Origin of the sequence: Natronorubrum bangense, from assembly GCF_004799645.1 — an archaeon.
GTDB lineage: Archaea > Halobacteriota > Halobacteria > Halobacteriales > Natrialbaceae > Natronorubrum > Natronorubrum bangense.
On record NZ_CP031305.1, the window covers coordinates 1,855,914 to 2,305,086 of the forward strand.

The window sequence follows — 449,173 nt, forward strand, 5'->3', positions numbered from 1 at the left end:
TCGTTCGGTTGGCAATCCTCATCGGAGTGGGAGTGGTCGTGCCACTGCTGATCAACGAGTCGAGAACGAAACTGCAGCCTGTAGCCGATCAGCAGTGACCCGACGGCCGTGCCGGACGCTGTTCATACGGACTGCTGTAGTCAATTACCGCCGATCACCAGAGACGGGCCGGTGATCGGCGGTAACTCGTACAGCAGACCGTATCAATCGTCGTCCATCGGCGCCGTCACGGGTTCGACGCGCTCGCCGCGTGGCCCCTCGAGATCCACTTTCGGCAACAGATCACGCAGATAGCGACCAGTGTGGGAGTCCTCGAGGCGGGCGATCTCCTCGGGTGTGCCGGTGGCGACGATTTCGCCGCCGTTCTCGCCGCCCTCGGGGCCGAGGTCGATGACGTGGTCGGCGTTTTTCACGAGATCGAGTTCGTGTTCGATGACGACGATGGTGTTGCCGTTGTCGGTCAACCGGTGGAGGACGTCGATCAGCTTGCGCTCGTCCTCGCTGTGAAGTCCCGTCGTCGGCTCGTCGAGTAAGTAGAGCGTCTCACCCGAATCTTTCTTCCCGAGTTCTTCGGCGAGTTTGATCCGCTGGGCCTCACCGCCGGAGAGGGTTGTCGAGGGCTGTCCAAGCGTCATATAGCCCAGCCCGACGTCTTTCAACAGTTGGAGTCGGCGACGGATCTGACTCGAGGACTCGAAAAAGTCGTAGGCCTCTTCGACTTCCATATCGAGGACGTCCGCGATGGTCTTCCCCTTGTAGGTGACGTCGAGTGTGGCGTCGTTGTAGCGTGCGCCGTCACACTCCTCACAGGGGACGTACACGTCCGAGAGGAAGTTCATCTCGATCTTGACGGTTCCCTGCCCGCCACACTCCTCACAGCGGCCCCCTTTGACGTTAAAGGAGAACCGCCCCTTCTCGTAGCCGCGCTGTTTCGCGAGTTTGGTCGAGGCGAACAGCTCCCGGATGTAGTCGAAGACGTTCGTGTACGTCGCCGGGTTCGACCGTGGCGTGCGGCCGATCGGCGACTGATCGATCAGGCGGACGGTTTCGATCTCCTCGAGTCCCTTGAGGGCGTCGTGGTCGCCCGGAATCACGCTCGTGTTGTTGTTCATTTTGCGGGCGAGGCCTTTGTAGAGTACCTCGTGCATCAGCGTCGATTTTCCGGAGCCCGAGACGCCCGTGATCGCGGTGAAGTTGCCAAGCGGGATGTCGACGTCGACGTCGCCCAGGTTGTGCTGGCGCGCCCCGCGAATCGTCAGCGCCCCGTCGGGATCGCGGCGCTCGTCGGGGACGGGGATCTGCCGGCGGCCGGAGAGATAGTCGCCGGTGACGGAGTCCTCGCAGGCTTTGAGCTCCTCGACGGAGCCGTTGACGACGACCTCGCCGCCGCGTTTGCCGGGACCAGGCCCCATGTCGACGACTTGGTCGGCACGACGCATCGTCTCCTCGTCGTGTTCGACGACGAGCAGGGTGTTGCCCAAATCACGCAGTTCCGCCAGCGTATCAAGCAGCCGGTCATTGTCTCGCTGGTGGAGCCCGATCGAGGGCTCGTCGAGCACGTAGAGGACGCCGACGAGTCCGGAACCGATCTGTGTTGCCAGCCGAATGCGCTGACTCTCGCCGCCCGACAGGGTGGAGGCCTCTCGGTCGAGCGTGAGATACTCGAGGCCGACCTCACACATGAAGCTGAGTCGTGAGCGAATCTCCTTTAATATCTCCTCGGCGATCACCTTCTCGCGCTCGGTGAGGTCGGCTTCCATCGACTCGAAGTGCGCTAAGGCGTCGCCGATACTCATCGCGTTGATCTCGGTGATCGAGGTGTCGTCGACGAGCACGGCCCGGCTCGCGGGCTTCAACCGCGTGCCATCACAGGCCGGACACTCCGTGACCGACATGTAGTCCTCGATGTGTTCGCGAGTCGAGTCGGAGTCGGTCTCGAGATACCGCCGCTCTAAGTTCGGGATAACGCCCTCGAAGCGCTTTTGTTTTCGCCGGGTGCCGTTTTTCGTCTGTCGCTTGAAGACGACTTCGTCGTTCGTGCCGTAGAGAAACGCTTGCTGGATGTCCGCGTCGATCTCCTCGAAGGGTGTCGACAGCGGGATGTCGAAATGCGCTGCGACGGAATCCAGCCGGGTCTGGTAGTACGACCGGTTGTAGCTCCAGGGTTCGAAGACGTGTTTCAGCGGCTTGGAAGCGTCCTGGATGACGAGGTCCTCGTCGACCTCTTTAGTCTCGCCTAACCCCTCACACTCGGGACAGGCTCCGTGGGGCGAATTAAACGAAAACGAGCGCGTCTCGATCTCGGGGACGTCGATCCCACAGTGGGTACACGCCAGATCCTTCGAAAACTCGACGACGAAGCGGTCGTCGTCGTTGGTTTTGTCGCCCAGCGCGCCCGTCTGGCGGGCTTCCTCGCCCAGATCTGCGGCGACCTCTTCGGAGGCATCTGGAAGGATGACCTTCAAGACGCCTTCGGCCTCTTCGAGGGCCGTCTCGACGCTGTCGATGATCCGCGGGCGGTCCTCGACGCTGACTTTCACGCGGTCGACGATGACGTCGATCGTGTGATCGAAGTTCTCGTCCAAGTCGGGTTTCTCGAGCGTGAGGTCGTGTTCCTCGCCGTCGACTTCGACGCGGGCGTACCCCTCCGAGACCAGTTCGTCGAACAGATCCTCGAACGCCCCCTTCTGGTCGCGAACGACGGGGGCGGCGAGTTTGGCCTTGGTTCCCTCGGGGAGCTCGAGGATGCGTTCGACCATGTTCTGGGCCGACTGCTCGCCGACCTCACGGCCACAGTCCGGGCAGTGGGGAGTGCCGACGCGAGCGTAGAGGAGCCGGAGATAGTCGTGGAGTTCCGTCACCGTTCCCACCGTCGATCGGGGGTTGTTCGCGGCGTTTTTCTGGTCGATCGAGATCGCTGGCGAGAGCCCTTCGACGGTCTCGACCTGCGGTTTGTCCATCTGCCCGAGGAAGTTGCGGGCGTAGGCGGAGAGACTCTCGATGTAGCGGCGCTGGCCTTCGGCGTAGATCGTCTCGAACGCCAGCGAGGACTTGCCCGAGCCCGAGAGGCCGGTAACGACGGTAAACTCCTCACGGGGGATCGTCACGTCGAGGTCCTTGAGGTTGTGTTCCTCTGCACCCCGAACCGTGATGTACTCCTTGCTCATGGTTCGGTATCGGCTGGTGGCTGCGTTGGTTCGCGACTCACGGCTCGGTTCATTGTGGATGTATCAGTGGCTGAACGAACTTAACGAGTCTGAAAGGCGAACCGCACGGTATCTGGTAGCACTTCGTTGGTGGCGCTCCAGAGATGCGACACGGCGTGTCGACCGGTCCAAAGTGTCTTCGGCCGGAAGCTCCAAGGGGTGGTCATGAGCGACGACACTGGACCCGGGCTCTCGGTCGACGAATTCGTCGACTACTGTCAGACCCAGGCCGGACTCCTCTCCGGGCGCGTCGAGACGATGCGTGCCGAAGCCAACGACTTGCTCTCCGAGATCGACGCAGAGATGACCGAACTCCGGAGCCGGCTCGAGGACCACACGAAGGCGGTCGAGGGCACCGATGGCCCATCGACGCCACCCGGCCCCGATAACAGCTTCGACGTCGACGCACTCGAGGCTCTCGAGCGTGAGGTCAAAGAAAAACAGCTGCTCGTCGAGGCCAAACAGACGCGGATGGAGCTCTTTCAGGAGCTGGCAGCGGGCTACACCGACCTCGCTGCGGAGTTACAGTCGTCGGTCGATGACGGCGATGCGGCGTTAGAACGGGTGGTCCATTTCGAGGCGGACAACGACGCACCGGCGTACTTTGCGGATCGACAGACGATGGTCGAAGCGGTCACCGAGTCCCGTTCGTCGGCCGATGACGAGTAACTGGTGTTCCCCTCATCGCCTGCTGCGGACGTGATACAGCAACAAGCGTTATTACGCCGTCCTGATTTGCATAGTGCATCCAACATGTCTCTACGCCACACGGTGCAGTCATCTCCGAGCGTCGATACGCGTGGGTTCGAGTCCGTCTCTGGTATTGGCCCCAACCCGATGGCCACCGCTGATGAACTGCATTTCGATCGATGACGGGCCAGATCTGCTGTCTCGTTTCTGAACCGTCCGTTCAACGGGCGCTCGTCGAGTCGCTCACTGAACGACTCACCGATCGCTCGATCACTGCCGTCTCGTCTCCTGCTCAACTGTGCTCGAGGCTCGAGGCGGCGCCGATCGACGGTGTCGTGGTCGGTCACGACGAGTCGGACCTGGATGCCGTTGCCGTTCTCGAGCGGCTTCGTGATCGATACCCAGCCGTTCCCGTCGTCGTCTTCCCTCGAGATGGCTCGGAAGCACTCGCGAGTGCTGTTCTGGGTGCCGGTGGCACCGACTACGTTCGTCGTGTCGACGGCTACGAGACACTTGCTGCGCGCCTCGAGCGGGCAGTCGGTGGCACAGCCACGCACGCGGCTCCCGACTGTTGTGCAGTCCTCGATTCACTCGATGATGCTGTCATCATTTACGAGCCGTCCGATTGTGCGGTTGTCGACGTCAACGAGCGGGTGTGTGACCTTGTCGGCTGTCGACCCCAGGCTGCCTGTCGCTGTTCGCTCGACACACTGCGTACTGGTGGTGTCGACGACGAGACAGTGCAGTCGATTGTGGACCGCACACTCGAGGACGGCACCCAACAGGTCGAATGGCAGTGCCAGACGGCCGATGGCGAACAGTTCTGGGCCGAAATCACGTTCAAACGCGTTCCTCGCGACGGCTCTCCGCTCGTGATTGCACTCTGCAATGACATCTCAGCGCGCAAGCGTCGGCTGCACAGGCTTCGGAGTTTCCAGAACGCAGTCGACCAAGCGGGTCACTCGATCTATATCACGGCGCCCGATGGAACGATTCAGTATGTCAATCCCGCATTCGAGGAGACAACCGGCTACAGCGCTGATGAAGCGATCGGGGCAACGCCCCGACTGCTCAGGTCGGGCGTCCACGAGCAGGCGTTCTATCAAGATCTGTGGAGAACGATTTTGGCTGGTGATGTCTGGGACGACCAGATCGTCAACCGTCGAAAGAACGGGACGGAGTACACTGCCAACCAGACGATCGCCCCGATCACCGACGAGGATGGGGATATCGTCAACTTCGTTGCCGTCAACGCCGATATCTCCGACCAGAAGCGTCGAGAAGCCCAGCTTCGGCAGCTTCACTACGCTGTCCGTGAGTGGATCGAAGCGACGACGCGTGAAGATGTCGCGACACGGACGATCTCTCATCTCGAGGAGTTGCTCGAACACGAACTCACCGCAATCTTCCTGTACGACCCTGCGAGCGCCCAGCTCCGCCCCGCGGCCGTGTCGGCGGCTGCAGATGAGCTGTTCGAGACGCATCCCCGATTCGACGAAGATGAGGGGATCGCCTGGCACGTCTTCGAAACCGGATCGGAAGCGATCTACGACGATGTGCGCCGGGCAGCCGACGCCTACAACCCCGAGACGCCGATCCGGAGCGAGATCGTTCTGCCACTCGGCGACCACGGCGTGTTGTTCGTCGCCTCCCAGACGGTGGCTGCGTTCGACGAAACCGACCACACGGTACTTCGAATCGTCGCCTCGAGTCTCGAGGCGACCTTCGACCGGATCTGTCGCGAACAGACACTCGAGCAGCAGAGAGACCGTTTCGAGAAGTTCGCCCACGTCGTCTCGCATGACCTGCGAAATCCGCTGACCGTTGCGATGGGTGAACTCGAGCGGGCCAGAGAAACCACCAACGACGAGGCCTTCGACCACGTCGTGCAGGCCCACGAACGCATCGCAAACATTATCGACGATCTGCTTCTGCTCGCCCGTGAAGGTCGAGCGATCGACGACCGACAGCCAGTCTCACTCGCCGACGTTGCGTCGAACGCCTGGGATACCGTCGACGCAGCCGGTGTGTCGCTCGAACTCGCGTGTGATCGACGCGTGCTGGCCGACCCAGGGCGGCTCCAGCAGCTGTTCGAGAACCTGTTTCGGAACAGTGTCGAGCATGGCTTGATACGCCCGGACTCACACACTCGACAGGACGCTGTCGAGTGCGACTCGACACACAGTCGGCCACCGGCAGACGACACGGCGTTGACCATCCGTGTCGGCTTCATGGACGATGGCTTCTACGTGGCCGATACCGGCGTCGGCATCCCCGACGCTGAGCGTGAGCGAATTCTCGAGACGGGGTATACGACGGCCGACGACGGGACCGGACTCGGGCTCTCGATCGTCCAGACGATCGTCGACTCCCACGGCTGGTCACTCGAGATCACCGATAGCGAGACGGGTGGGGCACGCTTCGAGATTCATTCGGACGTCGTCGACTGACGCCGCCCCGCCAAGAGTCACTCTTCGGCAGGTGCGCGAACCGTCACCACTGGCGTCGTCGCCGTCCGCAACACGCGCTCTGTGACACTGCCGAGGAGGAGCCGGTCAAGCCCGCTGCGACCGTGTGTCCCCATGACGACCAGATCCGCATCTTCGTCGTCGGTATACTCCCTGATCTGGCGCTGTGTCGAGCCGTGTTGTACCGCTCCCACTGCGTCGACACCCATCTCTTCGGCCTGCTGTACGCCGTCGTCGACGACCTGCCGGGCGTACTGTTCGAGTCGCTCGAGTCTGAGATCGTTGCCGTCATCGATCCCGACGGGAGCGACGTCGACGACCGAGAGACAGTGAACGGTCGCGTCGTGGTGTCTTGCAATCTCGAGCGCCTGCTCGAGGGCGGCGTCGGCGTGTCTGCTGCCGTCGACCGGGACGACGAGCGTCTCGAGTGGATATCGCCGCCTGACCTCGGCTGCACCCCGGACGACGAGGACAGGAACGGCCGCATCACGGACGACCGCTTCGGTCACGCTGCCAAGCAGGAGTCGACCAACGCCCCGCCGTCCTCGTGTCCCCATGACGATCGCGTCGACGTCGTGAGTTGCGGCGTACTCGAGGATCGCCTCCTGTGGCTCGCCGGTATGGACTTCGTCGATGACGGGCGCGCCGGTGTCACCCGCCCAGTCGCGGCCCTCCGCAATCGGCTCGCTGGCGTCGGCTGGATCGGCATCCGGATCGATCACATGTAAGATGTGGACAGTCAGGTTCTCTCTGGCAGCGATCTCTCCGGCGTACTCGAGGGCGGCGTTCGCTGGGCCGCTTCCGTCGGTCGGAACGAGGATCCGTTCGAACATACCGTATCGTTGCCACAGAGTCACTTACCCCTTCCCCACCGTTCCCAGTGAACGGGGAGTGCAGGTGACCGCTTTTCAAGCAGCGAGTGCCCGCCGTCGGTGACGGCGTTCATATGGCCTTTGCTTGTGCACACATCGAAACTCGACGAGTTCCGTCGATGTCGATGGGACGCGTCTTCACTCGGGTAGTGAGAGTGCCTCGAGCAGCGTTTCGATGTCCGCTCGAGTGTTGTACGCGTGGACCGATGCTCGGACCGCGTCGTGGCCAGGCAGCGTGCGGACGACGATGTTCTGCTCGGCGAGTCGCTCGACAGTCGTCTCCGGCTCGTCGACGCCGATCGTGACGAGCCCCGATTCGTACGCACGTGGACTCAGCAACTGCCCCTCGGGAACGCCGTCTTTGAGCTGATCTGTGAGCAGTTCGATCCGACTCGTGATCTGCTCGAGACCGACCTCCTCGAAGACCTCGATCGACTCGATCAGGCCGGCGTGGGCGACGGGACTCGCTGTTCCGACCTCGAACCGACGGGCACCGCTCTCATACCGATACGTTGGGGCGTTTGCGTCGACGACGCTCCGGTAGCCGATCGCCGCGGGAACGAGCGCCTGCTCGTCTTCGAGTCCCGGTCGAACGTAGAGAAAGCCAGAGCCGAACGGGCCGACCAGCCACTTGTGACCCGAGCCGACGACGAAGTCCGCCCCCCACTGCTCGACGTCGATCGGGACCTGCCCGGGCGCCTGGACGGCATCGACGAGGACGTGCGCGCCCGAATCGTGGGCGATATCGACGACGTCTGCGATCGGGAGCCGAGTGCCGTGGGTCCAGGTGAGTGAGCTGATACAGCACAGCGTTGCTCCACTCATCGCTGTTTTGACGTCCTCGAGATCGAGTCGGCCGGCCTCGGTCTCGAGGAGCCGCACCTCGACGCCGTACTCGCGTTCGAGACGCTGCCACGGGAGGATTCCTGAGGAGTGCTCGAGGTCGGTTCGGACGACGACGTCGGTTTCGTCCCAGTCGAACGCCGTGGCGACGCGGTTGATCCCGTCGGTCGTACTCTCCGTGAGGGCGATTGCCGTCGACTCGACGTCGAGCAGGCCGGCGACGGCCGCTCGCGCGTCGTCGTAGACGTCGAACGCCGCGGGATACATCCCCTCGGCCGTCGGCGACTCGTACTCGTGGTCCTCGAGGCTCGCTTCGGCTGCCTCGACGACACGACGTGGACTCGGACCGCCAGCTCCCCAGTTCAGATAGGTGCCTGTCTCGAGTGCGGGGATCGTCTCACGCAGTTCCGTAGGCGTCATCACCTGCTCGTTTGCGTTCCGTCGTGTTATACTGTCGGCTGCCACGGTGGTCGCGCTGTGGCAATGCAGTCGTTGCATTCGACTTCCGTTCAGTTCCCGTTGGTCGGCAATTTGGGAATGGTGTTTTATTTGTTGCAGTTGTCAGTCGCTGCTAGCAATGTTCGTCTTCGCGCCGTCGATCACGTTCGATGCAAGCGATCCCGAAACGACGGTTGCAATCGGCCAGTTGGTCGCGTATCTCGCGATTGGTCTGGCTGCGATTGTCCTCCTCTATTACACCTCCGTCTACGTCCGCGACGTCCTCGCGGCCGACGTCAGCGAGGCACAGTGGTACCTGTTCGTCGGGATCGGGGCGGCGATCGTCTACGCTGTCGCCGGGATTGGAACGCTGTTGCTCGAGGCCGACTGGCTCTCCCTGTTCGTGGAGGGTGCAGTGTTGTTTTTCATCCTCTTTCTTGCGCTGGCGATTCGGGCGATGTATCACGCCGAACGGACGGGGCGCGGCCGCTCACAGCTCCTTCCTGCGTGGGCCGATTACGCTGTTATCGCGATCTTCATTGCGGCATGGTGGGGAACCTTCCTCATCGGTGCCGACTGGACGCGTCCGGTCGTCGCGGCTGGCTGGATACTCACCTCCGCGTGGGCGGTTTTCTACGGCGTCCAGACGGTCCGTGTCCATGAGGGGACGACGCTTGCAGCGCTCACTCGACACCTGCTGCCGGCAATCCTCTGTGTTGCCGGTGTCGTCTTCATCGATATCGTGACGGGCGCTCTCGCCGGCTACGACGCCCTCGCTGACGCCGTCTGGATCGTTGGGACGACGCTCGTCGCCGCGTTCCTCTTCGACACCGCCGTCGCCATCCGACAGCAGGGCGGTGAACTCGAGCGACTGTACGACTGGACGACCTGGCGCGAGCAATCGTTGGACTGAGACGGGTTGCTGTCACTGTCTCCCGGAGCGACTGCACGCTGGTTCGCGGTCGCTCCGGAACCGACGGACAGCAGACCGTCTGAGACTCGAGTCTGAGACACCAGTTCGACCGTTTCTCTGGAGTGTTTTTGTGATAGATACAGGAAAAGATGGCAAGAATACTAGCCGATAGTGGTTGTTTTCTCGGCAGAGAACACCAATTCACGTTATCTGCAGGAGTATGTTTCCGCTATCTCGGCTGTTTTGACAAATGGCACCATCTATCATGTAGATGGCTGACGAGACACACAGTCGTCGGGGATACCTGAAATACGCCGGTGCCATCAGTGGGATTGCACTTTCGGGATGTCTCGACGCCGATGCGTCGGATGACGAGTCAAACGGGAACAACGACGACGACGACGCCGGTACGTCGGATGAGTCGGACGACCACGAAGTCATCGCTGGACCGGACGGCGACTGGGAGTTCGATCCCGAGGAACTCACGATTACCGTCGGTGAGACTGTGACCTGGTACTTCGACAGCCCGGGACACAACGTCACGTCCCATCCGGACGCGGACAACGATTGTGAAAACCCGGAGGGAGCAGAGCCGTTCACCTCCTACGACGGGGATAACCACAATGCGGTCATCGAGGAGGGGGAAGAGTTCGAGCATACGTTCGAGGTACCTGGGGAGTACGTGTACGTTTGCACACCACACACCCCACAGATGCGTGGCGAAATATACGTCGAAGAGTGACAATGTCATCAGAACACACAACCGAACGAAAACGGGACGTACAGGCCGACGAATCAACGGACGACGACCGCCGCCGCCGGTTTCTCGATCGGCGACGGTTTATGTTGGCGACTGGGACCGCGGCGACTGTTGCACTTGCCGGCTGTGCCGGTGAGGAGGAAGCCGATGACGACGGCGAGACCGACGATGACGATGACGACAACGGCGAACCCGAACCCGGTGATCGGGAGTACTTAGAGGAGAAGTTCCCCGGCTTGCTGGTTCATTCGGCGGATCCGGAGAACGCGGAGGCTGCCCAACGAGAAACGTACACCGAGTACATCACACAATCCGAGGAACACTACATCCGAAACCACTATCTCGCCCCCCGGATCGAGGAAGACGAGTGGGAAATCTCGCTTGGTGGGATGATCGACGAGGAGGCCGATCTCACGATGGCAGAACTCCGCGAGGAGTTCTCGACGGAGACGGTCACCCACGTCATGCAGTGTTCGGGTAACGGGCGATCGTTTTTCGACCCGGAAATCGGCGGCAATCCGTGGATATACGGCGCGGTCGGCAACGCCGAGTGGACCGGCGCGCCGATGAGCGAGATTATGGAGGAGTACGGTGCCGACACGAGCGACGGGATGTGGGTAATGTTCGCCGGCGACGACCATCCTGAGGGCGAAGACGTATTCGCCAGGTCGATCCCGATGCAGAAGGTCATGGAAGACTGCATCCTCGCCTACGAGATGAACGGCGAGCAGATGACCGCCGAACACGGCCACCCTGTCCGCGTCGTCGTCCCCGGCTGGTACGGCAACAACAACGTCAAGTGGCTCTCGGAGATCGAAGTGATGGAGCGGATGATGATGGGTGACGACGAGGAACTCTTCCACGAGGACTACGAGACCGACGACTACGAGCAGTACCTCCACTGGCAACAGAACTCCTACCGTATCCTCGCCGAGGGCCAGGAGTCGATCCGCGTCGAGTCCATCGACGAGTTCGATACGCGAGAACAGATGGATATGGAAGACCGCGGCGAGATGGAGGTTCCGCCGTACATCTACGACCAGAACGTAAAGTCGCTAATCGGCTACCCCGGCATCGACGACACGGTCGAGCCACGGGAGGAAGACGGCATGATAGAGGTCATCGGCGTCGCCTGGGCCGGTGACGACGAGGTCGCCGAGGTCGAGGTCTCCGCCGATGGCGGCGAGACTTGGGAGAACGCGGAGTTCTTCGGCGAGGACAACGGCCCCTACGCCTGGCGACAGTTCCGCTACATGTGGGACCCCGAAGAGGAAGGTGAGTACACCCTCTACTCACGAGCAACCGACGAACTCGGCCGCTCCCAGCCACGGACCATCTCCGACATCGAGGACGGACAGATCACGGTCGAAGACGACACGTTCCCTTACGAGATGGGTGGCTACTGTCTCAACACCTACGAAGAACACGGCGTCGATGTGACCGTCGAAATGTAATCACTCCGAACGACGCGTCCCGTACTTTTTCTCCCAGGTTTTCGCGCTGTCATCGCCCGGCTCACCGTATACGTCGAGCAGTCTGACCTCGACCTCGAGTCGTTCACCTGCCAGTTCGTGGTTGAAATCGAGCACCACGCGGTCGTCGTCGACGGCCGTCACCCAGCCGGTCCGGTTGTCCTCGGTCGTCACGAGGCTTCCTTCCTCGGGCACCTCGCCGACCAGCTCCGCGACGGCGTCGGACTCGAGCTCGTGGACCTCACGCTCGTCGTACGTACCGAAGGCCCGTTCGGGGTCGGCGACCTCGGTCCGTGTCTCACCCGGCTCGAGGTCCTGAACGACGTCCTCGAGGACGGGGGCGACGCCACCGTCCCCGACACGGAACTCGAGCGGTTTGTAATCACGGTGGTTGTGGTAGATCCCTTCTTCCCGTGCGATGTCGACGTCTGTTGTGTCGACGATCGCTCCTGAATCGGGGCCGTCGACCAGCCGGGCGGTGTAATGAACGACCGCGATCTGCCCTTCTTTTGCCATGTGTAGACGTGTGTCATAGCCAAGTAAAAAATCACCGTCGACTACCCGGTCGTGTCGTCGGTGGTATCACTCCAGCACAGCGTCGAGGGCGTCCATCGCTCGCTCGACCGTCTCGAGGTCGGCGTTGTACCCCATATGGCCGATCCGAAGGATGTCGTCGGCCATGTCGCCCAGCCCGGTCGCCAGCACGACATCCTCCTCGTCGGCAACTTGCTGTTGAACTCGTTTCGCCTCGCCCGGCAGCCAAAACGCCGTCACGGTCGGCGACCGCCGCTCGGGGTCGGGATAGCATTCGAGGCCGAGTTCGGTGCCGCGCTCGCGACAGCGTTTTGCAGCCGTTTCGTGGCGCGCGTAGACGTCCTCGAGCCCTTCCTCGAGGAGCAAGTCGAGCGCGACGTCGAGTGCGGCGACGTTTGCACTCAGATGCGTATATGGGAACCCCTCGGAGACGTCTCGCCACGGCAGGAAGTTCGTATAGAGCGACGACGGTTCGCGGGCGTCCATCGCGTCCCACGCGCGGTCGCTGATCGCCGCCGTCGTCAGCCCCGGCGGCGCGCTGAAACACTTCTGGGAGGCCCCGAGACAGACGTCGATTCGGTCGCTTGGCACCGGCGTCCCGCCAAGCGAGGAGACGGCGTCGACGACGCTCAACACGTCGTGGTCGTCGAGCAAGTCAAGCACTGGCTCGAGGTCGTTGAGCGTCCCCGTTGGTGTCTCGCAGTGGACCATCGTCGCCAGCGTGTACGGCTCGCCATCGGCGGCGGCCGCCTCGAGCGCCGCTGCGATGGCCTCGAGGTCGTAGGGCTCGTCGTATGGGACAGAGACGAGGTCGGCGTCGCCGTCGTAGGATTCGACGAAGTCGGCGAAGCCGTCGCCGTAGAGGCCGTTGGAAATACAGAGCACGCGGTCGCCGGGCGCGACCAGCGAGGCGATCGCCGCCTCGAGGCCGAGGATGCCTTCGCCGCCGGGGACGACGACGTCGTGGGACGTGTCATAGATCGTCTCGAGTTTCGCACAGACGTCGGCGTAGCGCTCCGCGAACGCGGCCTCGATATCCGGATTCGGTTGTGGGTCAGCCATCGCTTCCCTGACCGCTGGTGGCACCGCCGTTGGTCCTGGCGTGACGTTCATACTCAGTCATGCGACCCGCTCTCATTAGCGAGTTGCGGTCGGCGTTCTGGCGTCGGTTTTGCCGGCTCAGATCGTTCCCTGAAGGACGATTTCGCTGCCCACCGACTCGAGCATCGACTCCGTGACGACGTAGTCTTCCTCGTCCTCGCCTTCGATTCCCAGCGACGCGAACACGTGCTCTGCGATCGAGGGATTCGGATCGACGGCAGCGCGTCCATTGTCGACTTTCGCGACGATGCCGAGTTCTTTCCCCGCTGCATCGACGACCGTCTTGCCGACGTCGTCGTCGGTCAATGTTGCGTTCATGCCCCATCCGTTCACAACCACGCCGATACCTGTTCGGCCGGCACGAGACGGCCGCGGGTCGCTCACGTCGGGTGTCGCCGGTTTCGAGCCTGATATCGGCAGGGTGCTGTCGGTGTGCCCCCGACCTATTTGATGCTGGTTGGTGAGGATACAACCGAAGCACTGCTTCGTGACAGCCATGACCCACACGATCGAAATCAGCGACGACCTGAAGGATCGAATCGACGACCACTGTGAGGAAGACGAAACCTACGAAGAGTTCCTCGAGGAACTCGTCTCGATCTACGAGACCGAAGGCGCGTTCCTCCAGGAAGGCTACTCCGAGTGACGGCAGTCGATGGTACTCGAGTATCCGTACTTTCTGATTAATTTCAAGACGGCCACGGAGACGGTCGGCGAGGACGGGCTTGCGTTCGCCCGGACGGTCGAGCGTGTCCGAGACGACACGGGGCGCCAGTTCGCTGTTGCCCCACAGCTTACCGATCTCCGACTCGTCGCCGAGCGAACGGCGCTCCCTGTGGTCGCTCAGGCTGCGACGCTCGCTGAGAACGCCGTGATGGGAGCGACGACGTACGAGACGGTCGCAGCGGCCGGCGCTGACGCCGTCTTCATCAACCATCCACAGAACGAGGCCACCTTCGCCGACGTGGCCCGCGCAGTCGATCGCTGTGCCGACCGCGGCCTCGAGTCGATCGTCTGTGTCAACAGCCTCGAGCAAGGTCGGGCCGCCCTGACGTTTGATCCCGACTGTCTGCTCTTCGAACGACCCGACGACATCGCCAGCGAGTCAGGGATGGTCCGAACACACCCGGAGCGAATCGAGGCGTTCGTCGACATGGTCGCAACCGAGAACCCGCAGACGAGGGTGTTCGTTGGGGGCGGGATCCGGACGGCTGCAGACGTTGAGCAGGCCTTCGCGTGCGGTGTGGATGCGACGGGGGCTGCCTCGGCGGCACTCGAGGCCACGGATCGAGCGGCGTGGCTTCGATCAGTTGCGGGTAGCGTTCCACACACAGCTGCGTCGAGTGACTGATCACCGAGACCGGGAGTGAAGTGGCTCCCCGCCTAACGGTCAGATATGGAACTGCTGATCGCGCTCGACGACTCGGAACCGGGGTGGAACGCCCTCGAGTACGTCCTCGAGAACCATCCCGACGATGCCGTCACCGTGGTCCACGTTATCGATCTGAGCCGGAGCGAGTACGGTGAGCTCGCCCATCTCGGCTCGGAGACGATGCGTGAGCGCCGTCGAGAGCGTGCAGACGAACTGTTCGATGCCGCCCGCGAACGCGCGGCTGAACGCGGCTGTGAGATCGAAACGGAGCTTCTGGTCGGCCAGCCTGCGGCGTCGATCGTCGACTACGCTGTTGAGTCTGCGGTCGATCGCATTGTCGTCGGCAGTCACGGCCGGGATGGCATCTCGCGGGTGCTCCTCGGCAGCGTCGCAGAACGGATCGCCCGCCGGGCGCCGACGCCCGTCACGATCGTTCGATAGTCTCGTCCATGTGGGTTGATGACACGGTATGGCGACCGTTTCACTCGTCCGTGTCAACCTATTATGGTTAATATTAAATATAAAATATGTGTTTGGAAGCCGTTATTCCGTCGCGACTGAATAAACTAATGTGGCTCCGAAATAGTCTCGACGTTATGAACAACCGCTACGATGTGGTCATCGCTGGTGCCGGGCCGGCCGGCGGCCAGTGTGCACGCGACCTCGCTGCCCGGGGCTACGACGTCGTGGTCCTCGAGACCGAGTCCGAAGACGAGTTCCCGCGCCAGAGCAACAAATCGACCGCTGGCACCTTCCCCTCCATGATGTCGTCGTTCGGGATTCCGGACGATGTCGTGATGCAGTACACCGATAGCGTCGTCCTCGAGTCCCCGACGAACCACTACGTTCGCGAACAGCCTGGTGCCGTCCTCGAGTTCGCCGACTTCAAACGGTTCCTCGTCGAAGACAGCCGCGCCGATGGCGCGGAGTATCGCTTCGACGCGCGCGTCACCGCACCGATCATGGAAAACGGTGAGATCATCGGCGTCAGATACAACGGCGACGAGGAGGTCTACGGCGAGATCATCATCGACGCGACGGGGCCGGCCGCACCACTCGCGAAGAAACTCGGCGTTGTCGACCTCAAACGCGAGAACCACGCGATCGGTATCGAGTACGAGTTCGAGGGAATCGATATCGACCGTCCCGGCTTTGCGGACCTCCACGACGCGATGATGCTTCGACTGGACCATGAGATCGCTCCCGGCGGCTACTCGTGGATCTTCCACACCGGCGAGGATACCGCCAAGGTCGGCCTCTGTTACATCCAGAACGGTAGTCACGAGCAGTATGCACGCGACGACTTCTCGATCGACGACTACCTCACCCACTGGCTCGACACCGACCCGCGGTTCCGGGACGCCGAGCGACTCGAGGGGAAACAACACCGCGGCTCTGCACACATCCAGCCGCCAGGGAAACTCCACACCGACCGGTTCATGGCGATCGGCGACACCGTCCCGACGGTCGACCCGCTGTGGGGCGAAGGGATCAACAAGTGCATGCAGTCCGGCCGCATGGCCGCCGCCGCCGCCGACACCTGTCTCAAACACGGCGACCTCGAGCCAACCGCCGAGAACCTCGAGGTGTACGATACCCTCTGGCGTCGTGACGTTGCACCGAATCACCGAAAGCGGCTGCTGATGACCCAACTGCTCTATCTCGCGCCGAACGAGCGATACGACCAGCTTATGGCCGACCTCCGTCGGCTCGACGACGACACACTCACGAAAGCAAACCGCGGTAACATCCCTGCCATCGCGAAGCTGCTCGAGCCACGCGACATCCCAATGCTCGCGACGTTCGCAAAAGAACGGCTCAGTCTCGGCAGTTTCCTGTAACCGTTTCAACTTTTGCAGGCGGTGTCCCCGTCTTCAAAGAGCATCACAGCCCACGTGAGCGGACAAGAAACGCAGTAGGGCGGGGTAGTTGACTCCCTGTCGTCGCAGACACCCAAACGGTTAATGACCATCTACTATGAGAACTGACACGATGTCACCCCGCTCGCGACGCCACACTGCTGCTGGCGCTGCCCTCTCGAGACGAGCGGTGCTTGCCGCTGGAGTCGCGCTCGTCTCCGCAACGGCTGGCTGTACTCGTTTCTTCGACGACGAGGACACCGACACAACCGACGACCTCGTCGCCCACGCACCCGCTGATTCGACCGTCCTCACGCACCTCGATACGAGTGCAATCGCGGCCGCCGACGACGCCCAGCAGGTGCTCGACGACCTCGCAACCGTCGATCCGGACCACGTCGACGGTGTGACGGCGTCCATCGAAGCCCAAACCGGACTCGGTCCGCTCGCGGCAGCCGAGGTGTTGGTGTTCGCCGTGGCTGACGCCGAGTCCGACACCACTGCCATCCTCGAGAGTGACTGGACCGAAGCCCACGTCGTCGAATCGCTCGAGGAGACGACGGGCCACGAGTACGAACGCGTGACCGACGAGGACGAGCCAGCCCGCTACGAGCCAGCACAGACGCCGGCCGAGGACTCGAGCGAGGCGGCCCTCGAACCGTCGGCGCTCGGCGTCTGCGGCGACGGACGGTTCATCGTCGGCGACGTGGACGCTGTTCGGGCCTCACTCGCGATTCACTCCGACGACGCGGCTGCTGTCTCTGGGCCGATTCGTGACGCATACGACGACGCTCGTGGCGCACAGATAGCCGTCGCTTCGGAGTCGTCCGGCTCGCCCATTCCTGCGGAGTATGCGTCACTGGTCGGGCTAAACACCGACATCTTTGACGAAGTCGAGGCCGTCGGCCGAAGCTACACTGCCGTTGAAGCGGGCGTCGCACTCGAGGTTCGGTTCCACGTCGGCGACGAACGCGATGCCACGGAACTCGAGACGGTTCTCAACGGTGCACTGCCGGTGCTCGGTGAGCTCGACGCTGAACTCGAGGCGGCTCGCGAGGACGTTATGATCTCACGGGACGAGACTGTGGTCGAAGTGGTCTACGAGGGCGACGCCAACGCTGTCTTTGCGTTGCTTGATGAGGTGTAACATCGCATGGATCTCCTCGCGTTGCTCCGCAAGGAGTCGATCACGGTCCGGCGAAATCTGGGGTTGATCCTCGTCTTGCTCGTCGTGCTTCCGGGCGGAATCGTCGCTGGAACCGCCGTCTTCGAGCAGACGATCCCGCGTGACGTTCCGGTTGGTGTCGTCGCCGAAGGGGACGCGACCGACGACGATGTCGCGATCGCCGAGGCCGGACTGGTCGCGTTTGCGACGCCACTCGAGTACGATTCCTCGGCTGATGCACGCGAGGCGCTCCAGCGTGAGGAGGTGTATCTGGTGGTTTCCGTCCCGAGTGACGTCATGGTCGAGGGTAACGAGGCGAACGTGACGATCGTCTCCGATCATGCGTTCGTCCCGTTCGAAGAGCCGGTCAACGAGAGTATCGGCCTCGCAGAGTCCGAGTTCGATCAGGCCGTCCCAGCCGACGTCTCCGTCGACCACGAACGCGTCGGCGAGCCACGGAGCCTCTCTGAGTTTCTCGTGCCGACCGGCCTGTTCGCGTTCGTCACTCTCTATGCACTGGTGTATCTACCGTATCAGGTTCGCTCCGAGCGACTGGTGCTCGATCGCTTACAGACCGAATCCCGACTCGAGACGGTCGTCGCGAGCAAACTCCTTTTCTATGGCGGGGCACTCATCGTCCCAGCGGCGGTCGTCGCCGTCGTAACGACGTGGCTCGGCTACGACGTGGCTGTTCTCTCACCGGCGACGCTCGCCGTCCTCGGGCTGACGTTCTGGTATCTCGCAGCCATCGGGCTGGCCGTCCTCTTTGTACTCGGCCTCCGCCAGTCGGCGCTGTTCGTCAATCTCGGGCTCGCACTCGCCGTCTTCGGGCTCTCGAGTCTCGTCTATCCGGTCGGCTTCTTCTCGACGAGCCAGCGGACGATCGCACGCGCGCTCCCGACACATTACTCTGCAGTCACGACCCGGAGTACGATGCTGCGGGACACATCGGCCTCGCTGTACGCTGACTATCTGCTGTGGCTCGTCGCGACGGCGCTCGTCTCGCTCGTCGTCCTGAAACTCGCTCTGGTGGTCTATCAACGGAGACGCTAACGCATGACTGACAGTGATCCGCCCTCCGACGACCGCACCGAACGTTCGTCCGGCCACGACCGAGCGAAAGCCACCGACACTGACGGGCTCACGCTCGTCGACGTCACGAAACGCTACGGGGAGACGACCGCACTCGAGGGGCTCTCGCTTACGTTCTGTCCGGGCACGTTCCACGGCCTGATCGGACCCAATGGCTCCGGGAAGACGACGCTGTTCGCGCTGCTTGCGGGACTCACCCGTCCCTCGAGTGGCCGGATCGAACGCGACAGCGCTGCGACTGTCGGCTACAGCTTTCAGGAGCCGCGATTTTATCCCGCGCTGACCGTCCGCGAAAACCTCGAGATCTTCCGTGGCTTCGCTGCTGAGCCGCCGCCGAAGACATGGCTCGAAACACTGCTCGAGGAGCTGCGGCTCGAGCCCGCTGCCGACCGACGTGCCGCGGAGCTGTCGGGTGGGTTTCGCAAGAAACTCGACCTCGCGCTTGCGCTGGTCAAGCGCCCACAGTTTCTGTTGCTCGATGAGCCACTGGCCGACGTCGACGACTACTCCCGACGGCGCATCCGGTCGTTTCTCGAGACCTACCAGACGGATGATCGAACGGTCGTCGTTTCGACACACAACGTCGCTGCGTTTGCCGATCGTCTCGATCGGCTTACGGTCATCGTCGATGGCGACCTCCGGTTCGATGGGCCACCGAAAGACGATGTCGTTGCCCAGTATCGAACGGTGCTCGAAGCGACGGAGTGAGACGGTGCTGTCCCGGGTGTCTGGCGTGACCGCGTCTCATCCTGTGGGCGCGTCGACACTGACTGCGCAGCGTTCGATGGAGACGCACTATCATTCGGCAGGAATTTGACGGCTCTCGCTGTATCTGGCTGTACGATGTTCGAGACGATCCTGATCCCGACCGACGGCAGCGAACACGCCGAGAGTGCCGCCGAAACCGCTATCGAGCTCGCAACTGTCCACAACGCGGCGGTGCACGTCGTCTGTGTCGCCGACACCGGCCCACTAGGAGAGCTCCGACTCCCGGGCGACGCCGCGAGTGCCGAAGACGCGATGCGCGGTCAGGCCCAGGCGTACGTCGACACGATCGTCGAACGAGCCGAGGCAGCCGATCTCGAGGTGACGGGGACCGTCCTCGAGGGGCCACCGGAGCACGAACTGCTCGAGTACGCTGACGATGTCGGCGTCGATCTCATCGTCATGGCGACCCGCGGCCGGGGCGGTGTCCAGCGGATGGCGATGGGGAGTGTCACCGACCACATCGTTCGATTCGGCGACATCCCCGTTTTCGTGGCGAACTCCGGGACTGAGTCGGACTAAGCTGTAGCCATCCGAGGGAAGTTCCCCGGGATCGTCCGACGATATCCGATTTCGTGACTGAGCAAAGCAAAGGGGGAGCGACGCTGGGTGTTAGCGCTCAGCCTGTCCCGCCCCTTCGCGAGGGTGACTGGTGACGTTGGTGCCCGACTGCAAGCGAGTCCGTCGCCATCGACTCGTCGCGACCGGCGGTTTCGACCACCGCCAAGACTCAGATCGTCACCTGGCCGTTCACTGCTTGACGATCTCGTTGATCGCCTCCGTTCGGCGGCCGATCGACCAGCCAAGCAGCGCGAGGCCGACGTAGATCCCGATCGCGGGCACGACGTACGCCTCGAGGATTGCTTCGGGCGTAAAGCCGAACGAATCGAGTGCAGCCCCGAGCAACAGCGAGACGAGAAAGAGCGCAATACCGATATCTGCGGTCCGCATGCTTGGCAGCTCTCGAGGACTCGATTGAAGCCGTCCAGCCACGTAAAAGACGAGCGTATACGTGACCCAGCCGGCGACGAGCGCCAGCCCAGTCATGAACACATCATCGGGGAAATACTGCGGGATAAACGAGAGATGGATCACTACTGTGACGAGCAGCGCACTGCCGAGAAGAACGAACAACAAGGGTCGTCGATCTGTACTCATTAGCTTGACTGACTGTCTCCGCATCCATTACTATTGTGTCATCATCCGGTCTCGAGGCGCAGTCGCGTCGCCGTCACTCGAGGACGGTACCGTACTCGTCGATCTCTCCGTTGACGATTCGCGTCGAGGAGATGCGTTCGCCGTCGTCGGCGAGGACGTACGGCGCGACGATCCCTGACAGCGGCTCGAACCCACGCTCGCGCCGGCGGTCGTTGATGACCTCGAGTTCGGGTGCTGTCTCGGGTGAGACGACCAGCGCGTCGATTGCAGGATCTTCGGTCGCGATGGCGTGTTCGCTGGTCAGTGTCCGGATCTCGACGTTACGGTCCCACTCGTCGAGGGCGGCGATCTCGTCGGTTACCGCTTGCACACGCTCGTCGAAGGACGGAATCGGACGTGGCTCGTCGCGTGTTTCGGCGGCGAGTTCGTCGCTCGTCAGCGCGACGACGACGCCGTCCTCGCCGAAGCGCAGCGCGTGCTCGAAGAGGGTTCGATGCCCGTCGTGGATCGGCCCGAACGTGCCGGCGACTGCGACGTGCATACGGCACCCGACACCGAGCAGGCGTATAGTTGTGTCATGCGCTTTCGAGTGCTGTGACACTGTCATCGATGGCCGGTCTCAGCGCAAGTAACGGGATATATGAGTGTCGGGTGTCATCCAGCAGTATAGCGTTTTGATGACCCTCGGAACCGAACTGGCGCTCGTCTTCGTTGTCGGCCTCATCACCGGGCTCGCCACGGGGCTGGGCGTCGCTCCGTTCTTCGTTGTCCAGAGAATCAGCGACCGCTGGCTCGTCGTGCTGTGGGGGCTTGCCGTCGGCATTTTGCTCTCGGCGTCCCTGTTCGGGTTGCTCGGTGAGGCGCTCGCCGAGGGCGCGCCCGTCCACGTCCTGTTCGGCGTGCTCGCCGGCGTTGGGTTCGTTTTTCTTGCCGACCGCGTCGTTGCGGGGTACGAGTTCTCCCCGCGGACGGTTTCGTCGGTCGACTCGAGAACGGTCATTTTGACCGTTGGCGTGTTGACGATCCATAGCATTCCGGAAGGGATCGCCGTCGGCGTCGCGTTCGTCGATCTGGGAACCGACGCCAGCGTCGAAATTGCCGGCCTGGCACTGCCCGCGCTGGCGGTGTTCATGGGGATTGCGATCTCGATACTGAACGTCCCGGAAGGGCTTGCGATCGCGATTCCGTTGATCGCCTACGGGATGGACCGATGGAAAGTCCTCGGCTGGGCGGTCTTCTCCGGACTCCCACAGCCGATCGGCGCAGTGCTCGCCTACACTTTCGTCAGTACATTCGAGGGGCTGTTAGCACTCAGCTTCGGGTTCGCCGCTGGTGCCCTCTTCTATCTCGTCGTCACCGAGTTCCTCCCCGCCGGACTCGACGCGGGCGACGCACTCCCAAAACGGGGTCGGACCGAACTCGTCTCGGGTATCTGCGTCGGGTTCGCTGCGACGCTGGCGATCATCGTTGCCGTCGAGAATATTGGAACGGTCTAAACGGACTCATCCAACCCGCTCACTCGAGCAGGTCAGCCGTCGTCATCACTGTCGCGAACTCGCCCTCGAGGTGGACCAGCGCGGTTCGGTGGACCGTCTCCGCGTCGAAGTGGTCGCCGTCGTAGCTCCGGTCGAACGTCGCTGTCGCGTCGGCGACGACGGCGACGTCGAAGCCGAGATTCTCCCCCATTCGGGTGCTCGTCGAGACGCAGTGGTCAGTCGTCAGCCCCACGATAACGAGCGTCTCGTGTCCCTCGTCTCGGAGCCACTCCTCGAGATCTGTCCCGATGAATGCACTGTTGACCGATTTTGCCATCGTCGGCTCCTCCTCGAGCGGTGCCGTCTCCGGTTTGAACGCGAACCCGTCCTCGTCGCCCCGAAGCGGCGAGTCGGGCTCGGTCGAGTCGTGACGGACGTGGACGACTGGTCGCCCCGTCTCCCGCCAGCGCTCGAGCAGTCGCGCGGCGTTCGCTTCGGCGTCGGGATTGTTCCGTGTTCCCCATGTCGGGTCGTCGAACCCCGTCTGGAAGTCGATCAATACGAGCACGGCGTCCTCGAAGCGGTCGGCGTCGTGCTCGTTTTCGACGTCGGTCATGGCAGCCGAGCGGCGGGTTTCGGGTGCTCTCGCGTGACCGTCATCGGACACGCCGACGGTGCCTGTTCCTCGTCTGCTGACAACATATACTGGTGCCACTCGCGGTCGCCCTCAACGCCCCAATCGCCGATATCGGCGTGTGGACAGACGCCGTCGTACTCCTCGATCCGATCCTGGATAACGTCGCGAGCGTTCTGGCCGGCGTCGGTGTCAGCTGTCACACCGAGGTTCTCGAACAGCGCCCGCGGCTGGAACGTGATCTCGAGGCCGATCGGACAGTAGCGGCTCTTTCGCCGGTCGTAAAACGGTGCTCGACAGGTGGGGAACATCGGCTCGCCGCCGAGACTAAACTCCCAGTGTGGGTCGTCGGGATCGGTCGGGATCTCCTCTGGCCACGGCTCTGGGTCGTGCAGGTGCAGCGTCTGGAGGATGTGCCACAGCGCCTCGTGGTACTCTTGCTCCGAGAGCGGTGTTTCGGGCGGCTTGAAGAACGTGACGAGCGACGCCCGCTCGGAGTGGTCCTGATAGACCTCGAGATACTCGAGGATTCGATCCCGCAGCGTCAACAGCGCGTCGGCGTCGCTCATCGAGGGGACAGCGGTGTAGAGCGGCTCACCCTGCTGGACCGACTCGACGCCGAAGTAACACGGGAACGGGCTCTCGTTTCGTTCGCCGAGCAATCCCTCCTGAAACGACGCCCAGTGATCGGCGACCCACTCCGGGGTTTCCCCATCGCGGACCCGCTGGTCGAGCGTCTCCTGATCCATCAGTGATTGGACTCCCGGCTCGTTCATGCTGTGACTCTTAGCGCTCGCAGGAATGTATGTTTAGGTTTGTCTCCCTAGTTGGCTCACCGAACATATCCGGATGATCGCCGGAAATCTACACTCGTTCAACAGCGGCTCCGAGTCGGACAACGCCACCCTCGAGAATCCGCGCGCGAAGTCCACCACGATGGACGAGCGCCTCACGAACGCCTTCTCGCTCGAGATGGCCCTCGAGATACGAACACGGCTCGCAGAGTTCGGTTCCCTCACAGAGGAGGTCGCCGACCCGGAACTGCTCGCCGACGAGGTGGTTCAGCGCGACTCCCTCGGTCGTGAGATTCCGACGATGGATGCCGTCCTCGAGGTCGAGGTCGTAGTCGCACTCGACCGCCTCGAGCGTCTCGCATTCGATCAGCGTGCAGTCGCTGCCCGCCCGGTCGGCGAAGGTCCCCTCGGTGTCGAAGTAGCGGTCACCCTCGAGACCGCGGCCAGCGACTGCACGCACTGACTCGCGAGGTTCCATCGGCGCGCCCTGTTCGGCGGCGACGTGGATCGCGCGGATCGTTCCAGTCGTCATCGGTTGGAGCGACGGCCGCGAGCATGGTATATCGATCGTTCCTCGCGAGACCGCTCGCGTAGCTTACCGCCAGCGACGATTTCTCGAGGAGGTGATATCGACGCCGCGGCTGTAGTAACAGATCGGGGAGTCCGTGGGTGGCTCGAACCCGTTGGCCTCGAACAGCGTGTTCGCCTCGATCGTCACCGACGCCCCTCGGAGCGTCCACGGCTCGTGGTCGATATTGGCGTAGCGGATCGATCCGTCGCGCCCCGTCGTATAGTAGCGATAGCGTTCGGTGAGAAACGCCGCGAGCGAGTCAGGCTCGGGAACGAACGGCTCGCCGACTGGCTCGTACGTCCCGGAAAACGTCGCGGGGAACGCACCCGGATGGCGACGCTCACTTTCGAACGCGATCGCGCCGTCGGCTGCGGTCATGTCGATGTCGGCGGCGTAGTACGGCAGGTGATGAAAGAGACGCGCGCCGACGACGCCGAGAACGCCCTCGGCGTCGAGACTGAAGAAGTAGATGCCGGGCTCGCCGTCGCACGTGACGTACGTTCGGAGGTTGAGTTCGGGCAACTCGAACCCAACACCGCCGGGAACCCCGCGCGGACGAACGTCGACGTTCAGGTACGGAACGACCGAGAGCCACGCTCGACCGTCGTACGTATCGACTGTGAGGCCGTCGGGAAGTCGTGTCGCGACGACGTCGGGCTCGACGGGCCAGTTGGCAAACAACAGGTGCCGCCACCCCATCGCGATCGGAAGTACCATACACAACGTTGGTCGCACCGAGGTTTCAACCCGCTGCCAAACGAGTCATGCCAACTCAAACCGTCTCGGGTAACCAGCCGCCGTCGACTTCGATGTTTTCGCCGCTGATGTACCCACTATCCGGATCGAGGAAAAAATACAGCGGGGCGATCAGATCCTCGAAGCTCGCAGGTCGACCTCGAGGAAGGTCAGCGGGGAACTCGTCGGAGTTTTCGACGACGTACGGTGAGATGGCGTTGACTGTGATCCCGTCGTCTTGCGTGTCGGCCGCGAGCATCCGCGTAAACATCAACACGCCTGCTTTCGCGACGAAATAGGGGAAGTTCTTCGGGCTGACCAGTCCCTGCTCGCTCGAGGCGTAGCCGATGTTGACGATCCGGCCGTACGACTGCTCGCGCATCGCCGGCAGTGCGCGCTTCGAACAGAGATAGGTGCCGTTGAGGTTGGTCTCGAGCACTCGAGTCCACGTGTCGAACTCGAGGTCGGCCCAGTGGCTGGGTGCGAAATCGCCGACGTTGTTCACGAGCACGTCGATCGACCCCAGTTCGGCTTCGACGGCCGCAAAGAGCTCATCGACGCTTTCGGGATCGGTGACGTCTCCCTGAACCGTCATCGAGTCGTTCGCGCCGCGTGCTGTTGCTTCCGCGGCCACCTCGCTGGCTGCATCTGCGCTCGAGTGATAGTGAACGGCCGTCTTCGCCCCGCAGTCGGCCGTCGAAAGCAGGAGTTCGCGGCCGACGCCTTTTGCACTGCCCGTCACGAGCACCGTCCGTCCCTCGAGGTCGGGTCCGTCCATACAGCACCATCGCCGACTGGGTGGAAAAGCACTCGGGACCGGACCTCGAGGCGGCGACCTCGCTATCAGACACTGGCTTGACAGGACGTCCAGAATTTAAATAGGATCGTCGGGATAGTCGTTCTGTGACACTAGATACCGTTTTCCTTGCTGTGGGCCCCGGTGACGCTGATCGACTCGACGAACTGGCTGCAGCCGTCGTCGAGGTCGCCAAACCGGCCGACGCGACCGTCTCGCTTGCACATGTTTTTACAGACGACGAGTACGACGAGGTGGTCTCACGGCTCGACTTCGCCGCCGGGGACGACGAGATCGACCCCAACGAGGTCGCACGACGACATTCGACGATCCACGATCTCACCGCAGTGTTCGACGAGCACGACATCGACTACGATGTGAGCGGGGCGATCGGCGAACACGGGCCGACGATCGTCGACCTCGCCACCAGCGTCGACGCGGACCGAGTCGTCGTTGGCGGCCGACGGCGCTCGCCGACCGGAAAGGCGGTCTTCGGCTCGACGGCACAGGAAGTCCTCCTGTCGGCACCGTGTCCAGTGACGTTCGTCAGAAACGATGAGTGATACGGTCTGCTGTACCGATGTACCGCCGATCGCCCGCGATGGAGTCGGTGATCGGCGGTACGTGACGACAACAGTCCGTATGAGTCGACGCTCGGTCGGTCCTTCGTTTCGACCCGTGTTCGGGACACTCGCATATAGCCGTCGCCGGCGATCGCCGGAATACTGTGCCGACAAGAATACTTAAGCAGGTGGCACTACCACTGTGCTGACATGGCGATCGATACGATACTGCTTGCAGTCGGGCCGATGGATACCGTCCGCGCCGAGGAACTCGCCGACACCGTCCTCGAGATCGCAGAACCACTCGATGCGAAGGTCGTGATCGGCCACGCCTTCACGGAAGACGAGTACGAAGACATCCACGACGACCTCGGCTTCGACGCTCGTGTCGACGACGTCGACCCCGACGAAGTCGCCGCCAAACGCTCACCGGTCGGCGACCTCGAGGAAATCTTCGCCGATGCCGGCGTCGAGTACGAGGTCCGGGGCGCACTTGGCGAGGTCAGCAGCAAGGTCGTCGACATGGCGATCGATGTCGATGCCGACCGAATGGTCGTCGGCGGCCGACGGCGCTCGCCCGCAGAAAAGGCCGTCCTCGGCTCCGTCTCACAGGAGATCATCCTGCAGGCACCGTGTCCGGTCACGTACTTCCGTGATCTCGACGTGATGGAGTAGGCAGCCTGTATCAGCCGACACCGACGCTTTTCCCATTCGATCAGGTCGACGATGCTGGAACACTATGGCTTGCTGGCCCGTTCTTTCCACGCTCGTTCTTGCCGACGTTCTCGGACGTGGCGCTCTCCGTCAGCCAGTTCACGCCGTACCCGTCGCTCGACTGCCCTCGATTCCGCCAGCAACGTCTCCTGATAGTTCTCGAGGACGTCGTACGACCAGCGATGCTCGTCGACGACGCCGTGGGGGAGGAGTTCGTCTCGGATCGTGTCGGCGAGTTCGTCGTGGCCAGTGGCTCTGAGCAGTATTTCTGCCTCGCGAAGATGGTCCATTCCGTGGCCCGTCGCGTGGTGGAACTCGAGGAGGCTTCCGTGCGCGCGCTGGATCCACTCGAGGCCGAGTTCGACCTCGTGGAGCGCGTTGCACTCCGTCTCACTGAGTGATGCCACTGGCTCTGTCTCCGTCTCGGTCGGTGGGTCGTCGGTGGTCATACGTATGACCATGTCACAAACTACCATACGTGTACCGCTGTCCGACGCGTGACCGTCGACTCGAGTAAACAGAACGCCAGATCTATTGGAACGGTTACTCGTTGTCGAGTACGATCTGTGTAGTTAAGTACGGTGACGGTCGTCTTTAGGATAAGATGGACTACTACGCGGGCGTCGATCTCGGCGCGACGAACGTTCGGGCCGCCGTCGCGACGGACGATGGAACGACGGTCGGCATAGACCGTCGGCCCACACCACGCGGTCCAACGGGGATTGACGTCACAGAGGGCGTACTTCGCACGGTTCGGAGTGCCTGTAGTGATGCTGGGATCGCTCCTCAGTCGATCGTCGCTGCTGGAATCGGTTCGATCGGCCCGTTCGACCTCGCGGAGGGGACGGTGATCGATCCCGCAAACCTACCGGATTCGATCGATCGCATCCCGCTGACGGGGCCGGTCGAAAAACTGATCGACAGCGACGAGGTCCACCTGCACAACGACACCACTGCGGGCGTTATCGGCGAGCGGTTTCACGCCGACCGCAACCCTGATGACATGGTCTACATCACCATCTCCTCGGGGATCGGTGCCGGCGTCTGCTGTGACGGCGATATCATGGGTGGCTGGGACGGCAATGCGGGCGAGGTCGGTCACTACGTCGTCGATCCACGTGAGCGCCTGACCTGTGGCTGTGGCCACGACGGTCACTGGGAAGCCTACTGCTCGGGTAACGGGATTCCGAACTACACTCGTCTGCTCGCCGAGGACGACCCGACGATCACGACCGACCTCCCGCTCGAGGAGCCCGACTTTACGGCCAAAGACGTCTTCGACTTTGCCGGTGAGGACGAACTGGCCGACTACGTGATCGAGCAACTCGCCCACTGGAACGCGATCGGTGTGACGAACGTGATCCACTCGTTCGCACCGATCGTGATCTCCTTTGGCGGGGCCGTTGCCCTGCACAACGAGGAACTGGTCGTCGACGCCATCCGCGACCGCGTCTCGGAGATGGTGATGACCAACATGCCCGAGATTCGCGTCACCGATCTCGGCGATGACGTCGTTCTCGAGGGCGCACTCGCCAGCGCTCTGACCGGTGGGACGGGCGATCGACGTCGACTGTAAGACGAGCCACGCGACGGTTTCTCGGGCTGTGTCGGCACCTGGTGCTGACCACGTTTTATTTGACTGCCCGGACGTTGGGTTCTGTATGCAGCGGAGAGCGTTCCTTCGAACGGGCGGCGCCGTCGGCACCGCCGTGGCCCTCCCGCAGTCAGTCGTCGCGTCGACAGCAGCCAGCGCGTCGACTGCACTCGAGTCCAGTCCGGACGGCGACCCACTCGGCCGTGTCGAGGTCGACGGTGCTGCCGAAGCCGTCGTCGGCGACGACGGCGAGACGGCGTATCTCGCCGCTACCACCGGCTTCGTCACCGTCGACATCAGCGACCCTGCAGACCCCACCGTGCTCGCCGAGCGACTCGACCTCGAGGTCGATGGCACTCGAATGACCGAGATCCTCGATGTGAAAGTCGACGGCGATCGACTCGCTGTCGTCGGCCCGGCGAACAGAACGTCTGCAGACGTCTTCCACGGCTTCGTGATCTACGACGTGAGCGACCCCGCTGATCCAGTCACCGTCAGCGATCCCTACGAAACCGGCTCTCACATCCACAACTGCTTTCTCGAGGACGACCTGCTCTATGTCGTCGAAAACGACACCGATGCCCACTCGCTCGTTATTTTCGACATCGACGACGAGCCGACGGAGATCGGTCGCTGGTCGCTGCTCGACCACGAACCCGAGTGGGAGGCCATCTACTGGCTCGCTCGCTATCTCCACGACGTGTACGTTCACGAGGATGTCGCTGCCCTCGCACACTGGAACGCCGGCACTTATTTGCTCGACGTGAGCGACCCGACCGACCCGGAGCTGCTCTCGCGGGTCCGAGACACCGATCTCGAGACACAACGAGCACTCGAGAACGAGGATGCACAGATGGGGCTGCCGGGCAACGACCACTACTCGGCGATAGACGACAGTGGTGACCTTCTCGCGGTCGGTCGAGAAGCCTGGGAGACGGGTGGTGACGCCCCGGACGGACCGGGCGGGATCGATCTCTACGACATCAGTACCCCGAGCGAGCCAGCCTTCCGGGCAACGATTGACGCACCCGCAGCTGACGACGCATCCTACTACGGGGGGATGTGGACGACAGCGCACAACTTCGAGTTGCGCGACGGGCGACTCTACTCCTCGTGGTATCAAGGCGGTGTCAAAGTCCACGACGTCAGCGACCCCGCTGCACCCGACGAACGCGCCCACTGGCATGACGTCGACAAGGCAGGGTTCTGGACTGCCCGTGTCGCCGACCCCGGCGAAACGTTCGTTGCGAGCAGCACACCGTTGATCCCCAATGCGGACACCGAGGGGGCGCTGTACACCTTCAGGAACGATCTGTCCGAGGCGAGCGCGGACGCTTCCGACCCGATTCCCGGCCTCTCCGGTCCCACAGCCGCTGTTGGACTCGCAAGCGGGGCCATCGCCCTCGAGTGGCTGCGCCGACGCCGCGGTGTCGACGAGCGCTGACGGTCTGGTATCTCTCTGAAACGTTCAGTAACAACCGTGATGGACGATAGCAGACGTCAAAACCTTATTGATCGCTCGAGTTCCTAGTTCCAGTAATGACGGATTCCAACGCTGTCTCTGACGCCGACACCGAGGCACCACTCAAAGAGCGTGTCGAGCGCTGGCTCAGCCGCGAGATGCCGATCATCCAGATGCACGGTGGGACGAGTGCCGTTCGTGCGGCTGACCCGGAGACCGGTGAAGTGATCATCGAACTCGGCGGTGGCTGCAAGGGGTGTTCGGTGAGTGATATCACGACGAGCAACATCGAGGCCGAACTGCTCACGTGGCCCGAGATCGACGACATCACGGTCCGCGTCCCCGACGCTCGCGAGAGTCTCGGTGGCCCCGACCAAGCCGAGTCGATCATGGGTATCGACCGAACCGAAGGCGGGCGCGGCGACTGGGGTTCGTCGAACCCGGGAAAAGACCACCTCTAAGGACCACTGTTTCGTTGCGGCGTCTCGACTCCCATGACAGCGAGTTACGTGTGCCACGGTAACGAAGATGGCCTGTTTTGGGAAGTCCTATATCCTTTTACGCTCCCACTACAGAGTCATATATCATGATGACGCGTGGACGCCTGAACGCAGGAGGTGGCGGCAGTGAGTGACGACCCCGTCGACGAAGACGAGACGGAGACAGATGGCGGCGTTCGCGCCTACACTGTCCGTCTCGAGCTTGTCGATGAACCCGGTGAGCTCCTTCGCGCGCTCTCGCCGATCGCCGACAACGGTGGCAATCTTCTGAGTATCCACCACGAGCGCGGGAACATTACCCCTCGAGGGCATATCCCCGTCGAGGTCGACCTCGAATGTCCGCCGGACCGATTCGATGGCATCGTTGACGCGCTTCGCGACGCCGGTGTCAACGTCATTCAGGCCGGTGCCGAACACTACGGCGAGGAGATCAGCGTCGTCCTCGTCGGCAATCTCGTCGAGCGCGACCTCTCGAACACGCTTTCGCGGATCGAAGACGAGGCCAACGCCGTCGTTCGCGACCTCTCGCTTGCTGCACCCGACGGCACGGAAGCCGTCTCGAGTGCCCGAGTCCGGCTTGCAATCGACTCCGGTCGCTCCGATGCAGCACTCGAAGCGATCCGTTCGATCGGCTCGGAGAAGGAACTCACTGTCGTCGAACCACTCCTTGGAGGTGATGCCGCATGAAACTCGCAATTCTCGGTGCCGGAGACGTCGGCCGCTCGGTTGCTGACCTCGCCGGCGAGTACGGACACGAAGTCGTTGCGCTCGCTGACTCGACCACCGCTACAGTCGACGACGACGGGATCGATGTCGCCGGCGCACTCGAGCGAAAAGCCGGCGACGAGGCGCTCGGCTCGAGCGAGCCCGACGACGTCTTTGACGCCGACTACGACGTCCTCGTCGAGGCGACGCCGACCACACTGGACGACGCCGAACCCGGTTTCTCGCACGTCAAACGCGCCCTCGAGGCCGACCGCCACGTCGTGTTGGCCAACAAAGGCCCCGTCGCAGAACGCTACGAAGAACTGCGCGCACTCGAGGCCGACAGCGCGGGCTCGATCCGCTTTGAGGCCACCGTCGGCGGCGCGATTCCGGTGTTGTCGACCATCGAAGACTCGACGCCACAAGCCGTCACCGCGGCCCGTGGCGTTCTGAACGGGACTGCGAACTTCATCCTGACGCGGATGGCCGCCGAAGGCCTCGACTACGAACACGTCCTCGCGGAAGCCCAGGACCTCGGTGTGGCTGAGGCCGACCCGACGTTCGACGTCGACGGCACCGACGCCGCGCTCAAGTTCGTCATCCTCGCGAACGTCCTTGCCGACGGCGGCTTCTCGCTCGAGGACGCCACGGTAGAGGGCATCCAGTCGATTCCTGGCAGCGCGCTCGACCTCGCCGCCGAAGACGGCCGCACGATCCGCCTCATCGGCGAAGCGACCCGCGACGGCGTCCGCGTCGGGCCGCGACTCGTCCCCGAAAACGGCCCGCTTGCCGTCACCGGCACGCGAAACATCGTCCAGATCGAGACGCGAAACGCCGGCTCGCTGCACTCGAGTGGTCGCGGCGCTGGCGGCCCGGAGACGGCGACGGCAGTGCTTTCCGACGTCGGTCGACTCCCACCGCTGTAGTCTTCGGTCGACACACTCCGTCCGTTCACTTTTCACTCGAAATTTGACGTTCTCGGAACGCCGCGCGCGAGCGGTGGATCCAGTATAGTAACAACTGAACTGATTGACACACTGTACTATCTGACAGAGCTATAGTAACAACTGAACCGATGGACACACGCATCGCATAGCCGTCGTGCGATGCGGTGTGCAGTGACGTTCAGTAGCTACTATATTCAACGCTCGATCGCGCTACTGCGGCCGTCACCTTCGGGGACGGCCGCGAATTCGGTACCGACGTTTCACTGACTGCTGTCCCACAGTACAACAGACGGTCGTTCGCCGTGAGGACTCCCGATTTGGCGTTTCGTTTCCGCCGGTTGAACGTCCTGTACCGTGTGAATACTAGACAAACCGCAAGAAGGCGTCGGGGTCGACAGAATACGCTTTCGAAATGGTTTTAACCGCAACGAGCAAAATAGACCGATATAAGCGCCTTTGCGCGTGAGCTACAACAATGAGCGAACAACACCAGAACCTGGCCGTCATCGGCCACGTTGACCACGGGAAGAGTACGCTCGTGGGACGCCTCCTCTACGAGACGGGGAGCGTACCAGAGCACGTCATCGAACAGCACCGCGAAGAAGCAGAAGAGAAAGGCAAGGGCGGATTCGAGTTCGCCTACGTCATGGACAACCTCGCAGAAGAGCGAGAGCGTGGTGTCACCATCGACATCGCCCACCAGGAGTTCACCACCGACGAGTACGACTTTACTATCGTCGACTGTCCTGGCCACCGCGACTTCGTGAAGAACATGATCACGGGCGCATCCCAGGCGGACAACGCCGTCCTCGTCGTCGCCGCTGACGACGGTGTCGCGCCCCAGACCCAGGAGCACGTCTTCCTGGCTCGCACCCTCGGTATCGACGAACTCATCATCGGCGTCAACAAGATGGACGTTGTCGACTACAAGGAGTCGACCTACGACGACGTCGTCGAAGAGGTTACGCAGCTGCTCAAGCAGGTCCAGTTCAACACCGAGGACGCCTCGTTCATCCCGATCTCGGCGTTCGAAGGCGACAACATCGCCGAGGCCTCCGACAACACGCCGTGGTACGACGGCGAGACCCTGCTCGAGGCACTCAACAGCCTGCCAGCACCACAGCCACCAACGGACGCACCGCTCCGACTCCCGATTCAGGACGTCTACACGATCTCCGGCATCGGTACCGTCCCAGTCGGACGTATCGAGACCGGTATCATGAACATCGGCGACAACGTCTCCTTCCAGCCATCGGACGTCGGTGGCGAAGTCAAGACGATCGAGATGCACCACGAAGAGGTGCCAAAAGCCGAGCCCGGTGACAACGTTGGATTCAACGTCCGCGGCATCGGTAAGGACGACATCCGCCGTGGTGACGTCTGTGGTCCAGCCGACGACCCACCAAGCGTCGCCGAGACGTTCCAGGCGCAGATCGTCGTCATGCAGCACCCATCCGTGATCACGGCCGGCTACACGCCAGTCTTCCACGCCCACACGGCTCAGGTCGCCTGTACGATCGAATCCATCGACAAGAAAATGGACCCCGCAAGCGGCGAGGTCGCCGAGGAGAACCCAGACTTCATCCAGTCGGGTGACGCTGCTGTGGTCACCATCCGACCACAAAAGCCCCTCAGCATCGAGCCATCGAGCGAGATCCCAGAACTCGGGAGCTTCGCCATCCGCGACATGGGTCAGACCATCGCGGCCGGGAAGGTTCTCGAGGTCCACGACAAATAAATGCAGCAGGCACGCGTTCGACTCGCGGGCACGAGTCCAGACGACTTAGACGACATCTGCGACGACGTCCGCGAGATTGCGAACAACACCGGCGTCAACCTGAGCGGTCCGATCCCGCTGCCGACGAAGACCCTCGAGGTGCCGACCCGGAAGTCGCCTGACGGCGAGGGTACCGCCACGTGGGAGCACTGGGAGATGCGCGTCCACAAGCGCCTGATCGATCTGGACGCCGACGAACGCGCACTCCGCCAGCTCATGCGCATTCAGGTGCCAAACGACGTCTCCATCGAGATCGTCCTCGAAGACTAACGGCCGATCGCGACCGGAATCCGTTTTTCACCGTTTTCTTACTCTGGTCACGAGCACCTGCGCTCGAGTGACGGTCGCGCTTGGTGCAATCCGGCAGAGGGGCTTTTGTTCTTCGCTGCCCACTAGCTGCCATGGTGGATCGATCGCGGTCGCGGTCGGGACGCAGACGCCGATCCGGGACAGACACAGTTGACTCGAGCAGTCCGATCTTCGATCTGCTGGTCGTCTTCGCCCTCGTGTTCGTGGTCCAACAGTTCACGGCGCTGCTCGGACTCGGCGTGATGGCCGGGCTGTTCGTCCTCGCACCGCCGTTGACCACCAATCCGTGGACAGTCGTCACGAGCGTCTACGCCCACGGCGGCGTTGGGCACCTACTCTCGAACAGCCTCGCGCTGGTCGTCTTCGGCTGGCCAGTCGCTCGAGCGACGACGAGACTGCGATTTCACGCGTTCTTTCTCGTGACGGGCGCGATCGCCGGCGTCTCACAGATCCTCCTGACGAACGCCGCAGCGTCGGCACCGCTGATCAGCGTCGCGGGAACCCAAGGCGTCCTCGGTGCCAGCGGCGCCGTCTTCGCACTGCTTGGCTATCTCATCGCCTCGAACCGGCTCTCGAGTAGCCTGCGCTCCGTTGTCGACATCCCACGATGGCTGGTCATCATCATCGTCATTGGCCTCGCAACTGCCGTCACGCTGGCAACTGCAGCTCCCGGTGTCGCGTTGCTCGCTCACTTTACGGGCTTTCTCCTCGGTCTGCTCGCTGGCCGTGTGCGCCTGTTGTCCGTCGGCTCACGTCGCGCCGCGATGTGACAGACTGCGTCGCCACCGGGCTCACACGTCGGCTGCGAAACACAAGCTACAAGTAGAATCCCTGGGTATGAATGCTCGAGGGCTCGTAGATCAGTGGTAGATCGCTTCCTTCGCAAGGAAGAGGCCCTGGGTTCAAATCCCAGCGAGTCCATCAGAATTTTGTATCGTTTCGAGTTACGTCGATAGTCGAATTCGTGGCGACTGACACTACAGTATGCAGCAGCGGTTCGACCCTCCCTCAAAATCGAGTGGTTGCCGGTACGGGATTCGCCCCCGCGTTGGCTGGCGATGTTCGTGGAGGGAACCGGGAGTGGTCATGGTCGGCGTGACGATTTCGCGTTGGTCGTCGGCCACCGTTCTATGACCACCCCAAAGCGGTCGCTGCCGACACCGCCAGTCGGCCAAAAATACTATACCTGAACTGACATTCCATGAAAATGGGCTGGGACGGTAGGTGGTGGTTCGTTTCCAGCCCGATATCGGATTTGATAACTACGTTCTTTAATCACACGATATCCGGTACCAAACACCGGCTTTCGAACGGCTGCTCGAGTCTACTGTGGCGTTGCCTGCTCGAGTCACAACCGTCGTCATCTCGCCAGTCAAACGCGCTCGAGCAGTTCTGGTTCGTCTCGGTGCCGTGCGTCCAAGCCGTTACCGCGCTGGCTTGCTCGCAAGCCACGAGTGGAGCCGTTCGACGAGAGCTGCAGCCACGGTCTCGGCAATTCGGTCGGGCGTCTCGGTGAGGTCCCAGACCACGTCGCCGGTCTGGGTGACCGTCACCCACCTGACGTAGTCTCCGCGGTCCAACTCGAGCAAGACGTCCTCAAGCGCTGCCTCGTCGAGTTGATAGTCGATCGTCGCTTCAATGCGGGCGGCGAGCTGGCTGGTCGTCGCGAGTACGCGATCGTCATCGGACTCGAGTGAGGGGCCAGCGGAGATCGTTGGGGAGGGTGGCTGCTTCGTCACGGTTGCTCGAGCGGTTGTGCGCCGGTCCGGATGACAGTTCGCCTTCAGAGGGCCGCCAACTATATGACTCCGAATCGTTAGGGCTTGTCGTTTCGTCTAGACTCCTATGCCGACCGTTTACGCCGCACTTCGGGATCGCCTGCTCGTCTGTACGAACGCCGACCGTCGCCCCAATGTGTGGACCACTGCCACTCGACTCGAGGGTCACACACTCGAGTGTATCGCTGTGTCGCCTGCCCGACCGGAGCGGGTGTTCGTCGGGACGTTCGAGGGTGGCCTGTTCCGGTCCCAGACGGGCGGCGAGTCGTTCGAGCGCCTCGAGACGGGGTTTGTCAGCGACGCCGTACTGTCGCTCGCCATCAGCCCACACGATCCGGACGTCCTCTATGCCGGAACGGAGCCGAGTCGCGTCTATCGCTCGACAGACGGTGGAGATACCTGGACGCAGCTCACGGGGCTGACTGCCCTCTCCTCTGCCGACGAGTGGTACTTTCCGCCGCGGCCCCACACCCATCACGTTCGCTGGCTCGAGGTCGATCCGTTCGATCCCGAGCGGCTGTACGTCGGCATCGAGGCGGGTGCATTCGTCCTGAGCACTGATGGCGGCGAGACGTGGCAGGAACGACCGGCCGGCTCCCGTCGGGACAACCACACGCTGGCGACCCACGCCGGACGGGAAGGGCGGGTCTACACTGCTGCTGGCGACGGCTACGCTGTAAGTGACGACGGTGGCAAGACGTGGTCACGTCCACAGGACGGGCTCGCACACACCTACTGCTGGGGGCTGGCCGTCGATCCCGCCGATCCGGACGCGGTCATCGTCTCGAGTGCGAGCGGCGCTCGGAGCGCGCACACAGCCGAGACGGCCGAGTCATACGTCTATCGGCGGACCGATGAGGTGCCCTGGGAGCGACTCGACGACCACGGGCTGCCGACGGGCGACGGCGTCGTTCGCGCCGTCTTCGAGACGACGGACGAGGACGGCGTCGTCTACGCGCTGAGCAACCGAGGTCTGTTCGTCACCGACGATTTCGGCGACGAATGGGGTCGCGTCGGGATCGACTGGGACGAGGAACTCAAGAGCCAGACACCTCGTGGGATCGTGGTCCTTCCGTCGTGACACGATCGAACGAATCACTCGAGTAACGATTACGTCAGTTGTCGACGCTCGAGTGCTCGAGCAGGACGACGATCGCGACGGCGTGGACTGGTGCCAGGAGGGCGGTCGTCGCGACCGTCCCGCCGGGAAGACTCGCGAGCGCCCACCCGGCGAGGCCGACGACGAGGATCACGCCGAAGACCGTCCAGCCGTGGCCACGCGTTCGGCGGACGCTCTCCAGCAGCGCTCGCTTCGGACTGCGGCCCGCGACGAGCAAGCCCGGAACGGCAAAGAGCCGGACGGTGACGGCGAGATACAACATCAGCAGCGGCAGTCCCCACAGCCCCATTCCCTGGAGCGCGTCGATCGATCCGAGCCCCCGCTGGACGAGGTCGAACACGATAACGAACCCGAAGACGGAGCCCACGGTCGCGAGCCGTACGTCCCGATCCATCGCGCGGGCCATCGTGACGACTCCCGCGAAGACGACCGCCACCAGGGGAAGCAGATACAGTGTGAGCCCCCAGGCGAGATACTCCGGGTGGAGGCCGACCAGCGACTCGAGCGGCGTCGCCGTCTGTGCCACGCCGGTCGGATAGCCGGCGTACTCGAGGTCGATCGAGAGGCCGTTCTCCCAGGGAATTTCCCGCTCGAGGGTCGGGATCGGATCGCGTCGCCGGAGCGCGTCGGCGACGGCGAGGACGAACCCCGCGATAGCGAACGGAACGAGCAGGGACGGGTTTCGACGGAGCCGGTCGACGGCCGCCGAGAGGACGTGCGCCACGGACGACTCTCGACGGTTGGCCCCGTCGTTTCGGTTGCGCGCCACTGTCAGCTCGCCTCCTCGAGTGCCAGCAGTCCCTCGTCGGTGAGGACGTAGAGCGTGCCGTCGTCGACGATCGGCTGCGTGAAGTACGTCGCCCCTTCGTAGGTCCACCGTCGGTCGCCCGTCTCGGCGTCGATCGCGACCAGTTCGGAGATCTGGTAGCCGAGGTAGACGACGCCGTCGGCGACGATCGGGTCCATGTCGGGACGGTAGTCGGCAGTCCACTCTCGCTCGCCGCTCTCGAGGTCGATCGCGTGCAGCGACTCCGCGCCATCGGTGACGAACACCGTCCCGTCGGCGACGGCGGCGCTGCCGTCGGTGCCGTTCCCGTCGTGAGTGTACTCCCACAGCACGCTCCCGTCGGCCGGATCGAGCAGCGTGACCCCTTCTCGGTCGGGGACGACGAGTCCCGCATCGGTCGCTGTCGGCGGCCCGAAATTGCGGTATCTCAGGGGGCTCTCCGTGTGTGGTTCGGGCCTGCTGCTCCAGCGAGTGTCGCCCGTCTCGGCGTCGAACGCGACGACGTCGCCGGGACGACTCGAGACAAAGACGGTCCCGTCGCGGACCGCCGGTCGGTTCGAACCGCTCGATCGTTCGTCGCCGACCGTTCGCTCCCACTGGACGCGGCCACTGCTTCCGTCCACGGCGACGACGCGATCGGTGTCGGGAACGATCGCGTACACCGCACCATCCGCAGCGACGGGTGACGGTTCCTGTGGGGACGAACTGGACCAGCGCTGGGTCTCCCGGCCGTGGCTGTACCAGCGCTCGGCGCCAACCGATCGTCCGAAAACCTCGTAGCCGCCGTCCGCGCTTAGTCCGAGCAGTCCCTCCCGGCCACTGACGGCGAGCGTGTCGCTTCGGTAGGCGCTCGCCGTGGCTCGAGCCGGAGTCGACCAGTACTGGCCGTCTCGCGTGAACCGAATCTCGCCGGTGTCGCGATCGAACGCGACGAGCGACTGCTGGCCGACCGCGTACAGCGTCTCCCCGACGAGAATCGGTGCCGTCAGCCCGTGCATGCTCCAGTCCGTATCTCGCTGCCACGCGACCTCGACGCCGTCTTTCGGCCCCCTCCCGTCGGGGTTGTACCCGGTTCCCGCGGGGTCGTACCGCGCCATTGGCCACTCGATTTCGGAGACACTCGAGACCGATATCGGTCCATCAAGGAACCGGGCGCCGCCAGCGAGGCCCGCGAGGGCGAAACCGCCACCGGCGAGTACATGTCGTCTGGAGGGCATCACCGAAGGGGTTCGCCCACAGAACATGTAAACACTCTCATTCGTTCGGGCTGAATTCAACGGCGGCCGTCCGCTTTGGTGTACTCACCTGAGCGGCGTTCTCGCCGGCCGACGGAGAGACCGACTCGAGTGCCCGTGCAATCGGGTGCATGCTTCGAAATCCTTTTAGGCGCTACACGGGCATAGTAGAGTAACTGAGTGATATCATGGACGTCGACATCATCTCCGAATCGGAGAACCCCATGTTGCATCGAACAGACGTTACCTTCGAACTGACCCACGAGGACGCCACGCCCTCTCGTCTGCAGGTTCGAGACAGTCTCGCGGCCAAACTGAACAAAGACGCCGACGAGGTCGTCGTCCGCAAACTCGACACCAAGTTCGGGATGCGCAAGACCGTTGGCGAGGCCAAAGTCTACGACACGGCCGACGACGCCCGCGAGGTCGAGCAGGACCACATGCTCGAGCGAAACAAGATCGGCGCTGAAGAGGCTGAGGCGGAAGCCGAAGCGGAGGAAGCATAACATGTCCCGACACGAACTCTACAACGACGACGGCACCACCGACCGAGAAATGTGTCCCCGCTGTGGCGACGTTTTCCTTGCTGACCACGGCGACCGCACCCACTGTGGCAAGTGCGGCTACACCGAGTGGGCATAACGGTACTGACCAGTTCCACTACTCGCCGCGCGTTCGTGTCGAGACGTAGATACCACACGTGAGTTCTGACACCCGAATCCTTGGAATCGAAGGCACTGCCTGGGCAGCCAGCGCAGCAGTGTACGATTCTACGACCGACGACGTCGCCATCGAGAGCGACGCTTACGAACCCGAAAGCGGCGGCATTCATCCTCGCGAGGCCGCCGAACACATGCACGAGGCGATCCCGCGAGTCGTCGAAGCGGCCCTCGAGCACGCTCGAGAAACCCACGATGGGCCGACGACGGAGCCACCCGTCGACGCGGTTGCGTTCTCGCAGGGCCCTGGTCTCGGCCCCTGTCTCCGTATCGTCGGGACGGCCGCACGGGCGCTGAGTCAGACGCTCGAGGTCCCGCTCGTTGGCGTCAATCACATGGTCGCCCACCTCGAGATCGGCCGCCACACCTCTGGTTTCGACTCGCCGGTCTGTCTGAACGCAAGCGGTGCCAACGCCCATCTCCTCGCGTATCGAAACGGCCGATATCGCGTGCTCGGGGAGACGATGGATACCGGCGTCGGCAACGCGATCGACAAGTTCACCCGCCACGTTGGCTGGTCACATCCCGGCGGCCCGAAAGTCGAAGCGGCCGCCGAAGACGGCGAGTACGTCGATCTCCCCTACGTCGTCAAAGGGATGGACTTCTCGTTTTCGGGGATCATGAGCGCCGCCAAACAGCGCTACGATGACGGGACTCCTGTTGAAGACATCTGCTTTTCGCTCCAGGAGAACATCTTCGGAATGCTCACCGAGGTCGCAGAACGTGCGCTCTCGCTGACTGGCAGCGACGAACTCGTCCTCGGCGGCGGTGTCGGACAGAACGCCCGGCTGCGCGAGATGCTTGCGGCGATGTGTGACCAGCGCGGGGCCAGCTTTCACGCCCCAGCTGCTCGGTTTTTGGGTGACAACGCGGGCATGATCGCCGTGCTCGGCGCAAAGATGTACGACGCTGGTGACACCCTCGAGCTTGCAGAGTCGCGCGTGAATCCGAACTACCGGCCTGATCAGGTGGCCGTCACGTGGCGTGGGAGGTCCGAGCGAAGCGAGGACCTCGAAATCGGATGCGAGACAGGAACGGTGCAGGGCGCTGAAGCCCTCGTCGACCTCGAGCCCGACGCCGGCCGCGTCACGAAGCGCCGCGTGTCGAAGACCTACCGCCACCCCGAACTCGACGACCGCCTCCGCCGTGAGCGCACGACTCTCGAGGCCCGACTGACGAGTCTTGCTCGTCGTGCGGGTGTTCCGACTCCCGTCCTCACCGACGTTGACCCAATCGACGCACGACTCGAGTTCGAGTACGTCGGCGAGGCCGATCTCCGCGATGGGCTGTCCGTCGAGCGGGTTCGCGACGTCGGCTGTCATCTCGCACGACTCCACCGAGCCGGGTTCGTCCACGGCGATCCGACGACGCGGAACGTCAGAGTCGGGCGGACGAAACGGCCGTCTCGAGATGGCGACTGCGAACGAACGTTCCTCATCGACTTCGGGCTCGGCTACCACACAGATCACATCGAAGACTATGCCATGGATCTGCACGTCTTCGATCAGAGTCTCGTCGGCACTGCCACCGATCCCACACCGCTCCGAGAGGCCGTTCGGGAGGGGTATCGCGAGGTCGGCGAACACCGTGTCCTCGAGCGTCTCGAGGACGTGGAGGGGCGTGGTCGGTACGTGACCGACTGAGACCGTCGGCTCCGGTGTGTCCACAAACGGTCTTCGGGTGTGCCATGAGACAGCGACGAGCGACGGTCAGGCTGCGCTGACGGAGACGAGCACCCAATACTCATATCACGGGAGACCGTACTGTCGCTCATGGCAGACAAGCCGACTTCCGGAGAGATTCTCGGGATACCGTACAACTTCGAACGACCGAACTTCAGCAACATCCTCTCCGCACACTGGCAACCCGGCGAAGGGATGCTCGTGGAGAAACCGTTCGGTGTTGGCTACACCCTGAACCTCGCCAACTGGCGCTCGTGGGTTGTCGTACTCGTCGCCGGCGCACTCCTGTGGCAGCAAGAACAGGGCTCCGCCGAGGAGTCTCAGGACGCCGACGACGAACCCGTCGAAGTCATCGTCGACGACGACAGCAACTAACGTTTTTATTGGGTCACGGCGACCCATCCTCGGGTGCGTTCGTGTAGACTGTGAGCCGCTGCGAGCGATCCCTCGAGCGTTCGAACCGATCAACCGACGCCTATTTTCCGTCTGGGACCCCCGCCTCGTACATGGCCATTCGATTCGTCACTGGAAACGAGGGAAAAGTCCGTGAGGCACGCGAGTATCTCTCGGGAATCGAACCAGTCGAACAGATCGAGTACGATTACACCGAGATTCAAAGCGACTCTCTTTCGGAGATCGCCGCCCATGGCGCTCGCGAAGCCTTCCGTGAATCCGGCTCTGAGCAGCCAGTGCTCGTCGACGACGCGGGGCTGTTCGTCGACGCGCTGGGTGGGTTTCCGGGGCCGTACTCGGCGTACGTCGAAGACACCGTCGGCGTCGAGCGCCTTTGGCGACTCGCACGCGATGAGGACAACCGTCGTGCACGCTTCAAAACGGTGCTCGCGTACGTGGATGCAACCGGCACCGAGACGTTCGAGGGCTCGGTCGCCGGGACGCTCGTTGCCCCGCGTGGCGAAGGTGGCTTCGGCTACGATCCGATCTTCGAGTACAACGGACAGACGATGGCCGAGATGAGTACCGAGGAGAAAAACGCGATCTCGCACCGTGGCCGCGCGCTCGCCGAATTTGCGGAGTGGTTCGCCGACCACGAGGCGTAGTCTCAGCGATCGACTCGCGTCTTATTCTCGCGGATCGCAGTCTGGGCCCGGATACGTGCCGCCTTCGACGGCCTCGTACAGACTTTCGGGATCGAACAGCCGCGCGAACGCATCCGGCGGGCGAACGCTGACGGCGACATAAGACTGCAAGGAAAGCCCGGCCTGTGCCGATCCCAGTCCGTCGTCGTACGACAGGAGGTGTGCTGCACCACCGCGATAGGCCGATGCGAGCGCCGGATGATCGCCTTCAGGATGGTCGACGGCGACGCGGTCGGCCTCGAGTCGCACCCGATGGTCGGCTGCGAGTTCCGGATCGGCAAGGGTCGTGACGAGCCGTTCCGTTTGCTCGAGCAAGGGATCGCTTGCGACCAGTTCGACCCACGAGTGACGGCGGACGTGATCGAGCGCTTCGCGGGCGTCACCGTCGACGAGCAGATCAGCAGCGAGGACGTCTGCGTCCGCAACGACACGTGCGGGGTTGGGCTGGTCAGGCATCGGTCGCCGCCTCCGAACCCGAGCAGTCATCGTTCGTCGTCCGGATCTCCTCGAGGTCGACGTCGTACGTGTTGGCGCGTTCGAAGAGGGATTCCCAGGACACTGTCATCGCTGGCTCTTCGATGCCCGGGGAGAAAAGCAGCGTGTCTCCCACGCTGTGTGGCGTTCGTTTCGTCCTGTGTTCGCCACCCAGCGCTCACCGACTCGTCTCCGACCGGGAGCTGAGCCAGCAGGCGACGGTCCCGAGGACGAAGGCAACGCCGACGTTGACCGCCAGTCCGACGACGCCAACGCCGATGACGATGACGAGCGCTCGAGACCCGGCGATTGGGGCGATGGCGGCTCGAGCAAGCTCGAGGGCGACGACGACGAGCAAGACACCGAGCAGGGAGAGCGGAAACGCAGCGAGGAGTGCGCCGGTGGCGACCAATGCGAGTGCGAGATAGCCCATGCCGAGGATGACGTTCGCGCCCCCGGTTCGGGCACCGAAGGCGTACTTGCCCGCGAGCCCGCCGCTGCCGTGACACATCGGGACGCCACCGATCGGGATCGCTGCGAGACAGGTTACGCCCATGCTCGTCGAGAGCGTGTCGGACGACACGTCTCGATCGTAGAGATCGCCACAGAGCAGGGCAGTTGCGATCGCTGCGTTCCCGACGGTCATGCCGAGCTGAGCCACGGTTCCCTCGAGGGCTGCGCCGGACAGCGTCGGTGTCCCTGCGGGAAAGAGTGTGGGATCGGGGAGTCGAGGTGTCGGCATCCCCGTCGTCGCGACGGCAACGACGCCGCCGAGACCGAGGACGAGCAACACGCTCGACTGTCGGTAGCCAACGACCGCAAGCAGGCCGACGACGGCGAGTCCGACGGCTGCAACCGGGAGGTTTCCAGTCGAGAGCCCGACCGCTGCCTCGAGCAAGAGCAAGGCGACGGCAAACTGGACACCTCGGATCGCGGGCTCGCCGACGACCGTCTGGAGGCGGCCGACGAGGCCGAGGTTCCCCACAGTCAGGAGGACACCGCCTGCGAGCAATCCGGCAGCGGCGAGTTCAGGATAGGAGAGCGAGCCAACGATCGCCAGCCCGATTAGGGCCTTCATCGGTTCGACAGAAAGCGGCATTCCGTAGTACACCCCCCAGACGATCTGGAAGACACCGAACCCGAGTAGAACGTGGGGGACGGAGACAGTCGTCGTCGCTGCGAGAGCAACTAACAGGGGGAGTACTGTAACCGAATCACCTAGCGCACCCGTGAGTTCGCTTGTAGAGATCTCGAGCCCAGAATCGGTCTCCGAGCGGAACGAGTGCGCCATCGGTGGCCGATATGCTCGGCGACCACTTCACTCTTCGCTGTAACCGATAACAATTACATTCTCGAGGTGGTCGTAGTGGATTCGGTTGCTTCGAGTCGCTCGAAAAAACGTCATTCAGCGCCGGTGAGGCGGTGTAGCCCGCCTCTATCTCGATGCTGGCTCTGCGTCGCCGATCGAATCCGGCACCGGAGTGGCTGTCGAGACTGCCTCAGGGTCGACGTCGTCGGCGGCTCTCGCCTCGGGCAGTTCGTAGCCGCTCTCGGTATCATAGCGCTCGAGATGCGCGTTCAACTCGCCGGCGTGTTCGGTGAGGACAGTCGCGCTGTGGGCGACGTGTGAGAGCGCATCGGCCTGTGCGGACGCACGGCGGGCCGCTCTGGCTGATGTCGTCGCGGTTTCGTTGCTCGTCTCGGCAGCGGTTTCGACCAGCACAACGACCTCTTCGGTCGCGGCCGCCTGCTGTTGAGTCGCTGCAGAGATCTCCTGGACGCCGTTGTTCGTCTGCTCGGCGAGGGTGGCGATCTCCTCGAGTGCGCTTGCGGCGTTTTCGACGTCGTCGGTGCTCTCGTCGATCCGCTCGCGGCTGGTTCGGACCTCTTCGGCCGCTGACATCGCTCGTCCTCTGAGCGTCTCGAGGCGTTCCTCGACCGATTTGACCGAGTCGTAGACCTCTTCGGAGAGGTTCTGGATTTCGTCGGCGACGGCACTGAATCCCTGCTCGCCGCTGTCGACGGATCGTGAGGCTTCGATGTTGGCGTTTAACGCCAGCATGTTCGTCTGCTCGGCGATATTACTGATCGAATCGACGAGATCGTCGATCTGCTCTGCTTCAGCTTCCAGTCGCTCGATTTCCTCGAGCGTCCGTTTGGTCTCCGCATCGATCACGTCCATCCCGTTGATCGCGTCGCTTGCGGCTTGACTTCCCTCTTGGCCGGCTCGTGCGGTTCGGTCTGCCGTATCAGCGACTTCTGAGGCCGTCGCGGCGATCTCTTCGATCGTCGTCGAGAACGACTCCATCTCCGCGGCGACGGTCCGAAGCTGTTCGTGTTGCTCCTCGTTGTCTTCGACGACCTCGGTCAGCGCCTCGCTCGTGCGGTCGCCCTCTGCGCGGACCGTCTCCATACTCGTGTTCAGTTCGTGACTGTAGGTGACGACCTCACCGGAGAACGACTTCAGCGTCGCGAACGTCTCCTCGATCTCGGCGATCATCTCGTTCGAGTTGCCCGCCAGTTCGTCGACCACATCGTGGCTTCCGGGGTGATCGAACCGCTGAGTGAGATTCCCGTCGGCGACCGACCGTGTCGTCTCCGCGTGTGTTTCGACCATCTCCTCGAGGTTCGTCAGCGACTGATCCGTTTGTTCGCTCGCTGCTAGCTGGTCCCGAATCGACGCGAGTGATGCCTCGAGAGCGCCGCTGTCACCGTCGCCGTCGGTCTGAAACGAGACGTCGTACGTCCCGTCCTCGAGCGTGGCCGTCCGGTCGGCGACGTCGGCGATCGTCTCGCGAAGCTCATCGCGCTCGCGCGGTGCGGTTCGGGCATCCGAGACTGCAGCGATGAGCATGGCCGTTGTGCCGGTGGCAACGACGCCGACGACTCCAACGCCGAGTAGCTCCGGCGTCAGATCGCCGAGGGCGACGGCGGCGAGGGCGACGGCGGCGACGCCGACGAGCATGATCGTGATGGCAAAGCCAAACGGCCGGTTCGACTGCAGCGCGTTCGGAAGCGCTGATGTGGAGTCAGTCATCGTTGCCACCAACTGGTGTGTCAGCCGTCGATTCGAACTCGAACTCGGCCGTCGTATCGGCCTCGAGCGCGGCCGTGTCGGTCGTCCGTCGAATCTCGAACCGACAGGCGTCGTCACCGTCGTGCATACACGTCTGTTCTTCGTAAACCAGGTTCTCGTCGAAGTGGTCTGCGACGCCCTCTATCGCGCCGCGAGCGATGTCACACAGCTTTCGGTCCGAGTCGTACGTGATCTTCACCCGGTTTTCGTCGATCCGTTCCGACCGAATCCGAGGTGTCGTCAGCGTCGTCAGATCCCGTGTTCGCAACGACGTGTGAAACTGCTGGATGTTCGCGATGAGTTCCAGTCCATCCCACTCGTCGTCGATGTGGAGATCGTAGGTCTCGAGCAGCGGCGGGACGACCCACTTTCCGTACTGAGCTAGAATCGTCCGCGGGCTCTGGTCGGTGAGTTCCCCAGCCGTGTGCACGAGTTCGTAGACGTCGCGGTCCGGATAGACCGTTACCGGAACGTAGACTTTCTCCTCGAGGTCGGCCTCTCGCTGAATCGACAGCCAGGCGTCCTCGCCGTAGGTGTCGACGACGAACGATTGCAGTGTTTTCAGAATTATGCCGTGCATTCAGCCTCCTCTCTGTTGGCTTCCCAGTCATTCACTGAAACTGATCTATCAATCATTATGATATCTGCCGGCTATTTCTGTCACTACATCTTAGCTGTTTTCCCCCTGACCCGTTGACAGCGACCTCACCGACCGGCTGTCGACTCGAGGGCGGCGTCGAGAATCGACTCGAGCGTTGCTCGCTCCTCGGCCGGAAGCGCCTGCAGTGGACGACGCGGCTCGCCGACTTCCTGGCCGCGCAGTTCGAGGGCGGCTTTGACGCCAGCAACGCCGTAGGTCCCCGTTACGGCACGGTTGAGTTCGACAAGGGCCGTATTCTGCGCTCGAGCTGCGTCGAGTCGACTCTCCTCGTGGGCGCGGTAGATCGCACTCGCCCGTTCGGGAGCGACGTTTGCCAGTGCGAGCACGCCACCGTCGGCGCCGACTGCGAGCCCCGCCGCATACGTACTTCCGCTGCCGACGAGCACCGAAAACGCCTCGTCGTCGGTCAGCGTGACGAGCCGCTGGACTGACTCGAGGCTCCCACTCGAGTCTTTGATCCCTGCGATGTTGTCGTGTGTGGCCAGCGAGCCAGCGGTCTGTGGCGAGAGCGTGTGATCGGTGAACTTCGGCACGCTGTATAGCACGATCGGGATCGGCGACTCGTCGGCGAGATCACGATAGTACGACTCGAGGGCCGCGTCGTCCGATCCGTAGTACGATGGTGTGACGACGAGTGCTGCATCTGCACCCGCCTCGGCAGCGCGTTCGGTCGTGTCGAGGGTTGGCTCGTACCCCTCATGACCCGTCCCCGCGAGAACGGGGAGATCGGTCGTCTCGGCGACGGTCTCGATGACGTGTACGCGTTCGTCGGCCGTCAGCAGCGGTGCTTCGCCAGTCGAGCCACAGGGGACCAGGAAATCGACCCCGTTCGTCTCGAGCCAGTCGGCAATCGTCGCGAGTCGGTTGTGGTCGATTGCTCCAGCATCGTCAAACGGGGTCACCAGTGGAACGCCAGTGCCGTGCATGAGTGAAACCCTCACAGTGGTTCCTAAAGGATACTTCGGTTCATCGCCTGACGGCGATCCGATCGAGTGCGACCAGCCAGTCGGTCTGTCTCGCAGATCACCATCGCTAAGATCACCCGGCTAAATCTCTCGAGCGTGAGCGACCTCGGCAAAATCGATCGTTCGTTTTTCGACCGCCACGTCGCGCCGAATCTCGGCGCAGCGCGCAGTGACGTTGCAATCGGCCCACAGCACGGCGTCGATTTCGGCGTCATCGATATCGGCGGACAGGCACTGGTGACCGCGACCGATCCCGTCTCGATCCTGCCGGCACTTGGCTTCGAGCGGGCAGCCCGGTTTGCGCTCGATCTCATTCTCGCGGATGTGGCCGTCAGCGGGATTGCGCCGTCGCATCTCTCGATCTGTTTCACGCTCCCCGAAACGATGGCCGACGACGAGTTCGCAACGGTCTGGGAGACGATCCACGCGGAGTGTGCCGATCTCGGTGTCGCCGTCGTCACGGGCCACACCGCACGGTATTCGGACCCCTCTCATCCGTGGGTCGGCGCAGCGACCGCGATGGGCGTCGGCAACCACGACGCAATCGTCCGCCCTGATGGTGCACGTGAAGACAACCGGCTGCTCTTGACCACCGGCCCCGCCGTGGAGTCCGTTGGGCTCTTGAGCACCCTCTTTGGCGACCAACTCGAGCTCCCTGACGACGTCGTCGCCGACGCACAGGCCCGACTCGAGGAGGTCTACTGCGTTCGTGATGCGCTCACTGCGGCCGCGGCTGGTCCCGTCAGGGCGATGCACGACGTGACTGAGGGTGGCCTCGCTGGCGCACTCAACGAGATGGCCGCCGGCGCGGACGCTCGATTCACGATCGACCGTGACGCCGTCCCCATGCGCCCCGGCGTGCAGGCGGTGTGTGACGCTCTCGAGATCGACCCGTGGGCGGCGACCAGCAGCGGTTCGCTGTTGCTCGCTGTCGATTCCGACGGTGTCGACGCTGTATGCGCAGCGCTCGAGGACCGCGACACCGTCGTCGCCGAGATCGGGCGCGTCGAGTCCGGTTCGGGCGTGGTCGTCGACGGCGAGGCACTCGAGCATCCGGACGTCGATCCGTCGTGGGACGCCTACGCCGAACTGGCCGACGCGGCCGACGAGTGACGCCGACTCCGGCTCCGTCGACGGCTACTCGCTGGCTTTCCACTCCTCGATGAGCTCGGATGCGGTCGTGCGGTCGGCGTTGTAGACCCGCGCTAAGTAGTCGAGACCGTCCTCGTACTCGTCTTCCGTGAACGCGTCCGTGCAATCCTCAGGGACGACGATCTCGTAGCCGTTGAAAAACCCAGTCGCGGACGTGTGGCGGACACACATGTTCGTATGGAGGCCGGTTATCACGAGCCGATCGACGCCGAGACTGCGGAGATGCTGGTCGAGCCCCGTCTCGAAGAACGCGTCGTAAAAACGCTTCTCGAAGACGTGGTCGTCGGCGTCGGGCTCGAGGTCGTCAATCACCGCGGCTCCCTCCGTCCCGCGCATCGCGTGTTCGCCCCAGACCTCGAGTTCGAAGTCCTCCGGTCGATGCGCGTCGTTGGCGTAGACGACCGGCACGCTGTGTTCGCGCGCCGCTGGCAGCAACTCCTCGCGGAGCGTCGGAATGATGTTCTCGGCGCGGTCGGCGGCGATCTCGCCGGTCACGAAGTCGTTTAGCATGTCCAGGACAATGACAACATCTCCCATGATATCCGTTTGCTCGAGCGAACGATATCGCTTTGGGGTACAACACAGTTTCCCGGACTGTCACGGCTGTCTGCAACGACCGTAAGCGACAGCGCGACCGACGCCGACCGACCGACCATCACCGCTTAGTATAACCGCGGAATACTCTCTTACATGAGAACGCCCGCACCCGACAGCCGACCCGTGGCGCTGACGATCGCCGGCAGCGACTCCGGTGGCGGCGCGGGGATTCAGGCCGACCTCGCGACGATGGCTGCCCACGACGTCTTCGGGACGTCCGCGATCACCGCCGTTACTGCTCAGCACACCCGCGGCGTCGAGTCCTCGCACGTCCTTCCGATAGCGGAAGTCGAGGCCCAACTCGAGGCTGTCACGGACGATTTCGACGTCGGCGCGGCGAAGACGGGGATGCTCGCGACGACTGAGATCGTCGAAACGGTCGCCGACCACGCCACAGCGTTCGAGTTCCCGCTGGTCGTCGACCCCGTGATGGTTGCGACCACTGGTGACCGGCTGCTCGAGCCCGAAGCCGAACACGCCTACGAGACTCTACTCGGAGAAGCGACGCTTGCGACGCCAAACACTGACGAAGCCGCGGTTCTGACCGGGATCGATGTCACCGACGAGGCGACGGCTCGCGAGGCGGGTGAGACGATCCTCGAGACGGGCGTCGATGCGGTGTTGCTCAAGGGTGGGCACGTCCCCGGCGAGACGGTTCGTGACCTGCTCGTCACCGACGATGGGACCCGCGCGTTCGAGCATCCGCGGATCGACACCGATGCAACCCACGGCTCCGGCTGTACGCTCGCCGCCGCCATTGCGGCCCGGTTAGCGAAGGGCGACCCGCTCGAGGTCGCCGTCGAGGGGGCGACCGACTTTCTCGCTCGTGCGGTGCGCTACTACGCCGACGTCGGAGAAGGCCCCGGCGCGGTCAATCACACGGTCGAGTTGCGAAACGCCGCTCACCGAGAGCCCACGGCCGAAGCGGTGCAGTCGGTCGTCGACCGACTCGTCGCCGCCGACGTCTCCGCGCTCGTTCCCGAAGTCGGGATGAACGTCGTCGGCGCGACGCCCTATGCCGAGTCCGTCGCCGAGACGGCGGCCGTCGAGGGCCGTATCACGCGGACGCTGTCGGGCAGCCAGCCCAACCGTGGGGTTCGATTCGGAGCTTCGAGCCACGTCGCCCGATTTCTCCTGTCGGCCCGTGAGTTCGTTCCCGACCTCCGGTTCGCAGTCAACTGCCGGTTCGGCCCGGACGTCGAGGACGCACTCGAGGCCCTTGGGTGGCCGGTCGCAGAGTACGACCGAGATGCGGAGCCGACAGACGTCAAAACTGCCGAGGGGAGCACGATGGGCTGGGGCGCACGCCAGGTTTTCGAGGGCCGGACGGAGCCACCGGTTGCCATCATCGACCGCGGCGACGTCGGGAAGGAAGCGATGACAAAACTCGTTGCGAGCGATCCCGAGACGCTCGCTGAGCGTGTGCTGGCGCTTGACGACGAGGTGACCGAATGACCGCAACCGAGACCGGAGCTGGAACCGCGACCGACCTCGACGTCGGCGTTATCCTCCCCCAGTACGGCACCGCCTTCGAGACGGTTCGGGAGACAGCCCTCGAGGCCGAAACGCTCGGCTACGACGCCGTCTGGCTCGAGGACCACTTCCAGTCGTGGATCGGAGACCCGCGCCGAAACACCTACGAGTGCTGGACGACGCTCAGTGCGGTCGCCGAGGCCACCGACCGCATCCGAGTCGGGACGCTCGTCACGAGCCAGTCGTATCGCCAGCCAGCGCTGCTGGCGAAGATGGCCGTGACGGTCGATCATATAAGCGACGGCCGACTCGAACTCGGTCTTGGCGCGGGCTGGTACGAAGCCGAGTACGACCGCTTTGGCTACGAGTTCCGGGAGCCGCCGGCCAAACGACTCCGCCGACTCGCCGAGACGGTCGAAATCCTGCAGGGACTGTGGACGAACGACACCTACAGCCACGAGGGACGACATCTCGAGGTCGACCTCGAGGACGCCTTCTGTGAGCCCCAGCCCGTCCAGGAGCCCCATCCACCGATCTGGATCGGCGGTGGCGGCGAGCAGTTCACGCTCCGATATACGGCTGCGCTGGCCGACGGCTGGAACTACGGGACGCTCGAGCCCGAGGGATTCGCCGAGAAACTCGACGTGCTCCGCGAGCACTGCGAAAGCGAGGCGCGCTACGACGAGATTCGCAAATCAGCCGAGCTGTTCGTCTTCGTCGGCGAGACGACCGCCGAGGCCGAAAAAAAGCGCGAGCAGTTCCAACGAGAGGTTCTCCCCGACGAACCCAGCGAGCCACGCGAGTTCTTCCTCGCGGGCTACCTCGAGACGGCTCCCACGGGGACCCCCGAGGAGGTTCGCGAGCGACTCGACGCCTACGCGGCCGTCGGTATCGAGACCGTCATGCTCGCGATGCCGAACGCGGCCGACGACGCCGACGACAGTCTGGCGCTGCTGGCCGACGAACTGCTTGCGTGAGGTTGGCCGCAGGTCGTTTTGCGTCGGGATGCCGGAACGGGAAGGCTCATTTTTGTGGCACACAGTGCCATGACGCATGGTCGAGAATCCGTTCGAGGCGGAGATCCGTGTCGGCGAAGTGCTGGAAGCGCAGGCGTTTCCAGAGGCGAATAAACCCAAGATGACCAAGCTCTGGATCGACCTCGGCGAGGACCACGGCGAGGTCCAGTCGGCGGGACAGCTGGACCACCACTACGAGCCCGCGGACCTCGAGGGCAGACAGGTGCTCTGTGCGACGACGCTCGGCTCGGTCCGGATCGCCGGCTTCAAATCCGAGGTGTTGACAGTCGGCGTCCCCGACGAGGAAGGGTATCCGGTTCTGGTCGAACCGGAGACGGACGTGCCACTCGGTGGGGTCCTGTTCTGATCGCCGACGATGGCGGCGACCCGTTTCCACCTGCCAGTAGTCAACAGTAACAATATAGGCCCGGCGTGAATCACGGCAAGTATGGGTGATACGTCGCCGTCGGCTGACGGGACCAACATCGAAGGCGAGTCGCCACAGGTCGAGCCGACGATCGAAACGGACGAGGCGACGATCACTGACGACGCCGAACTCGAGCGAACGATCGGGCTCACTGGCGGGCTCGCGATCGGGATCGGGACGATGATCGGTGCGGGTATCTTCGTCTTCCCCGGGCTTGCGGCGGGCAACGCCGGCCCGGCTGCGGCAGCGTCGTTTGCGATCGGAGCCGTCGTCGCGTTGCTCGTCGCGTTACCGGCGTCCGAACTCGCGACGGCGATGCCCAAAAGCGGCGGCGGCTACTACTTCATCTCGCGCGGGCTGGGCACGCTCGCCGGGGCCGTTGTCGGCCTCTCGCTGTGGTTCGGGCTGGTCTTTGCGACGGCGTTTTATCTGGTCGGATTCGGTTTCTACGCCGTCGACACGCTCGCCGAACTCGGAATTGCGGTCGGGAATGAGCTCGTGATCCCGATCGCGGTGCTGTTCGGTGCGGGCTTTACCGTGTTGAACGTCACCGGAACCGAGAACGCGGCGAAACTCCAGAACGGGATCGTCGCCCTGTTGCTCTCGATTCTGGTTGTCTTCCTCGGCTACGGCGGCCTCGATGCGGCGGGAATCGTCGGCGACCCATCCGCGCCCGAGCAGTTCGCGCCGTTCGGGACGATGCCCATCCTGACGACGGCCGCGCTCGTGTTCACGTCGTATCTCGGCTTCGCACAGGTGGCGACCGTCGCCGGCGAGATGAAAGACCCTGGACGGAACCTCCCGCTGGCGATGGTCGGCTCGGTGATCATCGTCGGCGTGCTCTACGTGGTGACGATCTTCGTCGCGACGAGCGCGCTCGGGAGCGAACGCCTCGCGGAACTCGGCGAGACGGCGATGGTCGAAGTCGGCCGCCACTATCTCGGCGCGGCCGGCGCGTTCGCGATCGTCTTCGGTGGCCTGCTCGCGACGATGTCGAGCGCCAATGCATCGGTACTGAGCACGTCCCGCTCGATCTACGCCGTCTCGAGAGACGCCCTGCTCCCACAGCGGGCGAGTCGAATCAACCTTCGATACGGCACGCCCCACGTCGCACTGGGGATGGCTGGCGGGCCGATTCTCGTGCTGACCGCGACCGGGCAGGTGGAACTGCTCGCCGAAGTCGCCTCGTTCCTCCATCTCATCATGTACGGGCTCATCTGTGTCGCGCTGATCGCGCTGCGTCGCAACGAGCCCGACTGGTACGACCCCGACTTTCGGGTGCCGGGCTATCCCATCGTCCCGGCGCTCGGGGCACTCGCCAGCTTCGCCCTGATCGGGTTCATGCAGCCCGCCTCACAGCTCATCGGCCTCGCGATCATGCTCGTCACCGCCGGGTGGTATTTCTACTACGCCCGAGACGTGACGCTCAAGGGGAAACTCTAATGACACGCATACTCGTTCCACTGGCGATCCTCGAGGGTGAATCGGTCTCGGCCGGGCTCACGACGTTGCTCGAGCCGATGAACGTCACCGTACTGGGCTATCACATCCTGCCGGAACAGACGCCGCCGGATCAGGCGCGGCACCAGTACGAGGAGCGAGCCACCGACGCCCTCGAGGACCTCGCAGCCGAGTTCGGGGCCGACGAGGGCACCGCCGACTATCGCCTCGTCTTCACACACGATCGAAAGCAGACGTTCGATCGGATCGCCGCGGAGACGGCGTCGGACGTCTACGCCATCCCGGGTGCGACTGGCCCGGTCGAGAACCTCCTCGTAGCGCTGACCGGCGACGTCGCCGTCGAACGGATCGTCTCGTTCGTCACCGAACTGGTTGGCGGCCGCGATATCGGTGTCACGCTCTTTCTCGCAACCGACGACGAACACGCCGGTCGGGAGGCTCTCGAGGCGGCCGCCGTGACTCTCTTCGACGAGGGACTCCACGTTCGGACCGAACTCGCGGTCGACGAACCACCACTCGAGGCACTCGTCGACGCCGCCACCGGCCACGACGCGATCGTCATGGGCGAACAGGCCCCGTCGCTTCGCTCGCTCATCTTCGGCGAGGAGACCGAACGCGTCGCCGCCGAGTCGATCGGCCCGGTGCTCGTCGTCCGAAATATCGAGGATGCTGACGAGTCGGTCGAAGCCGCCGAGCGCCCGTCTCCGTCCGACGTCACCGACGACTCCTGACTGACGTCGCAGACATCCCTGCGCTGTCGGTCATCATGAGTCACCGGGACGGTGGCTCGAGCGCGCTCATGGCTCGTTGTCAGGGCTCTCCGTTTCGTCGGCTGTCGCCCCATCTCTGCCCGCGTCGTCGTCGATCGGGAGCTCAGTATCGTCGACCGTGAGCTCGGTGTTGTCGGCCTCGAGATACTCACCACGAATCACCAGCACTGGATTGACCGTCCCCTTGGCAAGCGTTTTGGCCCGATCTCTGAAAATGAACCGGCGAATCGATGGCCGACTCTCGCCGACGACGAGCAGATCGTGATCGCGTGTGGCATCGAGAATCGCCGTCGTCGGTGAGCCGTCGACCATGAGCGAGCTGTCGATCCGGTCGCGGTCGACGCCGGTGTCGGCCAGCGCGTCAACGGCGGCATCGAGGAGTTCGGTGCCACGCTCACGATCCGTCTCGTCGGCGACGACGTGGAAGAACGTCACCGTGAGCTCGGTGCCAGCAAGCAGCGTCTCGAGATGCATCGCAATGTGGTCGAGGTTGACCTCGCCGCGGATCGCGACGAGTACCGACTCGAGCACGGGCGCGGGATTGAGCAGCAAGACCGCATCACACGACGCTTCGACCGCGATGCGTTCGAACGTCTGCAGGCGATCGTGGGTAAAGACGAGTCGGGAGGTGACGTCGAGACAGCCGGCGTCTTCGAACGCGGTGTGGAGTTTCTCGAGTCCGGCTCGAGCGCGCGCGCCGTACTGGTCACGGGCATGATCCGTCCCAGTCTGGTCGGGCAGTTCGCGATACCCGAGCAAGACGATCGGGACCGATGCGAACGCATCGATGACTGTCGTGGGAACGGATTCGCCACCGAGGACATCAACCGGGATGAGCACGCGATGGTCGCGGGGAGCAGCCATTATCGGATACGATTCTCTAGGACAGCGAGCGTAATAGTCCTCTGTAGCGATGTTGATGACTGTCATCGTGGCCGATCACACGGATCCCGCAGGGTTTTAGCGATGGAAGGACAGTCACCGGGTATGACAGAGGCGACGGGGATCGTCGGGGAGTTCTTTTCGATCAAAGAGTCCACCGACGCCGACCTGCTGGCGATGCAGTGTGGTGACTTCTACGAGTTCTTTGGCGAGGACGCCGAGACCGTCAGCGACGAACTCGATCTCAAGGTATCTCAGAAGTCTTCCCATGGCTCGTCGTACCCGATGGCCGGCGTTCCACTCGCCGATCTCACGCCGTATCTCAAGGCGCTGGTCGAACGCGGCTACCGCGTCGCCGTCGCCGACCAGTACGAAACTGACTCCGGCCACGCACGCGAGATCGTCCGCGTCGTCACGCCCGGAACGCTCCTCGAGACGACCGACGCCGACGCACAGTATCTCGCTGCAGTAGTCGACGGCAGTGGCTCGGACGCCTACGGGCTCGCCGTTGCCGACGTGACCACCGGCCGGTTTCTCGTCACGGAGGCCGACGACGCCGACGACGCGCTGACGGAACTGTACCGATTCGACCCTGTCGAGGTGTTGCCCGGCCCGGAGACGCGAACCGACGACGACCTGCTGGGGCTGATTCGCGAGCGTATCGACGCGGCGCTGACACTCCACGAGACGGAGAGCTTCGCCCCGAAACGCGCGACTCACACCGTCCGCGAGCAGTTTGGCCGGGAGACAGTCGATCGCCTCTCGGTCGGCGAGCCAACGCTTTCAGCCGCCGGAGCGATTCTCGACTACGTCGAGGAGACCGGCACGGGTGTCCTCGCCTCCATGACTCGCATTCAGGCCCATCACGGCGACGACCACGTCACCCTCGATGCGACGACCCAGCGCAACCTCGAGTTGACCGAAACGATGCAAGGCGACAGCGACGGCTCGCTGTTCGAGACGGTCGACCACACCGAAACCAGCGCCGGCGGCCGCCGCCTGAAAGAGTGGCTGCAGCGACCTCGCCGTTCGCTTTCGGTCCTCGAGCGACGCCAGGAGAGCGTCGCGGCACTGGCGTCGGCTCCCCTCGCCCGCGACCAGATTCAGGACGTACTAAGCGAGGCGTACGATCTGGCCCGGTTGGCGTCGAAAGCGACCCACGGCAGCGCGGATGCGCGGGATTTCCTCTCGGTCCGGGACACGCTCGCCGTTCTCCCTGCGCTTGCAGACGCCATCGACTCGAGTCCCGACCTCGCGGCCTCGCCGCTCGCCGAAATCGTTGATCGACCCGACCGCGATGTCGCGCGGGAGTTACAGGAGTCACTCGCGACCGCAATCGCCGAGGAGCCACCGTCGACGGTGACACAGGGCGGGCTGTTCCAGTACGGGTACGACGAGGAACTCGACGAGCTCATCGAGCGCCACGAAGCGGTCATCGAGTGGCTCGAGACGCTTGCAGACCGCGAAAAACAAGCCCACGGCCTCTCTCACGTCACGGTCGACCGCAACAAGACCGACGGCTACTACATCCAGGTCGGCAAGTCCGCCGCCGACGGCGTCCCCGACCACTACGAGCAGATCAAGACGCTGAAAAACTCGAAACGGTTCACAACCGACGAACTCGAGGACAAAGAACGCGAGATCCTGCGCCTCGAGGAACGACGCGGCGACCTCGAGTACGAACTCTTCGAGGACCTCCGTGAGGAGGTCGCCGCCCACGCCGAACTGCTGCAAGACGTCGGCCGAACGCTTGCGACCGTCGACGCGCTCGCGAGTCTGGCGACCCACGCGGCCGAAAACCGGTGGGTCCAGCCCGACCTCCACGGTGGGGAGCGACTCGAGATCGAGCAGGGCCGCCATCCGGTCGTCGAGCAGACGACTGAGTTCGTCCCGAACGACGTCCGCTTAGACGAGGAGCGGGGTTTTCTGGTCGTCACCGGCCCCAACATGTCCGGGAAGTCGACGTACATGCGCCAGGTGGCCTGTATCGTCCTGCTCGCACAGGTCGGGAGTTTCGTCCCCGCCAAGGACGCCGAGATCGGCCTCGTTGACGGCATCTTCACCCGCGTGGGCGCACTCGACGAACTCGCACAGGGTCGCTCGACGTTCATGGTCGAGATGAGCGAACTCTCGAACATCCTCCACACGGCGACCGAGGAGTCACTGGTCATTCTGGACGAGGTTGGCCGTGGCACCGCGACCTACGACGGCATCTCGATCGCGTGGGCCGCGACGGAGTATCTGCACAACGAAGTGCAGGCGAAGACACTGTTCGCGACTCACTACCACGAACTGACCGGCCTCGCCGAGAACCTGCCCCGCGTCGCCAACGTCCACATCGCCGCGGACGAACGCGACGGCGACGTCACCTTCCTTCGCACCGTTCGGGACGGCCCAACCGACCGCTCGTATGGGATTCACGTCGCCGACCTCGCCGGCGTGCCCGAACCCGTCGTCGACCGCTCGAGGGACGTTCTGGAACGACTGCGCGAGGAGAAAGCCATCGAAGCGAAAGGTGGGACCTCGAGCGAGCCCGTCCAGGCGGTGTTCGACGTCTCGAGCGGCCAGTTCCGCGGCCCAGCCAACACTGATGGCGGCGAGTCAGACCAGGACGGCGAGTCGATCGATCCCGAGATGAAGGCCGTGCTCGAGGATCTCGAGAGAATCGACGTGAACACGACGCCGCCAGTCGAGTTGATCGCGAAAGTCCAGGAGTGGCAAGCGCAGTTAGAGGAGTAACGCAGCCAGTCGCCCGTTTCCGTTTTCAATCCGAGACTCGAGTGACTACACCAGCGGTGTCTGTGACTCGAGCCTGCGGACTACTAATGTAAAAATACTGGCTGATGCTAAAATATATACTTTGGAATACACGATTGAGGCGAATTATTTCTCTGAGGGAAAAACCGAGTGAAATGCCTCAAGAACGGTTGAGATATCTATCCGGGCCGAACAGGTCCTCGAGTTCTGAATACATCTCATTCAGAGATCTATCGATGATATCGGATCTTTTTCGCGCTTTAGAGCGGTTTCTAGGGGGTAGCCCAGATAGATGGTGAAACAATCATAAAACCAATGTATATGTCCAACATACATATATTATATATTATATACTCGTTCCTCGACTGCACTTCACTCTGTACTCCCGGACGATGTGCACTCGAGAGAGGGAGCCGTCTCGAGTGTCACTATGGATGGCGCTGGATGTCGACCGCCGGGAACCGCTCCGCCCAGTCGGCACCCGTCGTCCGCGCGACCTCGTGAAGTCGCTCGAGTTCGGAGACTGCGTCGTCGTGTTCGTCGACGCGCAGGTCGTACTCGAGTCGCGGCTCGTCCGGATCGAACACCGACAGCGCTGCACTCTGTGCGTGGTCACGGCGTTTGTCGCCACCTGCGTCCTCGCCAGCCCGGAGCGCGACGAGAAGACGCTCGTCGAGTGGCCGATCGGCGCTGGTTTCGAAGGCGTCGGCGACCGCCTCGAGGACGCCCTCGTCGACGAGCATGTTGCCCGCGACGGTGTACCCCTCGCCCTCGCGGTCGCCGGCCCACCCCTCACACGCGTCGCCCGTCACCGCGACGGTCGTCCCCGTGTGGTCGACGCCGTGAACCTGCCGAAGCGACGCGTCCGGGTCGTCCTCGAGTAGCGCGGTGACGACGTCGTCGATCGAGTCGCCGTCGGCGAGTCGGCGCGTCGTCCGAACGCCGATGGGGGTGTTCGTCATCGCCTGCGTACAGACCGCGCCGTGACGGCAGACGAACGGGGCCGTCGAACCGACGCCGATCGCTTTCGTCGCAACGGCGGCCCCGTGGCGGCCGTCGACCGTCGCACAGAGCGAGAACGTCACGGCTGTTTGACCTCTGTGTCCGACTGCTGGTGGGTGAGTGGCTCTGACATTTCGGCTTCGGAGAGGTGACAGGCGATCGTGTGGTCGTCGTCCCCGTCGACCGGCTTCGCGCGCGGTTCGTCTCGTTCACACTCTCCGCCGATTTTCTTCGGACAGCGGGTGTGGAACGGACAGCCCGACGGTGGATCCATCGGACTGGGAACCGTCCCCTCGAGGAGAATCCGCTTCGTCTCTCGGTTCGGATTCGCGTGGGGGACGGCCGAGAGCAGACTCTCCGTGTACGGATGGTACGGCGGCTCGAACACCTGCTCGACGGAGCCGAACTCGGCGATCTTGCCGAGATACATGACGGCTACGCGGTCACAGATGTGCTGGACGACGCTGATGTTGTGTGAGATAAACAGATACGAGAGGTCGAACTCGTCCTGGATGTCGTCGAGCAGGTTGAGGATCTGGGCCTGCACGCTCACGTCCAGCGCCGAGACGGGTTCGTCACAGACGATGAGATCCGGCTCGACGGCGAGGGCGTTCGCGATGGCGATTCGCTGTTGTTGCCCGCCTGAGAACTGGTGGGGATACTTGTCGATATCGCTCGCCGCCAGCCCGACGCGCTCGAGTAGCTCCTCGATCCGTTCGCGTTTTTCGTTCCCGGTTGCGATGTTGTGCTTTTCCATCCCGCGGCCGATGATCTGGCCGACAGTTTTGCGTGGGTTGAGCGAACTCTTCGGGTCCTGGAAGATGATCTGCATCTCCTGGCGGAGACTGCGGATCTCGGACTTGCCGAGTTCGTGGAGCGGATGGCCGTCGAAGTACACCTCGCCGTCGGTCGGCTCGAGCAGCTGCATGACCGTTCTGGCGACGGTCGACTTGCCACAGCCACTCTCGCCGACGAGTCCGACCGTCTCGCCGCGGTTGATCGTGAAGCTCACGCCGTCGACTGCCTTGACGTATCGGCGCTCGAGTGTCAGCCCGCCGCCGTCGGTTCGGGCAAGCGAGAGGTTGCCGAACAGCCCGTCTCCTGCCGAGAAGTACTTTTTGAGGTTGGCGACCTCGAGTAGCGGCTCCGTCGTTTGCTTTCGGTGGCGACGTTCGCCGTCCGTCTCAGTGCCGGGGTCAGAGAGGTCGAGTTCAGCCGTCCGGAAACACGCCGCGTGCGAACCCGCCGGGGCATCCGGTACGGCATCGAGTGTCGGATCGCCGCCGGAGTGACAGTCATCAGTCGCGTGTGGACAGCGGTCGGCGAAGTTACAGCCATTCGGCAGCGACTGCAGGTTGGGCATCGACCCGCCAAGAGCGTAGAGGCGGTTCCGATCCGCGCCAACTTCCGGGATCGCGTCGATGAGCGTCCGAGTGTAGGGGTGTCTCGGCCGGTCGAAGATGGCCTCGACTCTGCCCGTTTCGATGAGATTTCCGGCGTACATGACCCCGACGCGGTCGCAGGTCTGGGCGACGACACCGAGGTTGTGCGTGATCATCAGGATCGAGACGTTGCGCGTCTCGCGGAGGTCGTTGAGTAACTCGAGGATCTTCGCCTGCGTCGTCACGTCGAGTGCCGTCGTCGGCTCGTCAGCGATGATGAGATCCGGCTCACAGGCGAGGCCGATCGCGATGAGCACACGCTGGCGCATCCCACCGGAGAACTCGTGTGGATACTCGTCGATGCGCGATTCGGGATCCGGAATCTCGACCTCTGCCATCGCCTCGATCGCGATCTCGCGAGCCTCGCTTTCGCTGACGTCCTGATGCAGCTTGATCGTCTCGGTGATCTGCTGACCGACCGTGAGCACGGGGTTGAGCGACGTCATCGGGTCCTGTGGGATCAACGCTATCTTGTTCCCACGGACGCTTTGCATCTCTTTTTCGGAGTGCTCGAGGAGGTCCTCGCCGTCGAAGATGACCGAACCCGAGGCAATCTCGCCCGGGTAGTCGATAAGGCGCATGATCGACTTCGCGGTCACGCTCTTTCCGGCGCCGGACTCGCCGACGATCCCCATCACCTCTCCTCGGTCGAGGGTGAACGAGACGTCGTTGACTGCAGTGATGGTGCCGTTTTCGGTTTTGAACTGTGTGCGAAGCGATTCGACTGCGAGCAGTGGGTCGGTCGTAGCGTTGGTGGTCATTCGATGATCTCCCCCTTCGGGTCGAGGACGTCACGGAGGCCGTCGCCGAGTAAGTTGAAGCCAATCACCGCGGTTGCGATAGCGAGTGCAGGGAAGAAGACGAGCCACGGGGCATCGCCCATGAACGCCCATCCCTGATTGATCATCAGCCCCCACGACGCCGTCGGTGGCTGGACGCCGAGGCCAAGGAACGAGAGACTCGCTTCCAGCAACATCGTGAACGCGATGTTGATCGACCCCTGGACGAGCAACGGTCCGACGCAGTTGGGCAACACCTCTCTGAAGATGATGTAGGTGTCACTCTCACCGCGGGCGACGGCTGCTTCGACGAACGATTCGTTGCGAACGGAGAGTGCGGCACTCCGTGCGACCCTGGCGATAAACGGCGTGTAGACGAACGCCAGCGCGAGGATCAGGTTGGTGAGATTCGGCTCCATCACGGCGACGATCGTCAGCGCGAGCAGGATCGGCGGGAACGACATCATCGCGTCCATCGCCCGCATCAGCCCCTCGTCGACCAGTCCCTGGTAATAGCCAGCGACGATGCCGATCGTCGTCCCGAAGATCATCGCGATGCTGATCGACGTGAAGCCGACCAACACAGAGATTCGTGCCCCCGCAAGGACGCGACTGAAGATGTCACGACCGAGATTGTCGGTCCCCATCAGATGCTCCATCGACGGGGCCTGTTCTCGGTTCTGGACGTTCGTGGCCTCGGGATCGTGCGGGACGAACGAGAACGGCTGTATCGTCACGTCGATGAGCGGAACGACGATCTTCTGTGCAAAGATGGCCACGAAAAAGAGCATGACAATTATGCCAAGCCCGATCACTGCCTTCTGGTTGTTGCGGAACTGGCGGATGAACCGCCCGTAGTGGGCCTTGCGTTCGTCCGTCAGCTGGAACCGGTTCGTCGACATTATTCGGACCCTCCGTAGCGGATGCGTGGATCAACGTACGCATAGAACGCGTCCGCGATGAAGTTCGAGAGCATGTATATGAGCGCGATGATGATGATACATCCCTGCAACAGCGGGATGTCACGGTTCTCGATCGCCGTCAGCGTTAGTTGCCCGATACCCGGCCAGGAGAACACTTCCTCGAGGACGACGACGCCGCCGAAGGCGTAGCTGAACTGAAACGCGACAACCGTGATCACGGGGATTGCGGCGTTTTTCAGCGCGTGGCGCAGGACGACCGCGCGTTCGTTCAGCCCCTTGGAGCGGGCGAACTCGACGTAGTCCTCGCTCAGTTCGTCGATCATACTCGAGCGCGTCATTCGCATAATGTAGGCCGTCAGCGCGACCCCCATCGCACTGGCGGGCAAAATGAGATGATGGATCGCCGCGATCGGGTCCACCATCGGTGAGACGTACCCGCGGGTCGGGAACCCACCGAGTGTGAGTGCGAACACGTAGATGAACACGAGCCCCCACAGGAAGATCGGCAGCGAGAGGCCGATGAACGCGAGCATCGATGCCGTGAGGTCTGACGGCGTGTTCTTTCTCACTGCAGCGATGATTCCGAGCGGGATCGAGAGGGTCACCGAAATGATCGTCGCGGAGACAGCAAGCAGCAGCGACCGTGGCAACCGCAGTGCGATCAGGTCGACAACGGGAACGTTGTATCGGAGCGACATCCCCAGATTACCGCTGAACAGCCCAGCGACCCACTCGACGTACTGAACATACAGTGGTTGGTCGAGTCCAAGCTGTGCCTCGAGCTGTGCGATCGATGCCTCGGTCGCGTTCGGTCCGAGAATCAACAGCGCCACGTTGCCCGGCAAAATCTTGGTGAGGCCGAACGTGATGAGCGTCACCAAGAACAACGTGATGAGCATGAAGCCGAACCGCTTGAGCAGGTAATTAACGAACGCCATTTATATACATAACGAGGATGGGAGTGTGTGTTTCATGTCTCGGTGATCGTGTGCGGGTGTTCCAGCTGATACCTACTCGAACTGAACTTCTTCGAATCTGAACGTCGATCCGTCGGGCGACATGATCTCGCCCGTAACGTCTGTGTCACGAGCCATCAGCGTCGGCATCCAGTACAGCAGGATGTGGCCCGACCGACGCTCTTTGAGGAGTTCGGCGGCCTCGTGGTAGATGGGTGCTCGTTCGTCGATGTCGTAGCTCAGTCGTGCGCTGTCGATGAGGTCGTTGTACTCCTCGTCTTCCCAACCGGTGAAGAAAAACGCCCCTTCGGAGTGGAGCGGGCGGTGGAACCCGGCGTCGGGGAACCAGAGACCGAGATACGAACTGGTCGTCGCCTGGAAATCCTGATCCGTGTAGACGTCGCTGAGCCAGTTGCTCCACGTGATCATCTGGATGTCGAGGTCGATGCCGACCTCCGACGCCTGGGATTCGATCACCTGTGCGGCAGTGACCTGATCGTTGTACTGTTGGGGGATCTTGAACGACGCTTCGAAGCCGTCCGGGTAGCCTGCCGCTTCCAGATGTTCCTGGGCCTTCTCGAGGTCTCGCGGTCGTGGCTCGAGGGTGGGATGTTCCCACTCACTGTCCGGTGCGGCGGGACTCGCGGCGACCTGTCCTTGTCCGTACAACGCGGCCTCCATGACCTCTTCCTTGTCGATTGCGTACTCGAGGGCGAGTCGGGCGTCACGGCTGTCGAACGGCTCTTCGGTGCAGTTGACACCGAGGTAGACGAGCGATTTCGGGAATCGTTCGATGAAATCGACGTCAGGGTCGTCCTCGAGGCTCTCGGCGTGACGCGGCGGCACGTCGTTGATGAAATCAAGCTCGCCGGAGCGGAACGTATTAAGCCGGTTGTCGTCGTCCGGGACCTCGTTTTTGATGATCTTGTCGAGATACGGGAGGGCGTCGTCCCAGTAGTCGTCGTATTTCACCATGACGAACTCGGAGTCAATCTCCATACTTTCGAACTGGAACGGGCCGGTCCCGATCGGCTCGCTGAACGCGCCCTGCTGTTGTTCGGCCTGTTCTGCGGGAAGGATATGCATGTGCGACGTCGCCATTCGCGACAGCAACGGCGCGAACGGCTCGGTCAGCACCATCTCGAACGTGTAGTCGTCCGGCGCGTCCATCGACTCGACTCGAGACATGTAGTCGGCGGCGAGTCCCTCGCGCTCGTCGATGCGCTCGAAGGAAGCCAGCACGTCCTCGGACGTAAACTCCGATCCGTCGTGGAACGACACGCCCTCGCGAAGCGAGAACGAAACCTCCGTGTTGTCCTCGGAGAACTCCCAGGATTCTGCGAGCAGCGGCTCGAGTTCGTAGTCCCAGTTGACCCTGACAAGTCCCTGGGTGATGTTCTCGAGAACGCGAGCGGTTGCTGCGGCGCTTTCGAAGTGCGGATCGAGACTCTGGACCGGGACGCTGCCTCCCCACAGCAGTTCACCACTTCTTTCGATGTCGTCGACGTCGCCCGCACAGCCTGCGAGCGCGATGGGAACGCCTGCTGCAGCGGCTTTCATGAAAAGACGGCGGCTCGGACCGTCTACGGACTGTTCATCGGCTGGGTTGTCAGTATCTCCCATGTACTCTTGCAGCGTTGCAAATACTGATACATAAACTTTGCCCTTATTGGTGTTAAAGGGTCGTTACCCTCCCTTCCGTAATATCACTGATTTGGACAGTGCCACAGTGTTGACTGGGTCGCCACTGACGGTCTTGACTGATTACCGGTCGACGAACATGGGGTTACTCACCTCGAGCAGTCACTCTCCTCGTTGTCCGTTCGAGAACCACCTGAATACTGTCTGCAGTACGGTGTTTCCGATGGAACGGTCACCGTCGTGTCGCCCCGGGTGTCGGCTCCAGCCAGCAGTCTCGGATTACGACTCGGCGAGGCGCGCGAGTCCCTCCGCGAGAACAGTGGTTGCCCCAGCGCAGTCCGACCACTCGGTCCACTCCCGTGGATTATGGGAGATCCCGTCACGCGACGGTGCAAACAGCAGTCCCGCGTCGGTGACTCGAGCAACGTTCATCGTATCGTGGGCTGCCCCTGAGTGCATGAGCAACGTGTTGAGTCCCGTTGCAGTGCCGGCGTCGACTAACGTCTCACGACAGCGATCCGCCATGGGTTCCGGCGGCACGTCGTACGGCCGCGAAACGGTCGTCTCGACAGCTCGCTCCCGTTCGACTCGCTGTGCACTGTCCTCGAGTGCGTCGACGAGCATCGAGATCGAGTCCGCCGACACGTCGCGGATGTCGATTCCAAGTCGGACCTGTCCTGGGATGACGTTCGTCGCGTTCGGCTCCACGACCGCCTTTCCGACTGTTCCCACCGCAGACGGAGACTCGTCGTCGACGAGCTGCTTTGCGGCTTCCTCGACGTCCAGAACGACTTCACTCGCTGCAGCGAGGGCGTCCGCACGTCCGGGCATCGGCGTCGATCCCGCGTGGTCGGCTTCGCCGTTGACCTCGAGATAGCAGTGGGTAATTCCCGTGACGTTCGTGACGATGCCTGCAGTTGCGTTCTCCTCCTCCAGGCGCGTCCCCTGTTCGGGATGCAACTCGAGCCAGGCGTCCCACTCGGCAGCGTCGATCCGTCCTTCGCCGCGAAAGCCGATTTCGTCGAGTGCGTCCGCTAACGTCGTTCCGTCGTCGGCTTCGAACGCCAGCGCGTCGTCGACCGACCGCTGGCCGGTGGCGACGGACGAGCCGAGCAGTCCGTTGCCGAACCGTTGGCCTTCCTCTTCAGTGAAACAGACGACGTCTATCGGCCGTTCGGGCGTCCGATCGGACTCCTGTATCGCACGGACCGCCTCGAGGCCGCCGTAGACACCGAGCGGGCCATCGAAGATCCCACCGACCGGGACCGAGTCCAAGTGGCTGCCGGTCGCGACCGGCGCGGTGGACGGATCGACACCCTCTGGCACCCACCGGCCAACGATGTTTCCGACCGCGTCGATCCGAACGTCGAGCCCCGCCTGCTCGAGTCGATCGACGAATCGCTCTCGAGCACGCCGGTTCGCGTCCGTCCCGGTGAGCGTCGTTCGTCCGTGGCCGTCCACGTCGGATAGTGCGCCAAACTGCGCGTTAGCTTCGATATCTCGCCGAAGCCTCCCCTCAGAGACATGCATTCCGATGCGTGATCGGAAGTCCGCTTTGTTAAGTGTTTACGTTCTTCGCAGCGGACCCGACGTCGACAGCGACACCGATAGTAGCCACTGACCGTCAGTGCGCATCCGATCGCACGACGGCTATGCGATTGGTGTGCAAACGTTTCAGTTGTTATTACAACTGGAACACCAGGACAAATCGCAATTTGCGCGACTGCGCGGTCACCGACCGATGGGTTTCCGAAATGTGAACACTTTTCGCATGCACTCGAGCGGTCGGGATCAGACCAACTGACACGAGTTGCACGCATCGCACAGCCGTCATGCGGTGTGGCGTGCAGTGACGGTGGTGACTCGCTTCCGACGTCGGATCACCGCGTGTTCGGCGTCGCCTTCGAGCACTTGCGGCACGTCGTTCTCGAGGTGCCACGCTAGCGACGTGCGTTCCCGAAATGCGAACAGCTATTCTGCTCGCGGCCTACGTGTGCGTATGCGTGAGACAAACGACGAAGGGCCGAGGCAGCTCGAAACGGTCGCTCGAGCGTGCGATGTCATCGACGCACTCGAGGAACTCGACGGCGCTGGCGTGACGGAACTGGCCGACTCGCTCGACATCTCGAAGAGTTCGGCGTACTCGTATCTCTCGACGCTGCGGACGAAGCGACTCGTCGTGAAAGACGACGACGACACGTACCGACTCAGCCTCGAGTTTCTGTATCTCGGGAAGACGATTCGGCACCGACACGTGCTGTTCGAACACGGCAAACAGCAGATCGACCGACTGGCCGAGGAAACTGGAGAGTACGTCCACCTCATGTGCGAACAACACGGCCTCGAGCGGAATATCTACAAGGTCGCAGGTGAGAACGCCGTCGGCGACGCCTACCACACGACCAAAGAGCGAAAAGCCGATTTCCTCCATTTTACCTCGACTGGCAAAGCCGTCCTCGCCTATCTCCCGGACGCTCGAGTCGAAGCGATCATCGACGAGTACGGCCTCGTTCGAAAGACCGAGAACACGATCACCGACCGCGATGCCCTCTTCAAGGAGATCCAGACCATCAGAGAGCGCGGCTACGCGGTGAACGACGAAGAGGAGGTGGCGGGAATCCGGGCCGTCGGGGCACCGATCCGTGACACGAACGGGGCGATTCTCGGTGCGATCAGCGTCTCCGGGCCGACGAGTCGACTCAATGATGACCGATACCACGAAACGCTCCCGAAGAAGGTCATGGAGAGTGCGAACGTCACTGAAGCGAGCATCAACATGTCCAACGCGAGTCAGTCGCTCTGAAATCGGCGTTCACACACGTGCTTTTACAAGAATATTATTGTAAAGCAGAGCCCATTTCTCGCGCCATTACACGACCGATTCACAACTCGTTCTCATTTCGAAAACGCACTGCAGGGGCGTCCACACCAGGTCTCTTTCCATCGGGGCAAGCAGTTGCTGGCTCGAAACCGAACTGATCCCGAACGAGTTACTCGAGGAACTACGTGGCTGGTCCAATGGGTGTCGCGGGGCGGCTGGGACGTCACTAGCTGCTGTCGATATCTATCAGCACTGTTTGTATATATCTAAATAGACATCTTGGCATTCCTGTTCCTCTTCAGAAATTAGGCGAAAACTGTAATTTAGGTTGGGAAGATAGGTGACTAAAAGATAAAAAATTAATTAACACAGAGGATAAGGACTTACGCTTGCATTATTCTGCTATCCAGAAAAATACTGATCGGATCGTCGAACTCAGTTTCGAATCCTCGGTTGAGATTCAATTTTGATTGTTTAACCATCTTAGACCCCTCAAAGCAACGATCATTCGTTCCCAATCATTTCCCCTAACCAGTAATCTGTTCACCACTTCCGAAACATGATATGTGTGTCTGAGTAAGACTATGAAAAGCTGTCGGGAAAGTACTATTTCTGTTTCGTCGGGTGGTCGTTGTGATCCGACGGACCGGTGGCGACGGCTGAACCGAGCCACTGGCGAGCTTTTGGTGTCTGGGCGCGTATACGGCGTATGCGAACTCGAGTTACCGCAGCCGTGTCGGTTCTCGTTGGTCTCCTTGCCGCCTGGGTCGGCTGGGGGCTCTACGTAATCAGGACAACTGAACGGGTGCCGTTCGAGACGCTCGAGCGCGACGGTGCGTTCGAACGGCGGCGCTATCCAGCCACGATTCTGGTCGAGACGACGGCGCCGGACCAGCGAACGGCGTTCCGACGACTCTTTGACTATCTTTCGGGTGCAAACGCAACCGACGACGAACTCGAGATGACTGCCCCCGTCGCGACGGTCGATGAGACGCGTTCGATTCCTGCCCCAGCTCAGCCGAGCAACGGTGAGTCCGTGCCGATGACCGCACCCGTTCGCACTGCCCGCTCTAGTGAGGGTGTGACGATGGCGTTCTATCTCCCGTCGACTGTCTCGCTCGAGGCGGCACCCATGCCAACCGATCCGACCGTTCACCTCCTCGCCGAACCGTCACGGACGGCCGCCGTGTGGCGGTTCTCCTGGTACGCGACGGACCGTCGCATCGAGCGCGCGCGACAGGCGCTGGCTGCCCACCTCGAGGAGCGCGGTCTCGAGGCGCGTGACGAGCCGACGGTGTTGCAGTACAACGACCCCTGGACACCGCCGTTTCTGCGCCGCAACGAGGTCGCCGTGACGGTCGAGTACTGACGGACGAACGGTCGGGCCACACGTCGGTCGGCCCCTACTGTTGACGACTGTTTCTTCTCATGCGGAAATTATTGAACGCCGTTCAATACTCGGCGTTTTTACTTTCCACCGGTAATATTATAATCTGATAGACGAGTGATAGCATAATGCACGAACCAGACTACAGCGTGGCGGGCGAGACTGCGATCGTCACGGGTGCAAGCCAAGGAATTGGTCGGGCGATCGCGGAGACACTCGCTGCGGGCGGTGCGAACGTAGCGATCTGCTCGCGATCGATGGATCGCATCGGCCCGGTTGCCGACGAGATCAACGATGCCGAGGTCGCAGGTGAGGCCCTCGCCGTCGAGTGTAACGTTCGCGAGCGCGAGCAGGTCCAGCAGTTGGTCGACGAGACCGTCGAGACGTTCGGCGACGTCGACATCCTCGTCACCAACGCCGGCGGCGAGTTCGTCGCCAACTTCGAGGACATCTCAGCGAACGGCTGGGAGACGATTCTCGATCTCAACCTCACCAGCACCGTCCACTGCGCCCAACTCGCTGGCGAGGTCATGCGCGAAGGCGACGGCGGCGTCATCATCACGCTCTCGAGTGTCAACGGCCAGCATGCAGCACCCGGCGAGAGCCACTACGGGGCTGCGAAGGCCGCGATTATCCGCCTAACCGAGACGCTGGCCGTCGAGTGGGCCGACGACGGCATCCGCGTCAACTGCGTCGCGCCCGGTCTGATCCAGACCCCCGGCGTTGCCGAGACGCTCGGTGTTGACAGCGAATCCATGCCCCCACGCGAGAAGACCGACCGCCGGATCGGCCACGCTGAAGAGATCGCCGACGTCGTCCAGTTCCTCTCGAGTCCCGCCGCCTCTTTCATGACCGGCGAGACGGTAACCGTCAAAGGGGTCCCGCTTGCCGGCAACTCGATGACACAGGACCTGGGCCTCGAGTAACAGGGTCATCGCCTCCACTGACGATCCACGGCACTGCTGTGGCCCGCGTCGGATTGTGGTGTTCGACGAATCCGGGCCGTGTGATCCGGGTAAACCGGATCGAACTGCGACACGGTCGGTTACGCCGCGCTGACGACCGGCTCCATCTCGTGAGCGAGCCGCATCAGATTCGGGTGAGCGCTTGGCTCCGGCGGCCAGGATGTCTGCGAAGCAGCAACTGCGCTCTCGAGACGCCGTGCTCGAACTTCGTCTCACCTCGTACGCTGCATCGAGATCGAACGAACAGCGATGGGAACACAACCGCGCAGAAACGAACCGTCGCTGAGAGTGTCATCCGGTCTGCTGTCCGTCAGTTCCGGCGCGACCGGGAGCCATCCTGCGGTTGCGCCGGTCAATCGGTTCGGCAGACCGTCTCACTCCACGATCCGTCGTGGATCGACGTGTCGAGAATCGGATTCGTACCACTCGTAGACCGATTCTGCCCACTCGCGGACGTCGGGTGCGGCAGTAACGATCAACGCTTGGACCGTTCCGCTGCCTTGCTCGTAGCAGCTGATGATGACGCGCTCATCGAGCAGACCGATTCCGTACGCGGGTAAGTCCTCATGCGTGAGTACCGTGAAGTTGTCCTGTTGCAGCATCGCGACGCTGCGCTCCGGGTACGTCGAAAGAAAGTATGTATGGCAGGGTGTTCGGTCGATCAACGTGATGTCTACGCCGTCGTCGATCAGTTGACCCAGAACCGAAAAGCAAGGTTCCATCAGGGCAACCTCGGGGCGGAGAAATCGCAACGTGGTCGTCTGCTGGAGCAGTGATTTGAATCGATTCACCGGACAGTACGGAGAATCGGGCTCGGCGACGGTCACGCTCATCTTCGACCACGTCTCGATCGGGAACTCGCTGATCTCATCAGGGAGCCAGTGCCAGACGTCACGCAGCTTCCGCTCCGTTTTGACCCGCTCGAGCAGGTCCTCCGTCCCGGATGCGACCACCTCTCCGAGTCGGGTTGCAACGTACTGGTGTCCGTCTTTGCGGATCCAGACCCGGTCATCGAACTCGTCCAACGTCCGTCGCATCGTCGACGAGGACACCCCGGTCAACTCACAGAGTTCAGCGCGACTCTGCGGCCGCTCTGTCAGCGCGATGAGTGCCGGAATGCGGTGTTCTGACCGTGTGAGGTACCCGACGTCACCAATCGGCGAATCGGTGGGTGTATGTGCAGCGCTATCGAGGCTCATAGGATAGATACGCAAAGAAGCGAGAAAACTATTCGCACCTCTCATGTGGCCGCTTAGTAACTTCTGTGACACTATCTGGAGAACTGTTCAGACGGTGGCTTCAGTACCGGCGATCGTTCCAAAGATTCCTCCCACGACTGAAATCGCGGGCTTCCGCCGTGCATCTCTGTGAGAAGACACGTGAGCAAACCGGCTGTCCTCCTAACACACTGCAGCCGATCCGACTCGAAGCAGTTGCTGTCTCCTCGTGTCACGGCGAGCAGGTACGTTTTTGCAGTCGCCGCGAAACCACCATGGTATGGAACTTCAACACGCACTCTCCGGTATCACCTGCCCGGTCGTCACGCCGTTCGACGACGCTGGCGCGATCGACGACGACGCGTTCGTCGACGTCCTCGAGTATCTCCTCGAGGGTGGCATCGACGGACTCTTTCCCTGCGGCACGACGGGTGAGTTCGCCAGCCTCACACGCGAGGAGCGCCGACACGTCCACGACCTCGCGGCCGAACACGCCGGCGGCGAGGTGCCGGTGCTCGCCGGTGCGGCCGCGACGAGCGTCGCCGAAGCGGTCACCTACACCGAAGACGCGGCCGACGTCGGTGCCGACGCCGCAGTCGTCACGCCACCGTACTTCCACACGGCGAACGATCCCGCCGGGAACCAGCAGTTCCTCGAGCAGGTCGCAGACCGGTCCCCGCTCCCTCTGGTGCTCTACAACATCCCGGTCTGTACGGGCGGGCGGATGGAGCCCGAGACGCTCGCGGCCGTCGCGACCCACGACAATATCGTCGGTCTGAAGGACTCGAGTGGCGACCTCGAGTACTTTCTGTCGGTCATGCGCCAGACGCCCGACGACTTCTGCATGCTGCAGGGGTACGACGCGCTGCTCGTTCCCGCACTCCGGATGGGCGCTGACGGCGGACTCAACGCCCTCTCGAACGTCGCGCCCGAGGCGTACGGCGATCTGTACGAGACGTTCGACGAGCGCTGTGGGGAGGCGTTACAGGACGCCATCGCGCCGCTGTTCGATGCCTGTGCTAGCTATGGTTTCGCGCCGGCGACGAAGGCTGCCCTCGAACATCGTGGCGTGATCCCCACCGATGCCCTCCGGCCGCCGCTCGTCGAAGTCCCCGAAGACAATCGCCCGGCGATCGCCAGCGCTGTCGATGGGCTGCTCGAGTCGGGACCGTGACTGCCATCGCACGCACTGGTCACCAATCCACAGTTTAACTTCGCTTGAACGCAAGCCACAACGCATGCACCGAACGATCGGAACCGATGGGCGGCCGCTGACTGCCGCCCCGAATCGACTGCAAGAGCGTAGCACCTGCTTCCGATCCGACGTTCACGAGCAGCCCGAGCTATGACCGGCGACCAGTCACTCGAGACCGACATCCACCAGCTTGATGACGACACCGTCGCCCGGATCGCCGCCGGCGAGGTCGTCGAACGCCCCGCCAGCGCAGTCAAAGAACTCGTCGAGAACAGCCTCGACGCCGACGCCTCGAGCGTCGACGTCACCGTCGAGGAGGGCGGCACCGAACTGATTCGTGTCGCGGACGACGGCGCGGGCATGAGTGAGGCTGATCTCCGAGCTGCCGTCCGCCAGCACACGACGAGCAAGATCGAGGGCCTCGAGGATCTCTCTTCGGGCGTCGCGACCCTCGGCTTTCGTGGGGAGGCGCTGCACACCATCGGCTCCGTCTCGCGGCTGACGATCGAATCCCGGCCCCAAAACGCCGACGGCGCGGGCACGAAACTGGTCTACGAAGGCGGTGAGGTGACGAGCATCGAGCCGGCAGGCTGTCCCGCGGGCACCATCGTCGAGGTCGACGATCTCTTTTACAATACGCCCGCTCGCCGGAAGTTCCTCAAGACGACGGCGACCGAGTTCGCCCACGTCAACCGCGTGGTCACTCGGTATGCGCTTGCGAACCCCGAGGTGGCCGTCTCCCTGACCCACGACGACCGCGAGGTGTTTGCGACGACGGGACAAGGCGACCTGCAGGCCGCCGTGCTGTCGGTCTACGGCCGCGAGGTCGCGTCGGCGATGATTCCCGTCGACGCCGACGAACTGCCACCCGGCCCCCTCGAGTCCGTCTCCGGGCTTGTCTCTCACCCCGAAACCAATCGCTCGAGTCGGGAGTATCTCGCCACCTACGTCAACGGCCGCGCCGTCACCGCCGATGCGGTTCGCGAGGGAATTATGGGTGCCTACGGCACTCAACTGGGCGGCGATCGCTACCCCTTCGTCACCCTCTTTCTCGAGGTGCCCGGCGACGCCGTCGACGTCAACGTCCACCCGCGAAAGCGGGAGGTTCGATTCGACGACGACGACGCCGTCCGCCGACAGGTCGACGCCGCCGTCGAGTCGGCGCTGCTCGAGCACGGTCTCCTTCGCTCGCGGGCCCCACGTGGTCGGTCTGCTCCCGGTGAAGCGCGCCTCGAGCCTGGGACTGTTCGAGACGGTACGGAGCCGTCAGCCGACGAGGCTGCCACACAGGAGACGTTCGCGGGTACGGACGACGCGGCCGCTGACGCCCCTTCGGAGACGACAGCTGACACCGCCTCGGCTGGCACCGACTCGAGCGAGACCTCGGCAGACTCCGATTCGGGCGACACGGCAGCGGTTGCGGAGTCGGATGGGACGACAGCGACAGCAGACACGAGCGAGGCGACGGCATCGACACCGTCCTCGAGTCGCCCATCTCGCGGCGACGAATCGACCTCCGGAACGCCCGACAGCCAGCCGACGATCGATACCAGTCGTGACGAACCGACGGCGTCCGCAGCCAGTTCGGTACGCGACGCGACTCGCTCGAGCGACGACTGCTTCTCGTCCGAAGGCGACCCGAACGCGACTCGTGAGCCGGATCGCAAGTTCGATGCTGGCACCGAACAGCAGACACTCACTGGCGATGTCGCGGCCGGCGACGAAACCGCGTTCGACTCGCTGCCGTCGCTGCGCGTGTTGGGGCAGTACACCGACACCTACCTCGTCTGTGAGACGGCCGACGGGCTCGTTCTAATCGACCAGCACGCCGCCGACGAGCGGGTGAACTACGAACGCCTCCAGCAGGCGTTTGCCGACGACCCCGCTGCACAGGCGCTGGCCTCGCCGGTCGACCTCGAGTTGACTGCCGTCGAAGCCGAGGCGTTCGAGAGCTACCGGGAGGCGCTCTCTCGGCTGGGGTTTTATGCTGATCGGGTCGACGACCGAACGGTCGCCGTGACGACGGTGCCCGCGGTGCTCGAGGAGACACTCGAGCCCGAACAGCTCAGAGACGTCCTCGCGTCGTTCGTCGAGGGCGACCGCGAGACGGGTGCCGAGACGGTCGACGCGCTGGCCGACGAGTTCCTCGGTGATCTGGCCTGTTACCCGTCGATAACCGGAAACACGTCACTGACCGAAGGGTCGGTCGTTGACCTCCTTGAGGCGTTAGACGGCTGTGAGAACCCTTACTCGTGTCCACACGGCCGACCAGTGCTCGTCCAGTTCGATCAGACGGAGATCGAAGACCGGTTCGAACGGGATTATCCGGGCCATCAGAGCTGATTCGACAGACACCGACTGTAGGCCTGCTGACGTTTGTGCGTTTTTGTCGGCTAATTCAAGCTGTTCGCTTAATCCCATCTCGACCGGAGTGGCTGTCATGAACGTCCCAACCGACCGGCTCTTGCTGATGCTCGTCGCTGCGACTGGGTTCGCCGTCGTCGCTGGCGGGTGGGCAGCAGCTCTCGTCCACGCCGAGGCAACCGGACTGGAAGAGCTCGTCCTCCGAGTGATCATCGGGGCTGTCTTCTTTGCCGTGCTGCTTGGCTTCTGGACCCTGCTTTCCAGTACGGACGAACAAACGGCGTGAGTCGTACTGACCACTCAGACGGCCGTCGATGTGACGCGCCGATTCGAACTGTTCGAGAGTGCCCCCGTTCGAACGGGACACACTCTCCCCCACGTCCTCGTCTCCAGGACCATCAGCGCTGTTCGTGGCGATAGAGCCAGATCGCACAGAGAAACGCAATCGCGCCAGCGGCTGTCGCAATAGCAAACGCGAGCTGGTAGCCGATTTCGGTGTAGACTCGGGTGCCGCCGACGAGGTCTCCGGCCCAGTAGTCATCGAGTGCCCACCCCATCGCTGTCGGAAGAGTCGCTGCCCCGAAAAAGCTCGCGCCGTTGATCGTTCCCGTCGAGAGCCCGCTTGCATTGGCTGGGTGGCGGTCCTTGACGGTCGCATACGCAAGCAGGAACGATCCCATCAACAGGCCACTGAGAAAGTACACGAGACCAACGACCGGCAGCGGTGGGTCGCCAAAGACGGCGATGATGCCCAGACTGCCCGTAAACAGGCCCCCACCGACGACGATCAACTCAACCCGCCGTTCGAGTCGATCGGAGAGCCAGCCGATCGCCGGCGGGCCGATCATGATGCCGACGCTGCCAAACAGGGTGAACACGGAGGCGTACGTGACCGAGACGTCGTATATCTGGACGATGTAGGGGACCCCCCAGAGTCCGAACAGGGTGAGGTTCACGCCGGTAACACAAAACAGCATGACGCTGACGACCCAGACCAACGGATCTCGAAGGATGTCCGAAAGCGACGTCTTGAGCTGTGCGTTCGTCAGTGTCGACTGTCCCGGAACCCCCTCGAGCGGGTCGAAGCCGGCTTGTGTCGGCGTGTCGCGTACGAGCGCGAAGACGACGACAGTAAACAGCAGGCCGACCACGCCAAAGCCACCGATCGCCGTTCGCCAGCCTGCGCTGTCGACGAGTATCGCAAGCGGTGTGGTCGCGAGGACACCACCAAACCCGGAGAACGCGAAGGTGAGACCGTTCATCGTTGCGAACTCGTCGGCGCGATACCAGTTCGCACAGAACCGAAGAATGCAAACGAAGATCACGCTGCCGCCGAGGCCGACGAGGCCGCGGGCCACGATGGCGGTGAGATAGCTGTCGGCGAACGCAAACCAGACCACGCCGACGTTCATCACCGCCACACCGGCCGTCGCCGTTCGTCGTGGTCCGATTCGGTCGGCGAGGATCCCCGTCGGGATCTGCATGATGGCGTACACCCAGAAAAAGATCGCGTGCAGTGTCCCCAGTTGTGCGCCCGTCGTCTCGAACGCGCCCATGAGTTCCTCGGCGAGGACTGCCGAGGAGAGCCGATTCATATTGACGAGCAGAAAGACGACGCCGAGCGTCGCCCAGAGGAGCCACCGCCGTCTGAGTGGATCCGCCCACAGTCGCATTCGGTGACAGTCTCCGCTGACGGAGTGAAAAACTTGGCCAAGCGGCACGCTGGGAACCGACGCCGCCGTGGAACCAGCCACACCACCAACGGTAGGGCACTCGAGACCGTATCGGCTGCTATGACTGCCGTACGCGAACTCGACGGGTCGGAGGCGGGCGGACAGTTCGTCCGGACCGCGCTGACCCTGTCGGTACTGGAAAACGAACCCGTTCGAATCGAGCACATCCGCGGGAACCGACCGAATCCCGGCCTCGCTCACCAGCACTTGGCCGTCCTCGAGACGATGGCCGAACTCTGTGACGCCGAGGTTTCGGGGGCGGAACTCGGCGCGGAGACAGTCACGTTCGATCCTGCTCTCGAGGCGACTGCGGGAGCGACGGGCTGGAACGGGCAGGATCGTGGCCAGCTCCCGGGTGGGGAGTACGCCGTCGATATTGGCACCGCCGGCAGCATGACGCTGTTGTTCGATACTCTCCTGCCGCTCACGTCGGTGCTCGACTCACAGCTTTCGGTGACCGTCACTGGCGGGACGGACGTCAAATGGTCGCCCCCACTCGACTATTTCCGCCACGTCAAACTCCCGTTGCTCCGACGGGTTGGGCTCACCGCCGCCTGCGATGTCGATCGGCGTGGATTCTACCCCGATGGCGGCGGCCGGGCGACGCTGCATCTCGCCCCCTCGAGCCTCGGATCGATCGACCTCGTGGAACGGGGACCGCTCGAGGACGCCCGACTGTATTCGGTCGAATCGGCCTCGCTCGCCGACCGCGACGTCGCTCACAGACAGGCCGAGGGCGCACTCGAGCGCCTCGCACTCGAGGAGCGTGGCCTCGAATGCAGTGAACGCCGCGAGGCGACCGTGACGAGTCCCTCTCCGGGCTCTGCGATCGTCCTTCGGCTCGATCATGGGACAGGGATTGCGGGGTTTTCAGCGCTCGGCGAACGGGGCACGCCGGCCGAACGCGTCGGCGAAGACGCCGCAAACGCCGCGAACCGATTCCTCGAGGCGGCGGACGAGCCAGCGTCGCCGGTCGACCGCCATCTGGCTGATCAGTTACTCGTCTTTCTCGCCCTCGAGGGTGGCCAACTGCGCGTGCCCGCAGTCTCGGACCACGTCGCCACGAGCTGTGCGCTCCTCGAGGCGTTTGGCGCAGTGGTCGACGTCGATGACACGCCGAACGAGACAGCGCTGGTGACGGTCGAATCGACGGTCGACGCGTAGGCGGGCGCTCGAGGCGTCTGCTGACGCGCCAGCTCCTCGCAGACACTCTAGGAAACCAACATAACGTCATAACTTATACGATAGCCGTTCGTTGGTCCGAGTATGACCGACGCACATCGCATCGACCGATACGTTCGGAGGGCCGAGCCGTGAGCGATCTCGTCACCTTCGGGGAGACGATGCTTCGCCTGTCGCCGCCGGACAACGAGCGCCTCGAGACCACGGTCGAGTTCGAGGTCCGCGCAGCGGGTGCAGAGAGCAACGTTGCGATCGCCGCGGATCGACTCGGCGCGACGGCGACCTGGCTCTCGAAAGTGCCGGAGACGCCGCTTGGCCGACGCGCCGTCGGCGAGCTCCGCCAGTACGGAATCGAGACTGACGTCGTCTGGAGCCACCGCGGCCGACAGGGAACGTACTACCTCGAGCGGGGGGGCAAGCCCCGCGGGACGAACGTCGTCTACGACCGGGAGAACGCCGCGATCACGACTGCAGAAGCTCGCGAGTTCGATATCGACCGGATACAGGACGCCCGCGTCTTCTTTACGACCGGCATCACGCCTGCGCTCTCCTCGACGCTCCGAGAGACGACGATGAACATGCTCAAAGCGGCCAAACAGGGCGGGACGACGACCGCGTTCGACTTCAACTACCGGCGCAAGCTCTGGTCGCCCGAGGAGGCCGAGCAGACGATGACGAAGCTGTTCCCGGGAATCGACGTCCTCGTGATCGCTGCCCGCGACGCCCAGAACGTCCTCGGATTCGAGGGTGACCCGCGCCAGCTCGCCCACAAACTCGGCTCCCAGCATAACTTTACGACCGTCGTCGTCACCTGCGGCGCAGACGGCGCTGTCGGCTGGCATGACGGAGTCGTCCACGAACAGGACGTCTACGAAACCGAGACCGTTTCACAGATCGGTACCGGCGACGCCTTTACCGGCGCGTTCATCGCCCGCCGACTCCACGGCGAGGACATCCCGACTGCCCTCGAGTACGCCGCGGCGACGGCGGCACTCAAACGGACGATCCCCGGCGACGTCGCGCTGGTTACCAAAGACGAAGTTGACGCAGTCATCGCCGAGGGCGGGACGGCGGTTTCCCGCTGACGACCGCAGGCAGGGTGCCCGACCGACTCGTTTTCGTCGCTCGGCGTCCAAAAGCGCTGTTCTCGTCGCTTCGACGGACGCATAGACAGCGCGAGTGTGGTACGGACTTTAGATTGATTTGTGAGATATGATCGGCAGTACAGTTTGGAACCAGAATAAACATATTTTGTAGAGTTGTAGACTAGTTTATGGATATCTCGAAACAAGTGCTAATTGAAAATCTCTTAGCGTCGCTGCGTTGGTTAGCAAATATCGCGTACTTGCTACTGACACTCGTTATCGCAGGATGGCTTGCAAACGCGGCTGGCACTATCTTTGGTGGAGGATATCTTGGAACAGCCGTTGGGTTTGTTGTGTTCGGTGGTGCGTTTCTTGGAATGATGCTGGTATATTACCTACTCTTTCTTAACGAGTGACTGATGCTTTTACAAGTCGATTGAATGTTTGGTTCGTAGATTAACGTGGGAAACAAGCGATGCTGCTGTGCTGCATCTATGCTCTGTATCGGTCACAGCGATTTCATCACATCTGTGACCTGCTCCGTTGGGAAGTGTGTGAACCCATGCTAATTTCTAGCAGTTACCGCCCTCGACTCGAGCGAACTGTCGACTCCGCCACCGGCGTATTGCTGGCTCCATCACCGGGACGTGACTGTCAGGCTGTGAGGCTGGTGAACAACGTTATACTAGCCGATGGGGTGTATGCGGACGGATCATGGGGACTGTCACCACCACACAGCTCCGGTCGATGTACGAGGATATGGTAACGGCGCGATACTACGAGGAGCGCCTGCAAGAGGAGTATATGGAGGGGAAGACCCCCGGATTTGACATCAGCGCCGGACCGATTCCAGGCGAACTCCACCTCGCGGCGGGCCACGAGGCAGCCGCGGCCGGCGTCTGTGCACATCTGACCGACGAGGATACCGTCACGGCACCGCACCGACCACACCACATCGCCATCGCGAAAGGCGTCGACCTGAAACGGATGACCGCAGAGATTTTCGGCCGCGAGACGGGGCTTAGCGCCGGCAAAGGCGGGCATATGCACCTCTTTGACCCCGACGTCAACTTCGCCTGCAGCGGCATCATCGCACAGGGCTGTCCGCCCGCCGTCGGCGCGGCGCTGGCCGCCATGAAGCGCAACGAATCCAGCGTCGCAGTCGCCTATCTCGGCGAAGGCGCGATCAGTCAGGGAGCCTTCCTCGAGTCGCTCAACCTCGCGAGCCTGCACGACCTCCCGGTAATCTTCGTCGTCGAGGACAACGACTGGGCGATCAGCATGCCCAAAGGGCGGATCAGCGTCCCACAGGACGGCTCAAAACGCGCTGCCGGATTCGACATGCCGGGGGTTCGGATCGACCACGACGACGCGACCGCGGTCTACGAGGCCGCCGCCGAAGCGGTCGGGCGCGCTCGAGACGGCAACGGGCCGACGCTCATGTCCGTACAGGTCCACCGCCGGATGGGTCATTTCATGGGCGATCCGGAGACGTATCGACCGGAGGCGGACCAACAGCGCCATCAAGAACGAGATTCCATCGAGCGACTGGCGGCCGACCTCGAGGCCGCCGGCGTCGACGAAGACGAACGGGAGACGATCCGCGAGGACGCCCACGCACGCGTCGACGATGCGATCGAATGGGCCAAAGATCAGCCCGAACCGGAGCCCGGGGCCGCCCTCGAGGACGTGTTCTCGAACCCGCCGTCGGGTGTAACGGACGAGGACCCGACGCCCGAGTTCGCCGGCAACGGAGGTGCGGACCGATGAGCGACGACGAGGGGCGACAGGCGACGATGAGCACGGCGATGGTCGAGGCCATCGCGACCGAGATGCGAGACAACGACGAGGTGTTCTACATGGGCGAGGACGTCGCCGACTACGGCGGCATCTTCGACTCGACGGACGGCCTCCTCTCCGAGTTCGGCCACGATCGGATCATGGACGTCCCGATCAGCGAGACGGCGTACATCGGCGCGGCGGTCGGGGCCGCACAGGAGGGGATGCGGCCGATTGCCGAGTTGATGTTCGTCGACTTCTTCGGCGTCTGTATGGACCAGCTCTACAACCAGATGGCCAAAAACACCTACATGAGCGGGGCGAACGTGAGCGTCCCGATGGTCCTGACGACGGCCGTCGGCGGCACGTACAGCGACGCAGCCCAACACTCCCAGACGCTGTACGGCACCTTCGCCCACTTGCCGGGAATGAAAGTCGTCGTCCCCTCGACGGCCTACGACGCCAAGGGGCTGATGCACAACGCCATCCGAGACGACGACCCGGTTGTCTACATGTTCCACAAGCGCCTGATGGGGATCGGCTGGATGCCGGCCCCCGACGGCCCGAAAACCGCCGTTCCCGAGGAGCCGTACACCATCCCGTTCGGACAGGCCGACGTCAAGCGCGAGGGGGCCGACGTCACCGTCGTCACGCTCGGCTTGCACGTCCATCGCGCGCTCGAGGCCGCAGCGAAACTCACCGACGACGGCATCGACGTCGAGGTGATCGACCTCCGGACGCTCGTGCCACTGGACGAGACAACGGTCCTCGAGTCTGTCCGAAAGACCGGGCGACTCGTCGTCGTCGACGAAGACTACCGCTCGTTCGGTCTCACCGGAGAGGTTATTTCTCGTGTCGTCGAGGCCGAGCCGAACGCCCTTGAGGCGGTCGAACGGCTCGCTGTCCCGGACGTCCCACTGCCGTACGCGCGCCCGCTCGAGAACAGAGTGATCCCTGACAGCGACGACATCGAAGACGCGATTCGGAATACCCAGTCATGAGCGACGATGGATCGCGCGTGGCGCTCGATTCGGCCGACTTCTGGCCTGCCGACGCGGACCAAGAGGAGGGGCTCGTCCTCGAGTGGTACGTCAGCGAGGGCAGTCAGGTCGCTGAGGGCGACCTGCTCTGTGAGTTTCAGGTCGAGAAGATCGATGTCGAGGTCGCTGCCCCGACGAGCGGGAGCGTCGACGAGATCGTCCTCGAGAAAGACGCGGAACTCGAGCGCGGCGACACGCTTGCCTACCTCACGCTCGATTCGGCCGCTACAGGCTGATTTCGCGGGCGTCGTCTCTCGTTTTCCGCAGCCAAAACCGGATGTGTGTTCGGACGTTTGGACGGTTTTGTCAGAATCTACTTTATAAGCCACTCGAATGTCCCGGGTACGATGACCCGAACTGTAGCTGTCTTCCTTGCAGTGCTCGTCACGACGGTGACCCTCTCGATCGCCGCCGCTGGCGGGGCTGTGGGCGCGTCACAGCCCGCCGAACCGATGGCGACGACGGATGCACAGGCCGACGGATACGCTGGCACCCACGTCGAATTCGACACCTCGAGCAACGCCGTCGTCGACTACCGCGTCGGCGGCCAGCCGGTGTTCGAGAACGTCACCGTCGAATCCCAGAGTGCCCATCACAGCCAGACCGGGATCGGTGCTGACGTCGGTCTCTCGGCCGTAACGAACCTCTCCGGAATCGGTCTCGAGATCGCAGCTCAGACCGAGACGCGGGCTGAGATCGCCACCGAGGGATCGGCGTCGCTGTCGGCCCACGACACCGACCGCGGTATCCTGACGGTCAACGCCGGCGAAGACGCCCAGTACGTCCAGCTGAACCTCTCCGAGGAGAGTACCGCCGAAGGCAGCGATGAGGGCGACCGCGTCCACGTCGAGAGCGGCGACCGAACCGGCGTCCTCCTCGTGGCCGGCGACGGCGCAGTTGCCGTCACTGACAACGGCGACGTCGCAGCCGACCTCGAGAGCGAGTCGACGCTGGTCTTTCGCTCGTACGACGACGGCGAGCGCAACGACAACGCCGTCGAACAGGAACGGCTGATTGCCAACGGAACGGCGACCGCCGAAGTCTACGCCGACGACCGTGACGGCGACCGCGTTGCAGACGTCGCAACCTACGGACAGGACGTCGCCGTCGAGACCCATGACGAGGCCGACGATCGCCTTGAGATGGCCGTCGAACGCGCCCAGCACGAGGGGACGGTCGTCATCGTCAGCGTCTCAGAGGCCGCACTCGAGGCCGTTGGCAGTGCCGACGACCTCGCGGTGACCGTCGACGGCGAGGCTGCCGTCGAAGCCGATTCGTACAGCGACCTCGAGGGCGGGATCGGCGAGGAGCCGCGCTACATGGTGACCCACTCGAGCGAGGCATCCGCAGCTGCCGACGTACTCGTCGCAGTGGACCACTTCTCGGAGCGCGAGGTGGCGATCCAGGGCGACACCGAGGACGGTGCTGACAGCAGCGAAAGCGACAGTGTGCCCGGCTTCGGCATTGCCGTCGCAATCGGTGCGCTGCTCGCCGCCGTCGGCGCACGCGTCCGGTAAGCTATCGTAGCCATTGGAAGTCAGTGCGTACCTGATCGCACGACAGCTGTGCGATCAGTGTGCAAACAGTTTCAGCTGTTACTATACTGCCGAGTTCCGACCGCGACTGCCGAAAGTCCGGAATCGATGCTTTTCACGCTATCTCGTTAATAACTGTGTCAGCATACGTCTAGAAACCGTTATTATTGTGGGACGCCTAACTGTTCTCCGATTATCTATGAGATCCTTTGACGAGATGAACCGCATGTTCCGTGAGATGGACCGCACCTTCGATCAGCTCCGATCGGCCTGGCTGTCCGAGTTTGCAACCCCTGGCCTCGAACCTGCCCTCGAGAGCGGGGCCGAACGCGAAATGATGCCTTCGATGTACGCTGGGGAGACGACGGCAACCCTCGAAGACGAGGGCGACCGCTACGTCTATGTGATGGACCTGCCGGGGTTCGAGAAGGACGACATCGACCTCACGTTCCACGACGGACTGCTGTCGATTCGCGCCCAGACCGACGTCGAGAAGGGCTCTGACGCGTATTGATCCGTCCGCTCGCGTCGGATCAGTCGTCAGGTCCCCGTCCCGAACGCGGTCGTCACCGACGAGATCACCGCCAGCTACCACAACGGCGTTCTCGAGGTACACTTGCCGATCGTTGACGACGACCGTGACGACCACGGCCACCACATCGACATCGAGTGAGTCGGCTGCGAGATTCGACCTGGCCGGTCTCTCTTCTGCAGCCGCCATCTGTAATGACGGTACAACTCGAAGCCAACATCGTACAACAGTCTTGGGTTTTGTTTCAAACGTATCAGTTACAGCTACTGAACCCTCACCACATCCAATGCGATCTCCGGGCTTGAGGAGACGCTTGACTGACCCTCTCTGGCACAATGACACCGTGCCGTATAGAAACTCAACGGCCGGCCACGCACTTTTCCCTCCCGAGGTGATACTGCTGTCTGTGACTCGAGTGGTCCGGCAGGCAACCACTGACGATATCTGGGCCGTCCACGCGACCGCGCGCCAGAGTTGGCACGCCGCGTACGACGACCTCCTCGGTGCCGACCGCGTCGACGACATCGTCGACGAGTGGTACGCGATCGGCGACCTCGAGTCGTCGATCAGCGACGCGAGCGGCCGCGCTGACATCGCGTTTCTCGTCGCCGAGGGCGCTGACGCTGCCGGCGACGGGTTCGCGGACGACTGCTATGGATTTGCACAGGTCGTCCCGTGGCCGGAAGACACTACGGTGGGGTATCTGACTCGACTCTACGTCCGACCGGACGTGTGGGGCGAGGGCGTTGGTACAGCGTTACTCGAGCGTCTCGAGGCGGATCTCGACGACACGTTCGAGCGACTGCGACTGGCTGTCCTCGTCGACAACGAGCGGGGGATTTCGTTCTACGAAGCTGCGGGGTTCGAACACGTCGCGACGCGAGAGACGGATCTGGCCGACGGCCTCGAGGAACGCGTCTACGAGAAGTCGCTCTGAACTCGCCCATAGAACGGCGCAGCGACTCGGAGCAGTTCGGGCAGTTCGGCGATGAGCCACACACTGGCTCGAAATTCGATCGGGGACGATCGAGCCGATGGGCAGCGCCGCTGCTTACAGCGTTTTCTCCGCTTTGTCGTCGTCGACGACTTCGATCCCGCGGTTGTTGACTGCCATCGGATCGAGGCCGACCTCCTGCAGGAAGTTCTTGTACTCGCGTTCGCACTGCTCGGCGTCTTTCTGTTTGTCGCTGGCCCGATCACAGAGTTCGATGAGGTTCTCCGGGACGTCGTTCTGGTAGACGATCCAGTGGTTGATCAGGTCGCTAAGCCGGCGAATCGGGCTCGTGAAGTGGCCGTAGATCTCGAAATTCAGCGCGTGGTGGCCGCCGAACGGATCGTTCATGTACTTCGCGCGGGGCATCACTTTCATCACCGCCCACTGGATCTTGTCGAGTTGGCGACCGGGAGCGTCCTCGAGTGTCGCGTTGACGGCCTTTCGCGGGTCGTCCCACGTGTCGCCGGGGATGGAGACACCGTCTAAGTCCTGGATCTCTCGAAGCGCTTCGGACCACTCGTCGGGGCTTGGCTGTGGGTGGACCCGGTACATCGCCTCGACGCCACGGTTCCACATCAGTTCGTGCGTGACGGCCTTGTTGGCCTTGAGCATACACTCCTCGATGATCGTGTGGGCGCGGTCTCGAGCGGGATTCAAGACGAGCGACCCGTCCTCTTTGCGCTGTTCGTGCATCCGGTCGGCGACCTCATGCACCAGTTTGTTCTCCTCGTGCAGCGGCGCGTCGGGATCTTCGAGGCGATTCTCGGCCTGGGAGTAGGTGAGTCGCTCGTCGGATTCGATGACCGACTTGTAGATGTCGATGGTCTCGTAGGAGAGATGCTCCTTGTCGAGGTGCATCTCGACTGTGTGAGCCAGTCGGTCCTCGTTGGGAACCAGTGAACAGACCGTCTCGGCCAGCACGGGCGGGAGCATGTGGATCGTATAGCCCGGCAGATAGACTGTGTTTCCGCGCTCGACGGCTTCGTCCCACATCGCCGTCTCGGGGTTGACGTAGTGGGTCACGTCGGCGATGTGGACCCAGAGCACGTACTCGTCCTCGCGTTCTTCGATCGAGAGCGCGTCGTCGAAGTCCTGTGCGTCGATCGGGTCCGTCGTCCACGTCGTCAGGTCCCGCAGGTCTTTGCGTTCGTCGAGTTCCTCTTGAATCTCCGCCTCGACGCCCTCGGTTCGCGCCTCGGCTTCCTCGAGGACGGCCGCGGGAAACTCACCACGAATCTCGAGTTTCTCGAACAGTTCTTCGCGTTTGTTCTCCAGATGTCGTGCGAGGTCCTCGCTGATCTCGACAGGGCCCTGCCCTTCGGCCGTACCGGCTTCGGCCTGTGCGTCGTCACTCATACGGAGGGGTACGAACGAAAGCGTAAAAGTCGTGTCGGGACGGCCGGCACAGTCATCTGCCGGTCGCGACGCCTCGAAACCGACACACGGTCGACGGGGTCAGGACTCCTCTTCAAGCGTTCCGTACCGTTCCTCGACGGTCTCGAGATAGCTCGAGAGAAAGCGTTCCCGTGTCGCTTCGCCCGCTTCGAGTTCGACCAGCAATCCCTCGAGTTCGTCCCGCGGGTAGTGACAGAGGCCGTCGTAACAGGATTTACAGAGATGTTCGAACGACTTGTCGTCGCGGTCCCAGCGGTCGCCGTGTTTGTCGTACTCGCGCGCCTTCGACCGGGACACCTGCTCGCCGCAGGCGAGACATGTAACCGTCTCAGTGTGGGTCCGGGAGAGCCACATGTCTTCACCGACTCTGTGCTATTACTTAGCAATTCTCACACGTCTTCGCCGAGACGACTGTCCGGGCGACCGATCAGTCGTCGGACTGGGGTGTTTCCAGTACACCGGCTTTCGGCAGGACAGTGAGCCGGTGCGTCGGTCTCTCGTTCGTCGCGTGAATCGGTCTCGTCACCTGGTGTCGGTCTCGTCGCGTGAATCGGCTGTGATCGCGGCCGACTGCACGCTATTCGCCGTCTCCACCGTCGGGAACGGATGGTCGTTCGCGTTTGCTGTCGAGGTCTGTGTCAGCGTCGGGCACCTCGAGCGGCCCGTCCGGATCGATCACCGTTCGCGCGGGAATCGGCTCTTTCGGCGGCGGACGACGCGCGATCAGTCGCTGGAAGCGCGTGAGATCTCGAGGCTTGTCGGTATCGATCTCCTCGTACTCGACGACGATCCGATCCCCCTCGGCGAAGATTCGGACGTAGTTCAGCTGGAACGAAGGCACGTAGACGCCCGGCAGCCGCGAGAACCGCGTCTCGACGTGTTGGAGTTTCTTCAGCCAGGTGCCCGTGTTGACGACGACCCGGTCGCCCCACTTCGCCAGCGACGCGCGGTGGGTGTGACCGTAGACGTAGACGCAGACGTCGCGGTTCGCCTCGAGCGTTTCCTGGGCCGCGTTCAGGAACGGCTCGTCGCCCTGTCCGACGCGAATCCCCGAAAGTGCGACGCCGAAGCGCTCGAGCGTGTGCCTGAGATCGTGTCTGAAGAACCACAGCGGGACCGCGAGCAACAGGAGGACGGCGATGATCACGAGGTTGATCGTGACGATGATCTCGAGGACGATATCGGCGATGCCGAGCGCGTGGACAACGAGATTGTCGGTGAACAGTCGTGCCGGGAGGATCCCCGCGACCTCGAGAACGGTCCCGAAGAGGTAGACGAGCGTGATGTTGAAGAATAACAGCAGCGGGACGATGATCGCCCGCAGGTACGGACTCATCTCCCGGTAAAAGTAGTTCGAGAGGAGCCAGCGCGGGATCTCCTCCATCGGGGCCACCGACTGGATGTCGCGCAGCCAGTCGCCGCTGGCTCGTCCCGAGTAGCGGCCAGCCGTATCGACGATCCGCTGGACGACGAAGTAGCCGACCGGGAGCGCGTCGGGGTTGCCCCAGTCGGGCAGCCGGTTGTTCGCGTCGTGTTGCTGGCCGTGTTCGATCCAGATCTCCCCGTCGCCGACTTCGCGGGTGATCGCGATTTCGGGCTCGAGCGCGACGTTGAACTCTGCGAGTCGATCGACGTGTGCAGGGTAGCAGGCGAGATCGTAGTCGTGGTTGCCCGGAATAAGCGTGATATCGATCTCCGCACCGGTCGCGCGGAGTTGCTCGAACACTCGCGGATGATCCGCGATCACGCGCTCGAGTTTCGCCGGTCCCGTCACTTCGGCGTACTCCCACAATCCGAAGGCGTCGCCGTTGATAATCAGTTCGACGTCGCCGCCGCGCTCTTCGAGATCCGCGAGAAAGTCGAGGAGTTCGACCTCGAAATCGAGCGTCGTGAGCTGCTCGTCGCCGCCCATGTGGAGGTCGCTGATAAAGACGTACTCGGTGGCCATCAGTTCTGCTCTGGCGAGCTACCAGCCCCGGAATCATAGTGGTTTGCCCGTTCCCGACGATCGGCGGGAGTCGGTTGCTCACCGGGATCAGTCCAGTTCTCGCTCGCTCCGATTCCGTCTCTTCTTCTCCTCGTCCGAGTCGTCGATTTCTCGTTGATAGTACCGGTTCCAGACCATCTGAGCCGGCGCGATCAGTATCGGGATGAAGTACGCCACGGAGAGGCTTACGGTGGCGACGACAACCGAGAGGGCGAAGACGGCCGGCGAGATCAGCCCTCGAATCGTGATCAGACGCGCGGCTCCGTCGCTGATCTCGTCGGCCGTAAAGTCGGCTCGAGCCGCATAGGTCCAGACTGCGGTGATGAGCACGCCGACGAAGACGAAGTTGATCGAGTACAGCGTCCAGGCGAACTGCGTTCCGTAGGTTCCCAGCAGCTCCGTCGGATAGGGGAGAAACGATATCGAGAGCAAGAATAGCAGATTCAGCCACAGCAGAATCCGATCGTGGGCCTCGATGTACCGAAAGTGGTTGTGGTGGATGTTCCAGTAGAGTCCGACGACGACGAAACTCAGGAGGTAGCTGACGAGCAGCGTCTCCTGGTCGGCCACCGCCGCCGGCAGCTCCGAGGCGGAGACGTCCGGCACCTCGAACTGCAACACCAGCAGCGTGAGCACGATGGCGAACACGCCGTCGCTCAGCCCCTCCATTCGGTCCGTCTCCGGACCGCCGAGCGTCCGTACCATACGTGGGTGTCTACTCGAGGCGACGAATACGCTGCCCCGGTTCGCTCGCAGTGAGGGTTCGCCGACGGTCAACGGCTGGTTGTTGGTCGACGGTCCACTCGAGATCACTTCGGACCCTCGCTCGACTTGACGCAGAATCTAATCTATTAAATGCACACGGGCGGAAGGGCGAGTATGCAGGTTAAGTCCCGACACCACCTCCGGAGTGACGCCGTCTCGGACGTAGAGACCACGCTCGAGGAGCAACTTGGCGTCTCACCTGACGGTGATGCCTACGAGCGTGTCGAATTCGAGAACACCGACTGGGAAGTCATCCTTATCGACGGCGAGCCACAGGTCGCCTACTTCGACGATGAGCCGTTCCTGACGGTTCGCGGGGCCAACGTCTACGAGCCCGAAAAGCAGCTGGTGACGGTCGATTCCGGCGCGATCTCGTTCGTCAGCGACGGCGCGGACGTGATGCGGCCGGGGATCACGGCGGCCACCGATGACATCTCGCCCGACGATCTGGTCGTCATCGCCGAGGAAACCCACGGCAAGGTACTTGCCGTCGGCCGCGCCCGCGTCGAGGGGTCGGATATGGTCGGCGACGAGGGCAAAGTCGTCGAGTCGCTTCACCACGTCGGCGACGATCTCTACGAGTTCGCCGGGTAGTCACCCGTCGGCTTCCGCGAGCAAATCCGCCTCGAGGGCGTCGTCGACGGCGAAGTCATCCGCGATGTACTCGAGGCCGTGTTCGCCGAGGTCGGTGTTGACGAGACTCTGCGTCGCGACGGCGGCGTGTTCGCTGCCGAACGGACAGCGTTGTCACTTTCCTCCCGATCCGCTCAGGTCGTTCGTTCCAGCGATCAGTATCGGGACACAAGACATTGTCTGACGTAAGAACTATACTGACGGCGGCGGTGGGTTACGCCAATGGGATTTATGAGCAAAATTCTCGGCGGCAGTCAGTCGCGGACAGCCGAGGATTACGTCGAACTGAATCTCGACGACGTATCGGCGAGTTCGGCTGACGCGGCGATGCAGGTCCATATCGCCGAGGTCAGCGGTCAAGCCGATGCTATCGACATCAAAGACGCAGTCTACGACGGCGACATCGTTATCGCCGACATCACGCGACTGCGAACCGAGGACAGCACCGTCGAACACATCATCGACGAACTCAGACAGGTTGCCCACGAGGTCGACGGCGATATCGTCCGGAAAGGCGATGATCAGATGATCATTACGCCGACTGGCGTCCGAATCAGCCGTGAAAAGCTAGGCCAACGGGCCTGACCCGACACTCAGTCGACCAAATGCGCTGGTTGGTCACTGTACTGTCACCCGGTCTGCGTTCCTCGAGTTTGAGGACAGTCTCCTCGTGTCTGGCCGGTGTGTTTTCACCGGCCGGGAATTCCAACGTCGGCTTATTATAAACGAGGACATAGCACCTCATATGAGTGGTTTTCGAGCGACAGTCGTCGTCGACGACCCGATGGACTGTCCGATTGCAGACGCCTCTTCGACCACCGACGAGCCGATCACATCTGTCACGCGCTCGAGCACGTCGACGGGCGAGACCGTTGTGGAAGAGTTTGGTGTTGCTGATGGGTCGTCGCCGGAGGCGATCGACGCAGGCACCGAGGCCGAGTTGACGCCGATCCAGACGAACGAGCGCGAAGACATCTATCGGTTCGAACGCGATGCTGGCGCTGGGTGTGCGTGTGAAATCGTCGAGCAGACCGGAACACCGATCTCCGCCGTTCGCGCACAGAACGGCTCGCTGCTGTTGACGTTTCGGACGCTCGAGCTCGATGTGGTCTCCGACATCGTCGGCGACCTCCGAACCCAGTTCGACGGCGTCCTCGTCGAGGATCTCACGCAGGACCACGATGACGAGTCGACAGATCCTGTCATCGTCGACCGGGAACTGTTGACGACGCGCCAGCGCGAGATCCTCGAAACGGCCCACGAACTGGGCTATTTCGAGTATCCAAAAGGGGCAAACGCGACAGACGTTGCTGAGGAACTCGACATCGCTCGCTCGACGTTTACTGAGCATTTGGCTGCTGCACAGACCAAGCTGTTGAATGCCCTCCTCGAAAAATAATGTAAAATAATACACCCCGGAGATCAAACAGTGGACGCATGTCGACTTCACGGCCGGTGCTTCCTGTTCAGTTTTCGAATCAACGCAACGAAACGGCGACATCGCACGTGTTCGGGCGTGACAGCGAACAAACGACAATACTTTTCCATCGGGGTGCGAAATGCCGAGTATGGTTGACGATCTCAAGAAGGGATTGGAGGGAGTCCTTGTTGCAGAGTCCGGACTCAGCTCGATCGACGGCAGCGAAGGTCGGCTGATCTATCGCGGCTATACGATCGAAGATCTCGCCCGTGGCGCAAGCTACGAGGAAGTCGTCTATCTCCTCTGGCATGGCCACCTGCCAAACGAGGACGAACTCGAGGCGTTCACTGAAGCGCTCAACGAGGAACGCGACGTCAGCGATGCCGTTCTCACGACGATGGAACAGCTCGCGGAAGCTGACGAGCAGCCGATGGCCGCACTCCGGACTGCGGTTTCGATGTTCTCGGCTTCCGAACCCGAGCGCGATGCAGATCCCGAAGACCTCGAGGCGTCACTCCGAAAGGGGCGACGCATCACCGCCAAGATCCCGACCGCACTTGCGGCGTTCGAGCGCTACCGGCTCGGCGAAGAGCCGCTCGACCCACACCCTGAGCTGGGGCTTGCAGCGAACTTCTTGTACATGCTGACTGGCGAGGAACCGAGCGATGTCCACGCCGAAACGTTCGACCAGGCGCTGATCTTGCACGCAGACCACGGCTTGAACGCTTCGACGTTTACGTCGATGGTGATCGGCTCGACGATGGCCGACATCTACAGCGCCGTCTCTGGCGGTGTCAGCGCGCTTTCGGGCCCACTCCACGGCGGCGCAAATCAGGACGTTATGGAGGTCTTAAAAGAGATCGACGAAAGCGACCTCGATCACCGTGCGTGGGTCGAACAGGCGACCGAAGAGGGACGACGTATCCCCGGCTTTGGCCACCGCGTCTACGACGTCAAAGACCCACGGGCAAAGATCCTTCAGGAACGCAGCAAGGAACTCGCCGAGAACGGTGAGGACAAGTGGTACAACTACACCACGACGATCGAACAGTACCTCACGGAGGAGAAAGGGCTGGGTGAGAAAGGAATCGCCCCGAACGTCGACTTTTATTCGGGCTCGGTCTACTACCAGCTTGGCATCCCGATCGATATGTACACTCCAATCTTCGCGATGAGCCGCGCTGGCGGTTGGGTCGGCCACGTCCTCGAGTACCAGGAGGATAACCGGCTCATTCGCCCGCGCGCACGATACACTGGTCCCCAGGACAAGGAGTTCGTCCCGCTCGAAGAGCGATAACGACAGGTCCCGACTGAGCCCTCTTTTTGTCTGCTGTCTTCATCATCGACTTCCCGTTCGTTGTGCGTGTCTCGCTTGGCCAACCGTCCCACTGCTAAGCTGATACTGCTGGACAACACGATTCACGCACCGATCACACGCGAACGGTCGTCGCCGAAGACGACGACCCCTGAGACGTGGTCGGATGGTTACTGACTGTTGTCTGGCAGTGTAACCAGCACGAGCAAGGCAGTGGAGTCCGAACAGTTTCGTATGCGTGTCTTCGTCTATGGAACGCTGACCGATCCCGACCAGACCGCAACACTGCTCGAGGATGGTCCCGGCGAGTACGAGTTCGGTAGTACGGCCGTCCTCGAGGGCGTTCATCGCGTCGATGGACACTATCCAACGCTCGCACCGGGTGGGAGCGTCGAGGGACGACTGCTGGTCGTTGACGAGACAGCGCTCGAGCGACTCGATCAGTACGAAGGTGTCGATCGCGGGTTGTACACGCGGGTTGCCGTGTCCCAGATCGATCAGCAGCCGGTCTGGACCTACGTCGGCGACCCGGAGCGACTCGGTGTTGATCTCGACGCGCCGTGGCCCGACGGTCCGTCGTTCCGTGCGTCCGTTCGATCGTATCTCGACCGAACGGAGACTGCGATACGAACTACCGAATGACGGTCGTCTGCCACATGTCTGACAGCCTCGTTTCGGCCGCTCTGTATTGCGATTTCACTTTCACCGCGGAGCCATGAGCTTTATATGCCACGCGGTCCGTTCTACACTCGCACGTCACACGCCGTGCATTCCTGTATTCCCTGTCGTGTTGCCGATCTGGCAGCACATTCCTGTTGGGGGACTTGGTCTGCGGGCTGGGACGACTGGCTAACCAGTCCCCGACAGTCTTACAATACCTGCCGAGTAGTCGACCGTATGCTCGAACTTGCCGACATTCTCGAGGCGCACGAGCGGGTCCGAGAGACCTCTCGACATACACCGCTCGAACACGCCCACACGTATTCCGCGATGACTGGGGCTGACGTCCACTTGAAACTGGAGAACTTCCAGCGAACGGGTGCGTTCAAGATTCGCGGCGCAACGAACCGGATTGCAACACTCTCAGCGGAGCAAAAGGACGCGGGCGTTGTCACCGCGAGTGCGGGGAACCACGCCCAGGGTGTCGCGCTCGCAGCCACGCGCTCCGGTGTCGATTCGAAGATCGTGATGCCCGAACACGCACCGATTTCGAAGGTCAAAGCGACGAGAAACTACGGGGCCGAAGTCGTCCTCTCTGGCCGAGACTACAACGAAGCCGCCGAGCGCGCTCACGAGATCGAACGTGAGGAAGACCGAACCTATGTCCACGCCTTCGACGACGAAGATATCATGGCTGGGCAGGGAACGATCGGCCTCGAGATCCTCGAAGACTGTCCCGACGTCGAGACCGTCGTCGTCCCCATCGGTGGCGGCGGCCTCATCAGCGGAATCGCAACCGCAATCAAAGAGCAAAAACCCGACACGCGCGTCATCGGTGTCCAGGCTGAGGGTGCCTCGAGTGCTGCAACCTCCCTCGAGAAGGGCGAACGCGTCTCGCTCGAGGGTGTCGACACCATCGCGGATGGGATCGCCACCCGGAGCGTCGGCGAGCAGACGTTCCCCTACATCCAGCGGTACGTCGACGAGGTCGTCACCGTCTCGGATTCCGAGATCGCCGTCGCACTGGTCTATCTCCTCGAGCGTTCGAAGACCCTCGTCGAGGGAGCTGGTGCGGTGCCGCTTGCGGCGGTCCTCTTCGAGCAGTTCGACTACGCTGACGACGAGACGATCGTTGCAGCGCTCTGTGGCGGCAACATCGATCTCAACACGCTGACGAACGTCATCGTCCGTGGCCTCGTCGAGACCGGGCGGTATCTCAAGATCCGGACGGTGTTGAAAGATCGCCCTGGCGCGCTCGAGGACTTGCTCGACATCTTCACCGCCCATCAGGCAAACATCTACGCGATCCACCACGACCGGACCTCCCGTGACGTCGAGATGAGCGACACCGAAGTCGAGATCGAACTCGAGATGCGCGGTCCCGATCACGTCGATGCCTTTCTTTCTGATCTCCGTGGCGCCGGCTACGAAGTCGATATCCTCGCATAGCGTTTCGCCTCGTTTTAAGGCCGATCAGCCCGAGAACTGGGATATGAAACGGATCATTCAGACCGACGACGCCCCCGCTGCGGTCGGTGCCTACAGTCAGGCGACAACTGACGACTCGCTGGTGTTCACCGCTGGCCAGATCCCACTGACGGCCGACGGTGAACTGCTCGACGACGAACCGATCGAGGCCCAGACCGAACAGGCGCTTTACAACCTCGATGCCGTCCTCGATGAAGCCGGGGCGACGCCGGAAGACGTCCTCAAGGTCACCGTCTTCCTCGACGACATCGACGACTTCGACGCGATGAACGAAACCTATGCCGACTACTTTGACGACGAACCACCGGCCCGAAGCGCCATCGAAGTCGCTGCCCTCCCCAAAGGCGTCGGCATCGAAATCGAGGCCATTGCCTCGCTCGAGTAACGGATGTCAACGACTGTCGCCGGGCTCTCTCGACGGACGCTCTCCGCACTGTTGTGGGGCGCTGTCGGGTTCATGGCCTTTCTCGTGCTCGTCCAAGGCTACGCGCTGGTCGTCGAGCCACTCGTCTCGATCGGTCAGGGCGTCGCCGTTGCCGGTCTCGTCGGCGGTATGACGGCGGGTAGTGCGTACGTCCTCGAGCACCGGCTCGCCGTGTGGTCGGCCCGCCGGGCGATGGATGAAACCGCGTCACACGGCGGCGACGATAAAAGTAAGAGTTAAACGACCGACGTGGTTATGAACAGATAGGCCAGGATGGCCGAACGGTAAGGCGCACGCCTGGAAAGCGTGTTCCCTTTCGGGATTCTGGGTTCAAATCCCAGTCCTGGCGTTTTTGCCACTTTCAACCTAATTAGCAGTGTGTTTGTATGCTCAACCGCTAAGACAAGTTGCTGAGACGGTTACGGATTCGGCCGCGAAAAATGATGCTGTGAATGAGCGGTCCCGTGGAGGCGAGACGGTTATCGCTCGATTTCGGCCGGCGAGTCGGTCGTAATCCAGCAGTTGGGGTCGTCCGGATCTCGAAGCTCTAGCTTGCCGCTTTGACACACCACCAGTTCGTACTGATCCGTCATTGTGACCCCATCGAGTGCTCCGGTGGGATCGGATATCGTAACAGGGCGCTTACGCTCGAGTTTTCCGAGAGTATGGACCCCATACTATCCGGCAGAGACCGTCCGCTCGAGTGTGAAGCGGGCCCTGTGGCGAGCGATCACTGGGCTGAGATCGAGCGGACAACGGTTTATCCGGAGACCACTGATGGTTCAGTATGTGTGGTCGCTACACGCTAATGGTCAAGCCGGCGGATCTCGAGGCGCGTTTCGACAGCCGATTCGAAGCTCCGGAGACTGTCGCGCTGCCTCGATACAACATGGCGCCGGGACAGCAGCTGCCGGTGATCACGGGCGACGACCCCGGGACGATTCGGCAACTCGAGTGGGGGCTGGTGCCGTCGTGGGCCGACGACGACAGCGGTGGACTCATCAACGCACGGGCGGAGACGATCGACGAGAAACCGAGCTTTCGAGACGCATACGCCCAGCGCAGGTGTCTGGTGCTGGCGGACGGCTTCTATGAATGGGTCGAAACCGATGGGCGGAAACAGCCCTACAGGGTCGCGTTCGAAGACGACCGTCCGTTCGCGATGGCGGGGTTGTGGGAGCGCTGGGAGTCCGACGCCGAGACGACCCAGACTGGCCTCGAGGCGTTCGGTGGCGGGATTGCGACGACCGACGCTGATGACGGCCCGCTCGAGACGTTTACGATCGTTACCACGGAACCGAACGACCTCGTCTCGGAGCTCCACCATCGGATGGCAGCGATTCTCGAGCCTGAACACGAACGCGAGTGGCTGACGGCCGACGAGCCACGGACGCTACTCGAGCCACATCCCGCCGATGAGATGCGTGCATATCCCGTCTCACGGGCGGTCAACGATCCGTCGACGGATGTGCCCTCGCTGGTCGACCCGGTTGAGCGGTGACCACAATTCCAGCCACTCTTAAATATGGCGGATTATCTCATTCTATCATCTCTGTAGATGGCTGTTAACACACATCACAGTTAGTACGACGCCGGGCCGCAGTACGGTGGTTTCGGTGGTGTCTGATCGGAACATGCACTCTGTCGCGAATGCCAGATAACACAATCTTTATGTAGAAGGACAATCAATGAATCAGCTGACTATGAGCCAGCGAATGCAGCAGGGACAGCCGATGATCGTGATGAGCGAGGATTCCCAGCGCGTCAAGGACAAGGACGCGCAGGATTACAACATCAGTGCGGCCCGTGCAGTCGCCGAAGCTGTACGGTCGACACTGGGTCCGAAAGGCATGGACAAGATGCTCGTCGACTCGATGGGATCGGTAACGATCACCAACGACGGCGTCACCATCCTCCAGGAGATGGACATCGACAACCCAACGGCCGAGATGATCATCGAAGTCGCCGAAACCCAGGAGGACGAAGCTGGGGACGGCACCACGACCGCCGTCGCGATTGCCGGCGAACTTCTCAAAAACGCCGAGGATCTTCTCGAGCAGGATATCCACCCAACGGCGATCATCAAGGGCTTCCACATGGCAAGCGAGCAGGCCCGTGAGGAGATCGACGACATCGCAAGCGACATCGACACCGACGACGAGGAACTCATCCGCAAGACGGCTGAGACGTCGATGACCGGCAAGGGAACTGAAGTCAACAAGGAACACCTCGCCCAGCTCATCGTCGACGCTGTTGGGCAGGTTACTGTCGAAGACGCAGACGGCAACAACGTCGTCGACCTCGAGTATCTCAACATCGAGACCCAGACTGGCCGCGCCGTCGGCGAGTCTGATCTGCTCGTGGGCGGCATCGTGGACAAAGACCCTGTCCACGACAACATGCCGACCGAAGCCGAGGACGCTGACATTCTGCTGCTGAACGAGGCAATCGAGGTCGAAGAGACTGACGTCGACACCGAAGTCTCCGTTACCGACCCTGACCAGCTCCAGAAGTTCCTCGACCGCGAGGAGAAACAGCTCCGTGACAAAGTCGACACGATCGCTGACCTCGACGCTGACGTCGTCTTCTGTCAGAAAGGCATCGACGATCTCGCCCAGCACTACCTCGCCAAAGAAGGCATCCTCGCCGTCCGCCGTGCCAAGAAGTCCGACCTCGAGTTCCTCTCGGAAGTCGTCGGCGCGTCGATCGTCTCCGACCTCGAGAGTGCAACCGAGGACGACCTCGGCTTCGGTGACGTTACCCGCGACGACGAGGACGAACTGTTCTACGTCGAAGGCGACGACGCTCACGGCGTTACGCTCCTGCTTCGCGGTTCGACCGAGCACGTCGTCGACGAACTCGAGCGCGGTGTCAACGACGCACTCGACGTCGTCGCACAGACCGTCTCCGACGGCCGCGTGCTGGCCGGCGGCGGCGCAATCGAAGTCGAACTCGCCTCGCGCCTTCGCGACTACGCTGACTCCGTCTCCGGGCGCGAGCAGCTCGCCGTCGAGGCCTTCGCCGACTCGCTCGAGCTCGTCCCACGCGTGCTCGCAGAGAACGCTGGACTCGACTCCATCGACACGCTCGTCGACCTGCGTGCAGCCCACGACGACGGCGAGGTCCAGGCTGGACTGAACGTGTTCTCGGGCGACGTCGAGAACACCTTCGACGCCGGTGTCGTCGAACCAGCCCACGCCAAAGAGCAGGCTGTCACGTCTGCGTCCGAAGCCGCGAACCTCGTCCTCAAAATCGACGACATCATTTCTGCTGGTGACCTGTCGACCGACAAGGGCGAAGAGCAAGAAGGCGGCGCACCCGGCGGCATGGGCGGCATGGGCGGCGGCATGGGCGGCATGATGTAAGTTCGGCTAACGCCTACTACATCCACCCCACGCTGTTGTTCCACCGTGTACCGTCGACGATCATCACGACGTTTTTTGCGGACCGACCTCGAGCGCCGAGTCGTGGCTCAACTGGAGTGAGTCCGCCGGCGTTCCGCATACCTTCGACGTGCTGACTGACACGAATCCTGACAGGCAAACGAACTATGGGGCCGGCTGGTGGAGGACGACTATGGCATATCGAACAACCATCGGTTGGTCACTGTTTTCCTCCGGTGTCGTCACACTCGGCTTGAAACTACTGCCCGGCGATTCGCTGTGGTGGGGGCTGCTGTTGCTCGTCCTCGGCGTGTTAGTGTTGTATCTCAGATAGCTCTCGAGGCGATGACGGCTGTCTGTTGGCTGGTAGTGATGGTCGAGAAGACGGTCAGTACGTTCAGCTGAACGGTCGGCTCAGGTGTCGTCGATGTCGAGTTCGAACTGCTCGTTCTCGGAGACAGCGTTGAGAACGACGCTCGTGTTCGAGGCTTTGATGTCGGGGTCGGTCAGCAGCTGTTTGATCTGGTCGTTCATCCCATCGGTGTCTTTGAACTTGCCGATGGCGATGACGTCGTAGTCACCAGTAACCTCGTAGACGCTGATCATCTGGCGGTGGTCGCGCAACGTATCAGTGATGTCGGGCAGCGCGTTCCCTTCGACCTGGAGCTGGATGACAGCAGTGACGTCGTAGCCGACAGCGTCGTAATTTACCCGCGGTGTGTAGCCCTCGATTACGCCCTCTTCCTCGAGGTCAGAGAGATGATTCGAAACGGTCGTCACAGAGACGTCAAGCTCCTCGGCGAGGCTGCGAAGACTCGCCCGGCCATCGCCCAGAAGTGCATTCACTAATTTTGCATCGAGATTTTCGTACGTCATCACATCCAACCTCTCACTGTAGCCTTTAGAACTTTACGAATATACAGTTTCAAGCGGTGGAGAGAAGATTTGCTTGGAGCAGTAGGGTTTTAGTAGCGGAGTTACTTGGATAGCACGACGAGAAAGATGACAAGCGGAAACATCACTGAGACCGAGCAGGCCGTACTCGACGAGATTGACGAGAAAGATATCGACTTCCTTCGACTGCAGTTTACGGATATTTTGGGGACGGTCAAGAACGTCTCGGTGCCGGCCCGACAGGCCGAGAAAGCGTTTACCGACGGAATTTACTTCGATGGCTCTTCGATCGAGGGTTTTGTACGTATCCAAGAATCGGACATGCGACTCGTGCCCGATCCAGACACGTTTGCCGTGCTTCCGTGGCGAAACCGTGATGACGGTTGCTCTGCCCGGATGATCTGTGACGTCTACAACACCTCCACGGGCGACCCCTTCGAGGGCGACCCACGGTATGTGCTTAAGCAGGCACTCGACCGCGCCCACGAGATGGGGTATACGGTCAACGCGGCCCCCGAACCCGAGTTCTTCCTGTTCGAGGAAGACGAAGAGGGTCGTGCAACGACGAAAACGAACGACGCTGGCGGCTACTTCGACCTCGCACCGAAAGACCTCGCAAGCGACGTGCGCCGTGACATTATCTACGGCCTCGAGAACATGGGCTTCGAAGTCGAGGCCAGCCACCACGAGGTCGCTGAGGGCCAACACGAGATCAACTTCGAGTACGACGATGCGTTGACGACGGCTGACAACGTCGGCACGTTCCGCACCGTCGTCCGTGCGATCGCAGCCCAGCACGATTACCACGCGACGTTCATGCCGAAACCGATCCCGGAGATCAACGGCTCGGGGATGCACACCCATATTTCGCTGTTTACCGAGGACGGCGAGAACGCCTTCCACGACGGCGACGACGAGTTCGACCTGAGCGCCACTGCCAAGTCGTTCCTCGCGGGCATTCTCGAACACGCCCCCGCGATCACCGCAGTTGCGAATCCAACGGTCAACAGCTACAAACGCCTCGTGCCAGGGTATGAAGCACCCGTCTACGTCGCCTGGTCCGACCGCAACCGCTCGGCGCTGATCCGTAAACCGGCCGCTCGCGTGCCTGCGGCCTCGCGTATCGAACTTCGCTCGCCCGACCCCTCGTGTAACCCCTACCTCGCCATCGCCGTCATGATCCACGCCGGTCTCGACGGCATCGAACAGGATCTCGAGGCACCGGACCCAGTCCGGGACAACATCTACGAGTTCGACGAAGCCAAACGCGACGAACACGGCATCGAGACGCTGCCATCGAACCTCGGCGAAGCCGTCGACGCCCTCGAGGAAGACGACGCAATCTCCGGCGCGCTCGGCGACCACATCACCTCGAAGTTCGTCGAAGCCAAACGCCAGGAGTTCGAGGAGTACCTCATCGACGTCTCCGATTGGGAACTCGATCGCTACCTCGAGACGTTCTGATCTGGTCGCTACCGCTGTCTACCCCGTTTTTGGCCGTGTTTTGATTCGGTTGCTGACTAAACTCGAGACTGTCACCAGCACTTATATGACGACCTCACGAGCGACTGGTCGTCATCTCTGACTGTGACGGTGTGACAGCCGTTTGGCCGACCAGCCGTGGGAGTCCAACGACGAGTACTCCGCCCGCGAATCCGATAGCCAGCCAGACGAGTGTCGTGTCGACGACGAGGAAGACGAGCGCGACAGCTGCGAGTGCACTCAGTCCCAGGGCTGCCTGAACGCCGATTCGAACCGTCACCGGCCACGGCTCTCGAGGCGGCCGTGCGTACTGCCAGACGAGAACGCCCCAACACAGCCACCAAACAACGCTGCTGTGTCTGGCTGGCCGCTGGCGCGGATAGCCAAGAGTGCAAGCCCGCTTCCAGCAGCGAACGTCACGCTAGCTCCAGCGTGATCGCGGTGGCTCTCGGCTACGGTTCGAATCGGCAGTAGCACGGCCAGATAGCAGACACCGACTATCACGCCAGCGATCACGTCGATCGGATAATGAACGCCAACGCCGACTCGGGAAACCGAGACGAGCGTAATCAGTATCGCAGCACCAGCCAGTCGCCACTGCCGGCTGGTTTCTGGCTCCCTGCGTGACGCTAGGCTCCCGTCGAACTCGAGGCCGACCATCGTCCAGATGATCGTCGCGGCAATTGCGTGGCCACTGGGGAAACTGGTTGTTCCGACCGAACGGCTGGTGCATACAGCAGTGCAACGGCCGTTGGGAGTGACTCAGGGGCAATTGCTGGACCCACACTGGCCTCGGCGCTTCGAAGACTCCCTCGAGGCCGATTATAAGCGCGTAGCCGTTCATGATGATCCCCAGCCATGAGCCAAACCGGTAGCGGTCATGGAACCAGTACGCCAGGACGACGGCCGGCGCGACGAACCAGACGCTTCCGAGGTAAGAGAGGATCGCAAAGCAAAACGCCATCCACTCCGGAAACGCATCTCTCACGAGTCCGACCTGTCGACTCGAACCATGCCGATCCTATCATTTTCGAGAACTGTTTGTATATCTGACGGCAGTACGATTTTCCGAGACGTTACTGTGGGCGTGTCCCCGCGGCTCCGGTGTGTGGTCCACAATCGTGATCTGTCGTCTCGAGGGAGAAGCCGTCGGGGTCGCCCTCGAGCGTATAGTACCGTTCCCAGGCAGGTGCGAGGCTCACGACGCGGGTGCCGTCGATCTCGGTCTCGCGGTGGCGGTGATGGTGTCCGACCAGACAGAGCGCCGGCGACAGCGTCTCGAGCAGGCCGTCGATGTGTTCACAGCCTGGATCGTAGCCGTACGACAGCAGGCCGGTCGGCGCCTCGTGGGTGACCAGGATGTCCACGTCGGACAGCGTGGCCGCCCGTTCGACGTCTTCGTGGGTGAAATGGCGACGACGGTCCCCCTCGAGTTCAGTTCGCGTACAGTCGTACTTCGTCGGCGCGTAGTTCCCCGAGAGACCAGCGACGCGCCAGCCGTCGACGGTCGCGGCTGTACTCGCAAGCAGGGTGGCGGTCACGCGCGTCGGTGGCTCCTCGCCCGCCCGAAGCGCTTCGATCACGTCGAGATCCTCGTTGTTGCCCGCGATGAACCACGTCGGCGCTGGCGGGTCGTACAGTTCCAGGTCGCCGGCCTGAACGACGTACTCGGGCTCGAGCGCTCGATAAATCGCGAGCAGCGTCTCGCGGCGCGCTGTATCAGACGCGTGGGCGTCACCGAGGACGAGCATATCGGTCTAAACGAATCCGACGGGGAAAGCATCGATGCCATCGAAGGCCGACCGCCTTTGCTCGAGCGACGCACATGCTCGGATGAGGGTCACAGAAGCCGTAACGAACGCTTATTAGCTGCGGCGTGGCCCCCACTCCCATGGTGGATAGTCGACACTACGCGTTCGAAGGAACGACGCCGACGATCGACGACAACGCATCGGTCAGCCGGGAGGCGACGCTCGTCGGCGACGTCCACGTCGGGGCCGACGCGAGCGTCTGGCCTGGGGTCGTCCTCCGTGGAGATATCGGTCCCGTCCGCATTGGGCAACAGGCACATATCGGTGACAACGCAACGATTCACGCCTCGACGCTCGCAGACCGCGTCATGGTTGGCCACGGGGCAGTGCTCAACGAGGCGACCATCGACGAACAGTCGCTGGTCGGGTTCAACACGACGGTCAATACGGGTGCAACGATCGGCTCGAACACCGTCGTCGCCGCCGGAACGGTGATCCCCGACGAGTACGACATCCCGCCCGAGTCGTTCGTTCGCGGCGTCCCCGCTGAAATCACGCCGCTCGAGGAGACGACAATCGACCCCGAGGAGATCTTCGAGATGTTCTCCTCGGGTGAGTACACGGATCTCGCGGAACGACACGAAGAACTGTTCGAATGACGTCTTCCGAGGGGCGTCTCACTCGCTGACTCGAATGCCATGACCCTCGCCGGCGTCGATTCGAATCGGGTCGTCCTGCCAGTCGATCTCGAGTCGGTTCCGTGAGAGGTACGGGGCGAGCATGGACGCGGAGACGAGTCCACAGTAGGCCCCCTCGTCGACGACTGGCAAGTGTTTGACGCCATCCGCTTGCATCAGTTCGGCGGCAGCGATGAGCGACTCGCCCGGTGAGATCGTCGTGACTGGCGACGACATGACCGTCTCAACCGGATGGGGCTCGAGCGTTTCGGCCACGAACGCAACGACGTCCGACTCAGTGAGGATGCCGACCACAGTCTCGTCCTCGAGGACGACCAGCGTCGACACTTCGGGTGCACGAAGCCGCACCGCGGCCTCGGTAATGGGCGTCTCCGGCGCAATCGTCGGTGCAGCATGCCTCAGCACGCGTTTGACTGGAATCTCTATCATTGCTTGGACAACGGTACCATGAACCAGTATATATTCGCTGTGGGTATATCCTCGGTATCCACTAGAATAGTGGTGAACCGTGCACTGTTAGACTAATACCTGCACGTATATCCACTATTGCTCGAAACATCGCTGAAAAGTGTACTCGAGAGCTGGCGACGAGTATCCTCAGCTCCCTGTCGCTTCGCCGCCGCGATACCGTGTCGCTGTGGAATGAAGGGGGCCACCACAGTCCGGACAGTTCGCTCGATACGAGACGGGATGGACTTCCGTTGCACAGTCACGACACTCGTAGCGACTTTCGTATCGCTTCATTTATCGCTCACCTGTCTACTGCAATGATTTCATTCCTAATAACTATTTTCCTGGACGAACATCCAGTTCGGGTCTGGAGGCTCGGCGGTGGGACTCACGACTGAGAACCAGTGTGCGGTCGGTTTCATCCCGATTGAAACGGGTTCCAACCGACGTTGAACCTCGGATGGTTGGGCGTGTGCTGGCGGTTAGTGGCTCCTGTCGGGTTCGTCGCGCCGGACAGCGCCAGACTCGAGGAACGCCTCGATTTCCTCGTCATCGTATCCTGCGTCGGCGAGATAGTCGTGGGTGTGTTCGCCCTGTGCCGGAACGGTTTCGTCGGTCTCCTCTGGGACGTCGCTACCGCAGGCAGGAAATCCCAGCCGTGGCGGTACGTCGTCGGGGTGGACGACAAGCTCTCGAGCTTGAAACTGAGGATGGTCGACCATCTCTGCGGGCGTGTAGACGCCGGCAAACGCCGCATCGACGTCCTCGAGCACCGTCTCCCACTCCGTCCGTGTTCGCTCGCGAAACAGCGCTCGGAGTTCGTCCTCGAGCGCCTCGAGCACAGCCGGATCCTGCGAGCCGTGTTTGTCGACGAGGTCGTCCCGGTCGACTGCGCCACAGAACGCTTGCCAGAACTTCGGCTCGAGCGCACCGAACGTGATCCACTTGCCGTCGGCGGTCTCGTAGCTGTCGTACCACGGCACGCCACCGGTCAGCGGCGTCGCTCCCGGTCGCGGCTCGGCAGGATCGCCGGTCAATGACTGGTAGGCAACCGACTGGGAGAACGACGCGACGACGTCTGCCATCGCCACGTCGATGTACTCGCCGCCGGTGTTGCCAAGCTCGCGCGAGAGCAGTGCGCCGACGATGGCAAACGCAGCGAACAGCCCGCCAGCCATATCGCCGATCTGGTAGCCAGGAACCTGTGGTTTTTCGTCAGGTGAATCGCGGGTCATATCGACCAGTCCGGCCAGCGAAACGTAGTTGAGGTCGTGGCCGGCCCGATCCGCCCAGGGGCCGTTCTGTCCGTAGCCGGTGAGCGAGCAGTAGATCAGGTCGTCGTTGTACTCGGTGAGCGTTTCGTAATCGATTCCCAGCCGGTCGACCACACCCGGTCGGAAACTCTCGAGGACGACGTCGGCGTCTTCGACGAGCCGATAAAAGGCTGCCTGCCCATCTTCGTCTTTCAGATCGATCGCGACGCTGTGTTTCCCCCGATTGACCATCTCGAAGATTGCACCGATATCGCGAGTCGTCAGCGGCTCCATCGCTCGAGCGTAGTCACCGCCGCCGGTGTCTTCTACCTTGATGACCTCGGCGCCCGAGTCCGCGAGTAGCTGTGTCGCATAGGGGCCGGGCAACAGTCGCGAGAGATCGAGCACGCGAACGCCATCGAGTTGCATACCGGACTCATCCCTGTACCGATACTTTACCTTACGGGCCTGCCATCGAAATCGGCGGCGACTCGAGGACGATGCCGGCAGTGTTGCAGCCGGTGCCCCGGAAAATCAGGACCGCTGCGGTGCCGAGCCGATCTCGAAGCATTCCTCGTAGAGGCTGTCGGCGAGCGCATCGAGATTTGCTTCTGCCTCGCTTGCATCCATCGTGTCGCCAACGCCTTGCCACTCGACTGAGAGCTTAGCAATCGGAACCAGAGCGATCCCGCCGACTGTAATCTCTCCGCCGGACGTGTGAACCGTCCACTCCGTTCGCATCCCGTCGGCCGACCGCGTGACGTCGTCGATCTCTCCACCGGCCGCAATCCACCGTTCCACGAGGCCGTCGGTGATCCGGCGCAGTTTTCGCTCGCCGAGTACGTGGACGACGACGCCACCACCCACGAGCACGACGAACGCCGCGACCGCGACCGGAAGCCCGCCGTAGGGGACATTCACCGACGCTGCCAGCCCTGCCGTGATGACGACGAGACCGAGTAGTCGGACGTCGATCGCGCTGGGTATCGTCCCGCTCCAGCCGGACTCCTGTGTCGCCTGCTCGAGTTGCATCGTATGCGAACGCAGCGGCGATGTGGGGATAGTCGCTGCCCTGTCCTATTGCGTCCGTTATATCGGACCTGTCAAACTCATTCGTAATCGAGTAATTCGTCGTCGCCGTGGGTGTCCCGGAGGGATTCGAGGGCAGCTCGCTGTTCCTCGAGTCGCGGTGTTGGCTCGTCGTACGTGTAGTCGAACATCGCCAGCGGATCACGTTCGCCGGCTTCGGCACGGTCGATCAGTGCGGCGAGGGCCTCGTCGACTTCGGTTTCGATCGCGTCGATGCGCTCGGCGTCGAGAACCCCGTTGTTCCGCAGGTAAGCCTCGAACCGGTCGATCGGATCCTTTGTGCGCCAGCGTTCGACCTCCTCGTCGTCCCGGTAGACCGATGGATCGTCGGCCGTCGTGTGTGCCCCGTAGCGATACTGGACCGCCTCGATCAGCGTCGGTCGCAGCTGTCCGTCGCGTGGCTCGAGCGCCCGCTGTCGGGCTGCGTTCGTGACGACGTAGCTCGCAAGGGGGTCCATGCCGTCGACCTGAATGCCGTCAAAACCGTAGGCGTGGGCTTTCTGGGCGATGGTCGCGCTCGCGGTCTGGTCCTCGCGCGGGATCGAGATGGCCCACTGGTTGTTGTTACAGAAGAAGACTGTCGGCGTATCGAAGACACCCGCGAAGTTCATCGCTTCGTGGAAATCGCCTTCTGAGGTGGAGCCGTCGCCGAAATGTACGAGACAGAGCCGTTCGTCACCCTTCAGCTTCGCGGCCCACGACCAGCCGACGGCGTGGGGGAGGTGGCCACCGATCGAGATGTTCAGCGGGAAGACGTTGATCTCAGCCAGCGCGGCGTTGCCCTCCTCGTGGCCCATCCAGTAGTGCAGGTACTCCCAGGGCATCCCCCGCGCCGCGACTGCGCCGTGTTCTCGGTACTGAAACGACAACAGGTCGTCCTCGGCGAGTGCGTACGTCGACCCGATCTGGCTGCCCTCCTGACCCGCAAGCGACGCGTACGTCCCGACTCGACCCTGCCGCTGGAGGCTGATCATCCGTTCGTCGAACCGCCGGGAAAACCGCATATCGCGGTACATCGCTCGCAGCGTCTCGGCCTCGAGGTCCGGCTCGAGGGCGGGTGCGACGACGGTCCCGTCGGTGTCGAGGATCTGCAGTCGATCGTCGGTTTCTCGATCGAAGACAGCGTCCTCGAGGACGTCTTGTGACATGGATGCACTGTCGAACGCTCGATACATATACTGATCGCCGCTTCGAGCGTGCCCAATGGTCAGACGGCGACGTGCCGAAAAATGCTATGTGCTGGCCCAACAATCCTCACGCATGACATGGACGGTGATGCCGACGTTCGACGAGTACGCCCACGCCAGGGAGACGTTTCAGTGGGAGCTTCCCGAGTCGTTCAACCCTGCCGTCGACTTCCTGCGGAAACACGACGACACGAGTCGCACGGCGCTTCGATACGAACAGCCCGACGGCGGCCTCGAGACCTACTCCTTCGACGATCTCGATGCGCGCTCCGACCGGCTTGCGGCCGCCCTCGCCGACCTCGGCGTCGAGGCGGGCGACCGTGTCGGCGTCGTCGTCCCCCAGAAACCACAGAACCCACTGACCCACCTCGCGAACTGGAAGCTGGGTGCCGTCTCCGTTCCGCTCACTGTACTGTTCGGCCGCGACGCACTGCAGTACCGACTCGCTGACAGCGAGGCTGTGGCCGTCGTCGTCGATCCGAGTGTTCGCGAGACGATCGATGAGATCCGCGATGAGTGTCCCGCCCTCGAGCACGTAATCGAACTCGGCGATGGCTCGTCGGTCGACGGCGACGCCCACGCCTTTGAGGACCTGCTCGTGGCCCACGAGCCCGGTATCGACGTCTACGACGCGACGCCGGAGACGCCGACGGCGATCATGTATACGAGCGGCTCGACGGGCCCGCCGAAAGGCGTCCGTCACAGCCACGCGCTCTGGCTCGGCCGGGCCGCCGCGGCGTACAACTACTTCGATCAGGGCCTCGAGGCGGGTGAGACGACGGTGTGGACACCTGCAGACTGGGCCTGGGGAGCCGCCCTCGGCGGGACGCTCTTTGCGGCGTGGCACCACGGCTGTACCGTCGTCGGCTGGCCCCGAGACGGGTTCGACCCCGAGGCGGCCTACGACCTCATGGAACGCCACGGCGTGACCGAGGCGTTTATGCCGCCGACGGCGCTTCGGATGCTGATGGCCGTCGACGACCCCGAGGGGCAGTTCGATCTCGCCCTCGAGACGTTTGCCTCGGCCGGCGAACCGCTCACCTCGGAGGTCGTCGACTGGGTCGACGAGACGTTTGGCGACGTCGCGATCAACGAGTTCTACGGCCAGACCGAACTCAACCTCGTCGTCGGCAACTCCTCGAGTTGGTTCGATACCCGCCCGGGGAGTATGGGGAAACCGTTCCCCGGCTACGAACTGGCGGTGCTCGACCCCGAGACGCACGAGGAACTCGCAGCCGGCGAGACGGGCGAACTGGCGGTCAAGCCGGGTGATCGCCGCGTGTTCTTCGACGAGTACTGGAACCTGCCCGAGAAGACGGCCAACAAACAGACTGAATCGGGCTGGTTCCTCACCGGCGACCTCGTCAAACGCGACGTTGAGGGGTACCTGTGGTTCGTCTCCCGGACCGACGACGTAATCCTCACAAGCGGCTACCGCGTCGGGCCGATGGAAGTCGAGGAGGCGATTCTTCACCATCCCGACGCTGAACAGGCGGGCGTCATCGGCGTCCCCGACGAAACTCACGGCGAGGCGATCAAAGCCTATGTTCAGCCAGCAAGTGACGATTACAACCCCGACGAGTTCCGCGAGGAGATCCGCGACCTCGTCCGGGACCGACTCGCCGAGTACGAGTATCCACGGCGGATCGAATTCATCGACGAACTGCCGACGACGACCACCGGCAAGATCCAGCGCCGGTCGCTGCGCGATCGTGACGGACTCGACGAGTAACAGGTCGTCCCGGAGCGGCCCGTCTCGAGTCGCAACGGCGTGTTTACGCTCTCGAACTGACAGCCGGAGTCGGTTTTATTAGTGTGGTATGTGATGACTTTACCATGCATCGCGTCTTAGTCCCCGTCGACACGAACGAGGATCGAGCGATCGCCCAGGCCAGATACGTCACTTCACTGCCAGACGCGTCCGAGTCGGTCGAGGCGTATCTCCTGTTCATTTTCACCGATGATAGCGAGGACCTGCCCAAGGATTTCAAACAGTTCAAATCGGCATCGCGAATCGGTTCTGTCCGGCGAGCACAAGAACACCTCGAGGACCACGACATCGACGTCACCGTCCTCGAGGGCAGCGGTGACGTCGAGGAAGGCGACATCTTAGCGCGGGCCGACGAGTACGATGTCGATGCGATCGTCCTCGGTGGGCGGAAACGCTCACCGGTCGGGAAGGCGGTGTTCGGCAGCGTCACCCAGTCCGTGATCTTGAACACTGATCTCCCGGTCGTCGTGACCGGCGGCAGCGGCGACTGATCGGGTCTCGAGCGCTTCTGGAGCGATCTCTCGGTGTACGCACGTGACAGCTACACGCACAGTTCATCCGCTCGTCCGTCGTCTCCTGTTCGACGGTTGTGGTTGCTCAGTGATTGATGCGGTGCGTGTTGCGGGACGACTGCAACCGGCTGTGCAGCGCTGTAGTCTGGTCGAAGCCGTCTGCCAGCCGAGTAACGCACAACACTGTCGAGTTGCTGTGCGCTCAGTGTCCGTCCTCGTCGAGATTTATCGCGATATTTTTGGTCTGGAGGTACGAATCGAGCGCCTCGAGGCCTTTCTCGCGACCGATTCCGCTCTGTTTCATCCCACCGAACGGCGTTTCGACCGAGCCGCCGAACCACTCGTTTACGTAGACGCCGCCGGCGTCGATCTCGCGAGCCACGCCGAGCGCTTGCGTGATATCTCGAGAGAACACGCCACCTGTCAGTCCGAACTCGACGCCGTTGGCGATCTCGAGCGCCTCCGTGCGATCCGCGAACGGAATCACCGCAAGCACTGGCCCGAAAATCTCCTCTTGAGCGATCCGCATCTCGGGTTCGACGTCCGAGAAAACTGTCGGCGGGACGAAATGGCCGTCGCCGTCGAGCGGTTCGCCGCCAGTTTCGAGTGTCGCTCCTTCCTCGAGCCCGGTCTCGATGTAGTCGACGACCGTCTCGAAGTGCTCGGCGTGGTTGAGCGGTCCCATATCCGGATCGTCCGTACCCGGACCGAGGTCGTACGACACAGCGTGGTCGACGAGTAACTCGATGAACTCGTCGTAGATCGATTCGTGAACGAGCGCCCGATCGGCCGCAGAACAGATCTGACCGGCGTTCGTAAAGATGCCCGTCGCGATCCAGAACGCCGCCTCGTCCAGATCCGCGTCGGGCATGACGATCGCCGGGTTCTTCCCGCCGAGCTCGAGTGTGACAGGGGTAATCGTCTCCGCTGCGGCTTTCATCACGGCCTGGCCCGTCGGCACGCTGCCGGTGAACGTGAGTTGGTCGACACCGTCGTGTGACGTCAGTGCGACACCGGGCTCTGTCCCGCCGGTGACGACGTTTACGACGCCGTCAGGAACGCCGGTGTCTCGACAGAGCGCCGCCAGATGAAGCGCCGACAGCGGTGTCGTCGGGGCCGGTTTCACCACGACCGTGTTTCCGGCCGCCAGAGCAGGTGCAACTCCTCGAGCAGTGATGCTCAATGGGAAGTTCCACGGAATGATCTGGCCGCTGACGCCGTAGGGCTCTCGAACGGTCATATCGAGCGTCTCGTCACCGCGTGGAATGCTCTTGCCCTCGAGTTTGTCGGCTGCGCCGGCGTAGTACTCGAAGTATCGGGCCGCGTCTTCCACGTCGCTTTGGGCCTGCGTCAGCGGTTTCCCCTGATCACGGCTTTCGATTTGCGCGAGGTCGTCGGCGTTAGCTCGGATCTGTGTCGCGATATCCTGAAGGATCTGTCCTCGTTCGACGGGTGTCTTCGAACGCCACGCCGACACTGCCTCGCGAGCCGCGCCGACCGCTCGGTCGACGTCAGCCGTGGTTGCTTGGGCGAACTTCGCGATAGGCTCGCCGGTTGCGGGATCGTTCGTCACGAGAGCGTTGTCTGTCGATGCGGGTACCGATTCACCGTCGATGTGGAGCTGGTAGTGGTCGTTGAGATTCATGATCATACGTGCGCTGGCAGTGGCACAGCGGAATACGCTGGGTTCGCTTGCACCACCCCTCTAATCGGGCCAAAGGAACTGTGACAGATAGCGTTATTGGTTACTTGCCCAACAAATAAACCCCTAGTAGTTTCATTTCGACCATCAGTGACCAATAACGAACCCAATGGCGGTTACACGACGATGCGAGATCGACACCCCATATTCGATGTTATCGGCGTGACATACCGAGCATCTCGGCTGCGACCGTCCTCGGTGGTCAGTCGCGAATCTCCGCCGGTACCGAGAAACGTAAGACACGTTCGACGGCGTTGATACCCGCTTCCGGTTTACAGAGCCTTATCAGCTAGCCGGTGAATGCGAACGTATGACAGTGTCCCAACCGGATCTCTCCGGACAGACGGCGTTTATTACGGGAACGACACGCGGCATCGGCAAATCGATCGCGCTTGCGCTGGCCGAGCAGGGCTGTAACATCGTCTCGACCGGCAAGACGAGCGAAGAAGACGACGACTACGCGGATAGCGACCTCGAGGGCTCGATCGAGCAGACGGCTCGCGAAGCCAGGGATCACGGTGTCGAGGCGTTGGCGCTCAAACTCGACGTTCGCGACGAGGCAGCCGTCGAGGCCGCAGCAGAGCGTGCAATCGAGGAGTTCGGCACGGTCAACATCGTCATCAACAACGCGAGTGCGATCCAGCTTGCGACCGTCGAGGAGCTACCACCCAAGCGGTTCGATCTGCTGACTGACGTGAACGTGCGAGGGACGTATCTCACCTCGAGGGCCTTCGCCGACCACCTGCGCGAGGTCGACAACGCGTGGCTGCTGACGAACGCGCCGCCAGTTGGGATCGACCGCTCGCCGGGTTCGGGACCGTACGCGTGGTCGAAACTCGGGATGACGTTCATCACGCTGTCGCTTGCGAGTGAACTCGGTGGCGACGACGTCGGCTGTAACGCCTTCTGGCCTGTGACCGCGATCGATACGCGTGCCACGCGGTACTTCGGGATGGGAACCGAAGACGACTGGCGCACCCCCGAGATCGTCAGCGACACCGTCCTCGAGATCCTCAGCCGTGACCCATCCGAGTTCACCGGCAACAGCGTCTACGACGAGGAACTCCTCCGAGAGGCTGGCGTTGACGACTTCTCGACGTACAACCTGACGGAGGGCGATCCGGCCCCAACCTCGGCACAGCTGTTCGATCCCGACTACCGTCGGTCGGAATAGTTCGTTCTCGTTATCTCTACAGCTCGAGCTGCTGTGGCGTCACGAATTAGCTGCCAACGGAGCAAAACCGTCGAAACGCCTATTGAGGGGCGAGATAATATCACAGACGATACTGATGTACGACCGGATACTCGTGCCGACGGACGGAAGCGACCCAGCCACCGCCGCAATCGAGGAGGCAATCGAACTCGCCACACAGAACGACGCAGAACTCCACGCGCTGTACGTCGTCGAGCCCATTCCGCTCGGCGGCTTCTCGGCCGGTGCAGAACCAGCGTCGGCCGAGTGGGGTGACGTCGTCGAAAGACAGCGAGACGAAGGAAACGCTGCGACCGCCGAGATCGCCGAACTGGCACGCGAACACGACCTCGAAGTCGTCGAAGCGATCGAACACGGCAAGCCCAACGTCCAGATCCTCGAGTACGCCGACGAGCACGACATCGATGCGATCGTGATGGGAACCCACGGCCGATCCGGTGCGGATCGCCTAGTTCTCGGCAGCGTCACCGAAAAGGTCGTTCGAAAGAGCGACGTGCCCGTCCTCACTGTGCGGATGGGGTGATGGAACCGGCTGACCACGGTCCGGTGTCGCCGCTGGCAGTGGCTTCGGGGCTGACGATGTGAGCCGGTGCGGTCGGCTCGCTCGAGCTCCCCTCGGTCTCCTCGATCACGTACCGTTGGCCCAGCATGGGGTCGAGCAGGCTATCGACCTCGCCGCGGTCGTCCCGGAGGATGGGTGCGTCGTCGTCACCGGAATCGGCCATGTGGTTGTCGATCGCGCCCGACAGGTCGACGCCCAGCTCGCGATCGGCATTTCGTTCGGCGAGATCGGCCTCGCTGAACCCGCTCTCGTCGTTCGTGGCGACGATCTGAATGTTCTGGATGGCACTCGAGTCTGAGGTCCGGAAGCTGTAGGTGTCCGGGAAGACCTCGTTCATTGTCCGCTGTTGGGCGTGATAGAACTCTGCGGCGGGGCCGCTCGGTGACGCGATGACGTTGGCGTGGAACACGCCGTCGTCAGCCAGTCGATCACTGACGAGGGTCATGAACTCGATGGTCGTCAGGTGGAACGGGACCTGATCTTGCTTGTAGGCGTCGAGAACGATGACGTCGTACGTTTCGTCAGTGTGCTGGAGGAACTGCCGGCCATCGTCCGCGTGGGCGGTCATCGTCTCGCTTTCCTCGAGGCCGAAGTATGCCTCGGCCGCGGCGGTAACGTCGGGATCGATCTCGACGACATCGACGGTGACGTCGTAGCGCTCCTCGAAATCCTGCGGGCCGGTGTACCCGCCGCCACCGATGAACAGCACGCGGTCGACGTCGTCGATATCGTCGGTCATGAGCATCGGCAAGTGGAAGTATTCTGTGTACTCGAAGACGTGGCGATCGGGCTCGCTGAGGTCGATTGCGCTGTGGCGAGCGCCATCGAGGTACATCGTCCGAATCTCGCCGTCGTCGACGATCTCAAGTTGCTGGTGGGCTGTCTGGGTCTGGTGGACGACGTCGCCGCGGTGGTCGTAGGCGACCGGCCCGACACCGGTTGCGGCGACGAGTAAGAGGACGACGACAGCGCTTGCGATGAGTGGCTTTCGCGAGACCGAAGGCAGGGTCAAAATAACGGCCGTCCCGACGAGGAGGACACCAAAGAGGAGGCCGATGGTATCGATGCTCATCGCTGGGATGAAGACGAATGTGGTCGCGGCCGAGCCGAGGATGCTCCCGATCGTCCCGAGGGCGTAGACGTGGCCGGACGCCTCGCCAGTTCCCGTTTTCTGTGAGAGTTCGGCGGCGTAGGGGCTGATGAAGCCGAGCAGATACGTCGGGGGACCGAACAGGATGATCGCAGCCGGGAGCGCGGCGTATCGCGGCGGCAACGCCAGTGTCGACGTCTGTATCAGAAGCAGCTCACTCGCGTAGATCACGATCGCGACGTACACTGCTGTCGCGAGCAACAGCCACGACATCTCCCGATTCGTCGCACCGCGTGCACGTTTGCCACCCTGCCAGTAGCCCAGGCTCAACGCCGCGAGCACGACTGTCAGAATGCCCCCAACGGTGTAGATGTGGCTGCCGAACTGTGGCGCGATGATCCGCACCGCAAGAATTTCGAGGCCCATACTGATGACCCCGGCGACGAAAACCGCGAGTTCGGGCTTTGTCGGCCGATACGTCGCGGCGGTCCGCAACTCCATTAGCTGGGGTGAATAGATCCGTCCGTGAGTAGTTGTCGGCTCGTTGCAGGACTTTGCGTCCGACCGTGGGTAGCACTGACTCGCCCACAGCCGCCGTCACTACCGCGTCATTACGTGCGTGAGCACGAACAACGTGACCGCCACGGCTGCAACGGTTGGCAGTCCGTACTCGAGGGCCCCGATGAGCGACCCACCCCAGACGATCATCACGGCAAACAGTAGCGAAAGGATCGCGTTCAGTATGACCAGTACGCGTGGGTCGCCGCGGGAGGACTCGAGGCCCTCCTGTAAGCCCTCTCGGTCAGTGTCGGGGTCAGCCATGCCGGGATACGGGACCGTTGCTCACTTAGCCGTTTCCCTGTGTGTATCGCCTATCCGAGCCGCCAGCATCGGCAGGCGGCGACACCGGCATTTATGCCAACTCCCCCGAACGTGGTCGATATGCAGGAGGTAACGGTGTCTCGAGTCGTCGATGCGTCGCCCGTCGTCGTCTCGCGCTGGCTCGACCCACCGACGATCGTCGAAGCGGAGGGAAGTTTCACTGTCGAGACGATTGACGACCAGGCCGACGCCACCATCGTCGTCGCCAGCGGGCCCGGGATGCAGCTGCCGCTGCGTTTCGAAGAGCGTGACGGTGGAGTCTACTACACACAGGAGGGCGAACAGGGACCGTTCTCCCACATGGAGACGTGGATCGACATCGAGGACGTGGCCGACGGCACGCAGGTCACGTTTCGGTCGTCAGTCTCGCTTGCGGCACCGCTGCCCTTCGGCGACCGGATCGCCGCCTGGAAACGGAAAGGCGAACTCACGCGCGCACTCGAGACGCTCGAGGCTGCACTCGGGTAACGAATCGTCGGTGGGCGCTGGTTCTCAGGGCTCCCGAAGCACCACGTCCACGTCCTCGTCGTTCGGAAACGGGTTCTCGAGGGCGGCCGCCTGGTCCCACTCTTCGTCCGTAACCAGACAGTCCTCGAGTGCCGACCGCAGCGCCGTCTCCTGGGTGTCGGTGCCGATGAAGACCAGTTCCGTCTGCCGGTCGCCGTGCTCGTCGTGCCAGTCGAGGTCGGGTCGGTTGGACCGGTACAGATCCTGTTTTATTTCGGGGAGTGCGGCGATCCACGGTCCTCTGACGCTCGCTCGAATCGACGGGCCAGCCTGGGAGACGTCCACTTTGACGTCTCGACCGGCGAGCCACGTGATGCCTTTCGATCGGATGATACTCGAGGGGAGGTCCTCGAGAAACGCCGCAAACCGCTCGGGATGAAACGGCCGGCGCGCACGGAACACGAACGAGTCGACGCCGTAGCGCTCGTCAGGATGGCGGTGGTCGTGTTCGTGGTGGTCGTCGTCGTGACTGTGATGATCGTGGTCGTGCTCGTCATCATCATGGTCGTGGTCGTGCTCGTCGGCCAGCGCGTGCTGCCAGCCAGCTAACTCGCCCATTCGGCCGGCGTCGAACAGGTCGACCCCGAGGAGACGATCGGGATCGACTGCGCTGAATTCCGTTCGGATCGTCTCGGCCTCAGGCTGGAGTGCCTTGACGAGTGTCTCTGCCTCCTCGAGTTCCGACGGCTCACAGAGATCTGTCTTGTTGAGAACAACGAGGTTTGCGACCTCGAGTTGCTCGATCAGCAGATCTGCGAGTGGGCGTGTCTCGTCGTCGCCGTCTGTCCCCTCGCCGCGGCGTTCGGGGACGCCCTCGCCAGCGAACGTATCGAGAAAGAGCCGTGTGTCGAGGACGGTCACGAGCGCGTCGATCTCGTAGCTGGCCGCGACCCGTGAAGCGGTCGTAAACAGCCGTGCGACCGGTTCGGGCTCGGAGATCCCCGAGGACTCGACGAGCAAATGATCGAACGATCGTTCACGAGCCAGTCGGACGACCGCGGTCTCGAGGTCGTCCTGGAGTTCACAGCAGATACAGCCGTTCGACAGTTCGGCGACGCCGCCAGCGTCGAGATCCGAGCCGTCGGCGACCAGGTCAGCGTCGACGTTGACCGATCCCATATCGTTGACCAGCACGGCGAGGTCACGGCCGCCGGCGTTTTCGAGGAGGTGATTGAGCAGCGTCGTTTTGCCCGCACCGAGGCTCCCAGAGAGAACGGTGACGGGGATCTCGTTTGAGTGCATACCGAGTGGTTGTGACTCGAGCGCAAAGAAGCGTCGTCTCACTGCTTCGACACCGTGTGTCACGCGGCAGCGACTTCGGTCTACGTGGTGACTGGTGAGTGGACTGTCAGTATCCGATGCTGTTATTAGCCCGCAGTTTCGACTGCTACCCACGGGAGCATTGGCATCGCAAGACACACCACCAACTCCCGTTTTCACGACATCGTGACGGTGCCGAGTCGTGACGCCGTGTGCCCGTGTGGCAACGGCTACTGTGGTGGGAGCCGGTAGGCATGTTACCGTTTGCGGTCGACACTGGTAACTGTTCGGCAGACACCCGTCTGACGAGCGGCCCGGACGCGACATACTTTTGTCTCCGGGCCCGAGCATGACCGACGATGACACTCGCCGATCGGATCGAATCCTTCCGCGCCACGCTCGAGGAGTGGCTTCGCGGACTCTATCATGGGATGTTCACGCATCCAGCGTACGAGAAGATCGAGGCCGAAGCCGAGGACACAGAGGACGCGTTCATGCTCGCGTGTTTCCCCGACGCCTTTGGCATTCCAAGCCCAGTCTCGTACTATACGGCTGAACTCCTGCCCTATCTCGAGGACGAATACCAGTCCTGGGAGCGTCGAATGTGGGATCGACAGTCCGTCATCGAGCGCAAGGGCCACCAGTATCATTTCTAATCGATGGCACAGTTCACCTTTTTCGGCGGCAAAGGCGGTGTCGGCAAGACGACCGTTTCGAGCGCCTATGCGCTCGAGTGTGCCAATGCAGGTCTCGAGACACTCGTCGTTTCGACGGACCCAGCACACAGCACGGCCGACGTCTTCGACCAGGAGTTCGGCGACGAGCCCCGATCTGTCGAGGGATACGACGGGCTCTCGGCGATGGAGATCGATCCCGAACAGGAGGTTCAGGACCACCTGCAGGATCTCAGACGGCAGTTGAACTCCCAACTCAGCGCGGCGATGGTCAACGAAGTCGACATCCAACTCGAGATGGCCCACCAGACTCCCGGCGCCTACGAGGCCGCGCTGTTCGATCGGTTCGTCGACGTGATGCGAAACGCCGACCCCTACGATCGGGTCGTCTTCGACACCTCACCGACCGGCTCGACGCTGCGACTGCTCGCCCTGCCGGACCTCCTCGAGCGCTGGATAGAGCGGCTGATGGACAAACGCGAGCGCAGCATCGATCTCTTCGAGAAGGCCGCGATCGGCAAGCAAGAGCCTCGGCGCGTGATGGAGGGCGATCCGATCCTCGCGCGCCTACAAGGGCGCAAGGAACGCTTCGAGTACGCCGGCGAGGTGTTGCGTGACCAGTCTGCTTTCTATCTCGTCTTGAATCCCGACGAACTTTCGATCAGGGAGACAGGGCGCTCGCTCGAGACGCTGTCCGACGCCGAGTTACCCGTTCGCGGACTCGTCGTCAACCGTCTGACGCCCGAACCGGAACCTCACGAGGAGGGCCGCGGTGCGACCTACCTCCGGGATCGGATCACGACCGAACGCGACCGACTCGAGTACATCGAGACTGCGTTCGACACGCCGGTGGTCGCGACGATCGAGACACGCGTCGAGGAAGTCCGTGGGAGTATTCTCGAAGACGTCGCGGGCGACCTCGAGATTTCTGTCGGCGACGAGCCGCGGGCGAGTTGAGCCGGGACCTCAATCATCTTACGGAACTGCCATTCCGACAACTTTCCATCCCGAAATTGCTGCACTTTTACACGTATGGCCATTTTAACGCGAGTTAAGAGTATGAATATAAAGCAGCGGAACGTCAATGAATTATATTTATATTCCTCCCGTTCGTCGCACGTCTAGAGACACAATACCATGGCAGGTGTAATTTGGATCGTGGCACTGGTGCTGGTGACGTTTACCACCGCGTACATCGTGTACGGGCGGTACCTCTCGCAGTTCGTGGGGCTCGACGACAGTCGAGAGACGCCAGCACACAAGTACCAAGATGGACAGGAGTACGTACCGGCGAAGAAGCCGGTCTTACTGGGGCATCATTACTCAAGTATCGCAGGCGGCGCGCCTGTTGTCGGACCGATCACAGCCGCATTGGTCTGGGGCTGGGTGCCGGCTGTGCTGTGGGTTGCAATCGGGAACCCGCTGCTCGGTGCGGTCCACGACTTCATCTCGCTGTCGAGCAGTCTTCGACACGAGGGGAAGTCGATCGGCTACATCATTGGTGAGTACGTCGGTGAACGCGGCAAGAACATGCTACTGTGGTTTGCGTTCTTGCTGACGATCCTCGTTGTGGCGGTGTTCGCACTCGTCATCGCGGTCGTGTTCGACGCGTTCCCATCGGCGGCAACCGCGAGCCTCCTGTATGTCACACTCGCGTTCGTGTTCGGCATCTGGCTCTACCAGCTGGGACTGCCGTTCTCGGTGGGGACGGTCGTCTTCGTCGCCGGTGTGTTCGGCTCGGTCTGGGTCGGTATTCAGTACCCGCTCGCGATCGTCCCCGGCGATTACGCCGCTGGAACGACCGTGTTGCTCGATTCGACGTCGTTCTTCCCGGAACTGCTCGGGAGTGCCAACATCGGTGCGTGGGTGCTCGTAATGCTCGTTTACGGCGCTGCGGCCAGCGTCCTGCCGGTCTGGATGCTGTTGCAGCCACGTGACTACCTTTCGTCGTTCCTTCTGTACGCAGGGGTCGGTGGGAGCCTGCTTGCGGTCATCGTCGGCACGTACATTACCGGAATGGGGGGCGACGCCATCCATCCCGAAACCGGTGCAGAACTGAGCTTCGAGATCACGACTGGGGCCTGGTACGGCTTCCTCGGACAGGGTGGCCCACTCGCCGATTCTCTCCCGCTCATGCCCTTGCTCCCGCTGTTGTTCCTTACCATCGCGTGTGGGACCATCAGCGGCTTCCACTCGCTGGTGTCCTCGGGGACGACAGCCAAGCAGCTGAACAAGGAGACGGACGCTAAACTCATCGGCTACGGTGGGATGCTCGCAGAGGGACTGCTGGCTGCAGTCGCCCTCTGTGCGGTGACGATCGTCGCGATCCCGGCCGCCACCGAAGGAATCGGGCTCGCACTGCCGAACTTTGCGACCGGCGGTGGCGCAATCCTCACCGCCCTCGGAATCCCCTTCGAGTACGCCGTGCCGTTCATGGCGCTCGTGCTCGCGAGTTTCCTGCTGACGAGCATGGACACGGCCGTCCGACTGGGCCGGTACATGTTAGAGGAGATCATCGGGACGCCGGAGACGCCAGTCGAGTCGTATGCGGCAAACCGGTACGTCAACACGACGGCTATCGCCGTCCTCGCGTTCTTCCTGCTCGGTAGCGGTCGGTGGGAGGACCTGTGGACGCTGTTCGGCGGCGCAAATCAGCTGCTGGCGTCGCTGGCGCTGCTGACCGGGACCATCTGGCTCGCAAACTGGGACAAGTCCAAACAGCTGGTCTCTACCGGTGGCCCGATGATTTTGATGGCGTTCATCACTGTCATTGGTCTCACCTGGACCGCACTCTATACGATCCTTGGCGGGCGGCTGCTCGGCATCACCGCCGAAGCGGAGACATCGCTGCTCGGTCAGTCTTCGGCCGTCGTCCAGATCGTTATCATCGCAACCCTCATTTGGCTGGCGCTGTCGCTGCTCAAGATCGGCTACGACAACATGACAGCAGCTGGTGACACAGACAGCGGACTCGCCGCTGACGTCAGTACTGACGACGACTAATCACGACTTCGGGTCGCGATCCTCGACCGCATCGACGCCGTTTTTTGACGACTTCAACCGACTCGAGACATGCAGCTGTCTCGCGATGCAGACAAGGGAGTACCGTACTGTCGGTGTCGGTTGTATAACAACAACTGAACCGATGTGCACACTGATCGAACGATAACTGTGCGATCAGGTGTGTATCGACGTTCAGTGGCTACTACAGCTGCAGTCGCCGCGAGAGCAGCCCGAGCAACCCTGGCTCGTCCTTCTCGATCGGATCCCAGAGCCGGAACGCGGTCGCAACGTCAGCGTTGTCGCTCGCGATCAGCTCTTTGCTGTCGGGAGCGACGACGGCCAGATTGATCTCGTAATGGCCGTGATAGCCGTACTTCAGCAGCGTTCGCCCATCGAATCCGGCGATGCGTTCAGCGATCGATTCCGGGATCGAAGGTGCAACCGCGACGAACGTAAACTCCGTACAGAAGTGTTCTTCGTCGGGTTCGATCCACTCATCAGCCAGCCGCTCGCCGAGTTCGACGAACCGATCGAGCGTTCGATCGTCGACGCGGTCGACCTGTCTGACAAAGAGGTGTTCGGTCGACTCGTGTTCCGCCAGCGAGAGTGCCGGATGGAGGAAATGTTTCTTGCTCACCAGCGCCATCTTTCCATACAGCGTGAACTGCTCTCCCTCGACGGCGAAATCCTTCTCGAGGTCGTAGTTGTGCATGAGCCGGTCGCTCACCCGGTCGACGTACTCGTCGTCCCAGTCGGGAACCTCCTCGAGGTGCTCGTCCATCCGCCGGTCGGCCGCCGTCTCGCGTGACTCCGTGGCGGACTCGTCGTCGTCCATGTGTGGTGATGCCACGTCGCGAGTAAAAGTCCGTCGCCACTGCGGTCGCAGTCGGCTGTGCCAGCAGTTAAGCAATGGGAGTCCGTACACTGAGACGAACACACATGCCAAAGGAACGTGAGGCGTGCGGTCGCTGTTCGATGTCGGTCGCCGTCGACGTCGCGAACAGCGACCGAGACGCCGACGAACGCAACGACCGCGATCCGTACGGCGACGCGCGGATCGAAGTCGACGAAAAGCAGCTTCGAACCCTCTCGCCGAGCGCCTGGCTCGAGGGGCTCTCGAGTCGACTCGACGACCTTGCGAATCGACTGATCTGGCGGCGATAAGGAGGCGTTCGGTCCGATTCTGCGTGTCGCCGGTCAGTTCGTCGTGATAATCTCGATCACGTCGCGGGGTTCGACCTCGTAATCCTTGCCGAGTTGTCGGTTGCTCCGGCAGTCGATGGCGTGGAGGAAGCCATCGCCGATATCAGAGTGGAGGCTGTACGCGAAGTCCTCTGCGGTCGACCCGTCCGGGATCAGATAACAGTCAGGCAAGACCTCGCCGCGTTCGTTCCCGAGGCCGTTCGCGCCGCCGGGGAACACCGGGACGACGCCTAAGACGTCGAAGAGCGCGGTCTCGAGTGCTGGCTGGACGCCCGTCGAGCCAAACTCGGAGAGAAACTCCCGGATCTGTTCTAAGCCCTCTTCCTGTTCACCGGAGACGTCGCCCGTAATCTCGAAGTCGCCGTCGCCGGGACGGTAGTCGACGACGCCGGCTTTGTCGGCGGATTTGAGCGCGCGCTCGGCGTGGGCGCTACAGGGAACGATCGTCAGGTGCTCGTACTCTGGGTCCGACGTGATCTCCTCGTAGTTCGCCTGGGATTGTGGCTTGTCCATCTTGTTCGCTGCGATCACCATCGGCTTGGTCTCCTTGCGGATCTCGCGCGCCAACTCGAGTTTGTCATCGTCGTCCCACTCCTCGGGCTCGAAGCCGACGTCGACGCGGCGGATGAGGCGTTTGATCTCGTCTTCGTTCGTCTTGAACGCGCTCATCTGCTCTGCGAGTTCCTCCTCGATGGCGTCGTCTTCGGTGGTGTAACCCGACTCGTATCGGTTGATCCCTTTTTCGAGGACCCCGAGATACCACTGGTCGAGTTCCTCCTCCAAGAAGTCGATGTCTCTTCGGGGATCGTGTCCCTCGGTAGATTCGCCCTCGAGGTCGGTCTCCCCGGAGAAGTCGACGACGTGAATCAGGACATCGGTTTCGTTTAGATCGGTCAGGAACTGGTTGCCGAGGCCTTTCCCCTCGTGTGCGCCGGGGATCAGCCCCGCAACGTCGACGAGTTTCGTCGGAACGAAGCGGGTGTCTCCGTCGAGGTAGCCCACGCTCGGGGTCGACGTTTCGTCGAACTCGGGTGCGGCGTCCTCGACGCGGACGTAGGCCTCGCCCACGCTCGGGTCGATCGTCGTGAAGGGATAGGCCCCTTCGGGCACGTCGTTCATCGTCGCCGCGTTGAAAAAGGAGGACTTGCCGACAGAGGGTTTGCCGACGAGTCCGATCCGGTGGCTCGTACTCATTATCAATCCCTGGAACGGCCGGGCTAAACGGGTTTTGTTCCGTCGCTGGGGTGATATGAGTACACCTGCCATGAGTCCCCTCGAAGTACTCGGACGGTCTCCTAGAAGCCATTTCCACCCCATCTGCGACCGTCTTTCAGTTGTACCGAGAAACAGAGACAACGATCCGTGTCAGATCATCGACAGCGTCGTACCGTAAACGAGCAGATCACACGGGCACGTCGTTATCGTCGCCGTCGTAGAATCGCTTGCGATTCTGCGGCCCGTCAGATCGGCGCTCTGACGACGGCATTGAAAAGGAGGACTTGCCGACAGCGGGTTTGCCGACGAGTCCGATCAGGTGGCTCGTACTCATTGTCCGTCCCTAGAACGGCCGGGCGAAACGGGTTTTATTCCGTCTCGAGGTTGGTATGAGTGGACCTGCCATGAGAACCCAGGAAATACCCGTACAGTCTCCTAGAAGTCATTTCTACCGCATCTGCGACCATCCGTCGGCCGCACCGAGTGGTACACGTTGCGGGTCCGTCATGCGATGAGGGGGCAGAATGCGTGTAACTCTCTCACAGGACTGTGCTCGTGGTACCGCGACCCTCGCAAGTCTTATCCGTGTATCGGGTGTACATTTGTTTGTAATGGCGAAAGGTAACGTTGATTTCTTCAACGACACAGGCGGCTACGGTTTCATTTCGACGGACGACGCGGACGATGACGTTTTCTTCCACATGGAAGACGTTGGCGGTCCGGACCTCGAGGAAGGCACAGACATCGAATTCGACATCGAACAGGCCCCCAAGGGTCCCCGCGCGACGAACGTCACCCGCGAGTAATATCGGCATCTCCGTCGCCTGACGGCGACTTTGTATGACGACATTTTCCAGACAACTACGCTCCATAGTCACGACGCTCACACCATTGCACGGCCGTGTGCACTCACGTGGACTGTGACTGTCAGTGGCGACTACTGATACGGACTCCTGTCGTCATGTCCCACCGATCACCGACCCTGCCGCTGGTGATCGACGGTCACTCGGTACAGCAGACCGTGTGTGTCCCTCGAGTCGCTCCGGTATCCCTATCAGGGATCGGTACTGACGAGACGCTATGAAGATCGGTGCACACGTTTCGATCTCCGGTTCGCGCGTCTCCTCTGATGACGAAACACCGCCGTACGACGACGTTCGGAACGCGGTTCATCGCCAACTCGCGTTCGGCGGCAACTGCGGACAGATCTTTACTACCTCACCGCAGGTCTGGGCCCAACCCGAGATCAGCGACGAGGCTGCCGAGGGCTTCCGAGCGGAGTCAGACGAACACCTCGAGGGGCCGTGGGTGATTCACTCCTCGTATCTGGTCAACCTCTGTACGCCAAAAGACGACCTCCGCCGGAAGTCCAAAGAAAGCATGCAGGCCGAACTCGATGCCGCCGAGCGGCTCGACGTCCCTTACGTCAACGTCCACCTCGGTGCGCACACGGGCGCTGGCGTCGAGGGCGGCCTCGACAACGCGGCGAGTCTGATCGACGAACTCGAGGTGCCCGACGGGGTCGAGATTCTGATCGAATCCGACGCAGGTAGCGGAACGAAACTCGGCGGCGAGTTCGCTCATCTCGCGGGGATCATCGACCGCACCGACACCGACATCGGCATCTGTATCGACACGGCCCACACGCTGGTCGCGGGTAACGACCTCACGACGCCCGAGGCCGTCGACGAGACCGTCTCCCGCTTCGACGACGAAGTCGGCCTCGAGTACCTGAAATATCTCCACCTCAACGACTCGAAACACGACGTCGGCACGCACAAAGACGAACACGCCCACGTCGGCGAGGGCTACATCGGCGAGGACGGCATGCAAGCGATCGTAAACCACCCCGACCTGCGCGAACTGCCGTTCGCACTCGAGACGCCGACTGAAGACGGCCGCGGCTTCGCGTGGAACATCCAGAAAGTGCGGGAACTGCGCGAGTAACCTTCGCTCGGCGCGACCGTCTTTTTTCGACTGTCCTAACGGGAAGCTATAGGACAACTCGCCGATGAATACGCGTATGGACACAGCTGAAACGACGTCCACGCTCGGGATCGTCCTCGGCGCGGTCCTCGTCGTCGTCGGCATCGCCGCCTACGTGGTCTCGGACTTTGCGAGTATTACTGCACTCATCCCGGCCGTTTTCGGCGTCATCATCGCTGGGTTCGGTGTCGTGGGTCGCCAGACAGAGCGACGCCGCCTTGCCGTCATCGGGATCGGCGTACTCGCCCTGCTTGGCGTCGTCGGCTCTGTCCGTGGGATTTCCGACGTGATCGCGCTGTTGACCGGCGGGGCCGTCGACTCGACTGTCGCCGCGGTCGCACAGGGGTCGATGATCCTGGTCGGCCTTATCCTGCTTTTCGCCGTGGGCCGAGAGCTGGGTCGGAACTAAGAATCGACCCGCTTTTACTCGAGACGGCCGAACGACATCTCGTGCGCGAGTTCTCCGAAGACTATCTTCAGCGGACCCGCCAGGGGATGTGGGACGACTCTCGGGAGGCGCTTGCCCCGCTCGCCCTCGAGTCCCACGAGCGAATTCTCGACGTCGGCTGTGGCACCGGCGAGTTGAGCCGCGTGCTCGAGGCCGAATCGTCGGCCGACGTGATCGGCTGTGATGCCGATCCGGACCTGCTCGTGGCGGCCCGCGACCACGTCCCGGTCGTCGCCGGCGACGCGCTTCGACTCCCGTTTCCCGACGATACGTTCGACCTCGTGGTCTGTCAGGCGCTGTTGATCAATCTTCCCGATCCGGTGGCCGCCCTCAGAGAGTTCGCCCGCGTCTCGAGCGACCGCGTCGCCGCCATCGAACCCGACAACGCTGCCGTCGAGATCGACTCGAGCGTCGACGCCGAGAGACAGCTCGAACGACGGGCGCGACAGGCCTATCTCGAGGGCGTCCCGACGGATGTCGCCCTCGGGGCTGATGCTCGCGAGGCGTTCGAGGCGGCCGGCCTCGAGGGCTGTGAGACACGCCGGTACGACCACGTCAGGACTGTCGAACCGCCCTACAGCGAGGGGGCGCTGCTTGCGGCCCGGCGCAAGGCAACTGGGGCGGGATTGGCCGACGACCGCGAGACGCTGCTCGCCGGCCCACTGACTGAGGCGGCGTACGACGACCTCCGTGGCTCGTGGCGACAGATGGGACGGGACGTCATCGCCCAGATGGAAACACGGGAGTACCGCCGCGAGGAAGCCGTGCCGTTTTTCGTCACTGCTGGCCGAGTTGTCTGACAGCGCTGTCTGACACTCGACTCACTCGTGTTCCTGACTGTCTTGCTGGCCCAGCAGCGAGACGACAATACCTGCGAATCCGAGCACGACGATCACGATGCCGGTGAGTAAGTCGACCACGCCGAACAGGGCAAGCACTGACCCCGTCATCACGAGCGCGAGATTGGCGAGCATCGCGGCACGGGGCGAACGGAGCTGCTGTAGAACCGACGAGACGCTCATACGAGGACACTCGTTGGGATCGCAAAATCCGTTGTCATCGCACTCGAGCACCACTGCGGTCGCGTCGATGAGCCCTTACTCCGAGTGAGTACTCGGGTACACCGTGTTCTCGGTGAGGGTTTTGACCCCCCGACGGAAGCGCTCGGAGGTCGCGTTTGGCGAGATATCGAACTGCTCGCCGAGTTCGGCGAGCGAACACGAGCGCGGAATGTCGAGATAGCCGGCGTCGACGGCGGCGATGAGCGTCTCGCGCTGTTGGTCGGTCAGCCCGAACTGGCTGTCGCCGTCGCCAGTCCGTTCCTCGTAGAGTCGCTGTAACTCGAGGCTGACATCGTTCTCAACGAAAAAGCGGTGAAACCGCTCGAGTGCGCCCTCGGTGGGAAACACGGCACGAAAGTGCCAGCCCTCGTGCGTTGCCGTAACTGTTCGCAGGAGACTCCCATCCTCGATCAGGATCGGATACACACTCTTCGCTCGGCCGTCGGGTGTCAACTCGAGGTGATAGAGCCGCCGGTCGTCGAACTCGACGACCCGCGTGGGCGGTTTGACGGTCGGATCGTCCTCGAGGGCCGTGTCGAACGTGTCATACGACTCGCCTTCGACCCAGACGAGCATTCGATGGTCGCCGTCCTCGGTGAGATCCGACTGCTCCCATGTGACTGTCGCGTCCGGTACAGCCGACAACGTGTTGCGGAGGATCGGGTAGTCGATCCAGAACGTACTGAGTAGCATCTGAAACGGTCTGTATTCTCGCCCCCGCTGGATGGGGACTGGTTCCCTATTCTGCCTTATTGATGATAAAGGACGTGAGTATTTCCGCATCGTTTCTATCCGATGGCACGACCACTAGTCAGAGAATGACCGACAGGAACGTGGTGGGGGCGTCGGATAACACCTGCACAGCGATCTCGTTCGATCTCCTGAGCGACCCTTGCCGCCAATCTATCTTTCAGTACGTACTGCAGACACGAACGGACAGTGTCTCGTTCACGGAACTCGCCACCAACGTTGGTCCTCGGCCCGCGTCGTCGGCCGAGACCGATGCTGAGTCGCAGGCGCTCGAGTTGGAGCTTCGTCACGTACATCTACCGATGTTGGACGATGCAGGGCTGCTCGAGTATGAGCCCAGCACCGACCGGATCCGTCTCGATCAGTCCGCGTTTACCGACTGTCTCGAGGACGTCCACTCGACAGTGACGGCCCTGCAAAACGCCTCGCTCGAGCAGTCCCCACCGCGTTAGACGACGTCACCGCGGACCGTTACCCCGTCTTGTTGTTCGCGCCAGGCGTGGAGTTCCTGTGCTGCCGCTGTGGCCGCTTCGCCCTCGAGGCCGAGCATCTCGAGGGCAGCCGACAGCGTCGGCAACGCCAACTCGCTCTCGCGGAGTTTTCGGAACGCCTCCTCGCTTCGGGTGCCGTCGGCCCACAGACAGACGCCGCGCGGGTCGAGTAACTGCGTGTAGTCCTCGCGCAGTGTCGCGCCACGCAGCCGCTGGGTGACGTTGTCCTCGAATGAGGCGTTACAGACCTCGAGATGGATTGGTTCGTCGTCCTCGAGCAAGTGAGCCGCGAGACATTTTTCGGGTGCGGCATGCCCGTTGGCGTTCGCCCGGAGATAGTGGGGGTAGTTGGCGGCCCAGTCCGCCCGAACGGATTGCCCGACGCCGTCGACGTCGTACGCCTCGCTTGCGTCGGTCTCTCCGGGGGTGGGCTCGCTGTCGTCTCGCACGAGGATGTCTTTGGTCAGGTAGATATCCAGCCGGTCGACGGGATCGACGCCGAGTGCGACGTCGCCGAACGCCCAGATCTCCCGCACCGGGACGGGCATTCGGTCCTCTTCGACGGTGTCGACCAACTCCTCGAGCCGATCGACTGCATCACGGCGATCAAAGCCACTCATTGGCGGATGTGGGGTCTCGAGTCGCAAAACGGTTTCTTCGGGCCATGCCCACAGCCACGGCCTGTTTACTCATCTCGGCCGTTCGCGATGTAGACTGTCTTTCGAACGGTTGCGTGGACTGTTCCATCGCTGTCGACGAGGTCGACGGTGTAGTGACGGTCGATCGACTCCGTTCCCTCGGTTTCGAGTTCGGCCTGGATCGCCTCGAGTTCCGCGTCGGAGAGTCGAAAGTTTGCGTACAGCGTCTCTCGACCGGGCTTTTTGAACCGTACCTCGGCCTCCTTGTCCCAGACGACGTACTCGTCACCGAGCGTTTTCAGCAGCATCATCATGTAAAACGGATCGACAGCTGCGTAGATGCTGCCGCCGAAGATGGTGCCAACGTAGTTTCGCGTTCGCCACGACAGCGGTAGCTTGATGTGGACTTCCTGCCAGTCGGGCGCGACGTACGTTACGCGGCCGCCAGTCCCACGATAGGCCGGAAACAGATTGAACCCCAGCCGGTAGAGCCGAGCTCTAAGGGCGTCGAACATGGGTTCGATTCGTGTGGCCGCTCGGAAAGCTATTTGTGAACGGGTGACCCGATCCTCGCCGTTTTTCCGCCGCCCTTGGACGAGTTGCTGGCCACGGCGAGTTTGTGTCAGGAGAGCACCTTTTTTATCCGTTCCGGGCGAACGAAAACCTATGAGACACCGAATCTTCGGCGAGGACGGCGACGAGGAACTCGTGTTCGTCATGGGCTGGGGCAACCGCTGGACCCACGAGAACGTCAGTTGGCTCATCGGAAAGCTGACTGATGCCGGCTACCGTGTGCATGCGTTCGAACTCCCGACGAATATCGAGGACTTCAAAGCCGACTGGCTCGAGCCAATCGCCGAATACGTCGTCGACCTCGAGTCCTACCAGCTGCTGGGACACAGCGCGGGTGCTCTCATTGCTCAGGCGCTAGACGGCGCGGACAACCACGTCTATCTGAGTCCGTGGTGGGGATACAGCGAGGCGTATCCGGAACCACTGTTGGATGTGGTATCGAAACTGCCAACGACGTTCCCGTGTTTGCCGATCGGCGAAATGGATCGCGCGGCACTCGGCGAGAAGGCAACGGACCACCAGATCGCGACGACACCGCGATGGGTGTCGCCGGCGTTCGTCAGCGAAACCCGCCGAGCCCAAGCCGAGTTGCTGACGATCGACCACGACGCGGTCGTCTTCTGTTCACTGCGCGATCCCGTCGTCAGTCTGGCTCCGATCGGTGAGCGGGTGCCTGCTGAACACGTCGTCCTCTACGACGGCGGTCACGAGCTGTTCTCCTCCGTGAGCCGCGACCACCATATCGACACGCTGCTTGCTGCCCTCGAGAACGGTGCCGACGCCGTCGAGGAAGACAAGACGAGTGGAGAAGAGCCCGTTCCGGCCTGACAATCCCGCTGAACCGACGAAGAGACGAAACGGACATACGCGTTCGTCGGTAAGCTGACCACAATGGATTGTAACCGGTGTCCCGAGGAGGCAGTCATGCACGCCGCCTACTCCGGGGCGCATCTCTGTGCGGACCACTTCCGCGAGTCGGTCGAAAAACGGGTGCGCCGCCGCGTGCGTCGGGACGATCTCGTCCCACACGACGTGACGCCCGAAAACCCACAGACGTGGGTGATCGGCCTCTCTGGGGGCAAAGACAGCGTTGTCCTCACGCAGATTCTCCATGATACCTTCGCCAAAGATCCCCGTATCGAGCTTATCGGACTGACGATCCACGAGGGTATCGAGGGCTACCGAGACAAGAGCCTCGAGGCCTGTCTCGACCTCACCGACGACCTTGGCATCCGCCACGAAGTCGTCAGCTACGAGGAGGAGTTCGGCGTCCGGATGGACGACGTCGTCGAGGACGACCCCGAAAACATGGCCGCCTGTGCCTACTGTGGCGTTTTCCGCCGGGACCTCCTCTCGACGTACGCCGAGGAACTCGAGGCCGACCTCCTGCTGACGGGCCACAATCTGGATGACGAGGCCCAGTCAGCGCTGATGAACTTCCTCGAGGGCGACGTCGAACAGATGGCGAAACACTTCGACGCCAGCCTCGGGCCACTCTCCGAACGCGACGAACAGGATGAGTTCGTCCCGCGTGCGAAACCCCTGCGAGATATCCCCGAAAAAGAGGTTGCCCTCTATGCCCACCTCAACGACCTCCCCGCCCACATCACGGAGTGTCCTCACTCGAGTGAGGCCTACCGTGGTGAGATCCAACAGCTCCTCTACGGGCTCGAAGAGAACCATCCCGGGACGCGTCACTCGATTCTCTCGGGCTACGAAGAACTCGCCAGCATCCTGTCCGACGAGTTCAGTGGCGACGACGGCGCCGACTTACAGGCGTGTGCCGAGTGTGGCTCGACGACGACCCGTGATATTTGTCGGAAGTGTTCGCTGCTCGAGTCGCTCGTCTAATTCGGGATGTGAGTGGCCGTCTTACTGTGGTCTCTCGAGTACGTTTCGTGCTCGATCGAGATCCGCGGGTGTGTTGATGTTCAGGTGCCAGCCCTCGAGTTCGACGCCGACGTATCGCCTCCCGCCGGCGAGTAGTGACTCGAGGGCGTCGGTCAGTTCGTACTCGCCAGTGTCGCTTCGTTCGACTGTCTGACAGGCTCGAAACAGTGCGCGAGCGTCGTGGGTCTGGACGCCGGCAGCGATGACGCCTGACTCGGCATCGGTCGTTGACTCGAGCGACCGAACCGTTCCGTCGTTGTCGAGCACGCAGCGGGCCGCCGTCTCGGCCTCGTTTCTCGCGACACGATCGAGCAAGAGCGTGCCGTCAACGTCCGGTTCGTGATGGCGGTCGATCAGTCTCGAGAGCGTGCAGTCGCTGTCAAAGACGTTGTCGCCGTTAACGGTCACCACGTCGTCGGGAACGACATCGCGGTGCGTGTCGGACAACGCTGTGGGATCGGTCACGCCGTAGCCATCCTCGAACGCCGTACAGACCGCGTGGGCAAGCCCCTGCTGATCGTTCTGGACGGCATACCGCACTGGGACGTCGTCGACCGCGGTCCCGATGGCATCAGTGATCTCATCCGCACGGTAGCCGACCACGATGACGATTGCCTCGACGCCAGCGTCGACGACTGTGTTGAGTGTTCGCTCGAGCAACGGGTTGCCACCGATCTCGAGGAGTGGCTTCGGTGTCGCGTCCGTATACGGCCGTAAACGGGTGCCACGGCCGGCTGCAAAGACGAGTGCGTGCATGCGTGTGAGGGGAGATCGACTATCGGAGCGTACGAGCCATACGGAGGGCATGCTCAAAAACCGTCGTCTCGACGACGAGCCACACAGTGTGATTGAGTGACCGCTGACCGTTGTCAGACAGCGATGGCTCTGAAATCGACTGCTGTACCTCTCCGTATCTGTCGATAAAAAACGAGAACGGCAGAAACGAGCCGTCTCGGTAGCGACACGACATGCCGCGTGCGGCGGGTGGTGTGTCAAGTGCCGCGTACGGCAGGTGGTGTGTCAAGTGCCGCGTACGGCGGGTGGTGTGTCAGGTGCCGCGTACGGCGGGTGGTGTGTCAGGTGCCGCGTGCGGCGGATGGTGTGTCAGGTGCCGCGTACGGCGGGTGGTGTGTCAAGTACCGTGTGCCGATTACCGGATCACGTCGACGCCGTTCTGTTTCTCGAGTTCCTCACGGCCGCCGTCACTGTGGGCGCCGACGTTGGAGCCGCCGTCCTCGATGTGATTGCTCGCGTCGAAGTCGGTGTTTCGCACGCCTTCGATACTCTGGCGAGACTTGTCGGCTTGTTTCTGGGTGGTTGGGCCGAGCACCTGTGCGCTCTGGACGCCAGTCATGATCGCCATGACTCGAACCTTGCCTTTGTAGTTGTCCTGGATACGCGCGCCCCAGATGACGTTCGCCGAGGCCTCGAGGCGCTCGGTGATGTTGTCGGCGATGCCCTCTGCCTCTTTGAGGGTGAGATCCGGGCCGCCGGTGATGTGGACGAGCCCGCCCGAAGCACCGCGGTAGTCGACGTCCAACAGTGGGTGGTTCATCGCGTCTTTGACGACCTCGTCGGTTTTGTTCTTGTCCTGGGTTTCACCGACCAGCATGACGGCGACGCCACCCTGGTTCATGATGGTGGACATGTCCGCGTAGTCCAGGTTGATCAGCGAAGGCTGGGTAATCGTCTCCGAGATGCCTTTCACCGTTTCGGCGATGATCTGGTCCATCACCGAGAACGCCTTGCCGATCGGGAGGTTCGGGACGTAGTCGAGCAGCCGGTTGTTGTCGAGCACGATGATCGAGTCGGCCTGGTCGCGCAGTTTCTCGAGGCCTTCTTCGGCTTTCACCGTGCGGGCGCGTTCGACGTTGAACGGTGTCGAGACCATTCCGACGACGATTGCACCTTGCTCCTTTGCGATTTCGGAGACGACGGGGGCGGCACCGGTCCCGGTCCCGCCACCCATGCCTGCGGTCACGAACACGAGGTCTGCGTCTCCGAGGACCTCTTTGACCGTTCCCTGAGCCATCTCGGTCGCACGTTCTCCCATCGAGGGATCGCCGCCAGCGCCGAGCCCGTTCGTGAGCGACTTGCCGACCAGAATCTTCGTGTCGGCCTCGATCATCTTCAGATGCTGTTTGTCCGTGTTGATCGCCACGGTATCGGCACCGTCGACGCCGATGTTATACAGCCGGTTGATCGTGTTGTTACCCGCACCGCCACAGCCAACGATGACGATCCGTGGATCGCCGAACTCATCGTCGTCCATGTCGGCGTCCATCTCTCGGGACTCCTGCTCCGCGTTTTCGAGTGCGTCTTGAACGATATCCTGCATCGTTACACCTTGGCCCACGTTCGTTTGCCGGACTGTTCGGTCGGCCCGTCCTGTTGTTCGTTGATCATTTCACGGACGGCCGACCGGATCGCCTCGCTCCGGTTCGGAAACTCGCCCGAGTCGACTAACTGTTCGACCTCCTCGATCTGCTGTTTCGGAATTCGCAGTGTCACACGCTCCATGGTTGTATTCCCTGTAGGGTAAGACGGCGGCGCGCCCCTGTCAGACGCGGCGTGTCTTACACCGTAACCGCCCGACATCGGGCGTTTTTCGGCGTTTGCCGACCGTTGTAAGACAACCGTCTTACGCGACTAAGTGGAATACTGTCATAGGCAATAAAACTTTCGCCGGATACGACTTTCTGTGTCTTACACCAGTCGTTATGAGTGACTGTCTCGGCTCAACACATCTGCAGCTGGCGTCCGACGGCCACAGCTGGGACAGAACGACCAGTCGGAACGGATTTCATCACCACACTCGCAGAATAGCCGTCTCGAGGTCTTCTCGCCACAGTTTGGACAGTACACGTGGTCGTCGTCGACGTGTTCGCCACACTGCTCACAGTGTGTCTGTGGCCCGTTGTCGTTCGACTGTTGGCCACGGGGCTGCTCGCGATCGGCCGTGTCATACATCTCGCGATCGTGTGGCCGTGCGCGAGCATCCGCGGCTGTGTGATCACCGACTCGAGTCGATCGATCCAGAGTCGACTCGAGTTCGTGGAGTCGATCCGCGAGCAGTTCGTCGACGCGATCCCGAACGAGTTCGTCGAGTGTCTCCGGCCGTGTGGATTCGGTTCGTCGCTCACGCTCCCTTCCTCGAGTTGGGCCGTTGCTGGCGAGATACGCGCGCAGCGCCTCCCGCATCGCTTCGCTTTTCGAAATCTCGAGGGTCTCGAGTTGCTCGACGAGGGCATCGTCGGCGCGGAACGTGATCTTGCTCATCTGCGGGTTATCATCTCTGTTGACACTCCACCTATATCAATCATTCTTCCATTTCGGCTGACGGCAGCGTCTTTTTCCGTCGAAAATAACAACTCTTATGTTATCCAGAGCGGCTACGTTGAAGTGCAACCGCCCTTAGCTCAGACTGGTAGAGCAGTCGACTGTAGATCGACTTGCCCCCCGTTCAAATCGGGGAGGGCGGACTTTTTGTGATTCCAACCGACGAGCGAAGCGAGTCGCCGGAATCTCAAAAAGAAGATCGTGACCCTATTTGAACACGAGAGCCGCACGCCCGGGAGCGCAGCGAAGCGAGCACCCCGGAACGTCTCACTCCGTTCAAAGTGGGGAGAGCGGACTGTTACTGGGAACAGTGTGAGCAGTCGATCGTCCAACAGACACGCTTCCTGCGGGTTATTTTCGTTCGATGTCTGAACCTGTCCGACTGCTTGCGATCGAGTTTCCACTGCCGTCTGTCCGACAGCCTCGGGCGGCTCGAGCGGCCGGCTGAGGCGAACGTTTTTCTCGTCCCGGTTCGACCCACCCGGTATGAGCGATTTCGACCTCGACCTCCGTGCGGTCGAGGAACACATCGACGAGGAACTCGAGATCGAAGGCAGTGTGATCCTCGGCGTCTTGGATGGAACGACGCCGGCAGCAGAGTGGCTCGAGGCGATCTCGAAGGGGAACCTGCTCGTCCTCAACGTCGAGGGCGACGTCAACGACTTAGCGTCGGGCTTTGCCCGCGATGTCAAGGAGTCGGGTGGCAGTCTGATCCACTTCCGGGGCTTTCTGCTCGTGGCTCCGCCGGGCGTCGACGTCAGTACTGAGCGCCTGTGAACGTCAGGAAGTGCCCGTCAGGGTCGCGAACGACGACCGATTCATCCGTCTCTCGTTCGACGGCACAGACGCGATCCGAGATGGCCTCGAGCGCCGCCCTCGGATCCTCGGTCTCGAACCCGAGGTCGACGTGGACACCGCCACGAGCGTCGGCGATCCCTAGCTGTGGCTCCCAGAGTTCCAGCGCCATCGGGCCGTTCATGCGTACGCGTTCGCGGTCGCCACCCACATCACCCGTCTCGAACCCGAGGTCGGCGTAGAACGACGCCGCACGCTCGAGTGATTCGACCTCGAGGACGACCTCGAAGATGCCGTCGATGCCCGGACCCGAAACGTCCTGTTGGCCGAGTTCGACGCAGTTACCGTCGGGATCGTACAGATACAGTGAGCTGACGGGGCCGAACTGGGCCTCCTCCAGATCGTACTCCTCGCTCAGCCGGTCCCACCAGTCGTCGTACTCCGTGCGGGGAATCGAGAACGCGTAGTGGGTGTGGAGGCCACCACGGGGAAACCTGTCGGGACGGCGGAGGACTAGATCGGTTTCGCCCGCCTCACACACGAGTTCGTCGTCCTCCTGTGTCGCCACAGAGAGGTCCAGCGTCTCCTCGTAAAACGTACGCGCTCGCTCGAGAGACTTGACTTCGAGAGCGAGCCAGGACAGCCCAGTGAGCATGCTTGTTCGTACGCCCGGGAGGTGCATAGATGCTCTGGCGGGGCCAGTCGGCACCCTGCTCCTGTTGGCTACACGTTTATACACCGCGCGTTCATACTACTGATAGATGACATTCCGTGTCGACGAGCGTGCGACGGATTTCCGCGAGATCGACCGCTTCGACGGCGGTGTCGGCTGGATTTCCCACCCCGACGAACGGATGCAGCGGGCGAGCCACGCCCTCGAGATCGATGGCAAGGTCTGGGTTATCGATCCTGTCGACGCCGACGGGATCGACGACCTGTTCGCCGAGTTCGGCGAAGTGACTGGTGTCGTCGTCTTACTCGATCGTCACAAGCGCGACGCTGCAGCGATTGCGAATCGCCACGACGTGCCGGTCTTTCTCCCCGACTTCTTCGAGGGCGTCTCCGAGGAGCTCGATGCGCCCGTTGCTCGCTTTTCGCGGACGCTTTCGGATACTGGCCTCGAGGCCCAGACGGTCGTCAACAATCGCTTCTGGCAGGAAGTTGCACTCTACAACCCGGCCGACGGGACCCTGCTGGTCCCCGAATCGGTCGGGAGGGCGGCGTACTTTCTCGCCGGCAGCGAACGCCTCGGAGTCCATCCGATGCGACGGGCCATCCCACCGCGGGCGGAACTGGGCCGGTTCACACCCGAGCGGGTGCTCGTCGGCCACGGCCACGGTGTCATGACCGACGCTGCGACGGCCCTCGAGGACGCGCTTGCAAACTCGCGCCGGCGCATGCCACTGCTGTATGCGGGAATGGCTCGCCAGCTCTTTCCCATCTAGGCTGTCTTACGACGATGGTTCCGCACCGTCAGCTCGTCTTCCGGGGGCGCTCGTGTGGCATACATATAATTACGAGCCGCGCCTAAGACGATCACTATGATCTACATCACGCGAGCCCTCGCCGACGTCCTGCTCGATCTGGCCAGTGACGCCGACCCGGACCGTGTGACGACCGGTGTCTCGGTCACGCCCGCGGGCGAGCTCGAGGGAGCCGACATTCCGACCGAGACGCCGGTGTTTACGGACTTTTACCTTCCGGATCCTGGCAACGCCGTCAACGCCGTCTTCGGTGTTGATCTCTCGACACCAGCACGGCAGACACAGGGCCAGTTCGTCTCACACCCCGTCCGAGAACTCGAGGTCACGAGGCGCGACGATCTCGCTGAAGTGATCTTTGTCGCTGTCCCACCGTGGGACCTCGACGAGCGGTCGTTCGCTGCTTTCGACCGCCGCGGCAAGCGCCAGCAACTCGAAATAATCGACGCGAGCCCACCAGAGCAGTCGCTCTCGGACTGACACACACGCTCCGTTCGGTCGAGAAAAATGAACGACTGGAAGACGGTACCGACCGAGACAGGAACTCGGTGATGGCTCAACCCCTGCGTGCCGACGGCCAGTGATCATCGTCGAGTATCCGATCGATGATGCTCCCACGGTTCGACTCTTTCCGGTCTTGTTCGTCGTCCGATGGTGATGGAAAATCCGGAACGTGTGGCATGCATTCCGACCTCCAGCGGAAACTAGACGCCTCGAGACAGAAAGTAATCGGGCTTGAGGGTTCAGTGTCGCAATCGATCGGCTGTAGACAAGTCACTCGCGAGGCTGTCGCGGCCCCTCAAGGTACACATCGCTTTTCAGAGACCAGCAGTGGCACGAGACCCCAATGAGAGACGCTGTCCCGACGTTACTCGAGATAGCCGAGGCCACGAAGCTGTTCGGTGATCTCTTCGAACTCGGCTTCCGTGAGTTTGCCTTGCTTCTGGTGTTGGATGACGATACTGCGAAGCAGGAACCGAGTGAGGTCGCTCGTGCTCTGGAAGCTGGTGCCTTCGATCGTGTCCTCGACGCGGTCGGCGAGATCTTTCGGGATCGAAACCGTCGTGTACTCTGTCATACGCCATACTCCGTCGCCGGCGCCAAAGGCGTGTCGACCGCGTGGGCTCCGCGACAGTCTTCGTAGCGGTTTTGCTATCGGACATCCTACCGGTCGGTATGGGAGTCCGGCCACCCTCGAACGGAGACGACGACGAACCCGAGAGCGTCGAGTTCGGTATCGCCGCTATCGACGCACACCTCAGAACAGCAGATCTCTCGTTTCCGGCAACGAAAGACGATGTCGCCGCCGAACTCGGCCACGAGCAGATCCCCTACGACGTCCACGGAAACGACGTCGCGCTGGGGGCGATGCTCGAGGAAGTCGAGACGTCGGAGTTTCGTTCTCGCCAGGAACTGCTCAACGCCCTCCACGAGCCGTTCGAGGAGTACCGACGGGAGCATTCCGGCGGTGTCTTTCAGCAGGTTCGATCGATGCTTCCGTTCTGACGTTATTTTTCGTCGTCTCGCTCCCGATCCGCGAGCGTAATCTGCTCGAGACGGCGTCGCTGCTCACGATGAAGCGTGACGAGCATGTCCGAGAGCACGCCGAACATGAGCAACTGGACGCCGAGCAGGATAGCCGCCGCGGCCGCCATCGCCATAATTTCGTGTCCTTGTCCGTGCTGGACCCACTGCCAGAGGACGTATGACGCGATGATCCCACCGGAGACGATGCCGCCGACGCCGAGACTACCGAAATAAAACAGCGGGTTGTTCGTTTTCGCGAGTGAGTACAACGCGAGGATGATCGTTCCACCGTCTTTGAGCGGATGGAGATTCGTCTCCGATGCCTCCGGTCTGGCGCTGTAACTGATCGGAACGACCGTCGTGTCGATCCCGTGTTTGACACACTCGACGGCGAGTTCGGTTTCGATGGTAAAGCCGTCCGAATCGAGCGAGAGTCGCTCGAACGAATCAACGGTAAACGCCCGGTATCCCGAGAGGATGTCGTCGTAGTCGGCCCCGTGAATGAACCGGAACGATTTGTTGATCGCCCGGTTTCCGAACCCGTTCAACGCCTTCATCGCATCGTCGTCCATATCGGCAAACCGGTTGCCGATCACGTGCTCGTATCCGCGCGAGAGGGGCTCGAGCATCCGATCTGCGTCGGCCGGATCGTAGGTCCCGTCGCCGTCGACCATCAACACGTAGGGGACATCGACGTACTCGAGGGCTTCGCGGACGGCCTGTCCTTTGCCGTCACCGGACTGGACCAGAACGTGTGCGCCGCGCTCGCGGGCGATCTCGCGCGTGTCGTCCTCGGAGTCGCCGTCGACGACGAACACGTTCGTGTAGCCTTCGGCGTGAAAGCCGTCGATGACGTCGCCGATCGTGGCCGCTTCGTCGAGCGTCGGGATGAGGATACAGACATCCTCGGAAGCGATCTCGCGCGTCTCATGACTCATGGAGAGGACCTCCCCATTGCCGATCGACAGCCTCGAGTCCGCACGAGCCGCGTCATTGTCCATCGGCAGGGACTCGCCGCTGTGACTGCAAAAACGTACTGATCGACCAGTGGCTAATTTGTATTACCGCCGATCGCTCGTTCGGGGCTACCAGGTCAGGCCCTCGTAGACGTCGAGTTCGGCCTCGTCGACGTCGATCCGGCGGCCGTCGACGACCACGCGCTGGGCCATCCCGTCGAACGTGAGGTCGTCGAACTCGGGCCAGTCTGTCGCAACGACCGCGCCGTCGGCGTCTGCGAGTGCGTTGGCGGCCGACTCGGCGTACTCGATATCGGGGTACATCGGTCGGACGTTCTCCATCGCAACCGGGTCGTAGGCGACGACGGCTGCGCCGCGATCCTGTAGATACTCGATCACGTCGAGCGCGCGTGACTTGCGGATGTCGTCAGTTCCGGGTTTGAACGACAGGCCGAGCACCGTAATCCGTGCATCCTCGAGGTCGACGTGGGCCGCGAGCGAGTCGACGAGCCGGCGCGGCTGACCGTCGTTGACCGCAACGACGGCATCGAGCAGGGCTGGATCGTACCCCTGTTCGCGGGCCCCGGCCCGCAGCGCGTCGACATCTTTCGGGAAACAGGAGCCACCCCAGCCCAGCCCCGAGCGCATGAACCGCTCGGAGAGACGGTCGTCGAGGCCGACCGCCTCGAGCACCTCGTAGGCGTCCGCGCCGTACTCCTTTGCGATGTTGCCGAGTTCGTTGACCAGCGAGATCTTCGAGGCGAGGAAGGCGTTGTTGGCGTACTTGATGAGTTCAGCCTCGCGGATGTCGGTCTCGACGAGGGCTGTCTCCTCGCGTGAGAGGATCGGCGCGTACAGCTCGCGAAGCGTCGCGGCGGCGTCGTCGCTCGTCGCGCCGACGACGACCTTATCGGGCTCGAGGAAGTCCGTTACGGCCGTCCCCATCCGCAGGAACTCGGGGTTCATCGCGAGCTCGAGGCCATCACCGACGCGTGTGCCGGACTCGGACTCGAGAATGGTGCCGACGACGTCCTCCGTCGTGCCGGGGAGGACAGTACTCTTGACGACGACGAGGTGGTCATCGTCCTTTGGCTCGAGCGCGCGACCGAGGGATTCGGAGCCGGCACGCATGATCGCGAGGTCGAGACTGCCGTCGTCGGCCTGCGGCGTAGGGAGACAGAGAAAGGTAATGTCGGTGTCCCGAACCGCCGCGTAGTCGGTGGTCGCCCGCAGATTCGTGCCCGCGTGCTCGGCGATGCGCTCTGCGAGGCCCGACTCGTGGATCGGGGCCTCGCCGGCGTTGATCGTGTCGACGATCTCCTGATCGATCTCGATGTTGACGACCTCGTGGCCGAGATCCGCCAGACAGGCCGCGACCGTGGTGCCGACGTAGCCGCTGCCGACGATAGAGACGTGCATGCTCTCTCCGACGAAGGGGATGTGTTAGTCGTTTTTGACTTCGATTCGCACGGATCGAGTGCTGGCCCGATCCACACCGCTTATTTCGGTTCGGCCCGCCCGTTCGAGCAATGACGAATCAGGCACTCATCGATGCCCTACGCGAGGCGGATGCCGTCCAGTTCGGCGAGTTCGAACTCTCTCACGGCGGCACCAGCGAGTACTACGTCGACAAGTACCTCTTCGAGACCGATCCCGGCTGTCTCGAGGCCATCGCCGACGCCTTCGCCGAGCGCGTCACGCCGGAGGACAAACTCGGCGGCGTCGCCCTCGGTGGCGTCCCGCTTGCGGCCGCAACGAGTGTCGCAGCTGGGGTTCCCTACGTTATCGCGCGCAAGCAGCGCAAGGAGTACGGCACCGCGAACTTAGTCGAGGGCCGTCTCGAGGAGGGCGAGGAAGTGGTCGTCCTCGAGGATATCGTGACGACGGGAACGAGTCTCGTCGACGCCATCGAAGCCCTCAGAGATGCCGGGGCAACTGTCGACCGCGCGCTGGTCGTCGTCGATCGACAGGAAGGCGGCCGCGAAAACGTCGAGGCCGCGGACGTCGAGATGGAAGCGCTCGTCACCGCCGAGGAGCTGCTGGCCGATCGGGACTGACGCCGAGCGCTCGGCTCACGTTGCGCTGTGTCTCGTCCGTTCTGCCCTGTCTCGAGTCACCAACCAGGGACTCACTGGCTGTGCTTGTATCGCCGATATCCGACGACAGCCAGGCCCAGGGCGAGCACCCCACCGATCGCAAGCGCGCTGCCGACGACCCACTGGCCCCGAAAGCCGATCAACATCACGCCGAGGCTGGCGCTAAAGAGGCCGGCGTGGACGAGCACCGCGACGATGATGAACGCAAGCAGTGTCGATCGCGACCCCTCGCTGAACGCTTCCTCGAGGTCGTCACCACTGTTACCGTCTCCGCCGCCGAACGGGTCGTCCGCAAACGGGTCCTCGAGTGGATCTCCCGCAAACGGATCCTCGAGCGGGTCGTCTCCGAACGGGTCGTCGAACTGATCGTCGTCCGGTGGCGGATCAAAGCCCACGACCTGCTGTAGCCGATTCGGAGCCAAAACGGTTCGGTCGACGACGCCCCATCACAATGTTTTTATCCCGCTCGAGACTACCCGTATCCACGATGGTAGGTGTCCGCTTTACAGGGGCTTTCGCCCGTTTCTAACCTACACCTACCGCTCGCTGTGTCGACACGGTTCCACAGACGAGCGGCCAGAGCGGACGTCCAATCGGACTTCTTACCGAAGTTCACAACCAAGCCATAGTAACATCCATGTCAGAATCAGATCCACAATCACAGGAGCAACTCGTGGTCGTACTGCCAGACGGATCCGAACTCGAGGTCGACGCGGGGTCGACGGTCGAAGACTGTGCCTACGAAATCGGTCCCGGCCTCGGCCGAGACACGGTCGCCGGCAAACTCGACGGTGAACTCGTCGCCAAAGAAGCACCCGTCTACGACGGTGTCGACCTCGAGATCGTCACCGACCAGTCCGAGGAGTACCTTCGTGTGATGCGCCACTCCGCCTCGCACTGTCTCGCCCAGGCCGTCGAACGCCACTACGACGATGTCGATCTCGCGATTGGCCCGCCGACGGACGACGGCTTCTACTACGACTTCGATAACCTCGACATCGACGAGGAAGACCTCGCTGCCCTCGAGGACGAAATCGAGGCCATCATCGAAGACGACTACGAGATCGAACGCGAGGACGTTTCGATCGAGGAGGCCGAAGACCGCCTCGCCGACGAGCAGTACAAACTCGAGTTACTCGAGGAGTTCGCCGACGAGAACGAGGAGGTCTCGTTCTACAAACAGGGCGAGTGGGAGGACCTCTGTGCCGGCCCACACGTCGATTCGACGGGCGAAATCGGTGCTGTCGAACTGCTCGAGATCGCCGGTGCCTACTGGCGCGGCGACGAGGAAAATACGATGCAGACGCGGATCTACGGCACCGCCTTCGAGGACGAAAGCGACCTCGAAGCCTATCTCGAGCGCCAGCAGGAAGCCAAAAAGCGCGACCACCGGAAGATCGGCAACGAGATGAACCTGTTCTCGATTCAGGACGTCACCGGCCCCGGACTGCCGCTGTATCATCCGCCGGGGAAGACGGTGCTGAAGGAACTCGAGGACTTCGTCGAGGACCTCAACAAAGATGCCGGCTACGACTACGTCGAAACGCCACACGTCTTCAAGACGGATCTCTGGCACCGCTCGGGTCACTACGAGAACTACGCCGACGACATGTTCATCTTCGACGTTGGCGACGACGAGTTCGGCCTGAAGCCGATGAACTGCCCCGGTCACGCCGCTATCTTCCAGGACCAGTCTTGGAGCTACCGTGACCTCCCGATCCGCTACGCCGAGAACGGGAAGGTCTACCGCAAAGAACAGCGCGGCGAACTGTCGGGCCTCTCGCGAGTCTGGGCGTTTACCATCGACGACGGCCACCTGTTCATCCGGCCCGACCAGATCGAACGCGAGGTCGAGGAGATCATGGACATGATCACGGACGTCTTAGAGACGTTCGACCTCGAGTACGAGATGGCGCTGGCCACCCGGCCCGAGAAATCGGTCGGCAGCGACGAGATCTGGGAACACGCAGAAGAACAACTCGAGAACGTCCTCGAGAAGCGCAACCTCGACTACGAGTTAGAGGAGGGCGACGGCGCGTTCTACGGCCCGAAGATCGACTTCGCGTTCGAGGATGCGATCGGGCGCTCGTGGGACGGCCCGACGGTCCAGCTGGACTTCAACATGCCCGACCGGTTCGATCTGTCTTACGTGGGCGAGGACAACGAAGAACACGAGCCGGTGATGATCCACCGCGCGCTGTATGGCAGCTACGAGCGGTTCTTTATGATGCTCATCGAGCACTACGAGGGTCGATTCCCACTGTGGCTCGCGCCCGAGCAGGTCCGCGTGCTGCCGATCTCGGATAACAATCTCGGCTACGCCCATCAGGTCGCAAACGAGTTCGACGAGTTCCGCGTCGAGGTCGACGACCGCGACTCGACGCTCGAGCGCAAGATCCGTGCGGCCCACGACGACCGCGTGCCCTACCAGATCATCGTCGGCGACAACGAGCAAGCCGACGGCAACATCTCGGTCCGTGACCGCTTCGAGGATCAGGAGTACGACGTCGAAATCGACGAGTTCAAGGCCCATCTCGAGGCCGAACGCGACGAGCAGCGGACGGAGCCGGATTTCCTGCAGGACTGACGCCGGTCAGTCAACGCAGCAGCATTGTTTTTCACCGGACGCGAGAACTGCCCAGCCCGTCACGGGTTACTCCGTGAGAGCGGGTTCCGCCCGATTGCCGACGACTGCACGAATCGTTCGCAGGCCGACGAACCGCGGGACGCGCTCGGCGTATCGTTCGTACGGTTTGCCGTACTGTTCTCGTAGCCACGGTTCCTCGGCGAAAGGCAGCGTCAGCCACCAGCCGACGTACATCGCACAGAGGACGGCCGTCAGTGTCGAGTTTGCGAGCAGCGCGAAGCCGACTGACGCAACGATGTAGCCGACGTACTGTGGATTGCGCGAGTACCGATACCAGCCGTCGGTGCGCAACTCGCCGGTCAAACCTGTCGTCTCTTCGACGCCGAGGTCGCGTCCCGCCGCGATCGCCACGACGAAGCCGACGACAAACAGGATCGATCCCACAGCGAGCGTCGGCAGCCGTGGGAGTCCGAGACTGTTCCAGTCGAGGACAGCGATGACGAGCAATGCAATGCTGAACAGCTGTGAGAGTGACCACTGAATGTAAAACGCCCAGTTTCGTTCGCCCGGCGGCCAGTAGTTCGCCACGCCGAGCGCACTGACAGCGACCCCCACGAACGTGATGAGGAGACTGCCCACGGCGATTGCGAACGCGATCGTGGTCAGTGACTCGAGCATGGCACCACCTTCCGCTGACTGCACCAGTCGTCCGACTCGAGTAGCGTCATAGCTCCGTATTCGGTCGCGTTCGAACTGGGCGTTTCCACGGACACACTAGCCGATTTATATTCTCGTGGCAGTTGAGTAGTGGACAACCGGATGAAGTACCTCGACGTTCGCCTCTCACAACCCGACTGGATGCTTCACCCGATGCAGCGATTTATCCGAGAGGGAGACGCCGTCCACTACGAGGAACTCCGCGCATGGAACCTTGCTGCCCGCGAGGATGCCCTCGAGTACGAGCTGTTCTACGTCGAAGCCAAGCGCGAGCCCTACGTGGAACGACTCGAGGCTGTCGAGTCGGTTCGGTGGTACGATCTCACGCCGATCGACAGTGACTCGTTTTACGTCTCCATCTGTCAGGAAACGCGCGAGGAAGACGTCCGCTGGCGCGAGGCATTTGCTGCCCTGAACCTCGTCGTCGTTCCGCCCGTCGTCTACGATTCCGAGGCTGCGTTCTACATGACTGTCGTCGGGAGCAGTGATGACCTGCAGGCGATGCTTGATGGACTCCCGGACAGCATCGACGTGACCGTTCGGGCGATCGGCGACTACGACCGCCGGCACGCACCGATCACCGGCGAGCTGACGGACCGACAACTCGAGGCCGTCGAAGCCGCGGTCGACGTCGGCTACTTCGAGGTTCCCCGTGACGCCGGGGTCGACGCCGTTGCCGACGCGTTGGACTGTGCCTCGAGTACGGCATCGATGCTCCTGCAGAAAGCGCAGGCTCGGGTGATGCGACGGCTCGTCCGGCGCTATGGTCGTGAAAAGCCGATCGACAACGATCGCGAACCGTAGCTGCCCCGTTGAGGTGTCACATTCGTGCTGATCTTGTGTGTCTTTCGAATCGAAATACCCATGGTTGCGGAATCGTGCATACCTGTATGAACAGAGCAGAGAAGGCAGCCCTGCAGTTGCGGGCCGTCGACGTGTTGCGGATGTTAAAGGAAACCCGAACGTATGACGAACTCGCCGAGACGACGGCGCTTCCGGCAGGCGACCTCAACCGGTACGTTAACGGACACGTTCTCCCGGGTACCGAGCGCGCACGAAACGTCGTTGAAGAACTCGGTCGGGACGCACTGGCCGAGGAACTCACTGCACGGATTCGGGTTGACGACGACGGCTACATCGACAACTCTGCGACCGTCTTCGACCAGCCGTTTCTCGACCTCGTTGCTCCCGTCGTCGCGAACGGGTTCGACTTCGACCGCCCTGACGTCGTCCTCACTGCTGCGACGGATGGGATCACGCTCGCTGCCTCGCTTGCGAGTTACTACGGGACGCGGTGTGCGTACGCCAAAAAACGCAAGGAAACCGCCGTCGAGGAGTTTATCGAGGCGCGTGAACGGCTCCAGTCGGGGATCGAACTCACCTACTATCTCCCCGAGTCGGCCATCGACGAAGGCGATTCGGTACTCGTCGTCGACGACCTCATCCGTTCGGGTGAGACACAGGAACTCCTGCTCGATATCGTCGGAACTGCCAACGCCGACGTTGCCGGGGTCTTTGCACTCATTGCGGCCGGCGACGACGGCATCCAGCGGGCTCGAAACCACACCGACGCACCAGTTGGTTCACTGACAACTGTCTGACTGTAAGACGGCGACACGGCTCTCTAGTTCTGTTGAATCCTTTTCAATTCACTGTTCTACACCGCCCCGACAGTCTCGCATGGAAAATCATGTGAATCACTACCACATTATTAATCATTAGGTTTATGGTGTTCCCCCCTGTTGGTGGTAGTACGAACATGACGAAGACAGTCATCCTCGGCGTGATCGGTTCCGACGCACACGTCGTCGGGATTACCATCCTGGAACAGGCGTTTGAGGCAGCCGGCTTCGACGTTATCAACCTTGGAGTCCAGAGCTCCCAGGAAGAGTTCGTCGACGCCGCAACGGCTCACGACGCCGAGGCTGTACTCGTTTCCTCCCTCTACGGTCACGCAAAACAGGACTGTGAGGGCTTCCACCAGAAAGTCGCCGACGCTGGCCTCGAGGACGTCACGACCTACATCGGCGGCAACCTCGCCGTCGGACAGGACGACTTCGAGGAAACCCGGAAATTCTTCCGACAAATGGGCTTTGATCGAGTCTTCGACTCCGAAACGGACCCCGAGGACGCCATCGAGGCGCTCCGGGCCGATCTGGACATGCGCTCCTCGGAGTCCGAACAGGAGAGCCACACCGTCTCGGCCTAAGCTGCGACTCGAGCACTCGTTTTCATATCCAGACGCGGCCCCACGCCGTCGTTTTGCAGTCGGTCAGTCGGTTCGCGTCGCTTCGATTTCGTCGAACAGCGCCTCGACACGCGTTTTCACGTCGTTGCGGATCTCGTGGACCGTCTCTTTCTCCTGTCCGTGTGGGTCCGGCAGATCCCAGTCGCGGACGTCGGTGTCGGCCTCGAGATCGAGTGTCGAACAGCCCATCGTCACAACGTAGTCACAGGACTCGAGAGTCTCCGTGGCGATTTCCTGTGGCTTGCGATCGGCGAGATCGATTTCGACGTCGGCCATCGCCTCACGGACGACGTCGTGGACGGCATCGGCAGGATGTGTCCCACCGGAGTGGATCACTACGTCGTCGGTGAGCCCGCGCGTCTCGCGTTCGCGTTCGGCGTAGGCAGTTGCTATCTGGCTTCGACCAGCGTTCTGGACGCAGACGAACGCAACGTGTGTCTTGGCATCGGTCATACCCGTCACTAGGACGGGACCGTTCCTAATCGTTCATATGTGGTCCACTGTGAGAAATATACACACGGGTAGCGCTCAAAAGCAACTGTCGACCGGCGCGTGATCACCGAACGATCGTCACCGGGACCGGAGAGCGACGGGCCACCTTCTCGGCGACACTCCCGAGAAGAAGGCGGCTTGCGCCTGTGCGACCGTGGCTGCCGATCGCGATGTGGTCGACGTCGTGTTCCTCGGCGTAGTTGACAATCGAGCGTGAAATCCCGCCGACCATGTGGTCCGTTTCGATCTCGACGCCGAAGTCAGCGGCCTGCTTGCGCGCTTCCTCGAGGCGATTTTCGGCCCAATTCTCGTGGTTTTTTTGGATCTGCTCGTAGTTCGTCATCGCGCTGCCTTCGATACCCGTCGCGCCGTAGAAGTCGCCGGGATCGATGACATGAAGCGCCGTGATTGTTGCCTCTGGGTACTGCGTACAGGCAAACTCGAGTGCATCCATCGATTGCTCTGAGTCGTCGACTGGAACAAGGACGTGATCTACCATGTGTGTCTGTGTACTGGTGCCGGCAATATAAGCGTCCGCCAGCCTGCAACACTCGTCGGCTCGCGTGATCGGTCATGCCACGAGGCCCGACCGAGCGCAGGTGCTCCACACTCGAGTCAACAGCACAAACCGCAAAAACTGTCGGCCGCTGTTACTTCGCGCGGCCCTGACCGCCGTTGTTGGACGGTCGGACCTTCTCGGCACCTTTGCCGCGGTTGTTGAGACCACGGTTGGCCTTGCCAGCGTTGGTCAGGCCACGGAAGGCGCGGTTCTGGTGAGCGCTGTCGCAGATCCAGTTCAGGTCGTCGTCGTTCTGGATGGCGGGGTGGTTCGGATCAACGAGGATCACTTCGAACCACTTCTGCGAGCCATCTTCACCGACCCAGTAGCTGTTGAGCACGCGCAGGTTGGGGTACTTGCGGGAGACGCGCTCCTCACCGATGCGCTGGATGTTCTTGCGCCGTCCGATACGGTTGACACCCTGGCGCTTCGTTCGGCGACCGGCGGTAAAGCGCTCTTTTCGGGCGGTCCCTTTGCGGACCGACACGCGGGTCATGACGATGCCCTGTTTGGCTTTGTAGCCGAGTTCGCGTGCCTTGTCGAGACGGGTTGGTCGCTCGATCCGCTCGATTGCGCCCTGCTTGCGCCATTCCTGTTTTCGCTGCCACTGCAACTCCCCGAGCTTACCGTCGTCGGGGTCTTTCCATGCGTCCTTGATGTGGGAGTAGAAGCTTTTTGCCATTGTATGTTCCCGCGGGCGTTTCCTGGTTCAATCCTGACCGGGGCCATGCCCCGCGGATCACATCCCGACCTGTAGCACAATGCTGCACAGGTGCCCGCTGACGCCCGCGACCCAGCGAGTCTACGACAGTCTATCCAACTCTCGAGTATAAGGGCTTCGAACTCCGGAAGTGGCTGTCCCGATGCCCACTCTGCGCCAGCATCGCGCGTCTGGGTCGCCTCTCTCGAGTCGGTGGGCCCGTCCTGCTCCCAACGACTGTTGCTCCGCCTTGCGGCTATTTTATATCGCTATATGAGGTTTACTGAAAACAATTCTGCCGGAGTATGCTCCCCCCAAAAAAATGGCTATGACTGCCCTCGAAACGGTGTTCAAGCCGTTTTGTCGGGATTCAATTGCTCACACACAGCTGACAGCCCTCGCAGCCGATCACACCAACACTCACAACGCAGGCGTTCGCCATCGAAGCCGCTACGACCCAACTCCCGCTGAAAAGCGCACGTTTGTTACGAGACGAACTCGGCTATGCTGTCGAACGACTCCTCTTCGATCGAGACCGCCACATCGTCACTGTCGATATCGTCCGGAACGTGCTGTGGATACTTTCGGCGGAAGTACCCCAGGGTGTTCGTCAGGTCGCGCCGGAGGAACTCGGTCGCGTTCTCGTGATCAGTCGGAATCGCCTGTGGCCAGTCGAAAATCTTCACGCCGTCCTCGCTGACGAAGACATTGTACTCGCTCATGTCCGCGTGGACGTACCCGGTCTCGTAGGCGAGTGCAATCTCCTCGAGCAACAGATCGAGGACGCCGAGGACCTGGTCGTCCGTGAGTCTCGTCTGTGAGAGTTCGACGCCGTCCATCTTCTCCATGACGATGACGTGGCGGTTCTGGCCGATCGGCCGCGGAACCGAGACGTCCGGATACAGCGCTTCGAGGATGTCGTACTCCCGTTCGGCGGCTTTTCGAGCGGTGTACATCCAGGAGACGTGCTCGTTGTCCGACGTGTAATCGCGTTCTTTGTGGACCTCTCGGAAGTTGGTATACCCCTCGCGGTGGTACTTCAGCGCGAGTGGTTTGTAGGAGCGAACCTCGTAGACGTCACTCTCCTTGCCGACGCCCAGCGGCGAGCCGAACTCGCTGATCGTGTCCTGCTCGACGAGTGCTCGCAACGCGAGAATATCGTACCCCTCGAACTGGAGGGTGTACCCCTCGTACTGGATTGTTTTCTTTTCGACTAACCCGCGCTTGAGACAGCGCTCGAGTCGGTAGTCGACCTCCTCTTCGGTCAAGCCGGAGAACTTCGGGAGCTTCTCCCGCTGGACCCACTCCGAAAAGCGCATCCCCTGTTCGACCCCCGAAAGGAGATAGAAGTCCTCGGCCTCGAGTTCCGGAAGTAATCCGGCGACGTTCCGCACCATACCCCGGATAGCTGGTGGATACGTAAAAACGTCGTGACCCCGCTGCTGGTCGGTCTGGTTGTACACCCCTTCTCGAGCGTCTCCTCCTTTCGCCCAGGCCTACTGTTGCCAGCGTCGTGTATCGGTACTCGCGCGGCGGCACTGCCCTGATATGAATTGCATGCTGCGATATCAAACATCGATAGCTGTCGAACGGATGGCTCTCTGTTGGGCGACCACTGAACTCAAGTATGTGACGCTGGTGTCGTGTCTGTTATAGTAGCCACTGAACATCACTGCACGACCGTATCGCACGACTGCTGTGGGATGCGTGTGTACATCGGTTCAGTTGTTACTATAGGAACGTCACCACTTACACAGTAGACGGAACCCGCGTCACTCCACGTCAGACCACAGTGGTCCTACGTCGGTGTGGCATTCGGGAGTTGCTACGCAGCGGTCGTCTGCGCGGTTAATCGGCCATCGAGTGACTGGACTACAGTACTGTGTTCTACTCCGAGAACGCAGCGACGGTCGCGATAAAAAAACGGATGTAGTTACCTATGACGACGATTCAACGGCCGGCCAAGCGGCCGTTCTGACTCGTTCGGGTGCGGCGTTATCCCTGGCCGACCATGCCCTCTTCTTCGTCCCACTCCTCCTCGCGGAGTTCGTATTTCTGGATCTTGCCCGTCGCCGTCTTGGGCAGTTCGTCGACGAACTCGACGCGGTGGACGACCTTGTAGCCGGCGAGTTTCTCACGGGTAAACGCCGTCAGTTCGTCCGGAGAGATCGGTGGGTTCTCGGGGTCGTCGTTCGACGGCACGACGAACGCCTTCGGCGTCTCGCCCCATTTTTCGCTCGGGGATGGGATGACGGCCACGTCCGAAACTGCGTCGTGGTCGAACAGCGTGTCCTCGAGTTCGATGCTCGAGATGTTCTCCCCGCCGGAGATGATGATGTCCTTCTCGCGGTCTTGGATGGCGATCATGCCGTCGTCGTTGACAACGGCCAGGTCGCCGGTGTGGAACCATCCCTCACGTTTGTCGTTGAACGCTTCGTCGGTCTCCTCGGGTTTCTCCCAGTAGCCTTCCATGACCTGATTGCCACGGACGAGGATCTCGCCGATGGTTTCGTCGTCCCACGGCACTTCGTTGCCCTCGTCGTCGACGACTTCGACTTGGGTCGCCAGCGGGGCGATCCCCTGACGCTTTTTGAGCGCGAAGCGGCGCTCGCTGTCCTCGTCGATGAGGCGTCGAGTCGCGGAGGTGCCGATGAGCGGCCCAGTTTCGGTCGCCCCGTAGAGCTGGCGGAAGTGCCAGCCGAACTCCTCTTCGACGGTTTCGATGATGCTTTCCGGCGGTGCCGCGCCAGCTGCGGTGACCCGCATTGGGTTGTCGCCCGTTAGTTCGACGTCGTTCTCCTCGCGGTACTCCTCGAGCAGGCTGAGCACCGTCGGCGCACAACAGAGGAACGAAACGTCTTCGGTGGCGATGTCGGTGAAGATCTGGCCGGCGTCGACGCCGCGGGTACAGACGTGTTTCGCGCCCATGCCGGTGATGGCGTAGATGTGGCCCCAGCCGTTGACGTGGAACATCGGGAGTGTCCAGAGGTAGACGTCGTCGTCGGTGATCTCGTGGTGGATCGTGACGAGCTGGGCGTGCAGCGACTCGGTGCGGTGTGTTCGCATGACGCCTTTCGGGTCGCCGGTCGTTCCTGAAGTGTAGTTGATCGTGATAACGTCGTCCTCGCTCATCTCCGGGCGCTCGTAGTCGGGTTCAGCGTCCTCGATGAGTGCGTCGAAGTCCTCCCAGTCGCCCTCGACGGCGTCGGCGTCGTTCGTAATGAACGTCTCGGTGGGGACCTCGTCACGAATCGCTTCGATCTTTTCGGCGTACTCGTAGTCGGCGACCACGGCCGTGACGCCGGCGTCGTTGAGCATGTACTCGTAGTCCTCGGGCGTCAGCCGGTAGTTCAGCGGCGCGTGGATCGCACCGAGTTGCATGATCCCGTACGCCGACTCGAGGTGGTAGTGCGTGTTGGGGTCGAGGACCGCCACACGATCACCTTTCTCGATGCCGCGCTCTTGCAACACTGCAGACAGTCGGTCGGCCCGGTCGCCGAACTCGTCGTACGTGAACCGTTCGCCTGTCGTCGCAACGATCGCTTCTTCGTCGCCGTAGTACTTGCGCGCCCGGTCGAGGAAATCGGTTACTAAGAGCGGGACTTCCATGTGGCTCAGCTTTGAACATTGTTTATAATATTCTTTATGGATCTATAATCGACATCGAGACTAGATGAAGTGGCGGCTGGCGAAGATGTTCGCCTCGATCGGTCCAACTCGCGAAACCAGTGGGGGAGCCATCTGAAACACGGAGACGGTAGCTACTTGACATGACCGCCTATCAACCAAGTGCTCCCGTGTCCCACCGACCGTGACGGCTCGTGCTCGAGCCCTGATTCGGCGGCGTGAATCCGCTCACTCGCCGTCGACTTTCGGATTTCATACCTATGTCTGACGCGGGCCTCGAGAGCCGACTTCGAGGCCTTACCGCGTTCTGTTTCTGGCATAGATCGACCGCCGCGAGCATGGGGTGTTCTCACCGGGCATGCGTTCCCGTCGCAACCTCTAACTCGACAGCCAGCGATCGGACGAGTATGACTGACCTCGCCGACCGTTCGTGGCGATTGCTTCGGGACGAGCCCCGTGATGGGGCGACACAGATGGCCCTCGAGGAAGTCGCTGCAGCGACAGCACTCGAGGACGATCTGCGGACAGTCAGGGTCTACTCATGGGAGCCGAGTACGCTCTCGCTTGGGTACCGACAGGACGCCGACACGGTCGACTGGGCGTACTGTGAGCAGGCGGGGATCGACGTCACTCGCCGGCAAACCGGCGGCGGCGGGATCTATCACGACCGATACGCCGACATCTCGTACACCATCGTTGCCCCTGCTGACGAGGTGCCCGGCGACCTGATGGACTGCTACGAACTGTTCTGTGAGCCGGTGCTCGAGGGACTCGAACGCATGGGTGTCGACGCCGACTTCGCCGCCGTCGAGCAGTCGTCGATCTACTACCCCTCGTGTTATCTACGGGATATCAACCCGGCCCACGACGTCGTCGCGCCCGCAACTGCGGGCGCAGACGCACGGAAGATCAGCGGCAACGCCCAGTACCGACAGCGCGACGTCGTCATCCAGCACGGCTCGATCAGCTACGCCCTCGAGCCCACTCGTCACGTCGGCGTCTTCGAGACGGACCTCGAACCAGCCGTGTTCACCGACCGAGTGACGAGCATTCAGGATGAGGTGGGGATCGACCGCGAAGCGGCTGTCGATACCCTTGCGACGGCGCTCGGGGAGTGGTGTGACGCGGACGAGGGCGACTGGTGCGACGACGAACTCGAGACCGCCGCCGACCTCGCCGCTCGGAAGTTCGGGGCCGACGCCTGGATTCGGAACCGCGAGGTGCTCGAGGCGAACGAGCAGTAGTCCGAACGGGTGTGCTATATTTCACCGCTGGCTGGCTGTGTCAGGACTCGACACTCAGCGGGCCGTTTTCGACTCGACGGAGGACCGATCGGTTGTCAGGCGAGCCATCGGAGCGCCTGGTTCAGCTGAGGATCGCTTTCCAACTCCAGCCACCGAGGATGAGCACGACGAGCGCGAGGAAGATCAACGCGCCCCACTGCTGGCCCTCTGTCTCCGCGATCGGGGCGAAGACGTTGATGAGGCCGGTCCATTGCATCAACGCGAGCGCGAGCAGCACCAGCGACAGTATCGAGACGACAGCGATTCCGAGCCAGTTGCGGGCCATCCATTGCCCTTCCGCTTCGGCCTCGTCTCTGGAGGTCGTGGGCGTTTCCGTCGGCTCTCGATCCGGTTCGGACATACCCTCTTCTAGGACGGTCTCTTGGGAAACGGTTCCACCTGCAGCCTCCGGGTTCGACACTGGCGCGGTTCAGAAACCGACTGCGAGGCGTTAGCCGAGCACGCTGTCGCGTCGACGCCGCAACGTTCCGCGGACGAACGGCGTCGCTGGAAAGATACCGAACTCGAGGCGTTCGATCTCGTCGACTGCGAAGGCGTCGTGACCGACGAATCGCGGAACCGTCTCGCGGGTGAGTTGGCAGCCACCGGCGACACGCTCCCAAAGCGGGTTGAGCAGCTGCTGGCCGGTTCCCTGCCAGCCGTCGGCATGAACGTGCTCGAAAAAGCGGAACTCGCCGCCCGGTTTCAACACCCGTGCAACCTCATCGATGGCGGCGTCGGGGTCCTGAATCGTACAGAAGACGACGCTGGCGAGTACGACGTCGAAACTGTCGTCGGGGTAGGGCAACGATTCGGCGCGTGCATCCTGGAGGGTGACATCGAGACCGAGGTCGCGAGCGGTGCGTGCCGCCCGTGTTCGCATGTGTGGATCCGGCTCAATGGCGTGATACTCGATCGCTGACGTATCGATGTCGGCGACGAACGGAAACATATCCCCGGTGCCACAGCCCAGCTCGAGTACGCGCCCCGAGAGATCCGCGACGAGGTAGCTCCGATGGGGTGCAAGCAGGAACGCCTGTGGGAGCCAGTCGTAGAGCGTCGCAAAAACAGGATGGGCGATTTCGTGGTCTCGAGTCGATGGTTCGGACATCCGTCTCGAGAGAAGAGCGAGAACCCGGTAATCGTTTCCCTGCCAGCGAGTCAACGATGCCGTCGATTACTCGATCGGTGTCTGCCGGTTTCGCATGTCGGCACCACATTTCGGGCAGCGCTCCGGTGCTGTTGCACGGACGACGGTACCACAGCTAAAACACTCGTAGGTCGACTCTTCTTTTGGGTTGAGTTGAACGTCTTTCATGGGTGGGTGTGGTTTCGATTTAACAATAATAGGGATATTAGGATATGAGTGTTCGTCAGATAGCTAGCGTCGGTGATCTGAAGGGGTTCACTATTCAACCCTTGATGTAGTGTTTGCCGGGAGCCCGATCTCCTCGAAGAGGATAGTAAACAACGTTCGCTGCACAGTTCGGATGTGGCGATAGAATGCAGCCGGTGAGATACCGAGCGTGTCTGCGATCTCGGCTCCCGAGCGATCCCGCGGGGATTCGAAGTAGCCGCCGTAGTACGCCAGCTGGACGACCTCGAGTTGGCGGTCGGTGAGTCGCTCGAGCAACTCGGCCCGGCGGTCGCTGGCGGCCGTTCGATCGACGCTGCGTTTTGCGTGTAGTTCGACATCCGAGAAGGCATGCGAGACGACGTCGATGCTTGCGTTCGCATCGACAGTCTGTGGAACATCGACGACGATCCGTGTCTGCTCAGGCGTCGCCTCGACGCTGTGTAACACGACCCCGTGGTCTGCAAGCTGTAGCGCCAGAAACGGTGCTGAGAGTTCGAGCAGGATGGTCCCGGTCTCGGTACTGGGTTCGGTCCCGCTGATCACCTGTGCGCGTTCGACAGCGACGAGTTCGTCCGCGGCGTCGGCAACGACGTCCGGGGACGCGTTTGTGACCGTCGCGAACACTGCAGCGCCGTCCTCGTGGAGACGGACACCGCCGTCGAACGAAAGCACACAGTCGGTCGCCTGTGCGAGTCTAGAAAACACGAAGCCGTCGTCGAAGACGTCAAACTCGAGGCGCGTCCGGGAGTCGGTCAACAGCGCCTGTTTGCGTTCGGCAGCGGCGATCGCGGAGGCGATCGTCTCACCGAGTTCGGCGAGGACGGTCCGTGTCACCTCGTCGAACGCGTCGGGCTGGTCGGCGTAGACGGTCAACACGCCGTAGGTGAACTGGTCGTAGGCAAGCGGCACGCTGGTGATCGACTGATACTCTCGAGCGAGCGCCTCGGAACGCCAGGGCTCGTCGTGGAGCCGATCGACGACGTTCGAGACGACGGTCACGTCGCGAGTCGTTGCCGTGAGGACTGCTGGCTCGCGTCCCTCCGCAAGCGACAGCGAGACGCTGTCGAGGTAGTCCTGTCCGCGCCCCGTCCCGCCGTGTGCGTTCACGGCGAGTCGATCGTCCGTCACGTCCGAGCTCCCGATCCAGGCGAACGAAAACCGGTCGGCAGACGTGAGCCGCTCGCAGACGGCAGCCTCGATCTCCGCTCGAGTTTCCGCCCGGACGAGTGCAGCGTCGAGTTCACGGATAATCTCGTTAACTCGATTGAGTCGGGTGAGTTCCCGGTTTCGCTGTTTGAGTTCACGGTCGCGTTCACGAAGCGTCCGTTCCCGTTCGACCCGATCGAGCGCCGCGGCTGCGGTCGTCGCGACGAGATCGGTCAGCTCTCGAGCGACGTCGTCGAACGCGTCGACGACCGGCGAGCCGACGACGAAGACACCGTGATCGCCCAGTGGGACGAACCCGCCACTCCTGAGATCGGTCGTCGGATCCGAGAGCGTATCCGCATCGTGGATGTCCGCGAAAAAGCGGGACTGGCCCTCGACAAAGACGCCACCCGCGATGCTGTCGGTGGTGGCCCGCCGCTGTGAGAGCGGCCCGTGGAGCCGTTTTAGCCCCGACGAGACAGCAGCTGGCCGAAGCACGTTGTCGTCGGTGTCGAACAGGTAGGCCCCACTCGCCTCGAGATCGAGGATCTCGGGGGCATCTTCGACGATAATGTCTGCTATCTCGCGGTCGGTTTCGGCGTAGAGCAGCTTTCGCGTGGTTCGGTGAAGTGCGGTCAGTGCCTCCTCTCGGTGTTTGCGTGTCGTTACGTCCCGGCAGCTATAGAGGAGCGTGCCATCCTGAATCGAGACTTCGCGCACGTTGACCAACAACGTGCGTTCGCGGCCCGCCCTGTCGGTCGCCGTACACTCGATGTTGGTCAACACGCCGTCGGCCTCGAGAGCTGCCCGATCGAAGAGGTCCGGACCAAGGAGTTCGTCGATCGTCCCCATCTCGTGGATCTCGTCGTCGGTGTAGCCGAAAATGAAGTGGACGTTCGGACAGACGTAGGTAAACTCGCCCGCATCGTTCGTGATGAGGACGGTGTCGGTCATGTTGTTGAGCGTCACCCGATGCAGCTCCTCTGATTCGCGCAACTCCTGTTCGAGACGGACTCGCTCGGTGACGTCAGTCGCCCGTGCAAGTAGCGAGACGACTGTCTCCGAGTCATCGTACACCGGTCGAATCGTCACCTCGAGCGTCCGCGGGTCAGCGGCGTCGCCAGCCTCGTCGGCGACCTGTGCCTGTGTCACCTCCCTGTGGACGATCTCGCCCGCCGCGGCCCGCTCGAGTGCTGCCTCGAGCACCGTCTGCCCTGCCTCGGCACACCGCCACCACGGGAGGTCAGCAAACGACTGCCCGCGGACGGCCGTCTCAGTCGTGTCGATCGCCTCGAGGGCGACCTCGTTCGCTCGACGAACGTCTCCATCAGGCGTCAACACCCATGAATACGTTTTCGGGTCGTCGAACAGTGCACTGAACTGGCGCGACTGTGCGCGCCGTTCCCGTCGCTCTTGTCCTGCCTCGAGTGCGCGCTCGAGCGCTGCTGTCAGCTCTGTGGCGCGTCGATCTTCGGGGACGTACTCCGTCACGCCCGCTGTGATCGCTGCACTCGCAAGCGTTTCGTCGCCATCACTGGGTGCGAACACGACCGGACAGTCCGGCTCACGCTCGCGAACTCGCTCGAGGAGGTCCAGACCGCTTGCGTCCGGAAGCCGGTGGGGTGTCAGGATGCAGTCGACTGGCCGCTCTGTGAGCGTCTCGAGCGCCGCGGCTGCAGTCGACGCCGTGAGCAGTTCGGCGTCGCATTCGCTCTCGGCGACACTCGAGAGCAGGTCTCCATCGTCGGCAACGACGAGGAGGTGGGTGTCGTCGACGGTCCGTACAGAAGCCATTCATACCCAATACCGTTCGAAACTGATAGAATCCATCGCTTTTCGCCGCCGTAGACCGACCGCCGATCTGAACAGCGCACGGAATCCAGCACACGCCGCGTTCGTCGATCACCCATTCGTTAGGCGTATTTCGACCAGTGGTCCCCCAACGGTATCCAGTCATCGTCGGGATCGACGTGTCCCGCGAGGACGGCGTTGAGCACGGCACCGAGCAGGAGACAGAGCCCACCGAAGTAAACCCATGTTAGAACCAACAGCACGGCACCGGCGATGTCGAACAGTGCGACGCTCTCTGAGGTCGCGACGTAGAGCCGAAAGCCGACGGCGAGGACGGTCCAGGAAAGCGCAGCGAACACTGTCCCCGGGAGCACCTCGCCGACCGAGACGTCTGGCTGGGGAAAGAGGTAGTACATCGGGAGGAAGACGGCCATCAACAGGCCGACGAGCAACACGGCACTGGCTGCTGTCATCCAGACCCCACCGACGAGAACCGAGAGACTGATGCCGACGACGCCGACCAGCATGACACCGACCGCGACCGTCGCCGTTACGAGGACGACGTTCAGGGCTGTGACCAGCGTGACCGTCGCGGCCGTGGTCACGTACGATTGGTTCTTTCGTGAGCCGTAGACGTCGGTAAACGCGCTGTTGACTGCCTGAAACAGGCGCACTGCACTCCACAGCAGAATGGCGACTGCGAGGACCGCCGCCCGCGTCCGGTCGACGCCGGTCCCGACCGCTCCCTCGAGCCCGTCGTCAGTCACCATCCCTTCGAGGCCCGCCGCCGTCTCGAGGGCGCTCACCAGCGGCTCGAGCGAGTCGACGAGCGTGACGGCGACAAGCGCGAGGACGACCAGCGGGACGAGGGTGTTGAACGCGTGATAAGCCAGACCTGCAGAGGTGACGCTAATTTGGCGCTCGCGAGCAACTGCAGCGACGTCACGAACGATCGAGCGGGGACTCGAGTCGGCCATATCCCAATCTCGACGACGATCCGGAAATCGCTTGGGCCGGCAGACGGATGATGGTGTGGCATCGACTTGCGCAGTGCAGGCGTGGCGGTGTCATCGATCAACGACATGTGGTCGACGACACCGCTTTTCTGTCTGCTGGAATCGTCTTCGGTGTCCGTTCCGACCTCGCCGACGATGGGCGCTTGAGCAGTCGACTGGGTCGGCCTGGATGATCACCATAGCAGTTTCCCGTCGTCGCTCTTCGGTGGTTGACCGTTCAGTAGAGGGGCTGGTGGCGAGACAGTCGGTCGAGAAGGAGCGTGCCTGCAGTCGCGACTCTCTCGTTCACTGGTTCAGTCTATCCTTCGTCGAAGTCGAGGGCCACCGAGTTGATGCAGTAGCGTTTTCCGGTGGGATTGGGCCCATCATCGAAGACGTGACCGAGGTGGCCGTCGCAGTTTGCACACAGGACCTCGGTCCGGCGCATGCCGTTGCTGGTGTCGAGTCGCGTCTCGATGCGATCGCCGTCGGTGTCGTAGAAACTGGGCCAGCCACAGCCCGACTCGAACTTGGTCTCAGAGTCGAACAGGACAGCACCACAGCCGGCACAGACGTAGCTTCCGTCGGCTTTGTGGTCGACGAACTCGCCGCTAAATGGCGGCTCAGTCCCGGCTTCGCGAAGAATGCGGTACTCCTCTTCGCTCAGTTCGGCTCGCCACTCGCTGTCGCTCAAGGGTTGATCAGCGTCGGAACCGTGTTCGTCCGTTTCGTGTGCCATGCAGATGAGTAGTACCGAGAGGCCCAAGAGTCTGTCTGCCTATGCCACAGTCATCGACTCGTGATCACGTCCGTACTGCCACATTCTGGACACTGTGTCATTCGCCCCAGTTTCGGAACCTCGATCCGTCGCCACGCGTCGTCACCGCCGGGGGCTTCGAAACCACAGTTGCGACATCGTGACTTCCCGAGGCTGACTGATTCGGTTACCATGCGTCCGAGTATGCCATTCTATGGCATAGGTGTTGTTCACGTCGTGCTTGACACTCACCTCGAGTGATCGGTTCGTTGTTGCGACGAGTCGCTGTCACTGGTCAGACTCTCCCCCACCACAGTGGTGGTCTGACACGTATCAATCAGAACGAGACGATGGCGACTGGAGGTGAGCGCTGCTATAGCTTGTTGTTTGGTCGTCCAGCCGGTCGATGATCACTTCGTTGGGTTGTTGTTCGTCGTCGATGGGCACCGATGGATCCGTCTCCTCATCGACGAGTGCATCGATCCGATCGCCGACATCGATCGTGGTCTCGCCGTCGCGGCAGGGGGCGACATGGAGGAGTTCATCGTCGCCGCTGAACTCGGCCAGGGCAACCGTCGGCAGTCGCCATACGTCGTACTGTTCGTCCGTGATCGAACACTCGATGTGCGTCTCTCGAAAGAACGGCTCGAGCGACCGACTGGTTTGGGCAGCCCACGACTCGAACGCCTCGAGTCGCGTTTCGATCCGCTGGAGCTGTGGAATCCGTGTCGTGTCCGCCGTCTGCCCGACGACTTTTCCCCAGACGCCGACCTCGACCGACTCGATCGGCGCGCTCGCCTCGAGGTCATCAAGCCGCTCGAGCGCCTGCTCCTGTGTCGGACCCGCGCTCATCGGTGTAAACGACCGAATCCAGAGCTCAACCGTTTTCGGGGTGGTGTGGTGTGACACGCTGATCTCTTTTGAGGGTGTCTACGGATGTGTACAAAAGTGTTGGTCGAGTCATCATTTCTCCTGACCTATCGTCTCGAGACAGCTGTAGCCAGTCCGTGCGTTTCGGACGGGGATCGCGGCGGAACCTGCGCAGCAATCACGGATCTCCGCGCTGTCTATTGGCGGTCACGGCTCGACTCATACGGTCTGCTGTACCGATGTACCGACGTGATCGAGATCGTCCGTCGATCGCGCCGAAACTGACGTCTCGCAGATCGGATCAACCGTTGCGATATGGTTCAAAGACGGGTGAAGATGTTCGAAGAGGCCGTCGACGAACTCGAGCCAAGCGAACTGGCGGCCACCTCGGATCACCCGGTTTCGTTATGTGGCTCAAGCGCGAATCGCCTGCCAATGGAACACCGGCACGAACTCGCTGAAGCGACTCTCGAGACGCTGCCGATCACCGTTGCTGTCATCGATACGGATGGCGAGATCCTGCTGACCAATCAGGCGTGGCGCGAGTTCGGTTCGGACGGGAACCGGACGGACCACCTCGGCGTCGACTATATTGCGACTGCCGCAATCGACGACGACGACCATGCCAGATGCGCCATCGATGGTCTCGAGGCGGTCATCGACGGTGAGCAGGAGACGTTCTCCATGGAGTACCCCTGTCACACACCCGAACAGAAGCAGTGGTTCCTGATGCGAGCCAACCGGTTTACGATCGACGGCGACGTCCGAATCTCGATCGTCCATCTCGAGATTACCGACCGCAAACTGGCGGAACTCGCCGTCGAGGAGACCACCGCCGAACTCCGCGAGGAACATCAGGCGCTCGAGCACGTCCTCGAGCGCGTCGATGGCCTGCTTCGGGATGTCACTGACGCCGTCGTCGGTGCACAGACACGCGACGAGATCGAACAGCAGGTGTGTGCGCGTCTCACCGAAACCGAGCCCTACGTTCTCGCCTGGATCGGTCGAGCAGACGTGACGAACAATCGACTCTCGCCACGCGAGTGGGCACGCAGCGGTGAAATTCCACTCGAGGACGGCGACCTCGTGCTTCGCTCGGACGCCAGCCATCCAGCCGTTCAGGCACTCGAGACGGGCGAGCCACAGGTGCTTCAGGACCTTGAGACGTTTTCGGAGGCGGACCACTGGTGGCCGACAGGGGCCGGCACGGCGTTTCAGTCGGTCGCTGCACTTCCGTTGACCTACGGCGATGTCACGTACGGCGTGCTCGTTCTCTTCGCCTCGAGGCCGCATGCCTTCGCCGAACGGGAGCGGCTCGTTCTCGAATCGCTCGCGGGGACGATCGCAACCGGCATGAACGCGATCGAGGCGCGACATATGCTTGCGAGCGATACTGTCGTCGAGGTCGAGGTCGAGATCGAAGATCCGTCGCTGTTCGTGACGGCACTCGCGACTGAACTCGAGGCGACGATTACCTACCGAGGACTGACCTACGACAAGGACGGAACACCGATTGCGTTTTTCCACGCCGATCGCACTGTCGACACCCCTCCCGCGGCGGGGCCGATCGAGGGCGTAACTGACGTGCGGATTCTGTCGGCGTACGACGAGGGAGCACTCCTCGAAGTTGCCGTTCGCGACAGCGTCGTGACGGCACTGTCCGAACACGGGGCATCACTCCGGCGATTCGACGCCAGTGCCTCGGAGGGACATACGACGCACCCGACAGCGACCGGCGAAGCGTGTGCCGATCTCACTATTGACTTCCCGAACGGCCAGTCTGCACGCTCGGCGTACGACCTGCTCGAGCAGCGCTACGACACTGTCGAACTGATTCGCTACCACGAGACTGGCCACCCGACTGAAACGCCACAGAACATGGCAGCACGGCTGGAGTCGTCGCTTACCGATCGCCAACTGACGGCGCTTCGGAAGGCCTACTACGCCGATTACTTCGAGTGGCCACGCAACGTTTCGGGCGAAGAACTCGCCCGGTCGATGGATATCTCTCGCTCGACGTTTCACCAGCACCTCCGGACTGCCCAGCAAAAGCTCCTCGACGAGCTGTTTGAGGGGGATCGGCCCGAATCACAGTAGCGTTCGAAAAGCGACCCTGAGGCTGCGCAGCGATCTCTGCCCTCTTATCGAGTGCATGATATTCGGGTTCATGTTCCGTTGACTGAACCTGCCATACGAATATATTGCTGAGTAACAACTGCAGTTTTGAATTAATTCACCTGACAGGAACAGTCATACACCCCACTAGTGAGGGTGAGGTATTTTATACGTATCTGTCGTATCATCGTCATCCCTCCGCAGCTAGCGGGTATGAGACTGAGAATGCAACAGGAACATATTGATAAAGGCAAGGCGATCCAGAAGCAGACCGGTAAAACGTTCTACCTCGCAACCAGATTCCTTCCGAAACGGGTCCGCCACGCCACGCACGTCCTCTATGCGTTCTTCCGGATCGCTGATGAGGTCGTCGACGATGCAGCTGGCGTCCCACCCGACGAACAGCGGGCCGAACTCGAGGCGCTTCGCGAACAGGCCCTCGGCAACACCGACCCTGATGGTCCCGTCCTCGAGGCGTTTACCGAACTCCGTCGGGAGTACGACATCGCTGATGCCGAAATCGAGACGTTTATCGATGCGATGCAGTCGGATATCGACACCGACCGCTATGAGACGTACGACGACCTCGAGACGTATATGCGCGGTTCAGCCGCTGCTGTCGGCGTGATGATGACCGCGATTATGGACCCCAAGGATCGGGAGACGGCGCTTCCACACGCCGTCAAACTCGGCGAGGCGTTCCAGATGACGAACTTCCTGCGAGACGTTCGTGAGGACATCATCGAACGCAACCGGATCTATCTGCCACAGAAAACGCTTCATGCACATGGCGTCTCACCCGAACAGATCGAACGCCTCAAGCACTCGGAGTCGTTCGCGTCGGTGATGGCCACGGAGCTCAAGCGAACGGAAGAGCTCTATCGGGAAGGCGTTGCTGGCATTCGGTATCTGCCCGAGGACTGTCAGCTTCCCGTGTTGCTTGCGGCTGTCCTCTATGCGGAACATCACACTGTCATCCGTAATCTGGAGTACGACGTTCTCAGTCACGAGCCGGAGCTGTCGTCGGCCCGAAAGCTCTGGTGTCTCGCCAAGACTCGATGGCACTGGCACTGGAACCGCGATCCTGAAGCCGTCTTCCAGCGTGTCTCGGCCGTTCCCGCACTCGAGACGGATCGAAGCGGACCCGGACACGGCGGTCGCGTGCCGACGCGATAAGCCAGCGTCCGACCCGCAGTACCGTGAGCTCCGTCTCAGGCTGCGAGACCCACCGTCGCGCGGCATCAACCGGCGACCGACAGAGATCGGTGAGTGTGTGGTCCGCCGAACCAGCACCGTTCACTCTCGAAGCACGGCTCGATAGATGCGAGTGGAACCCCTTGCCAAGGCTCACTCCGAGATATCCGTTTCAGTCTGGGCTTCGGTTTCGGCGACCACGAACTTCGCCAGTTTCTGTTTCGTATGCACCGTGACGAGATGGTCTTCTAAGTTCCGATCACGCGACGGCACGTCGTGACAGATCGGACACACGATACTGTCTCTAGTTGCCATATGACATTCTCTGTGTCGAGGAACAAAAGCGTAGAGCACGCATGTTCGGCCTGCGATATCCTCGTCACCGGTTGGCGGCGCTCTCGTGGCGTTCAGGATTCGCGACCGCTGAGTCCACTCGAGGGGAGCGCCTGCCGGATCAGGTCGCGATCGTAGCGGTCGGTTTGGAACAGGCCGAGACAGAACAGCCCGGCGACGCCGGCGGCCAGCCAGTTGCTATAGAGGACGTTGATCGCGCCCCAGAGCAAGACGAAGCTCACCAGATCGTCGAGAATGAACTCACACTCGCGAACGCGCTCGAGCAACGACTCACGATCGAAAGCGAGATCGACGAGAACGACGGCGACGGTGCCCGAAATGACCCAGCCAACGTAGTTCGACACCGGGACGCCGTAGTAGACGCCGGCAGGGTTGAACTCCCAGAAACCGATCGCAACGGCCGCCGGATCGAGGACGAGATCGATCGCGACGACGGCGACGATCGCACTGAGCACTCTGATGAGTGGGTTTTCGCTCCACTCGCCGAGGACCAACAGCGTGAGCAGGTAGGCGTTCAGTACCAGCGGGATAAAAAACAGCGGGAGCGCCAGTGGCACGTCGCCAAACAGCATCGGCCCCAGTTGGATCGTGTACTCGAAGGCGCCGTAGGGCCAGTCAGTCCGTACGCCGACGATCTCGATCGCATACGTGTACGCCGTCAGCAGGCCGAGCAAGCCGAGTGCCCACCAGCCGATCTTCGGGAGCAAGCCGACGACTAACGGCGAGCGCATCACCATCGTCCCGAAGAGAATCAACAGCGGATTGTACGCGAGCGGCTCGGGAAGGAGCCCTTCGGCGCTTGCAACCAGTGTGACCGCGCCAATAACCGGAAAGACGACGGCGATAGTAAAGCGATTCTCGCGGATGATCGCCTCGAGACGGCGCTGGACGGTCGTCCGTGTTGTGTCGGTCCGTAACTGTGAGTCGTGATTAGCCATGGAGTAGCCTCCAGAGTCCACCCATCGTCAACGCTGCACCGACGACTGTGTTGATCGCCGGGAACCACCAGTACGCTCTGTCTACGGCGACGCTCGAGGAAACGAGCAGCCCGATCAGTCCAGGGTAGACGAGCATGAGCGCGCCGAGTCGGGGATCGAGCAGGCCGAATGCGAGCGCACTCGCGAGCCAGACGAGTCCACAGTAGGCGTAGGTTCGTGATTCGCCTAAAACCGTCGCGGTCGTTTCGATCCCCGTCTTGCGGTCGGGTTCGATGTCAGGAATCGCCGAAAACGTGTGCATCCCCATCGCCCATAGCCAGCCGCCGACGACGGCGAGTGTGGGTGGCTGTGTTCCCGCGACGGCGGCGTAGGCCGCGGCTCCTGGCATGATATACAGGCCGTTCGAGACCGAATCAAGCAGCGGCGTGGTCTTGAATCGGATCGGTGGGGCGCTGTAGGCTGCACCGAGGACGAGAAAACCGACGAGCCAGGGCCACGCCGCTGTGGGGATGAACGGAACCAGCGCCAGCGGGAGCAGCGCACAGACCGCTACCGCGAACGGCACGACCTGCTGGCCGCGATAGCGAGCCTCTTTCGTCTCCTTTTTCGGGTTCGCGGTGTCGACCTCGCGATCGTAGATGTCGTTGATCCCATAGAGGAAGACGTTCCCTGGAACGAGGAAGTACGCGAACAGCACGACCGCGGCCGGCGCGAACAGTTCGCTGGTGGTGTTGGCAGCGTACGCGACACCCACGAGTACCGGCCCCGCCAGATAGAGCCAGAATCGGGGCCGCGACAGCGTCAACAGATACGAGAGCTGTGTGATGAACCCGTCGTCGCTCGAGGCCGTCGACCCCGTTATCATAGCTGTCCTCCGATCACTGTCCTGCTGGCTGGCCGTAGTCTTCGAGGACGCTTTCGGCAGTCAGGTCGCCACTGATGAGGCACATTGGCATTCCGATGCCGGGTGTCGTGTCGCCACCGACGAAGTAGAGACCGTCGACCTCCTTAGAGCGGTGTGGCGGCCGGAACAGCGACGTCTGCCGAAGTGTGTGGGCCAGTCCGAGCGCCGTGCCGTCGTAGCTGTTGTACCGACTGGCGAAGTCCTCGACACAGAACTGTTCCTCGAAGACGATCCGCTCGCGCAGGTCGGTCCCGGTGTTGGTGGCGATATCCTCGAGAATCAACTCGCGGTACTCGTCTCGGATCTCGGGGGTGTCCTCGAGGCCGGGGGCGATCGGCACGAGGACGAACAGGGCGCTGTGGCCGTCGGGGGCGACGGTGTCGTCGGTTTCGGAGGGGACACACAGGTAGTAGGCGGGCTCGTCGGGCCAGGCTGGGTCCTCGAAAATTTGCTCGAAGTGATCCTCCCAGTTGGTCGGGAGGACGAGCGTGTGATGGGCCAGTTCGTCGACGTCGCCTTCGACGCCGAGATAGAGCAAGAACGCAGAGGGCGCGTACGTGCGTGAGTCCCAGTAGTCGGCGTCGTGGCCGCGCGACTCGGGTGGCAGAAGCTCCTGTTCGGTGTGGGCGTAGTCGCCGTTGCTGACGACCAGGTCCGGCCGCAGCGGGCCCTGTGGCGTGTCGACGAGAAACGCCCCCTCTCGGCCTTTGATCGCCGTCGCCGGCCGGTCGGTGTCGTAGGTAACTCCCAGCTCGCGTCCAAGGTCGACGAGCGCATCGATGACTGCCCCGATTCCGCCCTCGGGGTACCAGACGCCGAGGTTGAAATCGACGTGGCTCATCAGATTGTACAACGCTGGCGTGTTCGTCGGCGAGCCACCGAGGAACACCAGCGTGTACTGCATGATCTGCTGGAGCTTCGGGTGATCGAAGTAGTTCTCGACGTGGCCCTGCATCGACCCCAGCAACGAAAGGCCGCGGGCTTGTCTGGCCACATCCAGCGTGAGGTAGTCACGCAACTGCGTCCGATCCTCGTAGACGAAGTGTTTCATGCCGACCTCGTAGTTCTCGCGGGATTTCTCGAGGTAGCGCTCTAACGCATCACCTGCACCCGATTCGTACTCCTCGAAGACGCGTTTGGTGCGCTCGAGATCCGGCGTGATGTCGACCTTGTCGCCGTGTGCTCGCGGGCTCTGCCCGCTCGCATCGTTCGCGGAGCTTTGCTCCGCGCTATCTTTGAAAAAGAGCCGATAATGTGGGTCGAGATGCGTCAGCTCGTAGTAATCCGACGGCGTTCGGTCGAAGTCGGCGAAAAACCGCTCGAAGACGTCGGGCATCAGATACCACGACGGCCCCATATCGAATCGGAACCCGTCTTTCTCGAGGCGGCTCGCTCTGCCGCCTAGCTGTTCGTTCTTTTCGATGACGTGGACGTCGGCGCCTGCGTCAGCGAGATAACACGCTGTCGAGAGGCCTCCAACACCAGCCCCGATCACGACGACGGACTCACCGGCCAGCGATTTCATAGTGTACATGAATGTCGACGGACGCATAAACATACAGCATACCCACGTAGGGGCGGTCGAAAGAACCAGACGAGACCGTCATAGACGGTTTCGACGCCGAGCCGTGCCAGAAGTCCTGTCGAACAGCCAGCCAGTTCCCCACCAGTGGCGACGATTCCCCGGACTGTCACTGTAACAATCGGCGGTCTCGTTCACACTGTGAGGTGCTAGGTTCCTGTACTCTCCGGTCGTACTCTCTCCATGGACGAGTTGACAGTCGTTATCACTGGTGGCACCCGTGGAATCGGTCGCGCCGTTGCCGAAGCGTTCGCTGAGGGCGGTGCGACGGTCGTCGTTGGCGCTCGAGACGGCGATGCGGTCGCGGAAACCGTCGACACACTCGAGGCTGCGGGGGGCGTTGCAGCTGGCGTTCGAACCGACGTCCGCGACGAACTGGATCTCGAGCGACTGGTCGAGACCGCGTCTCGAGCCGGCGAGACTGGCGGCATCGACGTCGTCGTCGCCGCAGCAGGCGTCTATCACGGTCAGCCGAGTGCGACGCCGATTGATGACGACTCCTATGCGGCCGTTGACGACCACTGGCAGATCAACGGACGTGGCGTGTTCGCGACGATTCGGGAGTCACTCCCGCATCTCAACGACGGTGCGCGTGTGCTCGTGCCGACGGGATCGATCGCTCGCGAGACGAAACCGGGCTACGGCTCGTATGCGATCTCGAAGGCGACTGCGGAGGCTGTCGCTCGAGGGTTCGCGGCCGATACCGACTACACCGTCGGCTGTCTGGATCCGGGACAGATTGCGACGGAGCTGTCAGGTGGGGTGGGGCGCGATCCGGCGTCGATCGCGGAGATGTTCGTCTGGGCGGCGACGGAAGCCGATCCCGAGACGATCGATGGGGCTGTCGTCGGGTTACGGGAATGGAAACAGGCAACACGCTGAAAAGCCGTACGCTCGGCTGCTGGCTGGAGTATTGAAAACGCCGTCGCTCGTCTGTCGGTGGTCGTCTGCAGTAAAATCTCGTTTAGTTGCCGAAACCGAGGTTCAATCGATGTGGCCTTCACGACGCAGTTGATCTGCGTCTTGGCTAGTGTAGCGCCACTCAATGGTGGCCTTTTCGTCTTGCCAATCCCAGGGCTCGGCGACGACGATGTCGTCTTGCTCGATCCAGGTGCGGTATTTCATGCGTCCTGGGATGCGGCCGAGTCGTTCCTCGCCATCTTCACAACGGAGCTGAACGTGGTTGCCTCCAAGGTGTTCGGTTACGACGGCGAATACTTCATCGCTGTTGGGCATACGGAGGTTCCGTCGCCCGGATTCTTCTGTCACATGCTCACTACGAGGGGAAGACATTTAAACCATTGGAGACGTGTGGTAACGTTCAACTCAGTATCCGCCCGCTCGGCACAGTTCAGCGAGCAGGTGTCTCACTCGAGCCCTACAGTTCCCGGTCCGAATCGGGGTTTTCGAGCTCCCAGAGCACCTCGGGCAGGAACGCCTCGAGGTTGTCGATAACGACTCGGTCGCTCACGTTCAGCCCCTCACAGTGGTCGTGGGCTGAGTCTCGAATATCGACGTGGAGGTCGCCGTCCTCGAGCCAGACGCCGAGTGGGAAGACCGAACAGCGCGTGGGTTTCCAGTCTTCCTCGAGATGGAGGGTACAGAGGCCGTCTTCGCGCAAAAATGCACAGGCACAGCCGTCCTCGGCGACGTGGTCGTCGCGGGCTTTTCGTTCGCGGGTGACGAACTTCTCGCCGCGAAACTCGGTCGTCGTCTCGGCGAGATTCGCCCGCTGGGCGAGCTCGAGTAAGTCCTGGTCGTAGAGCAACACCCCGTGCTGGCAACACCAGGTGCAGTCTTCGACACACTCGAAGGTAAGCTCGGGATCGAACTCGACGACGACTTCGCGGTCGGGGTAGACCTCGACGCGTCGCGTAGCGTCAGCGCTCACATTGACGCGGATGGGCCAGAACGGCAAGTGCCTTTCTTCTCGAGCCGTCGATTGCGGAGATGTCTGCTCGTCCGAGCAGCCACAGACTCACCGAAGCAGGGATGCTGCGTTCCGATAGCGGATATCTGCCCACGCATCTGTGGGAAGGTCGAATCGATCGAACAGCGTGACCTGTGGCGTCTCTTGATCTGGATGGAGGTAGTCTGTGCCAAAGAGTAGCTGGCCGTGATGGTCCTCGAGAAAGTCCTGTGCGTACGCCTCGTCACGCGTGAGGGCGTTCCAGCCCGAAATGCCCGAAATGTCGCCGTAGATGTTGTCGTATGTGTCGAGCAGTTCGGGGACCTGTCCACCGGGCTCGATCGGCCCTGACGGATACTCGCCACGGTCGTCCCAGCTGACATCTGCGGAGATGTGGGCCCACCACGCGTGGGCATGAGCGATGAAATCGACCGCCGGATAGGAGGCCAGCATCTCCTCGAGTCGGGGAAGGCCGACCTCATCCAGCATCGCTTTCTCGTCAGTGTGAAAGAGGATCGGCAGCCCGTGGTCGGCACACAGTTCGTACAGCGTCTCGAGTCGTGAATCGTCGATCGGCAACCCGACTTTCAGTTCACCGAAGCCACGGGCTCCCTGATCGATGTAGCGCTCGAGCAGGTCCGTGACGGCTCCGAAGTCGTCCTCGTAGACCAGCGTCCGTGGATCGACCGTACAGAAGGGGATCAGTCGGTCTGGATACGACGCAACCTGCTCGAGTATCCACCAGCTCGGTGCCTGAACGGGGTAGCTCTCGGGCGAGTCGAGCGCCAGAACGACGGCGCGGTCGATGCCGTGCGTGTCCATCCACGAGACCAGTTCGTCGGCGTCCAGTGGCTCCCTGTCGAGCGTCTCGTCGGGGATCAGATGCGTATGGATGTCGATCAATGGCTGGTCGGCGACTCTCTCCTGGGTCGGTTCGACTCGAGGCTGTGGCTCGGCGTTGGGCGTCGTTCCGGTAGTCACAGTCCGCCCGGAGCCAACGAAGCCGACAGCGCCGGTGAGGCCGACGCCACCATGCTGGAGTATCCGCCGCCGCGTCGTGGTGTTCTCGGATGACTCTCGTCCGCCCGCTCGAATGCGCGTCACGAGCGAGTCTCCCACGACGCCAGTAAAAACGATAGCGGGGACTCATCACGATTGCGACAGGTTTGTGACGGTCTGGGTTTGAATAGATCGAGCGCGAATGTCACACAGTGGTCTCGATGCCGCACAACGCACTCATCACCGGCCCACCACGCAGCGGCAAGACGACTGCCCTCGAGCGCACTGTCTCGCGTCTTCGGACAGCCGGCTACTCGGTTGGCGGCCTCTCAGCTCCAGACCGCCGTAAGGACGGCGAGCGTGTCGGCTTCGAGCTCGTCGACATCGCGAGCGGTGATCGCGAGGTGATGGCCGACGTCGCATATACTGCTGGCCCTCGCGTCGGCACCTACCGCGTCGACGTCTCGGCCATCGATCGCCTCACGCGGACGGCGCTGCCAGCAGCGCTCAGGTCGGCGGACTGTATCGTTATCGACGAAATTGCCCCGATGCAACTCGAGAGCGAGCGCTTCGTTCGGGAGACGAAACGCGCCCTCGAGTCGCCGACGCCGGTACTCGCAGCGATCAAAGACGGCGAGACGGACGGCGGTATCGGCGATGTCAAACACCGGACGGATACGGAGCTGTTTAGGGTCGAGCCGGCCACGCGAGATGCGCTTCCCGAAACGCTGGCCGCGTGGGTTCGGTCCGTCACACAGCCCTGAGAGCGTATCTGACTTCCGCCGAGACTCGAGGCGATCGGTCTCTCTACTCCTCGAGGACGAGATACGTCCGTCCACCGCGGTGCTCGAGTGAGACGACATCGGTATCGACGTTCGACTCGACGAACTCGTCGATGCCGGCGGTGTGGATATCGGTGACGTCGATTCGACGGCGCCGGGACTCGGACGCAACTGTAGCGGGTCCCTCGTGTCCGTCCGTCAACTCACTGCGGTCGTCAGTACGGTCGACGATCAGTGCCATACTGTTCAGTGAGTCGGACAGTACGTCAATTCGATCCAGCCGGAGTGAAAGTGAAAGTGCGGGACAGCATCGATGACTCGAGCACAGCCGCTGTGAGCGGTTCGATTAGCCGATCTGTTTGAGTTCGACCAGATGCGGCCCGTCGTCGGTGTCGATCGTGGTCGCCTCGAGGATCGATTCGCGCGCTCGAGCCTGCCACTCCTCGACAGCGTCGGCGTGGCGTTTGCGAATCTCGTCGCTTGCCGCAGACATGGCATCCTCGAGCGTCGCCTCGAGACGGGGGTAGTCCTCGAGGACGTCGCTCTCGATGACGGATGCCGGCGGGATGTGGATAGCGCCCGTCAGCTCGGTATCATCGCGCTGGTAGACGTGGATCCGGGCGCGCATCCGGCCGTGAAACGGCGGCGTCACCCGGAGCACAGCTTCGCCCGGGTTCTCCTGGGTGTAGGCGTAGGCGCTGGCAGCGTCCCCCGGCGAGAGTGCAAGCGAACGGATCGTCGTCGGATCGTCGTCCTCGGCCATTGTTCGACCGTTGGACTCGAGGTGGGTTAACGTTTCGAGCCAGGGGTCGGAATCAGTCGTAACAGTCTACGGCTTTGGCCCGCTCAGTCCTCGAAGGCGGGCTGAAAGACGGTCGCCCGAATCTCAGTCGAGACGCCGTAGGGGGCGTCGGAAACGGCGTCGGGGAGTTCGGAGTTACAGCCCTCATAATGTGCCCGAAGGGTGGCACGCAGCGCCTCACGAACACAGGCTCGAGTCGCCGCGCCGACGTCGGTGCCACTACCCGAGAAAGACACCTGCTCGCCTGTCGGGTCATGGCCGGTGATGATCGCGTCCGTCGTCGTGCCCGGATAGCCGGTTTCGGCGAGCAGCGTCGCGGCTTTCGCCTCCGCGGCGACGGCGACGAGGTTCGCCAGCGCACCGGGGGCGAGCGCCTTCGTCGTCCCGACGATGATGTTGACCGTTCCGTGGCCTGGGCGCTGCTCATCACCGGCCGAGACAGGCTGCTCACCCTCCTCGTCGGGGTCCATCGGTAACGCGGCCGGGTTCGAGATGCCGGCCGTCGCGTAGGCCGTCACGGAGCCACACCGGGCACCGCAGGCATCGCGCTGTTTGGCCCCGGTCAGCAGCGCCGGGCCAACGTCGGTCTGGCCCTGCTCGTGTTCGGACGCCTCGGCGAAGCCGGCTTGCTCGAGCCGTTCCGCGATGTACGTGTCGAGGTCCGTTCGATTCCAGCCGTCCGGCACTGTGACGTTGTAGACCGCGTCTGCCGTCCGTCGGCCGCCGTTCCACCCCGTCGAAAGCCACTCGGTTCCGGGTCGGGAGACGCGGAGAACCCCCGCCCGCCGAACCGCGTCGTAGGCTGGCTCGCGCCTGGTCATTCGTTTGGTGTCGCGCCGTCCGCTTCGCTTTGTTCGTCGGCCTCGAGCACGTCCAGTGCCGCGAGCAGCCGATCGTTCGCCGCCCGATCCTTGACCGCGACGCGGATGTGTGACTCGAGGCCACGAAACGTCGTCGCGTCGCGAATGGCGACGCCGTCCGCGCGGGCCGACGCGATCACGTCGTCGACGGCGCGGTCGCCGACGTTACAGAGCAGGTAGGGAGCCTCAGAGGCAACGACATCGAAGCGTCGCTCGAGCGCCTCGTGCATTCGGGCTCGCTCGCGGGCGACCCGCTCGCGAGTCTCGCGGACGAACGCGTCCTGGCGTAGACAGTAGGCACCGACGCTGGCGGCGGGCGTGCCCAGCGACCACGCCCGACGAGCCGTCTCGAGGGTGTCGCGCTGTTCACCGCTCGCGACGGCGAAGCCCGCCCGTAGCCCCGGGAGCCCGAACAGCTTGGTGAGCGAGCGGGCGACGATCACGTGGTCGGACTCGAGGCCGGCCGCCGACGGACGGTCGGTAAAGCCGAGAAACGCCTCGTCGACCAGCAGCGTCGTCTCGTGCTCGCCACAGCGGGCCGCAAACGCAGCCAGTTCGTCCGCGTCGGCCACCTCGCCGGTCGGGTTGTTCGGCGTACAGACGACCGCCAGCGCAGTTGACTCGAGGATGTCGCCCTCGGTCTCGAGGATCTCGTCGTGGGGGACGAACTGCGGCGATGCACCCTGTAGCCCGACCTCGCGGGCGTACTCGCCGAAACTCGGATACGGAACCAGCGCGTCGTCGCCGGACTCGAGCGTGATCGCCATCGCCAATCGAATCGCGGCCAGCCCCCCGGGTGTCGGGATCACTCGCTCCGGCGCACAGCCGACGAACTCGGCTGCCGCGGCCCGGAAGTCGGGATAGTCGTCGTCGGGGTAGCGACGCGCCCCCTCGAGCGCGCGCTCATAGACCGCCGCGACGCCGTCGGGCGTGTACGGGTTGGTGTTCGCCGAGAAATCGAGCACGTCGGGATCGGTGTCGCCGCCGTGAGGGACACGCTCGCCCGTCCGGACCGACTCAGGGTTCACGCTCGGCCTCCGGCTCCGAGTCGGCGTCGTCGATGCCGAGTCGGGCACACACCGTCTCGAAGCGATCCAGAACCTCGTCGAATCGGTCGTCGGGAACGAGCGCGATCGCACCGCCCATCGCGACGCCCTCCTTTGCTTCGCCGGCACAGTAGCGTTTCATCGAGACGTGGTTGCGAGTGTCGAAGCCGGGATCGGTGACGGTCAGCTCACAGTCCAGTCGCGCGCAGGTCTCGCCGAGTCGGTCGCCCTGTTCGTCCGCGACGAAGGAGGTCGTCGCGATCGACAGCGGCGCGTCGACGTCGGCGTGGCGAAGGAGCGCCGCGACGGCGACCATCTGGGTCCCGCCGGCGAGTGTGACGTCGATTCCCGCCTCGAGCGCGCCAGCGGCGATTCCCGTGACGGTCGCCTGCACTGGGTCGCCGACGGCTCGGATCGCCTCGACCGGCTCGCCCTCGAAGCTGCCGGGCGCGGCGTCGCTCGCCTCGAGTGCCGCGTCGACGACCTCACGTTTGCGCTCGATCGGGTTTTCCGGCAGTGACGAGGAGACGCCGGCCGGTTCGCCGAGGGCGGTGAGCACGCCGAGTGCGGTCGTCGTCCCGCCGGGGACCGTTTCGCCGATCATGAGTTCGTCGTCGGGCAGACTCGAGCCGTACGTGTGCGCGCGGTCGAAAATCGCCGCGGCGTCGGGGACGGCCGCGGGCTCACGGATGTCGTCGCCGGGTTCGACGCCGAGATCGACGGTGGGCGCGGCCGTCGGCTGGGCGAGGCCAGCGTCGACGACGGAGAGGTCGAAGTCGACCACCTCGCGGACGGCCCGCGTCACCGCGGCTGGCGTCGGACAGCCGTTCGGGCTGACCGGCGTCACCGGGGCGACCGTCGGCTCGCCGTATGCAAGGATCTCGACGTCTGCGGAGGGTGTGTGTTCCATCAGCTCCGGGGCGGCTCCGGCAGCGCTGATGCCGTCGATCAGCCCCGTCTCGGTCGTGCCGGCAGGGAGGATGACGCGCATCGTTACTGGTCCTCCGCAGCCAGTCGATCGGCTGCGATACGGGCATCTTCGCGTCGGTTCACATTGATCGCGAGTCGTGGATCGTAGCTTACGTGTGTCATGGATTCAGGTTCGTCCGCATCGCCGACAACGTTGACCCCGGTCGGCGCGAGGTGATCATCCGGCTCGAGTGTCGAGTCGATACTGACGTCAAGCCGGCGCTTGAGAGCGACAGGCACACAGACGGTCCGCGAGGCGTCACTCTCGCCATGGACCGCGAGCACCCGGTCGACCGTCGCCCCCGAAAGCAGCGGGAGATCGGCTGCGACGGTCAGAATCGGCGGCTCGAGCGCAGGGCGCTCGAGCAGCGCCATGAGGTCTGCCACGTAGCCGTCGCCGTTGGTTTCAACCGTCCTCACGCCATTAGCGCGCTCGAGATGGGTCTGCGTCGTCGGCGCGTTCGACGAGACGGCGGCGTAACGGGTGTCGATGCGACTCGCCTCGAGGGCCGAGAGCACGCGATCGACCATCGCCACCCCGTCGATCGGATGCAACGGCTTCTCGTGGGGGCTCTCGAGGCGGCTGCCTTCGCCGCCACACATCACAACAGCGTCCATGCGATCACCCCCGCGTGGACGCCCCCGATGCGACCGATTTCGTTTGCCGCACCGAAGATGTCGCCGTTGAGCCCGCCGAGGTGCCGGCTCGCCCAGTACCACGGGAGGCCGATGCCGGCGACGGCCCCGGCGAGTGCGACCGCACTGGCTGGGTGTGGCCACGTTAACGCGACCGCAGGGAGGGCGACGACGGCCGGGACGACAAACGAGGCTGGGCTCGAGGCTGTGGTGAACTGTCGTCCCATCCCCTCGTGGCTCGCGTGGCCGAAACAACTCATCGCGGCCAGGCCGAGTTTCGTCCCGACTTCGGCGGCGACTGCGATAGCGACTGCCGCGAGCACGGGTAGACCAGCCAGTGCGAGCCCGGCCAGTCCGAGTGCGGCGACGACGACCGAGACGGCGAGCAGTGCGCCAACGCCGGTCGTCGTGTCCTTGAGGACCTCACGGCGGCGTTCGACGTCGCCGTGGACGACGAGCGCGTCGCCCAGATCCGCCACGCCGTCGAGGTGGTGGATGCCGACGACGGCGTAGGTCGCGAGCAGGTAGCCAACGGCGACTGTCGCCGCCGGGAGCACGTCGGCTGCGAACAACGGCACCGCAGCCAGCACCCCGGCGACGTAGCCGACAACCGGAAACGCCGCCGGCCGCGAGCGAAACGCGTCCCAGTCGCCGTCTTTGTAGCCGACGGGAAGCCGGGTGAGAAAGCCGAGCGCGCCACGCACCGCGGCGAGGTGGTGGCGCATCATCGAGCGATCACCTCGAGCGATCCCGCCAATGCTGTCAGTACGGCCGCGAGCACGACGGCGAGAAGCGCCGCGACAACGGCGGCTCGGCCGACGACGATGATGGCGCGCTCGCCGTCGGCCCCCGTCGGTAGTTCGGCACCGGTGTTGAGATCGTAGACGCCCGGCTTCGTGAGTCGAACCGAGAGCACGCAGGCGAGCGTCGCCATGGGCCACCCCGAGTTGGGTGAGGGTGGATCGCGCGCCCACTCGCGCGCACGGAAGACCGCACGCGGATCCGCACCAGCGAGTGCGATCGCGATTGCGGTCACTCGAGCCGGGAGCCACATCACCAGATCGTCGAGATATGCGCTCCCGGTACCGTGGGGTTTCGACGGATAGCCGAGCATCGAATCCAGCGTGTTGACGCCTTTGATCCACGCCGCGGCGGCCGCGGCGGCCGGCAGCGAGAACGGTGCGAGCAGAGTAAACGGGAGCAACGTCGCGACCAGCCCGTCGGCGAGGTTCTCGCCGGCGCTCTCGACCGCCCCGCTGCGAATCTCTGCGGCCGACAGCGTCGACGTATCGCGGCCAACGAGTCCCCGAATCTCCGTGCGAGCCGTCTCGAGGTCGTCACACTCGGTCGCCGACACGACTGCCTCGGTCAACTCGAGCAGCGAGCGAAGGCTGGTCGTCACGAACAACACGAGCCCGGCAACGGCACCACTGACGACCGGCGAGACGGCACTCGTCGCCAGCACGAGCCCGCCTGCGACGACTGCAGGGACGAGCGGGACGACGAGGGCGATCGCGAACCCCACCAGTCGCTGGCCGCGCTCGCTTGTGGCCCACTCGCGGTCCAGCGGGGCGATAAGCTGGCCCAGCCACGCCACCGGGTGAGCGGCGTTCGGTGGCTCGCCAACGAGCAGGTCGAGCGTGAGCGCCAGTCCGATGACGATGATCGTCGTCAGCAACACTGTTGTCTCCCCCACTGCGTCGGGCCGCCGATATCGCGCGTCTCACCGGTGCCCGTCTGCACGGTCATGGTGTCCGTTCGCGGTCGGCCAGCCTGGCCGGAATCGACTCGAGTGGATGCTCTGTGAGCAACAGTGCCGTCCCGCCGACGGCTTCGATACCGCCGTCGGTCCGCGGGTCGTCGCCGACGTGGACGAGGTCGGCTGGTTCGATATCGAGTTCGGCCGCGGTGAGTTCAAAAATCTGGGGGGCGGGTTTACGCCAGCCACAGCCGACGCTCGTGACGATGGCGTCGAAATCGTCGCGGTCGAACGTCGACCGGACGAGCGTCCGCCCCACCAGTTCGGGCACGCTACAGTTCGAACAGATCGCGACGGGTCCGTGCTCGCGGGCGGCCGCGACTGCCTCGACGGCACCGGGTCTGGTGTCGACCTCGGGATCGAACGCCGAGACGACCGCCCGGCGGGCCGCGTTTCGCTCGTAGCTAACGTCGCGACTCGAGAGCGCGCGCGAGACGTGTGCCGGCAGCGGTACCTCAGCGCCCTCGGGGGCGTCGATGTGGACCTCGGTGTAGGCGTCGTCCCAGTCCTCGGGAACGTCGACGTCCCGCTTTTCGAGTTCCGTCGCGACGGCGGCGGCCGGATCGTTCGGTTTATCGGCGGTCACGAGCGTGTCAAAGAGGTCAAACGAGACTCCCACGTTCGCGTAACTAGTGCAAGTTGACTTTAGCGTATCGAGGCTGGGTTGGAGTCACACGGGCGAGAATCGTCGGCGCTATCGTAACAACTGAACCGATTTGCACACATCGCACAGCAGTCGTGCGATGCGGTGTGCAGTGGCGTTCAGTGGCTACGATAGCTGTAGACGACTCGCCGATCGCGGGGCTCGAGCTGTGCCGGCTTCGAAAAGCGGAACGAGAGAAAAAACGGAACTGAGAGAGACTGCTTTGCAGTTCGCTCAGGCGAGTCGAGCGAACGCGAGGTTACCGGAGATGTTCTTGATGTAGATTTCGACGACGTCGCCCTCGTCGGCGCCGGGGACGAAGATCGTGTAGTTGCCTTTCTCAGCGACACCGTCGCCTTTGCGGCCGGTGCCGGTGATCTCGACCGTGTAGGTCTTGCCCTCTTCGACGGCGTCGGCTTGCTGTTGTCGCTGGCTGCTCGCCGAGCGTTTGGTGACCGGGCGGAACGCACCACAGGCGTCACAGCGCAGCATCGGCGTGCGGTCTTCGCGCACGAGACGGGTGTCCGGCAGGCCACACTCCGTACAGAGGACGTACTCGTCGACGTAGGCGTCGACAGCCGCGTTGAAGTCCTTCTCAGAGAACGTCCCGTTGTATCGGCCACGGCCGTCCTCGAGTTTGCCGCTGGTCCCCATCTCGCGCTGGATGAATCGGTGCAGGTGTTCGTCTTCGCGCGAGAGCACGTCGGCGATATCGTCGAGGTTCGTAAACCGCGTGAAGGCACCGTCTTTCTGGGTCTGTGCGTCAGGGATCTTCAGTCGCTGTTCGTCGCCGCCGATGTCCGGTACGTCTTCCATCGCTCGGTCGAGACTCGAGTCGTAATCCATACGCGAGAACAGCGGCCGCTGACGTAAATCGGTTCTGCTATGACAGTCGGGGACGGCGCGGTGGCGGGCCGACTGTCGATGACACGTCGCTACAGCGAGTCGCTCCCGCGATCGCTGATCGAATCCTGGTTCTTCTCATCGAGACTGGCGAGATCGCGCTCCGGGTTCGTCTCGGTCGGCGCTCCGGCCTGGCCAGTGAGCTCGCCGTACACTGCCTCGCGGACCGCCTCGGCGCTGTCGAACTGTTCGCCGGCCAACCGATCGAAGACGCTGCCAAGCGACTCCGTCTCGTTCGGCAGGTCGATCGGCTCGTTGGCGTACTCAGCAGCGAGTTCCTCGCTCGTAACCGGGTACTCGAGGTCGCCCAGATGGTACTCGGCGTCCTCGAGGATCGACTCGGTTGTCTCGGCCCGCTGGGATTGCCGTCGTTCGGCGCGGTCCTGTGCGCGGTCGCGGCTGGGGTCAGTCTCGCTCATGGCCGGCGCTACCGTTGGGCCACCGAAAAGCGGCTGGCTGGCGATTGCGAGCCGTCAGTCCTGTGGGAACTGTTTTTTGAAGCCGCGGAACTCGGTGTGGTGGGCCTCCTCGTCGGCCAGAATCGTCACGGCGACGTCTTCGGTGACTGGGTCGTTCGCCTCGGCGGCGGCCTCGTGGAGCGATCGATACAGTTCGATCGCGTTGTCTTCGGCCTCGAGCACGCCGTCGATGACCGACTGGACGTCCGTCGTGTCTTCGGGAGGCTGAAGGCTGTGCTGGCTGGCCTCGAACGCCGCCGAGCCTGGCGGCGACTCGTCGAGTTGCTTCAGTCGCTCACCGAGCATTCGGGCGTGGTCGAGTTCCTCCTGAACGTCTTCCTCGAGACTCGTTTTGACTTCCTCGGCGTGGACGCCATCGAGGACGATTGCGTTCGTCTGATAGTTCATTATCGTCTCGTGTTCGCTGATGTAGGCCTCCGTCAGGAGGTCGGTGATCTCGTCTGTCGTCATGCCGAGACGCGCTACCACGGCGATTCCTAAAACGGTATCATGTGGCTCGGATGACAGTCACGCCGATCGTGAGTGACACTCCTTCGGGCGGCAATACCAGCCCTCTTGACGCTTGCGGCCCAATCGACTGCGTATGCGCGACCTCGACGACACTGACCTCGAGATCCTCGAATTACTGCTCGAGGACGCCCGCCGGCCGTACAGAGAAATCGCAGATCACGTCGGCCTGACGCCGCCTGCCGTCTCGGATCGAATCGCACGCCTCGAAGAACAGGGGATCATTCAGGGGTTTACGATCGACGTCGACCGGGAACGACTCCGAGGAGACGTGCCCGTACTGGTCGAACTCGAGGCGAAACCGGGCGCTGTCGACGACGTCTACGCTGCCGCAGCCGAGCTGCCGGGTGTCGACACCATTGCCGAGGGGATGGACGGGCGCGTGATCGTCCACGCGACGCTTCCTGACGCAACTGCTCGCTCGTGGCTCGAGTCCGAACTCGACCTCGAGACACTGACTGGCTACGACGTGACGCTACTCGCGCGCTCGGACCGGGCCGTCGGACTCTCCGCAGAGGGATTCTCCCTCGAGTGTGTGGTTTGTGACAAACAGATCACTGGCGATGGCGTCACACGGACGGTCGGCGGCGAGGTAAAGACGTTCTGTTGTTCCTCCTGTGAGGCTCGCTACGTCGACGAGTACGAGGCCCGCCAGGAAGCGCTCGAGTAGCGAGACGCCGCTGGCGGTCCGGACTGACGTGTGAAACGACGGCTCGGACTCGGAAAAGTAGACGAGTGGACGATTCAGTAGCAAATAATCGACCGCTTAGCGAAGCAGCGTGTCAGGAAACAGCTTGATCTGACCAAACGTCCATCGACGAGCGCGCGCCAGCGTGTGGGGTGGTTCGTGACGGGTGATCACGCGCTGTTTCGGAGAATATGGGCGCTGCTGGCGAGTGGATCCGACTCGAGACAGATATGATAATAGGACGTGGGGTCATGTAATAGGCCGTTGATGTCTTGCGTTTTCCTCCGTTTGGTCCGGGCTGATTACACCCTGTCATATCAGCCAGCGGCCACCACAGCGTCAGTTTTATATATGTCGTCCCACCTGGGATTCAGATACAATGTCTTCACAAGACAACCCGTCCTCTGACACCAGTCAGGGGGGTCGAGTTCTTCCAGGGCACGTTAGATTCCACTGACGAAATAGAGTCAGCACGTGTCTTTGATACCACCCTCCGGGATGGTGAACAGTCTCCCGGAACTTCGTTCTCCTACGACGACAAACGGCAGATCGCCTCCGTTCTGGACGACATGGGGACACATGTCATCGAAGCAGGGTTCCCTGTCAACTCCGACGCGGAGTTCGAAGCCGTTCGTGATATCGCTTCCTCGACGCAGTCGACGACCTGCGGGTTAGCCCGTGTCGTCGATGCGGACATCGAGGCCGCACTGGATTCGGGCGTCGAGATGGTGCACACGTTCGTCAGCACCAGCGACGTCCAGATCGAGGATTCGATGCACACCACACGGGACGAAGTCGTACAGCGCGCAGTCGACGCAGTCGAGCGTGTCACCGAGACGGGAACGACGTGTATGTTCTCGCCGATGGACGCGACACGGACCGACGAGCAGTTCCTGCTGGACGTGATCGAGGCGGTCACGGACGCAGGCGTCGACTGGATCAACATTCCCGACACCACTGGCGTCGCGACGCCGACCCGGTTCAAGGCCATGATCGAGAAGGTCTGTGCCCACACCGACGCGCGAATCGACGTCCACACACACGACGACTTCGGGCTGGCCACCGCAAACGCGCTGGCTGGCATCGAAGCGGGAGCAGATCAGGCACAGGTCTCCGTCAACTCCATCGGCGAGCGGGCCGGTAACGCCGCCTACGAGGAGTTCGTGATGGCCGTCGAGTCGCTCTACCAGACCGATACGGGGATCGACACGACTCGCATCACCGAGCTCTCGGAGATCGTCGAAGAGAAAAGCGGCATGGGGACACCGGGCAACAAGCCGATCGTCGGCGACAACGCCTTCTCCCACGAGAGCGGGATCCACGCCGCTGGCGTCATCGAAAACTCCGATACGTTCGAACCCGGCGTTATGACGCCGGAGATGGTCGGTGCAAAGCGCCGACTGGTTATGGGCAAACACACCGGGACCCACTCGGTCCGTGAACGCCTGCACGAACGCGGATTCGATCCGACCAGCGAGCAAGTCAAAGCAGTCACTCGTCGCGTCAAAGACTACGGCGCAGAGAAACGACGGGTCACCGTCGACGACTTAGAGCGCTTCGCCAAGGAGGCTGGCGTCGAACGCCAGCAAGAGGAGGAGGTGCGCGTCTAAGGGATGGCTGCTCCGTTTGCCACCGTCCGCGAGCCCCTGCTGTGGCGCTCGAGCGGATCGAGCCGTAGAACTCGCAAGGATTATGTCCCTCGAGGAACCTACGTAATCGGTAATGACGGTTCGCACCCGGCTGTCGGTCCGTTCGCAGATGGACGACAGCAGTGCGCTCGCTTCGATTCGTATTGTAGGGGCGTCCTCGCCCCACCTCTAGTCCACCGTAGCTCCGATTCCGAACTCGTCGCACCGTTTTCACAGCGCCATGCAATCCAGCAGATGACAGCACACTATACACTCAGCGACAACCGAATGGATCGCCGCACTGCGGCGGGAGGCAACCGATGAGCGAACGCGCAGCAGAGGTTCCGCCAACTGATGCAGACGAACAGGACGACGACCAGATCTCCGACAGCGCAACGCCGGACGCCGCTACTGGCGACACCGAGTCGGCCACGGAGACGACTCCGAGGCCGGTCACCAACGGTGCCCAGTCGGTCGTCCGCGCCCTCGAGAACGCCGGCGTCGAGTACGCCTTCGGCGTGCAGGGCGGGGCGATCATGCCCGTCTACGACGCGCTGTACGACTCCGAGATCTACCACGTGACGATGGCCCACGAACAGGCGGCGGCCCACGCGGCCGACGCCTACGGCATCGTCTCGGGCGAGCCGGGCATCTGTCTGGCTACGTCCGGCCCTGGTGCGACGAACCTCGTGACAGGGATCGCCGACGCCGACATGGACTCGGACCCCCTGGTCGCCCTGACGGGCCAGGTGCCGACGGAGTTCGTCGGCAACGACGCCTTCCAGGAAACCGATACGACCGGCGTTACGAAGCCGGTCACGAAGGACAACACGTTCTCGAGCGACCCGGATCGGGTCGGCACCGACGTCAGCGAGGCGTTCGCACTCGCCCGCGAAGGACGACCCGGCCCGACGCTGGTCGACCTGCCCAAAGACGTCACCAACGGCGAAACCGACACCGAACCCGACGAGCCGAAAACGCCCGACACCTACCACGTCCAAGAGCGGGCCGACGCCGAGATCGTCGCTGCCGCGGCCGAGCGACTCGAGAACGCGGCTCGCCCCGTCATGCTCCTTGGCGGCGGCGTCATCAAAGGCGAGGCCAGCGAGGCCTGTCGTGAGTTCGCGATCGAACACGACATTCCGGTCGTCACCACGATGCCCGGCATCGGGGCGTTCCCCGAAGATCACGAACTCTCGATGGAGATGGCTGGCATGCACGGCACCGGGTTTGCCAACATGGCGATCACCCACTGTGATACGATGTTGGCGATCGGGACACGATTCGACGACCGCCTGACCGGCGGCATCGAGACGTTCGCGCCCGACGCGGAGATCATCCACATCGACATCGATCCCGCCGAGATCAGCAAAAACATCTACGCTGACTATCCGCTGATCGGCGACGCCGAGACGGTCGTCGACCAGCTCTCGGCTGCCGTCGAACGCTCGCCGGAAGCCAAGAAGTGGCGCGCCCAGTGCCAGCAGTGGAAATCCGACTACTCGATGGCCTACGACGCCCCCGAAGACGAGCCGGTCCAGCCGGAGTTCGTCGTCGAGGCCTTAGACGAGGCGACGGCCGACGACACCATCGTCACGACCGGCGTTGGCCAACACCAGATGTGGGCCTGCCAGTACTGGACCTACACCGAGCCCCGAACGTGGGTCTCGAGTCACGGCCTCGGGACGATGGGCTACGGCCTGCCTGCAGCGATCGGCGCGCGACTCGCGGCCGACGACGAACAGGATGTCGTCTGCATCGACGGCGACGGCTCGTTCCTGATGACGCTCCAGGAGCTGTCGGTCGCGGTTCGCGAGAACCTCGATATCACCGTCGCGGTGCTCAACAACGAGTACATCGGGATGGTCCGGCAGTGGCAGGACGCCTTCTTCGAGGGACGTCACTCCGCGTCGGACTACCACTGGATGCCCGAGTTCGACAAGCTCGCCGAAGCCTTCGGCGCAGCCGGCTTCCGTATCGACGACTACGATGACGTCGCAGAGACGATCGAGGCGGCAATCGACTACGACGGCCCCTCGGTGATCGACGTCCACATCGACCCCGAAGCGAACGTCTACCCGATGGTGCCAAGTGGCGGCGACAACGGACAGTTCGCACTCACGGAGGATCAACTATGAAACGCGGATTAGAAGGCCCACCACCGGAAGAGCGACCGACACCCGCTGGTCGGCGCAACAAGCAAGGCATTCGTATCGATCCCGAAGTCGAGGCGAGACACGACCCTCGCCGAACGGTCATCTCGGCGCTGGTCAAACACGAACCCGGCGTGCTCTCTGACGTCTCGGGGCTGTTCTCGAGACGGCAGTTCAACATCGAGAGCCTGACCGTCGGCCCGACCGAAGACGAGGAGCGTGCCCGAATCACGGTCGTCGTCGAAGAGCCCGACCCCGGTATCGACCAGATCAAAAAGCAGCTGCGAAAGCTGGTGCCGGTGATCTCGGTGCGCGAACTCGAGCCCGACGCGATGCGCCGAGAGCTTGCGCTCGTGAAAGTCGCAGCCGACCGACCCGACCAGGTCGCTGCTGTCGCAGAGATGTACGGCGGCAAGACCGTCGACTCGTGTCCGGAGACGGCGACGATCGAAATCACGGGTGCACGCCAGAAAATCGAGGCTGCGGTCGAGACGTTCAGTCAGTTCGGCATTCGGGAGATCTCCCGGACTGGACTGACGGCACTCGCCCGTGGGACCGACGAAACAGCCGCACCCGCATCAGCGGGTGCCGCCGACGAGATGAATCGACAGGAAAAACACCCCCACGCCCAAACTGCAGACGATGACTGACGAATTCACCACCGACATCTACTACGATGACGACGCAGACGAATCGATGCTTGACGACGAGACCGTAGCCGTCCTCGGCTACGGGAGCCAGGGCCACGCCCACGCGCTGAACCTCCACGAGAGCGGGGTCGACGTGGTCGTCGGTCTGCGCGAGAGTTCGTCGTCGCGCTCGGCCGCTGAAGCCGACGGACTGACCGTGACGACGCCTGCCGACGCCGTCTCGCAGGCCTCCTACGTCTCCGTACTCGTTCCCGACACCGTCCAGGCGACGGTCTACGAGAACGACATCGCACCCAACCTCGAGGCCGGCGACACGCTGCAGTTCGCCCACGGGCTGAACATCCACTACAACCAGATTCAGCCGCCAGAAGGCGTCGACGTGACGATGGTCGCCCCGAAAAGTCCGGGCCACCTCGTCCGCCGGAACTACGAGAACGACGAGGGAACGCCCGGTCTGCTGGCAGTCTATCAGGACACGACCGGCGACGCGACGGAGCGAGCGCTCGCATACGCGAAGGCAATCGGCTGTGCCCGCGCCGGCGTCATCGAGACGACGTTCCAGGAAGAAGTCGAATCCGACCTCTTCGGCGAGCAGGCCGTCCTCTGTGGCGGCGTGACCGCCCTGGTCAAACACGGCTACGAGGCGCTGGTCGATGCGGGCTACTCGCCCGAAATCGCGTACTTCGAGTGTCTCAACGAACTCAAACTGATCGTCGACCTGATGTACGAAGGCGGCAACATGGAGATGTGGAACTCCGTCTCCGACACCGCCGAGTACGGCGGTCTCACCCGTGGCGACCGCATCGTCGACGACCACGTTCGTGAGAACATGGACGAGGTCCTCGAGGAGATTCAAAACGGCGAGTTCACGCGCGAGTGGATCCTCGAGAACCAGGCCGGTCGACCAAGCTACAGCCAGCTCCGACAGGCCGAACAGGAACACGAGATCGAAGACGTCGGCGCCCGACTGCGCGACCTGTTCGCCTGGGCCGACGAAGAGAGCGACTCCGAAGCAGAGTCCGCCGAAGTGGCGGCAGACGACTAAGCACACACGACAATGAGCGAAAACGACACACCCGAGACAATGGCCGACGTTGGCCACACCAACCCCTACACCGGGGAGACGGCTGGTCGACTGTTCAGCCGCGGGCCAACCGTCGCGACAGACGGCGGTGAGCCACGTAAACCGACTGCGACGGATCGGAACGGGCGCACCGAGAGCCGAACGATGAAAGACGTCGATCACACGCCGCCCAAGCAGGCGGCCGACGCAAACCGTGTCTTCGAACGCGGGAGCGAACACGAAGACGAAGACACCGTAGAGGACGCAGAATGAGTGAGGGAACACTGTACGACAAGGTCTGGGATCGACACAAAGTCACCACGCTGCCGACTGGACAGGATCAGCTGTTCATCGGGCTTCACCTCATCCACGAGGTCACGAGCCCGCAGGCGTTCGGGATGCTCCGCGAGCGCGACCTCGAGGTCGCTTATCCGAAGCTGACTCATGCGACGGTCGACCACATCGTGCCGACGGCCGACCAGTCCCGTCCGTACGAGGAAGATGCCGCCGAAGAGATGATGGCCGAACTCGAGGAGAACGTCCGCGAGGCGGGCATCGACTTTTCGGACCCGACATCGGGCGATCAGGGGATCGTCCACGTCATCGGTCCGGAGCAGGGGCTCACCCAACCCGGCAAGACGATCGTCTGTGGGGACTCCCACACCTCGACACACGGCGCGTTCGGCGCGCTCGCGTTTGGGATCGGAACCAGCCAGATTCGTGACGTGCTCGCGACGGGCACCGTCGCGATGGAGAAACAGAAGGTCCGCAAAATCCAGGTCGACGGCGAACTCGGCGAGGGTGTCGAAGCGAAAGACATCATCCTCGAGATTATCCGCCGACTCGGTACCGAAGGCGGCGTCGGCTACGTTTACGAGTACGCCGGCGAGGCCATCGAGAACCTCGGCATGGAGGGTCGGATGTCGATCTGTAACATGTCGATCGAAGGCGGTGCTCGCGCGGGCTACGTCAACCCCGACGAGACCACCTACGAGTGGCTCGAGGAGACCGACTACTTCCAGGACAATCCCGAGAAGTTCGACGAACTCAAACCGTACTGGGAGTCGATCCGATCGGACGAGGACGCCGAGTACGACGACATCGTCACCATCGACGCAAGCGACCTCGAGCCAGTCGTCACGTGGGGAACCACGCCCGGTCAGGGCGTCGGCGTCACCGAGCCGATCCCGACACCCGAGGACCTGCCCGAGGAGAAACAGGACACGGCCCGACGCGCTCAGGAACACATGCGTGTCGAGCCCGGCGAGACGATGGAAGGCTACGACATCGACGTCGCCTTCCTCGGCTCCTGTACGAACGCTCGCCTGCCCGACCTGCGCCGTGCCGCCGAGATCATCGAGGGCCGACAGGTCGACGATGACGTCCGTGCGTTGGTCGTCCCCGGCAGCCAGCGTGTCCAGCACACCGCCGAAGAGGAGGGCCTGAAAGACACTTTCGAGGAAGCCGGCTTCGAGTGGCGCAACGCCGGCTGTTCGATGTGTCTCGGCATGAACGAAGACCAACTCGAGGGCGACGAGGCCTCTGCTTCCTCCTCGAACCGGAACTTCGTCGGCCGACAGGGCAGCAAGGACGGACGCACCGTCCTGATGAACCCGCAGATGGTCGCCGCGGCGGCGGTCACCGGGGAAGTAACTGACGTGCGCGAACTGAAGGAGGTGACCACCGCATGACTGGCACTGACGACGTCGAGATTCCGGAAGTCGACTACGTCTCCGGCTCGGGCATTCCGATCCGTGGCAACGACATCGACACCGACCAGATCATTCCCGCGCGATTCATGAAGGTCGTCACCTTCGACGGGTTGGGCGAGTTCGCCTTCTTCGACCTGCGATTCGATGACGACGACAACCAGAAAGACCATCCGATGAACGAGGATCGGTTCCAGGGTTCGTCGGTGATGGTCGTCAACAGCAACTTCGGCTGTGGCTCCTCGCGCGAACACGCCCCGCAGGCGCTGATGCGCTGGGGCATCGACGCGATCATCGGCGAGAGCTTCGCCGAGATTTTCGCGGGCAACTGTCTCGCCCTCGGCATCCCGACCGTGACGGCCGACAGCGAGACGATCCAAGAACTGCAGGCGTGGGTTGACGAGAACCCCGACAAAGAGATCGACATCGACGTCGAGGCTGAGACAGTCACCTACGGTGATCAGACGATCGACGTCACCGTCGACGACGCTCAGCGCAAAGCCCTCGTCGAGGGCGTCTGGGACACGACGGCGCTGATGAAGTCCAACGCCGGCGAAGTGACGAAGTTGGCCCAGGAACTGCCGTACGTCGACGACGCCGCGATTCCCGAAGCAGAGTAGGCGTCAATCGTAGCTTCGACCATCGATTGCCGTTTTACCCGTCGCGCTCGAGACGATCAATCATCAATATCACCACTAGAGATACGCTTCCGGGGAGTTCCTGAACTGTTTGCGTGAGTGCTCGCTCTCGAAATAGTAGATCGACTCGTCGTAGACTGTACAGAAGTCCGTGTCCTTGACCGTGAGTTCGGCCCCTGTCACCGGGTCGTGGACAGTTCGATCTCCAGGCGCGCCTTTTTTCCCTCGGACAAGAAGGACACCAAAGCCAACTGCGATGAGCAGGAACAGACCGTTCAGGATCGTCACTGGCTCAAAGCCGAAGATAGTGATACCGTCTCGTGCGTCCGTTACGGTCGGATCCGGAACGAGTCCGACCGCTGTGAACAGATAGTATACGATGAACCCGGTCATCGCCATCGAGACAAAGAGGATGATCGACAATCGGGTGCCGATTTTCTTTCCGAAGATTTTGCGATAGATCCGGATCAGTTGCGGCACGATCAGGTCCGCATAAAGGAACGCGATGACGCCTGCGAAGGCAAAGCCCGAACTCCACAGCACGGCAGCTAAGGGGACGTTCCCGATCGATCCGACGAACGTGGCCAGGGAAATTAGTGGACCGAGTACGCTGTTGTACGCAATCTGGGTGACGCCGACGCCGCCACCCTCAAACAAGAGCGTCCAGAACGTCTGTGGAACGGCAGCCGCGACAAGTCCCGCCAAGAGAAAGCCGATCGCGAGCTCCTTCCAGAGCATCTTGAGGTCCTTCAGTGTTTGATTTGCCGCCTCGACCCAGCCGTTCCACGACGTGATCTTCTCCTTCCATGATGTCGTGTGAACGTCCGGATTCTGCTCGAACAGGTCCTTGCAGCCCTCCGAACAGAAGTAGACAGTTTCGTTCTTGTGAGTGTCCGGAATGCCGTTTTCCCTGTTGAGACGCATCTTGCACACTGGATCAGTAACGACTGGCTCTTCGTTTTCGATGAGGCGTTCTCTGACCTGTCGTGCTTCGTCGTACGGGATCATACTATGGACGAAGACGAGAGCAATCAGGATGAAAATCGGTGCGCCGACCGCTTGCGCGAGGGCAAACTCCCACCCAATGAGCGCCCAGATGACGAACGTGAGCCCAATCACGAAGTTCGTCGAGGCGATCAAAAACGCCACAGTGGGGAGCAGATGGGCCCCTTTCTTGAACAGTGTCTTTGTCGCTGCGATGTCTCCGAACGAGCAGGACGTCGATGCTGCGCCGAACCCCATCGCATAGAGAATGGATTTCGGACTTGCATCGCCCATGTAGTGGACCATTCCCTCCTTGGAGACGAACGCTTGAATCGCCCCGGAGAGCATAAAGCCCAGTAAGAGCGCCCAGAGTGCCTGCCACAAGAAGTCTCCAGCGAGCAGGAGTCCATCGCCGACCGTTCGTAGAAGTGACCAGAACATTCGTTACCTCCGTGAAATAGTATTCATTCGTCGAAACCGGTTTCAAGCCGGTGTCGCCGCTTTTCGTATTCTTCTTGTGTCAACTCTCCACGAGCGTATGCCCGTCTGAGTTCCTCGACAGCGGTGTCGTCGTGGCTCCCCAGCAATCGATAGCCACCGTAGCCGAGCAGGAACAGAAAGAGGAGTGGGAGCAGTGCCATCCACAGCCAGGCACCTATTCCCATCCCGGTTCCCCACGCTCCAGTGTGCATTCCACCCATCATCGGCACTGTGACACCCATCATCACGAGTGGTACTGCGACCAGAGCGAAGAGTACGATGAGGACCGTTCGAGCGATTGTGTCGGATTCGGTCATACGCCTACCTATGTTCGACTGCCTTTCCTGCCTTTCCGTTAATTTTCGAAAGTTTAGGACCCCTGTAATCTCCAACTCTAAACCGAGACAGACAACCTCAACGCTGATTTCGGATAGATCGGGCTCTAATCCGCTCACACGATCGACTAGCGACGATAGCCGACAGTCCCAGTATCGAAACCGCCAGCGCTTTCGGAGATTCAACCCTAGTATATCGTATGTCCCGTGTCCTCGATGTGTCGCTTTTCCTGGTCCTCGCCGTGCTGTGGGGACTCTCGTTTCCAGCGATTTCGGTCGGCCTCGAGTATCTCCCGCCGTTGCTGTTTGCGGCTTTCCGGTACGATATCGCAGCTGTCTTGCTGTTGGCGGCGGCCGTCGTGCTGACCGACGACTGGCGACCCACCGGGCGGAACAACCTCGTTGCGATCGCGGGCGGTGGACTCTTTCTCGTCGCCGGCAACGGCCTGTTGTTCATCGGGCAGCAGACCGTCCCCAGCGGCGTCGCCGCCATCTTGCAGGGGTTGGTTCCGATCATTACGGCCCTGTGGGCGATCCTGTTGCTCGGCGAGCGCCTTTCGGCGGTCGGTGCCGTCGGCGCTGCGATCGGCTTTCTCGGCATCGGCCTCGTCGTCCAGCCGGATCCGGCCAACCTGCTTGCAGGTGACACCGTTGCACGACTGCTTGTCATCGGCCAGGTCGTCAGCGTCGCCCTCGGCGGCGTGGTCGTCCAGCGGGCCGCACCGACGATTGAACGAGTCCCGCTCGTCGGCTGGTCGATGCTCGTGGGGGGACTCGTCTTACACGCCGGCAGCCTGCTGCTCGGTGAGCTCCCCACCACCGACGCGGTCGCTCCGATGGCGCTCGTCATGCTGGTCTACCTCGGCGTCTTCTCGACGGCGATTGCCTTTTTCATCTACTTCCGGATCCTCGAGCAACACGGCGCGTTCGAGGCGGCGCTCGTCGCCTACGTGGTCCCGATCGTCGCGACGGTTGCAGGCGTGTTCCTGCTCGACGAGTCGATCGGTGCGCTGACGATCGCCGGCTTCGGGCTCGTCGCCCTCGGGTTCGTGTTGCTCAAACGGCGCGCGATCGCCGAGGCAGTGGGGATCACGTCCAGCGTTAGCAGCCCCTGAAACCGTCGTGGCCGCCATCTCGGCGGGATTGCCCCGCGATACGGTTTCGCATCTGTCGCCGTCGAAAGGGAGAAAACACTTATAGTACTGTTGACAACCCTGGGCCACTTCGATTTCAGCCCCCATGACAGGCCCTCCCACTGATCGAACACCGACCCAGCGGCGACGCTCGAGAGGGTTCGAGTCGTTCCGAGCGGCCCTCGAGTCGCGTCTCGGCATCGACCAGCGAGCCCTCGGTGCGTTCCGGATCGCACTTGGCGTGCTCTTGCTCGCCGATCTCGCACTCCTCCGGTTGCCGGGGCTGGACACGTTCTACACCGACGCGGGCGTCTTTCCGCGGTCGACGCTTCTGGAGGCGTATCCGATGGTCGGACGGGTATCGATCCACGCGTTGTCCGGGGCGGCATGGTTCCAGGCGGTGTTGTTCGCGCTCGCCGGTGGATTCGCACTCCTCCTGCTCGTTGGCTATCGAACCCGCCTCGCGGCGCTTGGCTCACTCGTCCTCTTCGCGTCGCTGCACGCCCGAAATCCACATCTGGTTAACGGCGGTGACACGATCCTGCTTAGCTTCCTGCTCTTTGGTCTGTTCCTCCCGCTCGAGGCCCGGTGGTCGCTCGAGGCCCGTCGCCAGCCCGACCCTCACGGTCGTCGCGTGTGCTCGATCGCAACGGCGGCGATCCTGATCCACTTCGTGGCCATCTACGTGACGAACGCGGTGCTCAAGTTTCAGAGCGGGCCGTGGATGAACGGCACGGCGGTCCAGCAGATCTTTCAGTTGAATCAGTATCTCACGCTGCTCGGACCGGCGCTGTCGGCGTACCCGACGGTGCTCGCCGCGACCAACTGGCTCTGGACGGCCGTGTTGACCGCCGGCGCGTTGTTGCTCGTCGCCACCGGATGGCGTCGCATCGCGCTCGTGGCGGCGTTCGTCGCGACACACCTCGGGATGGCGGCGACGATGCGGCTGGGTGTGTTCCCGTTCATCATGACCGCCGGCCTACTGTTGTTCCTCCCGCCGGGCGTCTGGGATCGGCTCGAGCGGCTCCTCGTTGCGTTCGACCTCGAAAACCGGCTCGGCGCTCGCTCGGCGGGAGACGGTGACGACGCGCCCGCGAACACGGTGGAAGACGACGCGCCGTCTCGCCCCGGGCGCGGTCGTCGACTCGTTGTCTCCGGGCTCGTCGCATGTCTGCTGCTCTCGAGTCTGCTCTGGCAGGCAGCCGGGATCGGCGTCGTCGACACGCCAGCAGTGGAGGGTGAACTCGACGAGGCGGGCTGGACGTTTTTCGCACCGACCCCACCATCGGCGCACAGCTGGTACGCCATCGAGGGGACCCTCGAGTCCGGCGAGACGGTCGACATCGCCAACGCACACCACGACCGGCCGCCGACTGCCGCGGAAACGTATCCGAGCACGCTCTGGAAACGCTACGGGATGGAGCTGCGCTACGCCGACCAGACGCAGTACGAATCGGCGGCCGCATCCCTCTGTGAACGGACGGACCGCGAGGTCGACTCGCTGACTATTTCGCTTGTCGAACAGCCCGTCGATCCTGATGGCCCGGTCGGCGAGCCGACAGTCTACGAGCGACTCGAGTACGACTGTTGAGCGTCGCCCGTATCGATACCCTCTTTTCTCACCCACAGAGAGATGCAGACATGACTCACGAAATCGCCGTCATCCCTGGCGACGGAATCGGACAGGAAGTCACACCAGCCGCGATCGAGGTCCTCGAGGCGCTCGACATCGACTTCGAGTTCGTCGAAGCCGACGCTGGCGACGCGGTCAAAGAAGCAACCGGCGAGGCGCTGCCCGAGGAGACCTACGAGCTGGCGGCCTCGGCCGACGCGACGCTGTTCGGTGCGGCCGGCGAGACGGCGGCCGACGTCATTCTGCCGCTCCGAGATGCAGTCGGCTCGTTCGTCAACATCCGCCCCGCGAAGGCGTATCCCGGCATCGACGCCGTCCGTCCCGAGACGGATCTGGTCTTCCTGCGAGAGAACACGGAAGGCGTCTACTCGGGCCACGAAGACCGCCTGACCGACGACGTCTCTACGCTGACCCGCGTCGTCACCGAGTCCGCATCGAGAGAGCTCGCCGAGTTCGCCTGTGACTACGTCGACACCGACGACCACGACGGCTTCACGATCGTCCACAAGGCAAACGTCATGCGCGAGACCGACGGCCTGTTCCGCGACACCGTCGCCGAGGTCGCCGACGAACACGGCGTCGAAACCGACGAAGTGCTGATGGACGCCTTCGCGACGCACGTCTGTCTCGACCCCGAGCAGTTCGACGTCGTCGTCTGTCCGAATCTCGCGGGCGACGTCCTCTCGGACCTCGCAGCCGGTCTCGTCGGCGGGCTCGGCCTCCTGCCAAGCGCCAACGTCGGCACCGAGCGCGCGCTGTTCGAACCCGTCCACGGCACCGCACCCGACATCGCTGGTGAAGGCGTCGCGAACCCGGCTGCGGCGATCATCTCCGCCGCGATGATGGTCGAATACCTCGGCTACGAGGAGGAGGCAGCGGCCATCAACGACGCCGTCGAGGCCACGCTCGAGGAAGGCCCACGAACGGCGGATCTGGGCGGCGACGCCTCGACGGACGACGTGACGGACGCAATCGTCGACCGACTGTAACGCAGCGTCGCCACGTTCTGATCGTCGCCGCAGTCGTTTTCGAACGGTCCTGCTGTTTTGACCGTCAGCCGGCTTACAGTTATAACGGGCCACGTGGTAGCGCCTGCCCATGACTCGAGACGACACCCTCGCCGGCGTCAGCTCACGTATCGTCGACACCGACAGACTCGAGACACATGTCCTCGAGTCGGGTGGCCAAAGCGAGTCGGCCGAAACAGATGGCACCGTCGTACTCCTCCATGGCAACGTCTCCTCCTCGCGGTTTTTCGAGGATCTCATGGCCAATCTGCCAGCCCGGTACCAGGCGATTGTGCCCGACTTGCGAGGGTACGGCGATTCGGAGCGAAAGCCAGTCGATGCGACGAACGGGCTCGGCGATTTCGCGGGCGATCTTCAGGCGCTGCTCGCCGACCTCGAACTCGAGGAGCCACTGACGCTCGTTGGCTGGTCGAACGGCGGCGGGGTCGCGATGCGGTATACGATCGATAATCCCGACGCGGTCGACTCGCTCGTCCTCATCAACCCGCTCTCGCCGTACGGCTTCGGCGGGACGAAAGACCTCGAGGGAACGCCCTGTTTCGACGACTACGCTGGCTCCGGCGGCGGCCTCGGCAACGACGAGTTCGTCGCCGGCCTCGCAGACCGCGACCGCAGCGAGGGTGGGGAGTCGTCTCCGCGGAAAATACTGCGGACGTTCTACGTTAATCCGACCCACAATTTCGACCCGGAGCGAGAGGAATCGTATCTGACCGGCATGCTCGATACGGCCACTGGCGACGAGCACTACCCGGGTGATGCGACACCGAGCGAGAACTGGCCTGGCGTTGCACCGGGCGAGCACGGCGTCAACAACGCCATCTCGCCGAAGTACTGCTCGCTCGAGGCGATCACCGAGATCGACCCCGACCAGAAACCACCCATCACCTGGATCCGCGGCGCGTCAGATCAGATCGTCTCCAACGAGTCGCTGTTCGACGCCGGCACGCTCGGAAAGATGGGTGCGATGCCGGACTGGCCCGGGACGGACGTCTTCCCGCCCCAGCCGATGGTCGGCCAGACTCGGGCTGTCCTCGAGTCGTACGCTGACGCCGGCGGTGAGTTCGAGGAGATCGTCTTCGCAAACACCGGCCACACGCCACATATCGAGGTGCCCGGCGAGTTTCTGGACCGACTCGAGCGCGTCCTCGAGGAGTGACGAGGACTCGGCGTCGCAGACGGGTTCCTGACTGTCGACTGCAGTGCAGCCGCAACTATCCCGCGGTTGTCCCGAAAATCGGGATCGAAGCCGGTCTCAGGCCTCGGTGACCTCGAGCGACCAGTCGCCGTCGGCTTCGATATTGAGCCAGACGGTCCCGCCCGCGCGGTACGACCGCGAGTTGTCGACCGCGCCGGTCTGGTTGACGATCGATTCGCTGCTCCCGTCGGCACCGTAGCCGTCGACGACAAACGCACCGTCGCCGTCGTGGGTGAGTTCGAGTCTGAGATCGCCGTCGGACCAGATCGGGCCGACGTAGCCCGATCCAGTGCCAGTGACGTCTACCGGTGGCTCGTCGAGGTCGGTTGCGTGAATCGCTGGCTGGAAGAGATCGATCGACCATGGCCCGTCCGCGGCGACCTCGAGTCGATACGTTCCGCTTTCGACTGCGGCGATCGACTCGCCAGCGGTGATCCCGGAGGTGGTCACCAGCGAGTCGTCGCGACCGTTGCCCGTCGCGATCAGGTCAACGCTGAACTCGCCGTCGCTGTTGTGGGAGAAACTCGCGCTGAGAACGCCGTCGTCGAGGTTGATCGTCAGCGACTCGGACGATTCCGATCCCTCGAACGCGTAGGATTGGCCTGCCTCGAGAATCGTCCCCTCTGGCCGACCGTCGCTGAACGTCTCGTCACCGTCGTCGTCGCTTTCGAACGTGCCGTCGACGAGATCCGACGGTGTGATGACATCGAGCCCGCGGTGCTCGAGATGATTGAGCAGGTGTTCGAAATCGTCGAGCGACATCCGGTTCTCGTCCGGGCCCACGTCCTCCTCGTCGACGATCCGTGGAATTCGCAGGACGGTGAGCAGCTGATACTGATCAGCGAGATTGATGTGGCGACGCACGCCGTTGTGAAGCGCAGGTCCCCAAATCAGCGGAATCGTGTCCATCCCGGTCGGTGGTACGCCGGACGTACAGGAGCCAAAGAGGAACGCCGAGTCGTGGACATCTCTGATGAGTTCGTTGGTCGTCGCGTCCATCCGATCCTCGGGGATGAACAGGTGGCGTGCGCCGTCTTCGAAGCCGTGGTCCTCGAGTGCGTCCCGATTCGTCTCGAGGACATCTCGTTGCCGGCTTTCGGGCATCTCCGGCAGGGCCATCGAGACTCGAGGATACGAGCAGATGTCCCAGCCACGATCCTGCAGCTCGTTGAGTTGGGTCTGTCCCATCCGGCCCTGGTCGCCGATTCGGTCGGGGCTGATGGCGGCTGCCGCCGTCCAGCCGCGTTCTTCGAGCATCTCCGCGGCGATGTCGTAATGGGAGTCGTGGCCGCCGTAAAACGCCAGGATCGCTTTGCCGTTGTCGGCTCCCTTGGTCCGGCGGAGATCGTCGACGAGCAGTCTGGTGGTCTCGTCTTCCGGCCCCACTGCGACGATGTTGATACGGGTCACGTTCGACAGGTCCGGCTCGCCTTCCGGTTTGTGCTCGTAGCCACAGTCGAGGCGGAACCAGCCGTCGAACTCGTCAGGGATCGTTCGGACGGTGTTGAGCCGTGCGTCTCGGTCCGGCGCGAGGAATTCGACGACGATCCGGTCTGTGGCTTCTGGCTTGACCGCGAGTGACGTATCCCACTCGCGGAGGTCGAGCCCGTCGGGGAAGCGGAGGTTGATACTGGCTTCGCGGTCCTCGCTCTCGATGACGGCTGCCTGCGTGCCGACCCGCGCTTCGTCTGGCGCAGCTGAGAGTTCGGTTTCCCAGGCGTTCCACTCCTCGAGGGTTTCGAAGTCGGAAAGCGACTCGCCCTCGTCGATCGCAGGCCAGCGACTCTGGCCGCTTGCACCTCCAGCGCCGCTCCCATCGTCATCGTCCTGCGAGGTGACTCCATCCGTCACGGAGTCCGCCTCCGGGAGCATATCCGTACAGCCTGCCAGCGCAGCTGACGTCACTCCGGCCGTGGTCAACAGCCACCGTCGAGAGCGTCCATCGCTCGAGTTGCGTTCGTTGTTCATCTGTTGTTACCAGAGTCGTACCAGCCGGTGTACTTGTTAATAGAGCTGTTAAATGATTCCACGGGCACTCCTCCCTCAGTTCCGGTGTGCCCGCGACCGCCCGACAGGTGTCCCGGGCTATCGGAATCGCAGACCGTACCAACGCCGGTCGAAGCCGGATTCGGCTCCGTCTGAGGCCGTTTACCGACTTGTTAAGAACCGTTTCAGGCCGTCTCAAGTGGTTTCAGACGATGGCCGACTCCGTTTGGTTCCACACTGATCGTACAGCCATTGTGCGGTGGGGTGTGCAGTGACGGCCAGTGGCTACGACAATCCGCTTACACGATGTCGAGGTCGTCGCGATCGACACCGGCGAGTTCGACCAGCGCATCTGCCTCGAGCAGGTGACAGTCCCCAGGAACGACGAGCAGATGCAGCGGGTCGCCGAACTCGCGCTCGGCAAGGGCGGCCATCGTGTCGGCTTCGACGAGTGGGTCCGGGCTGCCTGCGCGGGCGACGACGACGCCGACGAGGTCGGGGTACTCCTCGGCGAGCAGTGCCGCACCCACGTCGGCGGTCATGTACTCCTCGACCGTCTCGTCGCCCTCGAGACGGTTCGTCGCGGCTTCGTTGTCGACTTTGATGTCGAGATAGACGCCGGTGTGCAGGCCGTCTTCGCGGTTGTCGTCGATCGTTCTCGTTACGCTCGCCGGAAGTCCGTCAGCGCCGTGCGCATAGGGGAACGGCAGCGTCGTCGCCTTTCCGAAGCGATAGTTCTGGAGGCCGGTCAGCGCGCTCGTGGCCGTCTGGGCCGTCACGCCGTGGATCACCCGCGTCTCGATACCCCGGTCGTGAGCGCGCAAGCGAAGGTCGACATGGGTCGTCGAGATCATCGTATCGCCCGCGGTGAGGAAGGCGACGTCCTCGTCTTCGGCGGCGGCGAGGATGTCGTCGGGGTGTTGTTCGACGCCTGCGCGGTCGCGAACCTCGATGTCGACGCCGTGGTGGGACTCGAGATCGTCGACGGTCGTGCCGATCAGTTTGCTGGTGTAGAACTCGGCGTAGGCGCGATCGGCGTTGCGAAGCGCCTCCTGGCCCTCGACGGTGATCGATCGTTCGTCGTAGAGTCCGAGACCGATGAAGGTGAGCATGACGGGCCTAGCGCCAGCGCGTGCTATAACGTTTCGAGTTGGGGCTCCGCCCCGGCCTCCGTCCGATCCGAAGCGCCCTCCGGAACGATAAATCGCCGTCCCTCGTGGTGAAACACCGAGACGTCGACTCCGTAGACGGTTCGGATCGTCTCCGGGGTCAGTACCGTCGGTGGGCCGACGACGTGGATCTCGCCGTCGTGAAGCAACGCGATACGATCACAGTATCGTGAGGCGAGATTGAGGTCGTGTAAGGCCGCGACGACCGCCACGTCTCGCTGTCGAACGTGCGTGGTGACGAGTTCCATCACGTCGAGTTGATGTTTGAGGTCGAGTGCGCTTGTCGGCTCGTCCAGTACCATCACCGACGGATCGCCGACCAGCGCGCGCCCGAAACGCACCTTCTGCTGTTGACCGCCGCTGAGGTCGCCCAGCCGGCGGGTGGCGAACTGCTCGAGGTCGAGTCGTGCTAAGACCTCGGCAACCGCCTCGCGGTCGGCTGCACTCGGCGACCATCCCCCGTGCGGGCGTCGTCCCTGCAGGACCGTCTCGAAAACCGTCGCCGGGAACGCGCCGTCGTCGTGTTGGGGCACGTAGCTGGCGACTCGAGCGAGTTCCTGTGGACCGAACGCCTCGATGTCTCGCCCGTCAATCTCGATCCGCCCACCGTCGGGCTCGTGGATCCGGTGAATGGATTTGAGCAAGGTACTCTTCCCCGAGCCGTTGGGGCCGAGCAGGCCGACGATCTCGCCCGCCTCGACCGTCAGATCGACGCCCTCGAGAACCGACACGTCGCCGTAGCTGAACGAGAGATCGGTGATCTCGAGTGTCATCACCAGTACTCCCTCCCTTTGACGGTCAGATACAAGAACAGCGGCGCACCGAGAAACGAGGTGACGATCCCGACTGGCAAGACGACGGGCGAGATGATCGTCCGGGCGAACACATCGGCGGCGACGAGCAGTGCCGCCCCAACGACGGCGGATGCGGGGAGCAAGAATCGTTCGGTTCCGCCGATCGTCATCCGGACGAGATGGGGGGCGACGAGGCCGACGAAGCCGATGATGCCGACGAAGGAGATCATCACCGCCGTCAGAAGCGAGGCGATGGCCATTCCACGGATGCGCAGCGACGAGACGTCGACGCCGAGGCTCTGTGCGGTTTCGGTTCCGGCGTCGAGGACGTCGTAGTTCCAGCCGTTGCGGACGAAGTAGCCCAGCCCGAAGAGGAACACCACGAGCATGAGCCCGATCTCGTCCCAGCTCGCCCGGCTCACGTCGCCAAAGGTCCAGTAAACGATCTCGGCGACCTGCGCGTCGGTCGCGAAGTACTGGATCGTCGCCAGCCCGGCGCTGAACAGCGAGCCGATCGCGACACCCGTGAGAATCAGCGTTTCGGGGGTCGCCTCCCGGTAGGTGACCAACAGGAGGATCGCCACAGTCGCTGTCATCGCGCCGACAAACGCACCGATCGTCTGCATCGAGAGCATGACGATCCCGCCCTCGAGGCCGGCCGTGCCGACGGCGATCGTGATCGCCGCGCCGAAGGCTGCTGCATGCGAGATGCCGAGGGTGTAGGGCGCACCGAGTGGGTTCCGAAGCACCGACTGCATCGCCGCACCCGCGACCGCGAGGCCACCACCGGCGATCGTCGCTGCGAGCACACGCGGGATCCGAACGTGCCAGACCGCCAACTGCTGTGTCTCGGGGCCGCGCTGGGCGAGTGCAGTCACCACGTCTACGACTGGATAGGTGACGGAGCCGACCGCGACACCGGCGATCCATAGGACCGCGAGCAGCGCTGTCGTCCCGGCGAGAAAGGCGATCTTCCGGCGCGTCGCCTCGCAGTGGGCCTGAAAACTCGAGTGTGCAGCCGGCTCAGAAGAGCGGTCGGTAGACATCGGGGAACTGTGCATTCAGGTGACCGCTGTATATTCGCTCGCCGAACAGTGCCTCGAAGACGTCGTCGACCTGACTCTCGAGGTCGACGTCCGCAAAGCGATCGGGGTAGGCGGTCTTCCCGACGAAGTAGGCGTTGGCGATCATCGGTCCGAAATTACGCATATCGCGGTAGACCTGCAAGACGGGGTACACCTCGCCTTCTTTGACGGCCGTGAGTGCCTCGAACTCCGGATTCTCGTCGACTTCCTCGCGAACCCGGTCGACGCTTGCAACGTCGATGAAGATCCGCTCGGGATCGGCCTCGAGGAGCTGCTCGTGGCTGAGATCGACGGAGTTCTGGTGGCTCTCGACGTCTTCGATGGCGTTCTCGACGTTAGGATAGTGAAACATCGTCGTGTCGCCACGGGTCGTCGACAGCCCGTGTGCGCCCCGGAAGCGAAACGCCGCGGCGTAGCCTTCCGCGCGCTCGTCGGCGGGGATGTCTCCGGTACGCTCGTCGAAGTCGGTGATGGTGTCCTCGAGGAACGTCTCGAGCGCATCGGCGCGGTCTTCGTTCCTGAGTGTCTCGCCGATCGTCTTCCAGGTCTGATAAAGGACCTTGCGACCGTCCCCAGTCAGGATGTTCTCCGTGTCGACGAGCACGACCGGCGTGTTCGTTTGTTCTGCCAGTTCGTCGGCACGCGAGGAATCCCCGTTGAGAAAGATCACGTCGGGTTCGACCTCGAGGATCTGTTCGGCGTCGCCGTCGCGGTCTGCACCGCGGTCGCCGAAGGTTGGAAGCTCGCCCAGTTCGGGATTGGCCACGAGATAGGGGAGTTCGTTCAGCGAGGACTCACGGACGCTTCCGATACCGACCACGCGATCAGTCGCGTCCATGAACGCGAGCTGTCTGAGCGTTCCGGCCCCGATACCGAGAATGCGCTCGGGGTCGTCCGGGACATCGACGGTCCGGCCGGCCGTGTCCGTCACGGTTCGATCACCTGCCGTCTCGCTGGCAGGCAGCAGACTCGCACATCCCGCAAGTCCCGCGAGAGCCGTTGTCCCGAGTCCGGCCAGGACGGATCGGCGTCGCGGCCGCCGGTGTCCATCCCTCTCGACTGCGTTCGTTGTGTCTCGAGGCACGCCTGCCTGTGAGTCATCCGTCATTATCTACCCCGAAAAATGCAATTAGTAAAAACATTTTGTATTAGTCCAACCAGGCTTGGATAACGCCTTCGGCTCTCGACAGTATCCGTTTCAGATCGTGTCGCCTCCTGTCGACGTCGGGGTCGTCGAGTACGGCCTGTCCCCGGACAGTGTCGTCGTGTTCGTGTCCTAATTAGACTCTACTAACTATGTTATTCCACACCACAACTTTATTAACAATTGGTGGCATAGTTGTTATCTGATGGACCTCAGTCCGATCGCAGAGGAGTATCTGAAAGCGATCTCTACCCTCGAGACTGAGCATGCCCGCCCGATCCGAACTGTCGAAATCGCCGACGAGGTTGGGGTTACGTCCGCCTCTGTCTCGAGTATGATCGACACACTCGATGAACGAGGACTCCTCGAGTACACACCGTACAAGGGCGTCGAACTGACCGATGACGGCGAGGAGATCGTCACGACGCTCGTGCGAAAACATCGACTGCTAGAAACGTTTCTGACGGAACAGCTCGAGTATCGGTTGACCGACGTTCACGAGGAAGTCGACCGACTCGAACACCACATCAGCGACGAGTTCGCCCAGCGCCTAGCGACGTTTCTCGACGATCCCACGATAGACTCCCACGGTGATCCGATTCCGGACACTGCGCTGACTGTCAGCGAGGAATCGACATACACCCCACTGACCGAATACGAAGTCGGTGAGACCGTTGTCGTTGCTCAAGTCCCCGGCCGTGATGTTGCCATCCGAGAACACCTGTTCGAAAACGGTATCGACCCCGGAACGACGCTGACGATCGACGATGTGTTACCCGTCGATCTCATCACGGTCGTTCCCGATTCCGTGGCTGCTCCCGTCTCGTTACCGACACACGTTGCACGACGTATCGGCGCTCGAGTCCCGGATCAGTAGCCAGCAACTGATTTAGCCATATCTAATCTATAGTTTAGCCTCACAAAATATAAATAGCGGTACACTAAACCGAGATGTAATGACGAACCAATCCAAGGAAAACGGTTCACGAGTCGTCTCGCGCCGAAGATTCACCGCCCTCAGTGCCGGTGCACTCACCGCCGGGTTGGCCGGCTGTTTCGGGGATGACCCGCAGGACGACGGAGGCGACAGTGATGCGGAGTTTACCGTCTTCGCGTCGATGCCCGCCGTCTGGGACTTCGTTCGACAGACTGCAGGCGACCACATGGAGGCGATCGACCTCGTCCCGATCGGTGAGCACGGCCACGACTGGACGCCCGAACCCGGGACGGTCGAGGAACTCGACGAGGCCGACGGCTTCGTCTATCTCCGTGACTTCGCGACCTGGCAGGACAACGCCGCAGATCAGCTCTCAGAACGCGACGACGTCGTCGTGATCGAGGCCTCGGAAGGGATCGAGTTCTTCGACAGTCCCGCGGAGGATAACGACGAACACTGGTGGATGGACCCAGTCGAGTGCCAGGAAGGCGTCGAGAATATCGCCGACGGCCTCGCCAAGATCGACCCCGACAACGCCGACGACTACGAGGCGAACGCCGCGGCGTTCAACGACGAACTCGAGGCACTCAACGAGGACATCCACGACATCGTCGACCGGGCGGAACTCGAGGACATCGTCGTCGCCACTCACGACTCCTTCCAGTGGTGGTACAGTCGGTACGATATCAATATTCACTCGCCGGTGGGGACCTCGCCCGACGACGCCGCTTCGGCGGCCGACGTCGAGAGGGTCGAAGAACTGATCGACGATATCGGTATCGAGCACGTCCTCTACGACGTCGGCGAACCCGCCCCGCTCGCGGAGTCGCTCGCCAACGAGGTCGACGCGGAGATCCTGCCGCTCTCGCCGGTCGAAACCCAGATGGACGGCAGTCCGGCGATCGACCCCACCGTCGAGATGGAACCCGACTGGGGGTACATCGACCACTTCCGAGAGCTGAACCTGCCGACACTCGAGACGGCGCTCTGGGCGGAGTAGAATTAGCCCAATCAAAAGGTTTGGGTAGGTGGAGCAAATAAACTATTGTAACTAATCAACGTACTATGACTCGCGCAATAACTGTCGAAAACGTCCACTTCGCCTACGACGAGCAGCCGGTGTTGAGAGACGTCTCACTGTCGGTCGACGAAGGGGAGTTCCTGGGATTGATCGGGCCGAACGGCTCGGGCAAGACGACGCTGCTGAAGATCATGCTCGGCCTGCAGACGCCCGACACCGGCCGCGTCGAACTGTTCGGGACGCCGTCGACGGCGTTCTCGGAGGGGACTCGGCTTGGATACGTCTCACAGCAATCGACCGAGGCCGAGACGATGATGCCCGTCACTGTCCGGGAAGTCGTGACGATGGGACGATATCCACACGCCGGACTCCGGCGACTGAGCGACGAGGACCGTGAGATCATCGACGACGCACTCGAGGAAGTCGAGATCACTGACCTCGCCGACCGACGGATCAACCGCTTGTCGGGTGGCCAGCGACAGCGGGCCTACATCGCCCGGGCGCTCGCCTCCGAGGCGGACCTGCTGGCACTCGACGAGCCCACCGTCGGCGTCGACGCGGGGTCGGTCGAGCAGTTCTACGACCTGCTCGAGGACCTCAACGACGACGGCATCACGATCGTCCTCATCGAACACGACATCGGCGTCGTTACCGAACACGCCGACATGATCGCTTGTCTCGACGGGGAACTGTACGAACACAGTCCAACCGAACAGTTCCTCGAGAGCGACGCGCTGGACCGGGCATTCAGCTCGACTCGAGCGGTCGGAACGACGGCGAGTGCCAGCGGGGATTGAGATGGCCGTTGGAACGAACACCTCGAGACGACAGCTCTCCGCGCTTGCCCTTGGTATCCCGCTCGTCTTGCTCGCACTCGCCGGCTTCATCATCTGGGTGTTCCCACACCTCTTCGATCGGTTCTGGGGGACGGCGTGTTCGGCGACCGACACGTGGCTGGTCTGTAGTGGCTTCCTCCAGCGGGGGTTCACTGCCGGCGTCCTCATCGGGATCACCGCACCGATCGTCGGAACCTACCTCGTCAACCGGCAGATGGCACTGATCGGCGAGGCGCTTGCACACACGGCCTTCGGCGGTGTCGCGATCGGACTGTTCATCGGCGCGGCCGTGCCGAGTCTGAACTACCCGCTCCTGTTTGCCCTCGTGGCTGCAGCAATCTCCGCACTCGGGATGCAGTACATCGCCGTCAAGACCGACGGCTACGCCGACATCCCGATTGCGATCATGCTCACCGGTGGGTTCGCGGTCGGTATCGCCGTGATCTCCTACGGCGTCGTCTTCAGCGCGACCGTCGAGAGCTACCTGTTCGGGGACATCCTGTTCGTTCCCTTCGAGAACGTCCAGCTCATGGTCGCACTCACGATGCTCGTCCTCGGGACCGTCGCGCTCACGCACAAACAGCTCCTGCTGATCACCTTCGACCGCGAGGCTGCACGGCTCGCACGGATCAATGTCTGGTTCTACGATACGTTGTTGATCGTGCTGACGGCGCTGGTCGTCGTCGCGGCGATGCAGATCCTCGGGGCGATCCTCGTCGCTGGGATGCTCGTCATCCCCGTCGCAGCGTCGATGCAGCTCACCACGAGCTTCAACCGTGGGCTCATCCTCTCTGTACTACTCGGACAGGTCGCGGTCTTCGGTGGGATCTTCCTCTCGTACTACTGGAACGTCGCGACCGGCGCGATGATCATCATCGTCGCGATCGCCGTCTATATCTGGTCTGTGATCGGCGATCCACTCTGGTGATTCGGATTCTGTCGCCACTGTTCCGGCACACCAAAGAATTATTTAGGCTATCCTAAAACATTTGATCTGATTGACAATACTTATTCCGGGCGAGAACACACGTATGGACATGCAACAGCCCTCGAGTCCCGAGCAGGTCGACGACGAGGTTGGGACGGCGATGGATCGATCGGGGCCTCGCAGGGAGGCTGTCGAAGACGAGGAGGCGGCTCCGGACCGGTCGACGCTCCGCCGGGAGGGGGTGTTCGTTGTCCTCACCTTCGTCGGGATGATCGGCGGGCTTCTCGCCAGCTGGTTCGGCGGGCCGTCGTGGCTCGTCTGGACGTGTTACGCTGGGGCGTACATCTTCGGCGGCTGGTACGGCCTCAAAGAGAGCATCGAGGCGATCCAGGAGCCTGCCGTCGAGATCGACCTGCTGATGATCATCGCAGCACTCGGGGCGCTCACCATCGGCGCCCCCTTCGAGGGAGCGATGCTGCTCTTTCTGTTCTCGCTGTCGAACGTGTTACAACACTACGCCATCGGGCGCTCGAGGGACGCGATCCGGTCGCTCATGCAGATGCGCCCGGAGTCCGCACAGCTCCTCCGTGATGGAGAGGAAGTGACGGTCCCCATCGAGGACGTCGAGATCGGTGAGGTGTTCGTCGTCCGTCCTGGCGACCGACTTCCACTGGACGGCGTCGTCGAGGCCGGCGAGACCACGGTCGATCAGTCCTCGCTGACTGGCGAGTCCGTCCCCGTCCCGAAAGCACCCGGTGACGAGGTGTTTGGCGGCACGATCAACGAGACCGGAAGCCTCGAGGTCCGGGTGACCCGCGAGGCCGAAGAATCAGCCATCTCGAAGCTCATCCACATGGTCGAGGAGGCCCGAAGCGAGAAGGCACCGACCCAGCGGCTTATCGACCGGTTAGAACAGCCATACGTGCTCGGCGTCTTCGCGATGACGGCGGTGGCGATCGCGATTCCGCTGGGGCTCGGCCACGAGTTCGATCCCACGTTCTACCGTGCGATGACGCTCATGGTTGCCGCCTCGCCGTGTGCCGTGATCCTCTCGACGCCAGCGGCGGTGCTCTCGGCCATCACTGCCGGTGCGCGCCAGGGCGTTCTTTTCAAGGGCGGCGAACACGTCGAGCGGACAGCGACCGTCGACGCCATCGCCTTCGACAAGACCGGGACGCTCACCGAGGGCAACACCCGGCTGACCGACGTGACCGTTCGGGAGGGGGCGAGCCTCGAGAGCGACAATGATCGCCTGCTCGCACTTGCCGCGGCGGTCCAGTCCCGATCGGAACACCACCTGGCCGAGGCGACCGTCGAGGCGGCCAAGGAACGCGAACTCGAGACACCCACCGCGAGCGGCTTCGAGGCCGTCGTCGGCAAAGGGGTCCACGCGACGGTCGACGGGCGGACGATCCACATCGGGAACCCCCGCTACTTCGAGACGGTGACCGAGGGGGCAACGATCGTTGGACGTGAGGACGGTCTCGAGGCCGTCCGATCACTCGAAAACGACGGGAAGACGAGCGTGCTTGTCGCCCGCGAGGATGGGGACGGCCTTGAGGTCCTGGGCTGGCTCGCGTTCACCGACACGATCCGGGAGAACGCAGCCGAGACGATCGAACGCCTGCGCGAACTCGGTGTCGAACGGATCGTCATGCTGACCGGCGACAACGAGCGTGTGGCCCAGTCGATCGCGGACGAACTCGGGATCGACGAGGTGTACGCGGAGTTGCTGCCCGAACAGAAAGTCGACCGGATCGAACGGCTTCAAGAGCGCCACGAAGCGGTGGCGATGGTCGGCGACGGCGTCAACGACGCCCCGGCGCTCGCGACGGCCGACATCAGCGTCGGAATGGGTGGGGCTGGCACCGACGTCGCGCTCGAGACCGCCGAGGTCGTGCTCATGTCCGACGAACTCAGTCGCCTTCCGTACGCACTCGCGCTCAGCCGTGAGACTCGCAAAACGCTCTTCGTGAATCTCGCCATCGCGTTTGGTGCGATCGCGATCATGATCGGGGCCATTCTCATAGCGGGGATTCCGCTCCCACTTGCGGTGATCGGCCACGAGGGTTCGACCGTGCTCGTCTGCCTGATCGGGCTGCGGCTGATCGGATTTCAGGGGCCGTGATCAAGCACGCGTCGCTCACTACTGGCGTATCCACGATACGCTGTTGGTCGTGCTGATGGCGCTGGTCGGTGCTGTGGCTTTGCATTTGGTCTGTGATCGACGACACGATCTGGGAACACCATCTCCTCGATCGCTGCGAACGAAACTTCGCGATCCTGTCGCCAACGCCCGGCCTCGAGTCACTTGGCGGGGAGTCAGTGGATTCGCCCCTGACCCGATGGCCAGCCGCACTCGGTCGGCTCGATCACATGCAGATATCCTTAGCCTAGTCTAATCTTTATATTAGAATAAGCAAATTTAAGTACAAGCCCCGAATACCATCGACTGCGCTTCGGAACGACCGAAGTGCGCTGTCAGATCGTCCTCCGGATTCGCCGGCAACGAACGGCTCCGGATGAGCTCCTGCAACGAAATGCGAGCGCCAGTGGTCAGTCACCCGCTCGTGATAACCCAACCGAGCACAGCAGATCACACACTCGGGTCATCTCTATTATCGGACACAGAAGCCCGTACAGACGGCGATCAGAACGAAATATGAGACGTCGAGTCGGGACCATCGTCCTCGTCGACACCGCCCTCATGAACGAACGTCAGTTCGTCATCGGTGAGATATACGGTACCGTCGCCGCTGACAGTAATGTCGATCGAGGGGAGCGTCGTCCCGGCAGCGTCGCCGTTGTCACAGTCGCCAGAACACGCGTTGAACATCGATCCATGTCGAGGGCAGATGAGTTGGCCGTCGCGAATCGCCACGCCGCGGCCCGTATCGAATCGCTGTGCTTCGTGCGTACAGCGGTTGACCCACGCTGCGACGCCGTCGTCAGCCACAGGTCGACTGCTCGTCGAGCGCTGCTCGGCGCTGTCGTCACAGGGAACGAGAATGAACTCCTCTTGTTCGCCGTACTGATTTCGCACCGTGAACAGCCACGACCCCTCTTCGTGGACCGTCTTTACGGTCGTGAGTTCCTGCATAGGATCGCTAGCAGTGCCAGTCTAAAAACCGTTTATCGTAACAACTGCAACTATGTACATACTGATCGCATAGCCGTCGTGCGATCAGATGTGCAGTGACTTGCAGTGGCTACTATACCGGCACGGTGCCTCGAGGCCGTTCCCACGGCCACCGCGAAGCGTCACCGTTACGGCAGGCGACCGGTTTTTCAGGGTATGGAAGTGCCGTGTGTCCGCGTGTCGCTCGAGGAGGGAGAGCAGACGCGTCGCGAACTGGCGGACGCGGACCTGATCGACGACGAGTACGAACTGACTGTCGAGGATGGGCGCCTCTACGTGCCGGTCACCGACCCCGGCGCAGTTCCGGACACGCTCGAGGTGGTCTCGATGGCCGTCCCCGAGCGCGACACGCAGACGACGCCCGCCGATGTGCTCGGCTTCGACCCCTCTTACGAGCGACTCGGCAAGACCGTCCTGCTCGACGAGGACGACGACGTGCGCGCCCGCAAAATCGCCGACGCCGTCCTCGAGTCGGATCTGCCCGTTGACACGGTGTTGAACAAGCAATCGAAAGTCAAAGGCGAGACGCGCGTTCGCGACTGGGACCTGCTCGCGGGCGAGGATACCGAGGTCGTCCACCGCGAGTACGGCTGTGAGTTCGCGCTGGATCTCGCCGACGTCTACTTCTCGCCGCGACTCGCGACCGAGCGCCACCGGGTCGCCGAGCAAGTAAGCGAGGGCGAGCGCGCCGTCGACATGTTCGCTGGCGTCGGCCCGTTCGTGATCCCGTTCGCAAAACGCGGTGCGGAGTGTGTCGGCGTCGACGTCAACGCGGACGCGATCGAGTACCTCCGCGAGAACGCCCGACGAAACGGCGTCGAAGATCAGGTGACGGCGATCTGTGCGGACGTTCGCGAGGTCACCGCCGAGTACGAGGGCTGGGCCGACCGCCTCGTGATGAACCTCCCCCACAGCGCCGATGAGTTTCTCGAGACCGCCGTTGCCCTCGCGGGTGACGACTGCGTGCTCCACTACTACGACATCCAGCACGAGGATGACCCCTTTGGCCCCGGTGAGCGCGCAATCCGCGACGCTGCTGAACCCGAGTACGAGGTCAGCGTCGAAACCCGGCACACAGTCCGTTCGTATGCGCCACACGAGCTCAACGTCTGTCTGGACGTTCGACTCGAGCGAGACGACGGCCACGATAGTTAATCGCACAACCGAGCCGATTCGCAATCCTTATGACTGGTATCGGTCCTATCAATGAATGCAATCGCGCCGGTGTAGCTCAGACTGGCAGAGCGAATCCTTCGTAAGGATTAGGTCGAGGGTTCAAATCCCTCCACCGGCTTATTTTGCCGCGAACAAATCCGTGAGCGGCAAATACGCTCTGGAGGATTTGAACTACGGAACGAGGGAGCGAAGCGACCGAAGTTCAGGTGGTTCACAATCCCTCCACCGGCTTGCTTTTTGCGACGAACAGTACGTGAGGAGCGACGTAACTCTCCACGACTGTTCATCGCTCGAGGGTATCAATTCGGACGTGTATTTGCCCCAAGTCGCTACTCTCGTCCGCTCAACGGTCCGTGTAACAGCTCTCCAGACACTCTCACACACTCGTTTTGGCGTATGGCCTTCGTACCGAACCATGCCGGCGAGCAGCTCAGACACCGCTGTGTCGAACGCCGAGCGCTCGAGGCCGACGCCTCGAACGAACACTGTCTGTCAGCCAACAGTATACAACCCTGCCGAACACAGGAGTTGGTATGACGGATACTTTCGTCGTCGTTGGTGGCGATGCAGCTGGTATGTCTGCGGCGAGCAAGGCGAAACGAGACGACCCCGACCTCGAGGTCGTCGTCTTCGAGAAAGGCGAGTGGGTCTCGTATGGGGCCTGCGGGCTGCCCTATTACGTCAAAGGCGAGATTCAGTCGCTCGAGGCGCTGGTCTCGGTCACGCCCGAGGAGTTTCGGGACGAACGCGACATCGACCTCCGAACGGGTCACGAAGTGGTCGCGATCGATCCCGACGAGCGGACGGTCACCGCCGAATCGGCGTCGGGGACGGTCGTCCAATCGTATGATCACCTGCTGATCGCCACCGGAGCCGAAGCGGTCGTGCCGGAGATCGACGGCACCGACCGGGAGGGGGTCTACACCCTCGGCTCGATGAGCGACGGGAAGGAACTCCGCGAGTACGTCGCTCGAGCGCGTGGCGGGGAGTCGTTCCAGCAGCCTGATCGCGGCCCGGCCTGCCGGTTCCTCGAGGATTGTGCCGGCCCGGTCGGTGTCGTCGGCGGTGGCTACATCGGCATCGAGATGGCTGAAGCGCTGGCGGCGAACGGCTTCGAGGTGAACCTGTTCCAGCGCGGCGACCGCCTGTTGAAAGGCTTTAGCGAGGAGACGAGCAAGCACGTTGCCGACCACCTCCGCGACGAAGACGTCGCCGTCCATCTCAACGCGTCGGTCGAGGAACTCGCCGGTGGGGAGGCGGTCGAAGCGGTCGTCACGGACGACGATCGGATCGCCGTCGAGATGGTGTTGCTCGGCACAGGGGTTCGACCGCGGACGGCTCTCGCCGAAGCCGCCGGCATCGACATCGGTGAGACGGGCGCAATCGCGACCGACGCCTATCGTGAGACGAGCGCGTCGGACGTCTACGCGGCGGGCGACTGTGCCGAAGCCACACACGCCGTGACGGGTGAGTCGGTGCACGTGCCGCTGGCGCTGACGGCCAACCGCCACGGCCGAGCGGTCGGCCAAACTGTCAGCGGTCAGCCGACAGAAGGCGGTGACGTTGCCGGCACGGCGGCGATCAAGGCGTTTGACGCCGAGGCAGCCCGAACCGGGATTCTCGACCACGACGAGGCACGAGCAGCCGGGTTCGATCCCGTCACCGAGACGGTAACAGCGAAATCACGCGCGGGCTACTATCCCGAGGGTGGCGACGTCACGATCACGCTGACCGCTGATCGTGACTCCGGGCGTATCCTCGGCGGGAGTCTCGTCAGCGAGTACGGCGAGGGGGCCGTCCACCGCAGCCACGCCATCGTCGGCGCACTCATGGAGGAAACAACCGTTTTCGAACTCGAGAACTACGACCTCGCGTACGCCCCGCCGTTCAACACGACGTGGGATCCAGTGCTCGTCGCCACAAAGGTGCTCGGCGGCAAACTCCGCTGACCGACGGATCCGGTGCGCTCAGAGAACTGTCGAGAGCGCGAGCGCGCCGGCCGCGACGAAGGCGAGGTAATCGAGCCGCGAGAGCGACAGCGCCGGCAGCGTGGGGTTCCAGGCGAAACAGCGTGCTTGCATGGCGAGTGCGAGCCGGTCCGCGCGGTCAAACGCCCGCGAGAGGCCAAGGATCCCGATCGTACTGGCACGGTCGACGGCGCTACGTTCGTCCCCGAGCCGAGCCGCCATCGCGTCGCGGATCATCCGGAGATCGGCCTGCAACACGGGGAGAAACCGGAAGACGAGCGCGACGCCGATCCCGAGCAGTTGGCCGGGTTTGCCGGGGATCGTCCGCTGGATCGCGGCCCGCGAGGCACGAACCGGGGTCGAGCGGATGTACGCCGCGCTGACCAGCAGGATGAGGAGGACCCGGTAGCTCGCGCGTGCGGAGGTGGCTCCGTCCTCGAGGTCGATCCACGGCGAACCGAGCGTGAACGCGGCGATCGCTGGCGCGAGCGCGAGAAAGACGAGCGCGAACCGGTAGGCGTACAGCGCCTCGAGCACCGGCACGCGCGCGGCCACCAGAATCAGCGCGGCGACGACGGTGAGCGCGAGCAGTGCCCGGGAGCCGGTGTGGGCCAGCGCGGTCGCCGCGAACCCGATCTGAACCGCCAGTTTCGAACGGGGATCGAGGCGGTGGGCGAGCGTGTCGTCGGGGACGTACGTGAGCATGGTCAGGCGTCGGGCACCCGCACTTCGAGCCCCGAGAGCGCCCTGCGTGCGCGAGCAGGTGGTTCGTCGACGGCGATACGGCCGTCGCGCATGGCGACAACGCGGTCGGCCAGCGTGAGGACGTCCCGGAGATCGTGGGTCGCGAGCAAGACGCCGGTGCCGTCGGCTGACAGCGACTCGAGGCGCTCGAGAACGGACCGTTTGGCGGGGTCATCGAGCCCCGTGAAGGGTTCGTCGAGCACGAGGTGGGTCGGGTCCATCGCGAGCGCGCCCGCGATAGCGACTCTGGACTGTTCGCCGCCGGAGAGCGCGTCGATGCGCTCGTCCTCGCGGCCCGATAGGTTGACCGCTTCGAGCGCGTTCTCGACCCGGCGGTCGATCTCGGTGCGCTCGAGTCCGAGGTTCTCCGGGCCGAACGCGATGTCGGCGCCGACCGTCGCCGCGACGAACTGGTCGCGGGGGTGCTGGAACACCATCCCAACGCTCGAGCGAGCGGCGACGAGGTTCTCCGAGACGGGCGTTCCGTCGACCAGTACCTCGCCCGAGTCGGGGGTCAACAGCCCGTTGCAGTGGCGCAGCAGGGTCGTCTTCCCGCTGCCGTTGGCGCCCGCAAAGAGGACGAACTCACCGTCGTCGATCGTCAGCGAGACGTCCTCGAGGACGGGAACGTCGTCGAACGCGTAGGAGACAGAGCGAAACTCGATCATGGGGAGACGATCGCGAAACGTCGTCGGCTCACGACTGGACCGGTTCGATGCGACCGCTTGTAACGATCGCGATCGCCGCGGCCATCTTCAGTAGTTCGGCTGGAATAAACGGAAGCGCGAAGACGGCGATCGCCTCCCAGGGCTCGAGGGCCAGCAGCCAGGCCGCGTACCCCGCCCCCATGGTATAGATGAGGAGCGTCCCCGCGACGAGCGCCCCGACAACGATCGGCAGCGGAACCGACGCGGGATCGCGGAGGTCGGTGCCCCGATGGACGAGGAGGCCGATCAACCCGGCGGCGAGGGGGTACGACCAGAGGAACCCGCCGGTCTGTCCGAGCAGCGGTCCGAGTCCAGCTTCCCAGCCGGAGAAGACCGGCGCGCCGACCGCCCCGGCGGCGAGATACAGTGTTATCGACGCGGTCCCCCAGACCGGCCCGAGCACGAGGCCAGCGAGGAAGACGAACAGTACCTGCAGGGTGATCGGCGCCGGCGAGAGTGGATACGGGATCTGGATCGCACCTAGCACGCCGATCAACGCCGCGAGCACCGCTGCGCGGGCGAACTGCCGAACGACGTCCCCGTCGACGAGGTCGACCGCGTTCTGTTGTGTTGCCATACGCTTTCACTCTCGTAAACCTAGTTCAACACTTCGGTTTCCGAGACGAGGACTGTGAATTCGTTCTTTCGTGAGACGGTCGCTGTCTTCTTCCCTGCCACCAGCACGAAATAGCTCACTTCTTATCACTCTCCCGAGTATTCGAGTCGGGGCGCCTTCCGGTTGGCTGTTGCGACGGCGGTCGCTGTGAACAGCCGCTCGATTTCCTGACATCCACCCCACTTCTGGAGGTGGGGCGCTCCGCTCGCCTCTCGGCCCTATTTGCGACTCTCGAGGGTGATAATACGCGATTGTGTTCGATTGGCGACTGAAACGACCGCGGGGCTTATGCACTTGTTCAGTCCGGTGATGGGAAACTGATGCAATCAGTGAGCATGCGGGTACAACGGCAACGGGATCGCAGCGGGGGCCAAAGACGACAGTCGCCTGTCGAGGCGACGACGGCTGCTGTGGGGCGACGAGCAGCGAGCTATGGGGACCGTGAGCGATGACCAGATGGGGTGTCGTCGCTGTGGCGTTCGTCGCCGTGTTGATGGTGACGAGCGTGATGGCGTTGCCGGTGCTCGGCGGCAGCAGCGGCCTGGTTGATGAGGGCGAGACTGCAACCAGTGTGAACGGCGAGGAAACGTCTGCCGAGAGTCAACACGCCTCGATCGGTGTTGCAAGCGACGCCGGCGATGTCAGCGATCTCGAGCTGGTGTCGATGGCGCCACCGACGGAGCTTGATGGTGCTACCAGCGGCGCACAGCCATCGCTGTCGGCCCAACAGGATGATGCTGTCGAGGACGGCGTCGACGAGGGAATCGAGCTCGCACAGTCTCAGGGTGTCGAGGTGAGCCAGGAGCAGCGTGAGGCAGCGCTCGAGGGTGCCCGCGAATCAGTCGCCCAACACCAGCAAGCCGACGTCGAGCAGGTCCAGGAGGCGACGACCGGGGCAGTTCACGGCTCGCTCATGCAGGCCCAGCAGGTCGAAGCCGAGCAGGTCCAGTTTGCCGTCAGCGGGGCGACCGACGGCGCACTCGCCCAGTATCAGACGGTTTCGGCGAGTCAGATGCAGAGTGCGGCGTGGGGTGGCGCACACGGCGCGGTCGCCCAGGAACAGCGCGTGACCGTCGAGCAGATTCAGGTCGCCGCTCGCGGGGCCGCTGCCGGGGCGGCGAGCGAGGCCGGTGACAAAGACATCACCCACGCACCAGCGATCCAAGAAGCCGCACAGGGTGCGGCCTACGGCGTCCTCGAGCAGTACCAGCAGATCACGGTCGAACAGCGCCAGCAAGTCACCTTAGAACACGTCCAGCACGCGGCAGCGGGCGCATCCGCAGGGGCGCTCGAGGGGAGCAGCGAGCTCGTCCTCGAGCAAGAACAGCGCATCGAGATCGAACAGTACCAGCGGGCGACGATCAAGCAGATTCAGAAGGCCGCAACTGGGGCTGCAAAGGGCGCGCTCGTCCAGCAACAGACGGTGACGGTCGAGCAGACGCAGGCGGCCGCACGCGGTGCGAGCAAGGGGTCGTTGATACAGGTCCAGTCGATCAGTATCGAACAGGTCCAGCGGATCTCGATCACACAGATTCAGGAGGCCTCCTTCGGTGCGGCCAAGGGGTCGATAACACAGAGTCAGGAGGCGACTATCGAGCAGATTCAGGCCGCGGCTGACGGGGCTGCTGGTGGCGTGCTCGTCCAACAACAGGAGGTCTCGATCACACAGATCCAATACGCTGCCGTCGGTGCGTCACAGGGAGCGATTGAGTCGGCGATCCAGCAACAGGTCGTCGACGTCGAACAGATTCAGGCCGCTTCGTTCGGTGCTGGCGAGGGGGCCGTGATACAGCGCCAGGTCATCGACGTCACGCAGGTGCAGGTGCTCGCAGCCGGCAGCGCAAGCGGTGTGCTGGTCCAGCACCAGGATGCGACCGTCGAACAGCTTCAGTTCGCCGCCAGCGCCGCCTGTCAGGAGACCGCTCGAGCAGTGCAGTATCAGCGAATTAGCATCACACAGTTGCAGGTTCTGACACAGGAGTCGGCGGCAGACGCGACCGCATACGCCGTTCAGGAGGAGATCGACGACGACGTCGAACTCAGTCAGTTCCTCGAGGTCGAACTCACCCAGCGCGTCGAAGCGATCGACGAACTCGAGGGTGAGGCGACGATCACGTTCGCCGATCAGGAGCGTGACGACGACAGCGTCGTCGTCGATAGCGTCGACCTCTCGGAAGGCGGCTTCGTGGCGATCTACGGCGGCGATTCCGTCGCCGACCCTGCTGGCGTGCTTGGCTCGTCGGACTACCTCGAACCCGGCGCCCACGACGACGTCGAGATCGAACTCGAGACGCCGATCGAAGACGACCAGCCACTCGTCGCGGTGGTCCACCACGATACGACCGGTGACGAGACGTTCCAGTACGCCGAGAGCGATGGCGCGGACGACGAGCCGTACGTCACCCCAACCGGGGCCCCGGTCCTCGATACGGCGCTCGTGACCGTCAGCGAGCCTGCCGAGCCCGAGGCCACCCTCTCGGTGAGCGACCAGGAGGGTGATGGCGAGACGCTCGTCATCGACGAGGCGAGCGCAGACGTCGAGTACACCATCACAGCCACTGCCGACGAAACCGCGGCTGAGAGCGACACGTTCGAAGCTGAGGAGACGGTTACCGAGCTGGAACTCGACCTCGAGCCACCGCTCGAGGCGGCTACAACTGTCGATGTCGCCGTCGTCGGACCGGATGGTGAGGAACTCGCGACCGACTCGCTCGAGTACACGCTCGTAGACGAACCCGAGCCGGAGCCGGAAGCGACGCTCGAGGTAAGCGATCAGACGGGTGATGGTGAGACGCTGACCGTCGCGGAAGCGAACGCATCGGTCGAGTACGTCCTCACCGTCACCGACGAGGACGGCGAGCAGCTCGCCGAAAGTGAGCCGTTCCCGGCCGACGAGACTGTCGAGGCCGAGACACTCGATCTCGAGCCCCCACTCGAGGACGATGCGACGCTCGAGGTGGCCGTCGTCGACGAGGACGGTGAGCAGCTCGTGGTCGATTCGCTCGAGTACACGGTCGATCCCGAACCGGAGCTGTTCGACGTCGAGTTCGTCACCTGCCAGCAGGCCGATGTGACAGGATCGTTCGAAGACGGTGACACGATCATCGTCGCCACCGGCTTCTACGAGTCGGGTGGCTTCGGCAACACAATGGGCGAGTACGCGATCACGGTTGGCGACGACATCGCCGCGCCGTTCGAAGGGACGATCATCTACGAGACTGGCGACGAGTTCACCGTCGCCGAAACCGACGCCGGGGCGACCGTCACCGTTCCCGAGGGTGACTTCGGCGCTGCGATCACCGGCTTTGCCTCGCCCGATGCGACGCCGGGCGAGATCGATTATCCGAACCCTGACGCCAGCGAGTGCATCGAGCAGGTCCGTCCCGAACTCCCCGAACTCAGCGTCGAAGAGACGACACTGACCGAGGACGCGATCGAGGTCACCTTCGGCTACGAGAATCCGAACGACGCGGCCCTGTTCGTCGACAGCGAGTTCACCGAGGGGACAACCGAGGACGACCCAGTCGACGAACTCGAGCCCGGAACGAACACGTTTACCGTCGAGTGGACGCCCGAGACCGACGACGAACGGCTCGTCTGGGCAGTCGACATGAGCAGATACGACTACGACGCGGACGCAGTCGAACCCGCTGAAACGGCGACGGCTGGCGAGATTGATCCGACCGATCCAGCCGAATTCGACGTCTCTATTACGGGCACGAACACGCCCGTCGAACAGGGCGTCGCGCTCACTGTCGATGCTGACATCGAAAACGTCGGTGGCGAGACGGGAACGCAGGATATCGAACTGGTTGTCGGTGAGACCGTCGTCGATACGACATCGATCTCGCTCGAGGAAGGTGCATCCTCGCCCCTGACGCTGACCGCGGACACTGATGCCCTCGAGCCCGGCGACTACCCTGTTATCGTCTCGAGTGAGGACGACACTGCCGAGACGATGGTGACGATAGAGCCGATTGACGACCCGCTCGAAGAAGCGCCGTTTGACGAACCACCGGAGGATGAACCGGCAGATGATCCGTTCGAGGAGTCGCCGGAGGATGAACCGGCAGATGATCCGTTCGAAGAGTCGCCGGAGGACGAACCAGCAGATGATCCGTTCGAAGAGTCGCCGGAGGACGAACCAGCAGATGATCCGTTCGAGGAACTAGTCGATTCAGCGCCACAGTCTCTCGATGAGCCAGACAGTCCGGAACCATCGGCTGACCAGACAGCACCCCCCATCGCGTCGGCTGCTGTTGCACTCGCTGTCGGTGCCTGAGCGCTCCGTTACATTCTTTGTCGCTGTGTTTGCCACTCACGACGCTATCAGTCTGCCGGAAAATCGCTCGAGTCGAACTGTGGCTCGCTGCCGTCTCATACGGTCTGCTGTACCGATCACCGATCCCGTCTCTGGTGATCAGCGGTCACTGCCGACAGCAGTCCGTATCAGTGCTGGTGGCCGGTCGCTTCGCCGTAGGTCACGCCGAAGCGTTCCTCGAACAGGTCCATAACGCGGGCTTCCTGGGCCTCGAGTTCTTCGTCTGCTCCCTGCCCGTGGTGGACGATGTGGTGAGCACGGCTGGCGAACGAAAGCAGCGTAATATCGCCGATCGTTTCGGCGTCGGTCTGGTCGCCCTCTGCAACGAGGTCGATGAGTCCGGACGGCAGTGTCACTTCGTCAGTCGTCTCATCGTCAGTGCTGATCGAGATTGTCGTGGTGTCGACTTCGTCGCTCATACTCATACGGTCGGGCAGCGCACCTATAGGTGCTGTGGCTTCGAGTACAGCCTACGTGTCGGCGGCGACAGATTTTCGAACCGACTCCCATCGCCCTTCTGACTCGAGATGAGACTGTAACTCGTCGGCGTACTCCTGTGTGAGTCGTTCGGCGGCCTGCAGTTTGTCGGCATGATCGTCGTCGTCACCGCCGTCCAGTCCGAGCGCCCCTTTAATCGAGGCGAACAGTCCACCACTCGAGGAGCCACCCTGCTTGCCGGCTCCCTGTCCACCCATCGCCCCCATTCCGGTCGGCATATTCTCGAGTTCGGGGATGATCTGTTCGACGCTGTCGGTGTTGGCGACGATCCGCGCGCGGTCGGGATCGTCGGGATGTTCGATCTCGAACTCCGTCGCAGTCATGATGAGACTCCACTGCTGGTTGGAAAACTCCGAATCCGCGATCCGTGCGGAGAACGCCTGGTCGACGGTCATTCGCGCCCCGACGATCCGATCCGTCCACGGGTTGTCGCTCATGGCATTCGATTAGACTGGTAGCTGTATCAGGGTTTTCATCGGTTCTGTCACACCGAAACGGTGGCGCTCCTGCCGACCGCGAGCGGAGTGTCAGTCGAGTCGCTCGGACGTTTCTGCGTGTTTCGTCGACAGTTCGACGTATCGATCAGCCGTCGCCCCAAGGTGGGGATCGTCGATCTCGGTTTTCACCTCGGCAGGCGCCCCGGCGACGAGCGTCGATGGCGGAATCTCGGTGCCTTCGGTGACGACGCTGCCGGCCGCGACGACCGCGCCCTCGCCGACGTGACACCCGTCGAGGACCACCGCGTTCATGCCGACGAGCGCGCGCTCGGCGACGGTCGCGTCGTGGACGATCGCGCTGTGGCCGACCGTCGAGTACGGCTCGAGGACGGCGTCCTCGTGGAGCACAGCGTTATCCTGGACGTTTGCCCCTTCCCCGACGACGATCTGGCCATGATCGCCTCGAAGTGTCGTGTTCGGCCAGACGCTGGCATCTGCCTCGATGACGACGTCGCCGATCACGACTGCCGCCTCGTCGACGTAAGCCGAGTCAGCAACCTGCGGTTCTCTCCCATCGAACGAACGTAACATGCCTGCACCTGTCTCGAGGACCATCTTGAAGATGCCCATTCATTTGCGAGTGATCGCCACACACGGAAGCTGGGCTGACGGCTGCGAGGACACGAGTACGGCCTCAAAAAACCGATGCGCTGCAGTGGCGCTGGATGCCGACGACGATCCAGCCGCCTCAGAAGGCGTCGCCCGTGATGCTCGCCTCTGCGTGAAGCTCTCCTTTCAGTGCGTCGTGGACCTTACAGAGTTCGAAGGCGCGCTCGAGTACCTGCTCACCGGTGTCGTCGTCGACGTCCGCCTCGACGTGGATCTCGAACGAGATCGAGTCGAGTTTGTCGTCGTCGTTGAGTTCGCCAGTCATGTCGATCTCGATCTTCCCGAGGTCGTCGACGCCGCGCTGTTGGCCGCCGACTCGTAGCGCCGGGACGTAACAGGAGCCATACGCCGCCAGCAGGGCCTCGAGCGTGTCGGGTGCCTCCTCCCCGTTTGCGTCGATAGTCGTCTCGAACTCGCGGATCTCGTTCGTCGCACTGAACCCCTCTTCGGAGATGGTGGTGACGTCTTTCGTCATTGCACTGGAGACGTCCACACCAGGTGGTGTAAACGTTACTGGTGGTGATATCAGCCAGGGGACAGGCGACCGAACCGAAAAATCGTCGTCGGTGGCGGGCAGCACTCCCGGGGACTATATCTCGAACGGTTCGTCGGCCGCAGCGATCACGACGTCGGCGTCGCTGCCTGTCGCTTTGACCTCACGCTCGAACTCCTCGGGATCCTGTTCGATCGGCGGGAACGTATCGTAGTGCTGGGGCAGCGCGTAGTCGACGTCGAGCCAGTCGACGGCGACGGCGGCCTGCCACGGCCCCATCGTGAAGTGGTCGCCGATCGGCACGGCAGCAACGTCGGGCTCGAGATACGGACCGACGACCTCGCGCATCTCGGTCATCAGGGAGGTGTCGCCAGCGTTGTAGAACGCCGTCGACTCCTCGTCGCTGACCTGCGTTGGCTTGGTGTCCGAAATAACGAACCCGGCTGGCATCCCGCCACTGGCGTCGTTTTCGGTCATGATCCCGTTCGTGTGGTCGGCACGAACCATGGTGACGAACGCGTCGCCACACTCGACGGTGCCGCCGAGGTTCATCCCCATTCCGCCGACGGCGTCTTCGAAGCCAAACTCCTCCTCGCAGTAAGAGACGAGTTCCGGCGTCGCGACCAGCGTTGCGTCCGAAAACTCGCCCGCATCGGCGATGTGGTCGGCATGGCCGTGTGTCAACAGCACGTAGTCCGGCGTGTCGATATCGGCCGGCTCGAGGTCGGTCTTCGGGTTATCGAAGAACGGATCGATCAACAGCTCTGTCTCTCCGACGGTGACGTGCCACGTCGAGTGGCCGTGCCAGGTGAGCTCCATAGCATGCGACCCGTTGGGTCGAATGGAACTTAAAAGTAGTCGCGGACGACGGCATACGGCTCGGTCTAGCCCCGTTGTCGATGCGCGTCGTTTTTTATCTGGGGTCCGTACTGGGGGTATGCTCACACTGTCGCTCGAGGAGTTCATGGTGGAGTTGAACGAGGGATCGATCAAGAACGTCGGCCCGACGAACAAGTCGGCGACGGTCAAACTGTTCGACGTCGAATCCGCCGAAGCCCGCGAGTTCGGCGACAAGCGCGTCAAACTCGTCTTCGAAGACGAAGACGGCAGCGAGATTCAGGTGTCGCTGTTCCCTGACGACGTTCGGAAGATTGTCGACGACATCGAGGCCCTCGAGGACGAGTCGCCAGTGTTCGAGTAGGGACGTGTGTGCCGTCCGTTAGGCGGTTTCTTCGTTCGATCACCCGAACTGAAAATCGATCGCGTTCGGCGGTAACGTGTCGAGCGCATTTCGACAACCGTTTTAGGGCGAAACTGCTTGGTTCGAGTAGATGGGTAACTGTATCATCTGTGGCACACCCGTTGACGGCGAGATCTGCGAGAGTCACGAAGAGGATGTCGTATTCGACTTTCACGGCAACGCTCCCTCGCAGCTCTCCCCCGGTCGCTACTACCGGGGTACCGTCGACGGCTATGCTGACTTCGGCGTTTTCGTCGATATCGGCGACCACGTTACCGGACTGTTGCATCGAAGCGAACTTGAACAGCGACTCGAGAGTCTCGACTGGGAACCCGGAGACGACGTCTTCGTTCAGGTTCTCGACGTTCGGGACAACGACAATGTCGACCTCGGCTGGTCGATCCGCCAGCGCGAACGCGAGTTCCGCGGTAAACTGATCGACACTGGCGACACCGAAAAACGACCCGAAGACGTCGACAGCGGCGCTGATGAGGCGGCATCGAGCGACGACGAGAGCGAGACCGACAGCGCTGCCGACGACGCCACAACATCGAGCGCGTCTGAGAGCGAAAGCGACGGTGCTGGCGCACCGAGCGCGTCCGAGACCGTTGCCGCCGGCAGCGGCTCCGTCGCGACCGAAAGCGCCGTTGCATCGACACCTTCGACCGACGACGGTGCCGACGCCGAGTCCGAACCAGCACTGAACCGAACGACAGTCGACTCGATCGACTCGCAGGTCGGAAGCGTCGTCCGCCTCGAGGGCGAGATCACTGGCGTTCGCCAGACCAGTGGCCCAACCGTCTTCGAACTCCGCGACGAGACTGCGACCGTCGAATGCGCTGCGTTCGAAGAGGCTGGCGTTCGTGCCTACCCCGCCGTCGAGATCGAGGACGTCGTCGCCCTCGAGGGCGAGGTCGAACGCCACCACGGCGACCTGCAGGTCGAAACCGAGACCCTCGAAATTCTCGAGGATGACGCTCGTGAGACCGTCAAGGACCGGCTCGAAAGCGCAATCGAACGTGAGGCCCGACCGGCTGACGCCGACCTGCTGGCCGATCACGAGGCCGTGACGGCTGTCGAAGATGGAATCGCAGACGCAGCGACCGCGATCCGCCGTGCCGTAATGGAGGCACGACCTGTCGTCGTCCGCCACAGCGCGACTGCCGACGGCTACGTCGCCGGTGCAGCCATCGAACGCGCCGTGCTCCCGCTGATCCGCGAGAAACACACCCGCGAGGATGCGGAGTACCACTACTTCGAACGACGTCCCCTGGACGGTCGCGTCTACGATATGGACGATGCCACCAACGACGTCACCTCGATGCTCGAGGCACGCGACCGCCACGGCGAGCAGCTGCCACTGGTCGTTCTCGTCGACGCTGGCTCGACGGTCGAGTCCGTCGACAGCTACGACCTGCTCTCGCTGTACGACGCCGAGACGGTCGTCATCGACGACAGCCGCGCCGACGACGAGGTTGCCGACGCCGTCTCGGTCGCCGTCGCCCCGTCGCTCGACGGCGTCGACGTCTCGGATCTGACCTCGACGGCACTCGCGGCGAACGTCGCTGCCCACGTCAACGACGACGTCCGCGCCGACCTCGAGCACCTCCCTGCAGTCAGCTACTGGGAGGACACCCCCGAGGACTACACTGACCTCGCGTCCGAGGCCGGCTACGACGAGACAGCTCTCTCCGAGCGCCGTGAAGCCGTTGCGCTCGAGGCCTACTACCAGTCGTACAAGGACAAACGCGAGCTCATCATCGATCTGCTGTTCGATGGCAGCGAGGCGGCGACGTCTCGAGACGGTGACCTTGCGGCGCACGTCTCCGAACAGTTCCGTGCGAAACTCGAGACCGAACTCGAGACGGCACGAGAAAACCTCGAAACCGAGGATGTAGACGGTGTGACGGTCGCGCTGCTGGACACTGATGCGTTCATGCACCGCTATAACTTCCCGACGACGACGCTCCTGCTTGACGCACTCCACCGTCGCCAGCGCGACGAGGGGCCGTTCGTGACGCTCGGGCTCGGCGACGACGAACTTCACGTGCGTGCGACCGAGTCGGTGGACGTCCGCGAACTCGGCGACACGATTGCCGACGCAGCATCGAACGCTGGCGTCTCCGTCGTTGGCGGTCAGGACGGCCATATCGAGTTCCTACCGGGCGAACGCGACGCCGTTCGCACGGCTGCACTCGAGGCACTCGGCGAACTGCTCGCGTAATCGGCCACACTGTCTTCGTCCCACTGCTGTCAACCGTGAGAAACTTCTTTGTCAGTTCGGAACGCAGACTCCCGTATGGGTGCCGATCCGGGCCGACAGCTCCGTGAAAACATCACCGGCGTGACAGCGATGATCGTAACCGGGGTGTGGCTGTCGCTCATGTTCAGCCCGTGGGGCGGGCAGCTGTGGCTCCCGCTGATGCTCATCGGCTACCTCGTCGTCGTGCCACTGGTCGCCTTACTGTTTGGCGACGAACAGGCGCAGGCAGAATGGTGGGACGGGATGTGGGTCGAATCAACCGACACGAGTGCGGAGCAGTCGACGGATCGAACCGCCGACTCGACGCAGAACGTACGGGGTCGGCAGGACGCCCTCGAGACGCTTCGGGATCGCTATGCGGCAGGCGAGTTAACCGACGAGCAGTTCGAACGCAAGCTCGAGCGACTACTCGGGACTGAAACGATCGAGGACGCCGAGCAGTGGCGACGTGAGAGTCAGAACGCAGTAGACGGCCGCGACCACCTCGAGTACGACACCTGAGCCGACTCGAGTTCACGCCGTCGGCAAGATCACTCCCTCACAGCGACTCAGTGCCGTCTCCTATTTGCCGGACGAGGTCGGCTCCGAGCCGGCGTCGATCGTCTCCTCGACGAGATTCGCAATCGTGGTTTCGAGTTCTTTCGTTACCGTTCCGGCCGCCAGTCGGTCGAGCACGAACGACCAAACCGAGTCGAATGAGTACCGAGCGACCGCCGAGACGCGGGTTTCGTCTCCGCTCTCGACGATGAGCTTTGAATACCGCTGTTCGAACATCCCCGCGCCGTCGACGAACGTGTACTCGTATCCGTTCTCGAGTTCGGTGAAGACGACGGTTAGCTCGTTGTCCTCGAGGGAGGCGGTGACCTCCGTTCCAGCAGCGGTCCGCTCAGCGGTGTGGATATCATAGATCTCCGCGTACTCGAGAATCGACTGCGGCGATAGCTGCTCTCGAAGCGCTCGAGCAGATGGCTGGACGACGGACGTGACCTCGACCTCGTGCATCGTTCGAACAGAGGAGCCGATTCGAAAAAATCGTATGCATTGTTCCTCCCGGCATGTATTTCGCTCGTGTGGGCCGGTCGGGTCGTGCCCGAACCGACGTTCCGCTGGTCGAGTGCCGTCTGTGTCCGCATCAAACTGGCCCGTTCGAACCGAGCGGTTGTGAGTCCGACACGCTTATTCGCGACGCGCGACGAAACACGTGTAGTGAGCACCGAGACGCCCGATCCCACCGAAACCGACGCGTTCGAGCAGGTCTGTGAGATGATCGTCGAGCGAATTCTCGCGGGCGAGATCGAGCGCGACGAACTCGAGAAGGCCAAACTCGAGGCCTGTTCGGAGCACTCGGCGCCGAAGGTGCCGAAAAACTCCGAACTGCTCGATCATGCCCCTAACGAGCACCGCGAGGAGTTGCAGGAAGTTCTCCGGCGCAAACCCGTCCGCACCGCTTCAGGCGTCTCGCCGGTTGCGATCATGACGTCGCCTGAGCGCTGTCCTCACGGGAAGTGTCTGTACTGTCCCGGCGGCCCCGACTCGGAGTTTTCCTCCTCCCAGAGCTATACCGGCGAAGAACCCGCTGCGGCCCGCGGCGTCCAGAACGATTACGACCCCTATGGGCAGGTGACGCTGCGACTCGAGCAACTGCGCGAGATCGGCCATCCTGTCGACAAGGTCGAACTCATTCTGATGGGTGGAACGATGACCGCCCGCAGCCATGACTACCAGGAGTGGTTCGTCAAGCGGGCGCTGGAGGCGATGAACGACTACGACGTCGAGAAAGAACCCGAACCGGCAGAAGGCGTCAGCTTCGCACAGGATCCCGAGGAGTACGAGTGGAAGTACGTCGAGGACGTCATCGAACAAAACGAAACGGCCGACATCCGAAACATCGGGACGACGTTCGAAACCAAACCCGACTGGTGTGACCCCGAACAGATCGACCGGATGCTCGAACTCGGCGGCACGAAAGTCGAGGTCGGCGTCCAGACCACGTTCGAGCGAATCAACCGGGAGATGCACCGCGGTCACGGCGTCGCCGAATCGATCGAGGCCAACCAGCGCCTGCGGGATTCGGCGTTCAAAGTCGGTTTCCACATGATGCCCGGCCAGCCCGGAATGAGCAAGGAAATGTGTCTCGAGGACTTCCGGCGGATCTTCGAACAGGAGGAGTGGAAGCCCGATTATCTGAAGATCTATCCGACGCTGATCGTTCGTGGGACGGCGACCTACGACTGGTGGCACAAAGGCGAGTACGACCCACTCGGAAACGAGGAGGCCGCCGAACTGGTCGCCGAAATTAAGGATATGATCCCGCGATACACCCGGCTTCAGCGGGTCCAGCGAGACATTCCAGCAGACTTCATCGACGCCGGCGTCTGGAAATCCAACCTCCGCCAGCTCGCACGCCAGCGCATGGACGAACACGGCTGGGAGTGTGACTGTATCCGCTGTCGCGAAGCCGGCATGAACGACGCCGAACCCGACGAAATCGAACTCGACGTCATGAGTTACGACGCCTGTGGCGGTACGGAACAGTTCATCTCGTTCGAGGACTTCGAGCAGGACCTGTTGGTCGGCTTCTGTCGGCTGCGGTTCCCGAACGATCCGGTGCGTCCGGAACTCGAGAACACGGCGCTCATCCGAGAGCTTCACGTCTACGGCTCGGAAGTCGCCGTCGGCGGGACTGGTGAGACAGACCAACACCAGCATCAGGGCTACGGCCAGCGCCTGATGAACCGGGCCGAAGAACTCGCCGCCGACGCGGGCTACGACAAAGTCAGCGTTATCTCCGGTATCGGTGCTCGAGAGTATTACCGGGAGAAACTTGGCTATCACCAGGACGGCCCCTACGTCAGCAAGCGACTCTGAGGACGCCGGTCGAACTGGCGTGCTTCGATCACTCCCCTTCCTCGAGTGACAGCTCTCGAGAGTGGGTAACGATTGCCTGTTGCACAGCGCTAATATAACTACATTCTCCCAGAAAATTTATACGGCGTTGGGGATAACGTTTCACCTGCCGACGATCGTCGGCACCGTTGTCATCTCCCCACCCGGACAACGGCCACTGAGTTGCCTCTCAGCGCGCCGTGAACTCCCCAGCTCGTTCATCCCCCACCGAACGAGCACCCCCGCGGCGTGTTTTTACGATCGCACGACCTCGAGAGCGACGCGTCTGTGCGTTGTCAGTCGACGTCGTCTCGAGCACGACACCGCTTCGCCGTGTCGGTGTCGTCCCCGCTCGAGCAACAACCAGGTTGTATTCGTTACGTATACTATCGTGTCTGACCTCTATTGAGACGAGATGACATTCAGCGACAGCTTGCTCGAGGACGGCGCACACATCTGGGATGCACAGAAAAACCACCCGTTCGTCCGTGAACTCGCGGCAGGGACGCTCGATGAGCGGGCGTTCAAACACTGGGTGAAACAGGATTATCGGTATCTGCTCGATTACGCGCGACTGTTCTCGATTGCGGGGTCAAAAGCCCGCGACGAGGACACGATGACTCACCTGCTGGGGGTCGCTCACGAGGTCCTCGACCACGAGATGGATCTCCACCGGGAGTTCGCCGCCGACTACGGCATCTCGCGTACGGATCTCGAGTCGGTCGAGAAAGCGCCGACCTGTGTCGCCTACACGAACTTCCTCGTGCGGACGGCCTATGACGGTTCGATCGCCGAGATCGCGGCCGCGCTGTTTCCGTGCATGCAGGGGTATCTCGACGTGGCCGAGCACATGGCCGATCTCGCCGATGGCGAGCATCAGTACATGCCCTTTATCGAAATGTACACCAGCGAGGAGTTCCGCGAGGCCACCGCGTGGTGTCGCGAGTTCGTTGACGACTGCGGCGAGCGGTTCCCGGGCGAACACGACGCCATGCGCGAGGCGTTTCTTACGAGCGCCAAACTCGAGTACCGGTTCTGGGAGATGGCATATTCGCTCGAGGGGTGGGAGCTGAAGCGAGAACTGTAGCCGGCTGCGAACCCGTTCATACGGTCTGCTGTACCGATCTCCAGAGACGGGATCGGTGATCGGCGGTCACTGACGACAGCAGTCCGTCTCAGTCGATCGTGACCTCGAGTTCGAGCACACCCAGATACTCGGGTGCGCCGCCGGCGGTCGTCCGGAACTCCGTGGGCGTCGCGCCGACGTAGTCGTAGAACTCGGACTGGCTCTGTGGGACGACCGGCGTGCCGTCGTCGCGTTTGAGATAGGCGGGTGCGTCCGTCCGCTGGATTCGCTCGAGGCGTTCCTCCCAGTCACTGCCCGAGTAGAGGAAGACGCCGAACGAAAAGCGGCCGGCAGCGAGGGCGTCGTGTTTCGACTCGAACATCGTCGCCTCTTCGGTTTTGTACTCCTCGTCGCTAACCCACGCGAGCGCCGCCACGTCGTCGGCCTGGAGCAGGTACAGATCCCAGCCGAGCTGGGCGTCGAACACCGCCCAGGTGTTCCGGGGACCGATCGTATCGACTTCGACGCTGAACGCGGGTCGGCCACGTGCACCGGACGGTTCGTGGACGAAGGTGGCGTCGTAGCCGGGGGCGCGGATGCCACGGTCGTGGTAGACGATCCCGTCGACGTCGATGTCGACCTCGAGTTGGTCGACGATCGATCGCACGGAGAACGCGCCCTCGTCCTCGAGGTGGCCGACAAACGTGGGAAAGCGAGAGACGTGCTTCCAGGGGCGGTCATCGGGCTGGCTCATGGCTGCCACCCTCGATCAGACTGCTGGCGTTGCTGGGCGTGTCGGCTGGGCCGCACTCGGCCGGCGTCGACAGTGTCGCTCATACACGCAGCAAGGAAGGCGGCGGGGATTAGGCTTTCCGACTGCAGGTCCGCGCTGACCCAGCCACGCCGGAGCGACACGTCTTTTTGACAGCGCCGGGCAGGTGTACGTATGGATCCAAAGCGCGAGCTTACGAGCGTCGACCTCGCTGCCCTCGTCGGGGAACTCGGGGCCTACGAGGGCGCAAAGCTCGACAAGGCGTATCTCTACGGCGACGATCTCGTCCGACTCAAGATGCGAGATTTCGACCGCGGCCGCATCGAACTCATCCTCGAGGTCGGCGAGGTCAAACGCGCCCACACGGTCGCCCCCGAGCGGGTACCCGACGCCCCCGGGCGACCGCCGCAGTTCGCGATGATGCTCCGGAACCGACTCTCGGGGGCTGACTTCGCCGGCGTCGAGCAGTACGAGTTCGACCGCATCCTCGAGTTCGTCTTTGAACGCGAGGACGGGACGACCCGACTCATCGTCGAACTGTTCGGCCAGGGGAACGTCGCTGTCACCGACGGCGAGTACGAAGTGATCGACTGTCTCGAGACGGTGCGACTCAAGTCCCGAACCGTCGTGCCGGGCTCGCGCTATGAGTTTCCCGACAGCCGACTCAACCCGCTGACAGTGTCTCGGGAGGCGTTCGACCTCGAGATGGAAGATTCGGATACGGACGTCGTCCGAACGCTTGCAACGCAGCTTAATTTCGGCGGGCTCTATGCCGAGGAGATCTGTACCCGCGCCGGTATCGAGAAAGGGATGGATATCGCCGACGCCGACGAGGACGACTACGATCGCCTCTACGAGGCCATCGAACGTCTCGCCCTCGACCTTCGGAACGCGAACTTCGAGCCGCGACTGTATCTCGAGGACGGCGAAGACGGCGACGATGACGACGAGAGTGCCCGCGTCGTCGACGCGACACCGTTCCCACTCGAGGAACACGCTGAGCTGGCGGCCGAGCCCTACGACTCGTTTTTGGCCGCGCTGGACGACTACTTCTTCCGGCTGGAACTCGACGACGAGGAGGAGCCAGACCCAACGACCCAGAAGCCCGACTTCGGCGAGGAGATTGCCAAATACGAGCGAATCATTGACCAACAGCAGGGCGCGATCGAGGGGTTCGAACAGCAGGCCGACGAACTTCGGGAGCAAGCCGAGTTGCTGTACGCCGAGTACGGCCTCGTCGACGACATTCTCTCGACGATTCAGGACGCTCGCGCGCAGGACCGTCCCTGGGACGAGATCGAAGCACGCTTCGAAGAGGGTGCCGAGCGCGGGATCGAAGCCGCCGAGGCGGTCGTCGGCATCGATAGCAGTGAAGGGATCGTGACGGTCGACATCGACGGCGACCGGATCGACCTCGTCGCTCACGACGGTGTCGAGCAGAACGCCGACCGGCTCTACACCGAGGCAAAACGCGTCGCAGAAAAGAAAGCGGGCGCGCTGGCGGCCATCGAGGACACTCGTGAGGATCTCGAGGACGCAAAGCGTCGCCGCGACGAGTGGGACGCCGACGACGAGGGCGACGAGGAAGCGGACGATGAGGAAGCCGAAGAGAAAAACTGGCTCGAGATGCCGTCGATCCCGATCCGCGAGAACGAGCCGTGGTTCGATCGCTTCCGCTGGTTCCACACCAGCGATGGTTATCTCGTGATCGGTGGGCGCAACGCTGACCAGAACGAGGACCTCGTCAAGAAGTATCTCGAGCCCGGCGATAAGGTCCTGCACACGCAGGCCCACGGCGGCCCGGTCACCGTGTTGAAGGCGACGGACCCGAGCGAAGCCTCATCCTCGGACATCGAGTTGCCTGACTCGAGCATCGAGGAGGCTGCCCAGTTTGCCGTCTCCTACTCGTCGGTCTGGAAGGACGGCCGCTATGCGGGTGACGTCTACGCCGTCGACTCCGATCAGGTGACGAAGACGCCCGAAAGCGGCGAGTATCTCGAGAAAGGCGGCTTCGCGATTCGCGGCGACCGTACCTACCACCGCGATACACCGGTCGGCGTCGCGGTCGGCATCCAGTGTGAGCCCTACACCCGCGTCATCGGCGGCCCGCCGTCGGCGATCGAGGGACAGGCAGAGACGACGATCGAACTCGAGCCGGGGCGCTACGCCCAGGCGGACACGGCGAAGCGACTGTATCGTCGCTTCCGCGAGCAGTTCGCTGACGAGTCGTTCGTTCGCAAAATCGCCAGTCCCGATCGAATTCAACACTTCATGCCGCCGGGCGGCAGCCGGATCGCCGAGGAGTGACTGGTCGGAGCGGGCCAGCAACTCGGGGTGGAAGCAGTTATCGAACCGACCGAAGAGCAACTATGGAGTGGACGAAAGTAGCGATCGAATCGGCGTGAGGCACACATGGCCAGCGACCGTTTGTGACACGGCGCCGCCCGAGACAGTCGGCTGGCTGATTGATATCCAAGACGAGAGCAGAACTGCTGTCGAACCGCGTCTCGAGGGAGCGATTTTTGTTCCGGGAACGCCACCAAGACACCTCTAGGCGGTGTTATCCGAATTAGGCGGGAAAACCCACGACTTCAGTCGTGGGATGAATCGCCGCACGGTTCTCAAACGTTGAAAGCGTAAAGTACGAGTGCCCAAACTACGTATCAGCGATTGTCGTTGCGATGATAGCCCATCGCGATTAACTGTCCGAAAACTGGCAGTTGACTTGGTGTTTGCCTCATCAAAAAGTAAGCCTTCGGACAATCCAACCGACGTTAAACAATCAGATACCTCCGAGTCCTGTATAGGATAGGAGTAACGGGGACGTGGCACTCCCATCGGCGTGTCGGGTCGTAAACGTAAGTTCCTAAACCAGCGCAACGGGCGTGGGAAGCCCACGACGTTAGTCGTGGGAGGATGTCACACTGTGTCTAGTGTTTTTTGTTGACAAGCGATGGCAAGAACGGTACTGAAGCCAATGAGTGAGACATCAACTGACACGGAGATTCCTCTTCACCTGTCCGACGCCACCCTCGATCGATTCGATGGGGACGATGTCGTCTGCCTGGTCGACGGAGAGCATTATCCGCCGGTAACGACGGCAACGCTTGACTCCCTCGAATCGAACGGTGTGACCGTCTCTGGACTCGTCTTTCTGGGCGGAACCGAAAAGATCGAGAATCCGACGGCGGAGTTAGCAACGACCGGAACCACAGACGCCGCCCAGATCTACACCGGGCAGGCCGCGGACGGGGATGTTCTCGACGCGATCGAACGGGCGATCCTCGAACAGGACCCGTCGATCGTCGTCGACCTGTCGGATGAACCGGTCGTGACCTACGAGGATCGATTCGAGATCGCGTCGACGACGATCGCGCTCGCATCGCGTCGCCAGCGGCGACGTCGGTTCGGTGGATCGGTGACGGCGAACCGATCGACACTGGAACCACCCTCTCGCTGAGCGACGTGTCGAGTACGTACGTTCGCGCCGAAGCTTCCGGTCCGGGTGGCGCGGTGAGTTGCACACAGCCGCTGTTTCTCTCCTGAGGCGGTCTACTGTAGTGAAACCGTTGATCGCTTTCAGTCGATAGAGTCCGCGTTTGCCTCCTGCTTGTCGACCCACCGCTGCTGGGATTCGTCGTAGGAAGCCCCAAGGGCGATCAGGAAGCCGATGATAGCCGTGACGACGGCGATTGCACCGACGGCGACGATGGCAATTGGGAGCACCGACCCGGGGAGAACCTGGGCCGAGGTCAACAGCGAGACTGCCGTCACGACGGCGATGAGTGCGAGCAAGCGACCGAAGCGGCCGGTATCGAGGTCGCTCGCTTTTGTCTCGGTTTTTGTTTCAGGGTCGCCAGTGGCGCCGATCTCGGAGTCCGTGTCACTGGTGCTGTCCAGCAGTTCGTTCAGGATCCCGTCGTACTCGTCGTCGCTCGAGACGTTACCCAGCGAGTGAATTGAGTGAGCGACCCACAGCCCCGCGGTGAAGTTGAGCAGGGCAACGAACGAGATGAGCCCGACCTGTCCGCCGACGACCAGCGCTGCAAGCACCGCGTTGGCAAAGGCAAGGACCATGACCGCGTGGACGGCGAGTGAGCGAGTTCCGAAGTCCTCGAAGAACTGGACGTGTGCGAGTTTCATACTCTGTAGTGGCTTCGAGCGTGCATACACTGTGCCCCTAACTATGACACACCGTACCAAACGTGACTGTGGTGCGAGTCGATACGAACGCCGATCGAAACCGAGACGGCCCGCCGCCGGGACCCACTCGAGTCGCTCGAGGGATCGCAGCCCACTTACCGATTCCGCGCAAAGCCACGGCCATGCAGATCAAAGACCGGGAGCACGTCGAGGGCGGGCGCGAACGGGTGACCGTCGTCCCCGAGAGCGTCGACGACCTCTGGCACTTGCAGTACGTCTTAGAGCCCGGCGACCGCGTCGCGGGCGATACGACCCGGCGGATTCAGCGCAACGATGACCAGATGCGTGATACGGGCGGCGAGCGCGAACACATGTGGGTCGCCATCGCCGTCGACGACATCGAGTTCCACAAGTTCGCGAATCGGCTCCGGGTTGGCGGCGAGATCGTCGCCTGCTCGCGAGAGGACCAACTGGGCTTTCATCACACCCTGAACGTCGAGGAACGCGACGAACTCTCGATCGAGAAACGGTTCAAACCGGACCAGGAGGCCCGCCTCGAGGAAGCCGAAGAAGCGACTGAAAACCCCGACGTCGCCATTGCGACCGTCGAGGAGGGACAGGCCCACGTCCATACGGTCGCCCAGTACGGCACCGAAGAGCGGGCGACGATCACCGGTACGACTGGGAAAGGCGAGTACGCTCGCGGCCGCTCGGAGCTGTTCGCCGAACTCGGCAAAGTCCTCAGGCGACAGGACGCGGACGCGATCATCCTCGCCGGGCCAGGCTTTACCAAACAGGACGCCTACAAGTATTTCGAGCAGAACGAGCCCGAGATCACCGAGCAGATCACGATGGTCGATACGGCCAGCGTCGGCGACCGCGGCGTCCACGAGGTGCTCAAACGCGGCGCCGTCGCCGACGTCCAACAGGAGACTCGCATCGAGAGCGAGGCCGAGTACATCGACGAACTCACGAAGCGAATTGCCGAGGGTGCGAAAGCCGCCTACGGTCCCGAGGAGGTCAAGCAGGCCGCCGAGTTCGGCGCGATCGAACGGCTGCTCATCCTCGACGACCGACTCCGAAAAGAGCGCGGCCCGGACGGCGAGTGGGTGATCGACGTCGACGACATCGTTCGCACAGCGGAACAGAAAGGCGGCGAGGTAACGGTCTTCTCGAGCGAGTTTCCCCCGGGACAACAGCTGTCGAACCTCGGCGGCATCGCGGCGTTGTTGCGCTATCGGCTCGAGTGAGTTCGCCGACGACGCTTTTTCGATCAGTTGATGTCGGGCTGTACTTCGTCGCTCGCCTGGATCAGCTGGATCAAGACGGACGCAAACAGCGAGTCGGAACTCCAGATCGCCGTCTCACTGTGGTCGTCACCGACGACGCTCAACAGGAGGCTGTCGTCGTCGACGATGACGATCCGGCCCGAGCGCTGGTCGTCGTCGCGATGGGCTGGTGGAACCGCGGTCTCGACGCCCTCGAGCGCACCGAGTTGTGCCCGAACCTCATCAGTGCGGCTAATCACGAGCACTGAGACGCCGGCTGCGGCCTGTTCCTCGAGCGTCCGTTTGATCGGCTCCGTGACGAGCGCTGGCAGCCGCGTTCCGAAGACGATCGTCTCCTCGGCCTGTGAGAGCAGATCAACGACGCGGTCGTCGACACGGTCGCGGCTCCGAACCGTCCAGATGTCTTCCTGTGTCTCCTCGGTCGCCGACTCTTGTTTGACCGTGTCAACGTACTCGAAGGCCCGTTCGCGTTCGCGTTCGAACCGTTCCTCGAGCGTGGCCTGTGCTTCTTCGATGCTCACCGGCCGGTAGCGGATCGGATTCGACTGCTGGATCTCGAGCAGGCCGCGGTTCTCTAAGCTCTCGGCGACGCTGTAGACCTGCGATCGGGGAACGTCGGTGACGCTGGCGACGTCGCGTGCCGTGCCGGAGCCGAGTCGGTGGAGGGCGATGAACACCTTGGCTTCGTAGCTGGTGAGCCCGAGCCGTTCGAACGCGTCGAGGGCGTCGCTTTCATCAGTCACTACTCATCGCCTCGTGAGTCGTCTCCTGTCGCATTTGGTTCGGTTTCGGTGCCACCGTCACTTGCCGTTGGCGTTTGGGTGGTCGCTCCCGACATCGCAAAGGAGACGTCCGGACCGAAGTATCGCGTCCAGAACACCAGCAGCGTCGGTAGGACGACGACGCTCGCGAGGAACGCATACGTGATCGTCAGCCCGGTGATGATCCCGAACTGCCGGAGGACAGGGAGGATGGCGAAGGCAAGGGTACCGAAGCCACCGACGGTGGTTGCGGCACTGCCAAGCAGTGCGCCGCCGGTTCCGGTCACAGTCGTCTGCATCGCCGACCAGACGTTGCCCTGGCGCTCGAGTTCGAGCGTGTAGCGGGCGCTGATGTGGATACTGTAGGCAACACCGAGCCCGATCGTGAGGCTAGTGATCATCCCGGTCAACACGTTAAACGGCATCCCGATGAGATGCATCGTCCCCAGAATCCAGCTGACCGAGAAGGCGACCGGCAACAGCGTCACGGCCCCAAGTGTCGCACTGTTTCCGGTCAGCCAGTAGGCTGCTGTCAGGAACCCGAAGACGGCGACGAGCGTGATCAGCAGGCTCTGGAGCACCGTATCAAGCAGATCTTGCTCGACGATGTAGTTGACGAGTGGGTCGCCGGTTGCAATCGCGTTCAGTTCTCCGGGGCCGGCATCGAGATTACGTTGATCGCCGGTGCCGCTGGCGTCGATTGTTCCGGCAATGGCGCGCATATCGTCGGTCGTCTGACCGAAGCCGACGTCACCGCGGGTGGCGATGATCAACCGCGCTGACTCGTACTCGCCGTCGTCGGTTCGGTAGAGCACGCTGCTGGCTGCATCCTCGTTGGCCTCGAACAGTTCGTCGTACAGTGCGTCGACGTTCTGGTCGGGGACACCGTCGTCGTCCGTATCGGCAGCGTGGAACGACTCGTTGAACGACTCGTTTTGGGCTGCTGTCTCCTCCATCACCGAGAGTGGCCCTCGGATATCTGCCTCACCGTTTGCGAGCGTGTAGACGGAGTCGGTCGCTGCCGCCTCGTCCTGTGCGTCAGCGACCTGTTGTAAGCTCCCGTCGTCGGCTATGTCTCCCTCGATGAGTATCTGGGCTTGCGTATCATCACGCTGGAAGTTCTCGTTGACGAACTCGAGATCAGCTTTGGCCTGATACTCGCCCGGAGCCATCCCTGCTGGGAGGTTCTCGGTCCAGGCGGGCGGGCTCTCGGCGAGGAAATCCTCCTCGTCGAAGCTGGTGTCGACCTCGCTCGCGCCGTAGACGCCGCCAGCAGTGAGCAACAGTGCCACGACCAGGATGACAAGCGGGATTTTTCGGGCTGCGGTCGATCCAAGCGTGAGGGCGCTCGTAAATCGGCCCTCACCGGTCCCGAACGCGCGCTTGTGTCGGTTCCAGCCGCGTGCCTCGAGTGCCGAATCGATCTCGACTTTCAGCGCGGGAATGAGCGCGCCGAAGATGATCAGGGCTGCGATAATGCCGACGGAGCTGACGATCCCGAACTCCCGAATGGGACCGATCGGGCTGACGAGGTTCGCGAGGAACCCGATCGCAGTCGTCGCCGTCACCCAAATGAGGGCGACACCGACGCCCGCGAGTGCGATCGTCATCGATCCGCGGACGGTACTGTCTACACCATCCGTCTCACGTTGCTCACGGGTCGCGTCGCTTCCCGCTCGCTCATCCGAGATCCGTTGGGTCTCGCGTTGCTCTCGATGTCGCATAAAAACGTGTATCGCGTAGTCGATCGAGAGCCCGATCAGTAACACCGGCACCGCGATCATCATCTGGTTGAAGGCGATTCCGGCCCATCCCATGAAGCCGAACGTCCAGACGAGCACGGCAAGGATACCGACGACCCCCAGCGCGATGTCGAGCGGATCGCGGTAGGCGACCGACAGTGCGATGACGACGAACAACAGCGCGAGCGGGCCAACAATCGCGAGACTGTCGCCCATCGATCGATCGATCTCGTCGTTGATGATGCCAAAGCCGAAAACCAGATACTCCTGTTCGTTCTGGTTTGCGAGTTCACGAAGGTCGAGTTGAGCGTCGAGTGCCGGACCGGAGCCACCCTCCATCCCCATCATCTCGCCGCCCGTCTGCTGGGAGACCAGCGTCATGCGAGCGTCGGCCTCGGTCGTGCCAGGCTCATACGACGTCGGCATGAAGCCAAGTGCTGCCCCGCTGCCATCACCGTCTTCAGAGAGCGTCTGTGTGAGTGCGTCCTCGAATTCCTCCTCATCGAGGTCCTCGAGCGCCTCGATCTGTGCCTCGAGCGACGGTCGCTCGTCGCCACCTTCCTCGAGTGCCTGTTGGTCTTCCTGAAGCTGTTCGGAGTCCGCTTCGAGCTGGTCGTACTCGTCTTCGAGAACGCCGAACGTCGCGCCGGCATAGACGTCCTCGAGGCTCTCGGTTAGCGCCTCGTAGTCGTCAGCGACCTCGGGATTCGTCGCCGGATCGTCATACTGTTGTTCGAGTGCCCAGCGGTCAGCCTCGATCTCTCGAGCCTGGTCGCCGAACTCGGTGTACTCTGCGGTCTGCTCATCGTCGAGTTCGGCTTCCTCGGCGGCCTGTGTGAGTGTCGCCTCGATGTCGGCTTCCGTGTCTGCGGCAGCTGCCTCGTCGCCTGCTGCAAGTTCGGCCTGATACTGCCGCTCGAGTTCGACCGTCTCGTTGAGTCCATCCTCGAGCGTGCCGCGTCTGGTCTCGAGGTCGGCCTCACGCTGCTCGAGTTCGGCACTTTGCGCTTCGATTTCGGCAACCTGCTCGTTGGTGATTGCCGTGATCGCGACGAGGTTTTCGACGCCGGTTATCGAATCGTTCTCGACGAGCGTCGCGTTGATCGACTCGTTCGCGTGAATCTCTTCTTGGAACTCAAGTGAACTGACCAACGACTCCTGTGTCAGGACGTCATCGCCTCTCGCGATCAGTTGTACTGATGTCGTGTTTTCATCGCCTTCAGCGGCGAAGCGCTCGTCGATATCCTCGAGCGCTTCGGCCTCCGGTGAGTCAGTCTCGAACTGCTCGAGTGAGGACTCGTCGTCGACCATCGACACACCTGCACCCACGAGTGCTGTCGTCAACAGGAGGGCAAGAATAACGACTCGAGAGTGACGGGTTACGACGTCTGCGAGACGATTCGGGACGCTCATCCATCTATCGCCTCGAAATAGGCCGATTGGAGTTGTGGGACCATTCTGTTGTTATGATCCTACAAACTACTGCTATATACTTCGTTCGGATATCACTGTTAGGCATGGGTGGCGTTGGCTTTGAACACAGGTGATAGGGTCGTCAACTCAGGAGTGAGGATCGGCGAAAAAGAAGTTCATCGGCGACACTGAGACGGACTGCTGTCGTCACTGACCGCCGCTCACCGACCTCGTCTCTGGTGATCGGGACAGCAGCCCGTCTGACTGCTCACTGCCCGCTGTTGACGGATTCGTCGCTGGTATCACTCGACCGAGATCGTTTTCAGATCCTCGGCGAAGCGGACATCGCCGTCGTAGTGGGTGCCGATCGACTCGAGCATCTCGTCGTGACGGCCCTCGGTGTGTGGATACAGATGCGTCAGGTAAACCCGTCCGATCTCTCGGCCGGCAAGTGCCGTGCCGAGCGTTTCCGGTGTCGGGTGGTTCGAGACGTCGACGTCGTCGGGGAACGAACAGTCGTGTGCCAGGATTGCCGAGCCTTCGGCGAAGTTTGCCAGTCCGGCAAACGCCTCGGTGTCGCCGCTGAAGGTGAACAGATCGCCAAACCGGTAGGCCAGACACGGCAGCGAATGGCGCGTTTCGTAGGCCGAGACGTCGAAGCCAGCGACGGAGAACTCGCCAGCGACGACCTCCCGAACCTGCAGATCGAGTTTATCCTGCATGTACTCGTGAACGTCGAGCAGGTCGTCGACCAGCGCTTTCGTTCCCTGCGGACCGACGATCTCGAGGTGCTCTTCGCCGGCGAGCCAGCGGGCTTTCATCAGCGGCAGCAAGTCGGCGACGTGATCGAGGTGATGGTGGGTCAACAACACCGTCGAGATCCGCTCGTAGCCGACGCCGGATTGCTGGAGTCGGTGCAAGACGCCCGAGCCACAGTCGACGAGCAGAGTTCGACCGTTCTCCTGAACGAGCACTCCCGTCTGGAAGCGCTCACCAGTCGGCATTGCGCTCCCGGTTCCGAGAAAGGTGACACGCATATCGAACCCTTCGAACGGCCTGCCCGATAAGGGTAGCCTCTTGGAGGTCGCGTCGCTTCCGACCACTGGTCTACTCGAGTGCGTTGGTCCTGACTTATCCCACGCCCGATCGGTCTCCTATCGCCCCGGAATCGGCGAGGGGTTTTCCATGCTGGACGCCCTCCATTCTTGTAGAACAGTGCCATCGCTCGAGTACTACGACAAACTCCTGCTCGCTATCGCCGGGAGCCTCGCGTTCGGGGTGGCGATCGGTGTTGCCACATCCGTCGCGTTCGAAGTTGGACTTGCCAGCGGGGCGGTATTTGCGACGCTGTTCGTCTACGATGCGATGTTTCGCAACCCGCCGCTCCCGACGGCGGGTGCCAGAGCCGCCGTCCTCGTCTGGCATGTGTTCGTCATCGTTGCGATCGCGACAGCGATCCTCTGACCGACGACGCACGGTTTACTTTCACTCCGGTGGGCAAACCCTCTTACATACCCATCCCCCAGACGACGACAATGGACGGGAGTGTGCGCCCATCGGTGCTGGATTCCGACGCCGAGTTGCCGTTCGATCCCGACGCGGTTACGATCGAGGACGGTGACGTTTTCGAGTTGCTCGAGCCCGCAGTCCAGGAGTGGTGGCTCGAGGCCTTCGGCGAGTACGTTCCCGAGAATAGCGGCTTTTTTACGCCACCACAGCGAGGTGCGATCCCGAAGATCCACGAGAGAACGAATACGCTGATCTGTGCACCCACTGGTTCGGGAAAGACGCTGAGTGCGTTCTGTGCGATTATCAACGAACTCTACAAACGCGATCGGGAACACAACGACACCGAGACGCAGCCGCCTGTTCGGGAGACGGCAGCCGATTCTGGTCTCGAGAACTCCGTCTACTGTCTCTACATCTCACCGCTGAAGTCACTCGCCAACGACATTCACCGCAACCTCGAGGTCCCCCTCGAGGGGATCGAAGACATCGTCGCGAGCCGAGACGACAACCGGGAGATGGGCGAGATCCGCCACGCGATTCGCCACGGCGATACGTCCTCGAGCGACCGTCAGCAGATGCTCGAGGAGACACCCCACATCCTCAACACGACACCCGAAACGCTCGCGATTTTGCTGAACTCGCCGAAGTTCCGCGAGAAGCTACGCACCGTCGAGTACGTCATCGTCGACGAGATTCATTCGTTAGCGGACGGCAAACGCGGCACCCACCTGTCGGTTAGCCTCGAGCGACTCGAGGCGATGACCGAGGGCGACATCACGCGAATCGGCTGTTCGGCGACGATCGACCCGCTCTCGCAGGTAGCCGAGTTTTTGGTCGGGCAGGAGACGCCGGGCGGTGACTCTCGTCCGTACGAGATCGTCGACGCCCGCTTTGCCCGCGAGTTCGACATCGAACTCGAGTGTCCGACCGACGATCTGATCAACACCTCCCGCGAGGTCGTCCAGGAGCGGTTTTATCGCCAACTCCACGAGCATATTCAGGCCCACACGAACACACTCGTCTTTACCAACACGCGCTCGGGTGCCGAACGGGTCTTACACACCCTCCGCGAGCGCTTCGACGCCTACGACGAGGGAAACTCCGGCTGTCATCACGGCAGCCTCTCGAAAGACGTGCGCCAAGATATCGAGACGCGGCTGAAAGACGGCGATATCGACGTCGTCACCACCTCGACCAGCCTCGAGTTAGGGATCGACATGCCCCACGTCGACATGGTGATCCAGGTCGGTTCGCCGAAAAGCGTCGCCGCGTTGCTCCAGCGAGTCGGCCGCGCGGGTCATCGCGTCGGCCAGACCGTCACCGGCCGGGTGATCGCCCTGGATCGGGACGAACTGCTCGAGTGTGCGGTCATGCTCAAAAAAGCCGACGACGGGTTCGTCGACTCGGTGTCGATCCCTCAAAACGCCCAGGACGTCGCCGCCCAGCACGTCTACGGGATGGCGATCGCCGAGATCCGCCCGGAGGCCGACCTGAAGGCGATTTTGAAGCGGGCCTACCCCTACCGGGACTACGCCGAGACGGAGTACGAGTCGCTCATGCGATATCTCACCGCCGAGTACGCCGGCCTCGAGGATCGAAACGTCTACGCGAAGATCTGGCGCGACGAGAACGACCCACCCGACGGCGAGCACCACCACGAGGCGTTCCCCGTCGGCGAGCCCCTGATCGGCAAACGCGGCCGGCTGGCACGGGTCATCTACATGACTAACATTGGGACGATCCCGGACTCGTTCACCTGCGATGTCTATACGCGCGCCAGCGACGAGTGGGTCGGCCAACTGGACGAGAACTACCTCGATACGCTCGAGAAGGGCGACGTGTTCGTCCTTGGCGGCGATCACTTCGAGTATCGCTACCGGCGGGGCTCGAAAGTGTACGTCGACCGCACGAGCGCCCGCCCGACTGTCCCCTCGTGGTACTCCGAACGGCTACCGCTGTCGGTCGATCTCGGCCGAGAGATCCTCACGTTCCAGGCTGCCCTGCTCGACCACTACGAGACTGGCGGACCACCCCGCGTTCGGGCCTGGCTGCGAGAGTTCCCGCTGGACGACGACAGCGTGCGCGCGATCGCCCGACTGTTCGACCACCAACTCCAGTACGCCGGCCTCGAGAGCGTAAGCACCCACGACCGACTCGCGATCGAAGTCGTCCGCGACCGCGAGGAGTACGAACGCCACTACTACGTCCACTCGGCGTACGGCCGCAAAGTCAACGACGGCCTCTCGCGGCTGTTTGCCTACCACTGCGCCCAGCAGGCGACCACCAACGTCCGTGTCGCCGTCGCTGACAACGGCTTCGTCCTCTCGATGCCGTTGAATCGCAAGGTCGATCTCGAGGGACTCATCGACGACCTCGAGGCCGACGACGTCCGCGAGGACCTCCGACAGGCGATCTCGGGCACGGACCTCCTCCAGCGATACTTCCGGATCAACGCGACGCGAGCGCTGATGATCCTCAAACGCTACAAAGGCTACGAGAAATCGGCGAGCGAACAGCAAGTCTCGAGCGAGATGTTACTCGGCTTTGCGGAGGACCTCGAGAACTTCGCCGTTATCGAGGAAACGTATCGAGAGGTGCTCGAAGACAAACTCAACGTCGACAAAATCGAGGCGGTCGTCGGCGACATCGAGACCGGCGACCTCGAGGTTTCTCGAACCCTGCTCGATTCGCCGACGCCGCGGGCGTTCGGGCTGGCGACGCTGTCGGCCAGCGACGTCGTCCTTGCCGAAGACGAAAGCGCCGCGTTGCAGGCGTTTCACGAACACGTCCTCGAGGAGATCGGCGATGAGTCGCTGCAGGGACTACAGGCCAGCTCAGACGACAACTGAGACGATACCGTCAGGACAGCGCTTCCACAACTCATAGATACCATTCAATATAATTCCGCAGCAGTGGCTCGAAATCCATAGCTCGCACATATAGTTGGATGACCTGCAGCATTCTGGTGTGCGCTGGCGGTGAGCCAGCCGCTGTCGCGGTCAGCAGGGACCGACTGACTGAACTCGCGGATTGAACAGATACACATCACTGAACCACAGAACGGTAGACAACTATGACTGATAACGAACAACCAAACTGGGATTTCAAGGACCGTGATATTGCTATCCTCTGTGAACTCTCGAGTGACCCACAGCTGTCTTCGCGGGAACTGACGAACGTCCTCGAGTCGAAGTACGATATCGACGTCTCACACGTGACGGTCAGCGAGTCGATTCGACGGATGCGCGATGAGGGTGTGTTCCGGGAGGCCATTATTCCAAACGAGGAGTATTACACGTTCGCGCTGTTCGAGTTCAAGTTCAACACACAACAGTTCGAAGACAACTGGCGAGACGCAATGGAGCATATCAAAAACGACAAACATACGTTGTTTTTCTTCCTCTCGGATGGCGAGTACCAGTGGAAAACGGTCATGATGTTTCGCAGTCGCGAGCAGATTTCGAAGTGGATCCACAACTGCTACAAAGAACACGGCGGCGTGATCGCAAACATCCGGAACTCGTCCGTTCACAACGTGTTGAAGTTCCAGACGGATCCACAGATCTACAAGGACCTCCGGGACGAACAGTGATCAACCGGGGGTCGTCTCTCATGACGTTTCGGCAGCGTCCTCGTTTTTATCAGCGAACCACCCATACTGGCGAGTGAAACGACCAATGGTACCACAGCCACGCCTCGACGCCGAGACGACAATGTCTCGAGTTGTCACACGGAGTTCGGAGGATCGAAAGCGATGACAGACCGAGACGTCCACCTGCCGGTCGCCGCCCAGCCGACCGTCGACTCGATCGTCGACTACACCCAGCGGGCCGAAGCCGGCGGCTACGACTGCGCGTGGCTCCCCGAGACGTGGGGCCGCGACGCCGTCACCGTCCTGACGGCGATGGCCGAACGCACCGACGAAATTGCGATCGGCTCGAGCATCCTCAACACCTACTCACGGTCGCCAGCGCTGTTGGGCCAGACGGCAGCAACGCTACAGGAGGTCTCCGGCGGCCGGTTCCGACTTGGACTCGGCCCGAGCGGCCCCGCCGTCATCGAGAACTGGCACGGTCTCGAGTACGGCAACCCGCTCAAGCGCACCCGCGAGACCGTCGACATCGTTCGGCAGGTGCTCTCGGGCGAGGCCGTCGACTACGACGGCGACGAGTTCGACCTCGCGGGCTTTCGGCTGCGCTGTGCGCCACCGGAGCCGACCCCGCCGATCGAAGTGACCGGCATGGGGCCGAAGGCCGTCGAACTCGCCGGCCGTTTTGCCGACGGCTGGCACGGGATCATGCTCACCCCCGACGGCGTCCGCGACCGCCTCGAGAACATCGAACGCGGGGCCGAACTGGGCGAGCGCAACCCCGAGGACGTTCGAGTGACGACCGGCGTGACCTGCTGTGTGCTGGACGATACGGCCCGCGCCCGCGAACTCGCGCGCCAGCACGTCGCCTTCTACGTTGGCGGCATGGGAACGTTCTACCGCGATGCACTCGAGCGACAGGGCTACGACGAGGCCGTAGCGATTCATGACGCCTGGCAGGCAGGCGACCGCGAGCGCGCACTCGAGCTCCTTGGAGACGACCTCCTCTCTGATCTCTGTGCCGTGGGCGACCCCGAATCGGCTCGTGAGAGCCTCGAGCGCTACGAGGCCGTCGACGGGATCGACGCGATCGCCGTCAGTTTCCCACGTGGCGCGACGGAAGCCGAGGTTCGACAGACGATGGATGCAGTGGCACCGGGAGCCGACTGAGCACCGGCGGTCGAACGACGTCGGCCGCGGTGTGTTTTTCGACCGTGCGCTCGAGTCGACCCCGACAGCTACAAACCCCCAATCCCCTCAGTTCGTGGTATGCCCGGCAAGGTGAGCCCGGACGACTTGCTCGACCACGTCTTCGGCCGGACGGGAACGGCTGCCGACGACGAGACAGTACTACAGGGACCCGCAGACGGCGAGGACGCCGCCGGAATCGCAGTCCCCGGAAGCGACGAGACGCTCGTCGTCAGCTCCGATCCAATCTCGCTTGCGGCCTCGCAGGTCGGCACGCTCGCCGTCCGCGTCGCCTGCAATGACGTCGCTGCCTCGGGTGCCGACCCGCGCTGGCTGACGGCCGTCATCATGCTCCCCGACGAGGACGCGCCACTCGAGGCGATCACGCGCGACCTCGACGCGGCCGCTCGAGATATCGGCGCGTCGATCGTCGGCGGCCACACGGAGTACGTCGACCAACTCGAGCGCCCGCTGCTCTCGCTGACGGCGATGGGGATGGCCGAGTCGTTCGTCCCGACACACGGTGCTGAACCCGGTGACAGCGTCATCCTGACGAAAGCCGCCGGCCTCGAGGGAACCGCCATCCTCGCGTCCGACTTCGGCGATGACCTCGGTGTCGACGACGCCACCTGCGAGCGCGCTGCGGGGTTTGTCGACGAGATCAGTATCGTCGCCGACGGCCGCGCGATCCGGGAGTATGCCACGGCGATGCACGACCCCACTGAGGGCGGCGTCGCCGCCGGCGCGCTCGAGATTGCCCGCGCCTCCGACGTTCGACTCGAGATCGATCGCGACGCGGTGCCGATTCGCGAGGAGACCCAGCAGCTCTGCGAGGCGGCCGACGTCGATCCGTTGCGGATTTTCGGCTCCGGGGCGTTGCTCGCGACCGTGCCAAGCGAGGCCGTCGATGACTGTCTCGAGTCGCTCGCCGAGGCAGGCCTCGAAGGGGCCGAAATCGGCACGGTCCAAGCGGGTGCGTTCGAACTGATCCTCGACGGCGAGTCGATAACCGACCCGATTGAGGACGACCTCTACCCCCTCTGGGAGGCGGCCGACGCCGAGGACTGACCGTCGGGACTGCTGGCTGCCAGCACTGCGTCGATGACCGTCTCGATGAGGACCGGGTCGGGCGCGACGACGACGTCCGCCCCGAGACGAACGAGCGAGCCGCTCGAGTCGGCTGTAGCAACGGCCACGATTTTGGCGTCGGTGTGCGACTGGGTGGCAGCGATGGCGTCGCCGGCGTCGGTTCCAGCAGCCGAAACGAGCACTGCGCGACACCGCTCGAGTCCCGCTCGCTCGAGCGTGTCGCTGTCCGTCACCTCGCCGACGAACCTACTGACGTCGTCAGGCAGGCTCGAAACCGCGTCTTCGTTCGTGAGGACCGTGACCGACGCGTGTTTCCCAAGCCTCTCGATTACGGGCACGAGCGTCGCGTCGCCGTCGAGGACGGCGACCTGTGGCGTCTCTCCGTCCTCGGTGTCGCCGGCACCACTGGTGTCGGTCGTCGTCATCGCGCGCCGGCCGGTTCGCTCGAGGTGGGCCTCGAGTGCGGGCTGGAACAGGCTGCCGGCGGCCGCGGCGATGGTCGCGGGCCCAAGGATCGCCAGCGAGATGGCGAACAGGCGTCCCGAATCGGTGGCTGCGTGGATGTCGCCGTAGCCGACTGTACTCGCGGTGACGACAGTGAAGTAGACCGCGTCGACGACGCCGTCAACGCCGTCGAACTCTCCGCGGAGCGCGTACGCACCGGCAGTGCCGTAACAGAACACGCCGACGAGCGCCAGCAGCGCGCCGATCTGCGTTGCAGTGAGATGACTCGAGCGACCGAACCGCCCGCTCGTGGCCACGAGAACGACGAGACCGCCGACAGAGAGGACAACGAGCGGCACCGAGAGCAGCCGGTACTGGACGATACCGTGAGCCGCTGACAGCCCGATGAGGGCGACAGCGGCGGCGAACGCGATTCGGTACCCCCGTCGCATTCCCCACGCGGTGACGAGCAGGGCGAAGCCAATGATGGTGCCGCTGAACTCCGTGACCGACTGCAGCGTCCCGAGGACGCCGGCCGCCTCGATAGCGGGGTCCGTGAGGATCGCCGCGACGCCAGTCACGATGGACGTCAGCGCGATCGCGACGACGACCCAGACCACGACCCGAACGCCGGGCCGACGCGGGTGAAGCGAGTCGAGCATAGCGAGTCCTCACCGCCGACAGCGGTAAATCCCCGGCCGTCTTCCACGTTCCGAGACCGGACCCTGCGCGAATTCGCCTGCACGAGTGTTTTCCTCACGATGGTGGTTGTCGCGGTATGGCGACAATCGCGTACGAGACACCCGACGGCACCGCCGAGGAAGGGGTCGACGCCGAGCATATCACGGACTCGGGGAAGGTACAGGGCGTTCGAATCAGACTCGAGAACGCGGGCTTCGTCCACGTACCGTACACTCGGCTGTACTGGATTCGAATGAGCGAGGACGAAGGGAGCGTCGACTACTCCTCGGCGTAACGACTCGAGCGACGATCGACCACCGCCGAACCGACGTGGCCGACGACCGCGGGAACGACGACGATCCACGCGACGAGGGCAGCGTAGAGTGCGCCGAGCGAGAGTGTGGCGCTGACGACCGATTCGGCAAGTTGGAGTGCCACGACGCCGCCGCCACCGACAGCGGCGAGGGCGACGCCCTCGAGTCTCGAGCGCAGGGCTGGTAGCCCGTTGATTCGACCGGCAGTCAGCAGGCCGCCGAGCGCCCCGCCAACGGCAAGGATAGTGTCCTCGCGGCCGCCAGTGATGACGAGGGCGGGCACCGCGAGGACGATCGCGATCGCGAATCCGACTGCCGGCACACCGCGAGTGAGTCGGTTCATCGCGACGACGAAGCCGATCCCCAACAGTGCGCCGACGATCACATCACCGAGGTAGTGGACCCCGAGGACGACTCTCGAGAGCGAGATGGCGATGACGAGCGCCCCGACGCCGGCGACGGCCCACGTCTCTCGAGATCGGTTGGATACCGAGAGCAGACCGCCATAGACGACCGTCGCCGCGAACGCGTGACCGCTCGGGAAGCCGTAGCCCTCGCGTTCACTCTCGAGGGCGACCAGCATGGCGTCTTCCGGCGGGCGCGGGAGTGCGAGCGCTGTTTTCAACGCGAGCATCACCGCGAGGCCGGCGATCGCGTAGCTGATCACGAGCGCGCTCTGCCGGCGATCGCCCCACCAGAACAACAGCGCGAGGATCCCCATCAGCGCCGTGACGCCGCCGAGTTCGGTGATCGCGATCACGAACTCCGCATACTCCGCCGACACCGCCTCGCGAACGAGTTCACTCTCCGCTTCGAGTCTCATCACGGGTACTGACTGTCAGGCAAATCTATATAAGCGTATCCCGTCGCCGTCGCGTCGGGCCGGCTCTCGAATCGACGCCGACCGCCGTCGATCCGGACCCGCGGCCGACACGAGCGAACGCGAGAAACTCACTCGATCTTCGCCGTAGTCATGACGGTGGCAGTCTCGCCGTCGTCGTAGATCACCGTCAGTTCCGCTCCGGTTGGCACGTCCTCCATCGTGGCTGTCTCGCCTGCGGTTACCGTCTCGACGCCGAACGGGTTTTCGTGTCGGTCGCCGTCGACCTCGACGACGACGGCGTCGCCCTCGAGGTGGTCACCGCCCGTGTGGGTGAGTTCGACGGTCGCCTCGTCGTCCAGCCGTTCGATATCGAACGCGACCTGTGGAACACTCTCCGTTTCGGTATCGGTGCCCCGTCGGTGAATGCCGACAAGCGTCGCCGTCCCTGCCTCGAGTGCATCCTGGCCGCCGTCGACGACGACGAGGCCGTCGGCGTCGGCACTCGTCTCGAGGTGGAACACGCCGGCTTGCAGGTCGTCGAACGACGCTTGACGCTCGTCAGCGGGGGTGTTGTCCACGAGCTCGACGAGCGTCCAGTCGGCATGATCGACGAACGGCCCGTTCGCAAAGACGTGATACGTCACGCTGTCGCTGTCCACGACTGGGGCGATGTAGGCCGTCGGGACGTCACTGTCGAGATCACGGCTGACACGGAGTTCGTCGGCCGTCGCGTCCGCACCCTCGAACTGTGCAGCGAGGACGAACGCCGACTCGGAACCCGAATACTCGATCTCTTGCCCGTCGTCCGTGACGCGCACGTCGTCGTCGACGAACGCGGGATACTCCACAGTTGCGTCGGCCGTCACTGCGTTGGCGAGTGCATTCGAGTCGTCGCCGTCGGTGTCGTCTTCGCTCGACTCGTCGGGTTCGACGGATGACTCGTCCAGACAGCCGGCACCTGCTGTGGCGATGACGCCCACAGCGACGGCGAGCAGTCGTCGTCTCGATGATTCTGTCATTGTGACGGCTTTCGAAGCAAGCTATAAACCTGTTGCCAACTCGTCGAAGGAACAAACACTCCTGTGTCGGGCTACGTCCGCGCCCACTCGAGCATCCGTGCATAGACCGGGTCAGACGACAGCGCTGCCGGATCGCCGACGAGCACGAGCGCGCGTTTCGGTCGGGTCAGCGCGACGTTGATCCGTCGGTAATCCTCGAAGATGGGTCCCTCGAGCGTTCCCGTCGCAGTAAAAGAGATAATGATGACCTCCTGACTCGAGCCCTGAAAGCGGTCGACCGTATCGACGGTGACGTCGTCGGGCACGTGTCTCGAGAGTTCGGAGACCTGCGCCCGGAAGGGAGCGATAACGCCGATTTCGGATCGCTCGAGGCCTGCCGCCTCATACTGCTCGATCAGGTCGGCGATCCGCGCTGCCTCCTCACTGTCGGTGTACTGCCCGCCGTCGCCCTCGACGTCGACGAACGTGACTGGGTCCTGCAGTGCTGGGGGGAGTGCATCCCTGGCAACGCCCTCGAGATCGTTCAAGGTTCGTCCGGCGACCTCGGGTTCGGCGGGTCGGAGCTCGCCGTCGTAGAACTCCCTCGAGGCGAAGGCCTGAATGCGCTGGTTCATCCGGTACTGGCGGTCGAGCATGACCCCAGCCTCGGGATGGCAATCGATGAGGCGTTCGAACAGCGACTCCGTGAGGTCGTTTTCGGCGCGGACGACTGGCGGCAGCTGTTCGTGATCGCCGACGAGGACGAATCGCTCGGCGAGATTGATCGCCGCGCAGGTGCCTGGCTCCGTGAGCTGGGCGGCCTCGTCGACCAGTGCGACGTCGAACGCCTGCTCTTTCATCACTCGAGAGCCACAGGTCGCCGTCGTCGCGGCGACGACCTGTGCGTTCTGGAGTTCGGCGACGCGGTCTTCCGGGTCCCCCGAGCGCTCGAGGCGATACGGCTCCATATCCTCGCGGATGCCGCTTTCGGAGCCGACGCGGACGACGGAGACGCCTTCGCCGTCTCCAGATCGTTGCGTCTGCGACCCAACGCCGTCTTCGAGTTGCTCGAGCAAGGCCTCGAGAGCGTTGTCGACGGCTCGGTTCGTAAACGCAGAGAGCAGGACGCGCTCACCGCGTTCGACCATCGCGCGAATGGCACGGGCAATGGTGTAGGTCTTCCCGGTGCCCGGCGGACCGTGAATCAGGGCACAGTCTCTCGCGCCGACGGCTTTCGTTACGGCCTCGTTCTGGGCGGCGTTGTTGTCGATGAACGTCTCGTCGACGCCGCCGGTTTCACCGGCTCTGTTTCGGTGCGTCTCCGACGCACCGCTCTCCTCGAACTCGGGCGTGGCTCGCCCGAACAGGATATCCTTGCGACGCTCGTCGCCTTTGAGCAACGCGTCGTGCATCGCGACCAGCAGCCGGTCGGTCGTCAGTTCGGAGGGGTAGACGTCGAGCCGCGTGACCTCGACCGGCTCGTCGGCCGTCAGGACGACCACATCGTCCAACCGTTCGATGGTTGCGAGTTCCGAACTCCCCCGGACTGGATGGCCGTCGCTCGCCAAGACGAAGTCGCCTTCCCGTATCTTCGAGTTCGCGCTGCTCGTCCGGCGGGCGCGAAGCTCCCAGCGACCGCCCTCGAGTGGGCGTTTCTCGATAAACTCGAGGTCGATCAGCGCCCGGTCGTCGTCGGCTCGTTCCTGGGCATCCTGTTCCCAGAGTTTGGCGTACTCGCGGTGGACTTCGCGGCGTTCTTCTTCGATCGCCCGGTAAAAGCGCTGGAAGTAGTCGCGTTCCTCCTCGGGTAGCGGCGTCGCGATCTGGCCGGCTTTCGACTCCTGATCGAGTCGGCCCGAGACGACCATGCAGGTGTCCTGTTCGAAACAGTACTCACACTTGGCCGACCCCTCGTAGCCGGTCGGGATGTCGCCGGCGATCTCCATCGCCGCGAGTTCGTTGCGCTGGCGGACGACGAACTTCAACAGCCCATCGCCCATCGTGAACTCCTTTGCCGGGGTGAGATCGCCCGTTTCCTCGTTGCGATCCAGCGCCGAGTTTTTCGTGTAGAGCAGCGTCCCGAGGTCGACGTCGCCGCCGTGTTCTTCGAGCAAGAGCGCATAACAGGCCGCCTGCACCTTGTCTTTGAACCGCGGCTCTTTTTTCAGGTTTTTGCCCGTCTTGAGTTCGACCGGCGCGCCGCGTCGGATGGCGTCGGCCCGCCCGCGAATGCCGAACGTCTCGCTGATGAGCAACTGCTCGGAGCGCCAGCTGTCTTCTTCGGTTAACCGACCCTGCTCGAGCCACCCTTCGATCGCTGTGGCGTTCTCCCGAACCTCCTCGGCGACAGCCTCGGACGTCTCGCCGAGCAAGCCGAGTTCGAGGCCGCGTTCGTCGACGCGGGCGGCGATCGATTCCTCGAGGTCGCGGCCACGAAGCAGGTCGCCAAAGACTTCGTGGACCAGGGTCCCTTTGACGACGGGATAGTTCAGCGGCACACCCGACAGTTTGTTCAGATAGTAGAGTCGGGGACACTCCACCCAGTTGCGGATCGCCGTCACGTTCACCAGAAAACTCGGCTCGACGACGACGTAGGAGTCGCCCGTCGTCGCATACTGGGTCTCGCCCTGATACTCTTCTTTTTTGGCGTTGGTAACGAGCACCTCCATTCCCGGCTCGAGATAGTCAGCCGACTCAGCCCACTTGTTCCAGAGGGTTACCGTCGTGGTCTCGTGGCCAGCTGCGAGGTCCGTCTCCGTGTCGTCTCGAGGACGCGCCACCGTTTGTGACGCTGTGCCGTTATCGCCGTCGCCTGCCATCCGCAACGGCACTTCAGCGAGGTCGCTCTCGCCGTAGCTCGTCGACACCGTCCGCACCTCAACCTCATCCGCGACGGTTCCGCGTACGTACACGACTGTTTGTCACGGACGAGTCCTCAAAAACGCTATCGGTCGTCCGTCCACGCGCCGTCCACCTGTTAGTTGCTCCCCGAGCCGAACCGTCTCGTCACCGCCCCCTCGAGTTCGGTCCTGACCTGTCGGAGGATCGGGCGCGGGTCGTCCAGATGGCCGTAATCGAACTGCGGCGTCGTAACACACGAGCCGATAATCTCGGCCGCCCGCCCCGGCAGCGGAGGCCGTTCGACGAACGGAGAGTCCTCGCGAATGACACTTACCAGATGCTCGAGTTCGCCGTACAGGTAGTGGGTGCCGACGCCGACGTCGTAGCCGGGTTCGATCAGGTCGGACCGACCGGTGGCCGCCAGCCAGTACCAGGCCGGGAAGTCCGCACCGGCGCGAGTCGCACACGCGAGCGACTGCCACATCCGCGGGTTGATCTCGATGATCGAGAACTCGCCGGTTTTCGTGTCTCGGACGTACTCGATACAGGCGAGGCCGTGCCACTCGAGTTCGTCAAGGATCGCCCGGCCGGCGTCCTCGAGTTCCGGAATGTCGACCGACTCCCGGAAGACGCCCCCGCTGCCGGTGTAGGAGTCGCCGCGAAGCTGGCGGTGCTGGAACGTGCCGAGCGCTTCTCCGTGGTCGTACAGCGCCCCGAAGAGGTACTCCTCGCCCTCGACGTACTCCTGGACGATCGGTTCGTGGCCCATCTCCGCCTGGAGCGTGTCGACGTCCGGCGTCTCGCCCGCCGGTACGTGTTCGACCGACTTGGCGATCGTCGAGTCCTCGAACGTGAACTCCTCGAGGTACGTATCGGTGAGCAGGTTGTACCGGGACTTGACGACTCTGTCGCCGCTCCAGTCGTCGACGTCGCCGAGCAGTTGGGTGTCCGGGATCGCCACATCGGCCTGCTTTGCAGCCTCCGCGAGTTGCTTTCGGTCGTGAACCGATTGCAGCGTCTCGAGATTCGGGACGACGACGTCGACGTGGCGCTCGAACTCGTCGGCGTACTTCGCGAGGACGTACGGGTCGTGTGGCCGGTGGGGGACGATCGTCCGAACGTCCGGCCGGGCGGCCAGGCCCAACAGCGCGTCCCTGTACGCCGGGAGATCGCTCGGCGGTGAGACCAGCACCGACTCGTCGCAGTACCGGGAAGCGGTGACGCTCAGAGACTCGTCGTCGACCGCGGCGATCGTATGGACGTCGCGGTGACCGAGCGATCTGACGGTCGCGTACCCGTGTGGATATCGCGATGCGGTGACGACGACGGCGTCGCGGTTGTCAGTCAAGATCGATCACCGTCGGTTGGAGACACCGCTCGAACGGACCGGGCGTGTGATCGTGTCGCATCGTCGAATCGTCCTCGAGTACACACGCCGTCGCGGGCATCGTCAGGACTGTCAACAGCGTATAAAGCTCGCCGACACGGTCTTCGCCGCGACAGTGGGTCCGGTACAACTCGCGTATCGCGTCGGCGTCCGGACCGGGGAGCGCGTCGGCGAGACCGCCCTTCGCCTCGAGGATGTCGGTCGCGAACCCGAACGAGCGAAGCAGTTCTGCGTCGTCAAGCCACGGGCCGTCGGTCAGATACGGCTCCGGCGGCGACCGGGGCGAGACGTACTTCTGCCAGCACTCCATCGCGTGTTCGCCGGCGTACGCGGCCGGGAACGACCGCGAGAGCGAAACGCCGGTGCTCGCGTGTGGGATCGCCACCAACTCGGGGGACAGTCGCTCGACGGCCCGGTTGACGAGGTTCCGTCGGAGCCGGTACCGGATCGGCATCGACAACGAAAGGTCGACGAGTCGGTCGTCGAGAAACGGCGTTCGATACGGAAGGGTCTGCCGGAGGGCGGTGTGAAATCGCATGTCGTCGTCGTTCGACAACGGATACAGATCGCCGTAGTAGACGACTTCCTCGAGCGAGTCGTAGGTGACGCCGTGATGGACGATCCGATCGCCCTCGCGGTAGATGTTCTCCTCGAGCACCGTCCGGAGGTCGGTCGGGGTTTCGAGATCGTCGTGGGCCCGCTCGAGCAGGAGATCGATGTAGTCGTCGACCGTCTCGACCGACCGCTCGACCGGCAGCGTCACCGATCCCAGCGGGCCGAGCGACGTCGTCGGGGACGGGATTCCGAACCCGTCGAACAGCGAGTCGGCGTACAGCCCCGACAGGAGTCCGTCGATCCGGTCCGTGAGTTCGTCTTCGAAACCGGTCGTGTACGGCTGCGTGAACCAGCCGTTGAACGAGCCCGCCCACCGGTTGCGCTCGAGCGCGTTGATCCGGTACTGTGGCCCCCGCTCGAGCAGTTCGAACTCGGCGTCAGCTGTAAGCGCGACCCGTTCCGCGATGCGGGCCTCGCGGTTCATCCAATCGTTCATATGAAACGCTGTCGCGTCCTCGAGGCCAGCCAGTACGAGCCTGGAGTCGCTGCCCCCGGAGAGCAACACGCCGTAGTCGCGACCGTCTCGCGTCCACTCCTCGACGACCGTCCGGAACCGACGCGTGAACTCGTCGACAAACCACTCGAACGACTCATCGCGCGGGCAGTATCGCGGCCGCCAGTACTGGTCGGTCGTCAGGTCGCCCTCGGCGAGCGAAAGCGTCGTGATCGTCCCCGGCTCGAGTTTCTCGATTTTCTCGAACGGCGTCGTCACCCCGAACGTTCGGCGAAAGGCGAGATACTCGTGGAGGTACGCCGGGGAGAAGGCAGTGTCAACTGCCGGATGAAACGGGAGCGCCTGGACGTTCGTCGAAAAGACGAGCGTCTCGTCATCTGGCCGCGTCCAGTAGACCGGTACCGTGCCGAGTCGATCGGTACACAACGAGAGTCGGTCGCGTTCCGCGTCGTACAAGAGCAGCGTGAAGTTCCCGTTGAGTTCGCCGACGAAGTCGATCCCTTCGCGTTCGTACCGCGACAGGCAGTACTGTGCGGGATCGACACCGGTGGGACGAGGCTCGTACTGTCCGGGTCGCGTTCCGTCGCTCGAGTCGGCTCCGTACACGTCGCCGATCACCCAGCAGCAGATCGATCCATTGCTGGCCGCGTGGGGACTGTTCGAGGCCCGGTGTACCCGTGGCGCTGCCGCGATCGCCACGCCGTCGGTTGCGTACTGTACGCTGGCGTCGGACGGAAGCCAGTCGTCGAGTATGCCCGCAGCCGAGCCGCCGGTGTGGACCACCCCGTGTGTGTATCGCATCTCTCATCACCTCTCCGCCGAGTCGAGCAGCGCTTGCTGATCGACGGTCGACGAAAGTACGCGAGCCTGCATCATAGCCGACGGAAGTACGCGAGCCTGCATCATAGCCGACGAAGGGGTCGCTGCGGTATTTATTATATCTATGATAGAATCAATGCATTCCGTGAGTTCAGTCGCAGTAACTGAGATTGGCCTCCATCACGAATCCGTAACCCGCTGAACGGCCGTCCGAGACCCGGTATTTCGGCCGACCGACACGACTGATCGAGCGATCGTCCGCCGGGAGCATCGCCTTCACACTACGGCACGACGGGAACTCTTTCACGTGGTAAAACCGTTAGAAACAGTTCATGATCGATTCGTCGGGTGTCGAGCTCCGTCCGATCGTCAGACGTCGGGACGATCGACGCGTGGTACGACCGGTCGGTCCGTATCAGTCACCGTCCTCAATCGTCTCACCCTCGAGATACCGTCTCCCGCGGTCCGTAATCTCGTACTTGCCACGGTCGACCCGCTCGACGAGTCCGTGCTCGGCTAACTCGTTTAAGCGGCGGTTGACTGCTCCCCGACTCCGATCGATGTTTCGGGCGATCAGCGACGGCGTGAGAACCAGTCCTGCGGTCTCGAGCGTTCGAAGGATGTGTCCGTCCATCGGCGTCATCCACTCCGGTGGCGACCGAACCGCGCTCGGATCGGCACAGAGAAAGACCGACCACTCCGTCCGCCGGAGACGGTTGTGCATCGGATCGTAGAGCCCGTATGCGACGAGCAGCGCAGCCACCCCGTGGACGAAGTGAATCGCCGGGCGATACGTCAGCTGCACGAGCGGATCGCCGATGACGAAGAGAAACAGTCCGACGAACGAGACGGCTATCGATGGCCGGGTGCGAAGCTGGACCCGGTTCCGATACAGGAGGATGCAGAGGACAAGGCTGGCCAGTACCCCGACGAATAGATCGTACGCCACAAGCATTGAGTGGTCAGTCACGACTCTCCCCCGAAGTCGTGAAGCGTCAGGAAGAGCAGCGACACGAGGACGAGGACGCTCGTGTTGACCCCGCTCTTGAGAAGCCGTACGAGCGGAACGTCACAGCCGACGAGCAAGACGAGGCCGTTCTGGACAGTAAACAGTGACATCACCACCAGGAGCGCAAAAACGAGCGTTCCGATCGGCGTACGACGGAAGACGGACCACAGAAGCAACGAGAGGAGCGTCGCACTCGTCCCCGTAATAACTGCAAAGAGGACCGAGGCCTCATAGACGAGACAATCGCTCATTAGCCGACTATCGATTACTCCTTCTCATTACTCTTGCTCTGTTGACCGCCGTCTTTCGCGGACTCGAGACCGGATCAGCGGCCGAATCCGCTCAAGCGACGCGTCGTAAGCCCGGATTACTCGCGTCGGACCTCGTCTCGAGGTGGAACAGCCGCCGACGTTTTTGCCCGAATGAAACGGATCACCGCCCGTTATGAGTGACTCGAGCAGGGACGACCGTGATCGGGAACCAACGAGCGGGGCCGGTGACGTCGGCGACGAGGAACGGGTGTAAGCGGTTCGAGCCCGCCTAGCGGGCCGGACCGAACTCCGGCTCGAGTTCGTCCTCAAGCCGTCGGATCCGGTGTTCGGCGGCGTGATGGCGCATCGCCACGACGGCAAACGCGACCATGACGACGGCGAACGCACTCGAGACCGCAAACGAGACGCCGTTGAGATAGCTATTTCCGAGCTGTCCGACGGCAAGTGCAAGCGGACCGAGTGCGAGCAGGCTGCTTTTGACGGGCGTTGCGCGAAACAGTTCGACGAGCGAGAGTGACTGGCGGACAGACATGGACAAGCGTCAGTTACTCGTTCTGTCGGGGGAGTCGGGGTAGCCTTTTTGCTTCGACCCGATCGGGTGCGGTTGCCTGTCTCGAATCGCCTGGCAGGGTCGTTCGTCGCGACCGATACGTTCATTCTGCCTGCCTCACAACCACCACGTATGCGGATTCGCGAGTGGAAAGACATACTCGAGGACGTCACTGAGCGGGACGTCGAGCCGGAGGATTGGCGTGCTGTCGCCGGTGATCGGTCCGGCGGCGTCGGCGAAGACATGTACCTCGCGCATCCAGCGGCCGGGGTCTTCTTCCTGAAGACCTACGCAAAGAACCCGTTCGAGGTGCGCGGTGTCGGCACGCGGGTTGCTCGCAGTCTCGATGACGAAATCGGCTCGTTTCTCCCCCAGCAGGACGAGGGCGGGCGCTTTGCCGTGCAGTCGCCACCCGAAGATGAGGATCAGGCCGAAACCGTCGGCAAGCGACTCGAGACCGTCCTCGAGACCCATGCGGACGCGCCGACGCGTCCACAGGATCTGTTCGACGACGTCATGGAAGCTCTCGAGAGCCCCGCGTTCGGTCCGATGGCTTACGACCAGTACGACCGGCCCGACGAACTCGAAGGGCTTTCCGAACAGTTCGAGGAAGCTGACGACCTGCTGAACGCGGAACTCGATGACCTGATCGAGACCGATGAGGTCGATCGTGGGTTCATGTGAGCGACAGTGGCTGCAGCGTTCGGCCTGCGTTTGCGACCGGTGTGTCTTTGCAGGCGGATACCGACTGGTGATGATATGAGCGACCGTGCAGAAACCGTCGTCCGTGACTACTACGACGCACTCCGGTCCGGTGAGCCGCTGTCACCATACTTTTTCGAGGACGAATCGACTGTCAAATTCGGGATCAGTGAGTCCCTGTACGGATTCGAGGCTGTCAGCGAGGCGTTACGAGAACAGACGGTGACGACTGAGGAATGGACCCTCGAGAGCGAGCACCTGGTCGTCACGGAACGCAACGGCAGTGCTACGTTCGCCGACGAGGTGACGATGGCCTGGACGGACACCGAAGACAATGATCGACGGCGCTTCGAGACGCGCTGGAGCGGCACGCTCGTCGAGACAGCAAAAAGCGAGGCAGCCGTCGACGCACACGAGTGGCTGTTCGCGACGATGCATGTCAGCGCGGCCCATGAGCTATGAGACGTGGGCCTGGGCGCGACCCCGGAACAACGTCGTCCGGAAGTGAGATAACGAGGTCATCGACCTGGCTCGAGGCCGGGTTCGTCTTGCTTGTCGGTCTTTCGGGTGGGATGATGGCACTCCAGGGTGGGGCATCACTGGCCGTGATCGGGCTGATGATGATCGGTGGACTCATCGCTGGCGGCGCGTTGCTCTGGTATCTTCGCTGGATTGTCGACTAGTAGCTCACACATTGACTGCTGTGCCGGCTCAAACGGTGCCGGTCGCCAGATACGCTCAGCGATCGACACGCCGGAGCCATAGCTCGGGCTCGTCGAGTTCGTCGTGTGTTGGGAGATATGCTGGCCCCTCCCAGACGAGACTCGCCGTCTCGAGGTCGCGTGCGCTAACGACGTCTTCGAAGAAGTTCTTCCCGCGTTTGTACTGTCGTTCTTTGAGGCCGAGACCGAGCAGCCGTCGGAACAGTTGCTGGAGCGGTCCGCGACCCTGTCTGCGTTCGTCGAGTTTTCGACGCAGGTCGGCGTACTCGTCGTCGAAGGCGTGGTCCATGAGTAGTTCGGCGTACCCCTCGACGACGGTCATCGCTGCATCGAGTTCGCGGAACGATGCCCGGTTGAACGAGCCGTCTGAGAGCGCTGCGATGCCGTCTTCCATTCGAGTCTCGAGGTGGTCGGACAACCAGGGTGCAGCGCCGAACTCGGCGGCGTGGGTTACCTCGTGGAAGGCGATCCAGCGCCGGAACCGGTCGGCGTCGACGTCGAGTTTCTCGGCGGCGTTTAAGATGTTCGGCCGAACGAAGTACAGCGCGTGATCGTCGGCGGGCGTCTCGGCGAGCAAGAGCGGATCGTACTGCCCCAGCACGTTTCGACCGAGAAACGCGAGCAGAACAGTCATCGTACCCGTATTGACCGTTCGGGCAACACCGGGGAACGTACCGGTCTGGACCTGACTCTCGAGGGTGCCCATGACGCGTTCGAACGTCGCGATGTTGGCGTCGATCCAGTGGTGACGATTCTGAATCTCGATAGTGTCGGGGACGTCGAACTCGGCACCCGAAACCGTTCGAATGGCGTCTCGCGCCTCCCGGACGTCACGCGCGTAGGCCTCGCGCTCGGCGGCTGGGACGTCGAGCGACCCCGGCTCGGTCGCTGCTTTCGCAGCGTCGGCAGCCGACTGCCAGTCGATCATATTGTCACCGGACGCCCCGGCAACGGCCTGGGCGCTACGATAGAGATTCACGAATACGAATACGGGAAGCAGGCGCAAAAGCGTTCGGTCAGGTTAGTTGACGATGACGTCGGGCTCTTCTTCTGTCTCGAGGTCTGGCTCGTCCTCGCCGCCACGGAACTTCTTGACAGCGGCGGCGATGCCGACGAGGACGACGAGTGCGACGATGGCACCCACGGCTTTTCCGCCGGAGCTGTCGTCAGTTGTGGCAGCTTCGTCCTCGTCAGTTTCGGCCTCGAGGTCGGATGACTCCTCGCCGTCGCCGAACGGAAGCGGCTCGTCGAGCGTTCGTGGTCCAAACTGGGTGTCGCCGTCAAGATGCAACTCGATGAAGGTAAACTTCTTTTCTCCCATAACCGGATGTCCCACGAGTGTCCACTTAGCCGTTGGGTTCGGGTTCTGAGAGCGAGAGGCACACAGCAGTTCCAGTCACAGCCACAGCCGTCTCGTCGCTCCACACTGTATAGCCGCTGAACGTCACTGCACACCAGATTGCACGATGGCTGTGCGATCAGTGTCTCACTCGGTTCAGTTGTTACGATAAATTGACTCCGTTGGGACGGTAATTCCAACCATCACAGTCGGTACCAGATGGATACAGGACCGGTACGATTAAGTGTCCATCACCTGCGCTCTTTCGTATGAGTGGACGACCGCTGGATGTCCTCGAGGCGTCGCTTGGTGAACGTGTGTCGGTACGGCTCAAGAGTGGCGACGAGTACGTCGGCGACCTCGCTGGCTACGATCAGCACATGAACCTCGTGCTCGAGGACGTCACAATCCCCGTCGGGGACGAAGTCGAATCAGAGTCGCCGGCCGAAGACACAACCATTATACGCGGCGATAACGTCGTTTCGATCACTCCATGACTGGCGCAGGAACCCCGAGCCAAGGAAAGAAGAACAAGACGACACACACCAAATGTCGTCGCTGCGGAGAGAAGTCCTACCACACCAAGAAGAAAGTCTGCTCGTCGTGTGGCTTCGGTAAATCGGCCAAACGACGCAGCTACGAGTGGCAGTCGAAAACCGGCGACAACTGATTCCTGAGACTGCGGTTTTCGCTTCTGCTTTCTTCATTTCGAGTCCCAACTGCAGCTGTCACTGATCGTGCCGACAGTCTGTGCGACAACGTGAAACCGCCGATGGACAGTCATTTGTCTTGGGGCACGAACACGTGCGTATGGAGACGACGGACGCCTTTGTCGGTCTCGAGTGTGTCGACTGTGCGGCGACCTACGACGCTGCGGACGAACCACACCAGTGTCCCGCCTGCGGCGGGATGCTCGATCCGAGCTACGACTACGATGCGATCGACCTCGACCGCGAGACCCTCGAGTCGCGACCGTTCGACTCGCAGTGGCGCTACGCGGAACTGCTCCCGTTCACGCGAGAGTCGGCAGTGACGAGCGACGAGGGGGCAACGGCGCTAGTCGACTGCCCGAATCTGGCCGACGAGCTGGGCGTCGAGCGTCTGCTAATCAAAGACGACGGCCGGAACCCGACGGGGTCGACGGCGGATCGCGGCCAGTCGCTGGCGCTGACGGCGGCCAGTCAGCACGGCGCGACTGACGTCGTCCTCGCCTCGACGGGCAACAGCGGCCAGTCCGCGGCCGCTTACGCAGGCCGGGCGGGCCTCGAGTCACACACCTACGTCCCGTCGCGCTCGAGTTTCACGAACAAGGCGATGGTCAACGTCCACGGCGGCGAGATGAACGTCGTTGGTGGGCGTTTCGATGACGCTGTCGGGGCCTACGAGGAGGGGCTGGCCGAACACGACAACTGGTACTCGGTCCAGTCGTTCGTCACGCCGTATCGTCACGAGGGCGCGAAGACGACCCTGTACGAAATCATCGAGGGACTCGAGTGGTCGGTGCCCGACATCGTCGCCTACCCGACGGGTGTCGGTGTCGGTCTTGTCGGCGCGTACAAGGCTGCGACGGAGCTGCAGGAGCTCGGACTGATCGACGAGTCGCCAGCGCTGTACGCCACGCAGGCCGAGGGCTGTGCGCCGATCGTCGACGCCTTCGAGAACGATCGCGACGTTCACGAGCCGGTCGAGACGCCCGATACCATCTGTGGCGAACTCGAGATCGCGGACCCGCCGGCGGGTCGACGGGTGCTCGAGGCGCTTTCCGAGACGGATGGCGGCGCCGTCGCGACTGAGGACCGGGATATTCTCGAGGCGGCGGTGCAGGTCGCCCAGCATACCGGCCTCGAGATGGCCCCGAGCGCGGCGGCGGCCGCAAGCGGTGTGTGGGAACTCGCCGAGCGCGACGCGTTCGACGGCGATGAGACCGTTGTCATCGTCAACACGGCCTCGGGGAACAAGGAAGGTGACGTGTTGCGCAGTCACCTGATGAGCCAGGGCATATAACGGATTCCGCCCCGAACACGGTCGTATCGTCGCTCACACTGTTGTTGCGTGTTCGAACGTGGACTCGAGAGCCGATTAGCGAGGACTGAACCGGTTGGTCCGATCGTCACCGTCAGTTCGTTCGTCGTCGATGCTCTCGGTGACGTCGTCGTAGATGTCGATGTGGTGGATCGCACTCGGCGAGAGCAGTCGGTCGCCCTCGAGTTCGATCCAGCCGTTCGCGTGGACGACGATCGGGCCGGCATACAGCTCCTCGTCTGCGTCGGCTCCGTCGTAGATGACGACATCACGATACGCCTGCGTGAGCGGGTTCATATCGTCTGTAACGATCGAGTCTCGCGAGAACGGCGGCGGGAACATTGACATCCAGAACGAACATTCGCTGGCCGATAACTGTTTTGTTGCTGACACGGCGTTCGTGTCGTCAGTCGTCGTCGGCCTTCTCGGCTTTTCGGTCGTCGATGCGTCCGGCTTTCGCCTCATCGACGACATCGATCGAGACGCCGGCCTCCATACCGCGGTTTCGGTTTGCGTCACCGAATCCGGCGCTTAGCACGCGGGTCAGGGCGTCTTCGACGTCCTCGTCGAGTTCGGTGATGCGGTCGGATTCGACTTCGATGACAAAGCCGGTCGTGATGTTCGGTGACGTCGGCAAGAACAACACTTCACGGCCGTCATCAGTCGTTTTACCGGTTTTGAACGCCGTCATCCGGAGCCCGTTCCAGGTCTCGAGTTTGACGGGTTTCTGGAGCGATTCCTGTTCGCCGAAGGCCGTTTCGGCGGCCATCTTCGAGGCGTTGTAGACGACCCGCATGACGGGGACGCGGTTTGCGATGTTGTCGACGAGCCGTTCGACGAGGCCGCCGACGGTCGTCCGCATGAGATAGCCGACGGAAAACGTGAGGATAACGAAGACGGTCAGTGCGACCACGACGCGGAGGAACTGTGCAAGTTGCTCGCGAGTTTGCTGGGCCTGCTCGTTATCGCCAGGGATGAGCGACTCGAGAGCTTCGGCCTCGAGAATCAGCCCGGGCGTCATCCCGGCGATGAGTCCATAGAGCCAGTAGATGACGTAGAGAGTGACGAGAATTGGGCCGAGGACGATCAGCCCACTTGCGAAATCTCGCTTCCACGAAGCCATGTACAGAAACTCTCACTAGGGGCTAATGAGCCCTTCCCTTCAGCGCCCGACGATCGCTCGGAGGGCGAACCAGAGATTTGCTTTCCGTTCGGTTATCCGGCGATAGAAGTACGATTTCCAGCGGTCGCCGTAGGGGACGTACTGGGAGACGGGGAACTCCTCGGCGAGGTCGAACTGAGCGGATTCACGGACCCCCATGAGCATTTGAATCTCGAAGTCGGTGCCGTACTCGTCGTGGAGTTCGATCGCGTGGTCGATCCTCGTAGTGTTCGCCGAGTAGATTGACGATCGCCCTGACGTTTTGGCCATTGAGCTGTCGGACGTGATCGAGTGCCTGGGGATTCCCCGGCGACAAAGCGGTTCGCGATCGGCGGGATCATACCGACCTGTTCGCCAGCCAGTCCTAAGGGAGTTTGTACGTCACTCGAGGTGATACGTTCGTCCGGGACTGATTTCGACCCGTGTCGTCGTCCAGCTCGAGCACACACCAATATTCGAAATCTGTGTATGGTCTGCATGGATACTGTGGACAAAATATTAATACCTGTTTCACCTGGGGTGATGTATGACCGCAGGACCACCGATCGAAGAGCTGCATTACGAGGACGCACCGGATGTCGACAACGTTCCTGGCCCGAACACCCGCGCGCTACTCGAGAAACAGGAAAACATCGACAGCAGCGCGGTCGCCTATCCCGGCGACATTCCGATCGCGTTCGAGGAGGGGAAAGGCGCGACGGTTCGTGACGCCGACGGCAACACGTACATCGACCTCTTCGCAGGGATCGGCGTGCTCAACGTCGGTCACTCGAACCCCTATGTGCTCGAGGCGGTCCACGAGCAGGCCGACAAGTTCGTCCACACGGTCGACTTCCCGACGGAAGCGCGCCTCGAACTCATCGAGAAACTCGACGAGATCGCGCCGGCGGGTCTGCAGGGGAACAACCGGGTCGTCTTCGGCGGTCCGACGGGGAGCGACGCGATCGAGGCCTCGATCAAACTCGCCAAATACAACACGGGCGGCGACGGTCTCATCGCCTTCCGCGGGGCCTACCACGGCGCGACGACCGGCGCGATGAGCGTCACTTCGAACAAGAAGTTCAAGGGCCACTACACGCCGCTGCTTTCTGACGTCGTCCACGCGCCGTACCCACATCCGTTCCGACAGGACAAGACGCCTCAGGAGGCCGTCGACCACGCACTCGAGGAAGTCAAAGCGATCGTCGAGGACCCATACGGCGGCCTCGCAAACCCGGCCGGAATCTTCGTCGAGCCGATCCAGGGCGAAGGCGGCATCGTCACCCCGCCAAAAGGGTTCTTGCAGGGACTGCGCGACATCGCCGATGAGAACGATATCGTGCTCGTCTTCGACGAGATCCAGAGCGGGCTCGGCCGCACTGGCGAGTGGTGGGCCAGCGACTGGGAAGGTGTCACACCGGACGTGATGACCTCCGCGAAGGCGCTGGGCGGCGTTGGCTTCCCGCTGTCGGCGACGATGTATCACGAGGACCTCGACACCTGGGGCTCGGGCGATCACGCTGGCACCTACCGTGGCCACGTCGTCGGCATGCGCGCCGGCACCCGTGCCATCGAGTATATTCAGGAACACGACCTGCTCGCTCACGCCCGCGAGCTGGGTGAGTACATTCAGGGCCGACTGCGCGAGGCCGCCGACGAGACGGACCGTCTCGCAGACATCCGCGGCAAGGGCCTGTTCATCGGAGCCGAGTTCGTCGACGAAGACGGCGCTCCGGACGGCGACGTCGTCGACGCCATCCAGCAGTACTGTTTCGAACGCGGTGTCCTGATCTGGACGGCCGGTCGCCACGGCAACGTCCTACGATTCCTGCCACCGCTCGTGCTCACGCACGACCTGGCAGAGACGGCGCTGGACGTCGTCGTGGAGGCAATCGAGCACGTGACCGAAGACGTGAAACAGACTGCCTGAGCCGGTCGCTCGAGTCAGTATGTCCGACCCCACCCCCATCGAAACCGACGGCGCGCCGAGCAACGACAACCCCTACTCACAGGGCGTCCGCGCCGGCGACACTCTGTACGTCTCTGGCTACGGACCCGTCGATCCCGACACCGGCGAGGCTGTCGACGGCGAGATCGAAGCCCAGACCGAGCGAGTGCTCGAGAACATCGCCGCTGTCGTCTCCGAGGCCGGCGGCGACGGCCTCGCGGACGTCGTCAAGGTGACGGTCTATCTGACGGATCTCGAGGACTACGAACGGGTCAACGAGGCCTACGGCGCGCAGTTCGGCGACGAACCGCCGGCCCGCGTCTGCGTCGAGGTCTCGCGACTCCCCGAGGACGTCCGCGTCGAGATGGACGCGACGGCGTACCTCGGCTGAGGCGGCTTGCTGTACCCAACTCTCGGCGGTTTCACTGTTCGCGGTCGTGCCGGAGCGACGACAAGCAGCCCGTTCGACTTTTTTCGAGTTGTCGTCGCGCTGTCCGTGGCCGTGCGGGATGCGAGTATTGAGCACGATTAAGTAGTTCTGCTCTCTAGCAGTGCCAAGCATGGCCTACGACACCCCCACCCGACTGCGCGAGCTGCGACGGGCGTTCCACCGCCATCCCGAACCCGGCTGGCGGGAGTTCCAGACGACGGCCCGCGTCGTCCGCGAACTCGAGGCGATCGGCGTCGACGAGATCGCCGTCGGCCGCGAGGCGCTGGCGACTGATGAACGCATGGCTGTCCCCTCCGACGCTGACCTCGAGCCGTGGCTCGAGCGGGCCCGCGATGCGGGGGTTCGCGAGGACATCCTCGAGCGGACGGCAGACGGCCACACTGGCGTTGTGGCGGTCCTCGAACAGGGTTCGGGACCGACGGTTGGCTTGCGCGTCGATCTCGATGCGATCTCGATGGCTGAGTCAACTGCAGACGACCATCGGCCGGCCGCCGAAGGGTTTCGCTCGGTACACGACGGCTACATGCACGCCTGTGGCCACGATGGCCACATCGCGATGGGGCTGGGAACGCTCAAGGCAGTCAAAGCGAGCGAGTTCGAGGGGACACTGAAGGTCTTCTTCCAGCCCGCCGAGGAGATCTCCGGCGGCGGGAAGGCGATGGCCGCCGGCGGCTATCTCGACGACGTCGACTACCTGCTCGCGGTCCACGTCGGCCTCGACCATCCAACCGGCGAGATCGTCGCCGGTGTCGAAAAACCACTGGCGATGGCGCACCTGACGGCGACGTTCGAGGGGGCAAGCGCCCACGCCGGCAAAGCGCCGAATCAAGGCGCGAACGCGATGCAGGCGGCGGCAGCCGCGATCCAGAACGCCTATGCGATCCCCCGCCACGCCGACGGGATGACCCGCGTCAACGTCGGCCAGATCGAAGGCGGCACCGCGAGTAACGTCATCGCCGAGGAGGTCTCGATCGAGGCCGAGGTCCGCGGGGAGACGACGGCGCTGATGGAGTACACTCGGACAGAACTCGAGCGCGTGCTGTACGCCGCCGCCGAGATGCACGACTGTGACGTGACGCCGCGCGTGCTCGGCGAGTCGCCTCGCGTCGACAGCCATCCGGCGCTGCGCTCGCTCGTCGGCGACGTCGCCTGGGAGGTGCCAGGCGTCGACTCCGTCGTCCCGACGACTGATCTCGGCGTGAGCGAGGACGTCACCTATCTGATGGAGCGTGTGCAGGCGAACAACGGGCTCGCATCGTACGTGCTCGTGGGAACGGATCATCCGACGAACCACCACACGCCGACGTTCGACATCGACGAGGACAGCCTCGAAATCGGAGTTTCGGTGCTTGCAAACACTGCGATCGAACTCTCGCGGCGGCGACCATGAGAGTGATCTGTCGCCAAACACGTTCGAGTACTATCATGTCTGGCGGATCAGAACCATTAATTCCCGCGCTCTCTGTGTATGCACCATGAGCCAGGACGACGTGCCGGAGTCGCTGCGAACGGCGGCGGACTCGGATCGGCCGCGCGGAATTCTAACGCCCTCCGACCGTGACTTCCTGCTTGGCCGAAAGACGGATTACACGGACCACTCGAAAAAACAGAAGCGAAACCGAATCCGGCGACGGGTTCGCAACGCGGTGCTCGATTTCAGTATCCTCTTCGAGTATCTCGAAGAACGCGACCGACAGACGGTCTTTGATCCCGACGACGAGGACCGGGACGCCTACACGCAGGGGATTACGGATATGCTCGCCTTTCTCCATCTCGGGACGATGGGCTACTACACCCCGTTCAAAGACATGCTTTCGGAAGGCGTCGGCAAAGCCGAACAGCAACTCGCCGGCTCGAACTACCGGATGGTCAACGTCGAGTTCAACGTCGAACCGGTGGGCCAGATCGACGTCGACGAGGTCATCAACAAACTCGAAAACGAGGAGTTCGCCCAGTTGACCGACGAGGAACTCCGTGCATTCGTCCGGCTGTTGACGATGTCGGAGGGGTTCTCACCCGACGCGGCCCGCGAGAACATCCAGGACCGCGTTGACGAATTCAGCCAGCGGCTTACCGAAAGCGCCGAGACACGCGAACAGAAACTCGAGGATCTGACGAACTGAGCCACGTCGACCGACGACTAACGGCGATGCATCCGCCGTTAGTCCACCGTCGCCAGTGACGAGCGAGCCGTCCGTGTTCACGATCGGCCTCGAGGCTGTCGGGTCGCCGTTGGATGGCACCGTTCGGGGCAAACCCTGCTATCGGAGTGGGATGTCTTCTATTGTCATTAGCAGTATACAGTATGTGACTCTGGAGACTCGCGCTTCTTTCCAAAGGAACAGCGCCACTCGCAGTGCTGGTTCCAAGTAGTTGTTTATTCGCGCCAGAAGTAGCTGATACTATTCTACGCTCGTATCTAGGTGTACAATCGACATATTTTGTATATCGTTAAGACAGTCAGCTACAAATCCGTCCAATAAACGCAATCTGTGTATGCCAGTTACAGAAAGGAAATATTTATACGAGATACTGACAATTGGTTCGGTATGCCATTGCAGCTCATGGCGAGTGGTAGATGGAGGCACGGATTGGGGACCAAACGAGCGGCCCAGCACTCGAGGGAGGTGAGAACATGAGTGACTCCGAGATGGGGATGATCGAACGGTTTACCGACGAGCTCGACCCGGTCGTCTTCGTGTTCGGTGCGTTGCTCACACTCGGGGTGATCGGCGCATTCTTCTTCGATCGGGACGCCGTCTCGAGCGGGATCGCGACCGTGCACGCGGAGATGCTCAGCTACCTGAGCTGGGCGTTGCTGGTGATCGTCTTTCTGATCGTCCTCTTCTTGCTGTTCCTGATCGTCGGCCCGTGGGGGAAGATCAAGCTCGGTGATTCGGATCCAGAGTACAGCTTCCTGTCGTTTTTCGCGATGTTGTACTCGGCCGGATTCGCCGCCGGTGTCGTCTTCTGGGGACCGACCGAGGCGCTGTTCTATTACGACAGTCCGTCACCGCTGTTCGGCGTCGAAGGTGGAACGGGTGAGTCAATCTCGATCGCCGTCCAGCAGACGCTGTTCCACTGGGCGCTCCCCCAGCTTGCGGTGTTTACCATCATGGGGATCGCGATCGGCTACTTCGCGTACAACTACGAGTCGGTGCCGCTGCGTGTGTCCTCGGCGCTGACGCCGATCATCGGCAAGGAGAACCTCGATGGGCCGGTCGCGAAAGTGGTCGACATCGTCGCCGTCTTCGCGACAATCGGCGGTGTTGCGACGTCGCTTGGCTTCATCGGGAGCCAGTTCGTCTCCGGACTCGACTACCAGTGGGGGATCAGCATGGGCGACACCGGGATCTTGCTCATCGTGACGACCATGACGATCCTGTTTACCATCTCGATGGTGCTCGGGGTCGACAAGGGGATTCGCCGGCTGTCAAACTTCAACATGGGGCTGTTCGTCGCACTCATGCTCGCGACGTTCATCCTCGGTCCGACGATGTTCCTGGTGTTGCTCGGCTCGCAGGCGATCGGTGGAATGATCAGTGACTTCGTGTCGATGAGTCTCTACACCGGTGCCGGCACCGAGGGCGGACTCGCGTGGATGGAGACGTGGACCGTCTTCTACTGGGCGTGGGCACTCTCGTGGTCCCCGTTCGCCGGCCTGTTCATTGCGCGGATCGCCAAAGGCCGCACCGTCCGTGAGGTCGCATTTACGGGTATCGTGGCGACCTCTGCGGCGACGATTCCGTGGTTCACGTTCGTCGGCGGCACTGCCGTCTTCTTCCAGCACGAGGGGATCGCCGACTTCGGGCAGGTGATGGCGTTCGAGGTCGGGCCGGAAGTGTCGGGCTTCATCCTGTTCGATGCGTTCCCGCTCGGGTCAGTGTTCATGATCGCGTTCCTCGTGCTCGTGACGACCTTCTTCATCACGTCGGCTGACTCCTCGACGCTCGCCGTCTCGATGATGACCACCGGCGGCAAAGCACAGCCTTCGACGATCAACCGCGTCTTTTGGGGGATCGTGCTCGGGCTGACCGCAGCAATCCTCATGATCCTCGGCGGTGAAGGTGGTGCCGACGCACTCCAGCAGGCAGTCGTCATCACCGGCGCACCGTTCGCGTTCGTCTGCCTTCTCGCGATGTTCTCGCTGATCAAGAACTTCAGCGCCACCCAAGGACAAGTGTTGCTCCAGGACGAAACCGTGCTCATCGGCTCAGCATCTGACAAGTCCGAGGACGAACCCGCTGCAAGCGCCGAACCGACCGACGACTAAACCTCGCCGCCAGTTCGTTCTTTTCTCGATTCGACTGGCAGTCTCTGTGCGATTTCTACGACCATCCGCGAACCCATAACAAGATTTAATGATGACGTACACATAATCTGTGTATGGACAGGGACACAGCGCAACCGGACGTGGACGCCTTCCCCGGACCCAACGGCCGCGAATGGGTCGAATTCCACGGCAAGAACGCGGCACCGAGCGAGTACTCACACGAATTCGTCTGGGACATCACCCGCGAGGCAGACGGCCCGTTCGTCACCGACGTCGACGGGAACGTCCTTCTCGACTTTACGTGTCATATCGGCGCGGCGCCACTTGGCTACAACAACGAGAAACTCACCGATAAGCTTCGTGAGTTCGATCTCGTCGAACCGATGAAGATCGCCGGTCAGGACATGTACTTCGGTGCCGGCCCGAGTCCCGAGGAGTCGGACGTGCCGGGATCGAGTCACCTGATGGACAAGCTCACGGACGTCTCGAGCCAGTACGGGATGGATACCGTCTTCCTCTCGAACTCCGGGGCCGAGGCGATGGAGAACGCGATGAAGATTACGAACGACTACCGCGCGCCCGCAAAGTACGGCGTCGCGTTCTCGGGGAGCTTCCACGGCCGGACGTTCGGCACGCTCTCGATTACGAAGTCCAAGGAGGTTTACACCCGCCACTACCCCGAAATTAGCGGGATCGAGACGATTCCGTTCTGTGCAGACCGGGGCTGTTCGGCCGACACCTGTGACTGTGGGTTCTTTACCGGCGCGGGCTCACAGCTTCGCAACTCGCTTGCGCCCGAAGGCGGTCACATCAACCCCGACGAAATCGCTTTCCTCACCCTCGAGCCGATTCAGGGCGTCGGCGGCTACCGTTTCCCGAGCACCGAATTCATGCAGGAGGTCGCGGACGTCACCGACGAGTACGACATCCCGCTGGTCGTCGACGAGATTCAGTCGGGCGTCGGCCGCACCGGCGAGATCTGGGCCGCAGATCACTACCCGATCGAACCCGACGTCATCGCCAGCGCGAAAGCCCTGCGCGTCGGCGCGACGATCTCGCGCTCGGAGATCTTCCCCAGCGAGAAGAACCGACTGGGCTCGACCTTCGGCGGCGGCGATCTGCTCGGTTCGATGATGGGGACGTTCACCCTCGAGGCCATCGACGAGTACGACCTGCTCGACAACGCCACCAAACGCGGCGCACAGGCCAAAGAGTTGCTGCGTGATGATGTCCCCGACTACGTCGAGGACGTCCGCGGCAAGGGCTTGATGCTCGCCGTCGAGTTCGACACGCCCGAGCGACGAAGCGCCGTCGTCGCCGAATCGCTCGAGCGCGGCCTGCTCACCCTCGGCTGTGGCAAGAAGACGATCCGTCTGCTCCCGCCGCTTGACTCGAGCGAACGCGAGATCGAACTCGGGATCAGTATCTTCCTCGAGGCGATCGACGCCGTTGGCGCGAGTGCAAAAGCGGCATAACTGCGACCCAGCGCTGGCGGACGTCTGACTCACTGTCACCTATCGAGGCACATGCTCTTCGTGACTGTGACACTGTTGGCTGTGACGGACTGAGCGACTTGGACCGACAGCTCAGCCGTACGTTCGCTCGAGATACGCGATGATATCCTCGCTCTCGACCATCCCTGAGACATCGTGCTCGGGGTCGACGAGCACCGGGACGCCTGATTGGCCACTCACGGCTTTGACGTCCGAACGTCGAAAGCGAAACAGAGAGACGTTGTGACACTCGTATTCTACCTCGAGTTCGTCGAGTTTTCGTTCGACGTTTCGACAGTACGGGCACCCACGGAGTCTGTAGAGTTCGATCATCGAGATTGTACTGGTGGCGACGTAGGCGGCGGAAACTATAGTAGCTACTGACTGTCAGTGCAGAGCCGATCGCACGACGACTCCGGGTCGGTGTGGAACGCTTCACTCGAGTGAGTGCTCGACCACCGACACGCCCTCGATGTCAGCTAGCGCCTCGAGCACCCCACGAAGATGTTCGGGGCCGCTGCCCTCGAGGCCGACAGTCACGGGGGTTCGATTCGGATGATCACCCGCGGCTCGACGCGCGCGCTCGAGGACGTCGAGTTCCGCCCCCCGTGACTCCACGGCGTCGACCACGCCACCGACGGCCGTCGGCCACCCCGAAACGGCCAGTCGGGCGTCGACGTAGCGCTCGAGATCGTGAAGGCCGGTGCGGGTCAGTTCGGCGTGTTCGGTGAGGTTGACGTTGCCACCCGAAATGACGACGCCGACGTGGTCGCCCTCGAGGTCGATGTCATCCGAAAGCGCAGCAGCCAGCGGCGCCGCGCCGGCGCTCTCGGCGACGGTCTTCGCCCGCTCGGCCAGCAGCGTCACGGCAGTCGCAATCTCCGTATCCCCGACGCTTACCACGTCGTCGACGACCTTGCGGGCGTTCGCAAACGTGGTCTCGAGCAGCCGCGTATCCGCGATCCCCTCCGCGACGGTGTCGACGGTCTCGAGTTCGTGAATTTCGTCGCCCTCGAGCGATGGCTTCGCGTGGGCAGCGCCGTCGGGCTGGACCCCGATCACGCGAATATCCGGGTCGTGTGCCTGCAACACTGTCCCGATCCCCGAAATGAGGCCACCGCCGCCGATGGCGACGAGGACGGTGTCGAGGTCGGGATACTGCTCGAGTAACTCGAGGCCGACTGTCCCCTGTCCGGCGATGATCGCTTCGTCGTCGAAAGGGTGGACGAACGTCTCGCCAGTTTCGGCAGCGCGCTCTACGGCGTACTCGTAGGAGCGTTCGTAGATCTCGCCCTCGACAACGACTTCGGCTCCGTAGCCGCGGGTGGCCTCGATTTTTGCCGCGGGCGTGACCTCGGGCACGACGATGGTCGTCTCGATATCGAGCAGCTGGCCGGCCAGCGCCACGCCCTGGGCGTGGTTGCCCGCACTCGAGGCGATGACGCCCGCCTCACGTTCCTCGGTGGTGAGTTGAGCCATCCGATTGTACGCGCCGCGGATCTTGAACGAGCCCGTCCGCTGGACGTTCTCGAGTTTGAGACCAACGGAGTCGGCCCCGCTCAGTTCGGCGAACGTCCGCGAGGTGTCCAGTGGCGTGCGATGGACGACGTCGGCGATACGCTCGCGGGCGGTCTCGATGTCGTCGACGCTGACGAGCGGGGCGCTCATCTCTTCGACCTCGTTCATCTCTCACTCTCGTTCCGTGCCACAGGATGCTGGTGCTCGAGTGTCCGAATCGTCTCGACTAAGACGTCGACGCCGTGGGCGAGGCTGTCCTCGTCGACGTCGAACGTCGGCGTGTGGTGGCTCGTCGGATGGTCGGTGCCGACGATCAGGTACGTCGCCAGCCCGCCATCTCGCTGGACGCGCTCCATCAGGAAGGTTGCGTCTTCGCTCGCGCCGAAGTCGGCGGCGGGCAGCACGCGGTCGATGCCGTCGACGCCGGTTGCGACCTCGCTGACGAGCGACTGCAGTTCGGGGTCGCTGTCGGCTCGTGGCGACTCGCTGACGACCTCGACGTCGGCCCGACAGCCGTGCATTCTGGCCGCGGACCTGACCGTTCGCTCGAGTCGATCCTTCATGTACTCCATTAGCTCAGTCGTCTCGCCGCGGGCTTCGGCCTCCATGTGGGCGCGTTCGGCGATGACGTTGCTCGCAGAGCCTGCTTCCGCGTAGCCGATGTTGACGCGAGTCATCCCGTCGGCGTGGCGGGGGATGCCGTAGGCGTTCTCGATCGCCGTCCCCATCGCGTGCATCGCGTTGTCGCCCTCGTTTGGAGCCTTGCCCGCGTGGGCGGAGGTCCCCTCGATCGTCGCGTCGACGTGACACATCGCCAGCGGCTTTTCGATTCCGGCGACCACTTCGCCGGTTGGATGGTCGAGGCCGACGTGGATCGCGAGCAGGTAGTCCAGCCCCTCGGCGAACTCGCTTTTGGCCATCGGACAGCCACCGCCGCTGGTCTCTTCTGCGGGTTGGAAGAAGACGACCAGTCGCCCCGAAAAGTCGCTCGCCTTGATCGCCTCGAGGACGGCCAGTCCCCACGTCATGTGGGCGTCGTGGCCGCAGGCGTGCATCGTCCCGTCGATCTCCGAGCGAAATCCTTCGGCTGCGGGGTCGTGATCGTCGTCGTCCGACTCCTCGATGAACAGCCCGTCGATGTCGACCCGCAGCCCGATTGCCGGCCCTTCGCCGCGATCGAGCACGGCGACTGCGCCGGTGTTGCCACCAGTCATTCGCTCGAGCAGGGCCTCGTCAGCACCGCGCTCGCGGGCGCGTTCGAGCCATGGCTCGAGGTCCGCGTCGGGGACGGCCATCCGGTCGGCGGGGTCGTAGGCGTCCGGGCCGACGGCGAGTTCGTCGACGCCGATGGCGCGGATCTCTTCGACGAGTCGGGCTGTCGTGGCGAACTCTCGCCACGCCGGCTCGGGGTGGCGGTGCAGGCTCCGTCGGAGCGTCACGAGGCGGTCTTGGATCGGTTCGTTCATGCGAGTCACTAACGCGCCCCACTGACTTAATTATACACAATCTGTGTGTACGGGAGATACACAAAAAGGATAAGAGAGACGGTGACAATCGTACTGTATAGTTGCGTTTCAGCGGTACTACACCGTTGTCGCGCGCACATCCACCACTATGAGCACGAACCCAGATATCGTCGTTCTGAGAGAAGGCACCGAAGGACTGTCGATGGAGTCGTACGCCGACACCCTGCGTGAACGGCTGCCCGACCACACCGTCGCACTCGCACGGACGCCCAAAGAAGAGCGCGAACTCGTCCCGAAAGCACGGATCGTGACCGGCATCACCATCGAAGAGGACCTTCTCGAGTCCGCCGACCGACTCGAACTGTTTGCCTGTACGTTCGCCGGAACCGACCACGTCCCGATGGACGCGCTGGCCGACCACGGTGTCGCCGTGACGAACGCGGGCGGTATCCACGCCCCCGGCATCGCCGAGCAGTCGATCGCGAACATGCTCGTCTTCGCGCGAAATCTCCACGAAGGGTGGCGACGCAAGCGAAACGGCGAGTGGCGTCACTTCCAGTCACAGGAGTTCACCGACAGCACCGTCACGGTCGTCGGCCTCGGCTCGATCGGCCAGGAGATCGTCAAGCGCCTCGAAGGGTTCGACGTCGAGACGATCGGCATTCGCTACACGCCATCGAAAGGCGGCCCGACCGACGAAGTGCTCGGTTTCGAGGATGAAGACATCCACGAGGCCTTCTCTCGCAGCGAGTACGTCGTCCTCGCCTGTCCACTCAACGACCTGACCCGCAACCTCGTCGACGCGGACGCGCTGGCGACGCTCCCGCCAAACGCCGTGATCGTCAACGCCGCCCGCGGTGGCATCATCGACACCGACGCGCTCGTCTCGGCGCTGCAGTTCAACGGCATCCGCGGGGCCGCCCTCGACGTCACCGATCCCGAACCGCTGCCCAACGACCATGAGCTCTGGGACCTCGAGAACTGTCTCATCACACCTCACACGGGCGGCCACACGCCGAAACACTGGGATCGACTCGCCGACATCGTTGCCACCAACGTCGACGCGCTCGAGGGCGACGGTGACCTCGCAAACGTCGTCTATCAGCCGAACTCGAGCTGAGTTCAATGGCAGCTGACAACTCGCGTTCGACGACTGACCACAGCGACCAGACGTCGACGCCGGACGAGACCGAGCTCGGACCGCCGTCGGATCCGCGAGCGGGTGACCCTGCAGCGGACCCGCGAGCCGACTACGACTACGTCGGTGGCGACATCGACCGTCCCGACCTCGTCTCGGCACTGCGCGAGCGAATCGACGGCGAGGTCCGCTTCGACGAGTACAGCCGCCGGCTGTACGCCACCGACGCGAGCGCCTACGAGATGACGCCCGTCGGCGTCGTCCTGCCGGAGTCGACGGCGGATATCGCGAGCGTCGTCACCTACTGCGCCGAGAACGGGATTCCGGTGCTCCCGCGGGGTGGCGGGACCAGTCTCGCCGGACAGGCGGTCAACGAAGCCGTCGTCCTCGACCTCTCGGCGCACATGGGCGAGGTCTGCAATGTCACCCCCGACGAGCGACGGGCGACGGTGCAGGCCGGTGCGGTGCTCGCCGATCTCAACGACGAACTCGAACCCTACGGCCTGAAGTTCGCCCCGGACCCTGCCGCCGGGAATCGAAGCACGATCGGCGGCGCGATCGGCAACAACTCGACGGGGGCCCACTCGCTGCAGTACGGCAAGACCGACGCCTACGTCGAGGCCTGCGAGGTCGTCCTCGCCGACGGCTCCGTCGAACGCTTCGGCGAGGTGACGGTCGCCGAACTGCGCGAGCGGGCCGATCCAGACGGGACTCTGCTCGAGCGAATCCACGAGGCCCTGCGCCGCGTCATCGACGAGGAAGCCGACGCGATTCGGGAGGTCTTCCCACAACTGAAACGCAACGTCTCGGGCTACAACCTCGATCGGCTGGTCGCGGAAGCCTACGGCGAGCCGGAGGCGTTCGACGAAAACACCGAGGGATCCGTCGAGATCGACGGCGAGCCCGACCCCGACGCGACGGTCAACCTCGCCCGTGTCTTCGCCGGCAGCGAGGGGACTCTTGGTGTCGTGACGGCAGCGACCGTTTCGCTCGAGCCCGTTCCCGAGACGACGTCGGTCGCGCTGTTAACTTACCGCGAGCAACTCCCCGCGATGGCCGACGTCGACACCATCGTCCGGAACCACGACCCGGCAGCGATCGAGGCGATCGACGACGTCTTGCTCGACCTCGCCCGCGACACCGAGGAGTTCGCCAACTTGGTTGACCGACTCCCTGCGGGCACTGAAACCGCGCTGCTCGTCGAGTTCTACGCCGACAGCGACGACGATGGCCGTGAGCAGGTCGACGACCTACTGGCGGATCGACTCCCCGACGCGGACATCCCCGATCCGACGGCTGATGGGGGTGCGAACGTGGCGACGGACGCCGCGAGCGAGGCCGACACTGACCCCACCCGCGCGTTCGACGCCCTCGAGGCCCACGACCCGGAAGGGATTGCCGAACTCTGGAAGCTTCGCAAGAGCGCCGCGCCGATCTTGCTCTCGCGGACCTCCGACGCAAAACATATCTCCTTCATCGAGGATACGGCCGTGCCGACGGAGAACCTCGCGGAGTACGTGGCGGACTTTCAACAGGTGCTCGAGGAGAACAACACCTTCGCAAGTTTCTACGCGCACGCAGGACCGGGCTGTATGCATATGCGGCCGCTGGTCGACACCAAGAGCCCGGCTGGCCTCAATCAGTTCGAGGCGATTTCCGACGCCGTCACCGACCTCGTCGTCGAGTACGGCGGCAGCGTCTCGGGCGAACACGGCGACGGCCGCGCCCGGACCCAGTGGAACCGCAAACTGTACGGCGAGGACGTCTGGAAGCTCTTCCGGGAGCTGAAGACGGCGTTCGATCCCGACTGGCTGCTCAACCCGGGTAACGTCTGTGGCGACCACGATATGACCGAGCACTTGCGATTCTCCCCCGACTACGAGTTCGAGGCCGGCTTCGAGCCCGCCCTCGAGTGGGACGTCGACAACGGGATGCAGGGGATGGTCGAACTCTGTCACGGCTGTGGCGGCTGTCGCGGCGACCAGGAGACGACCGGCGGCGTGATGTGTCCGACCTACCGGGCCGTCGAAGAGGAGAGTCTCAGCACCCGCGGCCGGGCGAACATGCTCCGGGCGGCGATGAACGGCGAACTCGAGGCCGACGCGACTGACGAGGAGTTCTTAGCGGAGGTGATGGACCTCTGTATCGGCTGCAAGGGCTGTGCGCGGGACTGTCCCAGCGAGGTCGATATGGCCAAGCTCAAAGCCGAAGTCGAACACGCGAATCACCAGGAAAACGGCTCGAGTCTCCGTGCGAAGCTGTTCGCGAACATCGACCGACTGAACGCCGTTGGCTCCGCGCTCGCCCCGGTTTCGAACTGGGCGACGTCGCTGCCCGGCGCTGGAACCGTTGCCGAGAAGACGGTCGGCATCGCTCGCGAGCGCGACCTGCCGACGTTCGCGAGCCAGAGCTTCGAGGACTGGTTCGAGAGCCGCGGGCCGCGGATCTCACTCGAGGAGGCCGACCGAAAGGTCATGCTCGTCCCCGATACGTACACCAACTACAACCATCCGCGAGCGGGGAAAGCAGCCGTACAGGTTCTCGAGACGGCGGGTGTCCACGTCCGGATTCCCGAGAACGTCGGGTCGACTGGCCGGCCAGCCCACTCGAAAGGCTTTCTCGACATCTCGCGCGAGCGAGCGCGGACGAACGTCGACGCGCTGGCTCCTGCCGTCGAAGACGGCTGGGAGGTTGTCCTCGTCGAGCCCTCCGACGCGGTGATGTTCCAGTCCGACTACCTTGATCTGCTCACCGGCCGTGACGTCGAACGCGTCGCCGTGAACACCTACGGCGTCATGGAGTATCTCGAGCGGTTCGATCTCGCAACGAAGCTGCCGACCGCAGCGCCCGGCGAGCGGCTGACCTACCACGGTCACTGCCACCAGAAGGCGACGAAAAAGGACGGCCACGCGGCGACGGTGCTCGAGACGGTTGGCTACGAGGTCGACGCGCTGGATTCGGGCTGTTGTGGGATGGCCGGGTCGTTCGGCTACGAGGCCGAACACTACTCGCTCAGTCGGAAGATCGGCGAGATCCTGTTCGACCAGGTCGACGGCAGCGACGGCGAGACCGTCGTCGCGCCGGGGGCTTCCTGTCGCACACAGCTCTCGGCGTACGACGGCTGTAACGATCCACCGCATCCGATCGAGAAAGTATCCGAGGCGCTGTCGGCGACGTAACGGCCCGATTTTCCGATCTCGTTGTGACTCGAGGATCTCGTCGTGAAATCGGGATACGCGAACGAAACCGAGTTGTGGCCGGCTACGGCCAGAGCCCGCGCGTCGCCTTCGCCTCGGCGATTCGGGAGAGCGCCACGACGTAGGCGGCGTCGCGCCAGGTGAGGTCTTTTGCTTCGACCTCCGCACGGACGTCGTTCCAGGCCTCGAGCATGTGTTCTTCGAGTTCTGCGTTAACGCGCTCGAGACTCCACTGGCGGCGATTGATATCCTGAAGCCACTCGAAGTAGCTCACCGTCACCCCGCCGGCGTTGGCGAGGATGTCCGGAATTACCTGTACGTCGCGCTCTGCCAAGATCGAGTCGGCGGCGAACGTCGTCGGTCCGTTTGCCCCCTCGACGACGATGTCGGCCGCGATGGCGTCTGCGTTGTCCGCGGTGATGACGTTGCCGACGGCGGCCGGGATCAACACGTCGACGTCGAGTTCGAGGACGTCCTCGTTGGTGATCGTTTCAGGGGCGTCCTGCTCGAGGACGGCTTCGGGCTCTTCCTCGTGGGTCGGAACGTCATGCGTCGAGAGACCGTCGGGATCGTAGATCGCGCCGTTGACGTCGCTGACGGCGACGATCGTCGCGCCCCAGTCCTCGAGCAGGCGGGCGGCGTTGGCGCCGACGCTGCCAAACCCTTGCACGGCGACGGTGGTGTCCGAGAGGTCGCGGCCGTTGTAGTCGACCGCCTCTCGTGTGACGATCGCGGTCGACCGACCGGGAGCTTCCTCGCGGCCGTAGGAGCCGCCGATGACGGGTGGTTTGCCGGTGACGATCCCGGGGACGGTCTCACCCTGTTGCATCGAGTAGGCGTCCATGAACCAGGCCATGGTCTGTGCGTCGGTCCCCATGTCAGGTGCGGGGACGTCTTTCGTCGGACCGACCACGTCGCGCAGTTCCTCGGCGAACCGACGCGTGAGCCGTTCGGTCTCGTCGCTGCTCAACGATTTTGGATCGATAGCGACACCGCCTTTTCCGCCGCCGAAGGGGAGATCCATCACGGCGCACTTCCAGGTCATCCACATCGACAGCCCGGTACACTCCTCGGCAGTTACCTCGGGGTGGTATCGGAGTCCGCCCTTGTATGGGCCCCGAACGTCGTCGTGTTGGGCGCGATAGCCGGTGTAGACCTCGACGCTCCCGTCATCGCGCTCGAGCGGGACCGAGACCTGCTGGACCTTGGTCGGGTGTTTCAGTCGCTCGATCACGCCCGGATCGACGTCGATGTGGGCCGCCGCTCGCTCGAGTTGGCGGCGAGCGGTGACGAGCGCCGAGTCGAGTTCGTCGTCCGTCTCGTGGGTGGGTGGTGTCGTCGTCATCGGTTCCCTTAGGTCGTAAACAGCTCTCGTGGAAACTCAGCCAGCGTCTCAGCGCCGTCGCTGGTGACCCGGAACGTCTCGCTGATCTCCATGCCGACTTCCTCCGTCCAGATGCCGGGGATCATGTGGAACGTCATGTTCTCCTCGAGGACCGTCTCGTCGCCCGGACGGATGCTTGCGGTGTGTTCGCCCCAGTCCGGCGGGTAGCCAAGCCCCATCGAGTAGCCGATCCGATCCTCTTTCTCGAGGCCGTACTGGGCGATCGTCTCGCGCCAGGCCTTCTCGACGGCCTCGCAGGTCACGCCCGGTTCGACGACGTCGAGGGCCGCCTCGATCCCTTCGACGACGATCTCGGCGGTTTCCTCGAGTTCTTCCGGTGGATCGCCCACGAACGTCGTCCGGGCCAGCGGCGAGTGATACCGGTGGCGACAGCCCGAGAGTTCGATGATAACCGGATCGCCGTCTTCGAACGGACGGTCGGTCCACGTGAGGTGTGGCGTGTCGGTGTGGTCGCCCGAGGGCATCAGCGGGACGATCGAGGGGTAGTCGCCACCGTACGCTTCGGTGCCCATGATCAGCGCCTCGTAGATCGCCGCCGCGGCCTCGTACTCCGGGACGCCTTCCTCGATCGCGTCGAGGCCCGCCTGCATGGCCTTTTCCGAAATGCGGGCGGCCTCGCGCATGTACTCGATTTCTTGCTCCGATTTCTTGATTCGTACCCAGCCGACCAGCAGCGTCGCGTCTTCGAACTCGGCGTCGGGCAGGTTCTGCTGCAGGCGCGTGTAGGACTTCGCGGTGAAGTAGGCCGCATCCATCTCGAGGCCGATCCGGCCGTCCGCGACATCGAGGTCCTCGAGCACGCCCGCGATGTAGTCCATCGGATGGAGATCGTGTGGCGAGTGGACGTGGTCGTCACTGTAAGAGAGAATGTTCGACTCGGACAGATACGCTGTCGCCCGCGCGCCGCCGCCGTCCATCTCGCGGCCGACCCAGACCGGTTCCTCGTGGTCTGGCGTGACGATGACCGCCTGATGAACGTAAAACGACCAGCCGTCATAGCCGGTGAGGTAGTTCATATTGGCCGGGTCGGAGACGACGATCGCGTCGAGGTCTTCCTCGCGCAACCGTTCTTTCGTCCGCTCGACCCGCCGTTCGTACTCGGCTTCGTCGAAAATATTTCGTGACACGGTAACAGGGCCTCTACGAGGGAGGTCGACCAGCAGCGCTAAAAGTTTTTCGTGTATGTCTATTACAGATACTGTGTACGATTGGGCGACGGACCGGCGCCGTGAGTCGTTCGTGGATCGTTCTCGTAGTCGCCTGCGAACCACCGCCGATTAAGACACGGCGGTTCGTTCGGCCGGATATGGCAATCCTCGAGACAATCGTGATCGCGTTCTGGGCGATGTTGCCCGCCTACGTGCCGAACAACGCCGCGGTGTTGGCCGGCGGCGGTCGACCGATCGACGGCGGCCGGACGTGGGGCGACAAGCGAGTGCTTGGCGACGGCAAAACGTGGCGCGGCACTGCCGCCGGGATCACCGCTGGTCTCGCGTTGGCTGGTCTCCTGTCGGTCGTCGCGGCCGATGTCAGTGCAGCCACCGGGATCGATGTCCCCGAGTTCACGCCGCTTGCAGCGCTCGGGCTGGCTGCCGGGGCCATGCTCGGCGACATCCTCGCCTCGTTTCTAAAACGCCGGTCGGGCCGCCAGCGCGGCGCGATGTTCCCCGGCCTCGACCAGCTCGATTTCGTCGTCGTCTCTTTGCCGCTGACGGCGCTGCTCGCGAGTGAGTGGTTCTTCGACGTGTTCACGTGGGAGGTCATCGCCGTCGTCGTGATCGTAACGCCGATCCTCCACGTCACGACGAACATAATTGCGTACAAACTCGGCCTGAAAAACGAACCCTGGTAGCTGGCTTTCGTCGGCGGCCTCGAGTCGTCGTTCAATCGTGAACTCGGCAGCGATGGACGTGACTCGAGCCGGCTACTGTTCGGGCGCTGCTTCCTGCTCCTTTTGAATCCGCGCTTCTGCGGTCTCTCGATCCTCGGGGTAGCCGACGTCGATGCGCCAGCCATCCATTCGGATCGCGTCGATCGTTCGCCCGGACTGGATCAACAGATCGATCGCGTCGGGCAGTTCGTACTCCCCGCGGTCGCTGGGCTGGACGAGGTGGCAGGCGTGGAAAATGGCAGGCGTAAAGGTGTAGAAGCCGGTCATGACGAGATTGGACGGCGGCTCGTCCGGTTTCTCGACCACTTCGACGATCTCGCCGTACTCGTTGGTGTCGAGGACGCCGTAGCGAGAGGCCTCGTCGTAGGGCACTTCCTCGACGAGGAACGCGGCGTCTGCGCGATCTTCCTGCTGACGGTTGATCACGTCGCCGAGGTTCCCCCGGAAGACGTTGTCACCGAGCATGAGCACGAACTCGTCGTCGATGTGTGGCTCGGCCTGGAGGATCGCGTGGGCGAGCCCCAACTGCTCGCGTTGGTGGGCGTAGGTGATCGGCACACCCTCGTACTCGTCGCCGTAGCGTTCGATGATCTTCTCTTTCATGTAGCCGACGACCACGACGAGTTCGGTGACGCCGATCTCGAGGAGATTGTCGAAAACGTCCTCGATGAGTGGCTTCCCGTCGACCTCGACGAGGACCTTCGGCTTGTCTTCGGTGAGCGGCCGGAGGCGAGTGCCCTTGCCCGCGGCCAGGACGACTGCTTGCATATCTCGAGTTATCGAGAGCAAGACACTATATACTTTGTGAGCGATAGGTCCGTCCATTATGAACGTCGTTGGAGACACACCGCATCGATCGGTCGTCGACGGCGTATCCGCGACCGACAGCCATCCACGCGACGTGACGAGACAACACGCCGGTTTCAACGGACTGGGTTGGGGAGGTCCCGAGAGACGACCGCGTCTGCTCGAGCCCCTCGGCTTCAACCGTCCAGTTCGTCGTAGACACGCTTGCGGGCCGTAACGTCTTCCTCGGCGAACGATCGAAGGAGTTCACGTAAATCCTCGGCGGACGCCGACTCGAGGGCGTCCTCGAGCGATCGGTCGTCACCGATCGGCTTGACGTCGCCACTGGCCAGCACGGCCGCGACGATGTGCTTGCAGAGGTTCGCGTCGTCGGGACAGTCACACCACCCTTCGACGTAGCTGCCGTTCGAGAGCGTGACTTGGACGTCGTACGGGCGGCTTCCCTGGACCGTCGCCTGGAGATGGTCGTCGACGCGTTCGATATCGGTCACGGCTCCCTGTTCGTAGTAGCGCTCGCCGCGATCGTATCGGCCGGGGTCCGTGATCGACCGAAGCGTGCCCGTGTCGACCGCTGTGGACGGCTGTCGTGTTTTGAGACGCGGGAACGCCTCGACAACCGGCTCACGTCCCGGGATGGTGGGCTCTGCTGACCGACGATGGATGTACCCCTGCTGGGGCCACCCGAGCGGGAACCAGTATGCGGGGTCGCTCACGACGTCCCAGCAATCGGTGATCACGCCCTCGTGGTCCGCCGGGAGAACGCCCTCGAGAGTTACGGTCCGGGGCGTCGTGGCGACCTCGAGTCGAACGTCCGTCTCGTGGGACTCGTCGTCGGCAACCCGATCGGCGTAGTCGGCACGGATGGCCTCGAGTGCAGCGAGTCCTTCCGCCGAGAACCCGTGGCCAGTGCGCTCGAGTTCGAAGACGACGTCGGCGTAGGTGTGTTTCTCGCGGTAGTTGATGAGCGGGCGGTTGCTGCCGATCAGGTCGGTGGGATCGTACGCCGTCCCGGGAAGCGTCGTGCCGAAGACGATCGGCGTAACCGGTTCGTCGGGCGTCTCGGGGAGGCGATCGGTGTCGGGTGTGTGCTCTGGCTCGCCCAGTCGTGTTTCGAACAGTCGTCCACAGGCCGGACACACCGTCGCCCCGAGGTCGTCGCTGTGCCACGTCGTCCGTTCGTGTGCGCGACACCAGTCACAGCCCCGGCGCGTCTCGTGTTCTGTCCGTTTCCAGCCGGCGTCACGAACCGTCGTCACCCGCTTGCAGTCGGCAATGACCGCTGACCGGCGTTTCTGGTGGGATTCCAGTCTCGTGCGACAGGAGGCACAGAGGTCCGAATCGCTCTCCTCGATCGTCCTCGGGAGGACGAGACGCTGGTCGTGGGTGTGACCTCGAGCGGCGGCGAATTTGTCGATCGATGCATCCGAACGGACATCCTCGAGTGTCGGCGGTGGGTCGTAGGCGACGATATCGGTGGCCGTGGCGGTTTCGTCGGGCGAGGTGTCGTCGTCGAACTCCCGGCCGTACCGACAGCCGTCGGGACCGACGACGTGCCACTTCCCGGAGCCGGTGCGAGCGAACGTTGGCACAGTTGGCGGGAGAACGGTGCGGTGACGGATAGTGGTTTCCAACCGTGGCCAACTTATTTTGGACTGCAGTGAGGCTATCTCAGACAGACACTGCGGATCGCCGACGACCTCGAGAACACAGACACAGATGAAAGCATATCCATCGATTCCACGCGTCGAAACCGCTCCCGACCGACTCTTCGACTCGGGCCACCTGTGGCTCCTCGAGAAAATCGACGGGGCACTCCTCCGTTTCCAGCTCCAGCCGTCGGGGCTGATTCGCTTTGGCGATCGAAGCCGCGTCTACGACGATCCCGACGATATCCCAGCGCCCTACCAACACGCCGTCCGCCACGTTCGGGAGACCCTCGAGCGTGACGCGCTCCGCAGCGCCGTCGACGACGTGGAAGACGTCGTCTTCTTCGGCGAGGCTACCCACCACCACACGATCGAGTACGACTGGGAGCGCACGCCGTCGTTTCTGGGCTTCGACGTCTGGTCGGCCAAGGCAGGGGCGTTCCGTCCGCCAGACGCCGTCGAGGGGATCTTCGAGGGGATCGGCCTCGAGCCCGTAAACGCCGTCGAACAGGAACTCCATACGCGGGATTTCGATCCGGACTCGTACACGATTCCACAGTCTGCGTGGTACGACGGACCTGCTGTAGGCGTCGTCATCCGGAACAAACGGGGCGACCGTGCGAAGCTGCTCCACCCCGACTTCCAAGACGTTGATACGACGGTTTCAGTCGATTCGTCAGCCGAGGAGCTGGCAGCGGAGTACGCCACGCGACGGCGATTCGAGACCATCGTGGGGATGCTCGAGGATCGTGGTCAGTCGGTGACCTTTGAGACACTGTATGAACGTGTCCTCGAGGACATCGCTCGTGAGACGCACAACCAGCTGTATGGCGAAGCGAGGGCATTCGAGATGGGGACGTTTCGCTCCGAAATCGGTGCGTTGACGCGGGCGTTTCTCGAGGAGTGGCGAGACGGCGAGTAGTGATAGCCGTGGAACGCCCACCGCACAGATCTGGCACGTTACTGTGCGAAGGGGACATCAAACGGGAGATTTCTCGAGACCGTGGTTCGGAACGTCCTCGAGAGAACGAACAACGCGACGAAGTAGACCGCTGCGCCGATGCCAATGATGACCACGGTCGTCGCGTGTCCAACGACCGAATCCTCCATCGGCGGTCCGAGGACCACCATCGCATATATTACGACTCCCATGAGGAGTGCGGCGAGACACTGATACGCGACGTCCTGAAGCGGGAGGTCGAACTCGAGGAACTCACAGGTCGCGTAATAGGCGTACACGAGCGTCACCGCTGCAGCGAGTGCCGTCGCGACCGCCGCGCCGATCCACCCGTACTGCCAGATGAGGACGACGTTGAGAACCACGTTCACAGCGACGAACACCGCGTTGATCCGGAACGCGATCTCTGGTCTGTCGATCCCGTTGATCGTGTTGACCAGCTGTTTCTGGTAGCCGTAGATCGTCCGGGCGGCAATCAGGATCAGGAGAACACTCGAGCCGGCGACGAATTCCGGGCCGTAGATGAGCAAGATGCGCTCGCCGACGAGTGCGGCCCCGACCAGTCCGGGGATCATGAACAGGCCGTTGTACCGGATCGCGTCGGTGACGAGGGTCGACACCTGCGATGGATCTTCCTGTGCGGAAATCTTGCTGATCTCGGGAAACAGCGTCGTGCTGATGCCCTTGCTGAAGATCGTCAGAACGGCGGCGATACTCCAGGCGACTGAGTAGACGCCCACGAGCGCCTGGGAGACAAAAAAGCCGAGGACGGTGACGTCGATCCAGCTAAAGGACATCTTCTTTAAGTTACCGAGCCAGGCGTACTTCGCATACTCGAAGAGACTCTTCGCGTGTCGAAGCGTCGGACGGACGAGCGCCACGGAGACGAAAAACAGGCTCACCAGCGCGATTGCGACCGAGGCGAAGGCGTACGCCGCGAGCAGGCCCCCGACACCGAAGCCGACAGTGATCACGCCGATCTGAAGAGCGCTTCGCATCGTGACGTTCACTGGATCGAGGACGGCGTAGACGTGCACGAGGTGCTGGCCCTTGAGCGCCGCCGACGTGAACGCCCGAAACAGCTCGGCGGCGAGCAAGATGAGAAGAATCGAGAGAATCGGGGCTCCGATATAGGACTCGAGTGGTCCGCGGAGTGCGATGGCCGCGACGGCGGCGATCGCAAAGATGCCCGCCATCATCGCGAGTCCGGTCACGAGGTAGGCGTCCGGCTCATCTCCCTCGCTCACCCGTTTGGTAATCGCCGAGGAGACTCCGATCTTGCCACCGATCTTGAGCCAGGCGAGGACGGCGAGCGCGAGCGCGTAGATGCCGTAGCCTTCCGCCCCGAGCATCCGGGCGATGTAGAACGTCGCGACGAAACCCGCGATAGAGGAGCCGAACTTCGAAAAGAAGTAGACGACCGACGTCTGCCCCAGTTTCATCGACTTGCGGTCATCGGCGGAACTACTTCAAATCACGTAAATCCGGATGGTCGGGGATCGGCTCGTCGCCTTCACAGAGTTTCTCGCGGTACTCCGTCCACTCTTTGTGGCGTATGAGAAAAACAACTGGAATTTCATTTAAGTCGAGTAATTTAGCGACAGTCAGTCGATGGATTCCATCGACGTGAAGAAGTTCGCCATTACGCCCAACATCGACCGTCACTTCATCTAATGTGTCTAAAAATAATCCATCGTTCATATCACCTGGTTCTTCCAGCAGTTCCCCCTGTGATAAATACCCCTCTTGTCGGATTCGATCGTAAACTTCGTCCAATCTCCTATAAATAGCAAGGAGATCATCGCGGTCTTTATACTTATAATCATCATGAGAACCACATTCAATGCCTTCTAATTTTTGTCGAATCGAGTCTATTTCTTCCCACCGAACACCATCTATAAAGTGTTTTTCGGCTGCATGATAAAACTCCGAATCCTCTATTAGCTTTCCTTCTTTGTCCCAGTCACCATCTCGAACCTTCCCAAACAGTATACGACGATTCAGATGTTCTGGCCAGGGTCGGCCAGTTCGCCGTCGAATATCGTCTGGATCGACATATTCGATTTTAAATGGATCTGGTGGACACTGGTATTTCAGTACATCGTTAGAAGATCGCCACCGAAAGTATCGAGGGGCGGTTTTCCAGTATATGGGTGGGGACTGGCGTAACATTTCGATGAACAATTTCTCAATCGAGCCAACTACGATATGTTTGAGTCCGCCCTGCGAGTATTCATATTGAATTTGGTGAAGAAGGTTCCGCATAGAGGTATGTGCTCATAGTGTTTCAATGAGGTTTGAGTTTTGTGTTTCTCAACAACTCATACAGACCTTTATAATTCATCTACGATGTAATGATTGACCGCACTCGAGACGGCGACCCGCTCCTTGTCGACGGTAAACACCGCCTGTTCATCGCGAAGGTGTGTGACGTCGAGAAAATCCCGGTGCTCGAGATCGTTCGACACGAGGAGTACGTCAACGAACCTCGAGACGGCTGACGTCCACCACTCGAGAACGTCCCGGAATCCCACAAGTTCGATCCCCTCACCTTCGAGTGCAGTGCACGCCGAACGGGTCACGAACGGTCGACGACAGTCGACGCCGTCCGGAAGTCGTCACTCGAGTTGAACCCCTGGTGGCCGACACAGCGGGCAGTGCCGTCGGACGTGCGGCCCGCTCGAAGGGGGGCTGGCCCTCGTCGCGTCTCGTCGATCGGATGGCGCGGTCTCGAGGAGTACAACCGACGTCGCTGAACGGGGCGGCGGGCCGGAGTGCTCCGAGGGGTTTATGCAGCCGACACGTCGTAGTCCAAATACGACGAATGTCCAACTCCGCACCGGATTCCGACGGGGAGACGATCACGACCTACGAGTTGCTGGAACGAAGTGCGGAATCAGCGCTCGAACTCCAGCGCGAGGACGGGTCGTTTCCGCCGGGGCGGAACTACACCTACGACGAGCCGGAAACACCGGTACGGACGACGTCGCACTGGACAATGACGCTCTCCGAAGTGTATGACATCACGGGCAAAGAGAAGTTCCAGGAGGCGGCCGACGCGGCCGTGGATTATTTGCTCGGCGACGAAATCCGACCGCACGGGTACACGTACTACTGTCGGGATGCATCCGGGAAAGACCACTGCAATGGGCTAGTCGGTCAGGCATACCCGATCAGAGCGCTCGCCCACGCGGGACTGATATTGGAGCGACAAGATGCAATCGGCATAGCGGAAGAGGTGTTCACGATCCATCCGTTTGACGAAGAACTCGGGCTCTGGGAACGGGTGGAGATCGATGGGAAAAAGCTCTCGTTCGACAGGACGTTGAACCACCAGATTCTGTTTGCGGCCGGTAGTAGCAAACTGGCTTCAGAGTCGAATATCGTCGCCGATCGGATCACAACATTTCTCGATCGTCTGCCATCGAATATGGAGCTACATTCGGATGGCCTGATAAAACATTACGCCCGCCCATCTCCGATCGATGCGGTCAAAGCCGTTATTCGTCGCCCGAGACACTGGCCATTGCTACTGAATGAGATGGTGTTTCACTATTATTCGAGATCTGCCGAACGACGGAAGAAAGAAATCGGTTATCAGCCCGTAAATCTCAAAGGGCTTGCTCAATTACGGATGCAGTTCCCGGAACACGGGGTCTGGTCGAACAATAAAATACGAACCGCTCTCGAGGCTTTTGACGTGGACGAGTGTAGCGATATCGACTACGGTAGTATCACTCCCGGCATGAGTTTCGCGCTGGCAGAGTATGCTTTCTCTGCCGATACAGGTCGAATAGCACCCCTGATAGAAATGGATCTCAAGGGTCAGTTAGATCACACGACCTACCTCCTTACTTCGGACACTGTGAGTGATTTCGACCAGTCGTCCACTATTTCGATTCTGGTAGAGTTGCCAGATCACGATGTGTGCGTCGGATCGTAATCAGATGTTGGTAGAACCGTGTCCTGATGGTTATTTCATTGGCGGGATTTATGTGGGCTTGACCGTAAGCAGTCGGACACGACCATCCTGTAGAGTGTGTCTTCGTGACTGATATATGGAAGATAATATCGACGTCTCGGTTGTGATCCCGGTCTACAACGATACTGAAGGGATTCGAACGACTATCCACTCGCTTGTGGCTCAATCGGCACGGACCTACGACCTCTTCCCTGTCGATAACGACTCGACGGACGGTACGGGTGACGTTATCGCCGAAATCGCTGACGGGCACCCGGAACTCGTTCACCCGTGTGAGGAGACGGCCATTCAGTCCTCCTACGCGGCTCGCAACACGGGCATCGAACACGCCTCTGGCGACATCCTCCTTTTTTTCGACGCGGACATGTGGGCTCCCGAAACCTGGATTGAAGACATGGTCACAGCCCTCGAGTCCAACGACTACGACTATCTCGGCTGTAACGTCGAAGTCGTCGCCGACGACCGGCCCAACTTCTGGGAGCGCTACGAACAGTCGTTTTCGTTCCCCGTCGAAACCTACCTCGAGGACAAACACTTCGCCCCGACCTGTGCGCTCGCGGTCAGACGCGAGGTCTTCGAGGAGGTCGGCCTCTTCGACGAACGCCTCGAGTCCGGCGGTGACAAGGAGTTCGGCCAGCGCGTCCATCGGGCAGGGTTCGAACAGGGCTACGCCGGGGATGTGACTGCGTATCATCCGGCACGGGACTCCTGGGATGCCCTCCGCTCGAAAGCACTCCGGATCGGACGGGGACATACACAGAAGCGTCGCTACCACCCGGAACTCGGCGAACCACATCCGCTGCACCCGATTAATTACCTCCCACCGAGTCCGTTTCGTCTTCGGCGTCGCTTCTCGGGCCAGGACGTCTCGCTCGCGTCGCTCGTCGGGTTCTACTTGCTCGAGTACGTCTTGAAACTCACCCAGAGCTACGGAACGCTTCGAGAAACGCTCGCACAACGACGATCGAAACGCGAGGAACCCTCACGATGATCTCAATCGTCATCCCCGTCTACAACGACCCCGATGGCATCCAGACCACCCTCGAGTCTCTCCTCCCCCAAACAGCCAACCACGAAATAGTCGTCGTCGACAACGACTCCACAGACCGAACCCCGGAGATCGTCCACTCCTACGAAAACGACCACGACCACCTCACCCTCGTCCACGAACGCGAGATCCAGTCCTCCTATGCGGCCCGCAACACCGGCATCCGAAACACCAACAGCGACCTCCTCGCGTTCGTCGACGCCGACATGACCGTCCCCGAAGACTGGCTCGAGTCCGCCCTCCACACCTTCCAAACCACAGACGCCGACTACATGGGCTGTAACGTCGAGCTTACCCACCCCGAGAACCCACCCCTCCCGGCCCGCTACGATCATCACACGGGCTTTCCCGTCGGAGGGTACCTCGAGCACCAACAGTTCGCCCCGACCTGCTGTCTCTTCACCCGACGAACTGTCTTCGAGGACGTGGGCTTGTTCGATCACCGCCTCGAGTCCGGCGGCGACAAGGAGTTCGGCAACCGGGTCCACGAAGCGGGGTATGACCTCCAGTTCGCCGAGGACGTGATGATGTACCACCCAACCAGAAATAGCCTCCGCGCACACGTGAAAAAGGATCGCCGCGTCGGCCGCGGGCTCTGTCAGCTCCAACGCTTTCACCCCGACCGCTACGGCACGCCCGGCGTCCCGCCCCGGCCCAGCGGGATCAAACGCCCCGGGCGGGATCTCCCCACGAAGGATCGACTCGCCTTCGGCGCGCTCTCGAGACTGCTCACCGCCGTCCGCGGGATGGGCTACTACGAGGAGTATCTCACTGGCGACGAGAACGCGACCCTCGAGGGTGTGCCGCGACTCGAGGCGTGAGCGATCGCTCGAGGACACATTACACCGTCCGGAAAGAAAACCAGACAGTCAGTTACCCGCCGTAGCGTCACGGTCGGCGATTAACTCCGAGCGATCGACGTCGAGCAATCCGTAGAGATAGCCAAACCCGACTGCCGCGGTAAAGATGAAAATCGTCACGAGCTGTTTTGCCTTCGCACTCGAGGGCTCACGAACCAACTCGCCGACCCGATCTGGAACGAACTCGAGCATGAGCTGTCCCAGGTATTCGTTTTTGTCCCCAGAGGCCTCGGGTAACAGAATGTCCATGATCCGTTTGGAGTAGCCCTGCCAGAACGACCGAAACACCAGCCACCGGAAGTCCCCACGGTAGTCGAACAGTTTGTGGTGAACCACGGCGTCGGTGTTGTAGATCACACCCTTGCCATACTTGTTGGCCATTCGAATACACACTGGCGCTTCGTGAGCCTGGATGTGGCGATCCCCTTTCCGGCCCGTATTCTCGTCGTAGCCGCCGACGTTCAAGAACACGTCCCGGCGAAAGGAGATGTTCGAGCCGTACGTGTTCCGCAGTTCCTCCATGTGCTCGCCCATTCCGCGTTCGTCACAGCCGACCAGCCAGTAGAACTCCTCGGGGAAGAAATCCGGCTTCTCGGTCACCCAGTCGGGTTTTGCGTGGCCGCCGACAGCAATCGCGTCGGTCTCGTCGTAGACGCGTGCTAGTTCCTCGATCCAGTCGGGTTCGGCGACGGCATCGTCGTCGATAAACGCCACGACGTCGCCAGTCGCGATCTCGGCGCCTCGAGTCCGACTGTAGGAAATCCCCTGATTCTCGTCGTTGCAGTGGAGTACAACGTCCTCGAGGCCACCGTAGTCTTCGCAGACGCGATCGAAGACGGCGTCGTTCCCGTCAACGACGATGACGACCTCGAGTGGGTCGTACGTCTGGTCGAGGACGCTGTCGACACACTCCGAGAAGACGTCGTAGCGTTCCATCGCGTAGGTACAGATGACGACAGAGACCTTCATCGAGAATCGGTTGCTGTGAGCGGCGAATAAGTGTTTTCCTTCAGGTGAGTTACAGTCGTGGTGGAGTGTCCACCGGCGATCCCTGTTTGAGTCACGACAATGGGGTAGAGATGTCAAAGAGCGACAGAGAGATGACAAGGCTTATTCTTGGCTTGTGTCTGGTGGGACCTAATGAGTACGGACACTGAACACGTCGAAGACGAGGGCGCTGAAACAGCGCCGTCGTTGCTCGAGACGTGGGCTGACTGGTATCACATCCCCGTGATCGGGGCCGTGATGCTGTTTATGTTCTGGGTACGGACCCAGGCGTATGGAAGATTCGTTACCGAGGATGGCACGCCCGCACTGGGTGGTGTTGACTCGTGGTATCACTGGCGGACAGTCGAGTGGACCGCCGAGAACTACCCGAACACGATGCCGTATGAGATCTGGACTGGATTCCCGACTGGTAACTACGTCGGTCAGTTCGGGACGCTGTTCGACCAGATCATCGTCACTATCGCGATGATCGTGGGGCTCGGCGATCCATCCACGAGCACGCTCTATACCGTCGCGTTGCTCACTGTTCCAGCGATGGCGGCACTCGTTGCGATTCCGGTGTTCTATATCGGCCGACGCCTTGGCGGCACTGTCGGCGGGCTTGTCTCGGTCGTTATCCTCGCACTCGTGCCGGGGTCGTTCCTCGCTCGGTCGACTGTCGGCCAACTCCAACACCACGTCGCCGAGGTGCTGTTCATGGCAATCGCCGTCCTCTCGATGATGGTCGCCTTGCGAGTCGCCGAACGCGAACAGCCGATCTACGAACTCGTTGTTGACAAGGATTGGGAGACGCTTCGGGAGCCAGCGCTCTATAGTGTCCTGGCAGGTGTTGCACTCGCACTGTATGTTTGGGTCTGGCCACCTGCCGTCGTCCTGATTGGGATCTTTGGTGTGTTCTTCATCGTCGCACTGTGTATCGACTATCTTCGTGGCGTCTCTCCAGACCATCTCGCGTTTGTTGGTGCGACAAGCTTTGCTGTCACGGCTGCAATCACACTTCTTCTGGTCGAAGAACCCGGTTTCAGTGTCACAAGCTTCGGCTATCTACAGCCAGCGTTGGCGATTCTCGGCGTCGGCGGATTCGTTTCAATGGCATGGCTCGCACGGCAGTGGAACAACCGCGGTATCGATAGACGGTACTATCCTGCAGCCGTAGCGGGCATGGTCGCTGTCGCACTCGGTATACTGGCGCTCGTGCTGCCGGAGCTGTTTGATCGTATTGTGAGTGAGGCAACGGGCCGAATCATGCCACTCGATCCGGCTGACCATCGGACGACGATCTCGGAAGCCCAACAACCCGAAAACTTCACCAGTCACGTCTTCGACGAGTTCGGGGCGGCCTTTTATACGATGCTTGCGGGCCTTGCCCTGCTCATCGCTCGGCCGTTCCTCGGCCGTGAATACCGCGCTGAGTACACGCTGATCATCGTCTGGTCGCTGTTCCTGATCAGCATGGCTGCGACACAGCTTCGGTTTGCGTACTATCTCGTGCTAGCCGTTGCGGTCGTCAACGCCGTCTTCGTCGCGGATATCGTTCGCATCTTCGACCTCGATATTCGAGGTGGTGTCGACTCGCTTCGCCAGGTCGAGACCTACCAGATCATCGTCTTGGTGCTGGTCGTGATGCTCCTGTTTGCACCACTACTGCCACCGATCGCGGCCGACACTGATACCGCGTGGGACCGTGGCGAACGCGTCGGCCCACACCAGGAAGCGATGGTTTGGGAGGAATCGAACCACTGGCTTGCAGACAACACGCCCGAACCGGGTGACTGGGGTGGCGCGGATAACGCCAGCGACCTCGAGTACTACGGCACCTACGACTACCCCGAGGGCGCGGACTACGACTACCCTGAGGGTGCCTACGGCGTGATGTCGTGGTGGGACTACGGCCACCTGATAACGACACAGGCTGAGCGCATCCCACACTCGAACCCGTTCCAGCAGAATGCCCGCTCGTCGTCGGCGTTCCTGACCGCTGAATCCGAAGAACGCGGCGAACTGATCCTCGATGCGATCGCTGCAGGCGAAGATCCGCGTGGCACTGATGTCCACTCGAGTGAGGACCTCGAGGCAATGGCCGAGGGTGCGACTCACGAGGAGATGCGGTACGTGATGATCGATCACGCGATGGCTGGCGGGAAGTTCCCCGCGATTACCCAGTGGACGGGGCCGGAGTACACCGACTACATGACGCCGGAAGACTACCAGCCTGGACAGCCACTCCATTCGGATGAGATCGCAGAGACGTTCGGCGAGGTGCCGTATCACAACACGATGCTCTCGCAGTTGTACTTCGACGACGCGGACGGCATGGAACACTACCGTGTCGTCCACGAAAACGAAGGTGCTGGAACGGCCCTATTCGCCAGTTACGCGCAGGTGTTCGCGGAAGAGGCGTTCCCAGAGCAGACCGTCCAGCAGTTAGAAGCGTGGGGGTACGAGGACGGCGACGTGCTCTACGTTCAGGACGGCGAACTCGCCCCACCTGGTGAGGGACAGCTCGCAGTTCAGGTGAATCAGCGAACGAGCCAGGACGAGCTGTTACAGCTCGATCAAGGTCCGACCACGGAGCTCTTCGGTGTCAATGACGCTGCCGCAGTCAAAACGTTCGAACGCGTCGATGGTGCGACACTCTCTGGGACCGTCGACGACGAAGACGGCCTCCTCGAGGAAGAGTCGACGATCACCGCCACGGTCGACCTCGAGACGAACGCCGAGCGAACGTTCACCTACACGCAGGAAGTCGAGCTCGCTGCCGACGGCTCCTTCGAACTGGTCGTTCCGTACGCAACGGACGACGAACTCGGCGTCGAGGACGGCTACACGAACAGCAGCGTCGAAGCAGTTGGTGACTACACGCTAACCGTCGGCGAGCCCGGCGAAGAGGGCTATGAAGCACAGACTGCTGTCCCCGAAACGGCAGTGATTCAGGGTGAACTGATCGACGAGATCGAGTTCGAGCAGACTGAACTCGAGGACCAGGACGACGCTGACGATGCGGACGGTATCGAAGACGTAGACGACGGTGACATCGAGGAAGGGGCCCCTGAAACCGAACCCGATGACGAACTCGGCGACGACGCAGGTGTCGCTGGCGCACTCGCTCCGGCGGCGACGCAGGTGGCCGGCTAACGACACTTCGTTTTTATTGGCTGTCTCGGAACTGGGCTTTCGTGATCGTGTCTCGAGATGCCATCGGATCGACACGGACACTGTGTGACAGTCGGCTAACAACAGTTGCTGATCGGCACACTGGGCGTTGTTCAGCGCTGTCCAAGAGTAAGAAAGCTTTTCCCGTCGTCCGGAATACCCCCGGGCAATGCGGGAGTTTCTCGCCGTCTATCTGAAAGGATTCTCGATGGGGGCAGCCGACGTCGTCCCCGGAGTATCGGGTGCGACGATCGCGTTGATCGTTGGGATCTACGATCGGCTGATTCGGGCGATTACGGCGATCGACCCACGATCGTTTCGGCCGGCCCTGCGTCCCCACGACCCCGAGGCACGAACACAGCTCCGGACGGAACTCGAGCGAATGGACATTCCGTTCCTGATAACGCTTGGACTGGGGATCTCGACGGCGATCGTGGTCCTTTCGCGGGTGATGCATGGAGCAGCGACGACGTATCCCGTGCCGACCTACGGCTTTTTCTTTGGGCTGATCGCGGCATCAGCAGTCGTTCTCTACGGCGAGGTCGAGACGTGGACGGCGGGACGGGTCGCGGTCTCGCTGGTCGCGATCGTGATTGCGTTCTTTATCACGGGTGTGACTGTGGGTGGGGCCTCACACAGCGCACTGATGGTGTTCGTTGCCGGTGCAGTCGCGATCTGTGCGATGGTCTTGCCGGGCGTTTCAGGGGCGTTTTTCCTCCTTATTCTCGGCCAGTACGAGTATATGACTGGCGTGTTGAGCGCATTCGTCGATGGCCTGATCGGGCTGTTCAACGGTGATGCGCTCGCACCCGTACTCGAGGCGGGCTCGGTCGTCGCCGTCTTCGGCGTCGGCGCAGTTATCGGGCTGTTCACGATGGCCCACGCAGTGGGCTACGCCCTGGAACGCTACCGGGCTGCGACGCTTGCTTTTCTGGTGAGTCTCATGGTCGGTGCGCTCAGACTGCCGTTTGTAGAAGTGACGACCAATCTCGGTAGCGCACCCGCTGGCACACCGACTGTTGCCGTCGTCGCGGGCCTCGTCGGCGCGGCTGCCGTCTTGCTCGTCGACCGATATACCGACGATCTCGAGTACTGATCTGCTTGGCGGTCTTTGGAGCGATAGTAACAACTGAAACGTATAGAGACCGTCTCAGTCGGTCGTGTTCTCGTCGTCGTTCGTGGTCGGTCCCAGTGCCTGGAAGACGATCGTCGGAAACCGCGGGACGACGGCACTGGGTCGCCGACCGCTTCCGTTTGCGGGCAGTGGGACGCGTTCGATGATCCCCCGATCTGCGAGTTCGTAGAGAAAGCGTTTGACCGTGCCAGCAGTCAGCGAGGAGCGGCTGGCGATCTCCGTGGCGACCTCGCGGATCGGTCTGTCAGCCGACTCGACAGCGACGAGATCAGCGAGCACCCGCTGGCGCGTCTCGGAGAGTGAGAGTACTCGATCGAGATGGACGCCGTCTTCGGGAACGCCAGCCCATGCCGTCTCGAGGTGGTGTGATTCGAGTCTGTCGCTTCCGTCGGTGGTCGCGAGCATGCTGGCACCGAACAGCGTCGCCAGCGCGTCGTGTGCATTGCCGTCTGCCCACCTCGCGATGGTGCGAATCGACTCGTGATCCAGCGCTCCGGCTGCCAGCCCAGTCGAAGCGCGGTCAGTGACGACATCAACGAGTTCGTGGTTGCGGTAGGCCGGAACCGAAATGGTCGGGTGCTCGTCGCTCCAGTTGTCAGGGACGGTCTGGCCGACGGCGACGGTCGAGACACTTTCGGCAACCGGCTCGAGCAGGTCGTGGGTGCGGTCGTATGCGAGGGATTCGGGCTCATCGTGGTGATCGAGGGCGATCACTGCCCGGTGGTCCGGCCGTCCGAGTCGGTTACAGAGTCGGTCTCGAAGATCATCAGTGCCGACGCCGCTTTTCGGGACGGGTTCCTGAGAGAGAACCGACAGGACCTCCTGATAAAAAGCGAAGGCGCTCTCGACGCGGCGGCCATCGACGTAGACGAACCACGTCACTGGGCCGGTGCTGCCGGCACGGGTTGTCGTCCCGATCGTCCGCGTCGGTTCACTGAGTCGGTCGTTTAACGCGCCGAACAGGGCAGTGATGATCGCTGACGTTCCCGATCCGGGTGGGCCGACCACGGACACCGGTGGCGGCAACTCGCCGTCGAACACCGGTTCGAAAGCGTCGAGCAACTGCTCTAAGACCGGTCCACGACCCACTGGATCCGGTCGATGGACGACTGGACTGAGGTGATCGCGGTCGACGACGACCGACCGGCCCTGTCGTGCTGATAATCGTCGCGCGATTCGCTCTTGTAACTCCATCTATCTGGTCTCCTGACCCCGGCGCTGATCTGCGTCGTGAGCAGTCCCCACGAGTGCCGCTGCGATAATTTCGAGGGTGTGTTTGATCTCGTAGCCGGTGCCGTGTTCCATCTGCATCGAGCAGGTTGGACACTCCGTCAGGCCCGTTTCGGCTGGCGCGTCGTCCATGTGCTCGAACATCTCCTCGCCGATCTTCATCGACGTCTCGTAGTTCTCCTCTTTCCAGCCGTACGTGCCGGAGATTCCAGAACAGGAATCGCCGACGTCGTGGGCGTCGATGCCGTCTATTGCCCCTAGCACTTCGATCGTCTGTCCATCGAGTCCCTGGTTACGTGAATGACACGGTGCGTGATAGGCAAACGACTCGTCCTCGAGCGACGTGCCCTCGAGTTCACCCTCGAGGTCCTCGTGGACGCGGAGATATTCGACGGCATCCCAGGTGTTCGCGGCGACGTCGTCGGTCCCCTCGAAGTCGAACAGTTCGGGGTACTCCTGTCGGATCGACATCGAACAGGAGCTACAGGAGGCGATGATGTCGGCTCCGTCTTCGAGTGCGGCCGCGAGTTCGCTGACGTTGGTCTCGGCGGCTCGACGGGCGTCCTCGAGCATCCCGTTTGCGAACATCGGCGTGCCTGAACAGGATTGTTCGGGGACCATGACCTCGTAGCCGAAGTGTTCGTAGACGCGGACGAGCGCCTTCGCGACCTCGGGGGTGTTGTAGTTCGAGTAACAGCCGTGGAAGTAGGCGATGCGCTTGTCCTCGCTCTCTGCATCACCTCGCTGTGCTCGCGCTTCCTGTGCTCGCTGTTTCGAGGTCGCGTTGCCACCTCGCTTCGTCCACCACTTCCGGAACGTCTCGGTCGCGAACTCGGGGAACTCCCGCTCGCTCGTGACCCCCAGCGTCTTCTCGCCCAGCCACTGGGTGACCGACAGCCCCATCACGAAGTTCGCCGTCCGTGGGAAGGCCGCGGCCAGCGGCGCGAGTCGCCGGTAGTTCGCGAGGATTCGGTTGCGGATGTACTCTCGAGAGAGTTTGTTCATGTGCTCGTCGACGTACTCGCCTCGAGCCGTGTTGTGCATCTGCGAGAGCGGTACCTCGGAGGGACAAGCGCTATCACAGCGCATGCAGTTCGAACACTTCATCACGGAGTCGTCGATGTCGTGGTCGTCCTGTCGTTTGAGCCGCCACTGCTCTGGCCCCTGGAACTTCGGGCCGGGGAACTCGTCGTCGACCTCGGCGACAGGACAGTTCGTATCGCAGGTCGAACACTTATAACAGTTGTCGGCTCCCGGTCGGAGGTCCATCTCCTCGGCCTCGGGGAAGACCTGAATCGGTTCGAACTCGTCGTCGGTCGATGCGTCGCCGTCGGTTGAGTAGTCGCCCGGTGCACCGTCGTCGGTCGGGTGTTCTGCGTCGCTCATGAAATTACCTGTTTCGGCCGCTCGCACTCGAGTTATCGCTCGATTCGGTCGCTCGCACACTGTGTCTCGAGTCAGTCATTCGCCGCCCTCCTCGCCGGCCCGTGTCCCGGCGACGTAGCCCGTCGCGAGCGAGACGCCGCCGCCAGATTTCTCCGCCGCGAAGTCATACCCGCTCAGAACCGCGCCAGCCGCGCGCAGGTTCGAAAACTCCGGCTCGTCGTCGGCAGTCAACGGCCGCAACTCGCGGTCGACGCGCAGGCCAAAGCGCGCGTAGGGCTGGTCGCCGAACACGTCGTCGACGAACCAGTCGTAGCGGTCGGCGGCGTGGGGAACGTGACAATCAAAGAGCGGTTCGTACACCCGCTCGCGTTCCGAACGGACGCCCTTGCCGACGAGCCCGCCCGTCGCGAGGACGTACTGGTCGGCGCGGTGGGGGAGTTTCGAGCCGGTGCGGTCGACGACGACGTGGTCGATTCGGTCGCCGTCCGTGTCAGCCTCGTACTCGACCACCGGCACGCCCGAGGTTACCCGCACGCCCGCATCCTCGAGTGCATCGTAGAGCAGGTCCTCGAGTCGCAGTCCCGGCAGGCTGGGCGGCCCCATCGGGACTTCGAAGACGTCGACGCCAAGGGCGGCTGCGAGGTCGGCCCGCACCTCGGCGGCGTGGTCGTCGCCCAGAATCGCGGGAAAGCCGACTCGAGACTCGCTCTCGAGGTGGGGCTCGACAGCCGCGGCGAGCGCCTCGCGCGCGCCGGTTTCGCCCGCATCCGTAGAGATGGATTCGTTCTGATCGAGCAGGTGGGCATACCGCGTCACCTTCGCGTCGTCGCGGACGATGCCGGGGAACGATAGCGTGACGCCGCGAGCCGCGAACGGGACGCCGGCGGCCTCGAGGTGGGCCGCAGCCAGTGGGGCCTCGAAATCCGGGAGGGTCTCGAAGCCGACTAGCAGCGTGTCCCGGTCGTCGCTCGCCAGCCCAGCGGCCGTCGAGGCCGGGTAGCGGGCGGTCGGTTTGACCGTGCCGCCGTGGGTCGGGACGAGTGCGTTCACGTCCGTATGTGCGCCGGCGTACGCCTCGCCCACGACGTCGTCGAAAAACGCGAGGGCGTCGCGGACGGCCTCGACCCCAACGCGCTCGTAGGGGTGGCCGTCGGGGAGGTCCGAGAGGGCGTCGAAGGGGTCGACGAGCGGCCCGTCGCCTTCGGGGGTGTAGCCGAGGACGTCGACCAGCCCGCTGGCGTGGCGCAGCGTGCTCTGTTTGTGCGTTACCAGCCGTACCTGCACGTTCTGCTCCGCCGCGGCGAGTGCCGCCGTCGCGCCGGCGAGGCCGCCACCGATCACGAGGACGTCGTCTTCGATCGCCATCTCAGTTCCCCCCGTCGGCGCGCGGTTCGGCCGTCTGGTTACCGCCGTCGAACGCCGCGTACTCGAGGTCGGCCGACTCGCTTGCGGGGTCGCGGTCGCGGTTCATCGTCGTCGCGTGCAGAGCGTAGTTGAGCATCGCTTGGGAGAGCTGTTCGCCCCACAGCGCGTGGCGTTCGCCCTTCCAGCGCTCCTGAAACAGTTCGTCGAGCGCCGTTCGGACGGTCTCCTCGTCGTACTCGGGGTGGAGTTCGTTCGCCATGTTCTGACAGCAGAAGCCGCCTTGGCAGTTGCCCATCGAGGCACGGGTACGGATGCGAACCGCGTTCAGGTCCGTTCCCGACTGTGAGATTCCGTCCTGAATTTCCGCGCGCGTAACGCCCTCACACTGGCAGATCACCGGATTCGCGGCGTCGGTCTCGAGCACCTCGCTTGCGCGACTGCCGAGGCGTTGTTTGCTCCGGCGAGCGACCGGCGAGCGCAGCCCGAAGTCGTCCATGCCGGCCTCGAGGGTCTCGATGTCCTCGCTGCCGGGGAGTGGTTCGTCGGCAGTGGCACACGAGGCTCGCACGCCGAGTTTGTCACAGACGTGATCGACGATCTCTTCGGCCATCGCCCGGTACGTCGTCAGCTTCCCGCCGACGATGCTGGACATCCCCGAGACGCCGTCGCGCTCGGCGTGATCGAGCAAAAAGAACTCTCGCGTGATGTCCGTCGGATCCGTGGTCCCGGTCCCTGGCGGCTCGTACAGCGGGCGAACACCCCAGAACGAGCGGATCGTCCGCGCTTCCGAGAGGATCGGGACGAGTTCCGAGAGAGTGTCGATCATCTGGTCGACTTCCCACTGCTCTTCGGGGTAGTCGTCCGGGTCCGAGACTTCCTCGTCGGTGGTGCCGAGGATCGCCGTCGTCTCATGGGGGACGATAATGTCGGCGTCGCCTTTCGGCCGACAGCGGTTGATGACGGTGTCGACCTGCCGGACGTTCATGATCGTCATGACGCCCTTCGAGGGGCGGACCTCGATCTCGAGGTCGGCCATGTCCCCAATTTGGCCGGCCCACGCGCCCGTCGCGTTGACCACGTAGTCGGCCGTGATCTCCTCGGTCGTGCCGGCGACGGTATGGTTTCGTTTGCCCGGCCCTGAGGTGTGGCGCACGTTCACGCCGTAGATGTCGTCGCCGTCACGCAGGAGGTCGATCACTTCCGCGTGGGTCTCGATGCGTGCGCCGTGGGTTTCGGCGTCGACCGCGTTCGCGACGCAGAGTCGAAACGGATCGACCGCGGCGTCGGGAACTTCGATCGCGCGTTTGACGTCGGTCGCGAGGTAGGGTTCGACCTCGCGTGCTTCCCGTCCCGAGAGAACACGCGCGGGAATGTTACACTCCCGACAGCCCTCGAGTTTCTCCTGGAAGTACGCGTCCGAGTCCTCGGGTCGCTGGACGAACAGGCCGCCGGTCTCTTCGACGCAGTGGCCGGCGATCTCCCGGAGGATTTCGTTTTCCTCGATACACTCTATCGCGCTCGCCTGATCGGAGACGGCGTAGCGGCCCCCGCTGTGTAAGAGCCCGTGCATACGGCCAGTTGTCCCCTCCGTCAGATTGCCTCGTTCGACGAGTGTCACCTCGAGGCCGCGCATCGCCAGATCTCGAGCGATGCCACAGCCGGTGGATCCCCCGCCGAGAACGAGGACGTCAGTGTGGGTTGTCATCCCTTGGTTCGTACCTAGATCCCCCTACTCTTTATTTTATCGACGCTCCATCAACGCCCATAACAACTGAACGTGTGTGGGAGTGTCACTCATTATCTGACCACATTTCGGCCCCTGTTTCGGGTGAAACGACGATTTTCGGGCGAACCACTCGACTGTTTTTGGAGAGGTAGCCGTAATATTGTTAGACCAATATAATGGGGCTATTACACTTACAGGAACATTTATAATGATCGTCGAATTTGTTTACCAGTAGCACGCAACCGTCGATAAAGACGTCGCGTGAGCAGTACGATACGGGTGACTACTAGTGACAGAACATACCTACGTCGGTGCAGTAGATCAGGGGACGACTGGGACACGATTCATCGTATTCGATCACGGCGGGCAAGTCGTCGCGAACGCATACGAGAAACACGAACAGGTGTATCCGGAACCCGGCTGGGTCGAACACGACCCGATGGAGATCTGGGCGAACACCAAACGCGTCATCACGCAGGCGCTCGGGCAGGCGGGCGTCGCTCCCGACCAGCTCGAGGCGATCGGCGTGACCAACCAGCGCGAGACGACGCTGCTGTGGGACGCCGACTCCGGTCGGCCGGTCCACAACGCGATCGTCTGGCAGGACCGGCGCACGACCGACCGTGTTGAACAACTCGAAGACGATGAGATGGTCGACACCATCCGCGAGAAGACCGGCCTCGAGGCCGACGCCTACTTCTCGGCGACCAAAGCGGAGTGGCTGCTCGACAACGCCGATCCGATCAAACTCGAGCGGTCGCGACCGGACGACATTCGTGATCGGGCGGAGAAAGGCGAGGTGCTGTTCGGGACGATCGACACCTGGCTGATCTACAACCTCACGGGCAACCACATCACCGAGGTGACGAACGCCTCGCGAACGATGCTCTACAACATCCACGACCTCGAATGGGACGATGAACTCCTCGCGGAGTTCTCGATCCCCGAGGCGATGTTGCCTGAAGTGCGCCCCTCGAGCGACGAGGCGACCTACGGCACGACTGACCCAGAAGGCTTCCTCGAGGCCGAGGTGCCCGTCGCGGGTGCGCTCGGCGACCAGCAGGCGGCCCTGTTCGGCCAGACCTGTTTCGACGCCGGCGACGCGAAGAACACCTACGGGACGGGCTCGTTCTTCCTGATGAACACGGGTAACGAGGCTGTCGAGAGCGACCACGGGCTGTTGACGACGATCGGCTTCCAGCGCTCGGGTGCGGACGTCCAGTACGCACTCGAGGGGTCGATCTTCATCACTGGCGCGGCGATCGAGTGGCTTGAGGACATGTCGTTGATCGACAACCCCTCTCAGACGGCCGAACTCGCCCGCAGCGTCGATACGACCGACGGCGTCTATGTCGTCCCCGCATTTACGGGCCTGGGTGCACCTCATTGGGATCAGCGCGCACGCGGGACCATCGTTGGGATGACCCGCGGCACGCGGAAAGAACACGTCGTTCGAGCAACCCTCGAGTCGATTGCGTTCCAGACTCGTGACGTCGCGGAGGCGATGGAGGCCGACTCGGGCATCGAGATGACGAGCCTGAAAGTCGACGGCGGCGCGGTCAAGAACAACTTCCTCTGTCAGCTCCAGTCGGACATCATCGACTCGGAGATCGTCCGCCCGGTCGTCGACGAGACGACAGCGCTGGGGTCGGCGTACGCAGCCGGGCTCGCCGTCGGCTACTGGGACGACGTCGACAGTCTGCGCGACAACTGGCAGATCGATCGCGAGTTCGAGCCACAGATGGGGAGAGAGACGGCCGACAAGCGATACGACCGCTGGAGCGACGCCGTCGAGCGGTCACTGAACTGGGCGACGGAGGAGTGATCGATGTTTCAGGCACTCCTGCAGCTCCCGGTTATTGGGCTGGAGGTCGAGCAGTTTCTGCTCCTGTTGATCGCCGCCCTCGCCGGTGGAGCGTTCGGCGCGGCGATCGGTGCGTTGCCCGCGTTCATCTTTACGGGCTTTGTCGTCTTCCTCGGTGAAGGCGTCGCGATCCTCCAGCGAGAACTCGGCACACTCGAGGCCGTCGAGACCGGTGGCCTCGCCACCGACATCACCGGCGTGATCGGCTTTGGCATGGTGACTGGTCCGCACGTCGCGTTCGCCGGCGGTGTCGCCGCGACGGCCTACGCCGGCCGGAAGTACCCCGAGATGGAGCCTGCGGGCTGGGACTACCACTTCGGGAAGAACATCCTCTACGCGTTCGGGACCAAACCCGACATCCTCGCCGTCGGTGCGGTCTTCGGCGCGGTCGGGATGCTCATCACCCAGGTCATGAACGGCGTCGGCTTCCCGACGGACAACATCGCGCTGTCGGTCGTGGCGACGGCCTTCCTCGCGCGGCTCGTGTTCGACTACCCAATCGTTGGCAAAGTGTCGGGGTCGAACATCCTCGATATGTCGCCGTTCGAGAACGGTGAGAAACGTATCGCAACCGACGGCGGCACCGAGACCAGCCGACTGGCGACCGAACCGTGGCTGCCCCACCAGTACAAGTGGTCCGGCGTCATCGCTATCGGCCTCGTCGGTGGTGTCCTCGGCGGCTACATCTGGCTCGAGACGGGTAGCATCTTCCTGGGCTATGCGATCTCCGCGATCAGCCTGCTGTTTCTCAACCTCGGCGTTGAGAAGATCCCCGTCACTCACCACATCACGCTGCTCGGCGCAGTGGGGGCGATCCTCGCGATGCCCGTCATCGGGAGCGAACCCGTCGCGTTACTCGCCGCCGGTGCGTTCGGCGCGATCAGTGGCCTGCTCGCAGAGGTGACCCAGCGGATGTTCTACTCCCACTCCGGGACCCACGTCGACCCGCCGGCGATGGCGATCGCGATCTTCATGTTCGCACTCGGTATCCTCTACCTGCTCGGACTGCTGCCCAACGCGGGCTACCTCGCGCTCTAAGCGGTCTGGGGGGTTTTCTCTCGAGGACGTACTCGCCACGGTCTCCGGCGATCCGTTTTGTAGCACTCCCGAACGAACCGCATGTGATGAGACGCATCGAGTGTCGACCACAATCGACCGACAGTCACCGGTCCGGTGGTGAAACCGTATACGAGTCGGCGTCTTCTTGCTGCCCGAAAAACGCCTCTAATGCTTTCAACACTCCGAAATAGACCGCGTACGCTGTGAGGGCGACATAAATCATGGGGACGACAATAATTTCAATCATATCTGGAATGGTATTCGCAAAAACAAGTGTGTTCTGCTCGCTGGCATTCGATGGAGTGAGCGACAGTCGCGGTTGCTGTCCAGCGCTCTTGCACTCTCGAACCGACTCTTTTAGGTCTCCAAGCCCTCGAGTGACGGCTATGACTGCCGATCCACCGCTCGTGCTCGATATCGACGGCACGCTGACCCGGCCCGACGGGTGGGGCATCGACCCGCGCGTCTTCGACCCGATCCGCGACTGGGAGGCCCCCGTCGTCATCGCGACCGGGAAGGCGTTTCCCTACCCCGTCGCCCTCTGTCATTTCACCGGCATTCCGGAACTCGTCGTCGCCGAAAACGGGGGCGTCGTCTACACCGGCAACGACGTCTTCTTCACAGCCGACCGTGAGGCCGCCCAAGCCGTCACCGAGGAGTATCGCGCCGCCGGCTACACGCTCGGCTGGGGTGAGGAAGACACTGTTAATCGCTGGCGGGAGACCGAGATCGCCGTCAACTTAGAGCAACCGATCGAGCCGTTGCGCGAGATCGCCGCCAAACACGGCCTCGAGGTGATCGACACGGGCTACGCCTACCACGTCAAGGATACGAATCCGACCAAAGGCGACGGCCTCGAGACGATCGCCGAGCACGTCTCGATCGACCTCGAGGCGGCCGTCGCCGTCGGCGACTCGATCAACGACGTCTCGTCGTTCGACACCGTCGGCCGGAGCTTCGCCGTCGGGAACGCCGACGAAATGGCCACAGCAGCCGCTGATGAGGTGCTCGAGGAGATCCACGCGGATGGGACGCTGGCGGTGCTCGAGCGTGTCCGGGGCTCGGTCTGAAACGCAGAACGCTTTTGCGGTGGCTCACTAACCACTGTGTATGGTCGTTGACTCCCTCGTCGCTGTTTTCGGACTCGTGGCGACGGGTGCGCTCTTCGGTGTGATCTACTGGGACGCCATCCGTGTCGACGTCTCGCGGCCGCTGCTGTGGGCCGCGCTTGCCGCAGGGACGTTCGCGGTCGGGGTCGGACTGTATCTGTTCGTCCCGACAGCCCCGATGACAGGCATTCTCTTGACCGCCAACACGGGGCTGGTCCTGTACGGCTTCGAGCGCGAAGTGTCGACCGAGGACGACGAGCCCGCCGAACCGGGTGAACTCCCACACAACTCCGGCAAGTAACGCAGACGGGCTGTTGCCGTTCGTGCCAGTGCATCTGCGATCGGCCTGCGGGGACAGCAAAACGCGGGGCAACAGCTCGCATCAACCCACACCACACGGTTTTTGTCTGCGCCCACCCAATCGAGGGCAACATGAGCAATTCCGCCGAGACAGGCGTTGATACCGGATCCGACGCCGAACAGAACGAGGGCGACGGCGACGGCGGTGCGATGCAGGTCTCGAGTCCAGATTATCACAGCGAGAACCACACGGCTGCCCAGACCTGTGGCTGGACGGCCAACGCCCTGCGCGGCGAGGGGAAATGTTACAAGAACATCTACTACGGGATCGAGTCCCATCGCTGTATCCAGATGACGCCCGTCGTGCGGTGTAACGAGCGCTGTGTCTTCTGCTGGCGCGACCATCAGGGCCACTCGTATGAGATGGACGACGTCGAGTGGGACGACCCCGAAGCCGTCGTCGACGCCTCGCTCAAACTCCAGAAACGACTCCTCTCCGGCTTCGGTGGCAACGAGGAGGTCCCACGCGAGGTGTTCGACCAGGCGATGGAGCCTCGCCACGTCGCCATCTCGCTCGACGGCGAACCGTCGCTGTATCCCTATCTGCCCGAACTCATCGAAGCCTTCCACGACCGCGATATCACCACATTCCTCGTCTCGAACGGGACCCGACCCGAGGTGCTTCGAGAGTGTGATCCCACACAGCTGTATGTCAGTGTCGACGCTCCCGAACGCCACACCTTCGACCAAGTCGTCGGCGCGATGGAAGACGACGCCTGGGAAAAGCTACTCGAGACGATGGACGTCCTTGCGGACAAAGACGAGACCCGCACCGTGTTGCGGACGACACTCGTCAAAGGCGAAAACATGCACCACCCCGACTGGTACGCCGGCTTCTTCCAGCAGGCCGATCCGGACTTCATCGAGATGAAAGCCTACATGCACGTAGGTCACTCACAGGGTCGACTGGACCGCTCGGCGATGCCCGACCACGAGGAAGTCGTCGAATTCACCGAGCAAGTCCAGGAGTATATGCCCGAGTTTACGGAGTGCAAAGGGGTGCCCGCCTCCCGTGTGGCGCTTCTCTCGAAGACAAAAGACACGTGGGTTCCAAAGTTGAAAAAAGACAGCGAGTTCTGGGCGCGCGATTCAGTGACCGGTAACTGACATCAAAAAGCGGAGTCACACCACTTGCAGGTGTTCTTCTTGAAGTTCTTCGTCGGTGACCTCTTTCCCGTGGACATCCTTCATGTGGTCTCTGGCCAGTTCGATCGCCTCTGTTTCGTTTTCCGATTGAATAATGAACCGGCAATCAGCGTCTGCCGACTCACAATCGAGTTTGTGTGCTTTCGCCATGTGTAATCAGTCTGTTTCTCCGCGTCCCAGACACTGATTTGTCCCTAGGTGATGGTCTCTGTTACCAAGCACCAGTATATCTACGACAGTATATTACTTAGTCCTTTTTGTGAAATTATGTGTAACCCAACCGAACCGTCCATCGACTGATCCAGTCGTCTCGCCATCGACACCGTGATTCGGCGTTCAGCGATGGACAAACGACACGAGTCAGGGTAGTAACGGTTGAAACAGCCGAGACACCGATCACACGGGAGTCCTGCCGATGGGTGTGTTCATCGGTTCAGTCGCCACGATAGACGTCAGGGAACTTAACTGAACGAACCCTTTAGCTCTCCTAGCCGCAACCGTCCCGTAAATGACCCTGCGATCGTTCATCGAGGACACTGGCCCCCCAACGGCGACGATCGCCGTCGTCGGCGACGACCAGCCCGGCCCGCTCGAGGCGATGCTCGACGAGACGTTCGAGACACAGCCGATCACCGTCGAGACGGCGGCCACCGACACGTTCGAACTCACTGACGATCTCGAGCTCGAGGCCGGTGACGGTGACGTCGCTGTGCTCCTCGAGGACGGCGTCCTCGTGGCTATCTCGTCAATGGCCGACCTCTATGAGTCGCTTCTCGCGATCAACTCTGATCTGTTCGTGACCGGCACACGCGGGCTCGGCGAGATCGAGTTTCCGGACGTGCTCGCGAATCTCGACGAGACCCGGCTCCGGCTACGTGGCTATCCGCTCGCCCACAAGGAGAAGCTGCTGTTGATCATCGTCTCCCGGCGCATCGAACAGTTGGCCTGGAACGGTAGCAGTGGCACGCTACGCAGTGCGTTCCAGCACCTCTCTCGGATCACCGACGAGATCGGCACCCACGAGGTGTACACGGAACTGGCGGCGAGCGACGTCGACGTGCACGTCTACGGCGTCGACGATGCGACGGTCGATCTCGACGTCACCGTCCACAGCGGGACGGAACAGCGGTATCGAAACGCCTGGTTCGTCGTCTATCGCCCTGACGACCCTGCCGACAGCGACGGATCTGCCCTGGTCTGTCTCGAGGACGAGCCACGCGTCTGGGACGGGTTCTGGACCGACGACCCAGAGCGTGTCGTCGCGATCGACGAGGCCATCGCACGCGAATTCTGATACTGCTGGCCGTCCTGTGTCCCAGCGAAATCACACCACAGGGTCGCGGTTGTGCCGGAACTGACAGACCACCGGCCGTTTGAGACGACGCCGTGACCGATGGCTTTTTGCATTAACTCTCCAACGAACTGGTACTGCGGATAAACGCTCGAGAACTCTATCACAGTTTCGTTACGCATGCCACATTCGGTATGCTTTTGAGCGATCCCCCCAAACTCACTGGTATGCCAGTGTCAGCTGAGTCCGCTGTTGGGCACGACGAACTCGCCGTGCTCAAACTGCTCGCACTCGAGGGCGGACTCGAGGGCGACGTCAAGATCTCCTGTTCTCACCTCGCAGATCGTCTCGATGCATCGAACCAGACCGCTTCACGACGCCTCCAACGGCTCGAGAGTGCGACACTGCTCGAGCGCGATACGGTCAGCGACGGCCAGTGGGTGGCGATCACCGACGACGGCGAACGAGCGCTCCACGCCGAGTACGAGGACTACCGTCGCATTTTCGAGACGGAGTCGGAGATCGAACTCGATGGCACGATCACCAGCGGTATGGGAGAGGGACGGCACTACATCTCACTACCGGGGTACAAACGCCAGTTCGAGCAGCGACTCGGCTACGAGCCGTTTCCCGGCACGCTGAACGTCGACCTGCGCGACGACAGCGTCCGTCGACGAAGCGCCATCAGCGCACTCGAGCCAGTGCCGATCGACGGCTGGGAAGACGAGGAACGAACGTACGGGCCGGCAGTCTGTTACCCGGCGACGATCGAGACAGTCGACGGTGACCGTTACGAGACTGCCCATATTATTGCTCCCGAGCGGACCCACCACGATGAGGACCAACTCGAGGTCATCGCGCCGGACAAACTCCGCACGCAACTCGAACTCGAGGACGATGATCACGTCGTCGTCTACGTGGGTGATCGCCAATGACTGGCCACCATGCCGGTCCGCGGTCGAACGCAAACGCAGACAGCGCCACCACGGCGACAGACACGATCGAGACGGCCCTCGAGGCGCTACAGGCGGGTGAACCCGTGCTCGTCCACGATGCGGCCGACCGGGAGGGAGAGACGGATCTGATCTATCACGCTGACGCCGTCACGCCCGATGCGGTTGCCCGACTGCGAAACGACGCAGGTGGACTGGTCTGTGTTGCACTCGGCCACGAGGTCGCCGAGGCGTTCGAGCTCCCGTTCTACAGCGAGGCGATCGATCATCCCGCAACGGGTGACCACGAACTCGGCTACGACGAGCGCTCGTCGTTCTCGCTGACGGTCAATCACCGCGACACGTACACCGGGATCACGGACGTCGATCGGTCGACGACGATTCAGGCACTCGGGAAAGCTGCGGCCCACCCTTCAAAAACGGTGTTCGCCGAGGAGTTTCGCGTCCCCGGCCACGTCCACCTGCTGAAAGCCGCCCCCGACCTTCTCGCACAGCGAGAGGGACACACCGAACTCGGGGTGGCACTCGCCGACGCCGCCGACCTCTCGTCTGCCGTCGTCGTCTGTGAGATGTTAGACGACGAAACCGGTGAGGCACTGACGCCTGCAGACGCCCGCGGCTACGCCGCCCGCCACGAGTTCCCGTATCTTGAGGGGCGAGACATCCTCGAGCGACTGCAGTAGCCGCCGTCAGACGGTCTGCTGTCCGTCAGTTCCGGCGCGACCACGACCGTTCTGTGGTTGTGCCGGTCAACCGGTACAGCAGACCGTATCAGTCGCCGTTCGAGTCCGACAAGACGGCACCGGAGTCGGTGTCGCCCTCTGCGTTTTGTCCTGAGAACGGCCCGCTGCGATAGACCGCATACAGGATGAGCACGGCAATCGTGAAGTCGACGCCGTGTTCGACGAGATGATGGACTGTCATCGGCACGACGCCGAAAACGGTCCCGAGACCGACGAGCGATCGCCCGACGAGCAGTCCGAGAACGATCGTGATCAGCAGATATCGAGTCGATCGCCGTCGCAAATAGGCCACGATCCCACAGCAAAAGAGGATCGTCGTCCCGATAACGGCGAGGATAATGATGCCGAGGAGCACTGGGGCCAGTTGTGGGTCCAGCCACGCGATCTCGAAGGGGCTCGTGTGATCCATCTCCGCTACCGTCTTTCGGAGCGAGAGTTACCTATGTGCTTCGGTCGATCGGTCCGGAACCGTCGTGGCTGGGCGGGGCTGACGGCATCTCTCTCCTGATACTCAATGCGGGTCATATGACCCGTTCTCACTCGTCGGGAACGATCAGAACCCGTTATGGGGCCAGCATTATTAGCGACAACTATCAGCGGGCTCCCGATCATAGGGGCATAAACACGGATCAACAATCGATTCCCATGAGCGATACTCGACAACAAATCAGGGCGCACGTCCAGGCGAACGCTGGTATCCACTTCAACGAACTCGTCCGGTCCTCGGAGTTCGCACCGGGACAGATTCAGTATCACATCCGTCGGCTGATCGACGCTGACGACCTCGTTCGCGAGGAACGTTATGGCCAGACCCACTACTACACACCACAGTACGACGAGTGGGAACGGGGTGCACTGGCGCTGTTCCGTCGCGAAACGGCTCGAGAGATCGTCGTCTACCTGATCGAGCACGACCCGAGCCGACCCGCCGCAGTCGCGGATGAACTCGGGATCGCCCGAAGCACACTCGAGTATCACCTCGATCATCTGGTCGAGTGTGAGATCGTAAATAAACGCTACGACGAGCGCAACAGAGTCACGCTCTCGCTTGCCGACCCCGAACGGACCGCGCCGTTGCTCTCGGAGGTCACCCCAACGGTGCCCGACCGGCTGGTCGATCGGTTCACCCGACTCGTCGATGGACTCCTCGAGAGCGGCCACGACGCACGATAACTGTACTCGAGTGGCTCGTGACGGACGAACCGTTTTGATTCGAGAGACTGATAAGCTGTCTTGGAAACACGTTCCTCGAGAGCGATCTCCGTTCGTCAATCGAACCAGAATCAAGATGGGAAAGGCATAATTATTGCCGGTATGGACCAACCCGTCAAACGACGGCGTGTTGTACAGGCAATAACTGGTGGAATCGCGGTCAGTCTGGCGGGTTGTCTCGGTGACGACGATGACGACGGTGGCGATACCACCGACCGGAACGGTGACAGCGGCGATGGCAGCGAGGGACTCGCCTACGCGTTCGCGCCGAACACGATCTCGATTATCGATCCGGCTGAGGGGGCGGTCGTCGACGAGATCACCGATGGGATCGACGACAACGACTGGGGCGATCCGCAGATCACGGCAGATTACAGCGAGATCTACGTGATCGAAGGCTCGCTCGATCAGGTGCTCGCGATCGACACCGAGTCCCGCGAGGTCGTCGCGGAAGTCGATATTGGCCCCGATGCAACCCACATGTACCATCCAAACGACGACGAGATCTGGGCCCACTCCGACGGGGAAGGGGCGTTTTATGTCATTGAGACGAGTTCACACGAGGTCACCGAGATCGTTGATTCGGGCCTCGAGGGAGAGGGCCACGGCAAACTGCTCTACCACGACGACCTCGGCTCGACGGGCTATGCGACGAACGTCAACGATCCGGGCGCGCCAGTCATCGATCTGGACAGCTACGAGCGATCGGACTTCCTCGAGTTCGGCGACGACGGCGGCACACACTACAAAGCCTACAGCCCACAGACCGGACTCGCCTACTTCGAGTACGGCGACGAGACCGTCGTCGTCGACACCGACACCAACGAGATTGTCGACGAACTCGCGTTCGCGGGCGGCATGTATCTCACGCCCGACGAGGAACTGCTCGGTGTGCTCGACGGCGATGAGATTCGCTTTCTCGATGCGACGAGCGACGACAGTACGGAACTCGACTCAGTCACGGTTGAGGGCGGTCCCGACGCGCTGCGGTACTACGACGACGGCGACACGATGTATGGCTTCACTGCCAACACGATGAACGACGAGGCGGCAGCCATCGACCTCGACTCGTTCGATGTCGTCGACACGCTCGCCGTCGGCGACATCGAACGACCCGAGGACGCCCATCACCTCCACCGAACCGGCGTTGCTGGCGACGAGTACTTCCTCACCCCCGCCGACGCCGACGGGTTCGTCGCCGTCGTCGATATGTCCACGCAGGAAGTGGTCGACCACGTCGACGTCGAGGACGGTGTCGATACGATCCAGTACGTCGGTGACTCGGGCACTGGCTACACCGGCACCATCCGATAACCGATGCATTCGACCGAATCGTCCGATCGTCGTCGTCCATTTCGGATCGTGACTGTGGCCGCCGTGGTCCTCATCGCCATCGTGCTGGCTGCAAGCGTCGCAACGCCCGTTGTCGCCCACGCCTATCTGAGCGACGCCGATCCGGCAAACGGCGAGCAGGTCGAAACGCTCCCTGAAGACGTCACGCTCTTTTTCTCGGGTGATGGCGTTCAGGTCGCCGATGTCACCGTCACCGGACCCGATGGCGAAGACGTCAGCGGCGACGCGACGATCGATCCGGACGACACGCAGATCGTTCGGACGCCCCTCGAGGCCCCAACTGAGAGCGACGACGTTGACGGGATGTACACCGTCGAGTGGGAGGTGTTCGCCGACGACGGCCATACGACATCCGGCACGTTCTTCTTCAGCGTCGGCGACGGCCCGCTTGATCGTGACGCCGTCCTCGAGGCCTACGACGACGAAGACGACGCGGACGAGTCGGTTCCGCCGGTCGAAACCGCCGCGAAGGGGCTGTTGCTGGTCGCTCTCGTCGCCCTCATCGGCGGGCCGTTGACGGCTGCGATTGCGGTCTACCCGGCTGCCGGTCGCGTCGGTGCGTCGGCACAGTCGGTCGATCGGCGTCTCACGCGGCTGCTCGCCGGGGCGGGTGTCCTGCTGCTCGGGTCGGTGGTCGCGCTCGGTCTCGTTCAGGCGCGATCAGTCGGGCCGCTCGTTCCCGGAACGCTCCTCGAGTTTGCTGGGTTGCCCCTTGGCCAAGCATGGCTGGGACAGCTCGCGTTCGCCGCCGCGGTCGTGGCCGTCCTCGGGGCAGCCGTCGCTGGCTCGTTCTCGCGTCGTGGCTGGCTCGCCGGGACGGTCGTCGGCGCAGTCGGCGTTGCCGGGACTGTAAGCTGGACGAGCCACTCGGCGACAGCGATCGGCCGCCTGCAGGGGTTCGCCGTCGATCTGGCACACATTGCCGGGGCGGGCCTGTGGGTCGGCGGCCTCGTCGTTCTCGCACTCGTCGTGCCGCCGCTGCTTCGCGATACGCTCCCCGCTGATCGCACGGCCCTCGTCGTCGACACGATCCGTCGCTATTCGGTGCTCGCCCTCGCCGGCGTGACACTCGCCGGTGCGACCGGACTCATCCTTGCGGCGTGGCACGTCCCGACGCTCGAGGCCCTCGGCGAGACCGTCTACGGCACTGCCCTCTCCGCGAAAACGCTGTTGGTCCTGCTGGCGCTCGGACTGGGTGGGTTCACCCGGTTCATCCTCCTTCGCCGCCTCGAGTCCCCCACGGATGCCGGTCGAACCGGATTCGGTGGCCGACTGTTCGGGAGCAGTTCCGAGTCTGGGGTCCGCGAGGACGGCGGCCAGCCGGGACGGGAGACGATCACCACGTTCAGGCGCGCAATCATCCTCGAGGTCGGCGTTCTCGTCGTCGTGCTCTTGCTTTCGGGACTGTTGACCTCGGCACCGACGGCAGCCGTCGCCGGGGACGACACGCTTGGTTCGGCGACGATCGAACGGGAGGGGGATGTCGATCTCGCGCTGACGGTGACCCCCGTCGAAGGCGACGACGGAGACGACCGATTCCTCGTTGGGGCAGGTGAGCCGGTCGTCTTCGAGCTCGCGTTCCTCGACGATCACGGAGAGTCGGTCGCCTCCGACCGCACTGTCAGGCTCTCGGCAGCTGGCCCGGACGACACGTTCGATGTCGACCTCGAGGAAACCGACGACGGGACCTACGCGACCGTCCAGACGCTTCCAGCCGACGGCGACTGGGAGCTTCGCGTCACTGGCTCGCCCGATGGCGAGTTCGTCAGCGAGTGGTTCGACGCCCACGCGAGTCCGGCGTCGGATGCACACGAGCACGATCACGACGAACACGATCACGACGGCGGGCCGGACGAATCGCCATCGCCGTTCGTCACGCTTCTCCAGTTTGGCGCCGTCGTTGTCGGCGTCGTCGGTACCGTCGCCGTCGCACTCGAGGCGACACGGGATCGCGACCGTAGCGAGTAGCGCATCGATTTGATCGAGGGCGGTCTACGGGGATGTGTCCGTGACGGCGATCGCCCGTGCCAAACACCGGTCTCGTCCCGCAAATCACGAATACTTACTACAGTGGGTTTCCTCACAGTCGAGCATGGGATTTGACGAGATGGATGTCGACACGATCTGGATGGACGGCGAGTTCGTCGACTGGGACGAGGCGCAGGTCCACGTGCTCACACACGGCCTTCATTACGGCACCGGCGTCTTCGAGGGTGCACGCTGTTATGACACCGAAGAAGGGCCGGCGATCTTCCGCTGGGAAGAACACTTAGAGCGGCTGTTCCAGTCTGCAAAGCCCTATGAGATGGAGATCGATCACACCAAGGAGGAACTCACCGAGGCGACGAAAACACTCATTCAGCGTCAGGAGCTCCCCTCCTGTTACATTCGACCGATCGCCTTCTACGGCTACAACTCGCTCGGCGTCAGCCCGAAAGACTGCCCGACCCGCACCGCCGTCGCTGTGTGGCCGTGGGGAGCCTACCTCGGCGAAGAAGCACTCGAGGACGGAATCGACGTGATGATTTCCTCGTGGCGCAAACATGCCTCGAGCCAGATTCCGACGAACGCGAAGACGACGGGCCTGTACGTCAACAGCATGCTCGCTGGCGAGGAAGCCCGACGGAACGGCTACGCCGAAGCAATCGTGTTGAACAAGGAGGGCAACGTCGCAGAAGGCCCCGGTGAGAATATCTTCCTGGTTCGTGACGACGAGATTTACACGCCCGGCCTCTCGGAGTCGATTCTCGACGGCATCACCCGCGACAGCGTGATCAAGATCGCCGAGGATCTCGGCTACACCGTCCACGACGATGTCTCGATCTCCCGTGGCGAACTCAACACGGCCGACGAGCTGTTCTTCACCGGCTCTGCGGCCGAAGTGACCCCCATCCGGAAAGTCGACAACGTCACCATCGGCAACGGCTCCCGTGGTCCCGTCACCGAGGACATCCAGTCGCGGTTCTTCGATATCGTCGAGCGCAAAACGGACGCATACGACGAGTGGTTCGAGTACGTCTAAGCTGACGGTCGAGCGCAGTCGACGGAACCGCTCGACGGCCGAGAGCGCGGCCCTCGAGCCCGTTTCTCGAGAGGGGGCCGATTCGTAGCGTTTTTGCCGGTTGTCGGGAAACGGAGCGGTATGACTACCGCTTGCCCCTGGGACGACTGGAACCACATTCTCAAAATCGATCCCGACAAGGAGCTTCCCGAGGGCGTCACCTACGGCGACCTCTGTGCGACCGGCACCGACGCGATCGAGGTCGGCGGCACCATGGGCATCACCGAGGAAAACATGGAAGCCGTCGTCGAGGCCTGTGCCGAACACGACGTGCCGCTCTATCAGGAGCCGTCGAATCCCGAGGTCGTCATCGATAACCGGGCGCTCGAGGGCTATCTCATTCCGACCGTCTTCAACGCCGGGTCGCCGTTCTGGATCACGGGCGCACACAAAGAGTGGGTCCGACTCGATGGCGACATGGACTGGGATCGAACGTGGACGGAGGCGTACATCGTGATGAATCCTGAGGCGGACGTCGCGACGTACACCGAAGCTGACTGTGATCTCGACGCCGAGGACGTCGCTGCCTACGCAGAGGTCGCCGAACGGATGTTCGGCCAAGAGATCGTCTACCTCGAGTACTCCGGCATGCTGGGCGACGAAGCCATCGTCCAGGCCGCAAGCGAGGCGACCGAGGAGTCGACGCTGTTCTACGGCGGCGGCATCCACGACTACGACTCAGCCGCGAAGATGGCCACACACGCGGACGTCATCGTCGTCGGCGACCTCGCCCACGACGAAGGTGTCGAGGCCGTCCGCGAGACGGTCGAGGCGGCACGCGACGCCTGAGACGGGCACACGCGATCGCCGGCTGTTTATCTCTCTTTTCGAAGCAGACCTGTTTCACGCCTCGAGGACGTCACGAAGCCGTGGCAACACAGTCGTCACGTCCTCACGGTAGACGATATCAGCAGCCGAGTCGACCGGTGTCGACTCGAGGTTGATGATCCCCACAGTCGTCTCTGGCGACGCGGCGAGTCGGGGCAGCGACGCGGCGGGTTCGACCACCAGCGAGGAGCCAATCGCGAGGAAGACGTCGCTCTCGCGGGCGAGTGCTCGAGCGCGCTGGATGACCGCCCCCGGAAGCTGTTCGCCGAAGAGGACGACATCGGGTTTGTAGACGCCGCCACAGTCACAGGTCGGTGGAAGGTCGCCGTCGGCAGCGCGTTCGAAAACCGGATCGCCGTCGATACGACGCCCGCAGTCGGTACAGCGCACGCGTCGAGCGTTGCCGTGCAGTTCGAGCAGTGTCGTCTCACTCGAGTCGCTCGCAACCGAGTCGGCGGCATCCGCATGAAGACCGTCCGTGTTCTGGGTCAGAATCGCCTCGAGGTGTCCGTCCGTTCCCATCGCAGCCAGCGCCTCGTGGGCTGCGTTGGGTTCGAACTCGCCGTCGAACATCGCTCGCTGCAACTCGAGGCGGTCCGCCCAGAACCCCGCTGGGTCGCGCTGAAAGCGCCCGTAGGTGAACTGGCCCTCATCGAAGTGCTCCCAGACGCCGTCGTCGCCGCGGAAGGTTGGGACGCCGGAGGGTGCAGAGATGCCTGCGCCGGTGAACGCAACCACAGTGTCTGCACGCCGGATGTCGGCGGCGAGTCGCTCAAGATCGTCCATACCAGTCGCTTATCGGTGGCGGATAAAAACGAGTCTGGTGCCAGCCAGCACAGGGGTGGACAGCTGATCGGCTCGAGTCGAGCCGGCTCGTTCGGGTCAGCGATCCTGAGACTGGATCGACGCAGCGTAGGCGCTCGCGAACGCCGATTCGATGCGCTGGAGGTGTTCGGCGACGGTTCCCGTCGCGCAGTCGAGTTGGTCGGCGAGATCGCGCTGTGTCGTCTCCCGTGGCACCTCGTAGTAGCCCTCCGCGAGCGCCAGTTCGAAGACCGCTCGCTGGCGCTCGGTAAGCGTCGCAAACTGCCGATCTGCCTGCGGGCGGTAGCTGCCGAGTCGATGGAGTTCGAGGCTGACGCCGTCGGGCAGATCCGTGGCCGCCTGTTCGATCGCCCAGTTCGTCCCGACCACTGTCAACTCGAGCCCGCGGTCGGTCTCGGTTTCGACGGCCGTGATCGGCCAGTCGATGACGATTTCGCGGTCGTCGAGGATCGAGAGGAGGTCACCGACGAGGCCGACGGTGCGCCACTGGACGTAGGCGACGCCCCGGTCGTCATCGCCGACGAGATCATATTCGATCGCCTCGGGCGCGTCCTCGAGCAGTGTCCGCGCCCGCTCGAGGTCGCCACGCAGATCGAGGAGTTCGACGTACCGGCCGTCACCAATAGGGTTGACGTAGCGGATCGACTCGAGGGAAACCGCGTCGTCGGGACCGAAAATATCCGCGATCGGATTGACGTGGCCGCCGTCCCACGAGAGCGTCACCGTTGCGGCTCTCATGTCGATACCTGGCGTCGCGCGTGCATCGGTGGGGTTCGTGCCCGTTCGCTTGAGTGTGCGTGCATGTCGGGAGACCGGGGCGGGTTATAATTAAGCGTGCCGAGGATGCTCGGCCGTAGAGATAGGTGGCTCGCGTCCGTCGAAACGAGTAGCAATGAGCAGCGACACCCCCGCGATCCGTGACGAGCAGCCGCCCGGTCCCAGTGGACTGCCGATCGTCGGCAACCAACTCGCCTTCCTCCGCGATCCGTACGATTTCATGACGACGACAGCCCAGGAGTACGGCGATATCGCCCAATGGGAGGAACCGGGTGGCCCCGTCTACCAGCTCAATCATCCCGACTACATCGAGCAGGTGCTCGTCCAGAACAACCAGAACTACATCAAAGGCGAGCGGTTCCAGACCATTCTCGGACCGGTCACGGGCAACGGCATCCTCAACAGCGAGGGCGCAGTCTGGCGGCGAAATCGCCACCTCATCCAGCCCGCGTTCCACCCCAACCGAATCCAGGAGTACGCCTCGATGATGACCGAGTTCACCGAGGCGGGGCTCGAGGAGTGGGACGACGGTCAGACCCGGCTGTTCCACGAGGACATGATGGAGATTACACTGAAAATCGTCGCCCGGGCGCTGTTCGGCGTCGACATCGACGACGCCGTTGACACGGTCGGTGACGCGCTCGAGGAGTTCATGCTGGCGAGTGAGAGCCTCTCGCATCTGGTCCTCCCGCCGACGGTTCCGACGCCGTCCCGACGCCGAATCCAGCGCGCACGCGAGGAGCTCGACGCCGTCGTCTACCGATTGATCGAAGAGCGGCGGGCGAACCCCACAGAGCAGGGCGTCATCTCGAAACTCCTCGAGATGAGCGACGAGGAGGGGGCCACGCTCTCGGACGAACAGATCAGAGACGAGGTCGTGACGCTGTTGCTCGCCGGCCACGAGACGACGGCGCTCTCGCTGACGTTTACCGCGTATCTCCTCGCGACGAACCCCGCCGCCGAGCAGCGACTCGTCGAGGAACTCGACGAGGTACTCGACGGTGAGACGCCGACGATGGCGGATCTCTCTGAACTCACATATACGGAACAGGTCGTCAAAGAGTCGATGCGCCTCTATCCGCCGGTGCCGGGAATCGTCCGCGAACCGGTCAAGCCGGACATCATCGACGGCTACGAGATTCAGCCGGGATCGACGGTTCGGATGCACCAGTGGGTGGTCCACCGCGACCCGCGCTGGTACGACGACCCGCTCGCGTTCCGGCCCGCGCGCTGGACCGACGAGATGGAGTCCGATCTCCCGAAACTCGCCTACTTCCCGTTCGCGGCGGGGCCGCGCCGATGTATCGGCGACCGGTTTGCGATGCTCGAGGCACGGCTCATGCTCGCGACGATCTACCAGGAGTACCACCTCGAACTCGTCCCCGGGACGGACCTCGATCTGATGGCGACGATCACCGCGCGCCCGAAACACGAGATTCCGATGACCGTCCACGAGCGCTGAAATCGCTTGCTGGTCACGGTCCACAGCCCGTTCATCGGTCAGCCACTCCTTCGAGTCCCTCTCGTATCGCGTCAGTAGTCCGTCTCGAGCGCCGTCGTCCGGCACAGAACGATTGCGCTTAAGTTCCGGCGACGGGAATCGGGTGGTATGCAGGACAGAATCCATACTGCCGACGCTGAGCCGGGCGACGACGTAACCGTCGCTGGCTGGGTGCACGAAATCCGCGACCTCGGCGGCATTGCCTTCTTGATCCTCCGAGACAGCACGGGCAAGATCCAGATCAAGTTCGAGAAAGACGAGATGGACGACGAACTCGTCGAAACCGGCCTCGGCGTCTCTCGAGAGAGCGTCGTCTCGGTTTCGGGTGCCGTCGAAGAGGAGCCACGCGCGCCAACGGGCGTCGAGATCACGCCCGAAAGCGTCGAGGTCGTCGCGCCGGCCGACCCCGAACTGCCGCTTGACCCGTCGGGGAAGGTCGACGCTGACCTCTCGACGCGACTCGACAACCGCACGCTCGACCTTCGAAAAGACGACGTGCAGGCGGTCTTCGAGATTCGCTCGGAGATCCTGCGTGCCGTCCGCGAGCAGTTCCGCGAGTTCGAGTGTACGGAGATCAACACGCCGAAGATCGTCGCCACCGGGACCGAAGGCGGCACCGAACTCTTCCCGATCACGTACTTCGGCGAGGAGGCCTTCATGAACCAGTCGCCACAGCTGTTCAAGCAGCTGATCGCTGGCTCGAACGTCGAGCGTGTCTTCGAAATCGGCCCGATCTTCCGCGCCGAAGAGCACAACACGCCGCGACACCTCAACGAGGCGACCTCGATCGACTTCGAGGGCGCGTTCTGTGACCAGAACGACGCGATGGACGTCGTCGAAGGCGTCGTCAAAGCCGCCTACGAAGCCGTTTCCGAGAACTGTGCCGACGAACTCGAGGCGCTCGGCCTCGAAGACGAGTTCGAGGTGCCCGAGGAGGCGTTCCCACGCATCAGCTACGAGGACGCCATCGAGCGCATCAACGCGACGGGCGAACTCGACGAGCAGCTCGTCTGGGGCGACGACCTGCCGACCGAGGGCGAGAAGGCACTCGGCGACGACGTCGGCGGCCACTACTTTATCACCGACTGGCCGAGCGAGATCAAGCCGTTCTACATCAAAGACCACGACGACGACGACCAGCTCTCGACTGGCTTCGACCTGATGCACCCGCGGATGGAACTCGTCTCCGGCGGCCAGCGCGAACACCGCCACGAGAAGCTCATCGAAGGCTTCGAACAGCAAGGGCTCGACCCCGAGCAGTTCGAGTACTACACGAAGATGTTCAAATACGGCATGCCGCCTCACGCCGGCTTCGGCCTCGGTGGCGAGCGCCTGATCATGACGATCCTCGGACTGGACAACATTCGAGAGGCTGTGTTGTTCCCACGAGATCGACAGCGACTCTCGCCGTAGACGAGGTCGCTGTTCGCCGAGCGGGAGCTCGTTGGACGAGCAACGCGAGTCCAACGGTGTTCCCGCGAGATCGCCAGCGTTTGTCGCCGTAGGCGGCAAACCTGGGGGCCAGCGAGACGCTCGCGTGCGAGCGCCTCGCCGGACCGGCAGCGTCTGAGCCCGTGCGGGCTCGCCGCTTGCTGACGACTCGAGTCGATCACGAAAACCGAATTTTCACTGCCGGGAACGATCCGATACCGCTACCAGTTCCCCGCCCGTATCGACCGCCAGTGGCCGGTGTCTCGGCTTGCGAGGATCGTCCGCTCGAGGAACACGATGAGAGACAAACGCACGATCGGCATCGGACTCGTGGGATTGGTCGTTGTCGCTGCGCTCGTGGTCGGCGGGCTCGCCCTCCTCTCCGACTCGCTTGCAGAGGACAGCTACACGAGCGAGTACAGCTACAACGTCGAGGTATCGACAAACGGGACGGTGACGAACGCAACGGTTCTCGTCCCAGTGCCGGTCGCTGACGGTGAGGTATCCGTCGCGGGCGCGCTCGAGGACGGCGACTACTACGCCCAACCCGAGGCGTTCTCGAGCCGGCTCGTCGACACTGACCGCGGCCCGATGCTCGAGGTGACCGTCGACGAGTTGGTCGTCGAACCCGAGTACTACCGATTCGTCGAGGAGGGTGACCTGGGTCGGACAGAACGGATCACGGCCGAGGAGTACGACCCGGACGACCCCGAGATGTTCGTCCGCGACCGCGAGCAGTACGAGTTACACCTCCGGATCGAGAGCGACGAGCCGATCGAGACGCGCGAGCCGGTCGGCACCGAGCCGGTGCTCGAGCCACGCGACGACACCACCGAGACGACGTGTCTCGACGGAACGGATCGCTGTCTCGAGTACACGAGCTTTGTCTACGCCGAGTACGATGCCGATCCGTCTACCGAGGTCTCGATCCGGGTCACCCACCGCGGCGAGAACTCGTGGTGGGTCGGCGGCTGGAACGGCAACCGGTACACGGACGAACTCGCCGTCGACCTCACCGGCCCGCAGGCGGATTGGATCGCCGTCTCCGGCAGCCTCGAGGCGGAGCAGGGCTCGTATCGGTGAGGGTCGACTGAATCTGTGTCGAATCTTCACTGTTATATCGCCGCGGTCGCAAGCATCCCCAATGCGTGAGGAGGCGACCGCGTTCGTACCGGGGCATATCACGGGCTTTTTCAGCGCGCACCCAGCCGAGGATCCGACAAAAGCGGGCTCTCGAGGGGCCGGGCTGACACTCACCGACGGTGTCGACGTAACGGTCACACCCGCACCCGAGGGCGAGTCGACGATCGTTCTCGATGACAAGGAACTCGAGATCGATCCCGTTAGAACCGTCCTCGAGACGCTCGAGACGCCGGCCCACGTCGAGGCCGAATCCGAGATTCCGCTCGGCTCCGGCTTCGGCGTCTCGGGGGCGATGGCGCTTGGCACTGCACTCGCGGCCAACCGCGTGTTCGAGCGAAAGCTCTCGCGAAACGAACTCGTCACGATCGCCCACGGGGCCGAAGTACAGGCCGGAACCGGACTGGGTGACGTGGTCGCGCAGGCCCACGGCGGCGTGCCGATCCGCCTCGAGCCCGGCGGGCCACAGGAGAACAAACTCGACGCGATTCCGGAACGGGCGCGCGTGGAGTACGTCTCGTTTGGCGAACTGTCGACGGCGGAGGTCCTCTCGGGGGAGACCGACCAGTTGTCGGCGGCCGGGAAACAGGCGCTGTCCCGTGTCGTCGAGGAGCCGACGCTGCTGTCGTTCATGTACGCCTCCCGGCTGTTTGCCCGCGAGGCAGGGCTGTTGACCGACGAGGTTACAGCGACGATTACGGACGTTGCAGACGCCGGGGGGCAGGCCTCGATGGCGATGCTCGGCGAGACCGTCTTCGCACTCGGGACGGGTCTGTCAGACGCCGGCTACGAGCCGACCGTCTGTGCGACCCATCCGGCGGGCGCAATGTTAAAATAAATTACGTATGTCGACTTTTTTCAGCTATTCGACTAGTTTGGCTTCGAATCGCCTGACTGCGTCGTGAGACATCGTCTCATCGCTTCCCATCTGACTCTCGACTGTCCGTGCCACTCGACGGTGTCGATCGTCCCGATGTAGCGGCGCTGCCCCGTCTCGAGTGCCGTTCCGCGTGCCGGTGGCCGCACATCAGAGGGTTAACTGGCCGTCGTCACTCGATTAGTCTTCGCTACTGATCAGTCATAGTTTAACGAATATATCTAGAATTTGTACTGTGGCCGGAGCTTTATTATGGTGTATTTCAGTTATCGAGTCAAGTCCACGAATGTCCTCAATAAGTGAAATTCACCACAAGCTGTTTCGACTGTACGAACACTACGTTGGCGAACCCGACTCGAGCACGGACGTCTACGGCTACTGGGTGTTCATTTTTGGCTACATACTCGGCGCGGCGGGCGTGTTCGTGTTCGTCGTCGGCTACGCGGGGAGCGCCGATTCCTATGCGCTGATCAGGGGCTCAGGTGTGACGGCGGCAGCGGGGCTTGCACTCTGTCTATTCGGCATCGTATTAATGTTGCCAGTCCGTCGGATCGGGATCTATGCGAGCGTGCTCGGACTGCTCATTGCGCTTTCCGGCGTCGTCTTTTTCGGCTGGGCGTATCCGTACAACTGGCGGGAACTCGGCGTCGACTACAGTGTGCAGGTCATCACCGTCTATACGATCGGTGTCGGACTTATCGCGGGTGTCACCGCCCTCGTGCCCGTATTAACGGGACGGAAAGGGATGTTCGTCGATGAAGAAGGCGCAACCGACGACCCGGCTGTGCTAACCGGCGACGCCATCGAAGGGGCACAGTTCGCCGTTTTCCGAGACGAACACGGCGACTGGCGGTGGCACGTCTTACATCTCGAGGCGCTCGCTGCGAGCAACGGAAGTGCCGTCACGCGACCCGACGCAACCGAGAGTATCGAACGCGTGCAATCGCAGATCAGCTCGGCAGGGCTGATGGAGTTGACGACCTCCGCGTTTCGACTCTACGAGGATCGAGACGGCACGTGGCAGTGGACCCTCGCCCGCGACGACGGGAGCGTCGTCGGTGCCAGCACTGGCGCGTTCGCCGACCGCGACGACGCCGAAACGTCGGTGAGCTTTCTGAAAGACCGCGGCCCCGACGCGGACGTCATCGAAATCGACGGTGCCGCCTTCACGTACGCCGAGGACCGTGACCGGTGGTACTGGCAACTGGTCGACGACGACCGAACGCCACTGGCCGGAAGCGAGACGGGCCACGAAACGCAGGCGATGGCCGAGGACGCTGCCCACCAGTTCGCCGAACGGTTCGGCCGCGCACGGCTGCTCGACGTCGAACACGTCGGGATCGAACTCGTCGAGCAACTCGAGGGCTGGACGTGGCGGCTCGTCGACGACCGCGACGACGTCGTCGCCGCCTGCTCGGAGACGTTCGACAGTCGCCGCGATGCCGAAGCCGCTGTCGAGGCGTTGCTCCCCGCGTTCGAATCGGCGTCGGTGACCGTCGCCGGCGAACCGGCCTACGAGCTGTACGACTCGGGCGACCAGCGACGATGGCGACTCGTCGACGAAACCGAGCGTATCGTCGCGCGGAGTCCCCGTGGGACGACGGCAGACGCAGCTGTCGAGCGCAGTGCCGACCAGTTCGCAGATCACGCCCTCGAGGCCGACGTCGTCGAAATCGAGGACGCGGCGTACGAAGTCTATCCTGACGACGCGACAGCCGCTGGCGAACCCGAAGACACGCTGCCGGTGACGGCCGACGAGCCCGCGGCGAAACCCGACGGCGGCACCACACTCGAGTACGACGGCGAGCCCACTCCCGACTGGCACTGGCGGCTCGTCACCGACGACCGCGAGGTGGTCGCCGCGAGTACCGAGCCCCATCCCGACGCCGACACGGCGACCGAGGCGATTCAGCGGGTCCGCGAGCAAGCCAGCGAGGCCGAACTCATCGAGTTCGAACACGCGGCGTTTCAGGTCTACGAGGCCGACTCCGGCGAGTGGCGCTGGCGACTCATCGACGAGGACGGCAACGTCTTGGCCGACAGCGGTGATGAACACACATCGCGTGGCGAGGCCGCAGAGACGATGATGACGCTCAAAGAGCAGGCCCCCGAGGCCGAGTTGCTCGAGATCGAGACCGCGGCGTTCGAACTGTTCGTCGACGAAGACGGCGGCTGGGGCTGGCGGCTCATCGACGAAGGTGGGCAACTCGTCGCCGAAGACCCCGAGACGCATCCGACCCGCGGTGCCGCTCGACAGGCGATGAACCGGCTGCTCGAGCATCTCGACGCCGACGTGCGAACGATGGATCGAGCGGTGTTCCAGACGTACGCCGACAACGACTGGCACTGGCGGTTTGTGCTGCCATCGGGCGAGGTCGTCGCGGACGACGCGATAGCACACCCGACCCGAGACGAACTCATCGATGGTCTCGAGGACATCCGCGTGGCGGCCGCTCGCGCGTCCAGTCACTCCATCGGTGACGTCACCGTACAGCTGTACGAAAGCGGCGACTGGCACTGGCGACTGCTCGACCGCGACCGCGAGGAGATCGCCGACTCGACTGTCTCCTACGCCAACCGCGGGGCAGGGATGGCCGCTGCCGAGACCCTGCAGGCACACGCTGGCGACGCGCCGATCTTCGCGATCGAGGACGCGGTCATCCGCCTGGACGGCAGTGATGACTGGACGTGGGAACTCGTCGACCGCGACCGCGAGGTGATCGCGAGTGCGGCCGAGACAGCCCCGTCGAAAGCCGCCGTGCGCTCGACTATCGATACCGTTCGCCAACTCGCACCGATGGCCGGCCGGGTCGACTTCGACGTCGCCTCGTTCGAACTGATCGCGGACGACGACGACCGCTGGCGCTGGCGGCTCATCGACGAGGACGGCCAGACAGTCGCCACTGGCACCGAAACCCACGCCTCGAGCGAGGCCGCACGCGCTGCCCTCGAGGACGTTCGGTCGCTCATCGAGGACGCGAGCATTCTCGAAATCGATAGCGTCTCCTTCGAACTCCACACCGCAGCGGACGGCTGGGTGTGGCGGCTGGTTGATGAGTACGGCTCGACGATGGCCGAGAGCACCCAGGCCTACGAGAGTCGCACCGAGGCCCGCGAGGCGATGAACAACGTGAAATCCCAGGCTCCCGACGGCTGGATCACGTTCACGGAATAAGATCGACCTCGAGCCCAAACCGTTCACCGTTTTTCCGTCTCGAGACAGTCTCCGACTCGCCGGGGACGGTCCGGGGCGATTGCGTGTGCCAGCAGTTCGAACTCAGTTTCGAGCGGGTACTCGAGGATGCACGCCGGATTCTCGAGCAGTCGACCCATCAGGTGTTCGGCCCCCCGGGCGACCGGATTCCAGGTATCGTAGTAGGCGTCGTACACCTGTTGCATCTCGTCGGCTTCCATGTACTGATACAGCGTGTAGCCGTTGTGCCGGTCGAGAACGATCGACTCCGTGTACATCCGTTCTTGCTCGAGCATCTCGGCGCTCCAGGATTCGAGTCGGTCGAGCGTTCGCTCACCGGAGATCACCTGCTGGGTCAGGCGTTCGAACCAGTCTGCGAGCCGTTCAGGAAGCCCGGACTTGAGACGCATCCGAACCAGTTCGACATCCGCGGCTGGCTGGGTGGAGACACCTGACTCCCCGAGAGAGCGGTCGGTCTCGCTTCGTCCGGGTTCGATCGTGCGCGGTCGCCGTGGATGGACGGCGTGGACGAGCAACGTCCGTTCGTCCGGGTCGTCGACTGGCTCGAGCACGTCGTGATCGACGGGAAACGCGTCCGCCACTGTCGACTGTGGATCGTCCCACCCGTCGACGACCGCGCGTGGGAGTTCGACGTACCAGACGAGTTCGGGGGCGGTTTCGCTCCGGTCAATAAAGAGCGACGCCGTACTCGCCTCCTCGAGTCCACGCACGCGGTTCGGATCGGATCCGAGACACGTCCGCGAAATCTCGTTTTCGATCGTCTCGACGTGACCGGGGTCGATCCGTCGACTGACGAGAACGGCGGTCGCGTGACGTTCCGTGATGATCGTCCCCTCGTCAGGCGATCGCTCGGCTCGAGACCGATCTCGAGCGTACACACCAGCGAGGCCCGCCCCGAGAAGGAGGCCACCCCAGCACACCCGCCGAAGTCGTTGGCTGTCCATACGTAGACTCGTCTCGGGAGCGCCGTCGGGATACTCCCGATAGCTATCGGGAATTTAAGTTCATTGCCTCGGATTCTCGAGTCATGAAATCGATGCGGATCGAGCTTCGATACACGACCGCTGCACTCCCGCCGCTCCACGAGGGGATCTGTGACTCGTCGGCGCTCGAACGGGAGGTGATCGTCGGCGGGCAAGCCGTCGATGGCGTCGAAACGATCACGTCCTTTGTCTACGGCGATCCCGAGGCCTACGAACCGCTGTTAGACGACCTCGAGGCGGTTCTCGAGTACGAGATAACGCCAGCCGACGACGGCTTCTTTCTCTATCTTCGTCGTGATCTCGGGCCGGATGGGCTGTCGCTGTTGAGCGCGCTCGCACAGGACACCGTCGTGGTCGTCCCGCCCATCGAGATCAGATCCGATCGAACGATTCGACTGACGCTCGTCGGGCATTCGACGGCGCTCACCGCCGTGATGGCGGAGATTCCCGACGGGATGGCACTCGACGTGCGCTGGGTCAGTCAGGCGATTACAACCACCGACACGGCGGTTTCCGATCGACAACTGGCCGCATTGCAGGCCGCTTGGGACGTCGGCTTCTACGAGGTCCCGCGCGAGGGTGGTATCGAGGCCGTCGCCGACGAACTCGAGTGTGCCGTCTCGACAGCATCGGCACTCATCCGTCGTGGCGAAGCGAACGCGGTCGAGCGCGTGCTCGAGCGTGGCCCGTAGGCCACTACCTCTCTTTTTCGCAGACGACAGTGTAGAGAGTCCCGGCTAACGAACTGTCGACGAGTTCGTGGGTATCGAAAACAGTCGCGAGCGCATCCACGACGTCGTCGTCGGGGTTCCAGTTCGCGTACCAGCGAAGGAACCGCCACAGGAACGGATTCAAGACGCGAGCGGGGCCGTCAGGGACCGGTCGAACATCGACAACCACGAACGTCGTGTCGGGGACCAGCGACTGGGAGACGGTTTCGACTGCACGGTGGATGTCGGGCATGACGGACAGCGAAAGCGTCGCGATCGCTGCATCGAAGGGGTCGTCGAACTCGGCCGTCGTCGCGTCGGCGCGGCGAACCTCGACGTTCTCCCAGCCGTGGTGGTCGATGCGTGCTCGTGCCTTTGCGATCATCTCCGGGCTGTAGTCGACGGCGACGAGTTCGCCCTGCTCGCCGATCTCGCTGCGAACCCGCTCGAAGTTGACGCCCGGGCCACAGCCGATCTCGAGGACGCGATCGCCCGGTTGCAACTCGAGTCGGTCGATCGCTGCCTCACGCAGCGGCTCGAGGTCGGTCTCGCTCATCGTGTAGTAATCGCTCCAGCGGTCCCAGACGGTTCGACTGCGCTCGAGATGGGCCGCATACTGGCTGTCGTCCGGGTCGCGTGTCTCGTTCGTTGGCGTGTGTTCTCGATCGGGTGTCTCTGTGGCCATAGTTGCAGTTGGCTCGAGAGCGGCGAGTACCTCATCACGAACTGTATCGTGAATTTATATCCCTCTCGAGGATAGCAGTAGGTAGTATTACGATTTTTTCATCCACATCTACGCCTGAAACTGAATCGGGCAGTTCGATAACTATAGTTGCTTACGGCACGTTATATTCATCGAAGTCCAATCGAAACAAGTGTCGGTGGTCATGAGGTCCACAACCGAAAAATTAACAGTATTCATTCTGTTCATCTATCCAATGAGTTCGTGGATTCGCGTCACGTTCGACCCGGGCGACCGATCCGTGACAACGGTAGAGGAGCAACTCCGTGAAGCACTCGAGGATCCAGACACAGTCCGATGGCCTGACGCTCTGGTCTGGAAGGCCCAAGCGGAAATCGACGCCGAACGGCTAACCGACCTCGGCGTCGAAGCCCGGCGGGCGCTCGTCGTGTGGGCGAACGATACTGCGATGGCAGGCGACGGTCGGCTGTACGAGCGGATCGATGGGAGATTCGTTCCGGTGGACGCCATGTCCGGTGCGGAGGGGTTCGTCGGTCGAGACGTTACCTCCTATTTCCAGCGCGAATATGGCTTGCTAGCGGAGCACCAATGACGTGGGCAAGACGATGACGGATCCGCTGGTCTCGTTCGTCGGTCGATTCGCCGACGCAGACGATCGAACGCAGGCAGCGGCAATCCTCGAAGAGATCAGTGTCCCAGACGTTGAGGACGCCAGTCCCGATTACGTGGATGACGAGTTCGCTCGGGAGTTCACCGATGCGCTCGACGACGTGGTCGCGGAGTTGAAGTGTGAGGACGAAACGCAGCGTCGAGACGCCGCCGAAATCCTCTATGAGGTCTCGCAGTTCGTGCCGACGCCGTTGTGTCTTCGAGGTCCGACGTTGGTCACGTCGCTTGACGATCCGACGACCCGCCCGTACATCGCCGGCGTCCTGACGACTGTAATCGACCATCGGGATTCGGTGGTACTCGCGATCGAAGCGGTTCGCTCGGACATCGAACGGTCACCGTCGGGCGTCGCTGCCATTCCGTTTCTCTCGCGGATTACAAAACAACGAGACAGCACCGACGAGCAGTCGTCACTGGACGTCGCTCCCCTTCGGTTTCTCTCGTGGATCGCAAAGACGCACGACAACGCCGTCGAGCCGGTCGAGCCCGCGGTCACGGCCGCTCTCGAAGCCGACGATCCAGCGGCACGCGAGTATGGGAGTCGCTTCTTCGCCGTCACCTGGGAGCACTACGTCGGTGGGAACGACGCAGTGGGGCCGCTGTTCGCCCTGACCGACGATGAGAACCCGCGGACGCGGGCGAACGCACTCACTGCGCTTGGCCACCGATCGTTCACGCAGCTCGAACGAAATGAGCACCAGCAGCCGGTCGACGTGGAACGAATCGTCGAGGCAGCTACTGCCCACCTTGCAGACGCGGACAACCGGGTTCGGTCCAACGCGGCGGCTGTCCTTTCGGAGACCGAGCACGAAGTCGTGGACGAGGGGCTTCAGTGCTGGCCGGACTACGTCGACGATGAGCTCACCGAACTCGTCGTCGAACGACTGATCGACGGCCTCAACTCCAAGCACTGGGGGCTCCAGCGCCAAGCGGCCCGAGCGGTCAGCGGTCTCGAACGATCCTGTCCCGATCTCCTCGCAACATACGCCGATGCCCTCGTCGAGTACGGGTGGACGACGGATCGACCGAACCAGATCCAAATCAAGAAAGCGGTCGCCAAGACGGCCAAACACCATCCTGACGCCTTCCTCCCACACGCCCGGACGTTCGTAGAGTCCCTCGATGATCGACAGGGCAGATGGTCACTGAGCGTCATCGAGCACATCGGGACCGTCGATTTCGATGCCGTTGCCCCTGCTGTCGATCTGCTCGTCGATCAGTTCATGGCACCACAGACGAACAGGCTCATACGCCAACACGTCGCCGCGGTGCTCGGGTCACTCTACGACGGGAGACCAGACGCGTTCCCCGACTGGGTGGAACACCTACATGCGGCAGTCGAAACGGATGGACGAAGGGGCGTTCGAAAGCCATTCGTGGCCATCGCACAGCGGGATCCGGCTGCAGCGGCGTCCGTATTCCACGAGCTATGCAGCCGGCTCACCGAACCCGACGTCTCGATCTCGTGGACGACTACGTATTCTCTCGGCCAGGAAGACCCGGCGGCGATCGAGCCCGCGATCGATGTACTGGTCAAGCACGTGCTCGACGGAGACGTGACGACCGCCGCCAACGCGGTGGACGTACTCTACGGGATCGTGAAACTCGAGACCCATCACGATCTGCTGGAACCGGCACGCGTGCCGATCGAGCGCCGACTCGACGAGTTCGACGGGCGGACTCGAGAGAACGCACAAACAATCCTCGAGACAGTCAGTGGGACGAACAGGGAATAGATGGCAGAAAAGAGTCGGGTCAGAGCAACTCGAACCAACGTTCGCACCACCGACCATCCTGATTCAGGATCGCGAGGGAGCCAAACGGGCAACCAAAGCGGTTGGCTCATCGGATGTCAATTCGAGTGAGCGAGATCCCAACAGGAGTCGAAAATAACTCCCGAACACGGTCGGTGTGTTGGGCCGTTATCGATCTGTACTTACCACGGGTTTCACGAGCAACTCTTAGGGATTCTCGTAGCCAGCCGGGTGTCTCTATCCAGATGTACCGTTTCCGTGGCTCGATCTCCGTGCCGAAAATCTATGACTATCGACGAGAACCCCTATCTGAACAACGAAACCCTATACCCAACTACTGATCGGATCGACTCCGGACACCGCTGCCCCACGGCCCACGGGAGTCGACCGTCGAGCGATCGGGCCGTTTTTTATTGACCGAAGCCAGTGATCGATCGTGACCGATTACGACACCGTCTCCGCCGACGTCGAACACGAAGAGGAGATTCCGGAGGACCATCCCAGATACCAGGACCTGCTCACCCGCCACCGAATCGAAAAAGGTGTCGAGAAGGGGATCACCCACCTTCAGGGAATGCACGCCGAGGGGCGCGGGAGCGCGTTTGACTACCTGCTGGGCGAGGCGACGATCCCGAGTGCGGACGACGCCGAACGCGTCGCCGCGGCCCACCTCTTGCTCGCCGATCGCCCTGTGCTCTCGATCAACGGCAACGTGGCTGCGCTCGTTCCCGGCGAGATGGTCGAACTGGCCGAAGCCACGGGCGCCGACCTCGAGATCAACCTCTTCAACCGCACGCCCGAGCGGATCGAAGCCATCGCGGATCACCTCCGCGAGCACGGTGCTGAAGACGTCAAGGGCCTCGAGGCCGACGCGCGGATTCCGAACTTGGATCACCAGCGCGCCAAGGTGGACGAAGACGGCATCTACGATGCTGACGTCGTGCTCGTGCCCCTCGAGGACGGTGATCGCGCGGAGGCCTTAGAAGAGATGGGAAAAACGGAGATCGTCATCGACCTCAACCCGCTCTCGCGGTCGCCACAGGTCGCGGACGTCCCGATCGTGGACAACATCATCCGTGCCGTGCCGAACATGACCGAGCACGCGCGGGCGCTGGCTGACGAAGACAAGTCAGAGCTGCAGGCGATTATCGAGGCGTTCGACCGTGAGACGGCACTCGAGCAGGCCGAAGCGCGGATTCGATCGGGCGAGCTGTGAGCAGGCGACGGCAGCCGATCAGAACTCGTCGGTGATCGTCGGCGAGACGGCGTCTCGTTCTCCATCGCGGTCGATAATCTGGTTCTTGTTCCCACCGAGAACAGGGAGTCGGGATCTGAGCGCTGTCAGACGTTCTTCGACCTGATAGTACGACACCGAGAGATACTGGCTGGCTCGCCGTGACAGCGAGTCGTCGATCTCGTACTCGATGCCACTGGAGCCGTTGAGTCGCTCGTCGCCGGCATCGACGAGCCAGCGGCGGGCCAGTTCGACACCTTTTTGGGCGTCGTAGCCGCGTGCGACGTAGTGTTTGTACGGATGGCGGATCCAGGAACACTCCCAGTGAGCGTAGACGTCGACTTTCTCGGCGTCCTCGAGTTCGTGGAGAACGATATGAAGCTGGTTGTCGGCGAGTGGAGACTCACGCCAGACCCACGAGCCTTCGGCGGTGTTGCCGTCCATCCGAACCTTCAGCGACGCGATGGGGTTGCGCGAAAAGCCCAGTCGCTCGAGAATCTCTTCGATCGTCGCCTCCGAACAGTGGGCGGTCAGAGCATACTCGTCGGCCGTGGTGTGGCTAACGGCGTAGCCGTCGAAGCTACTCTTGAACAGGTAGTGGAGCTGTGGGATAATGGTTCGGCGGACGGCGTTGATGGCATCCTCTCGATAGCCCATGGAATCGGCTAGCGTAGGGCTGTCCGCAACAAGTGTGTTCGGCAGGCACTCGCCACGGGGCACACACGAGCGCCGCCAACTGACGACGCGACTGTGCTCGCTCGAGGGTCTTTCATCGACTATAAATTCCTGCTCCGGTTTCAGTCCACATATGGATACGTACGACCTGATTATGCGAAACGCCGAGGAGGTCGTCACCGACGAAGAGGTACGCGAGCTCGCGGACGATCCCGAGGGCAAGCGCGTCTACGTCGGCTACGAACCCTCCGGCGTCCTCCATCTCGGGCACCTGCTGACGGCGAACAAACTCATCGATCTTCAGGAGGCGGGCCTGGAGGTCGTCGTCTTGCTCGCGGACGTCCACGCCTACCTGAACGGGAAAGGCACGTTCGAAGAGATCCGCGAGACGGCCGAACAGATGAAAGCCCAGTTTATCGCCTACGGCCTCGAGGAGAACAACACCGAGTTCGTCTACGGCTCCGAGTTCCAACTCGACGAGGAGTACACCCTCGACCTGCACCAACTCGAACTCTCGACGACGATGAACCGCGCCCAGCGCGCGATGGCCGAACTCCAGGGCGACGAAACCGCGAACGTCAGCCATCTCGTCTACCCGCTGATGCAGACGTTAGACATCGAGTACCTCGACCTCGATCTCGCCGTCGGCGGCCTAGACCAGCGGAAGGTCCACATGCTCGCCCGCGAGAAACTGCCGGAACTGGAGTACGAGGTCCGGCCATGTCTGCACACCCCCATCGTTGCTGATCTTACCAGCGGCGAGGGGAAGATGTCCTCGAGCGAGGGCGTGACGATCTCGATGGAGGACTCGACCGCGGACGTCGAGGAGAAGGTCAACTCGGCGTTCTGCCCACCGACCCGGGACCCCGAGGGCGACCTCGAGAACCCCGTCCTCGAACTGTTCGAGTATCATGTCTTCCCACGCTTCGAAGACGTCGTCGTCGAACGGCCCGAGAAGTACGGCGGCAATCTCACCTACGAGGAGTACGAGAACTTGGCCGACGACCTCGAGTCCGGCGAACTCCACCCCGCCGACGCGAAAGGAACGCTCGCAACCTATCTCGACGAACTGATCGAACCAGGTCGCGAGAAACTGCTCGAGATTCGAGACTGAACGATCGGTCTGACAGCGTCGATCACAGCAACTGATCGCATCGGTGTTGTCGATCCGACACCTCGACCGGCCAACTCCATCGGATCAGCTCTCTCGAGCGGTCCACTCGAATGGCTCGAGGACCGCCGAAAGCGGCCGCTCGGATCGACGCTTGCCGACGGAATAAACCAGACCTGGTGTCGATAACCGCTGGCACCTACTGCTGGCGGCAAAAATCGCGTTCAGAATTCCACTGCGCCGATCCACGGCTCCTCACCACAGTAGCGACACTCGTAGGTCGTCTCGTACGTCTCACACTGTTCGTGTACGTCTCTGCCGCACGTGTTGCAGTGTATGATCGCGTCGTCCTCGATACGCGCGTTGCAAACCGTACAGGTCGATCCGATCTTCATGGTCTTTGTTACTCCCTCACACAGTTGGACGTCCACCAACCACCGACAAAAACTTGTGGAGTAGCCAGCGAACGAACGTGTCCGTGACAGTGACACTCGAGACGACCGTTCCGCTACGCTCTGAGTCACCGTGATCCAGTCAGCCGGAGACGATCCCGCCGATTGAAGTACGAGCGTGCCCCTCTCGAGGGCATGAACGAGACGCGACGATCGATTCTCAAGGCGCTTGCAGAGGGACCAGTCTCGGGGCCGGAGCTGGCCGACAGGCTGGATATCTCGCGAGCAGCAATCTGGAAACAGATCGACGGGCTTCGCGACGATGGCTTCGAGATCGAGAGTGGGTCTGACGGCTACGAACTGGTCGACGTGACAGCCTACACCGGCTCAACCGTCGAGTACGGACTCGAGGCCCCGTTCTCGGTCGAGTACCACGAGTCGATCGGGAGTACGAACGCTCGAGCACGTGAGTTGGCCACCGAAGGAGCGTCGAACATGGCCGTCCTCGCGGATGAACAGACCGGCGGACGCGGCCGCCTCGAGCGTGCGTGGTCGGCTCCCTCGGGTGGCGTTTGGGTCAGCGTCGTCACCCGCCCCGAGATCACACCGGCGCAAGCGCCGCTGTATACGCTTGCGGCGTCGGTCGCGATGGCGCGGTCGATCCGCGAAGCCGGTGTTGACGCCCGAATCAAGTGGCCAAACGACGTCGTCATTCCCGTCGGAGAGGACGGCGACTATCAAAAACTCGCAGGGATTCTCACCGAGATGGAGGGCGAAACGGATCGCGTAGAGTGGATCATCGTCGGCATGGGGATCAACGCGAACATCGACGCTGAGAGCCTCCCCGAAGGGGCTACGACGATTCGCGACGAAGCGGGCGACGTCGACCGGCGACTGTTCGTCCAGCGGGTCTTAGAGGAGTTCGACGCCTATCGGAACGACCTCGAGGCAGTCGTACCAGCCTGGCGTGAGCTTGCGTTGACACTCGGTCAGCGGGTCCGGATCGAACGCGCCGCGGGCGATATCGTCGGCGAGGCGGTCGACGTCACGTCCTCGGGCGCGCTCGTGATCGAGACTGAGGAGGGAGAGAAGACGGTCTCGGCCGGTGACTGTGAACATCTGCGTCCGGTGTAGTCGCTGATTAGAGAGCTTCTCGTGGCAGTCATACGGGCTGTTGTGCCAATTGACTGGCGAAACCGCATCCCATCCTGCGGTCGCGCCGGAACTGACGGACAGCAGACCGTCTCATTCGACGGCAGCGTGTTGTTCCGATCGGTCCTCACTGTTCTCCGGATCGACGTGTACTGTCAACACCGGGACTGGGGCCTGCCGAACGACGCGCTCGGTGACGCTGCCGAGTAAGAGCCGATCGATCCCGCCACGGCCATGTGTCCCCATCACGACGAGATCACACGCCCCTGGCTGTGCCTGCTCGACGATGACGCGACTCGGCGTTCCATCGACGATTTCCGTTTCGAGTTCGATGTCGTCCGGCGCGAGCTCCTCAACCCGTTGCAGGGCTGCCTCCCCTTCATCTCGAAGCGCACCGCTGATCCCCTCCAGCGCGCTCTCCATGGGCAGGCTCCCGTAGCCAGCGACATTGACGACATAGAGTGCCCGGATCGTCGCGTCGTGTGCGCGTGCCAGCTCGAACGCGTGCTCGAGCGCCCGCTCGACTTCCGGCGATCCGTCGGTCGGAACGAGGATACAGTCGTACATACGATGTATGCTAGCGTACGTCAGTGAAATATAATAACGTTGCTGTGAGTGGCGTTGACACTCGGATGTTCTCGCTCCGTCGTCAGCCTCCGAAACAGACGTCAGTGACGTCGCTGACGCCAGCCCGTCGAACCACGGCTCGAACGGGGTCCCGCACTCCTGCGAGATTGCTCGAGTCACCATCGAGCACCAGCAACCGAGCCTCCCGCCCCGGCTCGATGAGTCCGTACTCGAGGTCGGCAATCTCGGCCCCGTTTATCGTCGCCATTCGGAGGATTTCTGCAGCTGGCAACTCGGTGAGTTTGGCGAGGAACTCCATCTCCCGGAACATCGAGGGGGAGTTGAGCATCACGTTGTCCGTTCCGAGTGCGAGCATCGTTCGCTCGTTTAGTTCCGCGTAGGGCGAGAGGCCGACATCCGTAACGAGATTCGAGCGTGGACAGACGACGACCGGGATCTCGCTGTCGGCAAGCCGGTCGAGATGGACCGGTTCGGGGTGAACCATATGTACCAGAAAGTCCGGCTCGAGATCGAGCGCCGGGTGGATGTCGCTCGCGTCAACCTCTCCGGCGTGGATCCCGAACGGCTTCCCAGCGCGACGGGTTGCCCGCCGTTCTCGGTCGAACGTTCCGTCGTTCGCACCGCTTGCGCCGAACCCATCGCCCGCTTCCATCGCCTCGACGGAGCCGCGGGCGAACGAGTACGCATCGATCTCGAGGCCGGACGCGGCGTCTGCAAGCATCTCGACACCCTTGACGTCATTCTCGCGGAAATCGAGACAGGCCGCGGTGCCGGCCTGTTGCATGAACTCGAGCGATGTGCGCATCCCCGCGACCAGTTCTTCACGCGAGGCCGCCCGAAGCAGGCGATGTTTCAGTCCATCCGGCGGTGCGACCAGTTCCTCGAGCGAGAGGCCGCCACCGGCCTCTTTGGCGATCGAGTCGCCAATATGGGTGTGGGCGTTGACGAAGGCCGGCACGATGATGTCCGAGCTGTCGACTGACGTCTCTTCGATCGCTTCGATTCGACCGTCGTCGTCGATGACAACCCGTCCCTCGACGGGCTCGAACTCGCGACCGCGAAGAATCGTCCCCGTTCGTTCCATACGACTGTCTTCGTCGTCTTCGTCTTCAACCGTTCGGCGTCGACCGCACATCGGAGCCGACCATCACGCACAGACAGACAGACAATCCACGTCTATGGTGGGAAAAATCAGTTGTTGAGTGTCGTAACAGGCCACAGTTGCGATGGCCGACGAGAGCGACGTTCTGGTCGACGAGTTGTCCGCGGAGGCATTGCTCGAGGCCGCACGCTGTGCGATTCGAACGTGGTCGGAGAGCTGTGACACCGGCACAGGGATAGTGCTCAAGAGCGTGTCTTGCTAGCATGAATCAGATCGAGGTGTTCGAAGAGATCGATGCCCCGCCCGAGGTCGTCTGGGATGTCCTCCTCGAGTTCGACAGCTACCCCGAGTGGAACCCCTTCGTCCGCGCGATCGAAGGGGAGCCAACCGAGGGCGAACAGCTCCGGGTTCGGATCGAACCACCCGACTCTCGAGGAATGACGGTCAAACCGGAGGTCATCGCCGTCGAGGAGCATCGCAGGCTCGTCTGGCTCGGCCGACTCGTCGTTCCGTTCGTCTTTGACGGCTACCACGAGTTTCATCTCGAGCCGATCACCAACGGCGAGCGAACGCGGCTGCTCCATCGCGAAACGGTCCGTGGCGCGCTCGTGCCACTGTTGTTCGATGCGGATGCGCTCGAAGACGGGTTCGAAGCGATGAACGCCGCGGTAAAAGAACGCGCCGAGGCACGGGTTGAAGCGGCGAGCTAGCGAACCGCCCACCGACTCTCAACTGAAGGACCAGGTCAGTGGGCCGCGTCGTGCCGGTCTCTGTCCGTAGGTTCAAGTACGGATGGGCAACCAGCACCAGCGATGGCACGCCAGACCACGACCTGTCGCCACTCGAGAGACACACACAGCTATCGGGTTCGTTCGAGACGAGAGGCCAATGGGGCATAGAGCACTCGTCGCCTACCGACGGCCGGATCGACTCTACGATCTGCGATACAGCCACTGGGGCGGCGAAAACGCCGCTTTCGGGAGACAGATCACCCCCGAAACACCGCTCGCATCGGGTTCGGTCACCGCCGACCTGCTCGCGGATTCGGTCGCTCGGGATCGAATTCTGACGGATTTCCTCAACCCCTGCATCCACGAGGCGTTGTATCTCGTCGACCCCGATGCCAACTACGACGTCACCGCCTACCGCGTCTGCTGGCTCGAGTGGGGTGATGGCCGCAACGGCGGTCGTGGCGCAATCGTCGCCGTCGAGAGCGACGCTGCCGACCGCCGTGTGCGAACGTGGTTCCGTGCGACCAAGACGGCGCTCGGCGATCTCATCGAGATGGGGGCCCTCTCACGGCGTGCGGCACAAGCGTATCTCGAGTCGCGGGTCTGTGCGGACGAGGACGGAACGGTCTACACCTACGTTGGCGACGATCCGGAATCGGACGTCACAGCGTATACGCCGACGCCGGACCGCTGGCTCGAGGACGACTGGTGGCAGGATGTGACCGACAACTGGGAGACGAGCGAGACGGATGACGACTGGGAGACGGGCAACGACACGGACGATCCTCCTTAGTCGCGTTCGCGCCAGCGCGCGTCGACAAGCGTCTGCTGGACGACGTCGCTCCCGACCGCCTCCGCGAGCGTCTCGAAGCCCGCTTGCTCGCTCCGGTCGTCGGCGTTCGCGATCAGTCTCGAGACGATGAACTCCGGTGTCGACCGCCCGACGGTGTCAAACCGGGGTTGGTAGTCGACCAGTAGCTCCAGTTCGGAGTCCAGCCCTTCCGCGAAGATGCCGTCGACGCGCGCTTCCGACGGCAGCGGCGCGAGGTCGTCGGCGAGATGCGTGACGAACACGCCGAGAGCGTCCTGCTCGACGGCGAGTCGGACGAGTCCGTGCAGCAACTCCGCCGCACTGCCAGGTTCGGTGATCGCTTCGAACTCGTCGACCAGCATCAGGGTACGCCCACCGGCCGACAGCGGCGGCACGATCGAGCGCAGTGTCGCCTCGAGGACACCCGCGTTGAAACTCGCGTGTCTGCGGTGGAAGACGAGCGACTCAACGGGTGTCACTTCGGCCCGCTCGGCAGGGACGGGAATCCCCATCATCGCGAGCAAGACGACCTGACACAGCGTCTCGAGCAACGTCGTCTTCCCGCCGCTGTTGGCACCGGTGAGGACCGAGACGCGTTCTGTGCCGGGAACCGCGTTGACGTCGACGGGCACGTTCTCGATCCCGTGCTCGCCTAGCGCGTAGGTGATCGGCTGCGTCGAGCCGTCAGTGTCGTGGGAAGCAAGCGTGAGGTTGCGTGCACCGACAACGGAGACTGCGCCAGCCTGTTCAGGTGTACGCTCAGTTGGCTCGCTCGCAGGCCTCGAGACACGATGCGCTTCGTCCTCGACGAACGCCGGCCGCGTACAGTCGTAGGCGAGTGCAAAGCGTGCAAGCGATAGTGAGAGAGCGATGTCGTCGACCGACGTGACAGCTCGGTCGATGGCTGTTCGAGAGGCTTCGAGGGTGTTCTCGAGGTCGCCTGCGACCGTTTGTTCGCGCTCGTCGATCGCAGCGGTGAGATCGGTCCGCAGCGCTCGGAGCGTTGTTCTGATGAAATCCGTCGCGTCGACCGCGTCGGTCGCCATCGCTTCCCGAACCCGGTCGACCGTGACTGCCGTCTCGGTCAGCAGGTGATCTTCGACGGCCTCGCGGAACTGACCGACGTCACGCACGCCATCCGAGCGGAGTTCCGCGAGCAGGTCGGATGCGTTGGCGTCGATATCCTCGATCACCCCCAGCGTCTCCCGGAGCCGGTCGAGTTCCGCGTCTGCGCCTTCGTTGACGCGGCCGTCGTCGAGGGCGGCGAGTGCGCGTGCCGCGTCGGTCAGTCGCGCCTGCTCGAGGTCGGCAACCGCCGCGAACGGCCCGGAATCGACGCCGGCCTCAAGCAAGGCGAGTGCGGCCTCGACGGCGGCGTGTTCGCTCCCATCGCGCTCGTCGTAGCGTTCGTAGGCGGCGAGGACGGTTTCGCGGTCGTCGTCCGCGAGTGCCGCCCAGGCGTCACGAGCCGCGAGGACGTCGTCCAGCCGAGCCTCCATGGCCTCGCGGCTCGAAAGCGGCGTGAGCACCCTGATGCGGTCGGCTGCACGTTCCGTAACGGCGTGTTCGACCACGATCTCGAGCAGTTCCTTATACGCCGCGCGAGCGTCACTCGTTGCCAGCGTGTCCATCCCACCGCTGCCCGTCGCCCGCCGAAGGATACGTGTCGCTCGCCCGTGCGCGAGACCGGCATTCGAGAGTGTACGCACGTCTCCGTTCTCGATTGCCTCGATCGCCCGCTTTTCGCCCAGTTGTTCGACTAGCGTCGCTCTCGTCTTCGGACCGACTCCCCAGTACTCCTCGAGTCGCATACACAGTGACTCGAGGCAACGGCCTTGAACACGTGGGGATTTGCGTCGCCACCTGGTGTGGTTCTGTCCCGTCGGTGAGTCGTCGGACGATCGGTTGAGTCACATGGGGTCGTATCACACGCGAACCGGGCGCTGTCGCCCGGATATCGACATAGTATGCACGAACATGGATAGTAATGAAGCTCGATGGGTAGCTGAAAAGCACAAACACGGGGATTTTTATCGACTGGGTGCCCTACTGACTTCCATGACTGATGGGCGGGGCGAAACTCCCCGGCGAACAGGGATGACCGAAAAGTGTGGCGTCGTCGGCGTCTCACTGGACGGTCGAGACGCGGCACGACCGTTGTACTATGCGCTCTATGCACTCCAGCACCGCGGCCAGGAGTCCGCTGGGATCATCACCCACGACGGGTTCCAGCAACACAGCCACGTCGATATGGGGCTCGTGGGCGACGTCTTCGATGAAAGAGACCTCGACACCCTCAACGGGTGGGCGGGGATCGGCCACGTCCGGTATCCGACGGCTGGCTCCGTCGACTCGTCGTGCGCTCAGCCGTTTTCCGTCTCCTTCAAGAGTGGCTCGCTTGGCCTCAGCCACAACGGCAACCTCGTCAACGCCGACGAGATCCGCGAGGAGCTCGCGGCGGTGGGCCACGCGTTTACCAGCGACGGCGACACCGAGGTCATCGCCCACGACCTCGCGCGTAACTTACTCGAGGAGGACCTCGTCCGCGCGGTCAAGCGGACGATGGGGCGGATCCATGGTTCGTACGCGCTGACGATCAGCCACGACGACACCGTTCTCGGGGTCCGTGACCCACAGGGGAACCGACCGCTCTGTATCGGGAAACTCGAGGACGGCTACATTCTCGCCTCCGAATCGGCGGCGATCGACACGCTCGATGGCGAACTCGTCCGCGACGTTCGGCCGGGCGAGCTCGTCGTCCTGCAGGAAGCTGGTGAGGGATTCGACTCGTATCAGCTCGTCGAGAACGACAACACAGCCCACTGCTTTTTCGAACACGTCTACTTCGCCCGGCCAGACAGCGTCATGGACGAGACGCTCGTCTACGAGGCACGCCGGAATCTGGGCCGGAAACTCTGGGAGGAGAGCGGTGTCGAGACCGACGTCGTGATGCCCGTTCCTGACTCCGGACGAGCGTTCGCATCGGGCTATGCCGACGCGGCCACGGAGACGACGGCCGATGGCGAGTCGCGTGCCGAGGACGACGACGGCGTCGAGTTCGCAGAAGGGTTGATGAAAAATCGCTACGTCGGCCGAACGTTCATCATGCCGACACAGGACGAACGCGAACGCGCCGTGCGGCTGAAGCTCAACCCGATCAAATCCACCATCGAAGGAAAGACCGTTACCGTCATCGACGACAGCATCGTCCGCGGGACCACCTCGACACAGCTCGTGCAACTGCTCAAAGACTGTGGGGCCGAAGAGGTCCACGTCCGAATCGGTGCGCCGGAGATCGTCGCCCCGTGTTACATGGGGATCGACATGGCGACCCGCGAGGAACTGATCGCCTCGGACAAGACGACCGAGGAGATTCGTGACGTCATCGCCGCTGATAGCCTCGCCTACCTCTCGACTGACGCCGTTGCCGAGGTCCTGGGGAAAGAGCGCATCGACCTCTGTCTCGGCTGTGTGACTGGAGAGTACCCCTACGACATCGACGGCGAGGAAACCGACCGTGACGTCAGCCGACCGGATCTCGGCGGACAGACGTTGCAGGCCGACGACTGAGACACGTTTCGGTATCGCTTTTCGGTTTCTCATCGGAGGGTGTCATAGAACACTTTCCGTGATATTAATTGCACCCCATCATTTGGTGAACTGATCGGTAAGTAGGTATGCTTATTGAACAACTTTATTACCAAGATGGACATGTCCGTATTCATGCCTGAAAGGAGCGAGTTTGAGGAGTGGCAGGCGGGGGTTTTGATGACTATTGGTGCCATCCTCGTGGGTGCGATTTTTGCAATGATTTTTGTCCGCGTGTTTGGAACGTTTGGTGTCTATCTCGGCTTCGCAGGCGGTGTTGTAGCAACGTTTCTGTTTCTCTCTTTCGTGCTCTATGGCCGGTAATTAGAACATCTGTACTTACCTTCGCCGGATAGTCAAAAAGAGAATATGTGAATTATCTTAGACTCCCACCGAGCGAGTTAGTAGCTGACGTATAACAGCACGTAGACGACGATTCCCAGCGAGAAGGAGATCAGCCACAGGCTCGCCGCGAACCGGCCGACGCGAGCATGACTGGTCTGGTACAGCTCTTCGGTCGGCCGCGAGGTCGCAAGCAACAGCACGTAGTAGACCAGCGGGACACAGATGACCGCCAGGAAGATGTGAATGGCGAGCACTGGCAGGTAGACGAACTGGTAGACGGTATCGGGGCCGGGGAACGGGTCCGGACCGCCGGTCGCAATCAGCCGATAGAGATAGAACGTCAGGAAAGCCACGAACAGTCCGAACGAGGCGACCATCGCGAGACGGTGTCTGTCGACGTTCCCGCGACGGATCGACCGCCAGCCCAGCGTGATCGTCCCGATTGCCGCCACGCTGATCGCGACGTTGAGATGTGGGATTGCGTCAAGAAACCACTGGGGCGCGGCCGGCACCGTCGAGGCCGGTATTCGGCCCCCTGCCGCCGCGAACACCACCACGAGCGAGACGATACTTAGGACCGCAGTGAGAGCGTTGACGCGCTCTCGAGGAACGTACTCCATATCTCATCGTTTGACCGAGACAGGAAAGGGGTTGCTGTCTCCTGACGACGCTGCCGGCTTGCGGAACTGTCGGCCGTCACTCGGGGACTGGGGGTTGACTCGAGCGAACAGCGCTGTTGCTGTGTGATGTCGTTTCTACAGGAGTTGTGCGTGGGACCGGATTCGAACCTCCGTCGTGTCGCATCGCTCACGGCTACGCCGTTCGCATTCCCGTGGCGCTTCGTGCCACGCGTCGCTCCACGACGACAGTCGCGATTGGCAAACCAATCGGTCATCGGCGGACCCAGACGGGACAGCACCGGGTACCGAGCTATCGCTCTTGGGAAGTAGTTTCCTCAGAAGTTATGCGTGGGTGATGTCCGCGAAGGGAAATCACCTGCATCGTTAGTGGCGGGAATCCCGCCCATGCGATGCGTGGGACCGGATTTGAACCGGCGGACCCCTACGGGACAGCGCCCTCAACGCTGCGCCGTTGGCCTGGCTTGGCTACCCACGCTCGCGGTCTTTGTCTTACTGCACTCAATCGTAGCCACGGGTATTACAAAAGCCCTTTCTTTTCACTCCGCCCTGCGCTCGGATGACACGGGACCGATTGGAGCGGAGATTTGAAATGCGACAGTTGCCAAAGGATACCATGGCTAAGTATTCGACGGGTTCATCCTCCGGCGGCGGCGGGACGAACTGCGAACTCTGCGGTGCCGAGAGTGATTCGCTCCGACTCGCCTCTGTTGCGGGTGCCGAACTCGAGGTCTGTCCGGACTGTGCCCCACACGACGACAACCAGAGTCGCTCGCGCGGGAGCGGCCAGCGTGGGTCACAGGGCGGCCACGGTGGCTCGAGCGACGGACCAACTCGCAAACAGAAGGCGGCCCAGAACGTCGCCAAGGCAAACCCGGTCTGGGATGGCGACTCCAAACACTGGGAAAAAGAGGGGACGAACTACAACGAGGATCCGCTGCCGTATCTCGTCTCCGGCTACGGCGAGGCGTTGATCGACGCTCGTCGGGACGCCGGCCTCCAGCGTGAGGAACTCGCCGAAGAACTCGGCGCACGCGAGAAAGACATCCTCGCGGTCGAACAGGGACGAGCGACCCAGGCTGGTGTCGGCGGTGGGTTGATCGACGCCCTCGAGGACCGACTGGATGTGACACTCGCGGAGTAACCGCCACTGAGACGGTCTGCGGTCCCTGTTTCCCGGTGTGACCGACGGCACGCGGCCGCACCGGAACTGCCCGACAACAGTCCGTACGACACGTGCGTCGTCGCCAGCAACACGTCGCGATCGATCACGACGCTGGCTCCCGATCGCGGCGAGCAGACTTTTGTTGGCTGCCGAGAGAGTCCAATCGATGACCGGACAACGGGCGGCACGGGAGCCGTACGCCACACGATTCGAAACGGAGGTGACGGCTGTCGATGGAGACTGCGTCTGGCTCGAGACGAGCTACTTTTATGGTGCAAGCGGTGGCCAGCCGGCCGACCGCGGGACGATCGGCGGCCTCGAGGTCGCCGACGTTCGGCTGGTCGATGGAGAACAGCGCCACGTCTTAGCCGAGGAGCCGTCGTTCAGACAGGGCCATCGGGCCCTGTGTTCGGTCGAGTGGGCGTTTCGAATGTACTGTATGCGGGCGCATACGGCCAGCCATATTCTCGCTGGTGCCGTCAGGCGAACGCTCGGAGAGGGGACCGTCGCTGGCCTCGAGATCGGTCCGGAGGTGGTCGGACTCGACCTCGAGACAGAGCCAGTCGACGAAGCGACACTGATCGAACTGGACGAACTGGTCACTCGGGTTGTCTGGGAATCTCGGTCGGTGTCCTGGGAAGCGATCCCGGTCTCGAGGGCACGCGAACACGAGCGAATTTGCGTCGACGAACGGGAGGTGGACGCTTTCGAGGGCGATCGTGTACGAGTCGTCACGATCGGTGCGAACGATACCAACAGCGCCGGCACCACGACATCGAGCGCGCATGGCCAGTGGGACGTGTCGGTCTGCGGTGGCACACACGTTCGGAATACGCGCGAGGTTGGCCCGGTGACGGTGCTCGGTCAATCGAGTCTCGAGGATGGACTGACTCGAGTCGAACTCGCTGTCGGTCCGAACGCGATCGAGCGGCGAACGGCCGAAAAGCGCGTCGCGTTCGCAACGGCGCGGACGCTTGGTGTCGGCCTGGGCGACGTTCCCGACGAACTGGATCGACTCCGGTAGCCACTGGCCGTCACCACGGCATAGTAACAGTCGAATCGATTGACACCGCAGCGAAGAGTGTCGTGCGATGCGGTGTGCAGTGACGTGCAGTGGCTACGATAGCGAGCTGCTGGTTGCTCATCTCGTTCAGTCGGCGACTGGACCGAACAGTGACACTCGTTTTTCGATCGAGAGTAAATTTATTGATCCACGGAGCGAACGGGACCCTATGATGGGACGGCTGTCCACAGACCGGCGATCGAGCGGCCAGGCGGCGATGGAACCGAACCGACAGCTCTCGAGCGGAGGGGACCGATGACCAACGCCCGCAGTATCAGGGATCGGATCGTCGACGGCGGCGTCATTGCCGTCCTCCGTGGTGTCGACGAGGACGATATCGTCCCAGTCGCCCGAGCGATCCACGATGGCGGCGTCGCCGCACTCGAGGTGACGGCCGACGGGAAACGCGCGAGCGAAAAGATCGCAGCTATCGACCGGGAGCTCACCGACACGGACGCGATCGTCGGGGCCGGGACGGTCCTCGATGCTGCAACCGCACAGTCGGTGATCGACGCTGGCGCGGCGTTCGTCGTCTCGCCACACACTGACGCCGCGATCATCCGCACCTGCAACCGACACGGCGTGCTCTGTGCGGCAGGCGTCATGACGCCAACGGAGGCCGTGACCGCGATGGATGCCGGTGCGGACGTGCTCAAACTGTTCCCTGCCTCGTCGATGGGACCAGGCCACATCGGCGCGCTTCGGGGGCCACTCGGCGATGTCGACGTTATTCCGACGGGTGGGATTTCACGCGAGAACGCTGCAGACTACCTCGAGGCCGGTGCCGTTGCCGTCGGCGCGGGCGGTGCGATCCTCGACGCCGATGCCATCGCTGCGGGCGATATGGACCGTGTTCGGGAGACGGCTGCTGCGTTCGTCGACGCCGTCGATGATGCCCGACAAGACTAGGTCGCAAGCGATTCGAACCGTCATCCTCGTGAATCGGCAGCGTGTCGGCCAGGTTGACTCTCGACGGCGCAGCGTCGATACCCAGCGACCGTTCCCGTACAGCACTACGTTATCGGGTGTCTACCGCAGCCGACACGACAGCGAACGCCGTGCTATGCTCGTGTCGTTCACTGGTTCAGCCGTAAGCATGGCTGATTGGGGCGATACAACTCCACCACAGCCGCGTCCCGACCAATATTTACTGGCGGTGCGGTATCGCCATTCACAAGTCCCTACTGGGAGTGACACAGCGCAGCAGTGTGGTTGGGTCCCGTCACGAATACTGTCGAGATCGATCGCGGGCGCAACGGTCCACCGTCGATGGCTGTCGACGGCCAGAATCTATCAGTGACGATCGCTGCCCCCATTCCAGACACACGAGTTTCGTACCCACCGTACACCCGATAGCACGGGTCTCTTCGATAAGTTCACGAACTGTGTGGCTTCTCACGGTAACGCACTCGAGGTCAGTGGGCAATCATATCACCACAAAGAGAGGTACTGCCGGTAACACAGCCTTGTTCAAATATTTACTACGGATTGGGTAAATCTTTTACCGGCTGCCGTCCTTGCTCGAGATATGAAAGCGATCGCTGTCGAACCCGGGGCCGGGGAACCCGTCCTCGTCGAGAAACCCCGTCCCGAACCGTCTTCTGGCGAAGCACTCGTCCGCACGCTTTACGTAGGGGTCGATGGAACCGATCACGAAGTCATCGCGGGCCACCACGGACAGCCACCGGACGGCGAGGATCGACTCGTTCTCGGCCACGAAGCCGTCGGCATCGTTGAGGATTCGAACGGTACCGACCTCGAGGAAGGCGAGTTCGTCGTCCCGACGGTTCGGCGTGAACCGAACGGAGCGAACGAGTACTTCGAGCGTGGCGAGCCCGATATGGCACCCGACGGCCAGTACGCCGAACGCGGTATCGTCGGCGCACACGGGTTCATGGCGGAGTACTTTACGAGTCCGGCGGAGTACCTCGTGCCGATTCCCGAACGACTCGCACCGCTTGGGTTCCTCGTCGAGCCGATCAGTATCACCGAAAAAGCCGTCGAACACGCCGTTGCTTCCCGCTCTGCGTTCGAGTGGGAACCCGAGTCGGCGCTCGTCCTCGGGAATGGCTCGCTTGGGCTGATTACGCTCGCGATGTTCGAGACGGTTCTGGACATCGACCGCACCTACTGTCTCGGCCGGCGCGATCGTCCACATCCGACGATCGATCTCATCGAGGACCTCGGCTCGACGTACGTCGACTCCCGCGAAACGCCGGTGCCAGAGATTCCGGCCGTCCACGAATCCGCGGACCTCGTCTACGAGGCAACTGGTTACGCCAAACACGCCTTCGAGACGGTCGACGCGCTCGCACCGAACGGCGTCGGCGTGTTGCTCGGCGTCCCCGAACCCTGGGAGTTCGACGTCGACGGTGGGCGACTCCACCGCGAACTCGTCCTGCACAACAAGGCGCTGCTTGGGACCGTCAACTCCCATCGCGGCCACTTCGAATCCGCAGTCGACACTCTCTCACAGCTCCCCGAGTCATTCACCGACGACCTCGTCACTGGAGTCTACGGACTCGAGGAGTTCGAAGCGGCGTTCGAAACGGGCGACGACATTATAAAGACGGCCGTGGAATTCGGCAGCGCATAGAGCCGGAAACAATCAGAAATTATTACTACATTCAGAGTTACCATTCAAAACATGGGTGTCGATTACACGCAATTACACGATCCGAATGCGGAGTACACGATGCGAGACCTCTCCGCGGAGACGATGAACGTCACACGCGAGCGCGGTGGCGGGCGCGACGTCGAGATCACGGACGTCCAGACGACGATGGTCGACGGGAACTTTCCGTGGACGCTCGTTCGAATCTATACTGACGCGGGTATCGTCGGCACCGGCGAGGCCTACTGGGGCGCAGGCGCGCCAGAGTTGATCGAGCGAATGGCGCCGTTCCTGCGGGGCGAGAACCCACTCGACATCGACCGCCTGACGGAGCATCTGGTCCAGAAGATGTCCGGCGAGGGGTCGATCGGCGGCGTCACCGTCACCGCGATCTCGGGCATCGAAGTCGCTCTTCACGATCTAGCGGGCAAGATCCTCGAGGTCCCAGCGTACCAACTGCTCGGTGGCAAGTATCGCGACGAGGTCCGGGTCTACTGTGACTGTCACACCGAAGACGAAGCCGACCCGATCGCGTGTGCCGACGAAGCCGAACGGGTCGTCGACGAACTCGGCTACGACGCGCTGAAGTTCGATCTCGACGTGCCGTCGGGCCACGAGAAGGATCGCGCGAACCGCCACCTTCGGGCGCCAGAAATCGAACATAAAGCCAGCATCGTCGAGGCGATCACCGAACGCGTCGGCTCACGGGCCGACGTCGCGTTCGACTGTCACTGGACGTTCTCCGGCGGCAGCGCCAAGCGTCTCGCAAAACGCCTCGAGGAGTACGACGTCTGGTGGCTCGAAGACCCCGTCCCGCCGGAGAATCACGACGTTCAGCGGGAGGTCACTCAGTCGACGACGACGCCCATCACTGTCGGCGAGAACGTGTATCGAAAACACGGTCAGCGCCGCCTGCTCGAGGAACAGGCCGTCGACATCATTGCCCCCGACATGCCGAAAGTCGGCGGCATGCGCGAGACCCGCAAGATCGCCGACCTCGCGGATATGTACTACGTCCCTGTCGCGATGCACAACGTCGCCTCGCCGGTTGCGACGATGGCCAGTGCCCACGTCGGCGCGGCGATCTCGAACTCGCTTGCCGTCGAGTACCACTCCTACGAACTCGGTTGGTGGGAAGATCTGGTCGAGGATGACGTCATCGAGGACGGCTACATCGAGATACCCGAGCAACCGGGCCTCGGCGTGACACTCGACATGGACGCCGTCGAAGAGCACATGATCGACGGCGAGGAGCTGTTCGACGAAGAGTAATCGCCCTCGAGCAAGCCGTGTGTCGATTTGCTCAGGCCGACGAAACTCACCACGCGACCGGTCACTACAGCTCCGGTGGATCGCCACGTCTGAACAGCGTTTCTGCGTTTTCGGGATCGAAGTCAGTTGGCGTGACCTCACCGTCAGCCTCGATCGCCCGTGTGAGATAGGTGACGCTGTTTATCAACCCGAGATGCGAGAACGCTTGTGGGAAATTGCCCAACAGCGTGCCGTCCTCGGGTGCAACCTTCTCCGAGTAAAGCCCCAGCGGGCTCGCATACTCGAGTACGTTTTCAAAGTACTTCCGCGCGCGCTCGAGACGGTTCGAGAGGACGAGCGCGTCGATCAGCCAGAACGAACACAGGAAGAACGCCTTCTTCTCGTCCTGGCGGATATCACTGTCGACAAACCGGACGACGAGTCCATCGTCGGTCGTCAACTGCTCGAGAACGGTGTCGATCGTCGCCTGTACGCGGTCGTCTTCGGGCGGGAGGAACTCGTAGATCGGTATCAAAAGAGCAGTCGCGTCGATCGCCGTCTCGGTCTCGAAGTGCTGGACGAAGCTGTTTGCGTTCTCGCTGAATCCGCGGTCCTCGATAGTCTCGCGGAGGGCGGCTCGGTTCTCGCGCCACTCCTCGAGAGGTGCCTCGAAGTCGTTTTCGGTTGCGAGTGCGATTCCCCGATCGAGTGCGACCCAGCACAACAGTTTCGAGTGAAGGAAGTGCCGCCGTTCGTCTCGAAACTCCCAGATACCGGCATCACGCTCGTCCCAGTGTCGACAGACGTAGCTGACGATGTCACAGATCGCATCACAGTCGTCGCTGTCGAGTGGGATGTCTTCGTCGAACTTGATCGTCTCGTAGATCGCCTGTACGATCGTCCCGTACGCGTCGAGTTGCCGCTGTGGGGCGGCTCCGTTCCCGATCCGGACGGGTCCCGTATTGCGATAGCCAGAGAGATGCTCGAGCGTGTGCTCCTCGATGTGCTCCTCGCCATGGAGACCGTACAGCGGCTGAATCTTCGCCGGATCGCGTCGAGCGATGTCCGCAAACCAATCAAAGTAGTCGCGGGCTTCCTGTCGGTGGCCCGTATCGTGTAACGCCTGCACGGTGAACTTCGCGTCACGAATCCAGTTGTATCGGTAGTCCCAGGTCCGTGGCTCGCCGATGGCTTCGGGGATCGAGGTCGTCGCGGCGGCCGGAATCGCTCCTGTCTCGTGGTGGATGAGCAGTTTCAACAGGAGCTCCGACCGGACGACCATCTCGTGCCAGCGCTCGGGCATCGGCGCTGGAACCTCATCACGGGACCCAACCCACTCGCGCCAGTATCGTTTCGTCTCGTCGAGCGTCGCTTGACGATCGATCGACGCCATCGGCTCTCGGCCACCGTACTGGACACCGACCCAGCAACGCTCGCCCGCCGTGAGCGAAACCGTTCCCGTCGCCGACGGTTCCGTCTCATCGATTGCGAACTCGAGGTCACCGATCAAATGAAGCTGCTCGCTGCCAGTATCGGCCTCCCTGTCCGTGGCTTCGGCCCTGTCGTCGCCCGCTGGCTCATCACTGCTCGTGGCGCGGACACCGTCGGCTGTCGGCTCCAGTGTCGCCTCCCTGCGAGCGTAGTCGAACCGCGGTTCGAACTCGAGTCGTAATTCGATCGATCCCCGATCGCACTCGAGACGACGGTAGATCGCCTGCTGAAAGCGCTCATCGCTTGGCATTCCACCGGCTCGAATCGGCATGAAGTCGGTTACGGTCGCCTGTCCGCGCTCAGTTTCGAAGGTCGTCTTGAGAACGTTCGTTCGATCGGCATAGCAGTGATTCGACTCGTGGTCGGCGGTCGGGTACACGGCGAACTGACCACCGTGATCGGCGTCGAGAATCCGAGCGAAGACGCTCGGTGACTCGAGGTGTGGGAAACAACACCAGTCGATCGATCCGTGGCGGCTGACGAGTGCACAGCGGTCGTCGTTGCCGATGAGCGCGTAGTCACGTAGCGGTAGATACTCCATACAGGTAGTGTGATTGTGACAGGGGACAGTTAGCGAGCAGTTCGGATGTCTCTCTATGGCTCGCCAGCGACAATAAGCGACGGCCGGCAGCGGCCGGGGAGTGGTGATACGGCCTGCTGTTCCAACCACCAGCAGCGGGGTCGGTGATCGGCGGGACGTGACGACAACAGTCCGTACGAGCCCCCACCGTTCGGGATGGGCGTGCTGGTGAATGTTTTATTGGACTCCTCGGGGTGGCAATGGGCATGTCTTCAGAGCAAACTCGCGTCAGTCGCCGGCGAGTGCTGGGTCTGACTGTCGGCGCTGCCACGGCACTTTGCGCCGGTGGCTCTGCAGCTGCCAGCAGTCACACAGTGATCGGTGACTCGAGCGCCCAGAGCGATGACCTCGACGCGGGCAGTCCGTACAGTGCCGCCTACGAGGAGACCATCGACGACGTCGTCCTCGTCAACGTGTTCGGAGCCGACGAATCGCTTCCCGGCGGGCTCGGCTCTGGGTTCGTCATCGACGACGACCACGTCGTGACCAACCACCACGTCGTCCGTGGGGCAAGCGAGGTCGAACTCCAGTTTCGCGACGAACAGTGGCGAGCGGCGTCTGTCGTTGGGACGGACATCCACAGTGATCTGGCCGTGCTCGACGTCGACGAGATGCCAGATGGCCCTGACGGGCTCTCGTTTGCCGACAGCGAGCCCGAAATCGGGTCGGAAGTGCTCGCGCTGGGCAATCCCTTGGGCCTCGATGCGTCGATTTCGCAGGGGATCATCAGCGGTATCGATCGGTCACTTCCGAGTCCGACCGGGTTCTCGATTCCGGCAGCGATCCAGACCGACGCGCCAGTCAACCCCGGTAACAGCGGTGGCCCACTCGTCGACCTCGAGGGCGATGTCGTCGGCGTCGTCTTCGCCGGTGCTGGCCAGACGATCGGCTTTGCGATCTCCGGGCTCCTTGCTGACCGCGTCGTTCCTGCACTCATCGAAGAGGGGGCCTACGATCACGCTTACATGGGGGTCAACGTCCTTCCTGTTGGCCCGCTGGTCGCTGACGCCAACGAGATTTCGGAGCCGGGAGGCGTTCTGGTCACAGACGTCGTCCCCGACGCACCGGCCGACGGCGTCCTCGAGCCAGCAGACAGCGGAACGACCATCGACGGTGATGTCGTCCCGGTCGGCGGCGACGTTATCGTCGCTATCGACGACCAGGAAATTCCCAACCAGGATGGGCTTTCCTCGACGCTCGCACTCGAAACGACGCCTGATGAGACGGTCGCTATCGAGGTCATCCGCGATGGCGAGCGCCAAACGGTCGAGTTGACCCTCGAGCCCCGGCCTGACGTCGACGTGCCGTAAGCGGTCGATTTTATACACGATCCCACATCGGCTTCAAACAAGTGTTTGGGGGCTTGCCCTCGAGGGGGTTTACGAAGTGTTGCCAGCGGTGCAGTGAGACGGTCTGCTGTACCAATGTACCGGCTCGACTGCAGGACGGCTCGCGGTCACGCCAGAACTGACGGACAGCAGACCGATGGTCGATCTGAACCGAAATCCGGCGTCGAGACAGCACAAAAGCGGCTGTCGTCGCGGTCAGGATCCGTCTGCGTCTGCTCGCTCCTCGGTATCCGCTGTTTCCTCGAGGTCCTTCAGGTCGGCCGCGTCTTCCCGTGGTGCGTTCTGGGTCCCGAGGTCGTTGTCACCGGCATCGGCCTCGTCGGGATCGCGGTCGATCCGCTCGAGTTCGTCCTCGATCTCGGCTTCCTGTTCTGCCTCGTACTCGTCTGTCCGGTCGGTATCATCTTCGGCCATAACACGTCCGCTTTGTCCTCGAGTGGTTTGGTCGCCGGGTCGTCGAGTGCAACGTTGGGCTGTTGTCGCTGCCCCATCGGCAGTGATGTCGACCCAGTTATCCAGCAGACACGAAAGACAGATAAAAGAAGCAGCGTTGTGACTAGACATATATGGACGTTCCGTACGACCTGACCTCATACGTTCGGGTGTTGAAAATGGCGACGACACCCACTACTGAGGAATTCCTTCAGGTGTCGAAGATCGCCGGCGCAGGGATCCTGCTCATCGGGCTGATCGGCTTCCTTATCGGGGGTATCATGCTCATCCTGACTGGTGGTTTCTAATGGGCATTTACGCAGTCAAGACCACGGCGAGTCAGGAGCGCACCGTGGCAGATATGATCATCAACCGCGAGGAGCCAGAGATTCACGCTGCACTCGCTCCCGATTCGCTGACCTCCTACGTGATGGTCGAAGCCGAGGGGAACAATGTGTTGAGCCGTGTCCTCGAGGACATTCCCCACGCCCAGAGTATCGTCCCCGGCACCTCCGACATTACGGAAGTCGAGCACTTCCTCTCGCCGAAACCGGACGTCGAAGGGATCGCCGAGGGAGACATCGTCGAACTCATCGCTGGCCCGTTCAAAGGCGAGAAAGCCCAGGTCCAGCGCATCGACGAAGGTAAAGATCAGGTGACAGTCGAACTGTACGAGGCCACGGTTCCGATTCCGGTGACAGTGCGGGGCGATCAGATCCGCGTGCTTGACAGCGACGAACGATAGTTCGTCGAAGAGCGAACGGCGCATCGCGCCGTGAGCACAGTGACGAGCGCTAACGCGCTCGTCAAGCAGTCAACGCGGCACTGCCGCGCTGAATACAGTGACGAACGATAGTTCGTCGAACCATGCGAACGGGCACACTGTGCCCGTGAGCAGACAGTGACGAGCGCGAGTCGAATACTTTTAGACGACCGTTTCAAGGAGCAGCGAGCGACGAATCGCTAGGCAGAACAGTCCAGTGACGGTCCGTAACGGCGTGTGCCGTCTCGTCCGTCGTTCGGTGTTCGGCAGCGACGAACCGAACTTCGACGGCAACTGACTCATCAGTGTGGGAGTCGACCCCCGCGACGAGTCGGTCGGTCAGGCTGTCTCCCGAGGCAACCCCGGTCCCAGAGATGACAATGACGACCCGCTCGACTGATCGGATCGGATACTCATCGTCAAGTTCGGCGTCGACCGATTCGACTTCGAGATGCGCGTATTCTGGGTCGGTAAGCACGGCGTTGACGTCGGTTTCGACCTCCGACTCGAGTTGCGCGGAGCGAAATTCGACGACCGTTGCGCTGACGAGTGGGACCAGCAACAGTACCATGACCAGTCCGAGGATCGCCGCGAACGCAAGCGTCTGCCGGCGGGCAGTAGAGACGGAGAACAGTCCTGCCGGTCGATACCCACCACCCCAGAGCGTGACCAGTGCGGCGAAGTTGATCGACAACGTATTGACCAGCGTCAGTATGAGTGCGCCGGCGGCAGCGCCATACATCCCCCATGCGAGGGCGATCCCGACAGCCGCAGCTGGCGGAATAAGCGCGGCGGCGATCATGACGCCGACGATCGCCTCGGACAGTTCTCGTGTGAGACTCAAGATACCCGCGACACCGGCACCGAGTGCAATGACGAGCGCGAGCAAGTTCGGTGCGACCCGTTCTTCCAGTTCCGCAATGGCAACGATATCGATTCCAGCTGGCTCGAGGCCGACGATTCGGACGAGACCAGCGAGCATGATCGATCCGAGCACCGCAATACCGAGGCCACTGAACTGGTAAATGAAACCGGTTGATCGAAGCTCGGTGTCGGCGATGACTGTCCCAACGCTGGCAGCGAGGGCTGGGCCGATCAGTGGGGCGATTACCATCGATCCGACAACGACGGCCGGCGAATCGAGCAACAGGCCGGACGTCGCGACGATCGCGCTGATGAAGGTCATCATCGCGTAGACGGGAAACGAGGGCGTCAGGCCCGCCGCTCTCGTCTGTAACTCCTGTCTCGAAAGCCGATCACCGACCGATCCGTCGCGGCTGTGTTTTGCGTTGAGCTGAGCGAACTCGGCGGACAGAACGGTCTGGGTGTCGAAGACGACAATGTTCGCGTCGTCGCTGATTCCGGCTTCCGTCAACCGATCGAGTGTGCGTTCGACGGCCTGACTGGGCAACAGGAACCTGACGACGGCGACGTAGTCACGATCGCTGGTCTCGTCGCTGACAATGTAGTCGATATCCTCGTCCTCGAGGATATCGAGCACTGCTCCTTTCCGGCCGGTTGGAATCGTAACCTCGACGTAGCGCACAGACCCAACAGATGTCAACAGGCCATATACTGATTGTCGACGGGAAGCGGTGATTCACGGATAGACGTATTATCGGCTGTTCGGTATCTCCCAGTCGGAAACAGTGGGTTGGGAAGCCGATACCGCCCGGGCAGACAAGTCGCGGAGAGACGGCCGCTATCGTTTCAGTTCAGCGGCGATCGTTTCCATATCCGCAACGTCTTCGACTTCCGCTAACAGTTCCTCCCGGTTGCGGACTTCTTCGGAGCTCGCACCGTAGGCGCGGACGTATTCGGCGCGACTATGCTCGGTGAAGGCGTGTCGAATCGCGAGGTAGCCGTCAGGAACGACGGTACCACAGACCTGACACTCCTGCCGTGTGTGTTCCGTCGCTTGATGGACGATCGTCGACTCGGCGTCCTCGAACACCGCCCCACAGCCGTCGATTCCGCATTCCCAGGCCATTCACTCTCAGTGAATGGTTCGAGTGGCGTGGGTAATGATCTTTTCGCAGCCAAGCAGCGTGCTCAGATACGCAGTTCGTGCGGCGATGTCGTGACGAGAGCTTTCGCGTTCCGTCTCGAGGCCGCCGACAGTGCCAACAGTAGGGGAGCCGCTCTGTGTCCGACCGGTCGATTCATGATGTGTGTTATCCTCATGATTAGATACGCTATTTAATATGACAAACGAGATACCGAACACCGGGAAACTCGAGTCGGTCGCGATCAGTCGCGAGGAGTATGTCGGACGGATCACCCTCGACCGACCCGAGGCGATGAACACGTTCAGTACAGGACTCGCACGGGACCTCGACGATGCGTTGCACGCGCTCGAGGCGGCGTCCGATATCCGAGCAATCGTCATCGATGGCGCGGGTAAGACGTTCTCAGCCGGAATCGACCTCTCCGAACACGACGACCACGAGACCAAAGCGGAGTACGAGGAGTGGGTCACGGTAATGGAAGCGCCGTTCCAGACGGTCGCCGAGATGGGAACCCCCGTAATCGCGGCAGTACACGGACATGCGGCTGCCAACGGCATCGGGCTGGTCGCCGCCTGTGATCTGGCTGTGGCTGCTGAGGGAGCCCAGTTTGGAGCGACAGCACCGAAGGTCGGCCTGTTTTGTATGGGGCCGTCCGTGCCGTTGATGAAAGCACTCCCCAGAAAACGATGTCTCGAGTTGGTTCTAACCGGCGACCTGATCGACGCCGAGACAGCGCTCGAATGGGGGCTGATCAACCGTGTCGTCCCGGACGGCGAGCACCGAGCGACGGCGGTCGACCTTGCCGAGACGATCGCGAGCAAGAGTCCAACGGCCGTCCAGATGGGGAAAAAGGCGGTCTACGAAATGTTCGATCGCGAGTACGACGACGCACTCGAGTACTCGAACGAGCAGTTTGGGGCCCTTTGCACGACTGCGGATGCCCACGAGGGGATCACAGCCTTCCTCGAGGGCGAGCCACTCGCCGCCGACGAGTGGCCCGGTGAGTAGTCGCTGGTCGCTACAATCGCGGGACGGTCGCGTGGCGACAAAACCAGAATTCATAACTCGAGTGTCGCAAAAGAGGCTCCCGTGAGCGACGGCATAGCAGCGGAGGCTCGAGTTGACTGTCACGTAAAGGTGCTCAACGACGCGGTCGTCGAGCAGGCCCGTGCTGCGGGACTCGACGCGATCGTCTACGCACCGCATTTCACTCGACTCCCCGACATTCGACGACAGGCCGCCAGCTACTCGAGCGATGAGCTGCTGGTGATTCCCGCACGGGAGGTGTTCACCGGCTCGTGGCGAAATCGGAAACACGTTCTGGCGATCGGCCTCGAGGAGCCGGTGCCGGATTTCATCCCGCTCGAGGCGGCGATGGACGAGTTCGAACGACAGGAGGCTGCGGTGCTTGCTCCCCATCCCGAATTTGCCAACGTCAGCCTCACAGAGGCGGATTTACAACAGTACCGAAACGACATCGAGGCCGTCGAAATCTTCAATCCGAAACATCTGCCAACACACAACGAGCGGGCGCGTGGGATCGCCGAACGACTGGGGTATCCGCCGTTTGCGTCGTCGTACGCTCATCTTCCGCGTTCTGTCGGGGTCGCACACACCGCGTTCGAGCGAGCCATCGAAACCGAAGCCGACCTCGTCGCTGCACTCAAAGACGGTGTCGCCAGACGAGTCGTCTACGACAACGGCTGCAAGCGGTGGCGAACGACAGCACGCGAACTTGCCCATCTCGCCTATGAAAATACCTGGGAGAAGGTCGATCGGCTCTTTCTGTCGGGCACTGAGCCGACACATCCACACCACATCGCCTACGACGGCCGGTTCGACGACGTCTCCGTCTACTGATCGACCACCGTTCCAATTTTCAGCAGCAAACAGCAGTATCTCTCACAAAGAGAGAGTAACTGTGTGTCGCTGGGCTTGACACAGAACTTTTGCTGCTAACCGCGTTTTTCGTCCCTGTCGGAGTGACAGCGGGCGCGATAAACGCCGACCCGCCACCAGCAGTCACTCTCGACTGTCCAGTATACGCGATAAGCGAATCACCGAACATAGGACACGAGCCAGCGGAACGGCTAGCTAGCTCGATTTCAAAATCTCCCGTATAGGAAGATGTGAAATCAGAGTCCAGCGAGTCCGATTCCGCAAAGAACACTCGCGCCACGTTGACAGCGCCAACGTAATCACGGTCAGCCTGAAAGCCACACCGAGTGTTGTCGCAACGGAAGTGACCGCCGTGCCAGACCTCGTAGTAGTGGTCAGGCGATTTCGTTGTATGTCCTGTAGAGCCACAGCGAGGACACGACCGACTCGTGTTCCCTGCATACACTCGTTCAACCTGAATACCAGCAATATCGGCGCGGTATTCGATGCTCTTGATACTCTCTCGCCGCGCCCACGACGACAACTCCCACGACAACTGTCCCTCACCTCGTGGAGGAGAGAGTGATCGCAAATCTTCGTGGACAATAGCGTCCACATCGTACACGAGAGCGAGTGCGAGTATTTGGTTGGCTACGTCGTGTACGAGTTGTTCGCGTTTGTGTCGAATCTTGTTGTTCACTCGCTCGTACTCTGACTGGATATGTTTGAAGTGGTCTGTATGGTCGCGTCCCTGTCGTCGGAGGTCTGCGAGTTTCGAGTTGAGTTGGTTGCGTTCACGGTTCAGGTTCCGCATTCTCTCCCGTTCGGTGTTTTGAATGAAATATGGCGTTGAGAGTTGTTCGCCATCACTGTCCACGACGACAGCGGTTGCATCTTTCCGCAGACCGCCATCAATCGACAACACTGTGTCAACGTCGTCAGAGGTGTCTGCGTGTTCGACTTCGACAGGGAACGATAACTCGTGGTATTCGTCCCCTCGTTTCGACGTGTTGGGGTGGAACGACGGAGCAGAGAGACTACCGTGTTCAACGAACTCGTTGAATGATTCGTATCCATCAAGAGTGTATTCTGTCCATGTCCAATCCCCATACGTCTCGGGTTCGAGTGTATCGGGTGTTTTGAGTTCGACAGTGAGTTGTTTCGTGGATTCATCGTACTGGTATTTGACTGCCTGTCCGCTGGTAGGGCCGTCATCAGCTGAATACGGTAGCACACCAGAGGAATATTCAGGGCACTCTTGAAAGTCAAAGTACGTGGCCGGATACGTGCCGTGAACGTTGTAGTAAGCATTCAACTGGTCGATAAGCAAGTCAACGTAACCTGATGAGAGGTATTCCTCGGATTCCCAAAGTCGGTTTTTGATTCGGCGTGTATGGATGCGTCGAATCTTGTGGTCTGGAAGCAGCGGTTTGACTGTTTGAAAGGCTTCTCGTTTGTCAGCGTGACTGCGAAGTGTTTCTCCAACTTTCTGGAGGAGGCAGCGTTTGTATCGACTGGGGAGATAGATGTCGAACTGTTCAAACGCTTCTTGTTCGTCAAAGTATTTCCACGCTTGATACGAGGACTCGTTAATCTCTGTAAGATAGTCTGGTGTCCAGTACTGCTGTATGAGTGTGTTCGCTGTCTGCGTAGTGAGGTCAGCGAGTCTATTGTATCGCTCTCGCTCCTCATCTGGCAGTCGTAGTGGGAGTGAGAGGTGTGTAGAGGACATGTGTGGTGTTAGTCGTCTTGGGAGAGTCGGATGACGGCGACTTCTTCACCAAGCCATTCTTTCGGGACGAAGACGTGCGCGCCCGTTCCTGTTTTTGTCACGTCTTTCGTGATTGCTTCCTCGCCTTGGAACGTGAACTCGGCCATACCACTATGTATATTAGATATACATTTAAGGGTTTGGGTTAGCATCTCGTTTTGATGCTGACTGCTGCTGTTTGCTGCCAAATTTTGTAACTGTTACGTAACCCTTTCCTCGACGCCGTCGGCCGACTACTCCTCTTCGAGTGCGTCCGCGATTCGCTCGAGTTGGATCCCGACGTAACAGAGTGCTTGGGTTTGCATGATCGCAGGGTCGTTGCTCCACTCGTTGGCGATGTACGCTGCCTGTCTCCCCGCTCTATCGAGATCGTTGTTACCGTTTGTCATTGCTCCAGTACGTTCGTCGTCGACCGACGAAACCGTTCGGGTCAGCTCGCCGCTGTGAGAGTCCCGAATGCGGTCGCAGGTCACGGCTCGTCGCCGCCTCGCCGGATCGCCGAGAGCGTCTTTGCAACCCGATCCCAGTGGCTGCCACGCCAGAAATACTGTCCACAGCGTCGGCAGCGCCAGCTCTCGACTTCGGCAGGATCGGGCGCATACTCGGGTGTCGACGCCAGCGGCTCGACGCCCTCGAGTCGCCCGTTACACCGGCCACAGAACGCTGGCTCGGCTGCGAGCGTCAGCTCTACGCCCGCGGCCGCGAGTTCGGCGAGTTGGTCCTCGACGTCGCGTGACTCGAGGAGGATCGACTTGTCGGCACGAGAGGCGAGTTGGACGTCTCTCGTGATCAGCGTTCGATCCTCGGCTCGAGCCACGTCGAGGAGGGCGTCGTCGGCCTCGAGTCCACGGTCGCCGGCGTAGACGGTGTCGTGGTTGCACATCCGCAGATACGAGACCACGCCGCCGCACATGACGTCGAGCAGGAGCTTCATCGGAGTCAGTGCAAGAACGCGCGCAGTTCCTCGAGCCCCCACGTGTTGATGACGTCGTCTGGTTCAGCCCAGCCGCGCCGGGCGGTGTGGACACCCCAGCGCATGTACTCGAGGGTCGATGGCTGGTGGGCGTCGGTGTTGACCGCGATCGGTGCCCCCTTCTCCAGAGCCGCCTGAACAGCGCTCCCCCAGAGATCGAGCCGCCGTGGATTGGCGTTGATCTCGAGAGCGGTGTCGTTGGCAGCGGCAGCTTCTCCGAGGGCAGTCGCGTCGAACTCGAGGCCGGAGCGTTCGTTGAGCAATCGGCCGCTCGGGTGTCCCAACACGTCCACTGCGGGGTTTTCGATGGCGCGGACGAGGCGGTCGGTCGCCGTCTGGGCGTCCTGATCGAGGCCGCTGTGTGGCGAGGCGACGACGACGTCAAGCGCGTCGATCACGTCCTCGGAGAGGCCGATCTCGCCGTCGGCGTCGACGTTGGCTTCGATACCCGCGAAGACGGCGATCTCGCTGTCGGCGTCGAGCTCGCGGACGAGCTCGACCTGTCCCAGAATCTCGGCGTTCGAAAGCCCCATCCCGCCGACGATGCCGGGCCCCTCGGCGTGGTCGGCGACGCCGTAGTACTCATAGCCCAACTCCGTGGCGGCTTCGACCATTGCCTCGAGTGAGGTGTTGCCGTCGGACCACTCGGTGTGGGTGTGGAGATCTCCCTGAATGTCCGCGCGTGTGAGCAGGTCCGGCAACGCGTCGTTCTCGGCGGCGGCGATCTCCCCGCGATCCTCGCGCAGCTCCGGTGGGATCCACGGCAGGCCGAGCGCCTCGTACATTCCCGCCTCCGTGTCGCCCGCGACGCGGTCGCCGACACGCAGCCCGGCATCGGGGGCGTCGATCTCGCTCACGTCGAACGCGCCGTACTCGTTGAGCTTCATCCCGCGGTCGATCGCGTAGTTGCGAAGCCGGACGTTGTGGTCCTTGCTGCCCGTAAAGTACTGCAGCGCAGAGCCGAACTCCTCTGGGACGACGACCCGTAGGTCGACGCGAATCTCGCCAACGCGGACGCTTGCCTTCTCGGGACCGGATTCGATCTCGCCGTCGACCGACTCCCAGTCGACGAACGCCTCGACGACGTCCTCGCCCGCATCCGTCGCCGCGAGCACGTCTACGTCGCCGATCGTCTCGCGCCACCGGCGGATCGAGCCCGCGACCTCACAGCGCTCGACGGCCTCGAGCCCCTCGAGAAACGCGAGCACGTCGTCGGCGAGGGGTCGCCCTTCCCCCAGTAGGTAGCGCTGGCCGATCTGGCGGGCGAACTCGAGGTTGTCCCGAATGTTCTGTTCGGTCTTCGGGCCGAAGCCCTTGATCTCCTGAACGTCGCCGGCCTCGGCGGCTGCCTCGAGGGCGTCTAAGCTCTCGACACCCAACTCGCGATACAGTTTGCCCGCGGTTTTGGGGCCGACGCCTTCGATGCGGGTGATGTCGGCGATGTCGATCGGCAACTCCGCGCGCAGCTCCTCGAGTTCCTCGATCGTCCCGGTCTCGACGTACTCGACGATTTTGGCCGAGATGGCGTCGCCGACGCCGTCGATTTCCTCGAGGACGTCCTCGTTGCCGCTCGCGACGGGATCGGAGATCGGGACGGGGTGGGCGCGGATGTTCTCGGCTGCCCGGCGGTAGGCGCGGGGTTTGTACTCGACGTCATCGGCCTCGAGCAAGTCGGCGAACTCCTCGAATCGGCCGGCGATCTCGGCGTTGGTCGCCATCAGCGCCCCCTCCGTGCCGCGCCGTCGTCGTCTCGGCCGAGCGCTTGCTGTAGGAACGACATCCAGCGTTTCGTATCGGCGGCCTGTTGGGCCTTCTGTTCGCGCTCTAAGTCCGTCGGGCCGAGGCTCTCTAAGGCGTTGAGTGCCCGATCGATGCCGATGATGCTGCCGGCGAGTTCCTCGCCTTCTTCGCGGGTGATGTTGCCCTCCTCGATCAGTTCGATGCGCTCGTTTCGCTCGCGTCTCAAGTTCCGTTTGGCCTGCTCGACACGGTCGCGTTCGCCGGCTGGCACCGTCTCGCGGCGTTTGATCTCGAAAACGAACGTCCGGAGGTCGATATCTTCGCCCTGGACGGTGATCGTCTCGGGAATGTCCGCGCCGACGGTCGCGCTCTCGCGTTCGACCCGCTCGAGCAGCTGCTTGCGCTCGTATGCTTGCACGTCCCGATATCCGGGTTGGGTAGGCAAAAATGTACAGTCCGGCGACTCGAGGCTGTCGTCGCGAGCGCACACTCACGAGACGGCCTGAACCCCAAATCCCTTAGCGGTGCCACACATACCCCCCGCCAATGGCCACGTGCGACGTCTGTGGGAAGGAAGAAAGCATGCCCTACAACTGTCGGCACTGTGGGGGGACCTACTGTTCGGAACACCGGCTCCCCGAAAACCACAGCTGTGCGGGGCTGCAGAACTGGAACGATCCGCAGGGGGTGTTCGACAGCGGGTTCGACGACTCCGTAAACGGCGGAGGGAGCAAATCGAAGGCCTCGAGTATCACTGACAAACTTCCGATTGATACGGGACCAGGTGGCCCACTCGCGTACTTCCGCGGGAACATGACCTACCTGTTCCTTGCGATCATGTGGGTCACGATGATGGGGCAGTTCCTCGCGTGGCTGATCGGTGGGTGGGCCCTCCATGATACGTTGTTCGTACTCTCCTCCGAGAATCCGCTCTATATCTGGACATGGGTGACTTCTATCTTCGCTCACGCGCCCTTCTTCGCTCAACCCGGCGGTGTCGGAATCTTCCACATCATCTTCAACAGCATCGTGATATTCTTTTTCGGCCCGCTCGTGGAGCGCTACGTCGGCTCGCGGGACTTCGCGGTCCTGTTCATTGTGAGCGGTGCGCTCGCCGGACTCGGCCAGATCGGAATCTCGGCTGCACAGGGTGACCCAAGTTCCGTCCTCGGCGCAAGCGGTGCCGCGCTCGCGATCATGGGTGTGATCACGGTTTTGAACCCCAATCTCACGGTGTACCTGTATTTCGTCCTCCCGGTTCCGATCTGGATTCTGACCGGGCTTACCGCGCTCGTAAGCGTCCTCTTCATTGGTGCTGGTGCTGGGGGAGGTGGTGGGATTGCCCACATGGCCCACCTCGTTGGGCTGGTGATCGGACTCGGCTACGGAGAGTACATCAAGCGCACGCAGAACGTCCGCGCGCCGAGTCAGTTCCAACTCGGCGGTGGCCCAGGCGGTCCCGGCGGACCTGGCGGTCCCGGTGGTCCGGGCGGCCGTCGTCGCTTCTGAGCCCTCGTTTGGAACCCCGACACTGATTTTCGCCCGCTGCCAACCCTCGAGCAGCTATGCCACCCCGGCCCGACCTCGCACCCGACTCCGGACTCGAGCGCGCGGAGATGGAAGCCCTCCAGCGCGAGATCGCGGACGCCGCCGTCTTCGAGGACGACTTTGCGTTCGATCCGTCGACGCTCGGCGATCCCCTCGCGGCGGCCTCGAGTCCCGACGACCCGCCGATCGTCGCCGGCGTCGACCAGTCGTTTCTCACCAATGCCGAGGGCGAGCAGGACCGCGCGCTTTCCGCCGTCGTCGCCATGCGCGGCGGCGAGGTGATCGAACGCGTCCACGCGGTGACGCCACTCGAAATCCCCTACATTCCGGGCCTGCTCGCGTTCCGCGAGGGCGGGCCGATCCTCGAGGCGCTCGAGGCACTCTCCGTCGACCCCGACCTGTTGCTCTTCGATGGCAGTGGTCGCATCCACTTCCGCCAGGCCGGCATCGCGACCCACATCGGCGTCGTCCGTGACGTGCCAGCCGTTGGCGTCGCCAAGAGCTTACTCTGTGGCTCGCCTCGAGGCGACCTCGAGAACCTCGCGGAAGGGACTCGCGTCCCGATCGAGGCCAACGCGCGGGTCGATGCGCCCGATGGAACCCTCCTTGGCTACGCCGTCCAGACGCGCCAGTACGACTCGCCGAATCGGTACATCAATCCGCTGTACGTCAGCCCCGGCCATCGCGTCGGCCCGGACACCGCGGCCGACATCGTCCTCGCGCTCGCCGACTCGTACAAGCTCCCCGAGCCCGTCCGACTGGCCGACAGCTACGCCGACGAGGCGAAACGCGGCCTCGAGGAGTGATGACCAGCTATGTCCGAGAGTGTACTCTCGACCCCCTCTCGATAGCTGCTTGACCATCTACCGACGACAGCGACCCAACCAGCTGCCCGCGGGGGTGGGACTGAAAGGGGCCGGGCCAGTCGGCGACGCACGACGACGCAAGCACGCGAACGGAGTGAGCGCGCAGCGAGGCGCGCGAGCCGACTGGCTCGGGGGCTTTCGGGCTGGTCGTCCCAACACTGGCTCAAGGCTTTCTCGGGAAACGAGACTCACGCCAATTGGACCGTCCGATGAGCGCGACAAACCGTCGATACTTAGGTATCGTCTCTCGAACCAGTCATGTATGGCCACCGCTGAGGACGTCGAGGAAACCGACGACGGGCCGGCTGGCACCGTCGTCGAGGACGATCACGAAGCAGACCAGAGAGACGACCGCTACACCCGCAAGAAATGCGTGCTGATCACCGGCTGTTCGTCGGGCATTGGCCGGGCGACCGCGACGGCGTTTCTCGAGAACGACTGGCAGGTGTTCGCAACGGCACGAAACACCGACCATATCGAGGCACTTGAGGAAGCGGGCTGTACGACGCTCGAACTCGACGTCACCAACCCCGAACAGGTCGCACGGGTCGTCGAACGAACCGTCGAACGCGGCGGCTCGATCGACTGTCTGGTCAACAACGCCGGCTACGCCCAGATGGGGCCGATGGAAGACGTCTCGACGGTCGATCTCCACCGACAGTTCGACGTCAACGTCTACGGCCCTCACCGACTCGTCCGGGCCGCGCTTCCGCACATGCGCGCCCAGGGCGCGGGCCGAATCATCAACGTCTCGAGCGTCGTCGGCCGAATCTCGTTCCCCGGCTCGGGCGCGTACGCGGGCTCGAAACACGCCCTCGAGGCGATGAGCGACTCACTGCGAGCGGAAGTTGATGAGTTCGGCATCGACGTCACTGTCATCGAACCCGGGCCAGTCGAGACGAACTTCACCGAGCGCGTCGACGAGGAGTTACCCGAAGAGAAGCGAACGCCGGCCTACGAGACGCTGTACGAACTGTACGACGAGATGCAGCTAATCGGCGGCGGGTCGGGCGGTCCCTTCGCCTCCTCGTCCGAGGACGTCGCGGATGCGATTCTCGAGGCGAGCACCGTCTCCGAACCGCCGGCACGATATCCGGTCGGGGTGCTCGCCCAGTACGGCGTCTACGCCCGCTTCCTGCCCGATACGCTGCGTGATGCAGGCTATCGGCTGCTGCGGAAGCTCGTCTGAGTCGATCGCTGTGGATGGCTCGCGGGTGCTGTTCGTGAGCATCGACAGAACACTCATAGTCGACCGCTGACAATATTCGCTCGAGATGTCCGATTCGACGTCCAGTGTCGTCGCACTCGCCGATTCCGTCTCCGACCTCCTGTACGGGATCGCCGGCTGGTCGCTGGTTGTGCTCGGGCTCATGCTCGCCGGGGCTGGCGGGCGCGTCCTGCTCGAGTTCGGGCTCACTACCTCGGCCACAGTCGGCGCAACCATCCTGTTTGGACTCGCGTTCGTCACGACGGCGGTCGGCCTCTTTGTCAACCCACGGTTTCGTCGGCGACTCGAGCGTCGCCACGCGCCGTCGCAGTTCGGGTGGGTCCAGAGCGTCGACCAGCGAGTGATCCGGCCCGAAGAACAGTGTCGCGAACGCTGTGTCGCCTGTGGCTCACGAATCGAGCAAGGGATGGTTCGGCGCTACCGCGAGGAGTACGCCGTTGTGGGCATTCCCATCTATACGAGGTCCGTCGGCTACAATCACTACTGTCTCGAGTGTGCAACGGCCGAACTCCAGGGCGGCGAGCCGGCCGCTGAGACAGCCCGCGAGGACGAACCAGGCAAATGCGAGTTCTCACTCGAGCGACAGTAACCTCGAGCGCGTCGAAAAAGCAGTTAGTCCGCGAGTCGCGTCGGCAGTCGCTCCGTGCTGGTTTCGACAAGCGTGTACATCCCGCCCGTACAGCGACGAATGCAGCCGTCTCGCTGCAGTGTCTGACAGTAGCGTTCGACAGTCATTGGATGGGTATCGAGCGCGGTCGCCAGTTCAACGGTCGTCGCCGGACCCGAGCCATCGAGGGCCTCGAGGATTGCGTCTGTCTGTTGCTGTGCTGGGGTGTCCGAGTCTGGCATTCCGTCTCGTTTGTGCCATGTTCCAACAGGGGTATCAACCTCGACACCGGTTCTCAGCCGACTGGAATCGCGTTACCGTTGGTTATTCAAGAGCGGCGACAGCAGACCAGCATTGTTGTAGTGTGTCGTTGGCAGTCACAACACCGCTTTCAGTGCTGTTCCCGACGCACTCAGTTGGAGTCGACACACCGCAGTACTCGGACTCGAAGCTGGCGCTCGAGTTGAGAGACAGCGCCGGCACGATTGCAGGTGCCTGCGATCGAATCGAAAATAGTGAGCCGCGGAGTCAGGACACAGTCGCTACGAGTCCCACTGCTCGACGAACTCGGCTGGGATCGCAGTGATGTCGATTCCCCAGGCAAGTGGCAGCCAGACGACTGCGACGAGCGTGATCAGGATGATCCCGATAACGTTGAGACCAGCCCCGACGCGGGCCATCTGTGGCAGCGAAATGTAGCCGCTGCCGAAGACGATCGCGTTCGGCGGCGTCGCAACCGGCAGCATGAACGCGAACGAGGCTGCGGTTGCGCCGGCGATCATCAGCCCGTATGGGTGGACGCTGATCCCGACCGCGACACCGGCGAGAATCGGCATCAACATCGCCGTCGTCGCCGTGTTCGAGGTCACTTCGGTCAGGAAGATCGTCATCATCACGACGGCCAGCAGGATGAGGACCATCGAGACGCCCTCGAGCAGTTGGAGCTGTTCACCGACCCAGACTGCGAGGCCAGTCTCACCGAAGCCGGCGGCGATCGCGAGACCGCCACCGAACAGGAGGATGACACCCCACGGGATGTCGACCGCGTTCGACCAGTCGAGCAGGAAGGTGTGGTCACCGTCCTCGGTCTTCGTCGGCAGGGTGAACAGAACCAACGCGCCGCCGATGGCGACGATGGTGTCGGCGTCATCGGGCGGCGTAATTCCGAGCACTGGCTCGAGCAGGCTCGCTCCGATCCAGGCGGCGGCCATCCCGATAAAGACGACGAGCACCCGTCGTTCCGGCGAACTCATCGAGCCGAGTTTCTCGAGTTCGGCGTCGATCGTATCGGCTCCCATCGGCAGCTGGTCGAACTGTGGAGACATCGCAACGCGGGTGACGTAGATGTAGACGGCCACCAGGCCGACGATCGAGATCGGAACGCCGTAGAGCATCCACTCGGCGAAGCCGATCGTCGTATCGAAGAGTTCGCCCGCCTGGCCCGCAAAGAGGATGTTCGGCGGCGTGCCGATGAGCGTCGCGACGCCGCCGACGGAGGCGCCGTAGGCGATACAGAGCATGAGCGCGATCCCGAACGAGAAGTTCCCTTCGCTGGTGTCGATGTCGAGTCCAGTCTCGTCGACCAGATCAGCGGTCTGGTAGATGACCGCCAGCGCGATGGGGACCATCATCATCACGGTCGCGCTGTTGGAGACCCACATCGAGAGGAACGCCGTGGCGATCATAAAGCCGAGAATGAGCCGCGAGGGCTTCGTGCCGACGACCTTGATCGTCCGCAGTGCAATACGCTTGTGGAGTCCCCACCGTTGCATCGCCATGGCGAGGAAAAAGCCACCCATAAAGAGGAAGATCAGCGGGTGCCCGTACGACGGCGTCGTCTCTGCAACCGGGAGCGCCCCGGTCAACGGGAACAGGACGATCGGCAGCAACGACGTTGCGGGGATCGGAATCGCCTCCGACATCCACCAGACCGCAACCCACGCGGTGACGGCCGCAACGGCCTGACCTGCGGGCTCGAGGCCGGCTGGTGTCGGCGCGAGGAAGATCAGCGCGAATAGGATCGGGCCGAGAACGAAGCCGATCTTCTGGCGCAGTCCGTACGAGCCGTCGACGTCGAAGGGCGATTTGTCGTTGCCACCTTGCCCGTCGCCGCCGCTTCCAGCGTTGGCAGCTGACCCGGCCCCCTCGCCGGTCGTCTGGCCACCGTCACTGAGCGCTTTCTCTGCGAGGCGCTTTTCCTCGTCCGAAACGCCGTCCATATCTTTGACCATGGCCGGTCCATCGAGCGTGAGATACGCCTTCGTCTGTGCGTTGAGCCGCCACAGATAGATCCAGACGTTCTGAATGAATTTTTGAAGTGTTTTGTGAGAGTCGTACACCATTTTTCGAATCTGTTTCGAATAGGCACTATAAATTGTGTCGATTCCATTCAGGAATTATCACTATTGTTCGGGCAGGTGACCAAGAGTCAAGTAAACACGTCTCTAGTTGTCTTTTGACAGGTCAGGAAGACCACAGAGCGAGCGACTCGAGTGAGGAACGCGAGTCGTAACTGCATCGACCGGCCGTCGGAACCCACAAAACAGCGGCTGTCGAACTCGAGGTATGCCGCTGTTACAGTTTGATACGACGCTGTCGTTGTCAGCCGACGAGAAAACGGCGATCGCAGAGCGGGTGACGGAGCGGTATACGACTGAGATGGCGACGACGGCGGGTCACGTCGCGGTGACGATTCGTGAACACGACTCGGCCGCTCTCCACCTCGGGCGGGCTGTCGAGGGGCCGATGGTGTTTCTCGACGCAGAGATTCGACAGGGCCGGTCGTTCGACCGCAAGCGTGCGTTCGCGGTCGCGACGATGACGTATCTCGGCGAGACGTTCGATATCCCCGACGAGAACATGAAGGTCGTGTTCACTGAACACCCTGGTGAGGCGATGATGGGTGTCGACCGTGTCGGCGGCGAGTGGAACGGCGAGTAACGTCGTTTCGGTCGATCCACGTTCCGGCTGTGGTGTACGGCATCGAGATCAGCACAGTGAAGCACGTCCTCGCGCAAGCACGCGACGTTCAATGGATCGGTCGTACTGGCGGACTGTCTCGCTTGTGACGCTGTGGCAGGTCTCGGCAAGTATCTGTTACTACGCTGTCTTTGCCGCGACACCGTTTTTCCGCGATGAGTTCGGGCTCTCTCGGTTTTCGGTGGGACTCGTCGTCACCGCACTCACGCTCGGGTATGCGATCTGGCTGTTGCCGGTCGGTGCGCTGGTCGATCGCTTCGGAGAGGGGCGAACACTCACACTCGGCCTCGTCGGGTTGGCGGCCGGCGTCACGCTGGTCGCTGGTGCCCCGACGTACGCAGCCTTGCTCGCAGCGGTGTTTTTCCTCGGGTCACTGTACGCGACGGCGATGCCGGGAACGAACAAGGCAATCTACGATAACGTCGCTGCAGGCCGGCAGAATCTTGCGATTGGGATCAAACAGGTCGGCGTCACCGCCGGCAGCGGGATCAGCGCCCTGCTCGTGACTGGGCTTGCCGGTGTCCTGTTCTGGCAAGCCGGCTTCGTGATCGCCGCGGCTGTTGGCGTCGTCGTCGCCGGCTGTTTTGCGCTGTGGTACCCACAACAAAGAGACGGTGGCCGCGCGTCGTATCCGGACTTTCGAGGACTCTCACGCAATCGGCCGTACCGAACGCTCGTCGCAGCAGGGTTTTTCCTCGGCGCGGCACTGTTTACGACGACCGGCTACACCGTCCTCTACGTCGAAGAGTCGGTCGGCGCTTCAGTTGCCTTCGGTGGCGTCGTTCTCGCGCTCGTCCAGCTCTTTGGCAGCGCCGGTCGGCTCGTCACAGGCTGGCTCAGTGATGTCTTGCCCGGCGATCCACAGCGTCGGATCGGTGCCATCCTGATCGTCCAGGCGCTGGCCAGTGCCGTACTGTTCGTCGTCGTTGCAACGACCTCGAGTCCGTGGGGCGCTGCCGTCGCGTTCTCTGCACTCGGTTTCTTCGTCCTCGGCAACACCGGCGTCTACTACTCGTATATGGCGACGCTGGTCTCGGCCGACGAGATGGGCGGGGCGACCGCCGGCGGCCAGCTCTCGCTCGTCGCCGGCTCGGTCGTCGCCCCACCCGCCTTTGGCTATCTCGCCGACACCGTCGGCTACCGCGGCTCGTGGTGGCTGCTTGCCGCCGGCTCGGTCGTCGCCGCCGGCCTCCTGCTGGTTGCAGTTCGACTCGAGTCGCCGGTCGATGAGCCGGCGATGCGCGAGTGATGCGTGGGTTCATGAGAGAACATGTGGAGCGATGACAACGATCAGACACAGCCACGAGAAAGAGCCATTTTAGGCCCCCGGGGTTGAACGCCAGTACATGTACCGTATCTTACTTCCGGTCGATACGAACGAGTTACGAGCGCGTGCCCAGGTCGACGCCGTCCTCGAGATGCCTGCCGCTGCCGACGCGATTCTCGTCGATGTGGTTCACGTCCACGGCGAAACGACGCCGGACGCCGAGTGGGCGGCTGGCGGGTTTTCCGAGAGCTATACGGAAGAGATGGCAGCGAACATCAGAGAGAGCAGTCGCATTCCAGCGTCGGTTGAGACCGTCGTCGACGTTCTCGAGGCGGCCGACGTCGAGTACGCGGTCCACGAGGCCACCGGCGAGCCAGCCGACACGATCCTCGAGATTGCAACAGAACAGGACAGCGACGTGATCGTGCTCGGAAACGGTAACCAGTCGCCAGTTGGGAAGATGCTCTTTGGCAGCGTCGCTCAGGACGTCGTTCTCGAAAGCGACCGGCCGGTGACCGTCGTTCCAGCCGAGTCGGAGTAGCGCCCTCCGTTCCTGACAAACGCGGTGTGAGTGCACTCACCGTAGGCAGGCCCCGACGACCTCGAGCATCTCCTCGCCACGAACTTCGTGGGCAAACAGCGGGACGCGTCGCACGTCGGTCCCGCGAAAGAGATCCTGCGCTTCCGCGAGTGCGGACTGCTGGACATCCCAGCGCCGCTGACAGAACTCACAGTCATCCAGATTGGGCTGGAGGAACGCACCCTCGACGTCGTCAGTCACGTCGGAGAGCGGTTCCATCACGCGGTTGACGACGACGGTGCCAACCGGGATATCGAACTCGTCGAGTTGCTGGCGCAGACGCTTGGATTCGAAGACACTCATCTCCTCGGGCACCATGACGATTCGGAAGTCCGTTCGAGCGGGGTCACGCAGCGCTGCCCGAAGCCGTTCGATTCGGTCGCGCAGTTCCTCTAAGTCCTCGAGATCACCCTCCTGCTCCGGCGGCTCTTGGCCGCCGAACATCCCTTTCATCCCCTCGAACATCCCGCTGAGTCGCTGTCGGAACGTGAGGATGCGCCCCATCATCGAGTCCATCAGTTCGGGCAACTGGAGCAGTCTCAGGGTGTGGCCTGTGGGCGCGGTGTCGACAACCACGCGCTCGAATCGGGGATCGTCGAGATACTCGAGCAACAGCTGCATTGCGGCGGCCTCGTCGGCACCAGGCATCGCACCGCCGAAGAGGGCGTCCATCGGCGACTCCTCGCCGCCGAGCATCTCGCCAAGCCCACCCATCGGACCGCCAGCACCAGCAGCCCCTGGACCGCCCTCGCCGCCGAGGAAAGCCGCCTGCCCGTTTTCCATGGCGTGTTCCGGATCGATCTCGGCCCCATAGAGCGGGATATCGTCGCGAATGCGACCGGGTTCGGCCGGAACGGTCGTTTCGAACGTGTCCGACAGCGAGTGTGCCGGGTCCGTCGAGACGACGAGCGTGCTGGTCCCATCGCCGGCGCTCTCGAGGGCCGTCGCGGCGGCCATCGTCGTCTTCCCAACACCGCCTTTCCCCCCGTAAAGCACGTAATCGGGGCCGTCGAAGGGCTCGTCGGACGGTGCGACGTCAATCGTCTCTCGTTCATCCTCCGTGACGGAGTCCGTCGGTGTCACCTCGATCGTGTGTGCGCCGTCATCGTCCGCTGTCGCGTCCTCGGCCACCTCGTCGACCGACTCGACGTCGATTCCACTCATACCAACCGTTTTCCCGTCCCAACACGAGTAGTCGTCGGTCTCGAGCGAGACGGCAGCCACCGTCCTAGATGGATGCTAGCTCGAGACATTTTTGAATGTCACCTAGGATCACCCTAATACATACTAGGACATCTCGGAGTGTCTTCACATCATATAATTGTACCACCCCTAACATTAATTAGGAGAACGTTGGCGTTCCACTCAGACCAACGACGGTGAGACATCCATCGCCGTTTCACGACCCCATGACATCCCAACTCATCCAGAACGCCGCCGACTCGACGACCGACCGCACCGATAGCGAGCGATTCCCCTACGAGGGTGACCACGCCGGCTACGCACTTCCGACAGCCACTGCTCGAGGCGTCCTCCGGCCGACCGACACGTCGGAAGCGATCGGTGCCGCTGGCTCGCTCGACTGCCCGGCCTGTGACAGCGAGACGACCAACGGCGCTGGCCTGTTTGCGTGTACCGACTGTTCGTGGGAGGGGACGCTCCGATAGCGTTGTATCCCGTTAGTTGAAATACGTCGCCAGCCGCGCAGCGGCTTCTTCGACGCGCGGCGTGACGAGCGCAAACCGGAGCCAGTCACGGCGTGAATCGCCGAAGGCCTCACCCGGCATCCCAGCGACACCAGCCTCGTCGATCAGGCGCTCGACGTTCTCGAGCGTGCCGGGATAGTCCTCGAAGCGCGCCAGCACGTAAAACGAGCCCTGTGGCGTACTGTATTCTGCACCCGCCGCATCCAGCGCATCGGTGAACGTCTCGACGCGCTCGCGGAGCAACTCACGGTTCTGTTCGTAGTACGCCGGCCCCGTCTCACGAAGCGCCTGCAACACGGCGTACTGGCTGGGGCGGCTGCCGGCGACGTTGACCAGCATATGCCGACTCTTGGCGTTCTCGACGAGGTCCGGTGGGAAGATCGCGTAGCCGACGCGAAAGCCCGTAATCGCCATCGATTTCGAGAACGCGTTGGTAACGATTCGGTGCTCCGAGTCGAGCTCAAGCGCACTCGAGAACGTCCCTGAGAGGTCGTAGTGGTCGTACACCTCGTCGCTGACGAGGATCGCGTCGTACTCCTCGGCGATCTCGACCAGCGCCTCGATCGTCTCCGCGGGGTAGACCGCGCCTGTCGGGTTGTTCGGCGAGTTGACGACGATGGCCGCGGTCTCCTCGCTTGCAACAGCGCGGACATCGGCGGGATCGAGGTGGCCCGTCTCGTCCGTCGGAACGAACCGTTGTGTGCCGCCGAGCATCGTCGTCTTTCCGGGGTAGTAGGGGTAGACCGGGTCCGCCAGGACGATTTCGTCGCCGCGGTCGCGCTCGAGTGCGCGGGCCATCGCGAGGTAGTTCGCCTCGCCGGCCCCGTTCGTGATGACGACCTGCTCGGTGTCGACACCTCGGCGGGCAGCGATCTCCTCGCGCAACTCGCGCAAGCCGTCACTCGGCGGATACTGGAACTGGTCGGGCTCGAGGTCGGCGTACTCGTGGAGCCCGTCGCGGAGCGCTTGCGGTGGCTCCCAGTCTGGGTTTCCGCTGACCATGTCGATCACATCGCGATCCGCCCGGTCTGCGTACTCCATCACGTGAAAGAACAGCGGCGTCTCGTACTCCATACCGGAAGCACGGAGGGGATGGACCGTCGTTCTTTCCGTTTTCTACCGACGCCGACCGTCGACCCTCGCTTTGACGGTCCGGGAACGCGTCGGCTCGCATACGAGTATGACCGACGACATCGATCACGACCTCTCGACGGCGGTCGGCGACGCGCTTCGAGCGCGCGAAGAGACCGTCGCCGTCGCTGAGTCCTGTACTGGCGGCCTGATTGGCGCTGCGATTACGGCCGTCCCGGGCGCAAGCGACTACTTCGATTCGGCGCTGGCGACCTACGCCTACGACGCCAAACGCCGCCACCTCGGCGTCAGCCGTGAAGCACTCGACGAACACGGTGCCGTCTCCGAACCCGTCGCCCGCCAGATGGCCCAGGGTGTTCGAGACGTCGCCGACGTCACCTGGGGCGTCGCAACGACGGGAATCGCCGGCCCGACCGGCGGGACCGAGGACAACCCAGTCGGGACCGTCTATATCGGCGTCGCCTACGCCGGCCCATGGGGTAGCGAGTCGTCGTTTGCATCCGTCTCCCGCTACGTCTTCGAGGGCGACCGCGACGCCGTCCGCATAAAGACCGTCGAGCAGGCACTCGAGGACCTGCTCGCAGCGATCGACGCACAGTAGACACGGCGGGACGACCGCTACTGGTCAGCGCGGCGACTGATTCGGCACGACGACACTCTCCGAAAGAAAACTATTCGAGGCTTGCACCGCCAGTGGCGGATAGATGAACAAGAAGGGACACGTTCTCAACGCCATGCTCTTGAGTCTCGGGTTGGGGTATTTACTCGAGCCGGCTGGGGACCTCGAGACGTTTCGGATGATCATCGCGATCGGGGTGCCGGTCACACTCGGCGCGATGGTGCCCGACATCGACACTGCGTTCGGGAAACACCGCAAAACGTTGCACAACCTGCCGCTTCTGGCCGGCTTTATCGCCTTCCCGTACGTCTTTGGCAACCTCGAGTACGTCTGGATCGGCGTGTTGACCCACTACGTCCTCGATATGGCGGGCAGCAGGCGCGGTATCGCGCTGTTTTACCCGCTCACGAAAACGGAGTACGGACTCCCGACAGGTGTCACCGTCAGCAGCAATCGCGCGGATCTGGTGACGGTGATTATCACCGTCCTCGAACTGCTGGTCGTCGCCCTGATCGTCTACGAGGTCCCCCAGTGGGGCTTCGAGATGGGGCGACAGGCAGCCGGATTCTAGATCGGCGTCACAGGGGGCTGTGACGACTCGAGGGGTGTCGGATCGAAAACGAGAACAGAACATGGTCGGCGGCTGTGCGGTCGCTTTTCGACGGCGTTATCGGTTGTTCGGTGTCCACTCCTCGCAGGCGTCCATATCGTCCATCGCCGTCTCGTGGTGGGCACAGTAGGGGACCATCCCATCTGACGAGCGAACGTACTCGAACTGGCTGCAGTTGCCACAGTAGCGGTCCGTCGGTTCTGCCGGCTGTTCTGTCGGTGCGTCGACGATCTCCGCATCGTGGCCGTCGCCAGCATCGATCGGCGAGCTGATATCGGAGGCCGCTGTGCCGCCGTCGCTGGTCGCCACGCCGGCGGCCTGGGCTCGAGTGCGGCCGGTGCCGGTCCCAGCTCCAGTGTTGGACCCCGACTTCGGTGCGGACTGGACCGACGCGTCGTCGTACGAGAGCGTCGTGCCGTCGGCGTCGGTTGCATTGGTCTGCGTTTCGACGTCGCCGTCGGGCGTCCCACCGAAGAAGCCGATGCCGCCGAGCCCGCTCGAGTCGTCGTCTGACTCGTCGGCCTTGACGACGGTCGTGTTGTGGCGCGTGACGTTCATCTCGAGCATACCGCCCGGATCGTTGCGTCGTTTGAACGTCGCGACGGCGGCGAACAGACACCAGATCGCAGTGATGAGTCCGAGCAGGTAGATCACCGAAACCTCGAGCGTTAGCTGATCGCCGCCGTATCGCCAGTGTTCGGGGTAGGCATGCCAGAACAGGGCGACGCCGAACAGACAGAGACTTGCGCTGATCGCGGCAGTGGCCTGCACGCGGCGGCTGGCGGGCAACACGACGAAGACTCCGATCAGGACGATCGGGACACTGAGCCCGGCGAGAACACCAGCAGCACGAACGGTCGCGAACTGGGGTGCCATCCCCTCCGAGAGCGCGATCGCGTACTCGCCTAAGAGGTCGGTCGTCGCCACGAGTACGGCGACGACGGCCAGAATCGCACCGAGCAAGACAAGCGCCGTCCCCGTATACAGTCGCCTGGGGCTCGCCACCTCCCGTGCGCTTCCGTCGTAGGCCTCCGTCAGACTTGTCATGCACGGTGATTGTACCTCCCGCCACAAAACGGTACGTCAGACACATTTCGAAGGATAGAGAGGTATCGATGACCCCCGGAAACGAAAGCTTGAATCGACGCGCTCGCAAACGAAGGCGTATGAGCGACGAGGACGACGAGGAGCCGGCTGTGACGCTCGGAGACCAGACCCCAATCGAGGGTGCCCCCCTCGCCCGCGTCACGTCGCGGCTGACGTGGCCCAAAGAAAAGAGCGAAGTCGACCGTCTCGAAGGCGACAGCGTCATTCGAACGCCCGATGGACCACAGTCGCTGTCGAGCATTCTCGAGGCGGTCGACGAGACGTACTTCCAGCGCCACCAGGAGTTCGAAACCCACGTTCGGGACGTCATCGGCACTGGACCGATTCCGACCGCAGACGAGTAACGACCCGTGGCGACAGAAGGAGCACGCAGCGCCGGCGGCTGGGTTCGTGATCAGTTCGATCGCCTGTCGTGGTTCCAGAAGTCGCTACTCACCGGCGCCGTCCTGACGCTCGTGTGGATGCAGTACGTCCCGCCCGACCTCGAGCGACGGGCCGTGTTCGACGGACTGGTGTTGATCGGGGGGCCGCTCGCACTGGGGCTGACCCACGGCAACCACATCGGCTGGAACATCAACCGCGTCGCCGTTCGCAACACCGTCTTGCTCTCCCTGTTCGTACTGCCGTTTTATCTCATCGGATCGACGCTCCCGACGATCCGTGCGTACTATCCGATCTGGCCGACCTCGAGTGCGCTCGCAACGTTTCTCCCACACGCAGTGCAGCTGTTTCTGCTCGCAGTGGCTGCGGAGACCTACTACCGCGGCCTGCTCTGTGTCGGCGTCAAAGAGATCGGTTTCAAGGCGGTGCTCATCAGCCCTGTCGTCTACATGTTTCACCACGTTGGCAAACCGCCGATCGAGTTCCTGCTGTCGGGACCGACGGATATCCTCTTCGGTGCCGTCGACTACCAGTCGAACTCGATTCTCCCCTCCGTGGTCGCCCACGGGGCCGGGCTCGTCTTGCTCGATTGGCTCGTCTTACACGAGCCACTGTTCGATCCGCTGCCAGTGTTGGCTCGGCTCGAGTGGGTGCCGGTCCCGCTGTGATACGGATTGCTGTACCGATGTCTCGCCGATCGCCAGCACGGATCGGCGATCGGCGGTCAGTGACTCCAGGAAACCGTATGACCGGCTGCTGGGACGGCGAGGCTTTAGTATGGTCCTGGCGTTGACTCGAGTATGACGCTTCCAATCGACCCTGCCACGATCGATCCGGACGAGTACGGCGAGAAACAGGTCGTCCTCGAGATGGACCACGAGGAGGCCATCGAGCACGTGCGCGAGGTCTGTACGGATGCCGGCTTCGGCATCCCCGTCGAGTTCTCCCCGTCGGAACTGCTAAACGAAAAAGTCGACGCCGACCGCGACCCCTACTACGTCCTCGGCGCCTGCAACCCCGCCGTCGCGAACAAGGCACTCGAGCAGTCGCTGCAGATCGGCGGGCTCTTCCCCTGCAACATGGTCATCTGGGAAGAAGCCCCTGGCCGACAGCGCGTCTATCACGTCTCGATCATGCGAATCGCCCGCCTACTCGGGATGGCCCCGGACAACGACGCCTGGGACGAGATCCTCGAGGAGACCGGCGAACTCACCGAGCAAGCCTTCACGAAACTCGAGGCGGCCGAGGCTGCACAAACGGACTGAGGCCGTTGGCCGAGTGCTCGAGCGACGACGCTGACGTCGGATCGGTGCCAAGCGTCGAGATGTCAAGCTTTACGTACGATACGGCTCACCGTCTCGTATGGACGTCCGAACCGCGTTTTTCGCCCTCCTCCTCGTCGTTCTTGGCGTGATCGCGACCCTGATGATCGCCCCGCTGTTGCAGTACGTGATGGCTGCTGCCCTCCTTGCGTTCGTACTCTATCCCGCCTACGAGCGCTTACGCCCTCGGGTTGGGCCTCGCCCCGCAGCGTTGCTGTTGACGGGGTTTGCCATTGCTGCTGTCCTCGTTCCCTTGCTCGTCATCTCCGTCATTGTTCTGCAGACGCTGCTCACCTTTCTGAATACCGCCGATGAAACGATCGCCGTCGAGACTGTTCGCGACATCGCCCGAGACGAGTTCGGCCTCGAGCCGGACCAGGTCGACGCCCTCGAGACAGCCGTCCTCGCGGAGATCGAATCGTCGGTGTCGGGAGCCGTCGAACTCGCCGTGCTCGAGGTGATCGGGCTGGTCAACACCAGCGTCGAGATGGGGCTCGGTCTGATCGTCTTCCTCTTCCTGTTATACTATCTGCTCGTCGACGGCCGCACGTTCGTCGAGTGGCTCGGCGAGGTCGCCCCGATCGACTCGCATATCCGGGACGAACTGTTCGAAGAGGTAAGCGTCGTCACGTGGGCAGTCATCAACAGCCACGTCCTCGTTGCCGTCGTCGAAGGCGTACTCGGCGGCATCGGGTTCTACCTGCTCGGGCTGCCGAACGTTGCCTTCTGGACGGTCATTATGATCATCGTCTCCTTCCTTCCGGCAATCGGTGTCTGGCTCGTCTGGGGGCCCGCTGTAGGGTATCTCGTGGTCGCGAACGATCCGTTCAGTGCCGCGTTGCTTTTGCTGTATGGGATTGCCGTGCTCTCGGTGGTCGACAACTATCTGCGAGCGATCTTCGTCGACCGCGGCTCCGGGCTCCATCCAGCGGTTGTCATCGTCGGCGTTATCGGCGGGATCTACCTGCTCGGAATCATGGGACTGTTCCTCGGTCCCGTCTTGCTCGCGGTGTTCAAAGCCGGCCTCAACGTCTTCAATCGCGTCTCGCTCGAGGGCGATGAGAGCGACCCCACGTCCGAGCCCCAATCGACGGCGGCGTCGGCCGTCACTCCTGCGCCCGAGCAACGACTCTCGGAGCCCGACGACGCAAATTGACTGCGCAAGCTACTTTTCCTCCCGTGTCGGGGCATCGTTCTCGAGCTCGTCGAGATACTGCTCAGCGTCGTGTTGCAGATAGCCCGTGACGACGGCGATGATGGCGATGACGAACAGTGGAACGCCGATGAGCAGGATAATCATCGCGATCGCGGTGAGGAATTCGGCGCTGACGAGCGCGAGAGACATACAGCCACAGACGCACTCGGACGGCTTAGCAGCCGTGGTTCGACGCCCGGGCTGTTATGTTGAGCCCGAAAAGGCGCTCAGATTCGACTGCAGGCCGGCTGCAAGCTCCGATTTGCGCTGGAGACGTGCGTACGAGATCGGGAGCTGCGTCGCGACCTCGTTTACTGCGTCGTGGAACGTCTCGGCTTCACCGTACTGGCCCTCGAAGGCGTTGCGGACGCTTTCACGGACCTGCCAGACGCCGACGGGTGCCCAGTAGTCATCCGAGACTTCACGCAGGACGAGACACTTGGCCTGTCGGCCGATCGACTCGAGGTGCTCGAGCACACCTAACCGGGCCGCGTAGTAGGCCCCCGCAGTTTCCTCGACGTAGCTCGAGCGTCCTTCGTACCCTTCGCTAGCGCTCTGGAGCCAGACGTCGCCGCGGGGGTTGGGGTTCCAGATGCTGCCGGGGGCTTTCATCTCGACGAGTTCGAACTCCCAGCTACCCGGCGCGAGGATGACCCAGTAGCGGTTGCCCATATACTCGTTGGCCCAGACCTGCACGTCGTCGATACTCGGTGCGTTTCGGATGCCGCCCCGCAGGAACTGGCCGACCGTGTCGTCGACGGCGGTGATCGACCACCGGGTCGGGACGAGTCGGCGCTGTTTCGTCTCCCCGAGTGCGCCCGCCGAGAGGATCGAGTTGATCTCGTAGACATCGAAGCCGCGGCGATAGAGGTAGGTCATCGCGCCTTGGGCCTGCCAGTCATCGTCTTCTAAGGTCTTTTTGACCGGTTTCGGGACGTAAGGGTTCTCCCGCAACTCGGCGTTTCGGGCGTTCGCACGAGGGCCACGAGGTGTCGCGACATCCGTGCCAGCCTCGAGGCCGAGCTCCGGCTTTCCGTCCAGCCCGATCTCGAGATCGACCGGCTGACCGGCGATGGCGACCTCACGCTGGATACCGACGAAGCCATCCCAGCTGTCGTGAACCGACGGTGCCATCCGGCTCGCAATCGACGGCGAGTCGACGTTTGCGTGCTTGCTCGAGTTCAACAGCCCTGTCCGCCGCTGGAGGACGTCGGTGATCCCGTGGCCCTGCTGGTACCAGCTGCCGTCGGTGACGTACTCCTCGGCGGCGTCCTCGTCGCCGACGGGGGAGAGCACTCCGACAGGAATATCGGGGTAGTTCGACCGCCCGACGAAAATCGAGGGGGCCGTCGAGCCCACGAGGGTATCGCCACTGAGTGCGTCGTCGAACCGCTGTTCGAACGTCTCGATGTGGTCCGTGATCGCGTAGGATTTCTCTTTTGCGAGGCGCCGTCGCTCGGCTTCCTCGTCGGGCTCGAGATCCTCGATGTAGTCGTCGAGACGCATTCATTCACAGTAGTATCCCGCTCTGTTTGAATGTTACAGTCCGCCAGCAGAATGTCAGAGGCAGAGGTTCGGAAGCGTTACGCCGCCGAACCTCATGCATCTCTTGCGCGCGAACCCTCATGTATATAGACGCGCGTTCTCTGTCTGTGAAAACACACCCCGAGTCCCACAAAAGACAACGGTTAAAAACGGCGGGCGGGAAAGGACGGGTATGAGTACGACGGACGATCGAAACACGCGATCCTGCGTCTCCTGTGGGATCAACATCGCCGGCACGAACGCTGCTGCGTTCAAGTGTCCAGACTGTGGCGCCCAGATTTACCGCTGTGCCAAATGCCGCAAGCAGAGCAACCTCTATGAGTGCAACGACTGTGGTTTCACCGGACCATAAGGTGGTTTGAGCATGGGAAAAGTAGCTGCCAAAATCAAGGTCATGCCGGACAGCCCCGAAATCGACCTGGACGCACTCCAGGAGCGCCTCGAGAGCGCACTCCCTGAGGGCGCCAAAATCAACGGTGTCGAGCGCGAAAACGTCGCGTTCGGCCTCATCGCACTCTACCCAACCGTGATCGTCCCTGACGGCTCGGGTGGGACGGAGACTGTCGAAGAGAACTTCGCAGACGTCGAAGGCGTCGAAAGCGTCGGCGTCGAGAACGTCGGCCGCATCTGAAGCCGGACCGTTTTTCATCCCGGAACTGTGTCGCTGGTGAGCCGTTGCCTTGAGGTCGGTCGTGCGACCGGCGTCAGCCCACGCACGCCTTGCCAGTCACACAACGCTTACCACGCCACTCGAGAAACGTGTCCAGCGTGAACGTGCTGTCGGATCCCACCAAACGACGGTGGCTCGCGTGGGGTGCGTTGGCGACAGTCTTCCTGCTCGTCAATCTACACCGCCTCTCGACGGCCGTTCTGTCGGAACGGCTAACCACCGATTTCGGGACGACGGCGGCACAGCTCGGCACGCTTCACGCCTCGTTTTTCCTTATTTACGCCGCGATCCAGATTCCGACGGGCGTGCTTGCCGACCGGGTTGGGCCGCGCTACGTCGGCTCGATTGGCGGCCTCGCACTGAGTCTCGGGGCTGTGGGCTTCGCGATGAGCGACAGCTATCTCACGGCGTTCGTCTCACGGGCGCTCATCGGTCTCGGCAGCGGCGTCATCTTCGTCTCGATTCTTCGCTTTTGTGCTAACTGGTATCGCGCTGAGGAGTTCGCGACGATGACTGGCTTGACCGGCAGCATCGCTGGCCTTGGCGCAATCCTCGCGACGACGCCACTGGCAGTCACCGTCGAGCAGGTCGGTTGGCGGCCGACGATCTTCGCGCTGGGGCTCGTCGGAATCGTCGCTGCCGGTGCTGTCTTCGTCCTCGCGCGCCAGTCGCCGGCCGCTGCCGGCCTCGAGCCAATTGCAGGCGTCCCGGAACAGCCCGCAGTCACGTTTGCGGAACTGGGCGGTCACCTGCGGGCGCTCGCACGCGATATCGATCAGTGGCTGCTGTCGATCGTCTTCTTCGCGGGAAACGGCGCAATGTTGACGCTCGTGGGGATGTGGGGGGTGCCGTATATCGTCGTCGTCTACGAACTCGACGTGACGACGGCCTCCTATTTCACCCTCCTCGCCTCGGTCGGGGTCCTGTTCGGCCCGACGGCGATCGGCTGGCTCTCCGACCGACTCGAGCGGCGTCTGGTGCCGATGACGGCTGGAATCGGACTGTTCGCAGTTGCACTTGCGACGATTCCCATCTTCGGCCGCCCACCGCTTGCGGTCGTCGCCGTCGCCTATCTGGCCTGTGGCTTCCTCTTCGGCGCGGCGATGCTCTCGCTGTCGATCGTCAAGGAGCGATATCCCGCTGGCGCCAGCGGCGTCGCCATGGCAACGGTGAACACGGCAGGGTTCGTCGGCGGCACAGTCCTCCCGATGGTGATGGGGATGGCACTCGATGCGTATCAGACGGGCGAGACCGTCGGCGGCACCGTCGCCTACACCCAGTTCGGGTATCGGATCGCTTTCGGTATTCTGGCGGGAACCGTCGCTATCGGATTCCTATCCTCGTGCTGGCTGCTCGTCCGGGATCGGAACGGCTCGGCGGCGGTGAGCGCCCGCTCGAGCGAGGTCGATCCCTAACTGAACCCCTGGCGGTCGAAACGAGGGCGGCGGGGGATTGCCCCGGCATCGCCGGCCATCGACTGCTGTGCGTCAGTTTTGATGCGCTCGCAACCCGCCCTGTGGAGAAATGAACGGGTCACGGACGCGTGCCGCGGCGAGCGTCCGACGAGCAGATGTGGACGTTCCAGACTCGAACCGCAGCTCGCTTCACTCCGCGTCCGCTTCGATCCGTTGTTCGAACGCCTCGAAGTCGATGTTTTCCTCGAGTGCGTCGACGGCTCCCTCGAGATCCGCGGCAGCGTCATCCACGCCACCGTACTCGACGACGTTCCCGGTCTCTGCTTCCCATTCGGCGGTCTCTTCGTGCGTGGCTGCGTATTCGATTGCGTCGGCGAGTTCTCGGCGCTCGTCTTCGGGCGTTCCCGGCGGCGCGACCTGTGTCAGCCGGAACTCGGTGATGTAGGACAGGCTCTCACCGTAGTCGGTGATCTGGTCGATCTCGGGGAACGCCTCGAGGTCGGTGTCCATCAGGTTCACGACCGCGCTGGCGTTACCCGTCGCTTCCACGTCGGCTGCGGACGTGTTGGTCGCGATTCCGGCAGGAGCCTCCCCGGAGATCACCGCTTCGTTGACCTCGCCACCACCATCGTACGGGACGATGTTGTCCCACTCGAGGTCGTACTCATCTCTGAGCAGGTAGGAGACGATGTGGCTGTCGTGGCCGGCACCCTGGAACGCGAAGTTCTCGAGGTCGCCGTCTGCGTAGGCGTCCCGAAGCGCACCGAAGTCGTCGATCTCGTGTTCGTCGTTGACGATGATCGTGTACCCGAACACGCCCGAGTAGGCGATCGGTTCGAAACTGGTCGGCTCCCAATCATCGGTGTCCTCGAGCCGCCAGGCGAACTGCCAGCTTGGGGTGTTGACCGTTCCGAAGGTGAAGCCATCGTCGTCCTGATCGTGAAGCCATTCGATCCCGACGAGGCTTCCTGCGCCCGGCCGATTGTCGATCATGACGGATTCGTCGAGTGACTCCTCCATCAGCGACCCCAGTTGGCGAGCGTAGGTATCGGTCCCGCCGCCCTCGGACCAGGGAATCATCCAGGTTCGCTCTCCGTCATCGAGACAGCCGGCGAGGCCAGCAAGTGAGACTGCAGACGCTGCACCGACGCCGCTCAAAAATCGTCGTCTATTCATGACCGTTGCTACCCGCTGGACTGTTGATAAGGGTGGCCACCTGTGCAATAGTTACAGCTATCGAGTACGTGCATGAAAAATAAGTAGGGAAATTAGGTGACAAATGTGTAGAAATGTGTGTTGAGATGGCACGAATTTTGTCATCTATTCACAAGAGAGATCTTGTCTCATGTGACTCCCTGACGTCTCGTGAGGATCGGATCATACGTTCTGCTGTCTCTGTTTCCCGACACGACCACAGGACGGCACGCAGTCGCGCCGGCACTGACGGACAGCAGTCCGTCTCAGTCGATCGTTCGCTTCGAGTCGGGCTCGACCGCAGTGAGATACTGCTCGAGTAGGTCGGGGAACTCTCGGCCACGGATGTAGCGCAGGCCGAAGTCCTCAGTCCAGCCGATGATCCCTTTGTCTTCGGTGACGACGCCGGCCTCGAGTTCCCGGGCGAGAATCAACAGGTCGAAATCCTCACGGGAGTCGAGGACGCCGGTTCGCATCGCTGACCGGTACTTATCGCGCAGGTTCGAGATGACGGCGTCGACTTCGGTCATGTGGTCGTGTTCTTCGAGCACTTCGTCTTCGGTCTGTTCAGCCTTCCGGACGGCCTGTTCGGAGACGCGCAGTCCGCGGTCGACGCGATTGCTCATCTCGTCGACGAAGCTGTAGACGACGTTGGCGGGGATCGACACCGCATACCGATCGGGATGTTTGCGGATTACCCACGTGTTCAACTTCGAGTACACCTCGTCGTCGACATCGCGGGCCTCGAGCATCGTCGTGAGTTCGTCGTGGATCGTCGGCGGCATATAACAGGAGATGCCGAGGTTGAGTCGCGCGTTGGCGATCAACTCGAGCAAGCGGCAGACAGCGTCCTGGAGTGATTCCTCGGGCCGGCGAATGTCCTCGGTGAGAAAGAGCGAGGTGTCGAGGACGAACCGCTGTTTGAACGCCTCGGTGGACATACCAGTGTGTTCGACCCGAGCGGACAAATAAGTGGAGTGTGCTGACAACAGCCCGCGCGACGGGGTTTCGATCGCTCGAACGGTGGCTGTTTCATACGGACTGCTGTCGTCAACTTCTACCGATCACTGACACTGCCGTGATCGTCGGTCAATCGGGACAGCAGCCCGTCTCAGTTGGTCGGCTGGCGCTCGGGATCGGCACCGAGACCGGCCTCGGAGATGATCTCCGCACCAGTCGGCGAGAGGTCGACAGTAACGTCTTCGTGGACGGCTTTGCTGATCTCGTCGACGTTGCCCGCAAGCACGGTCAGGATGTCGTCCGGATTCGCATACAGCAACATGTTTCCATCCTGGCCCTCAGCGACGAGTTGGGTATCGTTCAGGACGATCTGGTTGTTCTGGATCGTCGCCGCGACGACCGGCAGTGCCTCCGGTTTCCCCTGCTCGTCGTCCCGGACACGCCGAATGTGGACGGCCTCGAGGTCGAGGACGTCTTTGTGCTCTTGGATCTTCTCGGCACAGTTGACCATGTCCTGAAGAAGGAGCGATTTCTGCTCGCCGCCGTGGCCGTCGTCGCCCTCGAGACAGTGCTGACAGACGCGAAGTTCGAGTCGCATACGGGAAGGCTTGTGACCGGACACCGATGAGAATTCCGCTTCGAACCCTTCTTCGGAGACCGTCGCCAATCGCCTCGGGTCGGCTGTGGCGGCCCAACAGGGGTCCTTCTGTTCATATATGTGCCATTTTGGAGCGTGTTTCTTCCCGCTTCGTGGTGTACTGATACTGTATGAGCGATACCGAGTACCACAGATTGCTCGGGATGGGGAAATCGGCGTTCGAGGAACTCGAGAACCACCTCGAGGAACGGAGCTACGAAGGGCGCCAGTACCGACACGTCCCGGACTACCGTCGTGGGGTCGAGCGCGGCACCACTCTGATCGACGGCACGGTCGTCCGTGGCTTCCCGAAGGTGCCACGAACGCTCGTCCTTTCAGAAGGGATCCCGGAGTGGTTCGATGACTATCCCGGCGAACGAGTTGCGGTCGAAGAGAAATTAAACGGGTACAACGTCCGGGTCGTTCGCCTCGACGGCGAGCGCCTCGCGTTCTCTCGAAGCGGGATGATCTGCCCGTTTACGACCCGCATCCTCGAACGACTGGTCGATCTCGAGGCGTTGTTCGAGCAGTATCCGGAGGCGATGGTCTGTGGCGAGATGATCGGGCCCGAAAACCCCTACACGGCCCACGACTACCCGGAGGTCGACTCGCTCGCGTTCCGAGCGTTCGACTGGCGCAACCGTCTGTCGGGCGAGCCGTTGCCCGTCGAGATTCGGCGCGAGCGCTACGAGACGTTCGACGTTCCACAGACGCGACTGTTCGGCCAGTTCGAGGTCGACGAGGCAGCGACCGAGATTCGACGTATCATCGAGGAGTTAGACGCCGACGGCCGCGAGGGCGTCATCATGAAATCGCCGGACGGCACGGCACAGTTAAAATATACGACGTCGGCCGCGAATCAGGGCGATCTCGCCTACGCGTTCTCGCTCCCGTTCGATTACGGCCAGCCGTTCATGTTCCGGCGACTCATTCGGGAAGGGTTCCAGAGCATCGAGTGGGACGAATCCGACGCCGTCGCCCGCGAACGCGCCCACGAACTCGGCGAGGCGATCCTCCTCTCGATGCGCGAGACGATCGACACCGTCGCCGACGGCGACGCTGTCGGCGAGCGCCACACCGTCCGGGCCAGTCCGGAGACCGTCGACGTCTTACTCGAGCATCTCGACGGCCAGGGCCTGACGATCGAGATCGAGGCCGATCGGCGCGAGGATGGCGATCGCGTCTGTACGTTTCTGAAGCGAACCCAGTCGACCACCGACAAAACCAGAAACTACCTCGATGGACACATCGTCAAAGAGTGAGCTGGCGCGGCGGCCGGTGTCACTCAGTCGGTTCGTCGCTCGGCGATCTCTCGAATTGCATCACTCCCTCGATCGACGTAGCCGCCGTGATAGCAGACAACGTGGTCGATCTCGAGCGTCGCGAGCGTGCCGACTGACTCGAGTGCGCGGTCCATGTCGGGCGTAAATTCTTCTTTCGGGCCCGACAGCGGCTCGTCGCCGTCTGCGACGAGTGCGTCGCCGGCGACCAGCAGGTTCCCCGCCGGGAAATACAGCGAGCAGTGTCCGGGCGCGTGGCCAGGCGTCTCGATGAGTTCAATCGGGCCCGCAAAGGTTGGGATGCGGACGCCGTCGACCAGTTCCAGATCGACCGCTGCTGGTGGGTACCGGTCGCCGTCGCCTTTGATCGGGTCGCGTTCGCCTGTCACGAACGGGGCTTCCTTGTGGTGGGTCGCGACGACCGCGTCGACGGCCTCGAGCAGTTCACTGAGGCCGCCAGCGTGGTCGCCGTCGTGGTGTGTCAAGACGACGAGCCAGATGTCCGCAAGTTCGTAGCCAAGCGATCGGAGATGGGTTCGAATGCCGTCGACAGCGCCAGCCGGGCCGACGTCGATCAGGACGAGGCCGCGGTCGGTCTCAACGGCGGTGGGTGTAATCGTCAACGTCTGCCCGCCGTAGTCGACTGTCAATGGGAGCGTGTGCACGCCTGCGCCGCGCTCTTCGTCGGTTTCCATACTCGAGGCGAGGACCGCCGGGCTCAAAGGGCTGTTCGTCCGGATTGAGCCCGAATTTTCGACCGAAATCGGACGTCGTCCGGACTCGAGACAGCCGGTGGTCCGAGGGAATTACAAAACGGTGAGCGCAAGACGTGCATTTTATAACCATCACCAAGTAAGAGGGGCGTACGACTATGCCGAACTCTAATGGCCCTCGTCAGGGATCCCGTAGAAAACTCGCGAACGCTCCTCGAGACCGTGGTTCCTCGCCGCCACAGCGAGCGATCCAGGAGTACGAGGAGGGTGAAAAAGTCCACCTGAAGATCGACCCAAGCGTTCCAAATGGACGCTACCACCCACGTTTCGACGGTCGAACCGGCGAAGTCGTCGGGAAACAGGGCGACGCGTTCAAAGTCCAGATTAACGACCGTGGCAAAGAGAAGACGCTGATCGTCACTGCCGCGCACATGCGCGCTCAGAACCAGGAAAAGAGCCGGATCTGAGCCAGGAATGACGATCTTCAAAGAGATCGTCGACGAGGAGTTCCTGACGGTCTCGGAGACAAAGGAGCTACTCGCCGACATCGAAGCCGAACGCGCGATCGACGAGGACCGCGAACTGCGGTACGAACTCGCACGAGCGATCGAACACGTCAACCGGTTTACCGTCCTCGAGCCCGAGGAAGCCCAGCAGCTCGTCGACGACTTACAGGAGATCGAGAAAGTCGACGAAGCGACGGCGTATAAGATTGCCAACCTCCTGCCGCGTAACCGACCCGAACTCCGATCGGTGTACGCACAGCAGCGGTACTCGCTGTCAGGGGAGGAACTCGACGAGATTCTCAACGTCATCGCGAAGTACGCCTGACGGCGGGCCGACTCTTTAAGTACGCCGTCGCCGTATCGTACCCCAATGAGTGAAGCCGACAGCGATGGGACAGACGTTCGACGCGCAGTCGTGTTGGATTATCTCGCGCACGGACTCTCCGACGATGGCCGCCCCCAGTACGAGAAGTCACCGGCTGGTTACGCCCTCGGGGTCGACGATTTCCAGCTCTACCAGGTGGCTTTCGACGAAGACGAGCGGCTCACCATCGGGAGCGAAGTCATCGTCGAACCGCGTGAAAAACGCGACGTCGTCACCGAGTCCCACCGCGTCGAGTACGATGCTCTCTCCTCGGGCGCTCAGTCTGAACTCGAGTACGTCGTCGCCGACTTAGTCGAGGAAAACGAAGGGCGGTTCGTCGACTTCTACAACGACGCCCAGCCGATCACGCTGCGCCTCCACCAGCTGAATCTGCTGCCGGGGATCGGGAAGAAACTCCGGAACGGCATCCTCGATGAGCGTAAGCGTAAACCGTTCGAGAGCTTCGATGAGCTCGCCGAACGCGTTTCCGGGCTGCACGATCCAGACGAGATTCTAGTCGAACGCATCCTTGAGGAGTTGCGCGACGACGACCTCAAATATCAGACGTTCGTCGGCCGGGCCGAACAGGAACAGTAACCAGTTTTCCTGCCGCCAAGACAGTGCGTTTACACCGATCCCCACCATAGCGGCGGCAATGAGAGATCCAGACGGACTCATCGCCCGGGCGGGCGTCCGTGGCGATCCGGACCGCGACCAGCACTTTCTCGTCGACGATCGCGTGCTGGACCGACTACCGACATACCTTCCCGAACTCGATGCCGACACCACGCATCTGCTCGAGATCGGCGGCGGGACGGGCGTACTGACGGATCGACTGCTCGAGATCGCCGACGAAGTGACTGTCGTCGAGCGCGACCGTACGCTGGCCGCGTTCCTCCGCGAGGAGTTCGCCGACGAGATCGCTGTAGGACGGTTGACCGTGATCGAGGGCGACGCTCTCGAGGTGGAACTGCCACCGTTTACGGCGTCGGTCTCGAACCTGCCCTACGGCGTCTCGAGTGAGATCACGTTCCGCCTGCTGCCAGAACAGCGCCCACTCGTCTTGATGTTCCAACAGGAGTTCGCCGAACGGATGGTGGCTGAACCGGGCACCCCCGAGTACGGCCGGCTTTCGGTGTCGACTCAACACTATGCGGACGCCGAACTCGTCGAGTCGATCCCCAAGGAGGCGTTCTCACCACCGCCAGCGGTTCAGAGCGCGGTCGTCAGACTCGAGCCACGCGACCCTGACTACGAAGTCGACGACGAGGAGTTTTTCCTCCGATTCGTCAAGGCGTTGTTCACCCAGCGACGGAAGACGATCCGAAACGCGATTCGGAACACGGCACACATTTCGGGACTCGAGGAGCCCGATGCAGTCGTCGAGGCGGCTGGGGAAGACGTCCTTCGAAAGCGGGCCGGTGCGATGGCTCCCGCTGAGTTTGCGGCATTGGCCCAACTCGCCGCCGATGTGAGCGAGATCGGCGACGGGCAGTGATACGGTCTGGTTCGAACGGCCGTTTGTGAACTGTTCGCAGCGTCGCATCCGACCGACGGATACTCGTAGCTGCACGGCTCATTCGCTCGAGAGACGAACACCAACTGATGTCCGTGATACTGACTGCACTCGACCGATTGGCGGACGCGTTCGGGCCGAATCTCCGGATCGCGGTGACGATTGCAGCGGTCGGCGTGTTGTTGCTCGTGTTGCTCTCCTATCGACAGTTGCAAGACTGGCTTAACGAGCGGACCAAGCCGCTGTATAGCGATATTCTGTCGACAGCGGTTCTCATCGGGGCCTGTGCCGGGACACTTGCCGTCGTGCTCGGCGTGTGGGATCTGACCGGCGAGATCTATACGATCTATTCGGAGGAACTCGGGCTCGGTGAAGGGATTATGATCCAGGCGGTCGTGACGTTTATTCTCCTCATTGGGACGTTCATCCTCACGCGGTTTATCAAACGAGTGTTGGATGAGTTCCTCGGCTCTGCGTCGGCCGTCACGGCCCATCAGCGCGAAGTCACCCATCGGATCTCACAGGTCATCATCTGGTCGGTGGCGCTCGTCATCATCCTCGGTGTCTGGGTCGAAGATCTCGGTGGCCTGCTCGTCGGGGCTGGATTTCTCGGGATCGTCGTCGGTATGGCCGCACGTCAGACGCTTGGCACGGTGATCGCCGGCTTCGTGTTGATGTTCGATCGCCCGTTCGAGATCGGCGACTGGATCGAGGTCGAAGACCACGAGGGGATCGTCACCGACATTTCGATCGTCAACACGCGCGTGCAGTCGTTCGACGGCGAGTACATCATGGTTCCCAACGACCTCATCTCCTCGAGTATGGTGATGAACCGCTCGAAACGCGGCCGACTCCGGATCGAGATCGACGTTGGTGTCGACTACACGACAGACGTCGAACGGGCCGCCGAAATCGCGAAAGCAGAGGTTACTGCCCTCGAGGAGTCGCTGAACGGCCCGTCGCCACAGGTCGTCACGAAGGAGTTCGCCGATTCGGCGGTCATCCTCGGGGTGCGCTTTTGGATCGACAATCCGAGCGCCAGACGGCAGGCACAGGCACGAACGACCGCGATTCACGCCATCAAAACGGCGTTTGACGACGAAGGGATCAAGATTCCCTACCCACAGCGTGAACTGTCCGGCCGGGCCGAAACCGGTGGCTTTCAGGTCGCTGATGACAGGGCGCGAGCGACGGATGAGCACTCATCCGACACCCACGAGAAGAGCCGAGAACCACACCACGAGATGACACCAGAGGACGACTAATGACACTGAGAGAGCAGCGAGAGATCGAGACGGACGTGTATCAGCCAGCGGAGGACTCGCAGCTACTCGCCGAGGCAGCCTGTGCGCGACTGCCCGCTGACGAAGACCAGCTCGTCCTCGAGGTCGGCACGGGCTCGGGCTACGTCGCGGGTCGAATCGCAGCGGAGACGCCAGTGCGCGTGATCGCCTCGGATTTGAACCCGCATGCGGTTCGGGAGGCCCGCGGTGAGGGCGTCGAGACGGTGCGTGCCGATCTGGTCGCGCCGTTTGCCGACGGGACGTTCGACGCAGTCGCGTTCAACCCGCCGTATCTCCCGACGGATCCCGAAAACGAGTGGGACGACTGGATGGAACACGCGCTGTCGGGCGGCGAGGACGGCCGGGCTGTCATCGATCCATTCCTCGAGAACGTCGGTCGCGTGCTCGCTCCCGACGGCGTCGTCTACCTGCTCGTGAGCAGCCTCACCGGTGTCGACGAGGTCGTCGAACGGGCCGGTGAGGAAGGGTTTAGCGCCGTTGCCGTCGCCGACGAGTCGTTTCCCTTCGAGACGCTGACGGTGCTCAAACTGTTCCGGTGAGGAGCTAGATCCCACGGTCACCGATCAAGGTGGACACAGCTCACTTTCCAAAGCAATTTGTGATCTGACTATAATGGGGTGACATAATGCCCTCCGATAGACGAACGTTTCTCTCGGCCGTTGGTGCCGGGAGCGCCGCACTCGCCGGTTGCTCGAGACTGGGCGGTGCTCCGTCTCCCGATGACCCGCCGCCGGCCGGCGTCGATGACCTGCCCGATCCCGGGCGACACATCCTCGGCGCGAACGGGAGGTGGTCGAGTTTCGGCTGCAACGCCGCCAACAGCCGCGCAGTTGCCGACGGTGAAGCACCCGTCGACGGCGTGACCGAGCGCTGGCGAACCGAAGTCGCACAAACGGCGTACCACGAACCCGTCGTCGCGAACGGGCGCATCTACCATCCCGACGTTTACACGCTGCGGGTGTTCGACGCCGACGATGGGTCACCGCTGTGGACGTTCGAGGATATCGCGACGGCACCGCTGGTTCGGGACGGCGTCGCCTACGTCTCGAGGAGGGACCGGACGGTTCACGCGCTCGACGCCGAAACGGGCGACCGGCTTTGGGAGCGGGCGTTCGAGCGGCCGGGCCGAGTTCGGACGCCGTCGACGTACGCGGGCGATGAACTGCTTTGTGGTGTCGGCGAGCACGTGGTTGCACTCGATCCGGAAGACGGCGAGGTCCTGTGGGAGCGAGAACTCTTCGGAAACCTCCTCAATCATCCAGCACACGTCACGGGCTACTGGATCGCCGTCGCGACCGATGCCGGGACAGTGTATTTGCTCGGGGAAGCAGGGACCGGATACCGTCGGTGGAATCTCCCTGCACCGCCGACGTGTCCGCTGAGTGCCGATAAGAATAGAGTCTACGTGAACTGCGAGGACGGGTTGACGTACGCGTTGGATCCGGAGCAGACCGACGAACCCGTCTGGTCGGCTGACACCGGCCGTACCGACCGGGGGATCGCCGTCGCAGCGGGGATCGTGTTCGTTGCCAACGGTCGAGAGCTGCACGCGCTGCGTACGGACACCGGCGAGCGATATTGGACACACGAGATTGGCGGCTGGCAACACACAGCCCCGGCGTACGGCCGCGAAACCGTTTTCGTGGGCGGTGATCGACTCCGAGCGTTCGATCCGGCACCTCGAGACGATCCGAGCAACGGGCCGGCGCTCCGGTTCGAGCGGACGTTCGCTGGTCGCGTCGGTCCTGGTCCAGTCATCGACAACGGCGTGCTCTACGTCGTCGCCGAAGTCGAAGACGGCGAGTACGCGCTCGTCGCCCTCGAGTAGAGTCCCCCTCTGTCCTGTGTTCACAGGAATCTCGAATTCGTCGCCGAATGCGAAGAAACCTGCAAAAATTACTGTAATGCATTACTATGGATGGAAAATATTAAGCGTCGGTATAGCCTAGCCGCTCCCACGATGACTGAGTACGTTTCGACCACGCCGGGGCTGTTTCCGCTCCCGGACTGGGCGAAAGACGATCTCTCGGACCTGAAGGGACACCAGAAACACGACCTCATCAGCGGCGACGAGGGTGAGGAGATTTCTTCGGCGTACAAACAAGCACGCGAGGAAGTGATCGCGACCCAGCAAGACGCCGGTCTCGACCGCGTCGTCGAAGGACAACTGCGCTGGGACGATATGCTCGCCCACCCGCTGGCCGTCCACGACAACGTCGACACACAGGGCATCGTCCGCTACTACGACAACAACAACTTCTATCGCGACCCCGTCGTTCAGGGCGAACTCGACTTCTCCGGCGATGTTGCACGCGAACTCGAAGCCGCGTCGGAGCTGACCGACGACCTGCAGGCGGTCCTCCCCGGCCCGTACTCGCTGGCTGACCTCGCCACCGACGAACAGTACGGCGACGAGGCCGAGTTCCTCGGCGCGATTGCCGACTTCCTCGCCGGCGAAGTCGACGCCTTCCCGGATGTCGAAACCCTGTTCCTGCTCGAGCCCTCGCTCGTCGAGAACGCACCCGAAGACGGCACAGACGAACGCGCAAGCGAGGCGATCGATCAGGTCGCTTCCGCGACGGACGCCGACGTCGTCGTCCAGCCCTACTGGGGCGCACTCGAGGAGAAGGTGTACGCCCACCTGCTCGATGCGGATATCGACGCGGTCGGCTTCGATTTCGTCTCGAATCAGGACGACAACATCTACAACATTCAGGAGTACGGCGCGCCTAAGGATATCTCGCTCGGCCTCGCCGACGGCCAGAACACGCTGGTCGAAGACCCCGAAGCGATCCGTGACCGGGTCGACTGGGTCGAAGGGCAGTTGCAGGTCACCGAGTTCGAAACCGTCTATCTGACGACGAACACGGAGACGTTCTACCTGCCATACGCCAAGTACGAGGAGAAACTCGAGGTGCTTGCTGAGGCCGCAGATCTCGCAGAGGTGACTGTCGCATGAGCGTAAACGAGAACAAAGACCAGTTCCGACCGGAGGATCACGAGAACGACCATTTCCTGCTGACGACTGTCGTCGGCTCCTACCCGAAGCCCAAATGGCTCAACCGCGCCAAAGAGCTGTACCAGGACCCTGACCACGGCTTCGACGAGGACGACTACCAGGAGGCAAAAGACGACGCTGCCCGCCTCATCACGAACGAACACGAGCGCGCAGGGCTCGACGCCGTCGTCGACGGCGAGATGCGCCGAAACGAGATGGTCGAGTTCTTCGCCCACCGCATCGAAGGCTACGAGTTCAACGGCCCCGTCAAAGTGTGGGGACACAACTACTTCGACAAGCCCTCCGTCGTGAGCGAGGTCGAGTACACCGACTCCTGGCTCGTCGACGAGTACGAGTTCACCGCCGAGGCGACCGACCGCCCAGTCAAGGTCCCGATCACGGGCCCCTACACGCTCGCCAACTGGTCGTTCAACGAAGCCTACGAGGACGACGACGAACTCACGCTCGCACTGGCAGACCTCGTCAACGAGGAGATTGAAAAGCTCGTCGACGCCGGCGCACGCTACATCCAGATCGACGAACCCGCCCTCGCGACGACCCCAGACGACCACGCCATCGTCGGCGAAGCGCTCGAGCAGATCGTCGCCGACATTCCAGAGGAGGTCCGCATCGGACTCCACGTCTGTTACGGTGACTACTCCCGGATCTACCCCGAAATCCTCGAGTTCCCCGTCGACGAGTTCGACCTCGAACTCGCAAACGGCGACTACGACCAACTCGACGTGTTCAAAGACCCCGAGTTTACTGCAGATCTCGCACTCGGCGTCACCGACGTCCACGTCGCCGAGGTCGAATCCGTCGAACAGATCGAGGAGAACATCAAGAAAGGGCTCGAGGTCGTTCCCCCAGAACAGCTCGTCGTCTCGCCGGACTGTGGTGTGAAGCTCCTGCCCCGTGAGGTCGCCTACGGCAAGATGGCGAACATGGTCGAAGCAGCCCGCAACGTCGAGGCCGAACTCGACGAGGGAACCATCGACATCGAACGCGACACCGCCGCACCTGCAGACGACTAACGACTCACAACTCGCGGCACACCACAACGCTGGTTCGTCCGCACTCGTTTTCGCTCCGTTTCCGTCTGCGTTCGTCCGCTCGACTCGAGCACGCATATGCTTGTGTTGACATGTAAGATTGTAGGTTGAGTCGTTGTTTCATGGCCACTGTCGACATGTTTCGACGACATCGATGTCACCTGGTAACCCATATGTCCAATAATGTACATATGTGCGGCAGCCGTACGAGTGTCTGATGCAAGAGACAGTTCCGACCCGACGCGAACTCGACGAGGATGTCGCCGACCACCGCAGCCCCGACTACGACATCGATCCACTCTTCGTCAACCGCTGGTCGCCACGTGCGATGACGGGCGAACCGCTCGAGGAAGCCGAATTTCTCCCACTGTTCGAAGCCGCACGCTGGGCTCCCTCGGCGTACAACAACCAGCACTGGCGGTTCGTCTATGCGACACGCGAGGACGACGAGTGGGAGACGTTCGTCAGTCTCTTGAGCGAGGGGAACGCGTGGGCAGCCAACGCTGGCGTCCTCGCCGTCATCCTCTCGAAGACGACGTTCGATCACAACGGCGAGCCAGCGCCGGTCCACTCCTTTGACACCGGCGCGGCGTGGGAGAACCTCGCCCTCGAGGGTGCTCGTCGCGGCCTCGCAGTCCACGGGCTGGCCGGCTTCGATTACGAACGCGCCGCCGAGGAACTCGACGTCCCCGAGGAGTTCGCGGTCGAAGCGATGTTCGCCGTCGGCGAGCGCGCATCGCCGGAGACCCTGCCCGAGGAACTGCAGGAACGGGAACAGCCGAGCGGCCGCAAGCCCCTGTCGGAGATCGTCTTCCAGGGTCGTTTCGAGTAACGCGCTCGCGTTTTTGGTCGTCTCCGTTCCCGTTCATGTCTCGTATGCATTCGGAACACATTATCCGAGGGACAGCGAACGAAGCGGCGTGTCCCACGACGTACTGATCGCCGGCGAAACGCTGATCGACTTCCTCCCGACCGCTTCAGGCCCGATCGACGCAGTCGAGGGGTTCGAACGACGACCTGGCGGCGCGCCAGCGAACGTCGCCGTCGCCCTCGCTCGACTCGAGCACACGCCGACGTTCTGGACCCGTGTCGGCGATGATCCCTTCGGTCGGTACCTTCGTGATGCGCTCTGCGATCATGGTCTCTCGGATCGATACGTCGAACTGGATCCCGATGCGAAGACCTCACTCGCCTTCGTCACTCACGACGAAACCGGCGACCGTGAGTTCTCCTTCTATCGCGACGGCACCGCCGACACGCGCCTCGAGCCGGGGCGAATCGATGACGATGTTCTCGCCGACCACAAGTGGGTCCACGTCGGCGGCGTCACGCTCTCGAGCGGCCGGTCTCGAGAGGCGACCCTCGAGTTGCTCGAGCGGACCGCCGAACGAGGCTGCACCGTCTCGTTCGACCCCAACGAGCGCCCGGAGCTGTGGGTCGACGACGACACCTACCGGCGCGTCGTCCGCGACGCACTCGCGAGCGTCGACGTGCTGAAAGCCACCGCGGGCGAACTCGAGCGACTCGGCTTCGAGGGCGACAGCGCTGAGGAAATCGCTCGAGACGCAATGACGGCCGGCCCGTCGGTCGTCTTCGTCACGCGCGGCAGTGAGGGGGCGATCGCCGTCGCCGACGACGGGACGCCGTGGGCGGGCACGGCTTCCCACCCCGGCTACGAGCCCGATGTCGTCGACACGACCGGCGCGGGGGACGCCTTCGTCGCCGGCGCGATTGCAGGGTTACGAGAGGATCGTGATCTGGCTGAGACGCTCGCCTTCGCCAACGCCGTCGGTGCCGCCGCGACGACGGCTGCCGGGGCGATGGCAGCACTCCCGACTCGAGCGGCTGTGACGTCGTTCGAAGACTGAACACGCTCAGCGTTCCGCGTCGTCGAACGTAAAAAACCGCTCGTCACAGGCGGGACAGACCAGCTTTTCCGACGGCGTCTGACCGACTGGCGTCGTTTCACCACAGCAACTCGACTGCGTGACGGTCAACGGACCGTCACAGCACGGGCAGTGCTCGAGCAGCGAACGCATCGGTCGGCCGGCGGCGCGACGAACCGGGGCGGAATCGACGTGAGGCTTAAGCGCGCACACGGCGCCGAGTTCGGCGATGGCGACGCCGCGACGAAGCGTGACGGGGGCACGTCCCTCGCGCTCGAGGACGAGCACCGGCTGGCCCCAGTTACGGCCTGCACGGGCGTCGGTCGACGACTCGGTTTGCTCGTCGGCAACCCGTGCGAGCGTGGCCATCTCGTCCTCTCGAAGCGTTCGCATCTCGTGTCGCCAGTCGTCGCGAACGTCGTCTGCGAGCTGGATGTCGTCTCCCTCGGGGACGAGAACCCCGGCCTCGAGGAGTGTCCTGAGAACGTCTTCACCGGTTGGTTCGGCTGCACTGGTCATCCCGTCGGCTGTGGCACTCGAGTCCGACAGCGACCCGCTGGCGGCGGCTGGCTGCCCGTGATCGAACGGAGCAATTGGGAGCGCGGCGACGAGCGCCGGCGCGAATCGCGGCGTGTACGGCACGACGTAGCCACGAAGGGCGATCGCTGCCGTGCCGACGACGGCAACTGCTCCGGCGACGGTCCGTCGTCCCAAGAGAGTGAGTGTGCCGACGAGAGCGGCCAGCAGGACGCTGTTGGCGATCGTACACGGCCAGCATCGGTTCTCGCCGGTGTACGCTCGCCGTCGAAGGCGATCGAAGAGATCGGTCATGGGCCATGCGTTCCGAGTGCACTGTCTTGAGTGTAGCGCCAGCAGTACCTTTTTTTGTAACAGGTCTAAGGTTCAGCCAGTGATGAACACGCGTTCGATAGTGACCCGACCAGCAACGCTGAGTGACTGCCAGCGTCACTCGTCAGCCTGCCGACGGCCGAGCGGTCTCCAAACGCCACTGCAGGTGAGAGTTTCTCATGGACAGTGACGAACTCACCGAGACACTCGAGGATGCGGGCCTCTCGCCGTATCAGGCCGACGCGTTCGTAACCCTGCTGGGACTGGGTTCTGCCTCGGCGACCGACATCGCACAGGCCAGTTCGGTTCCCGACCCGCGTATCTACGACGTCCTACGTGACCTCGAGGACGCCGGCTACATCGAAACCTACGAACAGGATAGCTTGCACGCTCGAGCGCACGATCCGGCGGACGTGCTCGCGGATCTCCGCTCGCGCGCCAATCGGTTCGAGACTGCAGCCGAGGAGATCGAAGATCGCTGGAGTCGACCGGATCTCGAGGATCACAAGGTCAGTATTGTCAAACGACTCGATACCGTCTTGGCGCAGGCCGACGAGCTGATTCGGGCGGCGACGAACCAGGTCCAGATCGGCCTGACACCGTCGCAGTTTCGTGACCTCTCGGATGCGCTCGCGACGGCCACCGAAAACGGCGTCGACGTGAAGGTCTGTCTGTTCCCACAGACGGGGGCCGAGCCGGAGCTCCCGTCGACCGACGAGCTTTCCCGGGCGTGTACGGAGGCCCGCTACCGAGACATTCCGTCGCCGTTTCTGGCGTTGATCGACCGGTCGTGGACGTGTTTCTCACCGCACGGTGGGTCGACAAACGAGTACGGCGTCATCGTCGATGATCGAACCCACGCCTACGTCTTCAACTGGTACTTCCAGACCTGTCTCTGGGAGGTCCACGAGACGATCTACTCGGCACGCGACGACGAGTTGCCGATCACCTACGTCGATCTCCGGCAGTGTCTCCGGGATGTCGTCCCGCTGCTCGAGGACGGCCGGCAGGTCGATGCGACGGTCCACGGCTTCGAGACGGATACAGGCCACGAGGTGACCCTGCACGGGACGATCACGGACAGCACCTATGCTGGAGTCTCGACGAGCGACGAGCGTGAGACGCCGCTCACACAGCTGGCAGGCGAAGCCTCGTTGACGCTTGCGACCGACGACGGAACGTATACTGTCGGTGGCTGGGGTGCGATGATCGAGGATTTCGAGGCGACACGGATCACGATCGAGTCGATCGACTGACTAATCGTCGTTCCGATTGCTGTACCGAGACCGAATTGACGGTGAGCTATCGGTATAGAGGGTGTGTAGCCAATTCTGGAACAGCCTACGCTCTCGTTTTCTCCGACCAGTTTGGTTAACTACACCTGTTGTACCTCACCAGTAATTATAAATAGCAGAGACTGTCATATTCTTTCCTATGAGTGATAGATACTCACAGGGGAATGAGAAAGTCGACTCGAGCGTCTCACGGCGGACGTTCGTCAAGGCAGCGGGCGCAGGCGGGGCCGCAGTCGGCCTCGCGGGCTGTATCTACGGTGATGCGTCGTCGGAAGACGCCGTCGTCTGGGGGATCGATCCGAACGCCGAGGATGAAGTCGGTGACGGTATCATCGAACTCCTCGAGGAGAACGGGGCCGACGGAATCGACATCCAGTTGCAACCCGGCGACGAGGACACGGGTGACCGACGGGATTCGTACACGAACCTGTTACAGGCCGAGGAGACACAACCGGACCTGTTCCTGATGGACAACGGCTGGGTGAACGTCTTCATCCAGCGCGGCCACATCGCCAATCTGAGCGAGGAACTCGACGACGAGGACCTCTCGCTCGTCGAAGACGAGTACTTCGAGTCCTTTACCGAGACGGCCCGCGATCCGGAGACGGGCGACCTCTACGGCGTTCCGATCTTCCCGGATTACCCGACGATGCAGTACCGCAAGGACTACGCCCGGGAGGCCGGCTACGACGACGATGACTTCGAGGAGTGGGCTACGGAGCCGATGACCTGGCAGGAGTGGGCCGAGATCACCGAAGAGATCGTCGAGGCTTCCGACGCGGAGTACGGGCTCGCAACCCAGTGGGACCAGTATGAGGGGACCGCTTGCTGTACGTGGAACGAAGTCATGTCCTCGTTCGGCGGCGCGTACTTCGGCGGCTTCGACAACCTCTTTGGTCCGGTCGGCGAGCGCGACGTGACCGTCGACGAACCCGAGTTCATCGAGGGACTGCAGATGATGCGGACGTTCGTCGCCGACGAAGCCGACGAGTACACCCTCGAGGACGAGTACCCGCTCGGCCTCGCCACCTCGGATATCACCTCGTGGCAGGAAGAAGACGCTCGTGAAGCGATCCTCGCGGGCGAGGCGGTCATGCAGCGCAACTGGCCATACGCGATCAATCAAAACCTCTCGAGCGACGAGGGTGACGACCTCACAGTCGACGAATACGGCGCGATGCCGATGCCCTACGCCGTAACCGAAGACGAGGCCACCCAGCCCGGAACGGGTGGGTCGACGTCCGCACTTGGCGGCTGGCACATCGTCCTCAACCCCAACTCCCAGAACAAAGAGGAGGCACTCGAGGTGCTTCGCGCGACGATGACCGACGAGTTCAACCTCGGTATGCTCGAGCTCTGGGGCTGGGTTCCACCGAAGCCACACCTGTTTGAAACCGAGGCGGCCGAATCGGTCGACCCGATGGGACACTATATGGACACGCTTCGAGTCGCCGGAGAGAACGCGATGCCCCGCCCCGTGACGACGGTGTGGCCAAACCAGGCCAGTCTTATCGCCGAGGAGGTCAACCTCGCCGTTGCCGGGGATAAAAGCCCCGAGGACGCAGCGGCTGATCTCCAGAACGGACTCGAAGACACGGAAGAGTAAGGATGGGCACCGAAGACCGGACGGCCGGCCCCACTCGACAATCGAATCGATCGGGACCGATCGTCACGATCACGCGCTGGATGGAGAACCTTGGCGAGACCGGGTTCGCCTACCTGCTGTTGACACCGGTAATGCTCCTGCTGGGGACGGTCGCGCTCTATCCGCTCTTGCGGACGTTCGAGCTGTCGCTGTATCAGAACGTGCTCTCGGACGACCCGGTGTTTGTCGGCCTCGAGAACTACGTCCAACTGTTCACTGGCGGGGCGAGTCCACGACTCCCCGGCTCGACGACGTTCTTACCCGGCGTGAGCACGAGCGGGAGCTTCCCGTTCGTCCACGTCGAGGGACTGCTTCGAAGCGCACTCGCGGTGACGCTGATCTTCACCGTCGTGAGTGTCTTCTTCGAAACGATCATCGGCTTCGGACAGGCGCTGGTCCTCGACCAGGACTTCCGCGGTCGGCGCTGGGTCCGCGCCGCGATCATCATCCCGTGGGCGATCCCGATCGTCATCCAGGGGATGATCTTCTATCTGATGTTCCACCCGTCGGCCGGGTTCCTGACGGAACCGCTGTCGAACTGGGGCATCGTCGCGCCAACGAATACGCTCAACGATCCGTTCAGCTCGCTGTTGATAATCACGGTCGCGGACATCTGGAAGACGACGGCGTTCATGGCGTTGCTCATCCTCGCCGGCCTCCAGAGCATCGACCGAAGCCTCTACGACGTGGCGAAAGTCGCCGGTGCGACCAAATGGCAACAGTTCAAACTGATTACATTCCCGCTGGTGTTGCCCGCCCTCGGGATCGCAGTGTTGTTCCGAACCATCGACGCGATGCGGATCTACGGCCTCATCGACTCGGTGTCGGGCTGTACGACCGTCCCGTCGCTGTCGTGTATGGTCGTCGCGACGTTCGACACAAACCGCGGCCTCGCGGCCGCCGTCGCGTTCGTCACGGCCGGCCTCATCGCGATCGCCGTGATGGGCGTCATCTACCAGCAGTACAAGGAGGGGCTCTGAAATGGGGGCCGCATCCGACTCCGCTCAAACAGCCGACGACGAGATGGGGCCACTCGAGCGGTGGACTCACGGCGTCGTCAACGATCAGGAAAAGCGCAACCGACTGTACAAAGCGCTGTTCTACGTTGCAGCGGCGTTTTTCCTCGTCACGACGCTGTTCCCGTTCTACTGGCTGTTAGTGTTGGCACTGACACCCAGCGTTCGACAGGCGGATTGGAACGTCTCGATCCCGCTGCTTGGCGAGGTCCCGTTCCCGACGCCACAGGGGTTCAACGTCCACGCGTTCGTCGAGGTGTTCCAACAGGTGCCGTTCCACCTCTACGTGTTCAACAGCTTCGTGCTCGCGACAGCAACGACGATCATCGTCTTGCTCCTCGCGAGTCTCGCCGGCTACGTCTTCGGCCGCCTCGAGTTCCCCGGCCGCGGCCTGATGATGCTCGCCATCCTGGCAGTGTCGTACTTCCCGCCAGCGGCGTTCCTGATCCCGCTGTTCGATGCGTTCCTCGGGAACGCAGTCGTCGTTCCGTTCCTCGGGATCGAACTGTTCGAACCGCCACGGCTCGTCAACACGCCGGGGTCGATGATCATGCCCTTTAGCGCGTTGTTCCTGCCGCTGTCGATTTTCATCCTCACCACGTTCTACGCACAGATCCCAGACGGGCTCGAGGATGCGGCACGCGTCGAGGGAACGACCAGACTGGGCGCGCTGTTTCGCGTGATCATGCCGCTTTCGGCACCCGGTGTCGCCACGGCGGCCGTGTTGACGTTCATCGCCGTCTACAACGAGTACTTCTTCAGCTCGATTATGGCGCTGAACAACCAGCCCGACCAGTGGTCGCCACTGGTGGGCGGGATCTTGAGCTACCAGACCCAGTATACGACGGACTTCAACCTGATGGCAGCCGCCAGCATCGTCGGCGTGTTGCCCATGCTGATCATCGTCGTGGTCGCACAGGAAAAGATCGTGAGCGGACTGACCGAGGGCGCACTCAAAGAGTAATCATGGCACGAGTACACTTAGACGACGTAACGAAACGCTACGAAGATATCATCGCCGTCAACGAGATGAACCTCGAGATTCGGGACGGCGAGTTCGTCTGTCTCGTCGGCCCCTCCGGCTGTGGCAAGTCGACGACGATGGAGACAATCGCCGGGCTGACGAAACCGACGGAGGGAACGGTAACGATCGGTGAGACAGACGTCACCACTCTGCCGCCGAAAGACCGTGGGGTCTCGATGGTCTTCCAGAACATCGCCCTGTTTCCCCACATGGACGTCTACGACAACATCTCCTTTGGCCTCCGACTGCGGAAGTTCGACAAAGACGAGATCGATCGTCGTGTCCAGGAGGCCTCCGATGTTGTCCAGCTCGAGGGAATGTTAGATCGGGAGCCAAACGAGCTTTCGGGCGGCCAACAACAGCGTGTTGCGATCGCACGCGCGATCGTCCGCAAACCCGACGTCTTCCTGATGGACGAACCCCTCGCCAATCTGGACGCGAAGCTGCGCGTCCACATGCGCACCGAACTCCAGCGACTCCACAAACAGCTGGATACGACGATCATCTACGTCACTCACGACCAGGCCGAGGCGATGACGATGTCCGATCGGATCGCGGTCATCAACGCCGGCGAACTCCAACAGATCGATCCGCCGCTGGTCTGTTACAACGAGCCCGCAAACCGGTTCGTCGCCGGTTTCATCGGTTCGCCGTCGATGAACTTCGTCGAGGGCGAGCTGACCGGCGACGGACTCACGACCGACCACTTCGACCTCGAGTTCGATCCGACCGATCTCGACACGGCTGCAGATGACGTCACGATGGGCGTTCGGCCGGAGGACATCTACCTCGAGCGCGAGGCCGACTCGGCGACGAGCACGTCCGAGACGATCGAGGCGCGAACGGACGTCCTCGAGCCGATGGGTGATGAGATCTTCATTTACCTCTCGCTCGACGGCGCGAGCAGCGAGATGATGACCAGCGACGAGGCCTCGACCGCGTCGAACCAGCTCCTGATGAGCGTCGATCCGGACACGGAGATCGAGGCAGACGAATCCGTGTCGGTCGTTCTCGATCGATCGAAGATTCACCTGTTCGAGACAGCCTCGGGAACGGCGATCACGCACGGAATCGCTGCGCTTTCAGCCCAACAGTCGCCAGCGGCGGGCTCGTCGGGCGTCGCTCCGGAGGCCGAATCGGGAGGCCAACATGAGTGAGGTCGTCGCGCTCATCTACTACGGCGGGCTGACGGTCCTGTTTTTCTTCTGGATCTACGGGATCGTCTCGTTCGCACTCGACGTCAAAAACAAGATCATCCCCGTACTGCTGCAGTATCGACGCGCAAGAACCGAACGCAGCCGACAACAGGAACACGACAATGAGAGACAGGAACGAGAAGAGCAGTTGTACTGAGCGCAGCGACGACGCCCGGTCGCAGCGAGCCCCCGACGCGACCGAACCAGTGGAGGAGCGATGACATCGGAGCCGCCAGCCGTCCGAACCGGCATCGTTGGCCTCGGCAACATCGGCCAGTATCACGCCGATCGCCTCGAGGAACTCGGTGTTCCGATCGTCGGCGGGATGGACGTCTCGGCCGAGGCCCGCGACCGGTTCGCCGAGCGCTACGACGTCGATGTCTACGACGATCATCACGACCTCTACGACGTCGCCGACGCCGTCGTGATCACGACCCCGAACAAGTTCCACGAGGCCTACGCCGTCGACGCCTTCGAGCGCGATCTCCATACGCTCCTCGAGAAGCCACTGGCACACTCGGTCGAGAGCGCCGAACGGATCGCCGCGGCGGCTGAAACGACTGACGGAACGTGCATGATCGGCTTCAACAACCGGTTCCGAAACACGGTTCGGCTCCTCAAAGAGCGAATCGACAGCGGCCAACTCGGCGAGATCACCCACGTCGAGGCCAACTACGTCCGCCGGCGTGGCATCCCCGGCCGCGGCTCGTGGTTCACCCGGCGCGAGATCTCCGGCGGCGGCGCGCTCATCGACCTCGGCGTCCACGCCATCGACCTCGCGCTGTACTTACTCGGTGAACCGACCGTCGAGGAAGTCTCGGGTGTCACCCGATCGGAGTTCGGCTCCCGCGAGGAGTATACGTATCTCGAGATGTGGGGCGACGACAGCGGTCCTGACGCGTTCGACGTCGACGACTCTGCCAGCGGCTTCATCCGCTGTGCGGACAACCGAACGATCTCACTCGAGGTTGCATGGGCCACGAATCGGCCGCCGACCCACGACTTCGTCGTCCGAGGAACGGAGGCCGCGGCCCGATTCGACCTGCTCGAGAACGAACTCACGATCCACTCGGCGAGTTCCGACGGCGCTGATCACTTCGTCGATACGACGATCGAACCGGCGGAGAACGATCCACACGCGGACGAACAGCGGGCGTTCTTCGAGGCAATCGACGCCGGGCGAACCGTCGGTGGCGGCGTCGAGCAAGCGCTGACCGTACAGCAGATCGTCGACGCCATCTATCGCTCGAGCGAGGACGGGCAGACGGTCGCGGTGAAAGAGCCCCCACGGGCTCACTAACACCGGACGCCGGACACACGCACGCATTCGGCGTGGTCCGGACCAGCGCGTTCGCTCTGGAAGAGAACGAAATCGGCATGTAGAGGCATGTCTGGAATTTAATTCCAATATCAAATCCGATGAATTTATACGGAGAAAGCGCTTCAATGCCTCTGTATGGATATCGGCGTTCACACCCCACCACTGGCAGATGAATCGCTCGAGGGAGCCCTCGACTACCTTTCTGAGATCGGCGTCGACGCAATCGAACCCGGCGTCGGCGGCTACCCTGGCGACGCCCACCTCGTCCGCCGAGACTACCTCGACGACGAGGACGCCCAGGCAGAACTGCACGACCTCCTCGACGAGTACGATATGCGCGTAAGCGCACTTGCGACCCACAACAACCCGCTGCATCCGGACGACGAGCAGGCCGAAACCGCGGATACGGAACTGCGCGAAGCGATCCGTCTCGCCGACCAGTTCGGCGTCGACACCGTCACCTGCTTCTCGGGCCTGCCGGCCGGCGGCCCCGACGACGAGGTGCCGAACTGGATCACCGCCCCGTGGCCGAGCGAACATGCCGACGCCCACGAGTACCAGTGGGACGTTGCGATCGAGTACTGGGCCGACCTCGCGGCGTTCGCCGACGACCACGGCGTCGACCTCGCGCTCGAGATGCACCCCAACATGCTCGTCTATGAACCCCACGGGATGGCTCGCCTGCGCGAGGCGACGAACGAACGCGTCGGTGCGAACTTCGACCCCTCACACCTGTACTGGCAGGGGATTTCGATCACCGATGCGATCCGCTATCTCGACGACGCGATCCACCACTTCCACGCCAAGGACACGCGGATCTACGAGGAGCAGGCCCGGGAGAAAGGCGTTCTCGACACGACTGACTACGACGACGAGCCCAACCGGTCGTGGCTGTTCCGTTCGGTCGGCTACGGCCACGGCGAAGAACACTGGAAAGACGTCGTTTCGACGCTGCGGATGGTCGGTTACGACGGCGCGCTGAGCATCGAACACGAGGACTCGCTGACCAGTTCGCGGGAAGGCCTCGAGAAGGCAGTCAACCTCCTCGAGCGCGCGGTCTTTCGCGAACAGCCCGGCGAGGCCTACTGGGCCGAGTAACCGTTTCGACCGTCGGCCCCGCTGCTCCGTTCGGTCCTCACTCGCCAGCGATCGGTGGTAGGATCCGAACCTCGCTTTAGCAACGGACAGGCGTCATTGCCCGAGGATCGCCTGGCTCTCGAGTTGCGCCTCGCGCTCGATCTCTTGGAGGATCGGGTAGCCGTCACGAGTCACGTCCGCATCGGTTCCGCTGACGCGGTCCCACGTGCCGTCGAAGTCGAACGCGGCCACCAGCGCCTCGTCCAGATCGTCGCCCTGCATTCGTTCGGTGTCGAGTCCGTTGTCGCCCGGTGATCCGGCGCTCTGGGTCTGTCCCGTTGCGGTCACGTCCCAGTAAACCTCGTCTACAGCGCCATCGTTCACGCCGATAGCACCGCCGACATCGACGGCACCGTCGACCGGACCAGCCGCGTAGGACTCGGTGATTTCGCTGCCGGATTCGTTCTCGCCGACGAGGCCACCGACCTCGGCGTCACCACAAACGTCGGCGATGGAGTACGACTGGTCGATCGTCGCTCCGTCGTTGTTCTCACCGACGAGGCCGCCAACCTGCTCCTTGCCGTCGACGCTTCCCGCGGCGAACGATCGTACGATTTCGCCGTCGTCGTCGTTCTCGCCGACGAGGCCGCCGACCTCCTCGACCCCGATGACGTCGCCAGTAGCAAACGAGTCCTCGACGGTGGCGTTCTCGTCGTTTGTCCCGACCAATCCGCCGATCTGTTTTACGTGACCGGTAACGGTACCCGTCGCGTGCGATCGGGCGATCAGCCCGCCGACTTCGTCTCCGTCGTCGTTTTCGCCGACGAGGCCGCCGACCTCTTCGTCCCCGCTGACGTCGCCGGTCGCGACGGAGTCCTCGATCACGCCACCTGCGTTGTGCTGGCCGACGAGGCCGCCGATCTCCTCGCTCCCGTTGGGGGCGTCCGAGGCGTCCACATCCCCGTGGGCTGCACACCGCTTGATGATGCCGTTGTCGTCGTTCTCGCCGACCAGTCCGCCGTACTCGCCGATCAGTCCCACCGAGTCCGCCGACGCCCGCACGTCGCCGAACGCTTCACAGTCCACGACCGCGGTGCCGTTGTCGAAGGAGGCATCAACCTCTCCGACAAGTCCCCCGATATCGTTGGTGAAACCGAGGACGTCCCCGCGGGCGACGGAGTCCTCGAGGCGTGCGCCGTTTCGCATCTGGCCGATGAGCCCGCCGGCCTGCCCGACAGCGTCGTTGGGTTCGGCCGCCGGCTCTTCTCCTTCCTCGACGAAGACGTCCGCCTCACAGCCGATGACGAGCGCGACATCCGATTCGTCGACCCCGTCCTCGACGCCGCCGTCGACCTCGCCGATGAGGCCGCCGACGAACGCGTCGAACTCGATTTCGTCGCGGCGTTCCAGAAGGACTGCGCCGTCGTTGATGACGTCACCACCGATCGCCGAACATCCATCGACGGTGCCGGCAAACATCTTGCCGATCAACGCGCCGGTGTCGGTCAGTCCGGTGATATCGACGTCGCGGAGTTCGACGCCCGACACGTGGGCAGTGTTCGTCGCGCCGAACAGCCCGACCTGGTTCCGCTCGCGGTCGATACAGAGTCCGTAGATCTCGTAGCCGTCGCCGTCGAGCGTCCCGGTAAACGGTTCGTCGTCGACGATCGGCTCGTTCGGAGCGCCGTCCTTGTCGACGCCGCCAAGTTCGCCATCCGTGCCGATCGGCTCGAATCCCGAACCGTCGTTCCACACGCGAGTCACACTCGCGTCGATATCGGCAACGAGGCGATACGTGCCGTCGAGTGGGATGCCCGCTGCGGTTTCGATCGCCTGGAGTTGTTCGACAGTCCCGACGTGGTCGCCGTCGGTCTGTGCGTCCTCCGCGATCCCGTAGGCGACCGCGACGTCCTCGCCGTCGACGTCGACGGTGGCCTCGATCTCGGCGTCCGTGAACGTAAAGTTCACGTCCGTTCGTGAGTCGCTGACCAACCGTTCGGCGGCCGCGTACAGACGTTGTCCGTCGAGTTCGAACTCGCCGTTGAGGACACACACTACGCGCACGTCCGTCGGGGAGACACCACAAACCTCGAGCGAAAACGCACCGCCATCCGTCTCTTCGGTATCGAGCACAGTCCCATCGTCGGCCAGCGCCCGCACAACCGCACCGTCGACGCTCGTGCCCGGAACCGATGTGGCGGCTGCGTTCCCTCTCGCTGGTCGCTTCTCGAGGACGTCAGCCGCCCGACCCGGATTGTCTCTCACTGCCGCGTTCCCGTTGCCGGGGTTCGCTGCGACGACGACGGTTCCCTCGATCGTCGTCGACTTGCTGTTCTCAGCTGTCTGCTCGGCTCGAGCCTGTGATGCCATACCAGGGCTGGAGAGTAGTCCGATGCCAGCCGCTCCTGTACCGACGCCGTGTAACAGTGTCCGTCGTCTCACGGTGATCGCTGTCCGTCGTTTGTATTTAACATCTTATATGAGTGATATATGGCCGTACAGGAGCAGCTGCGGACACGTTTTCCAGCAGTATTTCTACAGCATTGTACGAGGTGGTCCCGTGGGCTCCGAAGACATCTCGAGTCAGACAGAGAGCTATCGGTTGTGTTCCCTGACCACTGGACTTGTCTTGAAACAGAACGAAGAAAAACGACAACCGTCTCTCGAGTCGATTCATCACGGATCGTGAGACTGTCACTCGTGACGAAAAGCACTAACTACACCTATTGTGAATGAGTATGCATGACGCTCGAAGTCGGTGTACTCGGCTATCGGTTTATGGGGAAAGCCCACGCAAACGCCCTCTCGCGGCTCTCGATGTTCTTCCCGGACGCGCCGGACGTCGAGCGCAGCGTGCTCGTCGGCCGCGACGAAGACGCCCTTTCGGACGCAGCGGACCAGCTCGGATTCGAGTCGATCGCGACCGACTGGGAAGCCGTCGTCGACGACGTCGACGTCTTCTACAATCTCGGGCCGAACCACGTCCACGCAGAGCCCTCGATCGCTGCCCTCGAGGCCGGAACGCCGGTCTTCTGTGAGAAACCCCTCGCGCCGACGCTTGCCGAGGCCGAACGAATGGCCGACGCCGCCGCCGAGGCTGGCGTTCCCAACGGTACCGCGTTCAACTACCGCTTCGTCCCCGCGATCCAGCACGCAAAGGGGCTGCTCGAGGCCGGCGAACTTGGCGAAATTCACCACGTACGCGGGCGATACCTCCAGGACTGGCTGGTCGATCCCGAGGCCCCGTGGTCGTGGCGAAACGACGCGGAGATGGCAGGGTCGGGTGCCCTGGGCGACCTCGGTGCGCACACGGTCGATCTGCTTCGCTTTCTCGTCGGCGACGACGACCTCGCCGGCGAGATGGAACGCGTCAGCGGCCACCTCCAGACGTTCGTCGGTGAGCGACCTGTGGACGGAAGTGATGAGATGCGATCCGTGACCGTCGACGACGCCTACTCCGCGCAGGTCGAGTTCGAAAACGGCGCGATGGGGACTCTCGAAGCCTCTCGGTTCGCGACGGGGCATAAAAACGACCACACGATCGAGATCCACGGCTCGAAAGGCAGCCTGCGATTCTCCCTCGAGCGACTGAACGAACTCGAGGTACTGCGGGCCGACGAGAATCGCGGCTACGAGACGGTGCTGGTCACCGACGAGAGCGATCCGTACGTCGACCACTGGTGGCCGCCGGGACACGTCTTGGGCTGGGAACACACCTTCGTCCACGAGAACTACGAGTTCCTCAGCGCAGTGGCAAGCGAGTCGTCGGAGACGCCTCGAAACGAAGGCGGTGAAACCGCCGGAGCTGGTGATACGTTCGAACCCAGCTTCGCGGATGGTCTCGCTGCCCAGCGCGTGCTCGAGGCAATCGAAGCGAGCGACGAGAAACGTGAGTGGGTTTCGATCAGCTAGACTCGACGCGAATTACCGTATCGATCTCGTCGTATCGAACGCTGCTGTCAGTGGGTGAGTGGCCGTCGAGTTCCAGATACCCCGGTGTGATATCGGTCACCGTGCCGGTATGGTTCGGGTCGTCGCCGTCGGTCCGTTCGCGGTCCCAAATTTCGACGGTATCGCCCGTCGTCACGTGTTGACGGACGAGTTCCGCGGCGCGATTTTCGTCGGCGTCCGGCGGGATAGTGAGTTCGGTCATCGTCGGTCCGGAGAAGGGGCGCAAGCGGTGTAAGCACCGACTCGTCAGCGGCCGGGCGCTTTTAGGCCGTCGGACATAGTTGCCACTGAGCGTCACTGCACACCCTCTCGCACGACAGTTTTTCCGTGAGAGCGCCGAACCGGACAGTATGAAGACGATCAAGGACAGCGTCCACGACCACATTCGAATCGACGGTGTGGCTCGCGACCTCCTCGATACGCCCGAGATACAACGGCTTCGCCGTATCCGTCAGCTCGGCACCGTCTCGATGGTCTACCCATCAGCCAACCACACCCGATTCGAACACAGTCTTGGTGTCTATCATCTCGCATGTGAGGCGCTCGAGTATCTCGACATCGATGGACGACAAGCCGAACGCGTCCATGCTGCTGCACTCTTACACGACGTCGGCCACGGCCCGTTCAGCCACAATCTCGAGTCGCTGACCCACCGTCGGACCGGCCGCTATCACGACGACGTCCACGAGCTGTTGACCGACGGCGCAGTCGGAGACGTCCTGCGAGACCACAACCTCGAGCCAGCCGCAATCGCCGACCTCGTCGCGGGCGAGGGCCGATTCGGACAGCTCGTCTCGGGTGAACTCGACGTCGACCGGATGGATTATCTCGTCCGGGACGCCCACCACACGGGCGTTCCCTACGGGACGATCGATCACGGCCGGTTGATCCGCGAGCTGACCTTCGTCGATGGCGAACTCGTGCTCGATGAGGGCAACGTCCAGAGCGCAGAGAGTCTGCTGGTCGCGCGAGCGTTGATGAATCCCACCGTCTACAGCCACAGCGTCGCCCGGATCAGTAAGGCGATGCTTCGCCGGGCGGCCGAACGATTGCTCGAGTCGCCACACACCGAGATCGATGCCGACCGACTCCAGCGGATGGACGATCACGATCTGATCGCCGCCCTGCGGAGATGTGCGGCGACGGGTGAGTTCTCGCGGCGACTGGATCAACGCGACCTGTTCAAGCGAGCAGTGTGGGCTGAAATCGACGACGTCCCCGGCGGGATCATCGAGGCAGACCACGAGACGATCCGGGAGTTCGAACGCGAAATCGCCGCCGACGCCGACGTCGATCCGGAGTACGTAATTCTCGACGTCCCGGGTCGTCCCTCGATGAAAGAATCCACGACGCGGGTGATGGTCAACGGCGACGTTCGCCAGCTCGGGCAGCAGTCACCGCTGGTCGAGGCGCTTCGGGCGGCCCAGTACTCCCAGTGGCGACTCGGGATCTACTCGCCCGAATCGGATCGAGATCGAGTCGGCCGGGCCGCCGTCGACGTCCTCGGCCTCGATATCGACGGCGCGCTGGTCAGCGAGGTGCGAGACGGGCTGGACACGACGCTCGATCAGTTCGTCGACTAATCGCTACGATTGGAGCCACTGCGGTCGCTCGAGTGCAAAGCCTGCTGCCGGCCCCTACGGTCTTTAGCATAGAGACCGTCTCCCAAACCGATGCGAGCTGCTGCCTTCACCGACCTGATCGGTCCGGACGGCGTAAGCGTGATCGACCAGCCGGACCCGGAGCCCGGCCCCGGCGAGGCCACTGTCGATGTCTCGGCCTGTGCCATCAACCGCCACGACCTGTGGATCCTCGAGGGGGATTCGGCGATGGTCGACGGCGACACGCTGCCGTTCGTCACGGGGTTGGACGTGGCCGGCGTCGTCGAGGCGGTCGGCGACGACGTCAGTGGTGTCGAACCGGGCGACAGGGTCGTCCTCTGTCCGAACCAGACCTGTGGCACCTGTCGATTCTGCAGCGAGGGGCCGGAGAACACCTGCGAACGGTTTTCGCTGTACCACGGCGGCCTCGCCGAAACAGCGCGCGTTCAGGCAGATCGCCTCCTCGTATTACCCGACGACGTGAGCGCGACTGCCGCGGCCGCACTGCCGACGGCGTACATGACCGCCTTTCACATGCTCCGGCGGGCCGACGTCGGTCCGGGCGACCTCGTCTTCGTCCCGGGCGCGACAGGTGGCGTCGGCGTTGCCACCGTCCAACTGGCGGCGATCCTCGGTGCACGGACCATCGGAACGTCCTCGTCGGCCGAGAAACTCGAGCGCGTACGCGACCTCGGACTCGATCACGCGATTCGCGCAACCGACCCCGAGGAGATTCGGGCGCAGGTCGCCGACATCGGTCACCCGGATGCGGTCATCAACCATCTTGGCGGCGAGTACACACGGCTCGGCCAACAGGTCATGCGCCGCGGCGGGACGATGGTCGTCTGTGGCCGCACGGCCGGTACCGAGTCGACCATCGACGTGCCGGACCTCTTTCTCGGCCACAAGCGCGTCGTCGGCTCGACGATGGGAACCCAGGACGACCTGCGCAGACTCGTCGAGTTGACGGCCGCGGGTACTCTCGAGCCGGCGATCGATCGGATGTTCGCGCTCGAGGAGACCGACGAGGCGTTTGCGACGATGCAAGACCGCGAGAGCGTCGGCAAACTCGTTGTCGAACCGTAGTCTCGCGTCTCCGACCGGAAGCGTGTGTCTGCCAGCCGACCGCTCCGCCGCCCGGTGGAAATGAACGGCGCATCCGTTCTGGGCGACCCCAAACGACGGAAACACAGCGAGCCTCGGAATTTTAGGGAGCTTTCGATCTGTTATCGCACGCTCTCGAGACTGGTGTGTCTGCGCTGTATCCACCGAGTAGCCGGAACGCGCTGGCCTGGCCTATTTTTGTCCGGCCGAGGTCATACGTCTATGACGAACATCGCGATCACTGGCGCATCCGGACGGGTTGGTAACGAAGCCATCGAGGCACTCTCGGCCGACTCACTCACACTGTTTTCACACAGCGAAACCGAGGAGCTGGAGACGGAACCGATAGACATCGCGAACCGGGAGACGTTCGTCGACGCCCTCGAGGGACAGGACGTGTTGCTCCATCTCGCAGCCAACCCGGACCCGCGCGCCGAGTGGGATGCCCTCACTGGACCCAATATCGAGGGCGTCTACAACGCCTACGCGGCCGCCCTCGAGAACGACTTAGAGCGCGTCGTCTTCGCGAGTTCGAACCACGCGGTCAATATGGGAAACACCGTCTCGTCGATCCGGCCGGAGTCGACGGTCGGGAAACCAGATATCGTTCGCCCGGACGAGACGATGGATCCGGACACCTACTACGGCGTCACCAAGGTCTTCGGCGAGGCGATGGGCCACTATTATGCGACCCGGCACGGACTCGACGTGGTCAACTTACGGATCGGGTGGTTGCTGTCTCGAGACGAACTCAGAGCGGAGTGTGCCGAACGCGATGCTGCTGGCGAGCGATACGCCCGCGCGATGTGGCTCAGTTCCGACGACTGTCGACGGGTGATCGATGCGGCCGTGACAACGACGCTCGATTCGAACCCGACGGTCGCCCACGGAATCTCGGATAACTCCGAGCGATTTCTCTCGCTGTCGGAGACGATGCTCGAGTTGGGATATTGGCCACAGGACGACTCGGCCGCCGTCCTCGAGGACCGTTGAGTGTCGTCGTCACGGATCATCTGCAAGCCTCCCGATTGTCCACGAGGTGATCACGGAACCGTAAGGTCGAATACCGGTAGCGTCCTACTGACGAACATGTCTACAAAAGTAGCCGACTCGACGGGCTACGGGCCGAACAGACAGATGTCGGTGTTCGGGTACATCATGGCTGGCGTCATGGTCATTATACTGCTGCCGCTGCTGCCGGTTGTCATCCCAGCATACGTGCTCTGGCGGGTGTTCGTCGCAGAGGAACCCGTCGAGCGAAGTTTCGAGACGTGGCGCAGGGAGTCGGGTCGGTCACGGAACGGGTCGTAACGGTCGTTGTTTCAGGTTATTCGTCACTGCTAGCGCCGACCAGTGCTGACGGTGGGTCGCCCGGCAGTTCGTCGCGGCCGTGTGGCGCGTCGAACGCGAGGTCGGGACCGCGCGCGATGATTCCGTGTGGCGTCACTTCTGGATGGGTCGTGTAGTAGTGTTCTTTGATGTGGTCCATATGCACCGTCTCACCGATGCCGGTTTCACGGGTCGCTTCGCTCGCGGGTCGTTCCTCAACGTTCGAATCACCGAGGTGCTCCGTTCGGTCGGCGACGCCCGTCTGATAGAGATCACGAAGATACGGCCAGAGATGCTCGTACTCTCGAATGTACTGGACGTTGCACATGAAGTGCGTATGATAGACGTTATCGAACCTGACGAGCGTCGTGAACATCGCGATATCGGCTTCCGTCGGGCGGTCACCCGCGAGATAGCGCTGCGCTGCCAGTACGTCATCCCAGTGCTCGAGCGCCTCGAAAAGGTCGTCGATGGCCGCGTCGTAGGGTGCTTGCTCGGTCGCAAAGCCAGCTCGATAGACGCCGTTGTTGATCGGCTCGTAGATCGCGTCGAGAATCCGGTCAATTTCGTCCCGGTAGCCTTCGGGATAGAGATCCACGTCGTGTGTCGCATAATCGCCGAACTCGGTGTCGAACATCCGCATGATCTCTTTTGACTCGTTGTTGACGATGGTCTCTCGCTCGGTATCCCACAGCACTGGCACCGTCACACGACAGGTCGCGTTCGGATCTGCCTTGACGTACAGTTCGCGGAGGTAATCGACGTCGTGGACGTGATCGCGTGTACAGCCGTCCTTCCCGGGCGTGAACTGCCAGCCGTCGTCGCCACGGTAGGGGTCGACGACTGAGACCGAGATCGCGTCCTCGAGTCCCAGAAGGGCCCGTGCGATGATCGTCCGGTGCGCCCACGGGCAGGCGTAGGAAACGTAGAGGTGGTATCGGCCGGCTTCGGGCTGGTACGTGGCGTCGGGGTCATCTCGAACCTGGTCACGAAACGGTGCCTCCTGGCGATCGAACGAGCCGTCGTCGCCGGCCGTCTCGTACGCGTCTGTCCGCCACTCGCCATCGACGAGCATGTTCATACTGCTCGTAGGGGCTGGCGGACACAAATGGTCTCGCTAACACTCGTGTTACCACCAAACGAGTCGTCGAAACGGGCCGGACCGTCAACCGAACTGACCGCTACGGACTCACTCACGTGTGACGTACGACTCGATCGTCGCGAGCAGTTCCTGACCCGGTTCACCGGTGGTCTTTCGGACTTGATTCGTTTCGGTATCGTGGACGATCATTCCGCACGCATCCAGCTTTGGGAGATGGATATGATGGAGTGCGGTACGGACGCGTTGTCGATGTTCGTCGGCCGACTGATCTCCGTTTTGAATGTGCTCGGCAACCCGCTCTACAAGCGTCGAAATCGCCATTACTTCCGTATCCGTTTGGTCCAGTATTTGAAGGATGGCCCGGCGGTGTTCGTGAGCGACGATCGAGAGGACCACATCGGGAGCGGTCGATCGCTCTTGCTCGGCTGTATTGGTCGTCGAAACGTCTTCAGCGTTCACCCGGTCTGCTCTCGACGTATGTTCCATACCCATACAATACCTCGCTGACCTGGTGTCCTTTTGGCATGGTTCACAATGGAACTGCGTATTTTACACTTCTGGCTCTGGCGGAAATAGTGTGTACGTGGTGAGCGCCACGATCGCACGGCGGAGTCGTTCCGTCACGGCCTGATCGGAAATCCCGAGCTCGTCCGCGAGCTCCTTGGTCGTACAGCCTCTCGGAATATCGTAGTACCCATTCTGTACGGCGAGCGTAATCGCTTCACGCTGGCGATCGCTCAAGCCATACCACGGGCCAGCGTCCGGTTTCGTCGGGTTGTACACTCGAGTCACTTCCAACGAAATCTGCGCGTCTTCACAGTGTGTCGTGAACTCGCTGAGGGCGTCGTGATCAGGAAACCGAAGCTCGAAATCCCACTTCTCGGGTGTTCCGATGGCACTCAACAACTGTCCGTTGAACTCGCTAATGCCATTAAAAACGTGATCCTGATTCGCGTCCCAATCGAGCGTAAAGAGCGTTCGGTCGTCGAATTCGTCCACCGCCGATGCGTTGCTGACAGTCGGATGACGTTGAACGGATTCGACGAACGAGTTCCGTGTCGACTTATGGATCCAGAAGAGCGGAACGGTGGCTTCACCGACCGGGACGATACTCTCGAGCTCAATAGATGTGACTCCCTCGACACGGAGAATCCGTCCGAGTTCGAAGTCAGCAGATGAGATCCGAAATTCTGCAATTACGCTCATTACTTGCTTATGCCAGCTTGGTTGGCCATGGCCGTACAAAATGGGGTGGCTTGATACACCATGCTTATGCGTAACCAGCAGGCAACTGCTCGCTTTCATGTGGTCTGGTATCACTGTGTCCTGGCTACCGTGACCGTGGCTTGATACACCACCCACGTGGGTTATCGGCTCTCAGGACGAATCAGTCGGCATGGCTACCGTGATGGAGTTTACGAGTCCGGCAGACGAGTTTCCACTGGGAACGGTCTTCGAAAACCTGCCGGGGGTGACGATCGAACTCGAGCGACTCATCCCACACGAGACGCTGATAATCCCGTATTTCTGGGTCCGCGGCGCGGAGGCCGAGGACATCGAAGCCGCGTTCGAAGCCCACACTGGCGTGGTCAGCATCGACCTCATCGACAGCGTCGAAAACGAGTATCTCATGCGTGCCGAGTGGGAAGAGCAGTACTTCGGCATCCTGAGCGCGCTTGCCCAGTCCAACATCGCCGTTCTCTCCGGGATCGGGACGAAAGACGGGTGGGACTTCGAGGTACGCGGTGAGAGTCGCGAGGCGATCAGTGAGTTTCGGACCAACTGCCAGAACCACGACATTCCGATCGAGATCACCGCCGTCCACGCGTTGCTTCCGATCCAGGGCGACAGCTACGAGCTCACTGACACCCAGCGAGAGGCGTTGGTGTTGGCCTACGAACGTGGCTACTTCGATTCACCACGCGAGGTGTCACTCGAGGAGATCGCTGATGAGCTTGGAATTACCCAACAGTCGCTTTCGTCTCGACTCAGACGCGGCCACCGACGGCTCATTGCCGGGACGCTCACCAGTCAGGGGGTCTGACCGGAACGCCGGGTAGGGTATTAATACCCTCTGTATAAACAGTAGTCTTGCTAAACCGAGTCAGGCCGCTAAACTGATGTAGAATAGCATGACAGCCAGCCTAGCTAGTGTCGAGTTGGAGTCGCTCTCTCGAGAGTCAGAAACGTATCGTGCCCGGTACGATCAGGACACGACGTCTACAAGTATCGCCGTCGTCGCAGCGATGGCGAACATTCTGGGCGTCGATCCGCTCGAACTGGACCAACTCTACCACACGATCAACACCGATGCCCTCGACAAACTCGGACAGGTTCAGGGGACGCCGGACGGAGCCGTCGACATCTCGTTTCCGTTCGAAGGATACGCAATAACGGTGTCCAGCGACGGGGTGGTGGCACTCTCGCCACCGGACCACGACCGAACATGTGTTCGGGACACAGGAGTCACGAACGAATGACCACCGAAGAGACAGCACTCTCGTCCGAAGCAGAATTACATGCCGAACTAAAGGCACTCTTTCGTCGGGCCCACGCCAACGGGATCGATGTCGAAGGGGGGTGGGAGTGTCGAAACGGTACCGAACACCCGGACTGGGACGTGATCGTTACCGAAGTAGAGAAAAACGGCGAGTCGGAGTGACTCGCACCGAAGGATCAGCTTCAGGGTGTACGGCTATGCTCGGTACGTCTGTCTTTGATACGAACCGGAGTACGTAGCGACCATAGCGTTATGCCATTCACACCCGTATATTACGTAATGGGCGATACCAAAAAGGGCCGAAACAAGCAAGCCCGCGACGCAGATGACCGCCAGCGAAAACGGGAGCTCACAGAGGCGCGCGACCGTGCCGACGAAGCCGAACCGCCACGCGACGAACAGGATGACGTGGCCGAGGCCCAACTGGAGGAAGATGAATCTCTCAATTCGACTCGAGAGTGTCACCGCCGAGGCTGTACAGAGTCGGCGACGTTTGTCGTCGTCGAACGATATCAGGAAGAGACCGGCCACGGCCCTGTCGAAGCAGCGGCCCACCTGTGTCGAGAGCATACCGCCGAAGAGAGCCCCGTGAATCTCGATGGCGTCTACGACGACTACGTCTTTCGTGTCGAGGCGCTTCCAGCGGCAGACGACGTGGTTTAGAGACCCCAACAGGCCGATAGTGTCTACATCAGCTCATTCGATCGTTCCGACTGCGTTCAAACGACAGTGCGTTGCTCGAGCGACCGAGTCGAGAGCCACGAATTTAAGCCCCCACAGTATCCACTCGATATATGGCAGACGACGGGGACAGACATCGACAGAGTCGCCTGATCACGGACGAAGATGGCGGGTTCGATGCCGAACGCGCTCGCGATGAGTCCCTGCCAGTCGAAAACGGCGAACTGATAGACACTGACGAACTTGCCGATCACCAACACTATGTTGAGGATCGAGGAATCTACGACGAACGCAATCGGGTCAACGATCTCACGGGCAAAGAGTGGAAGTACGCGACGAAATCGGTACTCGCGGAGGGGTATCCGCCCGACGTCCAGCACGACCTGCGAAGCGAACACGGCGGTCAGAAACCACCACGGCTCTGTGCCGAGCTGATCGGCCGGTTCAGCAAGGCCGGTGACACCGTTCTCGATCCGTTTGCCGGCGTCGGCGGCACCTTGCTCGGCGCGAGTTTCTGCGAACACGACGGCACCGGGCTCCGGAAGGCCATTGGCTTCGAGCGCAACGAGCGCTGGACCGAGCTCTACGAGACCGTCCTCACACGCGAAAACGAGGAGCGACGCGCCCGCGGCGAGGCGCCACTCGCCGAACAGGACCTGCGCCACGGCGACTGTGCGGACCTGATCGACGAGATAGCGGACGATTCGGTCGAGTTGCTGCTCACCGACGTCCCCTACTGGCACATGGACGAACTCGAGCAGACACGAAACGAACGCGAAACACGCGAGAGCAAACTCGGGTCGTTCGATGGAGACGGAACAGCCGCCACCGAGTCAGCGGCGTCTAACGACACGGACAGCGGGACAACACAGACCAAAGCCGAGTGGCTGGCTGATATGGCCGAGAAGTTCGATCGATTTACCGATGCCGTCGCGTCTGACGGCCATCTGGTCGTGTTTATCGGAGACATGTATCGCGACCAGTCCTACGAGTTTCTCTCAGCCGATCTCGCGCGTGCGATCGAGTCGACTGCACCAGTGACGCTCGCGGCGAATCTGATCTGGTACGACCCCACGAAAGACCTCCACGTCTACGGCTATCCCTTCTCGTTCGTCCCGTCGATGGTCCACCAGAACGTGCTCGTCTTCCGACTCGACGACGAGTGAAAAGAATAGTCTGACCTGCGTCATTCGGGTGTCTGACGCGGTTTTATTGGGACATGCCCCAACGGACTAATTGGCGCGCACTGGCGGAGACCTCCCCATCCCACTCTACTGACCCATCCGCGCGCCACCGATCTCCCCACTCCCACTTTCGCTCCCGCTTTTCACGTCTCAGGCGTTCGCAGGAAGTAGCTTCGCCCGAACGTCGTCCGCTCGAGCAGTTTCAGTAATCACTGCAACCTCGTCACCAGCTGCAAGCTCTGTTCCCGGAAGCGGGATCGTCAGCGACTCGCGTTCGCGACCGTGGGCGTAGATGCGTGCTCCCTCGGGGAGTTCGAGTTCGCTCATCCGTTTGCCGACGGCAGGCGAGCCGTCCTTGATTTCGAGGACGGTCAGTTGCAGGTTCGTTGCGAGATCGGCGACGACGTTGAAATCGCCGCCGAGCATGGCCGTCTTGGCACCTGCAGCCCCGAGCCGCTCGGGATAGATGATCTCGTCGACGTCTTCGGCGTATCGCTCGTAGATTTCCTCGCGGTAGTCTTCGTCGATCCGTAAGACCGTGCGACAGCCGTGATGGGTGCCGACCATACAGGCCGCGAAGTTGACGTTGAGATCGGGCGTGAAGGCACCGATCGCGTCGGCGGTGTCGATCTCTGCATCGACGAGCACCGCTTCGTCGGCGCCGTTGCCATGAATCGCCTCAAACCCATCTCCTTGAGCTCGTTTGACGCGATCGAGATCGTTGTCGACGACAACCGTCTCGTGGCCTTCTTCGGCGACGATGCGTGCCGTTCGCGATCCGACCCGTCCATAACCCACGATGACAAACCTCATGAGACAGCAATACACGCTCCGAGGTGAAATATACTGCGGGCACTCACTGCGTGTGTGACCTGCCGAGACCGTCTCGGAGACGAAACATGCCGACTGACAGCAGGCCGTCTGCTGGCTCGAGCCTCGAGCAGGCCGCTGTACCCTCCTGAAACGGGTCTGGAACCCATCGCACAGCCGCCGTTGGGGTGTGTACTGCTTTTCAGCGGCGACTGGCCTCGTCAGCAGTGCGCCCGTCGGCAGCGCTTGGCTCCGCAACGACGAGCACGCGCAGGTCGTTCAGATTCGTCCCGGTCGGCCCGGTTTTGATGAGTCCGTTTCGGTCGGCGAGATAGGGAAACACGTCGTTGGCTGCCAGTGCGTCTCGGGCTCGCTCGCTTGTATCGACAGTCCTGTCGTCGACGACACCACCCGCAGCGTCGCTCGCGCCGTCGATTCCGTCAGTGTCGACGGCAGCGACGGTAATTCCGGGCTCGAGATCCAGTGCCGCACTCGTTACGAACTCCTGATTCGGCCCACCCGTCCCGTCTCCGGTGACCGTCACCGTCGTCTCGCCGCCAGAGAGGAGCACGGCCGGCGGTGAAACGGGCACCCCCGTCGCCAGCACCTCCTCTGCGATTGCGACGTGAGTCGTCGCCGCCTCGCGGGCTTCGCCACGCACGCGAGCGGAGAGCATAAGCGGATCATACCCGTGTTCGGCGGCGACCTCGCGGGCCGCTTCGAGAACAGTCATCCCATCAGCGACGATGTGGTTCGAGACGCGCTCGAAGGCAGGATCGTCGGGCCCCGGCGTTTCCGGAATCGCGCCGGCGCGGCCGCGCTCGAGACGATCAGCGACGGTCTCTGGAACGTCGAGATCGTAGCGGTCGATGACCGAACGGCCGTCCTCGAACGTCGACTCGTCGGGCGCAACGGGGCCGCTTGCGATCACGCTCAGATCGTTGCCGACGACGTCACTCAGAAGGATGCCGACGACTGTCGCTGGGGCGAGCCGACGGGCGAGCTGGCCGCCTTTCAGCGCTGAGCAGTGTTTGCGGACGGCGTTGATCTCGTGAATGTCGGCCCCGCTCTCGAGTAGCGCGTCGGTGGTTGCCTGTAGATCGGCAAGCGAGAGATCTCCTGCAGGCGCGGCCATGAGTGCGCTGCCACCGCCGGTGATCGCCGCCAGGACGAGTGTCCGCTCGTCTGCAGTGCCAGCGGCTTCGAGGAGTCGGCGTGTTCCCGCAACGCCACGCTCGCTCGGAACCGGGTGGTCGCCCTCACAGATGGTAACGTATTCGGTTTCTGTAGGATCGTCCGTGACGACGACGCCGCGATCGATTCGGTCACCGAGGACGTCCTCGAGTGCCACAGCGACGTGTGCAGCGGCGTTGCCGCCGCCGAGAACGACGATCTCGTCGTATGCGCTACAGTCATAGGTCGCGCCGGCCACGTGGAGCGTCTCCCCCTCGAGTGCGATCGCTTCGTGGATGACCCGTCGTGGATGACCGGCGTCGATCCCCGCCTCGAGACAGGCGAGGGCAACGTCGCGTGCGTCGGTCGTCGCCAGTTGGGCTCGATTCTCGATCATCATACCCGAGCATGTCCCTGAACCCGCTAAAATCAGTGGGTCGAAATCCGTGACGGAGTGACGACTGAACGTCCAGCCGATCGGCGTGGCGAATCGCCTCGAGACGTTCCCTTATCTCGGTTGACAAAATAGGGCCGGGAGAACACAATGCACAAACATGAACATCTTCTCGGCGACCTCGGACGGGAACTTTTAACTAATCGGTCTTACTATGCTCGAACGTCCAATATGGGGGCTTCCGATACAATCGCGGAGTACTTCGGGTTCAACGAATCCGATACAGACTATCGAACAGAAACGCTTGCGGGGGTAACGACGTTCTTGGCGATGGCCTACATCATCGTCGTCAATCCGGCGATCCTCAGCAGTGCGATCCTCTGGAACCACGAAACCGGCGAGTTCCAGGGTGAGGCGACGATCAACGGGACCGTCTACGGCTCTGGCGAGATCATCCAGATGCTCGCCGTCGCGACGATCCTCGCCTCGGTCGTCGCGACCGTCGTGATGGCGTTGTACGCCAACCGACCGTTCGGGCTGGCGCCCGGCATGGGGTTGAACGCCTTCTTTGCGTTCACGGTCGTCGTTATTCTCGGCGTCCCGTGGCAGGTCGCGCTTGCCGCTGTCTTCGTCGAAGGGATCATCTTCATTGCCCTGACCGCTGTCGGCGCGCGACGGTACATCATCGAACTCTTCCCGGAACCAGTCAAGTTCGCCGTCGGGGCTGGTATCGGTGTCTTCTTGCTCTTTCTCGGACTGCAAGAGATGCAGGTCGTCGTGCCCTACGACGCAACGCTGGTAACGCTTGGAAACGTCCTCGAGAGCCCGGTCGCTGCGCTGTCGCTCGCCGGCCTGTTTCTGACGCTGTTGTTGTACGCCCGTGGCGTTCGTGGCTCGATCATCATCGGGATCGTGACGACAGCCGTCGCTGGCTGGGTGCTGACGCTTGCCGGTGTCGTTGCCCCCGACGTCTTGACGCCGGAGGGATCCTACGACGACGTCACGAACGAGGGGGTCATGTCGATGCTCACCTCGGTCCAGTACGATTTTACCCCGCTGTTCTGGGGCTTCGTCGACGGCCTCGGCATGATTACTGAGGATCCGTTCGTCTTCTTGCTGGTCGTGTTCACGTTCTTCTTCGTTGATTTCTTCGACACCGCCGGCACGCTCATCGGCGTCTCGCAGATCGGTGGCTTCCTCGACGAACACGGCGACCTGCCAGAGGTCGAAAAACCACTGATGGCCGACGCAGTCGGCACTACCGTCGGTGCGATGATCGGTACCTCGACCGTGACGACGTTCATCGAATCCTCGACCGGCCTCGAGGAAGGTGGTCGAACCGGCTTTACGGCGCTGGTCGTCGGTGGCCTGTTCGCACTCTCCTTGCTGATCGTTCCGCTGATGGCCGCGATTCCTCAGTATGCAACGTATCTGGCGCTGGTCGTCGTCGGGATCATCATGCTCCAGGGTGTCACCGACATCGACTGGAACGATCCCGCGTGGTCGATCTCCGCCGGGTTGACGATCACGGTCATGCCGCTGACCACTTCGATCGCAAACGGACTCGCTGCCGGGATCATCAGCTATCCGTTAGTCAAAGCCGCGATGGGTGAGACGCGAGACGTCTCGCCGGGTCAGTGGGCGCTTGCGGTCGCGTTCATCGGCTACTTCATCGTCTACTTCTCGGTCGAATCCGGGTCAGTGACGTTCTGAAATCGTCGGCAGACGCACGCACATTTTCGAGATTTTCGCCACGATTGACTTCTAGACACCGTCTCAGACGGAGCTCTGTCAGTCAGGTCCGGCGCAACCGCCGAACGACTCGTGGGCGCGGTACGTAACCCGTCTCAGCCAACCGGTGGCCTCTTGCCGATCAGGCCACTTGCTCGAGATATGGCAGACATCACGCTGTACGATCTCCCTGGCTGTCCGTTCTGTAGGATGGTTCGTTCGAAACTCGACGAACTCGGCCTCGAGTACGACACGATCGACGTTCCTCGTTCACATGCCGCACGAACCGAAGTCCAACAGGTCAGTGGACAGACGGGCGTCCCCGTCATTACCGACGAAGCCCACGGTGTCGAAGGGATGCCTGAGAGCAGCGACATCATCGAATACTTAGAAGAGACGTACGGCGAAAACGGAGCGTAACCGCGAACGACGGTTCGCGAGAGTCAGGCTGCCTCTTCGTACTCCGCGCGTTCGCGGATGACTTTCCGTAACTCCGCGGCGTCGTGGAGATCCTCGAGTTCCTCGCGTTCGACCAGCGCGGTGCCGTCGACTGACTCCTGTTTTGCACGGTCGACGACGTACACCGATCGCGTGTGCGTGACCCGCCCGATCGAACTCATGATCCGAGCGCGCTTTTCGGCCGCTTTCGTGAACTTCGAGTGGCCGGTCAGCACGATGCCTTCGTCGTCGTCTTCGTCCTGGCTGACGGCTTTGAACGGCGAGCGAAGCGTCGGATGAACGCTGTAGCCGGCTCGCGTAAGGACAGCGACGACCTGCTCGTCGTCGGGGTCTGCGTCGGGGTCGTCCGGCGTCGCCTCAGTTTCATGGACCTCGTCGGCACCTTCCAGGACGTCGACGGGGCTCGTCAGCGGCGCATCGAAGAGGTCCTCGAGTTCCATTGCGACTTCGACGGAGGCGTTCATGCCGTCTTCGTACTTCGAGACGGTGCGTCTGGAGACACCGAGCTCGCTCGCGAGTTGGCCGAGACTCCACTCTCTGTCCTGTCGTTCATCGGCGAGCAGGTCGCCGTCGATGTTGACGTAGAGGCCACCGGGTGCGGCATAGATCAGCGGTGGGACGCCTTCGATGAATAGGTTGTACGCCGTGTCGGGGCTGAGGACGGGGACGCCGTGTCGGAAGTAGACGACGTCTGGTTTGAGGTCTTCGTCACGACTTCGCAGGCCGATAACCATCGGCGTCGCATTGAGGTAGGTTCCAAGCCGGCGCATCTCGTGGCCGGTTGCCTCGTTGAACGCATCGATGTTGCCGAGTATCTTGACCAGCAGCAGGTCTTCACCGCGTCGAGCCGCGATATCGAAACTCTTCGGCCGAATCGCACACCGGTCACTGACCACGAACCCCGCGTCCTCTAACATTGCGGTCACGTTGCCGACCAGTGCGGAGCGGGACATACGGGGGTGTAAGTGATTCCTCGTATAAGACGTTTTCCCCGCGGATCCGCTTGCTGTGTCGTGATTCGATACTGTACCGCCAATATACTTATATACCAGGTCGTCTCCGTCGGAGCCATCATTCCGCAGCGCCGTCTGTCGTCCCGAAAGGGGTTACTCGCCGCCGGCCCAACCACCGTCAATGACTGTCGTCGGGATCGACGATACGGATTCCCGCGAGCGCGGGATGTGTACGACCTACGTCGCCGCCCAGATCGCCGAGCGACTGCGCCGTGATGGGGCCGAAGTCGAGCGGCTTCTGCTCATCCGGCTTAACCCCGCCGTCGAGTACAAGACGCGAGGCAACGCCGCGCTCGCGATCCACACCGACTGCGACCCCAACCGAGCGTTCGACATCGCTCGCGAGCGCCTCGAGGCACTCGCCGAAACGGCCGACGAGCGGACGAATCCGGGACTCGTGGTGACAGCAGCCGAGCCCGACGAGATGCCCGACGACGTGGCCGAATTCGCATGGCGAGCGATTCGCGAGCACCTCACAATCGACGACGCAGCGTCCCTGATCAAACGCCACAGCTACCGCTCGTGGCACGCCGACGACGGTCGCGGACGGATCGGCGCGCTGGCCGCCATCGGCAGCTGGCGCGCACTCGCTGACTGGACGTACGAGTATATCTCTTACCGTGACTCCGAACGCTGGGGGACGCCGCGGACGATCGATCACGAGCGCGTCTTCGCCGCAGCCGACTGGGGTCGCCCCGAGGTCTGGGATACGGTCGACCGCGGCGAGGACGACACAGTCTGCGTTCCGCACACACCGGGACCGATCCTCCACGGGATTCGTGGCGACGATCCCGACGCAGTTCGCGCCGTTTCCAACCGGATCGAAAGCGAACCCGTCGCCTCGAGCCAGCTGTTTGTGACCAACCAGGGAACAGACGTTCACCTCCGGGACGGCACGCTCGAGGCAGTCGAAGACGGCCACGCCTACCGCATCGACGGACAGGTCGCAAGCAAGCCCGAAACCCGACGTGGCGGGCACGTTTTCGTCGACCTCGAGAGCGAGGGTGACGACGACCCAGCACGCATCGAGTGTGCTGCGTTCGAGCCAACCAAACGGTTTCGCGACCGCGTGCGAGCGCTGCGGGTCGGCGACCGACTCACCGTCTGTGGCGAGGTCGCTCGCGGGACGCTCAAACTCGAGAAGTTCGCGGTTCGCGAGCTCGTGACGACCGAGCGCGTCACACCGACCTGTCCCGACTGCGAGCGGCGAATGAAAAGCGCCGGCCGAAACCAGGGGTATCGCTGCCGGGACTGTGGAACCAGTGCAGACGGGAAGGCAACACAGGACCTCGAGCGCGACCTCGAGGTCGGCTGGTACGAGGTCCCCCCGTGTGCGCGTAGACATATTGCAAAGCCGTTGGTGCGTGGCGGGTTCGACGCGCCGACACATCCCGAACGATAGGATCGTGACCGTGTTCTCGAGCCCACCGGCGAGTGTGCGTTCGGAGATGACAGAACGACTATTTGTTCGGCACGGGATTGATCGACTATGCGCCCTCCATTGACCCGCCGTCGGCTCCTCGGCGTCGCGGGCGGCTCGTTGCTCGGCGGCTATCTGCTCGGGCCTCGAGCCGGCGGCTCGGACCACGTCGATCCGACAGTCGACGGCGAGTGGCTTCACCCGCGGGCCGACTCGAGAAACGTCGCGTCGACTGCCGATCCCGGCCCCGGCGGCGATGGGCGGATTGAGTGGGAACAGACGCTCGAGGCGCGTCGACGATACGAACACGCCGGGTTCGCGCTCGTCGACGACACACTACTTGTGCCCACCCATCACTCGCTGCGGACACTTGACGCCGAAACAGGCACTACGCGCTGGCAGTATGCATATCAGCGGCCATCAGCGAGACACAACGAACAGACACAGCTCGATTCGGAGCCACAGGTTCGCGACGGCGTCGTCTATCTGGTGTTTCAGACGACCGTCTGTGCGCTCGACCTCGAGACACGACGGCTCCGCTGGCGTTGCGATCTGAACAGCAGTGCCGACGGCTGCTGGCTGTTTGGCACCACGCTGTATGTCACTGCCCGCGTCGACAGCGAGTATCGACTCGTCGCGCTCGATGCCGAGACCGGTCTCGAGCGCTGGCGACGGACTGCACGCGACTCGGTGTTGGCTGCCGGCAGCGGACTGGTCGTGGTGGCCGACTACGATGCGGGACGCGTAACTGGTCTCGTTCCCGAGACCGGAACGGAACGCTGGGTGAGCGACACGGCAGTGTCCGCGTCGTCGCTCAGTCGTGGTGAGGTTGTGATCGTCGACGATTACGTGTTCGTCATAACCGCAGACGGTGACCTGACAGCGCTCGAGGCAGCAACTGGCGACCGCCGCTGGACGATCTCCGGTGGGACAGACGAGCACACGATGATGGATACACTCGCTGTCGATCCATCGGCCCGTGCAGTCTACTGGTCGCAACCGGACAAAGGAACGATTGCGCAGTTCGATATCATGGGTGAGTTGGTGTGGGAGACAGACCGGAATTCGCTCGAGTTCGGCATCAGCGTCGGCAACGGGACAGTCTACGCGTCGACGGCGAACGGACTGCTCGCTCTCGAGGCCGACACCGGGGACGAACGGTTCCGCGTTTCCCCAGTGAGTGTCGGGGACAGCTCCCCTGGGTGTACGCCGTTGATCGCCGGCAACCAGGTCTATCACTGTCTCGGGGAAACGATCTACGAGGTGGGCTCGCGATGAGTCAGGCGTCGCGTGTCTCAGTCGGACGGACACTCGAGTTCGCGCTCGCTGCTGGCCCAGCAGTCGCCCCAGCACAACAGCTGCTCACAGCGGGTGCCGAACTGGCTGGTGTGTCTCTCTCGTACTGGCTCGCGTTCTTGCTTGTGTTGCTAGTCGGCGTCGTCCTCGCGGCGACGTACGACGGCTCGAGTACGACGGTGTTCGGTGCGGCGATACTGGCGGTGGTCCTGTACGTTGCCTTGCAGTGGGTCGTCGGTCTCTGGCAGGTGAACGTGATCTCGCCGCAGTTGATCGTGGCCGACGTGTTCGTCTATCTGGCTGCCGTCTCGAGTGCAATCGTGATCGTCTCCGGATCACACGGGGACACAAATCCGCCACCACGGAACGGCAAAACAGACTCACGAACAGACGAACACAGCAGTCAGGCGTGTGGCTCAGCGAACGCAGATTCCACGGCGGGCGAGTGACTCGCTGGCTGCTTTGATTTCGACAGGGCTGCCGATGATCCGGCGCCGGTCTTCGCCTTCAGCGACGATCGATACCGTAAACGCCTCATCAAGTGGCGGCTCGAGTCCCTCGACAGTCTCCCGGTGAAGCACGATCTGGGTGCTATCGCGCAGCTGTGTCGCATCTGGCATAATCCAACATTATTTTTCATGCTGTTTATGCCTGTCGAATCTCTCGAGTAAACGACTGTTCGTTAATACGGACAATGATAGCGATACACACGCGCATTCGGCAGGTCGCATGGAAAGTGTTTTTCGGCACGGGCGGTTGGATACAGTCAAATGGGGCTCGAGGAGGAGATCGACAAGATCGAAGAAGAAATCGCCAACACGCCCTACAACAAGTCGACAGAGGCCCATATCGGCCGGCTGAAGTCGAAGCTCGCGGAGAAAAAGGAGAAGCTCCAGAATCAGAGTTCGGCTGGTGGCGGAACCGGCTACTCCGTCGAGAAACACGGCGATGCGACTGTTGCACTGGTAGGCTTTCCCAGCGTCGGCAAGTCGTCGCTGTTGAACTCGCTGACGAACGCCGAAAGCGAGACTGGGTCCTACGAGTTCACGACGCTTGACGTCAACCCGGGGATGCTCCAGCACCGCGGGGCAAACATCCAGATGCTCGACGTGCCAGGGCTGATCGAGGGCGCAGCGTCGGGGCGTGGTGACGGCCAGCAGGTGCTGGCAGTCGTCCGAAATGCTGACCTGATCGTCTTCGTGCTCTCGGTGTTCGAGATCGAGCAGTACGACCGACTGCAAGAGGAGCTGTACGACATCAACATCCGCGTCGACAAAGAACCACCGCGGGTGACGGTGCGACCGAAGATCAAAGACGGCATCAAGATCACCTCGAGCACCGAGCAAGACCTAGACGAGAAGACGATTTCGGACGTCCTCCGCGACCAGGGCTACGTCAACGCCGACCTCAACCTGCAAGAGAACGTCGACATCGACCGACTGGTCGACGGCCTGATGGAAAACCGCGAGTACATCCCGTCGATCACGTGTGTCAACAAGGTCGATCTGATCGAACCCGACTACAAAGAACAGGTCGACGAGCAGCTCCGTGAACGTGATCTCGACCCCGAGGAAGTGACGTTTATCAGCGCCGAGGAGGAGAAAGGACTCGACGTCCTCAAGGATCGCATCTGGGAGAACCTCGGCCTCATCCGCGTCTACATGGAGAAACCCGGCCGCGGCGTCGACTGGGAAGAACCGCTTGTCGTCGAAGGCGGAACAACCGTCGGCGAAGCCATCGAAAAACTCGGCGGCGAGATGGAAGAGCGGTTCCGTTTTGCCCGTGTCACCGGCCCCAGCGCGACCCACGACGAACAACAGGTCGGGAAAGACCACGTCCTCGAGGACGAAGACGTGCTCAAGCTGATTTTGCGTCGCTAACGCGTCTCTGAGACGGCCAGCGCGCGTTTCGTACAGCGACCTGTGCGTGATCGCTCACGTCTTGAATGATCAGGATTATCCCGATGCTCGATGAGTAACCGGGTATGTCGGAATTTGGGGCACTGTCACTCGTTCCACCGTTGCTCGCGATCGTCCTCGCGATCGTGACGCGCCGGCCAATGCTCTCGCTGTTTCTCGGGATCTGGTCGGGTGGTATCATTGCGACTGGCGGTATTGGTATCGGACGAACGTTCGAGTGGATCACCGAGTCGATCGGGGACGTGTTTCACGCGAACATTCTGGTGTTTACCCTGCTTCTTGGCTCTGGCGTCGCCCTGATCTGGCGACTCGGCGGCGCGACCGCCGTCCGCAACTGGGCGACCGAACGGCTCGAGACCCAGCGCAACACCGGGCTGGCGACGTGGATACTGGGTATGGCTCTGTTCTTCGATGACTACGCCAACACGGCCATCGTCGGCTCCACGATGCGTGAGATCTCCGATCAGATGCGGATGTCCCGCGAGAAGCTGTCCTACATCGTCGACTCGACGGCTGCACCCGTGGCGACGATCGGGCTCTCGAGTTGGGTCGCGTTTCAGCTGTCGATGATCGACGAGGGGTACACGAGCCTCGTCGAGAGCGAGGCCCACGACGTGGCCGCGGCCGACACACCGGGTGTGTTCGAAACGTTCGTCAGCTCGATCCCGTTCAACACCTACTCGCTGCTCGCGATCGTGATGGTCGGACTCATCGTCATCTCGCGGCGCGATTACGGTGAAATGCTCACCGCCGAACACCGCTCCTGGCAGACTGGAAAGGTCAACCGCGACGAGGCACAGCCGCTGCAGGAAGTCGAAAAGGATCTCGGCGCACCGATCGATGACCGACCAATGCTGCGGACCTTCTTCGCACCGATCATCGTGTTGATCGCCGTGACGCTTTCGGGTGCGTTCTGGACTGGGTACCAAGACTGGCTCGCAGAACAGGCCGAGGAAGGCGCGACAACGTCGCTCGAGACTGCTATGGGCGACGACGGTGTCGTCCAGGTGCTCGTCGACGTCGTCGGCGCTGGCGACTTCGCAGCTGCGCTCGTCTGGGGATCGTTCGCGATGGTGGTGGCCGCCATCGCCATCGGGATTGGCTACGATCTCTTCGATATCGGGGACGGCATCGAAACCGTTCTCGAGGGATTCAACCTCATGCTGACCGCCGTGACGGTGTTGGTGCTTGCGTGGTCGATCAGTGCAGTTGCCGATGATCTCGGGACGGGGACCTACGTCGCCGGCGTCGCAGAAGGCGTCGTCTCGCCCGCCGTGCTTCCGATCGTCGTGCTGTTCGTTGCTGCGTTCGTCGCCTTCACCATGGGGTCGTCGTGGGCGACGATGGGGATCGTGACGCCGATCGCGATCACCGTCGCCTACGACCTCACGGGGACGTTCGAACTCATGCCAGTGATGGTCGGCGCGGTGTTCTCGGGTGCGATCTTCGGCGACCACACGTCGCCGATCTCCGATACCTCCGTGCTCTCGTCGACGTTTACGGGAGCCGACCTCATCGATCACATCCGCACGCAGCTGTACTACGCCGGGACCGTCATGCTCGTGGTCCTCGTCTGCTACGTGCTGTATGGGTTCCTCGGCGTCTCGCCGCTTTTCTTCCTCCCGCTGGGCGTTGCCCTGCTGGTCGGGCTCGTCTACAGCTTCTCCGAACTCGACGCTCTCCGCAAAGGCGTCGATCCCAAGGCCTCGACAGTGACACGAGACACCGACAGCCAGCAGCCGGCGACAGATTCCAGTTCGTCCCCGGGCGAGTTCGAGTAAGCCGCCGTCTCCGCCACGTTTTTGCCGCTTGCAGGAGTGATTTCGCGTATGGACGGAACGCTCGATCACACCATGCTTCGCGTCGCAGACCTCGAGGAATCGCTCGACTGGTACCAGACCCACCTCGAGTACGAAGAGAAAGACCGCTACGAGGGTGACGGCTTCACCATCGTCTATCTCGGTCCCGAAGACATGCACGAAGACGGGGCGTTGCTCGAGTTGACCCACAACGAGGGCGAGGACGACCTCGCGGTCGGCGACGCCTGGGGACACGTTGCGGTTCGGGTCCCCGAAGGCGAACTCGAGGCCCACTACGAACAGCTGATGGACGAGGGCGTCGAGGACTACCGCGATCCGGAAAGCTGTGGCGGCCGCTATGCGTTCGTCACAGACCCCGACGGCCACGAGATCGAGATCGTCCAGCGCGACCAGGGTGCGCTATGGTCGCTCGACCACACCATGATCCGCGTCGAAGACGCCGACGAGGCGCTTGGCTACTGGGTCCGGAAGTTCGAGTACGACGAGGTCGGCCGCTGGGAGTCGGACACCTTTGCGAACTACTTCGTCGAGCCCACGGACGCCGCCGACGAAGCGATGTCACTCGAGTTGACCTACAACTACGACGGGCGCACGTACGAACAGGGCGACGCCTGGGGCCACCTCTGTGTCCGCGTCGACGACCTGCAGGACGATTGGGAGCAGTTGCTCGAGCGTGAAGCACCCGACTACCGCGACCCGGAGAGCAACGACAACATGTACGCCTTCACGAAAGACCAGGACGGCCACGAGATCGAGCTGCTCGAGCGCGACCCCGAGGCCGACTCGTTGTTCCCGTTCTGAGCTGGCGCGTGTCGTCGACTGCGCCAGCAGTTCGGTCGGCAGTTCGCGCCGACCTCCACTCAGTTTTGCTCTGTTCGCGCTGCGGCCGTTCGGTCAGTTACCCTTCGAGGACGGCAGTGCCGTCCCAGAACGCCGAGACGGACACTCGATCGTCATCGACGTCGAACGTGACGTCGTCGGCCGAGGTCCCCATGCGGTCCTCGAGTGTGGATTTGGTGTCGTCGTCAACCGACTGCTCGAACGTCATCGCAACCTCGGCGCTGACGTCGCCGTCGATCGTGAGCGAACTGACGAGTCCGGTCACATCCTCGAGTTCGTCTTCGGCAACCTCGTCCTCGCCGACCTCGTCGTCTGCCTCCTCGAGGTCACCACTCATGCCGAAGGCGATCTGGCCGTGGCCAGCGGTCTCGAGAAGCCAGCCGACGTTCTCGAGGGTGTCCGTCGCCCCGTCTGCATCACCGGCGTTGACAGCGAGTGGCTGTGTGACAGCGTCGACGGCATCGATGTCGCCGTCGGCGGTCGCGAACACGATCGCGTCCTCGCTGACGGCGATCGTCGGCGACATCCCGTCCTCGACTGGCTCGTACAGCTCGAAGCCGTGGAGCTCGTCGGTTCGTTCGTAGACTGCCTGCATCGAAAACTGGTCGTCAGGCTCGTGAGTGAGCGTCTCGTCGATCTCCTCGGTGTCGATCTCGCCGGCCAGCACGTAGCTCTCGTTGACGACGAGCAGTTCGTCGATCGACGTCTCGAACTCGGTCTCCGCCGTGCCCTCGGCGTCAATCTCGACGACGCCGTCGAGTCCAGTGCCCAACAGCCCGATCCCCACGCCCAGCCCGACGACAAGCGAGCCGACCGCAGCCATCTCGAGCATGAGATCGTCCGCGTCGGTGAGTTCGCCGTCGCCCTCACCGAACGGCGCTTCGGCCTCGTCGAACGACGGCACGTCCTCGAGGGCGGCCTGGTCGAGGTAGGCGAACATGAGTTCGTCGTCGCTGGCGGCCAGCCATCGCTCGTAGCTCGGGTACGATGGGCTGTCGTCGTCGTCACTGCCGTTGGCGTCGTCGTCATCGTCTCCGAGACAGCCAGCCAGCCCAGCGGTCGAAGCGGCGGCGGTCAGTCCAGTCAGCTGCAACAGTCTGCGTCGGTTCGCGTTCATACACACACGTGTCGTGATAATAGTAAACCTGTTCTGGTTAGTGACTGTCACCGATCGATGGCTGTTCGTGACGGCCCCAGCGAGCATCAGTCGCCTCGAGTGACAGTCCACTTGCGTTGGTTTCGACGCTGTTAGTAACACTCTAAGCGACTGTCTCGGTCGGCGTTATGCCCCGCAGTGGCGAGGAGACGGGCTCTCGCTCGAGAACGCACTCATTTTGGCCGGTTTTGGCGCTGCTTTCACCCCCTAATACTCCCTTGCGAATGTATCTCACGATACGTTATCAATTCGAGCAAACAGCTTCGAACCCGGCGCAGTCATGCGTTCTTGGGTCGATCTCTCGGAGAAATGAACTACTGGAATATCCAGAAAGCTTATTACGCGATGCTTTATACGTTTGGATACCCCTACCCGGTGCGAGTCAGTGTGGGGTCCCCACATTGGTACCATGCTCGCACTCCGACCGAATCGTGCGACGACTAACACAACACGAAACACAAGACAACTTAATGACAAACGAAACTTCATATCGCGAAAAGGGACGCGCCCTGTTCCTGGCCGCGCTTATGGTACTGTCGGTTGTTGCGATGTCCGCAGCGTTTGCGGGCGGCGCAGCGGCGACAGCTAACTTAGATGACGACAATTACGATGTTGGACCGACTTACACAGATGCAACTGGTGAGGATGGTCTGGACGGGAAAGACGTCTGGATCGGCCAAGAGGTAACGATTGGCGCCGCTGACGATGCGGATGGAGATAAGATCGACGCCTCCGGTGTCGAAATCCACGAAGGTCTCGAGAGCGATGACTCTGACCGAGTGACGACCGTCCGCGTTCGTGACGGACAGGCAACCTTCGACTCGTCTAACCTCGAAGAGGGCGAGCCATACCACCTCGAAGTCTCGGACAGTAACTGGGACGGAGTCGAGTTCTGGGTCGAGTCTGAAGACTTCGATGCTGACTTCAGCTCCAACATCGTCAGCGATGACGGTGACGTTGATCTGGAAATCAGCTCCGACCGAGACTCCCAGTACGTGAACATTACGGCTGAGGACCTCGATGCAGAGGAACTTGCCGACCTCTTCGGTGAGGGTGAGGAATTCCACGATGACGATGACGTCCTCACGCTCGAACTCTCGGATGATCAGTCAATCACTGCCGACCTTGATGGTGACATCGAGGCTGGTGAATACGACTTCGAGTTTGACGTCACCGACTCGAACGCCTCGGACACGGCCACTCTTGAAGTGACCGACGAGGACGCAGACTACTACTTCGTTGATGTTGATGATGTCAACCAAGGTGACTTCGCTGAGATCACCATCGGTGTCGAGCAGGTCGACAGCGCAATGGTCGTCCTTCACGAAGAGGATATTGACTTCGCCTCTGCTGTTGAGGTGACTGACATCGAGGACGACGAAGTTGTCCTCCAGTACAACACGGACCAGCCTAGCAACGATAGTGCTTGGAGCGTTCACGACGATTACGACGCTGACGTGGGCGATGCCTACCACTACCTCGACGGCGACAAACTCGAGCAGCCACTTCCAGTCCACAACTGGGACCTGAACGTTGGTCCTGGTGCAGACATGCAGCAGGATGCACTGGATGATGATGGCGACAAAACGATCGACATCGACGAGTTCAACGACTTCGACCGTGACCGACTCGTCGTTAACGAACACGCTGGCTTCGGTGACACGGTGAGTTCCGTCGCACCAGCTGACGAGACCGTTGACGATCTCGAAAGCGTCGACGAGTACGCTACCGAGTCGAACGTCGTCGCAGAGCAGGATCACTTCCTCCTGACTCTCGAGGACTTCGGCGCTGAAGCCGCGATCGAAAGCCTCGACGAGGATGAGTTCGTCGTCGAAATCGCACAGACAGAAGCAGACATTCGTGGGGACAGCACGAGCTACTTCAACAGTAGTCTCGACACAGACGAAGAGGGCGACGATGACGAATACGCTCTCTCCGTCGATCTCCTCAACGAAGACGCTGACGAGTACGACGGTGACCTCATCTTCGCAGTTGCAGCTGACGACCTCAACTACGAAGATGCTGAACACACGGTTACCCTCACGGTGAGCGAGGACAACGACTACGTCGGTGACGAGGAATACGAAGCGGAACTCGACATTGACTTCGAAGAGCGCGACCTCGACTGGGATGACATCGAGTCGCTCCCAGCTAACGACGACGCAACCGCAACCGGTACGACGAACGTCGCACCAGGTACGGAGCTCGAAGCCGAAGCCGACTCGCCAAGCGATGAAGGCGGATTCGTCGACTACACGAGTGCTGTCGTCGCTGACGACAACACGTTCGCAGCCGAATTCGACCTTGAAGGCGAAGAAATCGGTTCGCTCTTCGACCTCACTGCTGAAGACGACTCCGTCAGCAGTGACTACGCAGCTGAAGACGCAGTGCTCGAGGACCTTGTCCTGACTGAGGGCGACGAAGAGCCTCCAGAGGAAGGTCTCGAGTGGGACGTTGACGTCGACCCAGCAGAGCCTGTTGAAGGCGACGACGTTGACGTGACGGTCTCCGCCGAGAACGTCGGCGAGGAGATGGAGAACGCCTCCTACGAGTTCTACTTCGCTGGTGACCTCCTGCTCGATGGCGACATCGAACTCGAGGGTGAAGAGTCCGAATCGTGGACCGACACTGTCGAAGACGCTGAAGCCGGCGACTACGAGTGGGAGCTCAAGGTCGACGGTGACGTCGAATCCGACGGTACGCTGACCGTCGCTGAAGAGGACGAGCCAACTGACGACGACGCTGACGCTGACGCCGGCGACGCTGACGCCGACGCCGACGCTGACGCTGACGACGACGGCGAAGCTGACGACGGCGAAGACGACGGTACGCCCGGCTTCGGCGTTGCTGTCGCTGTTGTCGCACTCCTCGCAGCCGCAATGCTGGCACTCCGCCGCCAGAACTAAGCTGTAACCAACTACCGGATTTCATCCGGCTCTTGCCGCATTTCGACTTTTTTGGGCCCCATCGCACCCAGAGCACTTCGCTCGAGTAGCGACAGCACTCGAGACCCGTGTATCTAGCGCCGAGTGAGCAGCCGCCATCGAAACGACGGGCTGTTCCCAGTGGCTACCGCACAACCGAGTGAACACTAAAAGCGCTATTTGACCGAACACCAAGCTTATGCCATCTTACTGGAGAGTCCTGATTGATAATAGATCGAGCGCTCTTCGGAAGCAGATTGTTGGTCGAACAGAGCTGGCGCTATGAAAGCGTAGCGGGCAAGGGTGATGCGTCAGCATCACCCGACTATGTTTCCAATTGAAGTGTTTCGTTCGGAGGCGAGCGCCGCGAACCTGCTGGAGCAGGTTCGCTGGCGCGAGGGCCTCCAGTGCCCGCGCTGCCAGTCTGAATCGGTGATCAAGTACGGCAGCTATCGAGAGTATCAGCGGTATCGCTGTAAAAATTGTGGACGCACGTTCAACGACAAGACCGGCACGATCTTCGCGCACGCGAAGATCAGCCTCGAGAAGCTGTTGTTCGCGTTCTACTCGTTGCTCCGGTTCAACACGAGTATCCGCCAGTTAGACGCTGAACTTGATGTCTCGTATCGGTCGCTTCACCGGCGCGTCGAGCGCTTCGCCAGAACGCTCGACGCGCCTCGCATCGATCTCGTTGGCCCAGTCGAGATTGACGAGTTCTACGTCTCCGCCGGGAAGAAAGGCCGCGAGCGCGACCAACCGTCGCGCTCGCGTGGCCTGTCAAAACGTGGACGAGGAAGCTACGACGGAGATAAGCCACCTGTGTTTGTCCTCGTTGATCGCGGTAGCGATCAGCGATACGTCATCCCGTCGAAATCCGCCGACGAATCAACCGTGCGACTCCTCCTCGATAGCCACGAGGAGGAGTCGCTGACAGTCTATACCGACGGATTTCGTGCCTACGACCCATTAGAGAAGGACGAAACGTACCAGCGAGAAGCGGTTATTCATGGCGAAGGCGAGTACGTTGATGGAGACGCACACGTGAATACGTGCGAGAGCCACGCGTCGCTGGCGCGACGGTGGCTCTCGCCCCATCGAGGCATCTCGAAGAACAATCTCACTGCGTATTTCAGACTCTTCGAACTTCGCCGGGAAATCCTACGCAAACCCGGGCGAGACGCCCTGAAAGAGATTATTCGAACTGTTCTCTGACTCACCAACAATGTCCTTCACAAGAGCGTAGATCGAGATAATGTCACAAGACACACCCAGTTCCGCCACCCGGGACCGGCTTGCCAGCGGGCTCGACTGGATCGGGCGTGCAACGCGGCGTCGGTTTGCGATCGATCCCCGTGCGCTGGCGGCGTTTCGAATCTCGCTTGGGGTACTGCTCCTCGTCGACCTGCTGCGACGAGCACGACTGCTCGAGGCGTTCTACACCGACGCCGGCGTGTTGCCACGGGAGGCACTGTTTGCCGACTACTCGTCGGTCTACTCGCTGCACGCCCTCTCCGGTGAGGCGTGGGTCCAGGGACTCCTGTTTCTGGTCGCCGGTGGGTTTGCCCTCGCATTGATCTGTGGCTATCACACACGCGTTGCAACGCTCGTCTCGTGGCTCCTGTTGATCTCGCTGCACATCCGCAATCCGATGCTTCTCAACGCTGGCGACACCCTGTTGCGGATGTTGTTGTTCTGGGGACTGTTCTTGCCACTCGGCGCTCGGTGGTCGATCGACGCCCGGCGACTCGAGTCGACTCGAGACCGATCACAGTCGACGCTGGCCACCGTTGGGACGATGGCCGTGCTCTTGCAGGTACTGCTGATGTACGTGGTCAACGCCATCCACAAAACCCGGAGTGAGATGTGGATGGGTGGCGAGGCGGTGCTCCATATCTTCGAAGCCGATCATCTGACGATCCTGCTCGGAAACACACTCGCAGGAAACTCGCTGCTGTTAGAGGGGTTCACCTACGCGTGGATGGTGCTCATCCTTCTCTCACCGCTGCTGATTCTGCTCACCGGAATCCCTCGAGCCGTGTTCACGACGTGTTTCGTTGGGATGCACCTCGGAATGCTCGTCACACTGCGGATCGACCTCTTTCCCGTGATCGTTGTGGCGGGTCTGCTGCTGTTCTACCCGCCTGTCGTCTGGGACTGGGTCACGACACTGGCAACGCGTCTCGGGATCGCTGCACCGCTTCGCCGTGGGCTCGATAGACTCGAGACAGCACTCCCCGGGACAGGGATTGGCGACGTGCGCTCTGAGAGCGAGGAGACATCCGTGCGTTCGGCAATCCTCTCGCGTGGGCGTGTGCTCTTCGGGACGGTGGTCCCCTGGCTCGTCCTCGTGCTGGTCGTGCTCTCGGGTGCCGAAGCTGTCGATTACACGGAAGTCCCGGACGCTGGTAACGAGGTGCTGGATACGATCCAGTCCAGCCAGAGCTGGCAGATGTTCGCACCGAATCCAACCTCGACCGCCCAGTGGCTCGTCGTCCCTGGAGAGTTGGCAGATGGCTCGACGGTCGACGCACTGCACGAATCCGAGGTCGACTGGGATCGACCGCCAAACGTCGATGAGACCTACGAAACCTCTCGAGAACGAAAATACATCTCGAACATGCGCTATGCCGGCAACGAGAACCATCGCTCGTACTTCGCCAACTACCTCTGTGAACGCTGGAACAGCGAACACGAGACTGAACTCGAGAGCGTCACTGTCTACGGCATGTCGGACCGGTCAGGGCCGTACGACGACGACCCAGACGTTGCGGAGTTTACGCTGCTCGAGTACGACTGCTCGGGCGAGTTCATCCAGAACTAGGCTGTCGGGTTAACCGTCGAATGTTATCCGTTGTAACAACGTTCCTGCCGTCTGCTTCTGGTCCAAGGTAACCGGCTACTCACAGACAGCCGGAATCGATCGTCGGTAAGAGCGCGCCCTCAGTCGTCTGCTGCAGCCGTCTCAGCCTCACCCGTCGCTTCTGCGCGCTCGAGATTCTCGAGATACTCATCAGCGTCCAGTGCGGCCTTCGAGCCCATACCGGCCGCGGTGACCGCCTGCTGGTAGTGGAAGTCGACGACGTCGCCAGCACCGAAGATGCCGGGGACGTGGGTTTCGGTCTGGCCGCCACCGTCGCCGCCTGTGGTCTCGAGGTAGCCCTCGTCGTCGGTCACGACGCCGGTGCCCTCGAGGTAGTCGGTGTTGGGGGTGTGGCCGATGGCGAAGAAGACGGCACCGACGTCGAACTCGAATTCCTCGGTTTCGGGGTCGTCGAGGCGGTCGGTCGGGTGGCCCTTGTCGTTGCGGACGAGAGTGACGTGGTCGATGCCGTCCTCACGGGTGCCGTGGAGTTCGGTGACCTCCGTGTTTTTCATGATCTCGATCTCGCCGTCCTCGACCTTCTCGTGGACGCGGTCGATCCAGTAGTCCTCCGCGCGGAACTCCTCGCGGCGGTGGGCGATGTAGACGGTATCGGCGAACTTGGTGAGGAAGGTCGCTTCTTCCATGGCGGCGTCGCCACCGCCGACGACGAGCATGTCTTCGTCGCGGAAAAAGGCGCCGTCACAGGTCGCACACGTCGAGAGACCGTAGCCCATGAGTTCCTCCTCGCCGGGGATGCCGAGCGTGCGGGCGCTCGCGCCTGAGGCGGCGATGAGGGCGTCCGTGGTGTAGACATCGCCGTTGGTCAGTTCGACGCGGAACGGCTTGCTCGAGGCGTCGACGTTCTCGACGATGCCGTTTTTGAGCTCAGCGCCGAACTGCGTGGCCTGTGCTTTCATGTTGTTTACGAGTTCGGGGCCGCTGATCCCCTCGGGGAAGCCGGGGTAGTTCGCGACGTCGGTCGTCAGCGTGAGCTGGCCACCGGGTTCGTCGCCTTCGATGACCAGCGGCTCGTTGTTCGATCGGCCGGCGTAGATCGCGGCGGTGAGGCCGGCGATCCCGGTGCCGGCGATGATGAGGGTTCGGTGTTCGACGATATCGTCGCTCTCGAGTCCGAGCTGTTCGTCCAACTCGCCCGTTTCGTTGAGGGCGCTGGTGTCGTCCCAGCCGCCGATGAGTTCGTCGTCGATGAACACTTCAGGAGCGGTCTTGCGGCCGTTAGCGCGCTCGACCATCTCCTCGAAGCGCTCCTCGTCACCCGTGACGTTGTAGGTCTCGTACTCGATGCCTTTCGCGTCGAAGAGGTCCGTGGCCTTGACACAGTACGGACAGTTCTCCTTGGTATAAATCTCGACTCGAGGCTGGTCGCTCATGCCCAACAGTTGGGAAACTGGGCCTAAACGCCTTGCGTTCTCAGCAATCGCCTGTTCGAACTATTGTGACAAACGGGGGCGTTCGGAGTCTACTCGCCGGACGACGACGCACTTACAGTGTCGACGACCGACCATCGACTATGGCTGCGGATCTCGAGGAGAAGACGGATCGGTACGGTGAACTGCTCGCAGAGGCACTCGAGGCGGCATCGGTCGCTCCACCCACGGGGACCCCGATGGCCGAGGCAGCAGACGAGTGTTACGAGATGGCGTCATCGTATCTCGAGGATGGAACCCACTTCCGCGAGGAGGGCGACCTTGTCAACGCACTGGCGTCGTTCTCGTACGGCCACGCATGGCTCGATGCAGGGGCACGCGTGGGGCTGTTCGATGTACCAACAGAGGGACACCTGTTTACTGTCTGAACGACCATATATAGTGGTCAGTGGACATTAAAATCCCATTTCGAACGCTGAATAGATCTCTCGGGGAGGTGAAACGATAGCAGGTAAGCAGTTAATATCGTCTTGAGTGGTTGTGATGACAACAGCCAGACGCTGGCGATGCCATCCCACATAATTAATACATATATAACCGAAACATATATACCTGTTTCCCCGATTAGTTTATAAAGTAGGCGAAATCTTTATAACCCTTACGGGCTTACTATACGTTAGCCGAGGCGACCGGGTTTCTTCTGGTTACCCCACCCGGGAGCCCCGAGTAACTAACTCGATACACTATGACAGACACTCGAATCAGAACCTATACGGACGAAAAGGAACAGGAAAAGGAAGAAACGACCGAGCGGTCGGGTGAGCAAGAGCACTGCCCAGAGTGTGGTGGCCGTCTCATCACCGACGAAGAGCACGCCGAAACAGTCTGTACGGACTGTGGACTCGTCGTCGAGGAAGACGAGGTCGACCGTGGTCCCGAATGGCGTGCCTTCGACGCCAGCGAGAAAGACGAGAAGTCCCGCGTCGGTGCCCCCACGACGAACATGATGCACGACCAGGGGCTGTCGACGAACATCGGCTGGCAGAACAAGGACGCATACGGACGCGCCCTCTCAAGCCGCCAGCGCCAGAAGATGCAGCGCCTGCGCACGTGGAACGAGCGGTTCCGCACTCGCGACTCGAAAGAGCGCAACCTCAAGCAGGCCCTCGGCGAGATCGACCGCATGGCCAGTGCGCTCGGCCTTCCAGAGAACGTACGCGAGACCGCCAGCGTCATCTACCGACGCGCCCTCGAGGAAGATCTCCTCCCAGGCCGATCGATCGAAGGCGTCGCGACGGCCTCGCTGTACGCTGCCGCCCGTCAGGCCGGCACACCACGTAGCTTAGACGAAATCTCGGCCGTCAGCCGCGTCGAGAAGATGGAGCTGACCCGAACCTACCGGTACATCATTCGGGAACTCGGCCTCGAGGTCAAACCCGCCGACCCTGAACACTACGTCCCGCGGTTCATCAGCGACCTCGATCTCTCGGATGAGACCGAGCGCATGGCTCGCGAACTGCTCGAGTCGGCCCGTCAGGAGGGCGTCCACAGCGGTAAGTCGCCGGTCGGCCTCGCCGCCGCCGCGGTGTACGCTGCCGCCTTGCTGACCAACGAGAAGGTCACCCAGAACGACGTCAGCGACGTCGCCAGCATCTCCGAAGTCACCATCCGAAACCGGTACAAGGAACTGCTCGAGGCCTCCGATACAGCAACTCCCGCATAACAACGAACTGTCGGGTGTGTGTCATCGGGTCTAGCCGTTTATTTTGGGTTGGGGCCGACCGATCGGCGAGCGAACGTGCGACAACACTTTTGAGTAGTGGTGTGTAATAGCGTGCCATGGACCAAACGTCCGTGAAACTGTTGTGCCCCGAATGTGCGAAAAGCTGGCAGAGTCTACCTGGTGAACTTGATGCGCCTGCGACGATGTTCCATTGTCCCAACTGTCACGCCTCTCGGCGACTGTCCGAGTTTATGCGAACGGACCGCGACCTGCAGACGCTGAAGCAACTCGGCTGACCGCGGTGCAATGGAAGCTATTCGTGGCTTTCAGTCAACAATATTTGCGGGTTAATTGCTCAAACACGATGTTGGAAAAATGAAGGAAATAATATATTGTAGTAGTAACACCATCTTATACTCGCTCCCTTCCGCCAGTATTCGGATAGTAGGCCTGGCTTTCAATCACATATCCCTTATGACACACAGGATATCGTATTAGAGGTGCGTGTTAACGAGACTCAAGATAATAATATAACCCTGCAGTGGGTAGGCTTGCATGGTTATGAAGAAGCAGGAGCTCATTCACCTTCACGGCCTTCTCGCGGAGGTATCGAACCAGTGTGCAGCGTGGGATGACTGTCAGATCAATCTCGAGGAGTACGAATCGCTTGGTATTCGACCGACATCGATTCATAAATCGAAAACTGATCATAAAGCAGCTGTCTTTGCGCTCGCCGGTGGAATTACAATGAATATGCGTGAAGACGGACAGGAAGCAGTCGCCGCTACCGCAGACTGAGAAATTCGTCGCCTCCTTCGATCATTGCAACTCCGTACTGACAAGTCTCGTGCTGGGCGATAGTTTCAGTCGCGACCGTCAGCCGATTGCAAAAGCAGAACCGAATTAATCGGTTATTCCACCAGGAAACAGTCGGGACCTCACTCGCTGCGGTCAGTCTCGTTCGACTAAATCCTCGAATTCGGGAAGAATGTCGTCGTCATCGGTCTGTTCAGCATCGGTTTCAGATGGCTCATCTGCAACCGATGGAGACTCGTCTTGGTCGGTGTCTTCGTCCCCGTCAGAATCGGTCTCTGACGCCTCTTCGTCGTCTTCGTCCTCGAGTTCGTCGACCTGTAACACCTCGAGCGGGATGTTCTCGAGGCGCTGGCCGATCTCCTTGCGGGCGATCCGTGAGGCGTGTTCCTCGCGCTCGACGTTGAAGACGGTCATCTCCAACTCGAGTGCAACGAGTGCTTCGTCGGCGGCGATAAAGGCAGGTGGCAACTCCTCGCCCGCTGGCGACGTGCGCTCACCCATATTGATCTCGACGTAGTTCAAATCAGGGTTCAACATTTCGCCCGTTTTCGAGATGGCGATGCGAATCGCCTCGTCTTCCGTCTCGACATCGAACACCGGCACGGCAGCCTCGACGACAACCCTGCAGTCCATACCATGGTATTGTCTCGCCACCAGTATGAAAGTTCGCCCCAACAGATGAATCGGCCGCCGACAGGGAGTCTGCGTGGTTGCGATGCCGGCATCTATCGCTGTCGTCCGGTTCGAAAGGCAAAAGCATACGCCCCCGAAGGCACGGACAGATGGAGACAGGGACGATCACTCTCGACGGACTCTCCGGCGGCCTCGATCTGTACCGCACGCTCGAGAGCGGCCAGAGCTACTGCTGGCGACGGAGCGATGGTGAGATGTACGGCGGCTCGCCTGCGCCCGACGCGTGGTATCACACCGTCGTCAGCGGGCCAGAAACGGACTCGGACGCCGTGATCCGTGTCCGCGTTCGCGATGGGCACCTCGAGTGGGAGTCGACGGTCGACGCCGAACCGCTCGTCCGCCGGCTGTTACGATTGGACGACGACCTCGAGTCGATCGTCGCGGCCGCGCCGGACGATCCACTGCTGGATGAAGCTTACGCGGCTCACCGCGGGATGCGACTGGTCGAAGATCCATCCTTTGCCTGTCTGATCTCGTTTATTTGTTCGGCCCAGATGCGTGTGGGCCGAATCCATGGCATGGTCTCGACGCTAGCCCGCGAGTACGGCGACCCGATCGAGTTCGACGGCGACGTCTACCACGCGTTCCCGACGCCAACCCAGCTCGCAGCAGCGACCGAAGCAGAACTGCGCGAGCTCGGCCTCGGCTATCGAGCACCCTACGTCGTCCGTACAGCGAAGATGGTCGCCGACGGCGAGGCCCACCCCGAGGAAGCACGCGACCTCGAGTACGAACAGGCTCGCGAGTATCTGACCAGGTTTGTCGGCGTCGGCGACAAGGTGGCCGACTGCGTCCTCCTCTTCTCGCTTGGCTTCGACGAGGCCGTGCCGCTGGACACGTGGCTCAAGTCGGCGATTGAAGAGTACTATCCCGACTGTGATCGCGGCTCCTACACGGCGACCTCGAGAGCGATTCGGGACCGATTGGGGGGCGAGTATGCGGGCTACGCACAGACGTACATCTTTCATCACCTGCGGACCGGGGAATGACCCCAATCCGAGACGACGAACTTTTTGTTAGCTAGTTGATTATAGTGGCGTATGAGCGCCGAGTCGCCGCTCCTCCTTGGTGTCGCTGCGGGGTTCGTTGGGCTCCTGGGCGTCCTCATCAAGCACGCCGGCGCAGTGCGGTTAATCGCAGGCTACGACACGGACCGAGTCACCGACGAAGCGGGACTTGCAGAGTTCATCGGGACGAACACGCTCTACGTGGCTGCGCTTCTCGTTTCCGTCGCAGTCGTCGAGTACACCGATCCGTTCGACGGAACAGCGGTCGTCTGGATCGTGTTCACCATCAGCGTCATCGGGCTCGCTGCTCGCATGATCGTTGGCAGTCGTCGCTACGAAACGTCGGAGTGAGCGCATGGGTCAGTGGCTGGCAACTCGAGCGATGCCGCGGTGGGACCCCGACAGGGAGCCGGATTTTTGACGGTCGCACTCGAGAGTCCAGTCATGACGGATCGAACCCGCGCACACGTCTTCGTCTCCGGAACCGTCCAAGGCGTCTACTACCGTGCAAACACGCGTGAAACAGCCCGCGAGAAGGGTATCGACGGCTGGGTGAGAAACCTCGAGGATGGCCGCGTCGAAGCGGTTTTCGAAGGGCCTGAAGCCGCCGTCGAGTCGATGGTCGAATGGTGTCACACGGGCAGTCCCGCAGCCGACGTCGCAGACGTCGATGTCGAGTACGACACACCACAGGGTGAGGACGGCTTCGAAATTCGGTACTGAACCACCTCGTGTGGGGTCGCCATCACTCCCATCCCAAGTCGGCCTATTCGTCCGACTCGAGTGCTTGTAGCGCCGCCTCAAGCCACGGCGGCTCGTCGGTGTACTTCCATTCAGCCCACTCGGCCTTCTCGCCGGCGTAGTACGCACGGTACGCGCCGACGGGGTCGCCCGGCCGTTTGTACTCGTCGGGCATCGCCTGTGGCCGCGGCGTCGGCTCCGTGGTCGGAAACGCGATCTCGGTGGGGTCGATGCGCTCGATTACTTGCCAGCTGGCGTGGTCGTCGTCTTTGTCATACCGCTCGACGAACTCGGCGTTGAGCGCCCCAGCGTGGTCGCGCAAGCGAAGCCAGTTGGCTTTCGATTCCGCGGTCCACTTCGTGACCGGGTGGCCGACGTGGGTCGATCCATAGAGGAAGTCAGCCTCATATCCGTTCTCTCGAGCTGCCGTACAGAGCATCTGTGCGGCCTCGAGCAGCAGCTTATTCACGTGCTGGTCGCAGTGATACCGTGCGGCGAGGCGTGGATCCTCGTCGAGCCAGAAGACGTTCACATCGAACGGAGGTGCCCAAAGAACGAGACGCTACCGGTCAGAACGCCGGGTCTCAGAAAATGAGAGCGAGTGGCTCCGCACTGGCGAAGCCAAGCAGTGCGATCACGAGCGAGCACGTGATGGACAGAACGGCAGTGTACACACGATCACCGACAGCCCTGCCTCAGAACGAACGCACAACCGTCGTTATCAGTCGGTCTGATCGCGCCGACTGAACGGCAAAGCGGAGGGTTCATTTTTACGAACGCAGAACTGTCTGTATGGTCTCGCGACGACAGGTGCTCACGGCAGCCGGAGCTGGAATCGGGATCGGTGTCGCGGGCGTCGGAGTAAACGAGTCACTTCACCGCGGAAAGGTCTGGGAGAAGTGGATTCGTGGACGACGCGACGGCGAGAACGACGACCTCCACGTCGTCATCGCGGATACCACCACCCAGTCACCGTACGTCACCGAACGGTTCGAGGACGCCGACGTATTCACCCGCTCAGAAGAGAGAGCGCCCGTCGTTACCGAAGAGACAAAAGCGACGCTTCAGGACCACTACGACGGCCTCGAGTACGGCGTCATCGTCAGCACGACCGGCGAAAGACAGATTCGCGAGGGCGGAACGGTCTCTCGCGAGGCATTCAACGACGTCCAGATCTTCGACGAGGCGACCGCGGTCGCGGCCAGGGGACGGTTCCGGTTACTCTAGTCCCCACACGCTTTTCGCAGCCGCGGGTGTTCAATCAAGCCAGAAACCGTTCACAGTGAACCGGGGGCCGGCGATACGAGCGCATGTCGCTCGAGAGGGCCGTCGTCGGTGAGGAAAGCGTTATGATTCGGCGGCGGTGCTCCGATAGCCGGCAGTGAACTCGTATGCGACGAGAACGATCAGTAGCGCTGCGACGAGGCCCGCAATGAGCAGCCGTTCGCCCGGGTCTGCGCTGGAAAACCCGAGCATCGCGATTACGAGTGACAGGACAGCAGCGATCCGAACGCGCTGTCGGCCGGGAACGTCGTCGTCGGTGACAGCGAGATACAGTTGCGGCACGACGATTCCGATTCCAGCTAGAACGACGAACGTCACCACGGCACTCTGTGCACCGATGCCCGTAAGCCCGATGCCGACCACGGCGAGCCAGACGGCCAGAAGTGAGCCGATGAGGACGCGGTTTTCGCGGGAGACCATATGACAGACTATCCTGTTAGCCCCATTACCTCTTTGGAACTGTTCACGATCCAACGTCCACGGGCCGGTCCGGCGGTCGACTCTCTCGAGAGAAGGGACACACTCCCACACGCTTAACGCGCCCGCGGGCAAATCCACAGGATATGATTACAGGCAAACGGATGGCTGCCGTCGACGAGAACGCGGCAGCGCTGGGCGTGCCGCGAAAGCAGTTGATGGAGTCGAGCGGGCACGCCGTCGCTCGCGAAGTGAAAGACCTCACAGAGCCGGGCGCTCGAGTCGCGATCGTCGCCGGCCGGGGGAACAACGGCGGGGACGCGTTCGTCACGGCGAGATTTCTCGATGCGTACGATGTTACCACCCTGTTGCTCGGCCGTGCGGAAGCCATCGGCACGCGGATTTCGAAGGAGAACTGGAACGCACTCGAGTGCGCCGACTACGACACCCGCGAAGTAACCGACTCGAGTGCGTTCGACCTCCCCGAAGCCGATGTGATCGTCGACGCGATGCTTGGGACGGGAATCAGCGGCGACCTTCGAGAACCGGCAGCGACTGCAGCCGAAGCGATCAACGCCGCCGACGCGACCGTCGTTGCGGTCGATGTCCCCTCCGGCTTCGACGCTGACGAGGGTGACCACGCCGACAACGGTGTCGAGGCCGACCACGTCGTCACCTTCCACGATGAAAAACCGGGACTGGCCGACCTCGAGGCCACCGTGGCGGTCGCGGACATCGGGATTCCGGCAGCCGCAGAGCGCCTCGTCGGACCGGGCGACGTCGCCCTCGCACGCCCTGATAGCCGGACAGGACGCGCGTTCGTCATCGGTGGTGGCCCCTACACTGGTGCACCGGCACTCGCCGCACAGGCCGCGCTCCGAACCGGGATGGAGCTCTCATTCGTCGCCGCACCCGAGTCCGTCGCCGGCGAAATTCAGGGGTACAGCGAGGATCTCATCGTCCAGCCCTATGAGCACGATATCCTCACGCCGGCACAGGTCGACGACCTCGTCGACACCGCAGAACGCTATGACGATGTCGTCGTGCTCGGCCCGGGGCTGGGCACCGCCGACGAGACGCTCGAGGCAGCCCGCAAGTTCCTCGAGTCCTACACCGGCCCGGCGGTCGTCGACGCAGATGCTCTTGCGATTGTGCCCGGCCTCGAGACCGACGCAACGCTGGTCTGTACACCCAACCGACGCGAACTCGCGCGGATGGGCGGGCCGGATGTGGACGCACTGGCCCCAGTCGCAGACGAGATCGAAGCCTTCGCGGCAGCGCTCGGTCACGTCGTCCTCGCAAAAGGTGTCGACGATGTCGTAACCGACGGCAACCGAACCCACATTAGCCGCTCCGGAACGCCCGGAATGGCGGTCGGCGGCACCGGCGACACGCTCGCTGGCGTCACCGCGGCGCTGTTAGAGCACGCAGGCCCACTCGAGGCCGCGGCGGCGGCCGCACAGGTCAACGGCCTCGCGGGCGAACGCCTCGCCGACCGAGATGGCAACGGTCTGCTCGCCTCCGAACTATGTGCGCAACTCCCAGCAGTGCTGTGGGGTGAGAGCAATGAGTGACGAGACGACGGGCCACGCCGAAGAGCTGACACACACCACTGACGAGGGCGATGTTCAGATGGTTGACGTCGGCGACAAACCCGATAGCAAGCGTCGCGCGGTCGCAGCCGGCGAGATTCGTCTCCAGCCGTCGACG

Annotated in this window: 455 protein-coding genes, 5 tRNA genes and 2 pseudogenes (2 of these 462 only partly in view); 263 read left to right on the forward strand and 199 right to left on the reverse strand. The window is 62.4% G+C overall.

Going from position 1 to position 449,173, the window contains the following annotated elements; all coding sequences use genetic code 11:
• Positions 1-98, forward strand: the 3' portion of a protein-coding gene (locus DV706_RS09245) for a hypothetical protein (RefSeq protein WP_006064904.1). 91 nt of this gene lie to the left of the window's left edge; only the last 98 of its 189 coding nucleotides appear in the window; the start codon falls outside the window, past its left edge; it ends in the stop codon at positions 96-98.
• Between the two features lie 105 nt (positions 99-203).
• Here the strand turns inward: DV706_RS09245 and uvrA are convergent, their stop codons facing one another.
• Positions 204-3,167 carry an excinuclease ABC subunit UvrA gene (uvrA, locus tag DV706_RS09250; protein WP_006064903.1) on the reverse strand — a complete coding sequence of 988 codons (2,964 nt, stop codon included), beginning with the start codon at positions 3,165-3,167 and terminating at the stop codon, positions 204-206.
• Between the two features lie 204 nt (positions 3,168-3,371).
• On the opposite strand from uvrA, the gene DV706_RS09255 reads away from it, so the two are divergent.
• Both DV706_RS09255 and DV706_RS09260 read left to right on the forward strand, forming a co-directional pair.
• Entirely contained in the window at positions 3,372-3,875 is a 504-nt protein-coding gene (locus DV706_RS09255; RefSeq protein WP_006064902.1) for a hypothetical protein, read from the forward strand.
• Between the two features lie 200 nt (positions 3,876-4,075).
• Positions 4,076-6,346, forward strand: a complete 2,271-nt coding sequence (locus DV706_RS09260; protein WP_006064901.1) for a hybrid sensor histidine kinase/response regulator — start codon at positions 4,076-4,078, stop codon at positions 6,344-6,346.
• Between the two features lie 17 nt (positions 6,347-6,363).
• Here the strand turns inward: DV706_RS09260 and DV706_RS09265 are convergent, their stop codons facing one another.
• Both DV706_RS09265 and DV706_RS09270 read right to left on the reverse strand, forming a co-directional pair.
• Entirely contained in the window at positions 6,364-7,197 is an 834-nt protein-coding gene (locus tag DV706_RS09265; protein ID WP_006064900.1) for a universal stress protein, read from the reverse strand.
• Between the two features lie 177 nt (positions 7,198-7,374).
• Positions 7,375-8,499 (reverse strand): aminotransferase class V-fold PLP-dependent enzyme, encoded by a 1,125-nt coding sequence (locus tag DV706_RS09270; RefSeq protein WP_006064899.1) that lies wholly within the window; start codon positions 8,497-8,499, stop codon positions 7,375-7,377.
• 157 nt (positions 8,500-8,656) lie between these two features.
• On the opposite strand from DV706_RS09270, the gene DV706_RS09275 reads away from it, so the two are divergent.
• The 3 genes from DV706_RS09275 to DV706_RS09285 all read left to right on the forward strand — a co-directional run bounded on the left by DV706_RS09275 (position 8,657) and on the right by DV706_RS09285 (position 11,644).
• On the forward strand, positions 8,657-9,430 hold the full coding sequence (locus tag DV706_RS09275) for a hypothetical protein (RefSeq protein WP_006064898.1): 774 nt from the start codon (positions 8,657-8,659) through the stop codon (positions 9,428-9,430).
• A gap of 271 nt (positions 9,431-9,701) precedes the next feature.
• A complete protein-coding gene (locus DV706_RS09280; RefSeq protein ID WP_006064897.1) occupies positions 9,702-10,172 on the forward strand; it encodes a cupredoxin domain-containing protein in 471 nt (156 codons plus the stop codon).
• A 2-nt stretch (positions 10,173-10,174) separates the two neighbouring features.
• Complete coding sequence (locus tag DV706_RS09285) at positions 10,175-11,644, forward strand: sulfite oxidase (protein WP_006064896.1); 1,470 nt, start codon at positions 10,175-10,177, stop codon at positions 11,642-11,644.
• On the opposite strand, the gene DV706_RS09290 is transcribed toward DV706_RS09285, so the two are convergent.
• From DV706_RS09290 to DV706_RS09300, 3 genes are all read right to left on the reverse strand, one after another.
• Positions 11,645-12,178 (reverse strand): FKBP-type peptidyl-prolyl cis-trans isomerase, encoded by a 534-nt coding sequence (locus DV706_RS09290; RefSeq protein WP_006064895.1) that lies wholly within the window; start codon positions 12,176-12,178, stop codon positions 11,645-11,647. It abuts the gene before it with no gap.
• A 66-nt stretch (positions 12,179-12,244) separates the two neighbouring features.
• Positions 12,245-13,309: a pyridoxal-phosphate-dependent aminotransferase family protein gene (locus tag DV706_RS09295; protein WP_049889647.1), complete on the reverse strand. Its 1,065-nt coding sequence runs from the start codon at positions 13,307-13,309 to the stop codon at positions 12,245-12,247.
• Positions 13,310-13,375: 66 nt separating this feature from the next.
• Positions 13,376-13,615, reverse strand: coding sequence for a hypothetical protein (locus tag DV706_RS09300; RefSeq protein WP_006064893.1), 240 nt, complete (start codon positions 13,613-13,615; stop codon positions 13,376-13,378).
• 178 nt (positions 13,616-13,793) lie between these two features.
• On the opposite strand from DV706_RS09300, the gene DV706_RS21735 reads away from it, so the two are divergent.
• From DV706_RS21735 to DV706_RS09335, 8 genes are all read left to right on the forward strand, one after another.
• On the forward strand, positions 13,794-13,943 hold the full coding sequence (locus DV706_RS21735) for a DUF7557 family protein (RefSeq protein ID WP_006064892.1): 150 nt from the start codon (positions 13,794-13,796) through the stop codon (positions 13,941-13,943).
• A 9-nt stretch (positions 13,944-13,952) separates the two neighbouring features.
• Complete coding sequence (locus tag DV706_RS09305; protein WP_006064891.1) at positions 13,953-14,648, forward strand: triose-phosphate isomerase; 696 nt, start codon at positions 13,953-13,955, stop codon at positions 14,646-14,648.
• Positions 14,649-14,693: 45 nt separating this feature from the next.
• Positions 14,694-15,110, forward strand: a complete 417-nt coding sequence (locus DV706_RS09310) for a universal stress protein (RefSeq protein WP_006064890.1) — start codon at positions 14,694-14,696, stop codon at positions 15,108-15,110.
• Between the two features lie 155 nt (positions 15,111-15,265).
• Positions 15,266-16,510 carry a digeranylgeranylglycerophospholipid reductase gene (locus DV706_RS09315; protein ID WP_006064889.1) on the forward strand — a complete coding sequence of 415 codons (1,245 nt, stop codon included), beginning with the start codon at positions 15,266-15,268 and terminating at the stop codon, positions 16,508-16,510.
• Positions 16,511-16,661: 151 nt separating this feature from the next.
• Positions 16,662-17,675: a hypothetical protein gene (locus DV706_RS09320; protein ID WP_083901998.1), complete on the forward strand. Its 1,014-nt coding sequence runs from the start codon at positions 16,662-16,664 to the stop codon at positions 17,673-17,675.
• A 6-nt stretch (positions 17,676-17,681) separates the two neighbouring features.
• Positions 17,682-18,746 carry an ABC transporter permease gene (locus DV706_RS09325; protein ID WP_006064887.1) on the forward strand — a complete coding sequence of 355 codons (1,065 nt, stop codon included), beginning with the start codon at positions 17,682-17,684 and terminating at the stop codon, positions 18,744-18,746.
• Between the two features lie 3 nt (positions 18,747-18,749).
• Positions 18,750-19,493 carry an ABC transporter ATP-binding protein gene (locus DV706_RS09330; RefSeq protein WP_006064886.1) on the forward strand — a complete coding sequence of 248 codons (744 nt, stop codon included), beginning with the start codon at positions 18,750-18,752 and terminating at the stop codon, positions 19,491-19,493.
• A gap of 135 nt (positions 19,494-19,628) precedes the next feature.
• The gene (locus DV706_RS09335; protein ID WP_006064885.1) at positions 19,629-20,072 is read left to right on the forward strand and encodes a universal stress protein; all 444 of its coding nucleotides are present in this window, start codon (positions 19,629-19,631) and stop codon (positions 20,070-20,072) included.
• Between the two features lie 228 nt (positions 20,073-20,300).
• Here DV706_RS09335 and DV706_RS09340 read toward each other — a convergent pair whose 3' ends face one another.
• The gene (locus DV706_RS09340; RefSeq protein ID WP_006064884.1) at positions 20,301-20,708 is read right to left on the reverse strand and encodes a hypothetical protein; all 408 of its coding nucleotides are present in this window, start codon (positions 20,706-20,708) and stop codon (positions 20,301-20,303) included.
• 73 nt (positions 20,709-20,781) lie between these two features.
• Entirely contained in the window at positions 20,782-21,249 is a 468-nt protein-coding gene (locus DV706_RS09345) for a phosphopantetheine adenylyltransferase (protein ID WP_136350851.1), read from the reverse strand.
• 136 nt (positions 21,250-21,385) lie between these two features.
• Here DV706_RS09345 and DV706_RS09350 point away from each other — a divergent pair, with 136 nt between their 5' ends.
• Positions 21,386-22,204, forward strand: a complete 819-nt coding sequence (locus DV706_RS09350; RefSeq protein ID WP_006064881.1) for a ZIP family metal transporter — start codon at positions 21,386-21,388, stop codon at positions 22,202-22,204.
• Positions 22,205-22,223: 19 nt separating this feature from the next.
• On the opposite strand, the gene DV706_RS09355 is transcribed toward DV706_RS09350, so the two are convergent.
• The 5 genes from DV706_RS09355 to DV706_RS09375 all read right to left on the reverse strand — a co-directional run bounded on the left by DV706_RS09355 (position 22,224) and on the right by DV706_RS09375 (position 25,695).
• Complete coding sequence (locus DV706_RS09355; RefSeq protein WP_006064880.1) at positions 22,224-22,799, reverse strand: cysteine hydrolase family protein; 576 nt, start codon at positions 22,797-22,799, stop codon at positions 22,224-22,226.
• Positions 22,796-23,593, reverse strand: a complete 798-nt coding sequence (locus DV706_RS09360; RefSeq protein ID WP_049889644.1) for a YqcI/YcgG family protein — start codon at positions 23,591-23,593, stop codon at positions 22,796-22,798. The genes DV706_RS09355 and DV706_RS09360 overlap by 4 nt, the downstream gene beginning before the upstream one ends.
• Before the next feature lie 88 nt (positions 23,594-23,681).
• On the reverse strand, positions 23,682-24,143 hold the full coding sequence (locus tag DV706_RS09365) for an MOSC domain-containing protein (RefSeq protein ID WP_006064878.1): 462 nt from the start codon (positions 24,141-24,143) through the stop codon (positions 23,682-23,684).
• Between the two features lie 63 nt (positions 24,144-24,206).
• Positions 24,207-24,899, reverse strand: a complete 693-nt coding sequence (locus DV706_RS09370) for a YqjF family protein (RefSeq protein ID WP_006064877.1) — start codon at positions 24,897-24,899, stop codon at positions 24,207-24,209.
• Between the two features lie 55 nt (positions 24,900-24,954).
• The gene (locus DV706_RS09375; RefSeq protein ID WP_006064876.1) at positions 24,955-25,695 is read right to left on the reverse strand and encodes an SDR family NAD(P)-dependent oxidoreductase; all 741 of its coding nucleotides are present in this window, start codon (positions 25,693-25,695) and stop codon (positions 24,955-24,957) included.
• 125 nt (positions 25,696-25,820) lie between these two features.
• Between DV706_RS09375 and DV706_RS09380 the strand changes: the two genes are divergently transcribed.
• Together DV706_RS09380 and DV706_RS09385 are read left to right on the forward strand one after the other, a co-directional pair.
• A complete protein-coding gene (locus tag DV706_RS09380) occupies positions 25,821-26,276 on the forward strand; it encodes a universal stress protein (RefSeq protein ID WP_049889643.1) in 456 nt (151 codons plus the stop codon).
• 210 nt (positions 26,277-26,486) lie between these two features.
• Positions 26,487-26,951, forward strand: a complete 465-nt coding sequence (locus DV706_RS09385; protein ID WP_006064874.1) for a universal stress protein — start codon at positions 26,487-26,489, stop codon at positions 26,949-26,951.
• Positions 26,952-27,013: 62 nt separating this feature from the next.
• Here DV706_RS09385 and DV706_RS09390 read toward each other — a convergent pair whose 3' ends face one another.
• The gene (locus DV706_RS09390) at positions 27,014-27,439 is read right to left on the reverse strand and encodes a hypothetical protein (RefSeq protein WP_006064873.1); all 426 of its coding nucleotides are present in this window, start codon (positions 27,437-27,439) and stop codon (positions 27,014-27,016) included.
• 155 nt (positions 27,440-27,594) lie between these two features.
• Between DV706_RS09390 and DV706_RS09395 the strand changes: the two genes are divergently transcribed.
• From DV706_RS09395 to DV706_RS09435, 9 genes are all read left to right on the forward strand, one after another.
• Positions 27,595-28,566, forward strand: a complete 972-nt coding sequence (locus DV706_RS09395) for an ROK family protein (protein ID WP_006064872.1) — start codon at positions 27,595-27,597, stop codon at positions 28,564-28,566.
• Between the two features lie 85 nt (positions 28,567-28,651).
• Positions 28,652-30,028: an LVIVD repeat-containing protein gene (locus tag DV706_RS09400; protein ID WP_006064871.1), complete on the forward strand. Its 1,377-nt coding sequence runs from the start codon at positions 28,652-28,654 to the stop codon at positions 30,026-30,028.
• Between the two features lie 95 nt (positions 30,029-30,123).
• Complete coding sequence (locus tag DV706_RS09405; RefSeq protein WP_006064870.1) at positions 30,124-30,507, forward strand: NifU family protein; 384 nt, start codon at positions 30,124-30,126, stop codon at positions 30,505-30,507.
• Positions 30,508-30,663: 156 nt separating this feature from the next.
• Complete coding sequence (locus DV706_RS09410; protein ID WP_006064869.1) at positions 30,664-31,233, forward strand: hypothetical protein; 570 nt, start codon at positions 30,664-30,666, stop codon at positions 31,231-31,233.
• Positions 31,230-32,177, forward strand: a complete 948-nt coding sequence (locus tag DV706_RS09415; RefSeq protein ID WP_006064868.1) for a homoserine dehydrogenase — start codon at positions 31,230-31,232, stop codon at positions 32,175-32,177. Before DV706_RS09410 ends, DV706_RS09415 begins: the two co-directional genes overlap by 4 nt.
• 496 nt (positions 32,178-32,673) lie before the next feature.
• Complete coding sequence (tuf, locus tag DV706_RS09420) at positions 32,674-33,936, forward strand: translation elongation factor EF-1 subunit alpha (protein WP_006064867.1); 1,263 nt, start codon at positions 32,674-32,676, stop codon at positions 33,934-33,936.
• Positions 33,937-34,245 (forward strand): 30S ribosomal protein S10, encoded by a 309-nt coding sequence (rpsJ, locus tag DV706_RS09425; protein ID WP_004215311.1) that lies wholly within the window; start codon positions 33,937-33,939, stop codon positions 34,243-34,245.
• 131 nt (positions 34,246-34,376) lie between these two features.
• Positions 34,377-35,054 carry a rhomboid family intramembrane serine protease gene (locus DV706_RS09430; RefSeq protein ID WP_006064866.1) on the forward strand — a complete coding sequence of 226 codons (678 nt, stop codon included), beginning with the start codon at positions 34,377-34,379 and terminating at the stop codon, positions 35,052-35,054.
• A gap of 79 nt (positions 35,055-35,133) precedes the next feature.
• Positions 35,134-35,205: transfer RNA gene (locus DV706_RS09435), tRNA-Ala, on the forward strand.
• A 503-nt stretch (positions 35,206-35,708) separates the two neighbouring features.
• Here the strand turns inward: DV706_RS09435 and DV706_RS09440 are convergent.
• Positions 35,709-36,023, reverse strand: a complete 315-nt coding sequence (locus tag DV706_RS09440; protein ID WP_006064865.1) for a hypothetical protein — start codon at positions 36,021-36,023, stop codon at positions 35,709-35,711.
• A gap of 106 nt (positions 36,024-36,129) precedes the next feature.
• On the opposite strand from DV706_RS09440, the gene DV706_RS09445 reads away from it, so the two are divergent.
• Positions 36,130-37,143, forward strand: coding sequence for a beta propeller repeat protein (locus DV706_RS09445; RefSeq protein ID WP_006064864.1), 1,014 nt, complete (start codon positions 36,130-36,132; stop codon positions 37,141-37,143).
• 34 nt (positions 37,144-37,177) lie between these two features.
• Here the strand turns inward: DV706_RS09445 and DV706_RS09450 are convergent, their stop codons facing one another.
• Together DV706_RS09450 and DV706_RS09455 are read right to left on the reverse strand one after the other, a co-directional pair.
• Positions 37,178-37,951 carry a hypothetical protein gene (locus tag DV706_RS09450; protein ID WP_006064863.1) on the reverse strand — a complete coding sequence of 258 codons (774 nt, stop codon included), beginning with the start codon at positions 37,949-37,951 and terminating at the stop codon, positions 37,178-37,180.
• A gap of 2 nt (positions 37,952-37,953) precedes the next feature.
• On the reverse strand, positions 37,954-39,186 hold the full coding sequence (locus DV706_RS09455; RefSeq protein WP_049889660.1) for a PQQ-binding-like beta-propeller repeat protein: 1,233 nt from the start codon (positions 39,184-39,186) through the stop codon (positions 37,954-37,956).
• 206 nt (positions 39,187-39,392) lie between these two features.
• Here DV706_RS09455 and DV706_RS09460 point away from each other — a divergent pair, with 206 nt between their 5' ends.
• From DV706_RS09460 to DV706_RS09480, 5 genes are all read left to right on the forward strand, one after another.
• Positions 39,393-39,710 (forward strand): 30S ribosomal protein S24e, encoded by a 318-nt coding sequence (locus DV706_RS09460; RefSeq protein ID WP_006064861.1) that lies wholly within the window; start codon positions 39,393-39,395, stop codon positions 39,708-39,710.
• A gap of 1 nt (position 39,711) precedes the next feature.
• Positions 39,712-39,846, forward strand: a complete 135-nt coding sequence (locus DV706_RS09465) for a 30S ribosomal protein S27ae (protein WP_006064860.1) — start codon at positions 39,712-39,714, stop codon at positions 39,844-39,846.
• 58 nt (positions 39,847-39,904) lie between these two features.
• Positions 39,905-41,566, forward strand: coding sequence for a bifunctional N(6)-L-threonylcarbamoyladenine synthase/serine/threonine protein kinase (locus DV706_RS09470; protein WP_006064859.1), 1,662 nt, complete (start codon positions 39,905-39,907; stop codon positions 41,564-41,566).
• A 129-nt stretch (positions 41,567-41,695) separates the two neighbouring features.
• The gene (locus DV706_RS09475) at positions 41,696-41,980 is read left to right on the forward strand and encodes a DUF5808 domain-containing protein (RefSeq protein ID WP_006064858.1); all 285 of its coding nucleotides are present in this window, start codon (positions 41,696-41,698) and stop codon (positions 41,978-41,980) included.
• A 131-nt stretch (positions 41,981-42,111) separates the two neighbouring features.
• Entirely contained in the window at positions 42,112-42,663 is a 552-nt protein-coding gene (locus DV706_RS09480; RefSeq protein ID WP_006064857.1) for an XTP/dITP diphosphatase, read from the forward strand.
• A 21-nt stretch (positions 42,664-42,684) separates the two neighbouring features.
• On the opposite strand, the gene DV706_RS09485 is transcribed toward DV706_RS09480, so the two are convergent.
• The 5 genes from DV706_RS09485 to DV706_RS09505 form a co-directional block, all read right to left on the reverse strand.
• Positions 42,685-43,158, reverse strand: coding sequence for a DUF7384 family protein (locus DV706_RS09485; RefSeq protein ID WP_006064856.1), 474 nt, complete (start codon positions 43,156-43,158; stop codon positions 42,685-42,687).
• Between the two features lie 196 nt (positions 43,159-43,354).
• Positions 43,355-44,467 (reverse strand): putative sulfate/molybdate transporter, encoded by a 1,113-nt coding sequence (locus DV706_RS09490; protein ID WP_006064855.1) that lies wholly within the window; start codon positions 44,465-44,467, stop codon positions 43,355-43,357.
• A 144-nt stretch (positions 44,468-44,611) separates the two neighbouring features.
• Entirely contained in the window at positions 44,612-46,213 is a 1,602-nt protein-coding gene (locus tag DV706_RS09495) for a methyl-accepting chemotaxis protein (protein ID WP_049889642.1), read from the reverse strand.
• Positions 46,206-46,832, reverse strand: coding sequence for a heme NO-binding domain-containing protein (locus DV706_RS09500; RefSeq protein ID WP_006064853.1), 627 nt, complete (start codon positions 46,830-46,832; stop codon positions 46,206-46,208). Before DV706_RS09500 ends, DV706_RS09495 begins: the two co-directional genes overlap by 8 nt.
• A 125-nt stretch (positions 46,833-46,957) precedes the next feature.
• On the reverse strand, positions 46,958-47,839 hold the full coding sequence (locus DV706_RS09505; protein ID WP_006064852.1) for a dihydrodipicolinate synthase family protein: 882 nt from the start codon (positions 47,837-47,839) through the stop codon (positions 46,958-46,960).
• Between the two features lie 135 nt (positions 47,840-47,974).
• Between DV706_RS09505 and DV706_RS09510 the strand changes: the two genes are divergently transcribed.
• Positions 47,975-48,991, forward strand: a complete 1,017-nt coding sequence (locus DV706_RS09510; RefSeq protein WP_006064851.1) for an AIR synthase family protein — start codon at positions 47,975-47,977, stop codon at positions 48,989-48,991.
• 24 nt (positions 48,992-49,015) lie between these two features.
• Here the strand turns inward: DV706_RS09510 and DV706_RS09515 are convergent, their stop codons facing one another.
• The gene (locus tag DV706_RS09515; protein WP_136350852.1) at positions 49,016-49,567 is read right to left on the reverse strand and encodes a cysteine hydrolase family protein; all 552 of its coding nucleotides are present in this window, start codon (positions 49,565-49,567) and stop codon (positions 49,016-49,018) included.
• A gap of 153 nt (positions 49,568-49,720) precedes the next feature.
• On the opposite strand from DV706_RS09515, the gene thiD reads away from it, so the two are divergent.
• From thiD to DV706_RS09540, 5 genes are all read left to right on the forward strand, one after another.
• Positions 49,721-51,082, forward strand: coding sequence for a bifunctional hydroxymethylpyrimidine kinase/phosphomethylpyrimidine kinase (thiD, locus tag DV706_RS09520; protein ID WP_049889639.1), 1,362 nt, complete (start codon positions 49,721-49,723; stop codon positions 51,080-51,082).
• On the forward strand, positions 51,079-52,077 hold the full coding sequence (locus tag DV706_RS09525; RefSeq protein WP_006064848.1) for a TIGR03560 family F420-dependent LLM class oxidoreductase: 999 nt from the start codon (positions 51,079-51,081) through the stop codon (positions 52,075-52,077). Before thiD ends, DV706_RS09525 begins: the two co-directional genes overlap by 4 nt.
• Before the next feature lie 76 nt (positions 52,078-52,153).
• A complete protein-coding gene (locus DV706_RS09530) occupies positions 52,154-52,483 on the forward strand; it encodes a hypothetical protein (protein ID WP_006064847.1) in 330 nt (109 codons plus the stop codon).
• Between the two features lie 81 nt (positions 52,484-52,564).
• On the forward strand, positions 52,565-53,986 hold the full coding sequence (locus DV706_RS09535) for an APC family permease (protein ID WP_006064846.1): 1,422 nt from the start codon (positions 52,565-52,567) through the stop codon (positions 53,984-53,986).
• A complete protein-coding gene (locus DV706_RS09540; protein ID WP_006064845.1) occupies positions 53,986-54,735 on the forward strand; it encodes a universal stress protein in 750 nt (249 codons plus the stop codon). Before DV706_RS09535 ends, DV706_RS09540 begins: the two co-directional genes overlap by 1 nt.
• 66 nt (positions 54,736-54,801) lie before the next feature.
• On the opposite strand, the gene DV706_RS09545 is transcribed toward DV706_RS09540, so the two are convergent.
• A complete protein-coding gene (locus DV706_RS09545) occupies positions 54,802-55,638 on the reverse strand; it encodes a universal stress protein (protein ID WP_006064844.1) in 837 nt (278 codons plus the stop codon).
• A gap of 123 nt (positions 55,639-55,761) precedes the next feature.
• Here DV706_RS09545 and mutS point away from each other — a divergent pair, with 123 nt between their 5' ends.
• Positions 55,762-58,395: a DNA mismatch repair protein MutS gene (mutS, locus tag DV706_RS09550; protein ID WP_006064843.1), complete on the forward strand. Its 2,634-nt coding sequence runs from the start codon at positions 55,762-55,764 to the stop codon at positions 58,393-58,395.
• A gap of 446 nt (positions 58,396-58,841) precedes the next feature.
• Here mutS and DV706_RS09555 read toward each other — a convergent pair whose 3' ends face one another.
• The 6 genes from DV706_RS09555 to DV706_RS09580 all read right to left on the reverse strand — a co-directional run bounded on the left by DV706_RS09555 (position 58,842) and on the right by DV706_RS09580 (position 66,686).
• Complete coding sequence (locus DV706_RS09555) at positions 58,842-59,498, reverse strand: DUF1028 domain-containing protein (protein WP_006064842.1); 657 nt, start codon at positions 59,496-59,498, stop codon at positions 58,842-58,844.
• Complete coding sequence (locus tag DV706_RS09560; RefSeq protein WP_006064841.1) at positions 59,495-61,618, reverse strand: dipeptide ABC transporter ATP-binding protein; 2,124 nt, start codon at positions 61,616-61,618, stop codon at positions 59,495-59,497. Before DV706_RS09560 ends, DV706_RS09555 begins: the two co-directional genes overlap by 4 nt.
• Entirely contained in the window at positions 61,615-62,538 is a 924-nt protein-coding gene (locus tag DV706_RS09565) for an ABC transporter permease (protein WP_006064840.1), read from the reverse strand. The genes DV706_RS09560 and DV706_RS09565 overlap by 4 nt, the downstream gene beginning before the upstream one ends.
• Positions 62,538-63,497 (reverse strand): ABC transporter permease, encoded by a 960-nt coding sequence (locus DV706_RS09570; protein ID WP_006064839.1) that lies wholly within the window; start codon positions 63,495-63,497, stop codon positions 62,538-62,540. Before DV706_RS09570 ends, DV706_RS09565 begins: the two co-directional genes overlap by 1 nt.
• A gap of 72 nt (positions 63,498-63,569) precedes the next feature.
• Positions 63,570-65,138 carry an ABC transporter substrate-binding protein gene (locus DV706_RS09575; RefSeq protein ID WP_006064838.1) on the reverse strand — a complete coding sequence of 523 codons (1,569 nt, stop codon included), beginning with the start codon at positions 65,136-65,138 and terminating at the stop codon, positions 63,570-63,572.
• 297 nt (positions 65,139-65,435) lie between these two features.
• Complete coding sequence (locus DV706_RS09580; RefSeq protein WP_049889638.1) at positions 65,436-66,686, reverse strand: M20 family metallo-hydrolase; 1,251 nt, start codon at positions 66,684-66,686, stop codon at positions 65,436-65,438.
• Positions 66,687-67,155: 469 nt separating this feature from the next.
• Here DV706_RS09580 and DV706_RS09585 point away from each other — a divergent pair, with 469 nt between their 5' ends.
• From DV706_RS09585 to DV706_RS09595, 3 genes are all read left to right on the forward strand, one after another.
• Complete coding sequence (locus DV706_RS09585; protein WP_006064836.1) at positions 67,156-67,959, forward strand: IclR family transcriptional regulator; 804 nt, start codon at positions 67,156-67,158, stop codon at positions 67,957-67,959.
• Positions 67,960-68,686: 727 nt separating this feature from the next.
• On the forward strand, positions 68,687-69,346 hold the full coding sequence (locus DV706_RS09590; protein ID WP_006064835.1) for an SOUL family heme-binding protein: 660 nt from the start codon (positions 68,687-68,689) through the stop codon (positions 69,344-69,346).
• Positions 69,347-69,492: 146 nt separating this feature from the next.
• A complete protein-coding gene (locus tag DV706_RS09595) occupies positions 69,493-70,290 on the forward strand; it encodes an SDR family NAD(P)-dependent oxidoreductase (protein WP_006064834.1) in 798 nt (265 codons plus the stop codon).
• Positions 70,291-70,703: 413 nt separating this feature from the next.
• Here DV706_RS09595 and DV706_RS09600 read toward each other — a convergent pair whose 3' ends face one another.
• A complete protein-coding gene (locus tag DV706_RS09600) occupies positions 70,704-71,528 on the reverse strand; it encodes a helix-turn-helix transcriptional regulator (protein ID WP_006064833.1) in 825 nt (274 codons plus the stop codon).
• Positions 71,529-71,826: 298 nt separating this feature from the next.
• On the opposite strand from DV706_RS09600, the gene DV706_RS09605 reads away from it, so the two are divergent.
• From DV706_RS09605 to DV706_RS09615, 3 genes are all read left to right on the forward strand, one after another.
• Positions 71,827-72,720, forward strand: a complete 894-nt coding sequence (locus DV706_RS09605) for a dihydrodipicolinate synthase family protein (protein WP_006064832.1) — start codon at positions 71,827-71,829, stop codon at positions 72,718-72,720.
• A gap of 171 nt (positions 72,721-72,891) precedes the next feature.
• Positions 72,892-75,084 (forward strand): DNA mismatch repair endonuclease MutL, encoded by a 2,193-nt coding sequence (gene mutL / locus DV706_RS09610; protein ID WP_006064831.1) that lies wholly within the window; start codon positions 72,892-72,894, stop codon positions 75,082-75,084.
• A gap of 97 nt (positions 75,085-75,181) precedes the next feature.
• On the forward strand, positions 75,182-75,391 hold the full coding sequence (locus DV706_RS09615) for a hypothetical protein (protein ID WP_006064830.1): 210 nt from the start codon (positions 75,182-75,184) through the stop codon (positions 75,389-75,391).
• A 112-nt stretch (positions 75,392-75,503) separates the two neighbouring features.
• On the opposite strand, the gene DV706_RS09620 is transcribed toward DV706_RS09615, so the two are convergent.
• Positions 75,504-76,778, reverse strand: a complete 1,275-nt coding sequence (locus tag DV706_RS09620) for an MFS transporter (RefSeq protein WP_006064829.1) — start codon at positions 76,776-76,778, stop codon at positions 75,504-75,506.
• 120 nt (positions 76,779-76,898) lie between these two features.
• Between DV706_RS09620 and rtcA the strand changes: the two genes are divergently transcribed.
• The 10 genes from rtcA (at position 76,899) to DV706_RS09665 (ending at position 84,928) form a co-directional block, all read left to right on the forward strand.
• A complete protein-coding gene (gene rtcA / locus DV706_RS09625) occupies positions 76,899-78,002 on the forward strand; it encodes an RNA 3'-terminal phosphate cyclase (protein ID WP_006064828.1) in 1,104 nt (367 codons plus the stop codon).
• Between the two features lie 149 nt (positions 78,003-78,151).
• The gene (gene kdgK1 / locus DV706_RS09630) at positions 78,152-79,105 is read left to right on the forward strand and encodes a bifunctional 2-dehydro-3-deoxygluconokinase/2-dehydro-3-deoxygalactonokinase (RefSeq protein ID WP_006064827.1); all 954 of its coding nucleotides are present in this window, start codon (positions 78,152-78,154) and stop codon (positions 79,103-79,105) included.
• A 188-nt stretch (positions 79,106-79,293) separates the two neighbouring features.
• Positions 79,294-79,521, forward strand: coding sequence for a hypothetical protein (locus tag DV706_RS09635; RefSeq protein WP_006064826.1), 228 nt, complete (start codon positions 79,294-79,296; stop codon positions 79,519-79,521).
• A 298-nt stretch (positions 79,522-79,819) separates the two neighbouring features.
• The gene (locus DV706_RS09640) at positions 79,820-80,875 is read left to right on the forward strand and encodes a thiamine pyrophosphate-dependent dehydrogenase E1 component subunit alpha (protein ID WP_006064825.1); all 1,056 of its coding nucleotides are present in this window, start codon (positions 79,820-79,822) and stop codon (positions 80,873-80,875) included.
• Positions 80,872-81,885: an alpha-ketoacid dehydrogenase subunit beta gene (locus DV706_RS09645; protein WP_006064824.1), complete on the forward strand. Its 1,014-nt coding sequence runs from the start codon at positions 80,872-80,874 to the stop codon at positions 81,883-81,885. Before DV706_RS09640 ends, DV706_RS09645 begins: the two co-directional genes overlap by 4 nt.
• Complete coding sequence (locus DV706_RS09650) at positions 81,882-82,160, forward strand: lipoyl domain-containing protein (protein WP_006064823.1); 279 nt, start codon at positions 81,882-81,884, stop codon at positions 82,158-82,160. Before DV706_RS09645 ends, DV706_RS09650 begins: the two co-directional genes overlap by 4 nt.
• A gap of 111 nt (positions 82,161-82,271) precedes the next feature.
• The gene (locus DV706_RS09655) at positions 82,272-83,441 is read left to right on the forward strand and encodes a hypothetical protein (protein WP_136350853.1); all 1,170 of its coding nucleotides are present in this window, start codon (positions 82,272-82,274) and stop codon (positions 83,439-83,441) included.
• A gap of 217 nt (positions 83,442-83,658) precedes the next feature.
• Complete coding sequence (locus tag DV706_RS22480; RefSeq protein WP_394295347.1) at positions 83,659-83,973, forward strand: Hsp20/alpha crystallin family protein; 315 nt, start codon at positions 83,659-83,661, stop codon at positions 83,971-83,973.
• Between the two features lie 63 nt (positions 83,974-84,036).
• Positions 84,037-84,132, forward strand: a complete 96-nt coding sequence (locus tag DV706_RS22485) for a hypothetical protein (RefSeq protein WP_394349166.1) — start codon at positions 84,037-84,039, stop codon at positions 84,130-84,132.
• A gap of 265 nt (positions 84,133-84,397) precedes the next feature.
• Positions 84,398-84,928: a GNAT family N-acetyltransferase gene (locus DV706_RS09665; protein WP_006064821.1), complete on the forward strand. Its 531-nt coding sequence runs from the start codon at positions 84,398-84,400 to the stop codon at positions 84,926-84,928.
• A 114-nt stretch (positions 84,929-85,042) separates the two neighbouring features.
• Here the strand turns inward: DV706_RS09665 and DV706_RS09670 are convergent, their stop codons facing one another.
• From DV706_RS09670 to DV706_RS09685, 4 genes are all read right to left on the reverse strand, one after another.
• On the reverse strand, positions 85,043-86,341 hold the full coding sequence (locus DV706_RS09670) for an RNB domain-containing ribonuclease (RefSeq protein WP_006064820.1): 1,299 nt from the start codon (positions 86,339-86,341) through the stop codon (positions 85,043-85,045).
• A 99-nt stretch (positions 86,342-86,440) separates the two neighbouring features.
• A complete protein-coding gene (locus tag DV706_RS09675; protein WP_006064819.1) occupies positions 86,441-86,734 on the reverse strand; it encodes a DUF7562 family protein in 294 nt (97 codons plus the stop codon).
• A 223-nt stretch (positions 86,735-86,957) separates the two neighbouring features.
• Positions 86,958-88,328: a metallophosphoesterase gene (locus tag DV706_RS09680; RefSeq protein WP_006064818.1), complete on the reverse strand. Its 1,371-nt coding sequence runs from the start codon at positions 88,326-88,328 to the stop codon at positions 86,958-86,960.
• Between the two features lie 87 nt (positions 88,329-88,415).
• Positions 88,416-89,072, reverse strand: a complete 657-nt coding sequence (locus tag DV706_RS09685; RefSeq protein WP_049889659.1) for a TMEM175 family protein — start codon at positions 89,070-89,072, stop codon at positions 88,416-88,418.
• 174 nt (positions 89,073-89,246) lie between these two features.
• On the opposite strand from DV706_RS09685, the gene DV706_RS09690 reads away from it, so the two are divergent.
• The gene (locus DV706_RS09690; RefSeq protein ID WP_006064816.1) at positions 89,247-89,726 is read left to right on the forward strand and encodes an RNA-binding protein; all 480 of its coding nucleotides are present in this window, start codon (positions 89,247-89,249) and stop codon (positions 89,724-89,726) included.
• Here the strand turns inward: DV706_RS09690 and DV706_RS22490 are convergent.
• Positions 89,727-89,819 (reverse strand): annotated as a pseudogene (locus DV706_RS22490) (DUF1028 domain-containing protein); the annotation flags it as partial.
• A 168-nt stretch (positions 89,820-89,987) separates the two neighbouring features.
• On the opposite strand from DV706_RS22490, the gene DV706_RS09700 reads away from it, so the two are divergent.
• The 11 genes from DV706_RS09700 to DV706_RS21740 all read left to right on the forward strand — a co-directional run bounded on the left by DV706_RS09700 (position 89,988) and on the right by DV706_RS21740 (position 98,789).
• Positions 89,988-90,350: a cell division protein SepF gene (locus DV706_RS09700; protein ID WP_006064815.1), complete on the forward strand. Its 363-nt coding sequence runs from the start codon at positions 89,988-89,990 to the stop codon at positions 90,348-90,350.
• Positions 90,351-90,510: 160 nt separating this feature from the next.
• On the forward strand, positions 90,511-91,164 hold the full coding sequence (locus DV706_RS09705) for a helix-turn-helix domain-containing protein (RefSeq protein WP_006064814.1): 654 nt from the start codon (positions 90,511-90,513) through the stop codon (positions 91,162-91,164).
• 169 nt (positions 91,165-91,333) lie between these two features.
• Positions 91,334-92,482, forward strand: coding sequence for a citrate synthase (citZ, locus tag DV706_RS09710; protein WP_006064813.1), 1,149 nt, complete (start codon positions 91,334-91,336; stop codon positions 92,480-92,482).
• A gap of 252 nt (positions 92,483-92,734) precedes the next feature.
• Positions 92,735-93,142: a gamma-glutamylcyclotransferase family protein gene (locus DV706_RS09715; RefSeq protein WP_049889658.1), complete on the forward strand. Its 408-nt coding sequence runs from the start codon at positions 92,735-92,737 to the stop codon at positions 93,140-93,142.
• Between the two features lie 255 nt (positions 93,143-93,397).
• Complete coding sequence (ilvA, locus tag DV706_RS09720) at positions 93,398-94,609, forward strand: threonine ammonia-lyase (RefSeq protein ID WP_136350854.1); 1,212 nt, start codon at positions 93,398-93,400, stop codon at positions 94,607-94,609.
• Between the two features lie 43 nt (positions 94,610-94,652).
• Positions 94,653-95,033: a Rid family detoxifying hydrolase gene (locus DV706_RS09725; RefSeq protein ID WP_006064811.1), complete on the forward strand. Its 381-nt coding sequence runs from the start codon at positions 94,653-94,655 to the stop codon at positions 95,031-95,033.
• Positions 95,034-95,036: 3 nt separating this feature from the next.
• The gene (locus tag DV706_RS09730) at positions 95,037-95,312 is read left to right on the forward strand and encodes a hypothetical protein (RefSeq protein ID WP_006064810.1); all 276 of its coding nucleotides are present in this window, start codon (positions 95,037-95,039) and stop codon (positions 95,310-95,312) included.
• Between the two features lie 27 nt (positions 95,313-95,339).
• A tRNA-Ser gene (locus DV706_RS09735) sits at positions 95,340-95,421 on the forward strand.
• A gap of 438 nt (positions 95,422-95,859) precedes the next feature.
• Complete coding sequence (locus DV706_RS09740; protein ID WP_049889637.1) at positions 95,860-96,573, forward strand: SOS response-associated peptidase; 714 nt, start codon at positions 95,860-95,862, stop codon at positions 96,571-96,573.
• 214 nt (positions 96,574-96,787) lie between these two features.
• Positions 96,788-98,437: a thermosome subunit beta gene (thsB, locus tag DV706_RS09745; RefSeq protein WP_193787977.1), complete on the forward strand. Its 1,650-nt coding sequence runs from the start codon at positions 96,788-96,790 to the stop codon at positions 98,435-98,437.
• Between the two features lie 211 nt (positions 98,438-98,648).
• Positions 98,649-98,789 (forward strand): hypothetical protein, encoded by a 141-nt coding sequence (locus tag DV706_RS21740; RefSeq protein ID WP_006064806.1) that lies wholly within the window; start codon positions 98,649-98,651, stop codon positions 98,787-98,789.
• 80 nt (positions 98,790-98,869) lie between these two features.
• Here DV706_RS21740 and lrp read toward each other — a convergent pair whose 3' ends face one another.
• Complete coding sequence (gene lrp, locus DV706_RS09750; RefSeq protein ID WP_006064805.1) at positions 98,870-99,331, reverse strand: HTH-type transcriptional regulator Lrp; 462 nt, start codon at positions 99,329-99,331, stop codon at positions 98,870-98,872.
• Between the two features lie 126 nt (positions 99,332-99,457).
• Here lrp and glnA point away from each other — a divergent pair, with 126 nt between their 5' ends.
• On the forward strand, positions 99,458-100,813 hold the full coding sequence (gene glnA, locus DV706_RS09755; RefSeq protein WP_006064804.1) for a type I glutamate--ammonia ligase: 1,356 nt from the start codon (positions 99,458-99,460) through the stop codon (positions 100,811-100,813).
• A gap of 94 nt (positions 100,814-100,907) precedes the next feature.
• On the opposite strand, the gene DV706_RS22055 is transcribed toward glnA, so the two are convergent.
• From DV706_RS22055 to DV706_RS09765, 3 genes are all read right to left on the reverse strand, one after another.
• Positions 100,908-101,111 (reverse strand): hypothetical protein, encoded by a 204-nt coding sequence (locus tag DV706_RS22055; protein ID WP_006064803.1) that lies wholly within the window; start codon positions 101,109-101,111, stop codon positions 100,908-100,910.
• Positions 101,108-101,515 (reverse strand): phosphatase PAP2 family protein, encoded by a 408-nt coding sequence (locus DV706_RS22060; RefSeq protein WP_338043265.1) that lies wholly within the window; start codon positions 101,513-101,515, stop codon positions 101,108-101,110. Before DV706_RS22060 ends, DV706_RS22055 begins: the two co-directional genes overlap by 4 nt.
• 392 nt (positions 101,516-101,907) lie before the next feature.
• Positions 101,908-102,582, reverse strand: a complete 675-nt coding sequence (locus DV706_RS09765) for a metallophosphoesterase family protein (RefSeq protein ID WP_006064801.1) — start codon at positions 102,580-102,582, stop codon at positions 101,908-101,910.
• A gap of 140 nt (positions 102,583-102,722) precedes the next feature.
• On the opposite strand from DV706_RS09765, the gene DV706_RS09770 reads away from it, so the two are divergent.
• Positions 102,723-103,241, forward strand: coding sequence for a gamma carbonic anhydrase family protein (locus DV706_RS09770; RefSeq protein ID WP_006064800.1), 519 nt, complete (start codon positions 102,723-102,725; stop codon positions 103,239-103,241).
• Positions 103,242-103,259: 18 nt separating this feature from the next.
• Here DV706_RS09770 and DV706_RS09775 read toward each other — a convergent pair whose 3' ends face one another.
• The 5 genes from DV706_RS09775 to pdhA form a co-directional block, all read right to left on the reverse strand.
• Positions 103,260-103,709: a CBS domain-containing protein gene (locus DV706_RS09775; RefSeq protein ID WP_006064799.1), complete on the reverse strand. Its 450-nt coding sequence runs from the start codon at positions 103,707-103,709 to the stop codon at positions 103,260-103,262.
• A gap of 168 nt (positions 103,710-103,877) precedes the next feature.
• A complete protein-coding gene (locus DV706_RS09780) occupies positions 103,878-104,024 on the reverse strand; it encodes a rubrerythrin-like domain-containing protein (protein ID WP_006064798.1) in 147 nt (48 codons plus the stop codon).
• A 188-nt stretch (positions 104,025-104,212) separates the two neighbouring features.
• Positions 104,213-105,412, reverse strand: a complete 1,200-nt coding sequence (locus DV706_RS09785; protein ID WP_006064797.1) for a CaiB/BaiF CoA transferase family protein — start codon at positions 105,410-105,412, stop codon at positions 104,213-104,215.
• A gap of 105 nt (positions 105,413-105,517) precedes the next feature.
• Complete coding sequence (locus DV706_RS09790) at positions 105,518-106,015, reverse strand: hypothetical protein (protein ID WP_006064796.1); 498 nt, start codon at positions 106,013-106,015, stop codon at positions 105,518-105,520.
• A gap of 77 nt (positions 106,016-106,092) precedes the next feature.
• Positions 106,093-107,220 (reverse strand): pyruvate dehydrogenase (acetyl-transferring) E1 component subunit alpha, encoded by a 1,128-nt coding sequence (pdhA, locus tag DV706_RS09795; RefSeq protein ID WP_049889657.1) that lies wholly within the window; start codon positions 107,218-107,220, stop codon positions 106,093-106,095.
• 112 nt (positions 107,221-107,332) lie between these two features.
• Here pdhA and DV706_RS09800 point away from each other — a divergent pair, with 112 nt between their 5' ends.
• Positions 107,333-108,991 (forward strand): acyl-CoA synthetase, encoded by a 1,659-nt coding sequence (locus tag DV706_RS09800; protein WP_049889635.1) that lies wholly within the window; start codon positions 107,333-107,335, stop codon positions 108,989-108,991.
• Between the two features lie 104 nt (positions 108,992-109,095).
• Positions 109,096-109,521: a universal stress protein gene (locus DV706_RS09805; RefSeq protein WP_006064793.1), complete on the forward strand. Its 426-nt coding sequence runs from the start codon at positions 109,096-109,098 to the stop codon at positions 109,519-109,521.
• 223 nt (positions 109,522-109,744) lie between these two features.
• Here the strand turns inward: DV706_RS09805 and DV706_RS09810 are convergent, their stop codons facing one another.
• A complete protein-coding gene (locus DV706_RS09810) occupies positions 109,745-111,193 on the reverse strand; it encodes an aldehyde dehydrogenase family protein (RefSeq protein WP_006064792.1) in 1,449 nt (482 codons plus the stop codon).
• A gap of 361 nt (positions 111,194-111,554) precedes the next feature.
• Between DV706_RS09810 and DV706_RS09815 the strand changes: the two genes are divergently transcribed.
• Complete coding sequence (locus DV706_RS09815; RefSeq protein ID WP_006064791.1) at positions 111,555-112,418, forward strand: SDR family oxidoreductase; 864 nt, start codon at positions 111,555-111,557, stop codon at positions 112,416-112,418.
• A 115-nt stretch (positions 112,419-112,533) separates the two neighbouring features.
• Complete coding sequence (locus DV706_RS09820) at positions 112,534-112,980, forward strand: universal stress protein (RefSeq protein WP_006064790.1); 447 nt, start codon at positions 112,534-112,536, stop codon at positions 112,978-112,980.
• On the opposite strand, the gene DV706_RS09825 is transcribed toward DV706_RS09820, so the two are convergent.
• Positions 112,961-114,610, reverse strand: a complete 1,650-nt coding sequence (locus DV706_RS09825) for a spermidine synthase (protein WP_006064789.1) — start codon at positions 114,608-114,610, stop codon at positions 112,961-112,963. The two genes, DV706_RS09820 and DV706_RS09825, sit on opposite strands and share 20 nt — an antisense overlap.
• Before the next feature lie 99 nt (positions 114,611-114,709).
• Complete coding sequence (locus tag DV706_RS09830) at positions 114,710-114,931, reverse strand: hypothetical protein (RefSeq protein WP_006064788.1); 222 nt, start codon at positions 114,929-114,931, stop codon at positions 114,710-114,712.
• Positions 114,932-115,051: 120 nt separating this feature from the next.
• Between DV706_RS09830 and DV706_RS09835 the strand changes: the two genes are divergently transcribed.
• The gene (locus tag DV706_RS09835) at positions 115,052-115,459 is read left to right on the forward strand and encodes an SRPBCC family protein (protein WP_006064787.1); all 408 of its coding nucleotides are present in this window, start codon (positions 115,052-115,054) and stop codon (positions 115,457-115,459) included.
• A 24-nt stretch (positions 115,460-115,483) separates the two neighbouring features.
• On the opposite strand, the gene DV706_RS09840 is transcribed toward DV706_RS09835, so the two are convergent.
• Positions 115,484-116,740: a CobW family GTP-binding protein gene (locus tag DV706_RS09840; protein WP_049889656.1), complete on the reverse strand. Its 1,257-nt coding sequence runs from the start codon at positions 116,738-116,740 to the stop codon at positions 115,484-115,486.
• 377 nt (positions 116,741-117,117) lie between these two features.
• On the opposite strand from DV706_RS09840, the gene DV706_RS09845 reads away from it, so the two are divergent.
• From DV706_RS09845 to DV706_RS09855, 3 genes are all read left to right on the forward strand, one after another.
• The gene (locus DV706_RS09845; protein ID WP_006064785.1) at positions 117,118-117,414 is read left to right on the forward strand and encodes a hypothetical protein; all 297 of its coding nucleotides are present in this window, start codon (positions 117,118-117,120) and stop codon (positions 117,412-117,414) included.
• A 3-nt stretch (positions 117,415-117,417) separates the two neighbouring features.
• On the forward strand, positions 117,418-118,389 hold the full coding sequence (locus DV706_RS09850; RefSeq protein WP_006064784.1) for an ArsA family ATPase: 972 nt from the start codon (positions 117,418-117,420) through the stop codon (positions 118,387-118,389).
• A 180-nt stretch (positions 118,390-118,569) separates the two neighbouring features.
• The gene (locus DV706_RS09855) at positions 118,570-120,435 is read left to right on the forward strand and encodes a carbon starvation CstA family protein (protein WP_006064783.1); all 1,866 of its coding nucleotides are present in this window, start codon (positions 118,570-118,572) and stop codon (positions 120,433-120,435) included.
• A gap of 202 nt (positions 120,436-120,637) precedes the next feature.
• Here DV706_RS09855 and DV706_RS09860 read toward each other — a convergent pair whose 3' ends face one another.
• Complete coding sequence (locus DV706_RS09860) at positions 120,638-121,270, reverse strand: hypothetical protein (protein ID WP_006064782.1); 633 nt, start codon at positions 121,268-121,270, stop codon at positions 120,638-120,640.
• Between the two features lie 104 nt (positions 121,271-121,374).
• Between DV706_RS09860 and DV706_RS09865 the strand changes: the two genes are divergently transcribed.
• Positions 121,375-121,599 (forward strand): hypothetical protein, encoded by a 225-nt coding sequence (locus DV706_RS09865; RefSeq protein WP_006064781.1) that lies wholly within the window; start codon positions 121,375-121,377, stop codon positions 121,597-121,599.
• Between the two features lie 33 nt (positions 121,600-121,632).
• On the opposite strand, the gene DV706_RS09870 is transcribed toward DV706_RS09865, so the two are convergent.
• Together DV706_RS09870 and DV706_RS21450 are read right to left on the reverse strand one after the other, a co-directional pair.
• Complete coding sequence (locus tag DV706_RS09870) at positions 121,633-122,832, reverse strand: redox-regulated ATPase YchF (RefSeq protein WP_006064780.1); 1,200 nt, start codon at positions 122,830-122,832, stop codon at positions 121,633-121,635.
• Positions 122,833-123,040: 208 nt separating this feature from the next.
• Positions 123,041-123,187 (reverse strand): hypothetical protein, encoded by a 147-nt coding sequence (locus DV706_RS21450; protein ID WP_006064779.1) that lies wholly within the window; start codon positions 123,185-123,187, stop codon positions 123,041-123,043.
• 277 nt (positions 123,188-123,464) lie between these two features.
• Here DV706_RS21450 and DV706_RS09875 point away from each other — a divergent pair, with 277 nt between their 5' ends.
• The 4 genes from DV706_RS09875 (at position 123,465) to DV706_RS09890 (ending at position 126,087) form a co-directional block, all read left to right on the forward strand.
• On the forward strand, positions 123,465-123,659 hold the full coding sequence (locus DV706_RS09875; RefSeq protein WP_008160330.1) for a cold-shock protein: 195 nt from the start codon (positions 123,465-123,467) through the stop codon (positions 123,657-123,659).
• A gap of 274 nt (positions 123,660-123,933) precedes the next feature.
• Entirely contained in the window at positions 123,934-124,800 is an 867-nt protein-coding gene (locus tag DV706_RS09880; protein ID WP_006064777.1) for a deoxyribonuclease IV, read from the forward strand.
• 76 nt (positions 124,801-124,876) lie between these two features.
• Positions 124,877-125,248 (forward strand): hypothetical protein, encoded by a 372-nt coding sequence (locus DV706_RS09885; protein ID WP_006064776.1) that lies wholly within the window; start codon positions 124,877-124,879, stop codon positions 125,246-125,248.
• A 41-nt stretch (positions 125,249-125,289) separates the two neighbouring features.
• Positions 125,290-126,087 (forward strand): class I SAM-dependent methyltransferase, encoded by a 798-nt coding sequence (locus DV706_RS09890; protein ID WP_136350855.1) that lies wholly within the window; start codon positions 125,290-125,292, stop codon positions 126,085-126,087.
• A 21-nt stretch (positions 126,088-126,108) separates the two neighbouring features.
• Here DV706_RS09890 and DV706_RS09895 read toward each other — a convergent pair whose 3' ends face one another.
• Positions 126,109-126,309 (reverse strand): hypothetical protein, encoded by a 201-nt coding sequence (locus tag DV706_RS09895; RefSeq protein WP_006064775.1) that lies wholly within the window; start codon positions 126,307-126,309, stop codon positions 126,109-126,111.
• Positions 126,310-126,384: 75 nt separating this feature from the next.
• Positions 126,385-127,041, reverse strand: coding sequence for a helix-turn-helix domain-containing protein (locus tag DV706_RS09900; RefSeq protein ID WP_006064774.1), 657 nt, complete (start codon positions 127,039-127,041; stop codon positions 126,385-126,387).
• A gap of 125 nt (positions 127,042-127,166) precedes the next feature.
• Here DV706_RS09900 and DV706_RS09905 point away from each other — a divergent pair, with 125 nt between their 5' ends.
• Positions 127,167-127,550 (forward strand): DUF7344 domain-containing protein, encoded by a 384-nt coding sequence (locus DV706_RS09905; protein WP_006064773.1) that lies wholly within the window; start codon positions 127,167-127,169, stop codon positions 127,548-127,550.
• Here the strand turns inward: DV706_RS09905 and DV706_RS09910 are convergent.
• Together DV706_RS09910 and DV706_RS09915 are read right to left on the reverse strand one after the other, a co-directional pair.
• Positions 127,547-128,209 carry a DUF7095 family protein gene (locus DV706_RS09910; protein ID WP_006064772.1) on the reverse strand — a complete coding sequence of 221 codons (663 nt, stop codon included), beginning with the start codon at positions 128,207-128,209 and terminating at the stop codon, positions 127,547-127,549. The two genes, DV706_RS09905 and DV706_RS09910, sit on opposite strands and share 4 nt — an antisense overlap.
• A 65-nt stretch (positions 128,210-128,274) precedes the next feature.
• On the reverse strand, positions 128,275-128,742 hold the full coding sequence (locus DV706_RS09915) for a DUF4442 domain-containing protein (protein WP_006064771.1): 468 nt from the start codon (positions 128,740-128,742) through the stop codon (positions 128,275-128,277).
• Positions 128,743-128,893: 151 nt separating this feature from the next.
• Between DV706_RS09915 and DV706_RS09920 the strand changes: the two genes are divergently transcribed.
• Together DV706_RS09920 and ncsA are read left to right on the forward strand one after the other, a co-directional pair.
• On the forward strand, positions 128,894-129,628 hold the full coding sequence (locus DV706_RS09920) for an alpha/beta fold hydrolase (RefSeq protein ID WP_006064770.1): 735 nt from the start codon (positions 128,894-128,896) through the stop codon (positions 129,626-129,628).
• A 63-nt stretch (positions 129,629-129,691) separates the two neighbouring features.
• Positions 129,692-130,651 (forward strand): tRNA 2-thiolation protein NcsA, encoded by a 960-nt coding sequence (ncsA, locus tag DV706_RS09925; protein ID WP_006064769.1) that lies wholly within the window; start codon positions 129,692-129,694, stop codon positions 130,649-130,651.
• A gap of 21 nt (positions 130,652-130,672) precedes the next feature.
• On the opposite strand, the gene DV706_RS09930 is transcribed toward ncsA, so the two are convergent.
• The 4 genes from DV706_RS09930 to DV706_RS09945 form a co-directional block, all read right to left on the reverse strand.
• A complete protein-coding gene (locus DV706_RS09930) occupies positions 130,673-131,446 on the reverse strand; it encodes a sugar phosphate nucleotidyltransferase (protein WP_006064768.1) in 774 nt (257 codons plus the stop codon).
• Between the two features lie 394 nt (positions 131,447-131,840).
• Positions 131,841-133,028 (reverse strand): cell division protein FtsZ, encoded by a 1,188-nt coding sequence (ftsZ, locus tag DV706_RS09935; RefSeq protein WP_006064766.1) that lies wholly within the window; start codon positions 133,026-133,028, stop codon positions 131,841-131,843.
• 2 nt (positions 133,029-133,030) lie between these two features.
• A complete protein-coding gene (locus DV706_RS09940; RefSeq protein WP_006064765.1) occupies positions 133,031-133,210 on the reverse strand; it encodes a ribbon-helix-helix domain-containing protein in 180 nt (59 codons plus the stop codon).
• A gap of 198 nt (positions 133,211-133,408) precedes the next feature.
• The gene (locus DV706_RS09945; protein ID WP_006064764.1) at positions 133,409-133,969 is read right to left on the reverse strand and encodes a double zinc ribbon domain-containing protein; all 561 of its coding nucleotides are present in this window, start codon (positions 133,967-133,969) and stop codon (positions 133,409-133,411) included.
• 129 nt (positions 133,970-134,098) lie between these two features.
• Here DV706_RS09945 and DV706_RS09950 point away from each other — a divergent pair.
• Both DV706_RS09950 and DV706_RS09955 read left to right on the forward strand, forming a co-directional pair.
• A tRNA-Tyr gene (locus tag DV706_RS09950) sits at positions 134,099-134,172 on the forward strand.
• Positions 134,173-134,515: 343 nt separating this feature from the next.
• Positions 134,516-134,806, forward strand: coding sequence for a DUF5779 family protein (locus tag DV706_RS09955; RefSeq protein ID WP_006064763.1), 291 nt, complete (start codon positions 134,516-134,518; stop codon positions 134,804-134,806).
• Here the strand turns inward: DV706_RS09955 and DV706_RS09960 are convergent.
• Positions 134,787-135,479, reverse strand: a complete 693-nt coding sequence (locus DV706_RS09960; RefSeq protein ID WP_006064762.1) for a VOC family protein — start codon at positions 135,477-135,479, stop codon at positions 134,787-134,789. The genes DV706_RS09955 and DV706_RS09960 overlap by 20 nt on opposite strands.
• Before the next feature lie 106 nt (positions 135,480-135,585).
• Between DV706_RS09960 and DV706_RS09965 the strand changes: the two genes are divergently transcribed.
• Together DV706_RS09965 and DV706_RS09970 are read left to right on the forward strand one after the other, a co-directional pair.
• A complete protein-coding gene (locus DV706_RS09965) occupies positions 135,586-136,269 on the forward strand; it encodes a hypothetical protein (RefSeq protein ID WP_006064761.1) in 684 nt (227 codons plus the stop codon).
• 96 nt (positions 136,270-136,365) lie between these two features.
• Positions 136,366-136,785 (forward strand): hypothetical protein, encoded by a 420-nt coding sequence (locus DV706_RS09970; protein WP_006064760.1) that lies wholly within the window; start codon positions 136,366-136,368, stop codon positions 136,783-136,785.
• Positions 136,786-137,173: 388 nt separating this feature from the next.
• Here DV706_RS09970 and DV706_RS09975 read toward each other — a convergent pair whose 3' ends face one another.
• On the reverse strand, positions 137,174-137,383 hold the full coding sequence (locus DV706_RS09975) for a ribbon-helix-helix domain-containing protein (protein ID WP_006064759.1): 210 nt from the start codon (positions 137,381-137,383) through the stop codon (positions 137,174-137,176).
• 98 nt (positions 137,384-137,481) lie between these two features.
• Here DV706_RS09975 and DV706_RS09980 point away from each other — a divergent pair, with 98 nt between their 5' ends.
• Positions 137,482-137,811, forward strand: coding sequence for a DUF5789 family protein (locus tag DV706_RS09980; RefSeq protein ID WP_006064758.1), 330 nt, complete (start codon positions 137,482-137,484; stop codon positions 137,809-137,811).
• Positions 137,812-137,813: 2 nt separating this feature from the next.
• On the opposite strand, the gene aglJ is transcribed toward DV706_RS09980, so the two are convergent.
• Both aglJ and aglM read right to left on the reverse strand, forming a co-directional pair.
• A complete protein-coding gene (gene aglJ, locus DV706_RS09985) occupies positions 137,814-138,833 on the reverse strand; it encodes an S-layer glycoprotein N-glycosyltransferase AglJ (protein ID WP_006064757.1) in 1,020 nt (339 codons plus the stop codon).
• Positions 138,834-138,917: 84 nt separating this feature from the next.
• Complete coding sequence (gene aglM, locus DV706_RS09990; protein WP_006064756.1) at positions 138,918-140,207, reverse strand: UDP-glucose 6-dehydrogenase AglM; 1,290 nt, start codon at positions 140,205-140,207, stop codon at positions 138,918-138,920.
• 110 nt (positions 140,208-140,317) lie between these two features.
• Here aglM and pyrE point away from each other — a divergent pair, with 110 nt between their 5' ends.
• Complete coding sequence (gene pyrE / locus DV706_RS09995; protein WP_006064755.1) at positions 140,318-140,845, forward strand: orotate phosphoribosyltransferase; 528 nt, start codon at positions 140,318-140,320, stop codon at positions 140,843-140,845.
• 71 nt (positions 140,846-140,916) lie between these two features.
• Here pyrE and DV706_RS10000 read toward each other — a convergent pair whose 3' ends face one another.
• Positions 140,917-141,279: a DUF7322 domain-containing protein gene (locus DV706_RS10000; protein ID WP_006064754.1), complete on the reverse strand. Its 363-nt coding sequence runs from the start codon at positions 141,277-141,279 to the stop codon at positions 140,917-140,919.
• Between the two features lie 242 nt (positions 141,280-141,521).
• On the opposite strand from DV706_RS10000, the gene thrS reads away from it, so the two are divergent.
• Positions 141,522-143,471 (forward strand): threonine--tRNA ligase, encoded by a 1,950-nt coding sequence (gene thrS / locus DV706_RS10005; protein ID WP_136350856.1) that lies wholly within the window; start codon positions 141,522-141,524, stop codon positions 143,469-143,471.
• 66 nt (positions 143,472-143,537) lie between these two features.
• On the opposite strand, the gene DV706_RS10010 is transcribed toward thrS, so the two are convergent.
• The gene (locus DV706_RS10010; protein WP_049889625.1) at positions 143,538-144,149 is read right to left on the reverse strand and encodes a methyltransferase family protein; all 612 of its coding nucleotides are present in this window, start codon (positions 144,147-144,149) and stop codon (positions 143,538-143,540) included.
• A 141-nt stretch (positions 144,150-144,290) separates the two neighbouring features.
• Between DV706_RS10010 and DV706_RS10015 the strand changes: the two genes are divergently transcribed.
• The 3 genes from DV706_RS10015 (at position 144,291) to glmS (ending at position 146,397) form a co-directional block, all read left to right on the forward strand.
• On the forward strand, positions 144,291-144,992 hold the full coding sequence (locus DV706_RS10015; protein ID WP_006064750.1) for a helix-turn-helix domain-containing protein: 702 nt from the start codon (positions 144,291-144,293) through the stop codon (positions 144,990-144,992).
• A gap of 86 nt (positions 144,993-145,078) precedes the next feature.
• Entirely contained in the window at positions 145,079-145,789 is a 711-nt protein-coding gene (locus DV706_RS10020) for a phosphoribosyltransferase family protein (RefSeq protein WP_006064749.1), read from the forward strand.
• A gap of 158 nt (positions 145,790-145,947) precedes the next feature.
• Positions 145,948-146,397: a methylaspartate mutase subunit S gene (glmS, locus tag DV706_RS10025; RefSeq protein ID WP_006064748.1), complete on the forward strand. Its 450-nt coding sequence runs from the start codon at positions 145,948-145,950 to the stop codon at positions 146,395-146,397.
• A gap of 63 nt (positions 146,398-146,460) precedes the next feature.
• Here the strand turns inward: glmS and DV706_RS10030 are convergent, their stop codons facing one another.
• The 5 genes from DV706_RS10030 to DV706_RS10050 all read right to left on the reverse strand — a co-directional run bounded on the left by DV706_RS10030 (position 146,461) and on the right by DV706_RS10050 (position 151,796).
• The gene (locus tag DV706_RS10030) at positions 146,461-146,889 is read right to left on the reverse strand and encodes an arsenate-mycothiol transferase ArsC (RefSeq protein ID WP_006064747.1); all 429 of its coding nucleotides are present in this window, start codon (positions 146,887-146,889) and stop codon (positions 146,461-146,463) included.
• A gap of 103 nt (positions 146,890-146,992) precedes the next feature.
• The gene (locus DV706_RS10035; RefSeq protein ID WP_006064746.1) at positions 146,993-147,427 is read right to left on the reverse strand and encodes a universal stress protein; all 435 of its coding nucleotides are present in this window, start codon (positions 147,425-147,427) and stop codon (positions 146,993-146,995) included.
• A 151-nt stretch (positions 147,428-147,578) separates the two neighbouring features.
• Positions 147,579-148,169, reverse strand: a complete 591-nt coding sequence (locus tag DV706_RS10040; RefSeq protein WP_006064745.1) for a 50S ribosomal protein L15e — start codon at positions 148,167-148,169, stop codon at positions 147,579-147,581.
• 503 nt (positions 148,170-148,672) lie between these two features.
• Positions 148,673-149,584, reverse strand: coding sequence for a serine/threonine-protein kinase RIO2 (locus DV706_RS10045; RefSeq protein ID WP_006064744.1), 912 nt, complete (start codon positions 149,582-149,584; stop codon positions 148,673-148,675).
• A gap of 598 nt (positions 149,585-150,182) precedes the next feature.
• A complete protein-coding gene (locus tag DV706_RS10050; protein ID WP_006064743.1) occupies positions 150,183-151,796 on the reverse strand; it encodes a long-chain-fatty-acid--CoA ligase in 1,614 nt (537 codons plus the stop codon).
• A 425-nt stretch (positions 151,797-152,221) separates the two neighbouring features.
• Here DV706_RS10050 and DV706_RS10055 point away from each other — a divergent pair, with 425 nt between their 5' ends.
• Positions 152,222-153,058 (forward strand): lipoate--protein ligase family protein, encoded by an 837-nt coding sequence (locus tag DV706_RS10055; protein WP_006064742.1) that lies wholly within the window; start codon positions 152,222-152,224, stop codon positions 153,056-153,058.
• Positions 153,059-153,179: 121 nt separating this feature from the next.
• Here the strand turns inward: DV706_RS10055 and DV706_RS10060 are convergent, their stop codons facing one another.
• From DV706_RS10060 to DV706_RS10090, 8 genes are all read right to left on the reverse strand, one after another.
• Positions 153,180-153,458, reverse strand: coding sequence for a hypothetical protein (locus DV706_RS10060; RefSeq protein ID WP_049889624.1), 279 nt, complete (start codon positions 153,456-153,458; stop codon positions 153,180-153,182).
• Between the two features lie 90 nt (positions 153,459-153,548).
• Positions 153,549-154,208 carry a class I SAM-dependent methyltransferase gene (locus tag DV706_RS10065; protein ID WP_006064740.1) on the reverse strand — a complete coding sequence of 220 codons (660 nt, stop codon included), beginning with the start codon at positions 154,206-154,208 and terminating at the stop codon, positions 153,549-153,551.
• Between the two features lie 66 nt (positions 154,209-154,274).
• Positions 154,275-154,415, reverse strand: coding sequence for a rubrerythrin-like domain-containing protein (locus DV706_RS10070; RefSeq protein WP_006064739.1), 141 nt, complete (start codon positions 154,413-154,415; stop codon positions 154,275-154,277).
• Between the two features lie 90 nt (positions 154,416-154,505).
• The gene (locus DV706_RS10075) at positions 154,506-157,394 is read right to left on the reverse strand and encodes a bacterio-opsin activator domain-containing protein (protein WP_006064738.1); all 2,889 of its coding nucleotides are present in this window, start codon (positions 157,392-157,394) and stop codon (positions 154,506-154,508) included.
• 119 nt (positions 157,395-157,513) lie between these two features.
• Positions 157,514-158,368 (reverse strand): YihY/virulence factor BrkB family protein, encoded by an 855-nt coding sequence (locus DV706_RS10080; protein WP_006064737.1) that lies wholly within the window; start codon positions 158,366-158,368, stop codon positions 157,514-157,516.
• Between the two features lie 337 nt (positions 158,369-158,705).
• Entirely contained in the window at positions 158,706-159,125 is a 420-nt protein-coding gene (gene msrB / locus DV706_RS10085) for a peptide-methionine (R)-S-oxide reductase MsrB (protein WP_006064736.1), read from the reverse strand.
• 50 nt (positions 159,126-159,175) lie between these two features.
• Positions 159,176-159,337 carry a hypothetical protein gene (locus DV706_RS21745; RefSeq protein ID WP_006064735.1) on the reverse strand — a complete coding sequence of 54 codons (162 nt, stop codon included), beginning with the start codon at positions 159,335-159,337 and terminating at the stop codon, positions 159,176-159,178.
• Positions 159,338-159,476: 139 nt separating this feature from the next.
• A complete protein-coding gene (locus DV706_RS10090) occupies positions 159,477-159,995 on the reverse strand; it encodes an HTH domain-containing protein (protein ID WP_006064734.1) in 519 nt (172 codons plus the stop codon).
• 453 nt (positions 159,996-160,448) lie between these two features.
• Here DV706_RS10090 and DV706_RS10095 point away from each other — a divergent pair, with 453 nt between their 5' ends.
• Positions 160,449-162,110, forward strand: a complete 1,662-nt coding sequence (locus tag DV706_RS10095; RefSeq protein WP_049889623.1) for a bacterio-opsin activator domain-containing protein — start codon at positions 160,449-160,451, stop codon at positions 162,108-162,110.
• Between the two features lie 243 nt (positions 162,111-162,353).
• Positions 162,354-163,304 (forward strand): phytoene/squalene synthase family protein, encoded by a 951-nt coding sequence (locus tag DV706_RS10100; RefSeq protein ID WP_006064732.1) that lies wholly within the window; start codon positions 162,354-162,356, stop codon positions 163,302-163,304.
• Positions 163,305-163,475: 171 nt separating this feature from the next.
• Here the strand turns inward: DV706_RS10100 and DV706_RS21750 are convergent, their stop codons facing one another.
• The 4 genes from DV706_RS21750 to DV706_RS10115 form a co-directional block, all read right to left on the reverse strand.
• Positions 163,476-163,637 (reverse strand): hypothetical protein, encoded by a 162-nt coding sequence (locus tag DV706_RS21750; protein ID WP_006064731.1) that lies wholly within the window; start codon positions 163,635-163,637, stop codon positions 163,476-163,478.
• 92 nt (positions 163,638-163,729) lie between these two features.
• Complete coding sequence (cruF, locus tag DV706_RS10105) at positions 163,730-164,614, reverse strand: bisanhydrobacterioruberin hydratase (protein ID WP_006064730.1); 885 nt, start codon at positions 164,612-164,614, stop codon at positions 163,730-163,732.
• Entirely contained in the window at positions 164,607-165,479 is an 873-nt protein-coding gene (locus tag DV706_RS10110) for a prenyltransferase (RefSeq protein WP_006064729.1), read from the reverse strand. The genes cruF and DV706_RS10110 overlap by 8 nt, the downstream gene beginning before the upstream one ends.
• Before the next feature lie 13 nt (positions 165,480-165,492).
• Positions 165,493-167,043 carry a phytoene desaturase family protein gene (locus tag DV706_RS10115; protein ID WP_006064728.1) on the reverse strand — a complete coding sequence of 517 codons (1,551 nt, stop codon included), beginning with the start codon at positions 167,041-167,043 and terminating at the stop codon, positions 165,493-165,495.
• Between the two features lie 240 nt (positions 167,044-167,283).
• On the opposite strand from DV706_RS10115, the gene DV706_RS10120 reads away from it, so the two are divergent.
• Positions 167,284-167,982: an SDR family oxidoreductase gene (locus DV706_RS10120; protein WP_006064727.1), complete on the forward strand. Its 699-nt coding sequence runs from the start codon at positions 167,284-167,286 to the stop codon at positions 167,980-167,982.
• 102 nt (positions 167,983-168,084) lie between these two features.
• On the opposite strand, the gene DV706_RS10125 is transcribed toward DV706_RS10120, so the two are convergent.
• The 3 genes from DV706_RS10125 to DV706_RS10135 all read right to left on the reverse strand — a co-directional run bounded on the left by DV706_RS10125 (position 168,085) and on the right by DV706_RS10135 (position 170,113).
• Positions 168,085-168,336, reverse strand: a complete 252-nt coding sequence (locus DV706_RS10125) for a translation initiation factor eIF-1A (protein ID WP_004216827.1) — start codon at positions 168,334-168,336, stop codon at positions 168,085-168,087.
• A gap of 142 nt (positions 168,337-168,478) precedes the next feature.
• Entirely contained in the window at positions 168,479-168,991 is a 513-nt protein-coding gene (locus tag DV706_RS10130) for a hypothetical protein (protein WP_049889634.1), read from the reverse strand.
• An 87-nt stretch (positions 168,992-169,078) separates the two neighbouring features.
• Complete coding sequence (locus DV706_RS10135; protein WP_193787976.1) at positions 169,079-170,113, reverse strand: amidohydrolase family protein; 1,035 nt, start codon at positions 170,111-170,113, stop codon at positions 169,079-169,081.
• Positions 170,114-170,229: 116 nt separating this feature from the next.
• On the opposite strand from DV706_RS10135, the gene DV706_RS10140 reads away from it, so the two are divergent.
• The gene (locus tag DV706_RS10140) at positions 170,230-170,772 is read left to right on the forward strand and encodes a nucleoside-triphosphatase (protein ID WP_049889632.1); all 543 of its coding nucleotides are present in this window, start codon (positions 170,230-170,232) and stop codon (positions 170,770-170,772) included.
• Between the two features lie 43 nt (positions 170,773-170,815).
• Here DV706_RS10140 and DV706_RS10145 read toward each other — a convergent pair whose 3' ends face one another.
• The 12 genes from DV706_RS10145 to DV706_RS10200 form a co-directional block, all read right to left on the reverse strand.
• Positions 170,816-171,031 carry a hypothetical protein gene (locus DV706_RS10145; protein ID WP_006064723.1) on the reverse strand — a complete coding sequence of 72 codons (216 nt, stop codon included), beginning with the start codon at positions 171,029-171,031 and terminating at the stop codon, positions 170,816-170,818.
• A 105-nt stretch (positions 171,032-171,136) separates the two neighbouring features.
• On the reverse strand, positions 171,137-171,553 hold the full coding sequence (locus tag DV706_RS10150) for a hypothetical protein (protein ID WP_006064722.1): 417 nt from the start codon (positions 171,551-171,553) through the stop codon (positions 171,137-171,139).
• An 83-nt stretch (positions 171,554-171,636) separates the two neighbouring features.
• Positions 171,637-172,413, reverse strand: a complete 777-nt coding sequence (locus DV706_RS10155; RefSeq protein ID WP_006064721.1) for an adenosylcobinamide amidohydrolase — start codon at positions 172,411-172,413, stop codon at positions 171,637-171,639.
• Positions 172,410-173,480, reverse strand: a complete 1,071-nt coding sequence (gene cobD, locus DV706_RS10160; RefSeq protein WP_006064720.1) for a threonine-phosphate decarboxylase CobD — start codon at positions 173,478-173,480, stop codon at positions 172,410-172,412. Before cobD ends, DV706_RS10155 begins: the two co-directional genes overlap by 4 nt.
• Positions 173,470-174,489 carry a nicotinate mononucleotide-dependent phosphoribosyltransferase CobT gene (cobT, locus tag DV706_RS10165; RefSeq protein ID WP_136350857.1) on the reverse strand — a complete coding sequence of 340 codons (1,020 nt, stop codon included), beginning with the start codon at positions 174,487-174,489 and terminating at the stop codon, positions 173,470-173,472. Before cobT ends, cobD begins: the two co-directional genes overlap by 11 nt.
• A 2-nt stretch (positions 174,490-174,491) precedes the next feature.
• Positions 174,492-175,070, reverse strand: coding sequence for a GTP--adenosylcobinamide-phosphate guanylyl transferase (locus DV706_RS10170; protein WP_006064718.1), 579 nt, complete (start codon positions 175,068-175,070; stop codon positions 174,492-174,494).
• Positions 175,070-175,831 carry an adenosylcobinamide-GDP ribazoletransferase gene (gene cobS / locus DV706_RS10175; protein ID WP_006064717.1) on the reverse strand — a complete coding sequence of 254 codons (762 nt, stop codon included), beginning with the start codon at positions 175,829-175,831 and terminating at the stop codon, positions 175,070-175,072. Before cobS ends, DV706_RS10170 begins: the two co-directional genes overlap by 1 nt.
• Positions 175,828-176,784, reverse strand: coding sequence for an adenosylcobinamide-phosphate synthase CbiB (gene cbiB, locus DV706_RS10180; protein WP_049889631.1), 957 nt, complete (start codon positions 176,782-176,784; stop codon positions 175,828-175,830). Before cbiB ends, cobS begins: the two co-directional genes overlap by 4 nt.
• 64 nt (positions 176,785-176,848) lie before the next feature.
• Positions 176,849-177,481 carry an HAD family hydrolase gene (locus tag DV706_RS10185; protein ID WP_006064715.1) on the reverse strand — a complete coding sequence of 211 codons (633 nt, stop codon included), beginning with the start codon at positions 177,479-177,481 and terminating at the stop codon, positions 176,849-176,851.
• Between the two features lie 258 nt (positions 177,482-177,739).
• Positions 177,740-178,351: a translation initiation factor IF-2 subunit beta gene (locus tag DV706_RS10190; RefSeq protein ID WP_006064714.1), complete on the reverse strand. Its 612-nt coding sequence runs from the start codon at positions 178,349-178,351 to the stop codon at positions 177,740-177,742.
• An 89-nt stretch (positions 178,352-178,440) separates the two neighbouring features.
• Positions 178,441-178,827: a DUF5789 family protein gene (locus DV706_RS10195; protein ID WP_006064713.1), complete on the reverse strand. Its 387-nt coding sequence runs from the start codon at positions 178,825-178,827 to the stop codon at positions 178,441-178,443.
• Between the two features lie 54 nt (positions 178,828-178,881).
• Positions 178,882-179,337 carry a ferritin-like domain-containing protein gene (locus tag DV706_RS10200; RefSeq protein WP_006064712.1) on the reverse strand — a complete coding sequence of 152 codons (456 nt, stop codon included), beginning with the start codon at positions 179,335-179,337 and terminating at the stop codon, positions 178,882-178,884.
• Positions 179,338-179,470: 133 nt separating this feature from the next.
• On the opposite strand from DV706_RS10200, the gene DV706_RS10205 reads away from it, so the two are divergent.
• The 8 genes from DV706_RS10205 to leuD all read left to right on the forward strand — a co-directional run bounded on the left by DV706_RS10205 (position 179,471) and on the right by leuD (position 187,905).
• Positions 179,471-180,064 (forward strand): Lrp/AsnC family transcriptional regulator, encoded by a 594-nt coding sequence (locus tag DV706_RS10205; RefSeq protein WP_006064711.1) that lies wholly within the window; start codon positions 179,471-179,473, stop codon positions 180,062-180,064.
• Positions 180,065-180,450: 386 nt separating this feature from the next.
• Positions 180,451-181,692, forward strand: a complete 1,242-nt coding sequence (locus DV706_RS10210; protein WP_449406815.1) for a LeuA family protein — start codon at positions 180,451-180,453, stop codon at positions 181,690-181,692.
• A 338-nt stretch (positions 181,693-182,030) separates the two neighbouring features.
• Positions 182,031-183,848, forward strand: coding sequence for a biosynthetic-type acetolactate synthase large subunit (gene ilvB / locus DV706_RS10215; protein ID WP_136350858.1), 1,818 nt, complete (start codon positions 182,031-182,033; stop codon positions 183,846-183,848).
• Positions 183,845-184,513 (forward strand): acetolactate synthase small subunit, encoded by a 669-nt coding sequence (gene ilvN / locus DV706_RS10220; protein ID WP_006064707.1) that lies wholly within the window; start codon positions 183,845-183,847, stop codon positions 184,511-184,513. Before ilvB ends, ilvN begins: the two co-directional genes overlap by 4 nt.
• Positions 184,506-185,558, forward strand: coding sequence for a ketol-acid reductoisomerase (ilvC, locus tag DV706_RS10225; protein WP_006064706.1), 1,053 nt, complete (start codon positions 184,506-184,508; stop codon positions 185,556-185,558). The genes ilvN and ilvC overlap by 8 nt, the downstream gene beginning before the upstream one ends.
• A gap of 12 nt (positions 185,559-185,570) precedes the next feature.
• Entirely contained in the window at positions 185,571-185,849 is a 279-nt protein-coding gene (locus DV706_RS10230; RefSeq protein ID WP_006064705.1) for a hypothetical protein, read from the forward strand.
• Positions 185,846-187,267: a 3-isopropylmalate dehydratase large subunit gene (gene leuC / locus DV706_RS10235; RefSeq protein WP_006064704.1), complete on the forward strand. Its 1,422-nt coding sequence runs from the start codon at positions 185,846-185,848 to the stop codon at positions 187,265-187,267. The genes DV706_RS10230 and leuC overlap by 4 nt, the downstream gene beginning before the upstream one ends.
• A complete protein-coding gene (gene leuD / locus DV706_RS10240; RefSeq protein ID WP_006064703.1) occupies positions 187,264-187,905 on the forward strand; it encodes a 3-isopropylmalate dehydratase small subunit in 642 nt (213 codons plus the stop codon). Before leuC ends, leuD begins: the two co-directional genes overlap by 4 nt.
• 75 nt (positions 187,906-187,980) lie before the next feature.
• On the opposite strand, the gene DV706_RS10245 is transcribed toward leuD, so the two are convergent.
• Together DV706_RS10245 and DV706_RS10250 are read right to left on the reverse strand one after the other, a co-directional pair.
• Positions 187,981-189,348, reverse strand: a complete 1,368-nt coding sequence (locus DV706_RS10245) for a permease (RefSeq protein ID WP_006064702.1) — start codon at positions 189,346-189,348, stop codon at positions 187,981-187,983.
• A 23-nt stretch (positions 189,349-189,371) separates the two neighbouring features.
• A complete protein-coding gene (locus DV706_RS10250; RefSeq protein ID WP_006064701.1) occupies positions 189,372-189,704 on the reverse strand; it encodes an SHOCT domain-containing protein in 333 nt (110 codons plus the stop codon).
• 218 nt (positions 189,705-189,922) lie between these two features.
• On the opposite strand from DV706_RS10250, the gene DV706_RS10255 reads away from it, so the two are divergent.
• The 4 genes from DV706_RS10255 to DV706_RS10270 all read left to right on the forward strand — a co-directional run bounded on the left by DV706_RS10255 (position 189,923) and on the right by DV706_RS10270 (position 194,672).
• Complete coding sequence (locus DV706_RS10255; protein ID WP_006064700.1) at positions 189,923-190,837, forward strand: DMT family transporter; 915 nt, start codon at positions 189,923-189,925, stop codon at positions 190,835-190,837.
• A gap of 124 nt (positions 190,838-190,961) precedes the next feature.
• A complete protein-coding gene (locus tag DV706_RS10260) occupies positions 190,962-192,446 on the forward strand; it encodes an HTTM domain-containing protein (protein ID WP_006064699.1) in 1,485 nt (494 codons plus the stop codon).
• 50 nt (positions 192,447-192,496) lie between these two features.
• Complete coding sequence (locus tag DV706_RS10265; protein WP_006064698.1) at positions 192,497-193,477, forward strand: isocitrate/isopropylmalate family dehydrogenase; 981 nt, start codon at positions 192,497-192,499, stop codon at positions 193,475-193,477.
• 109 nt (positions 193,478-193,586) lie between these two features.
• Positions 193,587-194,672: an alpha/beta fold hydrolase gene (locus DV706_RS10270; protein WP_006064697.1), complete on the forward strand. Its 1,086-nt coding sequence runs from the start codon at positions 193,587-193,589 to the stop codon at positions 194,670-194,672.
• A gap of 96 nt (positions 194,673-194,768) precedes the next feature.
• Here the strand turns inward: DV706_RS10270 and DV706_RS10275 are convergent, their stop codons facing one another.
• From DV706_RS10275 to DV706_RS10295, 5 genes are all read right to left on the reverse strand, one after another.
• A complete protein-coding gene (locus DV706_RS10275; RefSeq protein ID WP_006064696.1) occupies positions 194,769-196,679 on the reverse strand; it encodes a polysaccharide deacetylase family protein in 1,911 nt (636 codons plus the stop codon).
• 317 nt (positions 196,680-196,996) lie between these two features.
• On the reverse strand, positions 196,997-197,809 hold the full coding sequence (gene dph5 / locus DV706_RS10280) for a diphthine synthase (protein ID WP_006064695.1): 813 nt from the start codon (positions 197,807-197,809) through the stop codon (positions 196,997-196,999).
• A gap of 23 nt (positions 197,810-197,832) precedes the next feature.
• Entirely contained in the window at positions 197,833-198,639 is an 807-nt protein-coding gene (locus DV706_RS10285) for an ABC transporter ATP-binding protein (protein WP_006064694.1), read from the reverse strand.
• Positions 198,639-199,706, reverse strand: a complete 1,068-nt coding sequence (locus tag DV706_RS10290) for a FecCD family ABC transporter permease (protein WP_006064693.1) — start codon at positions 199,704-199,706, stop codon at positions 198,639-198,641. Before DV706_RS10290 ends, DV706_RS10285 begins: the two co-directional genes overlap by 1 nt.
• Positions 199,684-200,853: an ABC transporter substrate-binding protein gene (locus DV706_RS10295; RefSeq protein WP_006064692.1), complete on the reverse strand. Its 1,170-nt coding sequence runs from the start codon at positions 200,851-200,853 to the stop codon at positions 199,684-199,686. The genes DV706_RS10290 and DV706_RS10295 overlap by 23 nt, the downstream gene beginning before the upstream one ends.
• Before the next feature lie 241 nt (positions 200,854-201,094).
• Between DV706_RS10295 and DV706_RS10300 the strand changes: the two genes are divergently transcribed.
• The 5 genes from DV706_RS10300 (at position 201,095) to DV706_RS10320 (ending at position 206,739) form a co-directional block, all read left to right on the forward strand.
• On the forward strand, positions 201,095-201,766 hold the full coding sequence (locus tag DV706_RS10300) for a metal-dependent transcriptional regulator (protein ID WP_006064691.1): 672 nt from the start codon (positions 201,095-201,097) through the stop codon (positions 201,764-201,766).
• A gap of 79 nt (positions 201,767-201,845) precedes the next feature.
• A complete protein-coding gene (locus tag DV706_RS10305; protein WP_006064690.1) occupies positions 201,846-202,826 on the forward strand; it encodes a metal ABC transporter substrate-binding protein in 981 nt (326 codons plus the stop codon).
• Positions 202,827-202,891: 65 nt separating this feature from the next.
• Positions 202,892-203,644: a metal ABC transporter ATP-binding protein gene (locus DV706_RS10310; protein WP_006064689.1), complete on the forward strand. Its 753-nt coding sequence runs from the start codon at positions 202,892-202,894 to the stop codon at positions 203,642-203,644.
• 1 nt (position 203,645) lies between these two features.
• A complete protein-coding gene (locus DV706_RS10315; RefSeq protein WP_049889622.1) occupies positions 203,646-204,611 on the forward strand; it encodes a metal ABC transporter permease in 966 nt (321 codons plus the stop codon).
• A 160-nt stretch (positions 204,612-204,771) separates the two neighbouring features.
• Positions 204,772-206,739, forward strand: coding sequence for a heavy metal translocating P-type ATPase (locus DV706_RS10320; protein ID WP_049889630.1), 1,968 nt, complete (start codon positions 204,772-204,774; stop codon positions 206,737-206,739).
• Between the two features lie 522 nt (positions 206,740-207,261).
• Here DV706_RS10320 and DV706_RS10325 read toward each other — a convergent pair.
• The gene (locus DV706_RS10325) at positions 207,262-207,711 is read right to left on the reverse strand and encodes a Rieske (2Fe-2S) protein (protein WP_006064686.1); all 450 of its coding nucleotides are present in this window, start codon (positions 207,709-207,711) and stop codon (positions 207,262-207,264) included.
• 195 nt (positions 207,712-207,906) lie between these two features.
• Here DV706_RS10325 and DV706_RS10330 point away from each other — a divergent pair, with 195 nt between their 5' ends.
• The 3 genes from DV706_RS10330 to DV706_RS10340 all read left to right on the forward strand — a co-directional run bounded on the left by DV706_RS10330 (position 207,907) and on the right by DV706_RS10340 (position 210,875).
• Positions 207,907-208,905: a class I SAM-dependent methyltransferase gene (locus tag DV706_RS10330; RefSeq protein ID WP_006064685.1), complete on the forward strand. Its 999-nt coding sequence runs from the start codon at positions 207,907-207,909 to the stop codon at positions 208,903-208,905.
• A gap of 65 nt (positions 208,906-208,970) precedes the next feature.
• Positions 208,971-209,044: transfer RNA gene (locus DV706_RS10335), tRNA-Thr, on the forward strand.
• A 415-nt stretch (positions 209,045-209,459) separates the two neighbouring features.
• On the forward strand, positions 209,460-210,875 hold the full coding sequence (locus tag DV706_RS10340; RefSeq protein WP_006064684.1) for an FAD-dependent oxidoreductase: 1,416 nt from the start codon (positions 209,460-209,462) through the stop codon (positions 210,873-210,875).
• A gap of 18 nt (positions 210,876-210,893) precedes the next feature.
• On the opposite strand, the gene DV706_RS10345 is transcribed toward DV706_RS10340, so the two are convergent.
• From DV706_RS10345 to DV706_RS10355, 3 genes are read right to left on the reverse strand one after another with little or no spacing between them, the layout of a single operon-like run.
• A complete protein-coding gene (locus DV706_RS10345) occupies positions 210,894-211,598 on the reverse strand; it encodes an energy-coupling factor transporter transmembrane component T family protein (protein ID WP_006064683.1) in 705 nt (234 codons plus the stop codon).
• Positions 211,599-211,600: 2 nt separating this feature from the next.
• Entirely contained in the window at positions 211,601-212,305 is a 705-nt protein-coding gene (locus DV706_RS10350) for an energy-coupling factor ABC transporter ATP-binding protein (protein WP_006064682.1), read from the reverse strand.
• Positions 212,306-212,333: 28 nt separating this feature from the next.
• Positions 212,334-212,921: a biotin transporter BioY gene (locus DV706_RS10355; RefSeq protein WP_006064681.1), complete on the reverse strand. Its 588-nt coding sequence runs from the start codon at positions 212,919-212,921 to the stop codon at positions 212,334-212,336.
• A 487-nt stretch (positions 212,922-213,408) separates the two neighbouring features.
• On the opposite strand from DV706_RS10355, the gene DV706_RS10360 reads away from it, so the two are divergent.
• Complete coding sequence (locus DV706_RS10360) at positions 213,409-217,242, forward strand: DUF7282 domain-containing protein (RefSeq protein ID WP_006064680.1); 3,834 nt, start codon at positions 213,409-213,411, stop codon at positions 217,240-217,242.
• Positions 217,243-217,409: 167 nt separating this feature from the next.
• Here the strand turns inward: DV706_RS10360 and DV706_RS10365 are convergent, their stop codons facing one another.
• From DV706_RS10365 to DV706_RS10385, 5 genes are all read right to left on the reverse strand, one after another.
• Entirely contained in the window at positions 217,410-217,700 is a 291-nt protein-coding gene (locus DV706_RS10365) for a DUF7545 family protein (RefSeq protein WP_006064679.1), read from the reverse strand.
• A gap of 51 nt (positions 217,701-217,751) precedes the next feature.
• Positions 217,752-218,216: a DUF5799 family protein gene (locus DV706_RS10370; RefSeq protein ID WP_006064678.1), complete on the reverse strand. Its 465-nt coding sequence runs from the start codon at positions 218,214-218,216 to the stop codon at positions 217,752-217,754.
• 90 nt (positions 218,217-218,306) lie between these two features.
• Positions 218,307-218,846 carry a gamma carbonic anhydrase family protein gene (locus DV706_RS10375; protein WP_006064677.1) on the reverse strand — a complete coding sequence of 180 codons (540 nt, stop codon included), beginning with the start codon at positions 218,844-218,846 and terminating at the stop codon, positions 218,307-218,309.
• A gap of 118 nt (positions 218,847-218,964) precedes the next feature.
• Positions 218,965-219,360 (reverse strand): OsmC family protein, encoded by a 396-nt coding sequence (locus DV706_RS10380; RefSeq protein WP_006064676.1) that lies wholly within the window; start codon positions 219,358-219,360, stop codon positions 218,965-218,967.
• 114 nt (positions 219,361-219,474) lie between these two features.
• Positions 219,475-220,197, reverse strand: coding sequence for a metal-dependent hydrolase (locus DV706_RS10385; protein WP_006064675.1), 723 nt, complete (start codon positions 220,195-220,197; stop codon positions 219,475-219,477).
• 118 nt (positions 220,198-220,315) lie between these two features.
• Between DV706_RS10385 and DV706_RS10390 the strand changes: the two genes are divergently transcribed.
• From DV706_RS10390 to DV706_RS10400, 3 genes are all read left to right on the forward strand, one after another.
• Positions 220,316-220,579, forward strand: coding sequence for a hypothetical protein (locus DV706_RS10390; RefSeq protein WP_006064674.1), 264 nt, complete (start codon positions 220,316-220,318; stop codon positions 220,577-220,579).
• 130 nt (positions 220,580-220,709) lie between these two features.
• Entirely contained in the window at positions 220,710-222,842 is a 2,133-nt protein-coding gene (locus DV706_RS10395) for a DHH family phosphoesterase (RefSeq protein ID WP_006064673.1), read from the forward strand.
• Positions 222,843-222,917: 75 nt separating this feature from the next.
• A complete protein-coding gene (locus DV706_RS10400; RefSeq protein WP_006064672.1) occupies positions 222,918-223,382 on the forward strand; it encodes an SHOCT domain-containing protein in 465 nt (154 codons plus the stop codon).
• A 60-nt stretch (positions 223,383-223,442) separates the two neighbouring features.
• Here DV706_RS10400 and DV706_RS10405 read toward each other — a convergent pair whose 3' ends face one another.
• Positions 223,443-223,883 carry a hypothetical protein gene (locus tag DV706_RS10405; protein WP_006064671.1) on the reverse strand — a complete coding sequence of 147 codons (441 nt, stop codon included), beginning with the start codon at positions 223,881-223,883 and terminating at the stop codon, positions 223,443-223,445.
• 204 nt (positions 223,884-224,087) lie between these two features.
• Here DV706_RS10405 and DV706_RS10410 point away from each other — a divergent pair, with 204 nt between their 5' ends.
• The gene (locus DV706_RS10410) at positions 224,088-225,749 is read left to right on the forward strand and encodes a tRNA uridine(34) 5-carboxymethylaminomethyl modification radical SAM/GNAT enzyme Elp3 (protein WP_006064670.1); all 1,662 of its coding nucleotides are present in this window, start codon (positions 224,088-224,090) and stop codon (positions 225,747-225,749) included.
• Between the two features lie 433 nt (positions 225,750-226,182).
• Complete coding sequence (tenA, locus tag DV706_RS10415; protein WP_006064669.1) at positions 226,183-226,854, forward strand: thiaminase II; 672 nt, start codon at positions 226,183-226,185, stop codon at positions 226,852-226,854.
• An 88-nt stretch (positions 226,855-226,942) separates the two neighbouring features.
• On the opposite strand, the gene DV706_RS10420 is transcribed toward tenA, so the two are convergent.
• Positions 226,943-227,587 (reverse strand): hypothetical protein, encoded by a 645-nt coding sequence (locus DV706_RS10420; RefSeq protein WP_006064668.1) that lies wholly within the window; start codon positions 227,585-227,587, stop codon positions 226,943-226,945.
• 192 nt (positions 227,588-227,779) lie between these two features.
• Here DV706_RS10420 and rqcH point away from each other — a divergent pair, with 192 nt between their 5' ends.
• Positions 227,780-229,912 carry a ribosome rescue protein RqcH gene (gene rqcH / locus DV706_RS10425; RefSeq protein WP_006064667.1) on the forward strand — a complete coding sequence of 711 codons (2,133 nt, stop codon included), beginning with the start codon at positions 227,780-227,782 and terminating at the stop codon, positions 229,910-229,912.
• Between the two features lie 670 nt (positions 229,913-230,582).
• On the forward strand, positions 230,583-231,065 hold the full coding sequence (locus tag DV706_RS10430) for a hypothetical protein (RefSeq protein WP_006064666.1): 483 nt from the start codon (positions 230,583-230,585) through the stop codon (positions 231,063-231,065).
• A gap of 119 nt (positions 231,066-231,184) precedes the next feature.
• Here the strand turns inward: DV706_RS10430 and DV706_RS10440 are convergent, their stop codons facing one another.
• Complete coding sequence (locus DV706_RS10440) at positions 231,185-231,748, reverse strand: hypothetical protein (RefSeq protein ID WP_006064665.1); 564 nt, start codon at positions 231,746-231,748, stop codon at positions 231,185-231,187.
• Between the two features lie 182 nt (positions 231,749-231,930).
• Here DV706_RS10440 and DV706_RS10445 point away from each other — a divergent pair, with 182 nt between their 5' ends.
• Positions 231,931-232,998 (forward strand): mRNA surveillance protein pelota, encoded by a 1,068-nt coding sequence (locus tag DV706_RS10445; protein WP_006064664.1) that lies wholly within the window; start codon positions 231,931-231,933, stop codon positions 232,996-232,998.
• Positions 232,999-233,021: 23 nt separating this feature from the next.
• On the opposite strand, the gene DV706_RS10450 is transcribed toward DV706_RS10445, so the two are convergent.
• The 3 genes from DV706_RS10450 to DV706_RS10460 form a co-directional block, all read right to left on the reverse strand.
• Positions 233,022-233,780, reverse strand: coding sequence for a TrmB family transcriptional regulator (locus DV706_RS10450; protein WP_006064663.1), 759 nt, complete (start codon positions 233,778-233,780; stop codon positions 233,022-233,024).
• The gene (locus DV706_RS10455; RefSeq protein ID WP_006064662.1) at positions 233,780-236,953 is read right to left on the reverse strand and encodes an MMPL family transporter; all 3,174 of its coding nucleotides are present in this window, start codon (positions 236,951-236,953) and stop codon (positions 233,780-233,782) included. The genes DV706_RS10450 and DV706_RS10455 overlap by 1 nt, the downstream gene beginning before the upstream one ends.
• 302 nt (positions 236,954-237,255) lie before the next feature.
• Positions 237,256-237,990 carry an MBL fold metallo-hydrolase gene (locus DV706_RS10460; protein WP_006064661.1) on the reverse strand — a complete coding sequence of 245 codons (735 nt, stop codon included), beginning with the start codon at positions 237,988-237,990 and terminating at the stop codon, positions 237,256-237,258.
• A 148-nt stretch (positions 237,991-238,138) separates the two neighbouring features.
• Between DV706_RS10460 and DV706_RS10465 the strand changes: the two genes are divergently transcribed.
• From DV706_RS10465 to DV706_RS10485, 5 genes are all read left to right on the forward strand, one after another.
• Positions 238,139-238,417 (forward strand): hypothetical protein, encoded by a 279-nt coding sequence (locus DV706_RS10465; protein WP_240756746.1) that lies wholly within the window; start codon positions 238,139-238,141, stop codon positions 238,415-238,417.
• A 71-nt stretch (positions 238,418-238,488) separates the two neighbouring features.
• Positions 238,489-241,311, forward strand: coding sequence for an ATP-dependent helicase (locus DV706_RS10470; protein WP_006064659.1), 2,823 nt, complete (start codon positions 238,489-238,491; stop codon positions 241,309-241,311).
• 224 nt (positions 241,312-241,535) lie between these two features.
• On the forward strand, positions 241,536-242,054 hold the full coding sequence (locus DV706_RS10475) for an Lrp/AsnC family transcriptional regulator (RefSeq protein ID WP_006064658.1): 519 nt from the start codon (positions 241,536-241,538) through the stop codon (positions 242,052-242,054).
• Between the two features lie 162 nt (positions 242,055-242,216).
• Positions 242,217-243,221 carry a TIGR04024 family LLM class F420-dependent oxidoreductase gene (locus DV706_RS10480; protein WP_006064657.1) on the forward strand — a complete coding sequence of 335 codons (1,005 nt, stop codon included), beginning with the start codon at positions 242,217-242,219 and terminating at the stop codon, positions 243,219-243,221.
• Positions 243,222-243,320: 99 nt separating this feature from the next.
• A complete protein-coding gene (locus DV706_RS10485) occupies positions 243,321-244,307 on the forward strand; it encodes an AIR synthase family protein (RefSeq protein WP_006064656.1) in 987 nt (328 codons plus the stop codon).
• Here DV706_RS10485 and DV706_RS10490 read toward each other — a convergent pair.
• Positions 244,271-245,434, reverse strand: a complete 1,164-nt coding sequence (locus DV706_RS10490) for an ion channel (protein WP_006064655.1) — start codon at positions 245,432-245,434, stop codon at positions 244,271-244,273. The genes DV706_RS10485 and DV706_RS10490 overlap by 37 nt on opposite strands.
• Before the next feature lie 116 nt (positions 245,435-245,550).
• Between DV706_RS10490 and DV706_RS10495 the strand changes: the two genes are divergently transcribed.
• Positions 245,551-245,748, forward strand: coding sequence for a hypothetical protein (locus tag DV706_RS10495; RefSeq protein WP_006064654.1), 198 nt, complete (start codon positions 245,551-245,553; stop codon positions 245,746-245,748).
• Here the strand turns inward: DV706_RS10495 and DV706_RS10500 are convergent.
• From DV706_RS10500 to DV706_RS10535, 8 genes are all read right to left on the reverse strand, one after another.
• Positions 245,733-246,590, reverse strand: a complete 858-nt coding sequence (locus tag DV706_RS10500) for a phosphatase PAP2 family protein (RefSeq protein WP_006064653.1) — start codon at positions 246,588-246,590, stop codon at positions 245,733-245,735. The two genes, DV706_RS10495 and DV706_RS10500, sit on opposite strands and share 16 nt — an antisense overlap.
• Positions 246,591-246,718: 128 nt before the next feature.
• Entirely contained in the window at positions 246,719-247,609 is an 891-nt protein-coding gene (locus DV706_RS10505; RefSeq protein ID WP_006064652.1) for a hypothetical protein, read from the reverse strand.
• A 71-nt stretch (positions 247,610-247,680) separates the two neighbouring features.
• On the reverse strand, positions 247,681-250,500 hold the full coding sequence (locus tag DV706_RS10510; RefSeq protein ID WP_006064651.1) for an AAA domain-containing protein: 2,820 nt from the start codon (positions 250,498-250,500) through the stop codon (positions 247,681-247,683).
• A 65-nt stretch (positions 250,501-250,565) separates the two neighbouring features.
• On the reverse strand, positions 250,566-251,777 hold the full coding sequence (locus DV706_RS10515) for a carboxylate--amine ligase (protein ID WP_006064650.1): 1,212 nt from the start codon (positions 251,775-251,777) through the stop codon (positions 250,566-250,568).
• The gene (locus tag DV706_RS10520) at positions 251,770-253,686 is read right to left on the reverse strand and encodes an asparagine synthase-related protein (protein WP_006064649.1); all 1,917 of its coding nucleotides are present in this window, start codon (positions 253,684-253,686) and stop codon (positions 251,770-251,772) included. Before DV706_RS10520 ends, DV706_RS10515 begins: the two co-directional genes overlap by 8 nt.
• A 433-nt stretch (positions 253,687-254,119) precedes the next feature.
• Positions 254,120-254,674 (reverse strand): MarR family transcriptional regulator, encoded by a 555-nt coding sequence (locus DV706_RS10525; protein WP_240756748.1) that lies wholly within the window; start codon positions 254,672-254,674, stop codon positions 254,120-254,122.
• Complete coding sequence (locus DV706_RS10530; protein ID WP_006064647.1) at positions 254,671-254,964, reverse strand: hypothetical protein; 294 nt, start codon at positions 254,962-254,964, stop codon at positions 254,671-254,673. The genes DV706_RS10525 and DV706_RS10530 overlap by 4 nt, the downstream gene beginning before the upstream one ends.
• Positions 254,965-255,253: 289 nt before the next feature.
• Positions 255,254-255,517 (reverse strand): hypothetical protein, encoded by a 264-nt coding sequence (locus DV706_RS10535; RefSeq protein ID WP_006064646.1) that lies wholly within the window; start codon positions 255,515-255,517, stop codon positions 255,254-255,256.
• A 150-nt stretch (positions 255,518-255,667) separates the two neighbouring features.
• Here DV706_RS10535 and DV706_RS10540 point away from each other — a divergent pair, with 150 nt between their 5' ends.
• The 3 genes from DV706_RS10540 to DV706_RS10550 all read left to right on the forward strand — a co-directional run bounded on the left by DV706_RS10540 (position 255,668) and on the right by DV706_RS10550 (position 256,920).
• Entirely contained in the window at positions 255,668-256,219 is a 552-nt protein-coding gene (locus DV706_RS10540) for a hypothetical protein (protein ID WP_006064645.1), read from the forward strand.
• Between the two features lie 75 nt (positions 256,220-256,294).
• Entirely contained in the window at positions 256,295-256,699 is a 405-nt protein-coding gene (locus DV706_RS10545) for a nuclear transport factor 2 family protein (RefSeq protein ID WP_006064644.1), read from the forward strand.
• A complete protein-coding gene (locus DV706_RS10550) occupies positions 256,696-256,920 on the forward strand; it encodes a hypothetical protein (protein ID WP_049889620.1) in 225 nt (74 codons plus the stop codon). The genes DV706_RS10545 and DV706_RS10550 overlap by 4 nt, the downstream gene beginning before the upstream one ends.
• Positions 256,921-256,975: 55 nt before the next feature.
• On the opposite strand, the gene DV706_RS10555 is transcribed toward DV706_RS10550, so the two are convergent.
• On the reverse strand, positions 256,976-257,938 hold the full coding sequence (locus DV706_RS10555; RefSeq protein ID WP_049889619.1) for a zinc-dependent metalloprotease: 963 nt from the start codon (positions 257,936-257,938) through the stop codon (positions 256,976-256,978).
• 42 nt (positions 257,939-257,980) lie between these two features.
• Complete coding sequence (locus DV706_RS10560) at positions 257,981-258,280, reverse strand: hypothetical protein (protein WP_006064641.1); 300 nt, start codon at positions 258,278-258,280, stop codon at positions 257,981-257,983.
• Positions 258,281-258,567: 287 nt separating this feature from the next.
• On the opposite strand from DV706_RS10560, the gene DV706_RS10565 reads away from it, so the two are divergent.
• The 3 genes from DV706_RS10565 (at position 258,568) to DV706_RS10575 (ending at position 260,302) form a co-directional block, all read left to right on the forward strand.
• Positions 258,568-258,795: an LSM domain-containing protein gene (locus DV706_RS10565; protein ID WP_006064640.1), complete on the forward strand. Its 228-nt coding sequence runs from the start codon at positions 258,568-258,570 to the stop codon at positions 258,793-258,795.
• A complete protein-coding gene (locus DV706_RS10570; RefSeq protein ID WP_006064639.1) occupies positions 258,792-258,968 on the forward strand; it encodes a 50S ribosomal protein L37e in 177 nt (58 codons plus the stop codon). The genes DV706_RS10565 and DV706_RS10570 overlap by 4 nt, the downstream gene beginning before the upstream one ends.
• 140 nt (positions 258,969-259,108) lie before the next feature.
• Entirely contained in the window at positions 259,109-260,302 is a 1,194-nt protein-coding gene (locus DV706_RS10575) for a threonine synthase (RefSeq protein ID WP_006064638.1), read from the forward strand.
• A gap of 75 nt (positions 260,303-260,377) precedes the next feature.
• Here the strand turns inward: DV706_RS10575 and DV706_RS10580 are convergent, their stop codons facing one another.
• The 3 genes and pseudogenes from DV706_RS10580 to DV706_RS10590 form a co-directional block, all read right to left on the reverse strand.
• Positions 260,378-260,662 carry a hypothetical protein gene (locus DV706_RS10580; protein WP_006064637.1) on the reverse strand — a complete coding sequence of 95 codons (285 nt, stop codon included), beginning with the start codon at positions 260,660-260,662 and terminating at the stop codon, positions 260,378-260,380.
• A 64-nt stretch (positions 260,663-260,726) separates the two neighbouring features.
• Positions 260,727-261,443 (reverse strand): DUF502 domain-containing protein, encoded by a 717-nt coding sequence (locus tag DV706_RS10585; RefSeq protein WP_006064636.1) that lies wholly within the window; start codon positions 261,441-261,443, stop codon positions 260,727-260,729.
• 39 nt (positions 261,444-261,482) lie between these two features.
• Positions 261,483-261,701: pseudogene (locus DV706_RS10590) on the reverse strand (proline dehydrogenase family protein); the annotation flags it as partial.
• Positions 261,702-262,008: 307 nt separating this feature from the next.
• Between DV706_RS10590 and DV706_RS10595 the strand changes: the two are divergent.
• From DV706_RS10595 to DV706_RS10620, 6 genes are all read left to right on the forward strand, one after another.
• Positions 262,009-263,391, forward strand: coding sequence for an aspartate aminotransferase family protein (locus tag DV706_RS10595; RefSeq protein ID WP_006064634.1), 1,383 nt, complete (start codon positions 262,009-262,011; stop codon positions 263,389-263,391).
• Positions 263,392-263,410: 19 nt separating this feature from the next.
• Positions 263,411-263,800, forward strand: coding sequence for a Rid family detoxifying hydrolase (locus tag DV706_RS10600; protein WP_006064633.1), 390 nt, complete (start codon positions 263,411-263,413; stop codon positions 263,798-263,800).
• 169 nt (positions 263,801-263,969) lie between these two features.
• Complete coding sequence (locus DV706_RS10605; protein WP_006064632.1) at positions 263,970-265,250, forward strand: amidohydrolase; 1,281 nt, start codon at positions 263,970-263,972, stop codon at positions 265,248-265,250.
• Between the two features lie 85 nt (positions 265,251-265,335).
• Positions 265,336-265,983 (forward strand): hypothetical protein, encoded by a 648-nt coding sequence (locus DV706_RS10610; protein WP_006064631.1) that lies wholly within the window; start codon positions 265,336-265,338, stop codon positions 265,981-265,983.
• A gap of 512 nt (positions 265,984-266,495) precedes the next feature.
• Positions 266,496-268,133 (forward strand): BCCT family transporter, encoded by a 1,638-nt coding sequence (locus tag DV706_RS10615; RefSeq protein WP_049889627.1) that lies wholly within the window; start codon positions 266,496-266,498, stop codon positions 268,131-268,133.
• A 113-nt stretch (positions 268,134-268,246) separates the two neighbouring features.
• Positions 268,247-269,608, forward strand: a complete 1,362-nt coding sequence (locus DV706_RS10620; protein WP_006064629.1) for an aminotransferase class III-fold pyridoxal phosphate-dependent enzyme — start codon at positions 268,247-268,249, stop codon at positions 269,606-269,608.
• Positions 269,609-269,719: 111 nt separating this feature from the next.
• Here the strand turns inward: DV706_RS10620 and DV706_RS10625 are convergent, their stop codons facing one another.
• The 3 genes from DV706_RS10625 to DV706_RS10635 form a co-directional block, all read right to left on the reverse strand.
• Positions 269,720-269,959, reverse strand: a complete 240-nt coding sequence (locus DV706_RS10625; protein WP_006064628.1) for a glutathione S-transferase N-terminal domain-containing protein — start codon at positions 269,957-269,959, stop codon at positions 269,720-269,722.
• Between the two features lie 102 nt (positions 269,960-270,061).
• Positions 270,062-271,312 carry a threonine ammonia-lyase gene (gene ilvA, locus DV706_RS10630; protein ID WP_006064627.1) on the reverse strand — a complete coding sequence of 417 codons (1,251 nt, stop codon included), beginning with the start codon at positions 271,310-271,312 and terminating at the stop codon, positions 270,062-270,064.
• The gene (locus tag DV706_RS10635; protein ID WP_006064626.1) at positions 271,309-272,610 is read right to left on the reverse strand and encodes an amidohydrolase; all 1,302 of its coding nucleotides are present in this window, start codon (positions 272,608-272,610) and stop codon (positions 271,309-271,311) included. The genes ilvA (DV706_RS10630) and DV706_RS10635 overlap by 4 nt, the downstream gene beginning before the upstream one ends.
• A 148-nt stretch (positions 272,611-272,758) precedes the next feature.
• Here DV706_RS10635 and DV706_RS10640 point away from each other — a divergent pair, with 148 nt between their 5' ends.
• Positions 272,759-273,730, forward strand: a complete 972-nt coding sequence (locus tag DV706_RS10640) for an NAD(P)-dependent oxidoreductase (RefSeq protein WP_006064625.1) — start codon at positions 272,759-272,761, stop codon at positions 273,728-273,730.
• A gap of 5 nt (positions 273,731-273,735) precedes the next feature.
• Positions 273,736-276,927, forward strand: coding sequence for an FAD-binding and (Fe-S)-binding domain-containing protein (locus tag DV706_RS10645; protein WP_006064624.1), 3,192 nt, complete (start codon positions 273,736-273,738; stop codon positions 276,925-276,927).
• Positions 276,928-277,009: 82 nt separating this feature from the next.
• Here DV706_RS10645 and gdhB read toward each other — a convergent pair whose 3' ends face one another.
• On the reverse strand, positions 277,010-278,290 hold the full coding sequence (gene gdhB, locus DV706_RS10650; protein ID WP_006064623.1) for a glutamate dehydrogenase GdhB: 1,281 nt from the start codon (positions 278,288-278,290) through the stop codon (positions 277,010-277,012).
• An 8-nt stretch (positions 278,291-278,298) separates the two neighbouring features.
• Positions 278,299-279,477 carry a M24 family metallopeptidase gene (locus tag DV706_RS10655; RefSeq protein ID WP_006064622.1) on the reverse strand — a complete coding sequence of 393 codons (1,179 nt, stop codon included), beginning with the start codon at positions 279,475-279,477 and terminating at the stop codon, positions 278,299-278,301.
• A 179-nt stretch (positions 279,478-279,656) separates the two neighbouring features.
• Here DV706_RS10655 and DV706_RS10660 point away from each other — a divergent pair, with 179 nt between their 5' ends.
• The gene (locus DV706_RS10660; protein ID WP_006064621.1) at positions 279,657-280,202 is read left to right on the forward strand and encodes a CDP-2,3-bis-(O-geranylgeranyl)-sn-glycerol synthase; all 546 of its coding nucleotides are present in this window, start codon (positions 279,657-279,659) and stop codon (positions 280,200-280,202) included.
• A gap of 72 nt (positions 280,203-280,274) precedes the next feature.
• Here the strand turns inward: DV706_RS10660 and aglF are convergent, their stop codons facing one another.
• A complete protein-coding gene (gene aglF, locus DV706_RS10665) occupies positions 280,275-281,009 on the reverse strand; it encodes a UTP--glucose-1-phosphate uridylyltransferase AglF (RefSeq protein ID WP_006064620.1) in 735 nt (244 codons plus the stop codon).
• A 215-nt stretch (positions 281,010-281,224) separates the two neighbouring features.
• On the reverse strand, positions 281,225-282,637 hold the full coding sequence (locus DV706_RS10670) for an SWIM zinc finger family protein (protein WP_006064619.1): 1,413 nt from the start codon (positions 282,635-282,637) through the stop codon (positions 281,225-281,227).
• A gap of 127 nt (positions 282,638-282,764) precedes the next feature.
• Between DV706_RS10670 and DV706_RS10675 the strand changes: the two genes are divergently transcribed.
• The gene (locus DV706_RS10675) at positions 282,765-283,616 is read left to right on the forward strand and encodes an RNA ligase family protein (protein WP_006064618.1); all 852 of its coding nucleotides are present in this window, start codon (positions 282,765-282,767) and stop codon (positions 283,614-283,616) included.
• 38 nt (positions 283,617-283,654) lie between these two features.
• Here DV706_RS10675 and DV706_RS10680 read toward each other — a convergent pair whose 3' ends face one another.
• Both DV706_RS10680 and DV706_RS10685 read right to left on the reverse strand, forming a co-directional pair.
• Complete coding sequence (locus DV706_RS10680; protein WP_006064617.1) at positions 283,655-285,094, reverse strand: oligosaccharide flippase family protein; 1,440 nt, start codon at positions 285,092-285,094, stop codon at positions 283,655-283,657.
• A 22-nt stretch (positions 285,095-285,116) separates the two neighbouring features.
• On the reverse strand, positions 285,117-285,917 hold the full coding sequence (locus tag DV706_RS10685; RefSeq protein ID WP_136350859.1) for a hypothetical protein: 801 nt from the start codon (positions 285,915-285,917) through the stop codon (positions 285,117-285,119).
• A gap of 89 nt (positions 285,918-286,006) precedes the next feature.
• On the opposite strand from DV706_RS10685, the gene DV706_RS21455 reads away from it, so the two are divergent.
• From DV706_RS21455 to DV706_RS10700, 4 genes are all read left to right on the forward strand, one after another.
• Positions 286,007-286,153 (forward strand): hypothetical protein, encoded by a 147-nt coding sequence (locus tag DV706_RS21455; RefSeq protein WP_161569797.1) that lies wholly within the window; start codon positions 286,007-286,009, stop codon positions 286,151-286,153.
• A gap of 323 nt (positions 286,154-286,476) precedes the next feature.
• Positions 286,477-287,595, forward strand: coding sequence for an AGE family epimerase/isomerase (locus tag DV706_RS10690; RefSeq protein WP_006064614.1), 1,119 nt, complete (start codon positions 286,477-286,479; stop codon positions 287,593-287,595).
• A 115-nt stretch (positions 287,596-287,710) separates the two neighbouring features.
• Complete coding sequence (locus DV706_RS10695; protein WP_006064613.1) at positions 287,711-288,625, forward strand: glycosyltransferase; 915 nt, start codon at positions 287,711-287,713, stop codon at positions 288,623-288,625.
• The gene (locus tag DV706_RS10700; protein WP_006064612.1) at positions 288,622-289,503 is read left to right on the forward strand and encodes a glycosyltransferase; all 882 of its coding nucleotides are present in this window, start codon (positions 288,622-288,624) and stop codon (positions 289,501-289,503) included. The genes DV706_RS10695 and DV706_RS10700 overlap by 4 nt, the downstream gene beginning before the upstream one ends.
• A 48-nt stretch (positions 289,504-289,551) precedes the next feature.
• Here DV706_RS10700 and aglG read toward each other — a convergent pair whose 3' ends face one another.
• Positions 289,552-290,511, reverse strand: coding sequence for a glucosyl-dolichyl phosphate glucuronosyltransferase (gene aglG, locus DV706_RS10705; protein ID WP_006064611.1), 960 nt, complete (start codon positions 290,509-290,511; stop codon positions 289,552-289,554).
• Positions 290,512-290,682: 171 nt separating this feature from the next.
• Here aglG and DV706_RS10710 point away from each other — a divergent pair, with 171 nt between their 5' ends.
• Together DV706_RS10710 and DV706_RS10715 are read left to right on the forward strand one after the other, a co-directional pair.
• Positions 290,683-293,685, forward strand: coding sequence for an oligosaccharyl transferase, archaeosortase A system-associated (locus tag DV706_RS10710; RefSeq protein ID WP_136350860.1), 3,003 nt, complete (start codon positions 290,683-290,685; stop codon positions 293,683-293,685).
• 187 nt (positions 293,686-293,872) lie between these two features.
• Positions 293,873-294,799, forward strand: a complete 927-nt coding sequence (locus DV706_RS10715) for a DUF368 domain-containing protein (protein ID WP_006064610.1) — start codon at positions 293,873-293,875, stop codon at positions 294,797-294,799.
• 54 nt (positions 294,800-294,853) lie between these two features.
• On the opposite strand, the gene DV706_RS10720 is transcribed toward DV706_RS10715, so the two are convergent.
• The 4 genes from DV706_RS10720 to glpA all read right to left on the reverse strand — a co-directional run bounded on the left by DV706_RS10720 (position 294,854) and on the right by glpA (position 300,524).
• Positions 294,854-296,032, reverse strand: coding sequence for a Cdc6/Cdc18 family protein (locus DV706_RS10720; RefSeq protein ID WP_006064609.1), 1,179 nt, complete (start codon positions 296,030-296,032; stop codon positions 294,854-294,856).
• On the reverse strand, positions 296,033-297,454 hold the full coding sequence (locus DV706_RS10725; RefSeq protein WP_006064608.1) for an anaerobic glycerol-3-phosphate dehydrogenase subunit C: 1,422 nt from the start codon (positions 297,452-297,454) through the stop codon (positions 296,033-296,035).
• A 75-nt stretch (positions 297,455-297,529) separates the two neighbouring features.
• Positions 297,530-298,819, reverse strand: a complete 1,290-nt coding sequence (glpB, locus tag DV706_RS10730; RefSeq protein ID WP_006064607.1) for a glycerol-3-phosphate dehydrogenase subunit GlpB — start codon at positions 298,817-298,819, stop codon at positions 297,530-297,532.
• A 1-nt stretch (position 298,820) separates the two neighbouring features.
• Positions 298,821-300,524, reverse strand: coding sequence for an anaerobic glycerol-3-phosphate dehydrogenase subunit GlpA (glpA, locus tag DV706_RS10735; protein ID WP_006064606.1), 1,704 nt, complete (start codon positions 300,522-300,524; stop codon positions 298,821-298,823).
• A 310-nt stretch (positions 300,525-300,834) separates the two neighbouring features.
• Between glpA and glpK the strand changes: the two genes are divergently transcribed.
• On the forward strand, positions 300,835-302,370 hold the full coding sequence (gene glpK / locus DV706_RS10740; RefSeq protein ID WP_006064605.1) for a glycerol kinase GlpK: 1,536 nt from the start codon (positions 300,835-300,837) through the stop codon (positions 302,368-302,370).
• Between the two features lie 3 nt (positions 302,371-302,373).
• Positions 302,374-303,447, forward strand: coding sequence for a hypothetical protein (locus tag DV706_RS10745; protein ID WP_006064604.1), 1,074 nt, complete (start codon positions 302,374-302,376; stop codon positions 303,445-303,447).
• A gap of 124 nt (positions 303,448-303,571) precedes the next feature.
• On the opposite strand, the gene DV706_RS21460 is transcribed toward DV706_RS10745, so the two are convergent.
• Complete coding sequence (locus tag DV706_RS21460) at positions 303,572-303,715, reverse strand: hypothetical protein (RefSeq protein WP_161569798.1); 144 nt, start codon at positions 303,713-303,715, stop codon at positions 303,572-303,574.
• Positions 303,716-303,854: 139 nt separating this feature from the next.
• On the opposite strand from DV706_RS21460, the gene DV706_RS10750 reads away from it, so the two are divergent.
• The 3 genes from DV706_RS10750 (at position 303,855) to twy1 (ending at position 306,044) form a co-directional block, all read left to right on the forward strand.
• Positions 303,855-304,538, forward strand: a complete 684-nt coding sequence (locus DV706_RS10750) for an HAD-IIB family hydrolase (RefSeq protein ID WP_006064603.1) — start codon at positions 303,855-303,857, stop codon at positions 304,536-304,538.
• Positions 304,539-304,578: 40 nt separating this feature from the next.
• A complete protein-coding gene (locus tag DV706_RS10755; protein WP_006064602.1) occupies positions 304,579-304,878 on the forward strand; it encodes a hypothetical protein in 300 nt (99 codons plus the stop codon).
• Positions 304,879-305,009: 131 nt separating this feature from the next.
• The gene (gene twy1 / locus DV706_RS10760; RefSeq protein ID WP_006064601.1) at positions 305,010-306,044 is read left to right on the forward strand and encodes a 4-demethylwyosine synthase TYW1; all 1,035 of its coding nucleotides are present in this window, start codon (positions 305,010-305,012) and stop codon (positions 306,042-306,044) included.
• Positions 306,045-306,059: 15 nt separating this feature from the next.
• Here the strand turns inward: twy1 and DV706_RS10765 are convergent, their stop codons facing one another.
• A complete protein-coding gene (locus DV706_RS10765) occupies positions 306,060-306,233 on the reverse strand; it encodes a DUF1059 domain-containing protein (RefSeq protein ID WP_006064600.1) in 174 nt (57 codons plus the stop codon).
• A 358-nt stretch (positions 306,234-306,591) separates the two neighbouring features.
• Between DV706_RS10765 and DV706_RS10770 the strand changes: the two genes are divergently transcribed.
• The 3 genes from DV706_RS10770 (at position 306,592) to ribB (ending at position 309,010) form a co-directional block, all read left to right on the forward strand.
• Entirely contained in the window at positions 306,592-307,377 is a 786-nt protein-coding gene (locus tag DV706_RS10770) for a DICT sensory domain-containing protein (RefSeq protein WP_006064599.1), read from the forward strand.
• Between the two features lie 224 nt (positions 307,378-307,601).
• Positions 307,602-308,309, forward strand: a complete 708-nt coding sequence (locus DV706_RS10775; RefSeq protein ID WP_006064598.1) for a DUF120 domain-containing protein — start codon at positions 307,602-307,604, stop codon at positions 308,307-308,309.
• Positions 308,306-309,010, forward strand: coding sequence for a 3,4-dihydroxy-2-butanone-4-phosphate synthase (gene ribB / locus DV706_RS10780; protein ID WP_006064597.1), 705 nt, complete (start codon positions 308,306-308,308; stop codon positions 309,008-309,010). The genes DV706_RS10775 and ribB overlap by 4 nt, the downstream gene beginning before the upstream one ends.
• A gap of 88 nt (positions 309,011-309,098) precedes the next feature.
• Here ribB and DV706_RS10785 read toward each other — a convergent pair whose 3' ends face one another.
• On the reverse strand, positions 309,099-309,479 hold the full coding sequence (locus DV706_RS10785; RefSeq protein WP_006064596.1) for a DUF7471 family protein: 381 nt from the start codon (positions 309,477-309,479) through the stop codon (positions 309,099-309,101).
• A 236-nt stretch (positions 309,480-309,715) separates the two neighbouring features.
• Here DV706_RS10785 and DV706_RS10790 point away from each other — a divergent pair, with 236 nt between their 5' ends.
• From DV706_RS10790 to DV706_RS10810, 5 genes are all read left to right on the forward strand, one after another.
• Positions 309,716-310,243, forward strand: a complete 528-nt coding sequence (locus DV706_RS10790; RefSeq protein ID WP_006064595.1) for a winged helix-turn-helix transcriptional regulator — start codon at positions 309,716-309,718, stop codon at positions 310,241-310,243.
• Positions 310,244-310,384: 141 nt separating this feature from the next.
• Positions 310,385-311,596 carry a beta-propeller fold lactonase family protein gene (locus tag DV706_RS10795; protein ID WP_006064594.1) on the forward strand — a complete coding sequence of 404 codons (1,212 nt, stop codon included), beginning with the start codon at positions 310,385-310,387 and terminating at the stop codon, positions 311,594-311,596.
• A gap of 3 nt (positions 311,597-311,599) precedes the next feature.
• Positions 311,600-313,603, forward strand: coding sequence for a copper resistance CopC/CopD family protein (locus DV706_RS10800; RefSeq protein WP_006064593.1), 2,004 nt, complete (start codon positions 311,600-311,602; stop codon positions 313,601-313,603).
• Between the two features lie 124 nt (positions 313,604-313,727).
• On the forward strand, positions 313,728-314,657 hold the full coding sequence (locus tag DV706_RS10805) for a branched-chain amino acid transaminase (RefSeq protein WP_006064592.1): 930 nt from the start codon (positions 313,728-313,730) through the stop codon (positions 314,655-314,657).
• Positions 314,658-314,777: 120 nt separating this feature from the next.
• On the forward strand, positions 314,778-315,485 hold the full coding sequence (locus DV706_RS10810; protein ID WP_006064591.1) for a phosphoglycerol geranylgeranyltransferase: 708 nt from the start codon (positions 314,778-314,780) through the stop codon (positions 315,483-315,485).
• Positions 315,486-315,539: 54 nt separating this feature from the next.
• Here the strand turns inward: DV706_RS10810 and DV706_RS10815 are convergent, their stop codons facing one another.
• On the reverse strand, positions 315,540-316,310 hold the full coding sequence (locus tag DV706_RS10815; protein WP_006064590.1) for an SIR2 family NAD-dependent protein deacylase: 771 nt from the start codon (positions 316,308-316,310) through the stop codon (positions 315,540-315,542).
• A gap of 96 nt (positions 316,311-316,406) precedes the next feature.
• The gene (locus DV706_RS10820) at positions 316,407-317,087 is read right to left on the reverse strand and encodes a helix-turn-helix domain-containing protein (protein WP_006064589.1); all 681 of its coding nucleotides are present in this window, start codon (positions 317,085-317,087) and stop codon (positions 316,407-316,409) included.
• A 154-nt stretch (positions 317,088-317,241) separates the two neighbouring features.
• Between DV706_RS10820 and DV706_RS10825 the strand changes: the two genes are divergently transcribed.
• From DV706_RS10825 to DV706_RS10845, 5 genes are all read left to right on the forward strand, one after another.
• Complete coding sequence (locus DV706_RS10825) at positions 317,242-318,588, forward strand: cytochrome P450 (RefSeq protein WP_006064588.1); 1,347 nt, start codon at positions 317,242-317,244, stop codon at positions 318,586-318,588.
• 147 nt (positions 318,589-318,735) lie between these two features.
• Positions 318,736-320,040, forward strand: coding sequence for an aspartate--tRNA(Asn) ligase (gene aspS, locus DV706_RS10830; RefSeq protein ID WP_006064587.1), 1,305 nt, complete (start codon positions 318,736-318,738; stop codon positions 320,038-320,040).
• A 315-nt stretch (positions 320,041-320,355) separates the two neighbouring features.
• Positions 320,356-321,141 carry a hypothetical protein gene (locus tag DV706_RS10835; RefSeq protein WP_006064586.1) on the forward strand — a complete coding sequence of 262 codons (786 nt, stop codon included), beginning with the start codon at positions 320,356-320,358 and terminating at the stop codon, positions 321,139-321,141.
• Positions 321,142-321,202: 61 nt separating this feature from the next.
• Positions 321,203-322,036, forward strand: a complete 834-nt coding sequence (locus DV706_RS10840; protein ID WP_006064585.1) for a pantoate kinase — start codon at positions 321,203-321,205, stop codon at positions 322,034-322,036.
• Positions 322,037-322,361: 325 nt separating this feature from the next.
• Positions 322,362-325,250, forward strand: coding sequence for a DUF1508 domain-containing protein (locus DV706_RS10845; RefSeq protein WP_006064584.1), 2,889 nt, complete (start codon positions 322,362-322,364; stop codon positions 325,248-325,250).
• 23 nt (positions 325,251-325,273) lie between these two features.
• Here DV706_RS10845 and DV706_RS10850 read toward each other — a convergent pair whose 3' ends face one another.
• Positions 325,274-326,233, reverse strand: coding sequence for a hypothetical protein (locus DV706_RS10850; RefSeq protein WP_006064583.1), 960 nt, complete (start codon positions 326,231-326,233; stop codon positions 325,274-325,276).
• A gap of 83 nt (positions 326,234-326,316) precedes the next feature.
• On the opposite strand from DV706_RS10850, the gene DV706_RS10855 reads away from it, so the two are divergent.
• Positions 326,317-326,964, forward strand: a complete 648-nt coding sequence (locus DV706_RS10855; RefSeq protein ID WP_006064582.1) for a helix-turn-helix domain-containing protein — start codon at positions 326,317-326,319, stop codon at positions 326,962-326,964.
• Between the two features lie 4 nt (positions 326,965-326,968).
• Here DV706_RS10855 and DV706_RS10860 read toward each other — a convergent pair whose 3' ends face one another.
• Positions 326,969-327,667: a class I SAM-dependent methyltransferase gene (locus DV706_RS10860; protein WP_006064581.1), complete on the reverse strand. Its 699-nt coding sequence runs from the start codon at positions 327,665-327,667 to the stop codon at positions 326,969-326,971.
• Between the two features lie 253 nt (positions 327,668-327,920).
• Between DV706_RS10860 and DV706_RS10865 the strand changes: the two genes are divergently transcribed.
• The 3 genes from DV706_RS10865 (at position 327,921) to DV706_RS10875 (ending at position 331,324) form a co-directional block, all read left to right on the forward strand.
• Complete coding sequence (locus DV706_RS10865) at positions 327,921-328,277, forward strand: hypothetical protein (RefSeq protein WP_006064580.1); 357 nt, start codon at positions 327,921-327,923, stop codon at positions 328,275-328,277.
• Positions 328,278-328,290: 13 nt separating this feature from the next.
• A complete protein-coding gene (locus DV706_RS10870; protein WP_006064579.1) occupies positions 328,291-330,090 on the forward strand; it encodes a HEAT repeat domain-containing protein in 1,800 nt (599 codons plus the stop codon).
• 454 nt (positions 330,091-330,544) lie between these two features.
• Positions 330,545-331,324 (forward strand): 4-phosphopantoate--beta-alanine ligase, encoded by a 780-nt coding sequence (locus DV706_RS10875; RefSeq protein ID WP_006064578.1) that lies wholly within the window; start codon positions 330,545-330,547, stop codon positions 331,322-331,324.
• An 18-nt stretch (positions 331,325-331,342) separates the two neighbouring features.
• Here DV706_RS10875 and DV706_RS10880 read toward each other — a convergent pair whose 3' ends face one another.
• Positions 331,343-331,999, reverse strand: coding sequence for a hypothetical protein (locus tag DV706_RS10880; protein ID WP_006064577.1), 657 nt, complete (start codon positions 331,997-331,999; stop codon positions 331,343-331,345).
• Positions 332,000-332,150: 151 nt separating this feature from the next.
• Between DV706_RS10880 and DV706_RS10885 the strand changes: the two genes are divergently transcribed.
• Positions 332,151-333,131: a tyrosine--tRNA ligase gene (locus DV706_RS10885; RefSeq protein ID WP_006064576.1), complete on the forward strand. Its 981-nt coding sequence runs from the start codon at positions 332,151-332,153 to the stop codon at positions 333,129-333,131.
• 221 nt (positions 333,132-333,352) lie between these two features.
• On the opposite strand, the gene DV706_RS21755 is transcribed toward DV706_RS10885, so the two are convergent.
• Positions 333,353-333,523, reverse strand: a complete 171-nt coding sequence (locus tag DV706_RS21755; RefSeq protein WP_006064575.1) for a hypothetical protein — start codon at positions 333,521-333,523, stop codon at positions 333,353-333,355.
• A 192-nt stretch (positions 333,524-333,715) separates the two neighbouring features.
• On the opposite strand from DV706_RS21755, the gene DV706_RS10890 reads away from it, so the two are divergent.
• The gene (locus tag DV706_RS10890) at positions 333,716-334,654 is read left to right on the forward strand and encodes a biotin--[acetyl-CoA-carboxylase] ligase (RefSeq protein ID WP_006064574.1); all 939 of its coding nucleotides are present in this window, start codon (positions 333,716-333,718) and stop codon (positions 334,652-334,654) included.
• A 111-nt stretch (positions 334,655-334,765) separates the two neighbouring features.
• Here DV706_RS10890 and DV706_RS10895 read toward each other — a convergent pair whose 3' ends face one another.
• Complete coding sequence (locus tag DV706_RS10895) at positions 334,766-335,239, reverse strand: universal stress protein (RefSeq protein WP_006064573.1); 474 nt, start codon at positions 335,237-335,239, stop codon at positions 334,766-334,768.
• A gap of 82 nt (positions 335,240-335,321) precedes the next feature.
• Positions 335,322-336,344 (reverse strand): amidohydrolase family protein, encoded by a 1,023-nt coding sequence (locus DV706_RS10900; RefSeq protein ID WP_006064572.1) that lies wholly within the window; start codon positions 336,342-336,344, stop codon positions 335,322-335,324.
• Between the two features lie 281 nt (positions 336,345-336,625).
• Here DV706_RS10900 and DV706_RS10905 point away from each other — a divergent pair, with 281 nt between their 5' ends.
• Together DV706_RS10905 and DV706_RS10910 are read left to right on the forward strand one after the other, a co-directional pair.
• The gene (locus DV706_RS10905) at positions 336,626-337,072 is read left to right on the forward strand and encodes an SRPBCC domain-containing protein (RefSeq protein WP_006064570.1); all 447 of its coding nucleotides are present in this window, start codon (positions 336,626-336,628) and stop codon (positions 337,070-337,072) included.
• 178 nt (positions 337,073-337,250) lie between these two features.
• Complete coding sequence (locus DV706_RS10910; RefSeq protein ID WP_006064569.1) at positions 337,251-337,886, forward strand: DUF6735 family protein; 636 nt, start codon at positions 337,251-337,253, stop codon at positions 337,884-337,886.
• Here DV706_RS10910 and DV706_RS10915 read toward each other — a convergent pair.
• Positions 337,883-339,715: a P-loop NTPase family protein gene (locus DV706_RS10915; protein WP_006064568.1), complete on the reverse strand. Its 1,833-nt coding sequence runs from the start codon at positions 339,713-339,715 to the stop codon at positions 337,883-337,885. The two genes, DV706_RS10910 and DV706_RS10915, sit on opposite strands and share 4 nt — an antisense overlap.
• A 286-nt stretch (positions 339,716-340,001) precedes the next feature.
• On the opposite strand from DV706_RS10915, the gene purF reads away from it, so the two are divergent.
• Complete coding sequence (gene purF / locus DV706_RS10920) at positions 340,002-341,474, forward strand: amidophosphoribosyltransferase (RefSeq protein ID WP_006064567.1); 1,473 nt, start codon at positions 340,002-340,004, stop codon at positions 341,472-341,474.
• 135 nt (positions 341,475-341,609) lie between these two features.
• On the forward strand, positions 341,610-341,816 hold the full coding sequence (locus tag DV706_RS10925) for a hypothetical protein (RefSeq protein ID WP_006064566.1): 207 nt from the start codon (positions 341,610-341,612) through the stop codon (positions 341,814-341,816).
• 77 nt (positions 341,817-341,893) lie between these two features.
• Here DV706_RS10925 and DV706_RS10930 read toward each other — a convergent pair whose 3' ends face one another.
• Positions 341,894-342,457, reverse strand: a complete 564-nt coding sequence (locus tag DV706_RS10930) for a DUF420 domain-containing protein (protein ID WP_006064565.1) — start codon at positions 342,455-342,457, stop codon at positions 341,894-341,896.
• Between the two features lie 411 nt (positions 342,458-342,868).
• Positions 342,869-342,953, reverse strand: a tRNA-Leu gene (locus DV706_RS10935).
• Positions 342,954-343,091: 138 nt separating this feature from the next.
• Here DV706_RS10935 and DV706_RS10940 point away from each other — a divergent pair.
• From DV706_RS10940 to DV706_RS10960, 5 genes are all read left to right on the forward strand, one after another.
• Positions 343,092-343,619 carry a helix-turn-helix domain-containing protein gene (locus DV706_RS10940; RefSeq protein WP_193787975.1) on the forward strand — a complete coding sequence of 176 codons (528 nt, stop codon included), beginning with the start codon at positions 343,092-343,094 and terminating at the stop codon, positions 343,617-343,619.
• Positions 343,620-343,806: 187 nt separating this feature from the next.
• Entirely contained in the window at positions 343,807-344,664 is an 858-nt protein-coding gene (locus tag DV706_RS10945) for an alanyl-tRNA editing protein (protein WP_006064563.1), read from the forward strand.
• A 294-nt stretch (positions 344,665-344,958) separates the two neighbouring features.
• Positions 344,959-345,612 (forward strand): bifunctional 4-hydroxy-2-oxoglutarate aldolase/2-dehydro-3-deoxy-phosphogluconate aldolase, encoded by a 654-nt coding sequence (locus tag DV706_RS10950; protein WP_006064561.1) that lies wholly within the window; start codon positions 344,959-344,961, stop codon positions 345,610-345,612.
• Positions 345,613-346,231: 619 nt separating this feature from the next.
• Entirely contained in the window at positions 346,232-347,299 is a 1,068-nt protein-coding gene (locus DV706_RS10955; RefSeq protein ID WP_006064560.1) for a glucose 1-dehydrogenase, read from the forward strand.
• Positions 347,300-347,350: 51 nt separating this feature from the next.
• The gene (locus tag DV706_RS10960) at positions 347,351-348,589 is read left to right on the forward strand and encodes a mandelate racemase/muconate lactonizing enzyme family protein (protein WP_006064559.1); all 1,239 of its coding nucleotides are present in this window, start codon (positions 347,351-347,353) and stop codon (positions 348,587-348,589) included.
• A 64-nt stretch (positions 348,590-348,653) separates the two neighbouring features.
• Here the strand turns inward: DV706_RS10960 and DV706_RS10965 are convergent, their stop codons facing one another.
• A complete protein-coding gene (locus DV706_RS10965; protein WP_006064558.1) occupies positions 348,654-350,600 on the reverse strand; it encodes a glycoside hydrolase family 15 protein in 1,947 nt (648 codons plus the stop codon).
• A gap of 245 nt (positions 350,601-350,845) precedes the next feature.
• On the opposite strand from DV706_RS10965, the gene DV706_RS10970 reads away from it, so the two are divergent.
• On the forward strand, positions 350,846-351,949 hold the full coding sequence (locus DV706_RS10970; RefSeq protein ID WP_049889626.1) for a S1C family serine protease: 1,104 nt from the start codon (positions 350,846-350,848) through the stop codon (positions 351,947-351,949).
• A 234-nt stretch (positions 351,950-352,183) separates the two neighbouring features.
• Here DV706_RS10970 and DV706_RS10975 read toward each other — a convergent pair whose 3' ends face one another.
• The gene (locus tag DV706_RS10975) at positions 352,184-352,402 is read right to left on the reverse strand and encodes a hypothetical protein (protein WP_006064556.1); all 219 of its coding nucleotides are present in this window, start codon (positions 352,400-352,402) and stop codon (positions 352,184-352,186) included.
• A gap of 152 nt (positions 352,403-352,554) precedes the next feature.
• Between DV706_RS10975 and DV706_RS10980 the strand changes: the two genes are divergently transcribed.
• Both DV706_RS10980 and DV706_RS10985 read left to right on the forward strand, forming a co-directional pair.
• Positions 352,555-352,728, forward strand: a complete 174-nt coding sequence (locus tag DV706_RS10980; protein ID WP_006064555.1) for a protein translocase SEC61 complex subunit gamma — start codon at positions 352,555-352,557, stop codon at positions 352,726-352,728.
• Positions 352,728-353,165 (forward strand): transcription elongation factor Spt5, encoded by a 438-nt coding sequence (locus DV706_RS10985; protein ID WP_006064554.1) that lies wholly within the window; start codon positions 352,728-352,730, stop codon positions 353,163-353,165. The genes DV706_RS10980 and DV706_RS10985 overlap by 1 nt, the downstream gene beginning before the upstream one ends.
• Positions 353,166-353,358: 193 nt before the next feature.
• Here DV706_RS10985 and DV706_RS10990 read toward each other — a convergent pair whose 3' ends face one another.
• On the reverse strand, positions 353,359-354,729 hold the full coding sequence (locus DV706_RS10990; protein WP_006064553.1) for a TIGR00341 family protein: 1,371 nt from the start codon (positions 354,727-354,729) through the stop codon (positions 353,359-353,361).
• 156 nt (positions 354,730-354,885) lie between these two features.
• Positions 354,886-355,173: a DUF7565 family protein gene (locus DV706_RS10995; RefSeq protein ID WP_006064552.1), complete on the reverse strand. Its 288-nt coding sequence runs from the start codon at positions 355,171-355,173 to the stop codon at positions 354,886-354,888.
• 214 nt (positions 355,174-355,387) lie between these two features.
• Here DV706_RS10995 and DV706_RS11000 point away from each other — a divergent pair, with 214 nt between their 5' ends.
• Both DV706_RS11000 and DV706_RS11005 read left to right on the forward strand, forming a co-directional pair.
• Positions 355,388-356,200 (forward strand): enoyl-CoA hydratase/isomerase family protein, encoded by an 813-nt coding sequence (locus tag DV706_RS11000; protein WP_006064551.1) that lies wholly within the window; start codon positions 355,388-355,390, stop codon positions 356,198-356,200.
• An 81-nt stretch (positions 356,201-356,281) separates the two neighbouring features.
• On the forward strand, positions 356,282-357,052 hold the full coding sequence (locus DV706_RS11005) for a PHP-associated domain-containing protein (protein WP_049889616.1): 771 nt from the start codon (positions 356,282-356,284) through the stop codon (positions 357,050-357,052).
• 19 nt (positions 357,053-357,071) lie between these two features.
• Here the strand turns inward: DV706_RS11005 and DV706_RS11010 are convergent, their stop codons facing one another.
• The 6 genes from DV706_RS11010 to DV706_RS11030 all read right to left on the reverse strand — a co-directional run bounded on the left by DV706_RS11010 (position 357,072) and on the right by DV706_RS11030 (position 361,972).
• Positions 357,072-358,802, reverse strand: coding sequence for a transposase (locus DV706_RS11010; protein WP_240756751.1), 1,731 nt, complete (start codon positions 358,800-358,802; stop codon positions 357,072-357,074).
• An 8-nt stretch (positions 358,803-358,810) separates the two neighbouring features.
• Positions 358,811-358,948, reverse strand: coding sequence for a DUF2080 family transposase-associated protein (locus DV706_RS11015; protein WP_006065802.1), 138 nt, complete (start codon positions 358,946-358,948; stop codon positions 358,811-358,813).
• A 126-nt stretch (positions 358,949-359,074) separates the two neighbouring features.
• Entirely contained in the window at positions 359,075-359,230 is a 156-nt protein-coding gene (locus DV706_RS21760; RefSeq protein WP_169331123.1) for a hypothetical protein, read from the reverse strand.
• Positions 359,231-359,310: 80 nt separating this feature from the next.
• A complete protein-coding gene (locus tag DV706_RS11020) occupies positions 359,311-359,775 on the reverse strand; it encodes a Mut7-C RNAse domain-containing protein (protein WP_006067494.1) in 465 nt (154 codons plus the stop codon).
• A gap of 5 nt (positions 359,776-359,780) precedes the next feature.
• Positions 359,781-361,532, reverse strand: a complete 1,752-nt coding sequence (polX, locus tag DV706_RS11025; protein WP_006067493.1) for a DNA polymerase/3'-5' exonuclease PolX — start codon at positions 361,530-361,532, stop codon at positions 359,781-359,783.
• Entirely contained in the window at positions 361,532-361,972 is a 441-nt protein-coding gene (locus tag DV706_RS11030) for a DUF5788 family protein (protein WP_006067492.1), read from the reverse strand. The genes polX and DV706_RS11030 overlap by 1 nt, the downstream gene beginning before the upstream one ends.
• 128 nt (positions 361,973-362,100) lie before the next feature.
• Here DV706_RS11030 and DV706_RS11035 point away from each other — a divergent pair, with 128 nt between their 5' ends.
• From DV706_RS11035 to DV706_RS11050, 4 genes are all read left to right on the forward strand, one after another.
• Entirely contained in the window at positions 362,101-363,063 is a 963-nt protein-coding gene (locus DV706_RS11035) for a rhomboid family intramembrane serine protease (RefSeq protein ID WP_006067491.1), read from the forward strand.
• A 56-nt stretch (positions 363,064-363,119) separates the two neighbouring features.
• On the forward strand, positions 363,120-363,908 hold the full coding sequence (locus tag DV706_RS11040; RefSeq protein ID WP_006067490.1) for an endonuclease V: 789 nt from the start codon (positions 363,120-363,122) through the stop codon (positions 363,906-363,908).
• A gap of 322 nt (positions 363,909-364,230) precedes the next feature.
• Complete coding sequence (locus DV706_RS11045) at positions 364,231-365,157, forward strand: SDR family oxidoreductase (protein ID WP_006067489.1); 927 nt, start codon at positions 364,231-364,233, stop codon at positions 365,155-365,157.
• An 85-nt stretch (positions 365,158-365,242) separates the two neighbouring features.
• Positions 365,243-365,785 (forward strand): hypothetical protein, encoded by a 543-nt coding sequence (locus tag DV706_RS11050; RefSeq protein WP_006067488.1) that lies wholly within the window; start codon positions 365,243-365,245, stop codon positions 365,783-365,785.
• Between the two features lie 23 nt (positions 365,786-365,808).
• Here DV706_RS11050 and DV706_RS11055 read toward each other — a convergent pair whose 3' ends face one another.
• Both DV706_RS11055 and DV706_RS11060 read right to left on the reverse strand, forming a co-directional pair.
• Entirely contained in the window at positions 365,809-366,045 is a 237-nt protein-coding gene (locus DV706_RS11055) for a DeoR family transcriptional regulator (RefSeq protein ID WP_006067487.1), read from the reverse strand.
• Between the two features lie 300 nt (positions 366,046-366,345).
• The gene (locus DV706_RS11060; protein ID WP_006067486.1) at positions 366,346-368,145 is read right to left on the reverse strand and encodes an SLC13 family permease; all 1,800 of its coding nucleotides are present in this window, start codon (positions 368,143-368,145) and stop codon (positions 366,346-366,348) included.
• 223 nt (positions 368,146-368,368) lie between these two features.
• On the opposite strand from DV706_RS11060, the gene DV706_RS11065 reads away from it, so the two are divergent.
• From DV706_RS11065 to DV706_RS11075, 3 genes are all read left to right on the forward strand, one after another.
• Positions 368,369-368,743: a tautomerase family protein gene (locus DV706_RS11065; RefSeq protein WP_006067485.1), complete on the forward strand. Its 375-nt coding sequence runs from the start codon at positions 368,369-368,371 to the stop codon at positions 368,741-368,743.
• Positions 368,744-368,834: 91 nt separating this feature from the next.
• Positions 368,835-370,031 (forward strand): MFS transporter, encoded by a 1,197-nt coding sequence (locus DV706_RS11070; RefSeq protein ID WP_006067484.1) that lies wholly within the window; start codon positions 368,835-368,837, stop codon positions 370,029-370,031.
• A gap of 97 nt (positions 370,032-370,128) precedes the next feature.
• A complete protein-coding gene (locus DV706_RS11075) occupies positions 370,129-370,590 on the forward strand; it encodes a universal stress protein (protein WP_006067483.1) in 462 nt (153 codons plus the stop codon).
• Between the two features lie 36 nt (positions 370,591-370,626).
• On the opposite strand, the gene DV706_RS11080 is transcribed toward DV706_RS11075, so the two are convergent.
• A complete protein-coding gene (locus DV706_RS11080; protein WP_049889959.1) occupies positions 370,627-371,793 on the reverse strand; it encodes an ArsA family ATPase in 1,167 nt (388 codons plus the stop codon).
• A 245-nt stretch (positions 371,794-372,038) separates the two neighbouring features.
• Between DV706_RS11080 and DV706_RS11085 the strand changes: the two genes are divergently transcribed.
• Positions 372,039-372,296, forward strand: a complete 258-nt coding sequence (locus DV706_RS11085) for a hypothetical protein (RefSeq protein WP_006067481.1) — start codon at positions 372,039-372,041, stop codon at positions 372,294-372,296.
• 12 nt (positions 372,297-372,308) lie between these two features.
• On the opposite strand, the gene DV706_RS11090 is transcribed toward DV706_RS11085, so the two are convergent.
• Positions 372,309-373,409 carry a pyridoxal phosphate-dependent aminotransferase gene (locus tag DV706_RS11090; RefSeq protein ID WP_006067480.1) on the reverse strand — a complete coding sequence of 367 codons (1,101 nt, stop codon included), beginning with the start codon at positions 373,407-373,409 and terminating at the stop codon, positions 372,309-372,311.
• Positions 373,410-373,515: 106 nt separating this feature from the next.
• Here DV706_RS11090 and DV706_RS11095 point away from each other — a divergent pair, with 106 nt between their 5' ends.
• Positions 373,516-374,028, forward strand: coding sequence for a CinA family protein (locus tag DV706_RS11095; protein ID WP_006067479.1), 513 nt, complete (start codon positions 373,516-373,518; stop codon positions 374,026-374,028).
• A gap of 103 nt (positions 374,029-374,131) precedes the next feature.
• Positions 374,132-374,617 carry a metal-dependent hydrolase gene (locus DV706_RS11100; RefSeq protein WP_006067478.1) on the forward strand — a complete coding sequence of 162 codons (486 nt, stop codon included), beginning with the start codon at positions 374,132-374,134 and terminating at the stop codon, positions 374,615-374,617.
• Positions 374,618-374,713: 96 nt separating this feature from the next.
• Here DV706_RS11100 and DV706_RS11105 read toward each other — a convergent pair whose 3' ends face one another.
• On the reverse strand, positions 374,714-375,703 hold the full coding sequence (locus DV706_RS11105) for a DUF7139 domain-containing protein (RefSeq protein WP_006067477.1): 990 nt from the start codon (positions 375,701-375,703) through the stop codon (positions 374,714-374,716).
• Positions 375,704-375,822: 119 nt separating this feature from the next.
• On the opposite strand from DV706_RS11105, the gene DV706_RS11110 reads away from it, so the two are divergent.
• The 4 genes from DV706_RS11110 (at position 375,823) to DV706_RS11125 (ending at position 378,622) form a co-directional block, all read left to right on the forward strand.
• Positions 375,823-376,107 carry a DUF5789 family protein gene (locus tag DV706_RS11110; protein WP_006067476.1) on the forward strand — a complete coding sequence of 95 codons (285 nt, stop codon included), beginning with the start codon at positions 375,823-375,825 and terminating at the stop codon, positions 376,105-376,107.
• A 6-nt stretch (positions 376,108-376,113) separates the two neighbouring features.
• On the forward strand, positions 376,114-376,812 hold the full coding sequence (locus DV706_RS11115; protein ID WP_006067475.1) for a CPBP family glutamic-type intramembrane protease: 699 nt from the start codon (positions 376,114-376,116) through the stop codon (positions 376,810-376,812).
• A gap of 132 nt (positions 376,813-376,944) precedes the next feature.
• A complete protein-coding gene (locus tag DV706_RS11120; RefSeq protein WP_006067474.1) occupies positions 376,945-377,409 on the forward strand; it encodes a DUF302 domain-containing protein in 465 nt (154 codons plus the stop codon).
• 97 nt (positions 377,410-377,506) lie between these two features.
• Positions 377,507-378,622 carry an AI-2E family transporter gene (locus DV706_RS11125; protein ID WP_006067473.1) on the forward strand — a complete coding sequence of 372 codons (1,116 nt, stop codon included), beginning with the start codon at positions 377,507-377,509 and terminating at the stop codon, positions 378,620-378,622.
• A gap of 9 nt (positions 378,623-378,631) precedes the next feature.
• On the opposite strand, the gene DV706_RS11130 is transcribed toward DV706_RS11125, so the two are convergent.
• Both DV706_RS11130 and nreA read right to left on the reverse strand, forming a co-directional pair.
• Positions 378,632-378,811, reverse strand: a complete 180-nt coding sequence (locus DV706_RS11130; RefSeq protein ID WP_006067472.1) for a hypothetical protein — start codon at positions 378,809-378,811, stop codon at positions 378,632-378,634.
• 54 nt (positions 378,812-378,865) lie between these two features.
• Entirely contained in the window at positions 378,866-380,167 is a 1,302-nt protein-coding gene (gene nreA / locus DV706_RS11135; protein ID WP_006067471.1) for a DNA repair protein NreA, read from the reverse strand.
• Between the two features lie 211 nt (positions 380,168-380,378).
• Between nreA and DV706_RS11140 the strand changes: the two genes are divergently transcribed.
• The 3 genes from DV706_RS11140 (at position 380,379) to DV706_RS11150 (ending at position 382,291) form a co-directional block, all read left to right on the forward strand.
• Positions 380,379-380,558: an HVO_2753 family zinc finger protein gene (locus DV706_RS11140; RefSeq protein ID WP_006067470.1), complete on the forward strand. Its 180-nt coding sequence runs from the start codon at positions 380,379-380,381 to the stop codon at positions 380,556-380,558.
• 12 nt (positions 380,559-380,570) lie between these two features.
• A complete protein-coding gene (locus DV706_RS11145; protein ID WP_006067469.1) occupies positions 380,571-380,837 on the forward strand; it encodes an elongation factor 1-beta in 267 nt (88 codons plus the stop codon).
• A gap of 137 nt (positions 380,838-380,974) precedes the next feature.
• Positions 380,975-382,291, forward strand: coding sequence for an MFS transporter (locus DV706_RS11150; RefSeq protein WP_006067468.1), 1,317 nt, complete (start codon positions 380,975-380,977; stop codon positions 382,289-382,291).
• Between the two features lie 189 nt (positions 382,292-382,480).
• Here the strand turns inward: DV706_RS11150 and DV706_RS11155 are convergent, their stop codons facing one another.
• From DV706_RS11155 to DV706_RS11165, 3 genes are all read right to left on the reverse strand, one after another.
• Positions 382,481-383,467 carry a Bug family tripartite tricarboxylate transporter substrate binding protein gene (locus tag DV706_RS11155; RefSeq protein ID WP_049889950.1) on the reverse strand — a complete coding sequence of 329 codons (987 nt, stop codon included), beginning with the start codon at positions 383,465-383,467 and terminating at the stop codon, positions 382,481-382,483.
• A gap of 284 nt (positions 383,468-383,751) precedes the next feature.
• Positions 383,752-384,426: an RNA ligase partner protein gene (locus DV706_RS11160; protein ID WP_006067466.1), complete on the reverse strand. Its 675-nt coding sequence runs from the start codon at positions 384,424-384,426 to the stop codon at positions 383,752-383,754.
• Positions 384,427-384,596: 170 nt separating this feature from the next.
• Positions 384,597-385,043 carry a hypothetical protein gene (locus tag DV706_RS11165; RefSeq protein ID WP_006067465.1) on the reverse strand — a complete coding sequence of 149 codons (447 nt, stop codon included), beginning with the start codon at positions 385,041-385,043 and terminating at the stop codon, positions 384,597-384,599.
• A gap of 170 nt (positions 385,044-385,213) precedes the next feature.
• Between DV706_RS11165 and DV706_RS11170 the strand changes: the two genes are divergently transcribed.
• A complete protein-coding gene (locus DV706_RS11170) occupies positions 385,214-386,344 on the forward strand; it encodes an RNA ligase (RefSeq protein WP_136350861.1) in 1,131 nt (376 codons plus the stop codon).
• A 23-nt stretch (positions 386,345-386,367) separates the two neighbouring features.
• Here DV706_RS11170 and DV706_RS11175 read toward each other — a convergent pair whose 3' ends face one another.
• Positions 386,368-387,057 carry an MBL fold metallo-hydrolase gene (locus DV706_RS11175; protein ID WP_006067463.1) on the reverse strand — a complete coding sequence of 230 codons (690 nt, stop codon included), beginning with the start codon at positions 387,055-387,057 and terminating at the stop codon, positions 386,368-386,370.
• A gap of 176 nt (positions 387,058-387,233) precedes the next feature.
• Between DV706_RS11175 and DV706_RS11180 the strand changes: the two genes are divergently transcribed.
• The 11 genes from DV706_RS11180 (at position 387,234) to DV706_RS11230 (ending at position 396,683) form a co-directional block, all read left to right on the forward strand.
• Positions 387,234-387,542 (forward strand): 50S ribosomal protein L21e, encoded by a 309-nt coding sequence (locus tag DV706_RS11180; RefSeq protein ID WP_006067462.1) that lies wholly within the window; start codon positions 387,234-387,236, stop codon positions 387,540-387,542.
• Between the two features lie 7 nt (positions 387,543-387,549).
• A complete protein-coding gene (locus tag DV706_RS11185; protein WP_006067461.1) occupies positions 387,550-387,906 on the forward strand; it encodes an RNA polymerase Rpb4 family protein in 357 nt (118 codons plus the stop codon).
• Positions 387,907-387,951: 45 nt separating this feature from the next.
• Positions 387,952-388,542: a DUF655 domain-containing protein gene (locus tag DV706_RS11190; protein WP_006067460.1), complete on the forward strand. Its 591-nt coding sequence runs from the start codon at positions 387,952-387,954 to the stop codon at positions 388,540-388,542.
• Between the two features lie 58 nt (positions 388,543-388,600).
• On the forward strand, positions 388,601-389,443 hold the full coding sequence (locus tag DV706_RS11195) for a 16S ribosomal RNA methyltransferase A (RefSeq protein WP_006067459.1): 843 nt from the start codon (positions 388,601-388,603) through the stop codon (positions 389,441-389,443).
• A gap of 107 nt (positions 389,444-389,550) precedes the next feature.
• On the forward strand, positions 389,551-390,726 hold the full coding sequence (locus tag DV706_RS11200; RefSeq protein WP_136350862.1) for a mechanosensitive ion channel family protein: 1,176 nt from the start codon (positions 389,551-389,553) through the stop codon (positions 390,724-390,726).
• Positions 390,726-391,304, forward strand: a complete 579-nt coding sequence (locus DV706_RS11205; RefSeq protein ID WP_006067457.1) for a HemK2/MTQ2 family protein methyltransferase — start codon at positions 390,726-390,728, stop codon at positions 391,302-391,304. Before DV706_RS11200 ends, DV706_RS11205 begins: the two co-directional genes overlap by 1 nt.
• Before the next feature lie 86 nt (positions 391,305-391,390).
• The gene (locus DV706_RS11210) at positions 391,391-392,593 is read left to right on the forward strand and encodes a PQQ-like beta-propeller repeat protein (RefSeq protein ID WP_006067456.1); all 1,203 of its coding nucleotides are present in this window, start codon (positions 391,391-391,393) and stop codon (positions 392,591-392,593) included.
• A gap of 132 nt (positions 392,594-392,725) precedes the next feature.
• The gene (locus DV706_RS11215) at positions 392,726-393,724 is read left to right on the forward strand and encodes a hypothetical protein (protein ID WP_006067455.1); all 999 of its coding nucleotides are present in this window, start codon (positions 392,726-392,728) and stop codon (positions 393,722-393,724) included.
• Positions 393,721-394,797: a methionine synthase gene (locus DV706_RS11220; protein ID WP_006067454.1), complete on the forward strand. Its 1,077-nt coding sequence runs from the start codon at positions 393,721-393,723 to the stop codon at positions 394,795-394,797. Before DV706_RS11215 ends, DV706_RS11220 begins: the two co-directional genes overlap by 4 nt.
• Before the next feature lie 235 nt (positions 394,798-395,032).
• Entirely contained in the window at positions 395,033-395,647 is a 615-nt protein-coding gene (locus tag DV706_RS11225) for a nitroreductase family protein (RefSeq protein WP_006067453.1), read from the forward strand.
• Positions 395,648-395,735: 88 nt separating this feature from the next.
• A complete protein-coding gene (locus DV706_RS11230; RefSeq protein WP_006067452.1) occupies positions 395,736-396,683 on the forward strand; it encodes a carbohydrate kinase family protein in 948 nt (315 codons plus the stop codon).
• A gap of 6 nt (positions 396,684-396,689) precedes the next feature.
• On the opposite strand, the gene DV706_RS11235 is transcribed toward DV706_RS11230, so the two are convergent.
• Positions 396,690-397,532 carry a hypothetical protein gene (locus DV706_RS11235; protein WP_006067451.1) on the reverse strand — a complete coding sequence of 281 codons (843 nt, stop codon included), beginning with the start codon at positions 397,530-397,532 and terminating at the stop codon, positions 396,690-396,692.
• Positions 397,533-397,729: 197 nt separating this feature from the next.
• On the opposite strand from DV706_RS11235, the gene DV706_RS11240 reads away from it, so the two are divergent.
• The 8 genes from DV706_RS11240 (at position 397,730) to DV706_RS11275 (ending at position 406,145) form a co-directional block, all read left to right on the forward strand.
• Entirely contained in the window at positions 397,730-398,806 is a 1,077-nt protein-coding gene (locus DV706_RS11240; protein WP_006067450.1) for a TrmB family transcriptional regulator, read from the forward strand.
• A gap of 178 nt (positions 398,807-398,984) precedes the next feature.
• Entirely contained in the window at positions 398,985-400,451 is a 1,467-nt protein-coding gene (locus DV706_RS11245; protein ID WP_006067449.1) for an extracellular solute-binding protein, read from the forward strand.
• Between the two features lie 2 nt (positions 400,452-400,453).
• On the forward strand, positions 400,454-401,470 hold the full coding sequence (locus DV706_RS11250) for a carbohydrate ABC transporter permease (protein ID WP_006067448.1): 1,017 nt from the start codon (positions 400,454-400,456) through the stop codon (positions 401,468-401,470).
• A 1-nt stretch (position 401,471) separates the two neighbouring features.
• Positions 401,472-402,470: a carbohydrate ABC transporter permease gene (locus DV706_RS11255; RefSeq protein ID WP_006067447.1), complete on the forward strand. Its 999-nt coding sequence runs from the start codon at positions 401,472-401,474 to the stop codon at positions 402,468-402,470.
• 2 nt (positions 402,471-402,472) lie between these two features.
• Positions 402,473-403,687, forward strand: a complete 1,215-nt coding sequence (locus tag DV706_RS11260; protein WP_006067446.1) for an ABC transporter ATP-binding protein — start codon at positions 402,473-402,475, stop codon at positions 403,685-403,687.
• Entirely contained in the window at positions 403,680-403,883 is a 204-nt protein-coding gene (locus DV706_RS11265) for a hypothetical protein (RefSeq protein WP_006067445.1), read from the forward strand. Before DV706_RS11260 ends, DV706_RS11265 begins: the two co-directional genes overlap by 8 nt.
• 60 nt (positions 403,884-403,943) lie before the next feature.
• Positions 403,944-405,026, forward strand: coding sequence for a Gfo/Idh/MocA family protein (locus DV706_RS11270; RefSeq protein WP_006067444.1), 1,083 nt, complete (start codon positions 403,944-403,946; stop codon positions 405,024-405,026).
• Between the two features lie 156 nt (positions 405,027-405,182).
• Positions 405,183-406,145: a sugar phosphate isomerase/epimerase family protein gene (locus DV706_RS11275; protein ID WP_006067443.1), complete on the forward strand. Its 963-nt coding sequence runs from the start codon at positions 405,183-405,185 to the stop codon at positions 406,143-406,145.
• 93 nt (positions 406,146-406,238) lie between these two features.
• On the opposite strand, the gene DV706_RS11280 is transcribed toward DV706_RS11275, so the two are convergent.
• Complete coding sequence (locus tag DV706_RS11280; RefSeq protein ID WP_006067442.1) at positions 406,239-408,494, reverse strand: GLUG motif-containing protein; 2,256 nt, start codon at positions 408,492-408,494, stop codon at positions 406,239-406,241.
• Positions 408,495-408,866: 372 nt separating this feature from the next.
• Here DV706_RS11280 and DV706_RS11285 point away from each other — a divergent pair, with 372 nt between their 5' ends.
• Positions 408,867-410,036: a Gfo/Idh/MocA family protein gene (locus tag DV706_RS11285; protein ID WP_006067441.1), complete on the forward strand. Its 1,170-nt coding sequence runs from the start codon at positions 408,867-408,869 to the stop codon at positions 410,034-410,036.
• Here DV706_RS11285 and DV706_RS11290 read toward each other — a convergent pair.
• Positions 410,029-410,277 carry a hypothetical protein gene (locus tag DV706_RS11290; RefSeq protein WP_006067440.1) on the reverse strand — a complete coding sequence of 83 codons (249 nt, stop codon included), beginning with the start codon at positions 410,275-410,277 and terminating at the stop codon, positions 410,029-410,031. The two genes, DV706_RS11285 and DV706_RS11290, sit on opposite strands and share 8 nt — an antisense overlap.
• A gap of 148 nt (positions 410,278-410,425) precedes the next feature.
• Between DV706_RS11290 and DV706_RS11295 the strand changes: the two genes are divergently transcribed.
• The 4 genes from DV706_RS11295 (at position 410,426) to DV706_RS11310 (ending at position 414,091) form a co-directional block, all read left to right on the forward strand.
• Positions 410,426-411,658 (forward strand): HD domain-containing protein, encoded by a 1,233-nt coding sequence (locus DV706_RS11295; RefSeq protein ID WP_006067439.1) that lies wholly within the window; start codon positions 410,426-410,428, stop codon positions 411,656-411,658.
• Positions 411,659-411,748: 90 nt separating this feature from the next.
• Entirely contained in the window at positions 411,749-412,762 is a 1,014-nt protein-coding gene (locus tag DV706_RS11300; protein ID WP_006067438.1) for an alcohol dehydrogenase catalytic domain-containing protein, read from the forward strand.
• A gap of 240 nt (positions 412,763-413,002) precedes the next feature.
• A complete protein-coding gene (locus tag DV706_RS11305; RefSeq protein WP_006067437.1) occupies positions 413,003-413,773 on the forward strand; it encodes an NAD-dependent epimerase/dehydratase family protein in 771 nt (256 codons plus the stop codon).
• A gap of 96 nt (positions 413,774-413,869) precedes the next feature.
• Entirely contained in the window at positions 413,870-414,091 is a 222-nt protein-coding gene (locus DV706_RS11310) for a DUF7535 family protein (RefSeq protein ID WP_006067436.1), read from the forward strand.
• A gap of 16 nt (positions 414,092-414,107) precedes the next feature.
• Here the strand turns inward: DV706_RS11310 and DV706_RS11315 are convergent, their stop codons facing one another.
• The 3 genes from DV706_RS11315 to DV706_RS11325 form a co-directional block, all read right to left on the reverse strand.
• Positions 414,108-415,190 (reverse strand): glutathione S-transferase family protein, encoded by a 1,083-nt coding sequence (locus DV706_RS11315; RefSeq protein ID WP_006067435.1) that lies wholly within the window; start codon positions 415,188-415,190, stop codon positions 414,108-414,110.
• 108 nt (positions 415,191-415,298) lie between these two features.
• Positions 415,299-415,703, reverse strand: a complete 405-nt coding sequence (locus tag DV706_RS22065; protein ID WP_240756753.1) for a DUF7344 domain-containing protein — start codon at positions 415,701-415,703, stop codon at positions 415,299-415,301.
• A gap of 57 nt (positions 415,704-415,760) precedes the next feature.
• Positions 415,761-416,417 carry a helix-turn-helix domain-containing protein gene (locus tag DV706_RS11325; RefSeq protein ID WP_006067433.1) on the reverse strand — a complete coding sequence of 219 codons (657 nt, stop codon included), beginning with the start codon at positions 416,415-416,417 and terminating at the stop codon, positions 415,761-415,763.
• Positions 416,418-416,607: 190 nt separating this feature from the next.
• Here DV706_RS11325 and DV706_RS11330 point away from each other — a divergent pair, with 190 nt between their 5' ends.
• The 5 genes from DV706_RS11330 to DV706_RS11350 all read left to right on the forward strand — a co-directional run bounded on the left by DV706_RS11330 (position 416,608) and on the right by DV706_RS11350 (position 419,558).
• A complete protein-coding gene (locus tag DV706_RS11330; protein WP_049889949.1) occupies positions 416,608-417,255 on the forward strand; it encodes a helix-turn-helix domain-containing protein in 648 nt (215 codons plus the stop codon).
• An 88-nt stretch (positions 417,256-417,343) separates the two neighbouring features.
• The gene (locus DV706_RS11335; protein ID WP_240756756.1) at positions 417,344-417,691 is read left to right on the forward strand and encodes a HalOD1 output domain-containing protein; all 348 of its coding nucleotides are present in this window, start codon (positions 417,344-417,346) and stop codon (positions 417,689-417,691) included.
• Positions 417,688-417,873, forward strand: coding sequence for a hypothetical protein (locus DV706_RS11340; protein WP_006067430.1), 186 nt, complete (start codon positions 417,688-417,690; stop codon positions 417,871-417,873). The genes DV706_RS11335 and DV706_RS11340 overlap by 4 nt, the downstream gene beginning before the upstream one ends.
• Before the next feature lie 117 nt (positions 417,874-417,990).
• Complete coding sequence (locus tag DV706_RS11345; protein ID WP_006067429.1) at positions 417,991-418,374, forward strand: hypothetical protein; 384 nt, start codon at positions 417,991-417,993, stop codon at positions 418,372-418,374.
• A gap of 131 nt (positions 418,375-418,505) precedes the next feature.
• The gene (locus tag DV706_RS11350) at positions 418,506-419,558 is read left to right on the forward strand and encodes a DNA methyltransferase (protein WP_006067428.1); all 1,053 of its coding nucleotides are present in this window, start codon (positions 418,506-418,508) and stop codon (positions 419,556-419,558) included.
• 168 nt (positions 419,559-419,726) lie between these two features.
• Here DV706_RS11350 and DV706_RS11355 read toward each other — a convergent pair whose 3' ends face one another.
• Together DV706_RS11355 and DV706_RS11360 are read right to left on the reverse strand one after the other, a co-directional pair.
• Positions 419,727-420,389 (reverse strand): potassium channel family protein, encoded by a 663-nt coding sequence (locus tag DV706_RS11355; RefSeq protein ID WP_006067427.1) that lies wholly within the window; start codon positions 420,387-420,389, stop codon positions 419,727-419,729.
• 199 nt (positions 420,390-420,588) lie between these two features.
• Positions 420,589-421,956, reverse strand: a complete 1,368-nt coding sequence (locus tag DV706_RS11360; protein ID WP_049889957.1) for a glycerate kinase type-2 family protein — start codon at positions 421,954-421,956, stop codon at positions 420,589-420,591.
• A gap of 228 nt (positions 421,957-422,184) precedes the next feature.
• Here DV706_RS11360 and DV706_RS11365 point away from each other — a divergent pair, with 228 nt between their 5' ends.
• Entirely contained in the window at positions 422,185-423,666 is a 1,482-nt protein-coding gene (locus tag DV706_RS11365) for an NCS2 family permease (protein ID WP_006067425.1), read from the forward strand.
• A 180-nt stretch (positions 423,667-423,846) separates the two neighbouring features.
• Entirely contained in the window at positions 423,847-424,104 is a 258-nt protein-coding gene (locus DV706_RS11370) for a glutaredoxin family protein (protein WP_006067424.1), read from the forward strand.
• Positions 424,105-424,127: 23 nt separating this feature from the next.
• On the opposite strand, the gene DV706_RS11375 is transcribed toward DV706_RS11370, so the two are convergent.
• The gene (locus DV706_RS11375; RefSeq protein WP_006067423.1) at positions 424,128-425,096 is read right to left on the reverse strand and encodes a transcriptional regulator; all 969 of its coding nucleotides are present in this window, start codon (positions 425,094-425,096) and stop codon (positions 424,128-424,130) included.
• Between the two features lie 181 nt (positions 425,097-425,277).
• Here DV706_RS11375 and DV706_RS11380 point away from each other — a divergent pair, with 181 nt between their 5' ends.
• The 3 genes from DV706_RS11380 to DV706_RS11390 all read left to right on the forward strand — a co-directional run bounded on the left by DV706_RS11380 (position 425,278) and on the right by DV706_RS11390 (position 428,321).
• On the forward strand, positions 425,278-426,558 hold the full coding sequence (locus tag DV706_RS11380) for a tRNA(Ile)(2)-agmatinylcytidine synthase (protein ID WP_006067422.1): 1,281 nt from the start codon (positions 425,278-425,280) through the stop codon (positions 426,556-426,558).
• Between the two features lie 87 nt (positions 426,559-426,645).
• Positions 426,646-427,854, forward strand: coding sequence for a PQQ-binding-like beta-propeller repeat protein (locus DV706_RS11385; protein WP_049889948.1), 1,209 nt, complete (start codon positions 426,646-426,648; stop codon positions 427,852-427,854).
• Entirely contained in the window at positions 427,851-428,321 is a 471-nt protein-coding gene (locus DV706_RS11390) for a hypothetical protein (protein WP_006067420.1), read from the forward strand. The genes DV706_RS11385 and DV706_RS11390 overlap by 4 nt, the downstream gene beginning before the upstream one ends.
• Here the strand turns inward: DV706_RS11390 and DV706_RS11395 are convergent.
• Positions 428,289-428,492, reverse strand: a complete 204-nt coding sequence (locus DV706_RS11395) for a VNG_1110C family protein (protein WP_006067419.1) — start codon at positions 428,490-428,492, stop codon at positions 428,289-428,291. The two genes, DV706_RS11390 and DV706_RS11395, sit on opposite strands and share 33 nt — an antisense overlap.
• A 150-nt stretch (positions 428,493-428,642) precedes the next feature.
• Here DV706_RS11395 and DV706_RS11400 point away from each other — a divergent pair, with 150 nt between their 5' ends.
• From DV706_RS11400 to DV706_RS11410, 3 genes are all read left to right on the forward strand, one after another.
• Positions 428,643-429,752 (forward strand): OBG GTPase family GTP-binding protein, encoded by a 1,110-nt coding sequence (locus DV706_RS11400; RefSeq protein WP_006067418.1) that lies wholly within the window; start codon positions 428,643-428,645, stop codon positions 429,750-429,752.
• Positions 429,753-429,856: 104 nt separating this feature from the next.
• Positions 429,857-431,572, forward strand: a complete 1,716-nt coding sequence (locus DV706_RS11405) for a Na+/H+ antiporter NhaC family protein (RefSeq protein ID WP_006067417.1) — start codon at positions 429,857-429,859, stop codon at positions 431,570-431,572.
• Positions 431,573-431,620: 48 nt separating this feature from the next.
• Positions 431,621-432,412, forward strand: coding sequence for a VOC family protein (locus tag DV706_RS11410; protein WP_006067416.1), 792 nt, complete (start codon positions 431,621-431,623; stop codon positions 432,410-432,412).
• 97 nt (positions 432,413-432,509) lie between these two features.
• Here DV706_RS11410 and DV706_RS11415 read toward each other — a convergent pair whose 3' ends face one another.
• On the reverse strand, positions 432,510-433,568 hold the full coding sequence (locus DV706_RS11415; protein ID WP_006067415.1) for a hypothetical protein: 1,059 nt from the start codon (positions 433,566-433,568) through the stop codon (positions 432,510-432,512).
• A 509-nt stretch (positions 433,569-434,077) separates the two neighbouring features.
• Here DV706_RS11415 and DV706_RS11420 point away from each other — a divergent pair.
• The 3 genes from DV706_RS11420 to DV706_RS11430 all read left to right on the forward strand — a co-directional run bounded on the left by DV706_RS11420 (position 434,078) and on the right by DV706_RS11430 (position 439,352).
• A complete protein-coding gene (locus DV706_RS11420) occupies positions 434,078-436,513 on the forward strand; it encodes a BGTF surface domain-containing protein (RefSeq protein WP_006067414.1) in 2,436 nt (811 codons plus the stop codon).
• Positions 436,514-436,858: 345 nt separating this feature from the next.
• Positions 436,859-437,743: an IS1595 family transposase gene (locus DV706_RS11425; RefSeq protein ID WP_136350863.1), complete on the forward strand. Its 885-nt coding sequence runs from the start codon at positions 436,859-436,861 to the stop codon at positions 437,741-437,743.
• A gap of 40 nt (positions 437,744-437,783) precedes the next feature.
• Positions 437,784-439,352 (forward strand): HTTM domain-containing protein, encoded by a 1,569-nt coding sequence (locus DV706_RS11430; protein WP_006064231.1) that lies wholly within the window; start codon positions 437,784-437,786, stop codon positions 439,350-439,352.
• Between the two features lie 119 nt (positions 439,353-439,471).
• On the opposite strand, the gene DV706_RS11435 is transcribed toward DV706_RS11430, so the two are convergent.
• Positions 439,472-440,785: an FAD-dependent oxidoreductase gene (locus DV706_RS11435; RefSeq protein ID WP_006064232.1), complete on the reverse strand. Its 1,314-nt coding sequence runs from the start codon at positions 440,783-440,785 to the stop codon at positions 439,472-439,474.
• Positions 440,786-440,925: 140 nt separating this feature from the next.
• On the opposite strand from DV706_RS11435, the gene DV706_RS11440 reads away from it, so the two are divergent.
• From DV706_RS11440 to DV706_RS11455, 4 genes are all read left to right on the forward strand, one after another.
• On the forward strand, positions 440,926-441,210 hold the full coding sequence (locus DV706_RS11440; RefSeq protein ID WP_006064233.1) for a DUF357 domain-containing protein: 285 nt from the start codon (positions 440,926-440,928) through the stop codon (positions 441,208-441,210).
• Positions 441,211-441,527: 317 nt separating this feature from the next.
• Entirely contained in the window at positions 441,528-442,505 is a 978-nt protein-coding gene (locus DV706_RS11445) for a transcription initiation factor IIB (RefSeq protein ID WP_006064234.1), read from the forward strand.
• A gap of 116 nt (positions 442,506-442,621) precedes the next feature.
• Positions 442,622-442,801, forward strand: a complete 180-nt coding sequence (locus tag DV706_RS22070) for a DUF7836 family putative zinc-binding protein (protein WP_083901986.1) — start codon at positions 442,622-442,624, stop codon at positions 442,799-442,801.
• Between the two features lie 265 nt (positions 442,802-443,066).
• Positions 443,067-443,303, forward strand: a complete 237-nt coding sequence (locus tag DV706_RS11455; RefSeq protein WP_006064235.1) for a UPF0058 family protein — start codon at positions 443,067-443,069, stop codon at positions 443,301-443,303.
• Between the two features lie 153 nt (positions 443,304-443,456).
• On the opposite strand, the gene DV706_RS11460 is transcribed toward DV706_RS11455, so the two are convergent.
• Positions 443,457-443,954, reverse strand: coding sequence for a DUF555 domain-containing protein (locus DV706_RS11460; RefSeq protein ID WP_006064236.1), 498 nt, complete (start codon positions 443,952-443,954; stop codon positions 443,457-443,459).
• A gap of 149 nt (positions 443,955-444,103) precedes the next feature.
• Between DV706_RS11460 and DV706_RS11465 the strand changes: the two genes are divergently transcribed.
• The 3 genes from DV706_RS11465 (at position 444,104) to DV706_RS11475 (ending at position 445,744) form a co-directional block, all read left to right on the forward strand.
• Complete coding sequence (locus DV706_RS11465) at positions 444,104-445,003, forward strand: DNA-3-methyladenine glycosylase family protein (protein WP_006064237.1); 900 nt, start codon at positions 444,104-444,106, stop codon at positions 445,001-445,003.
• A gap of 51 nt (positions 445,004-445,054) precedes the next feature.
• Complete coding sequence (locus DV706_RS11470) at positions 445,055-445,372, forward strand: DUF3784 domain-containing protein (protein WP_006064238.1); 318 nt, start codon at positions 445,055-445,057, stop codon at positions 445,370-445,372.
• Between the two features lie 93 nt (positions 445,373-445,465).
• Positions 445,466-445,744: an acylphosphatase gene (locus DV706_RS11475; RefSeq protein ID WP_049889584.1), complete on the forward strand. Its 279-nt coding sequence runs from the start codon at positions 445,466-445,468 to the stop codon at positions 445,742-445,744.
• Positions 445,745-445,787: 43 nt separating this feature from the next.
• Here DV706_RS11475 and DV706_RS11480 read toward each other — a convergent pair whose 3' ends face one another.
• The gene (locus tag DV706_RS11480) at positions 445,788-446,294 is read right to left on the reverse strand and encodes a hypothetical protein (protein ID WP_006064240.1); all 507 of its coding nucleotides are present in this window, start codon (positions 446,292-446,294) and stop codon (positions 445,788-445,790) included.
• Between the two features lie 260 nt (positions 446,295-446,554).
• Here DV706_RS11480 and DV706_RS11485 point away from each other — a divergent pair, with 260 nt between their 5' ends.
• Positions 446,555-446,989 carry a hypothetical protein gene (locus DV706_RS11485; RefSeq protein ID WP_006064241.1) on the forward strand — a complete coding sequence of 145 codons (435 nt, stop codon included), beginning with the start codon at positions 446,555-446,557 and terminating at the stop codon, positions 446,987-446,989.
• A gap of 120 nt (positions 446,990-447,109) precedes the next feature.
• Here DV706_RS11485 and DV706_RS11490 read toward each other — a convergent pair whose 3' ends face one another.
• Entirely contained in the window at positions 447,110-447,466 is a 357-nt protein-coding gene (locus DV706_RS11490; protein WP_006064242.1) for a hypothetical protein, read from the reverse strand.
• Between the two features lie 143 nt (positions 447,467-447,609).
• Between DV706_RS11490 and DV706_RS11495 the strand changes: the two genes are divergently transcribed.
• Both DV706_RS11495 and moaC read left to right on the forward strand, forming a co-directional pair.
• The gene (locus DV706_RS11495) at positions 447,610-449,037 is read left to right on the forward strand and encodes a bifunctional ADP-dependent NAD(P)H-hydrate dehydratase/NAD(P)H-hydrate epimerase (RefSeq protein ID WP_049889583.1); all 1,428 of its coding nucleotides are present in this window, start codon (positions 447,610-447,612) and stop codon (positions 449,035-449,037) included.
• Positions 449,030-449,173, forward strand: the start of a protein-coding gene (moaC, locus tag DV706_RS11500) for a cyclic pyranopterin monophosphate synthase MoaC (protein WP_006064244.1). It continues 357 nt past the right edge of the window; only the first 144 of its 501 coding nucleotides appear in the window; it begins with the start codon at positions 449,030-449,032; its stop codon lies beyond the right edge, outside the window. The genes DV706_RS11495 and moaC overlap by 8 nt, the downstream gene beginning before the upstream one ends.

Bases quoted from the DNA above. Each gene is read 5' to 3' on its own strand.
- DV706_RS10600 (WP_006064633.1), top strand. From the start codon at position 263,411: ATGTCCGACCCCACCCCCATCGAAACCGACGGCGCGCCGAGCAACGAC.
- DV706_RS21755 (WP_006064575.1), bottom strand. From the start codon at position 333,523: ATGAAGATCGGATCGACCTGTACGGTTTGCAACGCGCGTATCGAGGAC.
- DV706_RS10885 (WP_006064576.1), top strand. From the start codon at position 332,151: ATGGATACGTACGACCTGATTATGCGAAACGCCGAGGAGGTCGTCACC.
- DV706_RS10340 (WP_006064684.1), top strand. From the start codon at position 209,460: ATGACGGATACTTTCGTCGTCGTTGGTGGCGATGCAGCTGGTATGTCT.
- DV706_RS09820 (WP_006064790.1), top strand. From the start codon at position 112,534: ATGTACGACCGGATACTCGTGCCGACGGACGGAAGCGACCCAGCCACC.
- DV706_RS10110 (WP_006064729.1), bottom strand. From the start codon at position 165,479: ATGATAACGGGGTCGACGGCCTCGAGCGACGACGGGTTCATCACACAG.
- ilvA (WP_006064627.1), bottom strand. From the start codon at position 271,312: ATGAACGAGGTCGAAGAGATGAGCGCCCCGCTCGTCAGCGTCGACGAC.
- DV706_RS11340 (WP_006067430.1), top strand. From the start codon at position 417,688: ATGACCACCGAAGAGACAGCACTCTCGTCCGAAGCAGAATTACATGCC.
- DV706_RS09320 (WP_083901998.1), top strand. From the start codon at position 16,662: ATGTCACCCCGCTCGCGACGCCACACTGCTGCTGGCGCTGCCCTCTCG.
- DV706_RS09885 (WP_006064776.1), top strand. From the start codon at position 124,877: ATGGACACAGCTGAAACGACGTCCACGCTCGGGATCGTCCTCGGCGCG.
- DV706_RS10610 (WP_006064631.1), top strand. From the start codon at position 265,336: ATGAGCCAGGACGACGTGCCGGAGTCGCTGCGAACGGCGGCGGACTCG.
- DV706_RS09570 (WP_006064839.1), bottom strand. From the start codon at position 63,497: ATGGCGTTCGTTAATTACCTGCTCAAGCGGTTCGGCTTCATGCTCATC.
- DV706_RS11250 (WP_006067448.1), top strand. From the start codon at position 400,454: ATGGGCACCGAAGACCGGACGGCCGGCCCCACTCGACAATCGAATCGA.
- DV706_RS10745 (WP_006064604.1), top strand. From the start codon at position 302,374: ATGTTTCAGGCACTCCTGCAGCTCCCGGTTATTGGGCTGGAGGTCGAG.
- DV706_RS10940 (WP_193787975.1), top strand. From the start codon at position 343,092: ATGGCTAAGTATTCGACGGGTTCATCCTCCGGCGGCGGCGGGACGAAC.
- DV706_RS09265 (WP_006064900.1), bottom strand. From the start codon at position 7,197: ATGTTCGAACGGATCCTCGTTCCGACCGACGGAAGCGGCCCAGCGAAC.
- DV706_RS10345 (WP_006064683.1), bottom strand. From the start codon at position 211,598: ATGCTCACGTACGTCCCCGACGACACGCTCGCCCACCGCCTCGATCCC.
- DV706_RS10810 (WP_006064591.1), top strand. From the start codon at position 314,778: ATGACTACCGCTTGCCCCTGGGACGACTGGAACCACATTCTCAAAATC.
- DV706_RS11330 (WP_049889949.1), top strand. From the start codon at position 416,608: ATGGCTACCGTGATGGAGTTTACGAGTCCGGCAGACGAGTTTCCACTG.
- DV706_RS11395 (WP_006067419.1), bottom strand. From the start codon at position 428,492: ATGCCAGATGCGACACAGCTGCGCGATAGCACCCAGATCGTGCTTCAC.
- DV706_RS10530 (WP_006064647.1), bottom strand. From the start codon at position 254,964: ATGAGCGATTGTCTCGTCTATGAGGCCTCGGTCCTCTTTGCAGTTATT.
- DV706_RS10125 (WP_004216827.1), bottom strand. From the start codon at position 168,336: ATGCCCAACAGCGATGAAGTATTCGCCGTCGTAACCGAACACCTTGGA.
- DV706_RS11010 (WP_240756751.1), bottom strand. From the start codon at position 358,802: ATGTCCTCTACACACCTCTCACTCCCACTACGACTGCCAGATGAGGAG.
- DV706_RS10750 (WP_006064603.1), top strand. From the start codon at position 303,855: ATGACTGCCGATCCACCGCTCGTGCTCGATATCGACGGCACGCTGACC.
- DV706_RS09815 (WP_006064791.1), top strand. From the start codon at position 111,555: ATGACAGTGTCCCAACCGGATCTCTCCGGACAGACGGCGTTTATTACG.
- DV706_RS10890 (WP_006064574.1), top strand. From the start codon at position 333,716: ATGAACGAGACGCGACGATCGATTCTCAAGGCGCTTGCAGAGGGACCA.
- DV706_RS10145 (WP_006064723.1), bottom strand. From the start codon at position 171,031: ATGGCACTGATCGTCGACCGTACTGACGACCGCAGTGAGTTGACGGAC.
- DV706_RS10195 (WP_006064713.1), bottom strand. From the start codon at position 178,827: ATGAGCGAGACTGACCCCAGCCGCGACCGCGCACAGGACCGCGCCGAA.
- DV706_RS10505 (WP_006064652.1), bottom strand. From the start codon at position 247,609: ATGACAGAATCATCGAGACGACGACTGCTCGCCGTCGCTGTGGGCGTC.
- DV706_RS11095 (WP_006067479.1), top strand. From the start codon at position 373,516: ATGACCGACGACATCGATCACGACCTCTCGACGGCGGTCGGCGACGCG.
- DV706_RS10770 (WP_006064599.1), top strand. From the start codon at position 306,592: ATGACCCTGCGATCGTTCATCGAGGACACTGGCCCCCCAACGGCGACG.
- DV706_RS10965 (WP_006064558.1), bottom strand. From the start codon at position 350,600: ATGGAGTATCTACCGCTACGTGACTACGCGCTCATCGGCAACGACGAC.
- DV706_RS10785 (WP_006064596.1), bottom strand. From the start codon at position 309,479: ATGGATCACACGAGCCCCTTCGAGATCGCGTGGCTGGACCCACAACTG.
- DV706_RS10360 (WP_006064680.1), top strand. From the start codon at position 213,409: ATGACCAGATGGGGTGTCGTCGCTGTGGCGTTCGTCGCCGTGTTGATG.
- DV706_RS10765 (WP_006064600.1), bottom strand. From the start codon at position 306,233: ATGGCGAAAGCACACAAACTCGATTGTGAGTCGGCAGACGCTGATTGC.
- rtcA (WP_006064828.1), top strand. From the start codon at position 76,899: ATGACTGCCGTACGCGAACTCGACGGGTCGGAGGCGGGCGGACAGTTC.
- DV706_RS10585 (WP_006064636.1), bottom strand. From the start codon at position 261,443: ATGGCTTCGTGGAAGCGAGATTTCGCAAGTGGGCTGATCGTCCTCGGC.
- DV706_RS09345 (WP_136350851.1), bottom strand. From the start codon at position 21,249: ATGCACGTCGCAGTCGCCGGCACGTTCGGGCCGATCCACGACGGGCAT.
- DV706_RS10580 (WP_006064637.1), bottom strand. From the start codon at position 260,662: ATGTTCCCGCCGCCGTTCTCGCGAGACTCGATCGTTACAGACGATATG.
- DV706_RS10645 (WP_006064624.1), top strand. From the start codon at position 273,736: ATGGCAGCTGACAACTCGCGTTCGACGACTGACCACAGCGACCAGACG.
- DV706_RS09960 (WP_006064762.1), bottom strand. From the start codon at position 135,479: ATGCTCACTGGGCTGTCCTGGCTCGCTCTCGAAGTCAAGTCTCTCGAG.
- DV706_RS11280 (WP_006067442.1), bottom strand. From the start codon at position 408,494: ATGGCATCACAGGCTCGAGCCGAGCAGACAGCTGAGAACAGCAAGTCG.
- DV706_RS10700 (WP_006064612.1), top strand. From the start codon at position 288,622: ATGATCTCAATCGTCATCCCCGTCTACAACGACCCCGATGGCATCCAG.
- DV706_RS10315 (WP_049889622.1), top strand. From the start codon at position 203,646: ATGGCCGTTGGAACGAACACCTCGAGACGACAGCTCTCCGCGCTTGCC.
- DV706_RS10155 (WP_006064721.1), bottom strand. From the start codon at position 172,413: ATGACCAGGCGCGAGCCAGCCTACGACGCGGTTCGGCGGGCGGGGGTT.
- DV706_RS11225 (WP_006067453.1), top strand. From the start codon at position 395,033: ATGCAAGAGACAGTTCCGACCCGACGCGAACTCGACGAGGATGTCGCC.
- DV706_RS10100 (WP_006064732.1), top strand. From the start codon at position 162,354: ATGCAACAGGAACATATTGATAAAGGCAAGGCGATCCAGAAGCAGACC.
- DV706_RS10910 (WP_006064569.1), top strand. From the start codon at position 337,251: ATGGGGCATAGAGCACTCGTCGCCTACCGACGGCCGGATCGACTCTAC.
- dph5 (WP_006064695.1), bottom strand. From the start codon at position 197,809: ATGCTCACCTTCATCGGTCTCGGACTCTACGACGAACGATCGATCACC.
- DV706_RS10970 (WP_049889626.1), top strand. From the start codon at position 350,846: ATGTCTTCAGAGCAAACTCGCGTCAGTCGCCGGCGAGTGCTGGGTCTG.
- DV706_RS11335 (WP_240756756.1), top strand. From the start codon at position 417,344: ATGACAGCCAGCCTAGCTAGTGTCGAGTTGGAGTCGCTCTCTCGAGAG.
- DV706_RS10825 (WP_006064588.1), top strand. From the start codon at position 317,242: ATGAGCAGCGACACCCCCGCGATCCGTGACGAGCAGCCGCCCGGTCCC.
- DV706_RS22480 (WP_394295347.1), top strand. From the start codon at position 83,659: ATGAGATCCTTTGACGAGATGAACCGCATGTTCCGTGAGATGGACCGC.
- DV706_RS10475 (WP_006064658.1), top strand. From the start codon at position 241,536: ATGACTGATAACGAACAACCAAACTGGGATTTCAAGGACCGTGATATT.
- DV706_RS10550 (WP_049889620.1), top strand. From the start codon at position 256,696: ATGAGACGTGGGCCTGGGCGCGACCCCGGAACAACGTCGTCCGGAAGT.
- DV706_RS10915 (WP_006064568.1), bottom strand. From the start codon at position 339,715: ATGCGACTCGAGGAGTACTGGGGAGTCGGTCCGAAGACGAGAGCGACG.
- aglG (WP_006064611.1), bottom strand. From the start codon at position 290,511: ATGAAGGTCTCTGTCGTCATCTGTACCTACGCGATGGAACGCTACGAC.
- DV706_RS10245 (WP_006064702.1), bottom strand. From the start codon at position 189,348: ATGTTCTGGTCACTTCTACGAACGGTCGGCGATGGACTCCTGCTCGCT.
- DV706_RS11175 (WP_006067463.1), bottom strand. From the start codon at position 387,057: ATGGAAACCGACGAAGAGCGCGGCGCAGGCGTGCACACGCTCCCATTG.
- DV706_RS10365 (WP_006064679.1), bottom strand. From the start codon at position 217,700: ATGAGCGACGAAGTCGACACCACGACAATCTCGATCAGCACTGACGAT.
- DV706_RS09870 (WP_006064780.1), bottom strand. From the start codon at position 122,832: ATGAGTACGAGCCACCGGATCGGACTCGTCGGCAAACCCTCTGTCGGC.
- DV706_RS11345 (WP_006067429.1), top strand. From the start codon at position 417,991: ATGGGCGATACCAAAAAGGGCCGAAACAAGCAAGCCCGCGACGCAGAT.
- DV706_RS10230 (WP_006064705.1), top strand. From the start codon at position 185,571: ATGAGCGAAAACGACACACCCGAGACAATGGCCGACGTTGGCCACACC.
- glpB (WP_006064607.1), bottom strand. From the start codon at position 298,819: ATGGCGATCGAAGACGACGTCCTCGTGATCGGTGGCGGCCTCGCCGGC.
- DV706_RS09675 (WP_006064819.1), bottom strand. From the start codon at position 86,734: ATGTGGCTCTCCCGGACCCACACTGAGACGGTTACATGTCTCGCCTGC.
- DV706_RS09940 (WP_006064765.1), bottom strand. From the start codon at position 133,210: ATGGAGCGTGTGACACTGCGAATTCCGAAACAGCAGATCGAGGAGGTC.
- DV706_RS11265 (WP_006067445.1), top strand. From the start codon at position 403,680: ATGAGTGAGGTCGTCGCGCTCATCTACTACGGCGGGCTGACGGTCCTG.
- DV706_RS11455 (WP_006064235.1), top strand. From the start codon at position 443,067: ATGAAGAAGCAGGAGCTCATTCACCTTCACGGCCTTCTCGCGGAGGTA.
- DV706_RS10925 (WP_006064566.1), top strand. From the start codon at position 341,610: ATGGACATGTCCGTATTCATGCCTGAAAGGAGCGAGTTTGAGGAGTGG.
- DV706_RS10820 (WP_006064589.1), bottom strand. From the start codon at position 317,087: ATGAGAGCCGCAACGGTGACGCTCTCGTGGGACGGCGGCCACGTCAAT.
- DV706_RS10835 (WP_006064586.1), top strand. From the start codon at position 320,356: ATGAGAGACAAACGCACGATCGGCATCGGACTCGTGGGATTGGTCGTT.
- DV706_RS11380 (WP_006067422.1), top strand. From the start codon at position 425,278: ATGACTGTCGTCGGGATCGACGATACGGATTCCCGCGAGCGCGGGATG.
- DV706_RS09975 (WP_006064759.1), bottom strand. From the start codon at position 137,383: ATGACAGAGTACACGACGGTTTCGATCCCGAAAGATCTCGCCGACCGC.
- DV706_RS10485 (WP_006064656.1), top strand. From the start codon at position 243,321: ATGCCCGGCAAGGTGAGCCCGGACGACTTGCTCGACCACGTCTTCGGC.
- DV706_RS11045 (WP_006067489.1), top strand. From the start codon at position 364,231: ATGGCCACCGCTGAGGACGTCGAGGAAACCGACGACGGGCCGGCTGGC.
- DV706_RS10285 (WP_006064694.1), bottom strand. From the start codon at position 198,639: ATGACACTCGAGATCACCGATCTCTCGTTCAGCTACGGCGACGTGTCG.
- DV706_RS11490 (WP_006064242.1), bottom strand. From the start codon at position 447,466: ATGGTCTCCCGCGAAAACCGCGTCCTCATCGGCTCACTTCTGGCCGTC.
- DV706_RS10620 (WP_006064629.1), top strand. From the start codon at position 268,247: ATGGACAGGGACACAGCGCAACCGGACGTGGACGCCTTCCCCGGACCC.
- DV706_RS10030 (WP_006064747.1), bottom strand. From the start codon at position 146,889: ATGACCGATGCCAAGACACACGTTGCGTTCGTCTGCGTCCAGAACGCT.
- DV706_RS11245 (WP_006067449.1), top strand. From the start codon at position 398,985: ATGAGTGATAGATACTCACAGGGGAATGAGAAAGTCGACTCGAGCGTC.
- DV706_RS09580 (WP_049889638.1), bottom strand. From the start codon at position 66,686: ATGCATGTCTCTGAGGGGAGGCTTCGGCGAGATATCGAAGCTAACGCG.
- DV706_RS09775 (WP_006064799.1), bottom strand. From the start codon at position 103,709: ATGATAGAGATTCCAGTCAAACGCGTGCTGAGGCATGCTGCACCGACG.
- DV706_RS10390 (WP_006064674.1), top strand. From the start codon at position 220,316: ATGCTCACACTGTCGCTCGAGGAGTTCATGGTGGAGTTGAACGAGGGA.
- DV706_RS11080 (WP_049889959.1), bottom strand. From the start codon at position 371,793: ATGAGTGGAATCGACGTCGAGTCGGTCGACGAGGTGGCCGAGGACGCG.
- DV706_RS10755 (WP_006064602.1), top strand. From the start codon at position 304,579: ATGGTCGTTGACTCCCTCGTCGCTGTTTTCGGACTCGTGGCGACGGGT.
- DV706_RS09330 (WP_006064886.1), top strand. From the start codon at position 18,750: ATGACTGACAGTGATCCGCCCTCCGACGACCGCACCGAACGTTCGTCC.
- DV706_RS09595 (WP_006064834.1), top strand. From the start codon at position 69,493: ATGCACGAACCAGACTACAGCGTGGCGGGCGAGACTGCGATCGTCACG.
- DV706_RS11210 (WP_006067456.1), top strand. From the start codon at position 391,391: ATGCCCTCCGATAGACGAACGTTTCTCTCGGCCGTTGGTGCCGGGAGC.
- DV706_RS22070 (WP_083901986.1), top strand. From the start codon at position 442,622: ATGGACCAAACGTCCGTGAAACTGTTGTGCCCCGAATGTGCGAAAAGC.
- DV706_RS09895 (WP_006064775.1), bottom strand. From the start codon at position 126,309: ATGAGCGTCTCGTCGGTTCTACAGCAGCTCCGTTCGCCCCGTGCCGCG.
- DV706_RS11460 (WP_006064236.1), bottom strand. From the start codon at position 443,954: ATGGACTGCAGGGTTGTCGTCGAGGCTGCCGTGCCGGTGTTCGATGTC.
- DV706_RS10995 (WP_006064552.1), bottom strand. From the start codon at position 355,173: ATGGCCTGGGAATGCGGAATCGACGGCTGTGGGGCGGTGTTCGAGGAC.
- DV706_RS09405 (WP_006064870.1), top strand. From the start codon at position 30,124: ATGACGGATTCCAACGCTGTCTCTGACGCCGACACCGAGGCACCACTC.
- DV706_RS11020 (WP_006067494.1), bottom strand. From the start codon at position 359,775: ATGAAGCTCCTGCTCGACGTCATGTGCGGCGGCGTGGTCTCGTATCTG.
- DV706_RS10905 (WP_006064570.1), top strand. From the start codon at position 336,626: ATGAATCAGATCGAGGTGTTCGAAGAGATCGATGCCCCGCCCGAGGTC.
- DV706_RS10685 (WP_136350859.1), bottom strand. From the start codon at position 285,917: ATGCGGAACCTTCTTCACCAAATTCAATATGAATACTCGCAGGGCGGA.
- DV706_RS09845 (WP_006064785.1), top strand. From the start codon at position 117,118: ATGACACTCGCCGATCGGATCGAATCCTTCCGCGCCACGCTCGAGGAG.
- uvrA (WP_006064903.1), bottom strand. From the start codon at position 3,167: ATGAGCAAGGAGTACATCACGGTTCGGGGTGCAGAGGAACACAACCTC.
- DV706_RS11130 (WP_006067472.1), bottom strand. From the start codon at position 378,811: ATGTCTCTCGCGCTCGTCAGCGCCGAATTCCTCACCGCGATCGCGATG.
- DV706_RS10980 (WP_006064555.1), top strand. From the start codon at position 352,555: ATGGACGTTCCGTACGACCTGACCTCATACGTTCGGGTGTTGAAAATG.
- DV706_RS11015 (WP_006065802.1), bottom strand. From the start codon at position 358,948: ATGGCCGAGTTCACGTTCCAAGGCGAGGAAGCAATCACGAAAGACGTG.
- thsB (WP_193787977.1), top strand. From the start codon at position 96,788: ATGCAGCAGGGACAGCCGATGATCGTGATGAGCGAGGATTCCCAGCGC.
- gdhB (WP_006064623.1), bottom strand. From the start codon at position 278,290: ATGACGACGACACCACCCACCCACGAGACGGACGACGAACTCGACTCG.
- DV706_RS09860 (WP_006064782.1), bottom strand. From the start codon at position 121,270: ATGGACGACGACGAGTCCGCCACGGAGTCACGCGAGACGGCGGCCGAC.
- DV706_RS09955 (WP_006064763.1), top strand. From the start codon at position 134,516: ATGAGCGATTTCGACCTCGACCTCCGTGCGGTCGAGGAACACATCGAC.
- ilvB (WP_136350858.1), top strand. From the start codon at position 182,031: ATGAGCGAACGCGCAGCAGAGGTTCCGCCAACTGATGCAGACGAACAG.
- DV706_RS21455 (WP_161569797.1), top strand. From the start codon at position 286,007: ATGATTGACCGCACTCGAGACGGCGACCCGCTCCTTGTCGACGGTAAA.
- DV706_RS09590 (WP_006064835.1), top strand. From the start codon at position 68,687: ATGCGAACTCGAGTTACCGCAGCCGTGTCGGTTCTCGTTGGTCTCCTT.
- rqcH (WP_006064667.1), top strand. From the start codon at position 227,780: ATGGATCCAAAGCGCGAGCTTACGAGCGTCGACCTCGCTGCCCTCGTC.
- DV706_RS09385 (WP_006064874.1), top strand. From the start codon at position 26,487: ATGGCGATCGATACGATACTGCTTGCAGTCGGGCCGATGGATACCGTC.
- DV706_RS10960 (WP_006064559.1), top strand. From the start codon at position 347,351: ATGGGTGTCGATTACACGCAATTACACGATCCGAATGCGGAGTACACG.
- DV706_RS11160 (WP_006067466.1), bottom strand. From the start codon at position 384,426: ATGTCCACCGAGGCGTTCAAACAGCGGTTCGTCCTCGACACCTCGCTC.
- DV706_RS11240 (WP_006067450.1), top strand. From the start codon at position 397,730: ATGGACAGTGACGAACTCACCGAGACACTCGAGGATGCGGGCCTCTCG.
- DV706_RS09765 (WP_006064801.1), bottom strand. From the start codon at position 102,582: ATGCTCGTCCTCGGTGACGCCCACGCGTCTGATACAGCGCGCCGCGAG.
- DV706_RS11085 (WP_006067481.1), top strand. From the start codon at position 372,039: ATGACATCCCAACTCATCCAGAACGCCGCCGACTCGACGACCGACCGC.
- DV706_RS11195 (WP_006067459.1), top strand. From the start codon at position 388,601: ATGAGAGATCCAGACGGACTCATCGCCCGGGCGGGCGTCCGTGGCGAT.
- DV706_RS09465 (WP_006064860.1), top strand. From the start codon at position 39,712: ATGTCCCGACACGAACTCTACAACGACGACGGCACCACCGACCGAGAA.
- DV706_RS09685 (WP_049889659.1), bottom strand. From the start codon at position 89,072: ATGGTACGGACGCTCGGCGGTCCGGAGACGGACCGAATGGAGGGGCTG.
- DV706_RS10520 (WP_006064649.1), bottom strand. From the start codon at position 253,686: ATGCGATACACACACGGGGTGGTCCACACCGGCGGCTCGGCTGCGGGC.
- DV706_RS10320 (WP_049889630.1), top strand. From the start codon at position 204,772: ATGGATCGATCGGGGCCTCGCAGGGAGGCTGTCGAAGACGAGGAGGCG.
- DV706_RS10115 (WP_006064728.1), bottom strand. From the start codon at position 167,043: ATGAAATCGCTGGCCGGTGAGTCCGTCGTCGTGATCGGGGCTGGTGTT.
- DV706_RS10605 (WP_006064632.1), top strand. From the start codon at position 263,970: ATGGCCTACGACACCCCCACCCGACTGCGCGAGCTGCGACGGGCGTTC.
- DV706_RS09430 (WP_006064866.1), top strand. From the start codon at position 34,377: ATGGTGGATCGATCGCGGTCGCGGTCGGGACGCAGACGCCGATCCGGG.
- DV706_RS10325 (WP_006064686.1), bottom strand. From the start codon at position 207,711: ATGCAGGAACTCACGACCGTAAAGACGGTCCACGAAGAGGGGTCGTGG.
- DV706_RS09980 (WP_006064758.1), top strand. From the start codon at position 137,482: ATGGGAGTCCGGCCACCCTCGAACGGAGACGACGACGAACCCGAGAGC.
- DV706_RS21745 (WP_006064735.1), bottom strand. From the start codon at position 159,337: ATGGTAACCGAATCAGTCAGCCTCGGGAAGTCACGATGTCGCAACTGT.
- DV706_RS11420 (WP_006067414.1), top strand. From the start codon at position 434,078: ATGACAAACGAAACTTCATATCGCGAAAAGGGACGCGCCCTGTTCCTG.
- DV706_RS11385 (WP_049889948.1), top strand. From the start codon at position 426,646: ATGCGCCCTCCATTGACCCGCCGTCGGCTCCTCGGCGTCGCGGGCGGC.
- twy1 (WP_006064601.1), top strand. From the start codon at position 305,010: ATGAGCAATTCCGCCGAGACAGGCGTTGATACCGGATCCGACGCCGAA.
- DV706_RS10955 (WP_006064560.1), top strand. From the start codon at position 346,232: ATGAAAGCGATCGCTGTCGAACCCGGGGCCGGGGAACCCGTCCTCGTC.
- DV706_RS11370 (WP_006067424.1), top strand. From the start codon at position 423,847: ATGGCAGACATCACGCTGTACGATCTCCCTGGCTGTCCGTTCTGTAGG.
- DV706_RS09670 (WP_006064820.1), bottom strand. From the start codon at position 86,341: ATGAGTGACGACGCACAGGCCGAAGCCGGTACGGCCGAAGGGCAGGGC.
- nreA (WP_006067471.1), bottom strand. From the start codon at position 380,167: ATGCGTCTCGACGACTACATCGAGGATCTCGAGCCCGACGAGGAAGCC.
- DV706_RS09350 (WP_006064881.1), top strand. From the start codon at position 21,386: ATGACCCTCGGAACCGAACTGGCGCTCGTCTTCGTTGTCGGCCTCATC.
- DV706_RS11290 (WP_006067440.1), bottom strand. From the start codon at position 410,277: ATGACCGAACTCACTATCCCGCCGGACGCCGACGAAAATCGCGCCGCG.
- DV706_RS10615 (WP_049889627.1), top strand. From the start codon at position 266,496: ATGAGTGACTCCGAGATGGGGATGATCGAACGGTTTACCGACGAGCTC.
- DV706_RS09445 (WP_006064864.1), top strand. From the start codon at position 36,130: ATGCCGACCGTTTACGCCGCACTTCGGGATCGCCTGCTCGTCTGTACG.
- tenA (WP_006064669.1), top strand. From the start codon at position 226,183: ATGACATTCAGCGACAGCTTGCTCGAGGACGGCGCACACATCTGGGAT.
- pdhA (WP_049889657.1), bottom strand. From the start codon at position 107,220: ATGTCACAAGACGTCCTCGAGGACGCTGTCTTCGATCGAGAAACCGAC.
- DV706_RS09575 (WP_006064838.1), bottom strand. From the start codon at position 65,138: ATGGGAGATACTGACAACCCAGCCGATGAACAGTCCGTAGACGGTCCG.
- DV706_RS11200 (WP_136350862.1), top strand. From the start codon at position 389,551: ATGTCCGTGATACTGACTGCACTCGACCGATTGGCGGACGCGTTCGGG.
- DV706_RS10545 (WP_006064644.1), top strand. From the start codon at position 256,295: ATGAGCGACCGTGCAGAAACCGTCGTCCGTGACTACTACGACGCACTC.
- DV706_RS11430 (WP_006064231.1), top strand. From the start codon at position 437,784: ATGTCACAAGACACACCCAGTTCCGCCACCCGGGACCGGCTTGCCAGC.
- DV706_RS11000 (WP_006064551.1), top strand. From the start codon at position 355,388: ATGACAAACGAGATACCGAACACCGGGAAACTCGAGTCGGTCGCGATC.
- DV706_RS10640 (WP_006064625.1), top strand. From the start codon at position 272,759: ATGAGCACGAACCCAGATATCGTCGTTCTGAGAGAAGGCACCGAAGGA.
- DV706_RS09835 (WP_006064787.1), top strand. From the start codon at position 115,052: ATGCAGGAGGTAACGGTGTCTCGAGTCGTCGATGCGTCGCCCGTCGTC.
- DV706_RS09365 (WP_006064878.1), bottom strand. From the start codon at position 24,143: ATGACGACTGGAACGATCCGCGCGATCCACGTCGCCGCCGAACAGGGC.
- DV706_RS10725 (WP_006064608.1), bottom strand. From the start codon at position 297,454: ATGAGCGACGCAGAACACCCGACCGACGACGGTGCACCGGGCGACTAC.
- DV706_RS09780 (WP_006064798.1), bottom strand. From the start codon at position 104,024: ATGAAGCGATACGAAAGTCGCTACGAGTGTCGTGACTGTGCAACGGAA.
- DV706_RS10190 (WP_006064714.1), bottom strand. From the start codon at position 178,351: ATGGATTACGACTCGAGTCTCGACCGAGCGATGGAAGACGTACCGGAC.
- DV706_RS09640 (WP_006064825.1), top strand. From the start codon at position 79,820: ATGGGGACTGTCACCACCACACAGCTCCGGTCGATGTACGAGGATATG.
- DV706_RS09680 (WP_006064818.1), bottom strand. From the start codon at position 88,328: ATGGCCACCGAGTACGTCTTTATCAGCGACCTCCACATGGGCGGCGAC.
- DV706_RS09515 (WP_136350852.1), bottom strand. From the start codon at position 49,567: ATGGGAGATGTTGTCATTGTCCTGGACATGCTAAACGACTTCGTGACC.
- DV706_RS21740 (WP_006064806.1), top strand. From the start codon at position 98,649: ATGGCATATCGAACAACCATCGGTTGGTCACTGTTTTCCTCCGGTGTC.
- DV706_RS10405 (WP_006064671.1), bottom strand. From the start codon at position 223,883: ATGCACGAGGTCGAGGTCACGTCCGTCGTCCAGCCATCTGCTCGAGCG.
- DV706_RS09970 (WP_006064760.1), top strand. From the start codon at position 136,366: ATGATCTACATCACGCGAGCCCTCGCCGACGTCCTGCTCGATCTGGCC.
- DV706_RS10260 (WP_006064699.1), top strand. From the start codon at position 190,962: ATGACAGGCCCTCCCACTGATCGAACACCGACCCAGCGGCGACGCTCG.
- aspS (WP_006064587.1), top strand. From the start codon at position 318,736: ATGCAGGACAGAATCCATACTGCCGACGCTGAGCCGGGCGACGACGTA.
- DV706_RS10815 (WP_006064590.1), bottom strand. From the start codon at position 316,310: ATGGACGATCTTGAGCGACTCGCCGCCGACATCCGGCGTGCAGACACT.
- DV706_RS11055 (WP_006067487.1), bottom strand. From the start codon at position 366,045: ATGCCAGACTCGGACACCCCAGCACAGCAACAGACAGACGCAATCCTC.
- DV706_RS10845 (WP_006064584.1), top strand. From the start codon at position 322,362: ATGTCCTCAATAAGTGAAATTCACCACAAGCTGTTTCGACTGTACGAA.
- DV706_RS22065 (WP_240756753.1), bottom strand. From the start codon at position 415,703: ATGGGTATGGAACATACGTCGAGAGCAGACCGGGTGAACGCTGAAGAC.
- DV706_RS11075 (WP_006067483.1), top strand. From the start codon at position 370,129: ATGTACCGTATCTTACTTCCGGTCGATACGAACGAGTTACGAGCGCGT.
- DV706_RS11165 (WP_006067465.1), bottom strand. From the start codon at position 385,043: ATGCGACTCGAACTTCGCGTCTGTCAGCACTGTCTCGAGGGCGACGAC.
- DV706_RS11355 (WP_006067427.1), bottom strand. From the start codon at position 420,389: ATGAGGTTTGTCATCGTGGGTTATGGACGGGTCGGATCGCGAACGGCA.
- DV706_RS09645 (WP_006064824.1), top strand. From the start codon at position 80,872: ATGAGCGACGACGAGGGGCGACAGGCGACGATGAGCACGGCGATGGTC.
- DV706_RS09325 (WP_006064887.1), top strand. From the start codon at position 17,682: ATGGATCTCCTCGCGTTGCTCCGCAAGGAGTCGATCACGGTCCGGCGA.
- DV706_RS11310 (WP_006067436.1), top strand. From the start codon at position 413,870: ATGTCTACAAAAGTAGCCGACTCGACGGGCTACGGGCCGAACAGACAG.
- DV706_RS11475 (WP_049889584.1), top strand. From the start codon at position 445,466: ATGACGGATCGAACCCGCGCACACGTCTTCGTCTCCGGAACCGTCCAA.
- DV706_RS09310 (WP_006064890.1), top strand. From the start codon at position 14,694: ATGGAACTGCTGATCGCGCTCGACGACTCGGAACCGGGGTGGAACGCC.
- cruF (WP_006064730.1), bottom strand. From the start codon at position 164,614: ATGGCTAATCACGACTCACAGTTACGGACCGACACAACACGGACGACC.
- DV706_RS09875 (WP_008160330.1), top strand. From the start codon at position 123,465: ATGGCGAAAGGTAACGTTGATTTCTTCAACGACACAGGCGGCTACGGT.
- DV706_RS09275 (WP_006064898.1), top strand. From the start codon at position 8,657: ATGTTCGTCTTCGCGCCGTCGATCACGTTCGATGCAAGCGATCCCGAA.
- ftsZ (WP_006064766.1), bottom strand. From the start codon at position 133,028: ATGCAGGATATCGTTCAAGACGCACTCGAAAACGCGGAGCAGGAGTCC.
- DV706_RS10560 (WP_006064641.1), bottom strand. From the start codon at position 258,280: ATGGGAGAAAAGAAGTTTACCTTCATCGAGTTGCATCTTGACGGCGAC.
- DV706_RS09530 (WP_006064847.1), top strand. From the start codon at position 52,154: ATGGTCGAGAATCCGTTCGAGGCGGAGATCCGTGTCGGCGAAGTGCTG.
- DV706_RS10490 (WP_006064655.1), bottom strand. From the start codon at position 245,434: ATGCTCGACTCGCTTCACCCGCGTCGGCCCGGCGTTCGGGTCGTGGTC.
- DV706_RS09495 (WP_049889642.1), bottom strand. From the start codon at position 46,213: ATGACTGACTCCACATCAGCGCTTCCGAACGCGCTGCAGTCGAACCGG.
- DV706_RS10205 (WP_006064711.1), top strand. From the start codon at position 179,471: ATGCGCGACCTCGACGACACTGACCTCGAGATCCTCGAATTACTGCTC.
- DV706_RS09360 (WP_049889644.1), bottom strand. From the start codon at position 23,593: ATGAACGAGCCGGGAGTCCAATCACTGATGGATCAGGAGACGCTCGAC.
- purF (WP_006064567.1), top strand. From the start codon at position 340,002: ATGACCGAAAAGTGTGGCGTCGTCGGCGTCTCACTGGACGGTCGAGAC.
- DV706_RS10150 (WP_006064722.1), bottom strand. From the start codon at position 171,553: ATGGCCGAGGACGACGATCCGACGACGATCCGTTCGCTTGCACTCTCG.
- DV706_RS11410 (WP_006067416.1), top strand. From the start codon at position 431,621: ATGGACGGAACGCTCGATCACACCATGCTTCGCGTCGCAGACCTCGAG.
- DV706_RS09305 (WP_006064891.1), top strand. From the start codon at position 13,953: ATGGTACTCGAGTATCCGTACTTTCTGATTAATTTCAAGACGGCCACG.
- DV706_RS10720 (WP_006064609.1), bottom strand. From the start codon at position 296,032: ATGGAGTTACAAGAGCGAATCGCGCGACGATTATCAGCACGACAGGGC.
- tuf (WP_006064867.1), top strand. From the start codon at position 32,674: ATGAGCGAACAACACCAGAACCTGGCCGTCATCGGCCACGTTGACCAC.
- DV706_RS11105 (WP_006067477.1), bottom strand. From the start codon at position 375,703: ATGACAAGTCTGACGGAGGCCTACGACGGAAGCGCACGGGAGGTGGCG.
- DV706_RS09700 (WP_006064815.1), top strand. From the start codon at position 89,988: ATGGGATTTATGAGCAAAATTCTCGGCGGCAGTCAGTCGCGGACAGCC.
- DV706_RS09725 (WP_006064811.1), top strand. From the start codon at position 94,653: ATGAAACGGATCATTCAGACCGACGACGCCCCCGCTGCGGTCGGTGCC.
- DV706_RS11205 (WP_006067457.1), top strand. From the start codon at position 390,726: ATGACACTGAGAGAGCAGCGAGAGATCGAGACGGACGTGTATCAGCCA.
- DV706_RS09715 (WP_049889658.1), top strand. From the start codon at position 92,735: ATGCGTGTCTTCGTCTATGGAACGCTGACCGATCCCGACCAGACCGCA.
- DV706_RS10790 (WP_006064595.1), top strand. From the start codon at position 309,716: ATGAGCGATACTCGACAACAAATCAGGGCGCACGTCCAGGCGAACGCT.
- mutL (WP_006064831.1), top strand. From the start codon at position 72,892: ATGACCGGCGACCAGTCACTCGAGACCGACATCCACCAGCTTGATGAC.
- ilvA (WP_136350854.1), top strand. From the start codon at position 93,398: ATGCTCGAACTTGCCGACATTCTCGAGGCGCACGAGCGGGTCCGAGAG.
- DV706_RS09335 (WP_006064885.1), top strand. From the start codon at position 19,629: ATGTTCGAGACGATCCTGATCCCGACCGACGGCAGCGAACACGCCGAG.
- DV706_RS09620 (WP_006064829.1), bottom strand. From the start codon at position 76,778: ATGCGACTGTGGGCGGATCCACTCAGACGGCGGTGGCTCCTCTGGGCG.
- DV706_RS10930 (WP_006064565.1), bottom strand. From the start codon at position 342,457: ATGGAGTACGTTCCTCGAGAGCGCGTCAACGCTCTCACTGCGGTCCTA.
- DV706_RS10660 (WP_006064621.1), top strand. From the start codon at position 279,657: ATGGCAATCCTCGAGACAATCGTGATCGCGTTCTGGGCGATGTTGCCC.
- DV706_RS10040 (WP_006064745.1), bottom strand. From the start codon at position 148,169: ATGGCAAAAAGCTTCTACTCCCACATCAAGGACGCATGGAAAGACCCC.
- DV706_RS10695 (WP_006064613.1), top strand. From the start codon at position 287,711: ATGGAAGATAATATCGACGTCTCGGTTGTGATCCCGGTCTACAACGAT.
- lrp (WP_006064805.1), bottom strand. From the start codon at position 99,331: ATGACGTACGAAAATCTCGATGCAAAATTAGTGAATGCACTTCTGGGC.
- DV706_RS11110 (WP_006067476.1), top strand. From the start codon at position 375,823: ATGAGCGACGAGGACGACGAGGAGCCGGCTGTGACGCTCGGAGACCAG.
- DV706_RS10775 (WP_006064598.1), top strand. From the start codon at position 307,602: ATGCCAGTGTCAGCTGAGTCCGCTGTTGGGCACGACGAACTCGCCGTG.
- DV706_RS09810 (WP_006064792.1), bottom strand. From the start codon at position 111,193: ATGATCATGAATCTCAACGACCACTACCAGCTCCACATCGACGGTGAA.
- DV706_RS09655 (WP_136350853.1), top strand. From the start codon at position 82,272: ATGACCCGAACTGTAGCTGTCTTCCTTGCAGTGCTCGTCACGACGGTG.
- DV706_RS09600 (WP_006064833.1), bottom strand. From the start codon at position 71,528: ATGAGCCTCGATAGCGCTGCACATACACCCACCGATTCGCCGATTGGT.
- DV706_RS09485 (WP_006064856.1), bottom strand. From the start codon at position 43,158: ATGCCTGACCAGCCCAACCCCGCACGTGTCGTTGCGGACGCAGACGTC.
- DV706_RS09910 (WP_006064772.1), bottom strand. From the start codon at position 128,209: ATGAGTGGCTTTGATCGCCGTGATGCAGTCGATCGGCTCGAGGAGTTG.
- DV706_RS11300 (WP_006067438.1), top strand. From the start codon at position 411,749: ATGCGAGCTGCTGCCTTCACCGACCTGATCGGTCCGGACGGCGTAAGC.
- DV706_RS09790 (WP_006064796.1), bottom strand. From the start codon at position 106,015: ATGCAACTCGAGCAGGCGACACAGGAGTCCGGCTGGAGCGGGACGATA.
- DV706_RS09280 (WP_006064897.1), top strand. From the start codon at position 9,702: ATGGCTGACGAGACACACAGTCGTCGGGGATACCTGAAATACGCCGGT.
- DV706_RS09395 (WP_006064872.1), top strand. From the start codon at position 27,595: ATGGACTACTACGCGGGCGTCGATCTCGGCGCGACGAACGTTCGGGCC.
- DV706_RS11390 (WP_006067420.1), top strand. From the start codon at position 427,851: ATGAGTCAGGCGTCGCGTGTCTCAGTCGGACGGACACTCGAGTTCGCG.
- DV706_RS11270 (WP_006067444.1), top strand. From the start codon at position 403,944: ATGACATCGGAGCCGCCAGCCGTCCGAACCGGCATCGTTGGCCTCGGC.
- DV706_RS09900 (WP_006064774.1), bottom strand. From the start codon at position 127,041: ATGCTACTCAGTACGTTCTGGATCGACTACCCGATCCTCCGCAACACG.
- DV706_RS10170 (WP_006064718.1), bottom strand. From the start codon at position 175,070: ATGTGTGGCGGCGAAGGCAGCCGCCTCGAGAGCCCCCACGAGAAGCCG.
- DV706_RS11415 (WP_006067415.1), bottom strand. From the start codon at position 433,568: ATGAACGCGAACCGACGCAGACTGTTGCAGCTGACTGGACTGACCGCC.
- DV706_RS10255 (WP_006064700.1), top strand. From the start codon at position 189,923: ATGTCCCGTGTCCTCGATGTGTCGCTTTTCCTGGTCCTCGCCGTGCTG.
- DV706_RS11435 (WP_006064232.1), bottom strand. From the start codon at position 440,785: ATGAGCGACCAGCCTCGAGTCGAGATTTATACCAAGGAGAACTGTCCG.
- DV706_RS10355 (WP_006064681.1), bottom strand. From the start codon at position 212,921: ATGGCAACACAACAGAACGCGGTCGACCTCGTCGACGGGGACGTCGTT.
- DV706_RS10200 (WP_006064712.1), bottom strand. From the start codon at position 179,337: ATGACGACAGACGAGATCACCGACCTCCTGACGGAGGCCTACATCAGC.
- DV706_RS09930 (WP_006064768.1), bottom strand. From the start codon at position 131,446: ATGCACGCACTCGTCTTTGCAGCCGGCCGTGGCACCCGTTTACGGCCG.
- DV706_RS11445 (WP_006064234.1), top strand. From the start codon at position 441,528: ATGACAGACACTCGAATCAGAACCTATACGGACGAAAAGGAACAGGAA.
- DV706_RS11260 (WP_006067446.1), top strand. From the start codon at position 402,473: ATGGCACGAGTACACTTAGACGACGTAACGAAACGCTACGAAGATATC.
- DV706_RS10680 (WP_006064617.1), bottom strand. From the start codon at position 285,094: ATGAAACTGGGGCAGACGTCGGTCGTCTACTTCTTTTCGAAGTTCGGC.
- DV706_RS11065 (WP_006067485.1), top strand. From the start codon at position 368,369: ATGCCGCTGTTACAGTTTGATACGACGCTGTCGTTGTCAGCCGACGAG.
- DV706_RS10045 (WP_006064744.1), bottom strand. From the start codon at position 149,584: ATGGTGCGGAACGTCGCCGGATTACTTCCGGAACTCGAGGCCGAGGAC.
- DV706_RS11275 (WP_006067443.1), top strand. From the start codon at position 405,183: ATGGATATCGGCGTTCACACCCCACCACTGGCAGATGAATCGCTCGAG.
- DV706_RS21750 (WP_006064731.1), bottom strand. From the start codon at position 163,637: ATGGCAACTAGAGACAGTATCGTGTGTCCGATCTGTCACGACGTGCCG.
- DV706_RS10015 (WP_006064750.1), top strand. From the start codon at position 144,291: ATGAAGTACCTCGACGTTCGCCTCTCACAACCCGACTGGATGCTTCAC.
- DV706_RS10265 (WP_006064698.1), top strand. From the start codon at position 192,497: ATGACTCACGAAATCGCCGTCATCCCTGGCGACGGAATCGGACAGGAA.
- DV706_RS11170 (WP_136350861.1), top strand. From the start codon at position 385,214: ATGAGCGATACCGAGTACCACAGATTGCTCGGGATGGGGAAATCGGCG.
- DV706_RS09635 (WP_006064826.1), top strand. From the start codon at position 79,294: ATGGATATCTCGAAACAAGTGCTAATTGAAAATCTCTTAGCGTCGCTG.
- DV706_RS09500 (WP_006064853.1), bottom strand. From the start codon at position 46,832: ATGCACGGCATAATTCTGAAAACACTGCAATCGTTCGTCGTCGACACC.
- DV706_RS10500 (WP_006064653.1), bottom strand. From the start codon at position 246,590: ATGAGACTCGAAGCGGAGAGTGAACTCGTTCGCGAGGCGGTGTCGGCG.
- msrB (WP_006064736.1), bottom strand. From the start codon at position 159,125: ATGGCACACGAAACGGACGAACACGGTTCCGACGCTGATCAACCCTTG.
- DV706_RS11470 (WP_006064238.1), top strand. From the start codon at position 445,055: ATGAGCGCCGAGTCGCCGCTCCTCCTTGGTGTCGCTGCGGGGTTCGTT.
- citZ (WP_006064813.1), top strand. From the start codon at position 91,334: ATGGTTGACGATCTCAAGAAGGGATTGGAGGGAGTCCTTGTTGCAGAG.
- DV706_RS09690 (WP_006064816.1), top strand. From the start codon at position 89,247: ATGCAGGTTAAGTCCCGACACCACCTCCGGAGTGACGCCGTCTCGGAC.
- DV706_RS11440 (WP_006064233.1), top strand. From the start codon at position 440,926: ATGGCTGCGGATCTCGAGGAGAAGACGGATCGGTACGGTGAACTGCTC.
- DV706_RS09920 (WP_006064770.1), top strand. From the start codon at position 128,894: ATGAGACACCGAATCTTCGGCGAGGACGGCGACGAGGAACTCGTGTTC.
- DV706_RS11190 (WP_006067460.1), top strand. From the start codon at position 387,952: ATGAGTGAAGCCGACAGCGATGGGACAGACGTTCGACGCGCAGTCGTG.
- DV706_RS11315 (WP_006067435.1), bottom strand. From the start codon at position 415,190: ATGAACATGCTCGTCGATGGCGAGTGGCGGACAGACGCGTACGAGACG.
- DV706_RS10330 (WP_006064685.1), top strand. From the start codon at position 207,907: ATGGAAGTGCCGTGTGTCCGCGTGTCGCTCGAGGAGGGAGAGCAGACG.
- DV706_RS11100 (WP_006067478.1), top strand. From the start codon at position 374,132: ATGAACAAGAAGGGACACGTTCTCAACGCCATGCTCTTGAGTCTCGGG.
- DV706_RS10300 (WP_006064691.1), top strand. From the start codon at position 201,095: ATGGACCTCAGTCCGATCGCAGAGGAGTATCTGAAAGCGATCTCTACC.
- leuC (WP_006064704.1), top strand. From the start codon at position 185,846: ATGAGTGAGGGAACACTGTACGACAAGGTCTGGGATCGACACAAAGTC.
- DV706_RS10140 (WP_049889632.1), top strand. From the start codon at position 170,230: ATGCCGCACAACGCACTCATCACCGGCCCACCACGCAGCGGCAAGACG.
- DV706_RS09865 (WP_006064781.1), top strand. From the start codon at position 121,375: ATGCCAAAGGAACGTGAGGCGTGCGGTCGCTGTTCGATGTCGGTCGCC.
- DV706_RS10950 (WP_006064561.1), top strand. From the start codon at position 344,959: ATGACCAACGCCCGCAGTATCAGGGATCGGATCGTCGACGGCGGCGTC.
- DV706_RS10380 (WP_006064676.1), bottom strand. From the start codon at position 219,360: ATGACGAAAGACGTCACCACCATCTCCGAAGAGGGGTTCAGTGCGACG.
- DV706_RS11050 (WP_006067488.1), top strand. From the start codon at position 365,243: ATGTCCGATTCGACGTCCAGTGTCGTCGCACTCGCCGATTCCGTCTCC.
- DV706_RS09880 (WP_006064777.1), top strand. From the start codon at position 123,934: ATGAAGATCGGTGCACACGTTTCGATCTCCGGTTCGCGCGTCTCCTCT.
- DV706_RS09565 (WP_006064840.1), bottom strand. From the start codon at position 62,538: ATGTCGACGAACCGGTTCCAGCTGACGGACGAACGCAAGGCCCACTAC.
- DV706_RS10635 (WP_006064626.1), bottom strand. From the start codon at position 272,610: ATGAACGAACCGATCCAAGACCGCCTCGTGACGCTCCGACGGAGCCTG.
- aglJ (WP_006064757.1), bottom strand. From the start codon at position 138,833: ATGGACAATGACGCGGCTCGTGCGGACTCGAGGCTGTCGATCGGCAAT.
- DV706_RS10375 (WP_006064677.1), bottom strand. From the start codon at position 218,846: ATGGGCATCTTCAAGATGGTCCTCGAGACAGGTGCAGGCATGTTACGT.
- DV706_RS09840 (WP_049889656.1), bottom strand. From the start codon at position 116,740: ATGCACTCAAACGAGATCCCCGTCACCGTTCTCTCTGGGAGCCTCGGT.
- DV706_RS10595 (WP_006064634.1), top strand. From the start codon at position 262,009: ATGACCGCAGGACCACCGATCGAAGAGCTGCATTACGAGGACGCACCG.
- DV706_RS09705 (WP_006064814.1), top strand. From the start codon at position 90,511: ATGAGTGGTTTTCGAGCGACAGTCGTCGTCGACGACCCGATGGACTGT.
- DV706_RS10495 (WP_006064654.1), top strand. From the start codon at position 245,551: ATGGCGACAATCGCGTACGAGACACCCGACGGCACCGCCGAGGAAGGG.
- DV706_RS09545 (WP_006064844.1), bottom strand. From the start codon at position 55,638: ATGGCTGCTCCCCGCGACCATCGCGTGCTCATCCCGGTTGATGTCCTC.
- DV706_RS09830 (WP_006064788.1), bottom strand. From the start codon at position 114,931: ATGGCTGACCCCGACACTGACCGAGAGGGCTTACAGGAGGGCCTCGAG.
- DV706_RS10070 (WP_006064739.1), bottom strand. From the start codon at position 154,415: ATGAAAGACGTTCAACTCAACCCAAAAGAAGAGTCGACCTACGAGTGT.
- DV706_RS11145 (WP_006067469.1), top strand. From the start codon at position 380,571: ATGGGAAAAGTAGCTGCCAAAATCAAGGTCATGCCGGACAGCCCCGAA.
- DV706_RS09375 (WP_006064876.1), bottom strand. From the start codon at position 25,695: ATGGACGGACCCGACCTCGAGGGACGGACGGTGCTCGTGACGGGCAGT.
- DV706_RS09770 (WP_006064800.1), top strand. From the start codon at position 102,723: ATGGTGGATAGTCGACACTACGCGTTCGAAGGAACGACGCCGACGATC.
- DV706_RS11305 (WP_006067437.1), top strand. From the start codon at position 413,003: ATGACGAACATCGCGATCACTGGCGCATCCGGACGGGTTGGTAACGAA.
- DV706_RS10900 (WP_006064572.1), bottom strand. From the start codon at position 336,344: ATGGAACGAACGGGGACGATTCTTCGCGGTCGCGAGTTCGAGCCCGTC.
- DV706_RS09285 (WP_006064896.1), top strand. From the start codon at position 10,175: ATGTCATCAGAACACACAACCGAACGAAAACGGGACGTACAGGCCGAC.
- DV706_RS11140 (WP_006067470.1), top strand. From the start codon at position 380,379: ATGAGTACGACGGACGATCGAAACACGCGATCCTGCGTCTCCTGTGGG.
- DV706_RS11090 (WP_006067480.1), bottom strand. From the start codon at position 373,409: ATGGAGTACGAGACGCCGCTGTTCTTTCACGTGATGGAGTACGCAGAC.
- DV706_RS10565 (WP_006064640.1), top strand. From the start codon at position 258,568: ATGAGTGGACGACCGCTGGATGTCCTCGAGGCGTCGCTTGGTGAACGT.
- DV706_RS10470 (WP_006064659.1), top strand. From the start codon at position 238,489: ATGGACGGGAGTGTGCGCCCATCGGTGCTGGATTCCGACGCCGAGTTG.
- DV706_RS11285 (WP_006067441.1), top strand. From the start codon at position 408,867: ATGACGCTCGAAGTCGGTGTACTCGGCTATCGGTTTATGGGGAAAGCC.
- DV706_RS09455 (WP_049889660.1), bottom strand. From the start codon at position 39,186: ATGCCCTCCAGACGACATGTACTCGCCGGTGGCGGTTTCGCCCTCGCG.
- DV706_RS09615 (WP_006064830.1), top strand. From the start codon at position 75,182: ATGAACGTCCCAACCGACCGGCTCTTGCTGATGCTCGTCGCTGCGACT.
- DV706_RS10075 (WP_006064738.1), bottom strand. From the start codon at position 157,394: ATGGCTTCTGTACGGACCGTCGACGACACCCACCTCCTCGTCGTTGCC.
- DV706_RS09850 (WP_006064784.1), top strand. From the start codon at position 117,418: ATGGCACAGTTCACCTTTTTCGGCGGCAAAGGCGGTGTCGGCAAGACG.
- DV706_RS09965 (WP_006064761.1), top strand. From the start codon at position 135,586: ATGACATTCCGTGTCGACGAGCGTGCGACGGATTTCCGCGAGATCGAC.
- DV706_RS09535 (WP_006064846.1), top strand. From the start codon at position 52,565: ATGGGTGATACGTCGCCGTCGGCTGACGGGACCAACATCGAAGGCGAG.
- DV706_RS09605 (WP_006064832.1), top strand. From the start codon at position 71,827: ATGGAACTTCAACACGCACTCTCCGGTATCACCTGCCCGGTCGTCACG.
- DV706_RS09825 (WP_006064789.1), bottom strand. From the start codon at position 114,610: ATGGAGTTGCGGACCGCCGCGACGTATCGGCCGACAAAGCCCGAACTC.
- DV706_RS11060 (WP_006067486.1), bottom strand. From the start codon at position 368,145: ATGGTGTACGACTCTCACAAAACACTTCAAAAATTCATTCAGAACGTC.
- DV706_RS10310 (WP_006064689.1), top strand. From the start codon at position 202,892: ATGACTCGCGCAATAACTGTCGAAAACGTCCACTTCGCCTACGACGAG.
- DV706_RS10575 (WP_006064638.1), top strand. From the start codon at position 259,109: ATGGAGACGACGGACGCCTTTGTCGGTCTCGAGTGTGTCGACTGTGCG.
- DV706_RS10080 (WP_006064737.1), bottom strand. From the start codon at position 158,368: ATGGCCGACTCGAGTCCCCGCTCGATCGTTCGTGACGTCGCTGCAGTT.
- DV706_RS11040 (WP_006067490.1), top strand. From the start codon at position 363,120: ATGCCACCCCGGCCCGACCTCGCACCCGACTCCGGACTCGAGCGCGCG.
- ncsA (WP_006064769.1), top strand. From the start codon at position 129,692: ATGGATTGTAACCGGTGTCCCGAGGAGGCAGTCATGCACGCCGCCTAC.
- DV706_RS10570 (WP_006064639.1), top strand. From the start codon at position 258,792: ATGACTGGCGCAGGAACCCCGAGCCAAGGAAAGAAGAACAAGACGACA.
- DV706_RS09805 (WP_006064793.1), top strand. From the start codon at position 109,096: ATGCATCGCGTCTTAGTCCCCGTCGACACGAACGAGGATCGAGCGATC.
- DV706_RS10870 (WP_006064579.1), top strand. From the start codon at position 328,291: ATGACGGATCCGCTGGTCTCGTTCGTCGGTCGATTCGCCGACGCAGAC.
- glpA (WP_006064606.1), bottom strand. From the start codon at position 300,524: ATGACAACCCACACTGACGTCCTCGTTCTCGGCGGGGGATCCACCGGC.
- DV706_RS09340 (WP_006064884.1), bottom strand. From the start codon at position 20,708: ATGAGTACAGATCGACGACCCTTGTTGTTCGTTCTTCTCGGCAGTGCG.
- ilvC (WP_006064706.1), top strand. From the start codon at position 184,506: ATGACTGACGAATTCACCACCGACATCTACTACGATGACGACGCAGAC.
- DV706_RS11035 (WP_006067491.1), top strand. From the start codon at position 362,101: ATGGCCACGTGCGACGTCTGTGGGAAGGAAGAAAGCATGCCCTACAAC.
- DV706_RS09315 (WP_006064889.1), top strand. From the start codon at position 15,266: ATGAACAACCGCTACGATGTGGTCATCGCTGGTGCCGGGCCGGCCGGC.
- DV706_RS11405 (WP_006067417.1), top strand. From the start codon at position 429,857: ATGTCGGAATTTGGGGCACTGTCACTCGTTCCACCGTTGCTCGCGATC.
- DV706_RS09260 (WP_006064901.1), top strand. From the start codon at position 4,076: ATGACGGGCCAGATCTGCTGTCTCGTTTCTGAACCGTCCGTTCAACGG.
- DV706_RS10880 (WP_006064577.1), bottom strand. From the start codon at position 331,999: ATGGGCTATCGAGAGGATGCCATCAACGCCGTCCGCCGAACCATTATC.
- DV706_RS11325 (WP_006067433.1), bottom strand. From the start codon at position 416,417: ATGAGCGTAATTGCAGAATTTCGGATCTCATCTGCTGACTTCGAACTC.
- DV706_RS10090 (WP_006064734.1), bottom strand. From the start codon at position 159,995: ATGAGCGCGGGTCCGACACAGGAGCAGGCGCTCGAGCGGCTTGATGAC.
- DV706_RS10295 (WP_006064692.1), bottom strand. From the start codon at position 200,853: ATGACGGATGACTCACAGGCAGGCGTGCCTCGAGACACAACGAACGCA.
- pyrE (WP_006064755.1), top strand. From the start codon at position 140,318: ATGACGAATCAGGCACTCATCGATGCCCTACGCGAGGCGGATGCCGTC.
- DV706_RS11465 (WP_006064237.1), top strand. From the start codon at position 444,104: ATGGAGACAGGGACGATCACTCTCGACGGACTCTCCGGCGGCCTCGAT.
- DV706_RS10060 (WP_049889624.1), bottom strand. From the start codon at position 153,458: ATGTCCGAACCGGATCGAGAGCCGACGGAAACGCCCACGACCTCCAGA.
- ilvN (WP_006064707.1), top strand. From the start codon at position 183,845: ATGAAACGCGGATTAGAAGGCCCACCACCGGAAGAGCGACCGACACCC.
- DV706_RS10095 (WP_049889623.1), top strand. From the start codon at position 160,449: ATGGAACACCGGCACGAACTCGCTGAAGCGACTCTCGAGACGCTGCCG.
- DV706_RS10535 (WP_006064646.1), bottom strand. From the start codon at position 255,517: ATGTCTGTCCGCCAGTCACTCTCGCTCGTCGAACTGTTTCGCGCAACG.
- DV706_RS09355 (WP_006064880.1), bottom strand. From the start codon at position 22,799: ATGACCGACGTCGAAAACGAGCACGACGCCGACCGCTTCGAGGACGCC.
- DV706_RS10945 (WP_006064563.1), top strand. From the start codon at position 343,807: ATGACCGGACAACGGGCGGCACGGGAGCCGTACGCCACACGATTCGAA.
- DV706_RS10420 (WP_006064668.1), bottom strand. From the start codon at position 227,587: ATGAGCCAGCCCGATGACCGCCCCTGGAAGCACGTCTCTCGCTTTCCC.
- DV706_RS09505 (WP_006064852.1), bottom strand. From the start codon at position 47,839: ATGCACGGCACTGGCGTTCCACTGGTGACCCCGTTTGACGATGCTGGA.
- DV706_RS10975 (WP_006064556.1), bottom strand. From the start codon at position 352,402: ATGGCCGAAGATGATACCGACCGGACAGACGAGTACGAGGCAGAACAG.
- DV706_RS10370 (WP_006064678.1), bottom strand. From the start codon at position 218,216: ATGAGCGACAACCCGTGGACGGATCGGATCGTCGGGGCGCGAATGACC.
- DV706_RS09540 (WP_006064845.1), top strand. From the start codon at position 53,986: ATGACACGCATACTCGTTCCACTGGCGATCCTCGAGGGTGAATCGGTC.
- DV706_RS10440 (WP_006064665.1), bottom strand. From the start codon at position 231,748: ATGAAACTCGCACACGTCCAGTTCTTCGAGGACTTCGGAACTCGCTCA.
- DV706_RS10460 (WP_006064661.1), bottom strand. From the start codon at position 237,990: ATGCGTGTCACCTTTCTCGGAACCGGGAGCGCAATGCCGACTGGTGAG.
- DV706_RS10305 (WP_006064690.1), top strand. From the start codon at position 201,846: ATGACGAACCAATCCAAGGAAAACGGTTCACGAGTCGTCTCGCGCCGA.
- DV706_RS11350 (WP_006067428.1), top strand. From the start codon at position 418,506: ATGGCAGACGACGGGGACAGACATCGACAGAGTCGCCTGATCACGGAC.
- DV706_RS09490 (WP_006064855.1), bottom strand. From the start codon at position 44,467: ATGGCGCACTCGTTCCGCTCGGAGACCGATTCTGGGCTCGAGATCTCT.
- DV706_RS11485 (WP_006064241.1), top strand. From the start codon at position 446,555: ATGGTCTCGCGACGACAGGTGCTCACGGCAGCCGGAGCTGGAATCGGG.
- DV706_RS10065 (WP_006064740.1), bottom strand. From the start codon at position 154,208: ATGTCCGAACCATCGACTCGAGACCACGAAATCGCCCATCCTGTTTTT.
- DV706_RS10850 (WP_006064583.1), bottom strand. From the start codon at position 326,233: ATGGACAGCCAACGACTTCGGCGGGTGTGCTGGGGTGGCCTCCTTCTC.
- DV706_RS09400 (WP_006064871.1), top strand. From the start codon at position 28,652: ATGCAGCGGAGAGCGTTCCTTCGAACGGGCGGCGCCGTCGGCACCGCC.
- DV706_RS09270 (WP_006064899.1), bottom strand. From the start codon at position 8,499: ATGACGCCTACGGAACTGCGTGAGACGATCCCCGCACTCGAGACAGGC.
- DV706_RS09915 (WP_006064771.1), bottom strand. From the start codon at position 128,742: ATGTTCGACGCCCTTAGAGCTCGGCTCTACCGGCTGGGGTTCAATCTG.
- DV706_RS09905 (WP_006064773.1), top strand. From the start codon at position 127,167: ATGACCGACAGGAACGTGGTGGGGGCGTCGGATAACACCTGCACAGCG.
- DV706_RS10465 (WP_240756746.1), top strand. From the start codon at position 238,139: ATGCTGGACGCCCTCCATTCTTGTAGAACAGTGCCATCGCTCGAGTAC.
- DV706_RS09480 (WP_006064857.1), top strand. From the start codon at position 42,112: ATGGCCATTCGATTCGTCACTGGAAACGAGGGAAAAGTCCGTGAGGCA.
- DV706_RS10035 (WP_006064746.1), bottom strand. From the start codon at position 147,427: ATGGTAGATCACGTCCTTGTTCCAGTCGACGACTCAGAGCAATCGATG.
- DV706_RS11295 (WP_006067439.1), top strand. From the start codon at position 410,426: ATGAAGACGATCAAGGACAGCGTCCACGACCACATTCGAATCGACGGT.
- DV706_RS10455 (WP_006064662.1), bottom strand. From the start codon at position 236,953: ATGAGCGTCCCGAATCGTCTCGCAGACGTCGTAACCCGTCACTCTCGA.
- polX (WP_006067493.1), bottom strand. From the start codon at position 361,532: ATGGCGACCAACGCCGAGATCGCCGGCCGATTCGAGGAGTTCGCCGAC.
- DV706_RS09740 (WP_049889637.1), top strand. From the start codon at position 95,860: ATGTGTGGTCGCTACACGCTAATGGTCAAGCCGGCGGATCTCGAGGCG.
- DV706_RS21450 (WP_006064779.1), bottom strand. From the start codon at position 123,187: ATGAGTACGAGCCACCTGATCGGACTCGTCGGCAAACCCGCTGTCGGC.
- DV706_RS11125 (WP_006067473.1), top strand. From the start codon at position 377,507: ATGGACGTCCGAACCGCGTTTTTCGCCCTCCTCCTCGTCGTTCTTGGC.
- DV706_RS10290 (WP_006064693.1), bottom strand. From the start codon at position 199,706: ATGTCTACCGACCGCTCTTCTGAGCCGGCTGCACACTCGAGTTTTCAG.
- DV706_RS10020 (WP_006064749.1), top strand. From the start codon at position 145,079: ATGAACAGAGCAGAGAAGGCAGCCCTGCAGTTGCGGGCCGTCGACGTG.
- DV706_RS10805 (WP_006064592.1), top strand. From the start codon at position 313,728: ATGGGATTTGACGAGATGGATGTCGACACGATCTGGATGGACGGCGAG.
- DV706_RS10120 (WP_006064727.1), top strand. From the start codon at position 167,284: ATGGACGAGTTGACAGTCGTTATCACTGGTGGCACCCGTGGAATCGGT.
- DV706_RS10795 (WP_006064594.1), top strand. From the start codon at position 310,385: ATGGACCAACCCGTCAAACGACGGCGTGTTGTACAGGCAATAACTGGT.
- DV706_RS10400 (WP_006064672.1), top strand. From the start codon at position 222,918: ATGGGTGCCGATCCGGGCCGACAGCTCCGTGAAAACATCACCGGCGTG.
- DV706_RS11255 (WP_006067447.1), top strand. From the start codon at position 401,472: ATGGGGGCCGCATCCGACTCCGCTCAAACAGCCGACGACGAGATGGGG.
- DV706_RS11155 (WP_049889950.1), bottom strand. From the start codon at position 383,467: ATGAATAGACGACGATTTTTGAGCGGCGTCGGTGCAGCGTCTGCAGTC.
- DV706_RS10865 (WP_006064580.1), top strand. From the start codon at position 327,921: ATGAGTTCGTGGATTCGCGTCACGTTCGACCCGGGCGACCGATCCGTG.
- DV706_RS11365 (WP_006067425.1), top strand. From the start codon at position 422,185: ATGGGGGCTTCCGATACAATCGCGGAGTACTTCGGGTTCAACGAATCC.
- DV706_RS21460 (WP_161569798.1), bottom strand. From the start codon at position 303,715: ATGATTGAAATTATTGTCGTCCCCATGATTTATGTCGCCCTCACAGCG.
- DV706_RS10985 (WP_006064554.1), top strand. From the start codon at position 352,728: ATGGGCATTTACGCAGTCAAGACCACGGCGAGTCAGGAGCGCACCGTG.
- DV706_RS11375 (WP_006067423.1), bottom strand. From the start codon at position 425,096: ATGTCCCGCTCCGCACTGGTCGGCAACGTGACCGCAATGTTAGAGGAC.
- DV706_RS10385 (WP_006064675.1), bottom strand. From the start codon at position 220,197: ATGGAGCTCACCTGGCACGGCCACTCGACGTGGCACGTCACCGTCGGA.
- DV706_RS09370 (WP_006064877.1), bottom strand. From the start codon at position 24,899: ATGGTACTTCCGATCGCGATGGGGTGGCGGCACCTGTTGTTTGCCAAC.
- DV706_RS10625 (WP_006064628.1), bottom strand. From the start codon at position 269,959: ATGATCGAACTCTACAGACTCCGTGGGTGCCCGTACTGTCGAAACGTC.
- DV706_RS09255 (WP_006064902.1), top strand. From the start codon at position 3,372: ATGAGCGACGACACTGGACCCGGGCTCTCGGTCGACGAATTCGTCGAC.
- DV706_RS09650 (WP_006064823.1), top strand. From the start codon at position 81,882: ATGAGCGACGATGGATCGCGCGTGGCGCTCGATTCGGCCGACTTCTGG.
- DV706_RS09290 (WP_006064895.1), bottom strand. From the start codon at position 12,178: ATGGCAAAAGAAGGGCAGATCGCGGTCGTTCATTACACCGCCCGGCTG.
- DV706_RS10430 (WP_006064666.1), top strand. From the start codon at position 230,583: ATGAGTGAGACATCAACTGACACGGAGATTCCTCTTCACCTGTCCGAC.
- thiD (WP_049889639.1), top strand. From the start codon at position 49,721: ATGAGAACGCCCGCACCCGACAGCCGACCCGTGGCGCTGACGATCGCC.
- DV706_RS09525 (WP_006064848.1), top strand. From the start codon at position 51,079: ATGACCGCAACCGAGACCGGAGCTGGAACCGCGACCGACCTCGACGTC.
- DV706_RS10710 (WP_136350860.1), top strand. From the start codon at position 290,683: ATGAGTACGGACACTGAACACGTCGAAGACGAGGGCGCTGAAACAGCG.
- cobT (WP_136350857.1), bottom strand. From the start codon at position 174,489: ATGCGCGTCATCCTCCCTGCCGGCACGACCGAGACGGGGCTGATCGAC.
- mutS (WP_006064843.1), top strand. From the start codon at position 55,762: ATGACAGAGGCGACGGGGATCGTCGGGGAGTTCTTTTCGATCAAAGAG.
- DV706_RS11425 (WP_136350863.1), top strand. From the start codon at position 436,859: ATGTTTCCAATTGAAGTGTTTCGTTCGGAGGCGAGCGCCGCGAACCTG.
- DV706_RS10350 (WP_006064682.1), bottom strand. From the start codon at position 212,305: ATGATCGAGTTTCGCTCTGTCTCCTACGCGTTCGACGACGTTCCCGTC.
- DV706_RS10855 (WP_006064582.1), top strand. From the start codon at position 326,317: ATGAAATCGATGCGGATCGAGCTTCGATACACGACCGCTGCACTCCCG.
- DV706_RS10895 (WP_006064573.1), bottom strand. From the start codon at position 335,239: ATGTACGACTGTATCCTCGTTCCGACCGACGGATCGCCGGAAGTCGAG.
- thrS (WP_136350856.1), top strand. From the start codon at position 141,522: ATGTCAGAATCAGATCCACAATCACAGGAGCAACTCGTGGTCGTACTG.
- DV706_RS11495 (WP_049889583.1), top strand. From the start codon at position 447,610: ATGATTACAGGCAAACGGATGGCTGCCGTCGACGAGAACGCGGCAGCG.
- DV706_RS10690 (WP_006064614.1), top strand. From the start codon at position 286,477: ATGTCCAACTCCGCACCGGATTCCGACGGGGAGACGATCACGACCTAC.
- DV706_RS09295 (WP_049889647.1), bottom strand. From the start codon at position 13,309: ATGAACGTCACGCCAGGACCAACGGCGGTGCCACCAGCGGTCAGGGAA.
- DV706_RS10540 (WP_006064645.1), top strand. From the start codon at position 255,668: ATGCGGATTCGCGAGTGGAAAGACATACTCGAGGACGTCACTGAGCGG.
- DV706_RS10715 (WP_006064610.1), top strand. From the start codon at position 293,873: ATGCGGGAGTTTCTCGCCGTCTATCTGAAAGGATTCTCGATGGGGGCA.
- DV706_RS11360 (WP_049889957.1), bottom strand. From the start codon at position 421,956: ATGATCGAGAATCGAGCCCAACTGGCGACGACCGACGCACGCGACGTT.
- DV706_RS10050 (WP_006064743.1), bottom strand. From the start codon at position 151,796: ATGGAAGTCCCGCTCTTAGTAACCGATTTCCTCGACCGGGCGCGCAAG.
- DV706_RS10675 (WP_006064618.1), top strand. From the start codon at position 282,765: ATGAAAGCATATCCATCGATTCCACGCGTCGAAACCGCTCCCGACCGA.
- DV706_RS10800 (WP_006064593.1), top strand. From the start codon at position 311,600: ATGCATTCGACCGAATCGTCCGATCGTCGTCGTCCATTTCGGATCGTG.
- DV706_RS09300 (WP_006064893.1), bottom strand. From the start codon at position 13,615: ATGAACGCAACATTGACCGACGACGACGTCGGCAAGACGGTCGTCGAT.
- DV706_RS09730 (WP_006064810.1), top strand. From the start codon at position 95,037: ATGTCAACGACTGTCGCCGGGCTCTCTCGACGGACGCTCTCCGCACTG.
- DV706_RS10275 (WP_006064696.1), bottom strand. From the start codon at position 196,679: ATGAACAACGAACGCAACTCGAGCGATGGACGCTCTCGACGGTGGCTG.
- cobS (WP_006064717.1), bottom strand. From the start codon at position 175,831: ATGATGCGCCACCACCTCGCCGCGGTGCGTGGCGCGCTCGGCTTTCTC.
- DV706_RS10010 (WP_049889625.1), bottom strand. From the start codon at position 144,149: ATGCTCGAGTCACTGACCACGATCGCGTTCGCAATCGCCGTGGGCAGT.
- DV706_RS09945 (WP_006064764.1), bottom strand. From the start codon at position 133,969: ATGAGCAAGATCACGTTCCGCGCCGACGATGCCCTCGTCGAGCAACTC.
- DV706_RS10480 (WP_006064657.1), top strand. From the start codon at position 242,217: ATGACAGACCGAGACGTCCACCTGCCGGTCGCCGCCCAGCCGACCGTC.
- aglM (WP_006064756.1), bottom strand. From the start codon at position 140,207: ATGCACGTCTCTATCGTCGGCAGCGGCTACGTCGGCACCACGGTCGCG.
- DV706_RS09800 (WP_049889635.1), top strand. From the start codon at position 107,333: ATGACATGGACGGTGATGCCGACGTTCGACGAGTACGCCCACGCCAGG.
- DV706_RS21735 (WP_006064892.1), top strand. From the start codon at position 13,794: ATGACCCACACGATCGAAATCAGCGACGACCTGAAGGATCGAATCGAC.
- aglF (WP_006064620.1), bottom strand. From the start codon at position 281,009: ATGCAAGCAGTCGTCCTGGCCGCGGGCAAGGGCACTCGCCTCCGGCCG.
- DV706_RS11400 (WP_006067418.1), top strand. From the start codon at position 428,643: ATGGGGCTCGAGGAGGAGATCGACAAGATCGAAGAAGAAATCGCCAAC.
- DV706_RS09460 (WP_006064861.1), top strand. From the start codon at position 39,393: ATGGACGTCGACATCATCTCCGAATCGGAGAACCCCATGTTGCATCGA.
- DV706_RS10860 (WP_006064581.1), bottom strand. From the start codon at position 327,667: ATGGCCACAGAGACACCCGATCGAGAACACACGCCAACGAACGAGACA.
- glmS (WP_006064748.1), top strand. From the start codon at position 145,948: ATGACGAAGACAGTCATCCTCGGCGTGATCGGTTCCGACGCACACGTC.
- DV706_RS09390 (WP_006064873.1), bottom strand. From the start codon at position 27,439: ATGACCACCGACGACCCACCGACCGAGACGGAGACAGAGCCAGTGGCA.
- DV706_RS10250 (WP_006064701.1), bottom strand. From the start codon at position 189,704: ATGACCGAATCCGACACAATCGCTCGAACGGTCCTCATCGTACTCTTC.
- DV706_RS10270 (WP_006064697.1), top strand. From the start codon at position 193,587: ATGACTCGAGACGACACCCTCGCCGGCGTCAGCTCACGTATCGTCGAC.
- leuD (WP_006064703.1), top strand. From the start codon at position 187,264: ATGACTGGCACTGACGACGTCGAGATTCCGGAAGTCGACTACGTCTCC.
- DV706_RS09785 (WP_006064797.1), bottom strand. From the start codon at position 105,412: ATGCAACTCGATGGCGTTCGCGTGCTCGATCTCTCGCGACTGTTGCCC.
- DV706_RS11215 (WP_006067455.1), top strand. From the start codon at position 392,726: ATGACTGAGTACGTTTCGACCACGCCGGGGCTGTTTCCGCTCCCGGAC.
- DV706_RS09475 (WP_006064858.1), top strand. From the start codon at position 41,696: ATGGCAGACAAGCCGACTTCCGGAGAGATTCTCGGGATACCGTACAAC.
- DV706_RS21760 (WP_169331123.1), bottom strand. From the start codon at position 359,230: ATGACAAACGGTAACAACGATCTCGATAGAGCGGGGAGACAGGCAGCG.
- DV706_RS11220 (WP_006067454.1), top strand. From the start codon at position 393,721: ATGAGCGTAAACGAGAACAAAGACCAGTTCCGACCGGAGGATCACGAG.
- DV706_RS10395 (WP_006064673.1), top strand. From the start codon at position 220,710: ATGGGTAACTGTATCATCTGTGGCACACCCGTTGACGGCGAGATCTGC.
- DV706_RS09560 (WP_006064841.1), bottom strand. From the start codon at position 61,618: ATGACCACCAACGCTACGACCGACCCACTGCTCGCAGTCGAATCGCTT.
- DV706_RS11180 (WP_006067462.1), top strand. From the start codon at position 387,234: ATGCCGAACTCTAATGGCCCTCGTCAGGGATCCCGTAGAAAACTCGCG.
- DV706_RS10840 (WP_006064585.1), top strand. From the start codon at position 321,203: ATGCGTGAGGAGGCGACCGCGTTCGTACCGGGGCATATCACGGGCTTT.
- DV706_RS11235 (WP_006067451.1), bottom strand. From the start codon at position 397,532: ATGACCGATCTCTTCGATCGCCTTCGACGGCGAGCGTACACCGGCGAG.
- rpsJ (WP_004215311.1), top strand. From the start codon at position 33,937: ATGCAGCAGGCACGCGTTCGACTCGCGGGCACGAGTCCAGACGACTTA.
- DV706_RS09585 (WP_006064836.1), top strand. From the start codon at position 67,156: ATGCGTGAGACAAACGACGAAGGGCCGAGGCAGCTCGAAACGGTCGCT.
- DV706_RS10055 (WP_006064742.1), top strand. From the start codon at position 152,222: ATGACTGACCTCGCCGACCGTTCGTGGCGATTGCTTCGGGACGAGCCC.
- DV706_RS09855 (WP_006064783.1), top strand. From the start codon at position 118,570: ATGGCAGGTGTAATTTGGATCGTGGCACTGGTGCTGGTGACGTTTACC.
- DV706_RS11185 (WP_006067461.1), top strand. From the start codon at position 387,550: ATGACGATCTTCAAAGAGATCGTCGACGAGGAGTTCCTGACGGTCTCG.
- glnA (WP_006064804.1), top strand. From the start codon at position 99,458: ATGACAAGCGGAAACATCACTGAGACCGAGCAGGCCGTACTCGACGAG.
- DV706_RS10445 (WP_006064664.1), top strand. From the start codon at position 231,931: ATGCAGATCAAAGACCGGGAGCACGTCGAGGGCGGGCGCGAACGGGTG.
- DV706_RS11070 (WP_006067484.1), top strand. From the start codon at position 368,835: ATGGATCGGTCGTACTGGCGGACTGTCTCGCTTGTGACGCTGTGGCAG.
- DV706_RS09415 (WP_006064868.1), top strand. From the start codon at position 31,230: ATGAAACTCGCAATTCTCGGTGCCGGAGACGTCGGCCGCTCGGTTGCT.
- ribB (WP_006064597.1), top strand. From the start codon at position 308,306: ATGACTGGCCACCATGCCGGTCCGCGGTCGAACGCAAACGCAGACAGC.
- DV706_RS11120 (WP_006067474.1), top strand. From the start codon at position 376,945: ATGACGCTTCCAATCGACCCTGCCACGATCGATCCGGACGAGTACGGC.